Origin of the sequence: Pigmentiphaga sp. CHJ604, from assembly GCF_036972535.1 — a bacterium.
GTDB classification, from domain to species: Bacteria; Pseudomonadota; Gammaproteobacteria; order Burkholderiales; family Burkholderiaceae_B; genus Pigmentiphaga; species Pigmentiphaga daeguensis.
In genome coordinates, this window is record NZ_CP136998.1 from 4559463 (window position 1) to 5016375 (window position 456913).

Sequence of the window (456913 nt, forward strand, 5' to 3'; positions counted from 1 at the left end):
GGATCGACAGCACGATCCTGGACGCGCTCTACGGCTGGGGGTTTGGCGCGGACAGGCCGCATACGAACTTCGATCCGTTGATCGGTTTGAACAACGCCTTTGGCGACATGCTGCTCAACTTCGTCATGGCGATGATGTTCATCGTGCTGCCGACGTTCTGGGTCATGGCACTCGGATGGGCAGGAGTTCGCGCTGGAAACTTCCTGGGCGGTCTCATCACTGGCACGTCCGATGCGAAGTCGGCTGGAGGTAGTGGCTCTCGCCTTGCGATGACGGCCGTATCGAAAGGTGCGGCGAAGTAAGGAGCACGTTCTCGCGTTGATGCGACAGCTACGGCTCGTCGGGATCGCCCATGTCGATCCGCCAGTCATCTTTGTCGTACAGGCCGACGCCCGAGTGTCCGTCTCTAAGTTCCGGCTGCTTCTCGTCGTCCTCATCGGCATTCCGCGCGAGCCATGCGGCGACCACCGCAAAGGCCAGCAGCAGGGCGAGCCAGGATACGGTGTAGAGCAGCACACCAAGCACGGCCAGCTTGACGATCCAGAGCACCGCCGTCGCCGCGCCTGCGGGCATCCCGCGCGTCACCAGCCAGCCGGTGACACGCTGCTCGCGGCGCAGGTATCCACGCCAGACACGGCCAGCCCCCCGGCCCAGCCGGTGGCTCCAGCGCCCGTTGTGCGTGTTGGTGGTCATGCTCATATGCCTCGGCTTCAGTGGTGCCTCACCTCGCGGAGCGGCCGGTCGTGGCCTGCCCTCCAGCATAGACCGCGATCAGGAGGGCGGGTTGCGGCCGGCAGAGCCGGGTTGGCTCGGGTCGCAGGTCGATTAGATTCTGCACGATAAATCAAACCTTATACTACTTTCCATGCACGTTCTTGCAATGGCTCTAGGGGTCGATTTGATTCTGTGTTATTTTTATAACATGGATGGAAATTCTAGGCACCAGGTAATCAAGCGGCTGCAGGCGGGACTCCCCCGCGGGGCGCCGTTCGACCTTGCCACCCTGAGCCAGTTCGGGGTGTCGCCCCAGCTCGCCGCCCACTATGCCGACGGCGGGTGGCTCGTGCGCCTGGCCCACGGCGTCTATGCCTTCCCGAACGATGAATTCGGGGTCTACGGTGCGCTGAAGTTCCTGCAACAGCGCGTGCCCGGCCTGCACGTTGGCGGCAAGAGCGCCCTGGCCCTGCAGGGCGTGCGGCACAACCTGGGCAGCCGGGAGACGCTGGTGCTGTGGGGCGACGGTCGTTTCGCGTTGCCGGCCTGGTTCACCTCGCGCTTTCCGGCCCGCTACGTCCACGCCCGCCTGTTCGACTGGCCGGACACGGCGCTGGCCAGCAAGACCCTGACCACGCCGCCTGGCCTGCCCGAGGATCTGCGGGTGGCTGCCTCCGAGCGAGCCGTTCTGGAGCTGCTGTACGAAGCCGGCGTCAAGCAGAGCCTCGAAGAGGCCCGCAACATCTTTGATGGACTGCGTTCCCCCCGCAAGGACTTGCTCGGGCAACTGCTGTCCTGCTGCGCCAGCGTGAAGGCCGTGCGCCTGTTCCTCACCTGGGCGCGCGAGACCAGCCTCGTGGATGTCGATGCCCTGCTGGAGCAGTACCCGGTTCGCACCGGCAGCAACACGCGCTGGATGAGCCGGCTCGATGACGGCACCTTGCTGAGCCTGAGACCTCATGGATAAGACCTACGCGGACACCGTTCGCCTGCTGCTGGCCGTCGCGCCCGATGTGTTCGCCAACGACATCTTCGCCATGAAGGGCGGCACGGCCATCAACCTCTTCGTGCGGGACATGCCGCGCCTGTCGGTGGACATCGACGTGGTGTACCTCCCGTGGCAGACGCCGCGCGACGAAGCGCTGCAAGCCATCAACCAGGAGCTGGCCGCCATCGCCACGCGCGTTGCGCCACTGGGCGTGCAGACACGCCTGGTTCGCGCCAAGGACCTGGGAGACACCAAGCTGATCGTCGAGAACGACGCCAGCCAGGTGAAGATCGAGGTCAATGTCGTGTTCCGCGGCAGCGTGCTGCCCGTCGAGCGGCGGCCGCTGAGCGCCAAGACCAGCGATCTGTTCGGCGTCGAGTTCGAGCTGCCGGTTCTGGCACCGGACGAGCTGTACGCCAGCAAGCTGGTGGCCGCGCTGGATCGACAGCACCCCCGCGACCTGTTCGACGTGTGGCAGCTCTACGAATCGGGCGACATCAGCGACGGCATGGTCGAGTGCTTCGTGGTCTATTTGGCGGGTCACAACCGGCCACCCCACGAAGTGCTGTTCGGCAACGACAAGGACATCGCCGGCGAGTACGAGCGGGCCTTTGTCGGCATGACCGAAGTGGACTGCTCCCTGGAGACACTGCTCGACGCTCGCGCCACGCTGCGGCGCGAGCTGCCACGGCGACTGAGCACCGCGCACAAGCAGTTTCTGAGCGGGCTGGCGCGCGCAGAACCGGACTGGTCGCTGGTGCAGTGCCAGCACGCCGCGCAACTGCCGGCACTGCGCTGGAAGCTCGCCAATCTCGAAACCTTCCGCAAGCGCCGTCCCGACGACTTCGCAGCGCAATCCGCCGCCCTCGACACCGGCTTGGGCCAGAGCTGACGAACATCCCGCAGCGCCCCACTTGCCGGGATTGCCCCATGCCGCATTCATCGTGGCACCCGCGAAGCAGCGGCCCTATACCCAAAGGCTTCCGACAAAGGCCAAAGGGCTGGGAAGGGGCAAAGGAAGGGTGCCAAGGGGAAAGGCCCTATCCTGAAAAGGCCAAAAGGCGCCCCGAGCAGCCCGTCATCCGGGGTTCGCCATGCTCTCGCTGTTCCAGCGCAAACGGGTGCCACCCACCACCGGCACACCGCCCACCTCCGCCATCGAAACTCCGAAAGGGTTGATGCGGCCGGAGTCGGCCGCATCGCTGCTGGCCACGCCGCGTCGGCAGAAACTGCTGGAGCACATCTGGCAGCGCACATCGCTCTCGCGCCGACAGTTCGCCACGCTCTACCTCGCCCCACTGGAACGCTACGCCGAGCTGGTCCAGCAGTTCCCGGCCTCCGAGAGCCACCACCACGCCTATCCGGGCGGCATGCTGGACCACGGCCTGGAGATCGTCGCCTATGCGCTGAAATTGCGGCAGTCATACCTGCTGCCTGCGGGCGTCACGCCGGAGGCACAGGCGGCCCAGGCCGAGGCCTGGACCGCAGGCACGGCCTACGCGGCCCTGCTGCACGACATCGGCAAGATTGCGGTCGATCTGCACGTCGAGCATGCCGACGGCAGCGTTTGGCATCCCTGGCACGGCCCGCTGCGAAAGCCCTACCGCTTCCGTTACCGAAAGGAGCGTGAGTACCGCCTGCACAGCGCCGCCACCGGGCTGCTCTACGCGCGCCTTCTCGATCGGGACATCTTCGACTGGCTCAGCGGCTATCCCGACCTCTGGGCCGCGCTGCTGTACGTGCTGGCCGGCCAGTACGAGCATGCCGGCACGCTCGGCGAACTGGTCGTGCAGGCCGACCAGGCATCGGTCGCCCAGGAACTCGGCGGCGATCCCAGCAAGGCGCTGGCGGCGCCCAAACATGCGCTGCAACGCAAATTGCTCGACGGCTTGCGCTACCTGCTCAAGGAAGCGTTCAAGTTGAACCAGGCCGGACCGGCGGACGGTTGGCTGACACAAGACGCCTTGTGGCTGGTGAGCAAGACCGTCTCCGACAAGCTGCGCGCCCATCTGCTGTCGCAGGGCATCGACGGCATCCCGGCGAGCAACACGGCGGTGTTCAACGTGCTGCAGGATCACGGCATCGTGCAACCGACGCCGGATGGCAAGGCGATCTGGCGGGCGACCATTACGAGCGAAACCGGCTGGTCGCACGCCTTCACCTTCCTGAAACTCTCGCCGGCGATGATCTGGGATGCCGCCGACCGGCCGGCGCCGTTCGCAGGCCGTGTGCAGGTCGAAGAGGAACAGGCGGAGCCGCCGCCGCTAGCGCCGGCGGTGGCCGATGGGCCGCGCGTGGAAGGTACCGAAGCTGCACCCGCGAGCACGGCGCCGATCGCATCCATAGCCACGGACACCGGCGTGGCCGCGCTGCTCGATCTGCTCGGCGACACCGCTCCGCCCACAACACCGGAGACCCCGAGTTGTCCTGTCGCCGAGCCCGAGCCGGCCCCTTCGACCGTGCCCCACGCCACAGATGAGCCTCGCGCCTTCCCAGGATCGCACGGAGCCCTCCGGGGCGCACTTCATGGCCTGGCTGCGCCAGAGCATCCAGACGCGCAAGCTCATCATCAACGACGCCAAGGCCCTGGTGCATACCGTCGCCGGCACGACCTATCTCGTCAGCCCCGGCGTGTTCCAGCGCTACGCGCAGGAGTACCTTCAAGTCGCCGCGCTGGCCAAGCAGGAGAAGCTGGAGGGGTGGCAGTGGGTACAGAAGCGCTTCGAGAAGCTGGGACAGCACCGCAAGCAGCCGAGCGGGCTGAACATCTGGACCTGCGAAGTCACGGGGCCGCGCAAGTCGCGCCGGCTGCACGGCTACCTGCTCGTCAGCCCGGATACGCTGTTCCAGGAGACGCCGCCAGACAACCCATACCTGCGGCTCCTCAACGAGGCCGCAAAGCGCGAAGATTCAGCCCTTGGGGGCAAGGACGACGATCAGGCGTAGGCATGCGACCGCTGTGCGGGCCGGCTTCAATCTGCGGATGGGGCCGACTCCGCCAGCTTGGCTTCGGTCAGAGTCATCAAGTGGGCGGAACTGCATTTCAGCGCACGGGCAATCTTGAGGATGAGAGGGAGCGTGGGGACATGCTCGCCGCGCTCGATCTTGCCCATGTGCGACCGTTCGATGCCGGCCATGTGGGCCAGCGTTTCCTGAGCTATACCCTGGTTGGTTCTTTCTTCCCGCACGGCAGCCCCAAACGCGATGGCTGGTTCCGCTTCGTAGGTAGTGGTGCCGGTGGGGCGGCCCCTTTGGATCGAACGCTTTGGCATTGCCAAGAGCGTCGAACACGGTCACGATTTAAACCACGTTAAACTTAACTCATTCAACGGCTTCGAGATCAGTTGCCACGAGTTCACCGCCTTGGGGGAGCTGGACGTGGAATCGAGTGACATCACCGCCGAAATTCGCATGGCCGTCCTCGGCGAATGGGTGCCTCCCCAGCTCGCCGACGTGCTCGCCCTGCAGCGTGCCGAAGAGCCGGAGACCCATGCCGTCCTGGCCGGATGGACAGATCCCGTTCGAGGCGCGGAGCTGCCGGGCGACGGCTTCGACTTCGCCTTGTCTGCGGTTGCCCGGCAGTGGCCTGGCTGGGTATGCGAGCCGCTGTGGCATGACACGCTGGCGGTCGCCGTGGCCAAGCGCTCCCACCTGCTGGCCTACCGTGAAGTGCCGTGCGAGGAAGTGCTCAAGCAGCCCTTGATCTGCTCGCAGTCCACGGCCGATGAACCATGGCGCATGACCGTGCAGCGCGTGTTCGAGAACGCGCTGCAGGAGCGGGAGCAAACGGTGGAGACATTCGATGTGGCGATGACGCTGGTTGCCGCCGGGTACGGGATCGCCATTGCGCCTGCCGCGAGACTGGCGAGCTACCTACGCCGAGGCATCGCCGTGCGGCCGCTGGCCGGCGCACCAACGATCGTGATGGCTTACCTGCTGCGCCGCAACGCTTCCTTGTCGGACACCCAGGCAAGATTCGCCCGCCGCGCGCGCTTGGTGTCCTGACAGACGCGCGGGAATCGCGGTTTCGCCACGATCCCGCATTCCTGCTGCTATGCGACCCCGACTCGCGGCGGGGTCCATTCGCTTTCCTTCACGGCTGTGCTCACTGCCATGACGAGCTTGTCGAGATTGCTGGCCGTCACGCCCTCCAGTGCCGAATGCCCCCGCAGCATCGAGCGCGGTTGCAGCAGTGCATGGTAGATCTGCCAAGGGTCCGCACCCCTGGTCAACTTCAGGACGGACTGGATCAGCTCGTGCTTGAGTGGGTCGAGGTGCCAGTCCGGCACGCGCTGGCCGCGGTTGCCTACGTTCAACGCCAGCAAGTTGCCCGCCTTGATCTCGTAGCTGATCCACCTGCGGGATTTGCCCGCCATCTTGGCAAACGCCGCGACGGGAAGGTTGTGCGGCGCCTCGAAGACATCGAACAGCTCCATCCTCTCGCGCTGAATGTCCGAAGGCACCAGCGGCGCGGCCGATCGAGGGGGCGGAACCGCCGGCAGCCGATGTGCGGCGGCAGAAACCAACGGCATGGCGTCGCCCGGCTTCGTCACGAGCAGGATTGGCGAAGCGGCAACCGGCGTAGAGGGGGCGCTTGCGGTTTGCTCACTCGGGAATGCGGGCACGCCTTCCAGATGCACGGTGAGCGGCATGCTGGCCGCCTCGACCTGGTTCTGCTCGAAGAGGTCGAGCCGATCGGCCCAGTCCTGCATCATGCGGCGACGCTGCTCCACGTACTCGGCATGGTTGTAGGTCGCGCTGACCTTGTTGGGATCGACATGCGAGAGCTGTGCATCCACCCAGACCTTCGGGTAGCCGATCTCGTTGAGCGCAGTGGACATCGTGCCGCGAATACCGTGTCCCGTCAGGCGTTCCTGATAGCCCATGCGCTTGAGCGCACCATTGAGCGTGTTCTCGCTGATGCGCTTCTTCAAGTCGCTGTCGTGCCGGAACAGGTGGCGCTGGGCCGGCTTGAACTCATCCAGCAGGTGCCGGACGATCTCCATGGCCTGAATCGACAGCGGCACGATGTAGGGCGGGATGTCCTTTGGCTGTTGCCGCTTCTTGCGCATATCCAACTGGAGTTGCTTCACGACGTCGGGCGGGATGATCCACAGCCCACGGTCCAGATCGAATTGATCCGGCGTCGCCTGTCGCAGCTCTCCGGTTCGCACGCCGGTCAGCAGCAATAGCCGCAGCCCGAGCTGGGTCTGCCGCCTGCCGCGATAGCTGCGTAGCCGCTGCAACAGCTTCGGCAGCTCGGCCATGCGCAGGAACGGGTTGTGATTGACGGGTGGCAGTGGCAGCGCCACCACATCGAGATCGGAGGCGGGGTTCTGTTCCAGGCCCGGCACGATCACCAGCGCGTAGCGGAACAGTTGGTTGAACCACGTCCTGACTTTCTCGGCGACGGAGAGCGCCTTGCGCTTCTCGATCTTGGCGATCACCTCCAAGAGGTCGGGACGCTTGATCTCATAGACCGACCGCTTGCCCAAGGCGGGCAGCACATCCTTGTCGAAGATGCGCGGAAGTATCGAGAGGGTCGTCTGCCGGCCTTCCTTGAGGCTGAGCCCGCGATGCTTGAGCCACTTGCGATACACCGCCTCGAAGGTGTTTTCGTCGGCGAGCCGGACAGCAGTGCGCTTCTGCTTGCGGTGAACGCGAGGATTGGTGCCTTTGGCTAGCAGGGCGCGCGCTTCGTCGCGTAGGCTGCGGGCCTCGCGAAGCGTCACCTCCGGGTAGGTGCCGAGCGACATCCGCTTCTGCTTGCCCGCCCAGTAGTAGCGGAAGTGCCAAGTCCTGCCCCCTGCAGCCGTGACGGCCAGGGAGAGGCCATCCAAGTCAGGGAGGGTGTATGCCTTGCCTGTTGCCTTGGCCTGTCGAACGGCCAGGTCTGAGAGTGCCATGCTCTTGCTCCTGAACATGAGTCAGGAACCAGATGCTGGTCACGTCGACCTCGCCCCTCCATCAACAATCCGGAACCAGCTGCGCCCGCAAAAATGGACTTGTTTGTGGACTTAAAAGTCCCGACTGTAGGCGGATCGCAGTGGACCACGGCAGAACGTCAAAGAGAGGAAAAGTCCTTGTGCGGCAACGACTTGCAGACTCTCTTGGACTTCTGCGGAAGTCCGCAGAATGATGCAGTGGAGCGGGTGAAGGGAATCGAACCCTCGTATGAAGCTTGGGAAGCTGCCGTTCTACCATTGAACTACACCCGCCTTGGATGCCCGGGCTGACCGCCTGGACGGAAGGCACTACCGCCAGACGCGGCAGGACTGCAATTCTAAGCCCGAATTCGAAGGCCGGCAAATAAGGGGCAAGCCCTCATATTGTAGATTGTAGTTATTCTCACTTGCCTGGACGCCCCACCACGCGGCATCCCCTGCCTGCGCCCTCTCCATCCCGATGACCGCCCCGCCCTCCCCCGTCAACACCTCCACCGGCGTCCTGCTCAACGTCGCCTCCTCGGCGCTGTTCGCGCTGATGTCCGCGTACACCACCTTGCTGCGCCCCCTGGACGGTGCGGCCATCTACGGCTGGCGCATGTTGCTGACCGTTCCGGCGCTGACGCTGCTCGTCCTGGCCATGGGGCGCTGGCATGAGATCCGCCAGCTTGCCGCGCGCGTGCGCCGCCAGCGGTTCTTCTGGGCGCAGCGCGTGCTGTCGGCGACCCTGCTCGGCGCGCAGCTCTGGCTGTTCATGTGGGCGCCGGTCAACGGCCACGGGCTCGACGTGTCGCTGGGGTATTTCCTGCTGCCGATCGCGATGGTCGCGCTGGGACGGCTTGTCTTCAAGGAGCGCATCAGCCGGATGCAACTGCTGGCCGGGGGACTAGCGCTCGCGGGCATCGTCTATCAGTTGGCGATCGTCGGTACCGTTTCCTGGCCCGCGCTGCTGGTGTGCCTGGGCTACCCGGGCTATTTCTGGCTGCGCCGCGCCACCCATACCAATACCCTGGGGTCGCTGTGGCTGGACATGACGCTGGGCCTTCCCGTCAGCGTGTTCTTCGTCCTGCAGGGCGGCTATGCGCTGCCGGCGGACGCGCCGCCCGGCCTGCCATGGCTCATCCTGGGCCTGGGCATCATCAGTGCCTCGGCGCTGGGATTGCAGGCGCTGTCGGCGCCCAAGCTGAACGTGACGCTGTTCGGCCTGTTGATCTATGTGGAGCCGGTCCTGCTGGTCGTCGTCGCCGCGGGAGTGCTGGGCGAATCCATTGCTCCCGCGCAGTGGCCGACCTATCTGGCTATCTGGATGGCGGTGCTGGTCCTGGTGGCCGAGGGAGGGATCGCCTTGGCACGTCATCGTCCGTCGTCTCGACTGTCCTGAACAATCGATCAATTCATGTAAATTTTCGGATTCCCAAATGAAATCTCCTGGCATAGAGTGCGGCGGACAAGAAGGCTCCGCACCATTTCGCCGCACGCACAAGATCGACAACGAGCGCGGCGCCACACCAAAGGAGAAGTCATGGGATACCCCCTTCCCGCACGCGCCGCATTGCCTCTCGCGCTTGCCCTGGCCGCCTCGCTCGCGGCCTGCGGTGGCGGCGACGGTGACAGCGGCGGCGGCGGAACGCCGCCCGCCCCGCCGGGGCCCGCTGCCCGCGCCTGCCAGCTGGAAAGCTTCGCCGATGTCAGGATCCCCGCGGCGCGCATCACGGCGGTATCGTCCGTTCCCGCCGGCACCTATCGCCCCTCCGACAGTCGCCAGGACCTGAATGATGTTCCCGCGTTCTGCCGCATCGACGCCGTGGCCACGCCCACGGCCAGTTCGCGGATCAATTTCCAGCTCTGGGTGCCCGAAGGCGCATCCTGGAACGGCAAGCTGGTCGCGACCGGCAATGGCGGCTACAGCCCGGCGCTGAGCTACGGCGACATGGCCTACGCCATGCGGCAAGGCTATGCCGTCCTGGGCGGCGATACCGGCCATCAGACCGAAGACATGCTGTGGGGTGTGAGCAATCCCGAGAAAATCATCGATTGGGGCTCACGGTCGATCAACGCGATCACGGTCGCCGGCAAGCAGTTGCTGACCGAGCTGCGCGGCACGGCGGCCCGTCGGGCCTATTACCTGGGATGCTCCACGGGCGGCCACCAGGGATTCGCCGAGGCGCAGCGCTACCCCGAGGATTTCGACGGCATCATCGCCGGCGCGCCGGGCAATAACCGCACGGCCCTGAACATCGAGTTCATGTGGCGCTTCCGCTCCAACCGTCCGGCCAACGACAACCTCACGCAGTTCCTGACGCCGGCCAAACTGCGGCTCATCACGGATCGCGCCGTCGCGGCGTGCGACACGCTGGATGGCGTGGCGGACGGCGTCATCGACGATCCTCGCGCGTGCACCGCGGACAAGTTCGACGTCGCCAGCCTGCTGTGCACCGCCGGCGATGCCGCGGACTGCCTCACACCCGACCAGCTTGGCGCCGCGCGGAACATCTATCAGGGTCCGCGCAATCCCCGCACGAAGGCCCAGCTCTATCCCGGCTGGCCCGTGGGCAGCGAATCGGGCTGGTCAGGCTACATGGGGTCGACCGAGCCGGTGCGGGCCGATTTCTGGCGTTACTGGGTTTTCGACGATCCGCAGTGGAACTGGTGGACATTCGATTTCGACCGCGACGTTTCGTACGCGTATGCGAAGATCGCGCCACTGGTCGACCAGACCAGCGCCGACCTGTCGGCATTCAAGTCCAGGGGCGGCAAGCTGATGGTCTACCACGGCTGGAGCGACCCGGTGGTCAGTGCCTACGACAGCATCGGCTACTACGATCGCGTACTCGCCGCGCAAGGAACCCAGGCCGCGCTCGATGAGTTCTACCGGCTCTTCCTGGTTCCCGGCATGGGCCACTGCAGCGGCGGCCCCGGCGCCACCACCTTGCGCGCGGATGGAGATGCGGCTCCGGATCCGAGCCGCGACATTCTGGCTCTCATGGACCGGTGGGTGGAACAAGGCAAGCCGCCGGACGACTTCGTCGCCTCGCGCATGGCGGAAGGATCGGTACAAAGAACCCGTCCGCTGTGCGCCTATCCCAAACAGGCGGCCTATCGGGGAACGGGCGACCCGGATGATGCGGCGAGCTACATCTGCCGCTAAGGGCCGCGCGGGGCCGCGGCCCCGGCCTTCGGAGCCCGCTAGGCGGGAACGGGTTCCGCCCGCTCCCGCCGGCGCATGAACAACACGGCCAATCCGAAGCTCAGCGCCAGCGTGGGAAGGGCCGACCCCAGCGCGGTGCTGGCGAGCGGCAGCAGGTGATAGAACGCAATGCCGCCGATCCAGATCAGCACGGCCTTGACCCTTACCGCGGGCGCCTGCCGCAGCAGCCGGTTGGCGTCGGCGCCCAGGCCCAGGGTGCCCAGCATGACGCCGAACAAGGGCACGAAGCAGGAACTTAGCAGGAGCAGGAACGGCTCCAGGCTGTGCATGGGCAGCACCATCCCCAACAGGCAGCAGGCTGAAGCGATCAGCAGCCCCCAGCGGCGGATGCTCCAGCGAGGCGCGATGCCGTGCGCCGACACGGAAGCCGAATAGGTGTCGCCATAGGCGTTGTCGACTTCGTCGATCAGCACCAGGGACAGCGCGATCAGGCCGCCCTGGGCCTGCAGCAGGGCCATGATCAGGTCCTGGCTGGGCAGCGTCAGCGCGACCAGCACGCCCAGCCCGTAGCACCAGATGTTGGCCACGGCATAGCCGGACCAGGCGCCCGTCATCGCCGAACGGCCGCTCTTGCCGTGGCGCGCGTAGTCGGCCACCAGGGGCAGCCAGCTGATGGGCATGGCGATCACGAGATCCAGGGCGGACAGCGCGCTCATGCCGCCCGAACCGCTTCGGTTCCACAAGGCAGCCAGGCCCTGGCCGTGCGCCATGGACAGGAACTGCCAGCTCAGCCACAGCAGCGAAAGCACCACCAGCGGCAGGGCCACCCGCGAGACGATGCGGCGCACCAGGCGCACCATGGAGCCGCCGATGAGCAGCAGGATCACCGCGCCCCAGAGCAGCGTGGCCAGGTAGGGCCAGTAACCGGCGGTCATGGCGCCGCCATGGCGGCCCACGGCGACCGTGGCATCGCGCATCACCACCAGCTCGAACGCACCCCAGCCCAGCAGTTGCACGATATTCAGAAGGATGGGCAGGCGCGCGAAGCTGCGCCCGTACACAGCCACCATCAGCCCGGCGCTGGACAGGCCGCTGCGGCAGCCGATCTGCGCAACCCAGCCAAGCAGTCCCGCGCCCAGCACGGAGCCCAGCACGATGGCCAGCAAGGCTTGCGAAGGGCTCAGGGCCGGCAGCAGGTACGAGCCCATCTGCATGACCAGCAGCCCCACGCCCAGGCTGAACCAGAGGGAGGCATGGTCATGCCATTGGAAGACACGCAGTTCGCCGGGCACGGCGGCAAGCGCTTCGTTGCCGTTGCCGGCGGAGGAGGGTGACGCGTCAGTCATGAATGTTCGCTCGAATCCAGGCCACTCCGGCCATGATAGCGAACAAGCCGCTTTCCCCCCTACCTGCGGCTGCGCACAGTGCTCGGGGCAGGCAACTTCTCCTTCCGGCAGGCGCTATAGCCGCGCCACCGGCATCGACGGCGGCGCGGCTGGCGCCGGCCGCCGCGCCCAAGACGCCGGGGCGTGCGGCTGGCCGTCTCCCGCCACCACCTTCCCCGGATTCATGATCCCCAGCGGATCCAGCGCGGCCTTGATCGTGCGCATCAGCGCGATTTCGGTGGCGGAGCGGGAATAATGCAGGAACGGCCGCTTGTGCAGCCCGACCCCGTGCTCGGCAGCGATGGAACCGCCTCTTGCCTGCACGCAACCGTAGACCGTTTCCTCGATCTCATGCACCGGCAGCGGCCGGTCGTCCACCTGCACGATGAAGTGGACGTTGCCGTCGCCGGCATGGCCGAAGGCGATGGTGCGCAGAGATGGCCAGCGCGCGCGCAGCCGCTCGCGGCAGGTCTGGACGAAGTCGCCGATCTGCCCGGTGGGCACGCTGATGTCGAACCCCACGCGCGGCCCGAGCGCGGGCAGGAAGTCGCTGCCGGATTCACGCAGCTCCCAGAAGGCCTGAGTGTCGCGCAGCGACCGGGCCAGCGCGGCATCCTCGACCAGTCCTTCCTCGACGGCCGCCTCGATCAGGGCGGTGAACTGGTCGGCGTCCTTGTCCGGCTCGACGCCCGAGGACTCGATCAGCAGGTACAGCCCATGGCCCGGGGACAAGGGCACGGCCCCGCGCCCCTGGCGCGCGGCATGCGCCAGCGCCAGTTCGTAGAACTCCGGCCACATGACCTCGAACGCCGACAGCGCCGGACCAAGCCGCTCGCGGGCCAGGCGCAGCAGGCGGCTGGCCGCGGCGTAATCGGCCAGCGCGCACAGCGCGGTGTTCTGGCTGGCGGGCCGGGGCGCCAGGCGCAGCACCAGGCGGGTAATGACGCCCAGGGCGCCCTCGCTGCCGATGAACAGCTGCTTCAGGTCGAAGCCGGCATTGTTCTTCTGCATCTTGTTGAGCGAGGACACGACGCTACCGTCGGGCAGCACCGCCTCCAGCCCCAGGACCAGGTCGCGCATCATGCCGTAGCGCAGCACGCGGTTGCCGCCCGCGTTGGTGGCGGCGTTGCCGCCTATGCTGCACGAACCCCGCGCGCCGATGTCCAGCGGGAACAGCCAGCCGGCCGCATCGGCCGCTTCCTGCACGCGCTGCAATGGGATGCCGGCCAGCACGGTCAGCGTGCCGGCCTGCGCATCGGTTTCCTCGATGCCCTGCATGCGCTGCAACGACAACAGCACGCAGCCGCGCACCGGCGTGGCGCCGCCGGACAGCCCGGTCAGGCCGCCCTGCGGCACGACGGGCACGCGCAGGCGGGAGCAGCAGGCCAGCAGGCGCGAGACCTCGTCGGTCGTACGCGGCAGGGCCAGCGCCAGCGGCTCGTCGCCGGCTCCCGCCGCCACGACCCAGTCGCGCAGATGGCGTTCGGGAATGTCGGCCGCGGCGCGGACGACTTCGTCGCCCAGCGCCGCCCGCAGTTCGTCCAGGGCCCGCATCAGTGGCGATGTCCGGACATCAGATGGCGACCTTGTTGGCGGACTCGTGCCAGGGGATCATCATCTTGCGCAGCGAACCGACGGCGAAATACAGCGAGAAGCCGATGGCCGCCAGCAGCAGCACCACCGCGAACAGCGTATCGACCTCCAGTTCCTGCAGCTTGATGGTGGCCAGGTAGCCCAGACCGCGCGTGCCGGCCACGAACTCGCCCACCACCGCGCCGATGATGGCCAGCACGATGGCCATTTCCATCCCGGTCAGGATATAGGGCAGCGAACTGGGAATGACCAGCAGGCGAAAGCGCCGCGATTGCCTGGCGCGGCCCACGGTGAACACCTCGGACAGCCCGCGGTCCACCGATTTCGCGCCCAGGTAGCTGTTGGCGAACACGGGGAAGAAGGCCAGCACCGCCGAGACGATGATCTTGGACTCCAGCCCGAAGCCGAACCACAGGATGAACAGCGGGATCAGCGCGACCTTGGGCGTGACCTGCAAGGCGATCACGAAGGGCTTGAACACGGTGTCGAGAATGGCGACGCGGCCCAGGAGCTGTCCGACGATGGTGCCGAACACGATGGCGAACAGGAAGCCCCCCAGGCACTCGGTCAGCGTGATGCCCAGGTGGTAATAGGTGTCGGTGGAACCGAGCAGGCGGAACAGGGCCACCACCACCAGCTCGGGCGCCGGCAGCACCAGCGGCGAGACGTCGAAGAAATGCACGTATCCCTTCCAGATCAGGAAGAAGGCCACGACGGCGGATACTTGTAGCGCGAGTCGTTTCATGTCGGGTCAGAGCTCCAGCTTTTTCCGGATGTCGCTGCACAGCTTGCCGAACTCGGGCGAGCCCAGGGCTTCGGTGCGGGGACGCGGCAGGTCGATCTTGAATTCGGCCACCACGCGGCCGGGACGGGCCGACATCACGATCACCCGGTCGGCCAGGTGCACCGCTTCGCTGATCGAATGGGTGATCAGCAGCGCGGCGAATCCCTGCTCGGTCCAGATGCGTTCGGTATCGGCGGTGATCTGCTCGCGCGTGAGCGCATCCAGCGCACCGAACGGCTCGTCCAGCAACAGCAGTTCGGGATCGGTGAACAGCGCGCGCGCCACCGAGGCACGCTGCTTCATGCCGCCCGACAGCTCGGAAGGACGGCGCTTCTCGAAACCGGTCAGGCCGACCAGCTTGCACAGCGCCAGCGCGCGATCGACGTCGGCGGCCGAGGCCCGGCCCTGCATGAGCCGCGGCAGCATGATGTTCTGCTCGATGCTGAGCCAGGGCAGCAGGCGATGGTCCTGGAACGCCACGCCCATGCGCGGCGCCTGGCCGTCCCGGCCCCAGTCGATCCGGCCCTCGGTGGGCTCTTCCAGGCCGCACAGGATGCGCAGCAGGGTCGACTTGCCGCAGCCCGAAGGCCCGACGATGGCGACGAACTCGCCCGCGCCGATGGATTGGCGGATGCCCTCCAGGGCCTGGACGGTACCCGACTTGGTGTCGAAGCGCTTGGACACGCCGTCCACGCGGACCACCGGTCCGCGGCCGGCGTTCAGCGCGTGCACGTTACCGGCCGGCGGTACCGCGCGCACGATGTTGTCAGCCATTGGCGGCCTCCCAGATGTCGTTGGTGTACAGCGGCTTGGTGGTCGGCTGCTTGAGCAGGCCGGCCTGGCGCAGCAGCGACTCGCCCTCGGTCCACTGCGCCTCGTTGCAGCGCAGGACCTGCTTGGGGTTCGCGGTCGCCCACAGCTCGCGGTTGGCGCGCATGTCGGCCAGCGCGATCGGCGTGTTGTCCGATCCGGGAATGTCGTACTTGCCGCGCATCAGGGCGACGGCCTTCTGCAGCGCCGCGTCGTCCATCGCGATCAGTTCCTGGGCCGAGCGATAGGCGGCGCGCAGGAAGGCGACGTAGGCGTCCTTGTTGGCGGCCAGTTCGGCTTCCTCGGCCACGTAGACTTGCCCCGGCACGCCGTCGTCCATCTGCATGGTCGAGACCGGGAAGTTCTGAGCGGTCAGCCGGATGGCGGAACTGGCGTTGCCCAGGAAGCCCTGCACGCGCTTGGACTGGATCATGCCGAAGGACGCGGCCGAATCGGCAACGCGCTCGCGGCGCACCGACTTGGGATCGATCTTGGCACGCATCAGCATCAGGTCGAGCGTGGCCTCCATCGAGCCGCCCGCCGATTGCACGCCGATGACCTTGCCCGCCAGGTCCTGGGGCGTGCGGATCGGGGCGTCCTTGGACGAGATCACCGCGAACGGCGAACGCTGCGCGATGGTGGCGATGGCAATGACCGGGGCATTGCTGTTGACGCGCGCCATCATGTAGTTGGCGCCGCCGGTGCGGCCGGTCTGCACCTGCTTGGCCGCGGTCAGCTGGACGACCTGGGCGGCGCCGCGTCCGGCCTCGACCTTCAGGTCCAGGCCTTCCTTGGCGAAGTAGCCGGCCACCGACGCATACAGCACCGGCGAGAAGGCCAGCGAGAACGAGGACGGCGTCAGGAAGGTCAGCTTGCCCTTGCCCTGGGCGTGCACCACGGACACCAGGCCCGGCAGCGGCAACAGCGTGGCGGCAGCGGCAGCCGCGCTGCCGAGGAATTCACGACGTTTCATGAAAGGACTCCAGTTGTGGCCACCGGCGATCGCGGCGGCCTGGCCTGGCGCGGGAGGCATCCCGCCGGCGGATGAGTGGGAGAAAACCGGAAGGTCCGGTTTGTACCATAGATAAAACGATGATTTATATATGGCATGAATACATAGTAGGTCACACTTGGAAACCGGTCTATGGGGTAAACCCGAATTCAATCAGTCGCATGAATGGTTGCCAGCGGCCCGCAATCCGTTACCGACCTGACGCGGAGCTTGCCGCACCACCGGCTCCAGACCGACTAAAATCCCGGCCATGAATATCGTATTGAACGGGGAACCGCGCACCATCGAGGCAGCCTCCTCGGTGGCCGATCTGATCCAGGCGCTGGGCTACGCGGGCAAGCGCGTCGCCATCGAGCGCAACGGCGAGATCGTCCCGCGCAGCGCGCACCAGCACACCCTTATCGCCGATGGCGACCGGCTCGAAATCGTCGTCGCCGTGGGCGGAGGCTAGGATCACGATGAACATGACCACTCCCTCTCCCGCCCTGCCGCTGCCGGCCGATCCGGCCCTGGCCGCCGGGAAACTGCCCAAGGCCGCCCGGCCGGGCACGCACATCCGCAGCTTCGTCCACCGCCGCGGCCACATCACGCTCAGCCAGAAGGAAGCGCTCGAGACACTGACGGATACCTGGTCCCTGCCCTATACGGACCGGCACATCTCGTTCGCCCAGGTCTTCGGCCGCGAGGCGCCCACGGTGCTGGAAATCGGCTTCGGGATGGGCGAAACCACGGAAAAGATCGCCTTGGCCCAGCCCGAGCGCAACTTCCTGGGCGTGGAGGTGTTCAACGCCGGCGTCGGCGCCATGCTCCGCCGCATCGAGGACTCGGCCCTGCGCAACGTGCGCATCATCCAGCACGACGCGGTCGAAGTCATGCGCGACATGATCCCGCCGGCTTCGCTGGCGGGCGTGCATATCTATTTCCCCGATCCCTGGCCCAAGAAGCGGCACCACAAGCGGCGCCTGATCCAGCCCGCCTTCGTCGAGCTGCTGGCCAGCCGTCTCGCGCCCGGCGCCTATCTGCATTGCGCGACCGACTGGCAGCCCTATGCCGAACAGATGCTGGAAGTGCTGAGCGGCGAGCCGCAGCTGTGCAATACCTGCGAAGGCTATGCCGAGCGCCCGGCCTGGCGACCCCAGACCAAGTTCGAAACCCGCGGCCTGCGGCTGGGTCACGGCGTGTGGGACCTGATCTTCGAACGGCCGCCCGTCTCCCGCTATTCTCCCCGGGCCGATGCCTGACCGCCACGCCCGGACCTGACGGGGAACGGCGCCATGATACGGTCCATAGCCCGGGGGCTGGCGGTATTGCGCGCGATGAACGGGCGCATGCACTCCACGCTGGCGGACCTGCACCGGGACACGGGCCTGCCCAAGCCCACCGTCTTCCGCATCCTGGAAACCCTGCGCGACGAAGGCTACGTGCGCGAGGTCGACGCGCGGGGCAGCTACCAGTTGACCGGCAAGGTCCGCGACCTGAGCGACGGCTGCTCGGAGCGCCTGCTCATCGTGGACGCGGCCATTCCCTGCATGATCCGGGCCACGCGCCGGATCAAGTGGCCGCTGGGCCTGTCGACCCTGGACGGCGACCGCATGGCCGTGCGCTACAGCACCATGCCCTACAGTCCCCTGGCCTACCTGCCCACCACCTACGGCCGCCGCCATCCGATGACGCAATCCTCGGTCGGCCTGGCCTACCTGGCCTTCTGTTCGGAGCCGGAACGGCGCTTCCTGCTGCCCCAGGGAGCTCCCGCCGGACTCCTGGCCGTCCTGGACGCCACGCGGACCCGCGGATACGCGGTCCGGCAGGCGACCGTGGAATGGGACAGCGCGACCTGCGCCGTGCCGGTAGCCGAGGACGGCGAACTGCTGGCCGTGCTGAGCATGACCACCTTCGGCTCCACCATGACGCAGAGCTTCCTGGACCGCCACATCCCCATCCTGCAGCAGACCGTCCTGGAGATCCTGGCCGCGCAGGCGCCCCTGCGGCACGTGGATCAGGCCGACGAAGGCCCCAGCGCGCCGCTGCCGGCCAAGGCCTCGATCTCCTCCGCCGAATAACCGGCCTCGGCCAGGATCTCGGCGCCGTGCTCGCCCAGCTTGGGCGCCGGCCTGGATGGCACGTCGTCCCGGCCGCTCATGCGCGTGGGATCGGCCAGGTCCCACATCTTTCCTTCGGTGGGATGCTCGACCTCGCGCAACAGCCCCGAGGCCACGATGTGCGGATCCGTGCGCAGGCTGTCCAGCGTGTTGTAGGGCATGGCGGGGATGTCCGCTTCCTTGAGCAGCGCCAGCCATTCGGCGGTGGTGCGCCGGGCGATCGCCTCGGCCCGGATGCTGAAATACTCCCGGCTATGGGCGGCGCGGGCCTGCTTGGTATTGAAGCGAGGATCGGTCTGCATTTCGGGATGCCCCATGACGCGCATCAGCGCGAAAGCCTGGGCATCGGTGTTGGTCGTCAGGCAGACGTAGCCGTCCGCCGTCTTGACGGGACTGGCCTGCGGGTCGATCAGGCGCAGGTCGCCGGGCGGCGAGAGCGGAGGCTCGAAAGTCGCGCCGTACAGATGCTCGCTCAGCATCAGGGCCGCCATGTTCTCGAACATGGGCACTTCCACGCACTGGCCCGCGCCGGTGCGTTCGCGCTGGAACAGCGCCATCATGACGGCGTTGAGCGCCATCAGGCCCACGGTGCGGTCGGCCACGACATAGGGCACGTAGCGCGGCTGGCCGGTCGCCATCTCGGATAGCGCGGCCACCCCCGCCCCGCCCTGGATGATGGAATCGTAGGCGGGCGTGTCGCGGTACGGGCCGGGGCCGAAGCCCACCATCGCGCAGTACACCAGCCGGGGATTCGCGCGCGCCGCGCTGTCGTAGTCCAGTCCCAGGCGCTCGACCGCTTGCGGCCGCATGTTGATCAGCAGCACGTCGGCGCGCGCGACCAGCCGCATCACGGCCTCGCGGCCCCGCGGCTGCTTCAGGTCCAGCACGATGCTGCGCTTGCCGCGGTTCAGGTGCAGGAACTTGCCCGACATGCCGGGCGTGGGGGAAGGCCCGGCGATCCAGCGGATGACGTCGCCATCGGCGGCCTCGACCTTGATCACGTCGGCCCCGTGGTCGGCCATGATCTTGGCGGCGTAGGGCCCGACCACCGCCGAGGTGAGATCGAGGACGCGAATGCCGGACAGGGCGCGCCGGGCGCCGGAAGCGGAATGATCGGACATGACGGAAGGCCGCGCTGCGCGGCCGGAAACGACGGACCTGCGCAGCATAGCCCCGCCGGACCGCGCCGTGCCGGGCTTTCTTGGGCTATTTCGGCAGACGAAACGGCGGCATCGCCGTTCCGGTCGGTTTCCCTAGTGGGCCGCCCACTGGATGGTGCTCAGGTCCACGCCGTCCTGGTACATCTCCCAGAGCGGGCTGAGTTCGCGCAGCTTGGCGACCTTGCCCTTGATCAGGTCGACGACGAAATCGACTTCCTGCTCGGTGGTGAAGCGGCCCAGCGTGAAACGGATGGAGCTGTGCGCCAGTTCGTCGCTGCGGCCCAGGGCGCGCAGCACGAAGGACGGCTCCAGCGACGCCGAGGTGCAGGCGGATCCCGACGACACGGCGACGTCCTTGATCGCCATGATGAGCGATTCGCCCTCGACGAAGTTGAAGCTCATGTTGAGGTTGTGCGGCACGCGGTGTTCGAGGCTGCCGTTCACGTAGACCTCCTGCATCTCGGACAGGCCGGCCAGCAGCCGGTCGCGCAGCTTGCCCACGCGCGCCGATTCCAGCGGCATTTCCAGCTTGGCCAGGCGGAAGGCCTCGCCCATGCCGACGATCTGGTGCGTGGCCAGCGTGCCCGAGCGCATGCCGCGCTCGTGGCCGCCGCCATGCATCTGCGCCTCGATGCGCACGCGCGGCTTGCGCCGCACGTACAGGGCGCCTATGCCCTTGGGCCCGTAGAGCTTGTGCGCGGTCACCGTCAGCAGATCGACCGGGAAGGACTGGACGTCGATGGGCACCTTGCCCGCGCCCTGGACGGCATCGCAGTGGTACAGCACGCCGCGCTCGCGACAGAGCTTGCCGATGGCCTCCACGTCCTGGATCACGCCGATCTCGTTGTTGACCAGCATGACCGAGACCAGGATGGTATCGGGGCGGATGGCGGCCTCCAGGCGCGCGAGCGGCAGCAGGCCGTCCTCGTCCACGTCCAGGTAGGTGGCCTCGAAACCCTGGCGCTCGAGCTCGCGGAAGGTGTCCAGGACCGCCTTGTGCTCGGTCTTGACGGTAATGATGTGCTTGCCGCGCTCGGCGTAGAAATGCGCCGCCCCCTTGATGGCCAGGTTGTTGCCTTCGGTGGCGCCCGAGGTCCAGACGATCTCGCGGGGGTCGGCGTTCAGCAGCGCCGCGACGTGGCCACGCGCGGTCTCGACCGCTTCCTCGGCCTCCCAGCCGTAGGCATGGCTGCGCGAGGCGGGATTGCCGAACTTCTCGTACAGATAGGGCACCATGGCGTCGACGACGCGCGGATCGACCGGCGTCGTGGCGCTGTAGTCCATGTAGACGGGAAGGCGCATGGGGGCTTGGGGCATGTTTCGCTCCTGGAACGTGCGGTATTGCGGATGGCCGCCATAGTAGCCTGCCCCTCCTTCCCATAAGGTAATACCCCGGCTGCCAGCATTGACACCCGGGCCGGCGCGCTAGCCGATGGACAACTGGGTCTTGCGGACGGCGACGAGCGGCATGAGGACTCCTGGGACGTCAGGGCATCAGGATGATCTTGCCGATGGTTTCGCCGGCATCGAGGATGCGATGGGCATCCCTGACGGCGTCCAGCGGCATGCGGGTGGCCGCAGGCGGCGTGATGCGCCCTTCGGCCATCAGGCCGATCAGGCGTTCGGTGGCTGCGCGCCGCGTGCCGCGATCGTGGTCGAAGCTATGGATGGAAAAGCAGCGCAAGGCCAGGCTGCGGCCCACCAGCTTGCGCAGCTCCCCGAAGATCTCCGGTTGCGGTGGCCCGCCCACGATGTTGTAGGACACGGCCATGCCGAAGGGGGCCAGCGCGTGCAGGCAGTCCACCAGGACGCCGGCGCCGATGTGGTCCAGGGCCAGCTCCACGCCCGCGCCATCAGTCAGCGCCATGACGCGCTCCGGGATGGATTCCCGCAGGCGATCGATTACGTGCGTGGCCCCCATGGCGGTGGCAAAGGCCGCCTTCTCGGCGGAACTGACCACGCCGATGACCTCGCTGCCTTGCTGCCGGGCCAACTGGATCACGGCCGAGGCCACACCGCCGGCGGCGCCCGTCAGCAGGACGCGCCGCGCCTGCACGCCCGGATTGCAGCGATTGAGCAGTGCATCGGCCATCAGGAAGTTGGGCAGGCTGAGCGCGGCCTCGAAAGAGATGGCCGCCGGCAGTTCGAACGGCGCATCGGCCGGCACGCAGATCGCCTCGGCATAGCAGCCACCGCGCCGGACTAGTTCCCGCGCGCTGACCAGCACGCGCCGGCCGGCCAACTCCGGCGCGACGCCTTCGCCTACCGCGTCGATCACGCCGGCCATCTCGCCTCCCGGCGTCGCCGGCAGTGGCGGCATCCATTTATAGGTGCCGTTGCGCATCAGCACGTCCGGCCGGCCCACGCCTATGGCGCGCGCCGCGACGCGGACCTGGCCCGGCCCGGGCACCGGCGCCGGCACATTGGCAATGACGAGTGCGTCGGGCCCGCCGGGCTGGTGGATCTGCACGAGTTTCACGGTTCCATGCCTTGAAGTCTGAGAGTGGGCGCAGTTTAGAGCCGGGATATGTTCTTGTCCCTCGCCACGGCCGGATAGCTCGCGACGGGTACGCCCAGGCTCCTGGATGCGCATGATGTCTGCTCCTGGTTCTTGCTGGGATGGATCGGGTGCCGGCTGCGCGGACGGCCGCACGCTAAACAAGCCCAAACACCGCTCCATGCGTTGCGCAAACGCCTCATAGAATCACGGCGCGATTGCGCATGAACCGCAGTGGGTGCATGCTCCGCGTGCTACTCGACCACTGCACGATATGGGGGATATATGAGCAAAAGGCTTTGCGCTGAATTCCTGGGTACGTTCTGGCTGGTATTGGGTGGCTGCGGCAGCGCGGTCCTGGCCGCGGCGTTTCCGGAGTTGGGCATAGGATTCGCCGGCGTCGCGCTGGCCTTCGGCCTGACGGTGGTGACCATGGCCTACGCGGTCGGACACATCTCCGGCGGGCACTTCAACCCGGCGGTCACCGTGGGCCTGGTGGCCGGCGGCCGCTTCCCCGCCAAGGACGCCATCCCCTACATCATCGCCCAGGTCGTGGGCGCCATCGCCGCCGGCGGGGTCCTGTACCTGATCGCCAGCGGCAAGGCGGGCTTCGATGCCAGCGCCGGCTTCGCTTCCAACGACTACGGCGAACATTCCCCGGCGGCTACACGCTGGCCGCGGCCATCGTCTGCGAACTGGTGCTGACGGCCTTCTTCCTGATCGTGATCCACGGGGCGACCGACAAGCGCGCGCCGGCCGGCATGGCGCCGCTGGCCATCGGCCTGACGCTCACGCTCATCCACCTGATCAGCATCCCGGTCACCAACACCTCGGTCAATCCCGCCCGCAGCACCGGCGTGGCCGTGTTCCAGGGCAGTTGGGCGCTGGAACAGTTGTGGGTGTTCTGGCTCGTGCCGCTGATCGGCGGCGCGATAGGCGGCCTGATCTATCGCCACCTGCTGGAAAAAGAAACCAACTGACACGGGGCGTTCTCGAAGCCCGGCGATAATGGCGGGCGGGGACCTTCCCCGCCCTTCGCCTGACTCCGGACACCGATGAATCCACGCCTGACCGCCTTCGGCGGATGGAAGCCGCTATTCTGGGCGGCCGCGCTGGGGATACTCCTGCTATCCCTCCTGCCTTCCGCCACTCCCCTGCCCACCACGGGGTGGGACAAGACCAATCACCTGCTGGGCTTCGGCGTACTGGCCGCGCTGGCGCGCTTCGCCTATCCCGGCCCCGCCTGGCCGCGCCTGCTGGGCCTCCTGGCCTATGGCGCGCTGATCGAGATCCTGCAATCCCTGACGCCCGACCGGTCGGCGGAATGGGCGGACCTGTTCGCGGACAGCCTGGGCATCGCGATCGGCTGGTGCGCGGCCTGGGTGGCCACGATCGGATTGCAGCGACGGGCCTGAGCCGTACCAGCGGACGTGCATCGTCCGGCGTCGCGCGGCACGAGCGAAACCGGAGAACATTGAAACGCTGCGGGGGAATTGGTGGGCGGTACTGGTTTCGAACCAGTGGACCCTGCCGTGTGAAGGCAGAAATAGTGAATCTACTAGACCTTACTTGGACATCATTTAAGGGGGCAGCAAGCCGGTGACCTGCTCCCCGAGATTAGTACGGTAATGATGTAGAGTCTGCCTCCGTGGAGGTAGCATGAAGAAGCGTTTCACAGAAGAACAAATCATTGGCATCCTGAAGGAAGCCGAGGCGGGCACAAAGGTAGCAGACCTATGCCGCAAGCACGGCATCAGTGATGCGACGTACTACAACTGGAAGGCGAAGTTCGGCGGCATGACCGTGTCGGATGCGCAGCGGCTCAAGGCCCTGGAAGCGGAGAATGCGCGGCTCAAGCGATTGCTAGCCGAGAGCATGCTGGACAATGCGGCGCTCAAGGATGTCCTCGGCCGAAAGTGGTGAGCCCGCAGGCGAAGCGAGCAGCAGTGATGCACGTCATGCAAGTGCATGGCTTAGGCGTCACCCGCGCCTGTGGGCTATTCGGCATCTCCCGGTCCTTGTACCGCTATGAATCGCGCCGCCCGGATGACCAGGCCCTACGGGACCGGCTATGTGAGCTGGCAGCCGCCAAGCGGCGCTATGGCTATCGGCGGCTGCATGTGCTCGTCAAGCGCGAAGGGTGGGCCGTCAATCACAAACGGCTGTTCCGCGTCTATCAGCAGGCAGGTTTGGCAGTCAGAAGGCGCAAGAGGAAGAGAATTGCTGGCGTCGAGCGACAGGTCAAGGCACCTGCCACGGCGCCCAATCAGAGCTGGTCGATGGACTTCGTATCTGATGGTTTGGCTGACGGACGGAGGTTCCGCACCTTGAACATCGTCGATGATTTTACAAAGGAGTGCCTGGTCATTGAGGTTGATACGTCCCTGCCAGGTCGCCGCGTCGTGGCAGTGTTGGAACGACTTGCAGATGCCCGAGGGTTGCCGTTGTCGATTACGATTGATAACGGTCCTGAATTTGCAGGGAAAACGCTGGACGAATGGGCCTACAGGACAGGGCTGAAGCTGCACTTCATCGAACCAGGCAAGCCGCAGCAAAATGCCTATATCGAGAGCTTCAACGGCAAATTCCGTGACGAATGCCTGAACGAGCACTGGTTCGTCTCGATGCGTCACGCAAGGGAAACGATTGCGGATTGGTGCCAGGAATACAATAACGACCGGCCGCACAGTTCGCTCGGGTATCTGACGCCCAAGCAGTTTGCAGACAGTTTTTTAACCGCAGACTCTAATTTGGTTTCGTACTAAATTGGGGAGCAGGTCACGATGAGTAGATCGCTATCGGCCACATTCGAAGAAGTGCTCGCGAGTGACTCAAGCCATCATCCGGCAACGGCTCAGTAAGTATAGGAAGAACCCGGCAGAATGTAAGCAGCTATCTGCGTACACCTGCGGGAGTGGCAGGAAGGGATGACTGACCGCGCCTGGGCGGCCCTCCAAACCGGCGAGTCAGTTGCCCCACCGGGCAAACGGATTCATACCCTGACCGGGTACAGCTTTCCGTACCACTGGAAATCAAGCCGTAAGAAGATGCCTGATTTCATTGAGAATCTTTGGTGGGCGGTACTGGGTTCGAACCAGTGACCCCTGCCGTGTGAAGGCAGTGCTCTACCACTGAGCTAACCGCCCGAAGAGAACCTTCGGTTTGACTGCCGCATCCGCGACAGCCCATAACTATAGCATATCTTTTTTATGCAGTGGGAAGCGGTTCCCACTTCCTCCACAGGGTCTGCCCCTTGGATTCCTTGTCCAGGCCCGCCAGATAGGCCTGGTGGGCGGCCAGGTCGGCTTCGTCCACCGGCACCACCTGCAGGACCGAGGTATCGAAGGCGCCGAAGCTGGTCGTGGCCTGCCCGCCGGTATCGCCCAGGTCGATCACCAGGCTGTCCTGGCCGCGCGTCATGGCCAGCCAGACCTCGGCCAGCAGTTCCGAGTCCAGCAAGGCGCCGTGCAGCACCCGGTGGGCGTTGGAAATGCCGTAGCGGTCGCACAGCGAATCGAGCGAGTTGCGCTTGCCGGGATGCAGTTCGCGCGCATGCATCAGGGAGTCGACGACGCCCAGGCATTTGTCGCGGAAGCTGCCGCGCTGCAGCCGCGCCAGTTCGGCGTTCAGGAAGCGGATGTCGAATTCGGCGTTATGGATGATGACGTGGCCGTCCTGGATGAAGTCCAGGAATTCGTCGACCTTGTCCTCGAACCGGGGTTTGTCGGACAGGAACTCGGTGGTCAGCCCGTGCACTTCCAGGGCGCCCGGGTCGCTGTCGCGGTCGGGATTCAGGTAGGTGTGGAAGTGGCGCTGCGTGACCCGGCGGTTGACGATCTCCACGCAGCCGATTTCGATGACGCGGTGCCCTTGGAGCGGATCGAGGCCGGTGGTTTCAGTATCCAGGACGACATAACGCATGCGGGGGCACCAGAGAGAAAATTGCGGAGGCCCCCAAGTTTAGGATATTTGGCCGAGCGAGTCGTCGGTAACCGCTTGCGGCCGGCGGGGCCCCACCCCCTCAGGGGCTGACGTAGCCGGTTTCGGCTGCGCCGAAACTTCCCGCGCCAGGCAGGCAAAACGGGGCGGGCGTGAACTCGCGCGGGGACAGTCCCCCGGACTGTCCCTACTGCCGCGCTCACACATGCACGCCCTTGCTTCCCCGTTTTGCCTGCCTGGCGCGGCGGCTCCGAACAGCCCCTGAGGGGGTGGGGCCCCGCCGGCCGCAAGCGGTTACCGACGACTCTTGCTTCCCTAACCCACCGATTCCGGGGCCGGCGCAACCGGGGCGGCGTGGGGATCGGGTTCCAGCGGGTGTTCGCCCACCGGCAGCGGGCGCTTGCGCTTGCCGGCCACCAGCGCGTACACGCAGGGCACGACGAACAGGGTCAGGAGCGTGCCCAGGCTCATGCCGCCCACGATCACCCAGCCGATCTGCACGCGGGACTCGGCGCCCGCGCCCGTGGCCACCGCCAGCGGGACGGCGCCCAGCACCATCGCGCCGGTCGTCATCAGGATGGGGCGCAGCCGCAGCACGCTGGCCTCGGACACCGCCTCGATCAGCTCCTTGCCCTGGTCGCGCAGCTGGTTGGCGAATTCGACGATCAGGATCCCGTGCTTGGTGATCAGGCCCACCAGCGTGATCAGGCCGATCTGGCTGTAGATGGACAGGGTTCCGCCCGAGAACCACAGTGCCAGCAGCGCGCCCGTCATCGACAGCGGCACCGACAGCATGATGATGAACGGATTGCGCCAGCTCTCGAACTGCGCCGCCAGCACCAGGTAGATGAACGCCACCGCCATCGCGAACACGAGGTAGATGCTGCCCGACGAATCGCGGAACTCGCGCGACTGGCCGTTCAGGTCGGTCTGCGCGGTGGCGGGCAGCACGCGCGCGGCGATGCCGTTCATCACGTCCAGCGCCTCGCCCAGCGCGTAGCCGGGCGCGAGCGACGCCGAGATCGTGACGGCGCGCATGCGGTTGAAGTGGTTCAGGGTCTGTGGCGACACGCCCTCGCGGACCGACAGCAGGTTGGCAAGCTGCACCATCTCGCCACTACGGGGCCGCACGTAGATGTCGGAGATGTCGGCCGGATTGGAGCGGTCGCGCGGGATCACCTGCACCAGCACGTCGTATTGTTCGCCGTTGTCCTTGAAGCGCGTCACCTGCCGGCCGCCCAGCATGGATTCGAGCGTGCGGCCGACGCGGTCCACGTCGACGCCGATGTCGGCCAGCTTGTCGCGATTGACCTGCACCCGCAGCTCGGGCGTGTTCAGGCGCAGGTCGGTCTGCACGTTCTGCACGCCGGGGTACTTCGACAGCTCGGCCAGGAAAGCGTCGGTCATCGTGGCCAGTTCGGGATAGGACACCTGGCTCATGATGACGAATTCGATGGGCGAGGAACGCGGCGACTGGCCCAGCGACGGGGGATTGGTGGGGAAGGCCTGCACGCCGGGCAGCGCGGCGAACTTCGGCTGGAGCGAGCGGGCGACCTCCTGCTGGCTGCGGGTGCGCTCCTCCCAGGGCTTGAGCCGCAGCACGGCGTTGCCCTCGGTCACCACCGGGAAGCCGGCCACCGCCTGGTAGGCGGCCATCTCCGGGATGTCCTTGTAGATTTCTTCCATGCGCTCGAGGTAGCTGGTGGTGTAGCCGACCGTGGCGCCCTGCGGCGCGACGATCCGGCCATAGATGACCCCGCGATCCTCGACCGGAGACAGCTCGCTCTTGATGATCTTGAACAGGGGCACGCTGCAGGCGCCCACGGCCAGGCCCAGCGCGATCACCCACCCGCGATGGGACAGCGCGAAGGACAGCGCGCGGCGATAGCCGCGCGTGAGCGCGTTCAAGCCGCTCTCGATGAAGTTGTACAGCCAGCCGTGCGACTCCTGGTGGCGCAGCATGAGCGAGCACATCATGGGCGTGAGCGTCAGCGCGACGAAGCCGGACACCAGCACGGCGCCCGCCAGGGCCAGCGCGAACTCGATGAACAGGCGGCCCGTGCGCCCGGTGGCGAAGGCCAGCGGCGCGTACACGGTGACCAGCGTCAGCGTCATGGCGATGACGGCGAAGCCGATTTCGCGCGAGCCCAGCAGCGCGGCCTGCATGCGCGACTTGCCTTCCTCGATGTGGCGGAAGATGTTCTCGAGCACGACGATGGCGTCGTCCACCACCAGGCCGATGGCCAGCACCATGGCCAGCAGCGTGAGCGTGTTGATGGAGAAGCCGAACGCATACATGAGCGTGCAGGCGCCGATCAGGGACACGGGAATGGTGACGATGGGGATCAGGCTGGCGCGCAGGTTGCGCAGGAACAGGAAGATCACCAGCACCACCAGCACGATGGCCTCGCCGATGGTGTGGAACACCGACTCGATGGACTTCTCGATGAAGACCGAGGTGTCGTACGCCATGTTCAGCTTCATGCCGCTGGGCAGCGTGGCGTTCATTTCCTCGATCTCGGCCCGCACCGCCTTGGACAGGTCCAGCGGGTTGGCCGTGGACTGCTTGACCACGCCGATGTTCAGCGCCGGCTTGCCGTTGAAGCGCGAGGTGACGCGCTCGTCCACCGGCCCCAGGCCGACCGAGGCGACGTCGCCGACCCGCACGCTGTAGCCGCCGACGTTGGCGATGATGACGTTCTCGAACTGTTCCCTGGTGCGCAGGTTGGTGGCGGCGACGATGGAGAACTCGCGCGCCATGGACTCGATCCGTCCCGAGGGGATCTCGACGTTCTGCTTGCGCAGCGCGTCCTCGACGTCCTGGACGGTCAGGCGGTAGGCGGCCAGTTTCCCGCGATCGACGTTGATGCGCATGGCCGGCAGGCGCTCGCCGAACACCCGCACCTCGGCCGCGCCCGGCAGCACGGACAGCCGGGGCTTGATGAAGCGGTTGATGTAGTCCGAGGTTTCCATCGCCGACAGCGACCCGGATTCCACGGCCAGGTACATGACCGGCTGGGAGTCGGCCTCGACCTTGGCGATGATGGGCTCGTCGATCTCGTCGGGCAGGCGGCCGCGCACGCGCGCGACCTTGTCCCGCACGTCGGCCGCCGCCGCGTCGGGAGATATCGACAGGCGGAAGCGGACGTTGATGTTGCTGCGCTCGGACCGGCTGGTGGAGGTCATGACCTCCACGCCCTCGATGCCCGACAGGGAATCCTCCAGCGGCTTGGTGATCTGGGACTCGATCACCTCGGCCGACGCGCCCTTGTAGACGGTGCTGACGGACACGACCGGCTCGTCGATCTGCGGATATTCGCGCACGGTCAGGCGGGAATACGAGATCAGGCCCACCAGCAGGACCAGCAGCGACAGCACCGTCGCGAACACGGGCCGCTTGATGCAGACTTCGGACAGGACCATGTGCCGGGCCTCAGAGCGCGGACGCCGTGGCGCCGGCGAGCTTCACCGGCACGCCGTCGCGCAGCTTCTGCGCGCCGGCCACCACGATCACGTCGTCCTCGGCCAGGCCGGAGACGATCTCGACCATGGCTTCGCGCCGCTGGCCGACCTCGACCTGCACCCGCTCGGCACGCCCGTTCTGCACGCGGTAGACGAACTGGTCGTCGCCCACCGGAACCAGCGCCGCCTCGGGTACCGCCAGCGCCTGGGCAGGCGTATCCAGCAGCAGCTTCACGCGCGCGAACATGCCGGGACGCAACTGGCCGCCGGGGTTCTTGACCTGGGCGCGCATGACGATGGAACGGCCGCCCGTGTCGATGAGCGGGCTGATGGCGTAGACGGTGCCGCCGAAGGACTTGTCCGGCATGGCGTCGAGCGATATCTGCAGGGTCTGGCCGGTACGGATCTGCGACAGGTAGATTTCCGGGATGCGGAAATCCACCTTGAGCGGATCGATGGCCTCGAGCGCCACCAGGTCCTGGCCGGCGCCGATGTAGTCGCCCACCGAGACGTTGCGCAGCCCGATCACGCCGCCGAACGGGGCGCGGATGTCGTTCTTGTCGAGCCGGACCTGGGCCAGCACCATGGCGGCCTGCTGCACCTTCATGGCGTTGTCGGCCTCGTCCTTGGCCTGCTTGCTGATGAAGCCCTTCTGCTGCAGCTCGATGGAGCGGTCGTAGTTGCTCTTGGCCAGCGTGAAGTTGGCGCGGGCCTGCTCGAACTCGGCGCGCGGCACGGAGTCGTCCAGGCGGATCAGCACCTGGCCCTTCTCGACCCGCTGGCCCTCGGTGAAGCGGATCTCGCTGATGCGGCCCGCCACTTCGGGACGCAAGGTCACGGACTCGTTGGACCGCAGGCTGCCGACGGCGGTGATGCCGCGCTCGAACGGCTTGCGCGAGACCTTCTGGGCTTCGACCAGGATGGCTTGCGGCCCCTTGGCCTTGGCTTCGTCGGGCGCCGCCGCGCCCGCGGGGGCGCCGGCATGGAACAGGCGCGGGGAGAAATAGCCGACTCCCGCCCCGACGGCGAGGGCAACCACCACGGCGGGAACTAAGGAACTCTTCTGCATACTGGCGAGCGGCAAACGCAACAAGGTGTATCGCTCACTGTAGCATCGGACCATGACGATTGCGCGGGATCCTGCGCATTTCCAGCCCCGCGAAAACCCTCGCTTTCCTTCGCTACTCGACCTTGCCTATCCGGCGGACGGCCTCGGCCAGCACCTGGGCGTCGGCCTGCCAGTAGGCGGCGAATTCCGGCGCGTCCATGTACATGACCGGGCTGCCCGCGCCCTGGATGGTCTTCAATACCTTGGGATCGGCAGCCGCGGCCTTGGCGGCGGCGCGCAGGCGATCGACCACCGGCGCCGGCGTGCCGGCCGGGGCGAACACGCCGGACCACTGGGCGAACTGTACCGGGTGCCCCAGTTCCGTCAGGCTGGGCACGTCGGGCAGGGACTCCAGGCGCCCGGTGCCCCAATGCGCCAGCGCCCGGACCTTGCCGCCCTTGATGTGCTGGAGCACCGAGGCCGGCCCCGTCGACAGGGCCTGGACCTGGCCGGCAAGCAGCGCCACGATGGCCGGCCCGGCGCCGGTATAGGGCACGTGCAGCAGGCGCAGGTTCGACTCGTTGCGCAGCATTTCCATCGGCACGTGCATGGTGCCGTAATTGCCCGAGGAGCCGTAGGCCACGTCGCGGTCGCCCTTCTTCTGCGCCGCGATGAACTCCTGCGCCGTCTTCCACGGACTGTCGGACCGCACCACCAGCACGGTCGGGTCGGCGGTGAAGCGCGCGATGGGGGTGAACTGGGACAACTGGTACATCGGCTCCCTGCCGAGCAGCTTGTCGGCCTCGGGCAGGATGGAGATGGACGACAGCGCCATCATGATGGTGTAGCCATCGGCCGCCGATTTGGCGACATGCCCCATGCCGACGCCGCCGCCGGCCCCTCCCCGGTTCTCGACCACCACGGCCTGGCCCAGGAAGCGGCTCATGGACTCGGCCACCGGCCGGGCAACGGTATCGGCCACGCCCCCCGGCGGGAAAGGCACGATCATGGTGATGGGCCGGGTCGGCCAGGATTCCTGCGCGGCGGCCGGCGCGCCGCCCAGGACGGCGCAGCAGGCCGCCCAGACCAGCAAGGTGCGTTTCATGTCGTCTCCTCGTTTCCCTTCGGGTTGCGCCCGCCCCCGTGTATCCGGGGATGCCGGGCGGCGCGCGGCCTGCGCCCCGCGCCTTCAATCGACGGCGTTCTCCAGCACGCCTATGCCTTGCACTTCGATGCGGATCACGTCGCCGCGCTTGACGAAGCGGGGCGGATTGAAGCCTATGCCCACGCCCGCCGGCGTCCCGGTGGCGATCACGTCCCCGGGTTCCAGCGTGATGCCGGCCGAGATGGTCGCGATCAACGTCGGGATGTCGAAGATCAACTGCCGGGTATTGGCATTCTGGCGCAGCTCGCCGTTGACCCAGCAGCGGATGTCGAGATTGGCGGCATCCAGTTCGTCGGCGGTGACCAGCGCCGGCCCCATTGGGCAGAAACCGTCCAGCGACTTGCCCAGGAACCACTGGCGATGCAGCTTCTGCAGGTCGCGCGCCGTGAAGTCGTTGACGATGGTGTAGCCGAATACATGCTCGAGCGCGCGCTCGCGCGGGATGTTCCGGCCCGGCTTGCCGATGACCACGGCCAGTTCGGCCTCGTAGTCGAGCTGGGAAGTGACGCCCTCGTGCGAGGGAATGGCCGCGCCCGGCCCGATCACGGTGTTGTACGCCTTGGTGAACACCACGGGGGCTTCGGGCGCGTGCTCGCCCTCTTTCGCGCTGGAGTCGAAGCCCGATTTGCTGAATTCCGCGGCGTGTTCGAAATAATTCTTGCCCACGCAGAAGATGTTGCGCCGGGGGCGATCGATGGGCGCCAGCAATCGCGCGCCGGCCAACGGCCGGCCGGTGCCGCGCGGGGCGAGGCTGGAACGGAACTTCCCGAAATCCTGCACCAGTTGGATCATGTCGCCGGAGAACCCGGGGACCAGGTCGGCCAACGGCCAATAGTGCCGCATGTCGGCATCGACGAGAACGATGGCGGGTTTGCCGTCGGCAATCAGGTGAGCGAATTTCATGGTGCTTGCACAGGTCCAATTGGTAAATTCATATACCAATATAAAACCAAAATGGATCTCCATCAAGCATATGGCGCTTCGATATTTGACCAATTGGTACCATTGGATTAAGGTAGCGGCAGAACGAGGGACAGCCACCATGGACGAATCCGCAGCGCACAGCCCCATTTCGCGCGCCCCTGGAGCCAAGGAGCTCATGCATCACCTGCTGGGGGAAATATCGAGCGGCCGACTGCACGTCGGCGTCAAGCTGCCGCCAGAGCGGGAACTGAGCCAGCGCTTCGCGATTTCGCGCGGATCGGTACGCCGGGTGCTGGCCGACCTGCGCACCCGCGGCCTGATCGTCCAGTCGGTGGGCAGCGGCACCTTCGTCGCCGAGGGCGCGCAGGCGCTGGCCGGCGGCCCGGCGCCCGCGCCCGAGGTCAGCACCAGTCCGGCGGAACTCATGGAAGCACGGCTGCTGATCGAACCCCTGATGCCGGCCCTGATCGCGCGCAACGCCAATGCCGCCGACTTCGCCCGCATGCAGCAATGCGTGGAGGAATCCGAGCTCGCCGCCAGCATCGAGGCTTTCGAGCACTGGGACGGCGAACTCCACAAGTCATTCGCCGAAGCCACCCACAACTCGTTCTTCCTCCAGATCCTGGAGCTGACCAACCGCGTCCGCGAGCAAGGCGAGTGGGGCCGCCTCAAGCGCCGCTCGCTCACGCCGGAGCGGCGGGCGCAGTACCAGCGGCAGCACCGCGCCATCGTCGAAGCATTGAAGGACCGCGACGCCGCCCAGGCGCGGGATCTCCTGCTGGGCCACCTGCAGCAGATCCGGCAGAACCTGTTCGACGCCTGACGCCCGCGGGCGGCTTATCGCGAAGGCTCGCGCCCGGTCCGCAGCGGATGGACCTCCCGGGCCGTGGCCACCGCGGCCCGGCGCGGCGCCTTCTGCTTTTTCCAGGCGGGGCCGATCAGCCGCATGCCCACCGTGCGCTTGACCGCGGACACCACGTACAGCCCGCCGCATACCGGCCACCAGCGCTCGCCGGCGCTTTCCATGAAGGCGTAGCGGCGCAGCCATTTCTCGGTGCGGCAGGCCGGCGCATAGATGCCGAAGCGGCCGCCCTCGACCTCGAACGACAGCAGCTTGAGCCAGTCCTTGAGCCGCGCGGGGGACAGGGGCTGGATGCCCGGCGGCAGGAAGGACCGGCGCCGGCCCAGCAGGCGGCCGGCGCCCCACAGGCTCCAGGGATTGAAGCCGGTGATCACCAGCCGCCCTTCGGGAATCAGCACCCGTTCGGCCTCGCGCAGGACCTGGTGGGGATCGTCCGAGCATTCCAGGGTGTGGGGCAGGACCAGCAGGTCCAGGCTCTGCGAATCGAACGGCAGCGCCTCCAGGTCGGCCACCACGAACACGTTCCAGCGCGCCCGCTGCGGCTCGGACGGCATCGCGCCGGCGACATAGCCCTTGAAGGGCATGCGGTTGGCGCGCAGCGCGTCCAGTTCGGCCAGGCCGGCCTGCATGGCGTGGAAGCCGAATACGTCGGAGACCGCCTCGTCCAGCCGCACCTGCTCCCAGGCGAGCGCGTGGCGGCCGGGATCGGTCGCCAGCCACGCGGCAAGCTCTACAATCGGAGAATCCTGGACGTCAGACGGCAGCATCGGAATGAAAGACTCGAAAGGAAGCAAGCGATCGGCCGGCCCGCAAGATACCGGTCCGACGGCCGGCATAACCGGCATTCCCGCCTTCAATGACAACTACCTGTGGTTGATCCGGCAGGGCACGCTGGCGGCCGTGGTGGACCCCGGCGACGCCGCGCCGGTCCTGGCCTCGCTGCAGCAGCAGCGTCTCCAGCTTCGTGCCATTCTACTGACTCACCACCACAAGGACCATGTCGGCGGCGTTCTGGAACTGGTCGAACGCACCGGCGCCACGGTGTTCGGCCCCGCGGGCGAGAAACTGCCCCATTGCGACCGCCGCCTCGCCCAGGGCGACCGGGTCACCCTGCCCGAGCTGGACCTGGACCTGGAAGTGCTGGACGTGCCGGGGCATACCGCCGGCCACATCGCATACGCCGGCCGCGCGGCGGGCGTCGAACCGCTGGTGTTCTGCGGCGACACGCTGTTCGCCTCGGGCTGCGGCCGCCTGTTCGAGGGCACGCCGCAGCAGATGAAGGCCTCGCTGGACAAGCTGGCCGCCCTGCCGGCCAAGACGCGCGTGTATTGCGCGCACGAATACACCTTGTCCAACCTGGCCTGGGCCGCCGCGGTCGAACCCGACAACGCCGCGCTCCAGGTGTGGCACCAGCAGGCGCGCCACCTGCGCGAACAATCCCAGCCCACCGTGCCGACCACGCTGGACCTGGAGCGCCAGGTCAACCCGTTCCTGCGCACCGCCGTTCCCGAGGTGGCGGCCGCCGCGTCGGCCCACGCCGGCAGGCCACTGGCCGACGCCGTCGAGGTGTTTGCCGCGCTGCGCGAATGGAAGAACGATTTCCGGTAGAGCACGCCGCATCTTGCCTCGATTTCCGTTCAATGCCCGCCAAAAGCTTCGAATTTGTAAAAGCGGGTTGACGGAAACCATTCTCGATTCGTACTATGCCGCGCTAAATGCACCGTGAGCCGCGCCGGTCCCCCGAGCCGGGGCCCCGCCCCTTCCCGGGATCCCCCGCGGCTCCAAATTGAAACTGCCTCGCTGGGCCCCGTCCTCCGGGACGAGGCCCAGCGAGGCATGTGGTCAAGGACACGAAACATGCTATTGCGCCCCCGCGGCGTCTGGAATCTGCGGGCGGGCGTCCGCGATGGTCGTCCAGCCTCCCTGTACAAAATCCTGATCGCCGGGTGCGTGATGGTCCTGGCGGGCTGCGCTTCGATGGAACGCCCCGCGGCAACCGGCCAGGACATGCAAGGGGTGGCGTCCGCCGCCTCCACCGGCACCGACAACCCCGCCGGCTTCTCTTCCTCCCCGCGAATCGCCCAGTCCCCCCGTACCGCCGGCCGACGCATCGACGCCCCGCTGAGCCTGCAAACGCCCGATGATGGCCTGGAGCCGCGCATGGTCGACCTGACCGTGCAGCCGGCGGATATCTGGACCCGCATCCGGCGCGGCTACGCGGTGCCCAACATCGACACGCCGCTGGTCAAGGAGTGGGAGAACTTCTACGCCTCGCGCCCGGACTATATCCAGCGCACGGCCGAACGCGCCGGCAAGTATCTGTACTACATCGTCGAGGAAATCGACCAGCGCGGCATGCCGACCGAACTGGCGCTCCTGCCCTTCGTGGAAAGCTCGTACGACCCGTGGGCGCTGTCGCGCTCGCAGGCGTCGGGCCTGTGGCAGTTCATTCCCGCCACCGGCCGCGGCTTCAACCTGAAGCAGGACTGGTGGCGCGACGAACGGCGCGACCCCATCGCCTCGACCCGCGCCGCGCTGGACTACCTGCAATACCTGTTCGACTTCCACGGCGACTGGCACCTGGCGCTGGCCTCCTACAACTGGGGCGAAGGCTCGGTCAAGCGCGCCATCGACAAGAACACGGCCCGCAGCCTGCCGACCGACTACCTGTCGCTCGACATGCCGGACGAGACGCGCAACTACATCCCCAAGCTGCAAGCGATCAAGAACATCATCTCCAACCCGGCCGCCTACAACATCGCGCTGCCGTCGATCGACAACCAGCCCTATTTCGTCACCATCACCAAGAGCCGCAACATCGACGTGAAGCTGGCCGCCCAGCTGGCCGAGATGCCGCTCGAGGAATTCAAGGCGCTCAACCCGTCGTTCAACCGCGGCGTGATCCTGGGCAGCCACGAACCCACATTGTTGCTGCCGGCCGACCGCATCAGCATTTTCGAGGCCAACCTGCGCGCCTACAGCGGCTCGCTGTCGTCGTGGCACACGCATGAGCTGGCCCATGGCGAGACCCTGACCACCGTCGCCCGCAAGTACGGCACCTCGGTGGCGACGCTGCGCAAGGCGAACGGCCTGGGCACCCGCTCGCGCATCGGCTCCGGCGACATCCTCATGGTGCCCACCAGCCGCCAGGCCGAACCCACCCTGGTCGCCAGCGCCGGCATCACCCCCGTGCGCGCCACCGTCCAGAGCAACGGCCGCGCGAAAAAGACCGTCCAGGTCCGCACGTACAAGGTGCGCAAGGGCGACACCCTGAGCTCCATCGCCCGCCAGTACGATGTCTCGGTCGATCACCTGCGCGCCCTGAACCGCATCAAAGGCTCCGCCATCCCTGTCGGCCGCACGCTGAAGATCCAGTAAACTCGCACCTCCCACGCCCCCATCAGCCCCAGGCAGTTGCCCGGGCACCGTGGATCCGGCTCCGCCGGTCCACCAGTGCCGCCCCCTGGGGGGCGCGCGCAGCGCGTAGGGGGGTACATTCTTTTTACAGGGACCCTCGACATGGGCTTTCTCGCCGGTAAACGCATCCTGGTCACCGGGGTGCTGTCCAATCGCTCCATCGCCTATGGCATCGCCAAGGCCTGCCGCCGCGAAGGCGCGGAGCTTGCCTTCACCTATGTGGGCGACCGCTTCAAGGATCGCATCACCGAATTCGCCGCCGAATTCGACAGCCAGCTCGTGTTCCCGTGCGACGTGGCCGACGACGCGCAGATCGAGGCCGTGTTCGCCGACCTGGGCAAGACCTGGACCAAGCTCGACGGCCTGGTGCACGCGATCGGCTTCGCGCCGCGCGAAGCCATCGCCGGCGACTTCCTGGACGGCCTGTCGCGCGAAGGCTTCCGCATCGCGCACGACATCTCTGCCTACAGCTTCCCCGCCATGGCCAAGGCCGCCCTGCCCCTGCTGCAGGGGCCGGAAGGCAACGGCACGGGCGCGGTGCTGACGCTCAGCTACCTGGGCGCCGAGCGAGTGGTCGACAACTACAACACCATGGGCGTGGCCAAGGCCGCGCTGGAAGCCGCCACCCGCTACCTGGCGACCTCGCTGGGCCCCAAGGGCATCCGCGCCAACGCCATCTCGGCCGGCCCCATCAAGACACTGGCCGCCGCCGGCATCAAGGATTTCTCGAAGATCCTGAACTTCGTCGAAACCTTCGCGCCGCTGCGCCGCAACGTCACCATCGACGACGTCGGCAATGTCGCCGCCTTCCTGCTGTCTGACCTGGCTGCCGGCGTAACCGGCGAAGTCACCCACGTGGACGCCGGCTTCTCCACGGTCGTCCCCGGTATAGGATAACCCCCCCTACGCGCTGAGGGGAAGCCCACCCCCTACGCCCTTCGGGCGCCCCCTCAAGGGGGCGGCGCTGGCGGACCGGCAAAGCCGGATCCGCGGCGCCCAGGATCAAAGCAAGAACGTGGTGCTCCGCACCGAGAACGACGATACAGACCACGACACGGTGGATCCGGCTCCGCCGGTCCACCGCCGTCGGCCCCCTGGGGGGCGCGCGTTAGCGCGTAGGGGGGGGCACATACCCCCCCCTGTCTATGCCGTGGCGTTGCAGCTTGTCGTAGAAAGTCTTGCGCGGGATGCCCAGGGTTTGCAGGGTGGCCTTGATGTCGCCCTGGTGGCGCGCCAGCGCTTCCCGGATCAGGTCGGCCTCGTAGCGCTCCACGCGCTGCGGCAGGGTCGCTTCGGTCTCGGGCGCCTCGGGCGCCGTCTCCTCCACCCCCAGCACCACGCGTTCGGCGTAGTGCATCAATTCCCTGACATTGCCGGGCCAGGCGTGGGACCGCAGGTGCTGGCGCACCGCCGGCGTGATCGCGGGCGGGTCGAGCTTGAAGCGGGCCGCCGCGCGGGAAACGAAGTACGAAAACAGCAGCGGGATATCGTCGCGGCGTTCGCGCAGGGGCGGGATGCGGACGGTCACCACGTTCAGCCGGTGGAACAGGTCTGCGCGGAACTGGCCGCGCTGCGCCGGGTCGCTCAGGTCGGTCTTGGTGGCCGCCACGACGCGCAGGTCCACCGGACGGACCTCGTTGGTGCCCAGGGGCGAGACCTCGCGCGTCTCCAGCACCCGCAGCAGCTTGATCTGCGCCGCCAGCGGCATGCTTTCGATCTCGTCCAGGAACAGCGTCCCGCCGCTGGAATGTTCGATGCGCCCGACGCGGCGGCGCTGTGCGCCGGTGAACGCGCCGGCCTCGTGGCCGAACAGCTCGCTCTCGATGACCGTATCCGGCAAAGCGCCGCAATTGAGTCCGACGAACGGCTGTCCATGCCGCGCCCCCCAGGCATGCAGGGCCTGGGCCACGACCTCCTTGCCCGCCCCGGTTTCGCCCAGCACCAGGACGTCGACGTCGGCGCTGGCCAGATGGCCCAGCGTCTTGCGCAGGCGCTGCATGACCGGCGTCTCGCCGATCAGCGGCAGGCTTTCGCCGGCGTCGCGGGCCAGCCGCTTCAGCCGCCGGTTGTCCAGCACCAGGCGCCGCTTGTCCAGGGCGTTGCGGGCAGCGGTGGCCAACCGCTCTGCCGGATACGGCTTGGCAAGGAAGTCATAGGCGCCCTCGTGCATGGCGGCCACCGCCATCTCGACATCGCCGTGGCCCGTGATCAGGATGACGGGCAGGTCCGGATCCCGTTCGCGCAGCCGCCGGAACAGTTCCAGCCCGTCGACCACCGGCATGCGCACGTCGGTGACGACCACGCCTTCGAAATCGGCCGGGACCCGCTCCAGCGCCTCGGCGGCCGAGGCGGCGGTCTCGACGCGGAAGCCGGCCAGTTCCAGGGTCTGCTGATTGGACTCCCGCATGGCGGGATCGTCGTCGACGAACAGCACGCGGTCGACGGCGGTGTCGGTGCCCGCGGTCGCGCGGGCGATGGGGAAGGAAGCGTTCACGAAACAGCCTCGGGAAGACGGATGGTGAAGCACGCCCCGCGCCCCGGCCCGGTCTGCACGGACAACGTGCCGCCGAAGTCGGCGACGATGTCGCGGCTGATGACCAGCCCCAGGCCGAGGCCGCGCGGCTTGGTGGTGACGAAGGGCGTGTAGAGGGCCGCCATGACGCTGTCGGGCAGGCCGGGGCCGTTGTCGCCGACCTCGATGGCGACCTGGTCCGCGTCGCGCACGGCGCGTATCCATATCCGGGGGCCGGGCGTCTGCTCGAGCGCCTCGATGGCGTTCTGCAGCAGGTTGACCAGCACCTGCTCCAGGCGCACGCGCTCGGCGCGCACCGCCAGGCCGTCGCCGATGCCGGCGCGTTCCAGCGCGATGCCGTGCCGGCGCATCTGCGCACCGACCAGCGTCAGCGCGCCGTCGACCACGGCGGCCACCGGCACGGGACCGGAGGAAGCGCCGGAGGATTTGCGCGAGAAGGTTCGCAACTCGTCGGTGATGACGCCTATGCGCTGGGTCAGCGCGGCGATCGACGCCATGTTGCCGCGCGCCCGTTCGACGTTGCCGCGGTCCAGGTAGGCCGCCGAGTTGTCGGCATAGCTGCGGATGGCCGCGACCGGCTGGTTGATCTCATGCGCCACGCCGGCGGTGATCTGGCCCAGGAAGGCCAGCTTGTTGGCTTGCACCAGTTCTTCCTGCAATTTGTGCAGCTCGGCTTCGGCACGGCGCCGGTCTTCCATCTCGGCCCGCAGTTGATCGTTGGCGGCGCGCAGCTCGCCCGTGCGCGCCGCCACGCGCGACTCCAGTTCCTGGCGCGCGGCCGCCTGGGCAAGCACGAGATCGTGGGCACGGTGCCGGCGATGCAGCCAGATCCCCGCCACGAACAGGGCGCACAGCACTAGCAGCGCGGCGGCCACGCGGGCCGATGCGGCCGCCCGCGCCATGGCCTCGCGGGTCGCGCCCAACAGGTGGAACTGCCACGGCGTGCCCGGAACGGGCTCCTGGACGTGCACGAACTCCTGGACGGCCTGTCCGGGCAGGCTCGCCACCACCTGCCCCGGGCGGTCCGAGGCCGCCTGCACCGGCAGGGATGCAAGCGGCGCATCGCCGAACTGCAGGCTGGTCCGCAGCGCGTCCCGCTGCGCCGCCGACAGCGTGCCGTAGACCTGGAAGCGCCAGTCGTCCCTGGACGACAGCAGCACGACGCCGTGCTCGTCGGTCACGAACACCGGATCCGGGAAGCGCCGCCAACCGGCCTCGACGCCGTCGAACTCCACTTTCACAACCACCACCCCCAGTGTCCGGCCGTCCTGCTCCAGTTGCCGGCTCAGGTACAGGCCAGGGTGATTGCTGACATTGCCGAGCGCGAAATATTCCGCCTGGCCGGCATGCGCCGCCCCCTGGAAATAGGGCCTGAAGGCATAGTCCGAGCCCACGAAACTGGTGGGCTGGTTCCAGTTGCTGGCCGCCATGCTCACGCCGCGAGGATCGAGCAGGTAGATGACGGCGGCGCCGGTATCCCGGCTCAGCGCCTCGAACTTGAGATTCAGGGCGCCATAGCGCGCCGGGTCGCCGGTGGCGAGCGCTGCCCGGACCTCGGAATCCTGCGCCAGCACGAATGGCAGCGAACGCTGCTTGTCGAGTTCGGCAGTCAGCAGCGCGACCTTCAGCGCCGCCGCGTTGCGGGCCGCCGCCGCGACCTCCGCGTAGGCCTGCTCGCGACCTATGCCTCCGGCCGCCCACAGCGCGGCCGCCAGCAGCGCGGCGCCGATCAGGACGAAACAGGCCCATGCGCGGCCATGACCGGGAACCCGGAAGGAAGGCGACGCGGAGGGCGCGTCCGGGCGCGGCGCGAAAGACGAGGACATGGCGACGGACGGGAAGGCAATGTGCGGATTTTCACACACCAAAACCATGAATGGGCGAAAAACCGCACAACCATCCCGGCAATAGGTGTTCAGCGGGAAAAAATATTCTATTGAATCAATGAGTTACGGATGCAAGACCGGCACCATGGGCCAGGCATGCCGATTGCATAACGAGCGTCAACGAAGCTCCAACGAGCTCGGCATCCGTTGAAAACGAGGCTGCGCGCGCCACGACACCCGGCGGGCAGGCAGCCACTGGAAGGGGACATCCCGATGATCGACATACCCGGCACGGAGCAGGCGCCCGTGCGCAAGAAGAAGTTCTACCAGATCCTGTACGTGCAGGTGCTGTTCGCCATCACGGTGGGCATCCTGCTCGGCCACTTCTACCCACAGATCGGGGAATCGATGAAACCCCTGGGCGATGCCTTCATCAAGCTGGTGAAGATGATCATCGCGCCGGTCATCTTCCTGACGGTCACGACCGGCATCGCCGGCATGCGGGACCTGCAGAAAGTGGGCCGCGTCGTGGGCAAGGCCATGATCTATTTCCTGACCTTTTCCACGCTGGCCCTCATCATCGGCATGGTCGTGGCCAACGTCATCCACCCTGGCACCGGCCTGCACATCGATCCCGCCACGCTGGACTCGAAGGCGGTGGCCTCGTACTCGGCCAAGGCCCATGACCAGACCCTGGTCGGGTTCCTGATGAACATCATCCCGGACACGGTGGTCAGTGCCTTCGCCAGCGGCGACATCCTGCAGGTGCTGTTCTTCTCCGTGCTGTTCGGCATCTCGCTGGGCGCCGTGGGCGACAAGGGCGCGCCGGTCCTGAATTTCCTGCAATCCATCTCGTCCGCCTTCTTCAGGCTGGTCGCCATCCTGATGAAGGCCGCCCCCATAGGCGCCTTCGGGGCCATGGCGTTCACCATCGGCAAGTACGGCATAGGCTCCATCGCCAACCTGGCGCTGCTGGTCGGAACCTTCTACCTGACCTCGCTGCTGTTCGTGCTTGTGGTGCTAGGCGCGGTGGCCCGGTACAACGGCTTCTCCATCCTGAAGCTGATCCGCTACATCCGCGAGGAACTGCTGCTCGTGCTGGGTACCAGCTCGTCCGAGGCGGCCCTGCCCACGCTGATGGAGAAGATGGAACGCGCCGGCTGCTCCAAGCCCGTGGTCGGCCTGGTCATCCCCACCGGCTATTCCTTCAACCTGGACGGCACCAACATCTACATGACCCTGGCGGCGCTGTTCATCGCCCAGGCGACGGACATCCACCTGTCGCTGGTGGACCAGGTCCTGCTGCTGCTCGTGGCGATGCTCAGTTCCAAGGGCGCGGCGGGCATCACCGGCGCGGGCTTCATCACCCTGGCGGCGACGCTGTCGGTCGTGCCTGCGGTCCCGGTGGCCGGCATGGCGCTGATCCTGGGCATCGACCGCTTCATGTCCGAGTGCCGCGCGCTGACCAACCTGGTGGGCAACGCGGTGGCCAGCATCGTCGTGGCCCGCTGGGAAGGCGAGTTGGACAAGGAGCGCCTGGACCGGGCCCTGAGCGCCTCAGGCGCCCGCCAGATCGAAACCGACCTGGAAGGCGGCGACGCCCTGGTGGCCACGCACCGCTGATCGTATCGCCCCGCGGCCAGCCCGGCCGCGCCACGCAAAAGGCATGCGCGAGCATGCCTTTTTCTTTGTCCGTGACCGCCACCCGAATAATTAACGAATGAAACAATAAATACTCACCACCCCTGAATAATTCTAGGGTTTACACCTGATTCTGATTCATTTTTATTTAACTATATTAAATAAATGGCGATGAATTCCGCCATCCGCCGCGCCCCGAAGAAGCCCATCGACATTCCGCGCGGCCGCCCACGAGGAGGAGACAAGCATGAAGAAACGCTATCTGGCCGGCGGTATGCTCGCCGCCCTGGGAACGCTGCACGGCTGTGGCGGTTCCGACGATCCGGGGCCATCCGTTCAGGAACCCTCCGATCCGCCCCGCCTGGCCTGCGCCGAGATCACGGCGGCCGCGCTGGGGATCCCCCGCCTGGAACTGGACGCCCCCGAAACCGTCGCCGCGGCCGCCGCCGACAATCCCGCGCAGTCCGTTCCCGCCCACTGCCGCCTGAAAGGCCGGCTGAACCTGCGCAACAGCGACGTCGACGGCAAGACCTACGCCATCGGTTTCGAACTGCGCATGCCGGACACCTGGAACGGCCGCTTCTTCTTCCAGGGCGGAGGCGGCACGGATGGTGCCGTCAATCCGGCCCTGGGCGCGCTGACGGGGGCAGGCGCTTCCACCAACGCGCTGTCCATGGGATTCGCCGTCGCCAGCACCGACGGCGGCCATACCAGCGAAAGCGAACCCATCGTCGGCGGCTCGCTGTTCGGCCTCGACCCGCAGGCCCGCGTGGACTACGGCTATAACGCGGTCGGCACCGTCACCCCGACCGCGAAGGCCATCCTCAAGCGCTTCTACGGACGCGGCGCCGAGCACTCCTATTTCGTCGGCTGCTCGAACGGCGGCAGGCAGGCCATGGTGGCCGCCTCGCGCTTCGCCGACCAGTTCGACGGCATCGTCGCCGGCAACCCGGGCTTCAACCTGCCCCAGGCCGCCGTGCAGCACGCCTGGGACAACCAGGCCTTCGCCGCGGCCGCGCCGCGCACCGGCGAAGGCCGCCCCATCATCAGCCAGGCATTCTCGTTCCAGGACATGCAATTGGTGGCGGACCGGACGGTAGCCGCCTGCGACGCGCTGGACGGCGCGGCCGACGGCATGATCGACGATCCGGTGGCCTGCAAGGCCGTCTTCAAGCCCGAGACCCTGACCTGCGCCGGCGCCAAGACCGACGCCTGCCTCAGCGCGCCGCAGGTGGATGCGTTGAAGAAGGTATTCGGCGGCCCGAAGAACAGCAAGGGCGAGGCCTTGTACGCCGACTGGCCGTACGACGCCGGCGTGGCCACGATGGGCTGGCGTTTCTGGAAACTGGGCACGTCGACCACCGAAGTTCCCAATTCACTGATCGCGACCCTGGGCGGCGGCTCCCTGCCCTATGTGTTCACCACCCCGCCCACCCAGGTGCGCGGCACCGGCACGCAGGTCATCGACTACCTGTTGGGCTTCGACTTCGATACCGACGCGCCGAAGATCTTCGCGACCACCCCGGTCTACACCGAATCGCCGATGAGCTTCATGACGCCGCCCGATCCGACAAACCTGGGCACCCTGAAAGCCCGGGGCGGCAAGATGATCGTCTACCACGGCAACAGCGATCCGGTGTTCTCGGTGAACGACACCATCGCCTGGTACCAGGGCCTGCGCCGCGCGCACGCCGACGCCGCGGACTTCGCCCGCCTGTTCACGATACCGGGCATGAACCACTGCAGCGGCGGCCCGGCCACCGACAAATTCGACATGGTGGCGGCCATCGTGGACTGGGTCGAAAAGGGTGTCGCCCCGGCCTCGATCCCGGCCTCCGCCCGCGCCGGCTCCGACGCCCCCTGGCCCGGCCGCACCCGCCCCCTGTGCCCCTACCCCCAGCAGGCCCGCTACACCGGCAGCGGTTCGCTGGAAGACGCCAAGAACTTCCGCTGCGTCACGCCGGCCTCTTGAGCCATACCCGCCCCCCCCCCCAGGGAGCGCGGCAAAAAAAAGCCCCCACGCAAGTGGAGGCTTTCAGACCATGGGCACAGTGGATCCGGCTCCGCCGGTCCACCAGTGCCGCCCCCTGGGGGGCGCGCGTCAGCGCGTAGGGGGGAGGGTTTTACCCCATCAAGCCCGCTTAACTTTCTCGAGCATCTTGAAAATACCCTTCGGCGCCCCAACAAAAAGACGTTTGAAGGGCTTGCCCAGGCAACGGCGCTCAAGGGTGTTGCGGCGCGTGCGTTTCTTTTCCGCCATGTCGATCTCCAGTCATTGAATCCGGCTAACCCGCTATTCTAGCGGATTTTCTTGCATTTCCGTCAAGCCGTTCAATGCTGGACCGCGCCGCCGGCGACACCGCCGACGACTTCCGTCGTTTTCTGCTCGGCCTTGCCCAGAACCCGCCCCAGGGCCTTTTCGGTCTGGTGGGAAACGACCCGCCAGGTATGGCCGACTTCGGGAATGGTATGGACGGCGATGGTGCCGACCGTCAGGGCAAGCGCGATGGCGACCAGCACCGCCACGCGCAGGCTGCGCGGCGGAGGCGGGACGTCGCCGAGCGTGGGCGGCGGGATGTACATCCCGGCCTCGGCTCCCAACAGGTCCAGAGGTGAGGATTTGCGCTTGCTCATAAGCAATATCGTAACCCGGCCGCCCTTTTGCCGCCGTACCTTCCTGTTACCCAATCTTGTCAAACGTTGCGATTTTCGCAGCATCCGCTAAACGGCTACGATTGAAGAATCGCCGGCCTTCTTCCGGCACGTGAAACGAACGATGTCCTCCGCCCCCAACTCCCCCGATGCCCCCCAGGAAACCGCCGCCGAACCCGAGATCCGGGTGGTCGGCGCGCGCCAGAACAACCTGAAGAACCTGAGCCTGACCATCCCCACCAACGAACTCGTGGTGGTGACCGGTGTTTCCGGCTCGGGCAAGAGTTCGCTGGTCTTCGACACGCTGTACGCCGAAGGCCAGCGCCGCTACGTCGAGACCTTCTCGCCGTACGCGCGCCAGTTCCTGGATCGCATGGACAAGCCGCAGGTCGACCGCATCGAGGGCATCCCGCCGGCCATCGCGATCGACCAGACCAATCCGGTGCGCACGTCGCGCAGCACGGTCGGCACCATGACCGAGCTGAACGACCACCTGAAGCTGCTGTACGCGCGGGCCGGCCGGCTGTTCTGCCGCCAGTGCGCACGGCCGGTGCAAAAGGACACGCCCGATTCCATCCACGCGTCGCTGGCCCGCCGCTCGGCCGAAGCCGGCGACCCGCGTCTGGTCGTGACCTTCCCGGTCCAGGTGCCGGCCAACTACAGCGAGGACGAGATCCGCGGCTTCCTGGAACGCCAGGGCTACACGCGGGTGCACGCCAAGCGCAAGGTCGGCACCGGCAAGAACGCGGTGCAACTGCTGGACGTGGTCCAGGACCGGTTCCGTTTCGGCAATGCCGAGCGGGCGCGGGTGATGGAGGCGCTGGACGCCGGCCTGCGGCTGGGAGCCGGCCGGGTGGACGTGCGCGTGGTGGACGAGGAAGGCCAGGAAACCGCGCTGTGGAAGTTCAGCGACGAAATCCATTGCGCCGACTGCGACATCGCCTATTCCACCCCGACCCCCAGCTCGTTCTCGTTCAATTCGCCGCTGGGTGCCTGCGAGGCCTGCCGCGGCTTCGGCCGGGTGATAGGCGTGGACTACGGCCTGATCATCCCCGACGAGAGCAAGACCCTGCGCGGGGGCGCCATCCGCCCCTGGCAGACCGCCAGCTACAAGGAATGCCAGGACGACCTGGTGAAATACGCCGCCCGCGCAGGCATCCCCCTGGACGTACCCTGGCGCAAGCTGACCGAGGCCCAGCGGGAGTGGGTGCTGCAGGGCACGCCCGACTGGAAGGGCGGCAACGACGCCTGGAAACACCAGTGGTACGGCGTGAAGCGCTTCTTCGACTGGCTGGAGACCAAGGCCTACAAGATGCACATCCGCGTGCTGCTGTCGAAGTATCGCGCGTACACGCCGTGCACGGCCTGCAACGGCGCCCGCCTCAAGCCCGACTCGCTGCTGTGGCGGGTGGGCACCAAGGCCGAGGCCGACCAGGTGCTGCCCGAGTCCGACGGGCGCTATACCCGCTTCCGGCCGGTGAACGTGTCCTGGAGCAACGCCACCCTGGCGGCCCTGCCGGGACTGTCCATCCATGACCTGATGCTGCTGCCCATCGAGCGGGTGCGCGCCTTCTGCGACGCCCTGCACTTCGAGGGCGTGATGGATGCGGCCACCGAACTGCTGCTGCAGGAAGTGCGCGCGCGGCTGAAGTTCCTGTGCGACGTGGGCCTGGGCTACCTGACGCTGGACCGCCAGAGCCGCACCCTGTCGGGCGGCGAAGTGCAGCGGATCAACCTGACCACCGCGCTGGGAACGTCCCTGGTCAACACCCTGTTCGTGCTGGACGAGCCGTCCATCGGCCTGCATCCGCGCGACATGAACCGCATCGTCGAGGTCATGCACCGGCTGCGCGACGCGGGCAACTCGCTGGTGGTGGTGGAACACGATCCGCAGGTCATGCTGGCGGCCGACCGCGTCATCGACATCGGCCCGGGGCCGGGCGAGCGCGGCGGCAACATCGTCTTCAACGGTTCGCCGGCGCAATTGCGCAAGGCGCAGACGCTGACCGGCGACTACCTGTCGGGCCGCCGCCACGTGGCGGCCCCGCGTCCCATGCCGGTCAACGCCAACACGCCCCGGCTGATCGTCGAGGGCGCGCGCGAACACAACCTGAAGAACGTGACGGTGGAGTTCCCGCTGGGGCGCCTGGTGTGCGTGACGGGCGTGTCGGGATCGGGCAAGTCGACGCTGATCCAGGACGTGCTCTACCCCGCCCTGCTCAAGCTCAAGGGCAAGCCCACCGAGGCCGCCGGCGCGCACGACCGCATCCTGGGCGACGACTGGATCACCGAGGTGGTCATGGTCGACCAGTCCCCCATCGGCAAGACGGCCCGCTCCAACCCGGCCAGCTACGTGGGCGCGTTCGACGGCGTGCGCAAGCTGTTCGCGCAGGCGCGGCTGTCCAAGGAGCGCGACTACACGGCCGGCATGTTCAGCTTCAACGCCGGCGACGGCCGCTGCCCGACCTGCGGCGGCACCGGCTTCGAGCACGTCGAGATGCAGTTCCTGTCCGACGTGTACCTGCGCTGCCCCGACTGCGACGGCACCCGTTTCCGGCCCGAGATCCGCGAGGTCACCATCGAGCGCAAGGGCCGGGCGGCCTCGATCTCCGACGTGCTGGAAATGACCGTGACCGAGGCCCTGGACTTCTTCGAGGGCGAGCGCGACATCCAGTACGGCCTGGCGCCGCTGGCCGACGTGGGCCTGGAATACGTGCGCCTGGGCCAGCCGGTGCCGACCCTGTCGGGCGGCGAGGCCCAGCGCCTGAAGCTGGCCGGCCACCTGGCCGAGGCGGCGCGCTCGGGCATTTCCACCATCGGCGCCAAGCTGTCGAAGAAAGGCAGCCTGTTCCTGTTCGACGAGCCCACGACCGGCCTGCACTTCGACGACATCTCGCGCCTGATGGGCGCCTTCCGCAAGCTGCTGGCGGCCGGCCACACGCTGGTCGTGATCGAACACAACCTGGACGTGATCCGGGCCTCGGACTGGCTGATCGACCTGGGTCCGGAAGGCGGCGACGCCGGCGGGGAAATCCTGGCCACCGGCACGCCGCAGGCCATCATGGACCACCCGGCCTCCCACACCGGCCGCGCGCTGCGGGAATACGAAGCCGAGATCGGCAGCCTGGCCGACGCCCAGGCCGCGGCCGCCGCGCCGGCAACCGCCGTGGCCGAGCGCTTCGAACCCTATGTGGTGGCGCGCAACGACGAGCCCGCGGGCGTGCCGCTGCAGAACCTGCTGTCCCGCCGCCGCCACGCCGCGCGCGCGATCGAGATCAAGAATGCCCGCGAGCACAACCTGAAAAACGTCGACGTCGAGATCCCGCGCAACACCTTCACGGTCATCACCGGCGTGTCGGGCTCGGGCAAGTCGACGCTGGCCTTCGACATCCTGTTCAACGAGGGGCAGCGCCGCTACCTGGAATCGCTGAACGCGTACGCGCGCTCCATCGTCCAGCCGGCGGGCAAGCCGGACGTGGACGCCATCTTCGGCATCCCGCCCACCGTGGCGATCGAGCAGCGCACCAGCCGCGGCGGCCGCAAGTCGACCGTGGCCACGATGACCGAGACCCATCACTTCATGCGCCTGCTGTACATGAAGCTGGGCACCCAGTACTGCCCCAATTGCGACATCCCGGTCGAGCCCCAGACCTTCGACCTGATCGTCAGCCGCATCATGCGCGAGCTCAAGGGCCAGCACATAGGCGTGCTGGCGCCGCTGGTCAGCGCGCGCAAGGGCTATTACACCGACCTGGCCAAGTGGGCGTCGAACAAGGGCTACACCCACCTGCGCGTGGACGGCGCCTTCATCCCGACCGCGAAGTGGCCCCGGCTGGACCGCTTCAAGGAACACGACATCGACCTGCCGGTGGCCGACCTGGTGGTCGATCCGGCCAACGAGGCCGCGCTGCGGGCCGCCGTGCACGAGGCGCTGGAACACGGCCATGGCGTGATGAGCGTGGCCTGGCCACTGCAGAAGCTGCGCGTGGAGATGGCCAGCGGCGTCGAGGCGCCGGCGCCCGATCTGGAACAACGCGTGTTCTCGGTCAAGCGCGCCTGCCCCTCGTGCGGCCTGAGCTTCCCCGAGCCCGATCCGCGCATGTTCTCGTACAACTCCAAGCACGGCTGGTGCCCGTCCTGCTTCGGCACCGGCGTCAAGCTGCAGGGCTTCGACGCCGAGCAGACCGGCGAGGAAACCGCCTGGAACGCCTGGTACGAAGGCGAGGCCCAGCCCTGCGGCGATTGCCACGGGCAGCGCCTGAACCGCAACGCGCTGGCGGTGCGCTGGCGCGATCGCTCCATCGCGCAATTGTCGTCGCTGGCCGTGCGCGATGCCGGCGCCTTCTTCCGCGACCTGGAAACCTCGGGCCGCGAGGCCGACATCGCGCGGGACATCCTGGCCGAGCTGCGCAGCCGGCTGGAGTTCCTGGAAGAAGTCGGCCTGGGCTACCTGGCGCTGGACCGCGCCGCGCCCACGCTGTCCGGCGGCGAGGCCCAGCGCATCCGCCTGGCCGCGCAGCTGGGCTCCAACCTGCAGGGCGTGTGCTACGTGCTGGACGAACCGACCATCGGCCTGCACCCGCGCGACAACCGCATCCTGCTGAACGCGCTGTCGCGGCTGGAAGGCAAGGGCAACACGCTGGTGGTGGTCGAGCACGACGAGGACACCATCCGGCGCGCCGCCCACGTGATCGACATCGGCCCGGGCGCCGGGGTGCGGGGCGGCACCGTGGTCGCCCAGGGCCGGGTGCAGGACATCATCGCCAATCCCGCATCGCTAACGGGCAAGTACCTGGCCCATCCCCTGCAGCATCCGCTCCAGCCCCGGCGCCCGGTGGGCGACGACACGCCGCGCATCGCGGTGCGCAAGGCGCGCCTGCACAACCTGCGCGACGTCGACGCCAGCTTCCCCGTCGGCCGGCTGACCGTCGTGACCGGCGTGTCGGGCTCGGGCAAGTCGACGCTGGCGCGCGACGTGCTGCTGGACAACCTGCAACGCCGCGTGGGCAAGGACGCCGCCGGGCAGAGCGGCTGGACCGGCTGCGCCGGCATCGATGGCTGGAAAGGCATCGACCGCGTGCTGGAGGTCGACCAGACCCCCATCGGCAAGACGCCGCGCTCCTGCCCCGCCACCTACGTGGGCTTCTGGGACACCATCCGCAAGCAGTTCGCCGACACGATGGAGGCGCGCATGCGCGGCTGGACCGCCGGGCGCTTCAGCTTCAACACCGGCGAGGGACGTTGCCCGGTCTGCGAAGGCCAGGGCATGCGCACCATCGAGATGAACTTCCTGCCGGACGTGAAAGTGCCCTGCGACGCCTGCAACGGCGCGCGCTTCAACCGCGAGACCCTGGCCGTGCACCTGCGCGGCAAGAGCGTGGGCGAGGTGCTGGCGATGGAAATCGACGATGCCGTCGAATACTTCGCCGCCCATCCGTCCATCCTGAACCCGCTGCAACTGCTGCAGAGCGTGGGGCTGGGCTACCTGACGCTGGGCCAGCCCTCGCCCACGCTGTCGGGCGGCGAGGCGCAGCGCATCAAGCTGGTGACCGAGCTGGCCAAGGCCAGGCTGGACGAAGGCACGATGCGCACCGGCCGCGCCTACAAGGCGCCGCACACGCTGTACGTGCTGGACGAACCCACCGTGGGCCTGTCCATGGCGGACGTGGAAAAGCTGATACGCGTGCTGCACCGGCTGGTGGACGCCGGCAACACGGTGGTGGTGATCGAGCACAATCTCGACGTCATCGCCGAGGCCGACTGGCTGCTGGACATGGGTCCCGAGGGCGGCAACGAGGGCGGCCAGGTGGTCGTACAGGGCACACCCGAACACGTCATGGCGCAGCGCGCGCGCTCGCATACCGGCCGGGTGCTGGCCGAGTTCATGGTGCCGCAGGAAGCGGCCGCCAAGGCGTCCTGAGCATGCGGCCGCAGTTGATCGAAACCATCCGGGTCGAGGACGACGGCCGCATGCCGCTGCTGCCCTGGCACCTGGAGCGGCTCGGCGCCTCGTGCTCCGAACTGGCCTACCACTGGTCGGTGGACGCGGTGCAGCGGGCCATCGCCCGGGCCGCCGCCGGGCTGCCCGAAGGCGTCGGGCATCGCATGCGCGTGCTGGTCGCGGACAACGGCAGCGTCGAGGTCGAGACCTCGGCGCTGCCGCCGCTGCCGCCCCGCCCCCGCGTGGCGCTTGCCCCCGAACGCCTGGACTCGGGCACGGCGCTCCTGCGCCACAAGACCACGTGGCGGCCCTGGTACGAAAGCGCGGCGGCCTGGCTGGCCGGCCACCCCGACCACTTCGACCTGCTGTACCTGAATGAACGCGACGAGCTGTGCGAAGGCAGCCGCACCAACGTCCATCTGCTGCTGGACGGCCGCTGGGTCACGCCGCCGGTATCCTGCGGCCTCTTGCCCGGCGTGCAGCGCGCCGCGCTGCTGGACGAGGAAAAGGTGGAAGAAGCCGTGGTGACGCGCGCCGACCTGGGCCGGGCGCAGGGGCTGCGGCTGTCCAACGCCCTGCGCGGCTGGTTCGACGTGATCCTGGATTAGCGCGCCGCCGGAAACACCACCCGCAGCACCTCATGCGCCGCCGCCAGCCCCATGGCGGCGGTCACGGTGACCGCCGAGCCGTAGCCCGCGCAGGACAGGCCCTGCGGCGCCCCGGCCGGCGCGTCCACGTCCTGGGACCAGGCCGCCGGAAGCCGCGCGGGCTGGTCCACCCACAGGGAACGCACCTTCATCTTCGGCACCCGGCGCGCCGGTTTGCCCGCGGCGGTCGATGCCTTGGGATAGCCGTGCTGGCGCCGGAGCTGGTTGCGGATCTTGGCCAGCAGCGCGTCGTTGACCGCTTCCGACAGGTCGCCCGCGCGCAGCGCCAGGGGATCCGTCTTGCCGCCCGCCCCGCCGCACACCACCAGCGGCGCGCCGCTGCGCCGGACATGCAGGATCATGGCGATCTTGGCCGACACCTGGTCAGTGCAATCCAGCACCACGCTGGCCTCGTCCGCCAGCAGCCGCGCGACATTGCCGGGATCGAGGAAATCGTCGACCAGGTTCAGCACGCACTGCGGGGAGATGTCGCGGATGCGGTCGGCCATGGCCTCGACCTTGGACTGCCCCAGCGTGCGGCCCAGGGCATGGACCTGGCGGTTGATGTTGGATTCGGCGATGTGGTCCAGGTCGATCAGCGTCAGCGTGCCGATACCGCTGCGGGCCAGCGCCTCGGCCGCCCACGATCCCACCCCGCCCAGCCCCACCACGGTGGCGCGCGCGGCGCGCAGCGCGTCCAGGGCGCCCGCCCCGTACAGGCGGTCCAGCCCGCCGAAGCGGCGCTCGCTGTCGATGTCGCAGCTCATGACGGAAACTCCGGAAGGGGAAGGCGAGAAGGCATGGGAACGGCGCGCGCGGCCGGAACGAAGACGGCTCCGATGTTAGCAGCCCGCCGGACCGCCCTCTTCGCGGGCCCCGGGGGTTAGAATGGACCCACCACAAGAAACCGCCGCGAGACCACGGCGACATTTTTCCCGCCCCCTCCCATCTTGCCTGCACCCACGCCGCGCCAGGACGCCCCCGCCCCCGAGCCGCACGCCGCGCCGCTCGACGACCGCGGTGTCGCCGTCTTCTGCACGCTGGCGATCCTGAGCCACATGGCGCTGACCGGCGGCCGGGTGACAGTCTCGCTGGGCGCGCTGGCGCAGGGCGCCTCCAGTTTCACCGTGGGCGTGCTGATGGCGCTGTTCGCGCTGGTCCCCATGCTGTTGTCGGTCCACACCGGCCGCTGGGTCGACCACATCGGCGCGCGGCGCCCGCTGCGCATGGGCGTGGGCCTGCTGATCGCGGGCAGTCTGCTGCCCTTCCTCCTGCCCCGCACGCAGGTGCTGTTCCTGTCCAGCTGCCTGACCGGCATAGGCTGCATGGTGTGCCAGATCGCGGTGCAGAACGTCATGGGCATCCATGCCACGCCCGACCGGCGCATCCTGAATTTCTCGCGCCTGTCCCTGTCGCTGTCGATTTCCGGCTTCGGCGGCCCGCTGGTGGCCGGCCTGTCCATCGACCACCTGGGCGTGCGCTGGGCCTTCGGCGTGCTGCTGCTGTGCCAGCTGGGCGCGCTGGGATTGCTGCTGCGGCAGCAGCACCGGCTGCCGCGCGCCGCCGGCAACACCCGGCCGGCCTCGCGCGAACAGGTCAGCGACCTGCTGGCCAGTCCCACGCTGCGCCGCGTGTTGATCGCCACGGCCCTGTTGTCGGGCGCCTGGGACCTGAACTCCTTCATGGTGCCGATCTTCGGCGCCTCGATCGGCCTGTCGGCCACGACCATAGGCGTCATCCTGTCCGCCTTCGCCGTGGCCACCTTCGTCATCCGCATGCTGCTGCCGTGGATACAGCGGCGCATGGCGCCCTGGACCCTGCTGCGCACCGCCATGTTCACCGCCAGCGCGGTCTACGTGCTGTACCCGTTCTTCCGCGACGTTCCCATCCTGATCATGCTGGCCTTCCTGCTGGGCCTGGCGCTGGGCAGCGGCCAGCCCAGCCTGCTGGCGCTGCTGCACACGCATGCGCCGCCCGGCCGCGCCGCCGAGGCGCTGGGGCTGCGCATGGCGACCATCAACGGCGGCCAGTTCGTGCTGCCGCTGGCCTTCGGCAGCCTGAGCGCGCTGGCCGGCCTGGGACTGCCCTTCTGGACCGTCGCCGCCTGCCTGCTGGCGGGCGGCATCTTCAACCGCTCGCCCAAGCGCCCCGTGGCCACGCGGCGCGGCCCGGCCAACTGAGGCGCCAGGCCCGCGCCTAGGCCTGCTGGGACCGTTGCACCATGCGCAGGGCACGCTGCCGCAGTTCGCGCGCCGCCGGCTCGATCCTGGGATCGACCATGCGGCCGCCGGTCTTCACCACGCGGCCGTCGACGATGACCGTATCGATATCGGCGGGCGTCGCCTGCAGCACCAGGGTGCCGACCGGATCCAGCATGGGGGCGGTCGCGACGCTGTCGCTGCGGATCAGCAGCAGGTCGGCCCGCTTGCCCGGGGTGATGGAGCCCGTCACGTCGCCCAGCCCCAGCGCCTTTGCGCCATCGGCCGTCGCCAGGCCCAGCATGTCGCGCGCCGACACCGCCTTGGCGGCCGGCGCCTTGCCCGTCTCGGCGAAGGACTGCGCGTTCAGGCGCGCGATCTCGGCGGCCAGGGCGGTGCGCATCTGCGTCATCATGCCGCCGCCGAAGGCCGACGGGATGTCCGTTCCCAGGCTGACGGGCATGCGGCCACGCGCGGCCTTCCAGATTGCCGGATGCCCGTGGCCGCAGTGCAGTTCTGCCTCGGGGGTGCTGACCAGGCAGGCGCCCTGGTCCGCCGCCAGCCTGAACTCGCCGGCATCCAGGTCGTTGGCGTGCACCAGTTGCAGCCTGCCGTCCAGGAGGCCTTGCTGCGCCAGCGTGGCGATCAGCCCCTTCTTGCGCTGCGCGTAGATGGGCGCCGCGCAATGGAAGGACGTCAGTACCTGCAGGTCGCGCAGCATGCGCATGTCGGCGAAGGCGGGCTCCAGCGGCATGAAGTCGGGCCCGGGCAGGCAGGCTCCCAGCATCACGCGCCCCTGGTCGGACGACAGCCGCCCCACGCGCAGCGAACGGGCGTGCTCCAGCATGCGGCGCAGCGGCGCGTCCGAGCCCTGCGGCGTACGGGCGGCGATGGTGTAGGCGAAGATGGCCCGCACGCCGGAATCCAGCAGGCCGTCCACCGCCGCTTCCGCATGCTCGGGCGTCATGGCCTCGCGGTTCCAGTCCATCAACGTGGTGGTGCCCAGCGACATCTGCTCCAGCGCGCCCACGTACTCCGCCAGCCGCACGTCGTCCGGGCTCATGCGGTTGGAATACTTGAGCACCAGCGTGCTGTAGTAGTCCGCGAAGGTATGTTCCGTGGATACGCCGCGCTGCATGGTCTGGGCAAGGTGGATATGGCCGTTCACGAATCCGGGCGACACGATCATGCCGGTGCCGTCGATGACCGCGGCGCCCGACGGCGCGGACAGGTTGCGGCCGACCTCGGCGATGCGGCCATCCACGACCAGGACGTCGGCCATCGGCATGTCGCCCAGGCGGGCGTCCATGGAAACCACATACCCGCCGCGCACCAGGAAATCGCGCCGGGCGGGGCGATCCGCCGCAGGGGCGGCTGCCGCCCAGGCCGGCCAGACGGTGGCCGCGCCGGCGGCGGCCTTCATGAAGCTCCTGCGTTCCATCTCCTCTCCTTTTTTTGTCTATAAGAATGATTTGCAATCGATAGCATTTATAATGCTATCGATTGCAAATGGACATCCTATCGTTTCCACCAGCCCGCCGCCGGGCCGGCGCGGGCGGCCCTAAAATGAAGGCGTCTGCCGCCTTTTCGAACACCGCGTGTCCCCCGAGACGTTTCCCCCCGAATACCACCCGTTGCTGCTTACCGAAGCCCAGCGCCAGGCTTCCATGGACGCGGCCCTGAGCGCCTGGCGCCCGGGCGACGACGTCTGGCTGTACGCCTATGGCTCGCTCATCTGGAACGCCGGCTTCCCCCTGCAGGAACGGCGCCAGGCGGTCGTGCGCGGCTACCACCGTTCGCTGTGCCTGTGGTCGCGCATCAACCGGGGAACGGTGTCCGCGCCGGGCCTGGTATTCGGCCTGAACCGGGGCGGCAGTTGCCGGGGCTTCGTGCTGCGCATCGCCGCCGCCGACGTCCGGCCCGTCTTCGCGGTCTTGTGGGAACGCGAGATGATGATGGGTTCCTACCTGCCCCGCTGGCTGCGTTGCGAGACCGCCCAGGGGCCCGTCGACGCGCTGGCCTTCGTGATCGACCGGCGCGGCACGGGCTATGCCGGCGGCCTGCAGGAAACGGAGCTGCTGGCTGCCATCCGCCGGGGCCACGGGCGCTACGGCGCCTGCGTGGACTACGTGCTGGACACCGCGCGGGCGCTGCGCACCCACGGGATACGCGATCGCGCGCTGGAACGCCTGGCGCGCCGCCTGGCCGCCACGGGCGAGGACGGCGGCGGCGACCCGGTATAGTGAGGGCTGTAGTCTTTTCTTTCCGCCGACCATGTCCATCGCCGACATCCGCCAGAACTACCAGCAGGGCGCCTTGCTGGAAGCCGACGCTCCCGCCTCGCCGTTCGAATTGTTCGGAGCCTGGTTCGGCCGCGCCGTCACCGACCAGTTGCCCGACCCCAATGCCATGACGCTGGCCACCGTGGACGAACGCGGCCGCCCGGCCGCGCGCACCGTGCTGCTCAAGGGCTACGACGAACGCGGCTTCGTGTTCTATACCAACTACCAGTCGCGCAAGGGCCGGGACCTGGCCCACCTGCCCTATGCCAGCCTGCTGTTCTTCTGGCCCGTCCACGAACGGCAGATCCGTATCGAGGGCCGGGTGGAACGGACCTCGGACCAGGAGTCGGACACCTATTTCCACAGCCGGCCGCTGGCCTCGCGCATCGGCGCCTGGGCCTCGGACCAGAGCACCGAAATCCCCGACCGCGACGTGCTGCGCGCGCGGGAGACGCAATTGCGGGCCGAGCTGGGCGAGCATCCTCCGCGCCCCGCCCATTGGGGCGGATACCGCGTGGTGCCGGACTCCATCGAGTTCTGGCAGGGCCGGCCGTCGCGCCTGCACGACCGGCTGGTCTATCGTCCCCTGGCCGCAGGGGGCTGGCGCATCGTGCGCCTGGCGCCTTGATCGCCGCATGACCCCGCAGGACCAGTCTCCCGGTCCGGACGAGGCGGCGGACGACGAGAACGGCGCACAGCGCTCGTTCTTCGACGACGCGCCCGCCAGGCCGCCCGCCAAGGCCAGGGGCCGGGCCAGGACGATTCCCGCCGCCGAGCATCCCGACGCGCTGCGCCAGCTCGGCGCCGCGATGCCCGCACAGTTGCACCTGGGAACCTCGTCCTGGGCCTTCGCCGGCTGGAATGGCATCGTCTACGGCGCCAAGGCCAGCGAATCGCTGCTGTCGCGCGAAGGCCTGCCGGCCTACTCGTCCCATCCGCTGCTCAATAGCGTCAGCCTGGACCGCACCTTCTACGCGCCGCTGACCGCCGAACAGTACGCCCACTACGCGAACCAGGTGCCCACGGGTTTTCGCTTCGTCGTCAAGGCGCCCAACCTGGTGACCGACGTCGTCCTGCGCGACGATCGCGGCGCGCCGGCCGGCCCCAATCCCAGCTTCCTGGACCCGGTGCTGGCCACCGACCATTTCGTGACGCCCTGCCTGGAGGGCCTGGGCACGAAGGCGGGTCCGCTGGTGTTCCAGTTCTCGCCGCTGCCCCCCGAGATCCTGGGCGATCCCGCCGGCTGGGTCGCCCGCCTGTCGGCGTTCCTGGCCGCGCTGCCTGCGCTGCCCGCCTCGCAGGGCCACGAACGCCCGTTCTACGCGGTGGAGTTCCGCGACCCGCAGGCGGTCACGCCGCGCATGATGAAGATGCTGGCGGAGCGCGGCGTGCGCTACTGCGTCGCCATCCATGCGCGGATGCCGTCGGCGGCGCGCCAGATGCAGGCCGTGGCGGCGACCGGCCCCGGCCCGCTGGTGGTGCGCTGGAGCCTGCTGGCGGGCCAGCGCTACGAAGCGGCCAAGGCGCGCTTCTCGCCCTTCGACAAGATCCAGGTCCAGGATCCCGAAACGCGGCGGGTCCTGGCCGAAGCCGCGCTGGCCGCCCACGCCGCGGGCCAGCCGGCCTGGATCGTGGCCAACAACAAGGCCGAGGGCAGCGCGCCCCTGACGCTCGAGCTGCTGGCAAGGGAAATCGCGACACGCTCCGCGCCGCCCGGATAGAATGAGGGATTACAGCAACATCAGCCACGCAACCCGCGACCTGGGTGCGTCAGCCCTCCCCCCTGGATGCCCGCAGCTCTTCCGGACTTCGACTCCACCGCCTTCCGCTCCGCCCTGGGCCGCTTCGCCACCGGTGTGACGGTCGTCACCGCCATGGGCCCCGACGGCCATCCTGTCGGCCTGACGGTCAGTTCATTCAATTCGGTGTCGCTATCGCCGCCGCTGGTGCTGTGGAGCCTGTCGCTCACCTCCGGATCCCTGCAGGCGCTCGAAGCGGCCAGCCATTACGCGGTGAACGTGCTGGCGGCCGACCAGATCGACGTCGCCCGGCGCTTCGCCACGCGCGGCCATGCCGCCGACCGCTACGCGCACGTCACCTGGCGGCCCGGCAGGCATGGCGCCCCGCTGATAGACGGTTGCACGGCGTGGTTCGAATGCTATAACCGCAGCAGGTACCGCGAAGGCGATCACTGCATCTTCGTCGGCGAAGTCGAGCATTGCGGTCACACCGATGCCATGCCGCTGGTGTTCCATGCCGGAGGCTTCGACCTGACGCCGCAGCGCACGCGCAAGACTCCTTGACCCCATGACCGCCAGGCTTTCCATGCATCGTCGCACCGTCCTCGCCCTGCTCTGCGCCCTGTCCCTGACCGCCTGCAACGGCTATTTCGGCTCGTCCGACGATGACAGCGGCGGCGGCGGTGGAGGCGGCGGGGGCAACAGCGACGCCCAGGGCATCTGGACCGGCAACCTCACCAGCGACACCTTGTCGCTGAGCATGCTGGTCACGCCCAGCAACGAACTGTGGGCCATGTCCTGGAGCGAGGGCTTCAGCCAGGTGCGGCGCATGACCCGCGGCACCGGGTCCCTGAACGGCAAGGCCTTCACCGGCACGGGCAAGACCTTCGGCACCGGCGACACCACGGTCGAGACGGCCAACCTGACCGGGACGGTCACCAGCGCGTCCAGCTTCGACGGCAACCTGGGCCAGAACGTGACCTTCACGTCCAGCTTCAACAGCCAGTACAACGATGCCTTCGACCTGGCCAACTACGCCGGAACGTGGACGGGCCGCGACAGCACCAGTTCCGCCGTCACGATCACCGTGCAGTCCAATGGCGATTTCTCGGCCCGCTCGTCCATCAGCGGCCGGCCGGACACCTGCAACATCAACGGCGCGCTGGCCAGGGCTTCCTCGGGCAAGAACTACGCGACCACGACCTTCTCGTTCGGCAGCGCCACGAACTGCCTGAGCCAGCACGCGGGCGCCAGCATGCAGGGCGTGGCGATACGGTTGACGGAAAAGGACAAGCAGCCGCTGCTGCTGATCATGGCGACCAACAGCGGCCAGTCGGCGGGCTGGTTCGCCTACGCGCGCAAGCAGTAGATCAGGCCTCGCCCGACCCCACGGCCGCCCGTCCCAGGCGGTCGCGCACCGCCGTCCAGGCGGGCGCCGCGGGCGGCTGCTCGAACAGCAGGACATCCACTCCCTTGCCGTCCAGTTCGCGCAGGGTCGCGTACAGCGCCTGCGCATAGCGTTCGGGATCGGCGGGCGCCTCTAGCCAGCAGGCCGCGCCGCCCGGATCCTGGCGGGACCAGACCCCCGCCGAGCGGCCACGCGCCGCCTCGGCGGCGATCTCGTCCGCGAGCCGGCCGGCGTCGACCAGCCTGAGCGGCGTGCGCGGCGCATAGTGCGCCGACAGCGATCCCGATACGCGCGGCACCGGGCGTTGCGCGTCCATCTGGGCGCGGGTCAGCACGGGGCTGCCCAGCACCTCGGACAGGGCCAGGGCCGAGACATGGCCCGGACGCAGCAGGATGGGGATCTGGGTGGAGACGTCGACGATGGTCGACTCGATGCCGACTTCGCAGGGCCCGCCGTCCAGCACCAGCGGCACCGCGTCGCCGAACTCGTCGGCCACGTGAGCCGCCGTGGTCGGGCTGACCCGGCCGAAGCGGTTGGCCGACGGCGCGGCCAGGCCGCCGCCGAACGCGGCCAGGAGGGCCTGCGCGGCCGAATGCGAGGGACAGCGCAGCCCGACCGTGTCCTGCCCGCCCGTGACGGCATCCAGCACCCCGGCGGCGCGCGGCAGGATCAGCGTCAGCGGCCCGGGCCAGAATGCGTCCATCAGCCGGCGGGCGGCCTCCGGAATGCTGGCGGCCCAGCGCGACAGGTCGGCGCCGGCCGCGACGTGCACGATGACGGGATGGTCGTTGGGCCGGCCCTTGGCGGCGAAGATGCGCGCCACCGCCTCGGCGTCCGAGGCATCGGCGGCCAGGCCGTAGACCGTCTCGGTGGGCATGCCCACCAGTTGTCCGGCCTGGAGCAGCGCCACCGCTTGCGCGATGGCTTCCGGCGTGGGCGGCAGGATGCGCGCGCTCATGCGGCTACGGATAGGCGATGCCCAGCGCCGCCGCCACCTGCGCGGCACTGCGCTCGGCCTGCGCGCGGTCCGCGCCCAGGCAGGTCACGTGGCCCATCTTGCGGCCGCGCCGTGCCTCGGTCTTGCCGTACAGGTGCAGCTTGGCGGTGGGTGCCTGCAGGGCCCGGCCCCAGGCCGGTTCGGCGGCCTGTTCGCCCGCCTGGAACCAGATGTCGCCCAGGATGTTGAGCATGACCGACGCGGCCAGCGCATCGGACGACCCCAGCGGCTGGCCCGCCAGCACCCGTACCTGCTGCTCGAACTGGCTGGTGACGCAGGCATCGATGCTGTAGTGGCCGCTGTTGTGGGGCCGTGGCGCGATCTCGTTGACGATCAGGCGATCGCCCGGCAGCACGAAGAACTCCACGCACAGCACGCCGCAATACTCCAGCCCGGCCGCGACCTGCAGCGCCGCGGCGCGGGCGCGGCGCACGATGTCCTCGGAAGCGCGCGGCGACGGCACGGTCGAGATCGCCAGGATGCCGTCGCGATGCACGTTCTCGGAGACCGGATAGGTCACCACTTCGCCGTCGAAGCCGCGCGCGACCACGACGGAGATTTCGAACTCCAGCGGCAGCCTGGCCTCGAGCACGCAGGGCACGTTGCCGAACGAGGCGAACGCGGCGCGCGCCTGCTCGGCCGACTCGACCCGGGCCTGGCCCTTGCCGTCGTAGCCCAGGCGCGTGGCCTTCAGGATGCCCGGATACAGCGAGGCGGGCGCCGCGGCGATGTCGGCCTCGGCGCGGATCTCGGCATAGGGCGCCACGGGCACGCCTATCGAGGCGATGTAGCCCTTCTCGGCGATGCGGTCCTGGGCGATGGCCACCGCGCCGGCAGCCGGACTGACCTGGCAGCGCAGGGCCAACTTCTCGAGGCTGGCGGCCGGGACGTTCTCGAATTCGGTGGTAACGGCGGCGCAGCGCTCGGCCAGTTGCGCCAGGCCGGCCTCGTCGTCGTAGCCGGCACGGATGTGCAGGTCGGCCACCGCGCCGGCGGGACAATCGGCGATCGGATCCAGCACCGCCACGCGGTACCCCATGCTTTGCGCGGCATGGCAGAACATCCGGCCCAGTTGGCCGCCGCCCAGCAGCCCCAGCCAGCCGCCCGGCTGCACCACGCGCGCCTTCGCCTTGCCTTCGCTCATGCCTGTCCCCCCGGAGGCAGCGCCATCGCGCGCGCGGCCTCGGTCTGGCGGGCACGGAAGGCCTCGAGCTTCTTGCGCAGCGCCGGATCGGTACAGGCCAGGTTGGCCACCGCATGCAGCGCCGCGTTGGCGGCCCCGGCTTCGCCGATGGCGAAGGTGGCCACCGGCACGCCCTTGGGCATCTGCACGATGGAAAGCAGGGAGTCCTCGCCGCGCAGGTACTTGGACGGCACCGGCACGCCGAACACCGGCACCGGCGTCAGCGCCGCCAGCATGCCCGGCAGGTGGGCCGCGCCGCCGGCGCCCGCGATGATGGCGCGCAGGCCCCGGCGGGTGGCCTCGGCGCCGTACTCGACCATGTCGAGCGGCATGCGGTGGGCCGACACCACGCGGGCTTCATGCGCCACGCCGAACTCGTCGAGCACGGCGACGGCATGCTTCATGATCTCCCAGTCGCTGGAAGACCCCATGACGATGCCGATCTGCACCGCCTCGGGGGAAGAAGAGGAAGAAGGGGAACTGGACATGTGGGACCTTGCGGGCACCCGGCGTGCCGGGGCAGCGGGCGAGCGTCGAAAAGCGCGATTTTAACCCGCCACGGCATCGCCGCAGCGGGATGCCCGCCCCCTTGGGCGATCCCGCAACAGGACCTAGCCGATCAACGCATTGACCAGCGCGCCGCCGCCCACCAGCCAGACGAACAGCAGCCCGGCCAGCAGCAGCGGGCGCAAGCCGGCGCGGCGGATGGCGCCGACGTGGGTGGTCAGCCCCAGCGCGGCCATGGCGATGGCCAGCAGCAGGGTATCGAAGTCGATCGCGGCCGACATCAGCCAGTCGGGAATCGACACCAGCGAATTGAATACCACCATGGCGATGAAGCCCACGGCGAACCAGGGAATGCACAGGCCGCTGCCCTCGCCCTTGCCGTCGGCCTTGCCGCGCGCGCACTCCCAGGCCAGCCAGGCGGACAGCCCCAGCAGGAACGGAGCCAGCATCATGACGCGCACCATCTTGGCGATCACGGCGGTGTCGGCCGCTTCGGTTCCCACCGCGCGGGCCGCGGCGATGACCTGGGCCACCTCGTGCACCGTGGAGCCGACGTAGACGCCGAAGCCGTGCGTGCCGCCCGGGATCAGGCCCCACTGCTGGTTCAGTTCGTACAGGAAAGGATAGAGGAACATCGACACCGTGCCGAACACCACCACGGTCGCGACCGCCACCGCGACCTGGTCGGCCTTGGCGCGCAGGACCGGCGCGGTCGCCATGACCGCGGCCGCGCCGCAGATGGAGCCGCCGGCGCCGATCAGCCAGGCCGACGTCCGGTCGAGCTTGAACACCCGCGTGCCCACCAGCCATGCCAGGCCGAAGGTCGACAGCAGCATGACCGCGTCGATGGCCACGCCCGCGGCGCCGACGCCGCCTATGTCCTGCCACGTCAGGCGCAGGCCATACAGGATGACGCCCGCACGCAACAGGGTCTGCTTGGCCACCCCCACCCCGGCCGCGCTGGGCGCGGCGATGCGCGGATAGACGGTGTTGCCCACCAGCATGCCCAGCACGATGGCCAGCGTCAGCGCGCTGAACCCTCGGCTGGCGAAGAATTCCCAGCCCGCCAGCCCCATCGCGGCCACCCCGATGGCCGTGGCCAGGAGGAGGCCGGGGCCCGCCTGCCGGAAGAATCCGGCCTTGCCCTGAGACGGGCGGCCGGCGGCGGCGATGGAGGTAGCAGACGAATTCGACATAAGCTAATAACTTCTGGAATGAACGCCCTCCACTCTAAGCACGCTCTTCGATCCGTCAAAACGGTTTATTTTTGTATATTCAAGCTGGAAAACCGGTAATTCGAGTTATATGGAAGCCCTGCGCCTGACCCTGCGCCAATTGCAGATATTCGCCGCCGTCGCCAACACCGGCAGCACCAGCGCCGCCGCCGCGGCCGTGGCGCTGTCCCAGTCCGCCACCAGCGCGGCGCTGAACGACCTGGAGCGGGCCCTGGACATGGCGTTGTTCGACCGGGTGGGCAAGCGCCTGGTGCTCAACGACAACGGCCGGGAACTGCTGCCCCAGGCGCGCGAGCTGCTGGACCGCGCCACCGCGATCGAACGCTGGGCCCGCGACGGCCAGGGCCACGTGGGCGTGCTGCGCATCGGCGCCAGCACCACCATCGGCAACTACGTGCTGCCCACCCTGCTGGCGGGCTTCCAACGCGACCTGGCGGACAGCGGCCAGCCGCAATGGACGGCTCATGTCGCCATCGCCAACACGCTGGCCATCGCCACCCAGGTGGTGAATTTCGAGCTGGACCTGGCCCTGGTCGAGGGGCCGTGCGAACAGCCCGAACTGACCGTCGAGCCCTGGCTGACCGACGAACTCGTGATCGTGGCCGGCGCGCGCGACCCCATCGTGCCGCCGGCGGGCGGCCGGGTCTCGACCGCCCAGCTGCGCGCCGCCACGTGGCTGCTGCGCGAGGAAGGCTCCGGTACCCGCGAGACCATACGCGAGGCGCTGACCCCGCACCTGCACCACATGAAGTCGGGCATCGAGTTCGGCAACTCGGAAGCGATCAAGCGCGCCGCCGCGGGCGGGCTGGGCATTACCTGCCTGTCGCGCTGGGTGGTCAGCGACATGCTGGCGACCGGGGAACTGGTCGAGCTGCCCACGGGGCTGCCGCGCCTCGACCGCTCGTTCTACCTGATCTCCCACGCGCGCAAGCTGGCCACGCCCGGCGTGCGGCGCCTGACGGCCTACCTGCGGGCCTTCGCGCAGGATACGGCGGCGTAGGCGCGTCGCCCCGGACAGCGCGGCCCCCCGAAGCGAAAAATCAAGCACAATCTCTTTTTGCTTACCGCTTCATAGCCATAGGATTCCCGGTATGGATGTCACGCTAGCCAATTTCGAAAGCGAGGTCTTGCAGGCCTCGCGCGACAAACCGGTCCTGGTCGATTTCTGGGCCCCGTGGTGCGGCCCCTGCCGGTCCCTGACCCCGACCCTGGAAAAGCTGGAGCGCGACTATGGCGGCGCCTTCAAGCTGGTCAAGGTCAACGTCGACGAGAACCAGCAGTTGGCCGCCCACTTCCAGGCGCGCAGCATTCCGCTGGTCGTCGCCATCCTGGGCGGCCGGCCGGTGGACCAGTTCACCGGCGCACTGCCCGAAGGCCAGATCCGCGCCTTCATCGACCGCCTGCTGCCGCTGCCGCACGAACAGGAACACCAGCAGGCCATGGCGGCCATGCAGGCCGGGGACGTCCCCACCGCCGAGAAGCACCTGCGCGCGGCGCTGGTCCTGGACGCGGCCTACGATCCGGCGCGCATGGACTATGTCGAGCTCTTGCTGACCACGGGCCGCCCCGAGGACGCCAAGGCCCAGTTCGCGCTGCTGACGCCGCAGGCCAAGGCCGACCCCCACTACGCCAACCTGGAGACCGCGCTGAACGCGGTCGAGCAGGCGCAGGATTCGCCCGAGGAAACCGAGCTGCTGGCCCGTATCCAGCAGAACCCCGGCGACCTGCAGGCGCGCCTGGACCTGGCCAACAAGCGCATCGCGCGCCGCGCCTGGGCCGGCGCGATGGACGAACTGCTGGAAATCGTCCGGCGCGACCGCAGCTTCCAGGACGAGATCGGCCGCAAGACCATGATCGCCGTCTTCGACATGGCCTCGGCCCAACCCGAGCTGGTCTCGCAGTACCGCCGGAAATTGTCGACGGTATTATTCTGACCCCCAGGGGAAGCCCACCCCCTACCCGCTGACGCGGGCCCCCTCAAGGGGGCGGCGCTGGCGGACCGGCAAAGCCGGATCCGCGGCGCCCAGGGTCTAGTGCCTGTTTCTTGGTACGCCACACCGTTGCTACCGCGGGCAGCCAGCGATAGCAACCGTGCTTCAGTCCAAGATACTTTCTCTAGACCCAGGAAACCGCGGATCCGGCTTTGCCGGTCCGCCGGTTTCGCCCCCTGGGGGGCGCGCGTCAGCGCGTAGGGGGGGTCCTCTTCTTCTATTCGAGTTTTATGCCGGTTTCGGCCACGACCTTGCCCCAGCGCTGCGTTTCGTCGGCGACCAGCTTGGCCAGTTCGGCGGGTGACGAGGGGGCCGGGTCGGCGTAGACGCCGGACAGTTTCTCCGTCACGGCGGGCTCGCGCAGCGCGGTCGCCACCATTTTCGACAATGCATCCACGGCGGACTGGGGCGTGCCCTTGGGGGCGAACAGCGCGAACCAGCCGCCCGACTCCAGGCCCGACACGCCGGATTCGGCGAAGGTGGGAATGTCCGGCGCGAAGCGCGAACGCTGGGTGCCCGTCACGGCGATGGCCTTGATGCGGCCGTCCTTGAGCAGCGGCATGGCCGGCGGCAGGCCGGCCACCACCAGGTCCAGTTCGCCGCGCGCCAGCGCCGGCAGGGCCTCGGCGAAGCTGCGGCTGTACGGGATGTGCAGCAGCTTGAGCCCATAGTTGCTTTGCAGGTAGGCGGCGGCCAGGTGCAGGTTGGTGCCGACGCCGGGCGTGCCATAGCGCAGTTCCTTCTGCCTGGCCAGGGCCAGGAACTCTTGCGGGTTCGAGGCCGGCAGCTTGGGGCTGGCCAGCAGCACGTTCTGGATGCGGGCCAGCAGCGCGACGGGCGCGAAGTCCTTCTCGGGCTTGATGCGCCAGTCGGGATAGAGATGGGTCAGGATGCCGTGCGTGTCCTTGCCGCCCAGCAGCAGCGTATAGCCGTCGGCCTTGGCGTCGGCCACGGCCTCGGTGCCTATCTTGCCGCCGGCGCCCAGTTTGTTCTCGACCACGAAGGATTGGCCGGTCTGGCGCGACAACTGTTCGCTCACGACGCGCGCGATCAGGTCCGGCGCCGTGCCCGGCCCATAGGGCACGACCACGCGCACGGGCCGGTCGGGATAGGAAGGTTTCTGGGCCGCCGCGGACGCGCAGACGAACAGGGCGGCGAGCGCGCAACGCGCGATGGATCGGTGCATGGAAGTCTCCTCGTATACGCACGCCCGTGTCTTTCGAATGGAGGGTCCGGCATGCGCAGACTCGATGCTAAACCTCTAAAACTCAAAAATCTATACTTTTGATTTTTTGAGGTCTAGAATGGGCGCCGATGATCGAACCGCAGGAGCATCATGGCCCGCTTACCCATCACCATCGCCACCTGGGACTATGACCGGGTCCGTCCGCTGCTGGACGGCCGCGTCACCGTCGAAGGCTGCGAGGTCAACTACCTTCCCATGCCGGTGGAAGAGTGTTTCCATCGCGCCTATTTCCACGGAGAATTCGACGTCGCCGAGATCGGCTTCAGTCCGTTCCTGATCGCGCTGTCGCGCGGCATCGCGCCCTACGTCGCCCTGCCCGTCTTCCTGTCGCGCACCTTCCGCCACTCCGCCATCTACATCCGCAATGACCGCGCCATCGCCAGCGCGGCCGACCTGCGCGGCAAGCGCATCGGCCTGCCCGAGTACCAGATGTCCGCCGTGCTGTGGGTGCGGGGTTTCCTGAAGGACGAGTACGGCATCGAGGCCGCCGACATCGAATGGGTCCAGGGTGGCCTGGAACAGTACGGCCGCAAGGACAAGTTCCCGCTCAATCTTCCGCCGGGCTTCCCGCTGTCGAGCGCGCCCCAGGGCCGCTCGCTGTCCAGCCTCCTGGCCAACGGCGAACTCGATGCCGTCATCTCCGCCCGAGCGCCTTCCTGCCTGCTCGACGGCCACCCCCGGGTGCAGCGCCTGTACCCCGACTATCGCGCGGTCGAGCAGGCGTACTACGCCCGCACCGGCCTGTTCCCCATCATGCACGCGCTGGGCGTGCGCCAGGACCTCGCCCAGGCGCATCCGTGGCTGCCCTCCAGCCTGTACAAGGCGTTCGCCCAGGCCAAGGAAATCGCCGAGCGCGACCTGCGCGAAGTCACCGCGCTGAAGATCGGGCTGCCGTGGGTGACCGCCGAGCTGGAAGCGACCGAGGCGGTCATGGGCCGGGACTTCTGGCCCTATGGCGTGGAAGCCAACCGCAAGACGCTGGAAGCGATGACGCGCTATTCGTACGAACAGGGGCTGGCCGTCCGCCAACTGGGCGTGGACGAACTGTTCGCGGCCAGCACGCTCGACCCCGTCCACATCTAGGAGCCGTCCATGCCCGCGCAACTGATCTGCTGTTCGCACAGTCCGCTCATGCTGGCGGATATCGAGGCGTCCGACCCCGAGGGCCAGCGCGCCTTCTTCGACCAGATGGAAACGGTCTCGCGCGAGGTCCATGCCTTCGCGCCGGACCTGGTGGTGAGCTTCGGCCCCGACCATTTCAACGGCTTCTTCTACGACCTGATGCCGGCGTTCTGCCTGGGCCTGGCGGCACACGGCACGCGCGACTGGGGACTGCCCGGCGGCCCGCTGCGCGTGCCCACCGAGCTGGCGCTGGAGTGCGCCCGGGCGCTGCATCGGCAGGACCTGGATACCGCCATTTCCTACGACATGTGCGTGGACCACGGCAACGCCATCTCGCTGACGCAACTGACGGGCGCGCTGGCGCGCTACGACGTGCTGCCCATCTTCCTGAATTGCGCCGCCGATCCGCGGCCGTCCATGCGCCGATCGCGCCTGTTCGGCGAGGCCGTGGGCCGCTTCCTGGCCACGCGCGGCCTGCGCGTGACCATCATCGGCTCGGGCGGCCTGTCGCACGATCCTCCCACGCCGCGCCTGCGCCAGGTGCCGCACGACATCGCGCAACGGCTGGTCAAGCGGCATACCCCCACGGCCGAGGAACTGGCCGCGCGCGAGGCCCGCGTGATCCAGGCCGGCCGCGACCTGGTCGCCGGCAAGGGGCCGTGCATGCCGCCCGACCGCGACTGGGACGAGGCCTTCATGGCCAAGCTGTGCGCGTACGACGTCGATGCCCTGGATGCCATCGACGATGCCGAGATCGACCGCAAGGCCGGCTTCGGCGGGCACGAGATCCGGGCCTGGGTCGCGGCCGCGGCCGCCGCGCGCGCGATCGAGACCCATCCCATGCAGGTGCGCTACTACCGGATCATTCCCGAGTGGCTGACGGGCATGGGCATCGTCACCGCCGGCTGACCCACCGACCACGAACCGACCAGGACACACCATGGCCCCCATTGCCCATCGCACCGGCACCGCCCGCAGCGGCGACGTCGAGATCTTCTATCGCCGCTTCGGCGCCCCCGGTGCCACGCCCGTCCTCATCGCGCACGGCCTGTCCTACTTCTCGTACGACTGGACCGGCATCGCCGAGGCCCTGGCCACCGATCGCGAAGTGGTCGCCGTCGACCTGCGCGGCTTCGGCGACTCCACCCGCAGCCTCGAGCGGCACTACGACCTGCGCGACTTCGCCGGCGACCTCATCGCCGTGCTCGACCATCTGCAGTGGCCGCGCGCGGTGCTGGCCGGCCACTCCATGGGCGGGCGGATCTGCCTGTGCACCGCGCACTGGTATCCCGACCGCGTGGCGGCGCTGGCCTGCCTGGACTTCGCGCCCGACGTGGCCGCCGCGGGCCGCCGCAATGTCGCCCTGCGCATCGGCAACCAGCCAGACGTCTTCGTATCCGTGGACGAGGCACTGGCCTACCACGGCCTGCCCGCCGGCCTGCCCGCGGACGCTCCCGCCAGGAAACGCTACGAAGCTTTCCTGCGGCCCGTTCCCGGCGGCTACGAGCTCAAGCGCGACCTGCACTTCCGCGACAGTTTCCGCCAGACCCTGCAGGGCAAGCCCGCCGCGCCGGGACCGGACCTGTGGGCCATGGTCAGGGAACTGCGGATACCGGCACTGTTCGTGCGCGGCAGCCGGTCCGACATGTTCGAGGCGCCCACGCTGGACAAGCTGCGGCTGGCCAACCCGCGTTGCCGCGCGGAAGAAATAGACGGCAGCCACGACCTGGCCGGCGACAACCCCGGGGACCTGGCGCGCGTGCTGCGCGCCTTCCTGCCCGCCGGCTGAACCGGCCGCCGGCCCGATACGACACGACGACACCGAACCAGGAGGAAGACCATGTCCATCGAAAAACTGCTGCCCCGGCACCGCGACCTGTATTACGGCGGCGCCTGGCATCGCCCGGAAGGCGGCTATGCCGACTCCTTCAGCCCGTCCACCGGCGAGAACCTGGGCCCCTGCGCGGTGGCCAGCCGCGCCGACGTCGACGCCGCCGTGCGCGCCGCCCACGAGGCCTATCGCTCGTGGCGTCGCACCTCGCCCGGCGAACGCGCCACGGTGCTGCGCCGCATCGCCCAGGTCATGCGCGAGCATCGCGAGGAACTGGCCATGATCGACGCCATCGACTGCGGCAATCCCGTGTCCGCGCTGATGAACGACGTCGACATCGCCACCCAGCTCATCGACTATTTCGCGGGACTGGTCTATGAGCTGCGCGGCTCCACGATCCCCATGGGCGAAGGCGTCATCGACATGACGGTGCGCGAGCCCTACGGCGTCTGCGCCCGCATCGTCGCCTACAACCACCCCATGATGTTCACGGCCAGCCGGCTGGCGGCGGCAGTCGCGGCCGGCAATACCGTCATCATGAAACCGCCGGTGCAGGCGCCGCTGTCGGCCTACCGGCTGATGGAACTGATAGACGGCATCGCGCCGCCCGGGGTCATCAACGTGCTGTCGGGCGGGACCGAGTGCGGCCAGGCGCTGGTGGACCACCCGCTGGTGCCCAAGGTCACGCTGATCGGCAGCATCGCCACCGGCAAGGCCATCGCGCGCGGCGCGGCCGAGCACCTCAAGCACGTCAGCCTGGAACTGGGCGGCAAGAACGCGCTAGTGGTCTATCCCGACGCGGACCTGGAACGGGCGATCAAGGGCGCCGTGGCCGGCATGTGCTTCACCTGGTGCGGCCAGGCGTGCAGCTCGACCACGCGCCTGTTCGTGCACGAGTCGGTGTACGAACAGGTGGTCCAGGGCGTGCTGGAAGGCGTGCGCGCCTACCGCCCCGGCCTGCCCACCGACAAGGCCACGACCATGGGCGCCATCGTCTCGCGCGAGCAGTACGACAAGATCATGCACTACATCGAGCTGGGCAGGCAGGAAGGCGCCCGGCTGGCCGCGGGCGGCAGGCATCCCGACGGCGCCGAGCTGGCCAACGGGCACTTCATCGAACCCACCGTGTTCACCGACGTGACCATGGACATGCGCATCGCGCGCGAAGAGATCTTCGGCCCGGTGCTGTCCATTCTCAAGTGGTCGGACGAGGACGAGATGTTCGAACAGGTCAACTCGCTGGAGTACGGACTGGCCGCCGGCGTCTACACCACGCGCCTGGACACGGCCCACCGCGCCGCCGGCCGCTTCGAGGCGGGCTACGTCTGGGTCAACAACGCCGCCAAGCATTTCTTCCCCGCACCCTTCGGCGGCTACAAGCAGTCGGGCAACAACCGCGAGGAATCCTTCGAGGAACTGGTGTCCTACACGCAATTGAAGAACGTCTACATCACGCTTTGAACCAGGAAGAGACAAGCATGCAATTCGATCAGTTGAAGAACGTCAAAGTCGAGATCGCCAACGGCATAGGCTGGGTCACGCTGAACCGCCCCGACAAGCGCAACGCGATGAGCCCGGACCTGCACTTCGAGATGGTGGACGTGCTCAAGGAGCTGGCCGAGGAGCCGTCGGTGCGCGTGCTGGTGCTGACCGGCGCGGGCGACAGCTGGTGCGCCGGCCAGGACATAGGCCTGTTCTTCCGCGCGCTGGACGACAAGCCCAAGCAGCGCCACCTGGCCCGTCTGGCCAACCACGAATGGCGCTGGACCCTGCTCAGCAGCTTTCCCAAGCCCACCATCGCCATGGTGAACGGGCACTGCTACGGCGGCGCCTTCGTGCAGTTGTTCGCCTGCGATTTCGCCATCGCGGCGGACGAAGCGCAGTTCGGCCTGTCCGAGGTGAACTGGGGCATCCTGCCCGGCGGCCTGGTCGGCAAGGTCATCGTCGACGGCCTGGCCTACCGCGACGCGGTCTACTATGCGATGACGGGCGATCCCTTCAATGGCAAGGTGGCCGCGCAGATGCGGCTGGTGACCGAGTCCGTGCCGCTCGAGCGGCTGCGCGCGCGCACCGAGGAACTGGCCGCCACGCTGGCGCGCAAGAATCCGCAGACGCTGCGCACCATCAAGGAAAGCCTGCGCCTGGTGCGCGGCATGAGCGTGGACCAGGCCGCCGACTACTTGCTGGCCAAGGAACGCGAGATGCGCTTCATGGATACCGAGGGCGGGCGCGAACAGGCGATGACCCAGTTCCTGGACGAGAAGACCTATCGCCCCGGCTACGGCGAATACCGGCGGGACGCGCAATGAGCGCCGCATCCGCGCCCGCCTCCGGCGACGTGCTGCAAGGCATCCGGGTGCTGGAGCTGGGCAACTTCATCACCGGCCCCTACGCCGGCCTGATGCTGGCCGACCTGGGCGCCGACGTGATCAAGGTCGAGCGGCCGGAAGGCGACCCCTTCCGCGCCTTCCGCGACGGCCAGTACAGTCCGAACTTCGTCGCCTTCAACCGCAACAAGCGCAGCGTCAGGCTGGACCTGGGCAGCGCGGCCGGGCGCGACGCCCTGCTGCGGCTGGTGGACACGGCGGACGTGCTGATCGAGAACTTCCGCCCCGGCGTCATGGACCGGATGGGACTGGGATGGGAAACGCTGCGCGCCCGGCGGCCGCAGCTGGTCTATTGCGCCATCGGCGGCTTCCTGCCCGGCAGCCGGCACGAGGGCCAGCCGGCCTTCGACACCATCGGGCAGGCCCTGAGCGGCATGCTGGACACCTTCCTGGATCCGTCCGATCCGCAGGTGCGCGGCCCCACCATCTCGGACCAGCTGGCGGGCATGTACGCGTGCCAGGGCATCCTGGGCGCGCTGTTCGCCCGCCAGGCCAGCGGGCGGGGCCGGCTGGTGGAGGTCAACATGATCGAAGCCTCCATGTCCTTCATGCCCGACTTCTTCGCCAGCTATACCCGCGACGGCACGCGCATGCAGTCGACCACGCGCGCGTCCTATTCGCACAGCCTGGCATTCGAGTGCGCCGATGGCGCGCGTATCGGCCTGCAGCTCTCGTCGCCGCCGAAATTCTGGGAAGGCCTGGTGCGGGCGGTGGACATGCCCGAACTGCGGGACGATCCGCGCTTCGCCACCCGCGGCGCGCGCATCGCCAACTTCGAGGCGCTGTCGGGCCTGCTGCGCGAGCGCTTCCGCACGCGGCCGCGGGAGCACTGGCTGGCCGCGCTGCGCGCCGCCGACGTCCCGCACGCGCCGGTCCTGACCGTGCCGGACATCCTGGACGACCCCGAGTTCGCGGCCGCCGGCAGTTTCCACCAGTTGCATCATCCGGAGATGGGCCCGGTGCGTGCGCTGAGCCGGCCCATCCGCTACGACGGCCAGCGTCCGCCCAGCCGCCATCCTCCTCCCACGCTGGGCGAACAGACCGCCGCGATCCTGGCCGAGGCCGGCCTGTCGGAACAGGAAATCGCCGCCGCCCGGGGACCGACCGCCTAGAGCCGTCCGTTTGCAAAAGAAAAGGAGACACCCCATGCCAGACCATCGCGACACTTCCATCACCCGCCGCGGCTTCATCTCCGCCGGCGCCGGCCTGGCCCTGGCCGCGGCCGGCGCCGCGCGCGGCCAGGGCGACACCTACCCGAGCCGCGCCATCCGCGTCATCGTGCCCTTCCCCGCCGGCGCCGGGGCCGACTCCAACGCCCGGCTGGTGGCCCAGCAATTGGCGGAAAGACTGGGCCAGCCGGTGGTGGTCGACAACCGGCCCGGCGCCAACGGCCTGATCGGCACCGAGGCCGTGGCCAAGGCCGCGCCCGACGGCTATACCCTGCTGTTCGTCGACCGCGGCGCGCTGGGCATCAACCCCAGCCTGTACAAGAAGCTGCCCTACGATCCGTTGAAGGATTTTTCCTACGTAGGCATCGCGGTCTGGGGCCCCTATGTGCTGGTGGCCGGCTCCAAGCAACCCGCCAAGACCATCCAGGAGTTCGTCGCCGCCGCCCGCAAGCAGCCCGGCCGCCTGACCTATGCCAGCTTCGGCAACGGCAGCATGACCCAGCTGGGCACCGAGTCGCTGTGCTCGCTGCTGGGCATACAGCTGACCCACGTGCCCTACAAGGGCGGCGCCCCGGCGCTGACCGCGGCCATGGCCGGCGAGGTGGACATGGCCCTGGTCACGATCGGACCCGCCCTGGGCGCGATCCGCGAAGGCCGCGTGCGGCCGCTGCTGGTGGGCGGCGGCCGCCGCTTCCCGCTGCTGCCGGACGTGCCCGCCGTGAGCGAGATCGGCGGCGACGAGAACACCATCCCCAACACCTATTTCGGCTTCGCCCTGCCGGCCGGCACGCCCGCCGCGATCCGCGACCGCCTCTCGGGCACCATCCGCCAGGTGCTGGCCGATACGGCCATCCGGGCAAAACTGGCCGACAGCGGCTTCCAGCCTGCCCAGGGCACCCCGGAGGAGATGCGGTCCACGGTGGAACGCGACATCGCGGCCTTCGGCCGGCTCGCGCGCGAACTGAACATCCGGCCCGAATGATGGACGGTCCGCAGGATAATGGCGGGGATGGAATAATCGCGGTCTGCGCCCCGGCGCCGACCGCAGCTCCCGAACCAGGCTTCCGACCCATGTCCTCATTCACCGACACCACGCTCGACCGGATGGCGCGCTATCTGCAACTGGCATCGCTGTTCCGCAACAAGATCATTACCGGCGACTGGCCGGTGGGCGGCCGCATCCCGAACGTGGCGGACCTGGCCGTGGACTTCGAAGTGGCGCGCGGCACCATACGCGAGGCGCTGGGCGTGCTGGAGGACGAAGGGCTGATCGAGCGCTTCCGCGCGAAGGGCAGCTTCGTTCGCCGGACGCCCAAGGAGCGCAGCGCGCACCGGCTGGCCATCGACTGGGCCTCGCTGATCTCGGCCCACGAGGGTGCGGACATCGAGGTCCTGGAACAGCGCGAGCTGGACGAACTGCCCGCCTTCGCGGCGGGCGAAGGCGAACCGGCCGAGCATTACACGATGATGCGCCGGCTGCACGCGCGCGACGGCCACCCCTACCTGGCGGCCCGCTTCATTCTGGACAGCGAGTTGTTCAGGCAAGGACCGCCTGAGCGCTTCCGGCACGAGGCCACCCTGCCCATCCTGCACGAGATCGCCGGCAAGCGCATCGCGCGGGCCAACCAGGTCATGACCCTGGGCAGCGCCGACCGCGAGATGGCCGCGCTGCTGGAACTGCCGCTGAACGCGCCGGTGGCGCACGTCGTGCGGCGCGCCATCGACACGTCGGGCAAGCTGATCTACGTGGGGGAAGGGATATACCGGGGGGATGCGGTCAGGCTGGAGATCGCGCTGATCTGATTCAGAGCAGCTTGTCGAGCACCGCCATGACGCCCACGGCCACGACCAGCATGGAACCGAGCTTGATGGTCATGCGCTGTTCCAGCAGGCGCAATTCCGAGCGAAATTCCGATCTCAGCTGACCCTCGGTGCTGATCAACCGGTTTTCCAGCGCGTGGATATCTCCTTTGAGGCTGGTTTCCACCCGCTCGAGATCGGTACGCGCTGCCAGAGAGACCCGTTCGAGATCGGCTCGCGTAGCGAGAGTGACCTTTTCAAGATCGGCCCGCGTAGCCAGCGTAACCTTTTCAAGATCGGCTCGCGTAGCCAAGGCATCCATGCCGGTTGTCAGCACCTGCGCCAGGGCCTCGGCCTGCGCATCGGCCACAGGCGCAGCCACGCCTGCCTGCTGCAGGCGTTTGGAATATTGCAAGGTGTCGAAGGCAAGAGCGGCGGTCATGGAAATATTCTATGCCATACGGTCGCGCTGAAAAACAACGGGCAGGATGTTTCCATCCTGCCCGCCGTCATCCTGCCTGGCACAAGCGCGCGATCAAACCCCGACCAGCCGGACCCGCGCCTCGCGGTACTTGTCCGACGTGCGCTCCAGCACGTTCTGCGGCAGCCTCGGCGCGGGAGCGGTCTTGTCCCAGGGCTGGGTTTCCAGCCAGTCGCGCACGAACTGCTTGTCGAACGACGGCGGGCTGCTGCCCGGCACGTAGGAATCGGCCGGCCAGAAGCGCGACGAATCGGGCGTCAGCACCTCGTCCATCAAATGCAGCACGCCGTTCTCGTCCAGGCCGTATTCGAACTTGGTATCGGCGATGATGATGCCGCGCTGGGCGGCATATTCGGACGCCAACTGGTAGATGCGCAGCGAGACTTCGCGGATCTGCTCGGCCAGTTGCGGGCCGACTTCCCTGACCACGTGCTCGAAGCTGACGTTCTCGTCGTGCGAGCCCAGTTCCGCCTTGGCCGCCGGCGTGAAGATGGGCGCGGGCAGCTTCTGCGCCTGCACCAGGCCTTCCGGCAGCTTGATGCCGCACACGCCGCCGGTGTCCTGGTAGTCCTTCCAGCCCGAGCCGATCAGGTAGCCGCGCACCACCGCTTCCACCAGCACCGGCTTGAGCCGCTTGACCACCACCGCCCGGCCCGCGACCTGGTCGCGTTCGTCGGCGGCGACGACGCTCTCGGGCTCGACGCCGGTTAGGTGGTTGGGGATGATGTTGCCGAGCCGGCCCAGCCAGAAGTTGGTGAGCGAGTTCAGCACCTCGCCCTTGCCCGGGATCGGATCGTCCAGGATGACGTCGAAGGCGGACAGGCGGTCGGTGGTGACGATCAGGAGCTTGTCGTCGCCGACGGCATACATGTCGCGCACTTTGCCTCGCGCCAGCAGCGGCAGGGAACGGATGGTGGACTGGTAGAGCGGTGCGGACATGATGCGGCCTGCTTCGACGGTTGAGGGCTTACTTGACGATCTGGGCCAGCTTGCCGGAGGCGTAGTCGGCGGCGATCTGCGACAGCGGAATCGCCTTGATCTTGCTGGCGTTGCCGGCGGTACCGAACTGGGTGTAGCGCTCGACGCAGATCTTCTTGGCGGCGGCGCGCGCGGGCTTGAGGTACTCGCGCGGGTCGAACTTCGAGGGGTTTTCGGCCAGGAAGCGGCGGATCGCGCCGGTCATCGCCAGGCGGATGTCGGTGTCGATGTTGATCTTGCGCACGCCGTGCTTGATGGCTTCCTGGATTTCCTCGACCGGCACGCCGTAGGTTTCCTTCATGTCGCCGCCGAATTCGCGGATCTCGGCCAGCAGGTCCTGCGGCACGCTGGAGCTGCCGTGCATCACCAGGTGGGTGGTCGGCAGGCGGCGGTGGATTTCCTTGATGCGTTCGATGGCGAGGATATCGCCGCTGGGCTTGCGCGAGAACTTGTAGGCGCCATGGCTGGTGCCGATGGCGATGGCCAGCGCGTCGATCTGGGTGCGCTTGGCGAAGTCGGCGGCCTGCTCGGGGTCGGTCAGCAGTTGTTCGCGGGTCATCGTGCCTTCGGCGCCATGACCGTCTTCCTTGTCGCCCTTCATGGTTTCGAGCGAGCCCAGGCAGCCCAGTTCGCCTTCGACCGAGATGCCCTGCACGTGGGCCATCTTCACGACCTGGGTGGTGACGTCGACGTTGTAGTCGTAATCGGCGATGGTCTTGCCGTCGGCCATCAGCGAGCCGTCCATCATCACGCTGGAGAAGCCCATCGCGATGGCGCCCTTGCAGACGTCGGGCGACTGGCCGTGGTCCTGGTGCATGACGACGGGAATGTGGGGATAGGACTCGACCGCCGCGGCGATCAGGGCCTTCAGGAAGCCTTCGCCGGCATACTTGCGGGCGCCGGCCGAGGCCTGCATGATGACCGGGCTGTTGGTCTCGTCGGCGGCTTCCATGATGGCCTGGACCTGCTCCAGGTTGTTGACGTTGAACGCCGGGATGCCGTAGCCGTTTTCTGCCGCATGGTCGAGCAGTTGACGCATGGAAACGAGTGCCATTGTGAACTCCTGATTGAAAGTTGTAATGCCGCGCTCAACCGTGTTGGCCGACGCGCACGATTTTTAGAGTATTGGTTCCGCCCGGCGAACCCATCGGTTCGCCCACGGTGAAGACGACCAGGTCTCCCGGCCCCGCCACGCCCTTTTCCACCAGCAGTTTCTCGGCCGCCAGCAGCGATGCGTCGCGATCGCCGGATTCTTCCAGCTGCAACGTCCGCACGTTGCGGTACAGCGCTACTTTACGCTGCGTCGCCACGCGCGGGGTCAATGCGTAAATGGGTGTTGCACTATCGTGCCGGCTCATCCACAAGGTGGTCGCACCCGAATGCGTCAACGCGCAGATCGCCTTGCAGCGCATGTGATGCGCGGTGAACAGCGCGGCGTAGGCGATGGACTGGTCCACGCGATGGAAGGTCTGGTCCAGGAAATCCTTGTCCAGCTCGAAATGCTGGGACTTCTCGGCTTCCAGGCAGATGGAGGCCATGGCTTCGATGGTCTCGACCGGGTAGCGCCCGACCGCGGTCTCGGCGGACAGCATCACCGCATCGGTACCGTCGAGCACCGCGTTGGCCACGTCCGACACTTCGGCGCGCGTGGGCATGGCGTTGACGATCATGGATTCCATCATCTGCGTGGCCGTGATGACGGTACGGTTGCGCGAACGCGCCATCCGGATCATGCGTTTCTGCAGCGCGGGCACGGCGGCCGCGCCGACCTCCACCGCCAGGTCGCCGCGCGCCACCATGATGCCGTCCGAGGCGTCGATGATTTCCTCGAGCACGGCGATGGCCTCGGCCCGCTCGATCTTGGCGATGAGCTGGGGCCGCGCGCCGGTGGGGGCGCCGGCGATGGCCACCAGCTGGCGTGCCATCTCCATGTCGGTGCGGTTCTTGGGGAAGCTGATGGCGATGTAGTCCACGCCCATCTGCACCGCGGACCGGAGGTCTTCCATGTCCTTGCCGGTCAGCGCAGGCGCGGTCAGGCCCCCGCCCTGGCGGTTGATGCCCTTGTTGTTCGAGAGCTCGCCCCCGACCAGCACCTCGGTGTGGATCTCGGTGCCTGCGACGCGGATCACCAGCAGGCGGATCAGGCCGTCGTTCAGGAGCAGGATGTCGCCCGACCGCACGTCGCGCGGCAGGTCGGGATAGTCCAGGCCCACCTTGCCCTGGTCGCCCAGTTCGCAGGCGGCATCGAGGATGAAGGGCTGGCCCGGCTCGAGCTGGACCTTGCCGTCGGCGAATTTGCCGACGCGTATCTTGGGCCCCTGCAGGTCGGCCATGATCGCGACCTCGCGATCACAGGTCAGCGCGGCGGCGCGCACCAGGCCGGCGCGCGCCGCGTGGTCTTCCGCGGTGCCATGCGAGAAATTGAGCCGTACTACATCGACGCCGGCACGGATCATCCGCGCCAGCGTGTCGGCCGAGCTGGAAGCCGGCCCGAGTGTAGCCACGATCTTCGTGGCACGAGCGGAAGGTGCGTCCACAGGGTCAGGCGCCTTGAGCGGCGCGCTCCTCCAAGATGGCGACCGCGGGCAGCGACTTGCCTTCCAGGAACTCGAGGAAGGCACCGCCACCGGTCGAGATGTAGCCAACCTGGTCCGCGATGCCGTACTTGGCGATCGCGGCCAGCGTGTCGCCCCCGCCGGCGATCGAGAACGCCGGCGAGGCCGCGATGGCGCGGGCCAGCGTTTCGGTGCCATGCGAGAAGGCGTCGAACTCGAACACCCCCACCGGGCCGTTCCAGACGATGGTGCCGGCGACCTTGAGCAGCTGCGCCAGGCGTTCGGACGTGACGGGACCGATGTCCAGGATCAGGTCGTCGGCCGCGACGGCATCGGCGGACTTGGTCTGGGCCGGCGCATCGGCGGCGAAGGTCTTGGCGCACACCACGTCGGTCGGGATGGGCACGGCGGCGCCGCGCTTCTCCATGATCTCGATGATGGCCCTGGCCTCGTTCACCAGATCCGGCTCGGCCAGCGACTTGCCGATGGGCAGGCCCTTGGCCAGCATGAAGGTGTTGGCGATGCCGCCCCCCACGATGAGCTGGTCGACCTTGTCGGCCAGGCTCTTGAGGATGGTCAGCTTGGTCGAGACCTTGGAACCGGCCACGATGGCCACCAGCGGCCGCTTGGGCGCGCTCAGCGCGCGGCCCAGGGCGTCCAGCTCGGCCGCCAGCAGCGGGCCGGCGCAGGCCACGGGGGCGTAGCGCGCGATGCCGTGCGTGGTGGCTTCCGCGCGGTGCGCGGTGCCGAAGGCGTCGTTGGCGTAGACGTCGCACAGCGCGGCCATCTTGCGCGCCAGCGCCTCGTCGTCTTTTTTCTCGCCCTTGTTGACGCGGCAGTTCTCGAGCAGCACGACTTCACCGGGCGCGACGGACACGCCGTCGACCCAGTCGGCCACGAGCCGCACGGGCTTGCCCAGCAGCTCGGACAGGCGCTTGGCCACCACCGCCAGCGAATCGGCGGGGGTCAGGGTGCCTTCGGTGGGACGGCCCAGGTGCGACGTCACCATGACCGCCGCGCCGGCGTCCAGCGCCAGGCGGATGCCCGGCACCGACGCGCGGATGCGCGTGTCCTCGGTGATGTTGCCCTGGTCGTCCTGGGGCACGTTCAGATCGGCGCGGATGAACACCCGCTTGCCGTCCAGTTTTCCCTTGGCCGCCAGATCGGCCAGCGTGATGACCTTGCTCATGGACTTACTTCGCCGACATCAGCGCCACGGTGGTGTCCAGCATGCGGTTGCTGAAGCCCCACTCGTTGTCGTACCACGACGAGACCTTCACCAGGTTGCCGTTGACCTTGGTCAGCGTGGCGTCGAAGGTGCTGGAGGCCGGGTCGTGGTTGAAGTCGGACGACACCAGCGGCTCGGTCGAGTAGTTCAGGATGCCCTTGAGCGAGCCTTCCGAGGCTTCCTTCAGGATGGCGTTGACTTCCTCGACGGTGGTGTCGCGCTTGGCGATGAAAGTCAGATCGACCACCGACACGTTGATGGTCGGGACGCGGATGGCGTAGCCGTCCAGCTTGCCGTTGAGCTCGGGCATCACCAGGCCGACCGCGGCGGCGGCGCCGGTCTTGGTCGGGATCATGTTCTGGGTGGCCGAGCGGGCGCGGCGCAGGTCCTCGTGGTAGACGTCGGTCAGCACCTGGTCGTTGGTGTAGGCGTGGACGGTGGTCATCAGGCCCGAGACGATGCCCAGCTTGTCGTGCAGCGGCTTGACCAGCGGGGCCAGGCAGTTGGTGGTGCACGAGGCGTTCGAGATGACGGTGTGCTCGGCCTTCAGCACGTCCTGGTTCACGCCGTAGACGATGGTGGCGTCGACGTCCTTGCCGCCGGGGGCGGAGATGACGACCTTCTTGGCGCCGCCCTTCAGGTGGGCGCCGGCCTTTTCCTTGCTGGTGAAGAAGCCGGTGCATTCCAGCACCACGTCCACGCCCAGTTCGCCCCAGGGCAGCTCGGCCGGGTTGCGGTTGGCCAGCACGCGGATCTTGTCGCCGTTGACGACCATGTACTCGCCCTCGACCGTGACGGTGCCGGGGAACTTGCCGTGGGCAGTGTCGTAACGGGTCAGGTGCGCGTTGGTCTTGGGATCGCCCAGGTCGTTGATGGCGACGATTTCGATGTCGTGCTTCTTGCCACCTTCATAGTGGGCACGCAGGACGTTGCGGCCGATGCGGCCATAGCCATTGATCGCGACACGGATAGTCATGGTGTTTCCTTTGCTTTGATGAGAAGAATCTATGACGCTGGTGGACGGCGGCCCCGCTCAGCCCACCAGTTTCCGGACGGCTTCGACGACCCGTTCGGTGGTAAATCCGAAATGCTTGAACAATACGCCGGCCGGCGCGGATTCGCCGTAGGTGTCGATCCCCACGACCTCGCCGTCCAGTCCCACATACTTGCGCCAGTAGTCGGTGACTCCGGCCTCGACCGCCACGCGCGGCAGGCTGCGCGGCAGCACGTGCTGGCGCCAGGCCTCGTCCTGCCTGTCGAAGACCTGCGTGCACGGCATGGACACCACGCGCACGAAGATCTCGTCCTTGGCCAGCGCCTCTTGCGCGGCCAGCGCCAGCGCGACTTCCGAGCCGGTGGCGATGATCACGGCGCGCGGGTTGAGCGCGTCGCGCAGCACGTAGCCGCCGCGCGAGATGTTGGCGATGGTGGCCTGGTCGCGCTCGACGAAAGGCAGGTTCTGGCGGGACAGCAGCAGCGCCGTCGGACCACCCGCATGCACGTCCATGCCGATGCTGGCCGGCCGCTCGACCGCCGCGCCCCAGGCCACCGCGGTCTCGGTGGTGTCGCAGGGACGCCAGACCGCCAGGTTGGGAATCAGGCGCAGGCTGGCCGCATGCTCGATGGACTGGTGGGTGGGGCCGTCCTCGCCCAGGCCGATGGAGTCGTGCGTGAACACGTGCACCACGCGCTGTTTCATCAGCGCCGCCATGCGCAGGGCATTGCGGGAATAGTCGGAGAAGGTCAGGAAGGTGCCGCCGAACGGCAGGTAGCCGCCGTGCAGCGCGATGCCGTTCATGATGGCGGCCATGCCGAACTCGCGCACGCCGTAGTTGATGTGGCGGCCGAACTCGATGCCGTCCTTGCCGGCGCGCACCGGCGCCACGCCCTTCCAGTCGGTGTAGTTGGAACCGGTCAGGTCGGCCGAGCCGCCCAGCAGCTCGGGCAGCATGCCGGCCAGCGCCGTGATGGCGAACTGCGATGCCTTGCGGGTGGCGACGGTTTCCTGCTTCTGGTTGGTCTCGGCCAGGAACCGGGCGAATTGCTCGGCGAACTCGGCCGGCAGGTCGCCGCGCATGCGGCGCTCGAACTCGGCGGCCTGCCCGGGGAACTGGGCGGCGTATTTGGCGAACAGCTCGTTCCAGGCACCTTCGGCCTGCGCGCCCTTGGCCTTGCCGTCCCAGAACGCATAGACCTCGGCCGGGATCTCGAAGGGCGCGTAGGGCCAGCCGATGGCTTCGCGGGTGGCGGCGATTTCCTTGTCGCCCAGCGGCGCGCCGTGGACCTTGTCGGTACCGGCCATGGTGGGCGCGCCCTTGCCGATGACGGTGCGGCACTCGATCAGCGTCGGGCCGCCGTGCTTGCCGGCCTGGGCCTTGGCCTGGGCGATGGCGGCCTCGACGGCCTTGGCATCGTGGCCGTCGACGTTGCGGATCACGTTCCAGCCATAGGCCTCGAAACGCTTGGCGGTATCGTCGGCGAACCAGTACTTGATCTCGCCATCGATGGAGATGCCGTTCGAGTCGTACAGCACGACCAGCTTGGACAGCTTGAGCGTGCCGGCCAGCGAGGCGACTTCGTGCGAGATGCCTTCCATCAGGCAGCCGTCACCGACGAAGGCATAGGTGAAGTGGTCGACGATGGGCAGGCCCGGACGGTTGAACTCGGCCGCCAGCAGCGCTTCGGCCAGCGCCATGCCCACGGCGTTGGAGATGCCCTGCCCCAGCGGACCGGTGGTGGTCTCGACTCCCGGGGTGATGCCGACCTCGGGGTGGCCCGGGGTCTTCGAATGCATCTGGCGGAAATTGCGCAGTTCCTCGATGGGCAGGTCGTAGCCCGTGAGGTGCAGCAGCGAATAGATCAGCATCGAGCCGTGGCCGTTGGACAGCACGAAGCGATCGCGGTCCGCCCAGGCGGGATTGGCCGGATTGTGGCGCAGGTGTCCATGCCAGAGCGCGAGGGCGATTTCCGCCATGCCCATCGGCGCCCCGGGGTGGCCGGAGTTGGCCTTCTGGACGGCATCCATGGACAGCGCACGGATGGCATCCGCCATATTGAGTTGAGAGGCGGCTTGATTGCTCATGAAGACACTCGTTCCGGCGGGAAAACCCGCTGCTACAAAGCTTTCGAGTTTAACATTCGTACAAGTCCCCCGCCCTTTCGGGGGCCAGGATGCTTGTCAAAAGTTACATCGCTCTTCCATCCATGCCCTTGCCCCGCTTCCACGTCGATCTTCCCCTGCAAGCCGGCGCCCGGCTCGCCCTGCCCGTGCCCATCGCCCACCATGCCCTGCGCGTGCTACGCCTGCGCGACGGCGACGAGATCGTCCTGTTCGACGGCCGGGGCGGCCAGTACCCCGCCCGGCTGGAAGTGGACGGCCGGACGGCGATGGCCCAATTGGGCCAGCACGATCCGCGCGAGGCCGAGCTGCCGGGCCGCATCGTGCTGGCGCAGGCCATCCCGTCGGGCGACAAGATGGACTGGGTGGTGGAAAAGGCGGTGGAAGTCGGCGCGCATGCCATCCAGCCCCTGGCGGCCGCCCGCAGCATCCTCAAGCTGTCCGGCGAACGCCTGGAGAAGCGGGTGCAGCACTGGCAGCGGGTGGCGATTGCCGCCTGCGAGCAGTGCGGCCGCAACCGCGTCCCCACCGTGGCCGCGCCGCTGACGCCCGAGCAATGGCTCTCGCGCCCCGCGCCCGACGGCACCCGGCGGGTGTTCTGCGACCCCGACGCAGAAGTCCGGCTCACCGAATGGCTGGGCGGCCTGCCCTCCCCCCCGGCCGACCTGGAACTGCTGGTCGGCCCGGAAGGCGGCTGGTCGCCCGAGGAATACGCGCTGGCCACCCGCCACGGCGTGCGCGCCGTCCGCTTCGGCGACCGCATCCTGCGCACCGAGACAGCCGGCACCGCGCTGATCTCGGCCCTGTCCGCCAAGCTGGACTGGATCTGACGGGGGCGAGCCCCGTCAGATCACGCCGCAAGCCATGCGGGCACCGCCGCCGCCCAGCGGCATGGGGTGGTCCGCATGGTTGTCGCCGCCCTGGTGCACCATCAACGCGTGGCCCTGCACCTCCGACAGCTTCTTCAGCTTGGGTGCCAGCACCGGATAGTCCGCCTTGCCGTTGGCATCCACGTACAGCGCCGGCAGGTCGCCCAGGTGGCCGCCATCGTCCCAGGGTTCGCCGTGCTTGCCGGTTTTCTTCGGATCGTAGTGGCCGCCCGCCGCCAGCGCGGCCACCGGCTTGCCGTCCTGCTGGCCGGGGTCGCAACTGGGATTCTGGTGGACGTGGAAGCCGTGCAGGCCCGGCGCGAGACCGGTCAGCGCCGGCGTGAACACCAGGCCGTAGGGCGTTTCCTTGACCGTGACCTTGCCGATGTCCTGCCCCTTGCCCTGGGCGTCCACGGTGGTCATCGGAATGGAAAGGTCGGCCAGGGCCGGCGCGCAGAGCGTGGACGTTCCCAGGAACAGCATTGCCGCAATGTGGCGTTTCATGGATCCTCCTTACCTCGTCATGGACAAACGAATGGCGCCACCCCGCATGGGCAAGTCCGGCGGACAGCCGCGCCGCCCAGCCTAGGCCGGCGCAACCGCCCCGTCGGCCTTGTCCAGGACGAAGGTGAAGGCCTTGCCGTTCTCGCGCGCGAACTCGACCACGTCCTCGCCTACCTGGGCGATGGCCGCCGCGTGCTCGGACAGGCCGGGATCGTCCTGGTGCAGCTGGCGCAGCGCCAGCACCATGCCGGCCGGCTGATCGAGCACCGTGTCGCACAGGCAGTCGTACAAGGCATCGAGATTGCCGCCGAAATGCTCGGGGAAATCGACCGCGTTGGCGATTGCCCGCAGCACGGCGGACTTGCTCTTGGCCCGCGAACAATCGACCTCGTAGACGGCCAGCTTCAAGTGCCGCGCGGCCTGGAGCAAGGCCTTCACGTCGAGGTCCGGACCGGCCAGCGCACCGCCGGACTTGAGGCATTCGTTCAGGTTTCTCGCATTCGAGGACATGGATCACTCCTGGATGCGCCGAAACGACGCGTAGTGATCGGCGGTATACCAGTACTCTCCGCTGGTGGCGGGATCGCCCGTGTCGCCCTTGCCGGCGACGATGCGCCGCGCGCCGCGGTTGCGCGCACCGGGCGTGGGGACGGTGTACTCGGTATAGTACCCACGCGCCCGCACGGGCAAAAGGCGTTCGCGGTTATAAAACGTCACGCCGTCGCGGGCGTGGCGGAACGGCCCGCCCTGCCGGATCTGCGCCAGCACCTGGCGCGCCTCCGGCGGCAGGTCGCGCGCGTCGATCGTGCCGGGCACGGGGCCTCGGGCCCATGCGCCAGCCCCCAGCGCCAGCCACAACAGCACGATCGTGAATCCGCGCAGGAAACGGCCTAGTGTCCAAGACATCGCTATTCCTCGTCGGTACGGAAGAATGCCAGCACCTCGTCGCTGCGGATGAGCGTATCGCCAAACCCCAGGGCGATCAACTCACGCGTGTAGCCGGGCTCGAACAGCAGGTAGGACGCCAGGGAAGCGCCCGTCAGGGTATCGGGGCCGGACGAGACGCCCATGCCGCGCAGCAGCGTGCGCATCGCCGCAGGCAGGCTGTCCAGGTGGCGGCCGGCGATCTCGTCCAGGCGCTGGCTGGGAGATATCGATAGCACGCGTATGGGACGCAGCGCGCCGCTCCAGCGCTCCCCGGCCGGCAGCCGCAACAGGGTCTGGTTGATGCGCTGGATGCGTTCGATGTCGGCGTCCAGGCTGTCCAGGAAGATGTTGGACAAAGCGTGGCCGCCGATCTGCGCCAGCGTCGGGTAGGTGGCCGCCCCCGCCCTGCGCCGGGGATCCGCCTCGGAATGGCCGCCGCTGATGATCAGCACGCGGCCGGCGCCCAGGTGGATCGCGGGGCTGATGGGAGCAAGCTGCCGCATGGAACCATCGCCGCACCACTCGGGCTCTCCATGCACCAGCAGCCGGCGGGCAGGAAACACGAACGGGATCGCGCTGGACGCCAGCAGATGCTCGACGCCGATTTCGGCCCGCACCGCCACGCGCAGGGAACGGCGCCACGGCTCGATCTCGTAGGCAGACTGGTAGAAGGTGATGTGCTGGCCCGAGGTATAGCCGGTAGCGGCGATGGCCAGCGCCTGGACCACGCCGTCGGCCAGGTTGGCGTCCAGCCGCCCGAAGTCCAGCACGCCGCGCAGCAGTTCGCCCAGCGGCTGGTTGTCCAACAGCGCGGGCTGCTGGCTGCGGCCCACGCGGGCCATCATCAGCGCGAACGAAAGCATGGACAGCCAGCTTCCCCCGCCGCGCACGGTGCGCAGCGCATCGGTCCGGTAGACCTGGTCGGCGTGGAAATTCTCCCAGACGTCCAGCATGTGCTCGATCGTCTGCTGCAGGTGATGGGCGCCGCAGGCCAGCACGGCGGCGTTGATGGCACCGGCCGACGTGCCGCACAGGACATGGAAGGGATTGGCGTGCAGGCCGCCGGGACGCTCGCCCAGGATGCGGACGATGGCCTTGAGCACACCTACCTGGTAGGCCGCCCGGGCGCCGCCGCCGGCAAGCACGAGGCCGGTGCATGCGGGCCGCAGCACCGGCACGGTGGGAGCCGCACGCGCGGCCCCCGCTGCGGGATCAACGTCCGCCGCTGCCATCCAGGCGCGAGGCGTTGGCATCCATGACCGTCAGCGCGGTCATGTTGATGATGCGGCGCACCGTCGAACTGGCGGTCAGGATGTTGACCGGGGCCTTGCAGCCGAGCAGGATGGGACCGATGGCCACGTTGTTGCCGGCCGCCGTCTTCAGCAGGTTGTAGGCAATGTTGGCCGACTCGATGGTGGGGCACACCAGCAGGTTGGCTTCGCCCTTGAGCGCGCTGTCCGGCATGATGCGGTTGCGGATCGCCTCGTCGATGGCGCAGTCGCCGTGCATCTCGCCGTCCACTTCCAGCCACGGCGCGCGCTCCTGGATCAGCGCCAGCGCCTGGCGCATCTTGACCGCCGACGGCGAATCGCTGGAGCCGAAGTTCGAGTGCGACAGCAGCGCGGCCTTGGGCTCGACGCCCAGGCGCTTCATTTCCTCGGCCGCCATGATGGTGATCTCGGCCAGCTGGTCGGCATCGGGATTCTCGTTCACGTGCGTATCGACCAGCACCACCGTGCGCTGCGGCAGCACGAGGAAGTTCATCGCGGCGTAGACCTTGGCGCTGGGGTTGCGGCCGATGACCTCGTCGACGAACTGCAGGTGATTGCCGTAGGGACCGACCGTGCCGCAGATCATGCCGTCGGCGTCGCCCTGGTGGACCATCATCGCGCCGATCAGCGTCAGGCGCCGGCGCATCTCGATCTTCGCGTATTCCTTGGTGATGCCCTTGCGCTTGGTCATTTCCCAGTAGGTCTGGGAATAGTTGCGGTGGCGCTCGTCGAACTCGGTGTTGGTGACCTCGACGTCCTGGCCCAGGCGCATCCGCAGGCCCAGCTTCTCGATGCGCTTGGCCAGCACCGCCGGACGGCCGACCAGTATGGGACGGGCCAGGCCGTCGTCCACCACCGCCTGCACCGCGCGCAGCACGCGCTCGTCCTCGCCCTCGGTGTAGACGATGCGGGCCTTGCCGCCCTCGCGCACCGTGCGGCGCGCCGCGCCGTACAGCGGACGCATGAAGGCGCCGGAGTGATAGACGAACTGCTGCAGTTGCTCGACGTAGGCATCCATGTCGGCGATCGGCCGCGTGGCGACGCCGGAGTCCATGGCGGCGCGCGCCACGGCGGGCGCAATGCGCACGATCAGGCGCGGATCGAAAGGCTTGGGAATCAGGTATTCCGGGCCGAACGCGAGATCGGACACGTCATAGGCCGCGGCGACGATCTCGCTCTGTTCCTGGCGCGCCAGTTCGGCGATCGCATGCACGGTGGCGATTTCCATCTCGCGCGTAATGGTGGTCGCGCCCACGTCCAGGGCGCCCCGGAAGATGTAGGGGAAACACAGCACGTTGTTGACCTGGTTCGGATAGTCCGAACGGCCGGTGGCGATGACGGCGTCGTCGCGCACCGACTTCACGACCTCGGGCAGGATCTCCGGCGTGGGGTTGGCCAGCGCCAGGATCAGCGGCCGCTTGGCCATGGCCGCCACCATCTCGGGCTTGAGCACGCCGCCGGCGGACAGGCCCAGGAACACGTCGGCGCCCTCGATCACCTCGCCCAGCGTGCGCTTGTCGGTATCCTGCGAGAAACGCTCCTTGTCGGGGTCCATCAGCGTGGTGCGTCCCTTCCAGACCACGCCCTCGATGTCGGTCACCCAGACATTGGCCAGCGGCAGGCCGAGGTCCACCAGCAGGTTCAGGCAGGCCAGCGCCGCGGCGCCCGCGCCCGACGCAACCAGCTTGACCTCGTCGATCTTCTTGCCGACCACGGCCAGGCCGTTCAGCACGGCGGCCGCCACGGTGATGGCCGTGCCGTGCTGGTCGTCGTGGAACACGGGGATGTTCATGCGCTGACGGGCCTTGCGTTCGACCGCGAAGCACTCCGGCGCCTTGATGTCTTCCAGGTTGATGCCGCCGAACGTCGGCTCGAGCGCCGCGATGATGTCGACCAGCTTGTCGGGGTCGGTCTCGTTGACCTCGATGTCGAACACGTCGATGCCGGCGAATTTCTTGAACAGGACCGCCTTGCCTTCCATGACCGGCTTGGACGCCAGCGCCCCGATCGCTCCCAGGCCCAGCACCGCCGTGCCGTTGGAGATCACCCCCACCAGGTTGCCGCGCGCGGTGTAGCGGAACGCGGCCGCGGGGTCGTCGACGATGGCTTCGCACGCCGCCGCTACCCCCGGAGAATAGGCCAGCGCCAGGTCGCGCTGGTTGACGAGTTGCTTGGTCGGGGCAATGGAAATCTTGCCCGGACGGCCGTACTCGTGATATTCGAGAGCGGCCTTGCGCAGGTTGGGGTCGAGGGGTTGAGCCATGAAAAATAACGCCCGCAGGGCGGTCACACGAAGTTATGCGAGGTGCGGATTATCCGCTCCCGGCACGGGTTAGACAACCGACGACGGGAAAACACCGCCCGCGTCGAACGTGGCCTTGACCATGGCATCGAGCCGGTCGGCCGGGGTTTCCCGGCCCGAAGCGCGGTCTTCGCGCTCCTGGACGGACAGCACCGGGGGCGCTTCCCCGGCATCGCGCAGACGCAGCCGGAACCGCCCCGCCCAGGCCAGGGTGCCTTCGCTGCCCAGCAGGAAGTGCGCGGGGTTGGGCACCGGCTCGCCGCCCGTGGCGGCACGCGGCACGAGGGCATCGATTCGGTAGCCGGCCGGCCAGACCGGCAGCTCCAGCATCGCCGCCACGGCGGAGTCGGAAGCCAGCTGGAACAGGTCGGACACGAGACGGCTGGCCGACGTGGAGCGAAGCGGCTGGGTCGATTCGGCCCCGAAAGGGCCCAATTGTTCGAATGCTCCATCGGCCAGCAATACCTGGGCGGCCTCCAGGCCGGAATCCCGGCAGCGGCCCGGCAGCCAGCCGCGGGTACGCAGCAGCCAGGCCCCGACCGGTTCGAGATCGGCGCCCGCGTGCCAGCGCCATGGCGTTCCCGCCAGCCGCTCGCGCAGCGCGCCCATGGGACAGCCGGCCTGCACCACGATGGTACCCGAGCGCTCGTCGAAGGCTTCGATCGCCGCCAGTTGCGAAGTATCCAGCCGCAGCCAGCCGCGCTCCGCGGGCAAGGCGGCCTCCCGCGCGCCGGGCTGCACCAGCAGCACGCCGAATTCGCGGCACAGCGCGGCGGCGTGATAGACGTCCTCTTCCCGGGCCACCACCAGGCGCGCCCGCCCGGGGGCACCGGCCTGCGGCGTCTCGTCGCTGACCTGGCCGCGGGCCATGCGCGCCAGGCGCTGGCAGAAGGCCGGCCAGGGCGAATCGGAAAGCATGCGGGGCAGGAAGAACGCGCGGCGGCCGGGTTTCATGGCAAGGGCTCCGTGCCAGGAAGAAGGCCGTGCCGGCCTTCGGGCCCGGGAGGCGGAAAGGTCCGGCCAGGGAGGTGACGTAACGGGACGAGCGGTGCCATGCCGGTCATTGTAACGGCGCGGGCGGCCGGGCGGCCATCCGCGCCGGCCGCGGCGCGGCGTATCATGAGTGGTTTGGAGCTTCCATCGCGCCGCGCCCGCGGCGGCGTCCTTTCGATCGTTTCCCGTCCGACCACCATGCTTCGCCTCTCTCCCCGCATCGCCCGCATCGCCCCCTTCTACGCCATGGAGGTCGTCAAGCAGGCGGCGGCCTTGCAGGCCGAGGGCCGCGACATCGTGCAGATGAGCATAGGCGAGCCCGACTTCACCGCCATCCCGGCCGTGGTCGAGGCGCTGGAACGCACGGCGCGCGAAGGCCGGACCCAATATACCGAGGCGGTCGGCATCGCTCCCCTGCGCGAGGCGATCGCCGGCTTCTACCGGACGCGCTTCGGCGTGGCCGTGGATCCGGCCCGGATCATCGTGACCGCAGGCGCCTCGGGCGCGCTGCTGTTGGCCTGCACCGCCCTGGTCGACGCCGGCGCCCAGGTGCTGATGCCCGACCCGACCTATCCGGCCAACCGCCACATCGTGACCGCGGCCGGCGGCGAGCCCGTGCTGATCCCCGCCGGCCCCGCCGACCGCTTCCAGCTTTCCGCCGAGCACATCAGGCGCCACTGGACGCCCCGCACCGCGGGCGTGATCGTGGCCTCGCCCGGCAACCCCACCGGCACGTCCATCGCGCCGGACGCGCTGGCCGGACTGGTCCGCGAGGTGCGCGGCCGCCAGGGCTTCACCATCGTCGACGAGATCTACCTGGGCCTGAGCTACGACGGCGACCGCCGGTCGGCCCTGGCGCTGGGCGACGACCTCATCATCGTCAACAGCTTCTCGAAGTATTTCCACATGACCGGATGGCGGCTGGGCTGGCTGGTGGTGCCGCCGCAACTGGTCTCGGTATTCGAGAAACTCGCGCAGAACCTGGTCATCTGCCCGTCCACGCTGGCCCAGCACGCGGCGATCGCGTGCTTCCACCCCGAATCGCTCGAGATCTTCGAGGCGCGCCGGGAAGCCTTCCGGCAGCGGCGCGACTACCTCCTGCCCGAATTCGAACGGCTGGGGCTGACGGTGCCAGTCCAGCCGGACGGCGCCTTCTATATATATAGCGACATACGCGCCCATGCGGCCGACAGCGCGGCCTTCGCCACCCGCCTGCTGCACGAGGCCGGGGTATGCGCGGTACCGGGACGCGATTTCGGCACCGCCGAGACCGCGTCCTACCTGCGCTTCTCCTATGCCACCGACATGGCGCGGCTGCAGGAAGGCGTGGCGCGCATGGCGCGGCTGCTGGGGTAGCGCGCCCGTCTGCGCGGCATGTCACATTCCCTTCTCCTGCCTTGTCATGTCTGTCCCAATGACAATGTCCCAAGGAGACGACCATGGCCTTTCCCGCAGTCGCAACCATCGCCCCCGAGGCCGCGTGCCTCACCCTGATCAATGTCTACGAAGTCGAGCCCGGCAAACAGGACAAACTGGCGCGGACCCTGGCCGAAGCCACCGAGCGCACCGTCCGGCACCAGCCGGGCTTCCTGTCGGTCTGTATACACCGTAGTCTGGACGGCCGGCGAGTGGCGAACTATGCCCAATGGGCTTCGAAGGAGCATTTTGATCGCTTCATGAAGCAGCCCGAGACCCAGGCACAGCTCCAGCGATTCGCCAGCTTGGCGAAGACAGTGGCGCCGGGACTCTATGTGGTCGACACTGTCCACGCGGCGCCCCGATCGGCGGCGGGAGCGCCGGAGAAATGAGCACGATCCCGGATAACGTCCTGTGGCCGCAGTTGCGCCCCCGTCTGGTCCGGCTGGCTTACCGGATGCTCGGTTCAGTGGCGGACGCGGAGGACGTGGTCCAGGACGCCTATCTGCGCTGGCAGGCCGCCGATCGCGACGCGGTCCGCCAGCCGGCGGCCCTGCTGCATACGATCGTCACGCGCCTGTGCCTGAACGAGCTGAAATCCGCTCGCCGCAGGCGCGAGACCTACGTCGGCCCATGGTTGCCGGAACCTGTCGTGGACACGCACGAGACCTATGCCGACGACCTCACCCTGCCCCTGATGCTGGCGCTCGAGCGCCTGTCGCCCCTGGAGCGGGCCGCCTTTCTGCTGCACGATGTCTTCGGCATGGATTTCCGGGAAGTGTCCGACGCCATCGGACGCGAAGCCGCGGCATGCAGGAAACTGGCCAGCCGTGCGCGCGACCATGTACATGCCGCGCGGCCGCGCTTTCCGGCCACGCGGGAACAGGGCATGAAGCTCGCGGCGGCGTTCTTCGCCGCATCTCGCGACGGCGACATGGAGAGTTTGCGCTCGCTCTTGGCGGACGACGTGGCCGCCTATGCCGACGGCGGGGGCAAAGTGCCCGCCACGCCGCATCCCGTGCTCGGCTTGGCCGCCGTCCTGGAAAGGCATGCACGGATGGCACGTGAGTTCGTCCACGCGCCCTCGGTGCTGATCAGGCACGCCATGCTGGATGGCCTGCCCGGTTTCATCACGATCGAGGGAGGAGGAGTCCTGCAGGCGACGGCTTTGCAGATCGAGAGAGGCAAGGTGGCGGCGATCTACGTCACGCGCAATCCGGACAAGTTGCGGCACCTGAATGCCGCGCCCGGCCGGTAAGGCCGGCGGGACGCCGCCCGGAACCGGCCTACATGACCGCGGGAGAACCCGGCTCGGCGTTCTTGACCGACACCGCTTCCGAGGACGGATCGGTGGGGATGGGCATGGGCTTGGCGGACGCCGAGCGTGCCGGCGTGGCGCCCGGCAGGTCGGCGTTGACGCCCGCGGCCGAGGCCAGGCGGCGGCGTTCGGCCAGGACCCTGTCGCCGTACGGGCTGGTGCCGTCGGGGCCCACGCCCACATACATGCGCAGGCCGGCCGTCAGCGAACCGCCACGCTCGATGTATTCCTTCAGGATCGAGGCGCCGACACGGATGTTGGCCACCGGGTTCCAGGCAGCCTGGCTGCCGCCGAACGGTTCGAACCGTTCGGTGTGGACCCGGGTCAGGACCTGCATCAGGCCCTGCGCGCCGACATGGCTTTCGGCGAAGGGATTGAAGCTGGACTCGATGGCGATGATCGCCAGGAGCAACAACGGATCCAGGCCCATTTCCTGTCCCACGCCATAGGCGGTGGAAATCAGCATGCGGGTGGCCTCATTCGAGACCCGGTACTTGCGCGCGATATAGCGGCCCAGGGACTCGGCCTGCACGGCCGACACCTTGGTCGCATGCGGCTTCGGCGCCGGCTTGACGGCATTGCTGGTCACCGAGCCCAGGAAAGAGGTCGCCTGGGCGTGCGGCTGTACGTTGTCGGCCACGGCCGCAACGGCGGCCGCCGCGGCGACGGCGGAGGCGACATCGACCTGGGCCGGCTCGGCCACGGGCGCATCGACACCGTTGAACGCGGTGAATTGCGAAGCCTGGTCACGCAGACCAGGAACGGACCATACTACGGCGGCCATGGCGAGCACGGCCAGGCCTACATAACTATTGATGGAGCGGCACCAATCCGTGACTCCCGGTCGAGGCCGGGAGTCGGGCTGCTCCGTCGACGAGCTCGACTGCGCGTCGGGCATACTTACCTCCTTGCAACGGCGGGCCACAAAAACACAGCATCCGGAAGCGATCGAGATACGACTCCGGACATCGAGGCCACAACCTGCTTGGCTGCACATCGCGCCGCTGTCAGGACGACTGGCGGCACACCTGCATGGTCGCTACCGCAGAGATAGCTCGGGACCATGCCTGTTTCGGGCAGAGGGCGCGTTCGCGCCGCTAAGAGAACTCCAGTATGGTGGGCGCCCGATGGCCCGTTAAGCAGCCCGGTGGTCTTGTCCGGCCCCACTAGGGGCGGCGATCAGGACGACGGCACCGGGCACACGCTGAAAGTTGGCGGATTGTAGAAATGCGATTTGATGTGGTCAACCGTAAAAATTCACCATTTCGGTGCATCCGGCGGACAATCGTGATCATTGGGATTTTCTATCGGTTCCCATCCGACCGTATATGGAAAGATAGATAAAAGTGAGCATACACTATCGCCGTGACCGAATCAGATTCAGAAACATATGTAAAATTTGTCTCGACCGCCCTGTTTCACGCCGCCGTGACCCCGATCACGGGATCCGCGCCCCGAACGCCTCGATCGGCACGGCGGGTTAAAGTGACCCCTCTCCCCCAGCCTTCCCCATCAAGGTGCTCCGCCCGTGAAATACCGCGACCTCCGAGACTTCCTGCGCCAACTCGAAACGCGGGGCGAGCTCAAGCGCATCCCGGCCGCCGTGTCGACCCACCTCGAGATCACCGAGATCTGCGACCGCGTGTTGCGCGCCGGCGGACCGGCCCTGCTGTTCGAGAACGCCCGGCAGCCCGGCCGCGGCAAGGCCGACATGCCGGTACTGGCCAACCTGTTCGGCACCGCCCGCCGGGTCGCGCTGGGCATGGGCGCCGAGGACGTGGGCGCCCTGCGCGACGTGGGCGAACTGCTGGCCTCGCTGCGCGAGCCCGAGCCGCCGCGCGGCCTGCGCGACGCGCTAGGCAAGGTCGCGATGCTGAAATCCGCCCTGTGGGACATGGCGCCGCGCGAAGTCCGGGGCGCCCCCTGCCAGGAAATCGTGCTCGAAGGGGACGACGTCGACCTCGGACGCCTGCCCATCCAGCATTGCTGGCCCGGCGACGTCGCCCCGCTGCTGTCCTGGGGGCTGGTCGTCACCCGCGGGCCGAACCGCAAGCGCCAGAACCTGGGCATCTATCGCCAGCAGCCCATCGGACGCAACAAGCTCATCATGCGGTGGCTGTCGCACCGGGGAGGCGCGCTGGACTTCCGCGAGCACATGCTGGCCCACCCCGGACAGCCGTTCCCGGTCGCCGTCGCCCTGGGCGCCGACCCCGCCACCATCCTGGGCGCGGTGACGCCGTTGCCCGATGCCTTGTCCGAATACCAGTTCGCCGGCCTGCTGCGCGGCGGCCGCACCGAGGTGGTCCGCTGCGTGGGCAGCGCGCTGTCCGTTCCTGCCTCGGCCGAAATCGTGCTGGAAGGCCATCTGCTTCCCTCCTCCGACCCGCGGGCGATCGCCCCCGTCCCGGCGCCCGGCGTCGCGGCTCCGCCCGACAACGGCTACGAGATGGCGCTGGAGGGCCCCTACGGCGACCACACCGGCTATTACAACGAACAGGACTGGTTCCCGGTGTTCACCGTCGATCGCATCACCATGCGGCGCGATGCCATCTACCACTCCACCTATACGGGCAAGCCGCCCGACGAGCCCGCCGTGCTGGGCGTCGCCCTGAACGAGGTCTTCACCCCCCTGCTGCGCCGGCAACTGCCGGAAATCGTCGATTTCTACCTGCCGCCCGAGGGATGCAGCTACCGGCTGGCCATCGTCTCGATGCGCAAGCAATACCCCGGCCACGCCAAGCGCGTGATGTTCGGCATCTGGAGCGTGCTGCGCCAGTTCATGTATACCAAGTTCATCGTGGTGGTGGACGAGGACATCGACGTGCGCAACTGGCAGGAGGTGGTCTGGGCGATCACGACGCGGATGGATCCGGTGCGCGATACCCTGCTGGCCGACCGCACGCCCATCGATTACCTGGACTTCGCCTCGCCGGTCTCGGGCCTGGGCGGCAAGATGGGCCTGGACGCCACCAACAAGTGGCCGGGCGAGACCGACCGCGAATGGGGGCGCCCCATCGTGATGGATGCGGATGTGAAGAAACGGGTGGACGGCCTGTGGCAGGAACTGGGGCTGCCGGGGTGAACCCGGCGGCCCCTTCCGGCCCTAGCGCGGATCGGGCCGGCTGCGGTCTTCCTTGATGGCCCGCCAGAGCTTGTAGGCCTGGTAGGCGGCCAGCGCACCGCCGCCCAGCTTCAGCAGCCGGAAGACGCCGCCAAGCCGCACGCGGGCCAGCACCATCGAGGCGGCCGACGACACGATCGGGTAGCGCCGCAGAAAGCGCCAGGCCTGCATGGCGGCGGCCATGCCGCCGCTGCCGCCCAGGCTGGGCAGGACCGACTTGAGCACCTGCCCCGGCGTCACGGCTTCCTTGATCTGGTGCAGATGAGCCGCCAGCTCCATGCGTTCGATGGACGAACGAGCCAGCAGCAGTTCCCTGCGGGCTTCGATGTCGCCCGCCTCGCGTGCCTTGCGCCGGCTGCTCATCGCGGCCCCCGGCGGCTGTTGGAATCGGACTCGGCGACCGCGGCGAGCATGTCGCGGTCACGCTGGAGCTCGGCCAGGGTGTCCTCGAACACCAGGGGCGCATGGACGGCCTGCCGGCGCACCATGATCAGCATGATGAGGCCGACCAGCAGATAGGCCGCCCCGACCAGCGCGATGGCCAGGTGCCGGTATTCGGTATCCCAGAACACCACGACGATCAGGAACGAGAACATCATCAAGCCGAGAGTCAGGCACAGCAAGGCCGCCAGGGCGACCAGCACCATGCCCAGCAGGCGCGATTTTTCCTCGGCCAGCTCGATGGCGACGAGCTCGAGCCGGGTGCGCAGGATGCCGATGGACGTGGCAGCCAGCGCCCGGAGCGAACTCAGCAGATGCGGCGACGCGGACACGCTGCGCGGATCAGCGGCGGCTGTTGACCAGCAGGCCGGCCAGGAAGCCGACCGCCGCGGCCACGCCGATGGCGCGCCAGGGATTGTCGTGCACGAAATCGTCGGTGGCGCGGGCGGCCGCCTTGCTGCGCTCCAGCATGGAGTCCTGGACGTCCAGGAGCTTCTCGCGCGCCCGCTTGAGGGAAGTCAGGGCACGCTCGCGAAGTTCGACCGCGCGGTCGCCGGTGCTGGAAGCCGCCTGCTTGAGCAGGTCTTCCGCGTCATTGAGCACGACCTTGACGTCCGAGATGAGTTTTTCTTTGCCTGCGGTGCTGGTAGTCATCGTGTTGCGCTCCCTGCGTTGTTTTTACGATTGGACGCTCCGATGATAGCAGCCGCCCCCGCATACCGGAACCCTTGCATCCGAAGGGCAGCATCGGGTAACACCTGCAACCGGGCGCTTGCATCCTGCATCACTGGTTGACCAGCCAGGCGATGAGCCTGTCGTTGAAGCCGTTGGCCTGCTGCGCGCGTTCGTCGTTGACGACGCTGACCACCAGATAGCGGCGCCCGCTCGCCGACAGCACATAGCCCGCCAGCGCCCGCACGTCGCGCAGTGACCCGCTCTTCAAGTGGGCCAGCCCGGCGGCGTCGGAATCGCGCATGCGGCGCCTGACGGTTCCATCCGTGCCGGAGATGGCCAGCGACGAAACGAACTCCGGCATGACGGGCGACCGCCACGCGGCGGCCAGCAGGCGCGCCAGGCTGTCCGCCGAGATCCGGCCGTCGCGGGACAGTCCCGAGCCGTTGTCCAGCACCAGCTCGGGCAGCCTCAGGCCGCGCGCCGCAAGGATCCCGTCGACCGCGCGATCGCCGCTGGCCACGGTGGCCGGGCCCGGCTCGTAGGCGGCGCCCAGCGTCAGCAGCAACAGGCGCGCCATGACGTTGTTGCTCTGCTTGTTGATATGGCGCACCACCTCGGCCAGCGGAGGCGAATCATGCGTGGCGAACAGCACGGCGTCGCCCGGCACGTTGCCCTCGCGTATCCGGCCCGCCAGGCTGCCGCCCATTTCCTGCCACAACACGCGAAAGACGGCCTCGGCATGCCGCGGCTGGGACAACGCCAGCCGGTACAGGCTGAACTCGCCGCAGCCCCCCGACACGGTTCCGGCCACCCGCAGCGACACGCCCGAGGAGGTCAGGAACGGCTCGGTCTGCACCACCGGCGAACCGGGGCACGGGTTGTCCGACCATTTCAGTCCGCCCTCGACCTTGACCCCGGGCAGGGGGGGATCCACGGTCACCCGCCAGTGCCGGCTGCGCAGGTCCGGCGTGAACAGCAGGCGCACCGCGCCGAACCCCACCATCCAGGCGTCGGGGCTGGCGTTGTAGGGCCGCGAGGGATCGCCGTCGAAGGCACCGGGGTCGATGGCCACCGGCCCGAATACCGAGCGGTCCACGACCAGCTCCGGTATCTTGCGCACGCCGCGCACGCGCAGCTCGCGCAGCAACTGCCAGAGGTCTTCCAGCTTGAAGAAGGGATCGCCGCTGGCGCGCAGGTACAGGGGACCGGACAAGGCGCCGTCGGACGAGATGGTGGTGCCCGGCTCCACCAGCAACTGGGTGCGCCAGACGTAGGCGGGACCCAGGCTGTCCAGGGCGGCGAAGGTAGTCACCAGCTTCATGACCGAAGCGGGGTTGCGCGGCTGTCCCGCGTTGACCGAGACCATGCGCGGACCGTCCACCGGTTCGACCACCACCGACAGCGCGCTCTCGGGCAACCCGGTGGCGGCCCAGGCCTCCGACAGTTCCGTGGGCAGGGCCTGCGCCCGCGCCGTGGCCACTGCCAGGCAGGCGAGCAGCGCCGCCGCGGCCCGGATCCACCCGCCGGGCGCTCCCCCGGCACATCCCCTTCCGCGCCGGCTCTCGGCCACGCCGGCTTGCACGCCATTCTGCAACAACGCCCGCTCCCTGATTCCCGTACCGTGATTCGAACAGGCTAGAGCATAGCGGTTCCCGGCTGGGCCGCCGGCAAGCGGCTCACTGATGGAGCGAGGCCTCGTAGCGCACCAGCAACTGGCGCATGTCGCCCACCGTGCCCTTGAGCGCCTCGGTGGCCTGGGCCAGGGAGGCCACCGAGGCGGAAGTGCGCTCGACTTCGCCCGAGATGCCTTCCATGCTGTCGGCCACTTCCTGCGACGCCGCCGACTGCTGCTGCAGCATGCCGGAGATGTCGCGCGCCCGCTCCACCACCAGCGACGACGAGCGGCGCACGCGTTCGAAGAAACCGGCGCTCTCGCGGATCTGCTCGCCGCTGTACTGCACCGATGTCACGGCCTCCTGCATGGAGGTCGAGGTTTCGGTGGCGAAACGGGTGATGGCCTGCAGCGCGTGGCCGATGTCGCCCGTGCTGCCGGCGGTGCGGTCGGACAGGGTGCGCACTTCCTCGGCCACGACGCCGAAGCCCCGGCCGTTCTCGCCCGCGCGGGCGGCTTCGATGGCCGCGTTCAGCGACAGCAGGCGGGTCTGGTTGGCGATCTCGCTGATGGCCTGCGTCACGCCGGAGATGGTCGAGACCAGGTCGTGCAGCGAGCCTATCTGTTCGTTGGTGCGGCCCACGGCCTCGGCCACCGAATCCGTGCCGCGCACCGAGTCGCCGATCTTGGCCTCGGCCGTGTCGACTTCGCTCAAGGCCGATTCCGACAGGGACAAGGCCGTGCCGGTGTGCTGCGAGGCCTCGCGGATGGCCACGCTCATCTGCTCGACCGCGGCGGCGATGCGGGTCAGGCGGTCGCGCTGCTCGTCGATGACCTGGCGGATCGCGGCGATCTCGCCGTTGACGCGGTCGGCGTTGCCGTCCACGGCCTGCGCGACCTGCAGCACGTCGCACAGCGTGGAGCGCAGGTGGATGCGGGTCGATTCGATGCGCATGGGCAGGCCGCCCAGGTCGAACTGGTGGCGGCCCTCCACGGCGACCGACAGCATGCCCTCACCCATCGCGGCCAGCGTGCGGTCGACGCGGCGCAGCGGCGCCCAGACCCGGTACCGCCATGCCGCCGCGGCTGCGCCCACGACCGCGGCCTGGCCCAGCATCCAGCCCCAGTGCGGCAGCAGCCAGGCTCCCAGCGCCATGCCCAGCGACAGCACCGCCACGCCCGCGCCCCAGGGGGTGGGGGCATGCCACCAGCGCGGACGCGGGGTGGCGGGAAACTTCGCCTTGCCCGCCGACACGTCGGCATGCAGGGCCTGGGCGGCAGCCACCTCGGCGCGGTCGGGCGCGTTGCGCACCGACATGTAGCCGACGTGCCTGCCGTTCTCGTACAGCGGCGTGACATAGGCCTCGACCCAGTAGAAGCCGCCGTCTTTGCAGCGGTTCTTGACCAGCGCCCGCCACGGCTGGCCGCGCTTGATCGTCTGCCAGAGATCGGCGAAGGCCTCGGGCGGCATGTCGGGATGCCGGACGATGTTGTGGGGCTGGCCGATGAGCTCTTCGCGCGAGAAGCCGCTGACTTCGATGAACGCGGGGTTCGCATAGGTGATGCGCCCCTTCAGGTCGGTGGTGGTCACCACGGGGCGGCTTTTCTCGACGAAGCGCTCGAGCGACGTGACGGGCAGATTCTTGCGCATGACTCTTGGTGTGGACAACGACTCATGACGGTTGACGGCAGCAAGGCGGCCGGACTTTAGGACAATTTGCCCGCGGGCCCCTCGTCGGTCCCACTACAATCGCGGGTGCATCCCCTCGATAGCCTAGGAGCAGCCCATGAAGACCAAAGCCGCGATCGCCTGGAAGGCAGGCGCGCCCCTGACCATCGAAGAAGTGGACCTGGAAGGTCCGCGCGCCGGCGAGGTGCTGATCGAAGTCAAGGCCACCGGCATCTGCCACACCGATTACTACACCCTGTCGGGCGCCGACCCCGAGGGCCTGTTCCCGGCCATCCTCGGCCACGAGGGCGCGGGCATCGTGGTCGATGCCGGGCCCGGCGTCTCGACCCTGAAGAAGGGCGACCACGTCATTCCGCTCTACACGCCCGAGTGCCGCCAGTGCAAGTTCTGCCTGTCGCGCAAGACCAACCTGTGCCAGGCCATCCGCACCACCCAGGGCAAGGGCCTGATGCCCGACGGCACCAGCCGCTTCTCGCTGGGCGGCAAGCCCATCCACCACTACATGGGCACCTCGACCTTCTCGAACTACATCGTGGTGCCCGAGATCGCCGTGGCCAAGATCCGCGAGGACGCTCCCTTCGACAAGGCCTGCTACATCGGCTGCGGCGTGACCACCGGCGTGGGCGCCGTGGTCTTCAGCGCCAAGGTCGAGGCCGGCGCCAACGTCGTGGTCTTCGGGCTGGGCGGCATCGGCCTGAACGTCATCCAGGGCGCCAGGATGGTGGGCGCCGACAAGATCATCGGCATCGACCTGAATCCCCAGCGCGAGGCCCTGGGCCGCCAGTTCGGCATGACCCACTTCGTCAACCCCAACGACGTCGCCAACGTCGTCGACCACATCGTCCAGCTCACCGACGGCGGGGCCGACTACAGCTTCGAGTGCATCGGCAACACCACCACCATGCGCCAGGCGCTCGAGTGCTGCCACAAGGGCTGGGGCCAGTCCTTCATCATCGGCGTGGCCGCCGCCGGCGCCGAGATCGCCACCCGGCCCTTCCAGCTGGTCACCGGCCGGGAATGGAAAGGCTCGGCCTTCGGCGGCGCCCGCGGACGCACCGACGTGCCCACCATCGTCGACTGGTACATGGACGGCAAGATCAAGATCGACGAGCTCATCACCCACACCCTGCCCCTCGAACGCATCAACGAGGGATTCGACCTCATGAAGAGCGGACAGTCGATACGCTCGGTCGTGCTGTACTAGAGCCGCGATGCCGGGGGCGCCGCCAGCCACGGCGTCCCCAGGCTGCCCACGTCATCGCATCCAAGCAGCGCCAGGACACGGTCGATGTCCTGGCGGACCAGGTCCAGCGCGGCCGCCACGCCCGCTTCTCCGGCCGCGGCCAGTCCGTACATGGGCAGGCGTCCCATCAGCACGCCACGCGCGCCCGAGGCCAGCGCCTTGACCACGTCGCCCCCACGGCGGATGCCGCCGTCCAGCAGCACGGGCCGATCGCCCGCGGCTTGCGCCACCGCGGGCAGCGCCTCCAGGCTGGCCGGCGCGCCATCGAGCTGGCGTCCGCCGTGGTTGGACACGATCATGCCGTCGACTCCCTCGGCGCAGGCACGGCGCGCGTCATCGGCGTGCAGAATGCCCTTGAGCCACAACGCGTGCGGCCAACGCCTGCGCAGCCGGCGCAAGGCCTCCCAGTCGAAGCCCGCGTCCATGCGCCGCTGCAGCAGCGCTGCCTGCGCCTGGGCGTTTCCCGCCGCGGCCGAGGCCAGGTTGGCCAGTTGCGGCACGCCATACCGCGCGACCTGCATCAGCCAACGGGGATGCGTCGCCACGTCCCATAACGTACGCGCCCGCCACCGCATGGGCAGGGAAAAACCATGACGCAGGTCGCGTTCGCGCCGGCCGCTGACCGGCACGTCGGTGGTCAGCACCAGATGCCGGTACCCCGCGGCCAGCGCCCGCTCGACCAGGCTGTCGGCCAGACCGCGTTCGATCACGTACAACTGGAACCACGGGTTGCCGCCCGCCCGCGCGACCGCTTCCAGGGTGCTGCAGGATGCCGTCGACAGCACGTACGGCACGCCGGCGCGCGCGGCGGCCCGGGCGGCCGCGACGTCGCCATCGGGCCAGAACAGCCCGGCCAGGCCGATGGGGGCAATGCCGACCGGCGACGACCACGTCTGGTCCAGGATCCGCACGGACTGGCTCCGCTCGCCGACGTCCCGCAAGGCCCTGGGCAACAGGAACACGGACTCGAAGGCCCGGCGGTTCGCACGCAGGGTCAGTTCCTCTTCGGCGCCACCATCCAGGTAGTCGAACACCATGCGCGGCAACCGGCGCCGGGCCAGGTGCCGCAGATCGCCGGCGTTCAAGGCGCGGGCCAGCGCCCGCACGGCCGTGCTCATTCGCCCGGCTTGAATTCGATGCGCCGGCCGACGTCGGACCAGTGGCGCAATTCGCTGGCGACGAAGGCGGGAAAATCCCTGGCGCCAGGGCCGTCCACGGTAGCACCGTAGTCTTTCCACAAGGCCTGGATCCTGTCCGTAGCCAAGGCCTGCGAAATCAGTCCACGCATGCGCTCGACCACCTCGGGGGCTACTTTGGCGGGGCCGAAGATGCCGTACCAGGTCGTCACGGAAAGATCCGGCACGCCGGCCTCGGCCAGCGTGGGAACCGACGGCAGCGCGGGAGAACGCTGGGCCGACGTGACCGCCAGCGCGCGCAGGGCGCCGCCGTGGATCTGGGTCAATGCGGTGGGCATGGTCTCGAACATCAGGTCGATCTGGCCGCCCAGCAGGTCGGTCAGCGCCGGCGCGCTGCCCCGGTAGTGCACGGCCTGCATCTTGGCGCCGGTCAGCAGCTTGAAGTGCTCGGTGGACAGGTGATGCAGCCCGCCCTTGCCCCCGGTGCCGTAGTTCAATCCCTGTTCGGAATTCCGACCGGCGCGGATCAGATCGGCCAGCGTCTTGAACGGCGACTCGTTGCGCACCAGCACCACGTTGGGCACGGTGGCGATCAACCCGATGGGCGCGAGATCGGTGGCCGTGTCGTAGGGCATCTTGGGATACGCGATGGGCAGGATCACGTGGTGGATGGCGCCGAAAAGGAAGGTGTGTCCGTCGGGCACGGCCTTGGCCACATTGTTCGCGCCTATCATGCCGGCCGCGCCGCCGACGTTCTCGACGATGAAGCGGCCGCCGGAGATTTCCGACATGGCCTGAGCCAGCGGCCGCGCCAGCGTGTCCAGCGAGCCGCCGGCGCTGGCCGGCACCACGAGACGTACCGGCTTGGCGCCGGGCCAGGCACCCGCGGCGCCGGACAGCGCGGGCATGAGCAGAACCGCCAGGGCCAGCAGGCGGCGAAAGGCAATGCGCATGAGTGTCTCCTCTTGTTCTGGATCGGATGGTGCCGCGCTGGCGCTACCCCTTGCCCTTGCCCGCCGAACCGGGCAGCTTGGCGATCTCGGCGATGGCTTCGTGGTCGGGCTCGAACCCCAGGCCAGGCCCGTGGGGCAGCTCCAGCCATCCGTCGCGCGGCTCGGGAATGTCGCGATAGAGCTTCTTCATCATGTCGACGGCCACGAGGTGCCACTCGACCCGCCCGCCGTGCGCCAGGCCGGCGTGCAGGTGCATGTTGTGCAGCGGGAACGCGCCGCCGTTGGCCACCGGCACGTTGTACGCCTCGGCCATGCCCGCGATCTTGGCCGCCTGGGTATAGCCGCCGCTGATGACGACGTTGGGCTGGGCGTAGTCCACCGCCCCGGCCGCGAGCATGTCGCGGAAGCGGTAGGCCAGCCCCTCGTTCTGGCCGGCCGCCACCGCGATGCCGGTGCGGCGGCGCAGGTCGGCCATCAACCGCACGTCGTTCTGGGTCACGGGTTCTTCGAAGAAGGCGATGCCGCAGTCGCGCACGGACAGCGCGAGCTTCTCGGCATGGAAGCCATCCAGGCTGCAGTTGGCGTCGATGTAGATCGAGGGCCCGGCCCCCACGGCCTCCCGTACGGCCGCAACGCGGCGCGCGTCCTCGCGGATGACCTCGTCCAGCGGCCGGGGTTCGTCGCGCCGCTGCAGCGCGCCGTGTCCCACCACCATCTTCAGGTGCGAGAAGCCATCGGCCACACAGGCGCGCGCCGCCTCCGCCAGCGCGTCACGGTCCAGGAAGTTGAAACCGAAGGTCGTGTAGACCGGCACGCGCGATCGGGCGCCTCCCAGCAGCTTCCAGACCGGCAGTCCCAGCGCCTTGCCCTTGATGTCCCACAAGGCCACGTCCAGCGCCGCCACGGCGTGCATGCCATAGCCGGTCTGCCCGCGCGGACACAGCAGCCAGTACAACTTGTTCCAGGCCGCCTCGTGGTTCATCGGATCCAGGCCCACGAGCGCCGGCCCGGCCACCGCGTTGATGATGTGGGCCGCCACCTCCTCTTCCGTGATCGCGGTCAGGCCATGGCCGACGAGCCCATCGTCGGTCTCCACCTCGACATGGCAGGCCGACAGCGAGGTCGAACGGCGCACGCCTCCGGCCGCATAGTCCAGGGGCACGTTCAGAGGCGTGGCATGTACGCGAGCGATCTTCACCGGCATATCCTTGTGTCATGGCATGGTTGCGGCCGCGCACACGCGGCGCGACCCCAGGCATGCTGACAAAGGGCGGCGGCTCCCGCCATTGCTATTTTTTTCACGCAGGTTTCGCGTTTCGCGCATGCCTCCCGCGGACTCAGGCTGGCAACGGCTCCCGCTGCGCCGACTCGGCCAGGAACTCCGCCACCGACAGCGCCGCCGAGGAGATGTCCGGCGCGTGCCGATGGCACAGCACGAACTGACGCCGGGCCCAGGGCTCGGCGATCTCGACCTGGCGAAAAGCCTTGCTGACCGCCAACCACCGGGCCACGCCCTGCGGCACCAGTCCCACGCCAAGCTCGGCCTGGATCATGGCCAGCATAGTGTCGAAGCTGCGGGCTCGCACTCGCACATTGAGCTTGCCGTCGCGGCTGGCCGCCAGCCGCACCAGCAGCATGGACAGCGCCGAGTCCTCGTTCAGCCCCACGAGGTCGCAGAGGAGGATGTCGTCGAAGCCTACCTGCCGGCGGCGCGCGAGCGGATGGCCGCGATGCGTGACCAGCACCAGCCGGTCCTCGCGATAGGGGCGAGTGCGCATGGTCGCCGGGGGCGCGCTGACGCCGGCCTCGTAGATGCCGACCTCGGCCGTTCCCTGCACCAGGGCCTTGATCACGCCGTAGCTGGTGCCCTCCTGCGTCTCGATGTCGATGTCCGGGAACGCCTCCTGATGGGCCCGGATATCCGCCGGCAGGAACTGCAACGCCGCCGACGTACAGGCCGCCACGCGCGCCAGGCCCTTGTGGCCTTGCGCATGGGCCACCGCGTCGTTGTGCATGCGCTCGACCGACTGCATCAGCGCGCGGGCGTGGGCAAGCAGGCCCCTGCCCGCGTCGGTGGGCACCATGCCGTGGGGCCGCCGTTGGAACAAGGCCACGCCGAACTGCGCCTCCAATTCCGCGATGCGGCGCGAGGCGGCGGTCACGGCCAGGCACTGCCGCCCGGCGGCGCGCGAGATGCTGCCGTGCTCGACCGTGGCGATGAAAAGGCGGATGGACGTCAGATCGAAGCGGATGCGGTCCAGGGCGAGGCGCCGGAGCGCGCCGGGCTCGTCCTTTGCGATGTACCGCGCGGCGGACCCGGGTGGGGTGTGCGGAGCTTTGCTCATGGCTGGCTTGTCGATGGGCGGCGATTCCTGTTAGCCTCGCGTGCCGGGACGCGAGCCGCCGGCTCCTGCGAGCCGGGCCCTCAAGCGTACCCGAAAGACTCACCGCCCCCGCCGCCGGCCATCGCGCCGGGCGGCCGCAAGGACCCCACATGCCCGAACTGATCAGCCTGCACCAGTGCTTCGGCGGCCAGCAGCGCTTCTACCGCCACGACTCGTCCACCATCGGCCTGCCGATGCGCTTCTCGGTCTTCATGCCCACGCATGCCGAAGCGGGGCCCGTGCCGGTGCTGTTCTACCTGGCCGGCCTGACCTGCACCGAGGAAACCTTCATGATCAAGGCCGGCGCGCAGCGGTTCGCGCAGCAGCACGGCATCATGCTGGTGACGCCGGACACCAGCCCGCGCGGAGCAGGCCTGCCGGGCGAGACCGACAGCTGGGATTTCGGCGCCGGCGCCGGTTTCTACCTGGACGCGACCCAGGCGCCCTGGAATCGCCATTACCGGATGTACAGCTACATCGTGGACGAGTTGTTCGGGCTGGTGACGTCCGAACTGCCGGGCGATCCGGCGCGCGCCGGCATCTTCGGCCACTCCATGGGCGGCCACGGCGCGCTGGTGCTGGCCCTGCGCAATCCCGGCAAGTTCCGCTCGGTATCGGCATTCGCTCCCATCGCTCATCCGGTCGACTGCCCGTGGGGCCACAAGGCCTTCGGCAACTATCTCGGCCCCGACCGCGAGACCTGGAAGCAATACGACGCCACCGAATTGATGCGTGCCGCGCGGCAACCTTTCCCGGGGGGCATCCTGGTCGACCAGGGGCTGGCGGACCAGTTCCTGGAATCGCAGTTGCGGCCCGAGGCTTTCGAAGCCGCCTGCCAGGAGGCAGGCCAGCCGCTGGAGCTGCGCCGCCACGCGGGGTACGACCACGGCTATTACTTCATCTCGACATTCATGGAGGACCACATGGCCTTCCATGCCAGGGCCCTGGGCGCCTGAGCGCCCGGCCGTCCGGCATGGACGGCCGCCCCGTCCTCAGGACGCGGCCAGGGTGGCCCCTTCCCCGAAGCACAGCAGGAAACGGGTACCCCGGTGCAGTTCGTCGGTGCTGGACGTCACGGTCAGCCGCCATCCCTGGATGTCGCACACCCGCTTGGCAATCGCCAGGCCGAGGCCACGCTGGACGCCGGCCGCGTCCGCGACGGGCATCTGGCTGTCGCGCAGGCGGCCACTGTAGTAGCGCTCGAAGACGAATGGCAGGTCGCTGGCGGGAATGCCGGGGCCGTTGTCCGCGAGGGCCAGGCATTCGCCGGTCCAGCTCGCGGTCAGCGTGGCGGGCGCCGCGTGGTCGATGGCATTGCGCACGAGATTGCGCAGCACGATCAGGAGCCCGTAGCGATCCAGCCTGGGCACGGCGGTCTCGGGAACGTCGTTGGCCAGGACCAGTCCCGCGCGGTGGGCGCGTTCGGCCAGGCCGCTCCAGGCGTCGTCCAGGCAGGCCCTGAGCGAGACCTCGGTGCGCGGTCCGGCCTGGGCGCTGCTGATGGCGCGTGCCGTCTCCAGCGTCGACGCGATCTCGTCCACGGCATTCACGATGCGCGTCAGGCGCAGGCCCGCCTGCGCCGACGGCTCGGCTTCCAGCGCGATCAATTCGGCGTCGGTCCGGATGCTGGTCAGCGGCGTGCGGATCTCGTGGCTGAGGTTGGCCGAGAACTCGCGCTCCTGGGCAATGGACTGGTCCACCTTGTCCTGCATGCGATTGAAGGCTTCGATCAGGCGGCCCGCCTCGTCGCTGCGCACGACTTTCATGCCGGGGCTGCCTGGCGCCCACGACTCGATGCGGTCGGTCACCTCGACCATCGAGCCGACCACCCGGCCGGCCAGCGCCCGGGCGGTCCAGTATCCCAGCAGCGTGCAGGCCAGCCAGAGCCCCAGCAGGATGGCGCCGAACTCGTAGACGCGGTGCTCGTTGTCGGTCGCGTCGTAGCGCAGGTACACCCGCCCTTTCGTCGAATCCGCCACCGCCACGTGCCAGACCTGGCCCTCGGTGTTGAGCTGGTACTGGCCCGGGCCCAGCCGGGCCAGCACGCGCGGCACGTCGCCGTTCGTTCCTACCCAGGCGTGCAGGCTGGGGCCGAGCAGGATGTCGCTCCCGGTCCACACCATTTCGCCGGCCTCGAGGCGATGCACGAGACGCTCGGCCTCGGTCATCACGATCTGGTCGACGATGCGGTCTTCCTGCTGGTCCAGCACCAGATAGGCAACGACGGCCTGCACGCCCACGAACAGGGCGATGGCGAGCGTCAGCGCCCAGATGACCCGCTGCTTGAGCGTGGCGGGGCCGGCCATCAATCGTGCCCCGGCCCGCCGGACAGGCGGTACCCCACGCCGTGCACCGTCTCCAGTCCGTCGAAGCCCGCTTCCGACAAGGCCTTGCGCAGCAGGTGGATCTGGCTGCGCAAGGCGTCCTTTTCCGGCACGTCGCTGCCCCACAGGGCGCTTTCCAGGTCGGCGCGCGACACCACCCGGCCGGGGTCGCGAATCAGCACCTCGACGATGCGGCTCGCCTTGGGCGTCAGCCGCACCGGCCGCTCCGCCACGCGCACTTCGCGGGTACGGGCGTCGTAGGACAGCGCGCCGAAGCGGCGCACCGGATTGGCGACCTGGCCCGAGGCGCGGTTGAGCAAGGCCCGCACGCGCGCCTCGACCTCGGCCAGCGCATAGGGCTTGGTGACGTAGTCGTCGGCGCCATGGGAGAACGCGTCGAGCTTCTGCTGCAGCTCGTCGCGCGCCGTCAGCAGCAGCACGGGAGTGGCCTGGTGCAGTTCGGCGCGCAAGCGGTGCAGCACCGTCACCCCGTCCAGTCCCGGCAGGCCGATGTCGAGCAGGACGGCATCGAAGGCATCGGCCCCGAGCCGGTACAGCGCCGATGGACCGTCGTAGGCGACGTCGACGACGTAGCCCTTGGCCTCGAAATAGGCGCACAGGTTGGCCGAGATCGTCATGTCGTCTTCGACGATGAGCACGCGGGGATGGGGCGTCGTCATGGAAACCGGGGAAGCGCGGGTTTCCAAGTGTAAGCCGCTTTGCCCCGGCCGATGGTAAGGTCGCGGCAAAGCCGCCATCGCAAGGAAGCTTCATCCATGACATCGCTCATCCGCGCATCGCGCCTGCTCTGGCTGGCCTGCGCCGCGTTCGCCACGGCGGCGCAGGCCGCCGCGCCCGATCCGGGCATCGGCGCCAATCCCGAGGCGCAGACCGCCTACCTGCCCAAGCAGGCCGTCATGGGCCGGCGGTTCATGGCGGTCACCGCCCACCCGCTCGCCACCCAGGCCGCCTACCGCGTGCTCGAGCGAGGCGGCAGCGCGGTCGATGCGGCCATCGCCGCGCAGATGATGCTGGGCCTGGTCGAGCCGCAGTCCTCGGGACTGGGAGGCGGCGCCTTCCTGGTCCACTACGACGCCCGCCTGGGCCGGGTCACGGTCTTCGACGGCCGCGAGACGGCACCAGCCGGGGCCACCGCCGACCGCTTCATGCTAGGCGCCCGGCCCATGCGCTTCGCCTTTGCTGTCGACAGCGGCAAGTCGGTCGGCGTCCCCGGCCTGCTGCGCGCGCTGGAACTGGCGCATCGCCGGCATGGCAAGCTGCCCTGGCGGTCGCTGTTCGATGACGCGATCGACCGCGCGCGGCGAGGATTCCCGGTTTCGCAGCGCCTGGCCGCGCTGCTGCGGGATAACGACCGGCTGGCGGCCCAGTCCGCCGCGCGCGCCTATTTCTTCCATGCGGACGGCTCGGCCCCGCGCGAAGGGGAGCAATTGCGCAATCCCGCGCTTGCCCGCACGATGGCGCGCATCGCCCGCGAAGGCGCCGACGCCTTCTACCGCGGACCGCTGGCCCGCGCCATGGTCGAGGCGGTGCGCGCCCACGAACGGCCAGGGGACCTGTCCACCTCGGACCTGGCCCGCTACGAGGCGCGCGAGCGCGAGGCGCTGTGCCGGCCCTACCGCCTCTACGTGATCTGCGGCGCGCCGCCGCCCGGATCAGGCGGACTGGCCGTGCTGCAGATGCTGGCCGTACTGGAGGCCACGCCCATCGCGCGGGCCCAACCCGAGTCGCTGGCCACGGTGCATTATTTTTCCGAAGCGGGGCGGCTGGCCTATGCCGATCGCGACCGCTACGTGGCCGATCCCGATTTCGTGGACGTGCCGGTAGCCGCCCTGCTGGACCCAGCGTACCTGGCCCGGCGCGCGGCGCTGATCTCGGCCGACCGCTCGATGGGCCGGGCCGAGCCGGGCGAACCCGTGCACGGCGCGCTCGCCCGCCATGGCGCCGACGACACGCCCGCGCTGCCCTCGACCACCCACCTGTCCATCGTGGACGCCCAGGGCAACGCCGTCGCCATGACGTCCACGATCGAGCAGGCCTTCGGCAGCAAGATCCTGGTGGGCGGCTTCCTGCTCAACAACGAATTGACGGACTTCGCGCTGTCGCCGCGCGACGACCGCGGCGTGCCGGTGGCGAACCGGGTCGAGCCCGGCAAGCGCCCGCGCAGCACCATGGCGCCCACCATCGTTCTGCGCGCCGGCGGCGAAACCCCGCGGCTGCGGCTGGTGGTGGGCTCGCCCGGCGGCAGCGCCATCGCCAACTACGTGGCCCAGGCGCTGCTGGCCAACCTGACCTGGGGCCTGGACATCCAGAGCGCCATCGACCTGCCCCACTACGGCAGCCGCAACCACGCCACGGAACTGGAAAGAGACTCCAGGCTGGAAAGCCTGGCTCCCGCCCTGCGCGCCATGGGGCACCCGGTGTCGGTCTCGTCCATGCCCAGCGGGCTGCACGGCATCGAGGTCCTGAGCAACGGACTGCTCAGGGCCGGCGCCGATCCGCGGCGCGAAGGCACCGCATCGGGACGCTAGGCGCTCGCCCCAAACCCGGGCACGCGGGGAACCAATTTGGTGAAAATGGCGTCCATTCTGGTCCGGTTGGCGCCGCATGGCTACATCCAGTAGTACATGTATGCCGCCGGAGCCCCCTAGGGGCGGCCATAGCCTCTAGAATCTCCGTTTCAGCATTCCAGGCCACGCCGGACGTCCAAGATCCGTGACTGACTCATCCCTTTCTTCCCCAAGGGTGCGCTCGTTTGCCGCCCGCATGCTTCTCTCGGCCCTGGCATTGTCGGCCGGCCTCCTGGCCGCCGCTCCCGCCAGCGCTTTCGACTTCTTCGATGTCGCCCGCCGCGCCAAGGAACTCGCCGGCGAAAAATACAAGGCGCCCACGAGCCAGCTTCCCAAGGAACTGCGCGACCTCAAGTACGCCGAATACCAGCAGATCCAGCCCAAGCGCGACAAGTATCTGTGGGCCGACGGCCGCACCGCGTTCCAGATCGCCTTCCATCACCAGGGCATGGCCTTCGACCTGCCGGTCAAGATCAACGAGATCGATGCCGAAGGCGTCCGCGAGATCAAATACGATCCCGCCGACTTCGATTTCGGCCCCCGCCAGGTCGATGCCAAGCTGCTGCGCGGCCTGGGTTTCGCCGGCTTCCGCGTCCTCTATCCGCTGAACGATCCCGCCAAGCGCGACGATGAACTCGCGTCCTTCCTGGGTGCCAGCTACTTCCGCGTGGTCGGCAAGGGCCAGGTCTATGGCGTATCGGCCCGCGGCCTGGCCATCGACACCGCCGTGCCCTCGGGCGAGGAGTTCCCCCGCTTCCGGGAGTTCTGGATCGCGCGGCCCGCCAACAGCGACAAGCACATCGTGATCTATGCGCTGCTGGACTCGCCCCGCGCCACCGGCGCCTACCGGTTCACCATCACCCCGGGCGAGGACAGCCTGGTCGAAGTCCGTTCGCGCGTCTACCTGCGTGCCCCGGTCGCCAAGCTGGGCATCGCCAGCATGGCCAGCATGTATCTATATGGCGCGGCGCAGCCTTCCGGCACCGCCAACTACCGGCCGGAACTGCACGACTCCGACGGCCTGGCCTTTCACGCCGGCAATGGCGAATGGCTCTGGCGTCCGCTGAACAATCCCCGCCGCCTGGCCAACAGTTCGTTCATGGTCGAGAATCCGCGCGGCTTCGGCTTGCAGCAGCGGGCGCGGGATTTCCGCCAGTACGAGGACCTGGACGACCGCTACGACCTGCGACCCACGCTCTGGGTCGAGCCCACGGGCAACTGGGGCAAGGGCCGGGTGGAACTGGTCGAGATCCCGACCGCGGACGAAACCAACGACAACATCGTCGCGTTCTGGGTGCCCGAGCACCAGCCCAAGCCCGGCACGGCGCTGGAAATGAACTACACCCTGCGCTGGACGCGCAACGAGGCGGGGCTGCAGGACCCCAAGCTGGCCCGCGTGCTGCAGACCCGGCGCTCGGTGGGCGAGACGCGCGGCACCGACCTGATCCGCCGACCCGACGGCAGCACCGCATTCCTGATCGACTTCTCGGCCCCGGCTCCGGCCAAGCCCAAGGATCCTCCGCTGCCTGTTTCCCTGAACTTCTCCACCGGCGGCAATGCCGACGTGCTCGAGAACAGCCTGCGCCGCAATCCGGTCACCGGCGGCTGGCGCGTCACGCTGAGGATCAAGGTCAAGGATCCGACCAAGCCGGTGGAGATGCGGGCGGGCCTGGTCAACGGGCAGAACGCCGTTTCCGAGACCTGGAGCTACCAGTTGCCAGGCTATGAAACGGGTGAGTGATTCCATGTCCGCAGCGATCGACGAAGACGCCCTGCGCGCGGGCGAGGCCGACGCCCAGGAGCGCACCCTGCTCGAGGCCTACGGTCCCGAACTGGACGAATACGGTGTCGTCCGCCGCGACGAAGCCGGACGCGTGTGCATACAGACCGCGCCACCCATCAAGCGCTCGTCCATGGTGCCCGAACCCTGGGTCACCAATCCCTTTGTGCGCGGCTGGCGCCGCGTGCAGGGCCGGATGCACAAGACGCGCGCCGAGCGGCTCGCCCGCCCGCCCGAGCCGCGCTGGAAGATCGCCGGCAGGCTGCGCCGGCTGACCCTGCTGGTGGCCGTGGTGGCGCAGACCGCCGTTGCCACCTGGTACATGAAGGCGGTCCTGCCCTACCAGGGCGGACAGATCCTGGAAGTCGCGATCCTGCTGCTGTTCGCGCTGCTGTTCTGCTGGGTCTCGGCCGGTTTCTGGACCGCGCTGATGGGTTTCCTCCAGTTGCTGATGGGGCGCGACCGCTACAGCATCTCGGCCACCGTGGCCGAAGGCGTGCCCATATCCGCCGGCACCCGTACCGCCCTGGTCATGCCCATCTGCAACGAAGACGTGGGCCGGGTATTCGCGGGGCTGCGCGCGACCTACGAATCGGTCGCGCGGGCCGGCGTCCTGGACAAGTTCGACTTCTTCATCCTGAGCGACAGCTACAAGCCGGACAACTGCGTGCAGGAACAGCGCGCCTGGGTCGAGCTGTGCAAGACGGTCGAGGGTTTCGGCCGTATCCATTACCGGCGGCGCCGGCGGCGCGTCAAGCGCAAGAGCGGCAACATCGACGATTTCTGCCGGCGCTGGGGCGGCGAGTACGACTACATGGTGGTACTGGACGCCGACAGCGTGATGAGCGGCGAATGCCTCAAGCGCCTGGTCGTGCTGATGGACGCCAATCCCGAGGCCGGCATCATCCAGAGCGCCCCGCGCGCCTCGGGCATGGACAGCCTGTACGCGCGCGTGCAGCAGTTCGCCACCCGGGTCTACGGTCCGCTCTTCACGGCCGGCCTGCATTTCTGGCAGCTGGGCGAGTCCCACTACTGGGGCCACAACGCCATCATCCGCCTGGAGCCCTTCATCCAGCACTGTGCGCTGGCGCCGCTGCCCGGCAAGGGCAGCTTCGCCGGCGCCATCCTGTCGCACGACTTCGTCGAGGCCGCGCTGATGCGGCGCGCCGGCTGGGGCGTCTGGATCGCCTACGACCTGCCTGGCAGCTACGAGGAACTGCCGCCCAACCTGCTGGATGAACTGCAGCGCGACCAGCGCTGGTGCCAGGGCAACCTGATGAACTTCCGGCTGTTCCTGATCAAGGGCCTGCACCCCGTACACCGCGCCGTATTCCTGACCGGCGTCATGTCCTACCTGTCGGCGCCGCTGTGGTTCCTGTTCCTGGCGCTGTCCACCGCGCTGCTGGCGGTCCACACGCTGACCGAGCCGCAGTATTTCGTCACGCCGCACCAGTTGTTCCCGATCTGGCCGCAGTGGCATCCGGAGGAGGCCATCGCGCTGTTCTCGACCACGGCGGTGCTGCTCTTCCTGCCCAAGATACTGAGCGTGCTGCTGGTCTGGGTGAAAGGCGCGCAGGGCTACGCGGGTTCGGGCAAGCTTTTGTGGTCCATGCTGCTGGAGGTCTTGTTCTCCATGCTGCTGGCGCCGATCCGCATGCTGTTCCATACCCGCTTCGTGGTGGCGGCGTTCCTGGGCTGGAAGGTGCAATGGAAATCGCCGGCCCGCGCCAACAACGAGACGCCCTGGCGCGAAGCCTTCCGGCGCCACGGCCTGCAGACGCTGCTGGGCGTGTGCTGGGGCCTGCTGGTCGCCTGGCTGAATCCGAACTTCCTGTGGTGGATGATCCCCATCCTGGCTTCGCTGCTGCTGGCCATCCCGCTGTCGGTGATGTCCAGCCGCGTCAGCCTGGGGCAAGGCGCCTTCGAAGACGGGTTGTTCTGCATACCCGAGGAAACGTCTCCGCCGCGCGAGCTCCATGACACCGCGCGCTACAACGAGGAAAACCAGGCCCGTCCCGCGCCCGGATTCATGGATGCGCTGACGGACCCCGCCGCCAACGCGCTGGCGCGCGCCTTCGCCACCGGCCGCCACCTGCCCGGCCACCCGCTGATCGAGGCGGCGCGCGCGCGGCTGGTCGACGAGGTACTGGAAAAGCATCCCGAACACCTGCCGGATCCCACGCGCATGCGATTGCTGGACGACCCCGAAGTCCTGGCCCGCGTGCACCGGGCGCTGGCCCGGCCGGCGGCCCAGGTCCGCGCGGCCTGACCCCCTTTCCCAGGACGCTGCCATGCAAGACGGAAAACGAAAGACGACGACGCGGCGACTGCTGGGCGCCTGCCTGGCGGCCCTCGTGGCCCTTGGCGGAGCCAGCGCCGCGATGGCACAGACCGCGGCCGACATGGACGCGCGGCTCGATACGCTATTCGGCGAACATGCGCCCTATCGCGGGTTCTTCGACAAGCTGAAACAGGCCGTCGCAACCGCGGACAAGGCGGCGGTCGCCGCGATGGTCGACTACCCTTTCCGGACCCGCGTGGAAGGCAAGGCCGTGACGATACGCGATGCGGGCCACTTCATCACGGACTACGACAGCATCGTCACGCCCAAGGTCAAGGATGCCGTCTCGCGGCAGGCCTACCCTGAGCTCTTCGCCAACTGGCAGGGGATCTCCATCGGTTCGGGCGAAATCTGGTTCGGCGGCGTCGGCAAGCGCAACGACGTGAAGATCACGGCCATCAATCACTGAGGCACAAGGGCCGGCCCGATCCCGCGCCTACTCGCCGCCGGCTTCGCTCGACCCCGGCAGGCCTTTCCGCCCACGGGCTTCGCGCCTGAGTTCCTTCGGCGTCACGGCCCGCAGCCTGCGCATGACCGCCGTCATGTGGCTGTGGCTGGAAAACCCGGCGGACCGGGCGACCTCCGCCAGCGGCAGCGACGTCGTGGTGACCAGGCGCTCGGCCCGCTCCAGCCGGACGCGCAGGAGATATTGGTGCGGCGGCTGGCCGGTCATCTGCCGGAAAGCCCGCAGGAAATGGCTGGGAGACAGGCCCGCCACCCGGGCCAGCACCTCGACGGACATGTCTTCCGCCACGTGAGCCTGGATATGGTCATGTACCCTGCGCCAGGCGGCTGGGGCCATGCCCCCCGCCGGCCTGGCCCGGCCGCGCCCGGCCAGCGATGAATGATGCCTCAGCAGGGAAGTCGCGAACAGCGTGGACAGGGCATCCAGGCAGAGCGGATTGGATGTTTCGCCGCGCTCCAGTTCCGCCTTGAGCATCTTCGCCAGCGGCATCATCCTCGCGTCCACGGTGCCCAGGGGCGGCGGATGCAGCTCGAAATCGGTCCGGCCGAACTCGAGGCCCGCCAGCCGCGCAAGATGTCTGGGCTCCAGGGCGACCAGCAGGTTTTCCTTGTCGACCAGCCACCGCGCGGAAAAGTCCGAGCCGGTCGGAATGATTTCCAGCGCTCCCGAAGGAGCAAGGCCGGCGACCCGGCGATCACTGTTGAGCGAGACCTGGCGCCCCGGCTGCGGGGTGAACAGGACCAGCGCCATGTGCGACAGCGGGCGCAGGAAGATCTCGTTCGGGCCGACGCGGGTACGGGTAGCAGCGACTCCACCCGACTCGTACTTCGGCCCCCAATGGTCCGGAATGTCGCCAAGCAAGACCGCCATCTCCCACCCCTTGTCGCCGCCCCGCCGATCGCCCTGTCAAAAACTCATCATTCTCGTACATTCCGACTATTTTCCATCCCATTTTAACGAAGCATCAGGTAAGTGGTTGCTACCATTTCTGCCGATGGAGAAACGCGGTTCTCCAGGACATGCCGATATTCGTGGCGGCAACTAGAGAGAAAGAAAATGACGATGCGATTTCACACGGCTCGCAAGGCCGCCTGCTTGCTTGCCCTTGTCGCCCTGGGGGGATGCGCCGCCCTGGACAGGATGGAGCGCGAGAACTTCCAGCGCGCGTGCGACAACCTGGGCATCGCGCGCGGCACGCCGGCCTACGACCAGTGCATGCTGCAGCAGCAGGCGATGGAGAACGCGAACACCCAGAAAATGCTCGACCGACAGACGGAACGAGAGGCACTGAAGCACCGCCACTGACACCGACGGATCCGGGACCGGCCATGAGTGCGGCCTTGCGCTACGCTTATCGACGCAATGTCCTGACGCTCAAGGCCGCGGGCGAGGATATCGTCTTCCCCGGGCGCATCGTCCAGGTCGTCGCGTTCGAGCGGTCGCTGGCGGTGCTGGTCGAGCCCGACCGGCGGCACGGCGGCGAGAACGTGTATGGCATCGGACTCGACGGAACGATTCTGTGGCAGATCCCGCGGCTATCGTATCCGTCGCAGGCCGGCCCTTATGTCGGCATGGCACCGCGCGGCGATGACCTCGCGGCCTGGAACGCGCAGGGGACGACCCTGATCCTGCGGCCGGTCACCGGCAGGCTGCGGGACGTACAGGCATCCGCTCCGGCCGCTGCCGAGCGGCCGCGGCTGCCCGGCGCCGCGTTCGCGCGCGAGCGCGGCGCCGGCAGGCTTTCCTGAACGCAGACGCGCCAGGCCGGACACGGCGTGATCAAACAGGCAGGTCGATGTCCAGCATCAGGTAGGACAGGGACTTGCCGTGCGCGTCGCGCGCCAGCGAGATCGTCACGCCACCGCCCAGAGCCCCTTCGATGACGAAGTTCAGCGCGCGCAGGCGCGGCAGCTCGTAGCGCGTGACCGGCCCGCTGGCCAGGTGCGCATAGGCGCGCATGACGCGCTCCTCGGTCAGTTCCCGGCGCAGGATGTCCCAGGCTGCCTGGTCGTAGGCGATGACCGAGACGTTCGAGGTGTTTCCCTTGTCGCCGGCGCGCGAATGAGCCAGTTCGTGGACCTTGGTGCTCACGGGACGCTACTCCTGTTCTGTTCGTTCACGGCCGCTCCTCGATGACGACCTCGGGATGGACCAGATGGCGCGGCAGCAGCAGCGAACGCACACCGATGACCTCGCGCAGCGCCTCCAGCGTGCCGCCGCCGCCCGCCGGACCGTTGACGTTGAGCGTGCGCATCTCGAACCCCACCGCCTGCGCGGCCTTCCTGTCCGGGCTGCGCGCCGCCACGCGCAGCCGCACCTCGTAGGGCTCGGGCCGCCCCGCGCCCATGCCGTGCAGGCTGCTCATGCCGATGTAGTCCACCCGGATCTCCGGATACGAGAACCCCCGCAGCTTCAAGCGCTCGCGCACGATCTGCTCGGACAGACGGGCCCGGGCCACCGCGTTGGGGCCGGCATAGCCGACTTCGCCTTCGCCTATCCAGCCATCGTGGTAGCCCACCACGACCTTGTAGGTATCGGTGCGCGGGGCCGCGCGCGTGCCGCGAAAGCCCACGCGGTCGGGACCCAGTTGCTCGAACTCGGCCTCGGTGATGTCCAGCACGCAGTCCGGCGTGATGTAGCGCGCCGGATCGTGGATCTCGTACAGCGCCTGCTCGGTGCATGTCGCCACGTCCAGGCGGCCGCCCGAGCCGGCGACCTTGCCGAGCCGGACCGAGCCGTCGGCATCGACGTCGGCATAAGGAAAGCCGATGCGCGCCATGTCCGGCACGTCCTTCTTCCCCGGGTCGGCAAAACAGCCTCCGGTCAATTGCGCCGCGCACTCCAGCAAGTGGCCGGTGAAGGTGCCGGCCGCCAGGCGGGGATAGTCGTCGTAGGACCACCCCAGTCCATGCAGCATGCAGCCCACGAACATCGACGGATCGGCCACGCGCCCCGTCACCACGATCTGCGCGTCCCGGGCCAATGCCTCGCGGACGATGTCCGCGCCCAGGTAGGCGTTGGCCGCGGCCATGCGTGGCAGCAGCGACTCCACCGGCTCGCCGGTGTCGAGCAGCCGGAGCTCGGGATGCGCGCGCACGATCTCGGTCACGTCGTCGCCCACCACGGCTGCCACCACCGGCGGCGGCAGCCCCAGCGACAGCGCGTCGCGCCGGATGACGCGCGCCGCCCCCAGCGGATTGGCCGCGCCCATGTTGGTGACGATGCGGATGCCCGCCTGCATGCAAGCGGGCAGGACCATGCGCAGGCGGTCCCGCATGTAGGGCGTGTAGCCGGTCTCGGGATCCTTGATCCGCGACAGCGTCTCGCGCGCGATGGTCCGTTCGGCCAGGCACTCGAAGACGAGGTAGTCCAGCTCGCCGCGCTCGGCCAGCTCCAGCGCCGGCTCGAACCGGTCGTCGGAAAATCCCGCACCGGCGCCGATGCGCACGCGCGTCTTGGTCATGGGGTCACTCCGGCTGTATGTTGGCCGCGCGGATGATGCGGGCCCATTTGTCCGACTCCGCCGCCTGGAAGGCGGCCAGCTCGGCCGGCGAGCTGGTGGAGACCTCGGTACCCGTCTTGGCCATCAACTGCGCCATCTCGGGAGAACGCACGGCGTCGATCAACAGCTTGTTGAGCGTGGCCGTGACTTCCCGGGACGCGCCGCGCGGCAGATAGGCGGCGGTCCAGTACGACATCTCGTAGCCCTTGAGGCCGGCCTCGTCCAGCGTCGGCACCTCGGGCAGCATGGACAGGCGAACCGGGCTGGTCGCGGCCAGGGCGCGCAGCTTGCCGCCCTGCACCAGCGTGATCGCCGAGGTCGTGTCGACGAACACCACGTCGATCTGCCCGCCCATGAGATCGTTCAGCGCCTGCGGATTGCTCTTGTAGGGCACGTGGGTCAGTTCGACGTTGGCCATCTGCTTGAACAATTCGCCCGCTACCTGGCTGGACGAACTGCCGCTGCCGAAGTTGAGCTTGCCTGGCTGCTTGCGCGCGAGCGCGATGAAGTCGGCCACGTTGCGCGCCGGGAAGTCGGCGCGCACCACCATGATCTGGTAGCCCTTGCGCAGCAGCGCGACCGGGGTGTAGTCCTTGACCGGGTCGTAGGGCAGGTGCTTGAACAGATGCTGGTTGGCCGCGTGCGTGGTATTGGTCGTCAGCAGCATGGTGTAGCCATCGGGCTGCGCCGTGGCGACCGCCTGGGCCGCGATGAAGCCATTGGCGCCGGGCTTGTTCTCCACCACGACGGTGACGTTGGCCGCCGCGGTCATGGCCTGGCCCAGCACCCTGGCCACCTGGTCGGTGCCGCTGCCGGCCGCGAACGGCACCACCATGCGTATCGGCTGCGAAGGATAGGACTGGGCCGAAGCAGGACCGGCCACCAGCAGGCATGCAAGCACGGCAAAGGGAATCAGGCGGGTGTTCATGGCGTCTCCGGGGTTTTTCGGGCCAGTGTAGGGAGGCGGCCATGATATGAGAAGTGCATTTATCATATTGATTTAATGCATTTTCATCATTTATCAGGCCGCATGCGATCGACCCTGACCGTGCATGAACTGGAAGCCTTCCTGGCCGTGGCCGAGCTGCGCAATTTCCGCCTGGCCGCCGAACGCGTCCATGTCTCCCAGCCGGCGCTGAGCCGGTCCGTCCAGTCCGCCGAACACAAGCTCGACGCCCGCCTGTTCGACCGCAACACGCGACGCGTGGAGCTGACCCGCGAGGGCGAGGAACTGCTGCCCATCGCCCGCCGTATCGTGGGCGAATTCCATGACTCGCTCAGTGACCTGTCCGAATTCGTGGCCGGGCGCCGGGGCCGCATCGCCATCGCCTGCCTGCCTTCCGCCGCCGCCGCGCTGCTGCCCCGGGCCATGTCGGTGTTCCAGGCGACGCATCCGCGCGTCACGATCGCGCTCGAACCCGTATCGGCGGAATTCGTGCGGACGCGGGTCCTGGACGGCAGCGCGGACTTCGCCATTTCGGTGGCGCCGCCGCGGCAGGACGGCCTGGCGTTCGAGCCGCTGATCAGCGACGAATTCGTCTGCGTGTGCAGCCGCGGCGATCCCCTGGCTTCACGCCGGCGGGTGTCGTGGTCGGTGCTGGCGGAAAGGCCGCTGGTCGCCAGCGGGCCGGCCAGCAGCATCCGCCAGATCGCCGACCGGGTCATGGCGCAATGCGGCCTGGCCGTCCAGGCGCGCTATGAATGCGCCAACATTTCGGTCGTGGGGGCGATGGTGGCGGCCGGGCTGGGAATCGCCGCCATTCCGCGGCTGGCGCTCCGGCTGATCGACATGTCGGCGCTGGCCGCCATCCCGCTGGCCAGCCCCGGCGTCTCGCGCGAGATGGGCATCCTGACGCGGAGCGGCCGGTCGCTGCCGGCCGCCGCGGGCAGCTTTCTGGAAGTACTGCGCCGGCAGGTCTGAATCCGGATCAGGCTGCGGCGGCCGGCGCGGCGGGGCTGGCCCGGGCCCGGCTACCCGCCTCCCAGAAACCCAGCCCCACCGCCAGCAGCAAGGCGTGGGTCCAGGCCAGGCCCGCCGCGCTGCCGAACACCATCGGCGCAACCAGCCCCGAGACCAGCGCGAACAGCGCCATCTGGATGAAGCCCTGCATCGAGGCCGCGAGCCCCCGCATCTCGGGGAAGATGCTGAGCGCGATCACCGTCATGCTGGGCGAGGCCAGCGACAGGCCGAAGGTATAGAACAGGAAGGGCAGCACGGCATACGGCACGGCAGCCGTGAACAGGCTCGTATAGATCACGGACAGCACGACGCCGAACCCCATGACCAGGAATCCCAGCCGGACCATGCGCTCGGCCGGGATGCGGTGCGCGTAGCGGCTCGCCATGGCCGAGCCCAGCATCAGGCCGCCGACCATGGGCACGAACAGCCAGCCGAACGCGGTCTCGGGCAGGTGCAGGATGTCCATGATGTAGGCCGCGGCCGAGCCCACGTACAAGGGCAGTCCACAGAACGCCAGGCCTATCCCCACGGACATCAGCACGAACCGGGGGCTGGTCACCGAGCGCCGGTAGTTGGCGGCGATGCTGCGCAGGTCGAACGGCGTGCGCCCGGCCGGCGGCAAGGTCTCGTGCAGCACCTGCCGGCTGACCACCCACAGGCCGGCGCCGAACAGGGCCAGCGCCCAGAACACCGAACGCCAGCCGAGCGTGGCCTGCAGCCAGCCGCCCAGGACCGGCGCCAGCGCGGGCGCCACGCCGAACACCATGGTGATCATGGCCATCATCCGCTGCGCCTCGCCGCCCTGGAACCTGTCCTGCACCATGGCGCGCGCGATGACCATGCCGGCGCCGGCGCACAGGCCCTGCAGCACCCGCACCGCGACCAGCATGCCTATGCTGGTGGACAGCGCGGCCAGGATCGAGGTCAGCGTGAACAGCACCAGCGACACCAGCATCACCGGGCGCCGGCCGAACGAATCCGACAAGGTGCCGTAGAACAGGGTCATGACGCTCATGCCGGCGATGTACAGGCTGAGGGTCTGCTGCACGGCCAGCGGCGACGCCTCGAAGGTGACGCCGATCGCGTGGAACGACGGCAAATAGGCATCGATGCCCAGCGGTCCGACCATGGTCAGCAGCGCCAGCACGATGGTCAAGGCATGTTTGGGCATGGGGGACCTATCGGAATGGCCGCCTATTCTACCTGTTTCACGCGGACCGGATACGGGTTAACCCTTAACTTCTGCGCATCACGGCAACTTTACGTCACACACCGTTACGCATCTAAGGGTTATGTTCTTACTACAGAACAACGACGCAGCCCGCCCCGCGCCGCTGCGCAAGGCCCCCCTCGCCGGGCGGCGCCCGTGTCATGCCCTCGCTTTGCGCTCGCGGAAGGCCCACTTTCGGAGAAATCCATGACCGATCCTTCCACCTATCCCCTCCATCGCCGGGGCCGCGTTCCGCTACTGATCTTCGGCATCGTGCTCGTCCTGATCGGCCTCGTGCTCGGCGTCGGCGGCGTGCGCCTCGTCTCGCTCGGCGGCTCCTGGTACTACCTGATCGCGGGCCTGGGGCTGGTCCTCTCCGGCCTGGGCTACGCGCGGGGTTCGCGCGCCGGGGCCTGGCTGTTCGCGCTGGTTTTCATCGGTACGCTGATCTGGTCCTTCTGGGAAGTCGGGCTCGACTTCTGGCAACTGGTGCCGCGGTTGATCGGCGTGATCGTGCTGGCGCTCGTGGCCGCGCTGCTGCACCCGCTGCTGCGCCCCGTGGGCGAGCCGGGCGGCAACAAGGGGGCCTACTCGCTGGCCATGCTGTGCGTGCTGGCGCTGGCCGGCTTCGGCTTCCTGATGTTCCAGCCCCACTTCCCCGTGAGCGCCACGGGCGACGCCCCCACGGCGGTGCCGGCCGCCGCCTCGGGCGGCGACTGGGACCACTACGGACGGGATGCGGCGGGCACCCGCTACGCCCCCTTCTCCCAGATCGACAAGAGCAATGTCGGGAACCTGCAGGTCGCCTGGACCTTCCGCACCGGCGAACCGGCGATCAACGGCGCCGAGGACCAGAACACGCCGCTCCAGGTGGGCGATACGGTGTACCTGTGCACGCCGCACAACCAGGTTTTCGCGCTGAACGCCGAGACCGGCGAGCAACGCTGGAAGTTCGATCCCAAGGCCAGTTCGCCGGTCTGGCAGCGTTGCCGCGGGGTGAGCTACTACGACGCCAGCGCCTCGATGACGGATGCCGCCGCCGACGCCAGTTGCCGCCAGCGCATCGTCCTCAGCACCATCGACGCCCGCCTGATCCAGCTCGACGCCAGGACCGGCAGGCCATGCGCGGCTTTCGGCAACCAGGGCACGGTGGACCTCAAGGCCGGCATGGGAGAGGTCAAGCCCGGCTACTACTTCCAGACCTCCGCGCCCACGGTCGCGCGCGACCTGATCATCATCGGCGGCTGGGTGTACGACAACCGCGCGGTGGACGAACCCTCGGGCGCGGTGCGCGCCTTCAGCGCGAAAAGTGGCGAGCTCGTCTGGGCCTGGGACCTGGGCAACCCCGCCATCACCAAGCTGCCGCCCGACGGCGGCTCGTACACGCGTGGCACGCCCAATGTCTGGTCCACGCCCGCCTACGACGACAAGCTCGGCCTGCTGTACCTGCCCACCGGCAATTCGCCGCCGGACTTCTGGGGCGCCCACCGCAGCAAGGCGGCCGAGGAATACGCCTCGTCCGTCGTCGCGCTGGACGTCGAGACCGGCCGCGAACGCTGGAAATTCCAGACCACCCACCACGACCTCTGGGACTATGACGTGGGCACGCCGCCGACGCTGTATGACCTGCCCGACGGCAAGGGCGGCACGGTCCCGGCGCTGATCCAGGCCACCAAGCGCGGCCAGATCTTCCTGCTGGACCGCCGCGACGGCACGCCGCTGGCCGACGTCAAGGAAGTGCCCGTGCCGCAGGGGGCGCAGGAAGGCGACTGGACCTCGCCCACGCAGCCCTACTCGGTCGGCATGCCCGGCATCGGGACCAAGCCCTTCACCGAAGCCAGCATGTGGGGCGCCACCTTCTTCGACCAGCTGTGGTGCCGCATCGAGTTCCGCAAGATGCGCTACGAAGGCGACTTCACCCCGCTGCGCGCCGACCGCCGCACGCTGATCTACCCGGGCTACTACGGCGGCATGAACTGGGGGGGCGTCTCGGTGGTGCCCGCGCTCGACTACCTGGTGATCAACGACATCCGCATGCCGCAGTGGGCCCGCCTGATCCCGCGCGACGAAACGCCGGACCCGACCAAGGCCGCCTCGGTCCACGAAGGCTATGCGCCGCAGGAGGGCACGCCGTACGGCATCTCGAAGAACGGCTTCATGTCGCCGCTGGGCGTGCCCTGCCACGCGCCGCCCTACGGCACCATGACCGCCATCGACCTGAAGACCCGCAAGACCGTCTGGCAGGCGCCGATGAGCACGCTGCAGGACACCGGCCCCCTGGGCATCAAGACCGGCCTGCAGATTCCCATCGGCATGCCCACGCTGGGCGGGCCGCTGACCACGGCATCGGGCCTGGTGTTCTACGCCGGCACGCAGGACTACTACCTGCGCGCCATCGACGTCCTGACCGGCAAGGAGTTGTGGAAGGGCCGGCTGCCGGTGGGCGCGCAGGCCACGCCCATGACCTACATGTCGCCCGAGAGCGGCCGGCAGTTCGTCGTGATCTCGGCCGGCGGCGCGCGGCAATCGCCGGACCGTGGGGATTACGTGATCGCTTACGCGCTGCCGAAGCAGCCGTAGCTGAGCTAGACTGCCGACGCAGGCCCGGCCCGCGCCGGGCCGGGGTTCCGCCACCGGCAGGACGCCGCGTGGCGGTCTTCGTCGATGCAGGCTCATGACTCCCTTTCACGGCAAACTCAAGATCCGGCACCTGGAAATCGTGCTGGCCATCGCCGATTCCGGCAATCTCTCCAAGGCGGCCCAGCAGTTGCACAGCACCCAGTCGGCGCTGTCGCGCGCGCTGGCCGAGATCGAGGAACTGCTGGGTGGCCGCCTGTACGAGCGCACCGGCAAGGGCATGGCCTGCACGCCGCTGGGCGAGGCCATGTGCCGCCACGGCCGCGTGTTGCTGGGCGACCTGCGCAAGGCCGAGATGGACCTGGCCGCCATCGGCCGGGGCGAACAGGGCAGCCTGGTGGGGGGCTGCTTCTCGCTGTTCTCGGGCTGGCCGCTGACCGACACGGCGCGCCGGTTCCGCGAACGGCACCCCGACATCGCGCTGACCATCACGACGGGCAACCACGACGACCTGCTGGCCGACCTCGACAGCGGCGCGCTGGACGTGTTCCTGAGCCGGGCGCGTCCGACCATGAATCCGGACATCTACCGCGCCGACCCCATCATCACCGATCCGGTGGCGCTGACCTGCGCGCCGCACCATCCGCTGGCCACCGGCCACGCCACGCTGGCCGATTGCGTGGCCTACCCGTGGATCACCGCCCTGCCCGGCAGCCGGATCCAGCGCGAGCTGGAAAGCAACCTGTCGCAGGCGGGACTGGCGCTACCGGCGACCATAGGCGCACTGTCGCTGGAGTTCGGCCGCGACTTCATCCGCGATGCCCGCCATCTCTGGATGCTGCCGGGCTGCGTCGCCGCCGCCATGCAGGCCCGCGGCGAAGTGCACGTGCTGCCGGTGGAGCTGGGCCTGTTGCCCGCTCCCATGGCGGCGATCTGGCGACGGGACCGGCCCGGCAGCCGCCACATGCGTGCCTTCGCCGACGCGCTGGCCGAGGTCGTGGAGCAAGCCGGCCTGCCCTACGGCCCCTGAGGCCGGGACGCCTTGCGCTTTTCGCATGGATTCGTCCGAATCCCGCATAGCCACGCGGTGGCCTTCGTCACTAAGATGCCCGGATCAGAACACGGGAGTCCGCCCCCCATGGCATCCACCCTAGACGTCCAGCTTCCCCAGGGTACGGTACGCGGCCTGCGCGGCCCGGCCGTGAACCGCTACGGCGCCATTCCCTACGCGCGCCCACCGGTGGGCGCCTTGCGCTTTCGCGCGCCCGAGCCCGCCGACTGGAACGGCCTGCTCGACGCCACGGGCGTGGGCACGATCGCGCCGCAACGGCCGGCCCGGCTGCGCGACGTCATGGGCGACCTGGACGGCGAACAGTCCGAGGACTGCCTGCACCTGACGATCTGGACGCCCGCGGCAGACGGCGCCCCGCGGCCGGTGGTGGTCTGGATACACGGCGGCGCCTGGCAGAGCGGCGCCGGCGCCCTGCCCTGGTATGACGGCTCGCGCCTGGCCGAGGAAGGCGACGTGGTCGTGGTCGCCATCAACTACCGGCTGGGCGCCCCGGGCTGGCTGTGCCTGCCCGGGCTGCCGGCCAACCTGGGATTGCTGGACCAGGAAGCCGCCCTGGAGTGGGTGGTCCGCCATATCGGCGCGTTCGGCGGCGACGCCGGACGCATCACGGTGATGGGGCAGTCGGCCGGCGCGAGCTGCATCGCCGCGCTGTGCGGGCGCCAGCCGCGCTTCCACCGTGCCATCCTCCAGAGCGGCGCACTGGGCCGGGGCTTCCGCAGCCTGGAAGACGCTTACGCGCTCGGCCAATTGTTCATGGAAGCGGCCGGCGCGGCCGACCTGGAGGCGCTGCGCGCGCTGCCCATCGAACGACTGCTGGACGCCCAGCAAGCGCCTTCGGTCCTGTCCGCGCTCTCCGCCGGAAACTACGCCGGCCCCCTGTTCACCGTGGTCGCGGACGGCACGGTCGTGCCGCGCGATGCGCAGGCACGCATGGCCGACTGGGCCGGCGCCCGCGACGTGCTGGTCGGCACCACGCGCGACGAGATGGCGGCCTTCCCCGGCTACGGCACCGATGCCGATAGCCGCGCGGTAGGCGAAGCGGCATTTGGCGCCGGCTCGCGCCAGTGGGCCGACGACGCGCGGCGCGCGGGCCGCCAGGCCTGGTCGTACCGGGTCGACTTCGGCCCTACCGAGCGCTTCGGCGCCTGCCATTGCATCGAACTGCCGCTGCTGTTCGGCACGCTGGAGGCCTTCGGCCCGGCCCCCATGCTGGCCGGCGCCGATCCCGGCCACGTACGCGACCTGTCCGCGCGGATGCGCGCCGCGTGGCTGCGCTTCATACGCGGCGGCTCTCCCGGCTGGGACCCTGCCCCGGCGATGCAGATCTTCGATTGACCTCCTTCACTGCGAGACCATCACCATGACCGCTTTCCTCAGGCAGGCGCTGTGCGTCCTGTCGCTGCTGGCCGCCGGCCCCGCCCTGGCCGCCTGGCCCGACAAGCCCGTCCGCATCGTCGTGCCCAACACGCCGGGCGGCCCGGTCGACGTCACCATGCGGCTGCTGGCCACCGAGCTGTCCAGGAAATGGGGCCAGCCCGTCATCATCGAGAACAAGGCCGGCGCATCCGGCATGATCACCGGCGCGGCGGTCGCCTCGTCGCCGCCCGACGGCTACGTGCTGGGCACCATGCTCGCGGCGACCATGACCATCGTGCCCTTCGCGGTGGACAGGATGCCCTACGATCCGCGGAAGGACCTGGCCCCCGTCACGACCGTAGCGCGCACGCCCTTCATCTTCCTGGTCCCGAAGGACAGCCCCTTCAAGACCTGGAAGGATTTCGTCGACGCAGCGCGCCAGCGCGAGCTGAAACTGGGTTCCTACTCCATCGGCACGGGCTTCCACGTGGGCTGGGAACGCATCGCGCGCCAGGCCGGCATCAAGGTGCTCTACGCTCCCTCATCCTCGGCGGCCAAGACCCAGGGCGACCTGCTGGGCGGCATCCTCGACATCTCGTTCGATGCGCCTTCCAGCGCCAAGGGCCTGATCGACAGCGGCCGGCTGCGCCCCCTGGCCATCACCAGCGCGCAGCGCTTCAGCGGACTGCCCGACGTCCCCACGCTGGACGAGTCGGGCCTGAAGGGTTTCTCGACCGAACCCTGGTTCAGCCTGATGGCACGCGCCGGCACGCCCGACGACGTCATCGCGAAGATCCAGCGCGACGTCGCGGCCGTGCTGGCCACGCCGGCCATGCACAGGCAAATGGAAATGCTGGGCCAGGTGCCGGTGGCCGACACGCCGGCAGAATTGGCCGAGACCGTGCGCAAGGACCGCGCCGCCATGGAGCCGCTGGTCAAGGAACTGGGCATACGGCTGCAGTGACGGCCGGCTGGCCCGCGGCACCGGAAGCCCGTACCATCACGGCTTTACGATGGCCGTCCGCATGACCTCGCCGCAACTCAACCGCATCCGCCTGCAACACATCCGCTGCCTGCTCGCCACCGCGCAGCACGGCAACATGCGCGCCGCGGCCGAGTTCCTGTCCATCACCCAGCCCGCCGTCAGCAAGATCATCAAGGAGCTGGAAGAGATCGTCGGCAAGCCGCTGGTGGTCCGCCAGCGCCACGGCGTCGCCCTGACGCCCGCGGGCATGGCCTTCGTGCAGCATGCGCGCCAAGGCGTGATGGCGCTGGAGATGGCGCTGGGCGAAGCCCGCGACCCCGAGGGAGACGCCGTCAAGCTGGGCGTGCTGCCCTCGCTGGCGGTCGACCTGCCGCACGAGATCCTGCGCAGTTGGCGCGCGCGCGGGCGCCACGGCCCCGTGCGCCTGGAGACCGGCATGAATCCGGAGTTGCTGGCGCGGCTGCGTCAGGGCGAGCTGGACGTGGTCGTGGGCCGGCTGGCCGAGCCCGACCACATGCTGGAACTGCGCTTCGAGCCGCTGTGGAGCGAGCCGCTGGTCGTGGCCATGCGGCCGGAACACCCGCTGGCGCGCACCGAGTGGCAGGCCTGGCAGGCGCCGGCGCACCCGGTGATCCTGCCCTTGCCCGGCACCAGCATCTACCAGGCGGCCGACAGCTTCCTGGGCCAGTTGCGCTCCGGCGCCAGCCATGACCGCCTGGAAACCCTGGCCATCCCCTTGGCCCGCAATTTGGCCTTGAACAGCGATGCCCTGTGGTTCGCCTCGCTCAGCACCGTCAAGGCCGACCTCGAACAGGGCGTGCTGGTGGCGCGCCGCGTGCCCGGGGCCGCCACCGAGGCGGTCGGACTCTTCACCCAGGCGCAGCCGGGCACCAGCCGACCGCTGGCCGGGGACATGGCCGACACGGTGCGCGGCGTGGCCGTGCGCTGGCGGGCCGCGTGCGAAGACCTGGGCTGGGATCCCGCCTAAAGGCCGGCTGGGTTCCAAGATATTCCCTACCGTTATATCACGGCGGCATATTCTTCACTTGCCCCTGGACCGGGGCGTGACTACAGTTGCCCCTGCGAACATTCCCACAAACGGTACAGAGACATGAGCAATCCCCTTCTGCCTCCCTCGACGACCGGCGTCTTCGTGCAGCGCGACAGCGACGCGCACCCGCCCGCCTACACCCCCGGCTACAAGACCAGCGTGCTGCGCTCGCCGCGCAAGGCGCTGATCTCCAACGTCGGCACGCTGTCCGAGATCACCTCGCCCGTCTTCCGCCCCGAGGAACTCGGCCCCAAAGACAACGACCTGATCACCAACTTCGCCAAGGACGGCCTGCCCATCGGCGAACGCGTCATCGTCCACGGTTTCCTGCGCGACCAGTTCGGCCGCCCCGTCAAGAATGCCCTGATCGAAGTGTGGCAGGCCAACGCCAGCGGCCGCTACCGCCACAAGAACGACACCTACATCGGCAGCCTGGACCCCAACTTCGGCGGCTGTGGACGCATGCTGACCGACGAGAACGGCTACTACATGTTCCGCACCATCAAGCCCGGGCCCTACCCCTGGCGCAACCGCATCAACGACTGGCGCCCCTCGCACATCCACTTCTCCATCCTGGCCGACGGCTGGGCCCAGCGCCTGATCACGCAGCAGTACTTCGAAGGCGATCCGCTCATCCCGCACTGCCCCATCCTCAAGACCATCAGCAACGAAGAGCAGGTCCGCGGCCTGATCGCCATGCAGGACATCGGCAACTTCATCGCGCTGGACAGCCGCTGCTACCGCTTCGACATCACGGTGCGCGGCCGCACCGCCACCTGGTTTGAAAATTGATCGAGGGCAGGACCATGAGCACCCAAATCACCTTCCTTCCTGAAACCGCCTCGCAAACGGGCGGCCCGTACGTGCACATCGGCCTCGCTCCCAAGCAGGCCGGCTTCGACATCTTCGAAAACAACTTCGACAACAACCTGGTCAAGCCCGAGACCAAGGGCGAGCGCATCCGCCTCGAAGGCCAGGTGTACGACGGCAGCGGCACCGTGCTGCGCGACGTGCTGGTCGAGATCTGGCAGGCCAACGCCGCCGGCAAGTACGCCCATCCCGCCGACACGCAGGACAAGCCCATCGATCCCGCCTTCCGCGGCTGGGGCCGCACCGGCGCCGACTTCGACACCGGCTTCTACAGCTTCGAGACCATCAAGCCCGGAGCCGTCCCCGGCGCCAGGGCCGGCACGATGCAGGCCCCGCACATCTGCCTGATCCTGTTCGCCCGCGGCATCAACCTCGGCCTGCATACCCGCGTCTACTTCGAGGACGAGAAGGCAGCCAACGCCAAGGACCCCATCATCAACGGCATCGAATGGGAAGTCCGCCGCGACACGCTGATCGCCAAGCGCGAGGAGCGCGACGGCAAGGTGGTGTATCGCTTCGACATCCGTATCCAGGACACGCCGGACGGCGGCAAGGAAACGGTGTTTTTCGACGTCTGATCCAGCCGTCGCGAGTGGCCCGCCGGCAGGCGGACCCCTGAATGCCCTCGATTCGGACGCTCTGGCGTCAAGAACGAGGGCATTTTTTGTAGCCACGAGGCTACGAAAATATGGCTTTCACAAAATTTTGTAGCCCCTTGGCTACAAAATAGAATCGATGTTTGTGCCTCTGAGGCTACAGGAATGCTAGGATAGGCCAATATTGAGGCCCAGGGGCTACAAAATGACAACACTAGGAGATGTCGCAAGCATGTTGCGGTCGGCCCGCAAAGATAGCGGTCTGTCCCAGGAGGAAATGGCGCAGCGGGCCGGCGTGGCCCGCTCCACGCTGGCTCGCATGGAAACCGTCGCCCGCGGCGACATGAGCGTTTCTGCGCTAGTCCGATTGCTGGAAGCGGCCGGCTATGACCTGAAAGTGGTCAAGGCAGGCCATATCCGCACCTTGGACGATATCCTTGCGGAACAGCGCCAGCGAGGCGACTCATGAGGCTGGACGTCCACGTGCTCGGCCAACGCGTGGCCAAGCTCTTTCGCGAAGGCGACGAATACGTCTTGCAGTATGAACCCGGAACGCCGGACGACGCCTTCGTCAGCCTGGCCATGCCCGTGCGCAACGAACCCTGGCGCTGGCCGCGCGACCTGCATCCCTTCTTTCGCCAGAACTTGCCCGAGGGCCATCTGTTGAGCGTGATCCGGGAGGTCTTCGGACCACTCATGGATGGCACCGACCTGTCATTGCTGGCCATAGTCGGTGCCTCCGGAATCGGGCGCGTAGCGGTAACGGCCGAAGGTGCTGCGCCCGGTGCGGAACTCACGCCTCTGAACATCGAGGAATTACTCACCGCGGACAATACGGCTCAACACTTCGACGCCCTGGTCCGCCAGTATGCACGCAGCGCCATATCAGGCGTCGTGCCCAAGTTCCTCGCCCCGGCTTTCTCCACGAGCGGCGATGCGCCATCCCTGGGCAAGACAACGCTGCGCACGCCACGACACATCATCAAGGGCTCCGACGACGGCACTCCGTTCCTCGGATTCAACGAATTCCACAGCCTTTGGGTCCTGCGCCGCCTGAACGTCGTACCGGTCGTGCATACGCGGATGTCCGACGATGGCCGGGTCTTGATCGTCGACCGATTCGACCTGGACCAGACGGGCCGGCCCGTTCGTGGCGTCGAAGATGCCTGCAGCCTGCTCGGCCTGCCTCCCCACGAGAAATACGCGCCATCCACCGAACGCGTGCTCCACGCCACGCGCGCTTATATCCCGCCTGCCAACTCGAGATTCCAACTTCTTCACCTGGGCTGGCATCTGCTGGTGAACTATGTCGTCCGCAACGCCGACTGCCACGCCAAGAACATCGCCCTGTACTACACCTCGCGCGACGACGTGGCCTACACGCCCGTCTATGACGTGGTGACCACCCAGGCCTACCCCCAGTTCAGCAACAACGCGCCCGGCCTGTCCATCGACGGACGCAAGACCTGGACTCCAGGCAAAACGCTGGAGCGGTTCTTCGCGGCCCGGCTCGGCATACCTCCCAGCCAATACAAGGCCATGGTGGAACAACTATGCGAATCGGCCGTCGAGGTGGGCCGGGAAGTCATCGAGGCAGCCCGCAACGAACCGCGCTGGAGGTGGATCGCCAAGCAGATGGTGCACGCATGGAACGACGGCATGTGCGCGCTCCGGAGCCCGAGGATGGATGGGAAATATCGTGGCCTGGATGCCGCCATCGAGGAGGCCGGCTACGAAGCGGCCGACACGCCTCGATCCGCTGGCGAAGTCATCGGCCGCTCTGAATTGCTGGCTCGCCGCCGCACATAGGGAAGCTGCGTCAGCCTGTCTGTGCCAGCCAGTCATGCACCAGGTCCGCGATGTCCAGACTGTTGCGGTCCATCATCAGCATGTGCGAGTTGCCCGGCATACCCAGTTCGGGCAGGGACATCAGGCGCACGTCGCCGTGGGTGGCGGCGAAGTCATGGATGCCGGCGCGCATGCGCGGCCAGCGCGGGTCGGTATCCATGTTGTCACCCATCACGACCAGCGTGGGAACGCGGTAAGGGCGATGCGGCTCCAGCGCGGGAATGCTGGCCGGTTCCAGCGCCACCACGGCCCGCACCAGGTCCGGGCGGGCGTGGGCCGCGCGCAGGCCGAACACGCCCGCTTGCGAATGGCAGACCACGATGGCCGGGCCGGTCTTCTCCAGCAAGGCCAGGTAGCCGGCCAGCACGGCCGCGTCGGTGCTGGTCCAGCGGGGCACCATCTGGCTGACCAGTCCGTCGAAGGCCTCCACCGGGAAGCGGGTGTTCGCATAAGCTTGTGAAGCGCGCCGTCCGGCTTCGCCGGGCTGGCCGATGCGGAAACGCTCGTAGATGTCCTCGGCGGTCTGGATGACGGGCGCCTCGGGCCAGACCTCGGGCACGCGCGCAAAGCCCGAGCGTCCGCGTTCGACGGCATCGCACAGGTAGCAGTCCCAGCCCCGCCGCAGGAAATAGTGCAGCCATCCCGGCCGGCCGTCCGGGGTGGTCTCCCAGGCCGCTCCCGTCATGCCTCCGCCGTGCCAGAACAGGATGGGCGCACGATCGGGCGCGGGGTCCGCCAGGAAGTATTGCGCGTACATCTGCTCGACGCGATAGTGGCCGTTGGGATCCACCCGCACGGGTTGCCCGCCTTCGGCCATCAGCAGTTCGCGCGTCGGCAGGCCCCGCAGCTCGATCTCGCGCCCGCCGACGTGGAAAGCGCCCATGTCCCGCAGCCGCAAGGGGCCGGCGCGCCCGGGCCGGACGTCGCCGGCGGCATGGTGCATGCTCATTCCGCGCGAATCTTGTTGGCCTGGATGATGGTTTTCCACTTCTCGTTCTCGCCTGCGATAAACCGGGCCAGGGCCTGCCGCGAGCCTGGCGCGACGTCCACGCCCAGTTGCTGCATGCGCGTCTGCACCTCGGGCGCCTTCAGCGCCGCCACGAAGGCCTGGTTCAGGCGGTCCAGCACCGCGTCGGGCGTGCGCGCCGGCGCCATGATGCCGAACCACGGGGTGATCAGGAAATCCGGGACGCCCGCCTCGGCGAAGGTCGGCACGTCGGGGATGGAAGGCGAACGCTTCTCGCTGGCCACCGCCAGCGCGCGTAGCTTGCCCGAGCGGATGCTGGGCAGCGACGCGGGCAGGTTGTCGAAGTACATGTCGACCTGCCCGCCAAGCAGGTCGGCCGCGACCTGGCCCGCCCCCTTGTACGGAATGTGCGTCAGCTCGATGCCGGCCTTGGTGTTGAGCAGTTCCGTCGCCAGGTGCGCCGAAGTACCGATGCCGGACGAGGCCGAGTTGAGCTTGCCCGGGTGCGCCTTGGCATAGGCGATCAGCTCGGCCACCGACTTGGCCGGCACCTTGGGATTGACGACCAGCACGCTGGGCACGGTGCCGATCATGGCGACCGGCGCGAAGTCCTTCACCACGTCATAAGGCGCCGGCGTATAGAGCGAGGGCGCGACCGCGCAGCCGAACGCGCACATCAGCAGCGTATAGCCGTTGGGTTCGGCGCGCGCCACGGCCTGGCCGCCAATGTTGCCGCTGGCGCCGACCCGGTTCTCGACGATCAGGGGCTGCCCCAGCGTCTTCGACAAGGTCTCGCCCAGCACCCGCGCCAGGATGTCCGGCGTCCCGCCGGGAGGATAGGGCACGACCACGGTAATGGGCTTGGCGGGAAAGTCGGCGGCCGCGACGGCGCCGCATGCTGCCATGGCGGCGATGCCGGCGGCCAGCGCCGCGGTCCAGCGGCGCGCGCGCGAATTCGGGGTACGGTTCATGGTGTCTCCAGGATGGGCCTTTTGGCGGCCGGATGCCGCGCACTATAGCCAGCGGCCCCGCTCGCCGGCCAATGCCGGGATCGCAAGACATCCATACCAGAATTGCTATAGTGTTTCCCGATCATGCCCACCAGACATACCCCTGCCGACCGCGCGAAACTGCCCAACCTGCGCCGGATGGACATGAACGCGCTCTTGACCTTCGACGCGCTCATGAAGACCCGCAGCGCCACCGCGGCCGCCGCGCTGCTGCACAAGACCCAGCCGGCGATCAGCCGCGAGCTGGCGCGGCTGCGGCGCACGCTGGACGATCCGCTGCTGGTGGTGACGAAAGGCCGCTTCACGCCCACCGAGCGCGCGCTGGAACTACATGCCGTCGTGCGCGACGCGCTGGACCGCATCGAGCACGCGCTGAGCCCGCCCGAGGACTTCGATCCCGCCGGGGCCACCGGTACCGTCAACATCGGGACGGGGGCGCACATCGAACTGCTGCTGGGCGCGCCGCTGCTGCAGCGCCTGCGCGCGGCGGCGCCCCGACTGATCGTCCGCTTCCAGTCCGTGCACGGCGACTTCATACCCGACGACCTGGACGCGGAACGCATGGACATCGCCATCGGCCTCTTCAGCGAGGTTCCCCGGCGCTTCCATTCCATGCGTTTGTTCGCCGATCGCCGGGTCTGCCTGCTGTCGGCCACGCATCCCATGGCGCGGCGCAAGCGCCTGTCGCTGGACGAGCTGGACCGGCTGCAGTGGTTCGCCTTCGCGCAGATGTATGGCCGGCCCACCAACTTCGACCGGCTGCTCAAGCCGCGCCACCGCGACCTGGCGTTCTCGGCGTACCTGTCGGGCTTCGGCATCACGCCCTACGTGCTGCTAGAGACCGACTACGCGACCACCCTGCCGGCCTGCGTAGCCGAGGTGCACCAGCGGCACTTCCCGCTGGCCTCGATCGAACTGCCCGCGCCGCTGCGCGATATCGAGTTCTTCATGGTGTGGTCCAAGCGGCAGCACACCTCGCCCCTGCACACCTGGGTGCGGGGCGAGATCCTGCGGGTGCTGGAGGAAAGAACGGGCCGCGCTATTCCAGGAAATTCCCCGCCGCGAAAACGATAGGCGGTGCGTCCTGGTCGAAGCTCACGCCGATCGGGTCGCCGCCGGCCGCCACGATGTCCAGTTGCTGCTTGAACATGCGCCGCAGCAGGACCAGGCCGCGATCGGAGGTCGCCAGGTTCTCTTCCGAATGCCAGGCGATCGGCCCCTGGCTGACCTGGGCCTCGTAGTCCCCCGGCATGCGCTGGTGTTCCTCTTCGGTCAGTTCCTCCCACAGCTTGCCGTTCATGCGCGACCGCGAACGCGCGATGTCGCCCGCGCGGCGCACCCGGCCCGCCGTGTAGATCCGGAAGCTGGTGTCGTCGATGGGCAGGACCCAACCCAGCGACTCCACGGTGCCGTAGTGCGCCAGCCGGGGGCTGGGGATCACCCGCAAGGTGGGCAGCGCGGCCTCGCCCACGCGGCGCAGCGTCTTGCCGTCGTCCAGCCGCCGTACCGCCGTGGCGCTGACGCCCGCGTCCGTGTAGTCGAACGTGACCTCGGGCATCACACCCATCTGCGGCACGAATTGCGTGCCGCTGAAGCTCGAGTGCAGGATCGCGACGTGGAAGGGATCGACCACGTTCTCGAAGTGCTGCAGCCAGTTGCAGGGAATGATCTGCGGACCGCCTCCGCCTATGCTCTGGTCGTTGGCCTCGATAAACTCGCCCTGGGCCAGGTTCTCCAGCGCGGCGTAGCGCGGCAGGACCGGTTTCCTGGCAGGCGGCCCCATGTAGGCGAAGATCAGGCCGTAGCGTTCTTCGACGGGATACCAGGGCTGGCGGATGCGGTCGCGCGACAGGCCGCCCTGCGGCTCGCAGGGCTGGTCGGTGCAATGGCCCTGCACGTCGAACAGCCACCCGTGGTAGCAGCAGCGTATGCCGCCGTCCTCGACGCGGCCGTAGTACAGCGAGGTGCCGCGATGGGCGCAGTGCGGATACAGCAGCCCGGGCCGCCCCTGGCGGTCGCGGAACAGGATCAGGTCCTCGCCCAGCGCGCGCACCTTGCGCGGCACCTCGCTCGCGTCGGCCGACACGCCGATGGGATGCCAGTAGCGGCGCAGCAGTTCGCCCATGGGCGTGCCCCGGCCGACCTGCGTCAGCGTGGCGTTGTAGGTGGCGGGCTTGCGCTCGTAGGCGGTGCCGGCATCCGGCAATGTCGTGGTCGTCATGTTCCCTCGTCCTCGTGTCCTGGTTTCAGTTCTTCAGCGTCACCCCGGCGGCATCCACCAGTTGCTTGAAACGGGCGTAGTCGGCGCGGGCATTGGCGATGAATTCATCTGGCCGGTTGGCCACCGGCCGGAATCCGAGATCGACGATGCGGGCGCGCACATCGTCCGTACGGGTGGCCGCCTGCAGGCTGGCCACGAGCTTGTCGCGCACCGCGGGCGGAATACCGGCGGGCGCGTAGGCGCCTATCCAGCCTTCGAGCTCGAAGCCTTTGAGCCCTTGCTCCAGAAACGTGGGAACGGCGGCGAGTATGGGCGCGCGCTGCCGCCCCGGCACGCCCAGGACCTTCATCTTCCCCGCCTGCGACATGTTGCGGGCGGTGCCCGGATTGGCCCAGGCCAGGTCCAGCCGGCCCGCTTCCATGTCCTGGTGGGCGATGGACTCGGTCTTGTAGGGCACGTGTATCAGCCCCGGGATGGCTTCGTGCCTGAGCAGCTCGCCGAACAGATGGGCGATCGTGCCGGTGCCCCAGGTGCCGTAGGTCAGGCTCGGGTGCTTCCTGGCATAGTCCTTCAGCTCGGCCAGGTTCGAGTACGGCGCCGAGGCGGCGGCCACCAGCACCGGGCCGGAGCCGATGGCGAGCTGCGACAGCGGCTGGAAATCCCTGGCCGCATCGTAGGGCAGCTTGTCGTGAAGGATGGGATTGTTGATGTGCGTCGTCTGCAAGGTGATGAGCAACGTATAGCCGTCGGGCGGCGCCTTGGCGACGGCGTCCGCGGCCAGGATGCCGCTGGCCCCCGGCTTGGGGTCCACCACCACCGGCTGGCCCCAGGCCAACCGAAGTTGTTCGGCATAGGCCCGGGCCAGCAGGTCGATCGGGCTGCCGCCCGGACCGTAAGGAATGATGCGCACCGGGCGCGAGGGAAAGCCGCCGGCGCCCGACGGCTGGGCATGCGCGGCGCCGGCCGCGAGCCAGGCCAGCGACGCGGCGGCAAGCGCTCGCAGGGCAATGCGGACGTGGGCTTGCCACGCACGGCGGATACAGGACATGGTGGTCTCCTCCGGGCCTGGAGCGCGATGGATCCGCCACGGCCCTTTATATGCAAACGCAACGATATTAAAATTAACGACATATCATTGCATTGTCAACGACATGCAAAGTCGCCCCGCCGCGCGCGGCCGCCCCTATCATTGGCGTTTCGCCTTCCCGCCCCAGCCATGCCCGCCGCAAAGAAGAAGCTCGCATCCTTCAAGACCCTGCCGGCCTTCCAGCTCGAGATGCTGGCCGCGCTCGTGGCCAGCCGCAACGAACTGCGGCACCAGCGCCGCTTCGGGCTGCGCAGCGTCGAGTGTCATGTCCTGGGCATCGTCGGCGCGCAGGCGCCCATCTCGTTGCGCCGGCTGTGCGCCGAACTCGGACTGGACAAGAGCCATGGCAGCCGCCTGGTCGCCAAGCTGGAAGAACGCGGGCTGCTGGAACGCTGCGACGACCCTGCCGACAAGCGTTCGTTCTATCTCCTCCTGACACCGCAGGGCGTGGACATGCACGCGCGCATCCATGCCGATGCGGTCGAGCGCAACGCCGAATGGCTGGAGGGGCTGTCCGCCGCCCGACGTGGCGTGTTCCTCGAATGCGTCGCGCAATTGACTGCCCATTCCCAGGCCATGCTGGCACGGGAAGAAGCCGCGTCGGGGCAGCCGGCATCCCCGCGCCAGGAGGCCGGGGACGGCATCGAGACCCGCGGGCTCCTGCTGGTCGAACGAGCCAGGCTGCAGCAGTTGCACGAGCAATTGGCGGCGCTGCTGGCTCGCGGATAGGCCCGGCGCCATCTCGCGCATTTCGCCGGTAAATGCCGGGTATTTACGCTATTCGTTAGATTCCGCCCGGACCCCGGTGATACCGTCTCCTGGCCGGTGCCCGCCCGCGCGGGCCTGGAAGAACGGCCGCGAGCCGCCCAGAACGATGGAGACGATGATGCCCCTGAAAGTCCTTCCGGCCGCCGCGCTGCTGGCCGCCGCCTGTACCCTGCCCGCCTTCGCCCAGGCCCCCGTCAAGATCGGGTTCCTGGGCGAGTTCTCCGGCCCGCAGGCCGGCCTCGGCCAGGACATGTACGACGGCTTCATGCTGGGCATCCGGCAGGCCGGCGGCAAGCTGGGCGGCGTCCCCGTGGAGGTGCTGCGGGAGGACACGCAACTCAAGCCCGACGTGGCGGTGCAGGTGGCGCGCAAGCTGATCGAGAAGGACAAGGTGCCCATCATCGCCGGCATCACCTTCTCGAACATCATGATGTCGGTGCAGCCGCTGGCCACGCGGCGGGAGGTCTTCGTCATCGGCACCAATGCCGGACCTTCGCCGATCGCCGGCGACAAGTGCTCGCCCTACCAGTTCATCGTGTCGCGCCAGGGCGACCAGCAGGCCGAAGTGCTGGGCAAGTACGCGACGCAGCGCGGCTACAAGCGCGTGGTCATGATGGCGCCCAACTACCAGGCGGGCAAGGACGTGCTGGCCGGCTTCCGCCGCTACTTCAAGAACGAGGTCGTGGAAGAGATCCACACGCCGCTCGACCAGTTCGATTTCTCGGCCGAACTGTCGCGCGTCGCGGCCCACAAGCCCGATGCGGTCTTCGCGTTCTACCCCGGCAGCCCCGGCGTGAACTTCCTCCGCCAGTACCGCCAGCTAGGGCTGGCTGACCGCATCCCGCTGATGTCCGTCGCGGTGGTCGACGGCGTATCGCTGCCCGCGCTGCGCGAAGCGGCGCTGGGCGTGCTGCTGGGCAGCACCTGGGGCCCCGACCTGCCAGCCGAGGCAAACCGCCGCTTCGTGTCCGCGTTCGAGGCAGCCTATGGCCGCACGCCATCGGAATACGCCGCCACCAGCTACGATGCGGCCCGGCTGCTGGATGCGGCGATCGGCGCGGTCAAGGGCAACGTCGCGGACAAGCCCGCCTTCATGGCGGCGCTCAAGGCGGCCCGCTTCGACTCGGTGCGCGGCAACTTCAAGTTCGGCAACAACCATTTCCCCATCCAGGACCTGCACGTGTTCCAGGTCGTGCGCGACAGCGAGCACCAGGTCGCCCTCAAGACGGTGGAAACCCCGATGAAGGGAGTCCAGGACGCCTACCACGATGGATGTACCATGCGCTGACGGCGGACATGCCCTGAAGGCAGCTGCCGGGCCATGAACCTGAACACCCTGGACCTGAACCTGCTGCTTGTCTTCGACGCGGTGCTGCGCACCGGCAGCACCACCCTGGCCGGCGAGGAGCTGGGCCTGACGCAGTCGGCGGTCAGCAACGGACTGCGCCGGCTGCGCGCCGCCTTCGACGACCCCTTGTTCATCAAGACCGCGCAGGGCATGAGCCCGACGCCGATGGCCGAACGCCTGGCGCCGTCCCTGCGCGAGGGCCTGGACAGGATCCGGCAAGCCATCGACGACCGCGAGGATTTCGTGCCGGCCGCGTCGCAGCGCCAGTACGTCCTGTATGCCAGCGACACCGGCCAGCGCGTCTTCCTGCCCCGGCTGCTGGGTCGGCTGCGGCGCGAGGCCCCGGGCATACAACTGGTCACCTTGCAGGCCTCGCCCCGCGATGCGCCGCGGCTGATGGCCGCGGGCGAGATCGATCTCGCGCTGGGCTTCTTCCTGCATTTCCAGGCGGGTTTCTACCGCCAGAAACTGTTCAGCGACCACTACGTCTGCATGGCGGCAGCCGACCATCCCGCCATACGCGGTCCGATGACGCTGGCGCAGTACATGCACGCGCCACACGTGGTGTACCGCCCCGCCGTGGGCAGCCACGCGTTCTTCGAGGACGTCATCGACAAGCTGTTCTCCGAGCACAACCTGCGCCGCCAGGTGGTGCTGCAGGTCACTCATGGCCTGGGCCTGCCGGAAATCATCGCCGGCACCGACATGCTGGTGGCCGTTCCCGCCAGCCTGGCGCAGGCCTGCGCGGGCAGTCCCGGCGTGCGCTTCCTGCCGCTGCCGTTCGATGCGCCGCTGGTGGACATCACCCAGCAGTGGCACGAACGCTTCCACCGCGACCTGGGCCACGCCTGGCTGCGGCGGACCATTGCCGAGCTGTTCCAGGACGGCGGCGCCGCGCCCGCGTGAGCGCGGGCATTTGCGGCGGGAATCCGGGGTATTTCCACTATTCGTTGGCCGCGGCGGCGGCGCGCCGGTAGCGTGATGGCTTTCCAACGTCCACGGAAATACCGCCATGTCCGCGCCGTCCACCTCTCCCCTCATCCGCAACGCCTGGTATGCCGCCGCCACCTCGGCCGAGGTCGGCCGCACGCTGCTGGGGCGTCATCTGCTGGGAACGCCCGTCGTGCTGTACCGGACCGAGGCCGGTGAGCCCGTCGCCCTGCTCGATGCCTGCGCGCACCGGCAATTTCCCCTGTCGCGCAGCGCCCTGGTGGGCAACGACATCCGCTGCGGCTATCACGGCTTCACGTTCGACAGCAGCGGCGCATGCGTCCACATCCCCTCGTCCCCGCGCATTCCGCGCGATGCGCGCGTCCAGCGCTTCCCGCTGATCGAACGCCACGACATGCTGTGGATATGGCCGGGCGATCCCGCGCTTGCCGATTCCGCGCTGGTACCCGCCTGTCCTTGGCTGGACGGTTCGGCCAAGGTCTCGTACTACGCCCACCTGCGCGCACACTATCAGTTGCTGATCGAGAACCTGCTGGACTTCTCGCACGTGCCCTACGTCCATCACGACCAGCAGGGACACCCGGAACTGGCCCGCGTCATTCCCCGCGCGCGCGAGCACGGCGACACGGTGGTCAGCACGCGCATCATGCGCGAATCCAGCACGCCACCGCTGTGGTCGGACGTGATGGGGCTTCCCCTGGGTGCGCCCATGGACCATGACCAGCGCTTCGAATTCCACGCGCCTTCCGCCGTCTGCATCCGCCAGGCCGTCTGGGCTTCGCAGGCCCCGGAGCAACGCTACCCCTTTTCGACTACCCATTTCATGACCCCCGACGGCTGCGGCGCCACGCACTACTGGTCGTGGGTGTCCCTGGAATGGGAAGGGGTGGATCCGGCCACGCTCGAACGCATGGACCGCGGCGCGCGGGAAGTGGCGGACCAGGACGTGGTGGCGCTGGAAGCCCAGCAGGCCCTGCACGACCGCCTGCGCGACGGCGCGGTGGCCCATGGGGTGGTCAGCGTTCCCTTCGATGCCGGCTCGCTGCTGACCCGCCAGGTGCTGGCACGCATGGCGGAGCGGGAACGCGAGGCGGCGCGCGAACCCCGCACGGCCGCCTCCTGACCGGACGCGGCGCCTACCGGGACGGCGCGGCGCCCATGACCTCGCCCGAGATCTGCACCCGCCGGACCTCGGACAGGTACATGATGATCAGCGACACCCAGACCACGCCGTAGAGCAGCATGAAGCAGCTCGACCGCACCTCCAGGAGATCGGCCAGGAAACCGAACATGAGCGGCAGCAGGAAGCCGCCCAGGCCGCCGGCCAGCCCGACGACGCCCGACACCAGCCCCATGTTCTCGGGGAAATCGTCCGCCACGTACTTGAAGGTGGATGCCATGCCGAACGCGAACACCATGCCCAGCACGAACAGCAGCGCGGTGAACAGCCACATCGGCAGGTAGATGTGCAGGTTCGCGGTGCCGTCCATGGTCTTGATCACCAGCGTGGTGTCCGGATAGGACAGCAGGAACAGGCAGACCCAGGCCACCCACAGGCACCACCAGGTCGTGTTGTGGGCGCCGAAGCGGTCGGCCAGCACGCCGCCCACCGCGCGCAGCACCGAGCCGGGCAGCGAGAACCCGGCCGCCAGCCCCGCCGCCATGGCCAGCGACAGCCCGTACTCGGCCTTGAAGTACTGCGGGATCCACAGCGACAACGCCGTGAAGCCGCCGAAGGTGATCGAGTAGTACTGGCAGTACTTCCAGACCTTGGGGTTCCTGAGCACGGCCATCGACTCGCGCAAGCCCGCGCCCTTCTTTCCCGCGTCCGGATCGGGCGCGGCGGCCAGCCAGAAGATCGCGGCGGTCGCCAGCAGGGCGACGGCATAGATCCGCGGCACCGTACGCCAGCCGTAGAGCTCCAGCAGCACCGGCGTCAGGAACAGGTTCACCGCGGCCCCGACCGTGCCGGCGCCGAAGAAACCCATCGCGAAGCCGCGCCGCTCGGGCGGGAAGAAGCGCGCGACATAGGGCGTGCCCACCGCGAACGAAGCGCCCACCAGTCCCAGGAACAGCCCGATGGCCAGGAACTGCCAGAGCTGCTGCGCATAGCTGACGAGATAGACCGGAACCGCGCAAACCAGCAGCAGCACGGTCATGACGATGCGCCCGCCGAACCGGTCGGTCCATATTCCCAACGGCAGGCGGAACACCGCGCCGGTCAGCACGGGCGTGGAGGTGAGCAGGCCGAAACGGAAGGCATCCAGGCCCAGTTCCTCGCGTATCTGTATGCCCAGCACGCCGAACATCATCCACACCACGAAACACACCATGAAGGCCAGGGTGCTGGCATACAGCACCGAGTACGCCTTGAATGGAGTCGTCATGAACATTCTCCCGATCGACGGCCCGCCCCGTCCGGCGCCTGCGTTCGCACCATGCGCTATTGCAGCAGCGGCGAATCCGCCCCCTGCATGTCCAACCCCTTGATGTCTGCCTGGCCCACGAGCCATTGCAGGTACTGGTGGGTGGCGCGGCGCTGGCTGGCGGCCTGCAGCCACTCGGCGATGCGCGCGTGGGCGTCCTCGAAGGCCAGCGTGCGGCCCGGGTCCCGGGCGCCGGTACGGACGATGTGGAAACCGTACCGGGTCTCGACCAGCCGCTCGCGCAGCGTATGCGCCGGCATGGCGAACACCTCGGCCTCGAACTCCGGCACCGTTTCGCCGCGCCGTATCGTGCCCAGCCCGCCGCCGGCCGCAGCCGAGGGACAGTTGGAATATTGCCGCGCCATGTCGGCGAAGGCCGCCGGGCCCGCCTGCGCCAGGGCCTGCAGGATCTCGCTGGCCCGATGGCGCAGCACGGGCGCGCGGATGCGGGGCGTCAGCTGGAACAGGATGTGTTCGACCTCGACCCACGCGTCGACGACGAAGCGCTCGCCGTGCATGTCGTAGTAACGGCGGCAGGCGGCCTCGTCGGCGCTGGGCGTGCGCACCTCCGCCGCCAGCACCGCCCGTACCGCCTCGTCGCCTTGCGTGCCGACGCCCAGCGCGCGGGCCCGCTGGACCAACAGTTCCCGCAGCACCAGTTCCTGCGCAGCGCTTTCCATGGGATCGGCGGCCTCCTGGTGACGCCGGGCCTCCGACGCCAGGCGCGCCTCGTCGATGACGACGCCGTTGACCGATATCATGCCGTCCCCCTCATCCGCGCGGCCGCACCAGCTGCCAGGCGCGCCCCAGGTAGGCGATCGAGCCGAATCCGCTCCACACGTGCACCAGCCGCGTGAACGGGAAGATCGCGAACAACGTCATGCCCAGCACCATGTGCACGTGGTAGATGACGGGCGTGCCCGCCATGGCCTCAGCGGCGCCGCCGCGGAAGGTCACGATGCGCTGCGCCCACTCGCCCAGGGCGATCATGACCGCGCCGTCCTTGTGCTGCATCGAGGTCAGGATGGACAGGAGCCCCAGCGCCAGGACGATCAGTATCCAGACCAGGGTCAGCCAGTCGGAGAAACGCGAGGTCGCCGCGATGCGCGGCTCGGACCAGCGCCGCCAGATCAACAGCAGCAGCCCCGCCAGGCAGACCAGCCCCAGGATGGCCCCCACGACGATTGCCATCGTCTGCTTGAGCCCGGTGGAAATGCCCATCGCATGGTAGACGGCGGGCGGCGTCAGAAGGCCGACCAGATGCGTGAAGAACAGCGAGATGATGCCGATGTGGAAAAGATTGCTGCCCCAGCGCAGGGTGCCGCGCTTGAGCAACTGGCTGGAGTCGCTCTTCCACGTGTACTGCGCGCGCTCGAACCGGGCCAGGCTGCCCAGCAGGAAGATCGCCAGCGCGATGTACGGATAGATCGCGAAGAAGAAGTGGTACAGGTAGTCACCCATGGTTTCCTCCCTTGCCCGGTCCGGTCGCCGCGCGCCGCGGGTCGGTTGCGTGGAAGCGCACCGGCTGCGGCTGGCCGTGCGCGCGCAGGACCGGTTCGGCCATGCCGGCGCCGGGCCCGAACGTGACCATGCCTTCCTCCATGTCCCCCTCGGGCGGCTCGGGCAGGGCCTGGGGCTGGACGTCGGTCAGGCGCCGCAGCACGTCGAAGGCCCGGGCGTACGGGCTGCCCGCCGCGTCGAGCTTGTCGCCGATGCGGGCCAGCACGTGGATCGCATCGCCCAGCAGGACCGCCGCCCGCGGCGCCGGCAACTGGCCCAGGAACTCCAGGAACATCGGCACGTAGTCCGGCAGTTCCCCGGGCCGGGGCTCCAGGCCATGCCGCAGGTATTCCTCGCGCAGGTTCACCATGGCCTGTCCACGGTCGCGCGATTCGCCGTGGACATGCTCGAACAGGTGCAGCGAGTGGGCCGGGCGCCGGTCGAAGGTCGCCACGTACTCCTCCTGCAGCGCGATCAGGTCGGGCTTGCCCTCCATCATCGCGAACAGCGGCGCCAGCGTGGCGGCGTCGGCCGGCGCCAGCGCCGACCGCAGCTCGGGCAGCGCCGCCACCATCTCGGCGTCGGGATAGGCCAGCAGGGCGGAAAGCACGGTATAGGTCATCGGCTGCGCTGCACTTCCATGAACGTCACCGGCTGCTCCGCGCGGTCGCGCGGCGGCGCGCCGAACAGCGAGGTCTGCGAAACGCCGTTCGAACAGCCGTCGCCGAAGGTGAAGCCGCAGGAGCCCTTCAGGTCGAAGGCGTTCTCGGCGTACTCGCGATGGGCGGTGGGGATGACGAAGCGATCCTCGTAGTTGGCGATGGCGAGATAGCGGTACATGTCCTCGACCTGGGCCAGGGTCAGGCCGACCTGGTCCAGGATGTCGCGCCGCTCCTGCAGGTCCACCGTACGGGCCCGCATGAAGGCGCGCATCGCCAGCAGGCGCTCCAGCGCCAGGGCCACAGGCGCCTCGTCGCCGGCCGTCAGCATGTTGGCCAGATAGCGCAGCGGGATGCGCAGCGACTTCACGTCGGGCAGCTCGCCGAAGGAGCCGATCTGTCCGCTGTGGGCGGCGGACTGGATGGGCGACAGCGGCGGCACGTACCAGACCATGGGCAGCGTGCGGTACTCCGGGTGCAGCGGAAACGCGATCTTCCATTCCACCGCCATCTTGTAGGTCGGGGACACGCGCGCCGCGTCCAGCCACGACTGCGGGACCCCGTCGGCCAGCGCCTGGGCGGCGACGGCCGGGTCGTGCGGATCCAGGAATACATCCAACTGCGCCTGGTACAGGTCCTTCTCGTGCTCGACCGCCGCCGCCTGCTCGATGCGGTCGGCGTCGTACAGCAGCACCCCCAGGTAGCGGATCCGCCCCACGCAGGTTTCCGAACAGACGGTAGGCTGGCCCGCCTCGATGCGCGGATAGCAGAAGATGCACTTCTCCGCCTTGCCGCTGTGCCAGTTGTAGTAGATCTTCTTGTAGGGGCAGCCCGACACGCACATGCGCCAGCCACGGCACTTGTCCTGATCGACCAGCACCACGCCGTCCTCCTCGCGCTTGTAGATCGAGCCCGACGGGCAGCTCGCCACGCAGCTGGGATTCAGGCAGTGCTCGCACAGGCGCGGCAGGTACATCATGAAGGTATTCTCGAACTGTCCGTAGATCTCTTTCTGGACGTCCTCGAAGTTGTAGTCCTGGGATCGCTTGGAGAACTCCCCGCCCAGGATCTCTTCCCAGTTGGGCCCCCACTCGATCTTCTCCATGCGCTGCCCGGTGATGAGCGAGCGCGGCCGGGCGGTAGGGGCGGCCTGCTGTTCCGGCGCCGACTGTAGATGGTCGTAGTCGAAGGTGAACGGTTCGTAGTAGTCGTCGATCTCGGGCAGGTTGGGATTGGCGAAGATGTTCGCCAGCAGCTTGAGCTTGCCGCCCTGGCGCGGCTCTATCCTGCCGTCCGGGCGGCGCCGCCAGCCGCTGTTCCAGCGCTTCTGGTTCTCCCAGTCCTTGGGAAAGCCGACGCCGGGCTTGGTCTCGACATTGTTGAACCAGGCGTATTCCACCCCCTGGCGCGAGGTCCAGACGTTCTTGCAGGTAACCGAACAGGTATGGCAGCCGATGCACTTGTCCAGGTTCAGCACCATCGCGATCTGCGCGCGGATCTTCATCATCGTCTCCCGATTTCTAGCGGGTTGCCTGGGACACGGCCGGCGTGTCGAGCCAATCGACCTTGGCCATCCTGCGGACGATCACGAACTCGTCGCGGTTCGAACCCACCGTGCCGTAGTAGTTCAGGCCGTACGAAAGATGGGCGTACCCGCCTATCATGTGCGTGGGCTTGAGCACGATCCGCGTCACCGAGTTGTGGATGCCGCCGCGGGTGCCGGTGATTTCCGACCCCGGCGTGTTCACGATCTTCTCCTGGGCGTGGTACATCATCGTCATCCCCTGCGGCACGCGCTGGCTGACCACCGCGCGCGCCACCAGCGCGCCGTTGACGTTGTACGCCTCGATCCAGTCGTTGTCGGCGATGCCGGCCTTCGCCGCGTCGATCTCGGACATCCAGAGGATGGGGCCGCCCCGCGACAGCGTCAGCATGAGCAGGTTGTCGGTATAGGTCGAATGGATGCCCCATTTCTGGTGCGGAGTCAGGAAGTTCAGCACCAGTTGCGGATTGCCGTTGTCACGCGGGGCCTCCAGCATGGGCCGGATGGAGCCGGTATCCACGGGCGGCCGGTAGGTGCACATGGCTTCGCCGAAGGCGCGCATCCACGCATGGTCCTGGTAGAGCTGCTGCCGGCCCGTCAGGGTGCGCCAGGGTATGAGTTCGTGCACGTTGGTGTAGCCGGCGTTGTAGCTCACGTGCTCGGACTCCACGCCCGACCACGTCGGCGACGAGATGATCTTGCGCGGCTGCGCCTGGATGTCGCGATAGCGGATCTTCTCGTGCTCGCGCGGGGCCGCCAGGTGGGTGTGGTCGCGCCCCGTGACGGCCGACAGCGCCTCCCAGGCCTTGACGGCCACGTGGCCATTGGTCTCCGGGGCCAGGGTCAGGATGGCCTCGGCCGCGTCGATGTCCGTGTCCAGGCGCGGCAGGCCGTGGCTGGGGCCGCTTTCGTCCACCGCGTAGTTCAGCTGCGCGAGCAGGTCGCACTCGCTGTCCGCGCTCCACGAGATGCCCTTGCCGCCCACGCCGAGCTTGCGCGTCAGCGGGCCGAGCGAGGTGAACTGGCGGTACAGCTCGGGATAGTTGCGCTCGACCACGGTCATCGACGGCATGGTCTTGCCCGGCACGGGCTCGGTCTCGCCACGCTTCCAGTCGCGCACGCCATAGGGGTCGCCCAGCTCTCCCGGCGTGTCATGCTGCAGCGGCGTCAGCACCAGGTCCTGCGCGGCCGGCAGCTCGTCCCGCGCGATGCGCGAGAAGGCCGCGGCGATGCCCTTGTAGATCTCCCAGTCGCTGCGCGACTCCCAGACCGGATCCACCGCCGCCGACAGCGGGTGGATGAAGGGATGCATGTCCGAGGTGTTCAGATCGTTCTTCTCGTACCAGGTGGCGGTGGGCAGCACCACGTCGGAATACATGCAGGTGGTGGACATGCGGAAGTCCAGCGTGACCAGCAGGTCGAGCTTGCCCTGAGGCGCCTCGTCGCGCCAGGCGACTTCGTCGGGCTTCTGCTGGCCGGTCTCGCCCAGGTCCTTGCCCTGTACCCCGTGTCGCGCGCCCAGCAGGTGCTTGAGGAAATACTCGTGGCCCTTGCCCGAGGACCCCAGCAGGTTGGAGCGCCAGACGAACATGTTGCGCGGGAAGTTGTCGGGATGATCGGGGTCCTCGCAGGACATCTTCAAGCGCCCCTCGCGCAGCGCCTGCACCACGTAGGCCGCCGGCTCCTGCCCGGCCGCGCGCGCGGCCCGGACGACCTCGAGCGGATTGGTCTGCAACTGCGGCGCGGACGGCAGCCAGCCCATGCGTTCGGCGCGCACGTTGAAGTCGATCATGGTGCCCTGGAACTGCGCCGCGTCGGCCAGCGGCGACAGGAGATCCTGCACCTTCAGCTTCTCGTAGCGCCACTGGTCGGTGTGCGCGTAGAAGAACGAGGTGCCGTTCATGTGCCGCGGCGGGCGGGCCCAATCCAGCCCGAAGGCAACGGTGGTCCAGCCCGTCTGCGGCCGCAGCTTCTCCTGCCCGACGTAGTGGCACCAGCCCCCGCCCGACTTGCCCACGCAGCCGCACATCACCACCAGGTTGATGATGCCGCGATAAGCCATGTCCATGTGGTACCAGTGGTTCAGGCCCGCGCCCAGGATCACCATGGACCGACCCTGCGTCTTGTCGGCGTTGTCGGCGAACTGGCGCGCGACCGTGACGACGTCGTCGCGCCGCACGCCGGTGATGCGCTCTTGCCAGGCCGGCGTGCCGGGCACGTCGTCATCGTAGGACGCCGCCACGTTGCCGCCGCCCAGGCCGCAGTCCAGCCCGTAGTTGGCAATCAGCAGGTCGTATACCGTCACCACCAGCGCCTCGCCCTCGCGGGTGGCCACCCGCCGCGCCGCCATGTTGCGCACCAGGACCTCGTCGTGGTCGGTGCCCTGGAAATAGTCGTGCTGGGCTCCGCCGAAATAGGGAAAGGCCACCGGCACCACGTCGTCGTGGTTGCCGACCAGCGACAATCGAAGGCTGACATCGCCGCCCGAGGCGTCGCGGGACTCCAGGTTCCACTTGCCCTGGTCGCCCCCTTCCTTCTGGCCCCAGCGGAAGCCCACCGAGCCCAGCGGCGCGACCAGCCGCCCCGAGTGCTCGTCGATGGCGACCGTCTTCCAGTCCGGATGATTGGTTTGGTCCAGCGCGCCGGGCAGGTCCGCCGCCCGCAGGAAGCGCCCGGCCACGTAGCGATCGCCGTGGCGCTCCAGGCAGACCAGGAAAGGCATGTCGGAATACCGGCGGCAGTACTCGCGGAAATACTCGCTCTTGCCGCCCAGGTGGTATTCCTTGAGGATGACGTGCCCCATCGCCAACGCCAGCGCGGCGTCGGTTCCCTGCTTGGGATGCAGCCAGATGTCGCCGAACTTCGAGCCTTCCGCGTAGTCCGGGAAGATCGACACGATCTTGGCGCCGCGGTAGCGTGCCTCGACCATGAAGTGAGCATCGGGCGTGCGCGTCTGCGGCACGTTCGAGCCCCACATCATGATGAAGCTGGCGTTGAACCAGTCCGCGGATTCGGCCACGTCGGTCTGCTCGCCCCAGGTCTGCGGACTGGATGGCGGCAGGTCGCAATACCAGTCGTAGAAGCTCAGAATGGTGCCGCCCAGCAGCGAGAGATAACGGCTGCCGGCCGCGAAGGACACCATGGACATCGCGGGGATGGGCGAGAACCCGACCACCCGGTCGGGGCCGTAGCGCTTGACGGTATACGCGTTGGCGGCGGCCACCAGTTCGTTGGCCTCGTCCCAGGTCGTGCGCACGAACCCGCCCATGCCGCGCATGGACTTGTACTCCGCCGCCAGCGCGGGCGTGGTGCAGATGTGTTCCCAGGCCTGCATCGGCGCCATGGTCTTGCGCGCCTCGCGCCACATGCGGGCCAGGCGGCCGCGCAGCATGGGGTACTTCAGGCGGTTGGCGCTGTACAGATACCAGGAGTACGACGCGCCGCGCGAACAGCCGCGCGGTTCATGATTGGGCATGTCCGGCCGCGTGCGCGGATAGTCGGTCTGCTGCGTTTCCCAGGTAACGATGCCGCCCTTGACGTAGATCTTCCACGAACAGGAGCCGGTGCAGTTCACTCCGTGGGTCGAGCGCACGATCTTGTCGTGCTGCCAGCGGTCCCGGTAGGCGTTCTCCCAGGACCGGTCCTCCTGGACGACGGCGCCGTGGCCGCCGGAGAACGATTGCTTGACCCGGCTGAAATACTTGAGGCGATCGATCAGGTAACTCACCGCGGTACCTCCAGACGTCGTCGACGGCCATGGGCCGGCTGGGCGGAACGGCAAGGCGGAAAGAGCAGGGGTGCGATGAAGGCCGCCCGACCGGTCGTGCGGGCCTACGTTAACAAGTGTTTCGATCGATAGTCAACGACATGCGGATGTCAGCCGGCCGGGCCGCTCAAGCCATCCGGCACTCCTGCGCGAAGGAGTCGCGGCTGCGTTCGAAGATGACGCCCTTGCTGGAAAGCGCCGCCTTCCCGTCCGCCCCCTTGACCACGTCCACCCGGTAGAACGGCGAGATCGGGAACTGGTTGGTGTTGAACGCGAAGTACCCGCGCACCGACTGGAAGTCCGCCGCCTTCAACGCCGCTCGGAACGCCGCCTTGTCCTCGACATTGCCACCGGTGCGGCGCAGCGCCGAGGCGATCAGGCGCGCGGCATCGTAGGACTGGGCCGCATACAGAGAAGGCTCGCGGCCGTACTTCTTGCGGAAGGCGCCGGCGAACTCGCGGTTCGCGGCATTGTCCAGATCCGGCGCGTAGGGCGAACTCGTGACCGCGCCCAGCGCCAGGTCGCCCAGGGCCGGCAGCGTGGAGCCATCGATGGTCGAGACCGAGATCATCGGGATCTTCGTCATCAGGCCGGCCTGCTGGTACTGCTTGGTGAAGTTCACGCCCATGCCGCCCGGGTAGAACGTATAGACCGCATCCGGCTTGGCCGCGGCCAGGTTGGAGATCTCCACCGAATAGTCCGGCTGGTTCACCCGGCTGAAGGCCTCGCCCAGGATCTCGCCCTTGTAGGTGCGCCTGAACCCTTCCATGGCGTCCTTGCCCGCCTGGTAGTTGGGCGCCAGCAGATAGACCCGCTTGAAGCCCATGCGGTTGACCAGTTCGCCGGCCGCTTCGTGCAACTGGTCGTTGTTCCACGACGTGGAGAAGAAAAAGGGCGAACAGCCCTTCCCCGTGATCGGCGTCGGGCCGGCGTTGGAGCCGACCAGGAAGACCTTCCCTGACGTGATGGGCCGATGCACGGCCATCATGACGTTCGAGAACACGATGCCGGTCACGATGGGGACCTGGTCCCGCACCAGCAGCTGGCGCGCGATCTGCACGCCCTTCTCCGGCTTCATCTCGTCGTCCTCGCGCAGGACCTTGATCTCGACGCCGCCCAGCCGGCCGTTCTCCTGGTCCACGGCCAGCATGAAGCCGTCGTACTGGTCGGCGCCCAGCGCCGCGCCCGGGCCCGAGAAGGTCGACAGGAAACCGATCTTCACCGGCGCCGCGGCGGCTGCGCCGCAGGCGAACAGCGCGGCCAGAACGAGGGATCGCGATACGTGCATGGTCATGCTCCTGCTCCTGGGGGGTGGCCGGCTTCGGCCTGGGTTTCCGCCGCGATCATCCGCTTGACCGCGCGCCGCATGTGGATACGGGCCGCGTCCGAGACGATGTCGATCAGGCCCTGTTCGCCGCGGTCGGTCAACATGGCCTGCTGGGCCTCGACGATGGCCTTGTCTTCGCGGAACGCCGTGTCGATCTCGTGGAACAGCGCATTGGTCGCGGTGGGGTCGTCCTGGCGATAACCGTTGGCCGCCGACCAGAAATAGAAGCAGGTAGTCTCGGTTTCCGGCGTCAGCCCGTGGAAGATGCGCAGCGAAAAACCCGGCTGGTTGCGGTTTTCCACCGCGCCCTTGCCGCTGTCTATGCCGCCGGTCCACTGCAGCACCGTGCCAGGGGCGATGTACTGGAACTCCATCCACCGATCGATGCGATCGGCCAGGGACACCGCCTTGGTGTAGGTAGGAGGCGGTGCGGAGTCCATCAGCCAGCGGATGAAGTGCAGGCCGTCGTCAGTGGGTGTGACGGTCATCCTGGCCTCGACGTGCGCCTTCGGATTGCCGCCGATGGTGTTCTTGTGGACGAAGGCCAGGTGGGTCAGGTCCATCAGGTTGTCCACCAGCAGCATGGAGCTGGCCTTGACGTGATAGACCTGGCACTTGTGCGGCCAGGCGGCGTGATCGTTGTGGAAGGGGTAGGAGACGATGCGGGCGGGATCGGCCTGCTCCGGCTCGCCCAGCCATATCCACACGAGCTCGTCCTGCTCGACCACCGGGAACGACTGCACCCTGGCCTTGGGCGGGATCGAGGCCTGGCCGGGAATGCGGACACAGGCGCCCGCCGCGTCGAACACCATGCCGTGATAGCCGCACTCCAGGCCCTCCGGCACGACTTGGCCGAACCGCAGGGGCGTGCCACGGTGGCAGCACCGGTCGAGCAAGGCAGCCACCTTGCCCGTGCCCGGATCCCGGAACAGCACGACGGGAACACCGCACAGGGTGCGGGGGAAGGGCGCGGCCTCCACCTCGCTCGCCCAGGCGGCAACGTACCAGGCATTCTTGACGAACATTTCGCCTCCTTTGGCGGACGATGAGGAAACTTTTTTACGGAATCATGTTCTTTATTTTCCAATCAGCGTATACGTAAAATTTGAATAAGACAATTTTTTGCTTATTTATTACGCATAAACCCCTATTTTTGTATACGTAACGTATCCGAAGAATGAGGAACGAAGGTTCTGGACCATAATTGCCGCTTCCCTGCCTCCCGCTCTCACATGGACATCGATCCCAACCTGTCGCAAACAGAAAGAGCCGTCTACGGACTGCGCGGCCTGATCGTTCAAGGCAAGCTCAAACCCGGCGACCGGGTGCTGGAACAGGCGCTGGTCGACGCCTTCGGCGTGTCGCGCACGCCGGCCCGCGCCGCCATGCAGCGCATCAGCGAGGAAGGACTGATTTCCCTCCAGCCCTCGGGCGGCTATGTGGTGTCCAGCTTCACGGAAGACGATGTGTTCGACGCGATCTCGATCCGCGGCACGCTGGAGGGCATGGCGGCGCGCATGGCTGCCGAGAAAGGCGCGCCGGCGCGCGTCCTCAAGGCCATGCACGAATGCCTGGAAGAACTGGATGCGGTGGTGGGATCGTCCGATGTCGCCGGGCGCCAGAACGACTACGTCGTCCTGAACGACCGGCTGCATGAACTGATCTGCGGCGCCGCGCAAAGCCCCATGGTGGCCCGGGCGCTCGAGCGGCTGGTGGCCATTCCCTTCTCGGTCAACAACTCGTTCACCGACGTTCCCGCGTCGGCGAAGGCCGGCGTGCGGGACATCCTGCGCGGCGCGCAGGAGCAGCACCGCAACATCGTCGACGCTATCGAGAATCGGGAAGGCACGCGCGCACAGGCGCTGATGATCGAGCATTCGCGCTCGACGTGGAAATACCTCGACCTGATGCTGCACCTGCCGGAGCCGGGCACGCTCCCCGGCGGGCTGGAAGCGGCGCTGCGCGCCCGCCGGACCTGAAGGCGGGCGCGGCCGCGGCTGTCTACAGGGCGCGGTCGCCCAGGCCTACCTTGGCGTAGATTTCGTTGACGTGCCGCTTCACGTCCTCCGGCGTGTCGTCGGTGGCGGGCTTGTGCGCCCAGCCGGCCTTCTCGCGCGCGTAGCGACCGATGACTTCGTCCTGGTCGGAGGTCGCGCCGCTGATGCCGTAGGCGCCCACCATCTCGTCGCCCTTGAACACGGGCGCGCAGCCGCCGGAGACGACGATCTGGCCGCCGGTGAATACCGAGGCATTGATCAGCATCTGCGGATTGCGCTCCTTGAACCATTGCTGGATGAGCAGTCCATCCTGGAAGCGCGGGCTCATGGAACGGAAGGCCGCCACGGTATAGGCCTTGGCGCGCGCCGTGTCGGGGGTGATGAAGCCCGCGTCGTCCATGCGCTCCAGCGCGATCAGGTGCCCTTCGGCGCTGACGACCGCGATCGACACCGGCACGCCCATCTCCAGCGCCTTTTCCTGCGCCGCGCGCATGAACTCCCGGCATTCGGCCAGTTGGATTCTTGCCATGCTTGTCTTGCTCCTGTGGTGATGATGAGGCCCGCGTGGGGCTATTCCAGCTTGACGCCCGCCGCCTGCATGACCTCGGCCCACTTGTCGACCTCGGCCCGGATGTAGCGGGCGGTTTCCTCGGGACCGGCCTTGACCGGTTCGATGCCTTGCGCGCGGAACTGCGCCCGCAGGTCGGGCGTATCCAGCGCGGCCTGGATGGCCGCGGACAAGCGCCGCCCGACCGCCTCGGGAATGCCTGCCGGCGCCGCCAGGCCGAACCAGACCGAGGTGTCGAAGTCTTTCAACCCCAGCTCCGACAAGGTCTTCAGGTCGGGGAGCGCGGCGATGCGATCCTTGCTGGCCGCCGCCAGCGCCACCAGCTTGCCGGACTGGATGTGCGGCAGCGCGGTGGACGCGGGCGCGAACATGATGGCGACCTGCCCGCCCAGGAGATCGGCCATGGCGGGCGAACTGCCCCGATAGGGCACGTGCAGCAACTGCACGCCCGCCTTGCTGGCGAACAGTTCTCCTGCCAGGTGCGGCGAGGTGCCGTTGCCCGACGAGGCGAAGGTGATGCCGCCGGGCCTGGCCTTGGCGGCGCGGATCAGGTCGTCCACCGATTTCAGGTTGCGGGACGGGTGCGCGACCAGCACGTTGGGCACGTTGCCCACCAGCCCCACCGGTGCGAAGCTCTTGACCACGTCCACCAGGTCGGGATTGCGCGAGCTCGAGTTGATGGCGTTGGCGATGGTGACGACGAACAGCGTATAGCCATCGGCGGACGCATTGGCGGCAGCGCGCGCGGCGATGTCGCTGCTCGCGCCTGGCCGGTTCTCGACCACGACGCTCTGGCCCAGCTCCGCGGCCAGCTTGCCGGCGACCAGGCGCGTACCCACGTCGGTGGAACTGCCCGGTGGAAAGCCGACCAGGATCCGGATGGGCTGGGAAGGGTATTTGTCCTGCGCGCCGGCCGCCGCCGGCACGCACGCGGATGCGGCCACGCAGAACGCGGCCAGCCATGTGCGGTGATTCATCGTGTCTCCCTGGACCGGGGCCGGTCCGCCCGGCCACTCTCATGATGGATGGCCGTATTACACGATCGGCTCACTTATAATTCAAACGAATATTTCTTATCCAGAAATGAGTTGATCTCATGAATTTGACGGTGCGGCAGTTGCAGGCCTTCGTGCTGGTCTCGCGTCTCGGCAGCTTCACCAAGGCGGCCCACGCCATGCACGTCACGCAGTCGGCACTCAGCCTGCTGGTACGCGAACTCGAAACGGGACTGGGAACGCGGCTGGTCGACCGCACCACGCGCAGCGTCAGCGTCACGGCCGTGGGCCGCGAATTCCTGGCCAGCGCCGAGCGCATCCTGGATGACATCGGCCATGCCATCGCCAACGTCGACCAGTGGGTGGCTCATCAGCGCGGGCGCGTGGTCGTGGCTGCGCCGCTCGTGCTGTCCGGCACCCTGCTGCCACCGCTGGTCGCGGACTTCCGGGCGGCCCATCCCGGCATCGAGCTCGTCCTGAAGGACTCGCTGCCGGACGAGGTGCTGCCGCAGGTCCGCAGCGGCGCGGCCGACCTGGGCATAGGAACGTTCCGGCGCACCGAGGCCGAGTTGCGGCACACGCAATTGTTCGAGGAATCACTGGTCGCGATATTTCCGGTGGACCATCCGTTCGCCCGTGCGCGGCGCCTGCCATGGCGCCGGCTGGAACAGGAGCGCCTGCTGACGCTGCCGCGCGGCAGCGTGTTCCGCGAGCTGGCCGAGCGGGGCTGCAATGCAGCGGGCATGGCGCTCGATCCGGCGGGGGAAGCGACCTACGTCGGCACGCTGATCGGATTGGTCTCTGCAGGACAAGGGGTGGGCATCGTGCCCGGCTACGCGACCGCGCTGGCCGACCGGCGGGTCATCGCCTGGAAACCGTTGCAGGACCCGGTCGTGCGGCGCGAGGTGTCGATCGTGCACCGCGCCACCGTGGCGGTCTCGCCCGCGGCGCAGGCCTTCATGGACTTCGTCCTGGGACACGCCGGCATCCGGCGGCTGCGGCGCGCGTCCGCCAGGGATTGATAAGGACGCCGTTCAGCCCGTCTCGCCGTCGTCGAAGCGTGCGAGCAGCCGGGTCAGCAAGGGCTTGATCGCGCGCAATTCCTCCAGGTGCGCCGCCGACAGTTCCTCCAGCAGTTGCTCGGCATGCGCGGTCAGCACGAGCCGGACCTTGCGTCCGTCCTCGGGGTCCGCCATGCGCGCGACCAGGTCCATGCGCACCAGCCGCCCGGCCAGCTCCGCGGCCGAATGCGGCTTGATCAGCAGGCGCTCGGCGATCTCCCCCACGTACAGTCCGTCGCGCCCCGGCGCGCCCTTTATCGCCAGCAGCGCCTGGTGCTGCTGCGGCGCGAGGCCGATGGCATGCGCCGCGTCCTCGCTGAATGCGATGAACCGGCGCAAGGCATAGCGGAACTCGGCCAGCAGCGCATAGTCGGCCGTCGACAGGCTGGGCCGCGCGGCGCGCGACGAGGAAGCGGTCTTCTTCACCCGGGGCATTCTAATATATGTCGTGGTACGATATATATGGCGACCCCGAGCCCGGGGCGCCGCTTCCCTGTCTCTTCATCATGTCTCATTCCGTACCCTCTACCCGGCTTGGCGATTTCACGACCGACCGCCGAGTCCTGCTGCTCATGGCCCTGGCCGCCGCCATCGGCCTGTGCAGCGTCGGCGCCGCATGGCTGCTGCTGCGGCTGATCACGCTGTGCACCAACCTCGCCTACTACGGCCGCCTGTCGCTCGAAGACCTGCCCATCGCCGGCACGCCGCTGGGCTGGACCACGGTGTTCGTGCCGGTGCTCGGCTGCCTCATCATCGGCTTCATGGCGCGCTACGGTTCCGAGAAGATCCGCGGCCACGGCATTCCCGAAGCCATGGAAGCCATCCTGATCGGCCGCAGCCGCATCCAGCCCAAGGTGGCGGTGCTCAAGCCGCTGTCGTCGGCGATATCGATCGGCACCGGCGGCCCGTTCGGCGCCGAAGGACCGATCATCATGACCGGCGGCGCCATCGGCTCGCTGCTGGCGCAGATGGTCCACATGAGTTCGGCCGAGCGCAAGACGCTGCTGGTGGCCGGTGCCGCGGCGGGCATGACGGCCATTTTCGGCACGCCCGTGGCCGCGCTGCTGCTGGCGGTGGAACTGCTGCTGTTCGAATGGAAGCCTCGCAGCTTCCTGCCGGTGGCGGTGGCCGCCGTGGTCGCCGCCGCCGTCCGCCCGCTCGTGATGGGCGGCGCGCCGCTGTTCCCCTATGCCGGCTCGGTCGATGTCTCGGCCGCGCACGTGGTGGCCTTCGCCGCGCTCGGCATCGTCGCCGGACTGGGGTCGGGCGTGCTGACGACGCTGGTCTACGCCGCCGAAGACGGCTTCGCCAAGCTTCCCTTCCACTGGATGTGGTGGCCCGCCATCGGCGGTCTCGTCATCGGGCTGGGCGGCCTGATCGAACCGGCCGCCCTGGGCGTGGGCTACGACAACATCCGCCACCTGCTGGCCGGCGACCTGGCGCTGCACGCGGTACTGCTCCTGCTGGCGGTCAAGGTCGTCATCTGGGCCGTGGCGCTGGGCTCGGGCACGTCAGGGGGCGTGCTGGCCCCGCTGCTGATCTTCGGCGGCGCGCTGGGCGCCCTGGCGACGCCGATCATGCCCGATGCCTCGCCCGGCTTCTGGGCCCTGCTGGGCATGGCGGCGATGATGGGCGGTACCATGCGCGCGCCGCTCACCGCCACGCTGTTCGCCGTGGAGCTGACCGGCAACTTCGGCGTGATGGTGCCCGTGCTTACCGCCTGCGCGTTCGCCTACGGCGTGACGGTGCTGCTGCTCAAGCGTTCGATCCTGACCGAGAAGATCGCCCGGCGCGGCCATCACGTCACCCGCGAATATCATGTGGACCCGTTCGATCTCGTGCGGGTGGCCGACCTGATGACACGGCAGGTGGAAACGCTGCCGGCCTCGATGACGGTCGGCGAAGCGGTGGAACACTTCACCACGCTGGAGCGCCGCCACACCAGCTACCCCGTGGTCGATACGCAGGGCGTGGTCGTGGGCGAGGTCACCCGCGCCGACAGCCTGGCCTGGACGGTCGAGCAGGAGAACCGCGACCAGCCCATGGGCGAACTGCTGGCCGACCGGGAACTTCTGGTCGCCTATCCGGACGAACTCGCCAGCCAGTTGGCCGACCGCATGGCGCTCGCCGGCGTGGGACGGGTGCCCATCGTCGACCGCGCCAACGGGAAGCTGGTGGGGCTCGTGGGCCGCAAGGACCTGTTGCGGCTGCGAGCGCTGCGCCTGGCTGAAGAGCGCGATCGCATGGCCTATTTCCGATGGAGCGCGGACACCGGTCGCCAGTCCACTCACGACATCCGATAAGACATGCCCATCTCGAAGATGGTGGCGGCGCTGGCCTGCGCCCTCTGCATCGCCGCCGCCCACGCCCAGCCCTCGCCCGCCGCCGTCCCCGTTCCTGCGCTGCCCGCCCGCGCCTGGCTGCTCCTGGATGCGACCAGCGGCCAGGTACTGGGCGCGCACGATCCGGACAAGCGCATCGAGCCGGCCTCGCTCACCAAGATGATGACGGCCTACGTCGTGTTCCAGGCCCTGCGCGACCATGCCGTCGGCCGCGACACGCGGGTCACGGTCTCGACGCGGGCCTGGAAGGTGGCGCCGGGAAGCTCCCGCATGTTCCTGGAACCCGGCAAGCAGGCCACGATAGACGAGTTGCTGTACGGGCTGCTGGTGCAATCGGGCAACGACGCCGCGATCGCGCTGGCCGAGGGCGTCGCCGGCTCGGTCGAGGCCTTCGTCGAACGCATGAACCAGGAGGCGGGGGAACTGGGCCTGGCCTCGACCCACTTCTCCAATCCGCACGGCCTGCCCGATCCGCAGACGTATTCGACCGCGCGCGACCTGTCCGTGCTGGCGGCCCGGATCGTGCGCGACTTTCCCGACCTGGCCGGCACCTACGATGCCACCCGGCAGTACACCTACAACGGCATCACGCAGCCCAATCGCAACCGCCTGCTGTGGCTGGACGCCAGCGTGGACGGCATGAAGACGGGCCATACGGAGTCGGCGGGATACAGTCTCGTGGCGACCGCGCGGCGCGCCAGCGGCAGTATCCAGCGGCGGCTGATCTCGGTCGTGGTCGGCACCGCCTCGGACCGCGACCGTACCCGGCAGAGCCGCGAACTGCTGGAGTGGGGTTTCCGCAATTTCGAAACGGTGCGGCTTTACGCGGGCGGCGACGCGGTCGGTTCGCCGCGGGTCTGGAAAGGCGCGCGCTCGGCCGTGCCCATGGGGTTCCAGCGCGACACCTACATTACCGTGCGCCCGGGAGCACGGATAGAGCGCATCCTGCATCCGGCCTCGCCCCTGATCGCACCGCTGGCGGCGGGACAACGCGTGGGCGAACTCGAGGTGCGCGTCGACGGCGAACCGGCCCGTCGCCTGCCGCTGGTCGCCCTCCAGCCAGTGGCGGCGGCATCGTGGTTCGGACGCGCCTGGGACGGGCTGCGCCTGTGGCTGCACGGGCTGGGCGCCTGAGGCCCGCACGGATTTTGCAGCGGATGCCCCGCATGGTAGGCTGGGCAAAAACAAGGCAGCGGGCCTCGCGGTCCCGCTCCATGGCAGATGACATCCGTTCCAGCGCAGTCCCCTCCGTCCGATACGCCGGCCGGCCAAGCCCGGCGCGGCGGAACGATCTCGATACGCATCGGCCTGCTTGCCCTGGTCGTCGTCTGTACGCTCCCCGCCACGCTGGTGGCGGGCCTCGCGGTGTACGAGACCTACGCGCTGCGCAAGACCCGCATCTACGAAACCACCGTCCTGGCCGCCCGCAGCCTGGCCGCCGACCTGGACCAGGAAGTGGAAGGAATCGGCTCCGGCCTGCGCGTGCTGGCAAGCTCCACCGACCTGGTGCGCGCGGACCTGGCCTCGTTCCACCAGCGGGCCATCGACGCGCTCAAGTACCAGGACATCGACCGCTACGTCCTGACGGACACCCGCGGCAACGAGGTGCTGGATACCTCGGAGCCCTATCCCGGCGTCCTCCCGCCGCCCGTCAGGCTACCCGACCTGCCCCAGGTCTCCAGCGGCGGCAGCCATCCGCTCGTTGCAAGGCTGGGGCCGCCTCGGGAGGGCCGGGGCCTCACCATCATCGTCGGCGTACCCGTCCTGATCGACGGCGAAGCGCGCTATCTGCTTTTCGCCGACCTGGGTTCTGACCGCCTAAGCGCCCTGATGACCCGCCACGCCCTGGGCGAAGGCTGGGTGGCCGCCCTGCTCGACCGCGACGCGACCATCCTGGGACGGACCCGCGACGAAGCGCGTTTCGTCGGGCAGCGGGCGGTGTCCTCGCTGGCCGACGCCGTGCGCCGTGAACGCGAAGGTACGCTGCAAAGCCTGACCAAGGAGGGGATTCCCGTCCTGACGGCGTTCAGCCGCCTGGCCACGACCCAATGGACCGTCGCCGTGGGGGCGCCCGCCGCGGCCTTCACCACCGACCTATACCGGGCCATGGCCTGGGTGGCGGGCGGCGGCCTGCTGGCCATCCTGTTCGGACTGGGCCTGGCCTATCAGCTGGCACGCCGGATCGAACAGGCGGTGGGCAACCTCGTGGAACCCGCCCTGGCGCTGGGCGCCGGCCACCGTGTCAGCGTGGCGCCACCACACTTCAAGGAAACGGCGGCCGTGGCCGATGCCATCGAGCACGCCGCCGGTACGCTCGAGCACGCCCGCCAGCTTGCCTATTACGACCCGCTCACCCAGTTGAGCAACCGGGTCCTGTTCGCGGAACTGGCCCGGCGCGCGATCGCCGCCGCGCAACGGTCCCGGGCGTCGCTGGCCCTGGTCGCCGTGGACCTCGATCATTTCAAGACCGTCAACGACGTCCATGGCCACGGCACGGGGGATACCGTGCTGCAGATCGCCGCGCGCCGCATGGCCGACGCCGTGCGCCATTCGGACGTGGTGGCGCGCTACGGCGGCGACGAGTTCATGGTGCTGCTGGACGGCGCGGGCCCGGCCGCCGCCGAGACCGTGGCCAACAGCCTGGTGGCGGTGCTGTCCGAACCCTATCCGGGCGTCTCGCCCCAGGTAGGCGCCTCGGCGGGCATCGCGGTCTTCCCGCACTCCGGCACCTCGCTGGAAGAACTGATCAGCCGCGCCGACGCGGCGCTGTATGCCGCCAAGTCGCGCGGCAGGAACCAGGCGGTGCTCGATCCTGAAGCCCAGGACCGCGCCCCGGAACGCTCGCTGTTCTGATCCTTCTTACATCCGGTTGCCGGCGCGGCCGCCGCCGCCTGCTACCGTTGGCGGGAAGCGCCATGCCTCGCGCGGGCGCCGGCAACCGGAGCAGCCATCATGAAGACCGCCGCCTTCGCATGCCTCGCAGCCGTGCTCATCGCCGGCTGCGGCACGCCGTCCAGGGAACACGACACGCCAGCCGCCAGCCCCGTCGTCGACGGGCACAACGCCCGCAACGCGCTGGACTGGGACGGCGTCTACGAGGGCACGCTGCCCTGCGCCGACTGCCCCGGCATCCGGACCCGGCTCACGCTGCGCCAGGATGGCCGCTACGAGCTGGAGACCCAGTATCTCGACCGTCAGCCGCGCGTCGACCGCGTCGAGGGCAGCTTCACATGGCAGCCCGACGGCACCCGCATCACCCTGGACCAGGCCGCGGGCGGCAGGCAGTACTTCGTGGCCGAGGGACGGCTCATCCAGCTCTACATGGACGGCACGCGTCCCCAGGGGCCGCTGGCCGGCAACCATGAATTGCAGAAGGTGGAAAATACCGGCCGCTAAGCGGCCGTGTCATCGTTTGTCCTTATACTTTCGCCTGGGCAGAGCCGCTTCGAAGGCCACAAGAACAACCACCGGGAACCGCCATGTCTTTTGCCAGCTTGCTTGGACGCATCGCGCTCTGGGCCGCGCTCTACGTGGCCTGCGCCTATCTGTCGTTCGCCCTGGACGATCCCGTCACCCAGGTGTCCTTCGTCTGGTTCCCCGCCGGCGTCGCTGTCGCCGCCTTCTTCGCCATGCCGCGCGCGGCCTGGGCGGCCCTGACCGCCGCGCTGTTCGCCGCCGACCTGGCGCTGTCCGCACTGACCGGCCATCCCCTCATCCCCTCGGCCTGGCTCGCCGGCCTGTCGCTCGCCTCCACGCTCGGCATCGCCTGGCTGTCGCAGCGCTATGCGCAGGGGCGGGACGACTTGCACGCGGTGCTCGGATGGGTGGCCGTCACCTTCGTGGTCAGCGCCGTCGCCGCGGTTTGCGGCAGCGCGGGACTGGCGCTGATCAAGCACGAAGTCCTGTGGGAAGCCGTCTCCGACCTGGCGTGGATATGGTGGGCCGCCACCGTGACCGGCGTGCTGTTCGGCGTCTCGGTGCTGATGGGATTCATGGGCTTTCGCACGATCGAGGCGCCGCCGGGTCCCATCGGCCGTACCGTGGGCATTGCCGCGTGGCTGCTGCTGGCGGCCATGACCTGGTACGTGTTCGGCGTGCACCGCCCGTCCATGTCCGAGGCGCCGCTGCTGCTGGGACTGGCCTGCATTCCGCTGGCGCTGGCCACCGTGGCCACGCTCAGCGGCGGCAACCGCATGGGTTCGCTGGCCGTGCTGACCATGGCGGCCATCGTCATCTATCACTCCAACGCCGGGCGCGGCCCTTTCTTCCTGCGCGGCTTCCTGCCGGGCGAGCCCCTGCTGCTTGCCCAGTGCTATCTCGTGTCGGTCGCCATGCTGCAGGTCTTCGTGCGGGTGCTGACCCGTGGCATCCGGCGCCCGCGCACGGCCGGCGCGGACGGCACCGGCGGCCGCGAGACCCTGTACCGGCTGGATCTCGCCTCCGGCACCATCGTCTGGGACGCGCCGCCCGACGCCCGCCCCGGCCCCGGGACCCTGGATGAAGTGCTGCGGCAGGTCCATCCGGACGACCGCCAGGGCTTGCGGGACCGCCTGCGCGCCGCCGACGGGACGCCGGGGCTGGAGCGCCCCTTCCCCTTCCGCCTGGCGACCGCGCCCGATCAGTGGACGACGGTCGTCGACCTGAACCGGGGGGCCATGATGGGGCCCGACGGCGCTTTCATCATCGGCAGCTGGCGGCTGCCCACCCCGCACCACGGCGCATAAGGGAAACCATGATCCAGCTTGCCCTGCTTCTGTTCGGCGCCGGCTTCGTCCGCAGGAACATCCACCTGCTGCTACTGATCGGCTTCGCCTGGGCCGCCCTGGGCGTGGTCATCACCCTGGACGGCGTGGACGGCGCGCGCTACTTCCCGCTGACGCTCTTCGGCGCGCTGCTGCTGGTGGAAAGCCTGGTCACGCTGACGGTCGCCGGCAGCGGCATGGGCGCCCAGAAGGCCGTGCTGGCCTTCAAGGGCGGCATCTTCCTGCTGGTCGCGCTGCTGATCCTGGCCGGCGGCTCCATCAGCAACCTGCTGCTGGCCATCATCCTGGGCCTGGCCTACTTCGTGCTGGGCGTGTTCCAGATCGCCTCGGCCTGGGTGCTGCGCTACGACCGCTGGCGCCTGTCCGTGCTGGGCGGCTGCGCCCAGGTCCTGTTCGGCCTGTTCCTGTTCCAGCCCTATCCCACCCACTACGCCGGCACGGTCTCCTACTTCATCGGCGTCACCATGCTGGTCGCCGGCATCAACACCATGCGGGTGGCCGCCCGCGCCCGCAAGCTGAGCGAGCAGTCATCCATGTTCGACCTGCTGGCGCCGGCCGACCTGCGCGGGGCCGGCGCCAGCCCGCCGCCTGCCCGGCAGCCGGCGCCGGCGGGCCCCTTGACCGTCCACGTCTGGACCCCCGAAGGCTCGGCCAAGGACAAGACCGTGTCGCGGCCGGTATTCAACCGCTACATCGCCGCCGTCGACGTGCAGGGCGTGATATCGACCGGACATGCCGCCATGGAAGTGCCGCCGTCGACCTACATCAGCCTGTATCCCGCGGTCGACATCGACCGCTCGCCCTCCGAGTTCTTCAACGTATTGAAGGCGGTCAAGGAAAACGACGTGCCGGGCAAGTTCCAGCCCGACTACGCGACCGAGTCCAAGGCCTGGTGTCCGTCGAACTGGCAGGTCAGGTTCGAGCGGTACGACTACGGGAAACTCCAGGCCTTCTGGCAGCGCTACCGCGACCAGGAAATCTATAACCTCACGCGGCGCAACTGCTCCAGTTCGGTCTCGTACGCGCTGGAGTCCGCCCTGGACGGCGTGCTGGACGACCGCAGCCGCAGCGTGCGGCAGGTGCTGCGCACCCTGCTGATGCCCGAATTGTGGATTGCCGCGCAGGTGCGCCAGCGCGCCCAGGTCATGGCCTGGACCCCCGGCCTGACGCTGGACTACAGCCGCGCGCTGCGCGCGGTCGTCCATCCCGTCCAGCAATCCTGGTTCTCGCGCTTCCTGGCGGCCGCCACGCGCATGACCTCGCGCAGCGGCGCCTGAGCCGTGCCTGGGGGGCGGCCCATCGGACCGCGCTGTCTATATGACAAGAAGGACCGGGCTAGGGCTGTCCCGTATACCCTGCCCCTTGAAAGCCCCCTGTCCCATCCCTATAATTAGCACTCGATTGCATAGAGTGCTAACAACGCTGCCTGGGCAGCGTCCCGGCCTCCGGCAACAGGCTCAAGCGCCGCGTTTCGACGCGGCACCGGCCGAATAACGGCTTTCCAGCCTCTTTTTCTGACAAATAGACGTCAACTTCGAACATCAGGAGTTTGTATGGCCCTCCGTCCCCTGCACGATCGCGTGATCGTCAAGCGCCTGGACAACGAGCGTAAAACCGCGTCCGGCATCGTCATTCCCGACAGCGCTGCCGAAAAGCCCGACCAGGGTGAAGTGCTGGCCGTCGGCCCGGGCAAGAAGACCGAGGACGGCAAGGTGCTGCCGGTCGACGTCAAGGTCGGCGACAAGGTCCTGTTCGGCAAGTACGCCGGCCAGGCCGTGAAGGTCGACGGCGACGAACTGCTCGTCATCCGCGAAGAAGAAATCCTGGCGGTGATCCAGTAAGCCCTCGCGGCCCGCTGTCCGATCCCCCGGCATTCAACACCATCATCCAAGGAATTTCGTAAATGGCTGCCAAACAAGTCCAGTTCGGTGATGACGCCCGCGCCCGCGTCGTCCGTGGCGTGAACGTCCTCGCCAACGCCGTCAAGGTCACCCTCGGTCCCAAGGGCCGCAACGTGGTCCTGGAGCGCTCCTTCGGCGCCCCCACCGTCACCAAGGACGGCGTGTCCGTCGCCAAGGAAATCGAACTGAAGGACAAGTTCGAGAATCTGGGCGCCCAGCTCGTCAAGGAAGTGGCTTCCAAGACCAGCGACAACGCCGGTGACGGCACCACCACCGCCACCGTGCTGGCCCAGGCCATCGTGCACGAAGGCCAGAAGTACGTGACCGCCGGCCTGAACCCGATGGACCTGAAGCGCGGCATCGACAAGGCCGTCGCCGCCGCCATCGAAGAGCTGAAGAAGATCAGCAAGCCCTGCTCGTCGAGCAAGGAAATCGCCCAGGTCGGCTCGATCTCGGCCAACAGCGATTCGTCGATCGGCCAGATCATCGCCGACGCGATGGAAAAAGTGGGCAAGGAAGGCGTCATCACCGTCGAAGACGGCAAGTCGCTGGAAAACGAACTGGACGTCGTCGAAGGCATGCAGTTCGACCGCGGCTACCTGTCGCCCTACTTCATCAACAACCCCGACAAGCAAGTCGCGGCCCTGGACGATCCCTTCGTCCTGATCCACGACAAGAAGATCAGCAACATCCGCGAACTGCTGCCCGTGCTGGAGCAAGTCGCCAAGGCCAGCCGCCCGCTGCTGATCATCGCTGAAGACGTCGACGGCGAAGCCCTGGCCACCCTGGTGGTCAACAACATCCGTGGCATCCTGAAGACCACCGCCGTCAAGGCTCCGGGCTTCGGCGACCGCCGCAAGGCCATGCTGGAAGACATCGCCATCCTGACCGGCGGCACCGTGATCTCGGAAGAGACCGGCCTGTCGCTGGAAAAGGCCACCCTGCAAGAGCTGGGCCAGGCCAAGCGCATCGAAGTGGCCAAGGAAAACACCACGATCATCGACGGCGCCGGCGACAGCAAGGCCATCGAGGCCCGCGTCAAGCAGATCCGCACCCAGATCGAAGAAGCGACCTCGGACTACGACCGTGAGAAGCTGCAAGAGCGCGTGGCCAAGCTGGCCGGCGGTGTTGCCGTGATCAAGGTCGGCGCTGCCACCGAAGTCGAAATGAAGGAAAAGAAGGCTCGCGTCGAAGACGCCCTGCACGCCACGCGTGCCGCGGTGGAAGAAGGCGTGGTGCCCGGCGGCGGCGTGGCCCTGCTGCGCGCCAAGCAAGCCATCAAGGACACCAAGGGTGCCAACGCCGACCAGGACGCCGGCATCAAGATCGTCCTGCGCGCCATTGAAGAGCCGCTGCGCACCATCGTCGCCAACGCCGGCGACGAGCCCAGCGTCATCGTCAACAACGTGCTGAACGGCAAGGGCAACTACGGCTACAACGCCGCCACCGGCGAATACGGCGACATGGTCGAAGCCGGCGTGCTGGACCCCACCAAGGTCACCCGCACCGCCCTGCAGAACGCCGCCTCGGTGGCCTCGCTGCTGCTGACCACGGAAGCCACGGTGGTCGAGCTGGTCGAGGACAAGCCGGCTGCCCCCGCCCCCGGCGGCATGGGTGGCATGGGCGGTATGGGCGGCATGGACTTCTAAAGAGTCCTTTCCCGCTCGTCCCGGGCGTGCCCGGGACCTGGCTACGAAACCCGCGAGCGCCCGCGCTCGCGGGTTTTTTCTTGGGCGCCGGCGGCGGCGTCCGGGATGCTTTCCGGGTTTCCGTCCGGCAATTGAGCGAGCCGGATACGGGGGTTTCCTTCCGGAAGGTAAACACATCTCAACGATACGTCCCTTTTACGCCAAGTTTTTTTTGCGTCTCGCGCATAACCACCGATCGGATCTATTTCGCGCCCTGGCCGCGGCCGGCGAAAAAAATGCGCGTCCCGATACGCCAACCCCTTGGCAACTTTCGCCGGACCGCAAGGCATGCCGGTATGGAAATGAGCCCGCCGTTCGCCGCCCGAAGGTTTGCGCAGCACACATAAAACGAGCTAAGTGCTTGTTTTTCAAAAATAAACAGTCGCAATGAAATATTGCGCCACGGGCTCGCGGTGGGCTAAATTTTGACCGCCTCCCTGAAGGATTTTCATCTCGGGCGACGGCAATTCAGACGCAAGGTCATGCTTCAAGAATACGTGCCGGAAACACGTAGCTCCGCCTTGCCAGAATGGGCGCAGACCCCATGAAGAGATTCTCCCAGGCCCACTAGGCTCTTGTCCGGCTCCCTCTCCAGAGGGCTTCCATTACCCGTCCGCATTCCTGCGCATTCCGCCGCTCACGCGTCCGGAAGCGTCGTGCATGGGCATGTGCGGACGAATCGATCACCCGCGACAAGGACCACCCATGGATGCCACTTCATCCGTCATCAGCTATCTTTCCGGCCGCCAGTGCGCGGCGCAGTGGAAGATATTCCTGTTATCGACCGCGCAGGAACTGGCCGATAAATTCTCGGCCGCCGAATTGCGCACGTTCATGCGCAGGGTGGGAGGGCGCTTCGCCCGCGAACTGCCGCTGCCCGCCTGCGCCACGCTGGACGACATCCAGCTCGCGATGAGCCAGGCCTGGACCCGCCTGGACTGGGGCTGGGTCGAGATCACCGACCAGGCCGACCATCTGCATCTCCAGCACTATTGCGCGCCGCTCGAGGCCGCGCTGGGCCGCGAGGCGCTGGATTGGACGCCATCGTTCCTGGAAGGCGTCTACCAGCAGTGGTTCGAACAACTGGGCGCGAGCGACCGGCTGCAAGTGACCCAGGTTTCCGATTTCGACAGCATCGGCGGCATAGGCTTGCGCCTGGGATCGCCCATTGCGGCCTGAGGTGGCCATGGACACATCCAAGCATCCCGAGGCGGGGGACACTTCCCAGCCCGTCACGGCATCGGCGCCATCCGCCGCGAGCCGCTGGCCCTCCCTGGCCCAGCGCCGCCCGGCGTCGGCGCCAGGCAGCGCCAGGGAAGACACCGGAGAAGCCCCCGTCTCTACCGTCTACGTGCCGCCGACCCGCTTCCATCCTCCCGAGGAGACGTCGTTGCCGCTAGATCCGACGGCGCAAGACCCGGCGGCGGACGCCATCGCTGACGCGCCGGCACCCCCGGAACCGGTGGCGCCGCCGCCAGACCCGGCGCCGGCCGCCGACGAGCCGGCCGCCGTGATCTTCGAACGGCTGCTGCGCCATGCCGATGCAGACCGGCCTCGCCCCAAGGACATGCCGGCGCTGTTCCAGCGCCTGCTCAGGAACTGATCGATCCATGAACCCGCACGCAAGAACGAGGCCGGCGTGAGCGCGCTGCCGCCAGCCGTCCCCACCGCCGACCATGCCCCGGCGGACGCCAAGGCCGATCGTCTGGCGGCCCTGCCGTTGTGGAACAACCGCATCGTCCGCTTCGCGCTGGCGGCCGTGGCCTGCTGCAGCCTCGCGGTCGTCATCACCGCGCCCCTGGAGGCCTTGCCGCAACTGGTGCTGGCGCTGGTCGCGCTGGTGGCCGCGCTGGCGCTGCGCAACGTCGCCGGGCGCATGCCGACGGTGCTGATGGTGCTGCTGTCGGCGACGATGTCGCTGCGCTACATGTACTGGCGGCTGACCTCGACGCTGGACTTCCAGAGCTGGCTCGACATCGCCTTCGGCTACGGCCTGATGCTGGCCGAGCTCTATGCGCTGTCGGTGCTGCTGCTGGGCTACCTGCAGACCATCTGGCCGCTGCGCCGGCTGCCCGCCGCGATGCCCGCGGATCCGGCGACGTGGCCGTCGGTGGACATCCTCATCCCGACCTACAACGAGCCGCTGGACGTGGTGAAGCAATCGGTGCTGACGGCGGTGTCGCTGGACTGGCCCACGGACCGGCTGCGCATCTTCGTGCTGGATGACGGCCGGCGCAAGGAATTCCAGGACTTCTGCACCGCGCTGGGCGTGGGCTACATCGCGCGCAACAACAACGAAGCGGCCAAGGCCGGCAACCTGAACGCGGCGCTCGAACTGACCAGCGGCGAATACGTCGCGGTGTTCGATTGCGACCACATCCCCACCCGCTCGTTCCTGCAGATCAGCATAGGCTGGTTCCTGAAGGATCCCAAGCTGGCGATGCTGCAGACGCCCCACTATTTCTTCTCCGCCGATCCGTTCGAGAAGAACCTGCACACCTTCCGCGCGGTGCCCAACGAGGGCGAGCTGTTCTACGGCCTGGTCCAGGACGGCAACGATCTCTGGAACGCGGCATTCTTCTGCGGCTCGTGCGCCGTCCTGCGCCGCAGCCATCTGGAGGAAGTGGGCGGCATCGCCACCGAGACGGTGACCGAAGACGCCCACACGGCGCTGAAGCTGAACCGGGCCGGCTACAACACGGCCTACCTGGCCGTTCCCCAGGCGGCGGGACTGGCCACCGAGAACCTGTCGCGCCACATCGGCCAGCGCGTGCGCTGGGCGCGCGGCATGGCGCAGATCTTTCGCGTCGACAATCCGCTGTTCGGCAAAGGGCTGAGCCTGAGCCAGCGCATGTGCTACCTGAACGCCATGCTGCACTTCTTCTACGGCCTGCCGCGCCTGGTGTTCCTGACCGCGCCGCTGGCCTTCCTGTTCTTCGGCGCCCACGTGTTCCAGGCATCGGCGCTGATGATCACGCTGTACGCCTTCCCCCACCTCATCCATGCCAACCTGACCAGTTCGCGGATGCAGGGGCGCTTTCGCCATTCGTTCTGGAACGAGGTCTACGAATCGGTGCTGGCCTGGTACATCATGCGGCCCGCCATGCTGGCCCTCATCAACCCCAAGCTCGGGGGCTTCAACGTCACCGCCAAGGGCGGCGCCATGGGCAACGCGTGGTTCGACTGGGACATGGCCAAGCCGTACCTGGTGCTGCTGGCCCTGAACATCGCCGGGCTGCTCGCCGGGCTGGTTTCGCTGATCTTCGTCGACTACGACGCGGGCGGCCTGTTCACCCTGGCGATCAACCTGCTCTGGACGCTCTACAACATCGTCATCACCAGCGCCAGCATCGCCGTCGCGCGCGAGGAACGGCAGTTCCGCGCGCAGCCGCGCGTCGCCGCGCAGATCCCGGCCATGCTGCGCCTGGAAAACGGCAAGACCATCGCGTGCAGCACCACCGACTACTCCGCCACCGGACTGGGCATACAGCTTCCTCCGGAGCTGGGGCGCCTGGAAACCGGGCAGGCGGTGCACGTGGCGCTGTTCCGCGGGACCGAGCAGCGCACCTTCCCCGCCCACATCATGTTCGCGGGCGACCGCCACGTGGGCTTGCGCTTCACCTCGCTGACGATGCGCCAGCAGGTGGAGATGGCCGAAATGACGTTCGCCCGCGCCGACACCTGGGCCGACAACTGGGGCCAGGGCACGCCCGACGCGCCCCTGGCCTCGCTGCGGGAAGTGACGCGCATCGGCCTGCTCGGCATGAAACAACTCGCGATACACGGAAGCCAGGTCGTGCGCGCCCGGCTGCAAGCCCGTCCGACCCACACCAGGATGAAGAACCGATGACCTCCACGAACCTTCCGAGCAAACGCGCGCACCAGCCCGCCGCCAGGCCGCTCTCGCTGGTGCTGGCCGCCGCGATGCTGCTGACTTCGCTGCCGCTGCGCGCGCAGCCGGCCGCGGCCGGCGGCGAGGCGGACGCCAAGCCCGAGCAGCTGGTGTCGGGCGGGCGCAGCTACGGCGTCCCGCTCAAGCGGCTCGGCGCCAGCACCCCCATGACGATACGCGGCGTGGAAGGCAGCTTCCGGCTGCCGTTCGACATCCGTGCCGACGAGGTCGTGTCGTCGGCCCAGCTGCGCCTGCGCTACACCTATTCGCCGGCGCTGCTGGAGGACCTCTCCCACATCAACGTCCTGGTCAACGGCGAGGTCGCCGCGTCGATCCCGGTCCCGAAGGACACGGCCGGCAAGCCGAAGGAAACGGTGGTCGCGCTGCCGCCGCAACTGATCACGCAATTCAACAACCTGAACGTGCAGCTCATCGGCCATTACACGATGGAGTGCGAAGACCCGCTCCATTCGAGCCTGTGGGCCAACATCAGCAACCAGAGCACGCTGGAACTGACGGTCACGCCGCTGGTGCTGGCCAACGACCTGTCCATCCTGCCCCTGCCCTTCTTCGACCGCCGCGACAGCCGGCCGCTGTCGCTGCCCTTCGTGTTCGCCGCCGCGCCGGACAACACCGTGCTGGAAGCGGCCGGCATCCTGTCGTCCTGGTTCGGCGCGCTGGCCAGCTATCGCGGCGCGCGCTTCCCGACCGCCGTCGATCAACTGCCCGCCAAGGGCAACGCCATCGTGATGGCCACCGGCGAACTGCGCTCGGGCGGCCTCGACCTGCCCGCGCCCAGCGGGCCGACGGTCACCATCGTTCCCAACCCCAACGACATGTACGGCAAGCTGCTGGTGCTGGGCGGCCGCGATGCCAAGGAACTCAAGCGGGCCGCCCAGGCGGTGGTGACCGGCAGCAGCGCGCTGACCGGCCATCGCGCGGTCATCACGCAGTTGGCGGAACTGGAGCCGCGCAAGCCCTACGACGCCCCCAACTGGCTGCGCAGCGACCGCCCCGTGAAGTTCGGCGAACTGGTCCCGCCCGCCACCCTCAACGTCTCCGGTTTCGCGCCGCCCACCATTCCCGTGAACCTGCGCCTGCCGCCCGACCTGTTCGGCTGGCGCGAGAGCGGCATTCCGCTCGACCTGAAATACCGCTACACGCCCCAGCAGATGTCGACCAGCTCGACCATGACCCTGGGCGTCAACGATCACCTGGTGAAATCGTTCCCGCTGCCCTCGATCGAACGCCTGAACGGCGGCGAGGGACTGCTGGCCAAGCTGCAGACGGACAGCAGCATCCCGGTGCGCGTGCAGATGGCGCTGCCGCTGCAACTGATGCCGCCGCGCGCCACGCTGCAATTCCGCTACCAGTACGACTACATCAAGGAAGGGCAGTGCCGCGACGTGATCATCGACAACGTCCGCGGCGCCATCGAGCCGGATTCGACCATCGACATTTCCGGCTTCAGGCACTACATCGCGATGCCCAACCTCGCCGTCTTCCACAGCAGCGGCTTCCCGTTCACGCGGATGGCTGACCTGTCGCAGACGGCGGTCATTCTTCCCGACAATGCCGGCACCGCCGAGTACAGCGCCTACCTGGGCGTCCTGGGACGCCTGTCGGAGTCGACCGGCTACCCGGCGCTGAACGTCACCGTCGCGCGCGCGGATCAGGCCCCGCAACTGGCCGACAAGGACCTGCTGCTGATCGCCTCGGGCGACAACCAGCCCCTGCTCAGACAATGGAGCGCGCAGTTGCCCGTTTCGCTGACCGAGGGCAGCCGCCGCTTCAATCTGTCGGACTGGGCCTATCAGACCTGGCGCTGGATCGTGCCCAACCCGCACGAGGACACCGGCCGCGCGCGCAGTTCGCTGTCCTTCACCACCGACGGCGCCAGCGTGGTGTTCGCCGGCTTCGAGTCGCCCCTGCGCAGCGGACGCAGCGTCGTCGCGATCTCCGCCACCCGCCCCGAGAGCCTGGCCGAGGCCGTGGATGCGCTGATCGGCGAAGACCGGACCGACTTCATCGAAGGCAGCGTGTCCGTGGTGCGCGGCAAGCAGGTCGATTCGCTGATGTCGGATCCGACCTACCACGTGGGTTCGCTCGGCTGGTTCACGAGCATCCAGTGGTACGCCGCCCGCCAGCCCTGGATCCTGCTGCTGCTGGCGATCCTCGGCATCGCGGTCCTGGGCGTGTTGACCTACATCGCGCTGCGCGCGCGGGCGGCCCGCCGCCTGAGCGCCTGAGCGGCCCCGGGCGCGAGATGAGGTCCTCCCCCGCCGCCGCCCGGCCGCGATCGCGGCTGGCCGCCACGGCGCTGCTGTTCGCGCTGGCCGCCCCGATGGCGGCCGGCGCCGACGGCGGGACGGCCTGCGCACCGGCGTGGCCGCTGTGGCAGGCGTTCGGCACGCACTTCATCCAGCCCGACGGCCGGGTGCTGGACGCCAGCACCGCACGCCGGCATTCCTCGTCGGAAGGCCAGTCCTACGGCATGTTCTTCGCGCTGGTGGCCAACGACCCCGCCGCCTTCGACCGCATGTGGCGCTGGGCCGTCGACAATCTTGCCGGCGGCGACATCGGCAGCCGGCTTCCCGCCTGGTACTGGGGCCGGCGGGACGACGGCACCTGGGGCGTGCTGGACGACAACTCCGCCTCGGACGCCGACCTGTGGTTCGCGTACGCCCTGCTCGAAGCGGGCGAGCGCTGGCGCCGCGACGACTACCTGCGCGACGCCGGCGCGCTGCTGGCCCGCATCGAGGCCGAGGAAACCGCCGATCTGCCGGGCCTCGGCCCCATGCTGCTTCCCGGGCGCCGCAGCTTCGCGCGGCCGGACTCGCTGTGGCAGCTCAATCCCAGCTATCTGCCGCTGCCGCTGCTGCGCCGGCTGGCGCTGGCGTCGCCGTCGGGCCCATGGCCCCGCATCGCCGACAACAGCGCGGCCATGCTGGCCGCCGTGAGCCCCAAGGGATACGTGGCCGACTGGGTCGCCTATCGGGGCGCATCGCCGTCCAGCGGCCTGTTCGTGGTCGATCCGATCAAGGGCGACCTGGGCAGCTACGACGCCATCCGGACCTATCTGTGGGCCGGCATGGCCCACGACGGCGATCCCCTGGCCGGGCCCATGCTGCAGGCGCTGCCCGGCATGGGCGCCGCGACCGCGAGCACCGGCGCGCCGCCCGAGCGCGTGCGCGCCACGACCGGCAAGACCGAGAACACCGGCCCGTTCGGCTTCTCGTCGGCGCTGGTGCCGTATTTCACCGCCAGGAAACAACCCTGGCTGGCCGACATGCAGCGGCGCCGCGCCCAGGCCATGCTGGACGAAAGCCTGCGCGCGCCCGGCCGCCAGCCGCCGTACTACGACATCGTGCTCAGCCTGTTCGGATTGGGCTGGGCCGAAGAACGCTATCGATTCCTGAGCACTGGACAAGTGCAATTATCCTGGGAGAAAACATGTCCGCCCTCCACCGCTCGCTAGCGCCCGGGCGCCGGACCGCCCCAAGCCCGGGCCGCGCTTCCAAGGGGGGCCGCCGGCTGGCGGCTGGAGGCGGCTTCCTGACGGCCGGCCTGCTGGCCGCGCTCGCCGTTGCCCCGAGCCTGAGCGCGCAGGCCCAGCCCGCCGCCGCATCATCGCCGACGCCGGCGGCCACGGCGAAGTCGCTGCTCGAACAGGGCCGCTACTGGCAGACCCACGCCAACGACGCACGCGCCGCGGAAGCCTGGGGACGCCTGCTTATGATCGACCCCAAGCATGCGGAGGCGCTCTACAACCTCGGCCTGCTCGAACTGAAAGCCAATCGGCCGGCCCGCGCCCAGGAATACCTGACGCAGCTGCGGGCGCTGGGAACGGCCGAAATCGACGCGGCGCGCCTGGAACAGTCGATAGACCTGCACGGCGGCGACAAGCCGAAGATGCTGGAGCAAGCCAGGCTGCTGGCCAGTTCGGGCGAACTCGACAAGGCCGTGGCCCAGTACCGCGCCGTGTTCGGCGGCAAGGTGCCGCAGGGCAAGGTGGCGCTGGAGTTCTACAGCTACCTGGGCTACACCGACGGCGGCTGGACCGAAGCGCACCAGGGCATGGAGCGGCTGCAGCGCGAAAGCCCCGACGACATCCAGGTCTCGCTGGCGCTGGCCAAGCTGCTGACGCGCAATGAAAGCACCCGCGCCGAGGGCATCCGCCGCCTGGCCAAGCTGTCGACCCGCAAGGACATCGGCGGCGACGCCGAGGAAAGCTGGCGGGTCGCGCTGACCTGGTACGGCGATCCCCGTCCCGCCGAGGCTCCCCTGTTCCAGGCGTATCTGAAGGCGCACCCGGACGACACCGAGATCCGCCAGCAGTTCAGCCGCATGCGCAAGCCCGGCAAGAGCGGCACCCAGGCCGCGGCGCTGTCGCCGCGGGACGTGCAGTTGAACCGCGCCTTCCAGGACCTGGAGAACGGCGATCTCGCCGCCGCCGAGACAAACCTGACCGCCCTGCTCGAAGCCAATCCCAACCACACCGATGCGCTCGGCGGCATGGGCGTGCTGCGTCTCAAGCAGGACCGGCCGGACGAAGCCGTCGATTTCCTGACTCGCGCCACCCGGCAGCCGCGCGCCCGCGCCGGCTGGCAGCAGGTCCTGGGCGTCGCCCGCTACTGGTCGCTGACCGGCAGCGCCGAGCGCGCCCGCGCCGATGGCGACCTGGAGACGGCGCAGCGGCAGCTGGAGCAGGCCGTCAAACTGTCGCAGAACGACCGGACGGCCGAGGCCGCGCTGGGACAGGTGCTGGCCGAACGCGGCCAGTACGCGCAGGCCGAGAAGATCCTGCGCGGCATCCTGGCGCGCGACAAGGGCAATCTTGCCGCGACGCAGGGCCTGGTGCACGTGCTGGCGCAGACCGACCGCCTGGACGAAGCGCTGCAGATGGTCTCGCAACTGAGTCCCGCCGACCAGGAGAAGATAGGCAGCGTCGGCCGGCTGCGCGCCATCCAGGCCCGCAACGACGCCCGCAAGGCCAGCGACCGGGGCGACCTGGCCGCCGCCCGGCGGCTGCTGGAGGACGGCCTGCGCGCCAGCCCGGACGACGCCTGGCTGCGCCTGGACCTGGCGCGCATCTACCTCAAGGGCGGCAACATCGCCGAGGCGCGCGGCGTGGTCGACGGCCTGCTGCTGACCCATCCCGACGATCCGGGCGCGCTGCAGGCGAGCGCGCTCCTGTCGTCCCAGGTGCAGGATTGGGAAGCGGCGCTCAAGACATTGGACAAGATTCCGGCGCGCAACCGCGGCAAGGAAGTCCTCGATCTGCAGAAGCATGCCTGGACGCAGTATCAGGTATCGCAAGCGGTGAAGTTCGCGCGGGCCGGCAAGCCGGACCAGGCCAAGGCCATTCTTGCCGGCCTCGAACCGGAAGTGGCGCAGCAGCCCGGCCTGCTCGGCGCCATCGCCGCCGGCTACAGCGATGCCGGCGACAACATGCACGCGCTGAGCATGCTGCGGCAGGCCGTGGCGCGCACGCCGACGCCGGACAACGACCTGCTGCTGCAGTACGCGGTGGTGCTGCTCAAGACCGACCAGGACGCGGAGGCCGCGGGCATCCTGCGCCAACTGCAGACCCAGGCGCTGGACGACCGGCAGACCGCCGGCTTCGAGGATCTGCGCAAGCTCTATACCGTGCGCCAGGCCGATGCGCTGCGCCAACGCGGCCGCATCGCCGACGCCTACGACGTGCTGGCCCCGATGTTGGCGAAGTATCCCAGCGACCCGCTGGTCGTGGGCGCGCTCGCCCGCATGTACTCGGCGGCCGGCGACGGCGCCAAGGCCCTGTCCCTGCACCAGCAGTTGCTGGCCAAGGATCCGGACAACGCGGAACTGCTCACCGCCGCGGCGCAGACGGCGGTCCAGGCCCGGAACACGAGCTATGCCGAGACCGCGCTGGCCAAGGCCGCCAGCCTGCAGCCGAACAACCCCACGGTGCTGGCGGCGGTCGGCCGCGTCTACAACAGCATGGGCAAGAGCGGCAAGGCGGCGGAATACCTGAAGGCGGCCCTGGCCGCGCAGGAAGCCGCCAAGGCGGCGCCGGTGGCGCAAGCGGATGCCGCGCCGGCGCCTTCCGCGCCCGACGGCAATCCCTTCGCCGCCCTGCCGGGCCAGACCCGCAGCAATCCGCTGGCGCTGGGCGAACCGGCTGGCGCGCCGGCCGAGCCGGCCCTCGTTTCCTACGGCGGCCCGGTCTTCGGCGACCAGGTCACGGCCCCCGCGGCCTATGCCGCGGCGGCGCGCGACGAACAGGGGCGGCCGGCCGCGCGCGCGCCGGCGCCGCCGGCGGCCACGGAAACCGCGCTGGCGCCCCCACTGCCGCCCGCGCGCTCCTCATCCAGCGCGGAACCCGCGCCGGTCGTCTCGTCGGTGCGCGCGGACCTGCAGCCCGCGGCGGTGCAGTCGCCCTTCGTGGCCACGGTATCGGCGCCGCCCCCCGGCACGATTCTTCCCCCCTCCCCCAGGTCCATTCCCGACCCGGTGATAGGGGTCGATCCCGTCCCTGCGCTGCCGCCCTCGCCTTTCCGCCGGCCCGACGGCACGCCGGGGAAGCTGGCCGCGGCAGACGCCGCGCCCGCGGCTCCGCGGACGCTGGCCGAAGAACTGGACGCCATCCAGCAGGCGCGCAGCGCGACCATCACCGTCGGTTCGACCGTGCGCCAGCACAACGGCGCCTCGGGCATGGGCCGCATGCTGGACGTGGAAACGCCGGTCACGGTGGACTTTCCCGTCGGCGACGGCCGCGCCTATGTCCAGGCCACCCCGGTCACGCTGCGCGCGGGCTCGGTCGGCGAGGACTTCGCCTCGAGCAGTCAGTTCGGCGGCGGTCCCGCCGCCGCCAATGCCCAGCAACTGGGTCTCGTCGGCGCCCCCGGATCGCAGAACGCGAGCGGCGTGGGCGTCGCCGTGGGCTACCAGTTGTCGGGTCTGAAGCTCGACCTGGGCGTCACGCCGTTCGGCTTCCGCTACCAGAACATCGTCGGCGGCGCGCGCTTCGACGGCGACGTCTACAACGAGGACGGCCCGCGGCTGTCCTATGGCGCCGAGTTCTCGCGCCGCGCGGTCACGGACACGGTCCTGTCGTACGCCGGCGTGCGCGACAGCCGTACCGGCGAAAGCTGGGGCGGCGTGACGGCCACGGGCGGACGTCTGCGCGGCGGGCTGAACTACGACGGCTACGGCTTCTACGGCAGCCTCGGCTGGCACAGCCTGAACGGCCACAACGTGCAGTCGAACAGCAGGCTGTCGGGCGGCGCGGGTTTCTACATGCAGCTCATCCGCGAGCCCAACCGCGACCTGACCGCGGGGGTGGACCTGACCCTGTTCGGCTACGACAAGAACCTGGGCTACTACACGGTGGGCAACGGCGGCTACTTCAGCCCCCAGCGCTTCGTCGCCCTCAGCCTGCCGGTGGCCTGGGCGCAGCGCCAGGGCCGCTTCAGCTACCAGATCAAAGGCTCCATCGGCGTGCAGCACATCAAGCAGGATGCCGCGAATTACTTCTCGGATCCGACCCGCCAGGCCCAGGCGCAAGCCATCGCCGCCGCCTACGGCACGCAGGCCAGCTACGCAGGCCAGAGCAAGACCGGAGTCGGCTACGGCCTCGCGCTGGCGGCCGAATACCAGCTCGCGCCCAAGTGGTTCCTGGGCGGCAATCTCAGCATCGACAACGCGCGCGACTATCGGCAATACAAGGGCGGCATCTACGTGCGCTACGCGCTCGAATCACAGACGGGCCCGGTGCCCATGCCGGTGCCTCCTTTCACTTCCCCCTACGCAAGCGAATGACCCGAATCCTTTTTACCGCTGCAACGCATGACCGGAGTACGCCATGGTTTCACTGATCGCGGGTCTGACGATCCTGATCGTCGGCGACAGCCACCTGGCGACTCCCAGCTATCTGATCGGATCGCTGCATGATGCCCTGCTCAAGCAGGGCGCCAAGAGCGTCCACACCCTGGGCGTATGCGGCTCGACGCCGGCGGAATGGCTTGCCGTCACGCCCGGCGCCTGCGGCGGCGCCGAACGCGTCGGCAGCGGCAAGGCGGTCGTGGCGGGCGCCGCCGCCAAGACCCAGCCCATCGCGCAATTGATCGCCAAGGACAAGCCCGATCTGGTGGTCCTGATCTTCGGCGACACGATGGCCGGCTACACCAAGCCCGACTTCCCCAAGGCATGGGCCTGGCAACAGACGACCTCGCTGGTCAATGCCGTCGCCGCCACCCACACCAAGTGCGCCTGGGTGGGGCCGACCTGGGGCAGCGAAGGCGGCAAGTACGGCAAGACCTTTCCGCGGGTACAGGTCACGTCGAGGTTCCTGGAGGCCAACGTCTCGCCCTGCCGGTACATCGACTCGCTGAAGTTCTCCAAGCCCAGGCAATGGGCGACGGTGGACGGCCAGCATCTCACCCCGCCCGGCTACCAGCAATGGGGCGAAGCCATCGCCCAGGCCCTGGCCAAACAATGATCCCTTCATGTCGACAGCCGACCCTAACTAGCATCTGGATGAAATCAACATGTCTCTTTCCGCTCTTGCCGGCCTCAGCCTGCTGATCCTGGGAGAAAGCCACCTGGCGGCCACCGGCAGCCTGATCGAGGCCCTGCACGACGATCTGGTCAAGCAGGGCGCACAGGTCCATTCGATCGGCGCATGCGGCGCCGGCGCGCAGGACTGGCTGGCCAAGAAGAAGGTCGATTGCGGCGGCGACCGCGTCGGCAAAGGCAAGGCCGTCATACGGGGAGCCGATGCGACGACCTTTCCCATCGGGGAACTGATCGCCGCCGACAAGCCGGACGTGGTCGTGGTCATCATCGGCGACACCATGGCCGCCTACGACAAGAGCGCCTTTCCCAAGACCTGGGCCTGGCAGAGCGTCACGGCCCTGACGCGCGCCATCTCCGCGACCCGCACGCGCTGCGTGTGGGTCGGCCCGCCCTGGGGCAAGGCGGGCGGCCGATACAACAAGAACGACGAGCGGGTGCGGCTCATGTCCACGTTCCTCGCCACCAACGTCGCTCCCTGCGATTACGTCGATTCGCTGAAGTTCTCCAAACCCGGCGAATGGAAAACCACCGACGGCCAGCACTTCACCGTGGCCGGCTACAAGGCCTGGGGCGCCGCCATCACGCAGGCGCTGGCCAATACCCCGGCCGTCAAGGAGGCTCACGCAAAATGAAACGCGCACTGATCGCCGCGCTGGCCACGTCGCTGCCGACGCTGGCTCCGCACGCGGCCGGGATACCGCTCTATCCGACCGGCCCGGCCGAGGACTCGGCCTTCGTCCGCTTCGTCAACGCCACGGACGCCGCGCTGGAGATCCAGGCCGCCGGCTCCCAGGCGAAGCTGTCGCTGCCGACCGACAAACCGTCGTCGGGATTCATGCCGGTTGCCGCCAACAAGCCCGTGAAAGGCACCCTGACCGGCGCGGACCGGCGCTCGGACGTGGCGGTGACCGTCAAACCGGGCGAGTTCGCCACCGTGATCGCGCTGGCAAAGAACGCCAGCCTCGTCATCAAGGAATCACCCGACGATTTCAACGCGATGCGCGCCTCGCTGGCGTTCTACAACGCCGATCCGGCGTGCCGCCAGGCGGGACTGCGCGCGGCGGGGCGCAACGTCGGCATCTTCGACGGCGTCGGCCACGGCCAGGCCAAGCGCCGCCTGATCAACCCCGTCGCCGTGACGGTGGAGCTCACCTGCGGCGGCAAGCCGCAGGGCTCGCCGCGCGAGCTGGGCGCGCTCGAGGCCGGCCAACGCTACACGGTGCTGGCCGTACCCGGTCCCCAGGGCACCCGCACGCTGTTCGCCAACGACGCCTTGATCCGCTGACCCGTTCCACGAGACCCCCGACAGGCCTCCCCCATGGTTTTTGCGTCGCTGGAATTTCTCACGCTGTTCCTGCCGGCCTTCCTGCTCGTCTACGCGGCCACGCCGGCGCCGTATCGCAATGCCGTGCTGATGCTCTCGAGCTGGATCTTCTACGGCTGGTGGAGTCCGCTGCTGCTGTCGCTGTTCATCGCCCTGATCCTGGTGGGCTGGATAGGCGGCATGGCCATAGACGGCACCCGCACCGAGCGCCAGCGCATGCTGATGCTGACGGCCTTCATCGCCATCAACCTGTCCGTGCTGTGCTGGTACAAGTACGCCAACATCCTGGTCGAGACCTTCAACCAGGTGCTGGCATGGCGCGGCGCGCTGCCCGTGGCCTGGGAGAAGATCGCGCTGCCCATCGGCCTGTCCTTCATCGTGCTGCAATCGATCTCCTACCTGATCGACGTGCAGCGCCGCGTCGTGCCGGCCGACCGCAGCTTCGTGAACTTCGGCGCCTACCAGGCCATGTTCGTGCACCTGATCGCCGGCCCCATCATCCGCTATGACTGGGTGGCGCGCGAACTGCGCGAGCGCACCGTCGACTGGCCCCAGTTCACGCAGGGCGCACGCCGCTTCATGATCGGCTTCGGCATGAAGGTGCTGATCGCCGACACGCTGTCGCCCCTGGTGCAGACCGCCTTCTCGCTGTCCGCCCCCACTTTCCTGGACGCGTGGCTGGGCTGCTTCGCCTACAGCCTGCAACTGTTCTTCGACTTCGCCGGCTACAGCGCCATGGCCATCGGCCTGGGCTTGATGCTGGGCTTTCACTTCCCCGAGAACTTCAACCATCCCTACCTGGCCACCAGCATCCAGGACTTCTGGCGCCGCTGGCATTTGTCGCTGTCGAGCTGGCTGCGCGATTATCTCTACATCCCGCTGGGCGGCAACCGCAAGGGCGAGGTGCGCACCTACGTCAACCTGCTGCTGACCATGGCCATCGCCGGCCTCTGGCACGGCGGGGACAACTGGAACTACCTGCTGTGGGGCATCGCCCACGGCGTGGCCCTGGCCGGCACGCGGCTGTGGGGCCATGCGTCGCTGCCCGAGCCGCCCGCCGCGCTGTCGCGCGTGCTGACCCTGCTGTTCGTCATGCTGGCCTGGACGCTGTTCCGCGCGCACTCCTTCGGCTCCGCCCTGGACATGTACGCCGGCCAGTTCGGCCTGAACGGCTACGCGCTGGGCGATGCCTTGCGCGTCCAGCTTCGTCCCGCCCACCTGATGGCCATGGTCCTGGGCGTGCTGTGCATCGTCTACCCGGCGGTGGACGCCTGGCTGGCGCGCGGCGGACGGCCGGCGCTGCTGCGCGCCTGGGACGGCGCCTGGCCGGTGGCCGGCTTCCTGCTGGGCTTCTCGCTGATCGCCAGCCGCGGCGCGGTCCCCTTCCTGTACTTCCAGTTCTGATGGACAAGACCTCTTCCCGCCCCGGCCCCCGCTACGCGCTCGCGGGCTGCGTCATGGCCATCGTTCTGGCGGCGGGCCTGCTGTCCAACGGCTACGGACTGCTGGTCGAACAGCTGCCGCTGACCCGCCACGCGCCCGACTGGCCCGGCTTCCTGGACGGACGGGTCACCGCCGAGATCGCCGACACGCTGGCCAAAACGCCGCTGCCCGCCGGCTCGGCCAGCCTGGAACGCGGCGCGAGCTGGCTGGCCGTGGGCGACCTGGGCCCGCGCGTGCGCCAGGGTTGCCCGGACTGGCTGTTCCTGGCCGACGAGCTGGAGCCGCATGCGGGCGGCGACGATGCCCTGCGGACGCGCGCCCGGGAAGTCGCGGACCTGCGGACCCGGCTGGCCGCCCGCGGCATCGAACTGCTCGTGGCCACGGTGCCCGACAAGAGCCGCATCGCGGCAGGCGAACGCTGCGGCGTCTATCGCCCGGCCGCGCTGGCAGGGCGCCTGCGCGAGTGGAACGGCATCCTGCAAGCCAGCGGCGTGCGGACGGTGGACCTGGAGCCCGTCCTGCGCGGCCTGCCCGTGCCGGGGTTCCTGCGCACCGACACCCACTGGAACGAAGCCGGTGCCGAAGCGGCGGCCGGCGCCATCGCCGCGGCCGCCCGCGCGTTGCCCTCGGCGGCCGAGGCACTGAAGCCGCATCAGGCCTTCGCCATCACGCGGGGCCAGCCGCAGCCGCTGGCGGGCGACCTGATCAGGCTGGCCGGCATAGACTGGCTGCCGGCCCCGCTGCTGGCAGCCCTGGACCAGGAACCGCGCACGACCTTCGCGCCGGTGGCGGACACCGCCGCGCCGGCCACCGAGGACGACCTGTTCGGCGACGCGGACCTGCCGCGGGTGGCCCTGATCGGCACGTCCTACTCGCGCAACTCGAACTTCGTCCCGTTCCTGGAAGCCGCGCTACAGACCCGCGTGGTCAATGTCGCCCGCGACGGCGGCGAATTCGCCGGCGCCGCGCAGGCCTATTTCAAGAGCGAGGAATTCCGCGACACGCCGCCCCGCCTGATCGTCTGGGAAATCCCGGAGCGTTCGCTGCAGCGCCCCCTGGACGGCGAGACCGACATCTGGGAGGCCGCCGCGGCGCGCTGACGCCGCGAGCGGCGGGCGCGGCTACTCCACCTTCGCGCCCGAGGCCTTGACCACGGTCGCCCAGGTCTCCACCTCGTCCTTGATGAAGGCGCCGAACTGCTCCGGCGTGGTCTTGGCCGTGACGGCGCCCAGGTCCTTGAAACGCTGCTGCACGTCCGGCTTGGCCAGCGCCTTCTGCACGGAGGCGTTGATCCTGGCGATGACGTCCGGCGGCGTGCCCTTGGGCGCGATCAGTCCGAACCAGGACGACACGTCGAACTTGTCGTAGCCCGATTCCATCATGGTCGGCAGCTCGGGCGCGGTGGCCGAGCGTTCGGCGGTGGTGACCGCCAGCGCGCGCAGCTTGCCGGCCTGCACGTGCGGCCAGGCCGAGGGCATGTTGTCGAACATCAGTTGCACCTGGTTGCCGATCAGGTCGGTCAGGGCGGGGGCGCTGCCCTTGTACGGGATGTGGGGGATGTCCACGCCGGCCCGCAGCTTGAACAGCTCGCCCGCCATGTGGATGGAGGTACCGCTGCCCGACGAGGCATACGAGAGCTTGTCCGGATGCGCCTTGACGTAGGCCACCAGTTCCTTGACGTTCTTGACCGGCAGCGACGGATTGACGACCAGGATGTTGGGCACCTTGATGACCAGCGCGATGGGCGAGAAATCCTTGACGATGTCGAAGCTCAGGTTCTTGTACAGGGTCTGGTTGATGGTGCTGGTGACGGCCACCATGTACAGCGTGTAGCCGTCGGGCTTGGCGCGGGCGACCAGCTCGGCGCCGATGTTGCTGCCGGCCCCGGGCTTGTTCTCGACCACGAAACTCTGGCCCAGGTCGTCGCCCAGCTCCTTGGCGATGATGCGTGCGGCCACGTCGGTGGTGCCGCCGGCCGAGAAGCCGACCACCACGCGTACCGGCTTATCCGGGTACGAGGCCGCGGCGGCGGGACCGGCAAGCGCCAGGGACGCCAGCGCGGCCAGGCAGGCCGCACGGGCCGATGACGGGAAATGCCTCATGGGTGCGTCTCCTTCTTGGTATTGGTAGGGAATTTTCCAGCGGGTTCTATGTCAACATCGGCGTCCGGCTCCGACCATTGTTGCAAACCCGAAGCATGCGCCGCGGACGCGTTTCGCTGTATCCTGCGGCCGACCCTTCCCTACCCCGCTCCGATGACCGATCAACAGCATTCTCCCTACAAGAGCACCGGCGGCCTCCAGCGGGTCTTCCGCGCCTGGCGCTATTCGCTGCAGGGCCTGGGCGCCGCGCTCAAATACGAAGCCGCGTTCCGCCAGGAAGTCGCGCTGGTGGTCATCCTGGTGCCTGCGGCGGTCTGGCTGGGCCGCGACACCACCGAAGTCCTGCTGCTGCTGTTCAGCATGCTGCTGGTGCTGGTGGTGGAATTGCTCAATTCCGCGGTGGAAGCGCTGGCCGACGCCCTGTCGGTGGAAACCCACCCGCTGCTGGGCCGCGCCAAGGACCTGGGCAGCGCCGCGGTGATGCTGTCCCTGCTGTTCTCGGCGGGGCTCTGGATACACGTGCTGGCGGGCCGGCTGCTGGCCTGACCCGCTCCCACGGCGGGCGGCGGGCCGTTTCGCGCCGCTGGCCGGATGATCCTACAATGTCGGATCGACTCCGTTCCCCTCGCACCATGTCTTTCACCCGCAAACTGACGCAGGCCTGGGCCGCGTCCGACTCCCTGCTGACCGTCGGCCTGGACCCGGATCCCGCCCGCTTTCCCGCCGAACTGCGCGGACGGGCCGACCGCATCTTCGATTTCTGCCGCGCCATCGCCGACATCACCGCGCCCTACGCGTGCGCGTTCAAGCCCCAGATCGCCTATTTCGCCGCCCGCCGCGCCGAGGACCAGCTCGAGGCGCTGTGCCGGCACATCAAGGAACACCACCCGGACATCCCGCTGGTGCTGGACGCCAAGCGCGGCGACATCGGCTCCACGGCCGAGCAGTATGCCGCCGAGGCCTTCGAGCGCTACGGCGCCGACGCCGTCACGGTCAGCCCCTACATGGGCTCGGATTCGATCGAACCCTATTTCGCCTGGCCGGATCGCGGCGTGATCGTGCTGTGCCGCACCTCCAACCCCGGCGGTTCGGACCTGCAATTCCTGGAAGCCGGCGGCGAGCCGCTCTACCTGCGCGTGGCCGACCTGGTGGCGAAGAAATGGAACCGCCACGGCCAGCTCGGCCTGGTGGTGGGCGCCACCTTCCCCGCCGAGCTGGCGGCGGTGCGCGCCCGCATCGGCGCCGACATGCCGCTGCTGGTGCCCGGCGTGGGCGCCCAGGGTGGCGACGTGCAGGCCACGGTGCAAGCGGGATGCAATGCCGCGGGCACCGGCATGATGATCAATTCGTCGCGCGCCATCCTGTACGCCAGCGGCGGCGACGACTGGCGCGAGGCCGCGGCGCGCGTGGCGCGCGAGACCCGCGACGCCATCAACGGCTTTCGCCCCGGCCGCAGCTAGGTCCCCGTTGCGGGACGAAAGCCCCTGTCACTTCTCGATCTTGATGTCGGCGGTGCGGACCACCTTGGCCCAGCGGTCCGCCTCGGCCTGGATCAGCTTGCCGAAGGCTTCGGGCGTGGGGCTGGCCACGACCTCCGCCCCCTCGTCCGAGATCGACTTGCGCACGTCGGCGTCATTGAGCAGCGCGACGATTTCCTTGTGCAGCCGTGCCACGATGGGCGCCGGCGTGCCGCCGCGCGCCACGATGCCGAACCAGGTGCCGGTCTCGAATTCCATCCCGGCTTCGCGGAAAGTGGGCACCTCCGGCAGGCTGGGGGAACGCTTGTCCGAAGCCACGGCCAGCGCCCGCAGCTTGCCGTTGCGGATGTGGTTCATCACCGGCACCAGGCTGGGGAACAGCAGCCGGGTCTCGCCCGACAAGGTCGCCAGCACGGCCGGGCCGCCACCCTTGTAGGGCACGTGGTAGAGCTTGGTGCCGCTGCTCTGCTGGAACAGTTCGGCCACCAGATGCGGCGCCGTGCCCACGCCATAGGAAGCGTAGTTGACCTGCCCCGGCCGCTCGCGGGCATAGCGGATCAGTTCCTGCAGCGAGGCCACCGGCAGGCCGGGATTCACCACCAGCACGGCGGGCGCGTTGGCCAGTTGCGAGACAGGCGCGAAGTCCTTCTTCAGGTCATACGAAATCGTGTTGTACAGGCTGCCGTTCGAGCTGATCGCGGTCGTGGCCATGAGCAGCGTGTAGCCGTCCGGGGCCGAGCGGGCCACGGCCTCGGCGCCGATGATGCCGCTGGCGCCCGGGCGGTTGTCCACGATGACGGGCTGGCCCAGCCGCTCGCCCAGTTTCTTGCCCACGACACGCGCGATCATGTCGGTGCCGCCGCCGGGCGCGAAAGGCACGATCAGGCGGATGGGCTGGGTAGGATAATCCGGGGCCGCCCAGGCGCCGGCGCTGAAGAGCGCGGCGGCGGCGCAGGCGAGCGCCGGCCGCCCACGCTTGAGGGAATGTCTTTGCACGTTGGTGTCTCCTGGTGGCCCCCCGGCCGTGGCCGGGGCGGCGGGGTCGCCGGCGCGATACCGCCGGCGCGCGGCTCAACTGGCCGACGGCAGGTCGCGGATGGCAACGCCGCGATCGATCGCATCGCAGCGCGCGTCCTCGGCGGCGGCGCGCTTGCGCGAAAGCTCCAGCACTTCGCGGGCGCGATCGCGGGGAATGAAGCAGACGCCGGTGTCGTCGGCCACCACGAGGTCGCCGGGATTGACGCGTATGCCCTCGATCTGGACCGGGCCGTTGATCTCGATCGTCTCGATGCGCCACTTGCCCGTGATGGGCGAGACTTCGGTGGCCCACACCGGGAAACCGACGCGGCGCGAATGCGCCACGTCGCGCACCCCGCCCGACACGATGGCGCCGATCTCGCCCTGGCGCTTGGCCACCTGGGCCGAGATGCCGCCCATGTTCGACAGCCCGGGCACGCCCTCGATCACCAGTACGTCGCCTTGCTCCGCGATGTTGTGGGCCTCGATCTCGGCCATGCCGTTGCGGTGGGCGCGCGCGTTGTCGACCGGATGGCCGGTCATGACCGTGTTGCGCAGGGTCATGGCCGGGCCGACGATGGTGGCGCCGGGAATGGTGGGCCGAAGCAGCGAGCCGGGCAGCGTTCCGGCGATGCCCAGGTGGTCCATGACGTCCGACACGATGCCGGTGGCGTCGCCCAGCGCCTTGAAGCCCTCGATCAGGTCCTTGGGCGGGCGCTCGATGTCGAGGCTCCTTACCCGTTCCGGGGCGATCTTGCCCAGCAGCGTCTTGGTCATGCGTGGTCTCCGTGAGGAATGAGGCGCGCCGCCGCCTGCGGCCTATCCGCGGCGGCGGTCTTCATGTGTGAAAAATTCTCATCGCTTTCCCAATATGCATCAATCGATTTATAGTCAATATGATTGACTTTTACTCATAGAGATGGCCACTCGCCTGCCCCCGCTCAATCCGCTGCGCACCTTCGAGGTGGCGGCGCGCCACCTGAGCTTCACGCGTGCCGCGCGCGAACTGCACGTGACGCCCGGCGCCGTCAGCCGGCAGGTCATGGTCCTGGAGGAATTCCTGGGAGCCCGGCTGTTCGAGCGGGTCAACCGCGAAGTGCGGCTGACGGCGGTGGGCCGGCGCTACCTGGACGACCTGAACGATGTGTTCGACAATATCGGCGAGGCTACCCAGCGCGCCATGCAGGGCGTGCGCGACAAGCCGCTGCACATCTGGTGTCCGATGACCTTCGCGATGCGCTGGCTGGTGCCGCGGCTGCCCGCATTCCACGCCGCCAATCCTGGCCGCGACGCCATCTTCACCACTTCGCTCAAGCCGGTGGACTTCACCGAGCACGACGCCGACGTCGCCATCCGCATGGGCCGCGGCGACTGGCCCGGCGTGATCTCGCGCTTCCTGGTCGGCATCGAACTGCTGCCGGTGTGCAGCCCCCGGCTGCTGGATGGGCGCGCCCCGCTCGCCCATCCGCGCGACCTCGCCCGGCACACGCTGCTGCAATCGGTGGCCCGGCCCGAGTACTGGCCGACCTGGCTGGAGGCCGCCGGCGCGGGGGACATCGACCCGGATCGCGGGATGACTTTCGAAAGCGTCAGCCTGGCCTACCAGGCGGCGCTGGAGGGACTGGGCGTGGCCATGGGGCAGCATGCGCTCGTGGCCGAGGACCTGGCGGCGGGCAGGCTGGTCGCGCCCTTCGGCCTGCGCGTCCCCATCGATAACGCCTTCTACCTGATCTATCCCGAGCGGCTGCAGTACGACACGCATCTGTGCACGTTCCGCGACTGGATCCTGGCCGAGGCCCGCGCGGACGAAGCCCGGCGCGCACCGCCCCGGGCTTGAGGCAAGCGTGCCGGCTCAGGCGGTCCGCACGGACGGGAACCGTATCCGGACGCCCAGGCCGCGCCCGCGCAGGCCGGTCCCGACCTGGATGGATGCCGCGTGCGACTCGGCGATCTGCGCGACCAGCGACAGGCCGATGCCGCTGCCGCGTTCGGTGGTGCCCGCCACGCGGTAGAAGCGGTCGAAGATGCGCCGGTACTCGGACTCGGGCACGCCGGGGCCATCGTCGGCCACGGTCAGCAGCACGCCGCCGGCTTCGCGCCGGCAGGCCACGGCGATGTGCGCGTCGCGGCCGCCGTAACGCACCGCATTGTCGACCAGGTTGCGCACCAGGATGCCCAGCGGATCGACCCGGCCGCGCACCAGGCAGTCCTCGGTGTCCAGGCTGATGCGCTGGCCCCGCTCGGCGGCGCCCGTCTCGAAGTCCCGCGCGATCACGGACACCACGGTGTGCAGTTCCACGTCGTCTTCGCCGAAACCGTTGGCATCCAGCCGGGCCATGTCCAGCAACTGCTCGGACAGCCGCGCGCTGCGCTGCGTGGTCGCCAGCAGCTTGCCCAGTTCGGCACGCAGCTGCACGGGATCCTGGCACCGCAGGGCGTTCTCGGTCTGCACCGTCAGGACCGCGAGCGGCGTGCGCAGCTCGTGCGCGGCGTCGACCAGGAAACGCCGTTCGTTCTGCATGGTCTCGTCCAGCCGTCCGAGCAGGCCGTTGAACGACTCCACCAGCGGACGCAGTTCCACCGGCAGTTCCCTGGCCGGCAACGGCTGCAGGTCGGTGGGGCGCCGCTGCAGGATGCGGCGCGACAACCGCGTGACGGGAAGGACCGACCACTGGACCAGGCAGCCGACGACGCTGGCCAGCATGCAGGCCAGTATGCCGACGAACATCAACCCGCGGGTCAGGCGCTCGTGCAGCTCCTTGCGCAGCAGCGACTGCGGCTTGCCCACCTGCACCTGTATCCGCTTGCTGGCGTCCGAGACGGCATACACGCGCCAGGGTTCGCCCCCCACCAGGGTGGTGGCGTAGCCGTCACGCATGTCCGGCACGATGGGCCGGCCGGGCGCGGCCGGGGAATGCAGCACGCTGCCGCCGGTCGCCAGGTTCCAGACCTGGAAGGTCATCTTGAGCTGGGAAGTGTCCAGCCGCTGCTCGCCCGGCAGCGAAAAACCGCGCTCGGCGACGTTGTTCTCGAGCCCGACCGGCAGCGACAACAGGGTCAGGTTCGCCACCTCGCGCAGCGCGGCGTCCCATTCCCCGCTCGATTCGCGCGTGACCTCGGCCCGGTACCACAGGAACGACCCCGCCCAGGTCAGCAGCATGGTCGCGACGATGCCCGTCAACAGGCGCGCGCGCAGCGATCTCATCGCGCCTCCCGCAACCGGTAGCCGTAGCCGTGCACGGTCTCGATCAGGTCCTCGCCCAGCTTGCGGCGCAATTGATGGACGTAGACCGCCACGGTATTGCTTTCGATCACGCCGTCGCTGCCGTAGACCGCCTCCTCCAGCGCCGTGCGGGACAAGGCCTTGCCCGCCTTTTCCATCAGCGCCAGCAGCGTCCGGTATTCGTGCGCGCTGAGCGCGACCGGCTGTCCCCGGCAGGCGACCGAGCGCGAGGCCGGATCGAGCTCGACGTCGCCGCTGCGCAGCACCGGGGCCACGCGTCCCAGGCTGCGGCGCAGCACGGCGCGCAGCCTGGCCCGCAGTTCGTCGACCTGGAAGGGCTTGACCAGGTAATCGTCGGCCCCCGCGTCCAGGCCGCCTATGCGGTCGCTCAGGCGGTCGCGCGCGGTCATGATGATGACCGGTGTCGTGTCGTAGCGCGCACGCATGGCGGCCAGCACGCCCAGCCCGGAGCCGCCGGGCAGTCCAAGGTCGAGCAGGACCGCCGCGTAGTCGTGGTCGATCAGCGTCAGCCGCGCCGCGGCGGCATCGCGAGCCCATTCGACCGCGGTGTCGTGCTGGCCCAGCGCGGTGACGAGCGCATCGGCAAGCATGGCGTCGTCTTCTACGAGCAGGATGCGCAAGATCGGTTTCCCGTTGGTTCGGATAAGTGGCGCGCGCAGCCGTGTCGGCCGGCGCAGGCCAGTATCGTCGCCCGATTTTAAAAAGTTCTTAAACCGCCCCGCCCAGAATTCGCGGTGGCGGCTGGTTCGCGCTCATGCCCGGGCCGGGCTGGCCGCCGCCTTCATGTCCACATTCGGAACCGCCCGCGGCGGCGGGTTCCAGGAGCCAGCCATATGATCCAGGATCCGCGCAGCCTCTGCCTCTGCTTCCTGCTGGGCGCCATGCAGCCCGCCGTCGGGCAGGACCTCGTGGGCGGCGGCATTGCCGTCATCCCGGCCTATCCCGGCGCCGACAGCTATCGCGTACTGCCGGCGCCCATCCTCAATTTCCAGCGCGGCCCCTTCTTCATCTCGAACAGCCAGGGGCTGCCCGGGCTGGGCCTGAAGACCGAGGTCGCCCCCGGCCTGAGCGTGGGAGTACGCGCCGGCTTCGGCCTGGGCCGCAAGGAAAGCCGGTCCGACAGGCTGTCCGGCCTGGGCGACATCGATGCCCATGCCCAGTACGGCGTGTTCGCCGACTGGGCGCCCGGCAGATGGCGGGCGTCGCTGTCCTACACCCAGGCGGCCAAGAGCGGCTATGGCGGCACCCTGGCCGCGCGCGGTTCCTACGCCATCTGGCAGGGCGGCAAGCACGATGTGCAGGTCGGCGCCGGCCTGGAATGGGGTAACCGCGATCACATGCAGACCTGGTTCGGCGTGACGCCCGAGCAATCCTCGCACAGCGGCGCGGGACTTGCGGCCTACCGGCCGTCCTCGGGCCTGCGCTCGGGCTCGGCCTTCGCGCTCTGGACCTACCGGCTGGACCAGCGCTGGCGCGTCGTCACGCTGCTGGGCGTGCAGACCTTGATGGGCGACGCGGCCGACAGCCCCATCGTCGAGCGCAAAACCGCCGCCTTCGGCAGCGTGGGCCTGGCCTACTCGTTCTGAAGCGGCCCCGCCGCGAGCGCCCGCGCTTCCAGCACGCCGCGCAGCGCGATCTTCACCGCCTGCATGCGCACGGCGGTGCGGTCTCCCGCCAGCAGATGCGTGGCCGTGCGTACCCGCATGCCTTCGGGCGTGGTCCATGCCCAGCCGAAGCACACCATGCCCACGGGCTTGCCCGGCGTCGCGCCGCCGGGGCCGGCGATGCCGGTCGTCGACACCGCCATTTGCGTCCGCGCCGCCTTCAGCGCCCCGGCCGCCATCTCGCCCGCGGTCTGTTCGCTGACCGCGCCATGCGCGGCCAGCGTGTCTTCCCGCACCCCCAGCTCGGCCACCTTGGCCGCGTTGGTATAGGTGACGAACCCCCGGTCGAACCAGGCACTGGAACCGGCCACGGCCGTGACCAGCCCCGCCACCAGCCCGCCGGTGCAGGATTCGGCGGCCGCCAGCATCCAGCCGGCCGGCTGCAGGGCGCCCCCCAAGGCGGCGGACAGATCTAGCGATTCCTGGTCGAACATGTCGATCTCCCCGGTCAGGCCTGAGCGACGATACGCCAGTACAGCGCGCAGACCAAGAGCGCGTAGAACGCGGCGATCATGTCGTCCCACATCACGCCCAGGCCGTTCTTGAGCCGGCGGTCGAAATGGCCGATGGGGGGCGGCTTGAGGATGTCGAACAGGCGGAACAGCAGGAAGCCGAAGGCCTGCGACACCACGGAATCCGGGATCAGCCACAGCACGGTCCAGAAGGCCACCATCTCGTCCCATACCATGCCGCCATGATCGGGCACGCCCAGGTCGCGTCCCGTGCGGTCGCAGGCCCAGATGCCCACGACGAATGCCGCCGCCAGGAAGATCGCCTGGTGCAACGGCGCCCCCAGCACCATGGTCAAGGGCTGCCACAGCGCCCAGGCCAGCAGCGTCCCCCAGGTTCCCGGCGCCGGGCGGATCAGTCCGCTGCCCAGGCCGAAGGCAATGGTGCGCGACAGGCGCGCGCGCATCCAGCCGAAGCTGGGACTCGCCGGCACCGGGCCGGCGGAGGAAATGTCGGTCATGATGTCTCAGGCAAGGAGCCCGCCGCCGGATCGACCGGCATCGGGAAGTGATCGAAGCCCGCTCGGGGCAGGTCCGGCACCGGCATGCCGCCGGCGTCCACCACCCGCAGGCCGGGGCCGGCGTCCACCGCGCCGATGCGCGTGGCCGCCACGCCCGCGCGCGCGGCCGCCTCGGCCACCCCGGCGCGGGCCTCCGCAGGCGCGGTGAAGCACAATTCGTAGGCATCGCCGCCGCCCAGCGCGCAGCGCCGCCGCCAGGGCGCCGGCAGGGCCGCCACGGCCGGCGACACCGGCACGTCATCGGCGCACAACCGTGCGCCGCATCCGCTGGCGGCCAGGACATGGCCGAGATCCTGCAGCAGGCCGTCCGAGATGTCGATCGCCGCGCTGGCCAGGCCGCGCAGCGCCAGCCCCAGCGCCACCCGCGGCTCGGGCCATTCGAGCGCGCCGCGGGTCGCCGCCAGCACCGCCGCCCGGTCCGCCACCGGTACGTCCCGCTCGCCCAGCAGCAGGCGCAGCGCGAGATCGGCGTCGCCCAGCGTACCCGACACCCAGATGTCGTCGCCAGGGCGGGCGCCCGAGCGGCGCAGCGCCGCCTGGGCGGGCACGCTGCCGAAGATCGTGATGGACAGGGTCGTGCCCGCGTCGCTGCGCGTGGTGTCGCCCCCGACCAGGGGACAGCCGTAGGCGTCGGCCAGCGCGAACAGGCCGGCGGCGAAGGCCGAGAGCCAGGCATCGTCCACGCGCGGCAGCGCCAGCCCCAGCACGAAGGCCGTCGGTTTCGCGCCCATGGCGGCAAGATCGGACAGGTTCACGGCCAGCGACTTGTGGCCCAGCGCGCGTGGATCGACGTCGGGAAAGAAGTGGCGCCCTTCCACCAGCAGGTCGGTGCTGACCGCCGTGGCGTCGGCCGAGGGCGCGAGCAGCGCGCAGTCGTCGCCCACCCCCAGCATGCCCGCCGGCGCCGTCCGGGTGAAATGCCGGCGGATGAGTTCGAACTCACCGCTCATGCCAGCTCCCCCGGCCCGGGCCAGGCACCGTCAACCCCGACGGCCGGCCTGGACCTCGGCGGCGCGGACTTCGGCCGCGAGCTTGTCCAGCACGCCGTTGACGAACTTGAAGCCGTCGGTGCCACCGAAGGACTTGGCGAGTTCGACGGCCTCGTTGATGACGACCTTGTACGGAATCTCGACGTGGTTCTGCAGCTCGTAGGTGCCGATCAGCAGGATGCCGTGCTCGACCGGCGACAGCTCCTCGACCTGGCGGTCGAGGAAGGGCGCGAAGCGTTCGCGCAACGCGGCCGCGTCGCGGGCGGCGCCGTACAGCAGCGCCTTGTAATGGCCCAGGTCGGCTTCGGCGAAACCCTCGCCGTCCTGCATGTGGGCGTCGATCTCGCCCATCTCGCCGGCGTCGCCCCCCTTGAGCAGCCACTCGTACACCCCTTGCAGGGCGAACTCGCGCGCGCGGCGGCGCGCGCTGCGCGCGTTCTGGCGGCTGGCCTCAGTCATCCTGTTCTTCCTCGTCGTCGAAATCTTCGTCGTCCTCGTCCTCGTCGTCCTCCTCGGGCTCGAGGGTGGCCAGCAGGTTCGCCATCTCGACGGCGGTCTGCGCGCAGTCGCGGCCCTTGGTCGCGGCGCGCTCCACCGCCTGCTCCTCGGTTTCCGTGGTGAGCACGCCGTTGGCGACGGGGATGCCGGTCTCGAGCGCGACGCGGCTGATGGCCGCCGCGCTCTCATTGCTGACCACTTCGAAGTGGTAGGTCTCGCCGCGGATCACCGCGCCCAGGGCGATCAGTCCGTCGAACTCACCGGTGTGGGCGAGCTGGGCCAGCGTCACGCCCAGTTCCAGGGCGCCGGGCACCGACACGACCATGATGTCGCGCTCGTCCACGCCCAGCTTGCCGAGTTCTTCCAGGCAGGCCTGCAGCTGCAGTTCGCCGATGTTTTCATTGAAGCGGGAGCGCACGATGCAGATATGCAGCCCTTCGCCATTCAGATCGGGAGTCATGGTATAGGGGTTCATGATGGGGCGCCGTCCTTGGTGGGGGGTTGGTCATGGCCGGCCTCGTAGCCGGTCACGGTAAGGGAGAAGCCGGTCATGCTGGGCATGCGGACCGGCCGTGCCAGCAGCTTCATGCTGCCGACGTTCAGGTCTTTCAGGATCTGCGCGCCCACGCCATAGGTGCGCAAGTCCATGCGCACCGGCGCGTCGCCGCAGGCCGCGCCAGTGCGGTCCTGGTCGATCAATTGCTGGAACTCGGCCGCCAGGTCGCTGGCCGTGCCGTCGCAGTTGAGCAGGATGACCACACCGGATTCGGCCTGGGAAATGGCTTCCAGGGCGCTGGGCACGCTCCAGCTGTGCGTGCTGCGGGCCACTTCCAGCACGTCGAGCAGCGACGTGGGCTCGTGCACGCGCACCAGGGTCTCGCGCTCGGGATGGATCTCGCCATGGACCAGCGCGAGGTGGGGCGCGCCGCTGGGCGTATCGCGGTACATCACCGCGCGAAAGACGCCGTGCGCCGTGCGGATCGGCCGCTCGGCCACGCGCTGCACCAGCGACTCGTGTTCGCTGCGGTACTGGATCAGGTCGGCGATGGTGCCGATCTTGACGCCGTGCTGGCGCGAGAACTCGATCAGGTCGGGCAGCCTGGCCATGGAGCCGTCGTCCTTGAGCACTTCGCAGATGACCGAGGCGGGCGTGAGCCCCGCCATGGCGGTCAGGTCGCAACCGGCTTCGGTGTGGCCGGCCCGCGCCAGCACGCCGCCGCGGGCCGCCTTCAGCGGAAAGATGTGGCCGGGCTGCACCAGGTCGGACGGCTTGGCGTCGCGCGCCACGGCGGCCTGCACCGTGCGGGCCCGGTCGGCCGCCGAGATGCCGGTGGTCACGCCCTGGGCGGCTTCGATGGAAACGGTGAAATTGGTACCGTGCTTGGTGCCGTTGGCCGACACCATGAGCGGCAGGTTCAACTGGCGGCAGCGCTCTTCGGTCAGCGTCAGGCAGATCAGGCCCCGTCCGTAGCGGGCCATGAAATTGATGGCCTCGGGCGTGACGAACTCGGCTGCCATGACGAGGTCGCCTTCGTTCTCGCGGTCCTCCTCGTCGACCAGGATGACCATGCGGCCGGCGCGCAGCTCGGCCACGATTTCCGGCACCGACGAGATCGCCGAGGAGCCGCCGGGGGTGGGAACGGGAGAAATGAATGCAGACATGAAGATCGTCCGGCGCGGGGTTGCGGGGTTGTACCGGCGGCGGCGCGGGCGGTCGGCCGATACGGGGAAACCGGGTATTTTACCCGGATGCCGGGACAGCAAGGGGGCGGCGCGCAGCGCAGCCTACGGCGCCGGGATCGGGTCGTCCACCCCGTCCAGCCGGGGCCTCAGCGCCGGATCCAGCGACTCGCGCCCGTCGAACACGAAGCACTCGCCGTCGTAGCCCTCCCCGCCGGTTTCCTCGAAATACTTCAGGATGCCGCCCTCGAGCTGGTAGACGTGCTCGACGCCGGCTCGCGCCATGTAGATGGCCGCCTTCTCGCAGCGGATGCCGCCGGTGCAGAAACTCACCACGGTCTTGCCCGCCAGGTCGTTCCGGTGCGCCTGCACGGCCGCCGGGAATTGCGTGAAGCGGGAAATGCGCCAGTCGATCGCGCCCCGGAAGGTGCCGTGATCGACCTCGAAGGCATTGCGGGTGTCCAGCATGACGACCTCCCGCCCTTCGTCGTCCCGGCCCTGGCGCAGCCACCGTGCCACCGTGCGGGCATCGACAGCCGGCGCCCGGCCGGCTTCGGGACGGATGGCCGGATGGTCCATGCGGATGATCTCGCGCTTGATCTTCACCAGCAGCTTGCGGAACGGCACCCGGGCGGACAGGCTTTCCTTGACCTCGATGCCCGCCAGCCGGCCGCCGAAGTCCGGGCCATGCCGCAGCCACTCCAGCCAGGCGTCGATGCCCTGGCGGGTGCCGGCCAGGAACAGGTTGATGCCCTCGTGCGCCAGCAGCACCGTGCCCTTCAGTCCGCACGCCAGGGCCCGGTCGCGCGCCGCGGCCTGCAGCGCGGGCAGGTCGTCCAGGGTCAGGAAACGGTAGGCGGCGATGTTGACGACGGCGGGCACGGCGGGGATCCGGAAAACGACGAGGCGCGATAGTTTACGCGCCGGCGCCCAGCGCCTCGAATTCGAGCTTGTGGAAGCCGTAGCGCTCGGCCGTCATGTGGGCCAGGATGGCCACGGCGATCTCGGGCGGCGTGCGCGCCCCGATGCGCAGGCCCACCGGGCCGTGCAGCCGGGCCACCTCGTCCGGGGTCAGGTCGAACTCGACCAGCCGCTCGCGGCGCTTGGCCTGGTTGGCCCGCGAACCGATGGCGCCAACGTAGAAGGCCTGGGACTTGAGCGCCTCCAGCAGCGCCAGGTCGTCCAGCTTGGGATCGTGGGTCAACGCGACGATGGCCGTATGGCGATCGGGGCGCATCTCGGTCACGGTATCGTCGGGCATGGTGGTCACCAGCCTCGCGCCCGGCACCTCCCAGCCCTGCGTATATTCCTCGCGCGGATCGCAGACGATGACCTCGTAGTCCAGCGCCAGCGCCATCTGCGCCAGGTACTGCGACATCTGCCCCGCGCCTATGATCAGCAGGCGCCAGCTCGGCCCGTGGGTGGCAACCAGCTCCGAGTCGGTCAGCGACAGCGTGTCGGCACGGTCGCGGGCGGCCTCCAGCACGGCGCGGCCGGTGGCCAGGTCCAGCCGGCGCAGCACCCGATGCCCCTGGGTCAGCTCCGCCAGCAGCTCTTCCACGCCACTATGGTCGGCGACCGGCTCCAGGACCAGTTCCAGCGTGCCGCCACAGGGCAGGCCGAAACGCGTGGCCTCCTCGGCCGAGACACCGTAGCGCACCACGCTGGGCACGCCGGTGGGCCAGGCGCCGGTGCGCGCCTTGTCCGACAGGTCGTCCTCGATGCAACCGCCCGACACCGAACCGGCGATCGAACCGTCGCCGCGCACGGCCACCATCGCGCCGATGGGCCGGGGCGCCGAGCCCCAGGTGCGCGTCACCGTGCCCAGCACGACCTCGTGCCCTTCCCGCCGCCACTGGGCCAGGCGCCGCAGGACGTCCAGATCGACGTTGTCCATCGTCGTACCCACTCCACGTCATTCTCAGGACGCCATGATAGTCCACGACGCGGCCGGGACCGCTATGCGCAGGCCTGCGGCGCCGGGGCCGGAAAGCGGCCGGCGCGGCTGACGCCGCCGATGGCGGGCCGCTGCAGCCGCTCACCCAGCCACTGCGCCGTCCTCAGCACGGCGTCCAGGTCGATGCCGGTGGCCACGCCCATGCGCTCGAGCATGTAGACGACGTCCTCGGTGGCGATGTTGCCGGTGGCCGCCGGGGCGAAGGGGCAGCCGCCGAAACCGCCCGTGCTGGCGTCCAGGGCATCCACGCCCGCTTCCAGCGCCGCCAGCACGTTGGCGATGCCGGTATTGCGCGTATTGTGGAAATGGCAGCGCAGGCGCGCGTGCGGCGCCAGCGCGCGCGTGCCCGCCAACAGCTCGCGTACCTGGCTCGGCACCCCGCAGCCTATGGTGTCGGCCAGCGCGATCTCGTCCGGCCGGGCCGGCAGCAGCGACTCCACCAGGGCCAGCACCCGTTGCGCGGGCACCTCGCCCTCGAAGGGGCAGCCGAAGGCGGCGCCGACGGTGACGGAGGTACGCATGCCGGCCGCCCGCGCGCCCGCCAGGATGGCCGAGGCGGCCGCGACCACCTCGGCCACGCCCGCGCCCTGGTTCTTGCGCGAGAAGGTCTCGCTGGCGACCACCACCACGTTGGCCTCGTCGCAGCCGGCCGCCCGCGCCCGCGCCAGGCCCGGCTCGTTGAGCACCAGGCCGATCAGCGACAGGCCCGGACGGCGCTCGACGCCCGCCATGACGGCCTCGGCATCGGCCATCTGCGGCACCCGCTTCGGATTGACGAAACTCGTCGCCTCGATCCGCCTGCCGCCGGCATCGGCGATGCGGCGGATCAGCTCGATCTTGTCAGCCGCGGGCAACAGCACGCGCTCGTTCTGGATGCCGTCGCGCGGTGCGACGTCGATGATCTCCACGTGGCCGTCCATGCCGGGTCCCCCGTATCTGTGGTCAGGGGCAGTATAACTTTGTCCGGACAAATCGACATCGCGGCGCCGCAGAATGCCCCTGCGCCCCCGCCAAGCCGCTACACTGGGACATGCACGGCGCGATACGGGCACCGGACGGTGCGGCCGCGTGGGCGCCTCTTCCAGGAGCGAACGTCATGACGGCAGATTACACGGCATCCCTGCGCGACCGCGTCGTGCTGGTCACCGGCGGCACGCGCGGACTGGGGCGCGAAATGGCGCTGGCGCTGGTGGCGGCGGGCGCCCGGGTGGCGATCACCGGCGCCCATGCCTCGGACGCCATGCACGAGACCATGGCGCAGGCCCAGGCCACGGCCGGCATCGGGCGCATGTTCGCCATCGTCGCCGACGTCACGCGCTTCGAGCACTGCTCGCGCGCGGTGGCCGAGATCCGCGACCATTTCGGCGCGCTGCACGTGCTGGTGAACAATGCCGGCATAGGCATGGGCGTCATCAGCGACACCTTCACCACCGAGCCCGCGCGCTTCTGGCAGACCGACCCGCAGGCCTGGCGGGCGATCATCGACACCAACATCAACGGCGCCTTCAACATGGCGCGCGCCGCCGCACCGCTGATGGTGGCCCAGGGTTTCGGCAAGATCATCAACATCTCGACCAGCGACCAGACCATGGTGCGCCGGGGCTATTCGCCCTACGGGCCGAGCAAGGCCGCGCTGGAGGCCGCCTCGCGCATCTGGGCGCAGGACCTGACGGGCACGGGCGTGGACGTGAACGTCTATCTGCCCGGCGGCGCGGCCGACACCGATTTCCTTCCCGGCGGTCCCAACAGGAAAGGCGCCGACGGCAACCTGCTGCCCGCCTCCATCATGCGGCGCGGCATCCTGTGGCTGTGCTCGGACGCCTCCAATGGCCGCACCGGCGAACGCTACATCGCGCGGCTGTGGAATGAATCGCTGCCGGCCGAACTGGCCGCCGAAGGCGCCCGCGCGCCGCACGTGGACAAGCCGGCCATCATGTAGGCGCCCCGGGCAAGGCCGGACCGAGCACATGAACCCCTAAGGCCGGTTCCCGCTAACCCCGGCGCTCGATCTCCATCCGGTAACTGAAGCTGGCCGCAGGGTGCCAGTTGAACGAACAGATGACGCTGCCCACCGCCGAGAAATAGTGGCGGATCAGGCACAGCGCGATCGCGTCGGCCCGCTCGTCCAGCAGCGGCCGCAGGTGGGCCGGCATGGGCTCGGCGCGGATCTCCTGCGTGGCCCGCACGATGGGCTCGCCCGCGCGCGCCTCGATGTGGGCATAGAAGGGTCCCACGCAGCCGGGCAGCTCGGGCCCTATCCAAGCCAGCCGCTCGGGCAGGAAGGAACTGGTGCAGCAGATAGGCGTGCCACCCCGCTCGGTCCAGCGCACGCTGTCCACCTGCAGCCAGCGGTCGCCCTCGCGCGCGCCCAGCATGGCGGCGGTGGCCGCGTCCAGCGTCACCAGGGTCGAGGCGCGGATCTCCACGTGCGTGTCCAGCGCATACTGGAACAGGTCGGACAGCGAGGCGATCGACTGCTGGTAGGCCCGTCGCGACCGTGACGCAAGCACCACCGTCCCGGCTCCGGGGCGGCGTTCGACCATGCCGTGCTCGACCAGGCGGGCCAGCGCGGCGCGTATCGTGTAGCGGCTGGCCTCGAACTCGCGGCACAGTTCGCCTTCGGTGGGGACGTGGCCGCCCACCGGATAGATGCCGTGCTCGATGCGAGCCAGCAAGGCATCCAGGATCTGCCGGTAGCGGGGGCTGTCGCCGGGCTGTGTTTTCGGGTGTCGTCCTGCCGGCATGCCGCGGGAAATACGCAAGGTTCGGGGTAAGGAAAAGTACCCGGGAAGATAGCATGCGGGGCGGGCGGTTCATGCGGAAAATCGCCAGGCCGTGCTAGTCTATGGGGTTGCTTTTCGCTTCCGGAGTCCGGAACGTCCCGGACTCCGACCTCAGGAGACTGGCATGTATCAGGACCTCGCCCTTTACATCGACGGCGAATTCATCCAAGGCGGCGATCGCCGCGAGCAGGATGTCATCAATCCTGCCACCCAGGAAGTGCTCGGCAAGCTGCCGCACGCCTCGCGCGCGGATCTGGACCGGGCCCTGGCGGCGGCCCAGCGGGCCTTCGAAAGCTGGAAGAAGACCTCGCCCCTCGAGCGTTCGCGCATCCTGCGCAAGGTGGCCGAACTGGCGCGCGAGCGTGCCCAGGACATCGGGCGCAACCTGACGCTGGACCAGGGCAAGCCGCTGGCCGAGGCCGTGGCCGAGATCATGACCTGCTCCGAGCATGCCGAGTGGCATGCCGAGGAATGCCGCCGCATCTACGGCCGGGTGATTCCTCCCCGCAACCCGGCGGTGCGCCAGTTCGTCGTACGCGAGCCGGTGGGCGTCTGCGCCGCGTTCACGCCCTGGAACTTCCCGTTCAACCAGGCCATCCGCAAGGTCTCCGCGGCCGTCGCCGCCGGCTGCACCATCATCCTGAAGGGTCCGGAAGACACGCCCAGCGCGGTCGTGGCCATGGCCCAGCTGTTCCACGACGCCGGGCTGCCCCCCGGCGTGCTGAACATCGTCTGGGGCGTGCCCAGCGAAATCTCCACCTACCTGATCGAGTCGCCCATCGTGCGCAAGATCTCGTTCACCGGATCGGTGCCGGTGGGCAAGCAGCTGTCGGCGCTGGCCGGCGCCCACATGAAGCGCACCACGATGGAACTGGGCGGCCATTCCCCGGTGCTGGTCTTCGACGACGCCGACGTCGAGCCGGCGGCCGAGATGCTGGCGCGCATGAAGATCCGCAACGCCGGCCAGGTCTGCATATCGCCGACCCGCTTCTACGTCCAGGAAAAGGCCTACGACAAGTTCGTGGCGCGCTTCGCCGACACCATCGCCTCCATCAAGGTCGGCGACGGCCTGGGCAAGGGCGTGGAAATGGGCCCCCTGGCCCACGAGCGCCGGCTGATGGCCATGGAAACCTTCCTGGACGACGCCAGCCAGCGCGGCGGCCGTGTCGTGACGGGCGGCTCGCGCATGGGCGAAAAAGGCTATTTCTTCTCGCCCGCGGTCGTGACCGACATCCCCGACGACTCCAAGCTGATGACCGAGGAACCCTTCGGCCCCATCGCCCCGGTCACGCGCTTCAAGACCATCGAGGAAGTGCTCAAGCGCGCCAACAGCCTGCCCTTCGGCCTGGCCTCGTATGTGTTCACGAACTCGCTCAAGACCGCGACCGCCGTGTCCAACGGCCTGGAAGCCGGGATGGTCAACATCAACCACTTCGGCGTCGCCCTGGCCGAGACGCCCTTCGGCGGCGTGAAGGACTCGGGCCTGGGCAGCGAAGGCGGCGTCGAGACCTTCGACGGCTACCTGGTGACCAAGTTCATCACGCAGATCTGACGTCCCCGCGGAGCGTCCCCGGCTCCCGGGGACGCATCCACCAGGCCAGCGCGGCAAAGCCCGCCAGCGCCCAGGCCGCCAGCCACGACAGCGATCCCGCCACGTCGGCCAGCGGCACCCCCATCTGGTTCAGCCTGAGCGAGGCATCGATGCCGGCGGTGCTGGGAAAGATCCAGCGTGCCGCCTGCAACACGGGCGGCAGGCTTTCCACCGGCCACGCGAATCCGGACAGGAAGGCGATGGGCAACGACGTGAACAGCCATACCTGCAAGGCCTGCTCGCGGTCCTTGAGCCAGGTGCCCAGCAGCGCCCCCGCCACGCTGATCGCCGGGGCATAGCAAAGCAGCAGGACCAGCGCCCCCAGCGGGTTGCCGCCACGCGGGTAGTCCTGCAACCAGAAGATCCAGCCGAAATAGACCAGCCCCGCGAACAGGCCGGCGGTGGAGAAGGCCAGCACGCGCCCCAGCCAGACCCTGGCCGGCGCCCGCAGGCGGCCGGCCTCGGCCCAGGTGCCGGCCAGCATCGCGACGCCCATCAGCAGCGTCTGCTGCATGATGATCAACGCCACCGCCGGCACGACGTAGCTGCCATAGCCGCCGGTGGGGTTGTAGAGGGCCACGGCGCTGACGCCGACCGGGCTGCGGCCTGCCATGGCCTGGTTCCGCCCCTGCCCGTGCGCGGTACGCTGCGCGATCTCGATGCCGGCCGACACCGTGCCGACGACGGCCGTGAAGCCGGTCATCATCGCCTTGTTGTAGAGCGCGTAGCTGCCGTTGGTGCTGACCACGACCGGCGCCGGCCGGCCGCGCAGCACATTGCGCCTGAGGTCTCGCGTCAGCAGCGCATAGCCTTCGATCTCGCCCCGCCACATCGCCTGCCGTGCCGTCTCTTCGTCGCCGGTCACCATCGCCACGCGCAGGTCCGGGCTGGCATCGGCGTAGCGCACGATCTGGCGCGACAGGCTGGAGTGGTCCAGGTCCACGATGGCCACCGGCACGCGTTGCAGGACCTCGGTGGCATAGGGCCAGGGATAGAAGAATCCGTAGAAGACCGGGGCCAGCACGATCAGCAGCAGCGCGCCCTTGTCGCGCAGCAGCTCAGCCAGGGTGTCTCGCCAGGCCGCGGCCCAGCCGCGCGCGTCCATCAGCGGCCTCCCCAGCGCGCGGGCTCGGCCGCCACGCGGCACAGCAGCCACGCGCCCGCCAGCGCCAGCAGCGCCGCGCCCAGCGGCATCAGCACGAAGGCCGGCAACGAATGGCGCAGGGGCGCAGCCATCTGCAATTGCTCCACCTGCAGGCGGATGTAGTGCGTATAGGGCAGCGCCAACGCCCAGGCGCGCGCGCCGGCCGGCATGGCGGCCAGCGGGAAGCCCATGCCGCTGAAGGCGAAGGCCGGCGCCGTCACGATGCCGGCCAGCGACAAGGCCGTGCGCAGGGATCGCGTCGCCAGCGCGGCGGCGGCGCCCATCGCGATCGACAAGGCAATGAAAGACATCAGGGCCACGGCTACCCACGGCAGGCTGCCGGGCGGATGCCACCCCCGGCCCCAGGTCAGCCACAGCAGGGCCGCCAGGCCCACGGCGGACAGCCCCGCCCATGGCCACGCGAGCTTGCCGGCCAATGCCGCCAGGGCCGGCCCCGCCGCGACGCGCACGCCGCCATCGGGACGGGCCTGCGCGCCCGTGGCCGCCGCCAGCCAGGCGCCCACCGTGCGGTCGCGGATCTCCCGGCCCACGGTCCAGGCGCCGGCCGTCATCCCCAGGATGTGCAGCAGCGCCGGGACCAGCGCGGCCGCCAGGAATTGTTCGTAGTTGAGACTGGGGTTGAACAAGGCCAGCGAACTGGCCCGAACCGGCTCGGCGCTGACCGCCACCGACTGCGCCGGTTCGCCGCGGCGGTTGCGCGTCGCCATCTCGACGCCGGCCGACAGTGTCATGGCCACGGTCTGCACATCGCGCAGGACCAGGCCCGACACCGTGTAGAACTGCGCGTTGTGGTAGAGCGTGACGTGGCCGCTGGCCCCGCGCTTGATGTCGCGGGAGAAGTCGCGCTCGACCGCCACCACCGCGTAGACGTCGCCCCGCTCCATGCCGGCCCGCGCCTCGGCCAGGCTGGCGTCGCGCCGCGCGACGCGCAAGCCCGGCGCCGCCTCCAGCATGCGCGCGAACTGGCGCGACAGGGCCGAATGATCGCCGTCCACGACGGCGATGGGCAGGCGCGTGGGAATGCCGGCCGAGAACATCCACCACAGCAGCAGCACGGCCAGCAGCGGTACCCAGCTGATCATGGCCAGTTCGCGCGGATGCCGGCGCAGCCACGCGGCCTCCCGGCTCGCCGCGCGCCGGAAGGCGCCCGGCCGCGCTTCGCGGGGCGCGGCCCCGCCGGCCGTATGCGGGGGAGGTCCCGCCGCTGCGCTCATGGCGTCACCGTACCAGCACGCTCATGCCCGGGCGCGCGCCTTCTATCGGCGCCTGCGGACGAGCCCGGACCTCGAAGGTGCGGACGTCGAACCCCTGGCTGGCGCGGGTGGTGCGCCAGGTGGCGAAGTCGGGCAGCACGGAGACGTAATAGACCTTGAAATCCGCGCGGCGGTTGTCCAGCGCCGGCAGTTCGGCCTGGAAGCTCGAGCCGACGGCGAAACGCGAGAGCCGATCCTCGCGCACGTTGATGACGACCCACTGGTCGGCCAGATCGACCACGGTGGCCACCGCCACGCCCTGCGGCGACAGCTCGCCGACCTTGGCATAGACCTTGGCGATCTCGCCGGCCACGGGGCTTTTCAGATTGACCTCGGCCTCGGCCGCCTCGACCTCGGCCAGCGCGCCGGCCACCTGCCGGGCCTGGCCCGCCGCCGCCTCCTTGTCCTCGGGCCGCGCGCCGTCCAGCGCAAGCTGGTACTGCGCCCGCGCCGCCAGCGCCGCATCGCGCGAAGCGTGGTAGTTGGCGCGCGCCTCGTCACGCTTCTGCTCGGCCACCAGCCCTTCGCGGGCAAGGTTGTCCACGCGGCGGAACGAGACCTCGGCCAGGTCGGCCGCCGCCTGCGCACGCTGCCAGTTCAGCTGCGCCATCGTGATCTCCTGCGGGCGGGCACCGCGATCGGCCTTGGCCTGCACCGCGCGCGCCGCCGCCAGCGCGCCCTGGGCCTGGGCCATCTTGGCGGCCACCTCGGGGCTGTCCAGGCGCACCAGCAACGCGCCACGCTCCACCTTGTCGCCTTCTTTCACCGCCACCTCGGCCACCCGCGCCGAGATCTTGGCGGCGACGTCGGTCTCCTGGGCTTCCATGTAGCCCTGGAACTGCTCGGGCGCGGGCCGCGACGCGCGCCAGAAGCCATAGGCGACGACGGCCAGCACCAGCATGCCGGCAATGGCAATGGCGAGAGTGGATTTTCTTGCGCTCATGGCAGCTCGGTCTCGTTGTCGTCAGGGGCCGCGGACAGGATCGGCGGCCACGGCCGCCAGCGGCAGGCGCACGTCCGCCCGTTCGATGTAACGCGTCAATTCGCCGCCCAGCCCGCTGGCCTCCAGCAGTTCGGCCAGGGACTGGATGTAGTCGTAGGCGGCCTGCGCCCTTTCGGTCTGCACCTTGGCGCGGTTGGTCTCGGCATCGATCAGGTCCGTGGCGGTGCTGACGCCTTCGCGCAGGCCGCTGGTGCGCAGGCGCACCACCTCGTCGGCCAGTTCGACGCTGGCGCCGGTCGCCAGGAACTGGCGGCGCGCCTGATCCACCGCGCGCCACTTGCTTTCCACCAGCAGGCTGATGTCCTGCCGCGCCTGGGCCTCGGTCAGCCGGGCCTGGAGAATGGTCTTGTCGCTGGCGGCGTCCAGCGCCGGCCGGTCCAGCGAATCCCACAGCGTCCAGCGCACGCCCACGCCCACCAGCCAGCTGCCGTTCTCGCTGCGGATCTGGTGCCCGCCGAAGGCGAACACCTGCGGGCGCCGCGTGGCGGTTTCCACCGCATGCAGCTGGCGCGCCTGTTCTTCCTTGGCCGCGACCTTGCCCAGCGCGGGATGTCCGCGCATGGCGGCCTCCAGGAAGTACGACAGCGGTTCGATGGACTGGGTCAGGATGAACAGCGGCGTCGAAGGCCGCACGGCCTCGTCCATGCGCAGCGTGCGGCCCAGGGCCACCTGCGCCAGTTCGAGCGTGTCCTGCGCCTTGCGCTCTTCCCGCCGCGCATCTTCCAGCGCGACCCGTGCCTGCAGCCGGTCGACGCGGGCAATCGTGCCTTCGGCCATCATACGCTCGGCCGCGCGGTCGTGTTCGCCGATGGCGCGCAGGGCCTCGCGGCGCAGGTCCCATGCGCGCGCGGCGAGCTGCGCGGCGAAATAGCGCTTGGCCAGCGTGGTCTGCACTTCGTAGCCGGCCTGGGTCGCGTCCGCGCGCGCTTCGTCGGCCTGGGCGTTGACCAGGCCGCGCGCCGCGTCGGTGGCCCCGCCCAGATAGAGCGGCCAGATGCCGATCAGGGATTTGTTGGTCAGGGAGCCGCGCCGCTCCAGTTCCACGCTGGAAGGCAGGGGCAGTGGAATACCGATGTTGTTCAGCCCCGACAGGCTGAGATTGGCGTTGGCTTCGTAGCGGATGTGGGAGGCGGACACGCTGAGCGAGGGCCCGCCCAGATGGCGCACACCTTCGAGCTGGAGTTCCTTGCTTTCGACCGCCGCCCGCGCCGCGCCCAGCTTGTCGGATCGCGCCAGTACCTGCTGCTGCGCCGCCTGATAGCTCAGGGCGGGCAGCGCCTGGGCCGCCGCGCCCGCATGCAGGACAAAGGCCAGCCAGGCCGCAAACCCACCCGCCTTCCGCCGCCATTGCCCATCACCACTTGGGCGATACCTCCGGCCCCCGGACGTCGACGCATGCACGGATCCCGTCCCCCTGACAAGTTCGGCGGAGCCGGGCACCCCCTCGCCGGCCACGCTTCATGGGGACATGATAAAGAAAACGGGCCGGTAGTGCGCATCTTGCGCATCACATCGCCGACAGGCCCCCATCGACCAGCACGTGGGTCCCGGTCATGAACGAGGCTTCGTCCGAGGCCAGCCACAGCACGGGCCAGGCGATTTCCTCGGGTGCCGCCCAGCGGCCCAGCAGGGAGGTATCGCTGCGCTCGCCCTTCAACTGCTCGATCGCCTGGCCGCGCGCCCGGGCCCGGTCCACGTGGAACTCGGTCAGGGTCGATCCCGGACATACGGCGTTGACGCGCACGCCGTGCGACGCTTCCTCGAACGCCAGCGTGCGGGTCATCGCCAGCAGGCCGGCCTTGGTCGCATCGTAGATGCCCATGCCCGCCCTGCCCGTCACCGCGTAGCACGACGACACGATCACCAGGCTGCCCCTGCCCGACTCGCGCAGGGCGGGCAGCGCGGCACGGCAGTAATTGGCCGTACCGACCAGGTTCACGTCCACCATGGCGCGCCACTCCTCGGGCCGGGCTTCGGACAGGCGCGAGTAGTTGCGCATGGCCGCGTTGCAGACCAGGACGTCCAGCCCGCCCCAGGTCCGCCGGGCCAGCTCGGCCGCGTTCAATGCCGCATCCTCGTCGGCCACGTCGGCGGCCAGGCACTCGACCCGGGCCTCCGGATGCTGCTCGCGCAGCGCCGCGGCGCTGCGCGCCAGCGCGTCGGCATCGCGGTCCACCAGCAGCACCGCCGCGCCTTCCAGACAGAAGACCCGGGCGATGGCGGCGCCTATGCCCGCGCCGCCGCCGGTGATCAGGGCCCTGCGTTCTGCGAGTCTGGCCATGGCTTACCCCGCCTTCGCGCCGGTGGCCTTGATGACCTTGCCCCAGCGTTCGACTTCGGTCCGTATCCACGCGCCGAACTGTTCCGGCGTGTTGGCCACGACCTCGAACTCCATGTCGCGCAGCTTCTGCTGCACGTCGGGCATGTGCAGGATCTTCACGATCTCCTTGTTGTAGCGGTCGATGATGGGACGCGGCGTGCCGGCCGGCGCCAGGAAGCCGATCCACGACGTGGCAACGAAGTGGGGATAGCCCGACTCGATCATGGTCGGAATGTCGGGCGTGCTGGGAAAGCGCTTCTCGCCCGTCGAGGCCAGCAGCCTGAGCCGCCCTTCCTTCACATACTGCTGGACGTTGCCGGGCACCATGAAGGCTGCCTGCACGTTGCCCGCCACCAGGTCGACCAGGGCCGGCGAGGCGCCGCGATAGGGCACGTGCGTGGCGCTCAGCCCCGAGGCCTCGTTCAGCATCTCCATGGTCAGGTGCGAGGCGCTGCCCGTGGCCACCGACCCGTACGACAGCTTGCCCGGATGGGCCTTGGACCAGGCCACCAGATCCGCCACGCTCTTGACCGGCAACCCCGGATTGACCACCAGGTACTGCGGCGAGCTGACCGCGAGCGTGATCGGCGCCAGGTCGGTGACCGGATCGTAGGGCATGTTGTCGAACAGCGTCTTGTTGATGGCGATGGGCCCGTTGTAGCCCACCAGCAGCGTGTAGCCGTCCGGCGGCGACTTGGCCACCAGGTCCGCGCCGATGTTGCCGCCTGCGCCCGGCTTGTTCTCGACGATGACCGGCTGCCCCAGTATGCCTTCGAGCTTAGACGCCACCAGCCGTCCCAGCACGTCGTTGGTGCTGCCCACGATGGGAACGATGATGCGCACGGGCTTGGTGGGTGCCCATTCGCCGGCGGCCGCGGCCGCCGGCACGACGGAACAGACGGCGAGCGCACAGGCCGCCTTGCGTAGCAATGCATGCATGAAAGTCTCCTTACCCTCTCGTTATCGAAGCGGCCGGCTACACGCTGTAGACCGGCTCGTTCAAGCCGTCCGCCAGGTGTTTCCTGGCCCACTCCATCGGATCCGCGCCACGGTCCAGCAAGACGCCCGCAGCGCGCACGCGCTGCGCGGCGCCGTCCAGCGCCGGCGGCTCCGAACCGTTGGCCAGCCCCACGGCGGCTTCGTGCAGCATGCGGCGCGCCATGACGATGGCGCGATCCGTGGGCAGCAGCCGTTCGGCCTCATGGTTCTGGATGGGGCCCATGCTTTCCTGCAGCGACGCATCCTGCATGGCGAAGCCGAACACGCCGCTGTAGGCGCGCTTCTCCTTCTGCGCCACGCGGTCGATCAGGTAGTCGTTGTCCTTGTTCGCCAGGGGGCGGAAGGTAACGGGATCGCAGGGCGCATGGATGCCCCGGCCCGCGTCCAGGTCCGCGCGCTCCTGTTCGGACAGCGGCTTGTCGGGATGGAAGTTGATGCTCCAGGCCCAGCAGTTGTGATCGTCGATGGGAACCCAGACGTGCCCGCCCAGGGCGTGGTCGCCGAACGGCGGGATCAGCGTGAACCACGGGAACAGCCACTGGGTGATGCGCCAGTAGTACGAATCGGGTTCGCCATTGCGGCGGCCGTACAGGGACAGGCCGAACTCGTTCTTCTCGATGTCGAACACCACGTTGCCGTCGGCCTTGATGTAGTCATTGGCCTTGGTGCCCTGGTGCAGCGGATCCACGTCGACTTCGTAGCGGTGCACGTACGACACGTGGCTGGTATCGATGCCGCCTTCCATGGCTTGCAGGTAGTTGGACTCCTGCAGCCGCTTGGACACGTAGATATGGCTTTCCGGCAGGCAGCACCACTCCACCTCGGGCAGGCTGGGCTGGGTTTCCGGCGGCCCCATGTAGGCCCAGACGATGGAGCCGCGCTCGATGCACGGATAGGCCTTGATGCCCATGCGGCTGCAGCTTTGCGGCGCCGACGGCACGTCCACGCACTCTCCCAGGCGGTTGAACTTCAGGCCGTGGTAGGCGCAGCGGATGCCGTCCTCTTCATTGCGGCCGAAGTACAGCGACACGCCGCGGTGCGAACAGAACTCGTCGATCAGCCCCGCCTGCCCGCTGCTGTCGCGGAACGCCAGCAGCTTCTCGCCCATGATCTGCACGCGCACCGGGGGACAGTCGGGCTCGGCGATCTCGCTCGATTTCAGGATGGGGACCCAGTAGCGCCGCAGCAGATTGCCCATGGGCGTGCCCGGGCCGGTGCGCACCAGGATTTCCGAGGTTTCCTTGTTCATGACTCCACTGCCTCCTGCAGGAAATGTCCGTTCTGTGATAATTGAGTCCATTCTACGGACATAAAACGGAATGTCAACGGGCAGGCGCCCACGGAACCGGGCGTCGGCTCGGCTACGATGTCGGGCTGGATGAACAGAGACGAACGAGGAAAGGCGTGGCGGAAACCGAGAAACCGGGCGAAAGCGTGCGGGCCGTGGACCGGGCCCTGGAAATCCTGCTGGCCTTCACGGCCACGGACTACGAGCTGACGGTGGGGCAATTACTCAAGCGCGTGGACCTGAGCCGGCCCACGCTGTACCGCCTGCTGTACACGCTGGAGCAGTGCGGCTTCGTGGTATCGGAGGGCGATCCGCAGAAATTCCGCCTGGGGCCCTCGGTGGGCCAGCTGGCCCACGTCTGGACTTCCAGCCTGGACCTGAGCGCGCTGGCGGCGCCGCCCATGCAGCGGCTGCGCGAGCAGACCGGCGAGACGGTGGCCCTGTTCGTGCTGCAAGGCGGAGACCGGCTCTGCATCGCCGAGCTGCCCAGTCCCCAGCCCCTGAGCTTCAAGCGCGGCATCGGCTATCGCGAGCGCATATCGGTGGGCGCCAGCGGCCGGGCCATCCTGGCCAACATCGGCCAGGGCGACGAGGACCGCCGCCGCTACGCGGCCGAGCGCGGCCTGGACATCGAGCGGCCGGCCGAAGACCTGGACATGGTGCGGCGCCGGGGCTATGCCGTCAGCAGGGATGAACTGATACAGGGCGCGGTGGCGATCGCCGCGCCCTTCTTCGATCGCAGCGGCCAGGTGGCGGGCTCGCTGGGCGTATTCGGCCCCGGCGCGCGGCTGCCCGCCGATCGCATCCAGGAATTCGGAGAAATGGTGATGCGGGAAGCCGCCGAGCTCTCGCGCACGCTGGGCAGCCGGACGGCGCCCTGACCGCGGCGGATCAGGCCCGCCGCGCGGGCGTGGCGGCCGCGCGAGCCGCCGCCAGCCGCCGCGGGTCCTGCGCCCGCAGCCGGACGTCCGGGCCCAGCCCGCGCACGTCCACGAACTGGAAACGGCGTGCCTGGCCCAGATCCTCGATCAGGGGCAAGCGCGCCATGCCGGCGCCCTCGCCCAACACCATGGGCGCCATGTAGACCAGCAATTCGTCCACGCAGCCCTCCTGCAGCAAGGCGCCGGTCAGCACCGCGCCGGCCTCGGCATGGACTTCGTTGATGTCGTGCTGCCCCAGCCAGCGCATGACGCCGGGCAGGTCGACGCGGCCATCCGCGCCCGGCAGGCAAATGACCCGCGCATTGCGCGCCGCCAGTTCGGCGACCCGCCCGGCATCCTCGCGCGCCGTGAAGACCCAGGTTTCCGTGCCGTCGAGCAGGCGCGCAGCGGCCGGCATGCGCAGATGCGTATCCAGCACGATCTTGCGCGGCGGGCGCGTGGTCGCCACATGGCGCACGTCCAGGCGGGGATCGTCGGCCAGCACGGTGCCGATGCCGGTCAGCACGGCGCAACTGCGCGCGCGCCAGTGATGGCCGTCGGCGCGGGCGGCCTCGCCGGTGATCCATTGCGACCGCCCGTTGGGCAGCGCGCTGCGCCCGTCCAGCGACGCCGCCATCTTCGCCCAGAGCCAGGGGGTGCCGCGGCTCATGCGGGCGACGAAGCCGACGTTCAGCGCCAGCGCCTCGTCCAGGCACACGCCCGCGGTGACTTCGATGCCCGCGGCGCGCAGCCGAGCCAGGCCTTCGCCGTTGACGCGCGGATTGGGATCGCCCATCGCCACGACGACCCGCGCCGGCGCGGCGGCGACCAGCGCATCGACGCATGGCGGCGTGCGGCCATGGTGGCTGCAGGGTTCCAGCGTGACGTAGACGGTGGCGCCTGCCACCGACAAGCCGCGCGCCTGCGCGTCGCGCAGCGCCCGCACCTCGGCATGCGGCCCGCCCACGGGCTGGGTCGCGCCTTCGCCCAGGACCTGGCCGTCGCGCACGATGACGCAGCCCACGCGCGGATTCGGCGAAGTCGTATACATGACGCCGTCGGCCAGCGACAGCGCGCGCCGCATCCAGGCGGCATCCTCGGGACGTTCGGGAATGTCGGCGCTCATCGGCGATCAGGACTTCGCGCCGGGAGGCCGGGGCCCCTGGACCTCGCGCACGACGTCGGTGAATTCATCCACGTCCTCGAAGCTCTTGTAGACCGAGGCAAAGCGGATGTAGGCGATCTTGTCGAGCTTCTTGAGCTCCTGCATGACTAGCTCGCCCACGCGCTCGGAGGGCACCTCTCGCAGGCCGCTGGTCATCAGGGCTTCCTCGATGCGCGTGACGGCGGCTTCCACCGCGTCGGCGCTGACGGCCCGCTTGCGCAGCGCCAGCATCAGGCTGCCGCGCAGCTTGCCCTGGTCGTACTCCGACCGGCTGCCATTGCGCTTGACCACCGCCGGCAGCGACAACTCCACCCGCTCGTAGGTGGTGAAGCGCCGATCGCAATGCGTGCAGCGGCGGCGCCGTCGAATGGCGCTGCCCTCTTCCAGCACCCGGGTGTCCATCACCTGGGTGTCTTCATGGCGACAGAAAGGACACTTCATCTGCGGTCCTCGGCCAAAATGGCGTCCATGCGTGCGACTCCCTCTTTAAGACCAGCCCCCCAGGGCGCAGCGGATCCGGCTTTGCCGGTCCGCCAGCGCCGCCCCCTTGAGGGGGCGCCCGAAGGGCGTAGGGGGTGGTCTTTCCCACCGGTCCGCCAGCGCCGCCCCCTTGAGGGGGCGCCCGAAGGGCGTAGGGGGTGGGCCCTACTACCCACCATAGACCGGGAACTTCGCGGTCAGGGCGTTGACGCGCTCGCGCACGGCCGCGATGTTGGCCTCGTCGCGCGGGTTGTCCAGCACGTCGGCGATGAGGTTGGCGGTCAGGCGGGCCTCGTCTTCCTTGAAGCCGCGCGTGGTCATGGCCGGCGAACCGACACGCACGCCGCTGGTGACGAAGGGCTTTTCCGGATCGTTCGGGATCGCGTTCTTGTTGACCGTGATGTGAGCCTGGCCCAGCGCCAGTTCGGCGTCCTTGCCCGTGATGCCCTTGGCGCGCAGGTCCACCAGCATGACGTGGCTCTCGGTGCGTCCGGACACGATGCGCAGGCCGCGTTCGACCAGCGTCTCCGCCATCACCTTGGCGTTGGCCACGACCTGGGCGGCATACTGCTTGAACGAGGGATCCAGCGCTTCCTTGAAGGCCACGGCCTTGGCGGCGATGACGTGCTCCAGCGGACCGCCCTGGATGCCCGGGAAGATGGCGGAGTTGACGGCCTTCTCGAACTCGGCCTTGCACATGATCAGTCCGCCGCGCGGGCCGCGCAGCGACTTGTGCGTGGTCGAGGTGACGAAATCGGCGTGCGGGACCGGGTTGGGATAGGCGCCGCCGGCGACCAGGCCGGCGTAGTGAGCGATGTCCACCATGAACAGCGCGCCGTTGGCCTTGGCGATCTCGGCGAAACGGGCGAAGTCGATGCGCAGCGCATAGGCCGAGGCACCGGCCACGATCAGCTTGGGCTTGTGCTCGGCGGCCAGGCGCGCGACCTGGTCGTAATCGATTTCTTCCTGGGCGTTCAGGCCGTAGGACAGGAAGTTGTAGAGCTTGCCCGAGGCATTGACCGGCGAGCCGTGCGTCAGGTGGCCGCCCTCGGCCAGGCTCATGCCCAGCACCGTGTCGCCGGGCTTGAGCACGGCCATGTACACGCCCTGGTTGGCCTGCGAGCCCGAGTTGGGCTGCACGTTCACGGCGTCGGCGCCGAAGATCTGCTTGGCGCGGTCGATGGCCAGCTGCTCGACGATGTCCACGAACTCGCAGCCGCCGTAATAGCGCTTGCCGGGATAGCCTTCGGCGTACTTGTTGGTGAGCTGCGTGCCCTGCGCCTGCATGACGGCCGGGCTGGCGTAGTTTTCCGAGGCGATCAGCTCGATGTGCTGTTCCTGGCGCTGGTTTTCCAGCTCGATGGCGGACCAGAGCTCGGGATCGGCCTGGGCGATGGTGCGGTTGCGGTCGAACATGACGGTTTCCTTCCTGTGCAGAACGGGGGGCCAACCGACGGATTCAACGCGACGGCCAGCCGATATGACGGAAACCGCGCCACATCGCCCTGCTGCGCCTGCGCGGCAGGGCAGCCGAAACGAAAGACGGCGTGACGCGATCTACGAATCTGCCTAACGGCTGCCCAGGCGAACGGCGGGCGGCGCGGCCACGCCCCGGACGGGACGAACCTAACCGCCGAAACCCTGCGCTTCCTTGTGGTAAACCCACCTAGGCCCCGAAGCCTAGAGTCGCCAGTCACGCAGGGTGAAGGCAAGAATTAGTTTACCCCAGTCTCGAGCGCCCTGGCGCACGTCTGCGCGGCGGCGCAACATGGGCTATCGTGGCACCCTGACCGCGACCGACAACCGACTTCCAGGACTCTCCCGATGAAGCACCGCATCCTGCAGATCGCCTCCATCACGCCCGCCGTCGACGCCCGCCTGGCGCGCGACTACGACATCGCCCCACTGTGGAAGCAGGCCGACCCCGCCGCCTTCCTGGCCAAGCACGGCGCCGGGTTCGAAGGCATCGCGATCCACGTGCGCGACGCCTGTGGCGCCGACATCCTGAACGCCCTTCCCAATGCCCGCGTCATCGCCAACTTCGGCGTGGGCTACGACAAGATCGACGTCGAGACCGCCAAGCGCCAGGGCATGCAGATCAGCAACACGCCCGAAGTGCTGGACGGCTGCGTCGCCGACCTGGCCATGGGCCTGGCGATCGACGTGGCGCGCGGCATTTCCGTCACGACCCGCTTCGTGCGGGCCGGCGGCTGGAAAACCGGCCAGCGCCCGCTGATGACACGCGTGCACGGCAAGAACATGGGCCTGCTGGGCTTCGGCGGCATCGGCCAGGCCATCGGCCGGCGCGCCGCCGGCTTCGACATGGACGTGCGCTACCACACGCGCCGGCCGGTCGCGGGCACCCCGTACCGGCACGAGCCCTCGCTGGTGGAACTGGCCCGGTGGGCCGATTTCCTGGTGGTGGCCTGCCCCGGCGGCGCCGCCACCCGCCACCTGGTGAACGCCGAAGTCATGGAGGCGCTGGGCCCGCAGGGCATCCTGGTCAACATCGCGCGCGGCAGCGTGGTCGACGAAGCCGCGCTGGTCCGGGCCTTGCAGGAAGGCCGGCTGGGCGGCGCGGGCCTGGACGTGTTCGAAAACGAGCCCGACGTGCCCCAGGCCCTGCTGGAGATGGACAACGTAGTGGCCGTCTCGCACATCGCCGGCTTCACCCGCGAATCGCGGGCGGACATGGAAGCCCGCGTGTGCGACAACCTGGATGCGTATTTCCGGACGGGGCAGGTGCTGAATCCGGTCTGAACAGCCTCCCGATCCCGCCCGCAACCGCCGCTAGACCGACGCCCCCGAGAACTTCACCACCTCGGACCACTTACGGCTTTCTTCCTGGACCTTGCGGGCGTACTCGGCCGCGCCGCCCAGCAGTGGCTCGGCGCCTTCGATGCCCAGCTTGGACTGGAATTCGGGCGTGGACGCCGCCTTCAGGATCTCGGCGCCAAGCTGCGCCACGTCCGCCTGCGGCACGCCCTTGGGAGCCAGGATGCCGTAGGTCAGCGTGCTTTCGAAACCCGCCAGCGCGGAAACGCCGGATTCGGCCACGGTCGGCACGTCCGGCAGCAGCGCCAGCCGCTTCGCGCTGGTGACGGCCAGGGCCCGCAGCTTGCCGGCCTTGACCAGCGCCATGGCGGCCGGGATCACGCTGAAACTGAAATCCACCTGGCCGCCGGCCACATCCGCCAGCGCCGGCGCCGTGCCCTTGTACGGCGCATGGACGGCGCGCGCGCCCAGCGCGTGCAGGAACATTTCCGCCGTCAGGTGGCCGCCCGTGCCGGCGCCGCTGGACGCATAGGACAGGTCGGCATTCTTGGCCTTCAGCGCATCGGTCAGTTGCGCGACGCTCTTGACGGGCGAGGCCGCCGGCACGACCAGCAGCAGCGCCGACGACGCGAACATCGCGACCGGCTGCAGGTCGGTGGAGGCGTTGAACGACAGGTTCTTGTACAGCGCGGGATTGATGGCGATCGTGCCCGTATGCCCGAGCAGGAAGGTATTGCTGTCGGCCGCGGCGCGCACCACCAGTTCCGTGCCGAGGTTGCCGCCGGCGCCCGGAAAACGGTGCGGGAGGTGGAAGTGGCCATGTCGGGAAGGTGCGTGGAAATCAAGGCGCAAGCATAGCCGATCGACTTCGGGCGCTCAGACGGCGGAAACCCCTACGGCGAGGGCAGCCATATCAAAACGGCATAACAGCTGTCCATGGAACGCGGTATCGGCCAGCGCCGCGCCCGACCACAATGCTCTTCCAGGCAGGACGACACTGCCGGATCATCAGGAGACGCCATGGACCGCCATCATCGCCCGCCCCCGCGCGGGCTCCTTTCCCCGTTGCTGCTAGCGCTCGCCACCCTCCTGGCCCCGCTGGCGGCGTGGCCGCAGGCCTTCCCGCAGAAGCCGGTCAAGATCGTCGTCGGCTTCGGCCCGGGCGGGCTGGGCGATACCGTGGTGCGTACCCTGGCGCAGAAAATGGCCGAATCCATGGGTCAGAGCGTAGTGGTCGAAAACGCCCCCGGCGCCGGCGGCATCACGGCCGCGTCCATGGTGGCCCGTGCCGCCCCGGACGGTTACACCCTGCTGCTGGTCAGCGGGCAGAACGCGTTCAGCCCTTATCTGTTCAAGTCGCTGCCCTACGATCCGGTCGAGAGCTTCTCGATGATCTCCACCATCGGTACCTTCCACTTCCTGCTGGTGGCCGACAAGGACAGTCCGCTCAAGACCGTCGACGACGTCGTCGGCGCCGCCCGCCGGGATCCGGCGCACTTCAACATTGGCACGATCAGCGTCGGCAGCGCCCAGCATCTTTCCGCGCGCCTGTTCGCGACGATGGCGGGACTGGACGTGCCCATCGTCCCGTTCAAGTCCACCGGCGACGTCATCGCCGCGCTGCGCGGCCGCAATGTGCAGGTGGCGATGGAAACCGTCACGGGCGTGCTGGGCCAGATCCGCGGCGGGTCGCTGCGAGCCATCGCGACCACGGCGCCCGCGCGGATAGGGTTCCTGCCCGACGTGCCCACCATCGCCGAAAGCGGCAACCCGGCCCTGGCCAGGTATGAATCCGATTCGTGGAACGGCATCGTCGCCCCCGCCGGCACGCCGCCCGCGATCGTGCAGAAGCTCAACCAGGAGATCGGCAAGGCCCTGCAGGCGCCGGACGTGCGCCAGCGCTTCATCGCGCTGGGCATAGAGCCGCGCGCCAGCACGCCGGAGGCGCTCAAGGAGGTCTTCCGCAAGGACGCCGCCAAGTGGCGGGTCGTCATCGAAGAAGCAGGCATCGAGAAGCAATGAAACCCGACCAGGCAAACGGAAACGTCATGACCCACCGCAGCACGGCGCCTTCGGCGCCGCAGGAAACGACCGCCGCCATCACCGAGGCGGAAAGACGAACGAGGATAGACCTGGCCGCGTGCTACCGGCTGATCGACCTGTTCGGCATGAGCGACATGATCCTCAATCACATCTCGGCGCGGGTCCCGGGCGACGACGAGCACTTCCTGATCAATCCGTTCGGCATGATGTACGAGGAGATCACCGCGTCCTGCCTGATCAAGGTCGACCTGGCCGGCAAGGTGATCCACAACCCCAATGCGCAGTACACGATCAACCTGCCCGGCTACGTGATCCACAGCGCGATCCATGGCGCGCGCCCGGACGTGGCCTGCGTCCTGCATACCCACACGCCGGCGGGCATGGCGGTCTCGGCCCTGGAATGCGGCCTGTTGCCGCTGAACCAGACCGCGATGCGCTTCGCCGGCGGCGTGGGCTACCACGACTTCGAAGGCGTGGCGGTGGACGTGGACGAGCGCCGGCGGCTGGCCGCCAACCTGGCCGACCGCGACGTCATGATCCTGCGCAATCACGGACTGCTGGCCGTGGGCAGGACCGTGGCCGAGGCCTTCGTCAACATGCAGCGGCTCGAACGGGCATGCCAGACACAGTTGCTGACGCTGTCGGCCGGCAGCCCGCTGCACATGCCGGCGCCGGCCGTGACCGAGCGCGCCTATCAGCAGTTGCGCCACGCGCCCACGCCCAATCCGGACGGCACCCATCCCCCCCACGGCGAACGCGAGTGGCCGGCCCTGCTGCGGATGCTGGACCGACGCGATACGAGCTACCGCGATTGACCCCGGGAGAGCCCACGATGAAACACCGCATCCTGCAGATCGGCCCCATCACCGCCCCCGCCGACGAGCGGCTGGCGCGCGACTACGACGTCACCCCGCTGTGGAAGCAGTCCGATCGCGCCGCCTTCCTGGCCGAGCACGGCCCCGCGTTCGAAGGCATCGCGATCCACGTGCGCGACGCCTGCGGCGCCGACATCCTGAACGCCGTGCCCAATGTCCGCGTCATCGCCAACTTCGGCGTGGGCTACGACAAGATCGACGTCGAAACCGCCAGGCGCCTGGGCATGCAGGTCAGCAATACCCCGCGCGTCCTGGACGGCTGCGTCGCCGACCTGGCCATGGGCCTGGCGATCGACGTGGCGCGCGGCATTTCCGTCACGACCCGCTTCGTGCGGGCCGGCGGCTGGAAGACCGGCCAGCGCCCGCTGATGACCCGCGTGCATGGCAAGAACATGGGCCTGCTGGGCTTCGGCGGCATCGGCCAGGCCGTCGCGCGCCGCGCGGCCGGCTTCGACATGGTGGTGCGCTATCACACGCGCCGGCCGGTCGCGGGCAGCCCGCACGAGCACGAGCCCTCGCTGGTGGAACTGGCCCGGTGGGCCGATTTCCTGGTGGTGGCCTGCCCCGGCGGCCCTGCCACCCGCCACCTGGTCGACGCGGAAGTGCTGGATGCGCTGGGCCCGCGAGGTATCCTGGTCAACATCGCGCGCGGCAGCGTGGTCGACGAAGCCGCGCTGGTCCGGGCCTTGCAGGAAGGCCGGCTGGGCGGCGCGGGCCTGGACGTGTTCGAGAAAGAGCCCGACGTGCCCCAGCCCCTGCTGGACATGGACCAGGTCGTGGCGCTCTCGCACATCGCCGGCTTCACGCGCGAGTCGCGCGCCGACATGGAACGGCTGGTGTGCGACAACCTGGACGCCTACTTCCGCGGCGGACAGGTCCTGACCCCGGTCTGAACGCCCCACGGAGCCATCGACCATGCCCCGCTTCGCCGCCAATCTCTCGATGCTCTATCCCGACCGCCCCTTCCTGGAGCGGTTCGGCTGCGCGATGCGGGACGGGTTCACGGCGGTCGAGTTCTTCTTTCCCTACGGCCATGCCAAAGCGGAGCTGGCGGCCCGGCTGCGCGATCACGGGCTGCGCCTGGTGTTCTTCAACGCCACGCCCAGGTCGCACCCGGATGAACGCGGAATCGCCTGCCTGCCCGACCGGCGCCGCGAATTCCGCGACAGCTTCCTACATGCGCTCGACTACGCGTCGGCGCTCGATTGCGACAACCTCCACGTCATGCCCGGCCGGATCCCTGCGCAGGCGGATCTCCCGGCCTTGCACGCCACCTACGTCGAGAACCTGGCCTGGGCCGCGGACCTGGCCGCGCGCGACCGGCGCACGGTACTGATCGAGCCGATCAACCCTGGCGACGTGCCGGGCTTTTTCCTGACCCGCCAGGATCAGGCCCATGGGATCGTCCGCGAAGTGGGCTCGCCCCACCTGAAGATCCAGATGGATCTCTATCACTGCCAGATCGTGGAAGGCGGCCTGGCCGCCCGGCTGCGCCGCTACCTGCCCACCGGGCACGTCGGCCACGTGCAGATCGCGGGCGTGCCGGACCGGCACGAGCCGGATACCGGCGAGATCAACTATCCCTATCTGTTCGGGCTGCTGGACGAACTGGGTTATGACGGCTGGGTCGGCTGCGAATACCACCCCCGGCTGGGCGCGCAGCCGGGCGGCACGTCGGCGGGGCTGGCGTGGCTGCGCCGGGCTCGCGCCGCTACATGCGCAGGCCCAGCACCAGCTCGCGCATGATGTCCTGCATGGCCTGCTGGGTGCGCGTGGCGGGGCGCTGCGCGCTGACCGCCAGCGCCAGCTTGCTGCGCAGGCGCGGCTTGACGATGGGTACCGCGCGGAACACCTCCTCGCGGCCCGACGTGCGAACGGCATTGACCGACAGCACCGCGCCTCCCACGCCCTCGGCCACGAGGTCGAGCATGGCGGCCACACCGTCTATTTCCATGGCGATGCGCGGATGCAGCCCGATGTTGGCCAGTTCCGCCTCGACCAGCATGCGTATGGTGTTGGGCCGGGTCGGGATCACCAAGGGCTCGTCGGCCAGCTCGCGCACGCTGATCGACTTGCGCGCCCGCCCCTGGCGGCGGGTGACCAGGTAGAAGTCCTCCTCCAGCAGCACGACGCTGTCGATGTCCGGTGACGGTGCCGGGTTGTACAACAGCGCGATGTCCAGCCGGCCGCTCAGCAGCGACTCCTGCAGCCCGGTGGAAAGGCTCTCGGATATGGACAGCGCCGCCTCGGGCAGCCGCGCGCGCACGGCGCGGGTCAAGGGCACGGTCAGCATCTTGGCGAAGCGGGGCGGCAGGCCGATCGCCACCCGGCCGGCCAGGGCCCCGCGCAACCGTCCCAGCTCCTCTCGGGTGCGCGCCACCTGGTGCAGGATGCCCCGTCCGTGCTCCAGCAGCATCTGTCCCGCCTCGGTGGGCACCACTCCGCGCCCGGTGCGCCTGAGCAGGCTTTGCCCCAGTTCGATCTCGAGCTGGCGCACCTGCCGGCTGAGCGCGGGCTGGGCGATGCCGAGCGCGATGGACGCCCGCGTGAAACCGCCCAGCTCGGCCACGCTGACGAAATATTCGAGTTGCTTGAGGTCCACGGCGAGTTGGCTGGCCCCGCAGCCTAGGCCGCGTCGGCCGGCTCTTCCCAGGCGTCCTGCCCGGCGCCTTCCAGGTGGGCCACGTCGCCCCAGCTCTCCACCCGCCAGCGGGCGCCGTCGATCAGCAGGCGGTTGATGCTGACGTTGTGCAGCGTGTGCCGGCGCTCGGCGCGCAGCGACAATCCCTCGGCATGCCTGTAGGCGGTGTCCAGCACGCCGCTGTGGGTGAACACCAGTACGCGCTCGCCTTTGTGGGCGGCGGCGATGCGGTCCAGCGTGGCCACCACGCGATGATGGAACTGGCGCAGCGATTCGCCGCCGTCCAGTTCGTAGTCGGGATGCCGTTCGCGCACGGCCACCGCGGCCTGCGGGTGGCGCTCGGCCAGTTCGTCGAAGCTGAGCCCTTCGAAGACGCCGTATTTGCGTTCGCGCAGGCCGGCATCGAGCCGCACTTCCAGTCCCAGCTTGCCCGCGGTGGGACGGGCGGTATCGTGGGCCCGCGCCAGGTCGCTGCTATAGATGGCATGCACGCGGTCGCGCCCGGGCCGGAACCGGGCGGCGACCTGCTCGGCCTGGGCGCGGCCGAGCGCATTCAGGCCGATGTCGAGCGTCCCCTGCACCCGGCGCAACCGGTTCCATTCGGTCTCGCCGTGCCGGATCAGCCAGAGCTCAGTCATTGGGCGCGATCCGGCGCGGCGCCAGGGCCGGATTCAGCGTGTAGGTGCCCGTGATGGCCGCCTGCCCCAGCACGTGCTTGTCGATCGCGCGGCGCACGTCGGTCCCGCCGAACTTGCCGTCGACGTCGACCCTGGGCACGTCCAGCGCATACACGGTGAACACGTAGTGGTGGATGATGGAGTCGTTCCACGGCGGGCACGGGCCGTCGTAGCCGTAGTAATCGCCGCTCATGTCGTGGTCGGCGGCGAACCACCCGGTGTAGTCGTTGACGCCCTGGCGGGTGTCGCCGGGAGCCATCGGGCCGGCCTTGCCGCGCGGCGTCACGCCGTTGCAGAACTCGCCTTCCTCGATTTCGGTCTTGCCCGCGGGCACGTCCACCAGTACCCAGTGGAAAAAGTCCACGCGCGGCAGATCGGCCGGCACCTGCTTGCCGGCCTGGTTGACGTCGTCGCCCTTGCTGGGCACGTCGTAGTCGTGGCAGATGATCGCGAACGATTGCGTGCCGGCGGGCACGTCGTCCCAGGCCAGATGGGGATTGACGTTGTCGGACAGCGTCACCTGCGTCTTGGGATCGATCTTGCCGAAGGCATAACGCGCCGGGATGGGTTCGCCATCCATGAAGGAATTGCTCCAGAGCTTCATCGCGATACTCCTAAAAATCGTCTACCTGGCATGGTGTGCCAAAGGCGGCGCGGGGCGGGATGGTTCGCGCCGGCCCGGAAAGCGACTCCGGTCCCTCATCGTACCGTGACGCGCGCGAACTTTCGTTTACCAACTTGTACGACGTAGGTGCCGGCGTCCAGCTTCAGGCCCTTGTCCTCGACCTTGGCCGCATCGATGCGCACGCCTCCTTGTTCGATGTTGCGCTGCGCCTCGGAGGCCGAGGCACAGAGCCCCGCCTCGCGCAGCACCTGGAGGATGCCCAGCGGCGCGCCCGCGATCGAGACCTCGGGCATCTGGTCGGGAATGGCCTTCTGCTTGAAGCGAGCCTCGAAGTCCGCCAGGGCCTGTTCGGCGGCGGCGGCCGAATGAAAACGTGTAACGATTTCCTGGGCCAGCATCACCTTGATGTCGCGCGGATTGCGGCCGGCCTCGGCCTCGCGCTTCAAGCCGGCGATCTCTTCCAGCGACCGGAACGACAGCAGCTCGTAGTAGCGCCACATCAGCGTGTCGGAGATCGACATGAGCTTGCCGAACATCGACTCGGGCGCCTCGGAAATGCCGATGTAGTTGTTCTTGGACTTGGACATCTTCTCGACGCCGTCCGTCCCTTCCAGGAGCGGCATCGTCAGGATGCACTGGGGCTCCTGGCCGTATTCCTTCTGCAGCTCGCGCCCCACCAGCAGGTTGAATTTCTGGTCGGTGCCGCCCAGTTCCAGGTCCGCCTTCAGCGCCACCGAGTCGTAGCCCTGCATCAGGGGATACAGGAACTCGTGGACCGAGATGGGCACGCCGCCCTTGAAGCGCTTGGTGAAATCCTCGCGCTCCAGCATGCGGGCCACGGTGTAGCGCGAGGCGAGCTGGATCATGCCGCGCGCGCCCAGCGGGTCGCACCATTCCGAGTTGTAGCGGACTTCGGTGCGGGCCGGGTCCAGCACCAGGCTGGCCTGGGCGTAGTAGGTCTTGGCGTTGGCCTCGATCTGCTCGCGCGTCAGCGGCGGGCGGGTGGCGTTGCGGCCGCTGGGGTCGCCGATCATCGAGGTGAAGTCGCCGATCAGGAAGATGACCGTGTGGCCCAGTTCCTGCAACTGGCGCATCTTGTTCAGGACGACCGTATGGCCCAGGTGGATGTCGGGCGCGGTGGGATCCAGGCCGAGCTTGATGCGCAGCGGCACGCCGGTGGCCCGGCTGCGGGCCAGCTTGCGCGCGAATTCGGCCTCGACCAGCAGTTCGTCGCAGCCGCGCCGCACGATCGCCAGGTCCCGCTCGACCTCCGGTGTAACCGGATATGTCGCCGCCGCCCCGGGCGTGCCAGAGGGGAGGGATACGGACGAGTCGGGTTTCGTTTCGGTCATGGCGCGGACAGCTCTGGAAAGTGTGTCAAGTGTAAACAATCGTATTGGCAGGCCAGGGGGAGTTTCTATATACTCGGCCCGTTTCGGCGACATCCCGTTGTTACAAATATGAAGGCGCGGGTTCGGTTCATGAATCGAGCCCAGCGACGCTATTTGTGCTTCGCAACAAAGTTGCGGCAATACAACGGGGCCCGAGACACGCCGCGCTCCGGACCCGCACTCCGAAGCAATTCTAGCCCAACCGACCCCAGGGGCCAGGCCGCATGAATCGTAAGTTTTCCGGCATCGCCGGCGCGATGCTCAAGCGCATCGCCGCAGCGGTGCAACAAACCCTCTCCCGCATCACCTCCCATCCCGCCACCCTGACCATCACCTCGTCGCCGCTGAAACGCCGCATCGTCATCGGCACCGGCGCCGCCGGCCTGTTCGTGACCGCCGCCGCCATCGGCGTCGCGCCGCTGGCGCCGGACGCCTCGACCCTGCCCACGACCCGCATCGTCGAGTCGCTGGCCCTGCCGGACCTGTCCGAACAGGTCGCCGAGCAGGAGGCCAAGGCGCCGGACTTCATCCGCGAAGAACGGGTCCAGCGCGGCGACTCGGTCGCCACGCTGCTGAACCGCCTGGGCGTGGACGATCCCGAGCTCGAGCGCTTCATCCGCACCTCGCCGGACGCCCGCAGCTTCTACCAGCTCTACCCCGGCCGCGTGGTCCAGGCTTCCACCGACGCGCTAGGCGAAGTCCGCTGGCTGCGCTACATCCATACCCCGGGCGCGGAGTCCGGCGACAAGGTCGTCTCGCGCATGCTGCAGATCGAACGCTCCGCGCAAGGCCTGTCGGCCCGCGACGTGCAGCTGGACACCGAGCGCGAGACCCGCATCGCCCACGGCGAGATCTACAGCTCGCTGTTCGGCGCCACCGATGCCGCCGACATCCCCGACAGCGTCGCCACCCAGATCGCCGAGATCCTGTCGGGCGACATCGACTTCCACCGCGACCTGCGCCGCGGCGACCATTTCAACGTGGTCTACGAAACCTATACGCACCAGGGCAACTACGTGCGGGCCGGCAAGGTCATCGCGCTGGAATTCGTCAACAAGGGCACGCCCTACCAGGCCGTCTGGTTCGACCAGCAGCCCGGCGTCAGCGGCGGCTACTACACCTTCGACGGCAAGAGCCTGCGCAAGGCCTTCCTGCGCGCGCCCATGGAGTTCACCCGGGTCACTTCCGGTTTCTCGCGCCGCTTCCACCCCATCCTGAAAACCTGGCGCGAGCACAAGGGCGTGGACTACGGCGCGCCCACCGGCACGCCCATCCGCAGCACCGCCGACGGCACTATCGACTTCATCGGCAAGCAGAACGGCTACGGCAACGTGGTCGTGGTCCGCCACCACGGCCAGTATTCCACGCTGTATGCCCACATGAGCGCGTTCGCGCCGGGCCTGTCCAAGGGCTCCCGCGTCAGCCAGGGCCAGTTCATCGGCCGCGTCGGCTCGACCGGCTGGGCCACCGGCCCGCACCTGCACTACGAGTTCCGCATCGCCGGCAAGCCGGTCGATCCGCTCACCGTCGCCCTGCCGCAGGCCCCCGAGCTCAGCGCCCGCGGCCTGGCGCTGTTCAAGCAGCAGACCGATCCCCTGCGCCACCAGATGTCGCTGCTCGCCCAGCTGAAGGACTACAGCATGCCGGCGGGCGACATGTCGCTGGCCGCCCAATAAGGCCGTCCGCCATGGCCGAACCGTACATCGGCCTGATGTCCGGAACGAGCCTGGACGGCGTGGATGGCGTGGCCGCCGTGTTCGACGGCGGCCGGCCCCGCATCCTCGCGCATGCCGACGTCGCCATGCCGCCGGCCTTGCGGGCGGAGTTGCTGGCTCTGAACACGCCGGGCCCGGACGAGATCCACAGGATGTCGCAAGCCGGCATGGCCCTGGCGGACCTCTATGCGCAGGTCGTCTCCGAACTGCTGGCCCGGACCGGCCTGGACGCCGCGCGGGTTCGCGCGATCGGCGCCCACGGGCAGACCGTCCGCCACCGTCCCGATGCCGGCTACACCGTGCAATTGAACGCCCCCGCCCGCCTGGCCGAACTGTCCGGCATCGCGGTCGTGGCCGACCTGCGCAGTCGCGACCTGGCCGCGGGCGGGCATGGCGCCCCGCTGGCGCCGGCCTTCCACGCGGCGATATTCGGCACCGACCGGCCGCGCGCCGTGGTCAACCTGGGCGGCATCGCCAACGTCACGCTGTTGTCGCCCGCCGGCGTGGTGGGCTACGACACCGGCCCGGCCAACCTGCTGCTGGACGCCTGGTGCGCCCGGCATACGGGCCGGGACTACGACGAAGACGGCCGCTACGCCGCCTCCGGCACCATGCGGCCAGACCTGCTGGCGGAACTCATTGCCTCCGAACCGTGGCTGGCGGCCCCGCCGCCCAAATCCACCGGACGCGACCTGTTCAACACGTCATGGCTGGACCAGCGCCTGCAGGCCTGGCAGGCCCGCCACGGCGTATTGGCCGCGGCCGACGTGCAGGCCACGCTGCAAGCCCTGACGGTCGAAACCGTCTCGCGCGAGATACGCCGCCAGCTTCCCGCCTGCGAGCAGGTGTGGGTCTGCGGTGGCGGCGCACGCAACGGCGGCCTGATGCGGGCCCTGGCCGACGCGTTGCCCTGCCCCGTCGCACCCAGCGACGACGCGGGCGTGCCTGCCCAGCAGATGGAGGCCCTGGCCTTCGCCTGGCTGGCCCATCGCCATGTCGCCGGCCTGTCCGGCAACCTGCCCGCCGTGACCGGCGCGGCCGGTCCCCGCGTGCTGGGCGCCTATTATCCTGCGTAGGGCGACGACACCGGACGGCCTGGTGCGCGCTGAAACCGCGCAGGGTCAGCCCCGCTTGCTTTCCAGCAGTTCCCAGCGCTCGAGCTTGGCCATCAGTTCGTCCTCGATCGCCGCCAGGCGCTGCTGGATGGCGGTCGCGCCGGCCGGATCGTCGCGATAGATCAATCCGTCGGCCAGTTTCCCGTTCAGTTCCTGCTGCTCGGCCTCCAGCGCGGCGATGGCGTCGGGCAGGCCCTCCAGTTCCTTCGCTTCCCAGGAACTCAGGCGCGAACGGCCGGGCTTGGCGGGAGCGGCTCTCTCCGGCGCGGGAGCGGCTGGTTCGTCGCGGGCGGCCTCGCGCGCGGGCTTGGCCGCGGCCGACCTGGCTTCCTCGGCCCTGGCGCGCTGCGTCGCCCAATCGTCGTAGCCGCCCACGTAGTCGCGCCAGCGCGCATCCCCTTCGTAGGCGATGGTCTGCGTCACGACGTTGTCCAGGAACATGCGATCGTGGCTGACCAGGAAGACCGTACCCAAGTAGTCCTGCAGCAGTTCCTCCAGCAGTTCCAGCGTCTCGATGTCGAGATCGTTGGTGGGTTCGTCCAGCACCAGCACGTTGGCCGGCCGCGCGAACAATCGCGCCAGCAGCAGCCTCGCGCGCTCGCCGCCGGACAGGCTCTTGACCGGCGAGCGGGCACGCTCGGGCGCGAACAGGAAGTCGCCCAGGTAGCTCATCACGTGCTTGCGCTGGCCGTTGATCTCTATCCACTCGCTGCCCGGGCTGATGACGTCGGCCAGGGCCATGTCCTCGTCCAGCTGGCTGCGCATCTGGTCGAAGTAGGCCACCGACAGATTGGTGCCCTGCCTGACCGAACCCGTGTCGGGGGCCAGTTCGCCCAGGATGAGCTTGAGCAGCGTGGTCTTGCCCGCGCCGTTCGGTCCGATCAGGCCGATACGGTCGCCGCGCATGACCGTGGTCGAGAACGAGCGGATGACGGCCTTGTCGCCGAACGACTTCGACACATCGGTCAGTTCGGCCACCAGCTTGCCCGAACGCTGTCCCTCGGCCACGTCGATGCTGACCTTGCCCATGCGCTCGCGGCGCTCGGCCCGCTGCAGGCGCAGCTGCTCCAGCCGCTTGACCCGGCCGACGCTGCGCGTGCGGCGCGCCTCGACGCCCTTGCGTATCCACACTTCCTCCTGGGCCAGGAGCTTGTCGAAACGCGCCTGCTCCAGCCGTTCGGCCTCCAGCATCTCGGCCTTGCGCATCTGGTAGGTGGAGAAGGATCCCGGAAAGCTGGAGAGCTCGCCGCGGTCGAGTTCGACGATGCGAGTGGCGACGGCGTCCAGGAAGCGGCGGTCGTGGGTGATGAAGACAATGCTGCCGGGAAAGGCCTTCAACAATTCCTCGAGCCAGGCAATGGCCTGGAAATCCAGGTGGTTGGTGGGCTCGTCCAGCAGCAACAGATCAGGATCGCCCAGCAGCGCCCGGGCCAGCGCCACGCGCTTGCGCGTACCGCCCGACAATCCGGCCACCGGCGCATCGGCGGGCAGGTTCAGCCGGGCCAGCGTGGCCTCGACCCGCGCCTGCACCGTCCAGCCGTCGTGCGCCTCCAGCTCCGCCTGCAGGGATTGCAGCCGGGCCAGGAGCGCGTCGTGGTCCGCTCCGCCGGCCGTTTCCGCCAGTTCGTGGGTTAGGCGCTGGTAGGCACGCAAGAGGTCGCGCCCCTTGGCCAGGCCCTCGCTGACGGCGTCGAACACCGTGCCCGATTCGTCGAATACCGGCTCCTGTTCCACCGTGGCGACCTTCAGGCCGTCCTGGCGCGAGATGAGGCCGTCGTCGGGCAGGGAGCGGCCATCCAGCAGCTTGAGCAGCGAGGACTTGCCGGTGCCGTTGCGGCCGATCAGCCCCACCCGCTCGCCCGCCTCCACCGAGAAGCTGGCACGGTGCAAAAGAGGGACGTGGCCGTAGGCCAGTTCGATGTCGGTCAGAGCGATGAGAGCCATGAAGCACGCCGGGCGGACCGGTCAGGAGCGAAAACGAAAAAAGCGCCCTGGCTTGCGCGAGGGCGCCCTGGAAGAAAGGACGGAAAGGCGCGGCCCCTGTGGGCCCCCGCCTTATACCGAGAACGACGACCCGCAGCCGCAGGTGGACGTGGCGTTCGGGTTCTTGATGACGAATTGCGCGCCTTCCAGGCCTTCCTTGTAGTCGATCTCGGCACCGACCAGGTACTGGAAGCTCATGGAATCGATCAGCAGTTGCACGCCGTTCTTGTCCAGTTGCGTATCGTCTTCGTTGACGTCTTCGTCGAAGGTGAAGCCGTACTGGAAGCCGGAACAGCCGCCGCCCTGCACGAAGACGCGCAGCTTGAGCGCCGGATTGCCTTCTTCATCGATCAGCTCCTTGACCTTGGCGGCCGCCGCATCGGTGAAGACGAGACCCATCGGCGGGGCCTCGAGGCTGGCTTGTTCGACTGCTGCGTTCATGACTGCTCCTTGCCTGCGCGTAGGCGCGGCCCGTGCCGCACATGCGCTGTAAATCATCTGGTTAATGGGTAATTCAACCGCTATTGGCGCTTGATTTCAACCCTGGCGCCGCCAGGGACACTACAGCCGGCGGCCACACCCGTTAGATGCGGGCGCACCGCCAAGGTTCAAGCCCGCGGCCTCAGGCCGGCAGGTTGACGGTGCTTTGCGAGCGCACCACGCCTCCCTCGACCACGCGCACCGTGACGCTGCGCACCACGAAGCCGGCCGGGACCGCGAGCGATCCCTCGGCGCGCTGATACTGCCGGAACCGCACGGCCAGCGGGTCGGCGGCCGGCCGGGCCGCGACCGGGGCGCCGTCCCCTGCAAGCGCGTCGGTCGGGACCGAGAACGGATGCAGGTCTATCGTGGTGGCGGCGCCCGCGCGCACGCCGGACGCCGAGAATTGCAAGCGCCCGCTGAACTCGCCCGAGGGGCGCCCGCCGCGCATCAGGAGCACCCGATAGCGCAGCAGTTCGCCCTGCCGCTCCAGTTCCGCGGAACGGATATTGACCTGGGCCTGGCGCGGATCCATGGGAATGAGCTGGTCGAAAAAGGCCAGGTCATTGCGCATGTCGCCCATTTCCTTCTGCGCGGCCCGCAAATCGGCCGCGAGCTGGTCCTTGGCGGCACGCTCGATCTCCAGGCGGCTTTCCGCGGCGGCCAGGCTGCCCTGCAAGCGCTCGTTGTCGGCGATCAGCCGCTGGTGCTCGGCGCGCAATTGCGCCAGTTCGGATGCCGAGACCTGCGGCCCGCCGAAGATTCGGCGTGCCGACTCGTACAGCCCCGTTCCCAGGGCAGCGCCCAGCGCCAGCAGCAATACCAGGACCACGATCCGCCACGGCGAGGCAGGGGGCAGTCCCGTCCCGTCGGCCCGCGCAGCCGGCCCCGCGCCGCGCCGCAGCCTGCGCGGCACGAGCGCCGGAAACAGCGGCCGCCGCTTCATCAGGGCAGCACCGCCACTTGGCCGAGCCCGGCGTCCTCGGGCAATCCGAACATCAGGTTCATGTTCTGCACGGCCTGGCCGGATGCGCCCTTGACCAGGTTGTCCTGCACCACCAGGACGACCAGCTGGTCGCCGTTGCCGGGCCGGTGCACGGCGATCCGGATCATGTTGGAGGCACGCACCGAGCGGGTCTCGGGCGTGCTGCCCGCGGGCATCACGTCGACGAACGGCTCATCGGCATAGCGCTGCTCGAACAGCTTCTGGAAATCGACGTCGCGCGCCTTCGGGTCGATGCGGGCGTAGATGGTCGAATGCATGCCGCGCACCATGGGCGTCAGGTGCGGCACGAAGGTCAGCCCTACCGGCCCGCCGTGCAGGGTCTGCAGGTGCTCGACGATCTCGGGATGGTGGCGATGGCCCGACACACCGTAGGCCTTGAAGTTGTCGCTGGCTTCCGAGAACAGGATGTGCAGCTCGGCCTTGCGCCCGGCACCGGTCACGCCCGATTTGCAATCGGCGATGAGCGTGGACGCGTCCACCAGCGGCGACGCCTTGGCCCGGCCCTCGAGCAGCGGCGCCAGGCCCAGCAGCACGGTGGTCGGGTAGCACCCGGGATTGCCCACGACCCGTGCGCCGCGGATCTTCTCGCGGTTCAGTTCGACCAGGCCGTAGACCGACTCGCGCAGCACGTCCGGGCAGGCGTGCGGCATCTTGTACCACTTCTCGAACGAGGCCAGGTCCTGCAGGCGGAAATCGGCGGCCAGGTCGATGATCTTGACGCCGGCGGCCAGGAGTTCCTGCGCCTGCGCCATGGCCACGCCATGGGGCGTCGCGAAGAACACCACGTCGCATTCGGTCAGCCTGGCCTTGTCGGGCGAGGAAAACGCCAGGTCCACCTTGCCGCGCAGGTTGGAGTACATGTCGGCCACCGGCATGCCGTCTTCCTTGCGCGAGGTGATCGCGGTCAGCTCCGCGTTCGGGTGCTGCGACAGCAGGCGCAGCAGTTCCACGCCGGTGTAGCCCGTGCCGCCGACGATACCTACCTTGATCTTGGCCATTGCAATCTCCTGGAGTCCCTTGCGCTTCCCGGCCCGGGAAAGCGGGACGGTGCCCTGCGACATGTGATGAATAAGAATACCCCACGCTCGGCAGCATCGATGTGACGCCCCTTCGGGCGAGCGCCGCTCAAAGCGAAAAAAAGGCCGCATCGCTGCGGCCTTTCTTGTCTCGCCCGCCGGCCGGAGCCGGAACGGGACGAGGGGGATCGAAGCCGATCAGCGCTTGCTGAACTGCTTGCGACGTCGCGCCTTGTGCAGACCGACCTTCTTGCGCTCGACCTCGCGGGCATCGCGAGTCACGAAGCCGGCTTGCGACAGCGCGGACTTGAGCGTCGCGTCGTAGTCGATCAGCGCGCGGGTGATGCCGTGGCGCACCGCGCCGGCCTGCCCGTTCACGCCACCACCGTGGACGTTGACGTGGAAGTCGAAGGTTTCCAGGTGGCCGGTCAGTTCCAGCGGCTGGCGAACGATCATGCGGCCGGTCTCGCGAGCGAAGTACTCGTCGACGGGCTTGCCGTTGACGGTGATCTTGCCCGAGCCTTTCTTCAGGAACACGCGCGCCACCGAGGTCTTGCGGCGGCCGGTTCCATAATTCCAGTTACCGATCATGCGCGGCTCCTCAGATGTCCAGCAGCTTGGGCTGCTGGGCGGTGTGCGGATGTTCGGATCCTGCGTACACCTTCAGCTTCTTGATCATGGCGTAGCCCAGGGGACCCTTGGGCAGCATGCCCTTGACGGCCTTCTGGATCGCACGACCAGGAAAACGCTGCTGCATCTTCAGGAACGTGGTTTCGGTGATACCGCCGGGATAGCCCGAGTGGCGGTAGTAGCGCTTGTCCTGCGCCTTGTTGCCGGTGACGACGATATCGGCGGCGTTGATGATGACGATGTAGTCGCCGGTATCGACGTGAGGCGTGAATTCAGGCTTGTGTTTACCGCGCAAACGGCGTGCGACTTCGCTGGCCACACGACCTAGGACTTTGCCCTTGGCGTCAATCACGTACCAGTCACGCGTCACTTCATGCGGTTTCGCAACGAAGGTTTTCATGATGATCTCTGTGACATATCTGGTGCCCGTAAAGCCCCCTACGGGCTTCCTGACGGCAGTCACCCCGATCCCGCCTCGGCATTGTGAACTGCAGGTACGGAAAAAGGGTAAGCAGAAGATGGTAACCCGGAATATCCCGCAAAGTCAAAGGCCATGCGCCGACCCACCCGCGGCCGCCATCCGGCCCCCGGTCCAGCTGTAACGATATCCGACGCCACCGCCCGCTTCCCCTGTGATGCCACGGCCGCGCTTCATGCTTTGATAAACATCCATACATAAGAAAAGATCCCGGCGCCACTTAAGGGCAGACACTAGGCCGTTCACAGTGCCTTATGGAGAACCGTCCGATGAAAACGATCAAGACGATGCTGGCCGCCGGAGCCGTGGCCGCGGGACTGGCCGCCTGCGCGGCGCCCCAGCGCGACACGTCCACCCAGCAGGCCTCGACGATATCGCCGCAGTCGGTTACCGACGATCAGCTGCAGCGCTTCGCCAACGCCGCCAGGAAAGTGAACGCGGTGTCGCCCGGAACCGGGGCGGCCGCCGCCACCACCGCGGGCGGCGAGCCCACCAACGCCACTTTCGACGAAGCCAATGGCCGCAAGGCGCAGGCTGTCTGGAGCGAAGGGCTGACCGTGCGGGAGTTCAACGCCATCAACGCAGCCGTCCAGCAGGATCCTGCCCTGATGCAGCGGTACGGCGCGCTGATGCAAGGCGCCGGCTCGACCGGCGGCAGCTATGGCGGCTCCACGGGTGGCGGCACGATGATGCGCTGATCCGAAAACAGGCAAAAAAAAGCCCGAAGCCTTGCGGCTTCGGGCTAATCCACCAAAGGAGGAGGGTGGAGGAGACACCGGTAGATGGGCTTTGCGGGGCTATCCGACGATGCCGAGGGGCCCGGGGCCGTGTCGACATACAAAGCGTCATCCGTTGAACCCATTATAGGGAAGCGGTTTGTGCGATGCAAGAAGTTTTTTTGACCTGTTCACCACCATGCGGTATCAATTTTCAACAGGCAAAATTCTTTTTATATCAACAAGTTAAGTCCTTTTTTAGCGCGGTTCTGCGCGCCCCTCCCCATCCTTTTCAGGCGACTCAGGCTTGCTCAGCCATGGATGCGGATGTGCTGTCGACATATTTTGATGCGAAGCAGCATGGTACGGGCAAAAAAAAGCCCGAAGCCTTGCGGCTTCGGGCTAATCCACCAAAGGAGGAGGGTGGAGGAGACACCGGTAGATGGGCTTTGCGGGGCAATCCGACGATGCCGAGGGGCCCGAGGCCGTGTCGACATACAAAGCGTCATCCGTTGGGTTAATTATAGAGAGATCTTTTGTGCGATGCAAGAACCCCTAAGGGTTGTTGCCTACGTACAAAAACCGATGTGGATGCCGATAAAAAACCCCTTACCAATCAATAAGTTATACACAAACCATCCCACCACTCCGCAACGTTGCGGAGAAAAAATCCGGCCCTGGAACAGCTCCGGCAGGGGGCGCGACCATTTGTCGCAGTTTTCGCCGCATCGCAACATGGCCGGAGCCGGCGACAACCGCGAAACCTGCCTCCCACCCGCTATCATCGTGCTGATCGTCAACTTTCTATCGCAGCACGAGGAATATCATGGAATGCATCGTAAGCTGGGGCGGCCCCCAGGGCATGCTGTTCACCGCCCAGACGGGCAGCGGACACGTCGCCGTCATGGATGGCGCGCCGGACGGCGGGGGCAACAACCTCGCGCCCCGGCCGATGGAACTGGTGCTGGCCGGAACAGGCGGCTGCACGGCCTACGACGTCGTCCTGATTCTGAAGCGCGGCCGCCATGCCGTGCGCGGCTGCACGGTGGCGCTCAAGGCCGAGCGGGCCGACACCGACCCCAAGGTCTTCACCAAGATCCATTTCGCCTTCACGGTAACGGGCAAGAACCTTCCGCCCGCGGCGGTCGAGCGTGCAGTGCAGCTTTCCCACGAAAAGTACTGCTCGGCCTCGGCCATGCTCGAAAAGACCGCGGAACTGACCTGGTCGGTGGAAATCGTCGAAGCCGACTGAAGCGCGTCAGAGGTAATACGCGGTGGAGGTCATGAGCCTGGACCCGCACCGCATCGCTGCCCGCACCGGAGCGGGCAGCTCGACGCCGCCACGCTGCTCCGCCGTCACCCGATGCTGGCGCTCGTCGGCGGCCATCCGTTCGACGATCGCGCGCGAACGCGCATCACTGGCCGGCAGCGTACCCAGGTGTCCGTCCAGATGGCGCTCCACCTGCCGCTCGGTTTCCGCCATGAAGCCCAGGTTCCAGGCCTCGCCCGCCTTGCCCGCCAGCATGCCCAGCCCGAAGGCCCCCGCATACCAGAACGGATTCAACAGGCTGGAATGCGAACGCAGCTCGCGCAGGCGGTCGTCCAGCCAGGCCAGGTGATCGGTCTCTTCGGCCGCCGCGTCCAGGAATACCTGGCGTGTCTCCGGCTTGTCGCAGACCAGCGCCTGGCCCCGGTACAGCGCCTGGGCGCACACCTCCCCCACATGATTGACCCGCATCAGGCCGGCCGCGTGCTTGCGCTCGGTTTCCGTCAACGCCGGGCCCGAAGCGTCCCCGGACGTCCCCTCGGCAGCGGCGGACAGGCGTCCCGCCGGATTCGGCCGCTGCGCCGACACCGACCCCGTCAGCACGCGCACGGCGCGATCCGCCTCGGACAGCACCCGGTCCAGCAGGGAAATACGGCGAAAGGATGCGGTTCCCGACATTGCGACCTCCGGTCCGGACATGGCCGGACAGCGACATGAACAGATTCCAGTATAGGCAATCCCCGATTCGTTGTTCTTGAACAACGTCCGGCGCGACGCAACCCCGTTGTCATTTTCGCCTCATGTTGGATCGTCATCCTCTCGTCCGAGCACTTGAGCAACGCCCTCGTGCCACATCACACAAATCCATCTGGAGTTCTCAATTGAAAAAGACCCTCATCGCCGCCGCGCTGCTGGCTGGCTTCGCCGGCACCGCGCAAGCCCAGAGCGTGACGCTGTACGGTATCGTCGACATGGGATTCATGAACAGCAAGCAGGATGGCCAATCGGCCACCAACGGGCTGGAAAGCGGCATCGCCGGCAGCTCGCGCTTCGGCCTGCGTGGCGTGGAAGACCTGGGCAACGGCCTGAAGGCCAACTTCCAGCTGGAAAGCGGCTTCAAGGCCGACACGGGCATCCAGAGCGCCAGCGGCCAGTTGTTCGACCGCGCCGCCTGGGTCGGTGTGTCGGGCAACTTCGGTGAAATCCGCCTGGGCCGCCAGGACTCCCTGGGCTTCAACTGGTTCCGCGGCGCCATCAACCCCTTCGGCAACGCCTACTCGCAGGCCCAGAGCAAGACCGTCTTCAACGTCAGCGGCATCGATGACCGCTTCAGCAACAGCGCCTTCTACCTGTCGCCCAAGTTCAGCGGCTTCCAGGTCGGCGCCGGCTACAGCTTCAACGCCAACGGCAGCGAAACCGCCGGCAACGACGCCGACAACGCCGCCTACTCGCTGGGCCTGCGCTACCAGAACGGCCCCCTGCTGGCCGTCCTGACGTACGAACAGAAGAACGCGGCCGACCTGGCTCCCGGTGCGGGCGTGGGCGGCTCCGACCTGAAGAACATCCAGCTGGGCGCCACCTACGACTTCGGCGTGGCCAAGCTGCACGCCGGTTACGGCCGCCTGCAGAACTCCGGCTACAAGTCGAACGCCGAGAAGGAGAACTCGTACCTGCTGGGCGTGACCGTGCCGTTCGGCGCGCACTCCGTGTTCGCCACCTACCAGCGCAACGACAACGCCAACATCAACGCCGGCCGCGCCGACAAGGCCATCAATGGCTACGCCATCGGCTACAACTACACGCTGTCCAAGCGCACCATGATCTACGCCCTGTTCAACCAGTACACCGACGTGATCGTCCGCACGGACAACAAGGCCCTGGGCGACAAGCGCGAAATCGCCATCGGCCTGCAGCACAAGTTCTAAGCCCGGCTCAGGCATGGGCCGGGGCATCCGGCCCATGTTTCGAAGTGCTTACTTCAGCAGTGAGTGTTTTCCTGTCTTCGGCTTGCCTGGAGACGGGCTTTTTCGTTGGTTTTTTGCGCAAAAACAACGAAAGCCGTAAGAATAAGTAAAAACCCGGCCTTCATTCGTCTCTCGACTTGGTAGTAACCCGCATTCTTTGCTGCAATATGAACAACTTCCTACCAGGAAGCTCTGGTTTTCCCGCAGCAAACGGATACCCGACGATGGATCCGCGCATTCCATCCGGCGCCTCGCACCCCCCGTCTGCCGCGACAGCCAGATCAATCATGGAGATGTACGAATGAAAAAGACCCTGATCGCTGCCGCCGTTCTGGCCGGCATGGCTGGTACCGCGCAAGCGCAAAGCTCGGTCACCCTGTACGGCATCATGGATATGGGCTACCTGTATACCAAGACCGAAGGCATGAAGGCGCGCAACGCGCTGGACAGCGGCCTGCAGAGCGATTCCCGCTTCGGCCTGCGTGGCTCGGAAGACCTGGGCAACGGCCTGAAGGCCAACTTCCTGCTGGAAGCCGGCATCAACGCCGACGACGGCACCACCACCCAGTCCGGCCTGTTCAACCGCCAATCGTGGGTGGGCCTGTCGTCCAACACGCTGGGTGAAATCCGCCTGGGCCGCCAGTTCATCCTGGGCTCGCAATTCTTCACCAACATCGATCCGTTCGGCACGACCTTCCGTCAGGCCGGCATGGGCTCGACCTTCATCGCCGCCAACCAGGTCCGCAACAGCAACAGCGTGATGTACTTCACGCCGACCTGGAACGGCCTGCAAGGCGCCATCGGCTACAGCTTCAACCGCTCGACCAGCGAAACCCCGGTCGCCGGCACCAACAACCGCGCCATCACCTCGGGCCTGCGCTACGCCAACGGTCCCGTCGAAGTCGCCCTGACCTACGACCAGGTCGAGCCCTCGACCGGCGGCAACGTCGGCCGTTCGACCCAGTTGGGCGGTACCTATGACTTCGGCGTGGTCAAGCTGCATGCCGCCATCGCCGACCAGCGCAACGTCGCGGTCAACGTTGGCGACATCCCGGGCTGGAACGGCCGCTTCGCCAAGAAGACCCTGTCGTACATGGTCGGCGCGTCGGCTCCCGTCGGCCCCGGCTCGCTGTTCGGCTCGTACCAGAAAGCCAAGGACTGGGACATCGAAGGCTTCAGCGTCGGTTACACCTACCCGCTGTCGCGTCGTACCAACGCCTATGCCTTCTTCAGCAACATGGACAACGTCGGTCACTACGGCAGCGCCGTCACGACCGGCGACAAGACCACCCGCCAGTTCGGCGTCGGCCTGCGTCACATGTTCTAAATCGGCGGCGGGAGCGCCGCGCGCGCTCCTTGCAAGCGCCCAGAACCCCCTGGGCGTACGCTGGGAAAACCGGACCGGAAACGGTCCGGTTTTTTTTGCCGCCCCCTACCCGCCTCGCACGGCGCGGGGAATGGAGCGCTTGAGCAGATCGCAAAAATCGTCGGCGCACGGCGGCAGCTTGCGGCCGCGGTCGCGCAGTTCGTAGAACTCCAGTTCGACCAGGGGCGGGCCCAGCGGCTCGAGACGGATGCCGCGGCCCCGGCAGGCGGGGACGGCGGTCGAGGGAAGGATGGCGATGCCGCGCCCGGCCTCGGCCAGGCCGATCTGGGTTTCGATGAAATTGACGACGAAGCGCGGCGGACCTTCGTGGCCCACCAGGGCCAGGTTCTTGTCGATCAACTGCTGCAAGGGGTTGTCGAAGGGCAGGTTGATGAATTGCTCGCCCGCCAGCGCGCTCCAGGAACGTGGCGACCGCGCCAGCTGGAACTTCGGCGCGGCGCTGGCCGCCACCAGCGAGAAGTGGAACAGCGGCTGCCGCAACATGCCCGGCGCCGCCTTGATGAACATGCCCAGCCCGACGTCCAGGTGCCCGGCACGCACCATGCTGGACACCGATGGCAGGTCGGTGTCGACGACGGTCAGGCGCACGCCCGGATGACGCTGCTCGAAGGCCGCCACGACCGGGGGCAGCAGATAGGAACAGGTCAGCGGCGGCGCGCCGATCGACAGCGTGGTATTGGCACGCTGCGCCGATCTCCCCACCTGCTCCACGATCTCCTCGATCCGCTTGACGTTCTGTTCGGCCACGGCGCGAAACTCGGCGCCGAACTGCGTCAGCGTGACCTGCCGCGTGGTGCGGTCGAACAGACGGAAACCCAGTTGCCCTTCCAGTTCCCGGATCATCAGGCTCAGGCCCGACTGGGCGATGTGCAGCTGCTCGGCCGCGCGGGAGAAATTCCGCTGCTGGGCCAGCAGCAGGAAGGCCTTGAGCTGGCGGTGGGAGATGTTCATGTCGGTGCATTGATGCAGATACCTGATCAATTCATACTTTATTCATATTTCACTCGCGTATAAAGCTCGTATTGAATGGCGATCGTTCCTGTCCCACCAGAGAGGTCGATATGCCCACCCGCCGCTGCTTCTCCCGTCGCTCGTTCTGTAGTGCCTGGCTGCTGGCGCTGGCCGCCGGCGCGGTCCAGGCGGACGAGCCCTATCCCACTCGTCCCATCCGCATCATCGTGCCCTTCTCCGCAGGCGGCGGCATCGACGTGCTGGGCCGGACCATAGGCCAGAAACTGTCCGAGGCCTGGCAGTACGCGGCGGTGGTCGAGAACCGCCCCGGCGCCAGCGGCAACATCGGCACCGACCTGGCCGCGCGGGCCGCGCCCGACGGCTACACCTACCTGATGACGGCCAACACCATCATCATGACGCCGAGCTTCATGCAGGGCGTCACCTTCGATCCGGTGAAGGACTTCGCGCCGGTGATGCCCATCGCCATCGGCAGCCTCGCGCTGGTGACCCGTCCCGACCTTCCGGCCAAGTCGGTGTCGCAACTGATCGAACTGGCCCGGAAACAGCCGCACAAGCTCAACTACGGCTCGCCCGGCACCGGCACGCCGCACCACCTGGCCATGGAGCTGGTCAAGCAGCGCGCCGGCATCGACGTGGTCCACGTGCCCTACAAGGGCTCGGGCGGACTGGTCAACGACGTGCTGTCGGGCCAGGTGGACCTGGCCTTCGTTCCCGTCCACCAGGCGCTGCAATTCGCCCGCGCCGGCAAGATGCAGATGCTGGCCGCCGGCGGCACGCGGCGCACCGCCGTGACGCCCGACATCCCGTCGCTGGCCGAGGCCTCGGGCATCGCCGACGTCGACGTCGACATGTGGTACGGCCTCTACCTGCCCGCCGGCACGCCGCAGGCCATCGTCGGCAAGGTCAACGCCGAGGTCGCGCAGATCCTGAAGATGCCGGACGTGGTCAAGAGCCTGTCCATGCAGGGCCTGCAGCCCAGCGGCGGCACGCCGGACGACCTGGCCAGGCTGACGCGGGACGACCTCAGGCGCTGGGCCGGCGTCATCCGCCAGGCCGGCCTGGCGTCCCAATAGCACGCATATCCCAACCACACCAAGAGGAGTCTTCATGGAAGTCATGATCGTGGGCGGCGGCATAGGCGGCCTGACCCTGGCGCTGTCGCTGCACAAGGTGGGCATCGCCGCCCGGGTCTTCGAGGCGGCGCCGGACATCCAGGCGCTGGGCGTGGGCGTGAGCCTGCTGCCGCACTCGACCCGGGTCCTGGGCGAGCTCGGCCTGAACGAGGCCCTGGCGAAGGTGGCCGTCACCACCACGACCACCACCTTCTTCAACCGCTTCGGACAGCACGTCTATTCCGAGTCGACCGGCCGGCAGGCGGGCTACGAGTGGCCGCAGTTCCAGGTCCATCGCGGGGACCTGCAGATGGTCCTGCTCGGGGCCTGCCGCGAGCGCCTGGGCGCGGACCGCATCGTCGCGGGCCATCGCTGCACCGGGTTCACGCAGACGTCCGGCGGCGTCACCGCCTCGTTCATCGATCCCGCCGGCAACTCCCTTGCTCCCCGCGCGGCCGATGCGCTGATCGCCTGCGACGGCCTGCACTCGGTGATCCGCAAGCAGTTGCATCCCGCCGAAGGCGAGCCGGTCTACTCCGGGGTCAACATGTGGCGCGGCGTCACCCGCTGGAAGCCCTATTTCGACGGCGCCACCTATGTCCGCGGCGGCTGGCTGACGCCGGGCAAGATGGTCATCTACCCGATCCGCAACGCGCTCGACGCCGATGGGTGCCAGTTGATCAACTGGGTGGCCGAAGTGACGACGCCCCGCTACGAGCGCCGCGACTGGAACCGGCGGGGACGGCTGGAGGACTTCATCGGCGTATTCGAGGACTGGCGCTTCGACTGGCTGGACGTACCCGCCATGATCCGGGCCGCCGACGTCCTGCTGGAATTTCCCATGGTGGACCAGGACCCGCTGCCCTGGTGGACCCAGGGCCGGGTCACGCTGCTGGGCGACGCGGCGCACCCCATGGTGCCGCGCGGCTCGAACGGCGCGGGGCAGGCCATCCTGGACGCGCGCGCCCTGGCCGCCGCGCTGGCCGCGGAGCCGGACGTGCCGGCCGCGCTGGCGCGATATGAATCGCAGCGCCGCCCCGCGACGACGGACATCGTGCTGGCCAACCGCAAGACGCCCCCGGACGCCATCCTGAAGGAAGTCTACGAGCGCACGGGCGATCGCCCCTTCCGGCACATCGACGACGTCATCAGCCAGGAAGAGCTGGCCGCCATATCCAACGGCTACAAGCGCGTGGCGGGTTACGACCTGGCCTCGCTGTCCCGGTAGGAGCGTGGCGGGCGGCCCGCCCGCCCCCGGGCTGCATCCGTGCCCTTCCGTATCGAGAAATGTTCTCGATATTCACGACTTCCTAATACCTTTTCGATTACGCTATCGAGTCGTCCATGCACTCTAACTGCGCGGACCGGCGGCGATCCCGCCGGCCTCCGCGCCTCCAGCATGCCTCTCGCTCGCGCCCAGTCCTTTGTTTCGTCGTCGCCACGCCCCGTCCTGGGCCTGGCCTTGCTGCTGATTGCCGGCTGCAGCCTGCAACCGCCCGCGCCGTCCGTGCCGCTGGCCACGCCGGCCGGCTGGCAGGCCTCGCTGCCCGCCTCCGCCGAACCCTCCCTGCCGCATGACTCCAACCCGCAGCGCCTGCTGCAATGGTGGCAACAGACCGGCGACCCGGCCCTGCCCGGACTGATCGAGGCGGCCCAGGCGGCCAGCCCGACCGTGGGCACGGCGCGCTCGCGCTTCCTGCAGGCCCGGGCCGCCCGCGTGTCCGCCGGCGCCGCCCTGGGGCCCACGCTCGACGCCACGGCGCAAACCAGCCGCGGCTTTTCGCAGATCGCGGGCGGCATCGCCACGCAGAACCAGGCCGGCCTGCAGGCCTCGTGGGAGATCGACCTGTTCGGCGCCAACGCCGCCACGCGCGACGCCGCGCAGGCCCGCCTGGAGGGCGCGCAGGCCCAATGGCACGACGCGCGCATCTCGGTGGCCGCGGAAGTCGCCAACGAGTTGAACAACTTCCGTAGTTGCCGCCGCGAGCTCGCCATCCAGGAATCGGACGCGGCCTCGCGCGCGGAAAGCGCGCGCCTGACCGACCTCGCCATGCGCGCGGGCTTCCAGTCCACCGCCAACGCCGCGCTGGCGCGCGCCAGCAGCGCCGAAGCCGCCGCCCGCGCCCGCCAGCAGCGGGCCTCGTGCGACATCAGCGTCAAGGCGCTGGTGGCGCTGACCGCGCTGGACGAACCCGGGCTGCGTGCCCGGCTGGCCGCGCCGGCGCAGCCTCCGTCCGACACGCTGTTCGCCATCGACCACCTGCCTGCCGCCGTGCTGGCGCAACGCCCCGACCTGTTCAACGCCGATCGCAACGTGGCGGCGGCCAGCGCCGAGGTCGGCAGCGCCCAGGCCAGGCGCTACCCGCGCCTGACCCTGGCCGGCAGCGTGGGCGCGGCCTCGTTCAAGGCACGCGGCATGAACGTCGACGTCTCGACCTGGTCCATCGGTCCGCTGTCGGTGTCATTGCCGCTGTTCGACGGCGGCCGCCACCGCGCCGACATCGACGCTGCCCAGGCCCGCTACGACGAAGCCGTCACGCAGTATCGCGCCACGGCGCGCCAGGCCGTGCGCGAAGTGGAGCAAGCCCTGGTCAACCTGGAAAGCACGGCCGCGCGCGCCACCGACGCGCGCGCCGCGGTCGAGGGATACCAGGCTTCGTTCGAAGCCACCGAGCAGCGCTATCGCGGCGGCCTGGCCAGCCTGCTGGAACTGGAGGAGTCGCGGCGCATGCTGCTGACGGCGCGCACCACCCAGTCCGCGCTGGAGCGCGAGCGCATGGCGGCCTGGATCGCGCTGTACCGCGCGGCGGGAGGCGGCTGGCGGCAGGACGCGCCGGCGCCTCCGGACACGCCGCCGTCGGCCTCCGCGATGCCTGCCGCCAACCCTTCCTGACGACATCTCACGAACCTCGTCGCCGCAGGGCTCGTTCCCGCCCCGGCCCCACCCCAACCATGATCCCGTCCATGCCGCTACGCCCCCTCATCGCCGCCGCCGTGCTCGGCGCCATCCTGGCCGGTGCCTTCCTCGCCCCCGCCCTGCGCGCGGCCGACACCGGCACCGCCCCGGCCGTCCGGCCAGCCCTGACCGTCACCGTCGCCCAGCCGCAGATGCGGTCCCTGCGCGTCGCCCTCCAGGCCAACGGCAACATCATGGCCTGGCAGGAAGCCAGCCTGGGCGCCGAGATCGGCGGCCTGCGCCTGCAGGACGTCCTGGTCAACGTGGGCGATACCGTCAAGGCCGGCCAGGTACTGGCCACCTTCGCGCAGGAAACCGTGCGCGCGGACATCGCCCAAGCCCGCGCCGCGCTGGCCGAGGCCGAGGCCAGCGCCGCCGAGGCCCGCGCCAACGCCGAGCGCGCCCAGTCCCTGAAAGCCTCCGGCGCCCTGAGCGAATCGCAGATCAACCAGTACGTGACCGGCGGCCAGACCGCCCAGGCGCGCGTGGAGTCCGCCCGCGCCAGCCTTGCCGCGCAGGAATTGCGCCTGAAATTCACGCAGGTCCGCGCGCCCGACAGCGGCGTCATCTCGTCGCGCACCGCCACGGTGGGCGCGGTCGTGGGCGCCGGCACCGAACTCTTCCGCATGATCCGCAAGGGCCGCCTGGAATGGCGCGGCGAGGTCACCTCCGCCGAGGTCGGCCGCGTGCGCGTGGGCGACCCCGTCACCGTCGTCGCGGCCAGCGGCGAACGCCTGCAGGGCAAGGTCCGCACCATCGGCCCCACCGTCGACCCGCAAACGCGCAATACCCTGGTCTACGTCGACCTGCCCGGCGCCGGGGCGCCGAACTCCTCGGCCAAGGCCGGCATGTTCGCGCGCGGCGAATTCGAACTAGGCTCCGCACAGGGCCTGACGGTGCCCCAGCAAGCCGTCGTCATGCGCGAGGCCTTCAACTACGTCTTCGTCGTAGGCGCGGACAACCGGGTGGCCCAGCGCAAGATCCAGGCGGGACGGCGCGACGGCGACCGGGTCGAGGTCCTGGACGGCCTCGCGCCCACCGACCGCGTCGCCGTGCGCGGCGCGGGCTTCCTGACCGACGGCGACCTGGTGCGCGTGGTCGACACGCCCGCTCCCGCGGCCACCCCTGCCACCGCCGTGACGCGCTGAGAGCCGACGCGATGAACGTCTCGACCTGGTCCATACGCAACCCCATTCCGTCGGTCATGCTGTTCGTGCTGCTGACCTTCGCCGGCCTGCTGTCGTTCAGCGCCATGAAGGTGCAGAACTTCCCCGACATCGACCTGCCCATGGTCATGGTCACGGCCTCGCTGCCCGGGGCCTCGCCCAGCCAACTGGAGAACGACGTCGCCCGCAAGCTGGAGAACTCCATTGCCACCTTGCAGGGCCTCAAGCACGTCTACACCAAGATCCAGGATGGCAGCGTCAGCCTGACCGCCGAGTTCGAGCTGGAAAAGCCCCTGCAGGAAGCGGTGGACGATGTACGCTCGGCGGTCTCGCGCGTGCGCGCCGACATGCCTGCCGACCTGCGCGACCCCATCATCAACAAGGTCGACCTGGCAGGCCAGCCCGTGCTGGCCTTCACCGTGCGCGCGAGCAGCATGGACGACGAAGCGCTGTCCTGGCTGGTCGACAACGACGTCGCCCGCAAACTGCTGAACGTGCCCGGCGTGGGAGCGGTCAACCGCGTGGGTGGCGTAACCCGCGAGATACGCATCGCGCTCGACCCGCAGCGCCTGCAGGCCCTGGGGGCGTCCGCCGCCGACATCTCGCGCCAGTTGCGCCAGGTGCAGCGCGAAAGCTCCGGCGGCCGCACCGACATCGGCGACGCCGAACAGCCCGTGCGCACCCTGGCCACCGTGGGCACCGCCGAAGAACTCGCCGGCCTGCGGCTGGTCCTGAGCGACGGCCGGTCCATCCGGCTATCCGACGTCGCCACCGTGACCGACACCATCGCCGAGCGGCGCTCGGCCGCCCTGCTCGACGGCCAGCCCGTCGTCGGCTTCGAGGTGGCCCGCAGCCGCGGCGCGAGCGAACTGGACGTTGCCGCGGGCGTGCAGCGCGCGCTGCACGAACTCAAGGCCCAGCATGCCGACCTGCAGATCACCGAGTCCTTCAACTTCGTCACGCCGGTCCAGGAGGAATACGACGGCTCCATGCGCCTCTTGTACGAAGGCGCGCTGCTGGCCGTGCTGGTCGTCTGGCTGTTCCTGCGCGACTGGCGCGCCACGCTGATCTCCGCCGTCGCGCTGCCGTTGTCCGTCATCCCCGCCTTCGCAGGCATGTACTTCCTGGGATTCTCGATCAACGTCATCACCCTGCTGGCGCTGTCCCTGGTCATCGGCATCCTGGTGGACGACGCCATCGTGGAAGTCGAAAACATCGTGCGCCACCTGCGCATGGGCAAGAGCCCCTACCAGGCCGCCATGGAAGCCGCCGACGAAATCGGACTGGCCGTGGTCGCCACCACCTTCACCCTGATCGCCGTCTTCCTGCCCACCGCCTTCATGAGCGGCGTCGCCGGACGCTTCTTCAAGCAGTTCGGCTGGACGGCCTCGCTGGCCGTGTTCGCCTCGCTCATCGTCGCACGCGTGCTCACGCCCATGATGGCCGCCTACCTGCTCAAGCCCGCCGTGCACGCGGGCAAGGAGCCGCGCTGGCTGCAGACCTACATGCGGTGGGTGGCTGCCTGCCTGCGCCATCGCTGGCTGACCGTGCTCGGGGCCGCCGTGTTCTTCATCCTGTCGATCGGCATGATTCCGCTGCTGCCCGCCGGCTTCATGCCCGCCGACGACAACTCCCAGACCCAGGTCGTGGTCGAGCTGCCGCCCGGTTCCACCCTGGCCCAGACCCTGGACACCGCCGAACTCGTCCGCCTGCGGCTGGCCAAGGTCCCGCACGTGCGCAGCGTCTACACCACCATCGGCGGCGGTACCGCCGGCGGCGACCCGTTCTCCATGTCCGGCGCGGCCGAGGTCCGCAAGGCCACCCTGACCATCCAGCTCGACCCGCGCGAAGACCGCCCCAAGAAACAAGGCATCGAAGAAGACATGCGCGCCGCCCTGCAGGAAATCCCCGGCATGCGCAGCCGCGTCGGCCTGGGCGGCTCCAACAACAAATACGTGCTCGTGCTGACCGGCGACGACCCCGACGCGCTGAACCAGGCGGCCCTGGCCGTCTCCAAGGAACTGCGCACCATACCGGGCCTGGGCAACATCTCGTCCACCGCCAGCCTCATCCGCCCCGAGATCGCCGTGCGCCCCGACTTCGCCCGCGCCGCCGACCTGGGCGTCACCAGCAGCGCCATCGCCGACACCCTGCGCATCGCCACCGTCGGCGACTACGACATCTCCCTGCCCAAGCTCAACCTGTCGCAGCGCCAGGTCCCCATCGTCGTGCGCCTGGACGAGGCCGCGCGCGAAGACCTCTCCCTGCTCGGCCGCCTGTCCGTGCCCGGCACGCGAGGCCCGGTCCTGCTCGACCAGGTCGCCACCCTGGACTTCTCCGCGGGACCGTCCGTCATCGACCGCTACGACCGCTCGCGCAACATCAACTTCGAGATCGAACTGGCCGGCATGGACCTGGGCGAAGTCGCCCAGCGCGTGGCCGACCTGCCCACCATCAAGAACCTGCCGCCCGGCGTGCGCCAGGCCACCGTGGGCGACGCCGAAGTCATGGGCGAACTGTTCCAGAGCTTCGGCCTGGCCATGCTGACCGGCGTGCTGTGCATCTACGTCGTGCTGGTGCTGCTGTTCAAGCACTTCCTGCACCCCGTCACCATCCTGGCCGCCCTGCCGCTATCGCTGGGGGGCGCCTTCGTCGGCCTGCTCATCGCGCACAAGAGCTTCTCCATGCCCTCGCTGATCGGCCTGGTGATGCTGATGGGCATCGCCACCAAGAACTCCATCCTGCTCGTCGAATACGCCATCCTGGCGCGGCGAGGACACCCCGCCACCGACGTGCGGCCGGCCGTGCCCGGCATGAGCCGCTGGGATGCCCTGATCGACGCCTGCCACAAACGCGCTCGGCCCATCATCATGACCACCATGGCGATGGGCGCCGGGATGCTGCCGATCGCGATCGGCTACGGGGCCGCGGATCCGAGCTTCCGGTCGCCGATGGCGATCGCGGTGCTGGGGGGGTTGATCACGTCGACGTTTTTGAGTTTGCTGGTGATACCGGTGGTGTTTTTGTTTGTGGATGATTTTGGGCAGTGGGTGCTGCGGTTGGTTCGGCGAGGGCAGATCGGTGCGGTACGGTGAGGAATAAATAAGGCAGCCGGCGATGCCGCGATTGGCCGCAATGAAACGCAAATCCGTCGCAGCATTTGGGCCAATCTCAACCTTGCAATATCGCCGCTCACAAGTACAGCATCGAGATATTTAACCTCTCGGCACCCGGTACGCGATAAACATCACTAAACCGAGAGTAGCCAGTAGCATCAAAAGCTTGCGTACATGGGTCTAGCTCAACGGCAAGGCTTAGCCAAAAGGTGGCTTCAGCTTTGACTCCTCCCTCAGCCTCTCCATACCAATCCGACGCAATACGAGTCCCGAACCATATATCAACCCTAACCCTACTGCGCAAGCCAACTTAAACCAGAAACCGTTTAACCAAAAAATTGCAACCGGAACCAACAAAAACCCTGACGCGAGGCCAAGCTTCGCAATTTTTTCAGATTTTTTAAACATTATTTGCTTAGCAGTTTTTTGTTTACCTGATCAGTCATCAGTCGATATGTAGGAGTCAACTTAAAGGTCTCGTTTATCACAAAATTCACTGGTGCCGTCGCGGGAAAGTGAGTCTCAATATACTGCGTCAACCCCCAAGAAAAAGCCTCGACAATAGAAGAACCTGGATTCGGTTCAAAATATTGAACACCCGCAGATGTTGTGAGAGATATCACCGCCAATCGAGTAGCAGCTTCGGGGTTTCTAAACATGATAGCAGCACCTGCCCCCGTAGCAGATCCGATCGTTTTCAGAGCATCTACCCCGTCGCGAGTCCCTGTCGTCCTGGGCAGGCCAGCACAGTTATTTTCAAACCCTGCAGGGCACTCTCCCCGCATGACGGCATTATTTCGAGCATTTGCTGCTGCTTCAGCCTGTAGTTTCGTCATAACCTGATTGAACAAATACCCGTAAGCAGCAGTTATGGCACCATTGGCGAATTGTCCGCCACCGATCACCGAAACGGTTCCACCGGTCGCTACCGCGGCGGCGAAGCGTTGATAATCGTTCCAACCTTCAGGAGTATGAATAGTCACCAACTTACCTGCTACGGCCGAGGCCGCGCCGCGCAGGCACCCACCGCCCTGCAACTCTCCACTGGCACATCCCACCGCCGCATGCCCGGCATAGATCAGGTTCCCGTCGAGGCCCCCCGCCCAACCAAATCCTGCTCCAACAATTGCGCCTTTTACCGAAGCTTCGAAGTCCCCGCCCGTTGCCACCATCGTTCCGGAGAAACCTCCTAGAGCGCCGGCCGCCACGCTAGCTCCGCTCCATCCTCCGAAATTTGCCAGGTACCAGTTCCCCGTCATATAGCCCACCCCAATGGACAGGCCCATGCGCCCGACCTTGGACTCAGCGATGCTGCTGACCCCCTTGGCGACACTGCCGATGAGATCCCCGACGGCATCCAAGATATCATCGATAAAGCTAAGGAGCCCATACCCTGACGGATCGACGCCGTTCAGCGGGCTATTAAAGGCATAGGAGTAGCGGTTGTAGGACTGCGGGTTATACGGAGCCTGAATCATCGGATCGGCACTCATGAAGCGCCCGATGCGCGGATCGTAGATCCGCCCGTTCATGTGCACGAGCCCGACCTCTTCGAGGTGCTCATGTCCCGTAAAGCCCCGATCCGTGTTGACGCCTGCCAGCGTATTGCCCGGATCGGTCGTGCCGTTGGGGAATTGCCGCTTGCCCCACGCATCGTAGGCCAGCCGCTCGACCACCGCGCCGGTCTCATCCGAGACCGCGTTGGTCGAACCCAGATGATCCTTGTGCAGATAGCGCAGCGTCGTCACGTTGGTGCTGCGCGTCGTGTAGATCGCCACCGTGCCGCTCGAGGCGGTGATGTAGTGCTTGTGTTCGGTCACCCCGCCGGTCTTGACCTCCTTCTCGTAGAAGAGGCCGCCGACGTTGTCCGGGTGCACGTAGTACACCGTACCCGAGGGGGCGATCTGCTTGACCCGCTGATGCGTGTCGTCGTACACGAAGGACAGCGTGGTGCCGTTGCCGGTGATCGTGGCCGGCATGTTGAAGCCGGTATAGGCCACCGTGCGGCCCGCCCCCGTCAGCATGCTGCCGTTGGCGTCATAGGTGTAGGTGGCCGCCAGCGTGCCGGTGATGCTGGCCACTGCGTGAGGCCGTACACTGGTCGCGCCGCTGGCGTTGTACGCGTAGGTACCCACGCCGGACTTGGTCTTGATGTTGCCGATCTCGTCATAGGTCACCGTGGTGGTGACCACGCCCGTCACGCCCCCGCCCTGGGTGGCGACGGTGATCAGCCGGTTCAGGTTGTCATACCCGAAGGTCTCGGCCAACCCCTGGTTCGTGTCCTGGCGCGACTGCAGGCTGCCGAGCTTGTCGTAGGTGTAGCTCAGGTTCTGCACCGTCGTGGCCGTGCCGACACCGGCGGTGACCTGGCGCAGCCAGTTCGTGTTGGTATCGTAGACATAGGTCGAGACCACGTTGTTGCCGTAGGTCTCCTTGGTCAACTGGCCACGGTCGTTGACGTCCGCCGCCGCGATGCTCCAGTACAGCGCGTTGGTGGCGTTATTGCGCACCGCTGTCATCAGTCCCAGCGTCGAGTATGTGTACTTGAGCGCGAAACCGGTCGGGTAGGTGCGCGTGGCGATGCGGCCATTGGCATCGTAGGTTACGCTGGCGGTGTAGGTGGTATCCAGCGTCGTGGTCGAACTCGTCGGCCGGCCCAGTGTGTCGTAGGCATAGCTGCGCTGCGTGCCGTTGTCGGTCTGCGCCTGGCACAGCTTGCCCACGCCCTTGGTGCAACTGTCGTAGGTCCAGGTGCTGTTCAGGCCCACCTCGCTGCGGCTGATCATCCGCCCCAGCTTGTCGTAGGCCTGAGTCGTGATCTGCCCCTTCGCATCGGTCTGCTTGATCAGTTCGCCCAGCGCGTTGTACTGGTACGTCCAGGTCCCCATATCGGGGTCCTTGAGCTGGGTCTTGCGGCCCCGCACGTCGTAGGTCAGCGTGGTGGTGTTGCCCAGCGGGTCGACCGTCTTGATCAGGTTGTCATAGGGATCGTAGGTGTAGCTGATCGTCTTGCTGTAGGCATCCGTGACACTGACGACCTGGCCTTGGCGGTTCTTGGTGGTGGTCGTCGCCTTGCCTTCGGCATTCGTGGTCTTGACCGTCAAGCCGGTGTACTCGTGGGTCACCACCCGCGTACCCATGGTTCCCGGCGAGTTCTCGCTCAAGGGCCGATCCAGGTCATCGTAGGTGTAGGTCGTCCAATAGTTCGTATTGGTGCCCGAGTACGGATAGCTCTTGCCCGTGACCCGGCCGAGGGTGTCGTACGCAGTGTCCTGCTTGATCGTGCGGCTGGCCGAGTCGACGGTCTCGCTGCGGATGGTCCGTCCCAGTTCGTCGTAGTAGGTCTTGACCCAAGGCCCGTTGGCTACGCCGCTGCTGTTCTGCGGCGTCTCGTGGACCAGGTACTTGGCGTACGCCGGGCAACTGGCCGTGCCACCATTGACCCCCGAGCAATACAGATACGCCCACGCCGTGCGATTGCCGTCGGCCCGGATCTCCAGCTTCTTGCGGCCCAGGTCGTCGTACTGCCAGGTCGTGGTCAAGCCGTTGGGGCCCGTTAGCGTCAACACCGCCCCCGTCTTGGCATCGTAGGTGCGCGTCTCGGTCTGCGACAGGGCATTGGTTGTGCTGGTGGGGAACTGGCCCTGCGCGTCATAGCTGATCGTGGTCGAGCGCGCGGTGAACGCCGCATACGCCAGCGTGCCGGTCGGCGCCGCCGCCTCGGTCACGCCGCCCTCGGTCGTGCCGTTGCAGTTGCGCGTGGTGCTGCCCGTGCGGTTGCCGTAGGTATCGAAGGTGTACTCGGTCACCTGGCACAGCTCGCTCTTGGCGGGCTCGATGATCTCCTTCTTCAGGATCCCATCCGTGCCGTAGACAAAAGCCGATTCGCGGATGACCGTGGCGGCCTGAGCTCCCCAGCTCAAGCATGCCGTTGCTAAATACGAGATCCCCCACCGGATCCACCGATTGCGCTGTGCCATGAATTTCCCCCGCCTGGACCTACTGGTTATGCTGATGACTGCTGGTTCTTGTTGAGATGTCGTGCACGACTCGCTAGGGCGAGACGCTGGTGACCTTGGAGCGCTGCAAGCGCCCCAGGATCCAATTGGTCAGGTCCGGGGCAAGATAGGTGTTGTCTGTAGTCTTGCTGTAGCCATCGGGGGTCGTGACCTTGACCTGGGTCGGGTCCCCGTACGCGTTGTATTGCTGAGTTGTCGTCGTGTCCGACATCAGCACGCCGGCCAGATCCTTGCGGCGCTCGATCTTGCTGGCCAGGTACGGGAAGTACCGGTTGCCCGGTGCCACCGGACATGTCGTAACGGTAGCGTTCCCCTCGGGCACCTTGCAGCCATACGTCGAGGTCCGGTACTGCATGTCCATGACCGGTGCACGCCCCACGCGAAAAAGCGTCTCCAGGCCCGTGTACGGCCAGGTCTGCGAATACTCGGTGTAGGTTTCGAAGCCCGTGGCCGCATCTACAGCCTTTACCGTGCGGAAACCCAGCGCGCCACGCCCCGTGACATCGGCCTTCAGGCCGCTGTAGGTGTAGTTCGTGTGCCTCAGTCCGCCACGCCCGTCCGACACCGAAAGCTTGGAAACTACGTACATTGGGGGTTGAAGGGCAACCTCCGGGTACGTCGCGGTTTCCTTGGTGTAGACGCTCGAATCCGTCAAGGGTTTATAGCTGAAACTGACCTTCCCCCCCAACCCGTTCGAGACTTGAGTCATCAGATAGGGATTATCAGAAACGGAGTACCACTGCTCCATTTTCCCGTTCCACGAGCTCCCATCGCGATAGAATTTTATTATCGATGGTCGAGATGAGCCGGAGACATCGGCAACATACTCTCTGTGCTTTTCACTCCAGCCCCCCATATATTCATTTGAAACGGGAGCAAAACCGGTTCCCGTAGCCAGCCAAGTTTCGGCGCGGGCAACATTCGTACTGGCGTCATGCCAAACACGCACCATATCCTGCTTCCCATCTCGATTAACATCCAGGATATGTTCACGATGAAGATCCGACCAGACATTCATCTGATCGTTGGATGCAACAGCAAACCCCAGCCCTGAGTTTATCCAAACTTCAGCTCGCGCGTACGGGGATTCCGCTTTCCAAATTTTCACCAAGTCGATAAGTCCGTCCCCATTGACATCCATGGGATGAATTCTATCCTGAGCACTCCATCCACCAAAATTCCCGGAGAACAGTAATTGAAAAGGACTCCCTGTTCCCCAAGGATCTACTCTAATCGCCCAGACGCTAACCGTGGACGCATATTCTCCTTCTTTTTTTTGTATACGGACAATATCTGCCCTTCCATCCCCATTCGCATCAAACACAAACTCCCGATCTTCCTCTCGCCAATTCCCTACGTCGAATGTCCCGCCCCACGAAAAATAGGTGTCGTTGGATAACCAGATTTCTGCTCTTGCAATATTGTTATATTCGTGGAACTTTATGAAATCCTGCTTTCCGTCGTCGTTGGTGTCAAGTATGTAATATCGGTGGTTGTCAACCCAGCCCCAGACATCGGCGTTGGAAACCAGTATGAAGGAGTCGCCCTGCGAAAGCCATAGTTCAGCTCGAGCCGAGGTTCCGTCATTCCAGAAGCGGACGACATCGGACCGGCCATCGCCGTTGGCGTCCAGGGACATTTCCTTGTTTTTTGGATTCCACCCACCGAAATCGTTATTCGAGACTCGCACCAATGTGCTTCCGTCCGAGAGCCACAGTTCAGCTTTCGAGGCCGGGGGGGAGGTATTGCTTTGCCAGATTCGTAGTACATCGCTCCTGCCATCCCCGTTCGCGTCCAGTACTAGTTCCCGATGCTCGTCATTCCACCCTCCGAAATCTTGCGATCTATTTCCGGTGAGCATCTCTGCGGATTGAGCGGGATATTCAAATGACATGACAGGTAAACACTGCGCCGCTTTGCAAACTTTTACCGTCCGAAGACGGGATCGCGAGACGAGAGCGTCGACATTCGCATATCCAAGCTGATACTCCCGAATCAACTCGGATCCCGAATAGGTTCTTATCGCCTTGAGTCTTTTCGAACTATAAAAGCGTTCGCCCGATTGATAAATCGTTTCAGCATCAGGGCGCAGATCGTATTCGAATCTTATAGAAGCGATAGGGCTTGTTTGCGAGGTCGGCGTGTGCTCGATCGCGTCGATCGACAATTCCTTGTTTGTCGAATCTTTTGTATAATTGAAGGTTGTCGAATTGCCCTTTCGATCCACGATTCGGTTCAGCGACCATGCACCAACGACCCCTTTTGATGTAATTTCGATACGAGAGTTTGCCTCTTTACCAAATTCCAGTGTTTCGCCCGATTTTGTTTGAATACTGAACCATTCCGGACCATTCGTTGCTCCGCCGTGGGCTACAACGCGATCGAATTTTTCCAGTTCGTGACGATATGAGCTATTGTTAGCACCATGACTTCCCGAGACCAGCAACAGCCGTTGGCCGTCTAGACAAAATTGGTCTCGACTCGAGAAGTCCACCGTAGTGCTATAGGTCGATCCATCTTGATGGGGCGTCACCGGACAACGCGAGATGGCCGAAAGTGCTGATAGTCGCCATCCCACCCCTAGGGGTCCATTACCAGTCTGATGGTTATAAACCAGTGCCAGATACGGTGAAACGTGACGCATCTGCGGAGGGACTTCCAAGGGAATTGAGTAACTCGCGGCACCATCCGGAGCGACATGAGCCCTTCCCTCAATTGCCATTTGCCCCCAAGCCAATTTTCCCGCCAAGCAAACTCCAACCACAGCTGCCGCCGTAGCAATTTTCATGGAGCATCTCCAATCTGTATGTGAACACGTTTTCATTTATTGGCTTTTCCATTAACTCCAATGCGATATCCCTGCTCGTTGCGGCTTAAAGAGGCGATCGTCCAACCGTATTCCTCCCCGCTAGCGTCCTTCAGCCGACGGATCACCTCCTGAAATCTTGCCGTGGTGGTGGCTTGAAGCTCCAAACGAGTAGTCGCCTTCGATTGGTTATGCTCAAAGGCCTTCATCAGCACACCGTCTCCTTGAGAGGCCTCGAGTTCCCTCAGCACTTGCGCCCAGGGGTAGCGGATCTCAGCCGCGATCCCCTGTGCCAAGGCATTCGCTTCGATCATGGACTTGTCTGGCAAGGGTCGCCGCAAGGCAGAACGGCGCGCGTCCCCTTGTTCACGCAACTTCTGCTGTAGCCCTCTCAATTCGTCTTGCATCGTGAACAAGGTGTCGGCCCCAGCCCAGACAGACATAGCCCCCAACGCTAAAACGAGCCAAGACAGACGTTGATTCAGTGGTTCGGACAGAAAGTTCATCGACAGGCTCATGTCACGCTCCCCAGAACAAGGCAATCCAGAAAATTTCCTTGGAGCCGGTCAACTGCCAAGCTGCCTTTTGCCTTTTGCGTGTGCATGATCGCCACTTGTGTCGGCGCCGCGCTTTGTAGCGCGACCCGCTGGACGAAACTACGAGCGTCTTCTTGTCCCACGATCAGTGTCGAGATTCGCGGCGCCCCCGAGCGAACATCCATGAGCGTTATAACGTCGTCTTCCAAAACTCCAAGCGCCCCATTTTCCTTCAGAACGACGTTCTGGCGAGTGAAGACCTGTCCAAACCAAGGGCTAACAGCGCGGAGCTTTACCTTGGATGACAGGTTATCCCGCAAGGTGTCGATAAGGGAGATCGGAGCTGCCGCGGCAACAACGCCGAATCTTTGCGGCGCAACGATGACCCGCCATTTGGTGGCGTCCAGTCCGAGGCGATCTGCAAATAGTTTGCGAGCAATCGCAACCAAGGGATCGTCCGTATACACCCCTGGCGGCAAGGGGAACGTCATCCATCGGCAGTGCGCCCCTCCAAGCCAGATGGTGAGCCGGGCAGACCGCCCGATCAAAAACTCTGCCAGGTTGTCCAATCTACCAGCGTCGCATTCCGTAAGCGCTACCCATTTTTTGGACCACGGCCAATTCGCAGCCTTGCGCAGCAATGCCGTTTTGCCTCCCAGATAAAGCGAGTACTCAGTCGACCGCAGATACGACACGCTCCACCTCCTCCCACGTTGTCACTCCCTGAGCGACCAGGCGAACGGCCCGGTTCCGAAGCGGTTCCACGCCCAACGTTTGAATATGCTCTCTAAGCAAACGCACTGGGTCGCGGCGGATAACCATTTCCCTGAATACGTCGTCCACGGGCAATACCTCAGCCACGGCTCTCCGCCCTTTGAAACCAGTTTGTCTGCAATGGATACACCCCACCGGCCGCCGCAAAGCCAACGGTTCAGCCGATCCAAGGAATGCGGCGATCTTAGCGCCTACCAATGGAGACGGCTCCGACTGGGCGCAATGGAGACACAGTGTTCGGACGAGGCGCTGTGCCATGACTCCGACTAGGGCAGACATGAAGTTGTAGGGGTCCACGCCCATATGAAGAAATCGCCCCACCACGTCGTAGACATTGTTGGCATGAACGGATGTCAAGACCAAGTGTCCAGTCAACGCCGCTTGAACTGCGATTTCTGCCGTTTCGGAGTCGCGGATTTCTCCCACTAGGATGCGGTCCGGATCGTGCCGCAGGATTGATCTCAACCCCTTCGCGAAGGTCAATCCCTTTTTCTCATTGACGGGAATCTGTAGTGCTCCAGCCAGTTCATATTCCACCGGGTCTTCGATGGTGATAATTTTTTCTTCACCGGTATGAATCTCGGTCAGTACCGAATACAAGGTGGTGGTCTTCCCGCTACCTGTCGGCCCTGTGACCAGCAACATGCCATGCGGCTGCCGGGCGAGCCGGCGAATCGTAGCCTTGGTGTCGTCGGGCAGGCCCAAGCTGGACAGCGATAGCGTGCCAGCTTCGTCGCGCAGCTGCGCCTTATCCAGCAGGCGGATGACCGCATCTTCTCCGTAGATGCTTGGCATGATGGAAACTCGCAGGTCGATGTCCCGCCCGTTCATAGCTACGCGGAACCGTCCATCCTGCGGGATCCGCGTTTCACCAACGTCGAGTTGGGCAAGCACCTTGATGCGATTCAACACTTCTTCGACGGGGCGGTCACTGGCATAGCGCGAAGCTTCCACCAACACTCCGTCCAGGCGAAGTTTTACCTGCAGGCCATCGCGCCGGTTTTCGAAATGGATGTCGCTTGCGCCCGATTTCCAGGCGTCCAGAACCACCGCATCGACAAATCTGACAACAGGGCTTGAGGCGGCCTCAATGCTTTCTCGCGAGATTGCCCGAGTCGAAGACGACACCGCTGTGGGCTTCCCCTCTGCCATGAAATCATCAGCCGTGCCCTGCTGGCTTTCAAGATACGCATGGATCGTAGGCCGATCGGTCCATGCCAGTCGCGGCATGGTTCCGAGTCGATTGACCAGCCACTGCGTGAGATCGATGTCCCAGGGGTCATCCAAAGCAATGCCAAGTGCTCCATCGGGTAAGGCGAACGGTACGATCTCCCTTTTTCGGCACTCAGCCAGCGGCAAGGTGTTCATCCGCGCACTTTCCACGCTGAGCAAGTTCTCGGCCGGCAGTAGAGAAAACCGGGCTAGCAGCCATTGACGTAGCTCTGAAAAAGGAAGATTTGCCTCCTCGGCCAATGCTGCGCCCAGTCCCTGGGGGCCGCGCCTGAGACGGGCACCATCCAGCCAAGTGGGAAACAGGTTGTCCCTGTCCGAGATCACGGTCATTGCAGAATCCCCGCCAAATCAAAGATTGGCATGTAGATAAGAACCACGATCGAGCCAATCAGGCTTGCCACCGCCATAAGAAGTATCGGTTCGACCAACCTGGAGGCACGTTCAAGTGCGGTCTCGAGCTCGCGGCTGTACGTAGCCGCCAGGGCATCGAAGCCGACGGCCAGGTCTCCCGTGCGTTCACTCGCCAGCAAAATGCGCTTGGCAAACGCGTCCGCCAACCCCGCCGTTGCCCAAGCGTTACTCACGGGACGGCCTTCGTTCACCGCGAGGCTGGCTTGTTCGACGCCACTCCTGATCCTGTCGGAAAAGGCAAGCGATTGGGCAAGGCGCAAAGCGCCTGGTAGGTCATATCCTCCCTTGAGCAACATGCCAAGCGACGCACTGATACGGGCAAGCTGAAACTTCTCGGCGAAGCGCCGCAGCGGGCCGATCTTTACGAGCGACTGTCCGACCCTGGCGCGAGATCGCGGGTCCCAGAGTAGACGAGCGATGGCAAATCCGGTGGCGGCGCAGCCTACGGCTATCTCCAGGCCATACCGGTCTATCGTCGCGCCCACAGTCAGAAGCACTCGGGTTGCCGTGGAAACTTGTGCAGCGGTGCCATCATAGACACCGGCAAATCGCGGAACGACATAGGCAAGCAGGAAAACCGCCACCAGAAAGCCGAAGCCCACGACCAGCATCGGATACACCGCGGCATTGAGAACCTTGCGACGCAGATCACTCAACGCCCCGGCATACTTCGCGTACTCTTCGAGCGCGTCGGCGATCCTACCCGTTCGTTCATTGGCCCGCACTGCGGCAATCAGCACTGCGGGCACTTCGTAGCTTGCCGATGCGAGCGCATCGGAAAGCGGCAGACCCTCCATCAACTTGCCAAGCAACTCGCGATAGACCGCCGCCGCCGTACCCTCTCCGCGCAAAGACAACGTTTCCAGCGCTTCCGCAAGACTGAGTCCAGCCCGAAGCAAGCCGGCCAGCTCAATGGATAGAAGCCGGATATCGGGTTTCTTGCGACGTTGCCAACTGAGCCGCGCGGCGGATCTAGCCTGAAGAACAACGAGCCCTTGATCCGCCATGGCAGCCCTGGCCGTGTCGAGATCCGCCGCCTCGAGCTCGCGATAGCCGGCGGTGCCTTGAGCCGGGTCATATACCCGCATGCGAAATAGCATGGCGGGGCTAGTTGCTTAGATCCGCATTGTCGCCTTCTCCACCGGCAGTGCCGTCCTTGCCCAGCGAGATGACGTCATAGTCCCGGCCATCGGTGCCAGGGTGGCGATATTGATAAGCGCGCCCCCAAGGGTCGGTGGGAGCGTCCTTCCGGAGATAGGGTCCATTCCAGCGCTCCATACCCTCCGGCTTGCGGAACAGCACACCCAGCCCTTGTTCGGTTGAAGGAAAGTCCCCTGTGTCCAATCGGTACTGATCGAGGGCTTTTACGAAAGCATCGATCTGCGCTTTTGCGACCCCAGCCTCCGATCGCCCCAGTTGCGAGAAATACCGGGGTCCGACATAGGCCGCCAGCAAACCCAGGATGGCGACCACGACCAGTAGTTCCAGCAGCGTGAAACCGCGCGTCTGTCGAGTGACGTGTGTTGAGCATCTTGTCATCGTTTTGCCTCGCTAGGTATGAATACGAATTTCCAGTCTGAATAGTGCTCCCCCCCGGTGGTCGAGCGTTCGAGCTCGATTGGGCGGCGTCGGAGAGGAGCAGCATCGGAGCGCGAATAGATGCCGGCCATGCCACCACCGATTTCCTCCATGCCCCAGTCGTATGTTCGGGTAACGGGGTCGAACGGAATTCGTCTCAGATGTCTTTTCATGGTGACAAAACGGCGGTCTTCCAGCAGGTCATCCCAGGTTCGAGGTAGAGTCGGAAGCGTCCCCGGTGAGGAATAGTAGTAAGACGCGATGGCTCGTTCGACCTCGAGACCAGTCCTGATCAGTTCGGCCTCCGCGTCACGGCGGGTAAGCTGTGAACTCAGGGGGCCGATCTTGGCCAACCCGACTCCAAAAATCGCCAAGGCGAACAGCAGCGCGAGATAGCTGAACCCCTCCTGTCTACCAGCTCGCATACGCGCTCCCGTCTCGGGCTTGCCCGGTTGCTCCGCTGCGAACATCGAAGACTTTGCCCATTTCAGGGTCTTTGGGGGGAATGGCCACCCAGGTATCAGACCGATCCGTGACGGGATCCATGGGACGACGTAGCAAATAGTGTTGCTGGATCAGCGAGTCCAGCGAATCGGGATATCTTCCCGTATCCGCGTAGAAGTGGTCGATGGCCCGGCGCATTTCCTGAAGATTTGCCCGTAGAACGGCTTCCTTTGCATGATCGGTATGCTGGAAATAGCGCGGGACCACGATGGATGCCAGGAGCGCAAGAACCGCCATGACGACCATCAACTCGATCAGTGTGAAGCCTAAAGGGCGCATGGGAGCATGTCGAATTCTGGCTCCCACGTCACCACTCCCTGTACGGAATGCCGTTTAGACCAACCCCAGGGGAAAGGGAATAGACGTCGTAGACGTCCTCGCCTGGTTCCGGATCCGTATGCGGAGATGCGTAGCTACGAAGCCCCCATGTTTCCTCGGCGCCTAGCTTGGGGTCCCCAAAAGGGTCGCGCGGGAGACGACGCAGAAAATACAGCACTCCCCCATCGGTTGATGCGGCGTTTGGCGTTCCTTCCACCAGGGCCATGAGTGTGGGGGGATAACCCGACGCGCCCCCCGTCTGGGCCAGTTTCGCCTTATCTCCTCCGGCAAGCTTATAGGCATCAATGGCTTGACGTATTTCCACCAGCGCCTGCTTGAGTTCCCGCTCTTTTACGCGTTTCACGGTCAATTCCGCCAAGGGCATGGCCAGCAGCGCCAGGGTCGACAACACAACTAACACGACGACCAGTTCGATAACGGTAAACCCCGTTTGGCTCCGGTTGATCAAGGTGCGCCTCCATCAGGAGCCAGCAGTTCGGTACGCACTGACAAAGGTTGGTAGACAATGACCACACCGCGCATCTCCACGGATTCAATACGATAGGTGCCGTCCAGGATATCGCCCGCCGATACGGCGATCAGGTCGTTATCTCGCATCAGATACGTGACGGCAACGCCATCGAATCCCGTTACTCTTCCGAAGTAGCGGAAGGGCATCGGAGGGGCGGTGGGAGGAGGAGGCGGGGGCGTCGAGGTTTCAGCGACCGGTGCGACAGGGGCGGGTAGGGAAAATGGGTCGGTGGCCGCATCCTCCAGAGGCGGTCGGTCCATCTCCAGGGAAACGCTTTTTGCAGACCGCCGAGCGGATGTCCCGCTGGCGGACGTCGTGGCCCGGTCCGCGACACTGACCAGTTCCTGTGGACTATCGCTAGCTTTAATGAAGTAGCCAGCCAACGTGGCGACAGCGAGGAAGGTCAATACGACGCGCGTGTTCAACATCTTCAATCCCTCGTCATTGATCGTTCGGCTCGGCTCCAGTGCGTGAAGTGCAAGCGCGCGTCTACGACTCCTTCTTGGGGAAGCGTCTGGTTGAGCGATAGTGCGTTCAATGCCAACGTGGGATGCTGTTCGAGAACCTTGGACAAGCCAGCCTTGATGGCTGGGTAACGTCCTTGCAGTGTTCCTACTATCTGCGTCTTGGTGAGGTCCTGTCGGATTTTCTGGGACACCGCGGTGAAACTGGCCTCATTGACTTGGACACCGGCAGTCGCGAATGCATCGACGAGATCTGCCGGCAACGCTTCGAGATCGGATGGCCCTTCCAACCTAGGGCGAATCTGCGCAAGCAGTGCCACAGGAGCGGATTCCGGCACCGCAATCTCGGGAAGTGCGGAAAGGTCCTTGGCGGCGAGATCAAGAGCAAGACGGGCCCTGGGGATGTCGACGGCAGCCAGCCATCCCGCGGCAACCAGCAGCAAGCAGCCAGCAATGCCTGGCACGCCCAGGCGTTGTCCCACCCGTCGCGCGAGAAAGGCGTGCCAACGCAGCCGTTCTTGCCAACGTCCACTGCGAAGCCAAATCGCAACGCTCGTCATTCGGCTACCCATGCGTCTACTTCGCCTGCACACCGATTACCAAGGGCGATGGCAGCGGTACAGCTTCAGGGGTAGCGTCGATGACCATCGGCGTCGCGCTGACTATGCTGATCTGTCCTTTTCCTCGATTGCCCAGAGCCCTGAATCTAAGTGTGGCCAACGTTCCTTCCGCCACTACGCCTTCTGCCTTGTTGCGCAAGATGCCGATCATGACGCGTCCCGTATCTTCCTGCAGCGATTTGGACAGGCTCAGAGCAACCTCGCCGGTCTTCAACAACTCGCCTTCTTCCACATCTTCGAAAACGAATCTCGACCGATCGAATCCCACCGTAAACGGCATGCCGCGCAGGGCTTGCTTGGTGGCTACATTCACCGAGACAGTGAATGATTCCCCCGGAATAACAGTGGAAGGCCCTTTCAACACCAGGGAAACAGGCGCGTTCGACACCGCATCATCACGAGCCCCCTGCGGCCCGCCTGATGGCGATGAGACGCCGCCCCTCTCTGCCGGCTCATTCGCCGAACGGGGGAGGTTTTCCACATCAGCCAGAAGCAATGCTCGGCTGCGGGCGTTCGTTTCGGTTCCAGACCAGAACTCGGCGAAGTTGATTTCTGGCCGTCTCGCGCTTCTCACGATACGAGGCATGATGGACAGGACGATTTCGGTGTTGCTGCCGTCGTCCTTCTGGGATGAAAATAGGCGCCCCATGACGGGAACGTCTCCCAACCCTGGCAGCCTCGTGGATTGCGTCCTTTCTTCGCGTTTGATCAAGCCGGCCAGTAGTTGCGTTTCACCATCGCGCAGCTTCAACACTGTCGAAGCGTTCCGTGTTCCGATTTCGTAGGTCACGGATCCGCCGGGCGTGGGGACCTGGCGAGTCAAGGAGCTAACTTCCAGGTCCACCTTGATCCCGACGTGCTCGTCTGGCTGTATGGTTGGAACGACCTCGAGTTTCAAGCCAACATCAATGAATTGGACGTTTTCGGATACAAAACCGGTCGATGTCGCGGTGGTCGTGATGATGGGCAGTTTGTCCCCGATGAGTATGCGAGCCTTTTCCTTGTTCTTTGTCCGGATGCGGGGATTGGCCAGGGTATTCACATCGCCAACTTCACGACGTAGGTTGAGCGTCAATGAAGGGGTCGAGACGCCGATCCTGCTGCTGTTCAAGTTGCCCAGATCGTTGAGCGTAAGCTGGGTGCCACCAGACGACCTCAGTGGGGTCAACGTCAGGCTGTTCGGGAATTTCACGCCTAGCTCATTCAGTTTAGTCGAGCTGACCTCCAACACCTCCACCTCGAGGACAACCTCCGCATCCGGCACATCCTGCAGCGAAACGAGGCGCTCGGCTAATCGCACGATATCTGCGTTCTCCCGGATGACAACCATGTTGGTCCGCTCGTCTACATACGGGTCCCTGACCTTCAGCATGAGCTTCAGCATGTCGGCAATCTGCCGGGCGCTCGCGTTTGCCGGATAGAACGCCCGAACGATCAGATCCTGATAGTTGCGCTGCTTTTCCTGTGTATTGGGATACATAAGAATCGTCGTGGCATCCAGGACTTTCTTGGAGAGATTGGTAGTGCTGGCAATCAGGTCTAGCGCATCCTCCAGGCTTGTTTCATGCAGAAAGACCGTCGTTCGAAGGTCGGCAGGGATGTCCTTGTCCAGCACGAAATTGACACCCGTCGTGCGCGATATGGCTTCGAACACCGGGCGTACGCCCGCATCCCGAAACTCCAGAGAAACCGGTTTTCCAGCTGCCAGGCGTTGAGCATTACGTGCTTCACGCGTGCGGCGCTCGACCGCCAGCTTCCGCTGAAGCTCCAGCAACCCGTAATGGGACGGCGCTTCCCGGAGCGCCTCTTCCACAAGAGCTTGTGCGGGATCGAACGCGCCCGAGTCCACCAATCCATTGGCTTTGGTCAAAGCGACATTCGCGCGTGCCTCTTTTCTGACTTGCTCCTGCACCTCTTTGGCGCGCGAGTTAGTCGGATCGATACGCAGCAATCGCGATACCTGCTCATCCGCCGCCTCAGGCCTTCCCGAGGACAGGTCCGTTTGGGCGGCGGCTAGCAAGCGCGAAACAATGATTTCTTTTGCGTTGGTTCTGACGACGCGCAGTGTCGAGTCGGATGGGTGTTCCGCCAAGCCTTGATCCAGCCCGGCCAGAGCGTCTTCGTAGTGTCCTTGCCGAAGCAGGGTTTGCGTCTGCTCCTGCAAGCGCTGCGTGGCGCATCCTGCCAAGAGGCTTAGGCAGACACACCAGGCGAGCCGGCCAGAAAGAGGAAAAAAGGGGCTTTTATGGTTATGACTAGCTGGCAACAAGCCCCATGCTGGCCAGAAGCGGGCGGAGGCTAACAGGGGCCTGAGACGCATGCGGAACGCCATAAGTAAGCAACGTAAGCACTTATATCATACCCCGCATAGAATTAGCGCCTGTTTCCAATGGATGAGCTGGCATCTGACAGTAGAGACAGAATAAAAATTGAAATAAAGGTATCTTTTTGCGTCGTGATAAGAGATAGTTATATAGTCAATTGTCACGAAGGTCATAGCCGATCAATCGTGTAAATATTACCGGCGTCTTGCATTTGGATGGAAAAATAACAAGAGAAAGTATATGGCGCTTGGGGACGCTGTACTTGTTTCAACTCGTCGCCAGCTTCACTACTGTGCGGACTCAAGTATCGATACGGCGGAGCCTGGCGTCAGCCCTTCCAGGGCAGCACCGCATTCCCATCAAGATCTCGCCCGGTTTTCCCGGCATGCTGAGGGTTGAATGAGATCTCCCTGCCGCTGCCCGCGAACGATTGCACAGGATGGCGTCCGAGGCAGCGTCAATTTTGATGCAGCTGGTCAATTCTGCTTGAATGGGCCCATGCCGCCGCAGCTCGAACGCCACTTGTAGAACGCCGCCGAGTCAATGCCCAACTCTTGGCACGGCTCCGGCATTGCCAACCAGGCTTCTAGCGTTTGATCGCCTCAACGAGAAAATTCTACTGTTGTCTTCACCGATTTTGCGGGGGAATTACCTCCGGCCCCTCCGATTTCAGAACCGCTTTCGATGAAAACGAACGATGGATGATTGACGCCAGCGCCGCAAAGGTAAAAGGCAGCGACAGAGCAAGAGCGTAATTTCCCACGATCAAGTGCTTAGCCATCTCATAGAAGCCATCGCCCAAAGATACGAGGTACTGAGTAAAACCAAAAACGGCAAGAAAAACGCCTACGATCAAAACCGATCTTTCTTTTTCATTGACGAATCCATTTCTTCTGATCAGTAAAATCCCAGAAAAACACAACACCAACAGCACAAAAAAATTCAATCCGTGCTTGAAAATTTTTGGCCAGAAATTAAAAACGGGAAGATCAGAGAAATTCGGGCTATTCTTTATTTTTTTCCCAAGATGCACCAAATCCAGGACACGGCCCTCGTTAAAGGATTCGAACAGCATCTTCACCCCGACACTCGGGTGGCTTCCAATCAACGCAGCGACATCTACGTAGCTGACTCTCAAGGTTTTCATGCATTCTTTTCCTCCCGGATCGAATGCAGAAACTCCTATGCACTCACGCGCGACGGGGTTCCCTCGAACGGACCGAATGGATGCAGCATCATCTTCCGACAAGGTCTTGAGTGCCCCGAAATAAAGCGCATGGTACGAATTGATTTCTCCGTATCGTCCAAAATATACCGGCGACAGCGCAACGATCTGAAAAAAAACGGCGACCAGGGTAAGCTTGACGACTTCCTTTCTTGACGACAGGAACGAAAGCAGAAAAAGCAGTGAAAGCGCCGGCAAATAAAAATACGCAGTCTTGGCTGCACCCACCAAAGTAGCGCACGACAGCAGCCAAAAACCGGTTCTGGCGCTCTTGTTTTCGTGAAACCTGAGAAGCAAGAAACCGAAGACGGGCAGAAAAATTATTGCGATCTGCTCTTCATAAAAGGAGTTCAGAAAAGCGGTCCATGCGGAATCGACAAAAACGACGCCAAAGAGAGCGACAAAAATCCAGGCCGGCAAACTCGAAAACCGCCGCCGGAAATGATATGCGGCGGAGATGAACACTACGCACAGGATCAATCTTGACAAGACGGACCCCAGGATCACGGAATAATCCGCATTCTGGCCGCCGACCAACTTCGACAGACCAGCCTGGAGTAACAAGTAGGGCTTATAGGTGGAAATCGAAGATAATTTTCTTATCTCCGGCCAATTCGATAAAAAAACCCAATTATCAACCCAGCCACTGAAAAAACGCTCTCCCCACTCCCCGGTCCCACCCGCTGGCCACATCGACGAAAAACCAGCTGGCTTTTCAAAGATGAATCCAACGCTCCTTGAAAAATCGCCGTTATCCGCATAACCGGTCAGGAGATGCAGGAAACTCAGCGCAACGAAACATCCAAGGACCCCATAATAAGAGAACGGTTCTATTTTTTTATAAACATTCTGCATGGCTTGCATCCATCACCCACCGAACTCGAACTTCAAATATCCAGCCTGTTGAAAATTGCACGAGGCAAATGCTGAATCACGCCCATGATGAGCCACCACTTCCTTGGGGTATAGACGACCGGCCTCCCGCTCCCTACGCCCGCGACAATCTGCCTGGCCACGCTTTCTACAGAGGCCAGCTTCGCCCCTTGGTCTTTGAGGTGCGCGGTCATAGGAGTATCGGTCGGCCCGGGCTTGATAAGGACGATCTTCACCCCGGAGCCGGCGAAGCGATGCTGCAAACCTTGAGCGTAGCGTGCAACCAACCCTTTGGCTGCCCCATAGACATAGTTGGATTTTCGCCCCCGATCACCCGCGACGGAGCCGATCAAGGCGATGGTGCCGTGCCTGGCTTTTTCCATCTCGCTTGCAAAAGCTTCGGCGTAGAGAACCGGCGATACTCCGTTGATCTCCAGCGCATCACGACATGCAAGAAGGTTGTCCTGGCAACCGGACTGCTCAGGCAGGACTCCGTGGGCGATGAGCACGATATCGACACGGCCTGCTCCAACGATGCTGCCCACTGTGGCGTTGATGGCGTCAGGGTCCAGAAATCCCGCTTGAACGGTCCGAATGTCGGATTGCGGACTGCGCACCTTGAGATCTGCCGCAACCCGGGCAATGCGCGACGCATCGCGGCCAACCAGAACCAGGTCGATCGGCTGCATCTCCAGCCACAACCTGGCACAGTGCTCGGCGATAGCCGATGTAGCACCGATGATGACGATTTTTTTCCTGTTGTTCATTCAACTTCCCATCAAACGACGTGCGAAGCCGGAACTGATACCCGGATCCCGGTATTTCACGAACTCGGTCAAGCGCGGGTACCCTGCCTCGAAGAGCGCTCTGGGCATGCGCGCATCCTTAGCCGGATAAAGACGGCCCTTCGCCTCGCGCACGATGGCATCCAGACGCTCGAAAAGCCTGTGCGTGCGGCCCCCACGATTCGGAAAATCCAGCGCCAGCGTCACGCCGGGCCGTGGAAAGCTCAGCATCCCCACTGCCTGGCGATCGCCGAAGGTCTTCAGGACGGCGAGGAACGAACCGTCCCCGGCACGGGAGACTTCTTTCAGCATGGCTTGAACCGCGTCTTGGCCAACTTCGCGCGGTACTACGCTCTGGTACTGGAAGAACCCCTTCGGCCCGTACATCCGATTCCACTCGAGCAGATTGTCCAGCGGATAGAAAAATGGCTCGTAGTGTGTCATGGCCCGCCCCGCCCTCCACTTCTTGAGATGGTAGTAAGCCATGTTGAAGGGACGCAGCGACAGTTGATTAACCAGGGAGAAGGGGGGGGCCAGGGGCATGGTCAATTTACGCCGTTCCGGTACGGGGCGATGGCTCGCATCGGCGGGGTTGCCCCGCATGAATAAACCGCGCCCTCCCCCACCCGCAATGCAATCGACCCAGGAAACCGTATGTTCCCACCCCATCTCTGAATCGTCCGCAAGCCGAAAAAACTCATCCAGATTAGCGTAAGGAATGGTCTCGGCATCCAGCCACGGGCCAGGTACACGTCGCAGCTGGATCTCCGCGTGGGTGATCACGCCAGTTAGCCCCAACCCGCCCACCGTAGCGGCAAACCACAGGCTGTTCTGATCGGGGCCGCACTGGATGACGTCGCCATTGGTACGTACCAGGGTAAGGCTCCGGACGTGATCGCCGAAGGATCCCAACACATGATGGTTCTTGCCATGCACGTCATTGGCAATGGCTCCCCCTACCGTGACCAGTTGAGTCCCCGGCGTCACCGGCAGCATCCAACCGCGCGGAATCGCCAGCCGCTGGATATCTCGTAACAGGACACCCGCTTCGCACACCAGGCGCCCGGTGTCGTCGTCGAAGGCGATGAAATGGTCGAGCCCCGTCGTGACCCAAAGGATGCCTTCCGGATTCAGACATACGTCACCGTAGCTGCGCCCCATGCCATGGGCGATGCCCGGGCGGGGGGCGTTGCAGATGAGACTCCCGACCCCGGACGGGTCGCTCAGACCGACGATATGATGAGGATCTGCACTCAAACGTCCCCAGGAGACAACCGGTTTCATACGGCGTCCGCGCGGAAAACGTAACGCTTATCGAGGTGGTACTTGGTCAGATAGCCAATGGCCAGGCCAATGGCACCGCCGAGATAGCGCATTTCCTTGGTCTCGAAAACATAGTGAAAACCAAATTCGACCGTCCAGAAAACCACGGTCGTGACCAATCCCATGACGGTATAAAGAGCAAAGGTCCGGGTGTCATGGGCAACACTGCGTGCGCGAAAGCTGAAGATATAACGCTTGTCGAGGAAATATTTGACTACGAGCCCGACGCCGGTCCCGACGATAACCGAGGCCAAAATGTCATAAGCGCCGCGGTAGGCCTGGGTGACAAGATCCTGGGCGCCAATGTTTGCTGCGGTTGCGATTAGTGCGAAAATGGCATACTTAATCGCCAGCTTAGTCGAGCCAAACATTTAATGATATCACCAGGGTCCACAAGCCATGCATAGTACCGTAAAGACCCGCTCGGCCCTAGCGCAGATGCTAGGGTTAATCAAGCTGATGCGGCCCAAGCAGTGGGTTAAAAATGGTTTCGTTCTAGCGCCGTTGATGTTCTCCGAGGCATTCCTGGATGCCAGAGCGATCAGCCATGCACTGCTGGCAGCGTTGTTGTTCTGCGTTGCCGCGTCGGCGACCTACATCGTCAACGACCTGCACGACATCAAGCAGGACCGCCGTCACCCGAAAAAATCCATGACCCGTCCGTTGGCGGCCGGGATCGTCTCGGAGTCCGCCGCGCTGATCTTGCTCATGCTGTTTTACGCCACGCTGGCCTGGAGCTGGTTCGTCGTCCCGAAGGTGGTGATTGTCATTGTTGCCTATCTGGTCTTGAACCTGGCCTACACCTTCGTACTCAAGCACCAGCCCGTCGTCGACATCTTCACCATCGCTATCGGCTTTGTCTTGCGTGTCTACGCCGGCGCCGTAGCGCTGGACATACCCGTATCTTCCTGGATGTTCATCACGACCCTGTGCCTCGCACTGTACCTGGCCGCCGTCAAGCGGCGCCAGGAACTCAGCCAAAGCGGTACCGAGGGCCGGAAGGTACTAGAGAAATACTCCGTCTCGCTGGTGGATCGCTACGCTGAGATGTCGGCAACCGGGGCTCTACTGTTCTATAGCATGTTCGTGATGTCTGCCAAGCCTGAGTTGGTCATCACGATCCCCTTGGTGCTGTTCGGCCTATTCCGCTACTGGTTCGTGGTCGAGGCACTTGATGGCGGAGAATCGCCTACGGATGCACTGCTGGCCGACTGGCAACTGCTGCTTACCGTAGCGTTGTGGGTCGCGGCCTGCGGCTGGGCGCTGTGGCCTACGCAGGGATGACGATGGATCTCTCCTACGCACTGACCCCGTTTCTAGCCTGGCTAGTTGCCGGAATCTCGAAATTCATCATCAACAGCATCAAGGCAAGGCAACTCGCCTTCGGCCTCGTCGGCTACGGTGGCCTGCCCAGCAACCATAGCGCCATCGTCAGCAGCATGGCCGCGCTGATCGCCCTCAAGGAGGGGGTCGGACACCCCGCTTTCGGCGTAGCAATCACGCTGGCCTTTATCGTCACGCTCGACGCCAACAGCCTGCGCCGGCAAGTGGGCAAGCATGCGACGGCAATCAACAAACTGACCGTGGGGTGTTCCGATCATCAACCGCTTCGTGAACGCATGGGGCATACTCGGCTGGAAATTGCCGCTGGTATCGGCGTTGGCATTGCCGTGGCCTTCGCAGCAAACGCGATTTTGACTTGATGGAGTTATTTCCGACCATCAAAGACAGGCGCACGACAGCTCGCATGTCGTCGCCATCGGTTACAGGCAGACATGACGCCAAAGAGTAAAAATCCCAAGAAACACCTCGACCGACGAAAACCCGCCCGCAACCTTGACGAAATGCGGTCAAGCGCCTGAAAGCCCTTGTTTTCCGGCGCAGCCGGCCAACATGATTTTCACATCAAATTTTCAATGGCTTTCCCTTTGAAGAATTCGAAACCGTTGCACGATGGATTGATTTTCCTCTCCATCTTGTTGCCCACCTTGTATTTCGATACCGCATTGGGTTTTTCATCGATCGCCGCCTACGGCTGGGCCCTGTCCGCATGCGGGCTCGTCGCACTGCATGTGTCCTCTGGACAGCGGTTCGAGATCGACCGGCGCCTGATATTATTGGCGGCCATCATCGCCGCCTATTTCGTCGCCCGATATATTCTCGTTCCTCCCGTTTCCAGCCGATCTCTGAAAAATACGCTGATGATCGGCTTCGGCTGCGTGCTGACTCCCACGCTCGTTCATGTCTACAACCAGTACTCCGACGCAACCACGAGAGCCATCAAGTTGTGCCTTGCGCTCCACCTGACGGTCATGGTCGCGCAGCTCATCGCATGGTACGGCTGGGGTTATGATCTGGACATAGGCAATGCCTTGGGAGGAGAGGGACACCGATCGCTCCAGGGAGATTTGTACCGGCCGACCGGGGTTTTTGACGAACCAGCCCTTTACGCCATGGTCATGGCCGGGCTCTGCATTGCACTTTATGTCCGCCAGAGAAAAATGACCACGCTCTGGTGGGCGGGCATGATATCCCTTGTGCTTACATCGTCGCTGCTCGCTCTGGTCGTTTTTTTCCTGATTCTCTTATTCATCAACATTCGTGTCGGCCTGATCGCGATAGTCGTTTACTTCGGCGGACAATATTTTCTTTCACAAATAATCCCGAGCGACGCCTACAGTCCGCTGGGACATGCCGTGGCCCGTTCGGCCGAGGTTGGAAACAACAATGATCCGAGCACGCAGGTAAAATTCCAGGTAATCGAAGAATTTTTGAAAACCCCGTCGCTGTGGGCGACCGGCTATGGACTGGAAGGCTATATCAGCGGCGACCCGATGTACTACCAGGCGCTGAACGACCTGACCTTTCCCATCACCACTCTTACCACCTACGGCCTGGGTGTCGGCATCGTCATCCTGCTTGTTTTTTCTGCCTACTTGTTCACGAGTTACCGGCCATCAACATTATTACTGATAGGGGTATTCCTGCTGAAGGGCGCGTACTTCCATCTTCCCTTCCTGTGGCTGTTCTTCGCCATCAGTCCCGATGCAATCGCCGCCGGCTCTGCATGGAACCGTTGGCTTGCATGGCGTCGGTCGAAACGACACGACACGGACTGCAGAGCAGTTCGCCAGGCATGATCCGCGCACGCATCTTCTGAAAACTGTGGCCCCCAAGGGCTCCAGGGCAAGGAGCACGGGTATGCGGGCTCGCGCGAGCATCATGAAGGCATCTATCCGAAGAAAGCTCTGAATCTGCTTGAATGCCGCGACTATCGATATAGGCCCGCCCTCCATGCGTTTCGACCGCTGCGCAAATCTGCTGCGAAATCCCAGCATACATAGTCTGGCATGGCTATCCATGGAGAAGGCCGTGCAACTGGCCTTTTCCTTCATATCCATAGGAATCATTGCCCGGGCATTGGGTCCCCAGCATTACGGCGAATTTCAGTACGTACTTGCCGTGCTGTTCATTTTTTCCGCAGTTACGCTGGGCTGCGGAGCGGAAGTCATCGCTCCGGATCTGGTGAAACTGTCCTACGTAAAATCCCGGCAAGGCATCCTGGGTTCTGCACTATTGATCCGGTTGGCCCTTGGCGGCGTTGCCATGCTTCTCATGGCAACGAGCGGATTGTTTTGGTTCAGCGGCACGGTCGGACAAGGGGTGGCCATCATGGCGCTGAGTCTGCTCATCGCGGAACCCTTTAATATCCTGCGGATCATCAGAGAATCCGCGTCCAATACCAGAGTGATCGCGCGCATCCGCTTCCAGACAAGTGTCCTGAAGCTGGTAGCTATCGCCGGGGTCGCCGCGCTGGGCGGCGGTGTCCTCTCGATGCTGGCAATCTACCTGGCTGAAACCATCGTCATCGCCGCTGCCTACGTCTACCTCATCGCGGATGACGGGCGGCCCTGGGACTGGCGTCCAACACGGCGACACACGGCGAGATTGCTTCGGGCAAGCGTCCCCGTATGGTTAGGGCTTGCCTTGATGATAGGCATGCAGCGCATGGACCGGCTGGTTCTAGGCATTTCACTGCCGCCAGCGATTTTTGGCGAATACGCCGCGGCCATGAGTCTGATGGATAGTGTCATGTTTTTCGGGCCTGTCGTCATGACAGCCCTGGCCCCAAGACTCTTGTATCGACATGAAAGCCTGTCAATAGTGACCAGAAACGCCGGACGGCTCTTGATAATATTGACGTGCCTGGGACTCGCAGCCGTCATTGGTTTTTATCTCTTCTCCGGTTTACTCACCACCGCGATTTTTGGGGAAAGATTCGTGCAAGTGCAGGAAATCTTGCGCGCAGCCTCGTGGATCACGGTCGTCGGTTTCTTCGATACCGGGGTCACGGCCTTGTTGGTACGCCTGAGGTACTTCAGGTTGATTGCCGCAAAGTGGCTGGGCGGATTCCTGGTGTGCTTCCTGGTGCTGTGGCTGGGTGATCGGGGCGAATGGCTGACTGGCATTGCCGGGCTGATCGCTGGATATACGACCGCCGCATCAATCGGCATGGGCACCGTATTTTTCAAGCTTCGTAAAACGCGTATGGGAGTGCGTGCACTTTGAGAATCGTCTCAGTCTACGATGAGTTCAGGATAAAAGGCGGAGTCGAGCGCGTCATGTGCTTGACGAGCAGCCACTGGGCGGAACAAGGCCACGAAGTGACGCTACTGATCAGGCAGGAACCCGTCATTCCTCCGTACGATCTCGATGCGAGGGTGGCGGTTCACTGCCTGGGCGGGAAAGAAAGGAGCAGCCGCTGGCAACGCCTGCTCGAGTACTGGAAGGCTCTACGCCGCCTGAAACAGAGTGCGGCGCTGGCCTCGGCCGATGTCGTGGTCGCGAATGGCCCCTGGTCGGCCCTGCTCCTGCTCATGCTCGGCCGAAGGTTCAAACTGGTGATATGCGACCACAACAACCCGCGCGGGTTTGGACGGCACACTCGCTGGTTATGCCGGTTGCTGTACCCCAGGGCCGACGCCCTGATCGCACTGACCTCCACGCAACGACGCTACTATGAAGCGCACGGATACAACCGGCTTGTCGTGCGAATACCGAATCCGGTCAACCTTGTGCCGACCGGCAAACGAACAAGACAGCCAATTGTTATAGCGGTAGGACGTTGCAGCTATCAAAAGGGATTCGACCTCTTGTTGATGGCATGGCATCTCATAAGGAGCGATATTGCCGACTGGCGCCTGCTGATCATCGGCGAAGGAGAGCTGCGCACACAGCTGGAGCATCAGGCCAAAGAGCTGGATCTAGGAAGCTCAGTCGAGTTTCTTCCCTTTTCGAACGATCTGGTTTCGTTCTACGAGACCGCGTCACTGCTGGCGGTGAGTTCTCGATTCGAGGGATTCCACTTGGTTATGCTGGAGGCTCAAACCTGCGGACTGCCCATCGTCTCGTTCGATTGCGACTTCGGTCCGCGGGACATCATCACGGATCAGGTCGACGGCCTGCTGTGCGCCCCGGAAGATGTTGGTGCGCTGGCCAGGGGAATAAAAACGCTGATCGACGCCCCCACAGTCAGGCAAGCCATGAGCCTCGCAGCGCTGAAGACAGCCCAGGCTTACAGGATGGAGAAAGTAGGCGTGCTGTGGGATGCGCTATTCAAGCAATTGGAAACAGGCAGGTGACACGCCAGACACGTGACACAGCAGCTCCGTCTTCAGGACGGCAACTGCTGTAGCAGGCAGCTCACGATCCGTTCGGCGGCGCGGCCATCTCCGTAGGGATTGTGCCTTTCCGCCATGGCGCGATATTTTTCCGTGGAATCCAGCAGGGCCCAGGCCTCGTCCAGAATCCTGTCCGAATCGGTCCCCACGAGCTTGACCGTTCCCGCCTCCACGGCTTCGGGCCGCTCGGTCGTATCCCGCATGACCAGGACTGGCTTGCCCAACGACGGCGCCTCTTCCTGGACGCCTCCCGAATCGGTCAGGATGAGGTACGAGCGCTGCATCAGCCACACGAAGGACATGTAGTCGCACGGCTCGATCAGGTGCACGTTCCTGATTTTCCCCAGCACCCGCTGAACCGGCTCTCGCACCTGCGGGTTCAAATGGACGGGATAGACGATGTCGAGATCTTCCCGCTGCGCCAGTTGTTTCAACGCCGCGCAGATCTGTTCGAAACCGGCTCCGAAATTCTCGCGCCGATGTCCGGTCACCAGGATCATGCGGGCATCCTGGCGAATGAAGGAGAAACGCGCACGCATCTCCAGTTCCAGCGTTTCGCTCTTCAAACGCGCAGCCGTTTCGAGCAAGGCGTCCACGACAGTATTACCGACGACGTGAATGTTGCTTGCGGCGACCCCTTCGCCCTGCAGGTTCCGCTGCGCCGTCGTCGTCGGAGCGAAATGGAAGCGGGTCAACACCGAAGTCAGTTGGCGGTTGGCCTCTTCCGGCCACGGCGACAGCAGATTGTGCGTGCGCAAGCCGGCTTCGACGTGGCCCACGGGAATCTTGTGATAGAAGGCCGCCAACGCGCCAGCGAAGGTCGTGCTGGTGTCTCCATGGACGAGCACGAGGTTCGGCCTGGATGCCGACAAGACCTCATCCATCCGTGTCAGAATGCGGGAAGTGATGTCCGACAGGGACTGGTTCTTCTTCATGACGCTCAGGTCGTAGGCGGGCTTCATCCGGAACCAGTCAAGAACCTGATCCAGCATTTCCCGGTGCTGTCCCGTAACGCACACTTCCGCCTGCACGCCCTTGGCGGCCATCAGCGCCTTGTATACCGGCGCCATCTTGATGGCTTCGGGGCGAGTGCCAAATACGAGTAGGACTTTCATCATTTCACCCGATCATTCCTGCGCGCCGCAATCCGGCCGCGCACGTACTCGGCATAAAACCCGGCATAGTTCTCCTCGTAATAGTTCTCGTACTCCGTATCCCATTTCATCCGGGCATTTCGGCCACGCCTTTCGATCTCTGCCGGGCCGACATCAGCCAGCCACTGCAGAATAGGGGCTTCACCTTCGTCCAATGCCCAGCCCGTTTCATATTGACCGACCTTGTCCCCGGGTGGCGTCCCCTTCGTCGTCAGCAACGGTCGCCCCAGCAGCAGATGCTCGTAATACTTGTTGGGAGCGGCAAAGCGGTGATTGGGCACGGTCAGGTAATAGAAACCCGCCACGACGTCCATCGACGACATCAAGGAGAGGCCCGCCGCCACGTCCATCGCGCCATGAAACGTCACGTTCTCATGCTGTCGGGCCGCCTCTCGCGCCAACGGCGCCACCGGACCATAACCGGCCAGATGCAACTCCACCTTGCCCGCCGAGCGTGTGCAGGCGGCGATCAGATCTTCCAGTCCCCTGTTGCGTTCCTCCAGGACACCGAAATAGCCGATACGTATCGGCACCTGCGGCTGAACCGCCTGGTAGGACAAGTCGTGCCCGGACACTGGCACGTTTTCAAGCACCCGGATGCGGGAAGACGGGCGCAAGCCATGCTGTTCGTAGCGTGATGCATCGGCCAGCAGGACGAGATCGGCCTTGCTCGCCACCCAGGATTCCAGCGTGTCGATCACGGCCGCGACCGGGCCCGCCATGCCGCGGGTCTCCGTATATTTGTCGTAGAGGTCGAACACGAAAGGCACCCGGCGCAAGCGACTGAACACGTAGGCGGGAAGACAGGAGTCGAAATCCACACCGTGGACGAGATCGATATCGCGCCGGTTGTGCCACAGCCACCGCAATACGAAACCATTCCACAGCACGAGATTCAGCACGTTCCGCCAGCCGCCTCCCAGCGGAGCCGGGCGCCGGTAAAAGGCGTCGTTGGCTTCGTCCACATTCGGGATGCTCTCGCCCCGCAGCCAGCCCAGGGCGACAGTCCGCATGCCGGCTTCCGCCAAGGCCTGCCGGTATTTCCGCATCCTTCCATCGAGCTGGGGAACATGTGAGCGGATGAAAACTATCATGCTGAATTCGACGACGGCCGCTCAGCCGAACGGCCGGAAAAGAAATGCTTTCCCACGCCTCTGCAGGCGTAGTGAACGAACAGATACGCGGAGCGAATGGCCGAAAACTTCAGCACCTCGCGATAGACGCGCCACTGCCATTGTGCCGCACGCAGCTTGGAACCCGATAGCGATGCGCTGGATTTGGTGTAGGTGGCAAGCACCTGACGAACGCACAACGCCGGCCCGTATTTTTTCGTCAAAGCCAGCCAGGTCAGGTAGTCTTCATTGACTTCCTCGGGCATCAGAAAAGTGCCTGTCCGTGTGCGATCGACCACGACCGTGGAACAGCCCAGCACATTGCCTTTCAGCAGGTCGCCATAGCCGGCGGTTCCGTCGATCCGGACCAGGCCGCAGTCTGCGCCATGCTGGTCCACGACACGGTAACTCGTCGCGGCCAGGGCAAGGCCGGAATCGGACAGGGCTGCCAGCTGCACCCGAAGTTTTTCAGGGTCCCACCTGTCGTCCGCGTCGATAAAGGCTACGAACTCCCCCCTGCAACGGCGCAACGCGGTATTGCGGGCGGGAGCGACGCCTTTTCCCGAGTCCGTGCTCAGCACACGGACCCTGGCATCCTTCTTCCCGAATGCCTCGGCAAGGCGACGAGTCGCGTCGATGGAATGGTCGTCCACGACATAGAGCTCGAGTTCGCCGTACTCCTGGGCAAGCACCGACTCGATGGCCGCAGCAAGGGTCGCAGCCGAGTTGTACGCAGGCATGACGACCGAGACAAGGCCGGAAATGAAAGGCTCATTCACATCAGACATGTTTCAGGCGATGCCTCCGGCAAGATGAACATGGCCATCCGCTTCCACCTCGCCCATTCAGCCCCTGCCATAGGCATCCTCGAACCTGACGATATCGTCCTCGCCCAGGTACTCCCCGCTTTGCACTTCGATCATGACAAGATCGATGATCCCCGGGTTCTCCAGCCGGTGCTTGTGGCCAGAAGGGATATACGTGGACTCGTTGCTACGCACGAGGAAAGTCTGATCTCCATTCGTCACGCTCGCCATGCCGCTTACGACGACCCAATGCTCGCTGCGGTGATGGTGCATCTGCAGGGAAAGGGTCTGCCCGGGATGAACGACGATGCGTTTGATCTTGTACCGCTGCGCCTCTTCCAAGACCGTATAGGTGCCCCAAGGACGGTGGACCGTTCGATGAATCTGGTAGGCATCGTCCCCACGTTGCTTGAGCCGCGCCACGACCTGCTTGATGTCCTGCAAGTTGTCCCGATGTGCGACCAGCAAGGCATCGGGCGTATCGACGATGACCAGATCCTTCAAACCTACGGTACCGACGACCCTGGCATCGCTATGGACATAGCAATTCACGGTATCGACCGCGATGACGTCGCCATCGATCCGGTTGCCGTCGCCGTCCTGGGGAAACAGCTCGCCGAACGCCGCCCAGGACCCGATGTCGCTCCAGCCTATGTCGCAAGGCACGACCGACGCCCTTTCGGTTTTTTCCATGAGAGCGTGATCGACGGAAATGTCAGGCGCGAGGGCAAAGGCCGCCTCGTCGAGCATGACCTGCCATTCGTGGCGCCCTTCCAGCACGCGCGCCGATGCGGCGCTTTGCTCGGCGAACTGCCAGACATCGGCTGCGTGCAACTTCAGCTCGGCCTCGGCCACGTCGGCGCGCACGCAGAACATGCCCGAATTCCAAAGATATCGGCCACTGGCAAGAAACTCCTGCGCCCGTTCCTGGGTAGGCTTTTCAACGAACCGCAGCACGTCGGATCCCGATGCCTCGATGTAGCCATAGCCTGTCTCCGGCGCGTCCGGGCGGATTCCGAACGTCACGATCCTGCCGGACTCTGCCAGTCGAACCGCCTGCTCCACGGCCTGCGTGAACGCGGGAATATCCTCGATCAGGTGGTCGGCGGTCAGAAACAGCAATACCTCCTGCGGCCCGAATCGCCGAGACACAGTCGCCGCGGCGGCGGCGAAGGCCGGCGCCGTGTTGCGTCCCACAGGCTCCAGAATCATGCCGCATTCGATTTCGGACAGGCCAAGCGCCCGATATTCATCCATCGTCTTGAACGACAGCAACCGGTTCGTGACCGTAATGACCCGGGAGACGCCGTCGAGCCCGATGGCCCGCCGATACGCCTTCTGGAGAAAACTTTCGCCATCCGCCAAACGAATGAAAGGCTTGGGATGCAGTTCCCGAGACACCGGCCACAGGCGCGTACCCTTGCCTCCGGAGAGGATGATTGGAACAAGTCCCATCTGGCAGTAGTCCTAGAAGACGAAGAAAAAAAGCCCGACACGGGGCCGGCCGACGGCGAAGCCGCAGTTTAACCCGACCACCTCGCTCATCCACGGGAATACCCGCGCTTTTCGTTACAATGCCCACGCGCCGGTCCGGTATGGTTGGCGCCATGTCATCCAGCCTTCGAGGTCACGCCTTGCAGCTAGCTTCCAGCCCGACCCTGCTCGTCACCGGCGGCGCCGGCTACATCGGGCCCCATACCCTGATCGAGCTCATCCAAGCCGGCTATCGTCCGATCGTCCTCGATGATTTTTCGAACGGTTCGGTGCATGCGCTCAGGCGTGTCGAAGCGTTGACCGGCCATGCCCTCGAGGTCATCGAAGGAGACATCAGGAATGCCGCCACGCTGGATGCAGTATTTCGCCAGGCCGCGGCACGCGGAGCCCCCGTCCAGGGGGTGGTGCACTTCGCCGGCCTGAAAGCGGTGGGCGAATCCGTCGCTGCACCCCTGGACTACTACCAGACCAACGTCGCCGGGACGCTGACCCTGCTGCAGGCGATGGACCGGGCACGGGTCCGCACCATCGTATTCAGTTCATCCGCAACCGTTTACGGTATTCCGCGCGAACAGCCGTACACCGAAAGGCATCCGATCGCGCCGGTGAATCCGTATGGCCAGACGAAAGCCATGGTGGAGCAAGTCCTGCGTGACTGGTGCGCGGCGTTCCCCGAACGACGTGCCATTTGTCTGCGGTATTTCAACCCCATCGGAGCCCATCCCAGCGGGATGCTGGGAGAGGCGCCGCAGGGCATACCCAACAACCTTTTTCCGTTCATCACCCAGGTCGCGGTTGGCAAACGTTCCCATCTGAACATCTTCGGCAACGACTACCCCACGGTGGATGGAACCGGGGTGCGCGACTATATCCATGTCGTGGACCTGGCCATCGGCCACGTCAAGGCACTTGAACACGCCCAGGAAACGATGGGGGGCTTTACCGCAATCAACCTGGGCACAGGACGGGGCACCAGCGTCCTGGAGTTGGTGCGCACTTTCAGCACGGTCAGCGGCAGAAAGATCCCCTACGAGTTCCAACCCCGCCGCCCCGGCGACATCGCCGAATGCTGGGCCGACCCCTCCGCCGCCCAGGCTCTCCTGGGCTGGCAAGCCACCCGCACCCTGGAAGACATGTGTGCCGACGGCTGGCGCTGGCAATCGCAGAATCCGGACGGCTACGCGTCCTGACCCGGCCTACCCCGCCAGCAACGCCCCCGCCCCCGGCACCACGGCCTCCAGCCCCAGCCTCTCCAGCATCCCCCTGACCGTACACACCGCCGTCGAGACCACCGGCACCTCCAGCCGGTCCTGCACCACCTGTATCGCCGGCAGCGACGGCATCTGCACGCACGCCGACAGCACCACGGCGTCGACGCCGCGGATATTCAGCGTCTTCACGTCCTCGACCAGTTGCATGGGGTCGCGCCGGCCGACCTCCAGGTTGTCGGGGATCTCGAAGCACTTGGCGTCGACCACCTCGATACCTTCGTTCTCGATGTACTTCACGACGAGGTCGGTCAGCGGGCGCATGTAGGGGGCCATGAGCGAGATGCGCTTGGCGCCCAGGCGGTGCAATCCCTCGACCAGCGCGCCGGCCGAGGTCATGACGGGCGCGTCGCAGTGGTTGGCGCGCGCGACCTCGGTCAGCTCGCGTTCGGTCTGGCGGTGGTAGCCCAGGCCCATGGCCATGATGGCGACCAGGCAGGCGGTGCTCATGACATCCACGCGGGCGTCGGCCAGTTCGGCGGCGCAGCGCAGGCCTTCGCGGTTCATGGCTTCGAGTTCTTCCTTGGTGACCTTGTGCATGCGCATGCGGCTGGAATGGAAGGTGAAGCGTTCGGGCCGGATGGCCTCGCGGGCGCGGAGCATGGCCGGGATTTCCGTCTCCATGGTGGTGTTGGAGCTGGGGACGATCTGGCCGATGCGGTAGAGGCGGGATGTCATGGCGTTTCCTGCGCGGTTTAGTCGAGGGTGATATTAGCGAGCTTGACGACGGATTCGAAGCGCTGGGTATCGGCCTTGACGGCCTGGGCCAGGTCGGCGGCCGAGGCAGGCCAGGCTTCGAAGCCGAAGGTGTCGAACTGTTTGCGCACGTCGGGCTCGGCCACGGCCTTGGCGACGCCGCTGTTGATGGCGTCGATGGCGGCCTTGGGGGTGCCCTTGGGCGCGAACAGGGCGACCCAGGTCTTGAGTTCGAAGTTGGCCGGGCCGCCGGCCTCCGAGACGGTGGGCACGCCGGAATACAGGGCCAGGCGCCTGGGCGCGGCCAGGGCCAGCAGCTTGACCTTCTTGGCCTGGTAGAGCTGGGCCACGGTGGCGGCGGTGCCGAAGGCCCAGTCGACTTCGCCGGTGGCGACGGCGGTGTAGAGCTGCGGCAGTTCCTTGAAGGGCACGTGGGTCATGTGGGTGCCGGTCTGGGTCTGGAACATGGAGGCGCCGATGTGCGCGACGCTGCCCAGGCCCCAGGTGCCGTAGGTCTGGTTGCCTCCCTTGGCCTTGGCGTCGGCGATGAGGTCGGCGACGTTGTTCCAGGGGGACTTGGCCGAGACGACGATGAAGAAGTTGGTGGTGTAGACGGGCGAGGCGGGCTCGAAGTCGGCAACGGGGTCGAAGGGCAGTTTCTTGTACAGGTGCGGGTGCAGGGTCATGTGGGTGTTGTCGACCACGACCAGGGACAGGCCGTCGGGCGCGGCGCGCTTGACGTCGCCGATGGCGAGCCAGCCGTTGGCGCCAGGCTTGTTCTCGACGATGATGGGCTGGCCCCAGGTCTTGGACAGTTTTTCGCCGACCAGTCGGGTGACGGCGTCGGGACCGCTGCCGACCGAGTACGGCAAGACGATCCGCACGGGCTTGGAGGGATAGGCGGGGGCCTGGGCACCGGCATGGCCGGCGCCCAGGGCCAGGACTAGGGCGGCGGCGCCGCGCAAGATGGTTTTCATGGTGTCTCCTCGTGTGTGTTTCGTTGGTGTGGGGGAATCAGGCAGTCGCGGGCGTCCGCTGGTGGCAGGACAGCGCCTCGCACGCGGCCGCGAAATGGGGGTCGCGCTGTTTCAGGTCTTCATGGCTGACCTGGCCGGTGCGCCGCATGTAGTCGTAGGCGAACGAGACCGGGTCGAGATGCATCTTGTCGGCGACGTTTTCGTACCAGTCCAGGCTGCGCGCGGCGGCGTTCTGGAAGCTGGACGAAGCGGGGCGGCGCTGGGTTTCGAAGGCGGCGAAGGCTTGCTGCAGGTCGCCGGGGTGGCGCACCAGCCCCTGGTGCAGGGCGATGGCGTCCTGCATGGCCATGCGCGTGCCGGAGCCCAGCGAGAAGTGCACGGTGCGCAGCGCATCGCCCAGCAGGACGATGTTGCCGCAGGTCCAGCGTTCGTTGCGGACGATGTTGGCCTCGAACCAGAGCGAGCGATTGGTCAGGAGTTCGTTGCCGCCCAGTTCGGGACGGAACACGTCGGCGCAGTAGCGGCGGCTCTCGTCCTCGCTGGCTTCGTGCAGGCCGGCGCGCCGCCAGGTGTCGGGATCGACCTCGACCAGGAAGGTGCTCAGTTCGGGGCTGTACTGGTAGCTGTGGGCGATGAACACGCCGTGCGGGGTCTCGCGGAAGATGAGCGAGACCGGGTGGAAGCGCTGGCGGGTGCCGTACCAGGCGAATTTGTTGCGCCGCTTCTCGAAGCTGGGCTGGAAGTGGTCGGCGAACTGCTTGCGCACGGCGCTGTTGCCGCCGTCGGCCGCCACCACCAGGTCCACCTCGCGCGCCAGCGCGGATACGTCGTCGATCCGGCGGTCGTGTTCGATCTCGATCCCCTCGCGCCGGCAGGCGTCTTCCAGCACGCGCAGCATGTCGATGCGGGCGGTGCGCGAGAAGTGGTTGCCGTGGACCTGGACGTGGGTGCCGCGGTGGACGATCTCCATGTAGTCGCAGCGTTCGTGGTGGGCCACGAAGGCCTTGAAGAACTCGGGATCGGCCTCCTGCAGGAAGGACAGGCCGACGTCCGAGAACACGACGCCCCAGCCGTAGGTGGCGCCGGCGGGGTTCTGTTCGTAGACGTGGATCTGGTGGGACGGGTCGTGCTTCTTGGCCAGCAGCGAGAAGTACAGGCCGGCGGGGCCGGCTCCGATGACGGCGATTTTCATGATGCGGGGCTCCCTGCCGTCGCGGCGGCGCCGCAGGCGGCCTGATAAGAGGACAAGGCGTCGCGCAGCACGCCGGGCACGGGGATGGCCCGGCGTTCGCCGCGGGCGACGCAGATGGGGGTCAGCTTGGCGATGAAGGCGGTCTGCCCGGCCGCCGTGGTGGCGGTGATGTCGAGCGCGTAGGTGTGCAGGCGGATGTCCTCCACGGTCACGCGCATGTCGAATTCGTCGTCCGGCCACAGCGAACCGCGGAAGTCGAACGACAGCGCGCGGCTGGGCGTGCCGAAGCCGAGCTCGTCCTTGACGCGCTGGGGCGTGGAATCGAACAGCATGCCGTAGAACAGTTCGACGGCGGAGATGACGTATTCGCCGAAGGTCACGGTGTAGACCACGCCGGCAGGGTCGCAGTCGCCCCATTTGACGCGGCGGCGCACGACGAAGGGCGTGCGCGAGAGCACGTGTTCGGTGCTGGTCATGCCGGTCTCCCCTGCCCGCGATCCTGGTCCTGGGCCCCGGTCTCGCCCGCCAGCTTCTCGGCGATCATGCGCTTGAGCGCGGGCTTGTCCAGCTTGCCCACCTTGGTCACCGGGAAGGCGTCGATCACTTCGACCCGCTCGGGACACTTGTACTTGGCCAGGCCCTGGGCGACCAGGAAGTCCGCCAGTTCCTTGACCTGCGGCGCGGTCTGCCCGGGGCGCGGCACGATGTAGATGCAGCCCTTCTCGCCATAGACGGGATCGGGCATGGCCACCAGCCGCGCCTCGGCCACCGCCGGATGCGCGCCCACCAGCCCTTCGACTTCCTCGCAGCCTATCTTCTCGCCGCCGCGGTTGATGTTGTCGCGCAGCCGGCCTTCGAAGGCGTAGCAGGTGACGCCGTCGACCACGTGGGCGGTCATCATGTCGCCGGTCCGATAGAAGCCGTCCGACGTATAGGCCTGGGCGTTCGCCTCGGGCGCGTTGAAGAAGCCCGGCAGCGTGGAGGGACCGCGGAAGCACAGTTCACCCATCTGTCCGGGCGCCACCGGCTTTTCCGAATCGGGCTCCAGCAGGCGCAGTTCGTCCTGCGGGCAGCCGGAGCAGCCCTGGGTCTGGAAACGCCTGGCGGCCGGCGCGTCGGGCGGGGACCCCAGCAGCAGCCCCTCGGTGATGCCGAACAGGTTGGAACAAGGCACGCCCAGGTGCGCCTCCAGGCGATCGGCGCGGCTCATGGTGATGAACAGGCGCAAGGCCGACAGATCGTGCCTGGCCAGGTCCGGATAGGTCATGAGCTGCGGGGCGATGGGGCCGATGGAGACGGCGCGGGTGACCCGGTGTTCCTCGATCAGCTCCAGCATGCGGACGAGGTCCAGCCTGGGCATCAGCACGGCGGACACGCCCATGGCGAATACCGGGATCAGCACGTACACCTGGGCCGCGTTGTGCAGCAACGGCAGCGCCCACATGAAGCGGTCGTCTTCGCGCAGCTTGTACATGCCCGCGCAGGCCAGCGCATGGCCGAGGTATTCGGCATGAAAGCGCGGAATGATCTTGGGCATCCCCGTCGTGCCGCCCGAGAGCTGGAAACTCAGCACGTCGCCCAGTCCCGGCGGCGCCTCGGCCAGGCGCCGGCGCGCGGCCTCGAGCGGCATGCCGGCGATCAGGTCGCGCAGGGACAGCCCGCCCTCGCCCGCCGGCCCGCGCGCGACGACCAGGTGGCGCAGCGTATCGCTGCCTTCGGCCATCTTGCGGGCGAAGGCAGCAAGGTCGAAGCTGGGGTGGAAATCGGCCTGCACGAAATAGCCGCGCGCCGCCGATTGCCGGATCAGCTGGCCGATCTCCAGTTCGCGATGCTGGGGCAGCGAGCAGACGGGCACGATGCCGGCCTTGTAGCAGGCCGCCAGCGCCAGTACGGTTTCCAGCGTGGTGCCCATCTGGAAGATGGCGCGGTCGCCGGGTGCGAGGCCCGCTTCCAGCAGCGCAGCGCCCAGCCGTTCCGATTGCTCGTCCAGTTCCTGGAAGCTCAGGCTGCCCTCGTCGGAGATGAACGCCGTCTTGCCGGGCAGGCGCCGCGCCGTGGCGCGCAGGGCGTCGCCCACCGAGGACCGCATCCACGCGCCGCTGTCCAGGTAGGATGCGGCGCGTTCGGCCGGATGGTAGATGACCCCTTCTATCGGGTGCCGTATGTCTTGCATGGTGGTCTCCTCCGCCCTGACTTCAGGCGGCCTCTGGAACGATGCGGACCCGGTCCCGGTCCAGCGTTTCGATGCGGCCCTGCACGCCGCCAGTGAACAGGCCATACCAGATAGCGGGCTTGAGTCCCAGCGTCTTGCGGCGGAACTCGATGGGGCCGTCGCTTTCGATGCGGTCGTAGTCGCCCAGGGCCTGTACGCGGCAATCGCCGCGGCCGCGCGCATCCTCGACGATGGCGGCGAACTCGCGCACGCGGGGCACGAAGATGCGCACCGCCGGCGTGGCCTGCGCCTGGCCGGGCTGCACGTGCTCGGCCACCAGCCGGGCCTTGCGCGACCAGATTTCGGCGATGTCCGACACGCGCCGCTGTCCGGTCCGGGCCTCGTCCTCGGCTTCCAGCGCGGCCCGCAGCGTCAGGTGGCCGTCCAGGGCATCCACCTGGGTCAGCGGACGCAGCTTGCGCGTGAACTCGATGAAGTAGCCGTTCGGATCGCGCACGTAGATCGATTCGATCACTTCATGGGTGGTCTCGACCGACACCTGCAGGCCGGCATCCTCCAGCTTCTTCTTCCACGCGCGCAGCTCGTCCTGCCCCTGGACCAGCCAGGCGGTGTGGGTGGCGTCGAACACGTGGTCGTCGGGCACGGGCGCCATGACCGGACGGTCGCGCATGGCCTCGGGCGGCTCCGAGCCCAGGTAATAAAAAAAGGCGATGGTGCTGCCGTTGCCGCTGTCGAAGAAGAAATGCAGGAAGTCCGGATGCGTGGCCGGCCCCCAGCCGCGCGCCGAGATCACGTGGATCAGGGGCAGGCCCAGGATGTCCCGGTAGAACGCGACGGTCTCGCGCAGCTTCCAGGTGGGACGCGCGGTGTGATCGACGCCGCGCAGCGCCAGCCCGTGGGCGGATGGCGCCCCGGGAGCGGCTGCGGTCGTCTTGCCTGCCAGCGTGGCGCCGGCGTTCGGGCTGCTGCTCATGTCGTTTCCCCTTGCCTATGGATGATGGTCAGTGCGCGAAACGCTCGCGCAGCCAGGCCGCCAGCTGGCGGCCGGCCTCGTAGCGGCCCGGCTCCTCGCCCTCGGTCAGCGCGCGGCCGTGGTGGTCGCCGCGCACCCGCAGATGGCGCTTGTCGGCCGTGGCCAGGGCGTCGTGGATGGCGCGCACGTCGCCCGGGAAGCAGGCCTGGTCGCCCGTGTATTCGATGACCAGGGTGGGCTGGACGATGGCGCCCGCGGCAGCGGCCAGGCTGGCGTTGGACGACAGGCCGGACCAGGTCGACAGCCAGCTCTCGGGCGTGCAGAAGCGCGCGAAGCCGACGGCGCCGTAGTTCGAGGCGTAGGGATCGCGGCCCCACAGCGAACCGGGATGCCGATCCGACGGATCCAGGCCGAGGTCCAGGCAGCGCAGGTCGGCATCGGTGCGCCAGACCGTCATCACGGGGGTATGGGCAGCCGCCCGGCGCTCGGCCTGGGAGGCATCCTCGCGGCCCTTGAGCGCCTTGCGCGCCGCCAGCCGCTGGGCGATGAACTGCCGCGCCAGCGCATCCAGCCGTTCCACGCGGGCGCGCTGGGCCTGCCGGTAGCGCGCGACGAACTCCGGCGCATAGCGCGCCTGTCCGCCGGGGCGATAGCCGTTGCCGGGATTCAGCGGATCCAGGGCGGGGTCGACCGACAGCGCGTCCCCTTCGTCCAGCACCGAGGGATCGATGCAATTCATCAGCAGCGCGCCCTGCCCGGGATGCGGTCCCACCAGCACCAGCCCCTGGACCCCGGGCATCTCCAGCCCGGCCAGGCCGGACGGCCTGCCGCCCGGGGTGCGGGCGATGCGCTCGGCGGGCGGAAGCGAGGACTGCTGGACGTAGAAGGAATACAGGCCCGCGCCGCCCGAATTGCCCAGCAGCACGATGTGCTCGAACCCCTGGCCCCGCAGGAAGGCCAGCCCGGCGGCCACGTCGTGCAGCGCGGTCTCGTGCTCCAGGCGCAGGTCGTTGCCGACCGAGCGCGCGCCCTGCGACCAGGCCGCGTAGCCGGCGCCGACGATGTCGGGGATGAGGTAGTGGCAGGCCATGAATTCGCGCGGGTGCATCACGCACACGACGGTCCGGGGACGGGGGCCCGCCGGCAGGTAGAGCGAGCCCGTGGTGGCGGCGGCGTCATCGGTGCGCAGGACGACGTTGCGGGTGGAGGCGCCGGCCGGAAGATCGCGGGGGTTCCAGTCGGTGTTCAAGAAGCCTGCGGTGACGTGCTGGGGGGCGTTGGCGCCGGTGCTCACGATGGGTCTCCTGATGACGCGGACGGCTGATGCAACCGTCTTTTGTCACATTCGACTATTTTTTGACTTAATTGTCAATACACGTTGAAATTCAGACAGAAGTGTCAAAAAAACTCGCCGACGCGCCCATTTTCCCTGGGAAGACGGGGTTTCGACATGCCATAATCGGCTCCTGGGCCGGCACCCGTTCCTGCCCCATATCCTGGAAAGTCCCTATCCGTGAACGAGCTTCCCACCAAGGCAACGATGAAAGGGGAAGTCCTGCGCGGCGCCATCCTGGACGCCGCGGCCAAGCTCTTCATCGAACGCGGCACGGGCGGCACCAGCATGCAGGACATCGCCGAATCGCTGGGCCTGAGCCGTACCGCCGTCTACTACTATTTCAAGAACAAGGACGCGATCCTGCGGGCGCTGACCGAGGAAATCCTGACCTCGGCCCGGGAACTGGCCAACGCCGCCGTCTCCCGCCAGGACCGCGATCCGGCCGAGGCGCTGCGGGAACTGGTCACCGACTACGCCAATCTCATCCTGTCGCGCCCGGCCGAGTTCCGCGTGGCCGACCGCAACGAGTCGGACCTCACGCAGCGCCAGCGCGCCTCGATGCATACGGCGCGCCGCAGCGTGCTGGCGGACTTCAGCGGCATCATCGAGCGCGGCATCCAGCTCGGCCATTTCCGCATGGCCGATCCGCATGTCGCGGCCTTCGGGCTGATCGGCATGTGCAACTGGACCGCATGGTGGTTCAAGCCCAGCGGGCGCCTGGGCCAGCAGGAAGTGGCCGAGGCCATCGCCGACATGGCCATCCATGCCCTGCGCCGCGACGAATCGCGCCGGGCGCGGGTGCCCGACGTCAAGGAGTCCCTGCGGCTGCTGCGCGAGGACCTGGCTTACCTGGAGAAGCTGGTGGTGCCCGAGGATGACGCCTCGGCCGGCCAGCGCAAATAACTGTCCGCCAGTTCGCGGAACACCCCGGCGCCCGCGTCGACGCCAGTCTCCTCGGCCAGCAGCCTTCCGACCTCGCCCGCCAGCTCCCGTGCCAGGCGGGCGTCCAGGAACAGCAGGCGCGAGCGGCGCGCCAGCACGTCCTCGACCGTGCGCGCGTATTCGTGGCGCGCGGCAAAGCGCACCATGGCCTCGGTCAATCCGCCGCCCAGTTCGCGGTCCGCGCCCGGCAGGGCAAGCAGCGCGTCCCGCTCGCTGCCATACCCCCACAGGCCCGGGGCATCGCCGATGCTGTGCCTGGCCGGCTCGGCTCCCACCAGGGCATGGTCCGCCGTCACGCAGGGACCGGCGGATGCGAGCAACCCGGCATCCAGGCAGGCGTCCAGCGTGTCCCGGGCCATGGCGCGGTACGTGGTCCACTTGCCGCCGGCCACGGTGACCAGCCCGTCGTCCTCGATCCGGACCACGTGCTCGCGGCTGACATCCTTGGTGCTGGCGTGCCCCGCCGGGCGGACCAGCGGACGCAGGCCCGCCCAGGCGCTGGAGACATCCCCGGCGCCCGGCGCGCGCGCCAGGTAGCGGCCGGCCTCGCCCAGCAGGAAGTCCACTTCTTCGGCCAGCGGGCGCGGCTCCAGCTCCAGGCCGGGCCGGGGGGTGTCGGTGGTGCCGATCACGGTCCTGCCCATCCAGGGCAGCGCGAACAGCACCCGGCCGTCGCGCGTGCGCGGCACCAGCAGCGCCCGGTCCCCGGGCAGGAAGTCGCGCGACACGACCACGTGCGCACCCTGGCTGAACACGATGGTGTCCTCGACCGCCTCCGCGCGGGCGTCCAGGCGCCGCACCGCGTCGACCCAGATGCCCGCGGCGTTCACCACGCAGGCGGCGCGCAGGACGTACGAGCGGCCGGTTTCGCGGTCCTCGCACCGCACGCCGGCCACCCTGCCCTGTTCACGGACCAGGCCGACGGCGGCGCAATGGTTGACCAGCAGCGCTCCCTCGCGCGCCGCGGTGCGCGCCAGTGCGATGGCCAGCCGGGCATCGTCGAACTGGCCGTCCCAATATTCGATGCCGCCGCGCAGCCCCTGCGTCCGCAGCCCGGGCTGGCGGGCCGTGATGGCCCGCGCGTCCAGCCAGCGCGTGCGCCCCAGGCCGGCCTTGCCGGCCAGCACGTCGTACAGGACCAGGCCCGTTCCGTAGTACGGTTTTTCCCAGAACCGGTAGGCGGGCACGACGAAGGGCAGCGGCTGCGCCAGGTGCGGCGCGTTGCGCAACAGGATCTGCCGTTCTCGCAAAGCCTCGCGCACCAGCGGAAAATTGCGTTGCTCCAGGTAGCGCACGCCGCCGTGCACGAGCTTGGTCGCGCGCGAGGAGGTGCCCTTGGCGAAGTCATGGGCCTCGACCAGCACCACGCGCAGGCCTCGCGTGGCCGCATCCAGCGCCACGCCCAGGCCGGTGGCGCCGCCGCCTATCACCGCCACGTCGTAATCCCGGGGCTCGGCCAGCCGGGCCAGCAACCCGGCCCGGTCGGTACGCAGCGGCGCCTGCGTGGACACGGTCAAGTCCGGGCCCACGCGCGGGAGCGCGCGACCGCCTCGCGCCAGCGCTCGACCTTGGCACGGCGGGCGGTCTCGGACATCGACGGCTCGAAGCGCCGGTCCAGCGCCCATTGCGAGGCGATCTCGGCCCCGTCGGCCCAGAACCCCGTGGCCAGGCCCGCCAGGTGGGCCGCGCCCAGCGCCGTCGTCTCGGTAACCTGGGGCCGCACCACCGGTACGCCCAGGAAATCGGCCTGCATCTGCATCAGCAGGTCGTTGCCGCAGGCGCCGCCGTCCACCCTCAATTCCCGGATGGCCAGGCTGGAATCGCCCATCATCGCGGTCAGCGCATCGGTGGCCTGCAACGCGATCGACTCCAGCGCCGCGCGGGCGATGTGGGCGCGGGTCGTGCCGCGCGTCAGGCCGATCAGCGTGCCGCGCGCATAGGCGTCCCAGTCGGGCGCACCCAGTCCGGTGAAGGCCGGTACCAGGTAGACGTCGCCCGCGTCGGCCACGCTGGCGGCCAGCGGCTCGACCTCGGGGGCGCTGGCGATCATCTTCAAGCCGTCGCGCAGCCACTGGATGGTGGCGCCCGCCATGAACACCGACGCCTCCAGGCAATAGGCGGTGCGCGTGGCCGGATCGGCGGCGGCCGGCCCCTGCCAGCCGACCGTGGCCACCAGCTTGTTCTGGCTGGGCATGGGCACGTTGCCGGTGTTCATCAGCATGAAGCAGCCGGTGCCATAGGTGTTCTTGACCATGCCGGGCTCGAAGCAGGCCTGCCCGAACGTGGCCGCCTGCTGGTCGCCCGCCACGCCCGCGATCGGCACCGCCGCGCCGAACAGATCGGGCTCGGTCTCGCCCAGTACCGCGCACGACGGCACCACGGCGGGCAGCACGCTGGCCGGGATGTCGAACAGGTCCAGCAATTCCTCGTCCCAGGCCATGCGATGGATGTCGAACAGCAGCGTGCGCGAGGCATTGCTGGCGTCGGTGGCGTGCACGCGGCCGTTGGTCAGCTTCCAGATCAGCCAGGCGTCGACGGTGCCGAAAGCCAGTTCGCCGTTGCGCGCACGCTGCCTGGCGCCCGGCACGTGGTCCAGCAGCCATTGCAGCTTGGAGGCGGAAAAATAGGCGTCCAGCACCAGCCCGGTCTTGCGCTGGATCAGCGCCTCATGCCCTTCCCGGCGCAATTGGTCGCAGCGATCGGCCGTGCGCCGATCCTGCCAGACGATGGCATGCGCCACCGGTTTGCCGGTGATGCGGTCCCACAGCACCGTGGTCTCGCGCTGATTCGTGATGCCGATCGCGATGGCGGGCGCACGCGAATAACCGTTGCCCACGAGCGAGGTGGGAGCCCGCGCCAGGCAGGCACGAGCCACGGCCAGTTGCGATTGCCAGATGTCCTCGGGGTCGTGCTCGACCCAGCCCGGACGGGGGAATAACTGGGGGAATTCCTTCTGGGCGACGGCGACGATCTGCCCGGCGTGGTCGATCAGCAGGGCGCGCGAACTGGTCGTGCCCTGGTCCAGCGAAAGGATGTAGCGCATACGGAGGAGACCTAGTGAAACCTGCGTTGCGTGGAGGCGTCGGCCAAGACGCAGGCAGATGGTAGCGCGAGCGACGCCCGCGCGCATCTGGCCCGACCGTACCCCTCCCGCCCCGGCCCGCCCGGCGCCGCTACGCCGCCGGCGCGGAATCGCCCGCCCGTGCCGTGGCGGGCGGACGCAGCAGCATCGCGCACAGGACCGCGGCCACCGCGCCGCATGCGGCGCCCAGGGCGAAGGCCAGCTGGTAGCCGCCATTCAGCGCGGCCGCCTCGGCGGCGCCCCGCTCCAGCAGGAAACTCGTGCGCGCCGCCGCCAGGCTGGCCAGCACGGCCAGGCCCAGCGCGCCTCCCATCATGAACGAGGTATTCACCACCCCCGAGGCCAGTCCGGCATCGCGGGGGTCCACGTCGTTCATGGCCGCCAGCAGCATGGGGTTGAACGCGATGCCCGCGCCCAGGCCAAGCAGCGACATGGCGGGCAGCACATCGATCAGGAAATCGCCCTGGATCGGCGCGCGCGCGAACAGCGCCAGCCCCACCGACGCCAGCGCCAGCCCGCAGGCCAGCGGCGCGCGGATGCCGAAGCGCATCACCAGCCGCGCCGACAGGCCGAGCGAGAACACCGCCATGATGATGTTGGCCGGCAGGAAAGCAAGGCCCACCTGCATGGGGCTGTAGCCCAGCACCACTTGCAGGTACAGCGCGGAAATGAAGAAGGCGGCGAACATGGCGGCGGCCCACAGCACGCCCGCCGCGTTGGCCGTGGCCACGTTGCGCAGCCGGAACAGCGCCAGGGGCATCAGCGGCGCGCGCACCCGGGACTCGATGGCCAGGAAAGCCGCCAGCAGGACGGCGGCGGCGCCCAGCAAGCCCAATGTATGGAAAGAGGTCCAGCCGCGTTCGTTGCCATTGACCACCGCATACACGGCCAGCATCAGCGAGGCGGTGATGGCCGCCGCGCCGGCCATGTCCAGCCGCTCGCCGGGCTGGCCGCCCTTCGCCGGCAGCAGCGCCATGCACAGGCCGTAGACGGCGGCGCCTATGGGCAGGTTGACCAGGAAGATCCAATGCCAGCTGAGCACGCTGGTCAGGAAGCCTCCCAGCAGCACGCCTATGCTGCCGCCCCCCGCGCACACGAAGCCGTAGACGCCCATGGCCTTGGCGCGGTCCTCCTGCTCGGGGAACAGCATCATGATCAGGGACAGCGACACCGCGGAAACCACCGCCCCGCCCAGGCCTTGCACCGCGCGCGCCGCCACCAGCACGGCCTGGGACTGGGCCAGCCCGCAGGCCAGCGACGCCAGGGTGAACAGCGCGATGCCGGCGACGAACAGCCGCCGGTGCCCGTACAGGTCGCCCAGCCGCCCGCCCAGCAGCAGGAAGCCGCCGAAAGTCAGCATGTAGGCGTTCACCACCCAGACCAGCGCGGTCTCGGAGAACTTCAGGTCATCGCGGATGGAAGGCAGCGCCACGTTGACGATCGTCGTGTCGAGCACGATCATCAGCACGCCCAGGCACAGCACCATCAGGGCCAGCCAGCGTTTGCGGCGGTCTAGGTCGGCAGTCACGGATGAGCTCCTCATGCCGGCACGCGGCATGGTGGATGGGTGGGGACGACAAATGTGTACAGCGTACACAAAATAACAGAGGCACGGGGACGACGTCCATCGGAACGTCGCCCCCGTGCCTGGGTTGTTGCCGTCGATATACGGAGAATCGCGGTCAGCGGATGACCATGTTGTCCCGATGCATGAGCTCGGGCTCTTCCATGCTGCCCAGCAGCGCCTCGATCCGGCTCGAGGGCTGGCGCATGATGCGGCGGGTCGCACCGGAGGAGTAGTTGATCAGCCCGCGCGCCAGTTCCTTGCCGGAGGCGTCCACGCAGGCCACGACGTCGCCGCGCTCGAACTCGCCCTCGACCGCGGTCACGCCTATGGGCAGCAGGCTCTTGTGGTCGCGGGTCAGCGCCAGGGCCGCTCCCTCGTCCACGGTGACGCGTCCGCGCAGTTGCAGGTGGTCGGCGATCCATTGCTTGCGCGCCGACAACAGCGGCAGCGAGGCGCGCAGTTCGGTCCCTATGCAGGTTCCGCCGGCCAGCCGCACCAGCACGTCCGGTTCTCGGCCCGACGCGATCACGGTATGCGCGCCGCTGCCGGCCGCCCGCTTGGCGGCCAGGATCTTGGTCAGCATCCCGCCCTTGCCCAGGCTGCTGCCGGCGCCGCCGGCCATGGACTCCAGTTCGGGATCGCCCGCGCGCGCATGCGACACGAACTTCGCGTCGGGATGCTTGCGCGGATCGGCCGAATACAACCCGGCCTGGTCGGTCAGGATGATCAGGGCGTCCGCCTCGATCAGGTTGGTCACGAGCGCGCCCAGGGTGTCGTTGTCGCCGAACTTGATCTCGTCGGTGACCACCGTGTCGTTCTCGTTGATGATGGGCACCACGCCCAGGCGCAGCAGCGTGAACAGCGTCGACCGCGCGTTCAGGTAGCGCGTGCGGTCCGACAGGTCCTCATGGGTCAGCAGGATCTGCGCGGTATGCAGCGCATGTTCGGCGAATACGCTTTCGTAGGCCTGCGCCAGGCCCATCTGGCCGACCGCCGCGGCCGCCTGCAGTTCGGGTACCAGCGTGGGCCGCTTGTCCCAGCCCAGGCGCAGCATGCCTTCCGCGATGGCGCCGCTGGAGACCAGGACGACTTCCTTGCCCAGCGCGCGCAGGTGCGCGATCTGCCCGGCCCAGCGCAGCAGCGCCCGCCGGTCCAGGCCGCGTCCCTCGTCGGTGACCAGCGAGGAGCCTACTTTGATCACGAGCCGCCGGGCGGCGGCGATCACGGAAGTGCTATTCATCGTGGAACTCAATCGCCGTCGCCACCACCATCGCCGCCTTCGCCGCCGGCATCGCCGCCGTCGTCGGGGGCATCTTCGGGCGTCTGCGGCCCCGCGTCACCGCCATCGGCCGGCGCACGGCGCGGCGGGCGGCGGCGGACGGGCTCCGGCTTGGCCGCGGACGCCTGGGTTTCGACGAAGCGCGGGTCCTCGTCGAAGGCCTGCTCGGCCTCGCGCTGCTCGTCCAGCCAGTTCTGGACGGCCCAGGCCAGTTCCTGGGTACCGTCGCCGGCCAGCGCGGAAATGCAGAATACCGGGCCGTCCCAGCCGAACTCCAGGCAGAACGCCTCTTTCAGGCCCTGCGGGTCGTCCACCATGTCGACCTTGTTGAGCACCAGCCAGCGCGGCTTCTCGTACAGGGTCGGGTCGTAGCGGCGCAATTCCTCGACGATGGCACGCGCCTCGTGCACGGGGTCCACCGTGGGATCCATGGGCGCCACGTCCACCAGGTGCAGCAGCAGGCGCGTGCGCGACAGGTGGCGCAGGAACTGGTGCCCCAGCCCGGCGCCCTCGGACGCGCCCTCGATCAGCCCGGGAATGTCGGCGATCACGAAGCTGCGTTCGGCATCGGTGCGCACCACGCCCAGGTTCGGATGCAAGGTGGTGAACGGGTAGTCGGCCACCTTGGGCCGGGCGTTCGACAGCTTGCGGATCAGCGTGGACTTGCCGGCGTTGGGCATGCCCAGCAAGCCGACGTCGGCCAGCACCTTCAGCTCCAGCCGCAGCTTGCGCTGTTCGCCCGGGCGGCCGTGGGTGAACTGCCGCGGCGCGCGGTTGGTGCTGGACTTGAAGTGCAGGTTGCCCAGGCCGCCGTTGCCGCCGGCGGCCAGCACGACCTTCTGGCCATGGGTAGCCAGGTCGAACAGCAGCTCGTTGGTCTCGGCGTCGTAGACCATGGTGCCCACCGGCATGCGCAGCGTGATGTCGCTGCCGCCGGCGCCATAGCGGTCGGAACCGCTGCCCTGCTCGCCGTTCTGGGCGCGGTGCAGACGGGCGTAGCGGTAGTCGATCAGCGTATTGATGTTGCGGTCGGCCACGGCGTAGACACTGCCGCCCCGCCCGCCATCACCGCCATCGGGTCCGCCGAAGGGAATGAATTTCTCGCGGCGAAAGCTCGCCACGCCATTGCCGCCCTTGCCGGCAACTACCTCGATGGTGGCTTCGTCGACGAATTTCATGCCCCCCCCTACGCGCTTCGCGCGCCCCCCAGGGGGCGATGCGGGTGGACCGGCAAAGCCGGATCCACCGCATCCCGGGAGGCGCGGCGGCGGGGTTTCAAAGATTCAAAAGAAATGACCGTGCAAGTGCCAATACTAGCGCGATCATAAAAAAAAGCCCCCACGCGTAACATCGCGCGGCGGCGCTATTTTTCCGGGGAGCCAAGGCTCCCCGTGACCACATACCCTACCCCACGAAGCCAAGCCCAGATCCAGGGCACAGCGGATCCGGCTCCGCCGGTCCGCCAGTGCCGCCCCTCGGGGCCCGGCGCCGGGCCGCCCCAAGGCGGGCCCCGGCCCCCTCGGGGGGCTGCCGCGCAGCGGCTGGGGGCTCACCATGCTGGGCGCGCGTCAGCGCGTAGGGGGGCCTATCCCTTACACAGGATCGATCGAGACGGTATGCTTGCGCAGGGCGCCCTTGACCGCGAACTGCACGCGGCCGTCGACCAGCGCGAACAGGGTGTGGTCCTTGCCCACGCCGACGTTGACGCCGGGGTGGAAACGGGTGCCGCGCTGGCGAACGATGATCGAGCCAGCCGGGATCAATTCACCGCCGTAGGCCTTGACGCCCAGGCGTTTCGCTTCTGAGTCGCGGCCGTTCCGTGTGGAACCGCCGCCCTTTTTCTGTGCCATGTTTGCACTCCTGCTTGTTCGTTACCGATTCTTGCCTACATTCCGGTGCCCGGCCGCGCCGGGCTCCCATCAGGCGGAAATGGTGCCGATCTGGATTTCGGTGTAGTTTTGACGGTGGCCTTGGCGCTTCTGGTAGTGCTTGCGCCGACGCATCTTGAAGATGCGGACCTTGTCGTGGCGACCGTGTGCAAGAACCTTGGCCGTGACCACGGCACCGGACAGAAGAGGCGCGCCGATCTTGAGTTGATCGCCTTCGCCCACTGCCAGGACCTGGTCCAGCGTGATCTCTTGCCCGATGTCTGCCGGTATCTGTTCTATCTTCAGTTTTTCGCCAGCGGCAACGCGATACTGCTTGCCACCGGTTTTTATGACCGCGTACATGGGATGACCTCTTGGATTGTTCAAAGCTCGAACCCCCAATGGGGGTCGAACCATAGACTATAACCGGAGTTGTACCGCGGCGTCAATCCCGGCATCGCCCCGCGCACAGCCCCGGTATAATTTCGTTGCCACGGCGCTTTCGGGCGCCGCCGCCCGCTCGCGGGCCTCTCTGTACGCCATGCCGCCGGTTGTTGCATCTCGGCTTTTGTTGCACACCTGGCCGGCAACGGCCAGTCTACCCACGGATTCCCCTTGAGCCTGCCGACCCTGTTCGCCCCCATTGCCGACGACATGCAGCGCGTCGATGCCGTCATCCGGGCACGACTCGACTCCGACGTCCCGCTCATCCGCACCATCGCCGACTACATCATAGGCGCGGGCGGCAAGCGGATGCGGCCTGCCCTGCTGCTGATGGTCGCCCGGGCGCTGGGATACGAGGGGCAGCAGCATCATTTGCTGGCCGCGGTGGTGGAATTCATCCATACGGCCACGCTGCTGCACGACGACGTGGTCGACGAATCGGCGCTGCGGCGGGGCCGCGCCACGGCCAACGCGGTCTTCGGCAACGCCGCCAGCGTGCTGGTGGGCGACTTCCTGCATTCCCGCTCGTTCCAGATGATGGTCGAGACCGGCTCGGTCCGCGTCATGCAGATCCTGGCCGATGCCACCAACGTCATTGCCGAGGGCGAGGTGCTGCAACTGCTGAACGTGCACGACCCCCTGGTGACCGAGGAGCGCTATCTGCAGGTGGTGCGCTACAAGACCGCCCGGCTGTTCGAGGCCTCGGCCCAGCTGGCCGCGGTGCTGGCCGGCGCCACGCCCGACCAGGAAGCCGCGGCGGCGGAATACGGCCGGCGCGCCGGCACGGCATTCCAGCTGATCGACGACGTGCTCGACTACAGCGGCGAGGCCGAGGCGCTGGGCAAGAACCTGGGCGACGACCTGCGCGAAGGCAAGCCCACGCTGCCGCTGATCCGCCTGCTGGACGTGGGCACGCCGGCGCAGCAGACACTGGTGCGCACCGCGATCGAAAACGGCGAAGGCGATTTCGCCGCCGTCGCCGCCGCGATCCGGGAATCGGACGCCCTGGACTACACCCGCGCCCGGGCCCGGATCGAGGCGGACGCGGCGATCACGGCGATTTCCGGCTACCCCGTTTCCGCTTTCCGGGATTCTCTGCTAGAATTCTGCGCTTTCGCGATCAACCGAGATCGCTGAAAAAAGCAAGACGGCCTGCCGGGCAAGTTGTACAGCCCGTAGCCGGCAGGCCGGACCGACAAGTCGGGGCGTAGCTCAGCCTGGTAGAGTACTGCGTTCGGGACGCAGGAGTCGGAGGTTCGAATCCTCTCGCCCCGACCATTGATCTGGTCGACAAGCCTGTAGCCAGGCACGCAAGCGCACAGCTCAGGCTGTGCGTTTTTGTTTGTGCACGCAGGATGCCCGCGCCATGAAAACCTCTCCAGCCCTCGTGGCCCAGCACGCCTTCACCATCGAGACGCCCGGCCGCCGCCTGATCGAAATCACCGGGCACGTCCGGCGCCACGCGCGGGAAAGCGGCATGAATGCCGGCGTGGCGCACGTCTTCGCCCACCACACCAGTTGTTCGCTGCTGGTGACCGAAAACGCCGATCCCGACGTGCTGGCCGACCTGGAACGCTATTTTTCACGCCTGGTCCCGGACGGCGATCCGCTGTATGCGCACGATGCCGAAGGCCCGGACGACATGCCGGCCCACGTCAGGGCGGCGTTGACCGCGGCAAGCGTGACGCTGCCGCTGGCCGGCGGCGACCTGGCGCTGGGAACCTGGCAGGGCGTCTACCTGTGGGAACACCGCCGGCGCCCGCACCGCAGGCGCATCACCGTGACGCTGGTCGGCTGCTGACGGCGGCCCAGGCGGGATCATCCGCCCGCCCGCATGCCGGTCACTGCGTGTTGCGGCCCGCCATGGCGTCGGCGTAGCGGTCCCAGTGGCGCACGCGATAGGCCAGGTCCGACGCCTTGGCGCCGGCCGGGCCGCCGCCCGAGCAGAGCACGCCGTTGCGCAGCAGGTGCTGGATCGTATTGGGAAGCAAGGGGCGCCACTCGTCGTGCACCGGGCGCTGCCAGCCGGCACCGGGCCGGTACAGGGCCACGGTGCGCCACTCGCGCGTCCCGCAACGGACCGACTCGTACGAGATGTTCTCGGCCCCCATGTCGCTGACCGCGCGCAGCGTATAGCGCACGATCAGCCCCGGGGCGATCTGGATGGAGCGCGGATCCACGCCGAAGCGGAAACGTTCGTTGCGCGACAGGTTTTCCACGGGCAGCACGTCGGCCTCGGTGGGCACGGGCGGCAATTCCGACTTCAGGGCTTCCCATCCGGCATCGGGCAAGGTGCGCTGGGCATCGATGTCGTCCAGCAGGTAGTTGCCCTCGCCTCGCGGCTGGCTGCCGCAGGCGGCAAGAAGCAGGGCCAGGCATCCGGCGCCGGCCCAGGCGGCGGCGCGCAGGGCCCGGCGGGCAGGACGCGCCCCGGCGAACTGACTAGGCATAAGTGTTTTCCATATACAGGTTGCACCCGACACGATACCCGAACCCCGCGCAGGAGGTCGCGGGGGTTCAGACCTCGGGGGCTTCCTTGGACAGGGACGCCTGCGGTTCGCCCTGGCCGCGCCGGTGCGAACCGATGTGCTGGCGCAGGTACCGGGTCTCGTGGTTCCGGCGGAAGAGCACGACCGCAAGCTCGTTCAAGGCCAGCGTATAGACGTCGCGCTTGAACTCGATGACCGATTCCAGCGGAACCCAGTAGGAACTCCAGCGCCACGCGTCGAACTCCGGATGCGACGACGCCCGCAGGCAGACGTCGCAATCGCGCCCCTGCATCCGAAGCAGGAACCAGATCTGCTTCTGACCTTTGTAGTGCCCGCGCCATTCACGCCTGACGAAGTGTTCGGGCACGTTATAGCGCAACCAGTCGCGTGTTCTACCCAATATGCGGACATGCTCGGGCCGCAGGCCCACTTCTTCGTGGAGCTCGCGGAACATCGCCTGGACAGGGCTTTCACCGTGCTTGATGCCGCCCTGCGGGAACTGCCAGGAATGTTCGTTGACGCGCTTGCCCCAGAAGACCTCGTTCTTCTGGTTGACGAGGATGATGCCGACGTTGGGACGGTAACCTTCACGATCCAGCATGAGCCACCCCAGCGATTCTCATACAATTGAGTCAATTATAGGCCCAGGGGGCCGAACTCGTATCCACCCACGTGAGCACCGCAATGCGCGCATCGCAGTTCCATATCGGCACCCTCAAGGAAGCACCGTCCGACGCCGAGATCGTCAGCCACCAGCTCATGACCCGCGCGGGCATGATCCGCAAGCTGGCCGGCGGCATCTACAACTATATGCCCATCGGCCTGCGGGTCATCCGCAAGGTCGAGGCCATCATCCGCGAGGAAATGAACCGCGCCGGCGCGCTCGAGCTGCTGATGCCGGTGGTGCAGCCCGCCGAGCTGTGGATGGAATCGGGCCGCTGGGAACAGTACGGCCCCGAGCTGCTGCGCATGAAGGACCGCCACGGCCGCGACTTCGTGCTGCAGCCGACCTCGGAAGAGGTCATCACGGACATCGCCCGCAACGAGATCCACAGCTGGCGCCAGCTTCCCAAGAATTTCTACCACATCCAGACCAAGTTCCGCGACGAGCGCCGGCCGCGCTTCGGCGTCATGCGGGGCCGCGAGTTCACGATGAAGGACGCCTATTCCTTCGATCGCGACGAAGCCGGCGCCCAGAAGAGCTACGACGCCATGTACGACGCATACATGCGCATCTTCACCCGCATGGGGCTGACCTTCCGCGCCGTGGCGGCCGACACCGGCTCCATCGGCGGCACGCGCAGCCATGAATTCCAGGTCATCGCCGACACCGGCGAGGACCTCATCGTCTACAACCCGGCCACCCAGTACGCCGCCAACATCGAGCTGGCCGAGGCCCCCTGCCTGGTCGCCCAGCGCGCGGCGCCCGGCCGGGCCCTGGAGAAAACCCCGACCCCCGGCGCCACCAAGTGCGAAGCCGTGGCCCAGATGCTGGGCCTGCCGCTGGCCAGCCACGTGAAATCCCTCGCGCTGGCGGTCGAACCGGAAGAGCCCGGCAAGCCGGTCCAGATCTGGCTGCTGCTGGTGCGCGCCGACCATGAACTGAACGAGATCAAGGCCGGCAAGATCCCCGGCCTGGACCGTGGCTACCGCTTCGCCACCGATGCCGAGATCGTCGAGCACTTCGGCTGCGTGCCGGGCTTCATCGGGCCCGTGGGCACCGCCAAGCCGGTCAAGGTGGTGGCCGATCGCACCGTTGCCAACCTGCACGACTTCATCACCGGCGCCAACCAGGCCGACCACCACTACGTGGGGGTGAACTGGGGACGCGACCTGCCCGAGCCCGACCTGGTGGCCGACCTGCGCAACGTCGTCGACGGAGATCCGTCGCCGGACGGCAGCGGCCCGCTGGCGATCCAGCGCGGAATCGAGGTCGGCCATGTGTTCTTCCTGGGCACCAAGTATTCCGAGGCGCTCAAGGCCACCTACCTGGACGAGACCGGCAAGCCCGCGCTGCTGCAGATGGGCTGCTACGGCATAGGCGTCACGCGCCTGCTGGGCGCCGCCATCGAACAGCATCACGACGGGCGCGGCATCATCTGGCCGCGCGCGCTGGCGCCATTCGAGGTGGTCGTCTGCCCGGTGGGCTGGGGCAAGAGCGAAGCGGTGCGCGAAGCCGCGACCAAGCTCTACGAAGGCCTGAAGGAAGCCGGCGTCGACGCGATCCTGGACGACCGCGACGAACGCCCGGGCGTGATGTTCGCCGACTGGGAGCTCATCGGCGTGCCGGTGCGCGTCACCATCGGCGACCGCGGCCTGAAGGAAGGGCAGATCGAACTGCAGGGCCGCCGCGACGAAGCGGCCGCCAAGATCCCCGTGGGCGAAGCGCTGGCCGCCACGCTGGCCCGGCTGGCGCAGGCCAACTGACCGCCGCTATTCCAGCCGGATGTTGCGCGTCCGGATGACCTCGGCCCACTTGTCGCGCTCGTGCTCGATGAAGGCCGAGAACTGGGCGCGCGACATGGGCGGAGACACCAGTCCCGATTCCTGCATGTAGCGCTGCACCGCAGGCGCCCGCAGGGCCTGCGCCACGTCGCGATGGATCTTGTCCTGGATCGCCTCCGGCGTCGCGGACGGCACGAAGAAGCCGAACCAGCTTCCGGATACCACGCCCGGCACGCCCGCCTGCACCACGGTGGGCAGGTCCGGCGCGTCGGCCAGGCGCTCGTCGGCGGCCACCGCCAGCGCCCGCAGCTTGCCCTGCCTGGCCAGGGCAAGGGACGCGGGGAAGTGGAACATGGCATCGACATGGCCGGCCAGCAGGTCGGTCAAGGCTGGCCCCGCCCCCTTGTAAGGCACGTGCAGGATGGAAATGCCCGCGCGGGACGCCAGCAGCTCGGCCGTCAGGTGCGGGCTCGAACCGTTCCCGGTCGAGGCGAACTTCACCTCGCCGGGCCGGGCCTTCGCATAGGCCACCAGTTCGGCCACCGACCGGACGGGCAGCCCGGGCCGCACGTACAGCACGTTGGGCGCGGTGCCGCCCATCGCCACGGGCGCCAGGGCGTTCGCCTCGTAGGGCAGCGATTTCATCAGGATCTGGTTGGTGACCAGGCCCGTGCTGGTAAACAGCAGGGTATGGCCATCAGGCTGGGCACGGGCCACCTGCGCGGTGCCTATGGTCGTGCCGCCGCCGCCCCGGTTTTCCACGACCACGCTCTGCTTCCATGACTGGCCCAGCTCGGCCGCCAGTTGCCTGACCAGTCCGTCGGTCAGGCCGCCCGGCGGATAGGGCACGATCACCTGGACCGTGCGCCCCGGAAATCCCGCCGCGAGCGGCTCGGCGGCCCCGGCGCTTCCTCCCGCCCAAGCGGCCGCCGCCATGCAGAACACTCCTCCGACCCTGCGCCCCACCCTTTCCAGAACGATCATCGAACGTCTCCTTGGCCATGTGGTCATCGGCGCCGCTGGCCGGCGCCCGTATATGATTGATTAAATCAACCATATAGTTGATGGTATCCACAAAAAAGGACGTCCACAATCCCGGTACGGGCGGCGATTACTCCGGCCTGCCGGATTGAACAGCGGCCCCCTGCTCCACCGCCCACTGGACCACCTGCGCGGCCAGCGCGTCGGTGGCCAGGCCGAAGGCCGACACCACGGCCGGCACCTCGACCCCGCCCGCCGGCTGCGCGACCTCGAAGCTGCGCGAGGCCACCACGCGCCGCGTCGAGGTCGAGATCAACCGCGCGTCCAGGCTGACGACCGCATGGGGCACCGCGCCGCGGTATTCGCTCTGGAAGGCCCGCAGGTCGCTGTCCAGCTCCAGGTCCGCGCGCACGTTGCTGTCGGTGGTCGACACCGACGCGACGCGGCCGTCCAGCCTGAAGGCCTGCGCCAGGCGGGTGCGCACCAGGGTCGGCGGCGCGTCGGTCCAGCGCGCTCCGCCATAGGTGCTGATCTGGTCGCCCTGGACGATGACGGCGATGCGCGCGCTGTCCAGCACGGCGTTGGCATGGGGGCTGCGTATGCGCAGCGACCAGGCCTGGGCCCTGCCTCCCGGCGCAGGCGCCGCCTGCGTGGCCGGCAGCCGGTAGATGTCGACCGTCTTCTGTTCCGGCAGCAGCGTGCACGCCGAAGCCAGCACCGCCAGCGACATGCCCGCCCAACGGATGATTGCGCCCGCGCGTCTCATGGGGTGAACTCCTTGGGTTGTTCGCGGCCCAGCAGGTAGTCGGCCGGATTGTCCTCGAGGCGGCGGGTGATGGCCCGCAGCGACGCCATCGTCGCCTGCATCTCGCGCAGCGCGCCGCCCAGCTCGCTCAGGCTCTGGGCGCCGCTGCCCAGCGCGCCGCGATTCTCCTGCACCAGCCGGTCGATGCTGTCGCTGGCGCGCGCCAGCGAGGCCATGGCCTGCTGGGCGCTCTGCATGGTGTCCTTCCCCTGCGAGCCGACCAGTTCGTCGGTGTGCGTCATCAGCGAGTTGGCCTTGGCCAGGGCCTCGGACGTCTGCCGGCCGATCTCGCCCAGTTGCCCGCTCAGCTTCGCGAAGCCCTCGCGCTGCGCGGCCAGCTCGGCGGTGCTTTCCTCGAGATGTTCCAGGATGCGGCTGATCTGCCGGGCATTCTGGGGCGACATGATCTGGCGCGCGCTGGCGACCATCTCGTTGATGTTCAGCATCAGGTCCTCGCCGCCCGCCAGCAGCTGGGTGATGGGCGACGGCAGGGCCACGATGACCGGCACCTCGTCGCCCTTGGGCAGGAGGCGCGGGCTCTCGGGCGTGCCGCTGCCGAGCTGGATCACCGAGGTACCGGTGACGCCGGTCAGGCGCAGGCGCGCCACCGTGTCCTCCTTGACCGGCACGTCGCTGGCGATCCGTATCCGCGCCACCACCTTGCGCGGGTCCACGGGATCGAGCCGCAGCCGCGCCACGTCGCCCACCTTGATGCCGCTGTACATGACGGCGCTGCCCTCGGACAGTCCGTTGACCGCTTCGTTGAACACGATGTCGAACTGCGCCACGCTGGCGTCCGAATGGCTCTTGGCCAGCCACAGCGCGAACAGCAGGGCCCCCGTCACCGCGATGACGAGGAACAGGCCGATCACGACATGATGCGCCCGGGTTTCCATCTACTCCTCCTTGCGCGGCCGTTCGGCCGCCCGCGACGCCGCGCGTCCGCGCGGCCCCTGGAAATACTCCTGTATCCACGGATCGTCGACCCGCTCCACCACTTCCAGCCGGTCCACCACCAGCACCTTGCGCTGCGACAGCACCGCCACCCGGTCGCAAATGGCGTAGAGCGTATCCAGATCATGCGTGACCAGGAACACGGTCAACCCCAGCGCATCCCGCAAGGTGCGGATCAGGTCGTCGAAGGCGGCCGCGCCGATCGGATCCAGTCCCGCCGTGGGCTCGTCCAGGAACAGCAGGTCGGGATCCAGCGCCAGGGCGCGCGCCAGCGCCGCCCGCTTGACCATGCCGCCCGACAGCGAGGCCGGGGACTTGGCGCCGGCCTCGACCGGCAGGCCCGCCAGCGCCAGCTTGAGCCGCGCCAGCCGCTCGGCCTCGGGCCGCGCCAGGCCCGCGTGCTCGATCAGCGGCAGCGCGGCGTTCTCGGTCACGGACAGCGAGGAGAACAGCGCGCCGCGCTGGAACAGCACCCCCATCCGGCGCTCCTGGCGCGAACGCAGCTCGGGGGACAGCTCGTCCAGCGCCTGGCCGAACACCTGCACGCTGCCGGCGGTCGGCCGCCGCAGCCCCACGATGGAACGCAGCAGCACCGACTTGCCCGAGCCCGACCCGCCCACCACGCCCAGGATCTCGCCCCGGCGGATGTCCAGGTCCAGCCCTTCGTGCACGGTCTGGGCGCCGAAGCGGTTGACCAGCCCGCGCACGCGCACGATGGGTTCGTCGGCCGTCACCATCCCATCTCCATGAAGAACAGCGCCGCCAGCGCGTCGATCAGGATCACCATGAAGATCGCCTGCACGACGCTGGAGGTGGTGTGCTCGCCCACGGACTGGGCGCTGCCGCTGACCTTGAAGCCCTCCAGGCAGCCGATCACGGCGATGATGAAGGCCAGGATCGGCGCCTTGACGATGCCCACGTAGAAATGCCGCACGTCCAGGCTCTCGCGCAGGGTGGACAGGAACAGCGACGGCGGGATGTCCAGGCTCCAGGCGCAGACCACCATGCCGCCGGCGATGCCGGTCAGCATGGACATGAAGGTCAGCACGGGCAGCGACACCAGCATGGCCAGCACGCGCGGCAGCACCAGCATGTTGATGGGGTCGAGCCCGAGGGCCCGGATGGCGTCGATTTCCTCGTTGGCCTTCATCGAGCCGATCTGCGCGGTGAAGGCGCTGGCGGTCCGGCCCGCCATCAGGATGGCGGTCAGCAGCACGGCGAACTCGCGCAGGAAGGCGAAGCCGACCAGGTTGATCGTATAGAGCGTGGCGCCGAAGTCCCGCAGCACCGTGGCGCCCAGGAAGGCCACGACGGCGCCGACCAGGAAAGTCAGCAAGGCGATGATGGGAACGGCGTTCAGTCCGATCTGCTCGATCTGGGCGACGGTGGCCGTGAGTCGCCACGTGCGCGGACGCACCAGCGAACGGCCCAGGCTTTCGAGCGTCAGGCCGATGAACCCGCACAGGCCCACGGCGTGCTTCCAGAACTGCTCGGCGGCTTCGCCCACGTGGCACAGCAGCTCGGCCACCGGCGACGGCGGCTCGGGTGGCTTGCATTGCTGGACCGCGCCCTGGGCGCGGATGATGGTGTCGAGCAAGGCGCGGCGCGATGCCTCCACCGGGGGGCCGGAGGCCAGCAACCCGGGCAGGCGCTCCGCGCCCAGCAGGTCGACCAGCAGCGCGGCGCCCGCGGTGTCCAGGACGCCCAGCCGGCTGAGGTCCAGCACGCGCACCTGGGGGATCGCATCGAAACGGGCGGTCTCGCGGCGCAGGGCCTCGAAGCCCGCCAGCGACCAGTCGCCCTCGACCGACAGGCGGCCGTCGCCGGCTGCGGCATCCCACACTAGACGGCCTGGCTGCGGCGCTGCGCTCATCGTTCCTGGAGACGGGACCACGGAACCGCGATTGTCGGGGCTTTACTTGAGTCCAGGCAAGCCTTTCATGCCGCGCAGCGCCTTCATGCCGCCCATGGCGCGCATCATCTTGGCCATGCCGCCTTTCTTCATCTGCTTCATCATGGCCTGCATCTGCTCGAACTGCGACAGCATGCGGTTGACCTCCTGCACCTGCACGCCGGCGCCGGTGGCGATGCGGCGCTTGCGCGAGGCCTTGATCAGCTCGGGCTTGGCACGCTCGAGCTCGGTCATGGAGTTCAGGATGCCTTCCATGCGCCGGATCTGCTTGCCGGCCTGCTTGCTGTCGATTTGCGAGGCCGCCTGCGAGAATTGCGCCGGCAGCTTCTCCAGCAGCGAGCCCATGTCGCCCAGGTTCTTCATCTGCGCGATCTGGGCGCGGAAATCGTTCAGGTCGAACTTGTCGCCCGACTTGAGCTTGGCGGCCAGCTTCTGCGCCTCGTCCACGTCGATCGCGCGCTGGGCTTCCTCGACCAGCGACAGGATGTCGCCCATGCCCAGCACCCGCTGCGCCATGCGCTCGGGATGGAAGGGCTCGAGGCCGGACAGCTTCTCGGACACGCCGACGAACTTCAGCGGCTTGCCGGTGACGTGGCGCACCGACAGCGCGGCGCCGCCGCGCGCATCGCCATCCAGCTTGGTCAGGACCACGCCGGTCAGCGGCAGGGCGTCGTTGAAGGCCTTGGCCACGTTGACCGCGTCCTGGCCCAGCATGGCGTCGACCACGAACAGGGTCTCGATCGGCTCGAGCAGGGCATGCAGCGCGCGGATCTCGTTCATCAGCGCCTCGTCGATGCCCAGGCGGCCGGCCGTATCGACGATCAGCACGTCGTAATGGTGCTTGCGGGCATGGTCGAGCGCGTTGCGGGCGATGGCCTCGGGCGCCTGGTCGGCCGACGAGGGCAGGAAGTCGACGCCGGCCTGTGCGGCCACGGTCTTCAACTGCTCGATGGCGGCGGGACGGTAGACGTCGGCGCTGACCACCAGCACCTTCTTCTTGCCCGTCTTGCGGCCGTTCTGGACATGGCCGCCTTCGGCCAGCCAGCGGGCCAGCTTGCCGGTGGTGGTGGTCTTGCCCGAGCCCTGCAGGCCCGCCATCAGGATCACGGCGGGGGGCTGCTGGGCCAGCGACAGCTCGCTCGCGTGGGGTCCGAGGTCGCCGCCCATGAGGGCGGTGAGTTCCTTGTGGACCACGCCCACCAGCGCCTGGCCGGGCGTCAGGCTGCCCATGACGTCCTCGCCCAGCGCCTTTTCCTTGACCCGCGCGACGAACTCGCGCACGACCGGCAGGGACACGTCGGCTTCCAGCAGCGCCAGACGGACTTCGCGCAGCATTTCCTGCGTATTCGCCTCGGTCAGGCGCGCTTCCCCCTTCAGGGTCTTGACGACGCGCGACAGGCGGGCGGTAAGGTTATCGAGCATGAATGGGATTCGCTTACACTTCCATGGATATGGGAATTGTATTGCACGCACTGGCTGCGGCCGGTTACGCCTTGTTGACGGTATTCGCGTGGCGAGCCGTCTCGTCGCACCCCGAACCCCGGACCGGCTCCGCCGAGCGCCTGGGGCTGGCGCTGGTGCTGATCCTGCACGGCCTGGCGGTCCAGCAGGCCATGCTGGGGGACGGCAACCTGAAACTGGGCTTCGCCCTGGGCATCTCGGCCGCGCTGTGGCTGGGCCTGGTCGTCTTCTGGGCCGAAAGCCTGTGGGTGGCCATCGACGGCCTGCGGCTCTGGCTGATGCCACTGGGCGTGATCGGCACCGTGCTGCCCGTGGTCTTTCCCGAGGGCCGCGTCATCGCCCATGCCGACAGCGGCTGGCTGCGCGTGCACCTGGCGATCGCGCTGGCCGCCTACAGCATGATCACCATCGCCGCCCTGCACGCGCTGCTGATGGCCTCGGCCGACCGGCGCCTGCACGACATCTCGGCCAGCAACCCGCCCCAGCCCCGGCACTCGGCCCGGGTCTACGCCCGCCTGTTCGACGCCGTGCCGCCCCTGCTGGTGCTCGAACGCCTGCTGTTCCGGCTGATCTGGGTCGGCTTCGTGCTGCTGACCCTGGCCGTCATCAGCGGCATCGTCATCTCCGAGTCGCTGTCGGGCACCGCGCTGCCCCTGGACCACAAGACCGTCTTCACGCTGCTCTCATGGCTGACCTTCGGCCTGCTGCTGCTGGGACGCCAGGTCTGGGGCTGGCGCGGCCGCATCGCGCTGCGCTGGACGCTGGTCGGCTTCGCCTTCCTGCTGCTGGCCTACACCGGCACCCGGTTCGTGCTCGAGTTCATCCTGCACCGCTAGAAACCAGGACCCCCAACCACCATGGGCAAGCTACTTTTCTGGGTGTTCGTCATCGTGGTCGCCCTGCTGGTGGCCCGCATCGCCGCCCGCAGCGCGGTCAAGGGCCACCGCCGCGAATCGCGTCGGGCCGACGCCAGCCGCTTCCCGGCCGACGGCATGGTGCGCTGCGCCCATTGCGGCATCCACCTGCCGCCGTCCGAAGCCGTGCGGCGCAAGGGCTATAACTATTGCAGCCTGGCCCACTCGCTGAAGGGTCCCGGCAAATGAACGTCGCCGCGCGGCTGGACGGCCAGGGCTGGATCGACCACCCCGCCGTGCGCCGGGTCCCTTCCCCCAACACCGACGAGCGGCCCCCCGGCACGGAAATCTCGCTGCTGGTCCTGCACAACATCAGCCTGCCGCCCGGCGAATTCGGCGGCCCCTACGTCGAGGCCCTGTTCACCAACACCCTCGATTGCGATGCCCACCCCTGGTTCGACTGCCTGCGCGGCCTGAAGGTCTCGGCCCACTTCCTGATCGACCGCAACGGCGCCATCGTCCAGTTCGCCAGCACCGACCGCCGGGCCTGGCACGCCGGCGTCTCCTGCCACGACGGCCGCGAACGCTGCAACGACTTCTCCATCGGCATCGAACTCGAAGGCTGCGACACCGTGCCCTTCACCGACGCCCAGTACCGCGCCCTGGCCTGGCTCACCCCGGCCCTGCGCGCCCGCTACCCCCTGCAGGCCGTCCGCGGCCACGAGCACATCGCCCCCGGCCGCAAGACCGACCCCGGCCCCGCCTTCGACTGGGCCCGCTACGGCCGGGAAACGGGCTGGACCGCCCTTCCCCTCCTGTAGAATCTCGCCCTCGCCAACCCCGGCCCGCCCACGCCCAGCCCGCGCCCGCTCTGTTTCACGCGCTGCAAACGCCGCATTTCACGCGTGCCTCGTGCACCTTTCGTCGTGAAACACGCATGGTTGCTGGCTGTCTAATAAATAGAGCCCGATTTGCCTATGCGAGCGCCGGATTCTCTCCGCCAGCAACATTTTGACACTTGCCGTACAATCTGCACCCCCCTAGAATTAGTGCCTTGCCGGTCACACACCACTAGATGTAGTGCCCGCGCTGCAAGGGAGGGGGAAAACATGGCTTATCCAGACCAGCCCGGATGTGCGGCGGCCACTGCCGCGCACCTCGTCGTTAGGCCCCAAGCCGCGCTCCGGCGCGGCCTGACGCCCTTGTAATCAAGAATATTCGCTGCAAATCCCAGAACACCGAGTACCGGCGCGGCCCCCCGCGCCTTCATGCATCCAGGAGGCCTTATGCAACTCTCGACTCCCTCGGCCCAATCGACCGCTGCGCCGCTAGCTTCCAAGCCCGCACAGACCGAAGCCGACCAGACCGCGTATTCCGACCACAAGGTCATCCGGCGCAACGGCGCCGTGGTCGGATTCGAACCCGGCAAGATTTCCATCGCGCTGACCAAGGCCTTCCTGGCCGTCAACGGTGGCCAGGGCGCTGCTTCCGCGCGTGTGCGCGAGCTCGTCGAAGGCCTGACCAAACAGGTCGTCCACGCGCTGGTCCGCCGCCAGCCCAGCGGCGGCACGGTCCATATCGAAGACATCCAGGACCAGGTCGAACTGGCGCTGATGCGCTCCGGCGAGCATGACGTCGCGCGCGCCTACGTGCTGTACCGTGAAAAGCGCGCCCAGCAGCGTGCGCTGATGCACACCTCGCCCGACCAGGCGGTCGTGCACGTCACCGAGAACGGCCTGCGCATCCCGCTCGACCCCCAGCACCTGCAGGCCATCATCCAGGCCGCGTGCTCGGGCCTGGAGGAATTCGTCTCGGCCGAGGGCATCTTCAAGGAAACCGTCAAGAACCTGTACGACGGCGTCTCCACCGACGAGATCTTCAAGTCCGCCATCCTGGCCGCGCGCTCGCAGCTGGAAAAGGATCCGGCCTACAGCACGGTCACGGCACGTCTCTTGCTGCACACCATCCGCAAGGAAGTGCTGGGCGAGGAGGTCGAACAAGCCGCCATGGCCACGCGTTACGCCGAATATTTCCCGCAGTTCATCGCTCGCGGCATCGAGGGCGGCCTGCTTGACCCCAAGCTGGCCACCTTCGACCTGGCGCGCCTGGGCGCGGCGCTGAAGGATACGCGCGACCTGCAGTTCACCTACCTGGGCCTGCAGACCCTGTACGACCGCTACTTCCTGCACATCAAGGGCACCCGCATCGAGCTGCCGCAGGCCTTCTTCATGCGCGTCGCGATGGGCCTGGCCCTGGAAGAAACCGACCGCGAAGCCCGCGCCATCGAGTTCTACAACATCCTGTCGTCGTTCGACTTCATGAGCTCGACGCCGACCCTGTTCAACGCCGGCACCCTGCACTCGCAGCTGTCGTCGTGCTACCTGACCACGGTGGCCGACAGCCTGGAAAGCATCTACGACGCCATCAAGGAAAACGCGCTGCTGGCCAAGTACGCCGGCGGCCTGGGCAACGACTGGACCCCCGTGCGCGCGCTGCGCAGCCACATCAAGGGCACCAACGGCGAAAGCCAGGGCGTGGTCCCCTTCCTGAAGGTGGTCAACGACACCGCGGTGGCGGTCAACCAGGGCGGCAAGCGCAAGGGCGCCGTGTGCACGTACCTCGAGACGTGGCACCTGGACATCGAGGAATTCCTCGAACTGCGCAAGAACACCGGCGACGAGCGCCGCCGCACCCACGACATGAACACGGCCAACTGGATCCCCGACCTGTTCATGAAGCGCGTCATGGACAATGCCGAATGGACCCTGTTCTCGCCGTCCGACTGCCCCGACCTGCACGACAAGGTCGGCAAGGAATTCGAGAAGGCCTACCTGGGCTATGAAGCCAAGGTCGCCAGCGGCGAACTGAAGCTCTTCAAGAAGATCCCGGCCATGTCGCTGTGGCGCAAGATGCTCTCGATGCTGTTCGAGACCGGCCACCCGTGGATCACGTTCAAGGATCCCTGCAACATCCGCTCGCCCCAGCAGCACGTCGGCGTCGTCCACAGCTCCAACCTGTGCACCGAGATCACGCTGAACACCAACGAGTCCGAGATCGCGGTCTGCAACCTGGGTTCGGTCAACCTCGTCGCGCACTTGAAGACCAACGCCGACGGCACGGTCGAGCTCGACCACGACAAGCTGCGCAGCACGATCCACGTCGCCATGCGCATGCTCGACAACGTGATCGACATCAACTATTACGCCGTCGACAAGGCCCGCAACTCCAACCTGCGCCATCGTCCCGTCGGCATGGGCATCATGGGCTTCCAGGATGCGCTGCACATCATGCGCGTGCCCTACGCGTCGGATGCCGCCATCGAATTCGCCGACCGCTCGATGGAAGCGGTGTGCTACTACGCCTACCTCGCGTCGACCGAACTGGCCGAGGAACGCGGCCGCTACTCGTCGTTCGAAGGCTCGCTGTGGGACCGCGGCATTCTTCCGCAGGACTCCATCAAGCTGCTGCGCGAAGAGCGCGGAGGCTACGTCGACATCGACGAAAGCGCGTCGATGGACTGGAATGCGTTGCGCGAGCGCATCAAACTGCATGGCATGCGCAATTCGAACTGCATCGCTATTGCCCCGACGGCGACGATTTCCAATATCATTGGCGTATCTGCGTGCATTGAACCGACTTATCAGAACTTGTACGTCAAATCGAATCTCTCCGGCGAATTCACGATCGTCAACGATTACTTGGTGCGTGATCTCAAGAAGCTCGGGCTGTGGGACGAGGTGATGATCGCAGACCTGAAGTACTTCGATGGCAGTCTCGCCAAGATCGACCGGGTGCCTCCCGAGCTGCGCAAGCTGTATGCGACGGCCTTCGAGGTAGAGCCCCGTTGGCTCGTGGAATGCGCGGCGCGCCGCCAGAAGTGGATCGACCAGTCGCAATCGCTCAATATCTATATGGCGGGCGCATCGGGCAAGAAGCTGGACGAGACGTACAAGCTGGCCTGGCAGCGCGGCCTGAAGACCACCTACTACCTGCGCACCCTGGGTGCGACCAGCGCTGAAAAATCGACCGGACGCGGCGGCGAATTGAACGCCGTGCCCACGGCCTCGTCCAATGCGGGAATGTCCGCGGCGGGCACCAACCTTCCGGAACCGGAAATCGTCGGGGCGGTATGCACCATGAAGCCGGGTGACCCTGGCTTCGAAGAGTGCGAAGCCTGCCAATAACCCCCGCTGAATACCGGAGTCGATCTATGTTGTCTTGGGACGAAGAAGTATCCACCCCCTCCGCCACGCCGGCCCTGCAGCCGGCGGGCACCGCCGCGCCGCGCGAACACGCCGGCGCGTTCGACGAGGTCGCGCTGGCCGCGGGCGCTGCGGCGCCCGGCACCGCCTCCTCGCGTCGCGTCAACATCGCGGACAAGCGCATCATCAACGGCCAGACGGACGTCAACCAGCTGGTCCCGTTCAAGTACAAGTGGGCTTGGGAAAAATACCTGGCCACCTGCGCCAACCACTGGATGCCGCAGGAAATCAACATGTCGCGCGACATCGCGCTGTGGAAGAACCCCGAGGGCCTGACCGAGGACGAGCGCCGCATCATCAAGCGCAACCTGGGGTTCTTCGTCACGGCCGACTCGCTCGCCGCGAACAACATCGTGCTGGGCACGTATCGCCACATCACCGCCCCGGAGTGCCGGCAGTTCCTGCTGCGCCAGGCCTTCGAGGAAGCGATCCACACCCACGCCTACCAGTACATCGTCGAAAGCCTGGACCTGGACGAGTCGGAAATCTTCAATGCCTACAATGAAGTTCCGTCCATCCGCGCCAAGGACGAGTTCCTGATCCCCTTCATCGACGCCATCGCCGACCCGAACTTCAAGACGGGCACGCCGGAGGCCGACCAGACCCTGCTGAAGTCGCTGATCGTCTTCGCATGCCTGATGGAAGGCCTGTTCTTCTACGTCGGCTTCACCCAGATCCTGGCGCTGGGCCGGCAGAACAAGATGACCGGCGCGGCCGAGCAGTACATGTACATCCTGCGGGACGAGTCCATGCACTGCAACTTCGGCATCGACCTCATCAACACGATCAAGCTCGAGAACCCGCATCTGTGGACGCCGGAATTCCGCGAGGAAATCCGCGGACTCTTCCGCAAGGCGGTCGAACTCGAATACGCTTACGCCGAAGACACCATGCCGCGCGGCGTGCTGGGCCTGAATGCGCCGATGTTCAAATCGTATCTGCGCTTCATCGCCAACCGCCGCTGCCAGCAGATCGGCATCGAACCGCTGTTCCCGCAGGAAGAGAACCCCTTCCCGTGGATGGCGGAAATGATCGACTTGAAGAAAGAACGCAATTTCTTTGAAACGCGTGTGATCGAGTACCAGACCGGCGGGGCGCTGAGCTGGGACTAGACCACACGTAGACAGGATCAGGCGCCCTCGGGCGCCCGGCAGGGCCCGGATGAGTTCAGACGCGGCGCATGGGGCAGGTCCCCTCGCCCAGCGCACCATCCGGCCCCTGCGCATGTTGCTTTGTCGAAGACGAAGCATTGGCGGCCGGGCAAACGGGGGTGTCATCCGGCAGGCGGGAAACCGCCTGCCAAGTCATTCGACATGGGTCGCACCAGTTGCGGGGTATGTCGAATGGCTGTGTGCAGCATTCATTAGCGCAAACTGATTCCGCTGTTGAGGTTTCGTTCACCAGCAGGGCTTGCGCCGATGAATAGCCCGTGAGGATGGTCCGAGCGGGTTCGTGTTCTGGGTCCCTGAACGTCTCGTAAAGGAGCAGACCATGGCGACAGCCAAGAAGGCCGCGAAGAAAGCGGTAGCCAAGAAAGCCCCGGCTAAGAAAGCCCCGGCCAAGAAGGCGGCAGTGAAGAAGGTTGCGGCCAAGAAGGCCCCGGCCAAGAAAGCCGCAGTGAAGAAGGTCGCGGCCAAGAAGGCCCCGGCCAAGAAAGCTGCAGTGAAGAAGGTCGCGGCCAAGAAGGCTCCGGCCAAGAAAGCCGCAGTGAAGAAGGTTGCGGCCAAGAAGGCTCCGGCCAAGAAAGCCGCAGTGAAGAAGGTCGCAGCCAAGAAGGCCCCGGCCAAGAAGGCTGCCGCCGCCAAGAAGCCCGCGGCGAAAAAGGCCCCGGCCAAGAAGGCCGCTGCTGCCAAGAAGCCTGCTGCGAAGAAGGCGCCGGCCAAGAAGGCTGCTCCCAAGAAGCCTGCAGCCAAAAAGCCTGCCCCTGCGCCGTCCACCGCGGCTGCGCCGGGCGCGAAAACGGCGCTCAACCCTGCCGCTGCTTGGCCCTTCCCTACGGGCAGCCGCCCGTAAGCCCTAATCGGAGCGCCTTGCGCTCTGATTCAAACCCCGCCAAGGTGCGAGCTTTGGCGGGGTTTTTTGTGGCCCCCCTACGCGCTTCGCGCGCCCCCCAGGGGGCGATGCGGGTGGACCGGCGGAGCCGGATCCACCGCATCCTGGGTCTGCGTAGGATATCTCGGTGCGAAGCACCGCTTGCTTGCCTTGATCCAGGGCACCGCGGATCCGGCTTTGCCGGTCCGCCAGTGCCGCCCCCTGGGGGGCGCGCGTCAGCGCGTAGGGGGGGTTATAATCTTTTGCTTACAACCTGCTGAACAGCAGTACGGTGCCCGGAGTCCTCATGGTTGGCGATATCGCCCGGTTTTTGCTCAACGTCGTTTTCACCCTTTACGGGGCCGTGCTGTTGCTGCGCTTGTGGCTGCAGTTCGTGCGGATGCCGCCGTACAACCCCATTTCGCGGACCGTGTTCCAGGTCACGGACTGGATCGTGATTCCGCTGCGGCGGGTGCTGGGGGGGCGGGGTGGCGTGGATTGGGCCTGCCTGGTGGCGGCCTGGCTGACGGCGCTGGTCTATCTGGCGGCCATCATCCTGGTTGCGGGGGGCAATCCGCTTTCCATGCTGCCCGAGGGGCTGTGGATCGCGCTGATGCTGATGCTCAAGTGGTCCATCAATCTGGTGATGTGGGTCACGCTGCTGATGGTGATCCTGTCGTGGGTCAACCCCGGCGCGCCGGCCATGCCGGTCCTTCACGCGTTGACGGCCCCGCTGCTGGATCCGATCCGGCGCGTGCTGCCTTCGCTGGGTAGCCTGGATCTGTCGCCGCTGGTCCTGTTCCTGCTGACGCAGATCGCGCTGATGGTGCTGTCCCGCATCGGCCTGCCCATCTTCGGGCTGTAAGGCCACGCGGGCCCAGGGCCCGCCCCGGTATCGATGCGGCGCCGCCGGGTAAGCGGCGCCGGCCTCGTTGCCTTACAGGTGCGTGACGCGGGTGGCGCCCGTGCCGCTCAACACGCGCACACGGTCCCCGACATAGAACATCTCGTCGGCTTCCTGCACGATGGAGCGCAACTCCCCGTTCTGGAAGCGGACGGTGATTTCCAGGCCTTCGCGCTTGGACATCCCGCCTTCCACGGCCTGCCCGGCGATGCCGCCGGCGATCGCGCCCAGCACCGAGGTGATGATCTGGCCACGGCCCCCACCTATGCTGCTGCCCGCCACGCCGCCGACGATCGCGCCGCCGGCCGTGCCCACGCCGGTCTGGCCGCGGTCGATCGTGACGCGTCGCACCGACTCCACCGTCCCCATGCGCACCACCTGCTCGCGCTGAGCCTGGTTGCGGTCATAGACCGACGCCGAGTTGCTGCCCGTCGCGCATCCGGCCAAAAGCGCCAGCGCCGACAGCGCGGCCGCCACCGCCAGGGCGCGCCCGGCAGCCAGGGAAAGAGACGAATTGCTTGGGTTCATAGAGCCATCCTGATGGAAAAGCGGAGAAACGCCGCAGCGCCCTCTTCTTGGTATGAAACAAAGATCTTGGACTGGATTTATACCCTGTCGGTTCGCCCACCGGCCCTTGGGCGCCCGCCCCCGACCGGCCCAGGTTGTTTCAAACCATGACCACGGCGAATCGCATCAGCCTTGCGGCAGCGAAAGCCCGTAGCTGCGTTCCAGGCGCGACGAAATCTCCTCGCGGCTGATCTGGTGGTTCTGCGGGCCCCGGCAGGCGATCTTGATGGCGCCCATCAGGCTGGCCAGCTTGCAGCAGTCTTCCCAGCGCCATCCCACGGTCAGGCCGTACAGCAGCCCGGCGCGATAGGCATCCCCGCAACCGGTGGGGTCCACCACGGCCTCGGCCTTGACGGGATCGATGTGGATCTCCTGGCCGCCGGTCAGCAGCGTCGAGCCTTTCTCGCCCCGGGTCACGATGGCCGCCTGCAGGCCCGCGGCGATGTCCGCCATGCTGCGGCCCGTGCGCTGCTCGACCACATGGGCCTCGTAATCGTTGACGGTCAGCACCTGCGCCAGCGCCAGCATTTCCTCCAGGTCCTCGCCGTTGAACAGCGGCATGGCCTGCCCCAGGTCGAAGATGAAGGGGATGCCTTGCGCGTGCAGCCGCCGCGCATGGGCGAACATGCCGTCCTTCGCGTCGGGCGCGACGATGCCCCAGACGCCGGGCGCGCCGGTCAGGTCGTTGGTGGCCGCCGCCGACATGGCCCCGGGGTGGAATGCGGTGATCTGGTTGTCCGCCAGGTCGGTCGTGATGAAGCACTGCGCCGTGAAGGTGCCGGGTACGACCTTGACCCAGTCGACGTTGGTGCCTTGCTCGCGCATGCGGCGCAGGTAGTCGCCCGCGTCCTCGCCCACCGTGGCCACGGGCACGGGCGTGCCGCCCAGCAGCCGCATGTTGTAAGCGATGTTGCCGGCGCAGCCGCCGTACTCCTTGCGCATGGACGGCACGAGAAAGGACACGCTGAGCGCGTGCACCTGCTCCGGCAGGATGTGCTCCTGGAACTTGCCTTCGAACACCATGATCGTATCGAACGCAACGGAGCCGCAGATGATGACGGGAGCGGTTTCGGGATGGGCCATGGCGGTCACGGATAGAAGATGGCGACGCGGTAGCCGGTGGCATGGGCGTCGATGGTTTCGATGGGAATCCGCAGGACCCGCTCCTGGAGCGGTCCCAGCGGCTGGGCGAAATCCCGGGGCGACAGATAGACCGAGGGCAGCAGCACGCGGCGGGCGGCCACCGCGTCGGACAGGTCCATCAGCGACAGTTCGATGGCGGGCCAGGACTGCGGAAAGGTGGCGCGGTTGCGCAACACCATCCGCAGCGCCAGCTGGCGCGTCGGCAGCACGATGCCGGCGGACTCGCCCGGCACCGGCTCGGCCTCGTCGGCGATGGGGGGCGCAAATCCCGGCGACTCGGGCGACCAGGGCTCGACGGACGAGGACTCGATGACCAGCAGTTCGGGCGCGCGGGGATAGCCGACCGTGCACTGCCACCGCTGGCACAGCCGCTCCATGGCGGGACGGAGCATGGGCACGCGGGTCGCGATCTCGGCACGGAAGATCCAGGCCGCCTGGGCCAGCAGGACCAGTAGCGCGATCAGCGCGGCCAGGCCCCACAGCCACTGGGCACGCCGCCGGCGTTGCCGGGCCTCTTCGTCCAGGAAATCGGGCGCCTCGTCGCCGCGGGACTCCCGTTCGCGTGGGCGGGATTCGCCCACGATGGGAGCGTGTGCGTCTTCGGCGGAGTCAAGGGCAGGCGTCGTCGGGACGGCGACGGCGGCTCCGGCCTCCGCATCCGGCGGCTGGACCGGCGCACCGTCGGATGCCGTGGCCGGCGCGGCGCGGCGGGATCGCAGCACCGAAGGCAGGGCGCCATCGGCCGCCTCGTCCGTCAAGGCCGGCTTCGGCGAAGCGCCCGCGGCCGGAAAGGACTCGGCGCCCGGCGTTGCCTCGCGGTCCGGCACGCCGGCTTCGCCGGCGGCAACGGCCAGCGGCGAAGAGAACGAGGATGTGGGTTCGGGCGTAGGCGCCTGGCTGCCATCGTCTTGCATGGAAGCGACCAGGCCTTCTCCGCGCCGGCGCAGCACGTGCGGCTCGACCGGCGACTCGGGCGGGGAAGCCGGCGCCTCGGGCGAAGAGATTGGCGCCTCGGGCGGAAAGGCCGGTCCGGCGGCCACCGGGCGCGGCGCGCCGCCGGCCGGGTCCAGCTCGATCAGGCTCTGGCTGCTATCGAAGACTTCGTTGCAGACCCCGCACCGCACCCAGCCGCCACGCAGCTTGATCTGGTCCGGGGCCACCCGGAACGCCGTGGCGCACTGGGGGCAGCGAGTGGCGAGCGTCATGCCGGGCGTCCGTCAGGCGGGACGCTGCCCGTGCAGGCAGACCCAACCGTCCAGCGCGCGCCAGACCTTCATCTCGATCCATGGCGCATACGCCCGCGCGACTTCGTCGGCCTGCCGCTCGAGCACGCCCGACAGGATCAGGTCGCCGCCCGGCAACACGCGATCGCACAACATGGGCGCCAGCACCTTGAGCGGATTGGACAGGATGTTGGCCACCACGACGTCGGCGCGCCAGCCCTGGCGCACATCGGGCAGCCCGGTCAGCACCTCGACCCCGTTGGCCTGCGCATTGGCCTGGGCGGACTGGACCGCCTGCGGGTCGATGTCGATGCCCACGGTTTCGCCGGCGCCGAGCTTGCGCGCGGCGATCGCCAGGATGCCCGAACCGCAGCCGTAGTCCAGCACGCTGCGGCCAGCCCGCAGATTGGCGGCCAGCCAGGCCAGGCACAGATGCGTGGTGGGATGGCTGCCGGTGCCGAAGGCCAGGCCCGGATCGAGGCGGATGGAGATGGTGCCCGGGCGGTCCGGCACCTCGTGCCAGGTCGGCACGATCCAGATGCGGGCATCGACCTCGATGGGTTCGAACTGCGACTGGGTCAGGCGGACCCAGTCGGCATCCGGCACCTCGCGCAATTGCCAGGCAGGGGTGTCGTCGATGCCGCAGGCCGCGCAGGCAAGCGCCAGCAACTGGGCCGGATCCTCGCCGTCGGGCAGCAGCGCCACGACGCGATTGCGCGACCAGGCCTGGGTTTCCGGCTCGAGGCCGGGCTCACCGAACAAGGGCCGTTCGGCCTCGGTGCCGAAATCGGCATCCTCGACCGACACCGACAACACGCCCGCTTCCAGCAGCGCGTCGGACAGCGGCTCGGCCAATTGCTCGGGGCAGTCGAACACCAGTTCGCGCATACGGACTCGCTACCTTCAGTCCGGACGCTGGGACAGGCGATGCTCCAGATAATGGATGTTGGTTCCGCCTTCGATGAAGCGGGCATCCTGGAGCAGTTCGCGATGCAGCGCGATGTTGGTCGAAATGCCGTCGACCGCCATTTCCGACAGGGCGATGCGCATGCGCGCCAGCGCCTGGTCGCGCGTATCGCCATAGGCAATGACCTTGGCGATCATGGAGTCGTAGTTGGGCGGCACGAAATAGCCGTTGTAGACGTGCGAATCGACGCGGATGCCGGGGCCTCCGGGCACGTGCCAATTGGTGATGCGGCCCGGGCTGGGAGTGAAGCGGAACGGATCCTCGGCATTGATCCGGCATTCGATGGCATGGCCGCGGAACACGATGTCGCGCTGGCGCAGCCGCAGCTTCTCGCCGGCGGCGATGCGGATCTGCTCCTGCACCAGGTCCACGCCCGTGATCGCCTCGGTGACCGGGTGCTCGACCTGGATGCGGGTGTTCATTTCGATGAAATAGAACTCGCCGTTCTCGTACAGGAACTCGAACGTGCCCGCGCCGCGATAGCCGATCTTGCGGCAGGCGTCGGCGCAGCGGTCGCCGATGCGGTCGATCAGCCGGCGCGGAATGTGAGGCGCCGGCGCTTCCTCGATGATCTTCTGGTGGCGGCGCTGCATCGAGCAGTCCCGCTCGCCCAGCCAGATCGCGCCGCGCTGGCCGTCCGCCAGGACCTGGATCTCGACGTGGCGGGGGTTCTCGAGGAACTTCTCCATGTACACGTCGGGATTGTTGAACGCCGCCGCGGCCTCGGACCGCGTCATGGTCACGGCGTTGAGCAGCGCGGCCTCGGTATGGACCACGCGCATGCCGCGTCCGCCACCGCCGCCGGCGGCCTTGATGATGACCGGATAGCCGACCTTGCGGGCGATCTGGATGATTTCCTTCGGATCCTCGGGCAGCGCGCCGTCGGAACCGGGCACGACGGGGACGCCGGCCGCGATCATGGCCTGCTTGGCGCTGACCTTGTCGCCCATCATGCGGATGGACTCGGGCTTGGGGCCGATGAACACGAAACCGCTCTTCTCGACCCGCTCGGCGAAATCGGCATTCTCGGACAGGAAGCCATAGCCGGGATGGATGGCTTCGGCGTCGGTGACCTCGGCCGCCGAGATGATGGCCGGCATGTTCAGGTAGCTCTCGCGCGACGGCGCGGGCCCGATGCAGACCGACTCGTCGGCCAGCTTGACGTACTTCGCCTCGCGGTCGGCCTCGGAGTGCACGACCACGCTCTTGATCCCCAGCTCGCGGCAGGCGCGCTGGATGCGCAGGGCGATTTCCCCGCGATTCGCGATCAGGATCTTTTCAAACATGAACGAATGTCCTGAAAAAGTCGGACGGCTGGTCGGGGCGGCTTCCTCCGGCGGCGTCGCGGCGGACGATGCCTTGCCGGGACTGGCGCGCCGGTCCCGGCGCCCGACTGATAACACGGTGTGAAGCGCATCAACGGGCAGGGTGTCGATGCGCATGGTGTCGACCGGTCAGCCGATCACGAACAGGGGTTGGCCGTATTCGACCGGCTGGCCGTTCTCGACCAGGATTTCCTTGATGGTACCGGCCTTGTCGGCCTCGATCTCGTTGAGCAGCTTCATGGCCTCGATGATGCACAGCGGGTCGCCTTCCTTGACCGCCTGGCCGACGTCGACGAATGCCGCGGCGCCGGGATTGGGCGCGCGATAGAAGGTGCCGACCATGGGCGACTTGACGACGTGGCCCTGGGCCACGACGGGCGCCGGGGCGGGCGCGGCTTCGGCTGCCGGGGCCGGCGCGGGGGCGGCCTGCGGCATGACCTGGTAGGCCTGGACCGCGGGCGCGGCGGCGAGCTGGCCGCCTTGCGCGAACTTGACGATGCGCACCTTGCCTTCGCCTTCGGTGATCTCCAGCTCGGCGATGCCGGATTCGGCAACCAGATCGATCAAGGTTTTCAGTTTTCTAAGATCCATGGGGCTTCCCCAGTAATTTTCTTCAATGCGACAGCGCGTAGCGCACGGCCGCTTCATAGCCATCGGCGCCCAGCCCGGCGATCACGCCAACGGCCAGGTCGGAGAAATACGAACGGTGCCTGAAGGCTTCCCGCTTGTGCACGTTCGACAAATGGACTTCGATGAACGGCACCGCCACCGCCGCGAGCGCATCCCTGACCGCCACGCTGGTGTGCGTGTAGGCCGCCGGATTGATCACGATGAAATCGACGCCTTCGCCCGCGGCCGCCTGGATGCGGTCGACCAGCGCACCTTCATGGTTGCTCTGGAACGAGGCGAGCGACGCGCCGTGCTGCTGCGCCAGGGCCTGCAGCCGTGCATCGATGTCGGCCAGTGTCGTCGCACCATAGATACCGGGCTCGCGCGTGCCGAGCAGATTCAGATTCGGGCCGTGCAGAACCAGGATGCGATGGGCCATATGCCTGCGATGCGATACGGAAGGGCGCGATTTTTACGCAAAACACGCCATATTGTCTATCAATTGTAACGAATTCGACGATTCTGCCATGTCGGGACCATCCCACCCCCCGGGGATGTCCCGGGTGTAGGGACGCCTTCAGGCGGGCCTGAGCACGCCCCGCAACGTATCGGGCTTGATCCGGCCGGAATACTGATGGATTACCGCCCCTTTTTCGTCGATCACTACCGTGTACGGCAGTCCGCCGCTGGCATTGCCCAGCTCGCGGGCCAGTTCCGTACCGACGTTGCCGGCGATCAGCAAAGGATAACCTACGGGCACTTTTTCAACGAATTTCCGCATGTTGGCGGCCGAATCGATGCCGATCCCGACAAACTGCGCGGTATTGGCGAATTCCTGGTGCAGCATGTCCAGTTCCGGCATCTCGTCCACGCAGGGCGGGCACCAGGTCGCCCAGAAATTCACCACCAGGCGCCGTCCCCGCCATTGCTGGAACGGATAGGAACGGCCGTCGAGCCCTTCCAGGGTCTGCGCGTACAGGATGTTCACCGCCCGGTCGGACGCCGCGGTCGGCGCCAGGCGCCACCAGGCCACGCCGCCGCCCACCAGGGCCGCCGCCAGGCCGGTGCCGCCGTACACCAGCAGCCGGCGGCGGGAAGATCCGCTCGCCGTACTCCCCTGCTGTCGCGCGCCGTCCTCCCCGCGGGAGGCCGCGCCCCCTTTGGGCGCGCTCATGCCGTTTGCCCCTGCATCCGCCCCTCGACGTCGTCCAGCAGCCGCGCCACGGCCCGCGCGTCGCCGCGCTCGGCGCGGCCGTCGGGGCCGGGCTTCAAGGCGCCGCGCAGCGCCAGGCCATCATAGATGCTCAACATGACGCCTTCCTTCTGCCAGAGGAAGTACAGGGCCTCGACCTTGCCGCGGCCGCGGAAATCCGGGCGTTCGCCCACTTCGTACTTGATGCCATGGTTCAGGAGAAATATCTCGACTTCCTTGGATGAGTCGGCGAAGCACTGCAGGGCGATGTCGGAATGCTCGCCGGCGGTGCCGTTCCAGACAGGACCGACCAGATAGGGCTGGAATCGTTCCAGCAGGTCCATGACCGACAGCGCCACCCGCCGCAGCCTGGCCAGGCGCGCGGGCTGGGTATCCCCCATGAACAGGGCCTGATATTCGCGGACCTCGTTCTCTATTTCGTCATTGTCCGGCAGCACGTCGCCGCGGGGCAGGCTGCCGGCCCCCACCAGTTGCTTGACCGCCTTGCGCTTGGCGGTGCTGTAGTCCAGCCCGTCCTCGGCGATCATCCGGGCCGCGGCGGCGGCGATTTCCTGGCGCAAAGAAGAAAACGACATGATTGCTCCGAGGAGGTGACCCCGACATCATACTTCGTCCCCGGCCCGGCCCCGCGACGGCCCGGACCGGCCCGGGCGTCTACAATCCATACCCCGACCGGAAGCAGGCAACCATGCATCTACACATACTCGGCATCTGCGGCACCTTCATGGGCGGCCTGGCGCTGATCGCGCGGGCGGCCGGGCACCGCGTCACCGGCTGCGACGCCGGCGTCTACCCGCCCATGAGCACCCAGCTCATGGAACAAGGCACAGAACTGATCGAGGGTTTCGATGCCGGCCAGACGGCGCTCGCGCCGGACCTGTTCGTGGTCGGCAACGTGGTAAGCCGCGGCAACCCGCTGATGGAAGCCATCCTGAACGAAGGCCTGCCCTACACGTCCGGCCCGCAGTGGCTGGGCGAACATGTCCTGCCCGGCCACCACGTGCTGGCCGTGGCCGGCACGCACGGCAAGACGACGACCACCTCGATGCTGGCCTGGATCCTGGAGTCGGCCGGGCTGCAGCCGTCCTTCCTGGTGGGCGGCGTGCCGCAGGACTTCGGCGTGTCGGCGCGCCTCTCGCCTGGCCGGGGCACAGGGCGGCCGGTGTTCGCGATCGAGGCCGACGAGTACGACACGGCCTTCTTCGACAAGCGCTCGAAGTTCGTCCACTACCGGCCCCGCACCGCCATCCTGAACAACCTGGAATACGATCACGCCGACATCTTCCCCGATCTGGCCGCGATCGAAACCCAATTCCATCACCTGGTCCGGACCATTCCCGGCCAGGGGCGGATCGTCGCGCCCACCCGCACGCCCGCCATCGACCGCGTGCTGGCGCGCGGATGCTGGTCGGAAACCGTCACGTTCGGCGCCGAAGGCGACTGGCAGGCGGGACCGGAGGACGCATCGGGCGCCTTCGAAGTCATCCACCGCGGCACGTCCGCAGGCCGCGTGGCCTGGACGCTGAGCGGCGAGCACAACCGGATGAATGCCCTGGCGGCGATCGCGGCGGCCGAGCACGTGGGCGTGGTCCCGGCGGACGCCGTGGCGGCCCTGAGCCGCTTCGCCGGGGTCAAGCGCCGCATGGAGCTGCGCGGCACCGTGGACGGCGTGCGGGTCTACGACGACTTCGCCCACCACCCCACCGCCATCGCCACCACCCTGGCGGGCCTGCGCGCCCGGGTCCCGGGCGAGCGCATCCTGGCCGTCCTGGAACCCCGCTCGAACACCATGAAGCTGGGCGCCATGAAGGCGCAGCTTCCCGGCTCGCTGCAGGACGCCGACCTGGTGTTCTGCTTCGGCGCGCAGGACGGCAAGCACGCGCTGGGCTGGGACCCGGCCGAGGCCCTGGCCCCGCTGGGCGCCCGGGCCAGCGGCTGGTCGGACCTGTCCGCCATGGTCGCGGCCATCGCGGCCGCGGCGCGGCCCGGCGACCACGTGGTGGTGATGAGCAACGGCGGCTTCGGCGGCGTGCACGACAAACTGCTGCGGGCGCTGCGCGAGCGTGCCCCCGGTACCGGCTCGGCATGATGCTGCTCTACCTGCACGGGTTCCGTTCCTCTCCTGCCTCGGCCAAGGCGCGGCAGTTGGCGCAGGCCATGGCCGAGCGCGGCCGCCGGCGCGAATGGGCCTGCCCGCAGTTGCCGGCCAGCCCGCGCGAGGCCATGGAGCTGGCCGAGCCGCTGGCGCGCGACATGCAGCGGCATGCGCGCGCGAACGGCGGCGAACTGACCCTGGTGGGCTCCTCGCTGGGCGGCTACTACGCGACCTGGCTGGCCGAACGGCTGGGCTGCCGCGCCGCCCTGCTCAATCCCGTCGTCCACGGCGCGCGCGACCTCGCCACGCAGGTGGGCGAACACCTGTCCTACCACGACGGCCAGCCCTTCAGCTTCACCGCCGGCCACGTGGACGAGTTGCGCGCCTACGCCGTCGCGCGCATCACCCGCCCCTGCCGCTACTATCTATTGGCGGCCACCGGCGACGAAGTGCTGGACTGGCGCGAGATGCGCGACCACTACGCGGGCGCGTGGCAGCACATCATCGAAGGCGGCGACCACGGCATCTCCGATTTCGAGCATTACCTGCCCGGCGTCCTGGCTTTCGCCGACGCCGCGGCAGACGACGAATCCATCCCAGGGTAAACACACGATGCATGTCCTCTACGAGGATGACGGCGGGTTCAAGGCCGCCACTGTCCTGAGCGAAACCGACACCAGCCTGCAGGTCGAGGCGGCCAGCGGCAAGCGCAGCAAGATCAAGAAATCCGCGGTCATCGTGCGTTTCGAGCAGCCGTCGCCCGAGGCCCTGCTGAAGGAGGCCGACGCGGCCTCGCAGGACCTGGACCTGGAATTCCTGTGGGAATGCGCGCCCAAGGACGACTTCGACATCCCGGTGCTGGCCGAGGAATACTACGGCCACGCGCCCACCCCGGTGGAGCAGACCGCCATGCTGCTGCGCGTGCACGGCGCGCCGGTCTATTTCCATCGCCGCGGCAAGGGGAAGTACCGTCCCGCCCCGCCCGACATCCTGGCGGCCGCGCTGGCGGCCCTGGAAAAAAAGAAGCGCCAGGCCGAACAGCAGCAAGCCTGGGTGGACGAGATCAAGGCCGGCACCCTGCCCGAGCCGCTGGCCCGGCAGGCCGAGACCCTGCTGTTCAAGCCCGACAAAAACACCCTGGAATGGAAGGCGCTGGACGCCGCCTGCACCCAGTTGCAGATGCGCCCCGAACGGCTGCTGATGAACCTGGGCGCCTTCCCCAGCGCGATCGCCATCCACAAGCGCCGCTTCTACGCGCAGCATTTTCCGCGCGGCACGGGCTTCGCCCCGGCCGAGGTGCCCGCCATCGCCCGCGACCTGCCGCTGGCCGACGTCGAAGCCTATTCGGTGGACGACATCACGACCACCGAGATCGACGATGCGCTATCGGTGCAGGCGCTGGACGACGGCACGCTCCGGGTCGGCATCCACATCGCCGTCCCGGCCCTGGCCGTCACGCGCGACAGTGACCTGGACGCGCTGGCGCGCGCGCGCATGTCGACGGTCTACATGCCGGGCGCCAAGATCCCGATGCAGCCCGACGAGGTGATCGCCGCGTTCTCGCTGGACGCCGGCCGGCCCGTGCCCGCCCTGTCGCTGTACGTCGTGGCCCATCCCGACACCGGCGAGATCCTGTCTCACGAATCGCGCATCGAGCGCATCGTCGTGCGCGAAAACCTGCGCCACAACACGCTGGACGACCTGATCGGCGAGGAACAGCTGGACGACCCCGCCGCCGAGCTGCCCTACGGCCACGTCTTCCGCCCGCTGTGGCGGCTGGCCAAGGCCCTGTCCCGGCGCCGCGACGAAGTCCGCGGCAAGCCCGAGTCGAACAACCGGGTCGATTTCAGCTTCTACGTGGACGGCGACCCCGACCACCCCGAATCGGCGCACGTGCGCATCGAGCAGCGCAAGCGCAACGCGCCGCTGGACCGGCTGGTGGCCGAATACATGATCCTGGCCAACAACCTCTGGGGCGGACTGCTGTCGTCGTGCGGCGTGCCGGGCATCTACCGCTCGCAGCAGATGGGCCGGGTACGGATGGGAACGGCCGCGGCGCCCCACGATTCCATAGGCGTGCCGCAATACGCCTGGTGCACCTCGCCGCTGCGGCGCTATGTGGACCTGGTCAACCAGGGCCAGTTGATCGCCGCCATCGAGCACGGCGTGTCGGCGCGCCTGGTCGCCCCCTTCAAGCCCCGCGAAGCCGACCTGTACGCCGTCATCAGCGCCTTCGAGGCCAAGTACGGCGCCTATGCCGACTTCCAGCAGGCCATGGAACGCTTCTGGTGCCTGCGCTGGATCAAGCAGCAGGGCCTGCGCCGCATCGAGGCCGTGGTCCTGCGCGAAGAGCTGGTCAGGCTCAAGGACGCGCCCTTCTATACACGCGTGGGTACCCTGCCGGAGCTGGAGCGCGGCCGCCACGTGCTGCTGGAAATCATGGGCGACGACGAACTCGACCTGAGCCTGGACTGCCGCTTCCTGGACGTGGTGGATGCGCAGGGGGGCGCCGAGGACATCGAGGACGAGCCGACGGCCGAAACCGCGGTGGAGATCGCCGAGACGGATGCGGCGGACGGCCCCGATCCCACGGACCAGCGCCTGGACGACGCCGGCGCCCCCGCCCCGGGCGACGGACCGAAGCCGGAAGAAGGGGCCTGAGCCGGCTTGCGACGGTCGCCTGCCGGCCCCGCAGGCTCAGGCGTCCTCGTCCTGGCGCGAGCGGATCAGCCGCAATACGTGGTTGCTGAGGCGCGCATGGTGGCTGCGCATGGCGTTGTACGCCCCTTCGGGGTCGCCGCCCAGGATGGCCTTGACGATGGGCTCGTGCTCGTCGTGCGACACCGACAGCCGGTCGTTCACGTGGGCCTGGGCCTGGCGGAACGGCGCCAGCCGCTCGCGCAGGTCGGCCACCATCGAGGCCAGCACCTCGTTGTGGGCGCCGGCCAGGATATGGGCGTGGAACTGGCGGTTGTTGTTCAGATAGCCGGCGACGTCCTCGTTCCGGGCGAACTCGGCGCTCTGCTCGTAGATGAACTCGAGCTCTTTCTTTTCCATCGCCGTCATGCATTCGGCGGCGCGCCGCGCGCACAGCGCTTCCAGCTCGCAGTCGGCCTCCAGCAGCTTGGCCAGTTCCTTGACCCCGATGGAAGCGACCACCACGCCCCGGCGCGGCATCACCTCCACCAGCCCCCGGCTGCCCAGTTCGCGCAAGGCCTCGCGGATGGGCGTACGGGACACGTTGAATTTCTCGGCCAGCGACCGCTCCTCGAGCTTGGTGCCCGGCGGATAGGTGCCGTCGATGATTTGTTCAGCCAGCTGCTTGGAGATCTTGGAGGAAATCGTGGACATGACTACCCGATAGGTCTGTAACGCATGCGGTCACGGCCGGGGCCGGCATGCCACCACCTTCATCTCGACGATCATGTCGGGACGCGGAAGCTCGCTGACCGCCACCGTGGTGCGGGTGGGGCCGCCTGCATCGAAATACTCGCCGTAGACGGCATTGTATTTCGGGAAATCCTTCATATCGGTCAGAAATACCAGGATGTCGATGCAGTCGGCCAGGGTCGCGCCGGCCTCGGCCAGCGTCGCCCGCACGTTCTCGATCACCACCCGGGTCTGGACCTCGATGTCGCGGGTCACGCTGCCGTCGGCATGGCGGGTGGTACCGGCGATGGAGCCGTCGGGCAGCCGGGCGCTGATGCCGGACAGGTAGATGCTGTCACCCATGGTCTTGTAGTGGGGATACTTGCCCAGCGGCTGGGCACGGGTGGCCAGCGTGGCGGAGTCACTCATGGAAACCTCTAAATGGGAAGCTCAGGCAATGCTGCGGAAGAAGTCCAGGATCTCGCGGCCCAGCGTTTCCTCGCCGCTGTCGAAATGGGCGACGATGGACGTATGGTTGTGCCGCATCATCTGCACGAAACGCGGGACGTAGCCGCGCGCGCGGGCCACGCGCTGGCAGAACTCCAGCCCGTACAGGTCCAGGTAGGGATTCTCGTATTGCGCGATGGCGATCATCACCGGCAGGTCCGACTCGGCGGCGTACGCCATGGGCGAGTCGGCCTCGTGGCTGGCCGGATCGGTGCCGAAGTAGGCCTCGACCGCCCTGGCGTTGGGATTGCCCGGCAGCGTGTCGGCCCGCAGCCGCGCGCTGACCAGCACCGCGCCCAGCACGCCGGGATCGGGCCGATAGCCCCGGCGCGGATCGAAGCAATAGGTGGCCACGTGCGTGCCGCCCGCCGAGTGTCCGATCAGGAACATGCGGCGCGGATTGCCGCCATGGGCGGACACGTGCCCGGCCAGCCAGCGCACGGCGGCGGCCACGTCGTCGGCGCCGCCGGGGAACGGCGCCTCGCCCGCCAGGCGGTATTCCATGTTGACCGCCACCATGCCCTGGCGCGCGAACCAGTACGACACATTGTCGTAGATATGGCCATTGGCGCTCTTGGACCCGCGAATGAAGGCGCCGCCGTGCACGAAGACCACGACGTCGGCATCGCGCGCGCCGTCGGGCGTGAAGATGTCCAGCACCTGGCGCGCGCTGTCCCCGTAGGGCAGATTGCGCGCGACGGTCATCCCGTCCTTGGGCGCCGCCGCCACCAGCGGCGAGTACAGCTTGACGACCAGGTCGCGGAAGCGATTGATGTCGGTGCCCCAGATGGGGCCGGCGCGCTCGAGTTCGGCGGCCTGCTCGGGCGGCAGGCTGCCCAGCGTGCGGGTGGGATCGATCATGGTGTCCTCAGGTGATGGCATTGGCGGTTTCCAGGCTCTCCAGCAGCGAGGCGCGGCGCATGTACTGCCGCGCGCCGGCCGGATCGTCCGCGATGCGCGCCAGCTCTTCGAATTTCTTCTGGCGGCTGGCCTCGTCTTTTTCTTCCAGCATTTTCTTGTTGGCGATGGTCTGCGCCTGCACGAAGGCCACCGCGGCATGGCGCCGCTGGCGGCTGTACTGGTCCAGCAGGGCGTCGTCCCCGCCTCTCAGCACCGCGCCCAGCTTGCCGGCCAGGTTGATGGCGTCGTGGATGCCGCCGTTCATGCCCATGCCGCCGATGGGATTGTTGACGTGCGCCGCATCGCCGGCCAGCAGAAGGCGGCCGCGCCGGAAGGTCTGCGCCACGCGCTGGTTCACGCCGTACACGTTGCAGTAGGCCACTTCGTAGCGCCCGGCCTTGGGGAAGAACTTCTGCAGCCTGGCCTCGACGCCCCGTTCGCTCAGCGCCTCTTCCTCGGACTCGTCCACGCGGGTCGGGAAAATGGCGCGCCACAGCCCTTCCCCGGCCTCGCCCCGGACCTTGAACAGGTTGCACCACTCGTCCGGGTCCGAAAAATAGTTGCGATAGGCGTAGTCGGGATGGGCTTTCTGGAAATCGAAGCTGGTCGCGATCTTGATGAAACGTTCCTGGTAGGTGAAGCCTTCGAACGGGATGCCGGCGGCCTTGCGCACGGTGCTGCGCCCGCCGTCCGCGCCGATCAGGTAGGCGCCGCGATAGCGCCGGATGCCGTCGGGCCCCCGGACCGAGATCTCGACCTGATCGGCATGCTGCTCGATCTGTTCGACCGCATGCCCGTAGCGTACGTCGAAATCCGACTCGTCGGCATATTGCTGCGCGATGTCCCCCGTCAGCTTGTACTGTTCGTATTGCAGCACGAAGGGGAAGCGGAAGACGTCCGCCATCCCGCGCAGGTCGAACTCCGCGATCAGTTTCCCGCTGACCCGGTCGCGGTACTGGTAGGTCTCGGAAACCAGGCCGCGCGGCACGATGGTCCGGGTCACGTCCAGCTCGTCCAGCATCTCCAGCGTGGTCGGGTGGATGGACGCGGCGCGCTGGTCCTTGACCGGGCCGGGCTCCTGCTCGAACACTGTCACCGGTATGCCCTGCCGGTTCAGCGCCAGCGCGCACACCATGCCGACGGGGCCGGCCCCGACGATGAGAACGCGCTGCTTGTCTGCTTGCATCATGATCCTCCTCCTGGATTATTCGGGTTTGATGCCGGCCATCTCGATCATCGGTTTCCACACTTCGATGTCGCGGCGGATGCGCCGGGCGAACTGCTCCTTGGCCTCGGGCAGCGGGGTGATGCCGGCGTCCTCGAGCTTCTTGCGGAAGACGGGATCGGCAAGCGCCGCCAGGACCGCGCCGGAGATCCGGTCCACGGCTTGCGCCGGCATGCCCGCCGGCCCCAGCAGCCCGTTCCAGGTCTCGACCTCGGGAATGCCGGGCACCGATTCGGCCAGGGCCGGGACATCCGGCAGCTGCTTGACGCGGTTCTTGCTGGACACGCCCAGCAACCGGACGCGCGCGTCGCGGGCATAGGGCACGACCTCGGACAGGTTGCCGGAATACATGTCGATCTGTCCGGCCACCACGTCGCCCAGCGCCAGCGACGCCCCCTTGTACGGCACTTCCACCACGTCGATGCCCGTGTACTTGGCGAAGACCAGCGCCGAGAGATGCGTCAGCCCGCCCACGCCGGCGTTCCCCATGTTGAGCTTGCCGGGATGCTTCTTGGCATAGGCGATCAACTCCTGCACGTCCCGCGCCGGCACGCGCGCATTGACCGTGATCACGAACGGATTGCCGCCCACGTTGGCGATGGGCACGAAGTCCTTCACCGGGTCGTAGCGGATCTTGTTGGTGAACGGCGCCGTGGAAATCTGCGTAAGCGTGCCCATGAATAGCGTGTAGCCGTCGGCCGGCGATCGCGCCACGTACTCCGCCGCGATCAGGCCCGCCGCACCGGCCTTGTTGTCGACCACCACCGGCACGTGCAAGGCCTTGGCAAGCTGCTCGCCGATCAGCCGCGCCATCAGGTCGGTGTTGCCGCCCGGTGCGTAGGGCACCACGATGGTGATGGGCCGCACCGGCCAGGAATCCGCGGCCGCGCCGGCCGTCCATGCCACCCCCGATGCCGCCATGGCCAGGGCCACGGCCCCCGCCTTCATGCAAGACCTGCGTTGCTTGTTCATTCCGAGCTCCAGATTTGGTGGGGTAGCCCACGACGCGCTCACCCGAGGCGCCGGGCCACACGGAGACATCCGATGCAACTTACATGCCAAATCGATTACAGGTATCCAAAAAAACTACAACAAAAATCCTTTATTAATTTTGGTATACCTGTAATATAGAATGGAACACCAAAAGATGGGAAGCCCCATCAGCCCTTGAACGACCAGGAGCACTCATGGAAAAACTCAGGCACATCGCTCTCTCGGTGGAAGATCCCGAAGCCGCGGCCCAATTCTTCGAGAAGGCCTTCGGCATGACCCGGGCCGGCAAGGCCATGCGGGGCATCTACATGACGGACGGCGTCATGAACGTGGCGCTGCTGAACTTCGCCAACGAGACCGTGCCCGGCTATGCGGGCCTGAAGGATGTGCGCGGCGTGATCCACTTCGGCATGTGGGTCGACGACCTGGAAGCCGCCGAGAAGCGCATCACCGAAGCCGGCGGCACCTACCTGACCGGCCGCAAGGAAACCGACCCCAACGTGTTTTATGAGGTCAAATACCGGATGCCGGACGGCACGGTCTTCGACATCACGGAAAATGGCTGGAAGGGCGCCGTGAAGGAGGTCAAGCCGGCCGCCTGAAACGGTCCGGCCCGTGCGCCGTGTCCCGCGCGGCGCATCCCCATTCCAGGAAACAACCACCCATGACCCGCCACGTCCTGTCCATCATTCCCCTGCCGCCCGCGCTGCGCGACGGTATCGCGCGGCACTACCGCCTGCACGAGAGCGCGCCGGACTTCGGCGCCACCGCCGTCGCCGACGTCGAAGCGGTGGTCACCAACGGCTCGACCGGCCTGACCGCCGCCCAGATGGACAGGCTGCCGCGCCTGCGGGTGATCTGCTCCATGGGCGCGGGTACCGAAAACATCGACATCGCCGACGCCCATGCCCGGGGCATCGTGGTCACCAACGCCCCCGGCGCCAATGCCGCCACGGTGGCCGACCATGCGATAGGCCTGGCCCTCGCGCTGGCGCGGGGCCTGCGGACCTTGAGCAACCGGCTGGCCCGCGGCGAAGCCTGGACGTCCCTGCGCGCCCCCCGCGCCAGCCTGAACAAGTCCCGGGTGGGCATCATCGGCCTGGGCCAGATCGGCCGCATGGTCGCCGAACGCGCCGCCGCCTGCGGCGCCGACATCGGCTACCACAACCCTTCCCCCAAGCCGGGCGCGCCCGGCACCTACTACGCCGACCCGCTCGAACTCGCCCGCAACAGCGACTTCCTGTTCGCCTGCTGCCCCGGCGGGCCGCGCACGCGCCACCTGCTGAACCGCGAAATGTTCCAGGCCCTGGGGCCGGGCGGCGTCGTCATCAACGTCGCGCGCGGATCGGTGCTCAAGACCGACGACCTGCTGGAGGCGCTGCGCGCCGGGCAACTGGCCGGGGCCGGCCTGGACGTGCTCGAGGAAGAACCCGAGCCGCCCGCCGCGCTGCTGGCCGAACTGGCGGGCATGGACAACGTCGTGCTGACGCCCCACATCTCGGGCCGATCGCCCGCCGCCATCCTGGTGCAGCTCGACATGATGCTCGAAAGCCTGGAAGACGGCCTGTCCGGCCGCCCGCCGCGCTATGCCGTGCGGCCATCCGCCCCCGCCTGACGCTTTACAATCGCGGGGTGTCGCATCCCCCCGCTCCCCCCCTTCCCCCTGACGGCAAGCCCGCGGCCTCCGGCCCCCGGCCTTCTTCCACGCAGGATCCGCCGGCGCGCCGGCTCCGGCGCGCCGGCGCGCGCGTCCTCGGTCAACTGGCCGAGGACTGGACCACCCGGCCCGACCGGCGCTACCTGATGAGTGCGCTGGCGATCTCGCTGTTCGCCCACCTCATCCTGTTCGCCCTGCACTTCACCGCGCCCGGGCCCACGCGCCCCGAACGCGACGACGGGCTGGAAGTGGTGCTGCTCAACGCCGGCACCGGCCACGCCCCGGCCCAGGCCCAATTGCGGGCGCAGGTCGCCAGCGATGGCGGCGGCGATGCCGCCGCCGGGCATGCCAAGGCGCCGGTGCCGCACTCGGCCGCCAGCCGCGACGGCAAGCTGCTGGCCGAACTGCAGCAGCGCCAGGCCGCGCTGGAAGCCGAGCAGCGCCGCCTGGCCGCCTCGCTGTCGCGCGACCACGGCCAGGCGCCCACGCCTCCCGGTCCGCTGGGCGCGCCCGCCCCCGAACGCAACCCCACCCAGGTACGGGCCGAACAGCTCGCCCGCCAATTCGCCGAGATCTCCCAGCGCGTCGACGACTACAACAAGCGCCCGCGCCGGCACTTCTTCGCCCCGTCCACCTCGGAATACCGCTTCGCGGTGTATGTCGAGCAGTGGCGGCAGCGGGTCGAGACGCTGGGCAACCAGAACTACCCGGCGGCGGCCCGCGGCAAGGTATACGGCTCCCTGCGCATGACGGTATATATACGCAGCGACGGCACCGTCGAACGCATGGACATCGACAAGCCGTCGGAACATAAAATACTCAACGATGCGGCCAGGCGCATCGTCGCGCTGGCCACGCCGTTCGCCCCGTTCCCGCCCCAGATCGCGCGCGACACCGACGTGCTGGCCATCACGCGCACCTGGTACTTCACCAACGACAAGCTACTCGCGAAACCCGGCTGATGTCCTCCGCTCCCACCCGCTACGCCGTCATCGGCAATCCCGTCGCCCATAGCAAATCGCCCTGGATACACGCGCGGTTCGCCGAGCAGACCGGCCAGGACCTCACCTACGAGGCCATCTGCGCGCCCGTCGACGACTTCCCCGCCCAGGTGGCCGGCTTTTTCGCCGCGGGCGGCGGCGGGTTGAACGTCACCGTCCCCTTCAAGCTGCAGGCCTTCGAGCTGGCCCGCGCCCAGCTGAGCCCCCGCGCCATGGCGGCCGGGGCGGTCAACACCCTGTGGATGGCCGACGGACGGCTGCACGGCTGCAACACCGACGGCGTCGGCCTGATCGCCGACCTGCGGCGGCTGGGCGCCCGCCTGGCCGGCGCGCGGGTGCTGCTGGCCGGGGCCGGCGGCGCCGCGCGCGGCATCCTGCTGCCGCTGATCGAGGCCGGCTGTGCCCGCATCGACATCGCCAACCGCACCGCGGCCCGCGCCGAGGAACTGGCGGCCTCGTTCCCCGCCGGCCAGGCCACGCTGCGGGGAAGCGGCTATGCCGACCTGCCGGCCGGCGGCGGCTGGGACCTCGTGATCAACGCCACCGCCAGCAGCCTGGACGATGAAGCCCCCCCTCTGCCGGCTGGCGCCTACGCCGCGGGCGCGATGGCCTACGACCTGATGTACGCCGCCCGCCCCACCGCCTTCCTGCGCCAGGCCATGGCCGACGGCGCCTCGGCCACCGCCGACGGCCTGGGCATGCTGGTCGGCCAGGCGGCCGAGAGCTTCCACATCTGGCGCGGCGTGCGGCCCGATCCGGCGCCGGTGCTGGCCGCCCTGCGCAAGCTGCTTTCCGCCTGACATGCCTCCCCGCCGCCCCGCGCGCCCCGTCCGCCGCCGCTCGCTTGCCGCCCGCGTCGCGGGCATGGCCATGCGCCTGGTACTGGCCGCGGTGGCGCTGGTGCTGCTGTACCAGGTCTGGCTGTTCGGCTGGGTGCTCTGGTATGCCTACATGCCGCCGGGCTCGACCTCGATCATGCGCAGCGAACTCGCGCGGCTGCAGGAGCGCGATCCCCACCGGCGCCTGAACTACCAGTGGGTGGACTACGGCCGCATCAGCAACAACCTCAAGCGCGCCGCCGTGGCCGCCGAAGACGCCAATTTCCTGGAACATGGCGGCATAGACTGGAACGCCGTCGAAAAGGCCTACGACCACAACCGCCAACTGGCCGAAGCGACCGAACGCGCGATGGCTCGCGGCCGCAAGCCGCCTTCGCGGCCCATGCGCGGCGGCTCCACCATCACCCAGCAGGTCGCCAAGAACCTGTTCCTGTCCAACTCCCGCAACTACCTGCGCAAGGGCCAGGAAGTGGTCATCACCTACATGATCGAGCTGGTCATGACCAAGCAGCGCATCCTGGAGCTGTACCTGAACATCGCCGAATGGGGCGAAGGCGTCTTCGGCGCCGAGGCCGCGGCCCGCCACTATTTCAATACCTCGGCCGCCAACCTGTCGTCCTACCAGGCCGCGCGGCTGGCCTCCATGCTGCCCCGGCCCCGGTTCTACGACAAGAACCGGGGCTCGGCCTACCTCGCCTCGCGCACTGACCGCCTGCTGCGCTGGATGCCAGGCGCGGCCATTCCGTGACTCAATTGCAACCAAACTCGCCAACCGGCGGGGCAATGCGGCCGAATGTCATGTGGCGCGCGTACAATTGCGGCGTCGTCAACTTCGCAGTGCATGCGTGCTGCTTTTCCGGTATGGCCTCACAGCCACGACCTAGACCCTTACTACCAGCCGGCCTTTTGTTCCCCGGCCTCCGTTCGAGCCCCATCTGAGTCCGCCCGCGTCAGGCGCCAGACCCAAGGCCCGTGCGGGGCCGTCTTGTGTTTTCCCGCGCGATGGTCGAACAAGCAACCCAACTCAAATCGCTCGAGCGCAACCGGCTCGAGCCCGAAGATGCCCAGGAAGCCCTGGAGCATGTCCAGGAACTGCTGCGACGCCAGCACCTGGTCGAAGAACTGGTCCACCGGCAGGAAGCCGGCGATACCCGCGCCCCGCTGGTCGAGGCCCTGGTCCATCGCCAGCATGACGCCGAACTCGGCGCGCTGCTCGAGGACCTGCATCCGGCCGATATCGCCTTCATCCTCGAATCCTTGCCCAAGGAAGACCGGCAGGCAGTCTGGCAACTGGTCCGTCCCGAGCGCGCCGGCGAGATCCTGCTGGAGGTCGCCGACTGGGTCCGCGAGTCGCTCATCTCGACCATGGACCAGGAGGAACTGGTCGCCGCGACCGAGAACCTCGAGGCCGACGAGCTGGCCGACCTGGCCCCCGACCTGCCGCCCGAGGTGGTGGCCGAGGTCCAGAAGGGCCTGACCGACGAGGAGCGCGCCCGCCTGACCGAGGTCATGAGCTACCCCGAGGATTCGGTCGGGGCCATCATGGACTTCGAGATGGTCCGCGTGCGCAACGACGTCACGCTGGAAGTGGTGCTGCGCTACCTGCGGCGCCTGCAGGAACTGCCCGACCACACCGACCAGATCTTCGTGGTCGACCGGCACGACAAGCTGATGGGCAGCCTGGCCATCAACCGCCTCATCGTCAGCGACCCCGATACGCAGGTGGCCGACGTGATGGAAACCGAGATCCTGACCCTGGCGCCGCTGGACGAGGCCGACGAGGCCGCCGCCGCGTTCGAGCGCTACGACCTGGTGTCGGCGCCGGTGGTGGACGCCGTGGGCCGCCTGATCGGGCGCGTGACCGTGAACGAGGTGGTGGACGTGATCCGCGAGGCCTCGGACGAGCAGGCGCTGTCCAAGGCCGGCCTGCAGGAAGAAGACATCTTCGCCCCCATCCCGCAGGCCATCCGCAACCGCGCGCCCTGGCTGCTGGTCAACCTGTGCACCGCCTCGACCGCCGCCTTCGTCGCCTCGCGCTTCGAGGACACCGTGGGCCACATCGTCATCCTGGCCTTCCTCATGTCCATCGTCGCCGGCATAGGCGGCAACTCCGGCAACCAGACCATGACCCTGATCATCCGGGCTCTGGCCGTGGGCCGCATCAACTCGGCCAACGTCGGCAAGCTGGTGCGCCGCGAGCTGGAAATCGCGCTGGTGGTGGGCCTGGGCGGCGGCGCGGTCGCCGCCCTGTTCGCCTGGGCGATCTCCGGCCGCTACTCGCTCGGCCTCGTCATGATGGCCGCCATGGTCCTGAACCTGCTGGTCGGCGCCTGCATAGGCATGCTGGTCCCCCTGACCCGCAGCCGCTTCGGCAAGGACCCGGCCATCGGCTCCTCGGTCCTGCTGACCTTCGCGACCGACACCATGGGGTTCTTCATCTTCCTGGGCCTGGCGACGCTGTTCCTCCTATAGCCGGTCACCGGTTCCAGTTATAGATGTCCAGGGAGTTTTCACCTGCCGCCAGGCGCTCGATGATGCGGGCCTCATCCTCCTCGCGCTGGCGGGCCTTGGCCAGGACCTCGTCGATGCGGGCGCGGGGAATGGCGACCACGCCGTCGGTATCGCCCACGATCAGGTCGCCCGGCTGCACGGTGACGTCGCCGAACAGCGTCGGCGCGTTGATCCAGCCGCGCGCATCGAAGTCCTTGCCCGTGCCCCGTATGCACAGGCCGCGCGCGAAGACGGGAAAGCCGAAGCGCTCCAGGATGGCGCCGTCGCGCACGCAGCCGTCGATGACCAGCCCCGCCAGGCCGCGGGCGCGAGCCGCCTGCGACATGACCTCGCCCCAATAGCCCGCCTCGTAGTGGCCGCCGACGTGCACCACCAGCACGTCGCCCGGCTGCGCGGCGACGATGGCGCGATGCAGCCACAGGTTGTCGGCCGGCGGCGACTGTACCGTCACGGCGGCACCGCAGATGCGGAACGAGGGATGCACCGGCTTGATCGCCGACGGCAGCGCGCCGATCTTGCCGGCCGCCTCGTGCAGCGTCGAACTGGGCAGCGCCGCGGCCTCCTCCAGCTGGGCCGGGCTGGGCCGCTCGATATCCACCGTGACGGTGGGCAGCGACATGAACGGGAAACGGCTCTGGCTCATTTCTTCCTCGTTTGCAGGGTGTGATAGCCGAACTCGCGCCGCGCCTCGTCCAGGCGCATGCCGCCCCGCACCGCCTCGCGGATGCGGTCTTCGACCATCGCGATCTCCTCGGCCGCCGCCAGCACGGCTTCCTCGTGCGCCTGCGGCACCGCGACCAGCCCGTCGGCGTCGCCGCGCAGCAGGTCGCCCGGCGCGACACGGGCGTTGCCGATATTGACCGGCACATTGGTGGCCTCGACCTGCACGCGGTCCTTGCCGGTGCGCATCCAGTGGTCGCGGCTGAAGACCGGGTAGCCCAGGTCCATGCACAGCGACACGTCGCGGCAGATGCCGTCGATCACGGTGCCGCCCAGCTTCCGGCGGTGGGCGATCTCGGTCATGATGTCGCCCCACACGGTGCAATCCACCCGTCCGCCATTGTCCAGCACGACGACGTGGCCGTCGGGCACGTCGTCGATGAAATCGCCCACCGTGCCCGGCGGCGTGGAAGCGGGGCCATACAGGATGGTGAAGGCGCGTCCCGCCAGGCGGAAACCGGCGGTGCGGGGCTTGATGCCGTGGCACTGGCCCTGGATGCCCAGCCGGTCCAGCGCATCGCTCAGCGTGGCGGTATCCAGCCTGGCGATGCGTTCTACGTTCTTGTCCATGTCGTCTCCGGTCGTTCGTCGTTGCGCCGCCCCGTTTCAGCGGGCCAGCATGTTCTCGTAGTTGGCGCCCATCACGTCGGTGATGCGCTGGCCGGCCATCAGCGCGCGCGCCATGGCGGCCTCGCGCGCGGCGATCTCCTCGGCCACGCGCAGCACGGCCTCGGCCTGCTCGGCGGGTATGAACACCGCGCCGCTGCTGTCGGCGACCGCGTAGTCGCCGGCCTGGACGGTCACGTCGCCGATCCGCACGGGTACGTTGGTACCCGCCTCGGCCACGCGGCCGCGCGCGGTGAACGCGGTGGTGGCGCGCGCATAGATGGGGAAGTCGTACTCGTGCGCCTCGTCCGCATCGCGTACCGGACCGTCGGCGATCACGCCCGCCAGGCCGCGCAGCTTCGCGCCCAGCGACAGGATGCCGCCCCACGATCCCGCGTCCACGCCCGTGCGCTGTTCGACGACGACGATATCCCCGGGCTCGGCCGCTTCGATGGCGGTGGTGCCCAGGTGCCGGGGCGGCCCGTCGTGGCGGGGCGCCTGCGACGCCTCGACCAGCTTGAGCGTCACCACCCGCCCGGCAATGCGGCGGCTCGCGGCGCGCCTGGGCAGGCCCGTCACCGTCCCTTTCAAGCCCAGCTTGTCCAGCGCATCCGAAAAGGCGCAGCTGTCGATGCGCTGCATGCGCCGCACGATGTCCTTGCTATCCATGTCTTGCATTCCCTCGGTTCTTGCGCCGCGTCATTGCCACGACGCGAAGGCCATGCCGCTGCCCGTCCCGGCCTCGGTCCGGTAGCACGGCACGTAGTCGATCACTTCCATCCTGCGGCCCAGGTCGTTCATGGCCGCCACCAGCGGATACCAGCTCTTGATCTCGCAGGTATTGCCCTCGAAATGCGACTCGGGCACGGCGGCCAGCGCCGCCTCGTCGCCCCGGCGCATGGCGTCCAGGATCCGGCGGTCCAGTTCTTCGTCCACGACGAAATGGGTGAAGCCGCCCGAGGCCACGATGGCCACCCGCAGATCGGACGGCAGCGCCGCGATGCCCTTGGCCAGCGCATGCCCCATCTGCAGGCAGCGCCGCGTGAGCGGCCGGTTGGGCGGCACGCCCACGTTGGTGAAGACGGGCACCGACGGCGGCGGCGCATCTTCCATGATGCGGCGGTAGATGAAGCCGAAGGCGTGGGGAATGCCGTGCTGGCGATCCGCGCCGCCGGGCAGCCGGTACGACACCGCCACATCGAAGGACTCGGCCACCAAGGCCTGCACCAGGCTCTCAGCGGTCCGCCTGTCGCCCGGATAGATCGCGCCCCCTGGCGGGCAGTGGCCTTCCTCGGCCACCGCGACGCCGGGCGGCAGGCGCCGGACCTGCTCTTCGGACAAGGGGGTGTTGGGAATCTCGTCGCCGGCATAGACGGTAAAGCCGGCGGTCAGGTCCTCGCGGAAGACCTCGCGCTGGTCGTTGCCCAGGATGATGGCCACGTCCGGCCGCGCGGCGCGGAACCGCCGCGCCATCTCGTCCAGCGCCCGCTGGCAGGCGTCGTGGCGCAGTTGCCGCTGCGGCAGGCTGGCCTCGTCGTGGAAGCCCGGCTGCCGTTCCGCCAGCAGCGTGGCGTAGTCCATCTGCCTGCCGCGATACCAATGCCGCTTGTTCTCGCGATCGGCGCCCGCGCGCAGGTCCCACATGTCCGGCGGCGTCGCCAGCAAGGGGCCGTGCGAGCACGCCAGCGCGCATACTACCTCAGCCATTTCCGTCTCCTTGGATCACGGCGTGCGTTCGATTCGTTGTCATGGTCAGTCCTCGGCCATGGCCAGGGCGAGCGCATCGGCGATCACCTCCCGGTCCAGGCCCTTGGTGATGAACACCAGGCGGGAATCGCGATCCTGGTCAGGCCACCGCGCGAGCGTGACGGGATCGTGGAACAGATGCTGTACCGCGTGCACGGCGACCGGCGCGCTTTCGCCCCTGAGGTTCAACAGGCCCTTCATCCGCAACAGGGCATCGCCATGGAAATAGGCCAGCCCGCCCAGCCAGGCGCTGACGCGTTCCCAGTCCAGGGGCTGCTGGAAACGGAAGGCGTGCGTGCGTATGCCGGCGTCGTGCCGGCCCGCCCTGCCCGCATGCTCGCAATCCGGGCCGCAGACGTGACGCATGACACCGGCCAGGTAACCGTCCGGCTCCGGTTCATCGCCGGTATCGGCCGCGCGGTGCCGAGGCAGCGCGCCCACTTCGAACAGGCGCGCCGGGTCCACCTCGCCACGGTCGGCACGCACCACGTCGGCTCCGGGATTCAGGCGCGCCAACCGCCCCAGCAGGGCCTCGGTCCGCGCCTCGTCCACCAGGTCGGTCTTGGTCAGTACCAGGCGGTCCGCCACCGCCGCCTGCTTCACGGATTCGGGCTGGCGGTCGAGCTGGGCCTCCGCGTTGACGGCATCGATGGTCGAGATGACGCTGTCCAGCGCATACAGCTGGCGGACATCGGCGTGCCTGAGCAGCGAATGAATGATGGGCGCGGGATCGGCCAGCCCGGTGGTCTCGATCACGACCCGGCGAAAGGCCGGGATCTCGCCCCGCTCGCGCTTGTCGTGCAGCTCGCGCAGCGTGGCGGCCAGGTCGTCGCGTATCGTGCAGCAGACACAGCCGCTGGCCAGCAGCACGGCCTCGCCGCTGACCGCCTCGACCAGATGATGGTCCAGGCCGATCTCGCCGAACTCGTTGATGATGACCGCGGTGTCGGCCATGCCCGGATGGCGGATCAGGCGGCCCAGCAGCGTGGTCTTGCCGCTGCCCAGGAAGCCCGTCAGCAGCGATACGGGGGTGCGCAGCGCGGGCGCATTGGCGGTCGTGCTCATGTCCGTCCCTTCGGGCACGGGGCGCGCCGGCGGCGCCCCGTCCTGGTTCCTACTGCCGCAGCTTGAAGACCTTGCGGGCGTTGTCCTCGAAGATCTTCTTCTTGTCGGCCGCGCTCAGCCAGTCGAAGCCCTCGATCAGCGGCTTGACGTCGTCCATCGAGCGGCCCGTGGCCGGATCGACCGACGACCCCACGCCGGGGCACTCCGTGCCGAACAGGCAGCGGTCCACGCCCACCGTCTTGATCAGCAGGCGCAGCGCTTCCTCGGTATACAGCACCGTGTCGAAGTAGAGCTTTTCCAGGCGATCGGTGAAGCGGTCGCCCTCGGGCCGCCGCAGCGAGGGCGCCTGGAAGCGGCCCAGCTGGTAGGGGATGGCGCCGCCGCCGTGGCTGACCACCACCTTCAGGTCGGGGAAATCCTTGTAGACGTTGGAGTTCAGCAGGCCGAATACCGCCACCGTCTCTTCGTTGATGAAGTGCAGCGAATAGGGCACGCGCTCGGAACGCGATCCCGTGCCGTGGATGTGCGCCGGCACGTCCAGTTCGCACAGCTTCTCGTACAGCGGATACCAGTAGCGGTCGCCCAGCGGCGGCGCTTCTTCCGAACCGTTCTCGAACGGATCGGGGTTCAACAGACAGCCGCCGAAACCCAGTTCTCGGATGCAGCGCTCCAGTTCGGGCAGCACCCGCTCGATCGGCTCGCCCGCCACCTGGGGCAGGCCCGCCACGCCGGCGAAGGTCTCCGGAAAAAGCTGGGTCTGCCGGTAGATGATGTTGTTGCACTCCTCGGTGAACCAGTCGATGATCCGCGCCGGACGCTCGGACTGCATCAGCTGGAAAGGACGGGGCGACACCAGCTGCAGGTCCGTGCCGTGTTTCTTCAGGTAGTCCAGGTGCCCCATCGGCCAGGTCTCGGCCTTGTTGGCGGCGGCCCGGATCTCGTCGTCCGTGACTTTCACCTTGCCGCGGCCGTGGCTGCCGCGGCTGGCGAGCAGGCTCGCCTTGTAGGCCCACAGTTCCGTGGGCGCGCTTACGTGGGCATGGCAATCGATGATCATGGGTGGGTCTCCTCCAACCTCGCTATAACACTCATACAGTATTATACATATCCGCCGCATTTGGACCAGTCCCGGCCCTTGCGGCGCGGAGGGACTCAGTGGCCTCCGTCATCCTCCAGTCCCATGGCCTGGCGATACGCCCGCGCCACCGGTTCGGGCTGTCCGGCCTGGAAGACATAGTCGTGCAGGTGCCGGCCGAACACCGGATGGGCCTTCAGTTCCGCCAGCGGCAGTCCGCCGGTCAGGATCTCGCGAAAGGCAAGGGGCAGTTCCACCCGGTGATTCCTGTCCGGATCGCGCATCACTCCCTTGGGGTCCGCGCCTGCCGCCACAGCGTCCAGTTCCTCGAAGAACTTCTTGCGGATCATGGTGATGCCCCGGTCGCTGGCGCTCAGGTTCTCCAGGCTGCGGTCCGCGATCCGCCCCTGCCCCACCCATGCCACGAAGTCCTGGTTCATCACGTGCGACGAGATCCAGTCGCCGCGCTCGTCGCGGATGGGGCCGTGCCAGGTGGGAATGGAGGGCTGCACATACGGTTCGCTTTCCCGGGGAACGCGGGTGTAGGACCAGCACACGCTCAGCGTGTTCTCGTCGTCGATGGGCACGCGCCACTCGAAGTGGTCCCCCAGGAACACCGCGTTGGGCCACAGGCAGACGCGCCCGACCGCCCACAGCGGGTCCTCTTTCCTGCCGTTGCCCCGGACCCGCCGGTACAGGAAGCCATGCTCGAACTCGTCGAAGCCGACCTCCTTGTGCACGGGCGAATAGGGTTGCAGCACCCCCTGCTGGCGCAGGCTCCAGTTGTTGTGCATCCACTCGAAGTGCACCGGATCGATGGAGTTCTCCTGGCACTGGAACCAGTTGCAGGGGATTTCCGACAGCACGATCTGGCGAAAGCCGTTGGGCCACGAAAAGGCCTCCCAGTCGGGCAGGAGCGGCGCCGGGGCCGGTCCCATGTAGGCCCACAGCAGACCGGCCTTTTCCTGGACGGGATAGGCCGTGATCCGGATGCGGTCCTTCATGCGCGCCTCGGGATGGGCAACGTCCTCGTAGGGTTGCTCCAGGCATGCGCCGTCCGCGCCGAAGCGCCAGCCGTGATAGTTGCAGCGCAGGCCCTCGGACTCCGGGAAACCGTAGGCCAGGTCCGCCCGGCGGTGCGGGCAATGGCGATCGACCAGCCCCCATCTGCCTTCCAGGTCGCGATAAAGCACCAGGTCTTCGCCGAACAAGCGCACGGCCTTGGTTGCGCGGCTGTCGAACTCCGTGACGCCCGCGACCGGCATCCAGTAGCGCCGCAGCAGTTCCCCCATCGGCGTGCCCCGCCCCACGCGGGTCAGCAACTCGTTCTTTTCTTGGTTCAGCATGATCAGCCAGTGTCTAAGGATAGAAAGGAAGAGCGCGAGGCTCCATGCCTATATATATTATATATCATACTTAAACCAAGCAAGGCACGGCACCCTATAATGCGATCCACCGCCGTCACGCTTTGCCCTCAAAGGATCAGGATTGGTCAGCAAGCCTCTTTCTTCGCCCCCCTCGTGGGCAGCCGTCCCCAACGCCACGCTGTCGGGCGGCATCGTGGCGCAGATACGGGCGGCGGTCCTGAACCGGGAAATCGTCGCCGGACAGTTCCTGGGCAGCGAAGCCGCGCTGTCCGAGCAGTTCGGCGTCAGCCGCATGGCGGCGCGCGACGCCCTGCGCACGCTGGAAGGGCTGGGCATCGTCGAGATCCGCATGGGCGCCCGCGGCGGCGTCTGGGTCGCCCAAGGCAACCCGGACCGGCTGGCCGACGCGCTGGCCATCCACCTCAAGCTCATCGGCATCACCTCGGGCGAAGTGTTCGACGCGCAGATGGCGATCGAGGAAATGGCCGCCCGGCTGGCGGCGGAACGGCGCGACGAGGCCGACCTGGAACATCTGCGCGGCGTGTTGGCCGAGCTGTCCTCGCTGAAAGGCGAGCTCGACCGCTTCGCCGATGCATCCATGCGCTTTCACGAAGCCATCGTGCGCGCGTCCCACAGCCGCATCCTGCTTGCGCAGTTCCACGCGCTGAGTTTCGTGCTCGAACCGGTGCTGCGCCCCAACCTCACTTCGGCATCGGCGGTCCGCATCGTGCGCCACCACAAACTGCTGCTCGAGGCCATCGAGTCCGCCGACGGCGTGGAAGCGGCCAGGCTGATGCGGGAACGGTTGGCCTACCAGCGCGCCAGGACGCTGTCCCAGGAAGCGGACACCGCCTCGCGCGCGGACTGACGCCCCTCCCCCTCGAGTCCTGCTCCGCCCGCTGTCCTGACCCGGGACGGCGGGCGGAGCCGCGTGCGCTCATGCTTTTCTCTTGTCTAATTTCATATATATTATATATTATAGATAGAGTCCGGCACGTAGAAAGCCGGCCCACCCCAGCATGGAGACAGCCATGGTTCACGCGTTCCCGTTCTCAGCCGGACTGCCGCTTGCGGTCGGGCTGCTCGTCTGTTGCACCGGCGTCCAGGCGCAGCCCGACCCGGCCGCCTCGTCGCCCTACCCCCGCCGCGCGGTCAAGATCGTCGTTCCCTACAGTCCGGGCACCAGCGCGGACGCCATCGCCCGGCGCGCGGCCGAACAACTGTCGCAACGACTGGGCCAGAACACCTATGTCGAGAACCGGTCGGGCGCCAGCGGCATCATCGGCACGGCCTACGCCGCCGGTGCCGCGCCGGACGGCCATACGCTCATGGTCGGCCCCACCACGCTGGTCATCACGCCCGCCTTTCGCCCCACGCCCTACGATCCGGTCAAGAGCTTCGTGCCCGTGGGCCAGATCGCCGAAAGCGCCCAGGTCGTCATCACCGGCGCGAACACACCAGCCGGCAACTTCAAGGAACTGGTGGCCCTGCTCAAGGCCCGCCCCGACGATGCGTCCTATGCCTCGCCGGGCATCGCCTCCACCGCCCACCTGTACACGACCGTGCTGCAGAACATGGTGGGGGTGAAGATGCGCCACATACCCGCCGGCGGCCTGAACAGCGCGATCATGGACGTGGTCCAGGGCAGCGTGACCATGATGATCGCCCCGATCGAGGCGGCGCGGCCGCTGGTGGCCTCGGGCAAGCTCAAGGCCATCGCCCAGACGGGCGCGGCGCGCTCGCCCCTGATGGCCGACGTGCCCACGCTGGAGGAACTGGGCTATCCCGGCTATCGGCTGGCGGTCTGGGTCGGGCTGTACGCGCCGGCGGGAACCCCGGAGCCTGTCGTGGCGCGGCTCAACCGCGAGCTGAAAGCCATCTTCGACGCGCCGGCCATGCGCACCGCGCTGGCCGATACGGGCTTCAACGTGGTGCTGGGCTCGCCCGAGGACCTGGGCCGGCTCACCCGCGCCGAATTCGACCGCTGGAAACAGGTCATCAAGACCGAAGGCATCAGCCCGGAATAACCCGCGGCACGGTGGGACACCCGTCAGGCCGCGCGGGCCGCGGACACCCGGGCCGGCTCGCCCTGTCCGGGCGCGCCGCGATGGATGAACGCGGGCGACATGTCGGCGAAACGGCGGCAGCCGATCTGCGCCAGCGTGGTCCGGACTTCGTCGGCCAGCACCGGCAGCGTTCCCACCGCCTCCCGGACCGCGCGCGAGGCATCGCCAGCTCACGCCGCCGCGCCACTGAGCCTTCATGAAGGCGGCCACCCGGTGGATGTCGCCCCCTTCCACGTAGCGCGCATAGAGTCCCACTTGACCAACTCGCGCATCATGCCGCCCTGGTCGAGCATCTCCTGCGCCCAATGGATCTCGCCATTGCGCGAACCGCGCTTGCCGTCCTGGAAGGCCTTCGCTTTGTCTTGACACGAACACCCAAACACGCATACTGTATGTTAAATAGCAGACTTAATTCACCAACAATGAACGACTTGCAGGCAGACCCGCATGGTTGTCGCCGGATGCCGAGGGAGACGACACATGCTTAGCGAAGCGAAGAACCGTCAATTGACTCGGGTGGGGCCCGGCACCCCCATGGGGGAACTGCTACGGCGCTATTGGCACCCGATCGCGGCGGTCAGCGAATTCGACAAGATGGAGACCAAGCCCGTCCGGCTGCTGGGCGAAGATCTCGTGCTGTACAAGGACCTGGGCGGCAACTTCGGCCTGATCGACCGGCGCTGCGCCCACCGGCGGGCGGACCTGTCCTATGGCTTCGTCGAGCAATCGGGCCTTCGCTGCAACTACCACGGCTGGCTGTTCGACCGCGACGGCCGCTGTACCGAGCAACCCTACGAGGACATCGCGGCGCCCCATGCCCGCATGAAGGAACGCCTGCGCATCACCGCCTATCCGGTGGAACAGAAGGCCGGCATGCTGTGGGCCTATCTCGGCCCGCCGCCCGCGCCGCTGGTTCCCAACTGGGAACCCTTCACCTGGAAGAACGGCTTCGCCCAGATCGTCATCTCCGAGATTCCCTGCAACTGGCTGCAGTGCCAGGAGAACTCCATCGACCCCGTGCACTTCGAATGGATGCACTCGAACTGGAGCATTCGCCTCAAGGGCGAGACCGGCCCTTACGCGCCCACGCACATCAAGGTGGATTTCGAGGAATTCGACTACGGCATCATCTACAAGCGGCTGCGCGAAGACACCAGCGAGCGCCATCCCCTGTGGACCGTCGGCCGCGTCTGCCTGTGGCCACAGGCGTTCTGCCTGGGCGACCACATCGAATGGCGGATCCCCATCGACGACGAGAACACGCTCAGCATCGCCTGGGCCTTCTCGCGCGTTCCCAAGGAACAGGAGCCCTATGAACAAGGGCCCATCCCGGCCTGGCACGGCCCCGTGGTGGATCCCGACACCGGCCGCTGGATCTCCAGCCACGTCATGAACCAGGATTTCGTGGCCTGGGTCGGGCAAGGCACCATCGCCGATCGCACCAAGGAAAACCTGGCCTCCAGCGACCGCGGCATCGCCATGCTGCGCAAGCGCTTCGGCGAGGACATGGACGCCGTGGCGGATGGACGCGATCCCAGCGGGCTGATCCGCGACCCGGCCGTGAACGAATGCGTCGAGCTGCCCATAGCCGGACGCCATCTGTTCACCGAGGGCCTGACCCGTGAACAACTGCTGGCGCATCCCATACTGGGCAAGCACCTGGCCGACTATCCGTTCCAGGCCGGACAGCCGGACGAGGTCAAGGCCGCCTACCGCGCAGCGATGGGCCTGCGCGACGAGGACGTGCAGGCGCACTAGCTCCGCGCGTAAGCCAGGACAACCCGGCATGGCCGGGTTTTTCTTCGTTGACACCCCCTCTTTTACTTATACAGTATGCGTAATTAGACCGGATCATCGCCGTAACGGCAAGCGCCCGCGCGTGCGCCGCCTGTACGACGCGGGCTCACGCCTTGGCTTCCGGGGTACGGAAGCGCTGGGCAACGGCTAGAGCGCGCACTTCGTCATCGAAGGCGGCTTCAACATGGACAATGGCGGCAACATCGATCCCAACGGCAGGCCAAACACGTCGACCGGGTCGGATTGGGTCTCCAGCGGCTTCGGCGTGCAGAGCGGTGGCATAGGGCGCGGCATGGCGGTGGGCGTGGTCCGCGTGAACGACACCGTCAGGTACATCTCGCCGCGGCTGTTCGGCCTGTTCGAGGTCATCGTCGGAGCGTCCACCACCAAGCCATTTGCTCGTTTTCTGGTAAGAGGCAGGGGCCCGAGGTCATGAGAGCGGATATAATTGCTCATACAGTCTGCGACTTATGAACGGTGGAACAGAAAAAATGGCACGTACCAGAGCCGATCTACCAGTATGGCGCGCCGGACGCACCGAATCCACGGCCATGCGCGTTGAAAAACAGATCAAGGAAGCCGTGCTGGACGGCAAGCTGCAACCCGGCGATTTCCTGGGTTCCGAGAACGATCTGGCCGAGCAGTTCCAGGTCAGCCGCCTGCCCATCCGCGAAGCCATGGGGCGGCTGCAAGCGCTCGGCGTGGTGGACGTGCGCACGGGCGCCGGCGGCGGCACCCGCATCGCCAACGGCAACGATGCGCCGGTGGTCGAAGCCCTGGCCATCCAGCTCAAGCTGATCGGCGTCGGTTCGGACGAGGTCTTCGACGCTCAACTCATCATCGAGGCCAGCGCCGCCGAACTCGCGGCCAAGCTGGCGAACGCCGACGACATCGCCAAGATGGAAGCGTGCCTGGCGCGGGTCGAGGAGTTGGTGTCCTCGCCGGAGGACTTCACGCCGGAGAAACTGACCACCGCCTCGCTGGCCTTCCACCAGTCCATCGTCGACGCCTCGCACAACCAGTTCCTGTCGTCGATCATGAAGGCGATCTCGTACGTGCTGTACCGCTCGGTCAATCCATACACGACACCAGCGGTGGGCAAGCGGCTGGTGCAGCGGCACCGCAAGATGCTGGCGGCCATCGTGGCGCGCGACTGCGAACTGGCCAGGCAACTGCTGACCGACCACGTGGCCAAGGTCCGCGCCAAGCACGGCGCCGCGGACAAGAACGCGCCCGGCAACTGACCGCGTCCCGGGTGGCCCGCGCGGGCCACCGGCCTCGGCCCTAGTCCACCTGGATGTTGCGCGCCTTGATCAGCCGCGCCCAGCGCGCCTGTTCGTCGCGCATCAGCGTGGTCATCTGCGCAGGCTGGTTCAAGGCGGGAACCGAACCGATCTCCTTCAGGTTCTCGATCATGGCCGGATCGGCCAACACCCGCGCGATGCCCGCGTGGATGGCCTGCACCTTGTCGGCGGCCATGCCGGCGGGCGCCAGCACGCCGAACCAGCTCACGCCGTCCACCCCCGGATAGCCCTGCTCGGCAATGGTGGGGATCTCGGGCGCCGATGGACTGCGCTCCGTGCCCACCAGCCCCAGGGCCTTCACCTTCCCCCCCTTGAGCAGCGGAAGCGCCGCCGGCAGGTCGACGAACACGCCGGCGATCTGGCCCCCCATGACGTCGGTCAGCGCGGGAGCCACGCCCTTGTAGGGCACGTGGACGAAGTTGCCACGCGTGGCGTCCTTCATCAGCTCCATGTACAGGTGCGTGATGTTGCCCGTTCCGGCCGAACCGATGGGAACGGGATTCGCGGACTGGCGGGCGTAGGCGACGAATTCCTTCATGTCGCTGGCCGGAAGCTGCTTGCCCACCAGCAATGCGGTGCCATTGGCCACCACCCGGCCGATCGGGCTGAGGTCCTTCAGCGGATCGTAGTTCAGGTCCTTGTACAGGACGGGGCTGATGGTCAGCATGCCCGAGGTCGCGAACAGCAGCGTGCCGCCGTCGGGCACGGCCTTGGCCACCGCCTGCACGCCGATCGCGCCATTGGCGCCGGGACGGTTGTCGACGATCACGGTCGCTTCCAATTGCGGGCCCAGGCGCTCGGAGAGCTTGCGCGCGATCAGGTCGGCCGGACCGCCGGGCGAGAACGGCACGACCATGCGGATCTGGCGCGGCAGGGGCTGGGCGGCGGCGTTGCCGGCCAATGTCGCGGCCAGCAGGAACAACGCGGACCGCAGGACGGGGCGACGGGCAAGCATGGGGAATTCCATGGACGTTCCTTGAAGAAAAATGTGCGGACGGACGCGCTCAGGACGCGCGGCGGACGACGCCCACGCCCGGGCCTTCCGGGACATGGAGATGGCCGTCCACCACCTTCAGGCCCTCGAACGGATCGTTCAGCAGCTTCTGGAACTCGGCCAGTTCGCAGGCATAGGTGATGTTGGGCAGCGCCACGGCCAGGTGCAGGGCATGGGCAGCCAGCAGCTGGCTGCCGACGTTGGCGCCCATCCGGCACCCCAGGTGCGCCACCTCGCAGATGCGCGCGGCCGTCTGCACGGCCCGCAGCCCGCCCATCTTGGGCACCTTGAGGCTGACCGCGTTGATCGAGCGGCTCGCGGCCAGGCGGTAGGTCGACGAGGCGTCGTAGGCGCTCTCGTCGGCCTCGATGGCGATGCTGGAGGCGCGCGTGACTTCCTGCAGGCCGTCCAGGTCGTCGGCCCGCACCGGCTGCTCGATGATGTCCACGTCGAACTCGACGGCCCGCTGCGCGAACACGACGGCATCCTTGGCGCGATAGGACTGGTTGGGGTCGGCCACCAGCCGCACGGCGTCGCCCACCTGGCGCCGCACGGCGCGCAACCGCTCGATGTCCTCGCGCACGGAGCCGCCCACCTTGAGCTTCAGGTGGCGGTAGCCCTGGTCCACCAGGCGCTGTGCGCGCTCGGCCATCTCGGGCGGCGTCTTCAGGCCCAGCATGCGGCAGATCGCGATACGGTCGGTGGTCTTGCCGCCCAGCAGCTCGTACAGCGGCACGCCCAAGAGGCGCGCCTTCAGGTCGTGCAGCGCGCAATCGATGGCGGCCTTGGCGGGGTTGTTGCCCACCAGCGCCGCCTGTACGCGCACCAGATTGGCCTCGATCGCCATCGCGTCCTGGCCGACCAGCGCCGGACAGATGCGCTGCAAGGCGCCCTCCACCCCCAGCGCGGTCGCGGCCAGGTGCGGAAAGGCCGCGGCATAGCCCCAGCCTCGCGTGCCGTCCTCGGCCGTCAGCGTCAGGACGACGGCATCGTTGGTCGGATAGGCCTGGCCCGCGAACTTCCAGTTGGGATCTTCGTCGGGCAGGCTCAGGTGTTCGAGGGAAAATGCGGTGATCTTCAACGGCTTCTCCGGCATGGCAGGGATGCGGCCACTCTATCAGCGGCCCGAGCGTGCGATCATTCGCATTCAGGCGGCCGGGCAAACCAAATGGTTATGGGCCGGCCGTCCTCTTCTTCCCGCCATCGGGGTTTACATGGAAGCCGAGCGATCGATCGAGCGCGTGCTGACCACCCAGGTCAAGCTGCGCCACCTGCTGATGTTCAAGACCGTGGCCGAATGCGGCGCCCTGTCGCGCGCGGCGGAAACGCTGCACATGTCGCAGCCCGCGGTATCCAAGACCATCCACGAACTGGAGACGCTGCTGGGCGAGCGGCTGCTGGACCGCACCGCCAAGGGTGTCGTGCCCACCGTGTTCGGCAGCCACGTGCTGCGCTATGCCCATTCGCTGCACGCCGAGCTCAAGCGCGCGGCCGATGAACTGACCGCCCTGCGCCAGGGCTCGGCCGGCAAGCTGGCGATAGGCAGCTACATGGTGGCGCTGCCCACGCTGCTGCCGCGCGCGCTGTCGCTGTTCTTCGCCGGCGGCGACGCCACGCGCGTGTCGGTGGTGGACGGCAGCAAGGAAAGGCTGCTGAGCGGACTGCAGGCCGGCGAGATCGACATCGTCGTGGGCCGCATGTCCGAGCAGGACGGCCATGGGCAGATCCGGCAGATCCCCCTGTACTTCGAACCCATCGTGCTGGTGGCGGGACGCCAGAACCCGCTGGCGGGCAAGGCCGCGCCCACGCCAGCCGACCTGGCTGCGCAGGAATGGGTCATGCCGCACGCGAGCAGCGTGGCGCGCACGCCCATCCACCTGTTCTTCGCCCGCGAGGGGCTGGACCTGCCCGCCCGCATCGTCGAGACCCTGTCGTTCCCGCTGATACGCGCCCTGCTGCTGCAGCGGGACATCGTGGCCGCGCTGCCGTGGCAGATCGTCCGGGCCGACATCGAGCAGGGTGTCCTGGCCAAGCTGCCGGTGGACATCGGCTATCCCGCCCTGCCCGTGGGCATCATCACCCACGCCCACAACAATCTGTCGGCCGCCGCGCTGCGCATGGTGGACAGCCTCAAGCAGGCCGCCGGCGAGCTCTACCACCGCCCGCCCGCGGCCTGATGCCGGTCAGTTGCCCTCGGCGGTGGCGGGCGCGGCCGCCGGGTTCCATTGTCCGCGCCGCATGCGCGAGATCTTCACGCTCTTGAACAGGCCGGCCTTGCGGAACGGCTCGTCGCGCGAGAACGCCTCCGCCTCGGCCAGGCTGCCCACGTTCAGGATCAATACGCTGCCGGTGCGCCCCACGCCGTCCTCGGCCAGCATGGCGCCGCCCAGCACCAGCCTGGATTCGAACCTGGCCAGGTACTCCAGATGCGCGGGCTTGACCCGCTTGCGGATCTCCGCCGCGCCGTCGTCCCGGTCTTCCTGGTAGATGATGTACAGCATGCGCGCTCCTTGTCGAAACGGCCATGATACGGAGCCGCCGGCCGCTGCCGCATTCCAGTTTCGCCCGCGGTTCCAACCGCATGGTTATGGCCGCGGCGCGAAAAATCAGCCCGCCCCATGGGCCGGGACGGGACAATGGCGGCCTTCGCCATCACCGGGAGCCACCCATGCCAAGTTCCATCGACGCCCGCCTGTCGGCCCTGGGCATCATCCTGCCGCCCGCGCCCGCGGCCCGCGCCGCGCGCATCCGCATGGCGCGCAAGCTGGGCAACCTGCTGTTCGTCTCGGGCCAGTTGCCCAGCGTGAACGGCGAACTGCGCCACGTCGGCCGCGTGGGCGACACCCTGGACCTGGCCCAGGCCCAGCAGGCCGCGCGCGCCAGCGCGCTGAACGTATTGGCCCAGGCCCGCGCCGCCCTGCCCAACGGCCTGGACGACATCGTGTCGGTAGTGAACCTGCGCGGCTTCGTTGCCGCCACGCCCGACTTCGTCCGCATCGCCGAGGTGGTCAACGGCGCCTCGGACCTGATGGTGGAGGTATTCGGGGAAGCCGGCGCCCATACGCGCACGGCCGTGGGCGTGAGCAGCATGCCGCACGGCGTGGTGGTCGAGATCGAGGCGATGTTCGAGGTGGTGTAACCCCCCCTACGCGCTTACGCGCGCCCCCCAGGGGGCGAAACCGGCGGACTGGCGGAGCCAGATCCGCGGTTTCCTGGGTCTAGGGAAAACTATCTTGGATAGAAGCACGGTTGCTACCGCTGGCAGCCAGTGATAGCCGCGTAGCGGCTGGGGGCTCACCATTCTGGGCCCGCGCAAGCGGATAGGGGGTGGGCTTCCCTAGAAGCTGGCTACGCCAGCTTCCCATGGCATTGCTTGTACTTCTTGCCGCTGCCGCAGGGGCAGGGATCGTTGCGGCCCACCTTGGGCAGTACGTTGCGCACGGGTTCCTGTCCGGATCCCGCGGCGGCGTTGGCGGCGGCCAGGGCTTCGTCGTAGTCGGAATGGTGGTACTGCACGTTCTGCACGTGCGGCTGGGCGGCCTCCTGCTCGACCTGTTCCACCTGCTCGGCCGACTGCACGCGCACGGTCATCAGCACCTTGACGACGTCGTTGCGGATGCGGTCCAGCATGTTGGAGAACAGCTCGAAGGCTTCGCGCTTGTATTCCTGCTTGGGGTTCTTCTGGGCGTAGCCGCGCAGATGGATGCCCTGGCGCAGGTGGTCCAGCATGGCCAGGTGTTCGCGCCAGTGCGTGTCGATGGACTGCAGCAGGATGGAGCGCTCGAACTGGCCCCACATCTCGGTGCCCACCAGGGTCACCTTGGCGTCGTAGGCATCGGCCGCGGCCTTCAGCACGCGCTCGAGCAGGTCGTCGTCGGTCAGGTTGGGCTCGGCTTCCAGCATGCCGGCCAGCGGCAGCTCGACCTGCCACTCGAGTTCGAGCGTCTTCTGCAGGCCCGGCACGTCCCATTGTTCCTCGACGGAGTCTTCCGGCACGTAGCCGCGGAACACCTCGGTGAAGGTGGCCTCGCGCAGGCCGGCGACCACGTCGGCGATGGATTCGGCCTCCAGGACCTCATTGCGCTGGGTGTAGATGACCTTGCGCTGGTCGTTGGCGACGTCGTCGTACTCCAGCAGCTGCTTGCGGATGTCGAAGTTGCGGGCCTCGACCTTGCGCTGGGCCGACTCGATGGAGCGGGTGACCATGCCGGCCTCGATGGGCTCGCCCTCGGGCAGCTTGAGGCGCTCCATGATGGCGCGCACGCGGTCGCCCGCGAAGATGCGCATCAGCGAGTCTTCCAGCGACAGGTAGAAACGCGACGAACCCGGATCGCCCTGGCGGCCGGCGCGGCCGCGCAGCTGATTGTCGATACGGCGCGACTCGTGGCGCTCGGTGCCGATGATGCGCAGGCCGCCGGCGGCCTTGACCTGCTCGTTCAGCGGCTTCCATTCATCGCGCACGCGGGCGATGCGGATTTCCTTCTCGGCCTCGGACAGCGAGTCGTCGGCGCGGATCAGGTCGACCTGCTTGTCGACGCTGCCGCCGAGCACGATGTCGGTGCCGCGGCCCGCCATGTTGGTGGCGATGGTGATATGGCCGGGCTTGCCGGCCTCGGCCACGATCTCGGCTTCGCGCGCGTGCTGCTTGGCGTTGAGCACCTCGTGCTTGAGGCCCGCCTTCACCAGCATGGCCGACAGCAGCTCGGAGTTCTCGATGCTGGTGGTACCCACCAGCACCGGCTGGCCGCGCTTCTGGCAGTCCCGGATGTCTTCCAGGATGGCGTTGTACTTTTCCTGGTCGGTCTTGAAAACCTGGTCGTTCTGGTCGACGCGGATCATGGGCCGGTTGGTCGGCATGATCACGGTCTCCAGGCGATAGATTTCCTGGAACTCGTAGGCTTCGGTGTCGGCCGTGCCGGTCATGCCGGCCAGCTTCTCGTACATCCGGAAGTAGTTCTGGAAGGTGATCGAGGCCAGCGTCTGGTTCTCGTTCTGGATCTTCACGCCTTCCTTGGCCTCGACCGCCTGGTGCAGGCCGTCGGACCAGCGGCGGCCCACCATCAGGCGGCCGGTGAACTCGTCGACGATGACCACTTCGTTGTTCTGCACGACGTAGTGCTGGTCGCGGAAGAACAGGTTGTGCGCCCGCAGCGCCGCCATCAGGTGGTGCATCAGGCTGATGTGGCGCGGCTCGTACAGCGACTCGCCCTCGGGCAGCAGGCCCTGGCGCTCCAGGATCTGCTCGGCCTTCTCGTGGCCGGCCTCGGACAGGTAGACCTGGTGGCTTTTCTCGTCCACCCAGAAGTCGCCCTCGGGCTCGGGCTCGTTGGACTTGGGCTCGGACGCCATCCGGGTCAGCAGCGGCGGCACCGCGTTCATCCGGATGTACATCTCGGTATGGTCTTCGGCCTGGCCCGAGATGATCAGCGGCGTACGCGCCTCGTCGATCAGGATGGAGTCGACCTCGTCGACCACCGCGTAGAACAGCGCGCGCTGGCGGCGGTCCTCCACGCGGTATTCCATGTTGTCGCGCAGGTAGTCGAAGCCGAATTCGTTGTTGGTGCCGTAGGTGATGTCGGCCTGGTAGGCCTCTTTCTTTTCCTCGTTGGGCTGCTGGGACACGACCACGCCCACCGTCAGGCCCAGGAAGCGGTACAGCCGGCCCATCCAGCCGGCGTCGCGCTGGGCCAGGTAGTCGTTGACGGTGACCACGTGCACGCCCTTGCCGGCCAGCGCGTTCAGGTAGACCGGCAGCGTGGCCACCAGCGTCTTGCCTTCGCCCGTGCGCATTTCGGCGATCCGGCCGGTATGCAGCACGATCCCGCCCAGCAGCTGGACGTCGAAGTGGCGCATGCCCAGCACCCGCTTGCCGCCTTCGCGCACGACGGCGAAGGCCTCGGGCAGCAGGTCGTCCAGCGATTCGCCGTTCTGGTAGCGTTGCTTGAACTCTTGCGTGCGGGCCGCGAGTTGCTCGTCGCTGAGTGCGGCGGTCTGGGACTCCAGCGCGTTGATGCGAGCGACCAACTTGCCGTACTGCTTCAGCAGCCGGTCATTGCGGCTGCCGAAAATTTTCTTGAGCAGAGAGGAAACCATGCGCGATATTTGCAAGCAACCGGGGCCGGGCCGTGGCCTGGCATCCCAGCCGGGATAGGGGATAAGCCAGCCAGTTTAGCACCGTGGGAGGACCTTGAATCGCGCGCTCCGTCCGCATGGACATCCCCGCCCGGCCGCCGCCCCCGGCGGCTGGCCCGGCCCGGGAGCGGCGCCCGCCCCCGCCGGGACCGGTCCGGGTCAATCCCGGGTGAGTCTGGCCTCCTTGACGATGCGGGCCATCAACTGCCTGTCCTGGGCGAACAGTTTCGCAAATTCATCGACGCTCATGGCGTCCGGCGCCACGCCCTGGGTGGCCAGGCGCTCCTTGATGACCGGCATCTCCAGCACCTTCGCCACCGCGGCGTTGATGCGCTGGACCACCGGCGCGGGCGTGGCGGCGGGCGCCAGCAGGCCGAACCAGGACTCGAACACGTAGGAAGGCAGGCCCGCCTGGGCGATGGGCGGCACGTTGGGCAGCAGCGGCGAGGCCTGGCGCGACGTCACCCCGATGATGCGCAGCCGTGGGTCCTGCAGGTAGGCGCCGACGCCGGCATTGGGCACGATCACGGCGTGCGCCCGCCCACCGGCCACGTCGTTGGCCGCTTCCTGGGTGGATTTGTAGGGGATGTGCAGCATGTCCAGCCCGGCCGTGCTCAGGAAATAGGCCATGGCCAGGTGGGTGGAGCTGCCGATGCCGGCCGAGCCGTAGTTCAGCTCGCCCGGGCGCTTTTTGGCATAAGCGATGAATTCGGCCACGTTCCTGGCCGGCAGCGCGCTGCTGATCATCAGCACGTAGCTCTGGGTGCCGATGTTGGCCACCGGCGTGAAATCCTTGACCGGGTCATAGTGGGGCTTGGCGCCCAGTTCCGCCGTGACGAAATGGCTGGACGCGGCCATGAGCAGCGTACGCCCGTCCGGGTCGGCGCGCCCGACGTTGGACGTGCCGATGGCCCCGCCCGCGCCGGGCCGGCTTTCGATGATGATGGTCTGGCCCAGCTGCTGGCCCAGTTCCTGGTAGAAGGTGCGTGCCAGCAGTTCCCGGGCCCCGCCGGCCGCGAACGGCACGACGATGCGCGAGACCTGGCCGCCCACCTGGGCCTGCGCGGGAAGCGTGGGAACGGCGGCCGCCACGCAGGCGGCCAGGATTGCGAACCATTTCATGTTGTCTCCTGGGAATGAGGGCGGCGGTCCCCGCCGCCGCGATAGTCTTTACGGGCCGGCCCCATGGCCGGCGCCGGTCACAGCACACGGGTCACGTCGTCGAACAGCTCGTCGACGGCATAGCGGCGCGGTATCAGCTTCTGGTCGTAGGCGTAATGGATGATCAGCTCCAGCGCATGGCGGCTGGGTTCCACACCGAACGGCGTCAGATCCGGCGCGCCGGCGTCCCGCCGGGCCGCGGCCTTGCTTTCCTGCAGCAGGCGGTAGACTTCGCGGACCACATCCGGACGCGTCTCGCACAATTTCCGGTCCACGGCCACCATATGGTTGATGGGCACCATGGCGTGCCGGGCGCCCCACGCAGCGGCGGCCGCATGGGGGTCGGGCAGCACCGGCGCCAGGCGAGGATCGTCGGGCAGGTCGGTGCCGATGATGGCGGCATCCAGTTCCCCCGCCAGCAGCATCTCCACCATGTTCCGGCCTTCGGCCCGCGTCACTCCCGGCGGATCCGGAAACTCGGCCAGGTGCCCGTCCTCGAACGTCACCCAACGTATTCCATTCAGATCCACCCCGTAGTCGTCGGCCAGGATGCCCCGCACCCAGGCGACCGTGGTCTGGGCGTAGGCCCGGATCCCGATGCGCTTGCCGGCCAGCTCCGCCACCCGCAGGCGGCCGCGCTCGACGTTGTGGACCAGGCAGTGGTGCTGGTAGCGGCCCGCCCCCACCACGGCCGGCATCAGCACCAGGGGCTTGCCGTAGGCCTTGGCCTGCAGGAAGGTCACCAGCGCCAGCTCCGCCACGTCGAAGGCGCCTTCGCGCACCACGCGCTTGAACGCCCGGTTGGCGGTCTTGACCGGGTCGAACTCGAAACCGACCAGCGGCGAAGCGATCTCGCCCCGCTTCAGGGCCAGCGTGTTGGGATAATCGCCCAGCAGGGTGCGCAGCGTCGTCGGACCCATCACGCGCCCCTTGCCGATGCGGCGTCCAGCTCGGGATACAGTGCCCGGGCCGTGCGATGGAAAATCCATTCCCGCTCTTCGCCCGACAGCGAGGCGGTGGCCTCCAGGGCTTCGCCCAGCAGGCTGGCCAGGCTGCCCGCCGACGCCGGGAAGTTCGATCCCCAGGCGATGCGGCGAACGCCGAACACGTCGATCGCGCGCCGCAGGAAGCTGGCCTGCGTGGCCGCCCCCTCGCGGGACTCCCGGACGTTGTGGGTGGTGAACTTGAGGAACAGGTTGGGATGCTCCGCCAGCGCGAACAGGCTGGCCGCCGCCGCATAGGGAGGACCGTCGTCCAGCCGGGGCCGGGCGAAGTGGTCCAGCAGCACCCGCACGCGCGGGAAGCGCCGCAGGATGTTTTCCAGTTGAGGCAAGCCATCGGCCCGCAGTTGCACGCACACGGGGATGTCCAGTGCCTGCGCCCGCTCCCAGGCGGGAAAGCCCAGCGGGTCGTCCAGCCGCGCCGCGTGGTCGGCGGCGGTGTGCCCGGCGATGAACACCCGCATGCCCTGCAACCCGCGGCCGTGCCAGTATGCGATGCGATCGGCGGCGTCAGGCTCGGACAAGCCGATCGAATAGACGCCGATGAAACGGTCCGGCCGAGCGGCGACCGAGTCCGCGACGTAGCTGCTGTCATGGCCATAGCAGGTGGAGGCCTGCACGAGCGCGACCTGCGCGATGCCTGCCTCGTCCATTGCGGCCAGCATGTCTTCGCGCGTGACCGGCCGCTCGCGCGACCAGTCCGATTGCCGGCCGGACAGCGGCGCTAGCGGATAGGCCCGCTGGTCCGCGGCGATGACGTGGGTATGTAGATCGATGATCGATGTCGGCTTGGGATGGGACACGGGGACTCCTGATCGAAGGCGCCCATCATGCCCGCATCAACATAAGCAAACCACTTAAAAATCTGGCGTTTATCATAAGCATCTACTTATGACACATCCGGAGAGATCCGCCATGGCGAGACTCGACTGGTACATCCGCGCCAACCTCAAGCCGCGCCACCTGCAATTGCTGGTGGCCCTGGACGAGCTGCGCAACCTGGGCAAGGTCGCGGCCAGCCTCAACATCACCCAGCCGGCGGTGTCGCTGGCGCTGTCCGAACTGGAGAAAGGCCTGGGCTTCAAGCTGTTCGACCGGACGGCCAGGGGCGTCCAGCCCAATGCCTACGGCGAATGCCTGATCCGCCAGGCCCGCGTGATGCTGAACACCCTGGCCCAGACTCGCGACGAACTGCGTGCGCTGCTGTCGGGCGCGTCCGGGCGGACGGCGCTGGGCGCGATGCCCGCCATGACCTCGGCCCTGGTCCCCCAGGCGCTGGCCGCCCTCAAGCGGGTCTCGCCCACGACCACGGTGCACGTGCAGGAAGGGTCGATGGATACGCTGCTGCCGCAATTGCGGCGAGGCCACCTGGACGTCCTGGTGGGCCGGCTGTCCAGTTGGCCGTCGGCCGACTTCGAGGAAGCGCCCCTGTTCGAGGGATCGAGCATGGTCGTGGTGGGCCGCCAGCACCCCTTGGCCGGGGTCTCGTCGCTGCACTGGCGCGACCTCGCCCCGTTCCCCTGGATCCTGCCGCCGGTGGCGTCCCTGCCCAGGGAACCCCTGGAGGCCGTCTTCCAGGAACACGACATTGCCATGCCCAGCGACTACATCGAAACCCTGTCGGTTCCGGTCATCGCCAACTATCTCCAGTCCACCCGGGCCGTCGGCCTCCTGTCCCGCGTCGCGGCCCGCTACTACAGCGACCTGGGCATGCTGGCCATTCTGCCCCTGGAACTCCCCGGCCTGCTGCGCCCCATCGGCCTGACCTGGAGCAAGCAGCGCGCGCTGTCCCCCGCCAGCGAACGCCTGATGCGCTGCCTGCGGGAGGTCTCTGTTGATTATGGTCCCCCCCCTACGCCCTTCGGGCGCCCCCCAGGGGGCGATGCGGGTGGACCGGCAAAGCCGGATCCACCGCATCCTGGGTCTGCGTAGGAGAGACCTCTCCCCCTCTAGTCCAGAGGTCCGGGGGCTGGGAGGGTGACGACCTTGGAGAACGGTTCGACCGGCTGTTTGCCGGGGCCGTGGGTCAGGAAGTTGTTGGGGTTGACCGCCACGCCGCCCAGCCGCACCTCGAAGTGCAGGTGCGAACCGGTGGAGCGGCCGGTGCTGCCGACGGCGGCGATGCGCTGGCCTCGCTTGACCAGGTCGCCCGGCTTGACCAGCAGCCGCGAGGCGTGGGCGTAGCGGGTGACGAGATCGTTGCCGTGGTCGATGTCTATCATGTAGCCGTAGCCGGCGTGGAATTCGGCCACCTGCACGACGCCGCCGGCCGCGGCCACGATGGGCGTGCCCGACGGCGCGGAGAAATCCACCCCTTCGTGCAGGGAACGCGTACCGGTGAAGGGATCGACGCGCCAGCCGAACGAGGAACCGTTGTACCCCTGCGTGACGGGCATGACGGTGGGCGTCATGGCCTTGCGCACGGACAGGGTTGTCAGCTGCGCGTCCAGGACGCTGAGGTAGTCGGAGCGCTCGGCCAATTGGGCTTCGAGATGATCGAGCTCGGAGCTGACGTCCTGGGGCGACATGGGCTGCGGCGATACCAGCAGCCCGCCGCGGCCCGGCACGCCCTTGGCGGAAAACGCCGGAGCCACGCCCGCCAGGCCGGCGACGCGCTCGCCCAGCGCGTCGAGCTGCATCAGCTTGGCCTGCATTTCACCCACGCGCTTGGCCAGCAGATTGATGTTCTCGCGCAGCACCGCCTGCTGGCGGGCTTCCTCGCGCGTACGCTCGGACAGGCCGGAGCCGCTCCATGGCCATGCGATGCCGGAAGCGGCGTAATTCAACAGTACGGCGCCAAGAATCAGGGCGGCACCGATTGCGGCGATCATCCCCGCGGCGAAACGGGGGGTTATGGTCAGCGTCCTCGCCTCGGACAGGCGCGGATGCACTATGATGATCTGCACGGAACGTGCCTCCTGGCGTGAGAGACGCGCCTTGCTCGGCGCCCCGTATCCTCTTGAATGTTCCCGAGACTCCAGGGAGTTCGTGATCGAAACTTTTCGTACCCGGCCCGCCGCGACCCTCCGGAAGCGGCGCAAGCCGCAGACCCATGCCGACCCCGCGCAGTACACCGCCACGCTGGCGTGCCTGGGCCGTGACGGCAAGGGCGCCAGCCTGCTGGGCACCGCCCGCCGTCTGCTGGACCTGGAACGCCAGGTCTGCGACGCCCTGCCCGCGCCCCTGGGCCCGTCCTGCCGCGTGCTGCGCTTCGAGGATGGCCAATTGACACTGGGCGTACCGGCCGCGGCCCATTCGGCCAAACTGCGCCAGTTGGCACCCCGGCTGGTGGCGGCCTTGGAAAAGCAAGGGTGGCAGGTTAACGGAATCGCCGTCCGCGTTCAAGCAACGCTTACCCGCCTGGAAGAGACCGAATTGTCCCGCCCCGCCCCCCGCGCCCCCGCGCGCCAGGCTACCGAGCTGGGCACCCAGGCCCTGGCCGAACTGAAAAAGAGGTTACCCCCCCCTACGCGCTGACGCGCGCCCCCTGGGGGGCGCCCGTAAGGGCGTAGGGGGGGTCACACGGTCACCCAGTCTTCGCGGAAGGCTTGGGGGGCGACCGACTTCGATTCGAAGGTGGCCAATTCCCAGGCCGAGCGGCGCTCCAGCAGGGCGCGCACGAGCTGGTTGTTCATGCCGTGGCCCGACTTGTGGGCCACGTAGCGGGCGATCAGGGGCTTGCCCACCAGGTAGAGGTCGCCGATGGCGTCCAGGATCTTGTGCTTGACGAACTCGTCGTCGTAGCGGAGTCCGTCGCTGTTCAGGACGCGGAATTCGTCCATCACGATGGCATTGTCCAGGCTGCCGCCGCGCGCCAGGCCCGCGGCGCGGAGGTTTTCCACGTCCTGCATGAACCCGAAGGTGCGGGCGCGCGCGATTTCCTTGATGTAGGAATGCTTGGCGAAGTCGATCTCGGCGAAATTCGACGTGGCATCGATGGCCGGATGGTGGAAATCGATGGAGAAGGCCAGCGAGAAGCCGTCGTAGGGTTCGAGCCTCGCCCACTTGGCGGCGGCGCCTTCGCCTTCTCGCACCTCGACGGGTTCCAGCACCCGGATGAATTCCTTGGCCGCGTTCTGTTCCTCGATGCCGGCCGATTGCAGCAGGAACACGAAGGTGCCCGCGCTGCCGTCCATGATGGGCACTTCCTCGGCCGTCAGGTCCACATGGAGGTTGTCGATGCCCAGGCCCGCGCAGGCGGACATCAGGTGTTCGACGGTGGAGACCCGCACGTCGCCCTTCTGCAGCACGGACGCCATGCGCGTGTCGCCGACGGACATCGCGGAAGCGGGCAGGTCGACCGGTTCAGCCAGGTCGATACGATGGAAGACGATGCCGGTATTGGGCGCCGCCGGACGCAGCGTGATCTCGACGCGCCGCCCGGAATGCAGACCGACTCCGGTGGTTCGAGTGACGCTTTTTATTGTGCGCTGGCAAAGCATGGCGGCTAGGAATCCGGGTTAATACTATATTGTAACGTTTCCGTGTTAGAGCGGGTGGCCCGCCACAGGTTCCGGGACGGCCGCGCACGCCCTGCCGCGGCCATCCCGGAAACGGAATTACAGCTGCTTGAGCAGGGTTTCCGCGTCGCTGACTTCGTACTTGCCGGGAGCTTCGACGTTCAGCACCTTGACGGCGCCGTCGTCCAGCAGCATGGAATAACGCTGCGAACGTACGCCCATGCCGCGCTCGGTCAGGTCGAATTCCAGGCCCAGCGCCTTGGTCCACTTGGCCGAGCCGTCGGCCAGCATGCGGATCTTGCCCTGGCTGCCCTGGTCCTTGGCCCAGGCACCCATCACGAACGCGTCGTTGGTGGCCACGCACCAGATCTCGTCCACGCCCTTGGCCTTCAGGGCATCATGGTTCTGCAGGTAGCTGGGCACGTGCTTGGCCGAGCAGGTGGGCGTGAAGGCGCCCGGCACGGCGAACACGGCAATCTTCTTGCCCTTGACCAGATCCGCGACCTGGAACGCGTTGGGGCCGAGCGAGCAGCCCTCGGTCTCCACGGCGATGAATTCGGTCAGGGTACCGTCGGGGACGCGATCACCTACTTTGATGGTCATGGAAGACTCCTAAAAAAATGTCCCCCCCTACGCGCTGACGCGCGCCCCCCAGGGGGCGAAACCGGCGGACTGGCAAAGCCAGATCCGCGGTTTCCTGGGTCTAGTGGGGACTGGTTGGGTTGTACCACCGGTGCTAGCGCAGGCAGCCTGCGAAGCAACAGCGCCAGGACCTCACGATACAGGAACTAGACCCAGGATGCGGTGGATCCGGCTTTGCCGGTCCACTCGCATCGCCCCCTGGGGGGCGCGCGTCAGCGCGTACGGGGGGCTCACCCACCCAGCAAGCGGATTGAGCCTTGGCTCAATCCGCTTGCTTGCGCAGGAAGGCGGGGATGTCCAGGTGCTCCATGCCCGAGCTTTCCAGCGCCTGCACGCGCATCGACGCATCCCGCGGGTTGCGGAAGACCGTGGGCGTGTCGTAGTCGTGGTAGTTGGTGCCACCCGCCTGCGCGTTGTAGGCCGGCACGTTGTCCGTGCCGGTACGCAGCTGCTGCATGGTGTTCTGCACCAGCTGCGGCTTGGCCTTGTTGCGGCCCAGGCCGGTCGCCACGACGGTCACGCGCAGGTCTTCGCCCATCGCATCGTCGTACGACACGCCGAAGATCACGGTGGCATCTTCCGCGGCATAGCTGCGGATGGTGTCCATGATCTCGCGGGTCTCGCGCATCTTCAGCGAACGGCTGGCGGTGATGTTGACCAGCACGCCGCGGGCGCCGTTCAGGTCGATGCCTTCCAGCAGCGGGCACGCGATGGCCTGCTCGGACGCCACGCGGGCGCGGTCCACGCCGCTCGCGATGCCGGTGCCCATCATGGCCTTGCCCTGCTCGCTCATGATGGTCTTGACGTCTTCGAAGTCGACGTTGACGTTGCCGTCCACGTTGATGATCTCGGCGATGCCGGCGCAGGCATTGTGCAGGATGTCGTCGGCCGACTTGAAGCAGTCTTCCTGCGTGGCGTCCTCGCCCAGCAGTTCGTACAGGTTCTCGTTCAGCACGACGATCAGCGAATGCACGTGCTGCGTCAGGGCCTCGATGCCTTCCTCGGCCATGCGCATGCGCTTGCTGCCCTCGAAGTTGAAGGGCTTGGTCACCACGGCCACGGTCAGGATGCCGAGCTCCTTGGCGACTTCGGCCACCACGGGGCCGGCACCGGTACCGGTGCCGCCGCCCATGCCGGCGGTGATGAACACCATGTTGGCGCCCTGCAGCGCGTCACGGATCTCTTCGCGGGCGGTCTCGGCGGCGGCGCGGCCCTGCTCGGGCTTGGCGCCGGCGCCCAGGCCGCTGCGGCCCAGGCGGATCTGCACCGGCGCATTGGTATGCGACAGCGCCTGCACGTCGGTGTTGGCGCAGATGAAGTCCACGCCCTGCACGCCGCGACGGATCATGTGGGCAACGGCGTTGCCGCCGGCGCCGCCCACGCCCACCACCTTGATGACCGTTCCACGGGTATCGGTGTCTAGCATTTCGAATTTCATAATGACCTCCGGGGGTTCTGGCGGATAAGTGGCGGCTGGGAAATGTGAAATGTGAAATGTGATCGGGCCGGAATCGACCATCTGACTGACCCCGCCTTGGGATCGCGCTTCACGTTTCACCTTCCCCGGTCACGCACCTCCTCGACTCATGTAAAAAACTGATTTGAACGAACTACTGGATACTCTGGACCTGCAACTGCACAGACTCAAAGAACGGGCACTGCTTCATCGGACTGCGAAGGACTGCACGATTCGGGCAACGTATGCGACGGGGGATCGCTTCAAAAATTCCCCAGGAACCACTCTTTCATACGAGAGAAAACCTGTGTGACATTTCCGGTCTGCTGCGCCACCTTGCGGCCGCGCACGCGCTGCAAGCGGGCCTCGGCCAGCAGCCCCATCACCGTCGAGAAGCGCGGGCTGCGGACCACGTCCGCCAGGCTGCCGGTGTACTCGGGCACGCCCAGCCGCACGGGCTTCAGGAAGATATCCTCCGCCAGTTCGACCACGCCGGGCATCTGCGAGGTGCCGCCGGTCAGCACGATGCCGGACGACAGCAGCTCGTCGTAGCCCGACTCGCGGATCACCTGCTGCACGAAGGTGAACAGCTCCTCGACGCGCGGCTCGATCACGGCGCCCAGCGCCTGGCGCGACAGCTGGCGCGGCCCGCGGTCGCCCAGCCCGGGCACTTCGATGCGCTCGTCGGGGCTGGCCAGCACCTGCTTGGCCACGCCGTAGCGCAGCTTGATCTCCTCGGCATCGGGCGTGGGCGTGCGCAGCGCCGCGGCGACGTCGCCGGTGATCTGGTCGCCGGCGATGGGAATGACCGCGGTGTGCCGGATCGCGCCGCCGGTGAAGATGGCGATGTCGGTGGTGCCGCCGCCGATGTCCACCAGGGCCACGCCCAGTTCCTTTTCGTCGGGCGTCAGGCAGGCCAGGCTCGAGGCCAGCGGCTGCAGGATCAGGTCCTGCACCTCCAGGCCGCAGCGGCGCACGCACTTGACGATGTTCTGGGCGGCACTGACCGCGCCAGTCACGATGTGCACCCGGACTTCCAGGCGGATCCCGCTCATGCCGATGGGCTCGCGGATGTCCTCCTGGCCGTCGACGATGAACTCCTGCGTCAGCACGTGCAGCACCTGCTGGTCGGTCGGGATGTTGATGGCCTTGGCGGTCTCGATGACGCGCGCGACGTCCGTGGCGGTGACTTCCTTGTCCTTGATCGCCACCATGCCGCTGGAATTGAAGCTGCGGATGTGGCTGCCGGCGATACCCGTGAAGACGTCCCGGATCTTGCAGTCGGCCATGAGCTCGGCCTCCTCCAGCGCGCGCTGGATGGAGTTGACCGTGGTTTCGATGTTGACGACCACGCCCTTGCGCATGCCGCGCGACTCATGCTGCCCGAGACCGAGCACTTCGAAGCGCCCTTCAGGCAGCATCTCGGCCACGACCGCCACCACCTTGCTGGTGCCGATGTCGAGGGCAACGATCAGATCCTTGGTTTCACGAGTCATGGTCTTTTCTGGTTAGGTTGCATGGTTGATGCAGGTTTCCTTGGATTCGGTTTGGCACTGGCCGGCGGCCGGGCGGTGGTGACCGCGAAGCCGTTCGGATAGCGCAGGTCCGCATGTTCCAGCTTGCCGATGCGCGATTCGATCACCGGAATCGCCTGCACGAAGCGCTGGACACGCGACTCCAGCGACGCGGTGTCCGTGCCGGGCGCGGTGGTCGGCTCGCGTCCCAGGTCGATGATCGCGCCATTGGACAACTCCACCTGCCAGGCATAGCGGGGCGTCAGCACCACCCGCAGCGGGTCGAGCTTGACCGGCGCGAACCAGCGCGTCAGCTCGGCGTAGCGCTGCGCCACCAGCTTTTCGGAGCCCTCCGGGCCGGCGAAGATCGGCAATTGCCGGTCGTCCTCGGCCTCGCCCAGGTTGGCGGTGAACGATTCGCCGTAGGTGTTGAGCAAGCGGTTCTCGTTCCACAGTCCCAGCGGCTGGTGCTCCTGTATGGTCACCACCAGCGAATTGGGCCATTGCCTGCGCAGCGACGCCTGCCGCACCCAGGGCACCGTCTCGAACACCTGGCGCATCTGCTCCAGGTCGGCGGTGAAAAAGTTGCCCGTCAGCCGGCCGGAGATGGCCGGATGCACGCTGGCTGGCGTCACATGCTGGAGCGTGCCGTCCTCGGCCTCGATCCAGATCGTCTGCAACGCGAACACCGGTCGCTGCGCCAGCCACAGCAGCGCGCACGCCGCCAGCACCAGCGCCGCGGCGAGGTACAGGGTATTGGCGATGAGATTCAGGGTACGGGAGTCGTTCCACACAGAGTGTCCGATTCAATCTCTTACGAAGACCGGCCTGAAACCTTGCAGCGGGCATCCTTCAGGATCTCCACGCACAGGGATTCGTAGTTCATGCCTTCGGCGGCGGCCGCCATGGGCACCAGGGAATGGCCGGTCATGCCGGGCGAGGTATTGACCTCCAGCAGATAGGGTTGGTTGTCGGCATCCAGCATCACGTCCACCCGGCCCCAGCCTTCGCAGCCCAGGACGCGATACGCGGCCTCGCTGATTTCCTGGACACGCTGGGTGACCGCGGGCGGCAGCTGCGCGGGGCACAGGTAGCGGGTGTCGTCGGTGAAATACTTGTGCTCGTAGTCGTAGTTCCCCTCGGGCGCCACGATCTCGACCACCGGCAAGGCCCGCGCCGAGGCGCCGGTACCCAGGATGGCCACGGTCAGCTCGCGGCCCTGGATGAAGGCCTCGGCCAGGACCTGCTCGTCGTACTCGGCCGCCAGGTCGTAGGCCGCGCGCATGCCGGCCAGGTCCGTGACCTTGGTCACGCCTATGGTGGAGCCTTCGTGCGGCGGCTTGACGATCAGCGGCAGGCCCAGGCGGGCGGCCACCGCGGCCAGGTCGGACCGGCGGTCCAGTGTCTCGAAGCGCGGCGTGGGCAGCCCTTCGTGGACCCAGATGCGCTTGGTCATGGTCTTGTCCATGGCCAGCGCGGAAGCCAGCGGCCCGCTGCCGGTATAGGGCACCCGCAACAGTTCCAGCGCGCCCTGGATCGTGCCGTCCTCGCCATAGCGTCCATGCAGGGCGATGAAGACGCGGTCGAAGCGCTCCTCGGCCAGCTCGGCCAGCGAGCGCACGCCGGTGTCGAACAGGTGCGCCTCGATGCCCGCGCTGCGCAGGGCCTTGTGCACGCCGGTGCCGGACATGATGGACACGTCGCGCTCGGCGGACTTCCCTCCGTACAGCACTCCGACCTTGCCGAATTGCGCGCTCATTGCGGTATCCCTTCCTGATCCGATGCCGGAGCGAACAGCGCTCCCATTCTTGCCGGCATGCTTCCGATGGAGCCGGCGCCCATCGCGATGACGATGTCGCCGTCGCGCGCGAAATCCGCGATGGTCTGCGGCATGTCGGCGATGTCCTCGACGAACACCGGCTCGACCTTGCCGGCCACGCGCACGGCGCGGGCCAGCGAGCGGCCATCCGCCGCCACGATGGGCGGTTCGCCCGCGGCGTAGACCTCGGCCAGCAGCAGGGCATCGGCCGTACCCAGCACTTTGACGAAATCCTCGAAGCAATCCCGTGTGCGTGTGTAACGATGGGGCTGGAACGCCAGCACGATGCGCTGGTGCGGGTAGGCGCCGCGCGCCGCCGCCAGCGTGGCGGCCATTTCCACCGGGTGGTGGCCGTAGTCGTCGATCAGCGTGAAGCTGCCGCCGCCGTGTTCGGCCTTCACCGGGAATACGCCCGCCTGCGTGAAGCGGCGATTGACGCCCTTGAACGCCGCCAGGGCCTCGCGGATGGCGTCGTCCGGCACGCCCAGCTCGGTCGCCACCGCGATGGTCGCCAGCGCGTTGCGCACGTTGTGCTCGCCGGGCAGGTTCAAGGTGATGTCCAGCGGCGGCAGTTCGACCTGCCGGTCGCGCCGCCTGACGGTGAAGCACATGCGCGGACCGTCGGTGCGGACGTCGGTCGCGCGCACCTGCGCATCGGCGGCGAAGCCGTAGGTCGTGACCGGCCGCGAGACGAAAGGCAGGATTTCGCGCACGTTGGCGTCGTCGATGCACAGCACCGCGGTGCCGTAGAACGGCATCCGCTGCGTGAATTCCACGAACGCGCTCTTGAGCCGCGCGAAATCGTGGCCGTAGGTATCCATGTGGTCGGCGTCGATGTTGGTGATCACCGACATGACCGGCAGCAGGTTCAGGAACGAGGCATCCGATTCGTCGGCCTCGACCACGATGAACTCGCCCTGCCCCAGCTTGGCGTTGGCTCCCGCCGAATTCAGGCGCCCGCCGATGACGAAGGTCGGATCCAGCCCGCCCGCCGCCAGGACGCTGGCGATCAGGCTGGTGGTGGTGGTCTTGCCGTGCGTGCCCGCCACCGCGATGCCGCGCTTCAGGCGCATCAGCTCGGCCAGCATGACCGCTCGCGGCACGACCGGGATGCGCTTGTTGCGCGCGGCGATCACTTCCGGGTTGTTGCCCGCGACCGCGGTGGAGGTGACGATGGCGTCCACCCCCTCGACGTTGCCGGCGCTGTGGCCCTGCGTGATGTGCGCGCCCAGCTCCGCCAGCCGGCGAGTGGTCGCGTTGTCGGCCAGGTCGGATCCGCTGATGCGGTAGCCGAGGTTCAACAGCACCTCGGCGATCCCGCTCATGCCGGAGCCGCCTATGCCAACGAAATGGATGTGTCGGATTCGATGTCTCATGATGTGTCAGCGTCGCGCCGCCGCCTCGCAGATGTCGGCGATCCGCTCGGTGGCGAGCGGATGCGCCAGCGCTCGCGCGCGGGTCGCGGTTTCGGCCAGTTCGGCCCGTGTGCGTTGGCGCAGCCAGTCGGCCAGCCACTCGGCCGTCAGGGCCGATTGCGGCTGCAGCCATCCGGCCTGCGCATCGCTCAGATATCTGGCATTGGTGGTCTGGTGGTCGTCCACCGCGTGCGGGAACGGCACGAACAGGGCCGCCACGCCCGCTGCGCAAACCTCGGCCACCGTCATCGCGCCGGAGCGGCAGATGACCAGGTCGGCCTCGGCATAGGCGGATGCCATGTCGGCGATGAACGCGCGGCAGTCGGCGTCCACTCCCGCCCGGGCATACGCCGTGCGCAATTCCTCGATGTGCTTTTCGCCCGCCTGGTGCACCACCTGCGGACGCGCGTCCGCCGGCAGCATCGCCAGGGCGGCGGGCACGGTGCCGTTGAGCGCCTGCGCCCCCAGGCTGCCGCCCACGACCAGCAGGCGCAGCGGACCGGCGTGGCCGGCGAAGCGCTCGGCCGGCGGAGCCACGGCGGCCACCTCGGGCCGCACGGGATTGCCGGTCAGCTCGCCGGGCAAGGCTCCGGGAAAAGCGGTCAGCACCTTGCTGGCCCAGCGCGCCAGCACCCGGTTGGTCATGCCGGCCACCGAATTCTGTTCGTGCACGACCAGCGGCGTGCCCCGCAGCCTCGCCATCAATCCACCCGGCAGCGCCACGTAGCCGCCCATGCCGAGCACCACATCGGGACGGTAGCGGCGCAACGCCGACAGGGCCTGCGCCGCGGCGCGGGCCAGCGTGAACGGCAGCTTGAGCAGCGTGGCCAGGCCCTTGCCCCGCACGCCGGAAAAACGCACGGGCGCCATCGGGATGCCCTGGGGCGGCACGAGCCGGCCTTCCATGGCGTCCGGATTGCCCATCCACACCACGTTCCAGCCGCGCGCGCGCAGCGCGCCGGCCACCGCCAGTCCCGGCATGATGTGGCCGCCGGTGCCGCCGGCCATGACCATCAGCGTGCGCGGCGCGTTCATAGCCGCCCTCCGCGCATCAGGATGCGGTTCTCGTAGTCCACCCGCATCAGCACGGCCAGCGCCGCCATGTTGGCGATGATGCCCGAGCCGCCGAAACTCATGAAGGGCAGCGTCAGCCCCTTGGTTGGCAAGAGGCCCAGGTTCACGCCCATGTTGATCAGCGCCTGCACGCCTATCCACAGGACCACGCCTTTGGCGACGAGACCGCTGAACACGCGGTCCATGGCGATGGCCTGGCGGCCGATCTCGAAGCCCCGGCGCACGATCACGAAGAACAGCGTGATCACGACCAGCACCCCGACGAACCCGAGTTCTTCGCCGATCACGGCCAGCAGGAAGTCGGTGTGCGCCTCCGGCAGGTAGTGCAGTTTTTCCACGCTGGCGCCCAGGCCCACGCCGAACCATTCGCCGCGGCCGAAGGCGATCAGCGAATGCGACAACTGGTAGGCCTTGCCCAGCGCGTTGGCCTCGGTCCAGGGATCCAGGTAGGCGAACAGCCGCTCGCGCCGCCAGGGCGCGGCCCAGATCAGCAGCAGGAAGGTCGACACCAGCACGGCGGTTAGGCCGCCGAACAGCTTGCCGTTGATGCCGCCCAGGAACAGGATGCCCATCGAGATCGCGACGATGACCACGAAGGCGCCCAGGTCGGGTTCGAGCAGCAGCAAGAGACCCGTGGCCGCCATCGCGCAGGCCATGGGCAGGAAGCCGCGCACGAAGTTCTGCATGTAGGCCTGCTTGCGCACGGTGTAGTCGGCGGCGTAGATCAGCACGGCCAGCTTCATCAGCTCGGAGGGCTGGAAGTTGACGAAGCCCAGCGGCAGCCAGCGGTGCGAGCCGTTCACTTCCTTGCCGATGCCGGGAATCAGCACCGCCACGAGCAGGAACAGGGCCACGCCGAACACCGGCATCGAGAATTTCTGCCATACGTCCATGCGGATCGTGAACGTGGCGGCGGCCACCACCACGCCCAGCGTCAGGTACAGCGCGTGGCGGACCAGGAAATAGTAGTTGCCGTAATTGGCGAACTTGGGCGAGTCGGACAGCGTGACCGACGCGGAATACACCATGACCAGCCCGAGCAGCAGCAGCGCCAGGGCCGAGGTGACCAGCGCGGCGTCGTAGTTCAGCATCCGCGTGCGGCTGGGCCGCACGGCGTTGACGCTACCGGTGAGTTCGGCGAACAGGCTCATCGGGCTACACCTCCCCCCGGTCGGCAGCTAACGTCTGCACGGCATCGACGAACCGGTCGGCGCGGTGCTTGTAGTCGCGGAACATGTCGAAGCTGGCGCAGGCCGGCGACAGCAGCACGGCATCGCCCGGTTGCGCGAGGTCCAGGGCAGTGCGCACGGCGGCGTCCAGGTCCTGGCCGGTGGCCAGCGGCACGCCGGTGTCCTTCAGCGCCTCGGCGATCAGCGGCCCGTCGCGGCCGATCAGGACCACGGCGCGCGCATGCAAGGCCACGGCGCGGGCCAGCGGCGAGAAATCCTGGCCCTTGCCGACGCCGCCGGCGATCAGCACGCTGCGCTGGCCCAGTCCCTCCAGCGCGGCGACGGTCGCGCCCACGTTGGTGCCCTTGCTGTCGTCGATGAAATCGACGCCGGCGATGCCGCGCACGAACTCGACGCGATGCGGCTCGCCCCGGTATTCGCGCACCGCGCGCAGCAGCGGCGCCCACGGCAGCCCCAGGCTGCGCGCCAGCAGCAGCGCCGCCTGGACGTTCAGGGCGTTGTGCAGGCCCCGGATCAGCAACGCGTCGACCGGCATCAGCCGGTTCACCCGTCCATCGGGACGGGTCACGACCTCGCCCTTCTTGCGCTTGGGCGGCGGCGCGTCGAAATCCTCGGCCGCCGCCTCGGCCAGCCAGGCCACGCCATGGCTGTGGTCCAGCCCCAGGTCGCCCGTGGCCACCGGTGCCTCGCGTCCGAAACCGCGCACGTGCTCCGCGTCCAGCCGCTCGACCATGGCCGCCACCCGGGCATCGTCGCGATTGACCACGGCTACCGACGAGGCCGCGAGCAGCCGGGCCTTGGCGGCGCCATAGGCGCGCATGTCGCCGTGCCAGTCCAGGTGGTCCTGGGTCAGGTTCAGCACCGCGCCCGCGTCGGGCCGCAGGCTGTGCGTGGTTTCCAGCTGGAAGCTCGACAGTTCCAGCACCCAGACGTCTGGCAGGCGGTCCTCGTCCAGCGCGGCCATCAGCGCGGTCAGCGCGGCCGGGCTGATGTTGCCGGCCACCGCCACGGTACGGCCGGCGGCCTCGACCAGATGGCCCGTCAGTGCGCAGACGGTCGTCTTGCCGTTGGTGCCGGTCACCGCCAGCACGCGCGGCGCGTACGACCTGGAGACGGCCAGCTCGGCCAGGGCCAGCGCGAACAGCTCGATCTCGCCGATGACCGGGATCCCGCGTTCGCGGGCGGCGCCGACCAGGTCGCCCGCGGGCGCCGCGTGCGGCGGCAGGCCCGGGCTGATGACGACGCGCTCGACGCCTTCGAGCAGGGCGGGATCGAAGACGCTCACGCCGCCGTTGTCCCGCATGGCGCCCGCGCCCAGCCGGAACTCGGCGTGCGGCGCGGCTTCCCGCAGGGCCTGCAAACCCGCCGGCTCGGCGCGCGAGTCGGCCACGCGCAGGCCCCCGCCCGCCCGCGCGCACCAGCGCACGGCGGCCGCGCCCGATTCGCCCAGGCCCAGGACCAGGGTGAACGGCGCTTGCGCGGCGGTTTCAACGGGGGTTTGCATGTTCAGCGATTCGTCCGACACGGTTCAACGCAACTTCAACGTCGCCAGTCCGATCAGCACCAGCATCATGGTGATGATCCAGAACCGGACGACGACCTGGGTTTCCTTCCAGCCGCTGACCTCGAAGTGATGGTGCAGCGGCGCCATCTTGAATATCCGCCGGCCCTGGCCGTAGCGTTTCTTGGTGTACTTGAACCAGCTCACCTGCAGGATGACCGACAGCGTCTCGACCACGAACACCCCGCCCATGATGAAGAGCACGATCTCCTGCCGCACGATCACGGCCATGGTGCCCAGCGCGCCGCCCAGCGCCAGCGCGCCGACGTCACCCATGAAGACCTGGGCCGGATAGGCGTTGAACCACAGGAAGGCCAGCCCCGCGCCCCCCAGCGCGGCGCAGATCACCATCAGTTCGGATGCGCCCGGGATGTACGGAAACAGCAGGTAGCGGGAATAGTCGACGCGGCCCACGACGTAGGCGAACACGCCCAGCGCGGTGCCCACCAGCACCGTGGGCATGATGGCCAGGCCGTCCAGTCCGTCGGTCAGGTTGACCGCGTTGCTGCTGCCCACGATCACCGCCCAGGTCAGCGCGATGAAGCCGATCACGCCCAGCGGATAGCTCACGCTCTTGAAGAACGGCACGATCAGGTCGGCGCGCGGCGGCAGGTGGTAGCCGAATCCGCCCGAGATCCAGTCGACGAACAGCGACCAGGTGCCGCCGGCATCCGGCGCCGAAATGGCGAAGGCCAGGTACACCGACGCGACCAGACCGATCAGCGTCTGCCAGAAGAACTTCTCGCGCGCCGGCATGCCTTCCGGATCCCGGCGCACGACCTTGCGGTAGTCGTCCGACCAGCCGATCCAGCCGAAGCCGAAGGTGACCAGCAGCACGACCCAGACGAAGCGGTTGCTCCAGTCGGCCCACAGCAGCGTCGAGACGCCGATGGAGATCAGGATCAGCGCGCCGCCCATGGTGGGCGTGCCGCTCTTGATCAGGTGGGTTTCGGGGCCGTAGGTGCGGACGGCCTGGCCGATCTTGAGCGCGGTGAGCTTGCGTATCACCCAGGGGCCCGCCATCAGGCCGATGAGCAGCGACGTCGCGCACGCGAGCACCGCGCGCAACGTGATGTAGCTGAACACCGAGAAAGCCCGGTAATCCTCGGACAACCACTGGGCCAGTTCAAGCAGCATGCTTATTACCAATAGAAGAATGATCCGACGGGGGGCCGGCCTGCAACGCCTGCACCACCCGCTCCATGCGCATGAAACGCGAGCCCTTCACCAACACCGACGCGGGGCCGGCCGCCATCACGGCGGGCGCCACCTGCTCGACCGCGTCGGCATGCATGCCGCCGGCACCGAAGGCCTGCACCGAGTCGCGCGTCGCCTCGCCCAGCGCGAACAGCGCGTCGATGCCGCGCTCCCGGGCATAGGCGCCGACCTCGGCGTGCATGGCCGGCCCCTGGTCGCCCACCTCGCCCATGTCGCCCAGCACCAGCACCCGCGGCTGAGGCAGCGTGGCCAGCACGTCGATCGCGGCGCGCACCGAGTCGGGGTTGGCGTTGTAGGTGTCGTCGATCAGCAGCGCCCCGCCGTGCAGGCGGTGCCGCTGCATGCGGCCCTTGACCGGCGCGAACTCGGCCAGGCCGCGGGCGATGACGTCCAGTTCCATGCCCGCCGCCAGCGCGCACGCGGCGGCGGCCAGCGCGTTGCGCACGTTGTGCAGGCCGGCCGCGGCCAGCGCGACCTCGGCCTGGCCGCCGGGCGTGCGCAGCTGGAAGCGGGTCTCGAAGGCATCCAGCCGCAGGTTCGCGGCAGAGACCTCGACCTCGCCCGACAGGCCGAAGCGCAGGCAGCGGCGCGTGCCGGCCAGCTCGGCCCACACGGGGGTATAGGGATCGTCGCCGGGAAACACGGCGATACCGTCGGCAGCCAGGGCCGAGATGACGGCGCCGTTCTCGCGCGCCACCGCCTCGACCGTGTGCATGAATTCCTGGTGCTCGCGCTGGGCGTTGTTGACCAGCGCCACGGTGGGAGCGGCGATGCGCGACAGTTCGGCGATCTCGCCGGGATGGTTCATGCCCAGCTCGATGACGGCGCAGCGATGCGCGCCGCGCAGCCGCATCAGCGTGAGCGGCACGCCGATCTCGTTGTTCAGGTTGCCCTGCGTCGCCAGCCGGCCGTCGGCGCCATGGCGCGCGGCGAAGATGGCGGCGATCATTTCCTTGGTGGTGGTCTTGCCGTTGCTGCCGGTCACGCCCACCACCGGAATCGCGAATCGCCCGCGCCAGGCGGCCGCCAGGTCGCCCAGGGCGCGGCGGGTATCGGCCACCACGACCTGCGGCATCCCGGCACCATCGACCGGACGCTGTACCACGGCCGCCACCGCGCCCGCCTCGTGCGCCGCGCGCACATAGGCATGGCCATCGAAACGCTCGCCGCTCAAGGCGAAGAACAATTCGCCGGCGGCCACGTTGCGCGAGTCGCTGCCGACATGGGAGAAAGCCACGCGGTCGGCGCCGGCCTCGCCATGCACGACCCCGCGCATGGCCTGCGCCGCGTCGGCCACCGTCATCAGCCCGCCGGCGGTGGGAGCGGCGCGATAGGCCGCCAGGACGGCCTCGGCCTGCTCGACGTCCGAGAACGGATGGCGAACGCCGTCGATCTCCTGATAGGCCTCGTGGCCCTTGCCCGCCAGCAGGACGACGTCGTCGGGCCCGGCCTGGAAGACGGCTTCCCGGATGGCAAGGGCGCGGTCGGGCTGGACCCGCACGGCGCTGCCCGCGGGCACGCCGGCCAGGATTTGCTCGATGATGGCCTGGGGCCGCTCGCTGCGGGGATTGTCGCTGGTCACCACCACCAGATCGGCATGGGCGCACGCCACCTGGGCCATCTGCGGCCGCTTGCCGGGATCGCGGTCGCCGCCGCAACCGAATACACATATCCGCCGGCCGCCGCGCGTCCGGGCCACCGGCACGAGAGCGTCGAGCGCACGCGTCAGGGCGTCCGGCGTGTGCGCGTAGTCCACCACGACCAGCGGCCCGCCCTCGCCCGGGGCGCGGCCCGGCGCCGACACCGCCTGCAGCCGGCCGGCCGCCGCCTGGGCGGACGCCAGCGCGGACGACACGCGCTGCACGCTCCATCCGAGCTCGAGCAGCACGCCCGCCATCGCCAGCAGGTTCGAGACGTTGTGCTCGCCCAGCAGCGGCGTGGCGATCTGCACCGCGTGGGCTTGCCAGTTCAAGGTGAAGACCATTCCGCTGCCGGTGGCATGCAGGTCGGAGGCGCGCAGCACCCGGGGCGCCGCATCACCGGCTTGCGCCGGTTCCAGCGTATAGGCGGTCAGCGCCACGGACCGGCCGCTGGCCTGGAGCGAGGCTAACAGCCGCCGGCCGGCCTCGTCGTCCTGGTTCACGACCGCCGCGGCCACGCCCGGCCACGAGAACAGCCTCGCCTTTTCGGCCTCGTAGGCGGCCATGTCCGGGTGGTAGTCCAGATGGTCGCGGGTCAGGTTGGTGAAGGCGGCGATGTCCACGTGCAGCCCGTCCAGCCGTCCTTCGGCGATGCCGATGGACGACGCCTCGATCGCGACCGCCGCGACGCCATCGCGCCGCATGTCGGCCAGGGCGCGGTGCAGGGCCACGGCGTCGGGCGTGGTCAGGCCGGTGGCCAGCGCGCGCGAGCCGCCGTCCGGTCCGGGGATCTGGATGCCCAGCGTGCCGATCACGCCGCAGGGCATGCCGCCGACGGTCAGCGCGCGCGCGATCCACTGCGTGCACGAGGTCTTGCCGTTGGTCCCGGTGACGGCGATCACCTTCATGTCGCGCGAAGGATCGCCGTACCAGCCGGACGCGACGACACCCAGCGCGGCCTTCAGGCCCGCCGCCGGCAGCGCCGGAATACCGCGTTCGGCCAGGTCCCGCTTGAGCGCGGCCGTGCGGTCGGCCGCGGTGTCCTCGAACACCACCGCGCTCGCGCCACGCTCGAGCGCCTGGCCGATGAAGTCGCGGCCGTCGCTGCGGGCGCCCGCGTAGGCCAGGAAGATGTCGCCCACCTGCACTGCCCTGGAGTCCAGGCGCAAATGCGAACCTGGAGAGGCATGCTTGCGCAGCCACTCCAGGATGGAGGCGGGAGACGTCGCCATCGTCACAGGCTGTCCTCCAGCGGATGCTCGGGAATGACGAGCGACTTGAACGGCGCATCGGGTTCGACGCCCAGCATGCGCAGCGTCCCGCCGGTGATCTTGGAGAACACCGGACCGGCCACCGCGCCGCCATAGATGCTGCCCGCCGTGGGTTCGTCGATCATGACCGCCACGACGATGCGCGGATTCGACACCGGCGCGAAACCCGAGAACGAGGCGACATACTTGGTGGCGTAGGCCCCGTTGATGATCTTGCGCGCGGTGCCGGTCTTGCCGGCCACGCGATAGCCCATGACCTGCGCCTGCGAGGCCGTGCCGCCCGGCCCCACCACCGCCTCGAGCATCTGGCGCATCGTGCGCGCGGTCTTCGAGGAATAGATGCGGGTGCCAGCGGGCGGGCGCTCGGTCTTCAGGAAGGTAAGGGGCACGGTGTCGCCGTCGCGCGCGAAGGCGGTGTAGGCATGGGCCATCTGCACCAGCGACACCGACAGGCCGTAGCCATAGGACATGGTGGCCTTCTCGATCGGCTTCCACTTGTCATAGGGGCGCAGGCGGCCCGCCACCGCGCCGGGGAAATCCAGCTTGGGCGCCTGGCCCAGGCCGAGTTCCGTGTATTTCTCCCACATCTCCTTGTTCTCGAGGCGCTGGGAGATCAGGGTGGTGCCGATGTTGCTGGACTTCTGGACCACGCCGGCCACGTCCAGCTTGCCATAGCCGTGGGTGTCCGAAATGGTGCGCCCGTAGAAGTTCATGCGGCCGCCGCCGGTGTCGACCACGGTGGTGGGCTGCACCCGGCCCAGGTCCAGCGCCAGCGCGATCGAGAACGGCTTGATGGTCGAGCCCGGCTCGAAGGTGTCGGTCAGCGCGCGGTTGCGCAGGCGCGCCCCGGTCAGGGTCTCGCGGTGATTGGGGTTGTAGGTGGGCATGTTCGCCAGGGCGAGGATCTCCCCGGTGCGGGTATCCACCACGATGGCGGCGCCACCCTTGGCCTTGTGGCGCTCGACGGCTTCTTGCAACTGCGAAAACACTAGGTACTGCACCCGGGTATCGATGGACAGGGTCAGGTCGTGACCATTGGCGGGCGCACGCACCGCCTGCACGTCCTCGACCACCCTGCCCAGGCGGTCCTTGATGACCCGGCGGCTGCCCGCACGGCCAGCCAACTGGGAATTGTAGGCCAGCTCGATGCCTTCCTGGCCGCGGTCCTCGACGTTGGTGAAACCCAGCACATGGCCGAGCACCTCGCCCTCGGGGTAGTAGCGCAGCGTCTCGCGCTGCTGGTGGATGCCGTCCAGGCCCAGCGCCGCCACCTTCTCGGCCACGTCCACCGGCACCTGCCGCTTCAGGTAGACGAAGGTCTTGTCTTCGTTGGCCAGCTTGCGCTGCAGGTCGCGCAGCGGGATTTCCAGCAGCTTGGCCAGTTCGGCCAGCGCGCCGGGGGGCGCCTTCACGTCCTCGGGGATGGCCCAGACGGCGCGGGCAGGCACGCTGGACGCCACCACGACCCCGTTGCGGTCGGTGATCTTGCCGCGGGAGGCCGGCAGCACCAGCGTGCGGGCATAGCGGGACTCGCCCTGCTTCTGCAGGAACTCGTTCGACAGCCCCTGCAGGTACAGCGCGCGGACGACCAGCGCGGTGAAACCGGCGAACAGCAGGAACAGCACGAAGCGCGACCGCCACGCGGGCAGCTTCAGGTTCAGGACAGGATTCTCGGACGAGAAACGGACGCGTTTCATCGCGCACCTCCCGCTTTCGGCTTGGTCGGCAGGGGCACGCCCGGCGGACCATAGGGCAGCAGGGCCGGGCCGCTCTGCGCGTCGCGCGACTGCGCGAGGTAGATGGTGCGCGCGGGCGTGACCGGTTCCATCTTGAGCGTGGTGCGGGCCACGCTATCGATCAGCGCATGCTTGGCGTGGTCGGTCTGCTCGAGCTGCAGCCGGCGCCAGTCCACGTCCAGGTCGCGCGCCACGGCCTGGGCGCGCTCCAGTTCGACGAACAGGCTGCGCGCCTTGTACTGGCTGCTGACCAGGGACAGCGCGCACCCTATCAGGGCCACCGTCAGGACGAAGAGCAGGCGCCCCATGCCGGCCTCCTATGCGCTGGCGAAAGAATGGGCGCGCGGGGTGCGCGTCCGGGCCGGCGGGCGCCGCTTGGCTGCGGCCGCCTCGGGCGTCTTGACGAAAGCCCTGCCGCCCTCGGCCGGCAGGGCCGTATGGGTACGCTCGGCCACCCGCAGCACCGCCGAGCGGGCGCGGGGATTGGCGGCGACCTCGGTCTCGGTGGGCAGGATGCGGCCGATCGAGGCCAGCACGGGCTGCGGCCGCTCGCTCTCGCGCAGCGGCAGGCGCGCGGTTTCCGCGCCGGGCCGGGCCGCGGCGGCGATGAACTGCTTGACGATGCGGTCTTCCAGCGAATGGAAGCTGATCACCGCCAGCCGGCCGCCGGGCTCCAACAGGTCGAGCGCCGCGGCTAGCGCACGCGGGAGCTCTTCAAGCTCCTGATTGAGGTGAATCCGTAGAGCCTGAAAGGTGCGGGTCGCTGGATGCTGGCCCTTCTCCCTCGTGCGGACTGCACCAGCCACGATGTCGGCAAGCTCGCCTGTGGTCGTGACAGGCCGTTTCTCGCGGCCAGCTGCAATCGCCTTTGCAATCTGGAAAGCAAACCGTTCTTCACCATAGCGTGCTATGACCTCCCGCATGTCATCGATGCTCGCATGGGCGAGCCATTGCGCGGCGGTTTCGCCGCGTGTCGTATCCATCCGCATGTCGAGCGGGCCGTCGCGCATGAAGGAAAATCCACGCTCGGCATCGTCGATCTGCGGAGACGAAATACCCAGGTCCATCATCAGGCCGCGAATGCGGGCGATCCCCAGCCGGGACATTTCCTCGGCCAGTCCGCCGAAACCCTCGTGGACCACCGTCACCCGGCGGTCCTGCCCGGCCAGCGCGCGCGCCACCGCGATGGCCTGCGGATCCTTGTCGAACACCACCAGCCTGGCCTCGGGCCCCAGCCGCGCAAGCAGCTCGCGCGTGTGGCCGCCCCGCCCGAAAGTGGCGTCGACCCATACCCCGGCGCCAACGCCGTCGGCGGGTACGGCCAACGCGTCTATCGTCGGCTCGAGCAGGACGGGCCGATGCAGGAATGGGGTCGTCACGGCGTCAGAAAGAAAACTGGTTCAGGACTTCGGGCATGCCCTGCGCCAGCATCTCCTGCTCGCGCTGGGCCAGAACGGCAGCGTCCCACAGCTCGAAGTGAGCGCCCAGGCCGAGCAGCATCACCTCGCGCGTCAGGGCGGCGGCGGTGCGCAGCTCGGGAGCGATCAGGATGCGGCCCGCGCTGTCGAGCTCGACATCCTGGGCATTGCCCAGCAGCAGCCGTTGCAGCGCGCGCGCCTGCATCGGGAACGCCGCGATCTGCTCGCGCTTCACCTCCCAGGTGGGACGGGGGTAGATCAGAAGGCAACCGTCGGGGTGCCGGGTCAGGGTCAGCCGGCCTTCGGCCTGCATCATCAGCGCGTCACGATGCCGGGTAGGGATGGATACCCTTCCCTTCGCATCGAGCGTCAGCGCGCTGCTGCCCTGAAACACGGCTTCTCACCCCACTTTTTTGCACAAAATTCTACTATTTCCCACTCTAAATGAGCGATTACGCGGGGTCAAGCCGCTCGGACACGGTTTCTTCATTAGTAACAAGGACTTAGGTGCACTTTCTCGAACCTTCACATTGCGAAATGTTCCATGAAATCAGTGCATTGGCATTTGAAGTGAAGGTGTCGTCTGAAGAAAAACCGGGGAGTGACATAAAAGGGGCGACAAGGTAACAAAACAATGCCCCTTGCCCAGGCGCCACGCGGGTCCCGCGGCCCTCGGCCTACGCGCCCGGGGGCGCTACTAGCGTATTCCTACGACTAGGCCCGGCAGGCGCGGCTGGAAATAATGGCCTCCATAACGACATGCGTCTTCCCACTGGGACGGACGCCACCAAGGAGACGCCATGGACACCCCCTGCATCGTCGGATGGGGCCACACCCCCTTCGGCCGCCTGGACCACTTCGACCTGGAGGGGCTGATGGTCGAATCCACGCGCCTGGCGCTGGCCGACGCCGGCCTGCGGGCGCGGGACGTGGACGCGGTGTTCGTCTCCCACTTCAACGCCGGCATGGTGCCCGACGGCTTTCCTTCCTCCCTGCCCTTCGGCGCCGACGACGATTTCCGCTTCACGCCCACCGTGCGCCTGGAGAACGCCTGCGCTTCCGGATCGGCCGCCATCCATGCCGCACTGGACGCCATCGGCTCGGGCCGGGTCCGCGTCGCCCTGGTGGTGGGGGCCGAGAAGATGACGGCCGCAGACGGGCCGGCCGTGACCGCGGCGCTGGCCCGCGCAAGCCACCATCGCGAGGAAGGCTCGCGCGGCCTGACCTTTCCCGGCATCTTCGCCCTGATCGCCCGGGAGTATTTCGCCCGCCACGGCGACCACGGCGCGACCCTGGCGCGGATCGCGGCCAAGAACCACGCCAACGGCGCCCGCAACCCGCTCGCCCACCTGCGCCGCGACCTGGGCTTCGATTTCTGCAACACCGTGTCCGAGCGCAATCCCATCATCGCCGCGCCGCTGCGCAAGACCGATTGCTCCACCGTCGCCGACGGCGCCGCCGCGCTGGTGCTGGCCGCCGCGCCGCTGGCGCGCGACTTCCGCCGCGCCGTGCGCTTTCGCTCCACGGTCCAGGTCAACGACTTCCTGCCCATGTCCCGGCGCGACCCGGTCGCCTTCGAAGGACCGGGGCGGGCCTGGCGCCGCGCGCTGGACGAAGCTGGCATCGGCATCCGCGACCTCGACCTGGCCGAGGTCCACGACTGCTTCACCATTGCCGAGCTGCTCAGCTACGAAGCCATGGGGCTGGCCGAGGCCGGCCAGGGCGCGCGCTGCGTCGACGACGGCACGGTGGCGCCGGGCGGCGCGCTGCCCGTCAATCCGTCGGGCGGCCTCAAGGCCAAGGGCCATCCGGTCGGCGCCACGGGCGTGTCCATGCACGTCATGGCGGCCATGCAGCTGTGCGGCGAGGCCGGGGACATCCAGGTGCCCGGCGCCGAACTGGCCGGTGTCTTCAACATGGGCGGTTCCGTGGTCGCCAACTACGTCAGCGTGCTGGAACGCGCAGCTTAGGACCCGCCCGATGAATGTCGTCCAACTACTGGTCCGCGCGGCGCGGACCCACGGCGATCGCCCGGCCGTCTACCACGGCGCCTCGCGGCTGCTCGACTACCGCGGGCTGGCCTCGCGCGCGGCGGCCATCGCCGCCGGCCTGCGCGGCCACGGCCTCAAGCCCGGCGACCGGGTGGCGCTGTTCATGCCCAATTGCCCGCAATACCTGGAAGCCATGTACGGTGCCTGGTGGGCCGGGCTGGCGGTCGTGCCCATCAATGCGAAGCTGCATCCGCGCGAGGCGCTGTTCATCCTGGAGCATGCCGAGGCCGGCGCGCTCTTCACCGCCCCGGAACTGGCCACGGGCCTGCTGCCCCTGCTGGGCGAGGCGCCGGCGATCCGTCGCGTGTTCGAGACCGGCACGGCCGGCTACCGGAACCTCTTGGACGCCGCCCCGGTGCCGCCCGCCCCGCGCCGGCCCGAGGACCTCGCCTGGCTGTTCTATACCTCGGGCACCACCGGGCGCCCGAAGGGCGTCATGCAGACGAACCGCATGCTGCTCGCCATGACGGCCTGCTACTTCTCGGACGTCGATCCGGTGGATGCGGACGACGCCGCCGTGTATGCCGCGCCCATGTCCCATGGCGCGGGGCTGTACAGCCTGCCGCACATGGCCGCCGCGGCACGCCACGTGGTGCCGGAGTCCGGCGGCTTCGATCCCGCGGAGCTGGCCGCCCTGGCGGCTGGCGTGGACCGGCTGTCGATGTTCGCGGCGCCCACCATGGTCAAGCGGCTGGTGGCCCACCTCGAGGCCACGGATGCCGATCCGTCCGGCTTCAAGACCATCGTCTACGGCGGCGGCCCCATGTACGTGGAGGACATCCGGCGCGGGCTCGCCGTGATGGGCGACCGCTTCGTCCAGATCTACGGCCAGGGCGAGTCGCCCATGACGATCACGGCGCTGTCCCGCCGGCAACTGGCCGACCGGGGCCATCCGCGCTGGCTCGAGCGCCTGGCCTCGGTGGGCTACGCCCAGTCCCAGGTAGAGATACGCGTGGCCGACGAACGCGGCGAACCGCTGCCCGACGGCGAGATCGGCGAGGTCCAGGTGCGCGGCGACGTGGTCATGGCCGGCTACTGGCGCGACCCCGAGGCCACCGCCCGGGCGCTGCGCGGCGGGTGGCTGTGGACCGGCGACGTCGGCGTGCTGGACGCGGAAGGCTTCCTGACGCTGAAGGACCGCTCCAAGGACGTCATCATCTCGGGGGGCTCCAACATCTACCCGCGCGAAATCGAGGAAGTGCTGCTGGCCCATCCCGGCGTGGCCGAGGTCGCGGTGGTCGGCGCGCCCGACCCGGAATGGGGCGAGGAGGTCGTGGCCTTCGTCGTGCCCCGGGGCGGCCCGCCGCCGGACCCGGCCGCGCTCGACGGCCTGTGCCTGGACCGGATCGCGCGATTCAAGCGCCCCAAGCGCTACCGCTTCGTCGATGCACTGCCCAAGAACCATTACGGCAAGGTTCTGAAAACCGAGCTCAAGGCCGCGCTTGCCGGCGGCCGCAACGAGCCAGCCCCTCCCAAGGAGACGACATGAAGACCCCTGTTGCACGCTTGTTCGGCCGCGCCGCGCTGGCCCTCGCTGTGGCCGCCTCCTGGCCCGCCCACGGATCGGAGAAGAACTTCCCCACGCGGCCCGTGAAGGTCATCATCCCGTTCGCGGCCGGCACCTCGCCCGACGTGGTCATGCGCATCGTCGGCCAGAAGCTGGGGGACATCTGGGGCCAGTCCGTGATCGTCGAGAATCGTCCGGGCGCCGGCGGCGCCATCGGCGCGACCGCGGTCGCCCAGGCCCAGCCCGACGGCTACACCCTGCTCTATACGGTCAACTCGGTGCTGTGCGCCAACCCCCACCTGTACGGCAAACTGGGCTACGACGCCTTCAAGAGCTTCGCGCCGGTGTCGCTCATGGTCAACCTGGGCTACGTGCTGCTGGCCCGGAGCGACCTGGGCATCAACAACGTCGCAGAGATGGTCGCCTATGCGAAAAAGCATCCCGGCAAGCTCACCTACGGGTCCGCCGGCAACGGCTCGGGCAACCACATCGTGATGGAGCTGCTGACCAGCATGACCGGCACCCGCATGCTGCACGTCCCCATGAACACGAACAAGGTGCTGGCGCTGCTGAGCGGGCAGATCGACCTGGCCATGGAGCCCTACACCAACGGCGTGGCCGCCGCGCGGGACGGCAAGGTCCGGCCGCTGGCGGTGACGCTGGCCAAGCGCAGCGAAAACATCCCCGACGTGCCCACCGTGGGCGAGACCGTGCCCGGCTACGTGGCCGATGCCTGGCACGGCCTGTTCGCCACCGCGGGCACGCCGCCCGAGGTCGTGGACAAGATCAGCGCCGACGTCGCCCGCGTGCTGGCCATGCCCGACGTGCGCGAGCGCCTGGCCACCGCCAGCCTGGAGCCGGTAGGATCGACCCCTGCCGAACTGCGCGACATCGTGCGGCGCGACTACGACAAATGGGGCGCCGTCATCCGCAACGCCAACATCCGGCTCGACTGAGCCACCACCTGTGAATATACATAGAGCGCGGGACAACCAGAAGGAGACGACATGACGACCTCGACCGCCAAATGGCGCTTCACCAAGGGCTTGCACGACCTGGGCAACGGCCTGCACGCCTACCTCGTTCCCGACGGAAGCTGGGGCTGGTCCAACGCCGGGCTGATTTCCGACAGTGGCGAATCGCTGCTGGTCGATACCCTGTTCGACCTGCCCATGACGTCCGAGATGCTGGCCAGCATGCGCGACGCCGTGCCCGCCGCGAAGCGGATCGGCGCCCTGGTCAACACCCACGGCAACGGCGACCACACCTTCGGCAACCAATTGCTGGAGGGATCGCGCATCATCGCTTCCAACGGCTGCGTGGAGGACATGAAGCACCGCCCACCCGAACAATACGCAGGATGGCAGAAGGACTGGCCGAACATGGGCATGGCCGGCAAGTTCTGGCAAGAGGTGATCGGTTCGCGGTTCGACTTCAGCGGCATCCGCCTGACGCTGCCCACCGAGACCTTCGACCACCGCATGGACCTCAAGGTCGGCGACAAGGAAGTCCAGCTCATCGAAGTCGGCCCGGCCCATACGCGAGGCGACGTACTGGTCTACGTACCGCAGGACCGCACCGTCTTCACCGGAGACATCATGTTCGTCGGCGCGCATCCGGCCATCTGGACCGGCCCGGTCTCGAACTGGATCGCCGCCTGCGACCGGATGCTGGAGTGGAACGTCGAGACCATCGTGCCCGGCCATGGCCCGATCACGGACAAGGATGGCGTGCGGGAATTCCGCGACTATCTGGTCTACCTGCTGGCCGAGTCCCGCCGCTGCCTCGAAGCGGGCATGTCCTTCGAGCAGGCGGTGGACGCCATATCGATGGACCGCTGGGCGAAGTGGGGCGAGGACGAACGGCTGTGCGTCAATGTCTACGCCTGCTACCGCGAAATCTCGGGCGGCGCGCTCCCGGCCCCCAACGTCATGGACATGCTGGCGCTGATGGGCAAACGCCATTTCGCCCGCAAGCAGCACGCCTGCGGACACGACCACTGCGACGGGAACCACTGATGAAACTGACCACCTTCCTCGCCCCCGGCGGCGCGGCGCACATCGGCGCGCTGCTGCCCGGGGAAACCGCGATCTCGGACTTCACGGCGGCCGACGCCGCGCCCTATTTCCGCAGCATGCTGGACCTGATCGATGCCGGGCCGGCGGCGCTGGACCACGCGCGACGGCTGGTGGAGCGCCCCGCGGCCACCCATGAGGTGTCGGCCGTCGCCCGCCTGGCGCCCCTGCCCCAGCCGCGCCGCCTGCGCGACTGCCTGTGCTTCGAGACGCATTTCCGGCAATCGCGCGCCAACCGCCATCTGTTCGGCATCGGCACGCAGCGGCTGGACCCGGCCTCGGTCGAACTGCCGCGCGTCTGGTACGAACGCCCCATCTATTACAAGGGCAATCCCTTCAGCGTCGTGGGCGACGGCGCCGACGTGCACTGGCCGGCGTACTCGCAGGTCATCGACTACGAGCTGGAGATAGGCATGGTCACCTCGCGCGGGGGCAAGAACATCCCCGTGGCCGAGGCCGCCTCCCATATCTTCGGCTACACCATCTTCAACGATTTCTCGGCGCGCGACGCCCAGTACACCGAGATGCAGGGCGGCCTGGGCCCGGCCAAGGGCAAGGACTTCGATACCGGCAACGCCATGGGCCCCTGGCTGGTCACCGCCGACGAGATCGCCGATCCCCAGACGCTGACCATGGTCACCCGGGTCAACGGCGAGGAATGGTCGCGCGGCAACTCGCGCGACATGCACCATACCTTCCTGGACATCCTGGCCTACGTGTCGTCCGACGAGACCCTGTACGCGGGCGAGGTCCTGGGATCGGGAACGGTGGGGGGCGGCTGCGGCAACGAGCTGGGCCGCTTCCTGAAGGACGGCGACGTGCTGGAACTGGAGGTCAGCGGGCTGGGCACGCTGCGCAACCGCATCGTGGCGCCGCACGTCCCGTCGCCGCCGCCGTTTCCCATCCGCATCCCGGTCTAGGGGCCGGGGCTACGGCAGGCCAAGCAGGCGGGAAATGAGCTCGCCCACGGTCCGGGCCTCGAGCTTGCGCATCAGGCGCAGGCGATAGGTCTCGACTGTGCGCGGGCTCAGCGCGAGATCCTTGGCGATCTGCTTGCTGGTCCGCCCGGCCAGGATCTGGGCCGAGATCTCCCGCTCGCGCGGCGTCAGCGCCAGGCGGACCGGACGCACCGGCCGCAGGTCCTCGAACACCCAGATGGCGCAGGCATAGGGCTGGGCCGGGTCCACCGGCTGCCCGGATACCGCGCACCAGAACAGCTCGCCGTTGCGATGGACCATGATGCGCTCGTCGCGGTGGATGCCCTCGGCCAGCATGCTGCGCACGCCACGCGCGCCGATGTCCTCGTACTCGGCGTGCGACGGATACAGCATCTCGGTGGTCTGCCCCACCAGTTGCTGGCGGCTGTAGCCGAACATCCCGGCGAACGCCCGGTTGCAGCGCTCGATGACGCGGTCGCGCGTCACCAGGAGGCCGACCGGGGCCAGTTCGAAGGCTAGATCCAAAGGGGTGGGCAGGGCTGCGGTCATGGGGCTCGCGGCGATGGGCTTGCCCCGGATGGATGGCCAGGCGCAAAGAATCAAGGCAAAGCAGATCGATAGGCCGGATTCTGTACACGGGCATCGCCCGCGGGCAGTCATTCCTCTGGGCCGGCCGTTGCCGGACGGCTCTAGCCACCTACCCGCATGCTCGGACGGACCGCCCTGTGCGGCCGAAGCCGCGCGCATGCCTATTTGGTGTTGCTCCGGATGGAGGTTGCCGCGTTTCACCCTGCCGCGACTCGCACGGTTGCCCATGCGAACGGTACGGAGTGGCCGTACCGGTGCGGACATCGTCCGCCCTCGCCGCAGACTCGTCTCTGTGGCCCTGTTCCTCGGCTTCGCGCCCGGGCTTGCGCCCCGGCGATCGCCGGACGGCCGTTAGCCGCCATCCTGTCCTGTGGAGTCCGGACCTTCCTCGATGCCCGAAGGCACCGCGACTGCCTGATCTGCTCTGCGCGTGTATTTTACCGCTGACGGGTGCGGCCGGGGCGGAAAACCTCGGGATCGTCGTAGAACCCCGGCGTCGTGTTGTCGGGCCACCAGCCGGGCAGGCCCAGCACCGGCAGCGGGCAGAGGTCGCGCGCGGTGAAGAAGGGCCAGTTGTCCAGCCAGTCGGCCACCAGCCGGTCGACGGTGGTCCGCCGCTGCTGGGGCGAAGCGCGGAAATACGAGTCGTCGACCGGCACGATCAGCGTGTGGGCGGTGATGGCCTTGTAGGGCCGCACCAGCTTTTCCAGCAATCCGTGGCCGATCGCCCAGGGTTCGGTCTGCATCAGCGTGGCGGTGCGGCGTTCGACGAACAGCTTACGCCAGTCGAAACGGCGCAGGGCCTGGGCCAGCTCGTCGCTGGAGCAGGCCAGCACCAGCCCGTTCTCGTCGAAGATGGTCACGGCGTCGCGCAAGGAGCCCCGCCCCTCGGCCGCCGGCGCTTTCTTCAGCGCGCGTGCCTGCATCGCGTTCAGCCGTGCCTTGGTCTGCGGGAAGGCGAACCACACCAGCCCGTTGAAGAGATCGTGCAGGTTGTCGCGGGTCGGCACACGGCCGGTCTGGTGGATGTGCGCCTCGTAGGCCCGGCCTTCCGGCAAGTCGGCCTGTGGCACGAAGACCAGCGGCTTGCCCGAGGCCACCCGCATGCGTCCGCGCGCGCCGTGGCCACCCTCGCCCGCCGTCAGCAGCCGGTTCAGGCTGTCGCACAGGGGCTCCTCGCCCGCGGACGCCAGCAGTTCGCCCTTGTGGGCGACGCCGGCGAACCAGGGCTGGCCCCAGTCGATGTGGGTCAGATCGAGACCCGCCACGGCAAGGTCTCCCCGCTGGCCAGCGGCACGATGGTCTGTTGGCCGAACGACAGTTCGTCGGGAATCCGGAAGGGCTCGCGCACCAGCGTGAGCTTGCCGGTATTGCGCGGCAGGCCATAGAAATCGGGGCCGTGGAAACTGGCGAAACCTTCCAGCGCGTCCAGCTTGCCGGCGTCGTCGAAGGCCTTGGCGTACAGCTCCATGGCGTGCAGCCCCGTGAAGCATCCCGCGCAGCCGCAGGCGTGTTCCTTCAGGCCGCGCGCATGCGGCGCGCTGTCGGTGCCCAGGAAGAAGCGCGGGTTGCCGCTGGTGGCGACTTCCACCAGGGCCTGGCGATGCGTCTCGCGCTTGAGCACCGGCAGGCAATACCAGTGCGGACGCATGCCGCCCTGGAACAAGGCATTGCGGTTGTACAGCAGGTGCTGGGGCGTGAGGGTGGCCGCGATCGGCCCCTCGGCATCGCGCACGTACTGCGCGGCATCGGCGGTGGTGATGTGCTCGAACACCACCTTCAGGGCCGGGAAGGCGCGGCGCAGGGGAATCATGACCCGGTCGATGAAGACCTGCTCGCGGTCGAACACGTCGATGGCGGGATCGGTGGCCTCGCCATGGGTCAGCAGCGGCATGCCAACCTCCTCCATGGTCTCGAGCACCTTGGCGCAACGGCCCAGCAGGTCCGTCACGCCGGCATCCGAGTTGGTCGTCGCCCCGGCCGGATACAGCTTGACGGCGTGGATTGCGCCCGACTCGCGGGCGCGCCGGATTTCCTCGGGCGCCGTATTGTCGGTCAGGTACAGCGTCATCAGCGGCGTGAACGCTTCCGGCCCGATGCCGCTCTTGCCGAGCGCGGCCAGGATGCGGTCCCGATACGCCAGCGCCTGGGCCGTCGTGGTGACCGGCGGCTTCAGGTTGGGCATGATGATGGCCCGGGCGAACTGGCGTGCGGAGTGGGCGGCGACGGCTTCGAGCGCCTCGCCGTCGCGCAGGTGCAGGTGCCAATCGTCGGGGCGGGTGATGGTAAGCGTGGAAATGGTCATGGATGCGGCCAAGGGGCGTCTCGAAGGATCGGCCGGCGCGGGCAGGTACGCCGCACCCGCGCCGGCCCGGTAGCCCTCATTTTACGGCCCGAATCCGGCCCGGCGCCAACTTCCGCGCCCGCGCCCGCCGCCGCTCATCCTTTCCGGTTCAGGTCGCCCAGGTTTTCCTTGCTGTTCGAGATGATGCCCTCGAGCCGCTCGTGCATCTTGCTCCCGGCCCGCGCGGCCAGGTCCGCGACTTCCTGGACGTCCAGCGTCGCGTGCCGCCCTCCCTGCAGCAACACGCGTCCGCCGACCATTACCGTATCGACGTTGGCGGGCATGCCCGAATAGACCAGCGAGTAATACGGGTCGATCACCGGCGCCATGTTGATGTCGCGCTTGCGGACCAGGATGATGTCGGCCTGCTTGCCGGCCGACAGCGATCCGATGATGTCGTCCATGCCGAGCACCTTGGCGCCGCCCAGCGTCGCGATCTCGACGATGCGGCGCGGTTCGAGCTTGCGGTCGACGTCGGCGCGCTGCTTGTGGGCCCAAAGCAGCGCCCGCATGACCGTGAAGAAATCCCCCGTCGCCAGCGCGCTGGACGCGTCGACCGACAGGCTCAGGCTGGCCCCCAGCGCCTCCAGCTCCGCGAACTGGATGTAGCCGTTGCGCACCGTCGAGTACGGGATCTCGATAGCCGGCGACATGCTGAACTGCACCTGCTTTTTCACCATCAGTTCACGCTCGGCGGCGGTAAACCCCTGGGTGTGGATCATCAGGATGTCCGGCCCCAGCAGGTTGCTTCGATCCATCAGCCCCACGAGCCCGTGCGCCGTGTCGCCATAGTGCAGCGAGATCGGCAGCCCCAGTTCCCTCGACGCCCGCACCTCGCCGACGAAGGTCTCGTCGCTGCCGCCGGCCTTCAGTACGGCCGGCGTCGGCAGCTGCAGGTTGACGCCCAGCCTCAGCCGCGGATCCGCCCGGCCCCACTTCGCCAGCGTCGCCTTGACGCCGGCCAGGTCCAGGCGCTCGCCCCGGCCGGGCGTGCCGTACGAGAAGCGGGTGCGCGCCCCAACGTCCAGCGCCGCGCGGATCTCGGCATCGGCATGCGCGACCGAGCGCGTGTTGTGCGAAAAATTGTTCAGGCAGGTCACGCCCGAGAGCAGTTCCTGCATCAGCCCGAACCGGACCGAATGGAAGGCATCGTCCGGCGTGCACAGCGGCGCGGCTCGATTCGTCGTGGGGAAATAGCCGCGCAGGGGATCGTCGCCCCGCACCGAGCCCCGCAGGAAGGCATTCCAGAGATGGGAATGGGCATCGACGAAGCCGGGCATGACGATCATCCCGCGCGCGTCGATGACCTGCACGCCGGGCGCGGACAGCTTGCGGCCCACCGCGACGATGGTGCCGTCGCGTACGTGGACGTCGCCTTCGGGCAGGTCGCCCACGTTCCGGTCCATCGACAGCACATGGCCGCCGGAAATCAGGAACTCCCGGCCCGGCGTCCGCGCGCCTTCAGGCTGGGCCTGGGCCCGTGCGTGGCTCGACAGGGCGGCACCGGTCCCGGCCACCGCCGCCGCCATCGCACCGCGCAGGAAATCCCGCCGGTCCAGGCCGCCGCCTGCGGCGTGCGCCGCCGCGCGCTGTTCGTTCGCCATGCCATCCCCCTTTTTTTACTTTAGGTCTACAAATTTTATTCCTAAAGCAATTGGTGGCAAGGCTGGTGCAAACCCGCCCCCTTTGGGGCAGGCTCAATCCACGACCGGCATGCTGCGTTCGACCAGCGAAGCCATGATGCCCGCGCCCAGGGGGATCACCGCGTCGTTGAAATCGTAGTTGCTGCTGTGCAGGAAGCAGCCCTGTTCCGCGCCGCCCTGTCCCAGCCGGAAATAGGCGCCCGGCCGCCCTTGCAGCATGAACGAGAAATCCTCGGCGCCCATCGACGGCGTCAGGTCGCGGATGACGTTTTCCTTGCCCAGCATCGCGGTCGCCACGTCGGCCACGAAATTGGCCTCCCGCGGCGTGTTGATGGTGGCCGGATAGATGCGGTCGTACTTGAGCGTGGCCGTCGCCCCGAAGGCGGCGGCGATCGACGACGACAGGTCCCGCAGCCGCGTCTCGACCATCTCCTGCACCGTGCGGCGGAAGGTCCTCACCGTGCCCACCAGGCGGGCCTCGCGCGGAATCACGCTCATCGCGCCGGGGTTGCCGGCCTGCACCGAACAGATGGACACCACCGCGGAATCCAGCGGATTGACGTTGCGCGAGACGATGGACTGCGTCGCGGTGATGATCTGCCCCGCCACCACCACCGGATCGATCGTCTGGTAGGGGTGCGCGCCATGGCCGCCCTTGCCCTCGATGACGATCTCGAAGCGGTCGGAAGCGGCCATCATCGGCCCGGGATTGATGCCGACCTTGCCGGCCGGCAGGCCCGGCCAGTTGTGGAGGGCGTAGATTTCGTTACAAGGATAGGTGTCGAACAACCCGTCGTCCATCATCGCGCGGGCCCCGCCCAGCCCTTCCTCGGCCGGCTGGAAAATCAGCACCGCGGTGCCGTCGAAGTTGCGCGTCCTGGACAGATAGCGCGCCGCCCCCAGCAGGATGGTGGTGTGGCCATCGTGACCGCAGCCATGCATCAGGCCTGGCTTGCTGGAACGGTGCGCGAAGGCGTTGTCCTCGGCCATCGGCAGCGCGTCCATGTCGGCCCGCAGGCCGATCATGCGGCCGCTGTCGCAGCGCCGGCCGTGGATGATCCCGACCAGCCCGGTCTTGCCTATGTTCCGGTGCACCTCCACGCCCAGCAGCTCCAGCGCCTTGGCAACGATGCCCGAGGTGCGCACCTCTTCGAATCCTAGCTCGGGATGCGCGTGCAGGTCGCGCCGCAGCAGCGTCAGATCATCGTGAAACTTGCGTATGGCTTCCAGCGGCGAACGCAACGCCACCCCAGCATCCATTCCTGCTCTCCGGTCCTGCGGCCGCTCGGCGGCCCGAATGTCAATCGATAACCGGTCCGTCCGGGAGTTCCCCCAGCGCGGTACGACTTGGTGTCAAAAGCTGAATGTCGCCATACCAGCTCTCGGCGTAGCTCCGGGTATTGTCCGTATCGGTCATGACCCCGACGCCGATCAGCGTGCCGGGCTCCTCTCCGAACAACTCGATGTAGTCCTGCACATAGTTGCGCTCGTAGTCCAGCCAGCGTCCCGTTCGCTCCGGGCCGGACTCGACCACCTTCAGGCGGATGCGGGACGTATGGGCATTGGCCAGGCTGGCGCCCACCGGCTTGGCGGAGTCCCAGGTGTAGATCAGGGTGGCGTAGGGCATCTCGCGCCCCAGCAGCATGCGCGCGGTATCGGCCAGCATCTGGTCCCGCAGGGGCAGCTTGCGCCAGTCGCCGTCGAAGGCCAGCACCAGGCGGGCTGGAGCGTCCTCGGTCTCGGGGCGGGAACTGTCGGCCCGGTCGATCATCGCATCGGTGCGCCAGGACCAGCGCACATACGGAGCCTGCGCGGCGGGCAGGTTCACCGGCACCCACATCCCGCTCGCGGCGGACTCCGCCACGGCATGCAACACCGGACGCTCGTGCCCGCCCACGCTGGCGCGCGCGAGCTGGTAGCGGGTCCTGGTCTTGTCGGACCGGATGATCCAGGGCCGCCATCCCGCCGGGGCTTCGCCCACGGCCGAAGGCGATTGGGACAGCATCAATGCCGCGGCGCCGTCGATCGGTTCCGCCGGGTCCACCCGCTCGGAAGTGGGGCCGGCACAGCCCGCGAGCAGCGCCGCGAAGGCCAGCGACAAGGCGGACGACCGGATACGAAACGGAACAAATGCAAACATCGGCGGGCGCATCCCGACTGGGTGTAGACGGCAATGTGACCATTCTACCGGCCATAGCGGCCCCCCAAGCGTTGCATCCCCGTCTAAAACCCCGGGGAAACGCCGTTTCTGTTGGAATTTTGTTGTGGCTTTGCCCAGCAAGGCGATATGCTGCGCTCGCGGGGTTATTCCGCAGTTCTGGAGTCTGCCTCTCGCGCACTGCGGTGTGGCCCTGCCAACGATCTGACGATTGAACCCCTTTTTAGGAGTACAGCATGGCCACAGCCAAGAAGGCGCCCGCGAAGAAAGCCGCGCCCGCCAAGAAAGCCGCTCCGGCTAAGAAAGCCCCGGCAGCCAAGAAGGCCGCTCCGGCCAAGAAGGCCGCGACCAAGGCTCCCCGCAAGGTCAACGCCGCCTTCCTCAAGCCCATGACCCCCAGCGCCACGCTGGCCGCCATCATCGGCCCGGCCCCGCTGCCGCGCACCGAAGTCACGCGCAAGATCTGGGAATACATCAAGAAGCACAAGCTGCAGGATCCCAAGGCCAAGCGCAACATCAACGGCGATGCCAAGCTCAAGGAGCTGTTCGGCAAGCCCAGCGTCGACATGTTCGAGCTGACCAAGATCGTCAACGCGCACCTGAAATAAGCAGGCCGCCCCGGCTCGCGGGGCTCCCGCCGGCGCCCGGCCAACGCGGTCCGGGCGCCCTGCAGGTCTTGCCCGGCCTACGAGCCTGCGGCGCCCGCGCCGCGCAGGACCAGTATCTTCCCCTGCCTGGCATCGGTCAGCAGGTACAGTTCTCCCGACGGTCCCATCACGACATCGCGGATCCGGCTGCCCAGATCGGTCAGCAGGCGTTCCTCGCGCACGACTTTTTCGCCGTCCAGTTGCAGCCGTATCAGCGCCTGGCCGCTCAACGCCCCGGTGAACAGGCTGCCGGTCCACGAGGGAATGGCCTGGCTCGTATAGAATGCCAGCCCGCTCGGGGACACCGACGGCACCCAGCTGTACAAGGGCGGCTCGAAGCCCGGCGGTGAAGCCTCCTGCCCGATCCTTCCGCCGCCATATTCTTCGCCATACGTGTACAAAGGCCAGCCGTAGTTCTTGCCAGCCCGCACGACATTCAGCTCATCGCCCCCCTGGGGGCCGTGCTCGACCACCCATAGTTCACCGGTGCGCGGATTCAACGCCGCCCCCTGGGGATTGCGATGGCCCTGGGACCAGATCTCGGGCAGGGCGCCCTTGTCGCCGACGAAGGGGTTGTCGCGCGGCACGCTGCCATCATCGTTGATACGGACGACCTTGCCGTGATGCGTGTTCAAGCCCTGCGCGTCCGGCCGGGTCTGGCGGCTGGAGCGTTCACCCAGCGTGATGAACAGCTTGCCGTCGCGCGCAAAGACCAGGCGTGATCCGAAATGCAATGTGCTGGCGAACTTCGGAGCCTGGCGGAAGACCACCTGGGAATCGGCGAAACGCCACTGGCCGCCGTCCTGCACCAGCTTGCCGCGAGCCACCGCGGTGCTGTTGCCTCCATCGCCCGCCTCCGCATAGCTCAGGTACACCAGGCCGTTGCGTGCGAAATCCGGATGTAGCACGACGTCCAGCAAGCCGCCCTGGCCCCGGGCATCCACCCGGGGCACGCCCGCCACCGGCGCCGAGAGCTGCCCCTGCCCGGAAACCACGCGCAAGCGCCCGGGCCGCTCGGTCACCAACGCGCCACCTTGGGGCAGCAGCGCCAAGCCCCATGGATGCTCCAGGCCCTCGGCCCAGGTGGACAACGTCACACCGGCGGGCAGGGCCGCACGGGCCATCGGTACATCCTTTCCCGGTCGCACAGGCTGCGCCACCGACGCGAAGGCCACTGTCATGCCCAGAGCCAGGGTCCATCCCGCCATCCATCGCACTGATCTCATGTCGTTCTCCTTGTCCGCGATCCTTGCTTGACCGGGAAAAAGGCGCGGCCGTTCCCCTGCGGCGCCACAGGATACGGAATTACAGGAAACAAGAGGTAGGGAAAGGCTTCCCGCAGAATGCGCGGCCGTGAAAAGACAAAACCCCCGGCCGGCTTCCCGGTCGGGGGTTTTGAGGGAGGGTAGCCTGACGATGACCTACTTTCACAGACGTCCGTCCACTATCATCGGCGCAAAGGCGTTTCACTGTCCTGTTCGGGATGGGAAGGAGTGGGACCACCTTGCTATGGTCGTCAGGCTTTAACTTGTTGGCGGGGTGTTGATCGCGCGCAGGGTTGCTGCGTCGCAGGCTCGAACAACCTGCCCAATTGGAAGAAGCACAACAGTGTTGGTAGCGAGGCTACCTGGTGTGTGACTGCGGCACACGCTACAACCGCCAGGGTTATAGGATCAAGCCGCACGGGCAATTAGTATCGGTTAGCTCAACGCATTACTGCGCTTCCACACCCGACCTATCAACGTCCTGGTCTCGAACGGCCCTTCAGGGGGGTCAAGCCCCCGGGAGATCTTATCTTCAGACGAGTTTCCCGCTTAGATGCCTTCAGCGGTTATCTCTTCCGTACATAGCTACCCGGCAATGCCATTGGCATGACAACCGGTACACCAGCGGTACGTCCATTCCGGTCCTCTCGTACTAGGAACAGGCTCCGTCAAATCTCCAGCGCCCACGGCAGATAGGGACCAAACTGTCTCACGACGTTTTAAACCCAGCTCACGTACCTCTTTAAATGGCGAACAGCCATACCCTTGGGACCGGCTACAGCCCCAGGATGAGATGAGCCGACATCGAGGTGCCAAACACCGCCGTCGATATGAACTCTTGGGCGGTATCAGCCTGTTATCCCCAGAGTACCTTTTATCCGTTGAGCGATGGCCCTTCCATACAGAACCACCGGATCACTATGTCCTGCTTTCGCACCTGTTCGACTTGTCAGTCTCACAGTTAAGCACGCTTATGCCATTGCACTATCAGCACGATTTCCGACCGTACCTAGCGTACCTTCGAACTCCTCCGTTACCCTTTAGGAGGAGACCGCCCCAGTCAAACTGCCCACCATGCACTGTCCCCGACCCGGATAACGGGCCAAGGTTAGAACCGCAAACAAATCAGGGTGGTATTTCAAGGACGGCTCCACCGAATCTAGCGACTCGGTTTCAACGCCTCCCACCTATCCTACACAGACCGGTTCACAGTCCAATGCAAAGCTACAGTAAAGGTTCATGGGGTCTTTCCGTCTAGCCGCGGGTAGATTGCATCATCACAAACATTTCAACTTCGCTGAGTCTCAGGAGGAGACAGTGTGGCCATCGTTACGCCATTCGTGCAGGTCGGAACTTACCCGACAAGGAATTTCGCTACCTTAGGACCGTTATAGTTACGGCCGCCGTTTACCGGGGCTTCGATCAAGAGCTTGCACCCCATCACTTAACCTTCCGGCACCGGGCAGGCGTCACACCCTATACGTCCACTTTCGTGTTTGCAGAGTGCTGTGTTTTTATTAAACAGTCGCAGCCACCGATTCTCTGCGACCCTTTCACGCTCAGCGCGCAGGCGCCTCACGCTACCAGGGCATACCTTCTCCCGAAGTTACGGTATCAATTTGCCGAGTTCCTTCTCCTGAGTTCTCTCAAGCGCCTTAGAATATTCATCCCGTCCACCTGTGTCGGTTTGCGGTACGGTCTCGTTTAACTGAAGCTTAGAGGCTTTTCCTGGGACCACTTCCAATCACTTCGCGAACAAGTTCGCTCGTGCCACACCCTTGAATTACGCACCCGGATTTGCCTAAGTGCCTTCTTCGATGCAGCAACGGGGACTTCCAACACCCCGATGACATTCCGCGATCCGTCCCCCCATCGCATTAAACGACGGTGCTGGAATATTAACCAGCTTCCCATCAGCTACGCATCTCTGCCTCGCCTTAGGGGCCGACTCACCCTACGCCGATGAACGTTGCGTAGGAAACCTTGGACTTACGGCGAGAGGGCCTTTCACCCTCTTTATCGCTACTCATGTCAGCATTCGCACTTCTGATACCTCCAGCAGCCTTTACAAGCCACCTTCGCAGGCTTACAGAACGCTCCCCTACCACGCACAGTAAACTGTGCATCCGCAGCTTCGGTATATCGCTTAGCCCCGTTACATCTTCCGCGCAGGACGACTCGATCAGTGAGCTATTACGCTTTCTTTAAAGGATGGCTGCTTCTAAGCCAACTTCCTGACTGTCTATGCCTTCCCACTTCGTTTCCCACTTAGCGATATTTGGGGACCTTAGCTGGCGGTCTGGGTTGTTTCCCTCTTGAGTCCGGACGTTAGCACCCGGTGCTCTGTCTCCCGAGCTGTACTTCCAGGTATTCGGAGTTTGCAATGGTTTGGTAAGTCGCCATGACCCCCTAGCCATAACAGTGCTCTACCCCCTGGAGTAATACTCGAGGCACTACCTAAATAGTTTTCGGGGAGAACCAGCTATTTCCAGACTTGTTTAGCCTTTCACCCCTATCCACAGCTCATCCCCTAGTTTTTCAACACTAGTGGGTTCGGTCCTCCAGCACGTGTTACCGTGCCTTCAACCTGGCCATGGATAGATCGTCTGGTTTCGGGTCTACACCCAGCGACTGAACGCCCTGTTCGGACTCGCTTTCGCTACGCCTCCCCTATTCGGTTAAGCTTGCCACTGAATGTAAGTCGCTGACCCATTATACAAAAGGTACGCCGTCACCCCACAAGGAGGCTCCGACTGTTTGTATGCATGCGGTTTCAGGATCTATTTCACTCCCCTTCCGGGGTTCTTTTCGCCTTTCCCTCACGGTACTGGTTCACTATCGGTCGATCACGAGTATTTAGCCTTGGAGGATGGTCCCCCCATCTTCAGACAGGATTACACGTGTCCCGCCCTACTTATCGTACGCCTAGTCCCACTTCAGAGATTTCGAATACAGGGCTATCACCTGCTATGGCCGGACTTTCCAGACCGTTCTTCTATCACCGAAGCTAACTCGTACAGGCTCTTCCGATTTCGCTCGCCACTACTTTCGGAATCTCGGTTGATTTCTTTTCCTCGAGTTACTGAGATGTTTCAGTTCACCCGGTTCGCCTCGTTAACCTATGGATTCAGTTAACGATACCGCCGAAGCGGTGGGTTTCCCCATTCGGAAATCTGCGGATCAAAGCTTGTTTGCCAGCTCCCCGCAGCTTATCGCAGGCTACTACGTCCTTCATCGCCTGTGATCGCCAAGGCATCCACCACATGCACTTAGTCGCTTGATCCTATAACCGTAGCGGCTATAGGCTGGTTTACTCTAGCGTTTGTGCCGTTCCAGAACATGAGCATTCTGGAACTGATATATGCAATCACAACCCGTTGTCCGACAATACTCCACTGGCTCTTCACCAGCGTGTCGAACAACATTACTGTTGTTGCTTCTTCCAAATTGTTAAAGAACAGCCAAATCGTACTACACCGAGCCAAAGCCCAGCTTTAAGCACAGCACGCTGCGCTTAAACCTGAATTCTGGTGATCCGAGGAATTCCCACCGAAAATGGTGGAGGTTGACGGGATCGAACCGACGACCCCCTGCTTGCAAAGCAGGTGCTCTCCCAGCTGAGCTAAACCCCCACAGAAACTCGCGCTTCTGCATACTGGTGGGTCTGGTTGGATTCGAACCAACGACCCCCGCCTTATCAAGACGGTGCTCTAACCGACTGAGCTACAGACCCATATTCTTCGGATCTGCATCCCAGGCCAAGGAACGTCAAGCATCTTGCGCTTGCCCCTTTTCCTCACCGATCCAGCTTAACGAACAACCGATAAGAGTGGACACTTGATCAAGCGCTTTACGCGCTGAAAGGAGGTGATCCAGCCGCACCTTCCGATACGGCTACCTTGTTACGACTTCACCCCAGTCATGAACCCTACCGTGGTAAGCGCCCTCCTTGCGGTTAGGCTACCTACTTCTGGTAGAACCCACTCCCATGGTGTGACGGGCGGTGTGTACAAGACCCGGGAACGTATTCACCGCGACATGCTGATCCGCGATTACTAGCGATTCCGACTTCATGCAGTCGAGTTGCAGACTGCAATCCGGACTACGATCGGGTTTCTGGGATTGGCTCCCCCTCGCGGGTTGGCTGCCCTCTGTCCCGACCATTGTATGACGTGTGAAGCCCTACCCATAAGGGCCATGAGGACCTGACGTCATCCCCACCTTCCTCCGGTTTGTCACCGGCAGTCTCATTAGAGTGCCCTTTCGTAGCAACTAATGACAAGGGTTGCGCTCGTTGCGGGACTTAACCCAACATCTCACGACACGAGCTGACGACGGCCATGCAGCACCTGTGTTCCGGTTCTCTTTCGAGCACTCCCAAATCTCTTCGGGATTCCAGACATGTCAAGGGTAGGTAAGGTTTTTCGCGTTGCATCGAATTAATCCACATCATCCACCGCTTGTGCGGGTCCCCGTCAATTCCTTTGAGTTTTAATCTTGCGACCGTACTCCCCAGGCGGTCAACTTCACGCGTTAGCTGCGCTACCAAGCTCCGAAGAACCCAACAGCTAGTTGACATCGTTTAGGGCGTGGACTACCAGGGTATCTAATCCTGTTTGCTCCCCACGCTTTCGTGCATGAGCGTCAGTGTTATCCCAGGGGGCTGCCTTCGCCATCGGTGTTCCTCCACATATCTACGCATTTCACTGCTACACGTGGAATTCCACCCCCCTCTGACACACTCTAGTTCGGGAGTTAAAAATGCAGTTCCAAGGTTGAGCCCTGGGATTTCACATCTTTCTTTCCGAACCGCCTGCGCACGCTTTACGCCCAGTAATTCCGATTAACGCTTGCACCCTACGTATTACCGCGGCTGCTGGCACGTAGTTAGCCGGTGCTTATTCTGCAGGTACCGTCAGTTACGCCAGATATTAGCCGGCGCCGTTTCTTTCCTGCCAAAAGTGCTTTACAACCCGAAGGCCTTCTTCGCACACGCGGCATGGCTGGATCAGGGTTGCCCCCATTGTCCAAAATTCCCCACTGCTGCCTCCCGTAGGAGTCTGGGCCGTGTCTCAGTCCCAGTGTGGCTGGTCGTCCTCTCAAACCAGCTACGGATCGTCGCCTTGGTAGGCCTTTACCCCACCAACTAGCTAATCCGACATCGGCCGCTCCAATAGTGAGAGGTCTTGCGATCCCCCCCTTTCCCCCGTAGGGCGTATGCGGTATTAGCTACGCTTTCGCGTAGTTATCCCCCGCTACTGGGCACGTTCCGATGCATTACTCACCCGTTCGCCACTCGCCGCCAGACCGAAGTCCGCGCTGCCGTTCGACTTGCATGTGTAAGGCATGCCGCTAGCGTTCAATCTGAGCCAGGATCAAACTCTTCAGTTCAATCTCTAGATTTGTTCGTACTATGGGTCGAAACCCATGGCACGATCGCTTGCGTACTCAAAGAAATTGCAGATAAATGATTTACCTACAAACTTCTTCATATGAGCACTTGATTTCTTTTGCGTCGATCGACTGGTCCGGTTACCCGACCCAACCGTCTCGCGCCCAACCAAGCGCCCACACTTATCGGCTGTTTATTTGTTAAAGAGCGGTACTGCCTACTGCTTCACTTCCTTGCCGTTCGCTGCGCCGTCTTGCTAGCGCTGCGTCATCAGCAGAGAAACGAGATTATGAAGAAGTTTTTTACGTCTGTCAAATCGTCGTTAGCGCTGCCAATTTCGATTCGCCAGACCCCTGCTGCACTACCACCCTGCCGCAAGGCTCCTTCTTTCGGTCGGCTGATTCGCTGCGCCCGCTTAACGCGTAACCGCCGCTGAAACTGCCTTCCTCACTCTTCGCACTTCCCGCTGCGCTGTTCGCGTTGCGTTGTTTGCGTCGAGAAAGAGACTATAGCACGCATTGAAATCGGCACGCAAATCGATCCAGGCTTTCTTGTCAGTTTCGTGACCGGAATCGGGCCTTTTCAGGCCCTGATACAGCGCGCAAAGCGCGCTGTATCGCCACTTGGCGTAGACGAAAAATTTTTTTGCCGTCTTTCTTCGCCTCAGCCACCAGGCCTGCTACTTGTGCTGGAACGACGGCGGACGCTTGGCAATGAAGGCTTCCATACCTTCCTTCTGGTCTTGCGTACCGAACAGCGAGTGGAACAGGCGGCGCTCGAATTGCATGCCTTCTGCCAGGGGCGTCTCGAAGGCACGGTTCACCGCTTCCTTGGCCATCATGACCGAGGGCAGCGACATGGACGCAATGACGGTGGCCATCTCGATGGCCTCGTCCAGCAGCTTGTCGGCCGGCACCACGCGCGACACCAGGCCCGCGCGCTCGGCCTCGGCCGCGTCCATCAGGCGGCCGGTCAATACCAGGTCCATGGCCTTGGCCTTGCCCACCGCGCGCGGCAGGCGCTGGGTGCCGCCGGCGCCGGGAATGATGCCCAGCTTGATCTCGGGCTGCCCGAAGCGCGCCGTCTCGGCCGCCACCAGGATGTCGCACATCATGGCCAGTTCGCAGCCGCCGCCCAGCGCATAGCCGGCCACCGCCGCGATCACGGGCTTGCGGATGCGGCGCAGGGTCTCCCAATTGCGGGTGATGAAATCCGAAGCGTAGGCCTCCATATAGGAGAGGTCCTTCATCGCGCCGATGTCCGCGCCCGCGGCAAAGGCTTTTTCGCTGCCGGTGATGACCATGGCGCCGATGCCGGGATCGGCGTCGAAGGCCAGCAGCGCCGCCCCCAGTTCGTCCATCAGCGCATCGTTCAGCGCATTGAGCGCCTTGGGGCGATTCAGGGTCAGCAGGCCGACCCGGCCACGATTCTCGACCAAAACCAGAGCTTCGCTCACGACCACACTCCTTCCTATATATGTACCGGGCGCACCGGTGTCGCCTCAAGCATACCCCGCACCCGCTGCGGCCGGCGGCTTGAGTTTCACCCCGCCATGGCGCACCATCTTCGGTTCCATATTTCAAGGAAAGGACATGGCTGCAGGAGCAAGCGGCGGCCGCAGCATCATCGGACTGCTGCTGGCCGCGGGCCGGGGATCCCGCTTTTCGGCGGACGGCAGCGCGAACAAGCTGCTGGCCCGTGTCGACGGCCGGCCGGTCTGCGCCGCGGCGGCCCAGGCCCTGCGCGGGGCGCTGCCCCGGGTGGCGGCGGCCGTTTCGCCGGCGGCGCCCTTGGTGGGCGATGCGCTGCGGCAGGCCGGATGCGAGGTCATCGTGTGCGACCACTCGGCCGAAGGCATGGGCGGCACGCTGGCGCAGGCCGTCTCATGGCTGTCGTCGCGCGAACACGCTGCCGGCAACGAGGCGCCCGCCTGGTGCATCATGCCCGCCGACATGCCGTGGGTGCACGCCGATACCGTGGCGGCGCTGCGCGACGCCTGGCTGGCCCTGCCCCCGTCCCGGCGCGAACGCGCGGTGCTCGCGCCCACCTATCGCCAGATGCGCGGCCACCCGGTCCTGTTTGGACCGGACTGGGCCGCGGCGCTGTCGCAATTACAAGGCGACGAAGGCGCTCGTGCCCTGATCTCCGGCCAGGTCACCCCCCTGGCCGTGGACGACCCGGGCTGCGTGCGCGACGTCGACACCCCGGAGGACCTGGCGCCGGGCCCCACCCTCCTCGGATGAGGCGCCCTTCTGCGCGCTGCCGCCCCGCGGAGGGCGGTCGCACACGCCCGTTCGCCGAGTCCGGTGGCGCGTAGCGCCATGGATGACTAACATGAAGGAACCTATGCAACGGATCGCCGTTTCCCATCGCCCTGCGCCTCGCCGGCGCGCGCCCCCGCCGCACACGCCCATGACCGAAGCCCTCTCCTATCGCCTGGAACTCATCGACCCGGCCGGACACCGCTGCCGGGTCACGATGTCCATCCCCGATCCGGATCCGACCGGACAGCGCGTCAGCCTGCCCGCCTGGATTCCCGGCAGCTACATGATCCGCGACTTCGCGCGGCAGATCGAGAGCATCGAGGCGCGGGCCTGGGGCCGCAAGATCGAATTGACCAAGCTGGACAAGCAGACCTGGCAGGCCGCGCCGTGCCGCGGGCCACTGCAGATCGTCTGCGAGATCTACGCCTGGGACCTGTCGGTGCGCGCCGCCCACCTGGACGAGAGCCACGGCTTCTTCAACGGCACCAGCGTGTTCCTGCGCGCGGCCGGCCACGACAATGTGCCCTGCCTGCTGGAGCTGGTGCCGCCGCGCGGCCTGGACTGGAAGGTCTACACCAGCCTGCCCGAGGCCCAGGGGCATCCCCAGCGCGCGCCGCGCCACGGCTTCGGCATGTACCGCGCACCGGACTACGACGCGCTGGTCGATCATCCCATCGAAATGGGCACGCCGCAGGTCGCCAGCTTCGAAGCCTTCGGGGCGCGGCACGAACTCGTCTTCACCGGCGACATCCCCAATCTTGACCTGGACCGGCTGGTGGCGGACATCCGCAAGATCTGCGAGAAGCAGATCGCCTTCTTCGAACCACGGACGCGGCGGGCGCCGTTCCTGGACAGCTCGGACCGCTACGTGTTCATGACCATGGTCACCGGAGACGGCTATGGCGGGCTGGAACATCGTTCCTCCACCGCGCTGATGACCTCGCGCTCGGACCTGCCCGTGCAGGGGCGGCCCGAGCAGACCGACGGCTACCGCAACTTCCTGGGCCTGGTCAGCCACGAATACTTCCACACCTGGAACGTCAAGCGCATCAAGCCCGCGGCCTTCGCGCCCTACGACCTGGAGCGCGAGAACCATACCCGGCTGCTGTGGCTGTTCGAGGGCTTCACGTCCTATTACGACGATCTGTTCGTGCTGCGCGCCGGCGTGATCACCGAACAGGACTACCTGCGCACGCTGGCCAGGACGGTGTCCTCGGTTCATGCCGCGCCGGGCCGGTTCAAGCAATCGGTGGCGGAAAGCTCGTTCGACGCCTGGACGCGCTACTACCGCCAGGACGAGAACTCGCCCAACGCCATCGTCAGCTATTACACCAAGGGCTCGCTGGTCGCGCTGGGCCTGGACCTGCTGTTGCGCCACGAAACCGGGGGAAAGCACGGCCTGGACGACGTGATGCGGCTGTTGTGGACGCGCTATGGCCGCGATTTCTACCGGGGCGGCGCGCGCGGCGTCGAGGAAGACGCCATGCCGGACCTGATCCGGGAAGCGACCGGCGTGGACGCGCGGGACTTCCTGCGCCGCCACGCCTACGGCCGCGAGGACGTGCCCCTGGCGGAACTGCTCGCGCAGCACGGCTACGCCCTGACCTGGAAGGCCTCGTCGCCGCTTCCTTCCCTGGGCGCGAAGACCGCGCGCCAGGGCGAAGACCTGCGCCTGGCCACCGTATACGCGCTCGGCCCGGCCCACCGGGCGGGGCTGTCGGCGCAGGACGTGCTGGTGGCCATCGACGGCCTGCGCGTGCAGAACGGCAACCTGGACAAGCTCCTGGCGCGCTACCGGCCCGGCGACCTGGTCGAGATCCATGCGTTCCGGCGCGACGAACTGCGCCGGTTCACGGTCAAGCTCGCCCCCGCGCCCGAAACGGAGTGCGTGATCGCGGCGGCCTGACCGGGCCGCCGGCCTTCACCAGGCGACGGGCTCCCGTCCCTGCTCCGCCAGCCAGCGGTTGGCGGTCTCGAAATGCCCGCAACCCAGGAACGGCACCGGCGGACGCCGGGCCGACAGGGGCGAGGGATGATTGGCCATCAGCACCAGGTGCCTGCCGCCGGGCGGCAGCAGCGCCTGCTTGGCCTGCGCATGCGCGCCCCACAGCATGAAGACCTTGGGCGAGGGTTCGCGCGCGATCGCGGCGATGACCGCATCGGTGAACGCTTCCCAGCCCTGTTTCGCGTGCGAGGCGGGCGCGCCGTCCTCCACCGTCAGCGACGTATTGAGCAGCAGCACGCCCTGCCGGGCCCATCGCTGCAGGTCGTTGCCGAAGGCGGCGGGATTGCCGCCGAAGCTGGCGGCGACCTCGTTGAAGATGTTGCGCAGGCTGGGCGGGCGCTTGAAGCCGTCCGGCACCGAGAACGCCAGGCCCTGGGCCTGGCCGGGGCCATGATAGGGATCCTGCCCCAGGATCACGACACGGGTGGACGCGGGCGTGGCCAGGTCCAGCGCGCGGAACGGCAAGGCCGGATAGATCACGGCGCCCGCTTCCCGGCGCAAGTCGACGAAGCGCCGCAGCGCGTCGAAGGACGGGCTGGCCAATGCGTCGGCCAGCAACTCACGCCAGCCGGCAGGCAGGCGATCCACGTGGGCCTGCAGCGGTTCGGCCAGGCGATTGTCCGGCTCCGCCGCGAAGAGATCGGCGGACGCGCCGCCATCGAAACCCTTGACGGCGTTCATGCGAACAGCCGCGCCAGCTCGACGCCGGGGTCGGGGGCCCGCATGAACGCCTCTCCGACCAGGAAGGCATTGACGCCGTATTCCCGCATCTGCCGGACGTCGGACGGGCCCAGGATGCCGCTTTCCGTGACCACCCGCTTGCCGGCCGGGATCCGCGGCAACAGGTCGATCGTGGCATGCAGCGAGACCTCGAAGGTCCGCAGGTTGCGATTGTTGATGCCGAGCAGGCTCGTGCGCAGTTCCAGGGCGGTGTCGAGCTCCGCCGCGTCATGGACTTCCACCAGCACGTCCATGCCGAGTTCCAGCGCCAGCGCTTCCAGGTCCCGCAATTGCGAGGGCTCCAGCGCTGCCACGATCAGCAGGATGCAATCGGCGCCCATCGCCCTGGCCTCGACCACCTGATAGGAATCGACGATGAAATCCTTGCGCAGCACCGGCAGCGCGCATGCGGCGCGGGCGCGCCGCAGGTAGTCCTGCGACCCCTGGAAGAACTGCACGTCGGTCAGCACCGACAGGCAGGCCGCGCCATGCGCGGCATACGAAGCCGCGATCTCGTCGGGCTGGAAGTTCTCGCGCAGCTGGCCCTTGGACGGCGATGCCTTCTTGATCTCGGCGATGACGCCGGACTGGCCCGCGGCCACCTTGCCCTCGATCGCCTGCGCGAAGCCCCGCACGTCCTGCCGGGCCTCGGCTTCGCGCCGCAGGTCGGATTCGCTGCGAAGCAGGCGCGCGGTGGCGACCTCTTCGGCCTTTACTTCCAGTATGCGTTGGAGAATGTCACTCATGACCCGCCCATCAAGATTCCTGTGCGAAGACGGCCTACTGCGCCGCCTTCCTGGTGAAGGAGACGAACTCGTCCAGCCGTGCGCGCGCGGCGCCGCTGGCGATCAGCTCGAAGGCCTTGCGTATGCCTTCGGCCACCGATGACACGGTGTTGCCGGCATACATGGCCAGCCCGCCGTTCAGCGCGACGATGTCGCGCGCGGGGCCCGGTACGTTGGACAGGGCTTCCAGCACGAGTTCACGGGATTCGTCGCGGTTGGCGACTTTCAGGCTGCGATTCGACACCATCTGGAGACCGAAGTCCTCGGGATGGATCTCGTATTCGTGGACCTCGCCATCGCGCAGTTCCCCCACCATCGTGGCCGCGCCCAGCGAGGCCTCGTCCATGCCGTCCTTGCCGTAGACCACCAGCACGTGCTTGGACCCCAGGCGCTGCAACACCCGCACCTGGATGCCGACCAGGTCGGGATGGAACACGCCCATCAGCTGGTTGGCGGCGCCGGCCGGATTGGTCAGCGGCCCCAGCAGGTTGAAGATGGTGCGCACCGCCAGTTCCTTGCGGATGGGCGCGATGTTCTTCATGGCCGAGTGGTGGATGGGCGCGAACATGAAGCCGATGCCGGTGGCCTCGATGCACTCGGCCACGGCGGCGGACGGCAGCATGACGTTGGCGCCCAGCGCCTCCAGCACGTCGGCGCTGCCCGAGGACGACGAGACTCCGCGATTGCCGTGCTTGGCGATCTTGGCGCCGCCGGCCGCCGCCACGAACATGGCCGCGGTCGAGATGTTGAAGGTATGCGCGCCATCGCCGCCCGTGCCCGCCAGATCGACCAGGCCATCGGTATCGGGCACTTTCACGCCGTCGGCGAACTCGCGCATGACCTGCGCGGCGGCGGTGATCTCGCCTATGGTCTCCTTCTTCACGCGCAGGCCCATGATGAGCGCGGCCGCGGTCGCCGGCGACATCTCGCCGCGCATCAGCATGCGCATCAGCGACAGCATCTCGTCATGGAAGATCTCGCGGTGTTCGATGCAACGCACCAGCGCTTCGGTAGGGGTAATGGGCACCATGGACTCCTTGGGAAATCGTTGCCGCTGGTTCATGCGTTCAACTGCAGGAAATTGCGCAGCAAGGCATGGCCGTGCTCGCTCAGGACGGATTCGGGATGGAATTGCACCCCGTAGACAGGGAGGCTGCGATGGCGCACGCCCATGATCTCCCCATCGTCGGTCTGCGCCGTCACCTCCAGGCAATCGGGCAGGCTGTCGCGTTCGATGGCGAGCGAGTGGTACCGGATGACCGTGTAGGGGGACGGCAAGTCCCGGAACACGTCGCTGCCCGTATGGGTCAGGGCCGACGTCTTGCCGTGCATGATCTGCCGCGCGCGGACGATTTTGCCACCAAACGCGGCGCCGATGGACTGGTGGCCCAGGCACACGCCCAGGATGGGCACCTTGCCGGCATAGGCCTGGATCAGCGGCACCGAGATGCCGGCCTCGGCGGGCGAGCACGGTCCGGGCGAGATGCAGATGCGCTCGGGCGCCAGGGCCGCGATCTCGTCCAGCGTGATCTGGTCGTTGCGGTACACCCGCACGTCCGCGCCGAGTTCGCCGAAGTACTGGACCAGGTTGTAGGTAAAGGAATCGTAGTTGTCGAGCATCAGCAGCATGCCGCTCTCCCCGTGGAATCGAACAGGCCGGTGGCCGGGAACACGTCGGCGATCGCGCCGCACGAGAGCGGGCGCCACCACGCGAGCGACGAGCCACGAAGCGCGTGTGCGGGGGGTCGGCTGGCAAGGGGAGGTACTGCTGGATGCACGGACAATCTCCTGGATCGGGAGCCGCCGTGCCGGAGGAGCTGTGTGAAATCGCGACCTGCCACCGGTTACGGCGGCAGGGTGCAGTTTTCGAACCGCAACGACATGCCGCTTCCTAGCGGAAGCGCCACCACTGAGCTGCTTGGTTCGAAACGATGCGGTTCATGTCTTGAGGTGAGTCGGGAGCCGCGGCCATGTGCGCGTTTCTGCTCCGGCGAGGATTCTAGCGCGTCCGCGTTTCGCTTGTCGAACGGAAGAAATGGGGACGGAGCATGACACCGGCATGCCTCGGGCCTGCCCACGCCAAAAGAGGCCTCGCACAACCCTAGCGATAGAACGCCGTCGGCGGCACGCCGAACTGCCGCTTGAACGCGGCCGCGAATGCGCTCTGGCTCTCGTAGCCGTGATCGAACGCGACCCGCAGCACCGGCAGGCCCTGGGCCAGCGCCTCGAGCGCCAGCAGCAGCCGGGCCTGCTGGCGCCATCGGCCGAAGCTCACGCCGGTGCTGCGCAGGAAGTGGCGATGGAAAGTCTTGGGACTCATCGCCAGCCGGGCTGCCCACAGCTGCGCCGTGACGGTGGCGGCGGGATCCTCGGTCAGGGCCCGGCACACGCGCGCGATGCGCGCATCCTCGGGCCAGGGCAGGTGGAACGGCAGCACCGGCAAGGCACGCAGTTCGTCCAGCAGGAAGCGCATCAACCGGCCATCGCGGCTATCGGCCGGGTAGTCCGGCGGCACCAGGGTGGCGGCCAGGATCAGCTCGCGCAGCAGCGGCGGAACGTCGATCACGCAATCGCTTCCGGGCACGCCCTCGATCGCGTCCACGTTGACGAACAGGCTGCGCATGCGTACCGCCCCACGCGCGCGGATGGTGTGCTCGACCCCCGCTTGCAGCCAGACCGCGCGGGTGGGCGGCACGACCCAGCGGCCGGCGGCGGTTTCCACCGCCAGCACACCTTCGATGGCATAGACCAGTTGCGATCGCGGGTGGCTGTGGGGAGGAATGACGTGGCCGGCCGGGTAGTCCACCGCCACGCCGGTCACGGGCGTGGCGGTGGAGTCGTAGGCGGAACCGGCGGCATGGGAAATCATGGCCCATACTACCTTGGACTGACCATTTCGCGACAAGAAAAGGCCAAAACGCGCAATACGGCCATGATCCGCCGCTTCTATCCTTGACGGCATCGATTATCCGGTTGACCCCATGCACCTCGTCTTCCACGCGCTTTCGCCACTACGGCCCCTGCCCTCCGGCCGGGGTCTGCCTGCGCGCACGACGACCACGGACACCCGCTGATCTCCCCAGACCCCGGCCGGACGCAGCTTTTACCTGAAAGCAGGGAGATCGCGTCCACATTCCGAGGCCTGTCATGATCGACCATCCCGAAACCAAGTATCGCCCCTTCCCTCCCGTCCACCTGCCCGGCCGCCAATGGCCTACGCGCACCATCGCGCGGGCGCCCGTCTGGCTGTCGACCGATCTGCGCGACGGCAACCAGGCCCTGTTCGAACCGATGAACCGCGACCGCAAGCTGCGGTTGTTCGACGAGCTCGTGCGGCTGGGATTCAAGGAAATCGAGGTCGGCTTTCCCGCCGCCTCGCGCACCGACTTCGACATCGTCCGGCACCTGGTCGACCAGCGTCGCATTCCCGACGACGTCACGCCCATGGTCATCACGCAGTTGCGCGAGGACCTGATCCGCGAAACCGTCCGCAGCATCCGGGGAGCCCGGCGGGCCATCGTCCATTTCTACAACGCCATCGCGTCTGCCTGGCGCCGGGTGGTGTTCGGCATGTCCGTGCCCGAGATCCGGCGGATGGTCGAGCACCACGTGCGGCTCCTGCGCACGCTGACCGACGACTGCCCGGAAACCGAATGGGTCCTGCAGTATTCGCCGGAGACCTTCTGCATGGCCGAGCTGGAGGTGTCGCTGCAGATGTGCAACACGGCCATACGCGCCTGGGACGCGGGCCCCGGGCGGCCCGTCATCATCAACTTGCCGACCACCGTGGAGGTAGCCACCCCCAACGTGTTCGCCGACCAGATCGAATGGATGAACGGCCGTATCGAGCGGCGCGAGCACGTGGTCCTGTCCGTGCACCCCCACAACGACCGGGGCACCGGCGTGGCTTGCGCCGAGCAGGCCCTGCTGGCGGGCGCCGAGCGCGTGGAAGGCTGCCTGTTCGGCAACGGCGAGCGCAGCGGCAATCTCGACCTGGTCACGCTGGCACTGAACCTGTACACGCAGGGCATCCACCCCGGGCTGGATTTCTCGGACATCGCCGCCGTGGCACGGGTGGCCGAGGAATGCACCGCCCTGCCCATCCATCCCCGCCATCCGTATGTCGGCGACCTGGTCTTCACCGCTTTCTCGGGGTCGCACCAGGACGCCATCGCCAAGGGCTTCGCGGCGCGCAGCGAAGGCGATTTCTGGGAAGTTCCCTACCTGCCCATCGATCCGCACGACCTGGGTCGCACCTACGACAGCATCGTCCGCGTCAACAGTCAGTCGGGCAAGGGCGGCATCGCTTTCCTGCTCCAGCGCGACCGTGGCGTGGTCATGCCGCGCCGCATGCAGGTGGAGTTCGGCGCCATCGTGCAAAAGCATGCGGACGCCAGCGAAACGGAGCTCGGCAGCGACGAACTGTGGGCGCTGTTCAGCCGCACCTATCTGGCGCCGACCGCCGAGGGCGGCTCGCTGGTCTATCGCGGCCACCGGCTGTTCGACGCCGAGGCAGGCCAGGGCATCGAACTGGAAGTGGCGGACGGGACGGGGCGCGTGCGCCGCCTGTGCGGCACCGGCAACGGGCCCATCGCGGCGACGGTGGACGCGCTCGGCGTGCCGCTGCGCATCGATGGCTACGAAGAGCGCAGCCTGGGAGCCGGCGCCGACGCCCAGGCCTTCGCCGTCGTCGAGGCCGCCCTGCCCGGCGTTCCGGGGACCCGCTACGGCGCGGGCCGCCACGCCAACATCGTCGTGGCGTCGATACTCGCGGTGCTGAGCGCGGCGGCGCGTTTCGCAAGCTCGACCGAAGCGGCTGCCGTGTAATCCTCTCCAGGGCCGGCGGCAAATATTGCATGGGCCGGCCCGCGGCGCGGCCCGGCGCCGGGTCCGCACCCCGGCTCTTTCCGGGGGCCGCCGCGCGGGTCGGGGCCGGTGCGGCGCCGCGGCATGCCGCTTGCTTGCCGTCCGCTACGAGCGAACCCGCGGAACGTCCCGACGTGGCGCGGCGGTGCCGCTCATCCAGTCCGAAGGAGATGGCATGAGCGACGCCAAGCCGGGCAGGCCCCGGTCCGATTTCACGCCGCAGCCGGGCGTGCGGGGCTGCGACACGGCTCGCCGGCAGATGCTGGCGGTGTCGCTGGCGGCCCTGCTGGGCGGTCCCTGGCTGCTGCGCCTGGCCTCGGGCGCCGCCCCCGCCTCGGGTAGCGCGGCATCCCGCCCCGCCGCCTTGTCCCCCGAACAGGAGTCCTTCCTGCGCTTCTCGCAAGCCATGACCGGACACGGCGACCTGAATCCCGTAACGGCCGGACGCATCTACGACGCCATGCGCCAGGCCTCCGCGGACTTCCCGGGACAGGCCGCGAAGCTGGCCGGCCTGGCTGGCGATGCGGCCGAACCCGAATCGCTGCTGCAGCGCGCCACCGAGGCCGGCCTGCGCGAGACCGCGCTGGCCGTGGTCGCGGCCTGGTACACGGGCTCGGTGGGCGCGGACAGCAGGGCCACCGTCGTGGCCTATCGCGACGCCCTGATGTACCGCCCCGTCCAGGACGCCCAGACCGTGCCGACCTACTGCAATTACGGTCCCGCCTGGTGGGTGGCCGACCCGCCTCCGATAGGCGTCTCGCCCCCGGTGGAGCGTCCCGGCCCCGAAGCGCCCACGACCGGCTTTCCCGTTCCGACCACGCGGCCCCCGGCGCCGCCTCGTTCCACGCCCCAGGGCGCCCCGTCCGGGGAAGGCCGATGAAGACGCCCTCCTTCGACGCCCAGGGAAATGCCTCCGCCGATATCGTCGTGGTGGGCTCGGGCGTGGTCGGCGCCATGATCGCCGACCAGCTTGCCGGCCAGGGCCATGCCGTGCTGGTCCTGGAGGCCGGCCCGCGGATCGATCGCGGCCAGGCGGTCGAGAACTGGCGCAACATGCCCTTCTTCAATCGCGTGGGGTCCGACTTCCAGGGACTGTTTCCCCAATCCCCGCTGGCCCCCGCGCCGCTGTACTTCCCCAAGAACGACTACGTGCTGACCACCGGCCCCAGCGGCGGCGGCTTCCAGCAGGGCTACCTGCGCGTGGTGGGGGGCACGACCTGGCACTGGGCCGCATCGTGCTGGCGCCATCTGCCCGTGGACCTGCGCATGCGGAGCGCCTATGGGGTCGGACGCGACTGGCCGATCTCGTATGACGAGCTGGAGCCCTTCTATTGCGAAGCCGAGGACCGCATGGGCGTGGCCGGTCCCAACGATCCCGCGCTGCAATCACCGTCCGAGCGCAGCCGGCCCTATCCGATGGACATGATCCCCTGGGGTTATGGCGACCGGCGCTTCGCGGAAGTGGTCAACGCCCACGGCTACCGTTCCGTGCCCATTCCCCAGGCGCGCAACACGCAGCCCTGGCATGGCCGTCCCGCCTGCTGCGGCAACAACAACTGCCAGCCCATCTGCCCCATCTCGGCCATGTACAACGGCATCCACCACGTGACCAGCGCCGAGGGCAAGGGCGCCAAGGTGCTGGAGCAGGCGGTGGCCTATCGGCTGGACACCGACGAGAACAACCGCATCACGGCGGTGCACTGGTATGACGCGCAACGGCAGTCGCACCAGGCCATGGGCAGGATGTTCGTGCTGGCCTGCAACGGGATCGAGACTCCTCGCCTGCTGCTGCTCGCCGCCAATGAACGCAACCCACGCGGCATCGCGAACTCGTCCGACCAGGTCGGACGCAACATGATGGATCACTCGGGCTTCCACTGCACCTTCCTCGCGCGTGAACCGATCTGGACCGGGCGCGGGCCGGCGCAGAGCAGTTGCCTAGTCGGTCCGCGCGACGGGGCCTTCCGCTCGGAATACTCGGCCAACAAGATCATCCTGAACAACATCACGCGTGTCGGCCCCGCCACCACGCAGGCCCTCAAGCTCGGCCTGGTCGGCAAGGCGCTGGACGACGAGATCCGCCGCCGCACCGCCTATGGCGTGGACCTGTCGATCAGCCTGGAGCCGCTGCCGGATCCCAGCAACAGGCTTACGCTGAGCATCACCCGGCGCGATCCGCTGGGCCTGGCCTGTCCCGACATCCACTACGACGTGGGCGACTACGTGCGCAAGGGCGCCGAAGCTTCGCGCCGCCAGCTCGAACACATAGGCAGCCTGTTCGACGCGGTGGAGTTCCACATCACGCCGGACCTGAACGCCAACAACCACATCATGGGCGGCACCATCATGGGCGCGAACCCCAGGGACTCGGTGGTGGATGGCGACTGCCGGGCCCACGACCATCCGAACCTGTGGCTGCCGGGCGGCGGCGCCATGCCGTCGGCCAGCGTGGTCAACAGCACCCTGACCATGGTGGCCCTGGGCCTGAAGGCGGCGGCCTCCATCGAACGGGAACTGGGGCGAGGCTAGGATGCGCACGCATACGACATGGCCGTTGCGTTCCGCCCGCCGCGCCACGGCCATCGCGGCGCTGGTCCTCGGCATGCCGGCGGCGGTGGCCGCGCAGCCGGCACCGGCGCCCGGCGCGCCGGCGGATGCTGCCCTGATCGAACGCGGCCGCTATCTGGCCGTCGCCGCCGACTGCACGGCCTGCCACACGGCCAAGGGCGGCAAGCCGTATGCGGGCGGCTACAGCGTGGAGTCCCCGCTGGGCACCATTTATGCGACCAACATCACGCCATCGAAGACGGCCGGCATAGGCAACTACACCGAGGCGCAGTTCGCCCGCGCGCTGCGCCAGGGAATACGGGCGGACGGCGCCCATCTCTACCCGGCCATGCCCTACACCGCCTATACCGCGATCAGCGACGAAGACGTGCACGCGCTTTATGTCTATTTCATGCAAGGGGTCGAACCGGTGGACACGGAGGTCGCCCGGACCCGGCTGCCTTTCCCCTTCAACCTGCGCCTGTCCATGGCCGCCTGGAACCTGCTGTTCCTGAAGGACGAGCGCTTCCAGCCAGACGCCGGCGCCAGCGAGGAGGTCAACCGCGGGGCCTATCTCGCCAACGCGCTGGCCCATTGCAGCACCTGCCATACGCCGCGCAACGCGCTGATGGCCGAACGCGAAAGCCGCTTCCTGGCCGGGAGCGGACTGGGAGCCTGGTACGCACCCAACATCACGCCCCATGCTTCAGGCATAGGCGGCTGGAGCGACGAGGACCTGGTCCGGTACCTGCGTACCGGCCACGCCGCAGGCAAGGGCCAGGCCGCCGGCCCCATGGCCGAGGCGGTCGAGAACAGTTTCCAGCACCTGCGGCCGGAAGATCTCCAGGCCATGGTGGCCTACCTGCGTACGGTCCGGCCCGTCGCCGACGAAGGCGCGCCGGCACGGCCGGCCTACGCCCAGGGGCGCGCCTTCAGCAGCGAGGCCGAGCTGCGCGGCACGCATGGCCCCAACGAGCGCGACAGCCTGAAGACCGGCGCGGCGCTCTACAGCGCCCACTGCGCCAGTTGCCACCAGGCCGACGGCTCCGGCAGCGCCAACCAGCGCTATCCTTCGCTGTTCCACAACACGGCCACCGGCGGGCCGAACCCCGCCAATCTCGTCGCCGTCATGCTCTATGGCGTCGAGCGCGACGCCGGAGGCGAACATGCCCTGATGCCGCGCTTCGACGGCCAGTCCTACGTCAGCGCGCTGTCCGACGAGCAGATCGCCGCCATCTCGAACTACGTGCTGGCCCAGTACGGCAACGGCGCGTCCCGCGTGTCCGGCCGCGACGTGGCGATCGCCCGCCAGGGCGGTCCCCGTCCCCTGCTCGCCAAGGTCCAGCCCTTCATCGTCTGGACGCTGATAGGCGTGGCGATCCTGGTCGTGGTACTGGCCGCCCTTCTGCTGACGAGGCGCCGCCGACGCCGCTCCACCATACCCTGATGCCATGGACGCCCTGCTGCTCGCCCGTATCCAGTTCGGGTTCACGATCTCCTTCCACATCATCTTTCCCGCCCTGACCATCGGGCTGGCGAGCTACCTGGTCGTGCTGGAAGCACTATGGCTGCGTACCCGGCGCCAGGCCTACATCGACCTGTACCACTTCTGGCTGAAGGTGTTCGCGGTCGCCTTCGCGATGGGCGTGGTGTCGGGCATCGTGATGGCCTACCAGTTCGGCACCAACTGGAGCAACTTCTCGCGCTTCGCGGGCAGCATCACCGGCCCCCTGCTGACCTACGAAGTCCTGACCGCCTTCTTCCTCGAGGCGGGCTTCCTGGGCGTCATGCTGTTCGGCCTGAAGCGGGTGGGACCCGGCCTGCACTTCGTCTCGACCCTGGCGGTGGCGATCGGCACGCTGATCTCGGCCACCTGGATCCTGGCCTCGAACAGCTGGATGCACACCCCGCAGGGACACGAGATCATCGACGGACGGGTCGTGCCGGTGGACTGGCTGGCCGTCATCTTCAACCCGTCCTTTCCCTACCGGCTGGCCCACATGGTGACCGCGGCCTACCTCGCGACGGCCCTGATGGTTGGCGGTACCGCCGCATGGCACCTGCTGCGCGGGCACGGCAGCCCGCCGGTGCGCACCATGCTGTCGATGGCCATGTGGATGCTGCTGGCCGCGGCGCCCATCCAGGCCATCCTGGGCGACCAGCACGGACTGAACACGCTGCGGTACCAACCCGCCAAGCTGGCTGCCATCGAGGGGCATTGGGAACGCCCGCCGGCGGGCGAAGGGGTGCCGCTGACGTTGTTCGGCTGGCCGGACATGAAGGCGGAGACCACGCGCTACAAGGTCGACGTGCCCCGCCTGGGCAGCCTGATCCTGACCCACAGCTGGGATGGCGAAATCCCGGCCCTGAAGGAATTCCCGCCCGAGGACCGCCCGAACTCGACCATCGTGTTCTGGACCTTCCGCATCATGGTCGGCCTGGGCCTGTTGATGATCGCGCTGGCGCTGTGCGGGCTGTGGCTGCGGCGCTCGTCCCGGCTGTACGCGTCGCGGCCCTTCCTGCGCTTCGCGCTGGCGATGTCGCCGGCGGGCCTGGCCGCCATCCTTGCCGGCTGGTACACCACCGAGATCGGTCGCCAGCCCTGGACGGTGTACGGCCTGCTGCGCACGGCAGACGCGGCCACGCCGCAGCACACGACCGGGCAGGTGGCCTTCACCCTGCTGCTGTTCGTGGTCGTGTACTTCGCGGTGTTCGGCGCGGGCACCGCCTACGGACTGAGGTTGCTGGCCAAGGGGCCTGCTCCCGCCGAACACCGGCGCGACGCCGGCGGCGGGCCGGGCGAACGGCGCCAACCCATGCGGCCGCTGTCGGCCGCGCAGGAAGACGGCGACGGCGAGGCGCCGGAGGAGTCGCACCATGGGCATTGACCTGCCGCTGATCTGGGCCGTGATCATCCTGTTCGGCATCATGATGTACGTCATCATGGATGGCTTCGATCTGGGCATCGGCCTCCTGTTCCCGTTTTTCCCGGACAAGGACGAGCGCGACGTGATGATGAACACCGTGGCGCCGGTCTGGGACGGCAACGAAACCTGGCTGGTGCTGGGCGGCGCCGGCCTGCTGGCCGCTTTTCCCCTGGCCTATTCGGTCATCCTGAGCGCGCTGGCGCTGCCGCTCATCCTGATGCTGGTGGGCCTGATCTTCCGCGGCGTGGCCTTCGAGTTCCGCTTCAAGGCCCGCGACCATGAGCGGCGGCTGTGGGACCGCGCATTCGCGGGCGGTTCGCTGCTGGCCACGTTCTGCCAGGGCGTCACGCTGGGCGCCTTCCTGAACGGCCTGCCCGTGCGCGACGGCAACTACGCGGGCGGCGCCTTCGACTGGATCTCGCCGTTTCCATTGTTCACCGGGCTGGGACTGCTGTGCGCCTATGCGCTGCTCGGGGCAACCTGGCTGGTCCTGAAGACCGAAGGCGAACTGCAGGCCCGCATGCGGCGCATCGGCGCGCGGCTGGCCTGGATCACGCTGGCGGTGATCGGCGTCATCAGCATCTGGACGCCACTCACGCATCCGCCCATCGCCGAGCGCTGGTTCAGCTTCCCCAACATCGTCTGGTTCGCGCCGGTGCCGGTGCTGGTGCTGCTGGTGACCTGGGGGCTGTTGCGCGCCCTGCGCCGGGACGGCCACGCCTCGCCTTTCCTGCTGACCCTGGCCCTGGTCTTCCTGGGATACAGCGGACTGGGCATCAGTCTGTGGCCCTACGTCATTCCCCCCGGCATCTCGATCTGGGACGCGGCCGCGCCGCCGCAAAGCATGGGCTTCACGCTGGTGGGCGCGCTGCTGGTGATCCCGTTCGTGCTGATGTACACCGCCCTGGGATACTGGGTCTTCCGCGGCAAGGTGCGCCATGGCGAGGGCTACCACTGATGGTCGGCGCGCACCGCGCCTGGCCGCGCCGCCTCGCCTGGCTGCTCGCGCTGTGGGCGGGCGGCGTGGCCGCGCTGGGCATCGTCGCGGCCGTGCTGAAACTGATCATGCGCGGCGTCGGCCTGGCATGACACCGGCGCCTCAAACCGTGCGCCGGGTATTCATCAACATGTCGTAAAGCAGTTGGGCGACCGGACTGAGCTGCCTGCCGCGCCGGTGGATCAGGCCGATGTCCCGGCTGATGGCCGGCTCGCGCAAGGGCTTGCTGACCAGGGCCGCATGCCGGCCCTTGGGCATGGCCAGTTGCGGCACGACGCCTATGCCCACTCCCGCTTCCACCAGGCTGACCAGCGCGGGCACGTGCTGGACCTCGCAGAACCATCGCGGCTGGTGCTCGCTATGGGCAAGGGCCTGGTCCATCAGGAAGCGGTTGCCGCTGCCCTGGGCCAGCCGGATGAAATGGTGATCGGCCAGTTGCGCCCAGGTCAGCGTGCGCCGCGCGGCCAGGGGATGGTCGCGCCGCAGCGCGACCACGAAGGGTTCGTTCAGCAAGGGCTGGTACGCGATCTCGGCATCCTGCGTGCCGATGTAGGTCAGCCCGAAGTCGGCGTCGCCGCGCGCCACCGCGGTCAGGACCTCGGACGATGACTCGTCGATGATGCGGATGCGGATGCGCGGATATTTCTGGTGGTACTGGCGGATGACCTCGGGCAGGAAGTAGGCCACCGCCGACGGCACGCAGGCGATGGTCACCTCGCCCGACAGTTTCTCGGCCACATCCTGGATCCCTATCAGCGCATGCTCGAGCTCGTTGAGGACGTTCCTGGCGCGCGGCACGAAACCGCGCCCTATGGTCGTCAGCTGGACCTTGCGCGTGGTCCGTTCGAACAGCTTGACGCCCAGGGCATCCTCCAGCTTGTCCACCCGCCGGGACAGCGCGGACTGCGACACGTACAGGGACTCGGAAGCGGCCCGGAAGCTTCCCAGGTCCGCCACGGCAAGAAAGGCGCGCAGATCGGCCAGGTCGAATTTCATGCGTTTTCGTCAAGAATCCATCCAATTTTTGCACTTTACTCCTGTTTGGTCGTCGCCCAAGATGCGTCCACAGCCTTGCTTCCAGGGCGAAGCCAGATACGGAGACAGACTTGCCACGCTCGATTTCCCGCCTTCTCGTCTTGCGGCTGCTTGCCGGCAGCGCGCTGCTGGCCGCCGCCTCGCCCGGTCCGGCGCAGGCCGACACCTGGACGCCCGCCAAGCCCGTACGCCTGCTGGTGCCCTACGGTCCCGGCGGCAGTTCGGACGTGATCGCCCGCGCCATCGCCACGGAAATGGCGAAAGGCCTGGGCAAGGCGGTGGTGGTGGAAAACAAGGGCGGCGGCCAGGGCACGATCGCCACCAACGAAGTGGCCCGCGCCCGGCCCGACGGCTACACCATCGTGCTTGGCCACGTGGGCACGCTGGCGGTCAACCCGGCCATGATGAAAGACCTGCCCTACCAGGTCGACAAGGACTTCGCCCCCATTACCCTGCTGGCGCGCTTGCCCATGGTGTTCGCGGTGTCCGAACGGGTGGAGGCGGCGGACCTTCCCGCCTTCATCCGCCTGGCCCGCGCCCAGCCCGGCAAGTTCAACTACGGCTCGGCCGGCAACGGCAGCGCGGGACACCTTGCCTTCGAGATGCTCAAGTCCACGACGAAGACGGCCATCACGCACATTCCCTACAAGGGCACCGGCGCCCAGGTCGCCGACCTGATCGCCGGCCACATCGACGCCGCGGCCGCCGGCACGCCGGGCCTCTTGCCGCCGTTCCAGGCCGGCCGGATTCGCATCCTTGCCGTAGGCGCCTCGAAGCGCCTGGCGGTGCTGCCCGACGTTCCCACCGTGGCCGAACTCGGCTACCCGGACTTCGAGAGCTCCCAGTGGTTCGGCCTGCTGGCGCCGGCCGGCACGCCCCGGCCCGTTGTCCACCGCCTGCACGAGGAAGCGCTGAAGGCGCTGCATTCGCCTTCGGTCCAGCAGCGCCTGCAGCACGACTCCAGCGAATCGCTGGGCCAGGGGCCCGCCGAATTCGCGGCCTTCATCCGCAGCGAACAGGCGCGCTGGGGTGCGGTGGTTCGCGCCGCCGGCATCTCGGCAGATTGATTTCCCACTCTTCCCCTACGCAGGAACGCTTCATGTCATCCAACGTCGTCCCGCCTACGAAATATTCCGAAGCAGAGCTGACCCGCCTGGGCATCCTGGCGTTCCGCGCGCTGGGCCTGCCCGAGCAGGACGCCCGGGACGTCACCCGCGTGCTGGTGCTGGCCGACATGTTCGGCTTGTCGACCCACGGCCTGAGCCGCCTCGAATCGTATGGCGAGCGGCTGAAGGTCGGCGGTATCGCCGCGCGCGCCCAGGTGACGGTGCACACGGTGGCCCCCGCGCTACGGCTGGTGGACGGCGGCAACGGTGTCGGCCCGCTGGTCGGCATGCATGCCCTGCGCGCGGCCATGGAAGCCGCGACGGAATGCGGCGTGGGTGTCGCGTTCGCACGCGGCAGCAACCATTTCGGTCCGGTCTCGCCCTATTCGCTGATCGCCGCCCAGGATGGGTTCGCCAGCATCATCGGCAGCAATGCCACCACCACCATCGCCCCCTGGGGCGGAAGCGACGCCCGGCTGGGCAACAGCCCGATCGGATTCGGAGTGCCCAACCCGGGCGGCGATCCCTTCCTGCTCGACATGGCGATGAGCGTCGTGGCGCGCGCCAAGATCCGCCGCGCCCTCAAGCAGGGCCAGTCCATTCCCGACACCTGGGCCACCGACCAGGCCGGCCGTCCCACCACCGACCCGGCCGCCGCCCTGGACGGTTTCCTGCTCCCCATAGGCGGGCACAAGGGCTATGGCCTGGCCTTGATGGTGGACCTGTTCGCCGGCCTGCTTTCCAACGCCGCCTACCTGACCCACGTGAAGTCCTGGGTCGAGGCGCCGGACCAACCGCAGAACCTGGGGCACTTCTTCATCCTGATCGACACGCGGCGGCTCGGCTCCACCGCCTGGCTGGCCGATCGGATGAACGACTTCGCCGCCATCCTGCATGGCAGCACGCCGGTCGACCCCGGCCAGCCCGTCATCGTCCCCGGGGAAATCGAGCTGGGCCGGCTGGCGCGCAGCCGCGCGGAGGGCATCGAGCTCGATGCCGACACCGCCGCCCTGCTGGCCGCCTACGCCGGGCCCCGCTAGCGCCACGGCCAGACCAAGGAGAAAGACATGAAGACACTGGCAACGCTGGCGATGCTGGCCCTGGCACTGCCCGGGCACGCGCACGCCGCGGACAAGTACCCATCCAGGCCCGTGCGGGTCATCGTGCCCTACGTCGCCGGCGGCGCCGCCGACATCACCACGCGGGTGGTCGCCCAGAAACTCTCGGACCGCCTGGGCGCGAGCTTCGTCGTCGAGAACAAGCCGGGCGCCAACGGCATGATAGGCACGGACTTCGTCGCCAAGGCGAAGCCGGACGGCTACACCCTGCTGGCCGATGCCAGCGGGCCGCTGGTCGTCAACCCGTCCTTGTACGACAAGGTGCCGTACGACCCGGTGAAGGACCTCGTGCCCGTCAGCCAGTTGACCAGCTATCAATACGCGCTGGTCGTGCCCGCGGCCTCGCCCCTGCGCAGCCTGGACGACCTGGTCCGGACGGCGCGCGCGCAGCCGGGCAAGCTCAGCTATGGTTCCGCCGGCATCGGCGCCGGCGGCCACCTGGCCGGAGAGCTCCTGGCGCTGATGAGCAAGGCCGAACTCACCCACGTCCCCTACAAGGGCAACGCCCAGGCGCTAGCCGATATCCTGGGCGGACAGTTGTCCTTTACCTTCGACACCATCGTGACCGCCGTGCCGCATATCCACGGCGGCAAGCTGCGCGCGTTCGCGGTGTCCGGCCCGACCCGCTCGCCCGCGCTGCCCGATGTTCCCACCATGGAAGAACTCGGCTACAAGGGCTTCCACATCACGCAGTTCCAGGGCATTCTTGCTCCTGCCGGCACCGATGCGGCCATCGTCAGGACACTGAACGATGCGGTGGCCGCCGCCATGCGTGAGCCCGATGTGGTCAAGCGGCTGGCCGACGAGGGCGGCTACGAGATCGTCGCCGGCTCCCCGACGGATTTCGGCCAGTTGATCGCCACCGAACTCGGCATGTACCGGCGTCTGATCCGGGACGCGAACATCAGGATGCAATGAACATGACAACGGTCGATGTCCTGGTCCAGGGCTACCCTGGACGCGCCACCCATCACGGCGGGCTGGGCTGGAGCACGGTGACGCTGGTTCGCGCCGGTGACCGCAACGTCCTCGTCGACGTCGGCGCCTTCGGCGCCCGCAAGCCCATCCTGAAGGCGCTTACCGGCCGCGGCGTGCAGCCGGCCGACATCACCGACGTGGTGCTGACCCATGCCCACTACGACCATGCGGTCAACTTCACGCTGTTTCCGCAGGCCACCGTCTGGATCGGCGACGAGGAACTGAGCTGGGCCGCCGCCCAGCCGCCCGGTTTCAACCCCATCCCCGAACTCTACGTACGCGAACTATGCGCCTCGCCGCGCGTGCGGCGGGTGCGCGACGGCGAAACCTTCCTGCCCGGGCTGCAGGCCATCGCGGCCCCGGGCCATACGCCCGGCCATCTCCTGTTCTATCTGACCGATGCGCAGGAACCGGTGCTGTTCACCGGCGACGCGGCCAAGAACCGCGCCGAACTGCTCAGCATGAGCGTGGCGGACACCGACGACGCGCAGGCCAGCGCCCGCAGCCTGGAAACGATCTGGCAGCTCTGGAAGCGGCGGCCCGGCACATTGCTGGTTCCGGGCCACGACCTCAGCATGCGCCTGGACGCCGACGGCCGCCCCGTCTACGTGGGCGAACGCGCCGCCGAAATCGGCGCCTGGTTCAGCGAGACGCTGCAGCAGACGAAGATCGATCTGTGCTGCCCGCCCCGCCTCGATTTCTCTCAACTCGCGAACGCTTGACCATGCCCATCACTCCCGACGTACGCACCGCCTTCGCCCCCACCGGCGTGCTGCGCGCCTCCATCAACATCGGCAATCCCATCCTCGCCTCCCTGGACGCGGGCAGCGACACCCCGCGCGGCGTATCGGTCGACCTGGCGCGGGAACTGGCGCGCCGGCTGGACCTGCCCATCGAACTGAAGGTGTTCAAGAGCGCCGGCGAATCCGTGCGCGCGGTCACCGACGAAGAGGCCGACGTCGGCTTCTTCGCCATCGATCCCGAGCGTGGGCAAGGCATAGGCTTTACCGCTCCCTACGTGATCATCGAGGGATGCTACCTGGTGCCTCATGACTCGCCGCTGCGCAGCAACGACGAAGTCGACGCCGAGGGCACCACCGTCGTGGTCGGCCGCGGCAGCGCCTACGACCTGTTCCTGACCCGCGCGCTCCAGCACGCCACGCTGCTGCGCGCGCCCACGTCGCCATCGGTGGTCGAGGTCTTCGTGAAGGAAGGCGCCGACGTCGCCGCCGGCGTACGCCAGCAACTGGAGGCCGACATGGCGGCCCGCGGCGGGCTGCGCCTCCTGCCCGGGCGCTTCATGGAAATACGTCAGGCCATGGGCCTACCCAAGGGCCGCGGCGACGAGGCCATCCGGGTGCTGCGGACCTATGTGGAAGAGGCCAAGGCGTCCGGCTTCGTGGCCGAGGCCCTGGAGCGCCACCGGATCGAGGGCGTATCGGTGGCGCCGGCGGATTGAGAGGCAGGCGCCCTTCAGACCGGATCGTCCAATCCCAGCTGCACCTGCTCCGCCGCCCGTAGCACCGCCCGCGCCTTGGCCTCCGTTTCCGCCCATTCCTTCTCGGGCTCGGAGTCGGCCACCACGCCAGCGGCCGCCTGCGCGTACAGCATGCCGTTCTTGATCACGCCGGTGCGGATGGCGATGGCCAGGTCCATCTCGCCGCCGTAGCTCAGGTAGCCCGCCGCCCCGCCGTACACGCAGCGCCGCACCGGCTCCAGTTCGTCGATCAGTTCCAGCGCCCGCACCTTGGGCGCGCCGGACAGCGTGCCTGCCGGAAAGGTCGCGCGCAGCACGTCCATGGAACTCATGTCCCGGCGCAGCAGCCCGGTGACGTTGGACACCAGGTGCATGACATGCGAATAGCGTTCGATCGCCAATTGGTCGGTCACCTGCACCGAGCCGATCTCGGCGATGCGGCCGACGTCGTTACGGGCCAGGTCGATCAGCATGACATGCTCGGCAATCTCCTTGGGATCGGCGCGCAGTTCCTCGGCCAGCGCCAGGTCTTCCTCGGGCGTGCCGCCACGCGGACGGGTGCCGGCCAGGGGCCGGATCGTGACGCGGCTGCGGGTCTCGCCCTGTTCCTGCACCGCCTCCTGCCGCACCAGGATCTCGGGCGAGGAACCCACGACGTGGAAGTCGCCGAAATTCCAGAAGTACATGTAGGGCGAGGGATTGAGCGAGCGCAGCGCCCGGTACAGCGACAGCGGCGAATCGCGGAAGGGCTTGGCAATGACCTGGCCCACCTGGACCTGCATCAGGTCGCCGGCGGCGATGTATTCCTTGGCCTTGCGCACGGCCGCCAGGTAGTCCGGCTTCTGGAAGTCGCGGCGGGTCTCGGTGACCATGCTGGCCTGGCTGTACGGGATCTCGGCCGGGCGGCGCAGCTGGGCACGCAGGTCCAGCAGGCGGGTGCGGGCGCGGGCATAGGCTTCGCGCTGGCCGGGGTCGGCGTAGACCATCAGGTAAAGCCGCCCGCTCAGGTTGTCGATGATGGCCAGTTCGTCGATCAACAGCAGCAGCAGGTCGGGCACCGGATCGCCCATGCCGGCGGGGTCGGGCTTGGTGCAGGGGCCCAGCCGGGGTTCGATGTGGCGGACCATGTCATGGCCGAAGTAGCCGGCCAGGCCGCCCACGAAACGGGGCATCCCGGGACGCAGCGCCACCTTGAAGCGTTTCTGGTATTCGGCGATGAAAGCGAGCGGATCGCCCTCGTGGCGCTCGACCACCTGGTCGTCGGTCACCACCTCGACGTTGCGGCCGCGCGCCCGGATGAAGGTGCGCGCGGGCAGGCCGATGAAGGAGTAGCGCCCGAAACGCTCGCCGCCCACCACGGACTCCAGCAGGCAGCTCATGGCGCCGCGCCGGGGCCCGCTCTGGGCCAGTTTCAGATAGAGCCCGAGCGGGGTATCCAGGTCGGCATAGGTTTCGGACACCAGCGGGATGCGGTTGTATCCCTGGGAAGCCAGGGCCTGGAATTCGACTTCGGTCATGCTTGCCTCGTATCGCGTGGAATGTTGGAGTTCCGCCGGCCCCTGTCCGGAACGCACGAGCAGACATGCCCCGACGGTCCGGCAGGACTCGGGCGGGGAGATTCGTATCGGGATTTGCTAGGGGCCGGTCAGCGCGCTGGCTTACGGCCGGAGAGAATCACCACCACCCGGCAGACGAACGCCACCAGCGCCACCAGGCGCAGGTTTGAGCGGACGACCGAGTCATGGCAACCATATGTGCGGGAAAAGACCCTGGGAAGAAACTAGAACGACGCCGGCGGAACCACCGTGGTGCGGGACAGGACCTGCGACTGGGAAATCCATTGTGCCGCGTCGACGAGCGTGGAAACTATACCATCGGACTCGATGGCATGCACATCCCGCCCCTCGTTGTAACCGTAGGGGACGAGCAGCACGCGGCAACCGGCCGCCTTGGCCGCCGACGCATCGTTCATGGAGTCGCCCACCACCACGGCCTCGGCCGGCGTGACGCCCAGCAGTTCACACGCATGCAGCACGGGGTCGGGATCCGGTTTCTTGCGGGCCACGCTGTCGCCGCTGACCACGGCGTCGAAATAGGCGCGCAGCCCGATCCGCTCCAGGAGCGGGCCGGTGAACTCGGCCGGCTTGTTGGTCACGACCGCGATGCGCAGGCCCTGTGCCTTCATGGCCTGCAGGCCCTCGAGCACGCCGTCGAAGATGCGGGCGGTCTCGCCGTTGACCTCCTGGTAGGCATGGCGGAAGACATCCAGTGCCTCCGGAAAACGCTCCTGCCCGGCGCGGCCGTCCAGGCTGCCCGACAGCGCGCGGTGCACCAGGTTCTCCATGCCCTTGCCGACGAAGGTGGCGATCACGTCCTCGCGCAGGGGCACCAGTCCGAATTCGACCCGCATGACGTTCGCCGCGCGCGCCAGGTCGGGCACGGAATCCACCAGGGTCCCGTCGAGATCGATCAGTACGGCGCGAAAACTCATGCTGGCTCCTTGCTTGCCGGGTCCGGCTCAGGCGTAGGACGCATCGCCCTTGGCGATCTGCGCACGCATTTCCTTGATGACCGCCGCGTAGTCGGGCTTGCCGAAGATGGCCGACCCGGCGACGAAGGTATCGGCGCCCGCCGCGCGGATGGCGGCGATGTTGTCGGCCTTGACCCCGCCGTCGACCTCCAGCGCGATGACGCGGCCGGTTTCCGCCTGCCAGCGATCCAGCCGCGTGCGCGCCTGGCGCAGCTTGTCCAGCGTGGAAGGCAGGAAGCTCTGGCCCCCGAAGCCGGGGTTGACCGACATCAGCAGCACGATGTCCAGCTTGTCCATCACGTAATCCATCCAGTCCAGGGGCGTGGCGGGGTTGAACACCAGCCCGGCCTGGCAGCCGTGGTCGCGGATCAGCGCCAGGGTACGGTCGACGTGGCGCGAGGCCTCGGGGTGGAAGGTGATGACGTCGGCGCCGGCCTTGGCGAACATCGGGATCAGCGCATCCACCGGCTCCACCATCAGGTGCACGTCGATGGGCACCTGCACGTGGGGGCGGATGGCCTCACAGACCATGGGGCCGATGGTCAGGTTGGGCACGTAATGGTTGTCCATCACGTCGAAATGTATCCAATCCGCACCGGCGGCCACGACATTGCGCACCTCTTCCCCCAAGCGGGCGAAATCGGCGGATAGAATGCTGGGGGCGATACGCGTGGAAGCGGGCCCGGAAATGGTGAAGGCTGGCATAAGATATTCCGTTTGCAGGAGCAGGCCCGCCCGGCATCCCGGCGGACGCCATGCCCGCGGATGCCGGCCCGGCCGGATGCCTCCCATTGTAGAAGCTTGTCAGACCCCTATGGCGCACGCATGAAATCTCATGAACTGACGGTTACCGTACAGCCCCGCTACCTGGCCGATCAATCCGACCCCGGCAAGCTGCAATACGTCTTTGCGTACACCATCCGCATCACCAACACCGGATCCGAACCCGCCCAGCTGATCAGCCGCCACTGGATCATCACCGACGGCAACCAGCAGGAGCAGGAAGTCCGGGGCCTGGGGGTCGTGGGCCAGCAACCCCTGCTGCAGCCCGGCGAAAGCTTCGAATACACCAGCGGCTGCCCGCTTTCGACGCCGGTGGGCACCATGCGCGGCACCTACCACTGCGTCGGCGAGAACGGCATGCCCTTCGAGGTCGACATCCCCGAATTCGTCCTGGCCATGCCCCGGACGTTGCACTGATGAGCGCCCCTACTCCTCGCCGGCATCTGTCCCAGAACGCAACGGTGGGGACACAGGATGCGGCGGATCCGGCTTTGCCGGTCCGCTCGCATCGCCCCCTGGGGGGCGCGCGGAGCGCGTAGGGGGGGGATTGACCCTGCCTCGCATGGTCCACACCACGATGAATATGAGTATGGAAAGCGCCAGGAACGCTTCCAGCAGGAGCAACCACATAATGTCCCTTCGCGAGTTCATTGCCAGGAACTGGCATTGCCGCCAATTTAACCGCTTCCCCCTGTCCGCGCTCGCCCTGGCCGCGGCCGTGGCCGGATGCGCGCAGCCGACCGGCACGGGCCAGGCCCCGCAGGACACAGGCACGGCGCCGTCCCAGCCCGCCGTGACCGCCCCGCCGGCCACGGTAGCGCCTCCGCCGGTGCCCGACAGCGCGCGGCCGCTGCCCCCGCCCGTTCCCCGGCCGGCCAGCAAGCCCGCCCTGCAAAGCAGCAAGCACTTCGTGCGCGGGACCTGGCAGCAGTTGCCGGGCTGGCGTACCGATACGGTCGAGGCGATCTGGCGTCCGTTCCTGGCCAATTGCCGGTCCATCATCCTGCGCACGGGCCGGCCGGTCTCCAACACCGCGCCTCCCATGGCCGACCCCTATGCGTGGCAGCAGGTCTGCGCGGCCGCGCGCGAGCTGCCGGCCACGCCCTCGGCGGACCAGGTGCGTGCCTTCATGGAACAGTGGCTGCAGCCGTGGTCGGTACGCGGCCCGGGCGGCGAAGTCGCCTCCGGCCTGGCCACGAGCTACTACGAGCCGCTGGTGCATGCCTCGCGCGAACGCGGCGGCGCCTACCAGTGGCCGCTCTACGCGGTCCCGGCCGACCTGCTGACCATAGACCTGGGCGGCCTGTACCCGGAACTCGTGGGCAAGCGCGTGCGGGGCAAGCTCGACGGCAAGCGCGTCGTTCCCTACGACACGCGCGGGGAAATCGAGCGGCCCGAGCGCCAGCCGCCGGCCATCGTCTGGGTCAACGATCCGGTCGATGCCTTCTTCCTGCAGGTGCAGGGCACTGGCCGCGCGGTGCTCGACAACGGCCCCGGCCAGGGCAGCACCATCCGCGTGGCCTATGCCGACCACAACGGCCATCCCTACGTGTCGATCGGCAAGTGGCTGATCGACAAAGGGGAACTGACGCCGGCGCAGGCATCGATGCAGGGCATACGAGCCTGGGCCCAGCGCAATCCGGCGCGCGTCAAGGAAATGCTCAACGCCAACCCGGCCGTGGTGTTCTTCCGCGAGGAAGCCGTGGCCGACCCGTCCGAGGGACCGCGCGGCGCCATGGGGCTGCCCCTGACGCCGCATCGCTCGCTGGCCGTGGACCCGTCCATCGTGCCGCTGGGCAGCCCAGTGTTCCTGTCGACCACCCAGCCGGCCTCGCGCCAGCCCATGAACGTCGTGGCCCTGGCCCAGGACACCGGCACGGCCATCAAGGGCCCGGCCCGGGTGGACCTGTTCTGGGGGTTCGGCGACGAGGCCGGGGAAATGGCCGGCCGCATGAAGCAGCCGACCCGGTTGTGGGTGCTGTGGCCGAAGAACGAAGGGGTGCCGGCGCCGGCGCGCTAGGCCCTGCGCCGCCGGGCGCGCGCCGGCTGCACGTCGGCGCGCAGGCCGCGCGCCTCTTGCTCGAACGCTTCGTACAGCCGCTGGGCCGGGACGGTCAGCGGCGCGTCGGCCCGTGCCACCAGGTGGATCGTGGTCGCGGGCAAGTCGTCCGCGATCGGCAGGGCCACGAGATTCATCGCCGGCCCATGCCGCTGGAAGAATCCCTCGGGCACCACGCCCAGGATGTCCAGGTCCGGCAGAATCGCCAACAGCGTCGAGAACGACTCGCACTCCAGGCGCACGTCGGGCGCCGGCAGCCCGCGCGACTCGAAATCCATCCGCCGGGGGTCGCCCGGCCCGCCCGCCGGTCCCGTCAGCACCCAGGCGGCCTGGGCCAGGTCGGCCAGCCGGGTACGGTCCGCCAGCGGATGCCCGCAGCGGGCGGCGATCAGGTTCCGGCTCGTGAAGATGGGCTGGATGGCCAGGTCGCGCCGTGCGCCTTCGACCGGCAGCGGCCCGATCGCCAGATCCAGTTCCCCGGCCCGCAGTTGCGCGAACATGCGCGGATACAGCGTATCGACCAGCCGTATGCGCACCTGCGGCCAGCGCGCCCGGAAGCGCGCCAGGGCGCCGGGCCCGAGCAGGATGGCGCCGCCCGGCGACAGGCCCACGGTGACGCTGGCCTGGGCATGTTCGGTGTGCCAGGCGATCTCCTCGCGCGCCCGCCCCAGTTCGCGCATCACGGTGGCCGCCCGGGCCGCCAGCATCTCGCCCGCCGGCGCCAGCCTTACCCCCTTGGCGGTGCGCAGCACCAGCGTGGTCCCGAATTCGTCTTCCAGCTGGCGCAGCGATTTGGTCAGGGCCGGCTGCGAGACGTGCAACATCTCGGCCGAGGCGCGCAGGCTGCCGGTCTGGGCCAGCACGAGCAGGAGCTGCAATTGTTGAAGGCGCATCGTCCGGAGGGTGATAACCCCAAGTAATCGATATCAAAAAAAGCGAAGAGCATGTCCGCGCGGCGCGGCCTAGGATTGCCCGTAACGAGCACGGCCAAACCTTACTCCCGGAGGCGCAATTGTCCAAGCGCGTGAAGAACATTCTCTTCATCATGTGCGACCAGCTCAGGGCCGACTACCTGTCGTGCTATGGGCACCCACGCCTGATGACCCCCTACCTGGACCGCCTCGCCGCGCGCGGCGTGCTGTTCGAGCGGGCCTACGTGCAGTCGCCGGTCTGCGGCCCGTCGCGCATGAGCTACTACACCGGACGCTATGTCCAGGCCCACGGCGCCAGCTGGAACTTCGTGCCGCTCAAGGCCGGCGAGATGACCATAGGCGATCACCTGCGGCCGCTGGGCGTGCGCTCGGTGCTGGTCGGGAAGACGCACATGCGGGCCGACCTTGCCGGCATGTCCCGCCTGGGCATAGACCCCGATTCGACGGTAGGCGTGCGGATCGGCGAATGCGGCTTCGACCCCTACGAACGCGATGACGGCATCCACCCCTACTCGGGCCACGACCCCGACCCCGCCTACAACGACTACCTGCGGCGCAACGGCTGCGACGGCGACAACCCCTGGGAGGCCTGGGCCAACACCGGCACCGACAGCGACGGACAGGCGCGCTCGGGCTGGTTCCTGAAGTACTCGCGGCTGCCCGCGCGCGTGCCCGAGCAGCACTCCGAAACCCCCTACATGACCCGGCGGGCCATGGACTTCATGCGGGAGGCCGGCGACCAGCCCTGGTGCCTGCACCTGTCGTACATCAAGCCGCACTGGCCCTACATCGTGCCCGAGCCCTACGCTTCGATGTACGGTCCGGAGGATGTGGCGCCGGTGGTGCGCAGCGAGGCCGAGCGCCAGGATCCGCATCCGGTATATGCCGCCATGATGAGGCACCGGGTGTCGCGGACCTTCTCGCAGGACGGCGTGCGCGAGGCGGTGATTCCCGCCTACATGGGATTGATCAAGCAGATCGACGACCAGATGGGGGTGCTGTTCTCGTTCATGGAAGCAGCCGGCCTGATGGATACGACCATGATCGTGTTCACCTCCGACCACGGCGACTACCTGGGCGACCACTGGATGGGGGAAAAGGATCTCTTCCACGAGCCCGTCATCCGGGTTCCGCTCATCGTCTACGATCCCGACGCGCGCGCCGACGCCACCCGCGGCTCGCGCTGCACCGACCTGATCGAGGCGGTGGATATCGCGCCCACTTTCCTCGATGTCTGCGGCGGCGCGCCGGTGCCGCACGTCATGGACGGCCGCTCGCTGCGCCCGCTGCTGTTCGGCCGGCGCCCGGCCGACTGGCGGCGGGAAGTGGTGTGCGAGTACGACTACGCATTCCAGGACGCCCGCATCGAACTGGGCACCGCTCCGCGCGACGCCTGGATGCGCATGATCTTCGACGGGCGCTGGAAATACGTGCTGTTCGAGGGCTACCGGCCCATGCTGTTCGATCTCGCGTCCGACCCCGACGAGTTCGTGGACCTGGGCGCCTCCCAGGCGCCCGAGCACGAGCAGGCGCGGCGGCGCCTGCACGAGGCCCTGTTCCGCTGGGCGCTGCGGCCCCGCCAGCGCGTGACCGTGCCGGACGCCGCGATCGAATCGGTGGAAGTCCAGCCGCGCATCTCCGAGGGCGGCATCCTGATCGGCTACTGGGACGAGGACGACCTGGCCCGCGCCCGGCAATCCTTCAAGCCCCGGTTCTCGTCCACCAACCCGCTCGTCAAATCGACCCTCGATCGCCTGACGGGCAAGCAAGGAGTCCCGCAATGAGGAACGAAACGCCCGACATCACCCGCGCCCATACCGGCATCGACGGCGTGTCGTGGAACATCCTTGGCCAGGTGTACGTGCCCAAGCAGATGTCCGAGGACAGCTTCTCGTGGCACGCCACCTTCCCGATCGAGACCTTCGTGCCGCCGCACGTGCATCCCCACCAGGACGAGTACATCTTCGTGCTGTCGGGCCGCATCGATCTCATCCTGGACGGCCGGCAGCAGAGCGCCGGCGCGGGCGACCTGGTGCGCATGCCGCGCGGCATCCCGCATGCCTTCTACAACAACTCCGGCGCTCCCGCGACGGCGCTGTTCTGGGCCGCCCCGTCGGGCAGGCTGGTCGAGCTCTACCAGCGCATCCACAATATGTCGAACCCCGCCGAGGTCGTGCAGACGGCGCGCGAGTACGGCGTCGTCTTCCTGCCCCCGGTCTCGGCCGCCGCCTGAGACCGCCCGGTTGCCTCTTCCACGGAGTGTCCAGCCATGCCCCCGTTACGTAGCGTATTCGCGGCCCTGCTGACGACCGCCCTGGCCTCGGGCCCGGCCTGTGCCCAGGACTACCCGTCCCGGCCGATGCGCATCATCGTCCCCCTGCCGCCGGGCAGCCCGCCCGACGTGCTGGCGCGCCTGGTGGGCGAACGCCTGCAGGCGGCCTGGCACCAGCCCGTGGTGGTCGAGAACCGGCCCGGGGCCACCGGCATGATAGGGCTGGCCGCCGTGGCGCAGGCCCAGCCCGACGGCTACACCATGGGCATGATGTTCCTGACCCACACGGTGCTACCCGCGCTGTTCGGCAAGGTGCCCTACGACACCGCCAACGCCTTCGCGCCCATCTCCAACCTGGTCTGGATCTACAACGTGCTGGCCGTGCCCCAGGGATCGGACATCGCCACGCTGGACCAGTTGATCGCGCGGGCCAAGGGCGCGCGGGGCGCCGTGACGTACGCATCGGGCGGCAACGGCTCCCCGGCGCACCTGATCGGCGAAGGCTTCGCGCAGTTCGTCGGTGCCGAGATGCTGCACGTGCCCTACAAGGGGCCGGCCGAAGCGGTGCAGGGCCTGCTGTCGGGCGACGTCTCGGCCATGTTCGCCACCTCGTCGGTGGCCGTGCCGCTGGTCAAGGCCGGCAAGCTGCGCGCGCTGGCGGTGACCAGCCCCACTCGCCTGGCCACGCTGCCCGATGTCCCCACGCTGGAGGAAAGCGGCGTGCGCGGTTTCAGGATGAAGGAATGGGAAGGCCTGGTGGCTCCCGCCGGCACGCCGGCCGCGGTGATCGCCAAATGGCATGACGAGCTGGCCCGGATCATGGCGCAGCCCGAGGTGCTCAGGCAGGTCCGTGAACTGGGCATGACGCCCGCCGACCCTCACACCTCGGCCGAGTTCGGGACGCTGATCCGGTCCGAGCTGGACACCTGGACCCGGTTCATCGCCAAGGCGGGCCTGCGGCCCAATTGAGCACGTCCGGGCTTCAGCTGGGCTTGCCCAGGGAATCGAGCTTCTGGCGCAGCCGGTCGGCGGGAATCGCGCCTCCCACCCGGGTGTCGTCGCCGAAGATGATGGTGGGGGTGCCGGTAACTTGCAGTTTCTTGCCCAGGGCCAGCAATTCCTTGAGCGGCGCGTCGCAGGTGCCGGCCTTGGGCGCCTTGCCGTTCAGCATCCATTCGTCCCAGGCCTTGCCCTTGTCCGGCGCGCACCACACCGCCTGCGACTTGACGGTGGAGTCGGGCGACAGGATGGGATAAAGGAAGGTGTAGATGGTGACGTTGTCGATGCCTTCCATCGAACGGCGCAGCTGCTTGCAATAGCCGCAGTTGGGGTCCTCGAACAACGCGATGCGCCGCGAGCCGTTGCCGCGCACCTGCTTGATGGCCAGGTTCAGCGGCAGCTCGTCGAACTTCACGGCCAGCAGTTGTTCCTTGCGCTCGCGCGTCACGTTCTTGCGGGTCGAGGCGTCGATCAGGTTGCCGTCCAGCACGAAGCTGACCTTCTCGTCGGTGTAGACCAGCTCGCCGCCGATGCGCACCTCGTACAAGCCGTAGGGGGTGCGCGACACGCCCTCGACGCCTACCTCGCCGAAACGCTGCACGAAGCGCTGCTTGACCGCCTCCTCGGTCGTGGGAGCGCCCTTGGCGCCCGCTTGCGCCCACGCCATGGACACGGGCGCGGCCATGGCCGCGGTCAGCAACAGGGAAGTCAGCATGCGTTTCATCGAATCTCCTAGACAACAGTCGGACCGCGCCCGTCAGGCGCGAGTTCCTGTACCCGAAGCGCCATTCACCAGCATACGCTTGAGCAGGGGCATGCGGTTCACCAGATCCAGCCCGGCGTTGCGCAGCCATGCGACCGGCGCAGCCTGGGCGCCGAACAGATGGAACAGCCCGTCGGTGACGGTACGCATGGCCAGCAGCGGCTCCGCGCGCGCCCGTTCGTAGCGGCGCAGCAGGCGCGGATCGTCGACGGCGCGGAACGGCTCGCGGCCTCCCAGCACCTGCGCCAGCGCCTTCACGTCCCCCAGTCCCAGGTTCAGCCCCTGGCCGGCCAGCGGATGCACGACATGCGCGGCATCGCCCAGCAGGACCACGCCCCGGTGGGCAAGCTGGGGACAATGCTGCAGGACCAGCGGAAAGCCGAACAGCGGACTGCGCACGCGCAGCGCGCCCAGCCGGCCTCCGGTGGCCGCGGCCAGGCGGGCCTCCAGCGCCTGTGCGCGGTCCGGCTCGGGCATCGCCAGCAAGGCGGCGGCCTGCGCGCCCGGCATCGACCACACCATCGAGACCTGCGGCCCATCCCGGGTATCGGGCATGGGCAGCAGGGCCAGGATGCCGTCGGGCGTGAACCATTGGCAGGCGCATTCCTGGTGGGGCAGCTCCGCGCCCAGGTGCACGACCACGCCTGTCGCCCCGTAGGCCGATCGCTGCGCGGCGAGCCCGGCGGCCTCGCGCAGCTTCGAGTCGGCGCCGTCGGCCGCCACCGCCAGCCGCGCCCGTAGCGCCTGGCCGCCGGAGGTCCGCAGCGTCACCCCTTCGCCATCGCGCCCGGCCTCGAGCCCGACGAAATCTTCCGTAGTCCAGCGTATGCCAGACCATTGCACGGCCTGCCGCAATACCCGCTCCAGTTCGCGCGACTCGGCGATCCAGGCCAGGTGGTCGCAACCGGCCTGCCACGCCGACAGGTCCAGCCGCCCCGGTTGGTCGCCCAAGGCCGGCCGATCGCCCAGGATTTCCATGCGCCGCACGCCGGTGATGCGCTCGGCGGGCAGGGCATCCCAGATCCCGAGGTCCGCCAGCAGGTCGCGGCTGGCCGGCGACAGCGCGTAGACGCGCGGATCGAAGCGGTCCGCCTCGGGCGCCGGCAGCGGCGCGCGCGGCCCGAGCAGGCCCACGCGCAGCCCCTGGCGGGCCAGCGCGAGCGCGGCGGCCAGCCCGGCGATGCCGGTGCCGACGACGAGGATGTCCGCTTGGGAAGAATGGGCTTGGGTCATGACGGGAACGACGCTACAGGCGCCAGTGTACAGCGCCGGGCTCAGCCCTTCGCCGCCTGGTCCTGCAACTGCCGGTAGTAGTGGACCAGCACTTCCTGGCCCGTGCGCACGCGCCGGTTGCTGGGGCAGGGAAAACGCAGCACCACGTCCAGCCGCTTGGGGTCCACGGGCTCGATCACGGCCAGGGGCTCGCTGGCGGGCAGCGCGATCAGGTAGGCGCCCTCGATATGGCGGAAGTGCACGTCGGCCTGTTCCAGCCAGGGTTCGCACACCTCCCTGCCCGCCCGCAGCAGCCTCTCCTGGGCCGCGGGAATGTCGTCCCCCGGCTCCAGCGGCACCCGCACCGACTCCAGCACGAAGGTGCCCATGGCCGAGATCGTGCGCACGGGGTTGAGCAGCAGCATCATGTTGGGGAAGCGGCAGACCCGGCCCGTGACCAGGCCCGACGACGTCTGCTCCAGCAGCGCGGTGGTGAACAGGTCGATGGTCAGCACCTCGCCCTTCATGCCGCTGATCTCGATCACGTCGCCCACCGAGTAGGTCCGCTGGGTCGCGCGCATCAGCGAGCCCAGGGCGCTCATCACGTATTCCTTGCTGGCGATGGCCACCGCCGCCGCCAGCGCCGCCACCGACAGCGCGAAATGGCGCAACTGGCCGCCCCAGATGAACAGCATCAGCAGCATCGTCACGATGACGATGGAGTTGCGCACGGTCAGGTAGCTGGTGCGGCGCTCTTCAGTCGAGCCCGAGCCCTTGCCCCGGTAATAGCGCGTGGTGGCGCGCGTGGCGAACATGGCGGCAAGCAGCACCACCAGCGACACCACCAGCTGGGCGGGAGTATCGGAGGCGGTGAACCACGCCACCAGCCGGTCCCAGAGCGAAACGATGACATCCATGAAGCGAAAAGGCATGCGCCGGAATGAGCGATCACGCCATTCTACGTTGGCACCGGCCACATGCGCGGTGTAAGGTGATGGCTGGGCGCATCGTCGCCCAGGCGGCGCGCCCAGCTTGCGGCACGCCCCACCCGGAACGCGGCCGCGCCGCGCTTCCGTATCCGACCGCGTCTCGCGACGCATTCCCCTCGAGCCCCGCCGCTGCCGGCCGCGGACTCGTCCAACCCCACTCCGAATGGCAACCCGTCATTGAGGATGTCCCGCCGCATGCCCGCCATGCGGCCAGGTGCAATAAGGAGAACGCATCGATGTTTAAGACCCGACATATCGCCCCCCTCGCCCTCGCCCTCGCAGCCGCGCCAGCCTGGGCGCAGGCTCCGCTGAAGACCGACGGCAAGTGGCGCGGCTCCATCAACGCCGGCGCCAGCCTGGCTTCCGGCAACACCGACTCCACGTCGTTCAACCTGGGCGCCAACGCGGGGCGGGCCACGGACCGGGACCGCCTGAACTTCACACTGACCGCGCTCTACGGCACCAAGAAGGAAAACGGCAGCAGCAGCGAAACCGCCAACCTGCTGCGCATGGGCGGCAAGTACGACCGCGACATCACCGACCGGACCTTCGGCTTCGGCTCGCTGGACATCGAGCACGACAAGCTGCAGGAACTGGACATGCGCGGCGTGGCCGCGGCCGGTGTCGGGCGGCACATCATCAAGACCGAGAAGACCGTCTTCGACCTCTTCACGGGCCTGGCGTATAACCACGAGCGCTTCACCACCGAAACCCGCAACTCGACCGAACTGCTGCTGGGGGAAGAATCCACCCACATGATCTCGGACACGACCTCGCTCAACCAGCGCCTGGCGCTCTACCCCAACATCAGCGACGGCGGCGAGTACCGCATCCAGTTCGACGCCGGCATCACCACGTCCATCACCAAGAAGATCGAGCTCAAGGTCACGCTGTCGAACCGGTACATGAGCAATCCGCAGCCGGGGGTGAAGAAATCGGACACCCTGCTCCTGACGAATATCGGCTATCGCTTCGAATAGCCGCCCGGCGTAAAAAAAGCCCGCAGGCGTATGGCCTGCGGGCTACGCGCCGTCCGGGTGGGATGGCGCGGTGCGGGAGGGAATCAGAGGCCGCGCTCGTCCAGGGGGGATGGACTGACGTAGGCCCTGATGGTGTGGTTCAGCACGCCGGCGGGCGCCAGGTCGTTCAGGTCGAACGCGCCGCGGATGCCGTTGAACTTCACGGCGAAACTCTTGCCGTCGACGTCGAAGCGCACGGTTTCGCCGTACTGCACGTTGACGTAGCGCGTGCCGTCGTTCAACGCGATGGCGCGTTCGGCGCTTTCGACGGTGACCGGCGAACCCAGCAGGTCCGGCGGGGTGGACGCGGCGTGAGCCGAGACGCCCGCCAGGCCGATCAACGCCGCAGCGACGAAGGAAGAAACTTGGGCTTTCATGACGGGAACTCCAGGATCTGGTCAGGCGCGCGGCCTGGCCGGGGATGCGGCCCCGGCCGGCACGCGGCGTGGCTTACAGGTTGTTGGGGTATTCGCCCGGGCCGCCCGCGCGGCGGGCCAGTTCGGCGCGCTTGAGCTCTTCGACCACCTGGGCGCGGCTGACCGGCGCGGCCTTCTGGGCCGTTTCGTAGGGGAAACCTTCCTGGCCGTAGACGATGCCGCCATGGGCCTTGGCCTCGGCCAGCTCGGCCAGCACTTGCGCGCGGGTCAGCTCATGCGTGGTCGAGATTCCGGGAGGGGGGAAATCGTTGCCGTAGTTGTTGCCCTGGTCGGCATGGGCGGCGGCACCGATAAGAGAAGCGGCAATCAGGGCGGTATATGCAAAGGTCTTCATGATGAACTCCGTTTTTCTCGTTGATCTTTCAGCCTGAATCAAGGGTATGTGCTAATTGCTTGATTGACCGTGTAGGAATAATGCGCCTTTTGAAGGCATAATTGAAATCAATAAGTCGAATTGTTGGCATAAGGATTGGATTATGGTTGGCCGCGTGGACCTGAACCTGCTCCTGACCCTGGAGACCCTGCTCAACGAGTTGAACGTCACGAAGGCGGCGGTCAAGCTCAACAGCAGCCAGCCGGCCGTATCCGCGCAGTTGGTGCGGCTGCGGCGCATGTTCGACGATCCGCTGCTGATCCCCGGCGCCCGCGGAATGACGCCCACGCCGCGCGCGCTGGAGCTTGCCCCCCGGCTGTCCGAACTGCTGGACGGATTCCGGGCGCTCGTCCAGCCTGACCATTTCGATCCCAGGACCGCGCAGGGCAGCATCCTGATCGGCACCAACGATGCGACCCAGTGCCGGCTGGCCAAGTGGTTCGGCAATCTGGCCGATATGGCGCCGGGCGTGCAGATAGGCTTCGTCACCGCGAATCGCTCGACGGTGCCGGACGTCGAGCAGCACATGGCCTCGGGCCAGGTGGACCTCGTCATTTCGCGCCGTTCGGCCTTTCCCGACCGGCTGCACGTGCGCCCGCTGCACGACGAGACCTTCGTCTGCGTCATGCGCTGGGATCACCCCTACCGGAAGAAGCAACTGACGCTCAAGGACTTCGTCGCCATGCGGCACGTCATCGTGCTGCCCCTGGGCGGGGAGTTCGACGACGTCACCGACGAGATCCTGAAGGAAATGGGACTGTCGCGGCAGACCGTCGTGTCCGTGCCGAGCTTTCTCGTGGCCGAGCGCGTGCTGCGCAACACGGACTTCGTCTCGGTATTTCCGACCTCGCTGGCGCGCGGCATGATGTCCACGCTCAAGAACTATCCGCTGCCCTATACGCTGCCCAAGTTCGAGTTCGCGATGGCCTGGCACGTCCGCACGCACCTGAGTCCTCTGCACCGCTGGGTGCGGGATCAGATCGCGGAAGAACTGATGGTGGGGCGCGAGGAAGACGGCGATCCGATGAGCCAGATCGCCTGGTAGGCCCCGGCGCCCCGGGGCGCGGAACCCGCCGCTACGCCCGGTAGCGGGCCAGCAGCGCCCGCAGTTGCGCCGCGTCGTCCTTGCCGCCCGACAGGAAGGCCAGCACATAGCGGTCGGGCCGGACCAGCATGGCCTGCGCGCCGGCCTCGGCCATCACCCGCGCCAGGACGCCTTCGCAGTCCCGCACGACCAGGCGCTCCGGCGTCTCGGGCCAGGGGAAGTCGTCCTCGGCGGGCACCAGTTCGACCCGGCGCACGCCCATCGACGCCATCCAGCTTTCGACCTCCGGATCCAGCGGCTGGCCCGCCCGGCACAGGCAGGCAAAGCCGGGGCCGAGCGCCTCGTCCAGCAGGCGCCGCCGTCCCCCGGGCCATTCCACGCGAGGCTGCGGCATCAGTTGCCCCGCCTTGATGGCCGTGTCCGGCGCCTGGCAGGGCACGAAGAAACCGTCCCTGAAACGCGGCTTGGGCTTGAACTTCAGTTGCAGGACATAGTCCCGCGCCGGCGGATACAGGCTGCACAGCTTGAGCGCCCATTGGGCAGCCATGGCTTCCAGCCGCGACTTCGGTTGCATGTAGCGGCCGATGCGTATCGCCATCTCGATCAGCGCCCAGGCGTGGGGCTTGCGTTCCTGCTCATAGGTATCGAGCAACGCCGGACCGCACAGCCCGCGCACCACGGCGTGCAGCTTCCACGCCAGGTTCGTGGCGTCGCGCACGCCGCTGTTCATGCCCTGGCCCGCGAACGGCGGCGTCAGGTGGGCGGCGTCGCCCGCCAGCAGCACCCGGCCCTCGCGCCAGCGTTCGGCCAGGCGGGCATGGAAGGTGTAGACCACCTTGCGGGCGATGGGCAGGTCCTCGTCCAGCGGCTCGCGCTCACGGATCCAGCCGCGCAGCCGGGCTTCGTCCAGCACGTACTCGGCGGTCTCCCCCTCCTTCAGCATGAACTCGTAGCGCACCGTGCCCTGCGGGCCGGGCAGGCGTATGGCCGGCCGGACCGGATCGCAGTAGGTCCGCGTATGGCGGAAAGGCGTCTTGCGATCGAGCAGATCCACGATCAGCCACTTCTCGGCGAAGGTGTTGCCCGACAGCGGAATCCCCAGTTGTTCGCGCACGCCGCTGCGGCCGCCGTCGCACGCGACCAGCCAGTCGCAGCTCAGCGTGACCGGCGTGCCGGCGTGGTCGATCTCCAGCACCACCTTGTCGCCCATTTGCTCGAAGCGCCGCAGCTCGTGCCGGAACCTCGTCTCGACATGCGCAAACCGCCGCAGCCCGTCGCGCAACTGCGCCGCCAGCACGGCCTGCCGGAAGGCATTGCGCTTGGGATAGCCGTATTCGGTCGATTGCGGCTCGATGCGCGCGAACTCGCGACCCGACCACGAGAAGTAATGGACTCCGTAGCCCTGGACGATGGACGGCAGGATCTCGTCGATCAGACCCGCCGCCTGGGCCGTGCGCAGGCTCTCGTCGTCGATCGACACGGCGCGGGGTTCATCCACCGTCGATGCATTGCGTTCCAGCAGCAGCGTGCGGACGCCGTAGCCTCCGAGCAGGTTCGCGAGGGTCAAGCCGGTCGGGCCGGCACCGAGGACGATGACCGGATAATGGGAGGTTGCGTGCATGATTGCTATCTTTTGCTGCGAGCCCGCAGACGTTCGTTTTCGAGAGTCGATTCGATGGAGGATGCGACCGAGAAGACCTTGGACAGCACGGTCTTGCTGCGCGCGGCGGGCAGCCTGGCCAGCGGGATGACGACACTGAGGCTGCCCAGCACCCGCTGCCCGTCCAGCAGCGCCACCGCCAGGCCCGCCATGCCCGCGTCGACCTCGCTGTGCGTCACGCAGGCCTTGGCCTCGCGCAGCGGTTCGAGCTCGGCCAGGAAGCCCTGCAGGCCGGACGGAAAGCCGGCCGCGACGATGGTGGCGCGGTCCCGATTCCACAACCGCTCCAGTTCGGCGCGGGGCAGGTGCGCCAGGATCACCTTGGAGGTCGCGCCCCGGTACAAGGGCATCGCCCGGCCGCGCTCATAGCTGACCGGCGTGACCGGATCCGAGGGCATCTCCTGGTGGATGCACAGGACTTTGTCGCCATGCACGCGGCACAGCAGCACGGTGCCGCCCGTCTCCGCGGCCAGCTTGCGCAGCAAGGTGCCGGATGCCTGCAGCAGCGGGTCGGCCAGCCGGATCTGCCGATCCAGCTCGACGATCAGCGGTCCCAGCGCATAGCCCCGGTCGGCCACCCGTTCGAGCAGGCCGGCTTCCTCCAGCGCCTTCAGGTCCCGGTAGATGCTGGCTCGCGACACGCCCAGCTCGTCCATGAGCTGGGCCGGCTTGCGCACCGGGCGGCTGAGGTCGAAGGACTCGAGTATGCGCAGCAGGCGTTCGGACACGATGGACTCAATCGCGCATGATGGCCTTGCCCCAGAGGTTGAGGGTGCGCTCTTCGTGCACCCACACCCCCGCGGGACGATCCGGCGGGCAGACCTCGATCTCGGCCGAGATCTCGGCCAGGTTGCCGTCCGGGTCGCGCACCATGAAGAACACGTCGTTGCCCGGGCCATGGCGGCCGATGCCCCAGACGATGGTCTCGCGGATGGAGGCCATGTGGTCGCCCCAGGCCTTCATGTCGTCCCACGACATGGTCTCGAAGGACTGGTGGTCGAAGCAGCGCACGGGGGCGCGGAACAGCGCCAGCGCGTGGTGCAGGCTTTCCGTGCGCAGGAAGCAGGCGCGCAGCACGCCCTCGTCGTCCTGGACGCGATCCGACAGCGTGAAGCCGAGCACGCCCTCATAGAAGGCCAGCATCGGCGCGGGATCCAGGGTACGCAGCGCGAAGTGCTGCAGATGAGCGCCGGGCAGCGTGTCGCGGGACGGCACGCCCGCCGGCGTGCCGGGGCGCAGCGCGAAAACGATCAGGTTGCCGTCGGGATCGCGCACCGCCAGTGCCTCATCGCACGCCACCGGCAGCGGCGGCACCTCGATCGTCGCCCGCGCGCCCACCCGTTCCTTGAAGGCCCGCCAGCGCCCGGCGTCCTCGAAACCGAACAACGCGTACTCGAGCCGGTTGGCCGGTCCCTTCGACAGCACGAGCGTGCGCCCCGGCGCGACGCACACCCAGCGGCCGGCATCGGCATGCGGCGCCATGCCATGCGTGCGGGAGTAGAAGTCCGCCAGACGCTGCGGGTCCGGCGAGGTCAAATGCAGATGATGCAGCGATGCGCCCAATTCCATGGTTTCGTTCCACCGATAGTATTCATTTCCTGTCGGGCGAACTATCCCGCGCCCCGGCGCCCGGCGTCAACGGAATTTCTCACATACTGAGACGAGAACCGAAATCAGGCCGGCCGGCCTGCGGAAAACGGGCTTGCTCAGTTGGGCGTGATGCCGCGGGCCTCGATGACGCGCGCCCAGCGCGCCAGGTCCGTTCGCACCAGCGAATCCAGTTCGGCCGGCGTGCTGACCGCGCTGACCATGCCCTGGGCCGACAGGCTCTGCTGCATGTCCCGATCGGCCAGGGCTTCCTGCATCTGGCGATGCAGCTTGTCGATGATGGCCGCCGGCGTGCCCGCGGGCGCGAACAGCCCGTACCAGAGATCCACGTCGAAAGGCTTGCCCACCGACTCCGCCACCGTGGCCACGTCCGGCAGGGCCGGCTGCCGCGCGGGACTCGATACCGCCAGCGCGTGCATCGTGCCGGCCTCGATCTGGACCAGCGCGGACTGGATGGGCACGAACCCGACCTCCACCTGGCCGCCCGCGATCGCCGTCACCGCCTCGCCCGCCCCCTTGTGGGGGATGTGCATGATGTTCATGCCCGTGGCTTCCTTCAGCAATTCCATGGCCAGGTGCTGCGGCGTGCCGACCCCGGACGACGCATAGTTGTACTGCCCAGGCGCCTGCGCGGCCGCCGCCACGAATTCGGCCAGATTGCGCGCGGGCACCTTGCTGCCGGCCACCAGTACCATCGCCCCCTTGAACAAGAGGCCGACGGGCGCGAAATCCCTGACCGGATCATAGGGCAGGTTCTTGTACAGGCCAGGATTCATGGCCAGCGTATTGGCGACGACCAGCAGGGTGTAGCCGTCCGGGGCCGAGCGCGCGACGAACTCGCTGCCGATGTTGCCGCCCGCGCCGACCTTGTTCTGCACGATGAAGGGCACCTTCATGCGCACGCGCAGCTTCTCGGCCAGCGCGCGCGTGGCGGTGTCTATGCCCGTGCCGGCGCTGTAGGGCATGATCAGGGTGATGGGCCTTGCCGGATAGTCCGGGACCTGCGCCGACGCGGGCGCCGCGAGCGCGATGCCCATGCCGAGGACTGCTGCCACAAGCTTTTTCATATTCCACCTCTGCTAGACGCCATGCGGCTCCCCTCGGGCAGCCGGGTGAACTACGGGAAACTCGGGGGCGGCGGCCCGTCCGGACCGCCGCCACGGCACTGCATCGCTACGGGCACCTGCCTCAGACGGGGAATACCAGCGAGGCCGGCGCCGGCGTGGGCTCCTCGGCGGGCGCGCGGCGATTGCCGGTCTGCTGCGCCGTGAATGCCGCGGCTATGCGCCGCCTGATGCGCAGCATGTCCCGGTCGGGACCGAACAGGATTTCGTTCTTGCGCGAATCCACCAGATCGCCCGCCACGCGGGCCAGCTCCCGGTCTTCCGCCGCCGTCTTCAACTGCCTCGGCTTGACCACGGTCTCGAAATGCAGGGCGAGGCGCGCGCGCGCTTCCACCGTGTCGGCGCGCCACGCCGCGTAGCGGAACAGCCTCGTGCGGTGATAGTCGATGGGAACCTGGAACAGCCGCGACACATAGGCCGCGGTGCCGGCCGTCGGGCGCAGCACGTTGGAGACCAGGCCGGGCAGGTTGAAACGCTCGCCCTTGATCTTGTCCAGGCCATGGCCATGGTCGAGCATATTGCCCTCCAGGTCCACGGAAATGCCGCGCAGGCCGTGGCCGTCCGTCTCGACGATCCTGACCCGCCGGTCCTCCAGCGGCGTCAGCTTCGGGCCGCCGCCCTCTTCCGGCCCCAGGTAGCGGGCCACGGCTTCGTGATACTGCGATTCCATGTGCAAGGTGACGGCATGATAGGCATCGCTGCCATCGATCACCAGCAGCCAGTTCGCGTCCCACTCTTCGGTGGGCAGCCGGAAGTGCACGAAGCGGTCGGGATGCAGCAGTTCTTCCGGCACGCAGTCCTCGATCGGCGGCGCGGGAAAGCGGCCGGTATCCCCGATGTAGGCCCACACATAGCCGCCCAGTTCGGCGCAGGGGTAGGAACGGACACGGGCCTTGGACAATTGCCCGGCATCGGCGGCGCTTTCCCAGGGAATCAGCGTGCATGCCCCCCCGCCGTCGAACCGCAGGCCGTGATAGGCGCACTGCAATTGCCCATCCAGCACTCTGCCGCTGGACAGCCTCACATACCGGTGCGGGCACCGATCGAACAGGACCCCCGGCGCACCCTGCTTGTCGCGAAACAGCACCAGATCCTCGTTCAGGCATCGGATCCCTATCGGCTTGCCGGACGGCAGCTCCTCGCTTTGCACCATGGGATACCAATAATTCCTCAACCCCAGTTCCAACCCCTGCGGCACGCCGCGCACGAGTTCCGGACCATCCTGCCTATCGCTCATGTTCTCCTCCTGCCAGGCTGACGCCAGCACAATCAATTAGATAGCTAACGTTTTATCAACGGAAAAAAGCCGCCCGTTCATGCCAGCATGGCCTGCTCGCATTCCCACGCCCAGGCCAGCAATTGGGCGTCGCTGCCGGGCGCGCCGGTCAGCTGGATGCCGATGCCCGGATGCCATGGCACCGGCACCGAGATCGACGGCGCCCCCGCCGCGTTGGCGAAGGCCGCATAGACCGCGCCCGCGCGCGCAGACGCCGGCTGGCCGTCGATGCGGGCGGGATAGGGTTGGTCGTGCGGCCAGGCCAGACAGGGGGATGCCGGCGACAGGATCACATCCGCCTCCGACCAGAGCGCCTCGAGCTGCCGCCGCCAGTCCAGCAGCCGCGCGACCGTGCGATACATATCGGCGGCGGTGGATGCGGACGAGCGCCGGGCAAGATCCCCCAGGGACGCCGGCAGCGCCGCGTCGTTCAACCCGAGTTCGTCGACGGCGGCTCGTACGCCGTGCGGGATGAGTTCCGTCCAGAAGGCATCGACCTGGGCCACAGAATAGGGCATGGGCCGCCAGTCGACCCGATGGCCGGCACGCGCCAGGCGCTCCGCGCATTCGTTCAGCGCGGCGCAGACCACGGGCTCCTGCCCCTGTTCGGGCGGGGAAATGGCGAGTATCCGCGCCCGCCGCGCATGCGCCCATTCGCGCAGCCACGCATCGGGCCGGCCGGGGCGTTCCTGCCAGGGGAAACAGGACCGGTCGACGGCGAGCACCGCGGCCAGCAGCGCGCAATCTTCCACCGATCGCGCGATGGGGCCGACGACCTGGAAATCGAGCGACGTGCGGGGAAAACCGCTGGAAGGCCAGGTGCAGCCGGGGGACGGCTTGAAACCCACCGTACCGGTATAGGCGGCCGGACGCCGTATCGATCCCCCGGCGTCGGTGGCCAGCGCCAGCGCCCCGATGCCGGACGCCACCGCGGCCGCCGCGCCGCCGCTGGAACCGCCCGGCGTCAGTTCGGGCGCCAGGGGATTGCGCGTCGCACCGTACACGTCATTGCCGGTGATGGCGGCCAGGGCCATCGGCGGGACATTGGTCTTGCCCAGCACCACCCCGCCCGCCTCGCGCACACAGGCCACGGCCTTTTCGTCGCGTGCGGGGACGAAAGACGCCAGCGCGCTCACGCCCCAGGTCGCCGGCAGCCCCCGCACCCACAGATTGTCCTTGACGGTGAGGGGAATCCCGTCGAGCCCCCCCGCAGGCCGGCCGGCCGCGAATCGACGGTCCGACGCCCTGGCTTCGGCCAGCAGCACGGCGGTCTCGGGGCTGGCGACGACGGCGTTGACCGCCGCGTTGCTCGTCCGGGCCCGTTCCAGCACGGACTCGAGCAGTTCCACCGGGGAAAGCCGGCGGGCCCGCAACAAGGCGGCGCTTTCGCTGGCACCGAGCCGCCACGGACTGCCGCCTGGATGTATCGCGCTCACGGGCACCTCCCCGATCCGATGTTGATTGACACTATACACCAAACAATTTAGATTGCTATCTAATTAATTTGCGAGGTGACGTCATGAGTCTTTTCGCGGTCCAGCGCTTGATCTTCGACTTGAAGCACGACAAGGGGCGAGCCGCGCTGCTGAAATCGGACCCCCAGGCGGCGCTCCGGGATGCCGATCTGACCGACGCGGAACGCAGCGCCCTGGCGCACGGCGACCTGGCCTCGCTCTATCTGATGGGGGTGCACCCCTTGCTGCTCGCGCCCTACTCGCGCATGGTCGGCATCTCCCGTGCCGACTACCAGCATGCGCTGGCCCCGCTCAAGGGCGCCCGTACCTTCTGCAGCGACTACCGGCTGGACAGCCGCGGCGAGGCCTGAATGGGCACGCTCGAATTCGCGGCGGCCATGAGCCACGCACCAGGCATCGCCGCCTTCACCCAGGCGGCGCCTGCCGCGCAGCGGCAGGCATTCTTCGATGCGGCGGCGGCCCTGCGGTCGGCCGTCTCGGCCGCGCACCTGGATGCCATGGTGGTCATCGCCCCCGACCACTTCTCCAACTTTTTCATCGGCAACATGCCCGCATGCTGCGTTTCCCTCAACGCCCGGTACAGCGGGCCGGTGGAAGACTGGCTGGGCGTGGAGAAGATGGACGTGCCCGGCGCGCCCGAACTGGCGCAGGCCATCATGCGGCATGCCTACAGCCGCGGCATCGAACCGGCCGGCGCCGCGCAGACCGAACTGGAACACAGCGTCGTCGTTCCGCTCGGCCTGCTCGCCCCCGCTTTCGACATCCCCGTGGTCTGGGTCATGATGAACTGCCAGGTGCCGCCGCTGATGTCGCTGCCGCGCTGCCACGAGCTGGGCCAGGCCATCCGTTCGGCCATCGATGCCAGCGGCATGCGCGTGGGCGTGCTCGGCTCGGGCGGCCTTTCCCACGCCCCCGGCGCGGCGGAGGCCGATCGGCTGGACGAAACCTTCGACCGGGAATTCCTTTCCCTGCTGGACCGGGGCGCCACGGCCGAGATTCTCGCCATGCCGCCCGCGCGGCTGGATGCCGCGGGTTTCGGCGCCTGGGAAGTCCGGCTGTGGGTGGCGGCCATGGGCGCGGCCCACGACCGCCGGCCCCGCACCCTCGCCTACGAACCCATCGAGGCATGGGATACGGGCTGTGCGGTCGCCATATTCGACGGCGCCGGGCGATGAAGACGCTACCGCAAGTGCGTCTGGCGCTGGGACTCCGATCGACGGCGCAGAGCCTGGGCGTGATCGGCCGCGATGCCGGAATCTTCCGCGCACAAGGACTGGACCTGCGCATCGCCCGGGAAGAAACCGCCGGCCCCGAGGGTGTACGCGGCCTGATCGCGGGGGAATACGAACTGGCCGAATTCGGCGCCGTCCCGCTGGTACAGGCGGTGTACGAAGGGCACGATCCCGTCATCCTGCTGGCCGCGGAACAGACCAATGCGCTGTACCTGCTGGGGGCCGCCCACATCGATACCCCCCGGGCGCTGGCCGGAGGACGAATCGGCGTGCTCAGCATGCCCGGCCAGACGGGCGTCAGCGCCGCCGCGATGCTGGACAAGTGGGACCTGTCCCGCGCAGACGTGGAACTGCTGGAGCTGGGCACCTACCCCGCGATCTATCAGGCCTTGCAGGACGGCCGCATCGCCGCCGGCGTGCTGACCGCCGACTACGGAATCGCCGGTACGATCGCCTTTGGCCTGCGCAAGTTGGCCGACCTGGGCGAGGAGCTGCGATTCCAGGGCCCCATCCTGGCCACCACCCGGCGCTACGCCAGCGCCCACCCGGAGCGCGTGCAGCGCGCGGTCGCCGCCTACGTGCGGACGATAGCGCTGTTCGTCGAGCAGCCGCACCGCGTCCTGGACAGCATGCAGCGCCACCTGGGCTTTCTGGACCACGAGCAGGCGCTGGCGGTCCACGCCTTCTACGCCCGGCGTTTCCAGCACCGGCCCTATCCGTCGGAAGCCGGCATGAAGCGGGTCATCGACCTGTATGCCCCCTCCTATCCCCGCCCCGCCCTCCGGCTGGAAGACATCTGGGATCGCTCGTTTCTGGACCGCAGCCTGGCCATGACCGGACCGCGGCCGACAACTTCATCGCAAGGATGACACCATGGACCTGGGAATCGCGGGGCGCACGGCACTGATCACGGCCTCGAGCAAGGGCATAGGCAAGGCCTGCGCGATGGAACTGGCCAGCCAGGGGGTGCACGTCGTCATGTGCGCGCGCGGGCGCCCGCAACTGGAACAGGCCGCCGACGAGGTACGCGCCGTGGCGCGCGGCGACGTCACGGCCATTTCCGCGGACCTGACCTCGGCCCCGGACATCGAGGCGCTGGTCGGTGCCGCCGAACGGCGGCACGGCGGCATCGACATCCTCGTCTCCATCGGCGGCTCGCCCAAGCGCGGCGGCTTCGATGCCATTTCCGAGCAGGACCTGCGCGACGCCTTCGAGATGTCGGTCATCGCCGCCTTCAGGCTGCTGCATCGCACGCTGCCCGGCATGCAGGCCCGGCGCTGGGGCCGGGTGGTCACGGTACAGTCCCGGGCGGTGCGTGAGCCCATACCCGACCTGGTCACCTCGGTGACCACCCGGCCGGGCGTCAACGGCCTGTTCAAATACCTGTCCAAGGAAGTGGCCGGCGACGGCGTGCTGCTGAACACGATCGTGCCCGGGCGCATCATGACCGACCGTTTCAAGAGAGGCCAGGAACTGGCCGCCGACAGCCAGGCCTATACGGCCGGCAAGCTGGCCGGCATACCCGTCGGCCGCTTCGGGCAGCCCGAGGACATCGCCGCCGCCGTGGCCTTCCTGTGCTCGGAGCGGGCCTCGTACATCAATGGAACGGCATTGCAGGTGGACGGCGGCGTCATCAACGCCATCTGACCGCGCCCGCCCGCATGGCGGGCGTCATTCGGCGGGCGTGATGTTGGTTTCTATCCGGCCCAGCACGCGGCGGAAAGTCGCCAGGTCCGCTTCGGTGATGTCCGCCAGGGCGATCTCGTTGATGTGCTCGACGCGGGGCAGCAGCACTTCCTCCAGGCCCCTGCCCTTGTCGGTCAGGAACACCAGGACCCTGCGCTTGTCCACGGAATCGGGTTGCAGCTTGACCATCTTCTGCGCCTCCAGCTTGCGCAGCGCCGCCCATGCCGTGGGCTGGGTCAAGCCCACCATTTCAGCGATCTCGCGCTGGCTCACTCCGTCCTTTTCCCACAGGGCGCGCAGGAAGAACCACATGCCATACGAAATCCCGGCGCTGTTGATCTGCTGTTCCATGATCGGACGCAAGCGGCGAAAGGTCCTGCCGAGCAGGAAGCCTATGCTGCGATCGATGGGATAGTCTTGAGTGCGCATAATCCGTGAGACATCATTGGGTCCGGGCAATGATAGCTCACCACCCCGCCGCGCCCCATCCGAGGGCACGAATGGAGCCCGATTGCGCACTCGCGGTCAGTTCGATCCGGCGGCGGCCTTCCGGATATACGAACAGGCCAGGCACGAACGGACGTTCCCTCATCGTGCGCGGGGCCGCGGCGAACGCGACGCGCTTCCACAGCATCACTAGGCATTACCCTCGACCAAGGCCGCATAGGCCTCTTCGATCTGCCTGGCGGTCGCGCGCAACTGCGACGCATAGCGCGACGTCGCTTCGCCGCCCTTCATCCCGCTCAGGACGAACGCCATGTTGATCGCCGCGACCACCCTGCCGCCGTGGCATATCGGGGTGGCGATGCCCCCGAATTTCGTTTCGATCTCCCACTCTCCGTAGTTCAGGCAATAGCCGCGCGCGCGCCCTTCTTCGAGCACCTTCTCGACCAGGCTGGCGTTGGCGGCGAGTGCCGCCTGCGATCCTCCGCGCGCGCGCAGCGAATACAGCAATGTCTCGCGTTCCTCGTCCGGGCAGAATGCCAGATACACCCTTCCCGCCGCCGTGGAAAGCAGCGGCAGGTGGCGTCCCGGCATGCCCGGGTGCAAGGCATAAGGGCTGTAGGGACGCGTCGACACCCGCACGACCATTTCCACGTCTTCCAGGGTCAGGATGGAACACGGCCAGGCAACCGCCTTGCCGAGCGCGCGCAGCGCGGGAACGGCCAGGTCGACGATACGCAGGTTGTCCCGGAAACCCGCGCTCAATGCCTGCACCTTGTACGACAGGCGATACAGGTTGTCCCCTGGTTCGCCATGGACGTAGCCCTGGGCGACCAGGGTTTCCAGCAGGCGCTTGACCGTGGTGCGATGAATCCCGGTGGCGTGGCTCAGCCAGGTGATGCTCGCACACCCGCCAGGGGACCGATTGAGCTCGAGCAGCAGGCCAAGGCCGCGTTCGAGGGATTGGCATAGACGGTAGCTCTGCTTCATATGCTGTCTCTGTAGACGACATTGTGCCTATGCGGGTCGGCGGGACGGAACACATGGCGCGGGCAGGTGCACATTGTGCACCTTCTTTCCAGGAGACGTTGTAGGCCGCGAAAGCCGGTCCTAGCATGCCCGGATTCACATCACGGCAGCGCCCGGTCGACAGGAGGAGACGAGCCTATGAACGCCTCGGAACGCATCATGGATTCCATCAGGGGGGAAAGCTACATCGACGAGACCCCTGGCGAATTTCGCGTCGCGACGAATGCCTATCGCGACGCGGAAGTCTTTCAGGCGGAAATCGCCCGCATCTTCAGCAGCAGCTGGATCTACCTTTGCCACGAAAGCGAGATCCCCGACGCCGGGGACTACAAGTCCACGCTGCTTGGCTTGCAGCCGGTCATCGTTTCGCGCGACCGCGAAGGCGGCGTGGCCGCGGTGCTCAACGCCTGTACCCACCGCGGCGCCACGCTGTGCCGCGCCGAGGGCGGGTCGGCCAAGGTGCTGGTGTGCCCCTACCATGGCTGGTCGTTCCGCCCCAGCGGCGAGCTGGTGGGGATACCCGCCGCGGAGCGCTATCACGCCGACTTCGATCGATCGAACAAGGATCTGGTCAAGGTGCCGCGGATCGCCGCCTACAACGGGTTTGTCTTCGGCTCGCTGGACCCGCATGGGGAAGACCTGGCGAGCTTTCTCGGAGAAGGCCGCGAGCTTATCGATAGATGGGTCCGGCGCAGCGCCGGCGGCAAGATCCGGCTCGCCACCCCGCATCGCTACGCCTACCCGGGGAACTGGAAGTTCCAGTCGGAAAACATGTACGACGGCTATCACCCCGGATTCGTCCATCGCTCGGCGTTCAACACCATGCAGAAGTTCGCCGGATCGTTCGACAACCGCTACTTCGGCACGGTTCGTCCGGACGGACGCACGCGGGGCTTTCCCGGCGGCCACGGCACCCTCGAAGCCGGCGTGCCGCTGGAATCCGCCGGGGTGTCCGCCGAGGCCCGGCGCAAGTACGAGGCGTCCCTGGTCGCACTCTACGGCGAGGCGGAAGCCCGCGCGGTCCTGAACAACTGCCAGTTCCTGATCTTTCCCAACCTGGCCATTTTCGACTTCAACGTGCGCGTCATCCAGCCCATCTCGGCCGACCGTACCGAGGTGTACTCGTACCCCGTCCTGCTCGACGGCGTCGACGACTCGATCAACGCCAACCACATGCTCGACGCCCAGACCCGGGTCGGGTCGGCGGGCATGTTGTCGGCCGACGATATCGACATCTTCGCCGGCAACCAGAATGCGTTGAAAGCCACGGGCCTGCGCTGGGTCACGCTCAGCCGCGGGCTGGGCCTCGAGCGCATGGCGGCGTCCGGGGTCAGGGAAGGCGCATACAGCGACGAGACGCCGCAACGGGCTTTCTGGCGCAAATGGGCACGGTGCATGACGGATATGTCGAACGGCGAGGCGGCGGGAAAATGAAGCAGGAAATCGAAGATCTCATTTATGACGAAGCGCGTCTGCTCGACGAAGGACGCTTCGATCAATGGCTGTCCCTGTACAGCGCGCACGCCCACTACTGGGTGCCCATCGACGAGGCCAGCGACCCGCTCAAGGATTCGTCGATCATCTTCGACAACCACGAACGCCTGGCCATGCGCGTTCATCAATTGATGCACGAATCGCGCGTGGCCCAATCCCCGCCGTCCCACATGCTGCGCCAGCTGTCGAGCCCCCGCGTGAAGATCGCGGATGGCCACGCGCCGCAGGCGGCGGCCGAATGGAGCCAGATCCTGATGGAAAGCCGCGGCGGCGACTGGCGCCAGAGCGGGGTGGGCGAATTGCGCCTCTACCCCGCGCGTTGCTCGGCAAGCTTCTGCCGGGAGGACGGAAGCTGGCGGTTCTCTTCCAAGAAGATCGTGCTGTTGAATCGGCATCTGCCGCTGGAAGGGTTGTCTTTCATCATTTGAACAAAAGCGGGCCCAAGAGCCGACGCAACCAAGGAGACAAGCATGACATTCCGCCACTTCATTGCAGGCTGGCTTGCCCCGCTGGCACTGGCCTGTGGGCCCGCGCTCGCCGCCGACTACCCGGTCAAGCCCGTCAAGCTGGTGGTGCCGCTGGCGCCAGGCGGTTCGGCCGACGGCGTCGCGCGACTGCTCGCCGGCGAACTGGGACGACTTTGGGGGCAACCCGTCGTCGTGGAGAACCGCGCCGGCGCCGCCGGGGTGATCGGCGTTTCGGCGGTCGCGCGTTCACCGGCCGACGGCTATACGATCCTGCTCACGCCGATCTCCATCACGACCGGGCACATATACAACAAGGATCCGGGCTACGACGCGGACAAGAGCTTCGCCCACATCACGCAGCTCATCTCGACGCATTACCTGGTGTCGGTCAATTCGTCCTTGCCGGTCAACTCGCTGGCCGAGCTGGTGAGCTACGCCAAGGCCCATCCCCACCAGATATTCCACGGGGCCGGCGCGGGCGGCATGTTCCTGGCATTCGAGGAGTTCCGCGAACTCGCCGGCATCGACGTCGAGCAGGTCAATTATCGCGGCGAAGCCCCGGCCATGAGCGCACTGGCAGCGGGCGACGTACAAGTGGTGTTCTCCTCGATGCTGGCGGCCAAGCCCTTCATCGACTCGGGCAGGGCGAAGCCGCTCGCCTTCATGTCGCCGCAGCGCGAGCCGTACGCGCCCGGCATTCCTTCCGCGCCAGAAAGTGGCGTCAGCGGCCTGGAGATCGCCTTCTGGTTCGGCCTGTCGGCGCCGGCCGGCACGCCCGCCCCGATCGTCGACAAGATCGCGCGAGACGTGCACAAGATACTGAAGCGGCCCGATGTGATCGGAAAGCTCAATGATTATGGCTTCGTGCCCCACCCCTCGACACCCGCCGAATTCCGCCAGCGCGTCGCCACGGAAACGGCACGCTGGACCGCGGTGGCCCAGCGTGCCGGCATCGAAGCCCAATGAGCCGACATTCGCGGCAAGGACCCGATCATGCTTTCCATCGCAAAAACACAGCCCGGACCGAACGGGCTGGCCGTCCGCCAGGTGGCCGAACCCGTCGCCGGCGCGGGAGAAATCCTGCTGCGCGTCCAAGCCGCGGGGATCTGCGGCACCGACATGCACATCTATCACGACCACGGCCCGTTCGCCGCCCGCATGGCCTTGCCCCGCATCCTGGGCCATGAAGTATGCGGGATCGTCGAAGCGCTGGGGCCGGCGGTAAGCGGCATCGAGCCCGGCGATCTCGTCACGCTCGAAAGCCACATTCCCTGCTGGCGCTGCATGGCATGCAGGACCGGACGCGCGCACGTCTGCGCCCACACGCGCCATCCCGGCATAGACCTCGACGGCGCTTTCGCCGAATACATGGTGGCGCCGGCCGCCATTGCGTGGGTCAACCCGGCCGGTGTCCCGGTGGACGAGGCGGCCTTGCTCGAACCGCTGGGCATCGCCGTGCATGCCACGCTCGAGGGCAGCGCAGTGGCGGGCCAAAGCGTGGTGGTCAATGGATGCGGACCGATCGGCCTGATGAACATCGCGGTGGCCAGGCACTTCGGCGCGCGCATGGTGATCGGCGTCGACCCGAATCCGCTGCGGCGGACGCTGGCCCTGCAGATGGGCGCGGACGCGGCCATCGACCCCCGCACGGGCGACTTGCCCAGGCAGGTTCGCGACATGGTGGGCCCGGACGGGGCCGACGTGGTCGTGGAATACAGCGCCACCGCGGACGGCGCCCACAACACGTTCGCCATGCTGGCGCCGCTCGGCCAGGTGCGCTGGGTCGGCACCCCCTCGCAACCGGTGAGTTTCGACTTCGGGCTGTGGAGAAAGGCCCGCCCCACCATTTTCAACATATCCGGCCGGCGTATCTGGCAGACCTGGGAAAAGGCCGCCCCGCTGGTCTACGAACGCAGGATCGATCTACGCCCCCTGATCAGCCACGTGCTGCCGCTGGCTGAAGGGATACGCGGGTTCGAACTGATCCATCAGGGACAAGCCAACAAGATCTTGATGCGCACCCATTGAATTCACAAGGAACGAACATGTCGACCACTCCCGAACTCCCCTACCAAAGCATCTGGTCCGACCTGCGCGGCGTATCTTTCAGCCAAGGCTGGCTGGACGCCCAAGGGATGAATACGCGCTACCTGCACGCCGGAAGCAGCGACAAGCCGCCTCTCATCCTGCTGCACGGCGCCGGCGGCCACGCCGAGGCCTATGTGCGCAACCTGGGCGCGCACGCATCCGACTTCGACGTCTGGGCGATAGACATGCTCGGGCACGGCTGGACCCATAAACCCGATCACGACCTGGAAATTTCGCACTACGTCGACCACGTGCTGGCGGTCATGGACACCCTCGGCATCGAACGCGCCTCGCTCAGCGGCGAATCGCTGGGCGGCTGGGTCGCCTCCCGGCTGGCGGCCGACCACCCGCATCGGGTCGACCGGCTGGTCCTGAATACCGCCGGCGGGTCGCAAGCCGACCCGGTCGTCATGGATCGCATCCGGTCGCTTTCCATGCGGGCCGCCACGGACCCTTCCTGGGCCTTCATCAAGGCCCGCCTGGAATGGCTGATGGCCGACAAGACCAAGGCCTACGACGACATGGTGGCCGCGCGGCAGGCGATATACCAGCAGCCCGGCATGGTCCGCGCCATGGAGCACTGCATGATTCTGCAGGACATGGAGGTCCGCCGGCGCAACCTCATGTACCCCGGGGACTATGCCCGGATCGCGGCGCCGACGCTGGTCTTGTGGACCTCGGACGACCCCACCGCCGACGTCGCGGAAGGACGCCGCATCGCTTCCATGATTCCGGGCGCGCTGTTCGTCGTCATGGATGGCTGCGGACACTGGCCGCAATTCGAGGACCCGGCGGCCTTCCACCGCATCCACCTGGACTTCCTGCTGGGTAAGAGCGTTCCCGAAGCCCGGCCCGCCAGCCGCGGCGAATAGGCCAGGCCGCCATGGACGTCCTGCTGCAATGCCTGTCGCATACGCCCCTGATGCAGTACATCTCTCCCGGGGACGCCGTGCGCGATCGTAATACGCAAGCCCTGGCCCAGTTGAAAACACAGCTGCAGGACTTCGACCCGGAGCTGATTTTCCTGTTCGGCCCCGACCACTACAACGGGTTCTTCTATGACCTGATGCCCGCCTTCTGCGTGGGCGTGGCGGGCGAGACCGTGGGCGACTTCGACACGGAAAAGGGCAGGTTGAATATCCCGGCCGATATCGCCCGCGCCTGCGCCGGCTCGCTGCTCGAACAGGGTATCGATGTGGCGATATCGCATCGCATGCAGGTCGATCACGGATTCGCGCAACCGCTGCAATTGCTGGCGGGCGCCGTCGGCCGCCATGCCGTCGTTCCCATCTTCCTGAATTGCGTGGCGGAACCCATGACCACCTGCTGGCGCGCACGGCTGCTGGGCGAGGCGGTCGGCCGCTACGCGGCGACCTTGCAACGGCGCTGCGCCTTCATCGGCTCGGGCGGGCTGTCTCACAACCCGCCGGTGCCGCAGCTGGACGACGCCCCCGCGGACGTTGCCGAGCGGCTCATCGCCGGACGCAATCCGTCCGCCGAAGCGCGCCAGGCCCGGCAGCAACGAACCATCGCCGCCGCGCGGGAATTCGCGCGGG

General features: G+C 67.5%; 409 protein-coding genes, 5 tRNA genes, 3 rRNA genes, 1 other RNA gene, 3 pseudogenes and 1 riboswitch (2 of these 422 only partly in view). Of the genes and pseudogenes, 182 read left to right on the forward strand and 239 right to left on the reverse strand.

Going from position 1 to position 456913, the window contains the following annotated elements; translation table 11 throughout:
• Positions 1-302: the end of a conjugal transfer protein TraG N-terminal domain-containing protein gene (locus R4823_RS21960; protein ID WP_087837875.1), read on the forward strand. The gene continues 1231 nt to the left of window position 1, outside the view; 302 of the gene's 1533 nt are visible here — the last part of the coding sequence; its start codon lies beyond the left edge, outside the window; the stop codon is at positions 300-302.
• Between the two features lie 28 nt (positions 303-330).
• Here R4823_RS21960 and R4823_RS21965 read toward each other — a convergent pair whose 3' ends face one another.
• On the reverse strand, positions 331-699 hold the full coding sequence (locus tag R4823_RS21965) for a DUF3742 family protein (RefSeq protein WP_165963168.1): 369 nt from the start codon (positions 697-699) through the stop codon (positions 331-333).
• A 223-nt stretch (positions 700-922) separates the two neighbouring features.
• Between R4823_RS21965 and R4823_RS21970 the strand changes: the two genes are divergently transcribed.
• From R4823_RS21970 to mobH, 3 genes and pseudogenes are all read left to right on the forward strand, one after another.
• Positions 923-1681 (forward strand): type IV toxin-antitoxin system AbiEi family antitoxin domain-containing protein, encoded by a 759-nt coding sequence (locus tag R4823_RS21970; RefSeq protein ID WP_164926676.1) that lies wholly within the window; start codon positions 923-925, stop codon positions 1679-1681.
• Positions 1674-2594, forward strand: coding sequence for a nucleotidyl transferase AbiEii/AbiGii toxin family protein (locus tag R4823_RS21975; RefSeq protein WP_087837878.1), 921 nt, complete (start codon positions 1674-1676; stop codon positions 2592-2594). The genes R4823_RS21970 and R4823_RS21975 overlap by 8 nt, the downstream gene beginning before the upstream one ends.
• Positions 2595-2796: 202 nt before the next feature.
• Positions 2797-4648, forward strand: a pseudogene (gene mobH, locus R4823_RS21980) (MobH family relaxase).
• Positions 4649-4674: 26 nt separating this feature from the next.
• Here mobH and R4823_RS21985 read toward each other — a convergent pair.
• Positions 4675-4974 (reverse strand): helix-turn-helix transcriptional regulator, encoded by a 300-nt coding sequence (locus R4823_RS21985; protein WP_003282197.1) that lies wholly within the window; start codon positions 4972-4974, stop codon positions 4675-4677.
• 106 nt (positions 4975-5080) lie between these two features.
• Here R4823_RS21985 and R4823_RS21990 point away from each other — a divergent pair, with 106 nt between their 5' ends.
• Positions 5081-5707 carry a substrate-binding domain-containing protein gene (locus R4823_RS21990; RefSeq protein ID WP_031754972.1) on the forward strand — a complete coding sequence of 209 codons (627 nt, stop codon included), beginning with the start codon at positions 5081-5083 and terminating at the stop codon, positions 5705-5707.
• A 47-nt stretch (positions 5708-5754) separates the two neighbouring features.
• Here R4823_RS21990 and R4823_RS21995 read toward each other — a convergent pair whose 3' ends face one another.
• Together R4823_RS21995 and R4823_RS22000 are read right to left on the reverse strand one after the other, a co-directional pair.
• Positions 5755-7608, reverse strand: a complete 1854-nt coding sequence (locus R4823_RS21995; RefSeq protein ID WP_087837879.1) for an integrase arm-type DNA-binding domain-containing protein — start codon at positions 7606-7608, stop codon at positions 5755-5757.
• 238 nt (positions 7609-7846) lie between these two features.
• A tRNA-Gly gene (locus R4823_RS22000) sits at positions 7847-7920 on the reverse strand.
• Between the two features lie 187 nt (positions 7921-8107).
• Here R4823_RS22000 and rarD point away from each other — a divergent pair.
• Both rarD and R4823_RS22010 read left to right on the forward strand, forming a co-directional pair.
• Positions 8108-9028: an EamA family transporter RarD gene (gene rarD / locus R4823_RS22005; RefSeq protein ID WP_132979856.1), complete on the forward strand. Its 921-nt coding sequence runs from the start codon at positions 8108-8110 to the stop codon at positions 9026-9028.
• A 141-nt stretch (positions 9029-9169) separates the two neighbouring features.
• Positions 9170-10795, forward strand: coding sequence for a tannase/feruloyl esterase family alpha/beta hydrolase (locus tag R4823_RS22010; RefSeq protein ID WP_132979855.1), 1626 nt, complete (start codon positions 9170-9172; stop codon positions 10793-10795).
• A 38-nt stretch (positions 10796-10833) separates the two neighbouring features.
• On the opposite strand, the gene R4823_RS22015 is transcribed toward R4823_RS22010, so the two are convergent.
• The 5 genes from R4823_RS22015 to R4823_RS22035 form a co-directional block, all read right to left on the reverse strand.
• Complete coding sequence (locus tag R4823_RS22015) at positions 10834-12141, reverse strand: cytosine permease (RefSeq protein ID WP_132979854.1); 1308 nt, start codon at positions 12139-12141, stop codon at positions 10834-10836.
• Positions 12142-12255: 114 nt separating this feature from the next.
• Positions 12256-13734 (reverse strand): FAD-binding oxidoreductase, encoded by a 1479-nt coding sequence (locus tag R4823_RS22020; protein ID WP_132979853.1) that lies wholly within the window; start codon positions 13732-13734, stop codon positions 12256-12258.
• Positions 13735-13753: 19 nt separating this feature from the next.
• The gene (locus tag R4823_RS22025; RefSeq protein WP_087837884.1) at positions 13754-14518 is read right to left on the reverse strand and encodes an ABC transporter permease; all 765 of its coding nucleotides are present in this window, start codon (positions 14516-14518) and stop codon (positions 13754-13756) included.
• Between the two features lie 6 nt (positions 14519-14524).
• Positions 14525-15331 (reverse strand): ABC transporter ATP-binding protein, encoded by an 807-nt coding sequence (locus R4823_RS22030; RefSeq protein WP_087837885.1) that lies wholly within the window; start codon positions 15329-15331, stop codon positions 14525-14527.
• Positions 15324-16340, reverse strand: coding sequence for an ABC transporter substrate-binding protein (locus tag R4823_RS22035; protein WP_165963167.1), 1017 nt, complete (start codon positions 16338-16340; stop codon positions 15324-15326). The genes R4823_RS22030 and R4823_RS22035 overlap by 8 nt, the downstream gene beginning before the upstream one ends.
• 289 nt (positions 16341-16629) lie before the next feature.
• On the opposite strand from R4823_RS22035, the gene thiS reads away from it, so the two are divergent.
• The 3 genes from thiS to R4823_RS22050 are packed head-to-tail and all read left to right on the forward strand — an operon-like array spanning position 16630 to position 18439.
• On the forward strand, positions 16630-16830 hold the full coding sequence (thiS, locus tag R4823_RS22040; RefSeq protein ID WP_132979851.1) for a sulfur carrier protein ThiS: 201 nt from the start codon (positions 16630-16632) through the stop codon (positions 16828-16830).
• Between the two features lie 7 nt (positions 16831-16837).
• Positions 16838-17620: a tRNA (guanosine(46)-N7)-methyltransferase TrmB gene (gene trmB, locus R4823_RS22045; RefSeq protein WP_279818587.1), complete on the forward strand. Its 783-nt coding sequence runs from the start codon at positions 16838-16840 to the stop codon at positions 17618-17620.
• Between the two features lie 33 nt (positions 17621-17653).
• On the forward strand, positions 17654-18439 hold the full coding sequence (locus R4823_RS22050) for a helix-turn-helix domain-containing protein (protein WP_132979849.1): 786 nt from the start codon (positions 17654-17656) through the stop codon (positions 18437-18439).
• Here R4823_RS22050 and R4823_RS22055 read toward each other — a convergent pair.
• From R4823_RS22055 to R4823_RS22065, 3 genes are all read right to left on the reverse strand, one after another.
• Positions 18376-19599: a CoA transferase gene (locus R4823_RS22055; protein WP_087837979.1), complete on the reverse strand. Its 1224-nt coding sequence runs from the start codon at positions 19597-19599 to the stop codon at positions 18376-18378. The two genes, R4823_RS22050 and R4823_RS22055, sit on opposite strands and share 64 nt — an antisense overlap.
• 132 nt (positions 19600-19731) lie before the next feature.
• Positions 19732-20955, reverse strand: coding sequence for an IscS subfamily cysteine desulfurase (locus R4823_RS22060; RefSeq protein ID WP_279818588.1), 1224 nt, complete (start codon positions 20953-20955; stop codon positions 19732-19734).
• Between the two features lie 169 nt (positions 20956-21124).
• Complete coding sequence (locus tag R4823_RS22065; RefSeq protein ID WP_243724527.1) at positions 21125-22117, reverse strand: zinc-dependent alcohol dehydrogenase family protein; 993 nt, start codon at positions 22115-22117, stop codon at positions 21125-21127.
• A gap of 303 nt (positions 22118-22420) precedes the next feature.
• On the opposite strand from R4823_RS22065, the pseudogene aqpZ reads away from it, so the two are divergent.
• The 3 genes and pseudogenes from aqpZ (at position 22421) to R4823_RS22080 (ending at position 24900) form a co-directional block, all read left to right on the forward strand.
• Positions 22421-23115: pseudogene (gene aqpZ, locus R4823_RS22070) on the forward strand (aquaporin Z).
• Between the two features lie 75 nt (positions 23116-23190).
• On the forward strand, positions 23191-23550 hold the full coding sequence (locus R4823_RS22075; protein ID WP_132979846.1) for a VanZ family protein: 360 nt from the start codon (positions 23191-23193) through the stop codon (positions 23548-23550).
• 244 nt (positions 23551-23794) lie between these two features.
• A protein-coding gene (locus tag R4823_RS22080; protein WP_105797010.1) for an IS3 family transposase occupies positions 23795-24900 on the forward strand; the annotation gives its coding sequence in 2 pieces (ribosomal slippage) (positions 23795-24041 and positions 24041-24900; 1107 coding nt in all).
• Positions 24901-25206: 306 nt separating this feature from the next.
• Here the strand turns inward: R4823_RS22080 and R4823_RS22085 are convergent.
• From R4823_RS22085 to R4823_RS22110, 6 genes are all read right to left on the reverse strand, one after another.
• Positions 25207-25281 (reverse strand) — tRNA-Val (locus R4823_RS22085).
• A 61-nt stretch (positions 25282-25342) separates the two neighbouring features.
• Positions 25343-26056 (reverse strand): DNA polymerase III subunit epsilon, encoded by a 714-nt coding sequence (gene dnaQ / locus R4823_RS22090; RefSeq protein ID WP_087837909.1) that lies wholly within the window; start codon positions 26054-26056, stop codon positions 25343-25345.
• A gap of 333 nt (positions 26057-26389) precedes the next feature.
• A complete protein-coding gene (locus R4823_RS22095) occupies positions 26390-29497 on the reverse strand; it encodes an efflux RND transporter permease subunit (RefSeq protein ID WP_279819856.1) in 3108 nt (1035 codons plus the stop codon).
• Between the two features lie 10 nt (positions 29498-29507).
• Positions 29508-30605, reverse strand: a complete 1098-nt coding sequence (locus R4823_RS22100; RefSeq protein ID WP_132979832.1) for an efflux RND transporter periplasmic adaptor subunit — start codon at positions 30603-30605, stop codon at positions 29508-29510.
• Positions 30606-30717: 112 nt separating this feature from the next.
• Complete coding sequence (locus tag R4823_RS22105; RefSeq protein WP_132979831.1) at positions 30718-31689, reverse strand: tripartite tricarboxylate transporter substrate binding protein; 972 nt, start codon at positions 31687-31689, stop codon at positions 30718-30720.
• Positions 31690-31773: 84 nt separating this feature from the next.
• Positions 31774-32652, reverse strand: coding sequence for a fumarylacetoacetate hydrolase family protein (locus tag R4823_RS22110; protein ID WP_087837913.1), 879 nt, complete (start codon positions 32650-32652; stop codon positions 31774-31776).
• Positions 32653-32791: 139 nt separating this feature from the next.
• Here R4823_RS22110 and R4823_RS22115 point away from each other — a divergent pair, with 139 nt between their 5' ends.
• A complete protein-coding gene (locus R4823_RS22115) occupies positions 32792-33496 on the forward strand; it encodes an FCD domain-containing protein (protein WP_279819868.1) in 705 nt (234 codons plus the stop codon).
• Positions 33497-33510: 14 nt separating this feature from the next.
• Here the strand turns inward: R4823_RS22115 and R4823_RS22120 are convergent, their stop codons facing one another.
• Positions 33511-34302, reverse strand: a complete 792-nt coding sequence (locus tag R4823_RS22120) for a methyltransferase domain-containing protein (RefSeq protein WP_338616107.1) — start codon at positions 34300-34302, stop codon at positions 33511-33513.
• Between the two features lie 4 nt (positions 34303-34306).
• Between R4823_RS22120 and gloB the strand changes: the two genes are divergently transcribed.
• The 3 genes from gloB to fabI all read left to right on the forward strand — a co-directional run bounded on the left by gloB (position 34307) and on the right by fabI (position 37849).
• Positions 34307-35143 (forward strand): hydroxyacylglutathione hydrolase, encoded by an 837-nt coding sequence (gene gloB, locus R4823_RS22125; RefSeq protein ID WP_087837916.1) that lies wholly within the window; start codon positions 34307-34309, stop codon positions 35141-35143.
• 249 nt (positions 35144-35392) lie between these two features.
• Positions 35393-36913: a LysM peptidoglycan-binding domain-containing protein gene (locus R4823_RS22130; RefSeq protein ID WP_243724525.1), complete on the forward strand. Its 1521-nt coding sequence runs from the start codon at positions 35393-35395 to the stop codon at positions 36911-36913.
• 141 nt (positions 36914-37054) lie between these two features.
• On the forward strand, positions 37055-37849 hold the full coding sequence (gene fabI, locus R4823_RS22135; RefSeq protein ID WP_087837917.1) for an enoyl-ACP reductase FabI: 795 nt from the start codon (positions 37055-37057) through the stop codon (positions 37847-37849).
• Positions 37850-38060: 211 nt separating this feature from the next.
• Here the strand turns inward: fabI and R4823_RS22140 are convergent, their stop codons facing one another.
• Both R4823_RS22140 and R4823_RS22145 read right to left on the reverse strand, forming a co-directional pair.
• Positions 38061-39359: a sigma-54 dependent transcriptional regulator gene (locus R4823_RS22140; protein WP_087837984.1), complete on the reverse strand. Its 1299-nt coding sequence runs from the start codon at positions 39357-39359 to the stop codon at positions 38061-38063.
• An 83-nt stretch (positions 39360-39442) separates the two neighbouring features.
• Positions 39443-41311, reverse strand: coding sequence for an ATP-binding protein (locus tag R4823_RS22145; protein ID WP_087837918.1), 1869 nt, complete (start codon positions 41309-41311; stop codon positions 39443-39445).
• A 273-nt stretch (positions 41312-41584) separates the two neighbouring features.
• Here R4823_RS22145 and R4823_RS22150 point away from each other — a divergent pair, with 273 nt between their 5' ends.
• Together R4823_RS22150 and R4823_RS22155 are read left to right on the forward strand one after the other, a co-directional pair.
• Positions 41585-42934 (forward strand): dicarboxylate/amino acid:cation symporter, encoded by a 1350-nt coding sequence (locus R4823_RS22150; RefSeq protein ID WP_087837919.1) that lies wholly within the window; start codon positions 41585-41587, stop codon positions 42932-42934.
• A 265-nt stretch (positions 42935-43199) separates the two neighbouring features.
• Entirely contained in the window at positions 43200-44924 is a 1725-nt protein-coding gene (locus R4823_RS22155) for a tannase/feruloyl esterase family alpha/beta hydrolase (protein WP_338616108.1), read from the forward strand.
• A 159-nt stretch (positions 44925-45083) separates the two neighbouring features.
• Here the strand turns inward: R4823_RS22155 and R4823_RS22160 are convergent, their stop codons facing one another.
• On the reverse strand, positions 45084-45212 hold the full coding sequence (locus tag R4823_RS22160; RefSeq protein ID WP_254914568.1) for a hypothetical protein: 129 nt from the start codon (positions 45210-45212) through the stop codon (positions 45084-45086).
• Positions 45213-45283: 71 nt separating this feature from the next.
• Positions 45284-45586, reverse strand: a complete 303-nt coding sequence (locus R4823_RS22165) for a hypothetical protein (protein ID WP_087837921.1) — start codon at positions 45584-45586, stop codon at positions 45284-45286.
• A gap of 142 nt (positions 45587-45728) precedes the next feature.
• On the opposite strand from R4823_RS22165, the gene uvrA reads away from it, so the two are divergent.
• Both uvrA and R4823_RS22175 read left to right on the forward strand, forming a co-directional pair.
• Positions 45729-51524, forward strand: coding sequence for an excinuclease ABC subunit UvrA (gene uvrA / locus R4823_RS22170; RefSeq protein ID WP_338616109.1), 5796 nt, complete (start codon positions 45729-45731; stop codon positions 51522-51524).
• Between the two features lie 2 nt (positions 51525-51526).
• Positions 51527-52153 carry an aminotransferase class IV gene (locus R4823_RS22175; RefSeq protein WP_087837923.1) on the forward strand — a complete coding sequence of 209 codons (627 nt, stop codon included), beginning with the start codon at positions 51527-51529 and terminating at the stop codon, positions 52151-52153.
• Here R4823_RS22175 and R4823_RS22180 read toward each other — a convergent pair.
• Positions 52150-52959 carry a tRNA threonylcarbamoyladenosine dehydratase gene (locus R4823_RS22180; protein ID WP_087837924.1) on the reverse strand — a complete coding sequence of 270 codons (810 nt, stop codon included), beginning with the start codon at positions 52957-52959 and terminating at the stop codon, positions 52150-52152. The genes R4823_RS22175 and R4823_RS22180 overlap by 4 nt on opposite strands.
• Positions 52960-53142: 183 nt before the next feature.
• Between R4823_RS22180 and R4823_RS22185 the strand changes: the two genes are divergently transcribed.
• Complete coding sequence (locus R4823_RS22185; RefSeq protein ID WP_243724524.1) at positions 53143-54372, forward strand: MFS transporter; 1230 nt, start codon at positions 53143-53145, stop codon at positions 54370-54372.
• 16 nt (positions 54373-54388) lie between these two features.
• Here R4823_RS22185 and R4823_RS22190 read toward each other — a convergent pair whose 3' ends face one another.
• Positions 54389-55831, reverse strand: a complete 1443-nt coding sequence (locus tag R4823_RS22190; protein WP_087837925.1) for an amidohydrolase family protein — start codon at positions 55829-55831, stop codon at positions 54389-54391.
• Positions 55832-55988: 157 nt separating this feature from the next.
• Here R4823_RS22190 and R4823_RS22195 point away from each other — a divergent pair, with 157 nt between their 5' ends.
• From R4823_RS22195 to R4823_RS22215, 5 genes and pseudogenes are all read left to right on the forward strand, one after another.
• The gene (locus R4823_RS22195) at positions 55989-56633 is read left to right on the forward strand and encodes a gamma-glutamylcyclotransferase (protein WP_243724523.1); all 645 of its coding nucleotides are present in this window, start codon (positions 55989-55991) and stop codon (positions 56631-56633) included.
• Positions 56634-56664: 31 nt separating this feature from the next.
• Entirely contained in the window at positions 56665-57300 is a 636-nt protein-coding gene (pdxH, locus tag R4823_RS22200; RefSeq protein ID WP_087837926.1) for a pyridoxamine 5'-phosphate oxidase, read from the forward strand.
• 181 nt (positions 57301-57481) lie between these two features.
• Positions 57482-58393 (forward strand): annotated as a pseudogene (locus tag R4823_RS22205) (DUF72 domain-containing protein); the annotation flags it as partial.
• Positions 58394-58459: 66 nt separating this feature from the next.
• Entirely contained in the window at positions 58460-58975 is a 516-nt protein-coding gene (locus R4823_RS22210; RefSeq protein WP_087837928.1) for a flavin reductase family protein, read from the forward strand.
• Positions 58976-58997: 22 nt separating this feature from the next.
• Positions 58998-59780, forward strand: a complete 783-nt coding sequence (locus tag R4823_RS22215) for a hypothetical protein (RefSeq protein ID WP_087837929.1) — start codon at positions 58998-59000, stop codon at positions 59778-59780.
• Position 59781: 1 nt separating this feature from the next.
• Here R4823_RS22215 and R4823_RS22220 read toward each other — a convergent pair whose 3' ends face one another.
• The 4 genes from R4823_RS22220 to R4823_RS22235 form a co-directional block, all read right to left on the reverse strand.
• Complete coding sequence (locus tag R4823_RS22220) at positions 59782-60777, reverse strand: L-threonylcarbamoyladenylate synthase (protein WP_087837930.1); 996 nt, start codon at positions 60775-60777, stop codon at positions 59782-59784.
• Between the two features lie 4 nt (positions 60778-60781).
• The gene (locus R4823_RS22225) at positions 60782-61960 is read right to left on the reverse strand and encodes a 5-(carboxyamino)imidazole ribonucleotide synthase (protein WP_087837931.1); all 1179 of its coding nucleotides are present in this window, start codon (positions 61958-61960) and stop codon (positions 60782-60784) included.
• Positions 61957-62487, reverse strand: a complete 531-nt coding sequence (gene purE / locus R4823_RS22230; protein WP_165963163.1) for a 5-(carboxyamino)imidazole ribonucleotide mutase — start codon at positions 62485-62487, stop codon at positions 61957-61959. The genes R4823_RS22225 and purE overlap by 4 nt, the downstream gene beginning before the upstream one ends.
• A 123-nt stretch (positions 62488-62610) precedes the next feature.
• Positions 62611-63702: a YeiH family protein gene (locus tag R4823_RS22235; protein WP_087837932.1), complete on the reverse strand. Its 1092-nt coding sequence runs from the start codon at positions 63700-63702 to the stop codon at positions 62611-62613.
• Positions 63703-63811: 109 nt separating this feature from the next.
• On the opposite strand from R4823_RS22235, the gene R4823_RS22240 reads away from it, so the two are divergent.
• Both R4823_RS22240 and trxA read left to right on the forward strand, forming a co-directional pair.
• The gene (locus R4823_RS22240) at positions 63812-64741 is read left to right on the forward strand and encodes a LysR family transcriptional regulator (RefSeq protein WP_207958644.1); all 930 of its coding nucleotides are present in this window, start codon (positions 63812-63814) and stop codon (positions 64739-64741) included.
• Positions 64742-64832: 91 nt separating this feature from the next.
• The gene (gene trxA / locus R4823_RS22245) at positions 64833-65675 is read left to right on the forward strand and encodes a thioredoxin (protein WP_087837933.1); all 843 of its coding nucleotides are present in this window, start codon (positions 64833-64835) and stop codon (positions 65673-65675) included.
• A gap of 274 nt (positions 65676-65949) precedes the next feature.
• Here the strand turns inward: trxA and R4823_RS22250 are convergent, their stop codons facing one another.
• Positions 65950-66918, reverse strand: a complete 969-nt coding sequence (locus R4823_RS22250; protein ID WP_087837934.1) for a tripartite tricarboxylate transporter substrate binding protein — start codon at positions 66916-66918, stop codon at positions 65950-65952.
• 150 nt (positions 66919-67068) lie between these two features.
• Here R4823_RS22250 and R4823_RS22255 point away from each other — a divergent pair, with 150 nt between their 5' ends.
• The 8 genes from R4823_RS22255 (at position 67069) to R4823_RS22290 (ending at position 75290) form a co-directional block, all read left to right on the forward strand.
• A complete protein-coding gene (locus R4823_RS22255) occupies positions 67069-68061 on the forward strand; it encodes a 4,5-dihydroxyphthalate decarboxylase (RefSeq protein ID WP_087837935.1) in 993 nt (330 codons plus the stop codon).
• A gap of 9 nt (positions 68062-68070) precedes the next feature.
• Positions 68071-69009: a 3-carboxyethylcatechol 2,3-dioxygenase gene (locus R4823_RS22260; RefSeq protein ID WP_087837936.1), complete on the forward strand. Its 939-nt coding sequence runs from the start codon at positions 68071-68073 to the stop codon at positions 69007-69009.
• Positions 69010-69040: 31 nt separating this feature from the next.
• Positions 69041-69889, forward strand: a complete 849-nt coding sequence (locus tag R4823_RS22265; RefSeq protein WP_087837937.1) for an alpha/beta hydrolase — start codon at positions 69041-69043, stop codon at positions 69887-69889.
• A 51-nt stretch (positions 69890-69940) separates the two neighbouring features.
• The gene (locus R4823_RS22270) at positions 69941-71392 is read left to right on the forward strand and encodes an aldehyde dehydrogenase family protein (RefSeq protein ID WP_087837938.1); all 1452 of its coding nucleotides are present in this window, start codon (positions 69941-69943) and stop codon (positions 71390-71392) included.
• Positions 71393-71409: 17 nt separating this feature from the next.
• Complete coding sequence (locus R4823_RS22275; protein WP_087837939.1) at positions 71410-72240, forward strand: p-hydroxycinnamoyl CoA hydratase/lyase; 831 nt, start codon at positions 71410-71412, stop codon at positions 72238-72240.
• Positions 72237-73430 carry a CoA transferase gene (locus tag R4823_RS22280; RefSeq protein WP_087837940.1) on the forward strand — a complete coding sequence of 398 codons (1194 nt, stop codon included), beginning with the start codon at positions 72237-72239 and terminating at the stop codon, positions 73428-73430. Before R4823_RS22275 ends, R4823_RS22280 begins: the two co-directional genes overlap by 4 nt.
• Positions 73431-73464: 34 nt before the next feature.
• Entirely contained in the window at positions 73465-74469 is a 1005-nt protein-coding gene (locus R4823_RS22285; RefSeq protein WP_087837941.1) for a tripartite tricarboxylate transporter substrate binding protein, read from the forward strand.
• Between the two features lie 89 nt (positions 74470-74558).
• Positions 74559-75290, forward strand: a complete 732-nt coding sequence (locus R4823_RS22290; RefSeq protein ID WP_165963162.1) for a GntR family transcriptional regulator — start codon at positions 74559-74561, stop codon at positions 75288-75290.
• A 1-nt stretch (position 75291) separates the two neighbouring features.
• Here R4823_RS22290 and R4823_RS22295 read toward each other — a convergent pair whose 3' ends face one another.
• The 7 genes from R4823_RS22295 to tkt all read right to left on the reverse strand — a co-directional run bounded on the left by R4823_RS22295 (position 75292) and on the right by tkt (position 83611).
• Positions 75292-75729 carry a coiled-coil domain-containing protein gene (locus R4823_RS22295; protein ID WP_087837943.1) on the reverse strand — a complete coding sequence of 146 codons (438 nt, stop codon included), beginning with the start codon at positions 75727-75729 and terminating at the stop codon, positions 75292-75294.
• 93 nt (positions 75730-75822) lie between these two features.
• Positions 75823-76707, reverse strand: a complete 885-nt coding sequence (locus R4823_RS22300) for a phosphoribosylaminoimidazolesuccinocarboxamide synthase (RefSeq protein WP_087837944.1) — start codon at positions 76705-76707, stop codon at positions 75823-75825.
• A 28-nt stretch (positions 76708-76735) separates the two neighbouring features.
• On the reverse strand, positions 76736-77800 hold the full coding sequence (gene fba, locus R4823_RS22305; RefSeq protein WP_087837945.1) for a class II fructose-bisphosphate aldolase: 1065 nt from the start codon (positions 77798-77800) through the stop codon (positions 76736-76738).
• Between the two features lie 34 nt (positions 77801-77834).
• The gene (gene pyk / locus R4823_RS22310; RefSeq protein ID WP_254914569.1) at positions 77835-79373 is read right to left on the reverse strand and encodes a pyruvate kinase; all 1539 of its coding nucleotides are present in this window, start codon (positions 79371-79373) and stop codon (positions 77835-77837) included.
• Positions 79288-80490, reverse strand: a complete 1203-nt coding sequence (locus R4823_RS22315; RefSeq protein ID WP_087837947.1) for a phosphoglycerate kinase — start codon at positions 80488-80490, stop codon at positions 79288-79290. The genes pyk and R4823_RS22315 overlap by 86 nt, the downstream gene beginning before the upstream one ends.
• Positions 80491-80494: 4 nt before the next feature.
• Entirely contained in the window at positions 80495-81505 is a 1011-nt protein-coding gene (gene gap / locus R4823_RS22320; RefSeq protein ID WP_087837948.1) for a type I glyceraldehyde-3-phosphate dehydrogenase, read from the reverse strand.
• Between the two features lie 57 nt (positions 81506-81562).
• Positions 81563-83611 (reverse strand): transketolase, encoded by a 2049-nt coding sequence (gene tkt / locus R4823_RS22325; protein ID WP_087837949.1) that lies wholly within the window; start codon positions 83609-83611, stop codon positions 81563-81565.
• A gap of 122 nt (positions 83612-83733) precedes the next feature.
• Between tkt and R4823_RS22330 the strand changes: the two genes are divergently transcribed.
• On the forward strand, positions 83734-84477 hold the full coding sequence (locus tag R4823_RS22330) for a 16S rRNA (uracil(1498)-N(3))-methyltransferase (RefSeq protein WP_087837950.1): 744 nt from the start codon (positions 83734-83736) through the stop codon (positions 84475-84477).
• Between the two features lie 15 nt (positions 84478-84492).
• On the opposite strand, the gene sodC is transcribed toward R4823_RS22330, so the two are convergent.
• The 6 genes from sodC to R4823_RS22360 all read right to left on the reverse strand — a co-directional run bounded on the left by sodC (position 84493) and on the right by R4823_RS22360 (position 90474).
• Positions 84493-85020, reverse strand: a complete 528-nt coding sequence (gene sodC, locus R4823_RS22335; protein ID WP_087837951.1) for a superoxide dismutase family protein — start codon at positions 85018-85020, stop codon at positions 84493-84495.
• Between the two features lie 81 nt (positions 85021-85101).
• A complete protein-coding gene (locus R4823_RS22340; RefSeq protein ID WP_087837952.1) occupies positions 85102-85530 on the reverse strand; it encodes a barstar family protein in 429 nt (142 codons plus the stop codon).
• A gap of 3 nt (positions 85531-85533) precedes the next feature.
• On the reverse strand, positions 85534-85926 hold the full coding sequence (locus R4823_RS22345) for a ribonuclease domain-containing protein (protein ID WP_087837953.1): 393 nt from the start codon (positions 85924-85926) through the stop codon (positions 85534-85536).
• A gap of 2 nt (positions 85927-85928) precedes the next feature.
• Positions 85929-87200 carry a patatin-like phospholipase family protein gene (locus tag R4823_RS22350; RefSeq protein WP_243724522.1) on the reverse strand — a complete coding sequence of 424 codons (1272 nt, stop codon included), beginning with the start codon at positions 87198-87200 and terminating at the stop codon, positions 85929-85931.
• Positions 87160-89481, reverse strand: a complete 2322-nt coding sequence (locus tag R4823_RS22355; protein ID WP_087837989.1) for an NADP-dependent malic enzyme — start codon at positions 89479-89481, stop codon at positions 87160-87162. Before R4823_RS22355 ends, R4823_RS22350 begins: the two co-directional genes overlap by 41 nt.
• A 69-nt stretch (positions 89482-89550) precedes the next feature.
• A complete protein-coding gene (locus R4823_RS22360) occupies positions 89551-90474 on the reverse strand; it encodes an FAD-binding protein (protein ID WP_087837955.1) in 924 nt (307 codons plus the stop codon).
• A 237-nt stretch (positions 90475-90711) separates the two neighbouring features.
• On the opposite strand from R4823_RS22360, the gene R4823_RS22365 reads away from it, so the two are divergent.
• The 3 genes from R4823_RS22365 to R4823_RS22375 all read left to right on the forward strand — a co-directional run bounded on the left by R4823_RS22365 (position 90712) and on the right by R4823_RS22375 (position 93187).
• A complete protein-coding gene (locus R4823_RS22365; protein WP_087837990.1) occupies positions 90712-91869 on the forward strand; it encodes a pyridoxal phosphate-dependent aminotransferase in 1158 nt (385 codons plus the stop codon).
• Positions 91870-91952: 83 nt separating this feature from the next.
• A complete protein-coding gene (locus R4823_RS22370; RefSeq protein WP_338616118.1) occupies positions 91953-92321 on the forward strand; it encodes an antibiotic biosynthesis monooxygenase family protein in 369 nt (122 codons plus the stop codon).
• Entirely contained in the window at positions 92318-93187 is an 870-nt protein-coding gene (locus tag R4823_RS22375) for a sigma-70 family RNA polymerase sigma factor (RefSeq protein ID WP_338616119.1), read from the forward strand. The genes R4823_RS22370 and R4823_RS22375 overlap by 4 nt, the downstream gene beginning before the upstream one ends.
• 28 nt (positions 93188-93215) lie before the next feature.
• Here R4823_RS22375 and R4823_RS22380 read toward each other — a convergent pair whose 3' ends face one another.
• Positions 93216-94031, reverse strand: coding sequence for a transglycosylase SLT domain-containing protein (locus tag R4823_RS22380; RefSeq protein ID WP_338616121.1), 816 nt, complete (start codon positions 94029-94031; stop codon positions 93216-93218).
• Positions 94032-94775: 744 nt separating this feature from the next.
• On the opposite strand from R4823_RS22380, the gene ubiD reads away from it, so the two are divergent.
• A complete protein-coding gene (gene ubiD, locus R4823_RS22385; protein ID WP_338616123.1) occupies positions 94776-96329 on the forward strand; it encodes a 4-hydroxy-3-polyprenylbenzoate decarboxylase in 1554 nt (517 codons plus the stop codon).
• Between the two features lie 21 nt (positions 96330-96350).
• Here ubiD and R4823_RS22390 read toward each other — a convergent pair whose 3' ends face one another.
• The 5 genes from R4823_RS22390 to R4823_RS22410 form a co-directional block, all read right to left on the reverse strand.
• Positions 96351-96731: a hypothetical protein gene (locus tag R4823_RS22390; protein WP_087837962.1), complete on the reverse strand. Its 381-nt coding sequence runs from the start codon at positions 96729-96731 to the stop codon at positions 96351-96353.
• Complete coding sequence (locus R4823_RS22395) at positions 96728-97141, reverse strand: phage holin family protein (protein ID WP_338616124.1); 414 nt, start codon at positions 97139-97141, stop codon at positions 96728-96730. The genes R4823_RS22390 and R4823_RS22395 overlap by 4 nt, the downstream gene beginning before the upstream one ends.
• A 10-nt stretch (positions 97142-97151) precedes the next feature.
• Positions 97152-97463: a DUF883 family protein gene (locus R4823_RS22400; protein WP_087837964.1), complete on the reverse strand. Its 312-nt coding sequence runs from the start codon at positions 97461-97463 to the stop codon at positions 97152-97154.
• A 130-nt stretch (positions 97464-97593) separates the two neighbouring features.
• The gene (gene dacB, locus R4823_RS22405) at positions 97594-99000 is read right to left on the reverse strand and encodes a D-alanyl-D-alanine carboxypeptidase/D-alanyl-D-alanine-endopeptidase (RefSeq protein WP_132979929.1); all 1407 of its coding nucleotides are present in this window, start codon (positions 98998-99000) and stop codon (positions 97594-97596) included.
• Positions 99001-99160: 160 nt separating this feature from the next.
• Positions 99161-100747 (reverse strand): methyl-accepting chemotaxis protein, encoded by a 1587-nt coding sequence (locus R4823_RS22410; protein ID WP_087837965.1) that lies wholly within the window; start codon positions 100745-100747, stop codon positions 99161-99163.
• Between the two features lie 136 nt (positions 100748-100883).
• Here R4823_RS22410 and R4823_RS22415 point away from each other — a divergent pair, with 136 nt between their 5' ends.
• The gene (locus tag R4823_RS22415; protein ID WP_338616126.1) at positions 100884-101990 is read left to right on the forward strand and encodes an S-(hydroxymethyl)glutathione dehydrogenase/class III alcohol dehydrogenase; all 1107 of its coding nucleotides are present in this window, start codon (positions 100884-100886) and stop codon (positions 101988-101990) included.
• Here the strand turns inward: R4823_RS22415 and R4823_RS22420 are convergent.
• The 4 genes from R4823_RS22420 to R4823_RS22435 form a co-directional block, all read right to left on the reverse strand.
• Complete coding sequence (locus R4823_RS22420; RefSeq protein WP_087839753.1) at positions 101987-103147, reverse strand: alpha-hydroxy acid oxidase; 1161 nt, start codon at positions 103145-103147, stop codon at positions 101987-101989. The genes R4823_RS22415 and R4823_RS22420 overlap by 4 nt on opposite strands.
• Positions 103144-104118: a tripartite tricarboxylate transporter substrate binding protein gene (locus R4823_RS22425; RefSeq protein ID WP_087839754.1), complete on the reverse strand. Its 975-nt coding sequence runs from the start codon at positions 104116-104118 to the stop codon at positions 103144-103146. Before R4823_RS22425 ends, R4823_RS22420 begins: the two co-directional genes overlap by 4 nt.
• Positions 104119-104161: 43 nt before the next feature.
• Complete coding sequence (locus R4823_RS22430; RefSeq protein ID WP_087839822.1) at positions 104162-105316, reverse strand: mandelate racemase/muconate lactonizing enzyme family protein; 1155 nt, start codon at positions 105314-105316, stop codon at positions 104162-104164.
• Between the two features lie 139 nt (positions 105317-105455).
• A complete protein-coding gene (locus R4823_RS22435; RefSeq protein WP_087839755.1) occupies positions 105456-106463 on the reverse strand; it encodes a LysR family transcriptional regulator in 1008 nt (335 codons plus the stop codon).
• Between the two features lie 149 nt (positions 106464-106612).
• On the opposite strand from R4823_RS22435, the gene fghA reads away from it, so the two are divergent.
• Positions 106613-107458: an S-formylglutathione hydrolase gene (fghA, locus tag R4823_RS22440; RefSeq protein ID WP_338616129.1), complete on the forward strand. Its 846-nt coding sequence runs from the start codon at positions 106613-106615 to the stop codon at positions 107456-107458.
• 36 nt (positions 107459-107494) lie between these two features.
• Here the strand turns inward: fghA and R4823_RS22445 are convergent, their stop codons facing one another.
• Both R4823_RS22445 and R4823_RS22450 read right to left on the reverse strand, forming a co-directional pair.
• Entirely contained in the window at positions 107495-108808 is a 1314-nt protein-coding gene (locus tag R4823_RS22445; protein WP_087839757.1) for a HAMP domain-containing sensor histidine kinase, read from the reverse strand.
• Positions 108808-109506, reverse strand: a complete 699-nt coding sequence (locus R4823_RS22450) for a response regulator transcription factor (RefSeq protein WP_338616131.1) — start codon at positions 109504-109506, stop codon at positions 108808-108810. Before R4823_RS22450 ends, R4823_RS22445 begins: the two co-directional genes overlap by 1 nt.
• Positions 109507-109602: 96 nt before the next feature.
• Between R4823_RS22450 and ggt the strand changes: the two genes are divergently transcribed.
• The 4 genes from ggt (at position 109603) to R4823_RS22470 (ending at position 115944) form a co-directional block, all read left to right on the forward strand.
• Positions 109603-111375 carry a gamma-glutamyltransferase gene (ggt, locus tag R4823_RS22455; RefSeq protein ID WP_338616132.1) on the forward strand — a complete coding sequence of 591 codons (1773 nt, stop codon included), beginning with the start codon at positions 109603-109605 and terminating at the stop codon, positions 111373-111375.
• Between the two features lie 235 nt (positions 111376-111610).
• Entirely contained in the window at positions 111611-113155 is a 1545-nt protein-coding gene (locus tag R4823_RS22460) for a glucan biosynthesis protein G (protein ID WP_338616133.1), read from the forward strand.
• A gap of 4 nt (positions 113156-113159) precedes the next feature.
• Entirely contained in the window at positions 113160-115463 is a 2304-nt protein-coding gene (gene mdoH, locus R4823_RS22465) for a glucans biosynthesis glucosyltransferase MdoH (protein ID WP_338616134.1), read from the forward strand.
• A gap of 22 nt (positions 115464-115485) precedes the next feature.
• Complete coding sequence (locus tag R4823_RS22470; protein ID WP_338616135.1) at positions 115486-115944, forward strand: hypothetical protein; 459 nt, start codon at positions 115486-115488, stop codon at positions 115942-115944.
• 27 nt (positions 115945-115971) lie between these two features.
• Here the strand turns inward: R4823_RS22470 and R4823_RS22475 are convergent, their stop codons facing one another.
• Positions 115972-116871 carry an AraC family transcriptional regulator gene (locus R4823_RS22475; RefSeq protein ID WP_338616136.1) on the reverse strand — a complete coding sequence of 300 codons (900 nt, stop codon included), beginning with the start codon at positions 116869-116871 and terminating at the stop codon, positions 115972-115974.
• 192 nt (positions 116872-117063) lie between these two features.
• On the opposite strand from R4823_RS22475, the gene R4823_RS22480 reads away from it, so the two are divergent.
• Positions 117064-117306, forward strand: a complete 243-nt coding sequence (locus R4823_RS22480; RefSeq protein WP_338616137.1) for a hypothetical protein — start codon at positions 117064-117066, stop codon at positions 117304-117306.
• Between the two features lie 23 nt (positions 117307-117329).
• Complete coding sequence (locus tag R4823_RS22485) at positions 117330-117749, forward strand: hypothetical protein (protein ID WP_338616138.1); 420 nt, start codon at positions 117330-117332, stop codon at positions 117747-117749.
• A gap of 31 nt (positions 117750-117780) precedes the next feature.
• Here the strand turns inward: R4823_RS22485 and R4823_RS22490 are convergent, their stop codons facing one another.
• The 3 genes from R4823_RS22490 to R4823_RS22500 are packed head-to-tail and all read right to left on the reverse strand — an operon-like array spanning position 117781 to position 120431.
• Positions 117781-118092, reverse strand: a complete 312-nt coding sequence (locus R4823_RS22490) for a hypothetical protein (RefSeq protein ID WP_087839766.1) — start codon at positions 118090-118092, stop codon at positions 117781-117783.
• A gap of 25 nt (positions 118093-118117) precedes the next feature.
• Positions 118118-119464: an acyclic terpene utilization AtuA family protein gene (locus R4823_RS22495; RefSeq protein WP_338616139.1), complete on the reverse strand. Its 1347-nt coding sequence runs from the start codon at positions 119462-119464 to the stop codon at positions 118118-118120.
• A 4-nt stretch (positions 119465-119468) separates the two neighbouring features.
• Complete coding sequence (locus tag R4823_RS22500; RefSeq protein WP_087839768.1) at positions 119469-120431, reverse strand: tripartite tricarboxylate transporter substrate binding protein; 963 nt, start codon at positions 120429-120431, stop codon at positions 119469-119471.
• Positions 120432-120533: 102 nt separating this feature from the next.
• Here R4823_RS22500 and R4823_RS22505 point away from each other — a divergent pair, with 102 nt between their 5' ends.
• Complete coding sequence (locus R4823_RS22505) at positions 120534-121424, forward strand: LysR family transcriptional regulator (RefSeq protein ID WP_087839769.1); 891 nt, start codon at positions 120534-120536, stop codon at positions 121422-121424.
• 7 nt (positions 121425-121431) lie between these two features.
• Here the strand turns inward: R4823_RS22505 and R4823_RS22510 are convergent, their stop codons facing one another.
• Positions 121432-122634, reverse strand: a complete 1203-nt coding sequence (locus R4823_RS22510) for a multidrug effflux MFS transporter (RefSeq protein WP_087839770.1) — start codon at positions 122632-122634, stop codon at positions 121432-121434.
• 246 nt (positions 122635-122880) lie between these two features.
• On the opposite strand from R4823_RS22510, the gene R4823_RS22515 reads away from it, so the two are divergent.
• The 9 genes from R4823_RS22515 (at position 122881) to R4823_RS22555 (ending at position 132989) form a co-directional block, all read left to right on the forward strand.
• The gene (locus R4823_RS22515) at positions 122881-125253 is read left to right on the forward strand and encodes a membrane-bound PQQ-dependent dehydrogenase, glucose/quinate/shikimate family (protein ID WP_087839771.1); all 2373 of its coding nucleotides are present in this window, start codon (positions 122881-122883) and stop codon (positions 125251-125253) included.
• 94 nt (positions 125254-125347) lie between these two features.
• The gene (locus R4823_RS22520; protein WP_087839772.1) at positions 125348-126280 is read left to right on the forward strand and encodes a LysR family transcriptional regulator; all 933 of its coding nucleotides are present in this window, start codon (positions 125348-125350) and stop codon (positions 126278-126280) included.
• A gap of 108 nt (positions 126281-126388) precedes the next feature.
• Positions 126389-127657: a carboxylesterase family protein gene (locus R4823_RS22525; RefSeq protein WP_087839773.1), complete on the forward strand. Its 1269-nt coding sequence runs from the start codon at positions 126389-126391 to the stop codon at positions 127655-127657.
• A gap of 25 nt (positions 127658-127682) precedes the next feature.
• Positions 127683-128642 carry a tripartite tricarboxylate transporter substrate binding protein gene (locus tag R4823_RS22530; RefSeq protein WP_087839774.1) on the forward strand — a complete coding sequence of 320 codons (960 nt, stop codon included), beginning with the start codon at positions 127683-127685 and terminating at the stop codon, positions 128640-128642.
• 61 nt (positions 128643-128703) lie between these two features.
• Entirely contained in the window at positions 128704-129651 is a 948-nt protein-coding gene (locus tag R4823_RS22535) for a LysR substrate-binding domain-containing protein (protein ID WP_165963352.1), read from the forward strand.
• 123 nt (positions 129652-129774) lie between these two features.
• Entirely contained in the window at positions 129775-130506 is a 732-nt protein-coding gene (gene pcaH, locus R4823_RS22540; RefSeq protein ID WP_087839776.1) for a protocatechuate 3,4-dioxygenase subunit beta, read from the forward strand.
• A gap of 14 nt (positions 130507-130520) precedes the next feature.
• The gene (gene pcaG / locus R4823_RS22545) at positions 130521-131162 is read left to right on the forward strand and encodes a protocatechuate 3,4-dioxygenase subunit alpha (RefSeq protein ID WP_087839823.1); all 642 of its coding nucleotides are present in this window, start codon (positions 130521-130523) and stop codon (positions 131160-131162) included.
• 223 nt (positions 131163-131385) lie between these two features.
• Entirely contained in the window at positions 131386-131649 is a 264-nt protein-coding gene (locus tag R4823_RS22550; RefSeq protein WP_087839777.1) for a helix-turn-helix transcriptional regulator, read from the forward strand.
• Positions 131646-132989 (forward strand): type II toxin-antitoxin system HipA family toxin, encoded by a 1344-nt coding sequence (locus R4823_RS22555; protein ID WP_087839778.1) that lies wholly within the window; start codon positions 131646-131648, stop codon positions 132987-132989. The genes R4823_RS22550 and R4823_RS22555 overlap by 4 nt, the downstream gene beginning before the upstream one ends.
• 10 nt (positions 132990-132999) lie before the next feature.
• On the opposite strand, the gene R4823_RS22560 is transcribed toward R4823_RS22555, so the two are convergent.
• Both R4823_RS22560 and R4823_RS22565 read right to left on the reverse strand, forming a co-directional pair.
• A complete protein-coding gene (locus R4823_RS22560; RefSeq protein ID WP_087839824.1) occupies positions 133000-133971 on the reverse strand; it encodes a hypothetical protein in 972 nt (323 codons plus the stop codon).
• 2 nt (positions 133972-133973) lie between these two features.
• Positions 133974-134966, reverse strand: coding sequence for a tripartite tricarboxylate transporter substrate binding protein (locus tag R4823_RS22565; RefSeq protein WP_338616141.1), 993 nt, complete (start codon positions 134964-134966; stop codon positions 133974-133976).
• A 123-nt stretch (positions 134967-135089) separates the two neighbouring features.
• On the opposite strand from R4823_RS22565, the gene R4823_RS22570 reads away from it, so the two are divergent.
• The gene (locus tag R4823_RS22570) at positions 135090-136079 is read left to right on the forward strand and encodes a LysR family transcriptional regulator (protein WP_087839780.1); all 990 of its coding nucleotides are present in this window, start codon (positions 135090-135092) and stop codon (positions 136077-136079) included.
• Here the strand turns inward: R4823_RS22570 and R4823_RS22575 are convergent.
• Both R4823_RS22575 and R4823_RS22580 read right to left on the reverse strand, forming a co-directional pair.
• Entirely contained in the window at positions 136045-137226 is a 1182-nt protein-coding gene (locus R4823_RS22575) for an aromatic ring-hydroxylating dioxygenase subunit alpha (protein WP_132980638.1), read from the reverse strand. The two genes, R4823_RS22570 and R4823_RS22575, sit on opposite strands and share 35 nt — an antisense overlap.
• A gap of 25 nt (positions 137227-137251) precedes the next feature.
• Positions 137252-138274, reverse strand: a complete 1023-nt coding sequence (locus R4823_RS22580; protein WP_132980639.1) for a tripartite tricarboxylate transporter substrate binding protein — start codon at positions 138272-138274, stop codon at positions 137252-137254.
• 168 nt (positions 138275-138442) lie between these two features.
• Between R4823_RS22580 and R4823_RS22585 the strand changes: the two genes are divergently transcribed.
• From R4823_RS22585 to R4823_RS22600, 4 genes are all read left to right on the forward strand, one after another.
• Positions 138443-139042, forward strand: coding sequence for a MarR family transcriptional regulator (locus R4823_RS22585; protein ID WP_165963354.1), 600 nt, complete (start codon positions 138443-138445; stop codon positions 139040-139042).
• Positions 139043-139199: 157 nt separating this feature from the next.
• The gene (locus R4823_RS22590; RefSeq protein ID WP_087839783.1) at positions 139200-140369 is read left to right on the forward strand and encodes an ABC transporter substrate-binding protein; all 1170 of its coding nucleotides are present in this window, start codon (positions 139200-139202) and stop codon (positions 140367-140369) included.
• 33 nt (positions 140370-140402) lie between these two features.
• Positions 140403-141335 carry a LysR family transcriptional regulator gene (locus R4823_RS22595; protein ID WP_087839784.1) on the forward strand — a complete coding sequence of 311 codons (933 nt, stop codon included), beginning with the start codon at positions 140403-140405 and terminating at the stop codon, positions 141333-141335.
• Between the two features lie 106 nt (positions 141336-141441).
• Complete coding sequence (locus tag R4823_RS22600) at positions 141442-142503, forward strand: aromatic ring-hydroxylating dioxygenase subunit alpha (RefSeq protein WP_087839785.1); 1062 nt, start codon at positions 141442-141444, stop codon at positions 142501-142503.
• Positions 142504-142516: 13 nt separating this feature from the next.
• Here the strand turns inward: R4823_RS22600 and R4823_RS22605 are convergent, their stop codons facing one another.
• From R4823_RS22605 to R4823_RS22640, 8 genes are all read right to left on the reverse strand, one after another.
• Entirely contained in the window at positions 142517-143767 is a 1251-nt protein-coding gene (locus R4823_RS22605) for a nitrate/nitrite transporter (protein ID WP_087839826.1), read from the reverse strand.
• Positions 143768-143823: 56 nt separating this feature from the next.
• Positions 143824-144567, reverse strand: coding sequence for a peptidylprolyl isomerase (locus R4823_RS22610; protein ID WP_087839786.1), 744 nt, complete (start codon positions 144565-144567; stop codon positions 143824-143826).
• A 10-nt stretch (positions 144568-144577) separates the two neighbouring features.
• Positions 144578-145267 carry a respiratory nitrate reductase subunit gamma gene (gene narI, locus R4823_RS22615; RefSeq protein ID WP_087839787.1) on the reverse strand — a complete coding sequence of 230 codons (690 nt, stop codon included), beginning with the start codon at positions 145265-145267 and terminating at the stop codon, positions 144578-144580.
• Positions 145260-145928: a nitrate reductase molybdenum cofactor assembly chaperone gene (gene narJ / locus R4823_RS22620; protein WP_087839788.1), complete on the reverse strand. Its 669-nt coding sequence runs from the start codon at positions 145926-145928 to the stop codon at positions 145260-145262. The genes narI and narJ overlap by 8 nt, the downstream gene beginning before the upstream one ends.
• Positions 145925-147469, reverse strand: coding sequence for a nitrate reductase subunit beta (narH, locus tag R4823_RS22625; protein WP_087839827.1), 1545 nt, complete (start codon positions 147467-147469; stop codon positions 145925-145927). The genes narJ and narH overlap by 4 nt, the downstream gene beginning before the upstream one ends.
• Before the next feature lie 16 nt (positions 147470-147485).
• Positions 147486-151235, reverse strand: coding sequence for a nitrate reductase subunit alpha (locus R4823_RS22630; RefSeq protein ID WP_087839789.1), 3750 nt, complete (start codon positions 151233-151235; stop codon positions 147486-147488).
• 166 nt (positions 151236-151401) lie between these two features.
• Positions 151402-152568 carry an ABC transporter substrate-binding protein gene (locus R4823_RS22635; protein WP_087839790.1) on the reverse strand — a complete coding sequence of 389 codons (1167 nt, stop codon included), beginning with the start codon at positions 152566-152568 and terminating at the stop codon, positions 151402-151404.
• Positions 152565-153626: an aromatic ring-hydroxylating dioxygenase subunit alpha gene (locus tag R4823_RS22640; RefSeq protein WP_087839791.1), complete on the reverse strand. Its 1062-nt coding sequence runs from the start codon at positions 153624-153626 to the stop codon at positions 152565-152567. Before R4823_RS22640 ends, R4823_RS22635 begins: the two co-directional genes overlap by 4 nt.
• Positions 153627-153833: 207 nt before the next feature.
• On the opposite strand from R4823_RS22640, the gene R4823_RS22645 reads away from it, so the two are divergent.
• Positions 153834-154580, forward strand: a complete 747-nt coding sequence (locus R4823_RS22645) for a GntR family transcriptional regulator (RefSeq protein ID WP_087839792.1) — start codon at positions 153834-153836, stop codon at positions 154578-154580.
• A gap of 22 nt (positions 154581-154602) precedes the next feature.
• On the opposite strand, the gene R4823_RS22650 is transcribed toward R4823_RS22645, so the two are convergent.
• Positions 154603-155127 carry a heme-binding protein gene (locus tag R4823_RS22650; protein WP_087839793.1) on the reverse strand — a complete coding sequence of 175 codons (525 nt, stop codon included), beginning with the start codon at positions 155125-155127 and terminating at the stop codon, positions 154603-154605.
• A 41-nt stretch (positions 155128-155168) separates the two neighbouring features.
• On the reverse strand, positions 155169-156143 hold the full coding sequence (locus R4823_RS22655) for a tripartite tricarboxylate transporter substrate binding protein (RefSeq protein ID WP_132980641.1): 975 nt from the start codon (positions 156141-156143) through the stop codon (positions 155169-155171).
• A 119-nt stretch (positions 156144-156262) separates the two neighbouring features.
• Between R4823_RS22655 and R4823_RS22660 the strand changes: the two genes are divergently transcribed.
• A complete protein-coding gene (locus R4823_RS22660) occupies positions 156263-157183 on the forward strand; it encodes a LysR family transcriptional regulator (RefSeq protein WP_132980642.1) in 921 nt (306 codons plus the stop codon).
• Between the two features lie 12 nt (positions 157184-157195).
• Here the strand turns inward: R4823_RS22660 and R4823_RS22665 are convergent, their stop codons facing one another.
• Positions 157196-157657: a MarR family transcriptional regulator gene (locus R4823_RS22665; protein ID WP_132980643.1), complete on the reverse strand. Its 462-nt coding sequence runs from the start codon at positions 157655-157657 to the stop codon at positions 157196-157198.
• Positions 157658-157728: 71 nt separating this feature from the next.
• Between R4823_RS22665 and R4823_RS22670 the strand changes: the two genes are divergently transcribed.
• From R4823_RS22670 to R4823_RS22760, 19 genes are all read left to right on the forward strand, one after another.
• Positions 157729-159525 carry a chloride channel protein gene (locus R4823_RS22670; RefSeq protein WP_132980644.1) on the forward strand — a complete coding sequence of 599 codons (1797 nt, stop codon included), beginning with the start codon at positions 157729-157731 and terminating at the stop codon, positions 159523-159525.
• 3 nt (positions 159526-159528) lie between these two features.
• Entirely contained in the window at positions 159529-160698 is a 1170-nt protein-coding gene (locus R4823_RS22675; protein ID WP_207958697.1) for a D-alanyl-D-alanine carboxypeptidase family protein, read from the forward strand.
• An 87-nt stretch (positions 160699-160785) separates the two neighbouring features.
• Positions 160786-162417, forward strand: a complete 1632-nt coding sequence (locus tag R4823_RS22680) for a sensor domain-containing diguanylate cyclase (protein ID WP_338616145.1) — start codon at positions 160786-160788, stop codon at positions 162415-162417.
• A gap of 99 nt (positions 162418-162516) precedes the next feature.
• On the forward strand, positions 162517-162960 hold the full coding sequence (locus R4823_RS22685; protein ID WP_087839797.1) for a copper resistance protein NlpE: 444 nt from the start codon (positions 162517-162519) through the stop codon (positions 162958-162960).
• A gap of 83 nt (positions 162961-163043) precedes the next feature.
• A complete protein-coding gene (locus R4823_RS22690; protein WP_087839798.1) occupies positions 163044-164288 on the forward strand; it encodes an MASE1 domain-containing protein in 1245 nt (414 codons plus the stop codon).
• An 8-nt stretch (positions 164289-164296) separates the two neighbouring features.
• Positions 164297-165604 carry an MFS transporter gene (locus R4823_RS22695; protein WP_087839799.1) on the forward strand — a complete coding sequence of 436 codons (1308 nt, stop codon included), beginning with the start codon at positions 164297-164299 and terminating at the stop codon, positions 165602-165604.
• 276 nt (positions 165605-165880) lie between these two features.
• Positions 165881-166168, forward strand: coding sequence for a co-chaperone GroES (gene groES / locus R4823_RS22700; protein WP_087781765.1), 288 nt, complete (start codon positions 165881-165883; stop codon positions 166166-166168).
• Positions 166169-166230: 62 nt separating this feature from the next.
• Positions 166231-167877: a chaperonin GroEL gene (gene groL / locus R4823_RS22705; protein WP_087839800.1), complete on the forward strand. Its 1647-nt coding sequence runs from the start codon at positions 166231-166233 to the stop codon at positions 167875-167877.
• Positions 167878-168621: 744 nt separating this feature from the next.
• Positions 168622-169095 carry a cellulose biosynthesis protein BcsD gene (gene bcsD / locus R4823_RS22710; RefSeq protein WP_087839801.1) on the forward strand — a complete coding sequence of 158 codons (474 nt, stop codon included), beginning with the start codon at positions 168622-168624 and terminating at the stop codon, positions 169093-169095.
• A gap of 7 nt (positions 169096-169102) precedes the next feature.
• Complete coding sequence (locus R4823_RS22715) at positions 169103-169519, forward strand: hypothetical protein (RefSeq protein WP_132980647.1); 417 nt, start codon at positions 169103-169105, stop codon at positions 169517-169519.
• A gap of 36 nt (positions 169520-169555) precedes the next feature.
• Entirely contained in the window at positions 169556-171766 is a 2211-nt protein-coding gene (gene bcsA / locus R4823_RS22720; protein WP_087839803.1) for a UDP-forming cellulose synthase catalytic subunit, read from the forward strand.
• Positions 171763-174057, forward strand: coding sequence for a cellulose biosynthesis cyclic di-GMP-binding regulatory protein BcsB (gene bcsB, locus R4823_RS22725; protein ID WP_087839804.1), 2295 nt, complete (start codon positions 171763-171765; stop codon positions 174055-174057). The genes bcsA and bcsB overlap by 4 nt, the downstream gene beginning before the upstream one ends.
• A 17-nt stretch (positions 174058-174074) precedes the next feature.
• Positions 174075-175286 carry a cellulose synthase complex periplasmic endoglucanase BcsZ gene (gene bcsZ / locus R4823_RS22730; protein ID WP_087839805.1) on the forward strand — a complete coding sequence of 404 codons (1212 nt, stop codon included), beginning with the start codon at positions 174075-174077 and terminating at the stop codon, positions 175284-175286.
• A complete protein-coding gene (locus R4823_RS22735) occupies positions 175262-179611 on the forward strand; it encodes a cellulose biosynthesis protein BcsC (RefSeq protein ID WP_087839806.1) in 4350 nt (1449 codons plus the stop codon). The genes bcsZ and R4823_RS22735 overlap by 25 nt, the downstream gene beginning before the upstream one ends.
• Positions 179612-179654: 43 nt before the next feature.
• Entirely contained in the window at positions 179655-180290 is a 636-nt protein-coding gene (locus R4823_RS22740; RefSeq protein ID WP_087839807.1) for an SGNH/GDSL hydrolase family protein, read from the forward strand.
• Positions 180291-180339: 49 nt separating this feature from the next.
• Positions 180340-180999 (forward strand): SGNH/GDSL hydrolase family protein, encoded by a 660-nt coding sequence (locus R4823_RS22745; protein WP_087839808.1) that lies wholly within the window; start codon positions 180340-180342, stop codon positions 180997-180999.
• A complete protein-coding gene (locus R4823_RS22750; protein ID WP_087839809.1) occupies positions 180996-181652 on the forward strand; it encodes an alginate O-acetyltransferase AlgF in 657 nt (218 codons plus the stop codon). The genes R4823_RS22745 and R4823_RS22750 overlap by 4 nt, the downstream gene beginning before the upstream one ends.
• Positions 181653-181685: 33 nt before the next feature.
• Complete coding sequence (locus R4823_RS22755) at positions 181686-183095, forward strand: MBOAT family protein (RefSeq protein ID WP_087839810.1); 1410 nt, start codon at positions 181686-181688, stop codon at positions 183093-183095.
• Positions 183095-184234, forward strand: coding sequence for a cell division protein FtsQ (locus tag R4823_RS22760; RefSeq protein WP_087839811.1), 1140 nt, complete (start codon positions 183095-183097; stop codon positions 184232-184234). The genes R4823_RS22755 and R4823_RS22760 overlap by 1 nt, the downstream gene beginning before the upstream one ends.
• Positions 184235-184255: 21 nt before the next feature.
• Here R4823_RS22760 and R4823_RS22765 read toward each other — a convergent pair whose 3' ends face one another.
• Complete coding sequence (locus R4823_RS22765; RefSeq protein WP_087839812.1) at positions 184256-185236, reverse strand: tripartite tricarboxylate transporter substrate binding protein; 981 nt, start codon at positions 185234-185236, stop codon at positions 184256-184258.
• Positions 185237-185389: 153 nt separating this feature from the next.
• Between R4823_RS22765 and R4823_RS22770 the strand changes: the two genes are divergently transcribed.
• The gene (locus tag R4823_RS22770; RefSeq protein ID WP_087839813.1) at positions 185390-185782 is read left to right on the forward strand and encodes a diacylglycerol kinase; all 393 of its coding nucleotides are present in this window, start codon (positions 185390-185392) and stop codon (positions 185780-185782) included.
• Between the two features lie 86 nt (positions 185783-185868).
• Positions 185869-186696: an orotidine-5'-phosphate decarboxylase gene (gene pyrF / locus R4823_RS22775; protein WP_087839814.1), complete on the forward strand. Its 828-nt coding sequence runs from the start codon at positions 185869-185871 to the stop codon at positions 186694-186696.
• Positions 186697-186723: 27 nt separating this feature from the next.
• Here the strand turns inward: pyrF and R4823_RS22780 are convergent, their stop codons facing one another.
• Positions 186724-187710, reverse strand: a complete 987-nt coding sequence (locus tag R4823_RS22780; protein ID WP_087839815.1) for a tripartite tricarboxylate transporter substrate binding protein — start codon at positions 187708-187710, stop codon at positions 186724-186726.
• Between the two features lie 75 nt (positions 187711-187785).
• Positions 187786-188508 (reverse strand): dimethylmenaquinone methyltransferase, encoded by a 723-nt coding sequence (locus tag R4823_RS22785; protein WP_087839816.1) that lies wholly within the window; start codon positions 188506-188508, stop codon positions 187786-187788.
• Positions 188509-188650: 142 nt separating this feature from the next.
• Here R4823_RS22785 and gcvA point away from each other — a divergent pair, with 142 nt between their 5' ends.
• A complete protein-coding gene (gcvA, locus tag R4823_RS22790) occupies positions 188651-189568 on the forward strand; it encodes a transcriptional regulator GcvA (RefSeq protein WP_087839817.1) in 918 nt (305 codons plus the stop codon).
• A 15-nt stretch (positions 189569-189583) separates the two neighbouring features.
• Here gcvA and R4823_RS22795 read toward each other — a convergent pair whose 3' ends face one another.
• Entirely contained in the window at positions 189584-190936 is a 1353-nt protein-coding gene (locus tag R4823_RS22795; RefSeq protein ID WP_087839818.1) for an ATP-binding protein, read from the reverse strand.
• Positions 190933-191595 (reverse strand): response regulator transcription factor, encoded by a 663-nt coding sequence (locus tag R4823_RS22800; protein ID WP_087839819.1) that lies wholly within the window; start codon positions 191593-191595, stop codon positions 190933-190935. The genes R4823_RS22795 and R4823_RS22800 overlap by 4 nt, the downstream gene beginning before the upstream one ends.
• Before the next feature lie 213 nt (positions 191596-191808).
• Between R4823_RS22800 and R4823_RS22805 the strand changes: the two genes are divergently transcribed.
• Complete coding sequence (locus tag R4823_RS22805) at positions 191809-192561, forward strand: MipA/OmpV family protein (protein WP_243724686.1); 753 nt, start codon at positions 191809-191811, stop codon at positions 192559-192561.
• Here R4823_RS22805 and R4823_RS22810 read toward each other — a convergent pair.
• The 9 genes from R4823_RS22810 to R4823_RS22850 form a co-directional block, all read right to left on the reverse strand.
• The gene (locus R4823_RS22810; RefSeq protein WP_087839820.1) at positions 192549-193073 is read right to left on the reverse strand and encodes a nicotinamide-nucleotide amidohydrolase family protein; all 525 of its coding nucleotides are present in this window, start codon (positions 193071-193073) and stop codon (positions 192549-192551) included. The two genes, R4823_RS22805 and R4823_RS22810, sit on opposite strands and share 13 nt — an antisense overlap.
• Positions 193074-193087: 14 nt before the next feature.
• A complete protein-coding gene (locus R4823_RS22815) occupies positions 193088-193555 on the reverse strand; it encodes a phosphatidylglycerophosphatase A (protein WP_243724689.1) in 468 nt (155 codons plus the stop codon).
• A 50-nt stretch (positions 193556-193605) separates the two neighbouring features.
• Positions 193606-194619: a thiamine-phosphate kinase gene (gene thiL / locus R4823_RS22820; RefSeq protein ID WP_338616155.1), complete on the reverse strand. Its 1014-nt coding sequence runs from the start codon at positions 194617-194619 to the stop codon at positions 193606-193608.
• 30 nt (positions 194620-194649) lie between these two features.
• Positions 194650-195117 carry a transcription antitermination factor NusB gene (gene nusB, locus R4823_RS22825; RefSeq protein WP_087841604.1) on the reverse strand — a complete coding sequence of 156 codons (468 nt, stop codon included), beginning with the start codon at positions 195115-195117 and terminating at the stop codon, positions 194650-194652.
• Positions 195110-195631 (reverse strand): 6,7-dimethyl-8-ribityllumazine synthase, encoded by a 522-nt coding sequence (ribH, locus tag R4823_RS22830; RefSeq protein WP_087841605.1) that lies wholly within the window; start codon positions 195629-195631, stop codon positions 195110-195112. The genes nusB and ribH overlap by 8 nt, the downstream gene beginning before the upstream one ends.
• On the reverse strand, positions 195628-196818 hold the full coding sequence (ribBA, locus tag R4823_RS22835) for a bifunctional 3,4-dihydroxy-2-butanone-4-phosphate synthase/GTP cyclohydrolase II (protein WP_087841606.1): 1191 nt from the start codon (positions 196816-196818) through the stop codon (positions 195628-195630). The genes ribH and ribBA overlap by 4 nt, the downstream gene beginning before the upstream one ends.
• Positions 196819-196941: 123 nt before the next feature.
• Positions 196942-197718 (reverse strand): sulfurtransferase, encoded by a 777-nt coding sequence (locus tag R4823_RS22840; RefSeq protein WP_338616156.1) that lies wholly within the window; start codon positions 197716-197718, stop codon positions 196942-196944.
• A gap of 34 nt (positions 197719-197752) precedes the next feature.
• On the reverse strand, positions 197753-198733 hold the full coding sequence (locus R4823_RS22845; protein ID WP_338616157.1) for an XdhC family protein: 981 nt from the start codon (positions 198731-198733) through the stop codon (positions 197753-197755).
• Positions 198734-198795: 62 nt separating this feature from the next.
• A complete protein-coding gene (locus R4823_RS22850; RefSeq protein WP_087841609.1) occupies positions 198796-199713 on the reverse strand; it encodes a hydroxymethylglutaryl-CoA lyase in 918 nt (305 codons plus the stop codon).
• Positions 199714-199889: 176 nt separating this feature from the next.
• Between R4823_RS22850 and R4823_RS22855 the strand changes: the two genes are divergently transcribed.
• Positions 199890-200732: an SDR family oxidoreductase gene (locus tag R4823_RS22855; RefSeq protein WP_279815451.1), complete on the forward strand. Its 843-nt coding sequence runs from the start codon at positions 199890-199892 to the stop codon at positions 200730-200732.
• Between the two features lie 52 nt (positions 200733-200784).
• Here the strand turns inward: R4823_RS22855 and R4823_RS22860 are convergent, their stop codons facing one another.
• Entirely contained in the window at positions 200785-201537 is a 753-nt protein-coding gene (locus R4823_RS22860; RefSeq protein WP_087841611.1) for a GntR family transcriptional regulator, read from the reverse strand.
• 163 nt (positions 201538-201700) lie between these two features.
• On the opposite strand from R4823_RS22860, the gene R4823_RS22865 reads away from it, so the two are divergent.
• Positions 201701-203128, forward strand: coding sequence for an NAD-dependent succinate-semialdehyde dehydrogenase (locus R4823_RS22865; RefSeq protein ID WP_338616159.1), 1428 nt, complete (start codon positions 201701-201703; stop codon positions 203126-203128).
• On the opposite strand, the gene R4823_RS22870 is transcribed toward R4823_RS22865, so the two are convergent.
• From R4823_RS22870 to R4823_RS22900, 7 genes are all read right to left on the reverse strand, one after another.
• The gene (locus R4823_RS22870; RefSeq protein WP_338616160.1) at positions 203115-204272 is read right to left on the reverse strand and encodes an ABC transporter permease; all 1158 of its coding nucleotides are present in this window, start codon (positions 204270-204272) and stop codon (positions 203115-203117) included. The two genes, R4823_RS22865 and R4823_RS22870, sit on opposite strands and share 14 nt — an antisense overlap.
• Positions 204272-205546: an ABC transporter permease gene (locus R4823_RS22875; protein WP_338616161.1), complete on the reverse strand. Its 1275-nt coding sequence runs from the start codon at positions 205544-205546 to the stop codon at positions 204272-204274. The genes R4823_RS22870 and R4823_RS22875 overlap by 1 nt, the downstream gene beginning before the upstream one ends.
• Before the next feature lie 4 nt (positions 205547-205550).
• Complete coding sequence (locus R4823_RS22880) at positions 205551-206528, reverse strand: efflux RND transporter periplasmic adaptor subunit (protein WP_087841614.1); 978 nt, start codon at positions 206526-206528, stop codon at positions 205551-205553.
• A gap of 21 nt (positions 206529-206549) precedes the next feature.
• Positions 206550-207989 (reverse strand): TolC family protein, encoded by a 1440-nt coding sequence (locus R4823_RS22885; RefSeq protein ID WP_243724687.1) that lies wholly within the window; start codon positions 207987-207989, stop codon positions 206550-206552.
• Positions 207990-208095: 106 nt separating this feature from the next.
• Positions 208096-208869 carry an SDR family oxidoreductase gene (locus R4823_RS22890; protein WP_087841615.1) on the reverse strand — a complete coding sequence of 258 codons (774 nt, stop codon included), beginning with the start codon at positions 208867-208869 and terminating at the stop codon, positions 208096-208098.
• 3 nt (positions 208870-208872) lie between these two features.
• Positions 208873-209847: a tripartite tricarboxylate transporter substrate binding protein gene (locus tag R4823_RS22895; RefSeq protein WP_087841616.1), complete on the reverse strand. Its 975-nt coding sequence runs from the start codon at positions 209845-209847 to the stop codon at positions 208873-208875.
• A 37-nt stretch (positions 209848-209884) separates the two neighbouring features.
• Positions 209885-211156, reverse strand: a complete 1272-nt coding sequence (locus R4823_RS22900; protein WP_087841617.1) for a Rieske 2Fe-2S domain-containing protein — start codon at positions 211154-211156, stop codon at positions 209885-209887.
• A gap of 155 nt (positions 211157-211311) precedes the next feature.
• On the opposite strand from R4823_RS22900, the gene R4823_RS22905 reads away from it, so the two are divergent.
• Complete coding sequence (locus R4823_RS22905; RefSeq protein ID WP_243724688.1) at positions 211312-212076, forward strand: IclR family transcriptional regulator; 765 nt, start codon at positions 211312-211314, stop codon at positions 212074-212076.
• A gap of 10 nt (positions 212077-212086) precedes the next feature.
• Here R4823_RS22905 and ribD read toward each other — a convergent pair whose 3' ends face one another.
• The 3 genes from ribD to glyA form a co-directional block, all read right to left on the reverse strand.
• Positions 212087-213199 (reverse strand): bifunctional diaminohydroxyphosphoribosylaminopyrimidine deaminase/5-amino-6-(5-phosphoribosylamino)uracil reductase RibD, encoded by a 1113-nt coding sequence (gene ribD / locus R4823_RS22910; RefSeq protein ID WP_087841754.1) that lies wholly within the window; start codon positions 213197-213199, stop codon positions 212087-212089.
• 48 nt (positions 213200-213247) lie between these two features.
• On the reverse strand, positions 213248-213721 hold the full coding sequence (gene nrdR / locus R4823_RS22915; protein WP_087841618.1) for a transcriptional regulator NrdR: 474 nt from the start codon (positions 213719-213721) through the stop codon (positions 213248-213250).
• Between the two features lie 207 nt (positions 213722-213928).
• Entirely contained in the window at positions 213929-215176 is a 1248-nt protein-coding gene (gene glyA, locus R4823_RS22920) for a serine hydroxymethyltransferase (RefSeq protein WP_087841619.1), read from the reverse strand.
• Positions 215177-215331: 155 nt separating this feature from the next.
• Positions 215332-215467: riboswitch (ZMP/ZTP riboswitch) on the reverse strand.
• A 117-nt stretch (positions 215468-215584) separates the two neighbouring features.
• On the opposite strand from glyA, the gene R4823_RS22925 reads away from it, so the two are divergent.
• Entirely contained in the window at positions 215585-216520 is a 936-nt protein-coding gene (locus tag R4823_RS22925; protein WP_338616163.1) for a 2-hydroxyacid dehydrogenase, read from the forward strand.
• A gap of 30 nt (positions 216521-216550) precedes the next feature.
• Here R4823_RS22925 and R4823_RS22930 read toward each other — a convergent pair whose 3' ends face one another.
• Complete coding sequence (locus R4823_RS22930; RefSeq protein WP_338616164.1) at positions 216551-217387, reverse strand: tripartite tricarboxylate transporter substrate-binding protein; 837 nt, start codon at positions 217385-217387, stop codon at positions 216551-216553.
• A 168-nt stretch (positions 217388-217555) separates the two neighbouring features.
• Between R4823_RS22930 and R4823_RS22935 the strand changes: the two genes are divergently transcribed.
• From R4823_RS22935 to otnI, 4 genes are read left to right on the forward strand one after another with little or no spacing between them, the layout of a single operon-like run.
• Positions 217556-218557 (forward strand): tripartite tricarboxylate transporter substrate binding protein, encoded by a 1002-nt coding sequence (locus tag R4823_RS22935; RefSeq protein ID WP_165963390.1) that lies wholly within the window; start codon positions 217556-217558, stop codon positions 218555-218557.
• A gap of 26 nt (positions 218558-218583) precedes the next feature.
• On the forward strand, positions 218584-219393 hold the full coding sequence (locus R4823_RS22940) for a class II aldolase/adducin family protein (protein WP_087841622.1): 810 nt from the start codon (positions 218584-218586) through the stop codon (positions 219391-219393).
• 17 nt (positions 219394-219410) lie between these two features.
• Entirely contained in the window at positions 219411-220346 is a 936-nt protein-coding gene (locus R4823_RS22945) for a 2-hydroxyacid dehydrogenase (protein WP_087841623.1), read from the forward strand.
• A gap of 22 nt (positions 220347-220368) precedes the next feature.
• Complete coding sequence (otnI, locus tag R4823_RS22950; RefSeq protein ID WP_087841624.1) at positions 220369-221199, forward strand: 2-oxo-tetronate isomerase; 831 nt, start codon at positions 220369-220371, stop codon at positions 221197-221199.
• Here the strand turns inward: otnI and R4823_RS22955 are convergent.
• The 4 genes from R4823_RS22955 to tyrS form a co-directional block, all read right to left on the reverse strand.
• The gene (locus R4823_RS22955) at positions 221165-222055 is read right to left on the reverse strand and encodes a LysR substrate-binding domain-containing protein (protein ID WP_087841625.1); all 891 of its coding nucleotides are present in this window, start codon (positions 222053-222055) and stop codon (positions 221165-221167) included. The genes otnI and R4823_RS22955 overlap by 35 nt on opposite strands.
• Before the next feature lie 23 nt (positions 222056-222078).
• Positions 222079-222732, reverse strand: coding sequence for a histidine phosphatase family protein (locus R4823_RS22960; protein WP_087841626.1), 654 nt, complete (start codon positions 222730-222732; stop codon positions 222079-222081).
• A complete protein-coding gene (locus tag R4823_RS22965) occupies positions 222725-223375 on the reverse strand; it encodes a YbhB/YbcL family Raf kinase inhibitor-like protein (RefSeq protein ID WP_087841627.1) in 651 nt (216 codons plus the stop codon). The genes R4823_RS22960 and R4823_RS22965 overlap by 8 nt, the downstream gene beginning before the upstream one ends.
• A gap of 95 nt (positions 223376-223470) precedes the next feature.
• Positions 223471-224748, reverse strand: coding sequence for a tyrosine--tRNA ligase (tyrS, locus tag R4823_RS22970; protein ID WP_087841628.1), 1278 nt, complete (start codon positions 224746-224748; stop codon positions 223471-223473).
• A gap of 263 nt (positions 224749-225011) precedes the next feature.
• Between tyrS and R4823_RS22975 the strand changes: the two genes are divergently transcribed.
• Together R4823_RS22975 and R4823_RS22980 are read left to right on the forward strand one after the other, a co-directional pair.
• A complete protein-coding gene (locus tag R4823_RS22975) occupies positions 225012-226463 on the forward strand; it encodes a M23 family metallopeptidase (RefSeq protein WP_243724672.1) in 1452 nt (483 codons plus the stop codon).
• Positions 226464-226474: 11 nt separating this feature from the next.
• Positions 226475-227578, forward strand: a complete 1104-nt coding sequence (locus tag R4823_RS22980; protein WP_132980568.1) for an anhydro-N-acetylmuramic acid kinase — start codon at positions 226475-226477, stop codon at positions 227576-227578.
• Positions 227579-227623: 45 nt separating this feature from the next.
• Here the strand turns inward: R4823_RS22980 and R4823_RS22985 are convergent, their stop codons facing one another.
• From R4823_RS22985 to rplM, 6 genes are all read right to left on the reverse strand, one after another.
• Positions 227624-229561, reverse strand: coding sequence for an ATP-binding cassette domain-containing protein (locus R4823_RS22985; protein WP_338616166.1), 1938 nt, complete (start codon positions 229559-229561; stop codon positions 227624-227626).
• Positions 229562-229672: 111 nt separating this feature from the next.
• A complete protein-coding gene (erpA, locus tag R4823_RS22990) occupies positions 229673-230041 on the reverse strand; it encodes an iron-sulfur cluster insertion protein ErpA (protein WP_087841632.1) in 369 nt (122 codons plus the stop codon).
• A gap of 181 nt (positions 230042-230222) precedes the next feature.
• Positions 230223-231026 carry a DUF6776 family protein gene (locus R4823_RS22995; protein ID WP_087841633.1) on the reverse strand — a complete coding sequence of 268 codons (804 nt, stop codon included), beginning with the start codon at positions 231024-231026 and terminating at the stop codon, positions 230223-230225.
• Entirely contained in the window at positions 231026-232084 is a 1059-nt protein-coding gene (argC, locus tag R4823_RS23000; protein ID WP_165963337.1) for an N-acetyl-gamma-glutamyl-phosphate reductase, read from the reverse strand. The genes R4823_RS22995 and argC overlap by 1 nt, the downstream gene beginning before the upstream one ends.
• Before the next feature lie 216 nt (positions 232085-232300).
• Positions 232301-232693, reverse strand: a complete 393-nt coding sequence (gene rpsI, locus R4823_RS23005) for a 30S ribosomal protein S9 (RefSeq protein ID WP_087841635.1) — start codon at positions 232691-232693, stop codon at positions 232301-232303.
• A 10-nt stretch (positions 232694-232703) separates the two neighbouring features.
• Entirely contained in the window at positions 232704-233132 is a 429-nt protein-coding gene (gene rplM / locus R4823_RS23010) for a 50S ribosomal protein L13 (RefSeq protein ID WP_087841636.1), read from the reverse strand.
• A gap of 347 nt (positions 233133-233479) precedes the next feature.
• Between rplM and R4823_RS23015 the strand changes: the two genes are divergently transcribed.
• Entirely contained in the window at positions 233480-233908 is a 429-nt protein-coding gene (locus tag R4823_RS23015; RefSeq protein ID WP_165963336.1) for a DUF4168 domain-containing protein, read from the forward strand.
• A gap of 844 nt (positions 233909-234752) precedes the next feature.
• Positions 234753-235178, forward strand: a complete 426-nt coding sequence (locus tag R4823_RS23020; RefSeq protein ID WP_087841638.1) for an OsmC family protein — start codon at positions 234753-234755, stop codon at positions 235176-235178.
• 6 nt (positions 235179-235184) lie between these two features.
• On the opposite strand, the gene coq7 is transcribed toward R4823_RS23020, so the two are convergent.
• Positions 235185-235871 (reverse strand): 2-polyprenyl-3-methyl-6-methoxy-1,4-benzoquinone monooxygenase, encoded by a 687-nt coding sequence (gene coq7, locus R4823_RS23025; protein WP_087841639.1) that lies wholly within the window; start codon positions 235869-235871, stop codon positions 235185-235187.
• Positions 235872-236074: 203 nt separating this feature from the next.
• Here coq7 and R4823_RS23030 point away from each other — a divergent pair, with 203 nt between their 5' ends.
• Both R4823_RS23030 and R4823_RS23035 read left to right on the forward strand, forming a co-directional pair.
• On the forward strand, positions 236075-237118 hold the full coding sequence (locus tag R4823_RS23030; RefSeq protein ID WP_165963334.1) for a porin: 1044 nt from the start codon (positions 236075-236077) through the stop codon (positions 237116-237118).
• Between the two features lie 340 nt (positions 237119-237458).
• A complete protein-coding gene (locus R4823_RS23035; protein ID WP_087841641.1) occupies positions 237459-238484 on the forward strand; it encodes a porin in 1026 nt (341 codons plus the stop codon).
• A gap of 105 nt (positions 238485-238589) precedes the next feature.
• Here the strand turns inward: R4823_RS23035 and R4823_RS23040 are convergent, their stop codons facing one another.
• The gene (locus R4823_RS23040) at positions 238590-239495 is read right to left on the reverse strand and encodes a LysR family transcriptional regulator (RefSeq protein ID WP_087841642.1); all 906 of its coding nucleotides are present in this window, start codon (positions 239493-239495) and stop codon (positions 238590-238592) included.
• 110 nt (positions 239496-239605) lie between these two features.
• On the opposite strand from R4823_RS23040, the gene R4823_RS23045 reads away from it, so the two are divergent.
• The 5 genes from R4823_RS23045 to R4823_RS23065 all read left to right on the forward strand — a co-directional run bounded on the left by R4823_RS23045 (position 239606) and on the right by R4823_RS23065 (position 247848).
• Positions 239606-240592: a tripartite tricarboxylate transporter substrate binding protein gene (locus R4823_RS23045; protein ID WP_338616170.1), complete on the forward strand. Its 987-nt coding sequence runs from the start codon at positions 239606-239608 to the stop codon at positions 240590-240592.
• A gap of 34 nt (positions 240593-240626) precedes the next feature.
• A complete protein-coding gene (locus tag R4823_RS23050) occupies positions 240627-241859 on the forward strand; it encodes a flavin-dependent oxidoreductase (protein WP_338616171.1) in 1233 nt (410 codons plus the stop codon).
• A gap of 171 nt (positions 241860-242030) precedes the next feature.
• On the forward strand, positions 242031-243524 hold the full coding sequence (locus R4823_RS23055; RefSeq protein ID WP_338616173.1) for an efflux transporter outer membrane subunit: 1494 nt from the start codon (positions 242031-242033) through the stop codon (positions 243522-243524).
• 71 nt (positions 243525-243595) lie between these two features.
• Positions 243596-244735, forward strand: coding sequence for an efflux RND transporter periplasmic adaptor subunit (locus tag R4823_RS23060; RefSeq protein WP_338616175.1), 1140 nt, complete (start codon positions 243596-243598; stop codon positions 244733-244735).
• Between the two features lie 11 nt (positions 244736-244746).
• The gene (locus tag R4823_RS23065) at positions 244747-247848 is read left to right on the forward strand and encodes an efflux RND transporter permease subunit (protein WP_338616177.1); all 3102 of its coding nucleotides are present in this window, start codon (positions 244747-244749) and stop codon (positions 247846-247848) included.
• 428 nt (positions 247849-248276) lie between these two features.
• Here R4823_RS23065 and R4823_RS23070 read toward each other — a convergent pair whose 3' ends face one another.
• From R4823_RS23070 to R4823_RS23150, 17 genes are all read right to left on the reverse strand, one after another.
• Positions 248277-251849 (reverse strand): RHS repeat-associated core domain-containing protein, encoded by a 3573-nt coding sequence (locus R4823_RS23070; RefSeq protein ID WP_338616179.1) that lies wholly within the window; start codon positions 251847-251849, stop codon positions 248277-248279.
• Positions 251850-251922: 73 nt separating this feature from the next.
• Entirely contained in the window at positions 251923-254676 is a 2754-nt protein-coding gene (locus R4823_RS23075) for a SpvB/TcaC N-terminal domain-containing protein (protein ID WP_338616181.1), read from the reverse strand.
• Positions 254677-254708: 32 nt separating this feature from the next.
• A complete protein-coding gene (locus R4823_RS23080; protein ID WP_338616182.1) occupies positions 254709-255212 on the reverse strand; it encodes a hypothetical protein in 504 nt (167 codons plus the stop codon).
• Entirely contained in the window at positions 255209-255925 is a 717-nt protein-coding gene (locus R4823_RS23085; RefSeq protein WP_338616183.1) for a hypothetical protein, read from the reverse strand. The genes R4823_RS23080 and R4823_RS23085 overlap by 4 nt, the downstream gene beginning before the upstream one ends.
• On the reverse strand, positions 255903-257567 hold the full coding sequence (locus R4823_RS23090) for a GspE/PulE family protein (RefSeq protein ID WP_338616185.1): 1665 nt from the start codon (positions 257565-257567) through the stop codon (positions 255903-255905). Before R4823_RS23090 ends, R4823_RS23085 begins: the two co-directional genes overlap by 23 nt.
• Positions 257564-258748: a type II secretion system F family protein gene (locus tag R4823_RS23095; protein WP_338616187.1), complete on the reverse strand. Its 1185-nt coding sequence runs from the start codon at positions 258746-258748 to the stop codon at positions 257564-257566. Before R4823_RS23095 ends, R4823_RS23090 begins: the two co-directional genes overlap by 4 nt.
• A 7-nt stretch (positions 258749-258755) precedes the next feature.
• Positions 258756-259187: a type II secretion system major pseudopilin GspG gene (gene gspG, locus R4823_RS23100; protein ID WP_338616189.1), complete on the reverse strand. Its 432-nt coding sequence runs from the start codon at positions 259185-259187 to the stop codon at positions 258756-258758.
• Entirely contained in the window at positions 259184-259651 is a 468-nt protein-coding gene (locus R4823_RS23105; protein WP_338616191.1) for a type II secretion system protein, read from the reverse strand. The genes gspG and R4823_RS23105 overlap by 4 nt, the downstream gene beginning before the upstream one ends.
• Entirely contained in the window at positions 259638-260009 is a 372-nt protein-coding gene (locus R4823_RS23110; RefSeq protein ID WP_338616193.1) for a prepilin-type N-terminal cleavage/methylation domain-containing protein, read from the reverse strand. The genes R4823_RS23105 and R4823_RS23110 overlap by 14 nt, the downstream gene beginning before the upstream one ends.
• Before the next feature lie 28 nt (positions 260010-260037).
• Positions 260038-260517 carry a prepilin-type N-terminal cleavage/methylation domain-containing protein gene (locus R4823_RS23115; RefSeq protein WP_338616194.1) on the reverse strand — a complete coding sequence of 160 codons (480 nt, stop codon included), beginning with the start codon at positions 260515-260517 and terminating at the stop codon, positions 260038-260040.
• Entirely contained in the window at positions 260514-261008 is a 495-nt protein-coding gene (locus R4823_RS23120) for a hypothetical protein (protein ID WP_338616195.1), read from the reverse strand. Before R4823_RS23120 ends, R4823_RS23115 begins: the two co-directional genes overlap by 4 nt.
• Before the next feature lie 2 nt (positions 261009-261010).
• A complete protein-coding gene (locus R4823_RS23125) occupies positions 261011-261604 on the reverse strand; it encodes a hypothetical protein (RefSeq protein ID WP_338616196.1) in 594 nt (197 codons plus the stop codon).
• 16 nt (positions 261605-261620) lie between these two features.
• Complete coding sequence (locus tag R4823_RS23130) at positions 261621-263828, reverse strand: secretin N-terminal domain-containing protein (RefSeq protein ID WP_338616197.1); 2208 nt, start codon at positions 263826-263828, stop codon at positions 261621-261623.
• A gap of 788 nt (positions 263829-264616) precedes the next feature.
• The gene (locus R4823_RS23135) at positions 264617-266077 is read right to left on the reverse strand and encodes a hypothetical protein (protein WP_338616199.1); all 1461 of its coding nucleotides are present in this window, start codon (positions 266075-266077) and stop codon (positions 264617-264619) included.
• Positions 266078-266100: 23 nt separating this feature from the next.
• Positions 266101-266853 (reverse strand): SDR family NAD(P)-dependent oxidoreductase, encoded by a 753-nt coding sequence (locus tag R4823_RS23140; RefSeq protein WP_338616200.1) that lies wholly within the window; start codon positions 266851-266853, stop codon positions 266101-266103.
• Complete coding sequence (locus R4823_RS23145) at positions 266854-268155, reverse strand: FAD-binding oxidoreductase (protein WP_338616202.1); 1302 nt, start codon at positions 268153-268155, stop codon at positions 266854-266856. It lies immediately after the preceding gene.
• Entirely contained in the window at positions 268152-268565 is a 414-nt protein-coding gene (locus R4823_RS23150) for a GtrA family protein (RefSeq protein WP_338616204.1), read from the reverse strand. Before R4823_RS23150 ends, R4823_RS23145 begins: the two co-directional genes overlap by 4 nt.
• Before the next feature lie 28 nt (positions 268566-268593).
• On the opposite strand from R4823_RS23150, the gene R4823_RS23155 reads away from it, so the two are divergent.
• From R4823_RS23155 to R4823_RS23175, 5 genes are all read left to right on the forward strand, one after another.
• On the forward strand, positions 268594-269478 hold the full coding sequence (locus tag R4823_RS23155; protein ID WP_338616205.1) for a decaprenyl-phosphate phosphoribosyltransferase: 885 nt from the start codon (positions 268594-268596) through the stop codon (positions 269476-269478).
• Between the two features lie 2 nt (positions 269479-269480).
• Complete coding sequence (locus R4823_RS23160) at positions 269481-269897, forward strand: divergent PAP2 family protein (RefSeq protein WP_338616206.1); 417 nt, start codon at positions 269481-269483, stop codon at positions 269895-269897.
• 213 nt (positions 269898-270110) lie between these two features.
• Complete coding sequence (locus tag R4823_RS23165) at positions 270111-271334, forward strand: hypothetical protein (RefSeq protein WP_338616208.1); 1224 nt, start codon at positions 270111-270113, stop codon at positions 271332-271334.
• A 232-nt stretch (positions 271335-271566) separates the two neighbouring features.
• Complete coding sequence (locus tag R4823_RS23170; protein WP_338616209.1) at positions 271567-272763, forward strand: oligosaccharide flippase family protein; 1197 nt, start codon at positions 271567-271569, stop codon at positions 272761-272763.
• Positions 272760-273836 carry a glycosyltransferase family 4 protein gene (locus R4823_RS23175; protein WP_338616210.1) on the forward strand — a complete coding sequence of 359 codons (1077 nt, stop codon included), beginning with the start codon at positions 272760-272762 and terminating at the stop codon, positions 273834-273836. Before R4823_RS23170 ends, R4823_RS23175 begins: the two co-directional genes overlap by 4 nt.
• Positions 273837-273868: 32 nt before the next feature.
• On the opposite strand, the gene wecB is transcribed toward R4823_RS23175, so the two are convergent.
• From wecB to R4823_RS23195, 4 genes are read right to left on the reverse strand one after another with little or no spacing between them, the layout of a single operon-like run.
• Positions 273869-274993 (reverse strand): UDP-N-acetylglucosamine 2-epimerase (non-hydrolyzing), encoded by a 1125-nt coding sequence (wecB, locus tag R4823_RS23180; protein WP_338616211.1) that lies wholly within the window; start codon positions 274991-274993, stop codon positions 273869-273871.
• Positions 274990-276123: a glycosyltransferase gene (locus R4823_RS23185; protein ID WP_338616212.1), complete on the reverse strand. Its 1134-nt coding sequence runs from the start codon at positions 276121-276123 to the stop codon at positions 274990-274992. The genes wecB and R4823_RS23185 overlap by 4 nt, the downstream gene beginning before the upstream one ends.
• The gene (locus tag R4823_RS23190) at positions 276120-276929 is read right to left on the reverse strand and encodes a glycosyltransferase family 2 protein (protein WP_338616214.1); all 810 of its coding nucleotides are present in this window, start codon (positions 276927-276929) and stop codon (positions 276120-276122) included. Before R4823_RS23190 ends, R4823_RS23185 begins: the two co-directional genes overlap by 4 nt.
• A 57-nt stretch (positions 276930-276986) precedes the next feature.
• Positions 276987-278402 (reverse strand): mannose-1-phosphate guanylyltransferase/mannose-6-phosphate isomerase, encoded by a 1416-nt coding sequence (locus R4823_RS23195; RefSeq protein ID WP_338616216.1) that lies wholly within the window; start codon positions 278400-278402, stop codon positions 276987-276989.
• 179 nt (positions 278403-278581) lie between these two features.
• Here R4823_RS23195 and galE point away from each other — a divergent pair, with 179 nt between their 5' ends.
• On the forward strand, positions 278582-279631 hold the full coding sequence (galE, locus tag R4823_RS23200; protein WP_338616218.1) for a UDP-glucose 4-epimerase GalE: 1050 nt from the start codon (positions 278582-278584) through the stop codon (positions 279629-279631).
• 6 nt (positions 279632-279637) lie between these two features.
• Here galE and R4823_RS23205 read toward each other — a convergent pair whose 3' ends face one another.
• Genes R4823_RS23205 through R4823_RS23235 form a run of 7 tightly spaced genes read right to left on the reverse strand, consistent with a single transcriptional unit; the run spans position 279638 to position 287014 of the window.
• A complete protein-coding gene (locus R4823_RS23205; RefSeq protein ID WP_338616220.1) occupies positions 279638-280387 on the reverse strand; it encodes an Asp/Glu racemase in 750 nt (249 codons plus the stop codon).
• 17 nt (positions 280388-280404) lie between these two features.
• Positions 280405-281382: a tripartite tricarboxylate transporter substrate binding protein gene (locus tag R4823_RS23210; protein WP_087841655.1), complete on the reverse strand. Its 978-nt coding sequence runs from the start codon at positions 281380-281382 to the stop codon at positions 280405-280407.
• 37 nt (positions 281383-281419) lie between these two features.
• A complete protein-coding gene (locus R4823_RS23215) occupies positions 281420-282574 on the reverse strand; it encodes an FAD-dependent monooxygenase (protein WP_087841656.1) in 1155 nt (384 codons plus the stop codon).
• Positions 282571-283050 carry a thioesterase family protein gene (locus R4823_RS23220; protein ID WP_338616222.1) on the reverse strand — a complete coding sequence of 160 codons (480 nt, stop codon included), beginning with the start codon at positions 283048-283050 and terminating at the stop codon, positions 282571-282573. The genes R4823_RS23215 and R4823_RS23220 overlap by 4 nt, the downstream gene beginning before the upstream one ends.
• Positions 283047-284747: an AMP-binding protein gene (locus R4823_RS23225; RefSeq protein WP_338616224.1), complete on the reverse strand. Its 1701-nt coding sequence runs from the start codon at positions 284745-284747 to the stop codon at positions 283047-283049. Before R4823_RS23225 ends, R4823_RS23220 begins: the two co-directional genes overlap by 4 nt.
• A 22-nt stretch (positions 284748-284769) precedes the next feature.
• Entirely contained in the window at positions 284770-285720 is a 951-nt protein-coding gene (locus R4823_RS23230) for a VOC family protein (protein ID WP_338616225.1), read from the reverse strand.
• A gap of 28 nt (positions 285721-285748) precedes the next feature.
• Positions 285749-287014, reverse strand: a complete 1266-nt coding sequence (locus R4823_RS23235; RefSeq protein WP_087841660.1) for an alpha/beta hydrolase — start codon at positions 287012-287014, stop codon at positions 285749-285751.
• Between the two features lie 219 nt (positions 287015-287233).
• Here R4823_RS23235 and R4823_RS23240 point away from each other — a divergent pair, with 219 nt between their 5' ends.
• Complete coding sequence (locus tag R4823_RS23240; RefSeq protein ID WP_087841661.1) at positions 287234-287959, forward strand: TetR/AcrR family transcriptional regulator; 726 nt, start codon at positions 287234-287236, stop codon at positions 287957-287959.
• Here the strand turns inward: R4823_RS23240 and R4823_RS23245 are convergent.
• The 7 genes from R4823_RS23245 to rplU all read right to left on the reverse strand — a co-directional run bounded on the left by R4823_RS23245 (position 287902) and on the right by rplU (position 296157).
• Positions 287902-289509: a glycerol-3-phosphate dehydrogenase/oxidase gene (locus R4823_RS23245; protein WP_243724668.1), complete on the reverse strand. Its 1608-nt coding sequence runs from the start codon at positions 289507-289509 to the stop codon at positions 287902-287904. The two genes, R4823_RS23240 and R4823_RS23245, sit on opposite strands and share 58 nt — an antisense overlap.
• 2 nt (positions 289510-289511) lie before the next feature.
• The gene (glpK, locus tag R4823_RS23250) at positions 289512-291041 is read right to left on the reverse strand and encodes a glycerol kinase GlpK (protein ID WP_087841663.1); all 1530 of its coding nucleotides are present in this window, start codon (positions 291039-291041) and stop codon (positions 289512-289514) included.
• 130 nt (positions 291042-291171) lie between these two features.
• Positions 291172-292608, reverse strand: coding sequence for an MFS transporter (locus R4823_RS23255; protein ID WP_087841664.1), 1437 nt, complete (start codon positions 292606-292608; stop codon positions 291172-291174).
• A gap of 154 nt (positions 292609-292762) precedes the next feature.
• Positions 292763-293887 carry a glutamate 5-kinase gene (gene proB, locus R4823_RS23260; RefSeq protein WP_165963331.1) on the reverse strand — a complete coding sequence of 375 codons (1125 nt, stop codon included), beginning with the start codon at positions 293885-293887 and terminating at the stop codon, positions 292763-292765.
• Positions 293888-293895: 8 nt separating this feature from the next.
• A complete protein-coding gene (obgE, locus tag R4823_RS23265) occupies positions 293896-295104 on the reverse strand; it encodes a GTPase ObgE (RefSeq protein WP_338616229.1) in 1209 nt (402 codons plus the stop codon).
• Positions 295105-295518: 414 nt separating this feature from the next.
• Positions 295519-295776 carry a 50S ribosomal protein L27 gene (gene rpmA, locus R4823_RS23270; RefSeq protein ID WP_087841667.1) on the reverse strand — a complete coding sequence of 86 codons (258 nt, stop codon included), beginning with the start codon at positions 295774-295776 and terminating at the stop codon, positions 295519-295521.
• 69 nt (positions 295777-295845) lie between these two features.
• Positions 295846-296157 carry a 50S ribosomal protein L21 gene (gene rplU / locus R4823_RS23275; RefSeq protein ID WP_087841668.1) on the reverse strand — a complete coding sequence of 104 codons (312 nt, stop codon included), beginning with the start codon at positions 296155-296157 and terminating at the stop codon, positions 295846-295848.
• Positions 296158-296409: 252 nt separating this feature from the next.
• On the opposite strand from rplU, the gene ispB reads away from it, so the two are divergent.
• The 3 genes from ispB (at position 296410) to R4823_RS23290 (ending at position 298039) form a co-directional block, all read left to right on the forward strand.
• Entirely contained in the window at positions 296410-297375 is a 966-nt protein-coding gene (gene ispB, locus R4823_RS23280; protein ID WP_087841669.1) for an octaprenyl diphosphate synthase, read from the forward strand.
• 64 nt (positions 297376-297439) lie between these two features.
• A tRNA-Pro gene (locus tag R4823_RS23285) sits at positions 297440-297516 on the forward strand.
• Positions 297517-297604: 88 nt separating this feature from the next.
• Positions 297605-298039: a secondary thiamine-phosphate synthase enzyme YjbQ gene (locus R4823_RS23290; protein WP_087841670.1), complete on the forward strand. Its 435-nt coding sequence runs from the start codon at positions 297605-297607 to the stop codon at positions 298037-298039.
• A 40-nt stretch (positions 298040-298079) separates the two neighbouring features.
• On the opposite strand, the gene R4823_RS23295 is transcribed toward R4823_RS23290, so the two are convergent.
• Both R4823_RS23295 and R4823_RS23300 read right to left on the reverse strand, forming a co-directional pair.
• Positions 298080-298688 carry a CNP1-like family protein gene (locus tag R4823_RS23295; protein ID WP_132980555.1) on the reverse strand — a complete coding sequence of 203 codons (609 nt, stop codon included), beginning with the start codon at positions 298686-298688 and terminating at the stop codon, positions 298080-298082.
• A 67-nt stretch (positions 298689-298755) separates the two neighbouring features.
• On the reverse strand, positions 298756-299328 hold the full coding sequence (locus R4823_RS23300; RefSeq protein ID WP_087841672.1) for an RNA pyrophosphohydrolase: 573 nt from the start codon (positions 299326-299328) through the stop codon (positions 298756-298758).
• Between the two features lie 83 nt (positions 299329-299411).
• Here R4823_RS23300 and R4823_RS23305 point away from each other — a divergent pair, with 83 nt between their 5' ends.
• Positions 299412-301154 (forward strand): proline--tRNA ligase, encoded by a 1743-nt coding sequence (locus R4823_RS23305; RefSeq protein WP_132980554.1) that lies wholly within the window; start codon positions 299412-299414, stop codon positions 301152-301154.
• A 6-nt stretch (positions 301155-301160) separates the two neighbouring features.
• Here R4823_RS23305 and R4823_RS23310 read toward each other — a convergent pair whose 3' ends face one another.
• The 6 genes from R4823_RS23310 to ffh form a co-directional block, all read right to left on the reverse strand.
• Positions 301161-302156 (reverse strand): tripartite tricarboxylate transporter substrate binding protein, encoded by a 996-nt coding sequence (locus R4823_RS23310; protein ID WP_165963330.1) that lies wholly within the window; start codon positions 302154-302156, stop codon positions 301161-301163.
• A 127-nt stretch (positions 302157-302283) separates the two neighbouring features.
• The gene (locus tag R4823_RS23315; RefSeq protein ID WP_132980552.1) at positions 302284-302919 is read right to left on the reverse strand and encodes an ABC-type transport auxiliary lipoprotein family protein; all 636 of its coding nucleotides are present in this window, start codon (positions 302917-302919) and stop codon (positions 302284-302286) included.
• The gene (locus R4823_RS23320; protein ID WP_087841676.1) at positions 302916-303854 is read right to left on the reverse strand and encodes an MlaD family protein; all 939 of its coding nucleotides are present in this window, start codon (positions 303852-303854) and stop codon (positions 302916-302918) included. Before R4823_RS23320 ends, R4823_RS23315 begins: the two co-directional genes overlap by 4 nt.
• Positions 303855-304649, reverse strand: a complete 795-nt coding sequence (locus tag R4823_RS23325) for an ATP-binding cassette domain-containing protein (protein WP_207958688.1) — start codon at positions 304647-304649, stop codon at positions 303855-303857. It abuts the gene before it with no gap.
• On the reverse strand, positions 304643-305785 hold the full coding sequence (locus R4823_RS23330; RefSeq protein ID WP_132980551.1) for an ABC transporter permease: 1143 nt from the start codon (positions 305783-305785) through the stop codon (positions 304643-304645). Before R4823_RS23330 ends, R4823_RS23325 begins: the two co-directional genes overlap by 7 nt.
• A gap of 42 nt (positions 305786-305827) precedes the next feature.
• Positions 305828-307246, reverse strand: coding sequence for a signal recognition particle protein (gene ffh / locus R4823_RS23335; RefSeq protein WP_087841678.1), 1419 nt, complete (start codon positions 307244-307246; stop codon positions 305828-305830).
• 23 nt (positions 307247-307269) lie between these two features.
• Here ffh and ccsA point away from each other — a divergent pair, with 23 nt between their 5' ends.
• The 7 genes from ccsA to R4823_RS23370 all read left to right on the forward strand — a co-directional run bounded on the left by ccsA (position 307270) and on the right by R4823_RS23370 (position 315297).
• Positions 307270-308121: a cytochrome c biogenesis protein CcsA gene (gene ccsA / locus R4823_RS23340; protein WP_087841760.1), complete on the forward strand. Its 852-nt coding sequence runs from the start codon at positions 307270-307272 to the stop codon at positions 308119-308121.
• Positions 308122-308142: 21 nt separating this feature from the next.
• A complete protein-coding gene (locus R4823_RS23345) occupies positions 308143-308388 on the forward strand; it encodes a PP0621 family protein (RefSeq protein ID WP_087841679.1) in 246 nt (81 codons plus the stop codon).
• Positions 308385-308960 (forward strand): 1,6-anhydro-N-acetylmuramyl-L-alanine amidase AmpD, encoded by a 576-nt coding sequence (gene ampD / locus R4823_RS23350; RefSeq protein WP_087841680.1) that lies wholly within the window; start codon positions 308385-308387, stop codon positions 308958-308960. The genes R4823_RS23345 and ampD overlap by 4 nt, the downstream gene beginning before the upstream one ends.
• A 465-nt stretch (positions 308961-309425) precedes the next feature.
• A complete protein-coding gene (locus R4823_RS23355) occupies positions 309426-312323 on the forward strand; it encodes a ribonucleoside-diphosphate reductase subunit alpha (protein WP_087841681.1) in 2898 nt (965 codons plus the stop codon).
• A 26-nt stretch (positions 312324-312349) separates the two neighbouring features.
• Complete coding sequence (locus tag R4823_RS23360) at positions 312350-313513, forward strand: ribonucleotide-diphosphate reductase subunit beta (RefSeq protein WP_087841682.1); 1164 nt, start codon at positions 312350-312352, stop codon at positions 313511-313513.
• A 379-nt stretch (positions 313514-313892) separates the two neighbouring features.
• Complete coding sequence (locus R4823_RS23365; RefSeq protein WP_087841683.1) at positions 313893-314414, forward strand: histone H1-like DNA-binding protein; 522 nt, start codon at positions 313893-313895, stop codon at positions 314412-314414.
• Between the two features lie 325 nt (positions 314415-314739).
• Positions 314740-315297 carry a YggT family protein gene (locus R4823_RS23370; protein WP_087841684.1) on the forward strand — a complete coding sequence of 186 codons (558 nt, stop codon included), beginning with the start codon at positions 314740-314742 and terminating at the stop codon, positions 315295-315297.
• Between the two features lie 72 nt (positions 315298-315369).
• Here R4823_RS23370 and R4823_RS23375 read toward each other — a convergent pair whose 3' ends face one another.
• The 9 genes from R4823_RS23375 to R4823_RS23415 all read right to left on the reverse strand — a co-directional run bounded on the left by R4823_RS23375 (position 315370) and on the right by R4823_RS23415 (position 322958).
• Positions 315370-315864 carry a glycine zipper 2TM domain-containing protein gene (locus tag R4823_RS23375; RefSeq protein WP_338616237.1) on the reverse strand — a complete coding sequence of 165 codons (495 nt, stop codon included), beginning with the start codon at positions 315862-315864 and terminating at the stop codon, positions 315370-315372.
• A 165-nt stretch (positions 315865-316029) separates the two neighbouring features.
• A complete protein-coding gene (locus R4823_RS23380; RefSeq protein ID WP_087841761.1) occupies positions 316030-316986 on the reverse strand; it encodes a carbohydrate kinase family protein in 957 nt (318 codons plus the stop codon).
• 5 nt (positions 316987-316991) lie between these two features.
• Positions 316992-318251: a DUF3426 domain-containing protein gene (locus R4823_RS23385; protein ID WP_338616239.1), complete on the reverse strand. Its 1260-nt coding sequence runs from the start codon at positions 318249-318251 to the stop codon at positions 316992-316994.
• 12 nt (positions 318252-318263) lie between these two features.
• Positions 318264-319157, reverse strand: a complete 894-nt coding sequence (gene prmA, locus R4823_RS23390; protein ID WP_087841687.1) for a 50S ribosomal protein L11 methyltransferase — start codon at positions 319155-319157, stop codon at positions 318264-318266.
• Between the two features lie 15 nt (positions 319158-319172).
• Complete coding sequence (gene accC, locus R4823_RS23395; protein WP_087841688.1) at positions 319173-320522, reverse strand: acetyl-CoA carboxylase biotin carboxylase subunit; 1350 nt, start codon at positions 320520-320522, stop codon at positions 319173-319175.
• Positions 320523-320690: 168 nt separating this feature from the next.
• Positions 320691-321152: an acetyl-CoA carboxylase biotin carboxyl carrier protein gene (gene accB, locus R4823_RS23400; RefSeq protein ID WP_087841689.1), complete on the reverse strand. Its 462-nt coding sequence runs from the start codon at positions 321150-321152 to the stop codon at positions 320691-320693.
• A gap of 22 nt (positions 321153-321174) precedes the next feature.
• Positions 321175-321609 (reverse strand): type II 3-dehydroquinate dehydratase, encoded by a 435-nt coding sequence (aroQ, locus tag R4823_RS23405; RefSeq protein ID WP_087841690.1) that lies wholly within the window; start codon positions 321607-321609, stop codon positions 321175-321177.
• A gap of 138 nt (positions 321610-321747) precedes the next feature.
• Positions 321748-322344: a TlpA disulfide reductase family protein gene (locus R4823_RS23410; RefSeq protein WP_087841691.1), complete on the reverse strand. Its 597-nt coding sequence runs from the start codon at positions 322342-322344 to the stop codon at positions 321748-321750.
• On the reverse strand, positions 322341-322958 hold the full coding sequence (locus R4823_RS23415) for a hypothetical protein (RefSeq protein WP_087841692.1): 618 nt from the start codon (positions 322956-322958) through the stop codon (positions 322341-322343). Before R4823_RS23415 ends, R4823_RS23410 begins: the two co-directional genes overlap by 4 nt.
• A 113-nt stretch (positions 322959-323071) precedes the next feature.
• Between R4823_RS23415 and mpl the strand changes: the two genes are divergently transcribed.
• From mpl to R4823_RS23430, 3 genes are read left to right on the forward strand one after another with little or no spacing between them, the layout of a single operon-like run.
• Positions 323072-324472: a UDP-N-acetylmuramate:L-alanyl-gamma-D-glutamyl-meso-diaminopimelate ligase gene (gene mpl, locus R4823_RS23420; protein WP_338616243.1), complete on the forward strand. Its 1401-nt coding sequence runs from the start codon at positions 323072-323074 to the stop codon at positions 324470-324472.
• Positions 324469-325083, forward strand: a complete 615-nt coding sequence (locus R4823_RS23425; protein ID WP_087841694.1) for a YqiA/YcfP family alpha/beta fold hydrolase — start codon at positions 324469-324471, stop codon at positions 325081-325083. Before mpl ends, R4823_RS23425 begins: the two co-directional genes overlap by 4 nt.
• A gap of 7 nt (positions 325084-325090) precedes the next feature.
• Positions 325091-327139: a ribonuclease catalytic domain-containing protein gene (locus tag R4823_RS23430; protein ID WP_087841695.1), complete on the forward strand. Its 2049-nt coding sequence runs from the start codon at positions 325091-325093 to the stop codon at positions 327137-327139.
• 36 nt (positions 327140-327175) lie between these two features.
• Here R4823_RS23430 and R4823_RS23435 read toward each other — a convergent pair whose 3' ends face one another.
• The 5 genes from R4823_RS23435 to R4823_RS23455 are packed head-to-tail and all read right to left on the reverse strand — an operon-like array spanning position 327176 to position 331451.
• Positions 327176-327829: a GntR family transcriptional regulator gene (locus R4823_RS23435; RefSeq protein WP_087841696.1), complete on the reverse strand. Its 654-nt coding sequence runs from the start codon at positions 327827-327829 to the stop codon at positions 327176-327178.
• 30 nt (positions 327830-327859) lie between these two features.
• Entirely contained in the window at positions 327860-328276 is a 417-nt protein-coding gene (locus R4823_RS23440) for a RidA family protein (RefSeq protein ID WP_087841697.1), read from the reverse strand.
• Positions 328277-328297: 21 nt separating this feature from the next.
• Positions 328298-329236 carry an alpha/beta hydrolase gene (locus R4823_RS23445; RefSeq protein ID WP_338616244.1) on the reverse strand — a complete coding sequence of 313 codons (939 nt, stop codon included), beginning with the start codon at positions 329234-329236 and terminating at the stop codon, positions 328298-328300.
• Positions 329223-330443, reverse strand: a complete 1221-nt coding sequence (locus R4823_RS23450) for an FAD-dependent oxidoreductase (protein ID WP_207958687.1) — start codon at positions 330441-330443, stop codon at positions 329223-329225. The genes R4823_RS23445 and R4823_RS23450 overlap by 14 nt, the downstream gene beginning before the upstream one ends.
• 15 nt (positions 330444-330458) lie before the next feature.
• Entirely contained in the window at positions 330459-331451 is a 993-nt protein-coding gene (locus R4823_RS23455) for a tripartite tricarboxylate transporter substrate binding protein (protein ID WP_087841699.1), read from the reverse strand.
• Positions 331452-331666: 215 nt separating this feature from the next.
• Between R4823_RS23455 and R4823_RS23460 the strand changes: the two genes are divergently transcribed.
• From R4823_RS23460 to mgtE, 6 genes are all read left to right on the forward strand, one after another.
• On the forward strand, positions 331667-332074 hold the full coding sequence (locus R4823_RS23460) for a VOC family protein (protein ID WP_087841700.1): 408 nt from the start codon (positions 331667-331669) through the stop codon (positions 332072-332074).
• A 62-nt stretch (positions 332075-332136) separates the two neighbouring features.
• Positions 332137-333087: a 2-hydroxyacid dehydrogenase gene (locus tag R4823_RS23465; protein ID WP_338616246.1), complete on the forward strand. Its 951-nt coding sequence runs from the start codon at positions 332137-332139 to the stop codon at positions 333085-333087.
• A 17-nt stretch (positions 333088-333104) separates the two neighbouring features.
• Positions 333105-334091: a TonB family protein gene (locus R4823_RS23470; protein WP_279815570.1), complete on the forward strand. Its 987-nt coding sequence runs from the start codon at positions 333105-333107 to the stop codon at positions 334089-334091.
• A complete protein-coding gene (gene aroE / locus R4823_RS23475) occupies positions 334091-334930 on the forward strand; it encodes a shikimate dehydrogenase (RefSeq protein WP_338616248.1) in 840 nt (279 codons plus the stop codon). Before R4823_RS23470 ends, aroE begins: the two co-directional genes overlap by 1 nt.
• A gap of 64 nt (positions 334931-334994) precedes the next feature.
• The gene (gene mtgA, locus R4823_RS23480) at positions 334995-335717 is read left to right on the forward strand and encodes a monofunctional biosynthetic peptidoglycan transglycosylase (protein WP_207958691.1); all 723 of its coding nucleotides are present in this window, start codon (positions 334995-334997) and stop codon (positions 335715-335717) included.
• 254 nt (positions 335718-335971) lie between these two features.
• A complete protein-coding gene (gene mgtE, locus R4823_RS23485) occupies positions 335972-337441 on the forward strand; it encodes a magnesium transporter (protein ID WP_087841705.1) in 1470 nt (489 codons plus the stop codon).
• Between the two features lie 4 nt (positions 337442-337445).
• Here the strand turns inward: mgtE and R4823_RS23490 are convergent, their stop codons facing one another.
• The 7 genes from R4823_RS23490 to R4823_RS23520 form a co-directional block, all read right to left on the reverse strand.
• On the reverse strand, positions 337446-338123 hold the full coding sequence (locus R4823_RS23490; RefSeq protein WP_338616251.1) for a 4-carboxy-4-hydroxy-2-oxoadipate aldolase/oxaloacetate decarboxylase: 678 nt from the start codon (positions 338121-338123) through the stop codon (positions 337446-337448).
• Positions 338120-338770: an RraA family protein gene (locus R4823_RS23495; protein WP_087841707.1), complete on the reverse strand. Its 651-nt coding sequence runs from the start codon at positions 338768-338770 to the stop codon at positions 338120-338122. Before R4823_RS23495 ends, R4823_RS23490 begins: the two co-directional genes overlap by 4 nt.
• Positions 338771-338806: 36 nt before the next feature.
• On the reverse strand, positions 338807-339475 hold the full coding sequence (locus R4823_RS23500; RefSeq protein WP_087841763.1) for an RraA family protein: 669 nt from the start codon (positions 339473-339475) through the stop codon (positions 338807-338809).
• A gap of 30 nt (positions 339476-339505) precedes the next feature.
• Positions 339506-340513 (reverse strand): protocatechuate 3,4-dioxygenase, encoded by a 1008-nt coding sequence (locus tag R4823_RS23505; protein ID WP_087841708.1) that lies wholly within the window; start codon positions 340511-340513, stop codon positions 339506-339508.
• 45 nt (positions 340514-340558) lie between these two features.
• Positions 340559-341617 carry a GTP-binding protein gene (locus R4823_RS23510; RefSeq protein WP_087841764.1) on the reverse strand — a complete coding sequence of 353 codons (1059 nt, stop codon included), beginning with the start codon at positions 341615-341617 and terminating at the stop codon, positions 340559-340561.
• 49 nt (positions 341618-341666) lie between these two features.
• Positions 341667-342674 carry an amidohydrolase family protein gene (locus R4823_RS23515; RefSeq protein ID WP_087841709.1) on the reverse strand — a complete coding sequence of 336 codons (1008 nt, stop codon included), beginning with the start codon at positions 342672-342674 and terminating at the stop codon, positions 341667-341669.
• A 95-nt stretch (positions 342675-342769) separates the two neighbouring features.
• Positions 342770-344038, reverse strand: a complete 1269-nt coding sequence (locus R4823_RS23520) for an aromatic ring-hydroxylating dioxygenase subunit alpha (protein ID WP_087841710.1) — start codon at positions 344036-344038, stop codon at positions 342770-342772.
• A 142-nt stretch (positions 344039-344180) separates the two neighbouring features.
• Here R4823_RS23520 and R4823_RS23525 point away from each other — a divergent pair, with 142 nt between their 5' ends.
• Both R4823_RS23525 and R4823_RS23530 read left to right on the forward strand, forming a co-directional pair.
• A complete protein-coding gene (locus tag R4823_RS23525; protein WP_087841711.1) occupies positions 344181-344927 on the forward strand; it encodes an FCD domain-containing protein in 747 nt (248 codons plus the stop codon).
• 163 nt (positions 344928-345090) lie between these two features.
• Positions 345091-346086 carry a tripartite tricarboxylate transporter substrate-binding protein gene (locus tag R4823_RS23530; protein ID WP_165963329.1) on the forward strand — a complete coding sequence of 332 codons (996 nt, stop codon included), beginning with the start codon at positions 345091-345093 and terminating at the stop codon, positions 346084-346086.
• A 23-nt stretch (positions 346087-346109) separates the two neighbouring features.
• On the opposite strand, the gene R4823_RS23535 is transcribed toward R4823_RS23530, so the two are convergent.
• Complete coding sequence (locus R4823_RS23535; protein ID WP_165963328.1) at positions 346110-346262, reverse strand: hypothetical protein; 153 nt, start codon at positions 346260-346262, stop codon at positions 346110-346112.
• A gap of 343 nt (positions 346263-346605) precedes the next feature.
• On the opposite strand from R4823_RS23535, the gene R4823_RS23540 reads away from it, so the two are divergent.
• The 3 genes from R4823_RS23540 (at position 346606) to R4823_RS23550 (ending at position 349166) form a co-directional block, all read left to right on the forward strand.
• A complete protein-coding gene (locus R4823_RS23540) occupies positions 346606-347883 on the forward strand; it encodes an aromatic ring-hydroxylating dioxygenase subunit alpha (RefSeq protein WP_087841713.1) in 1278 nt (425 codons plus the stop codon).
• 223 nt (positions 347884-348106) lie between these two features.
• On the forward strand, positions 348107-348358 hold the full coding sequence (locus R4823_RS23545; protein ID WP_132980550.1) for a hypothetical protein: 252 nt from the start codon (positions 348107-348109) through the stop codon (positions 348356-348358).
• Positions 348359-348413: 55 nt separating this feature from the next.
• On the forward strand, positions 348414-349166 hold the full coding sequence (locus R4823_RS23550) for a FadR/GntR family transcriptional regulator (protein WP_338616254.1): 753 nt from the start codon (positions 348414-348416) through the stop codon (positions 349164-349166).
• Between the two features lie 40 nt (positions 349167-349206).
• Here the strand turns inward: R4823_RS23550 and R4823_RS23555 are convergent, their stop codons facing one another.
• On the reverse strand, positions 349207-350181 hold the full coding sequence (locus tag R4823_RS23555; RefSeq protein ID WP_165963326.1) for a tripartite tricarboxylate transporter substrate binding protein: 975 nt from the start codon (positions 350179-350181) through the stop codon (positions 349207-349209).
• A gap of 49 nt (positions 350182-350230) precedes the next feature.
• Complete coding sequence (locus R4823_RS23560) at positions 350231-351301, reverse strand: enolase C-terminal domain-like protein (protein ID WP_165963325.1); 1071 nt, start codon at positions 351299-351301, stop codon at positions 350231-350233.
• Between the two features lie 133 nt (positions 351302-351434).
• On the opposite strand from R4823_RS23560, the gene R4823_RS23565 reads away from it, so the two are divergent.
• Complete coding sequence (locus tag R4823_RS23565) at positions 351435-352397, forward strand: LysR substrate-binding domain-containing protein (RefSeq protein WP_165963324.1); 963 nt, start codon at positions 351435-351437, stop codon at positions 352395-352397.
• A 6-nt stretch (positions 352398-352403) separates the two neighbouring features.
• Here R4823_RS23565 and R4823_RS23570 read toward each other — a convergent pair whose 3' ends face one another.
• The gene (locus tag R4823_RS23570; RefSeq protein WP_087841719.1) at positions 352404-352721 is read right to left on the reverse strand and encodes a YciI family protein; all 318 of its coding nucleotides are present in this window, start codon (positions 352719-352721) and stop codon (positions 352404-352406) included.
• 167 nt (positions 352722-352888) lie between these two features.
• Between R4823_RS23570 and R4823_RS23575 the strand changes: the two genes are divergently transcribed.
• Entirely contained in the window at positions 352889-353359 is a 471-nt protein-coding gene (locus tag R4823_RS23575; protein WP_087841720.1) for a RidA family protein, read from the forward strand.
• A 209-nt stretch (positions 353360-353568) separates the two neighbouring features.
• Here the strand turns inward: R4823_RS23575 and secA are convergent, their stop codons facing one another.
• The 4 genes from secA to R4823_RS23595 form a co-directional block, all read right to left on the reverse strand.
• Positions 353569-356313 (reverse strand): preprotein translocase subunit SecA, encoded by a 2745-nt coding sequence (gene secA, locus R4823_RS23580; RefSeq protein WP_132980546.1) that lies wholly within the window; start codon positions 356311-356313, stop codon positions 353569-353571.
• Between the two features lie 198 nt (positions 356314-356511).
• The gene (locus R4823_RS23585) at positions 356512-357474 is read right to left on the reverse strand and encodes a tripartite tricarboxylate transporter substrate binding protein (protein WP_132980545.1); all 963 of its coding nucleotides are present in this window, start codon (positions 357472-357474) and stop codon (positions 356512-356514) included.
• A 77-nt stretch (positions 357475-357551) separates the two neighbouring features.
• Positions 357552-358433 (reverse strand): phosphate ABC transporter substrate-binding protein, encoded by an 882-nt coding sequence (locus R4823_RS23590; protein WP_132980544.1) that lies wholly within the window; start codon positions 358431-358433, stop codon positions 357552-357554.
• The gene (locus R4823_RS23595) at positions 358433-359317 is read right to left on the reverse strand and encodes an amidohydrolase family protein (protein WP_087841724.1); all 885 of its coding nucleotides are present in this window, start codon (positions 359315-359317) and stop codon (positions 358433-358435) included. Before R4823_RS23595 ends, R4823_RS23590 begins: the two co-directional genes overlap by 1 nt.
• Positions 359318-359429: 112 nt before the next feature.
• On the opposite strand from R4823_RS23595, the gene R4823_RS23600 reads away from it, so the two are divergent.
• Positions 359430-360446: a LysR substrate-binding domain-containing protein gene (locus R4823_RS23600; RefSeq protein WP_165963323.1), complete on the forward strand. Its 1017-nt coding sequence runs from the start codon at positions 359430-359432 to the stop codon at positions 360444-360446.
• 17 nt (positions 360447-360463) lie between these two features.
• Here the strand turns inward: R4823_RS23600 and R4823_RS23605 are convergent, their stop codons facing one another.
• The gene (locus tag R4823_RS23605; RefSeq protein WP_087841726.1) at positions 360464-361420 is read right to left on the reverse strand and encodes a M23 family metallopeptidase; all 957 of its coding nucleotides are present in this window, start codon (positions 361418-361420) and stop codon (positions 360464-360466) included.
• Between the two features lie 82 nt (positions 361421-361502).
• Here R4823_RS23605 and R4823_RS23610 point away from each other — a divergent pair, with 82 nt between their 5' ends.
• On the forward strand, positions 361503-361991 hold the full coding sequence (locus tag R4823_RS23610) for a DciA family protein (protein ID WP_338616257.1): 489 nt from the start codon (positions 361503-361505) through the stop codon (positions 361989-361991).
• 41 nt (positions 361992-362032) lie between these two features.
• On the opposite strand, the gene lpxC is transcribed toward R4823_RS23610, so the two are convergent.
• The 16 genes from lpxC to mraZ form a co-directional block, all read right to left on the reverse strand.
• Positions 362033-362956: a UDP-3-O-acyl-N-acetylglucosamine deacetylase gene (gene lpxC, locus R4823_RS23615; RefSeq protein WP_087841727.1), complete on the reverse strand. Its 924-nt coding sequence runs from the start codon at positions 362954-362956 to the stop codon at positions 362033-362035.
• A 117-nt stretch (positions 362957-363073) separates the two neighbouring features.
• On the reverse strand, positions 363074-363577 hold the full coding sequence (locus R4823_RS23620; protein WP_087841728.1) for a peroxiredoxin: 504 nt from the start codon (positions 363575-363577) through the stop codon (positions 363074-363076).
• A gap of 301 nt (positions 363578-363878) precedes the next feature.
• Positions 363879-365057 carry a cell division protein FtsZ gene (gene ftsZ, locus R4823_RS23625; protein WP_132980572.1) on the reverse strand — a complete coding sequence of 393 codons (1179 nt, stop codon included), beginning with the start codon at positions 365055-365057 and terminating at the stop codon, positions 363879-363881.
• Positions 365058-365335: 278 nt separating this feature from the next.
• Complete coding sequence (gene ftsA / locus R4823_RS23630) at positions 365336-366568, reverse strand: cell division protein FtsA (protein ID WP_087841729.1); 1233 nt, start codon at positions 366566-366568, stop codon at positions 365336-365338.
• A complete protein-coding gene (locus R4823_RS23635) occupies positions 366565-367380 on the reverse strand; it encodes a cell division protein FtsQ/DivIB (protein WP_087841730.1) in 816 nt (271 codons plus the stop codon). The genes ftsA and R4823_RS23635 overlap by 4 nt, the downstream gene beginning before the upstream one ends.
• 20 nt (positions 367381-367400) lie before the next feature.
• Complete coding sequence (locus tag R4823_RS23640) at positions 367401-368345, reverse strand: D-alanine--D-alanine ligase (RefSeq protein WP_087841731.1); 945 nt, start codon at positions 368343-368345, stop codon at positions 367401-367403.
• Positions 368342-369781, reverse strand: coding sequence for a UDP-N-acetylmuramate--L-alanine ligase (murC, locus tag R4823_RS23645; RefSeq protein WP_087841732.1), 1440 nt, complete (start codon positions 369779-369781; stop codon positions 368342-368344). Before murC ends, R4823_RS23640 begins: the two co-directional genes overlap by 4 nt.
• A gap of 6 nt (positions 369782-369787) precedes the next feature.
• Positions 369788-370855: an undecaprenyldiphospho-muramoylpentapeptide beta-N-acetylglucosaminyltransferase gene (murG, locus tag R4823_RS23650; protein WP_279815617.1), complete on the reverse strand. Its 1068-nt coding sequence runs from the start codon at positions 370853-370855 to the stop codon at positions 369788-369790.
• Complete coding sequence (ftsW, locus tag R4823_RS23655) at positions 370852-372045, reverse strand: putative lipid II flippase FtsW (RefSeq protein WP_087841734.1); 1194 nt, start codon at positions 372043-372045, stop codon at positions 370852-370854. The genes murG and ftsW overlap by 4 nt, the downstream gene beginning before the upstream one ends.
• A gap of 4 nt (positions 372046-372049) precedes the next feature.
• Entirely contained in the window at positions 372050-373588 is a 1539-nt protein-coding gene (murD, locus tag R4823_RS23660) for a UDP-N-acetylmuramoyl-L-alanine--D-glutamate ligase (protein WP_338616263.1), read from the reverse strand.
• Positions 373589-373612: 24 nt separating this feature from the next.
• On the reverse strand, positions 373613-374782 hold the full coding sequence (mraY, locus tag R4823_RS23665) for a phospho-N-acetylmuramoyl-pentapeptide-transferase (RefSeq protein ID WP_087841735.1): 1170 nt from the start codon (positions 374780-374782) through the stop codon (positions 373613-373615).
• Positions 374772-377735, reverse strand: coding sequence for a bifunctional UDP-N-acetylmuramoyl-L-alanyl-D-glutamate--2,6-diaminopimelate ligase MurE/UDP-N-acetylmuramoyl-tripeptide--D-alanyl-D-alanine ligase MurF (gene murF, locus R4823_RS23670; RefSeq protein ID WP_338616265.1), 2964 nt, complete (start codon positions 377733-377735; stop codon positions 374772-374774). Before murF ends, mraY begins: the two co-directional genes overlap by 11 nt.
• 2 nt (positions 377736-377737) lie before the next feature.
• The gene (locus tag R4823_RS23675) at positions 377738-379471 is read right to left on the reverse strand and encodes a penicillin-binding protein 2 (RefSeq protein ID WP_087841737.1); all 1734 of its coding nucleotides are present in this window, start codon (positions 379469-379471) and stop codon (positions 377738-377740) included.
• Complete coding sequence (gene ftsL / locus R4823_RS23680) at positions 379468-379818, reverse strand: cell division protein FtsL (protein ID WP_087841738.1); 351 nt, start codon at positions 379816-379818, stop codon at positions 379468-379470. Before ftsL ends, R4823_RS23675 begins: the two co-directional genes overlap by 4 nt.
• Before the next feature lie 9 nt (positions 379819-379827).
• Positions 379828-380889, reverse strand: coding sequence for a 16S rRNA (cytosine(1402)-N(4))-methyltransferase RsmH (rsmH, locus tag R4823_RS23685; RefSeq protein ID WP_279815623.1), 1062 nt, complete (start codon positions 380887-380889; stop codon positions 379828-379830).
• Positions 380890-380893: 4 nt separating this feature from the next.
• A complete protein-coding gene (mraZ, locus tag R4823_RS23690) occupies positions 380894-381322 on the reverse strand; it encodes a division/cell wall cluster transcriptional repressor MraZ (RefSeq protein WP_087841740.1) in 429 nt (142 codons plus the stop codon).
• Between the two features lie 406 nt (positions 381323-381728).
• Here mraZ and R4823_RS23695 point away from each other — a divergent pair, with 406 nt between their 5' ends.
• The 5 genes from R4823_RS23695 to R4823_RS23715 are packed head-to-tail and all read left to right on the forward strand — an operon-like array spanning position 381729 to position 387481.
• Positions 381729-382898 carry an acetyl-CoA acetyltransferase gene (locus R4823_RS23695; RefSeq protein ID WP_338616268.1) on the forward strand — a complete coding sequence of 390 codons (1170 nt, stop codon included), beginning with the start codon at positions 381729-381731 and terminating at the stop codon, positions 382896-382898.
• Between the two features lie 10 nt (positions 382899-382908).
• A complete protein-coding gene (locus R4823_RS23700; RefSeq protein ID WP_338616269.1) occupies positions 382909-384468 on the forward strand; it encodes an AMP-binding protein in 1560 nt (519 codons plus the stop codon).
• Positions 384465-385442: a tripartite tricarboxylate transporter substrate binding protein gene (locus R4823_RS23705; protein WP_338616270.1), complete on the forward strand. Its 978-nt coding sequence runs from the start codon at positions 384465-384467 to the stop codon at positions 385440-385442. The genes R4823_RS23700 and R4823_RS23705 overlap by 4 nt, the downstream gene beginning before the upstream one ends.
• A 51-nt stretch (positions 385443-385493) precedes the next feature.
• Positions 385494-386504 carry an MBL fold metallo-hydrolase gene (locus tag R4823_RS23710; RefSeq protein ID WP_338616272.1) on the forward strand — a complete coding sequence of 337 codons (1011 nt, stop codon included), beginning with the start codon at positions 385494-385496 and terminating at the stop codon, positions 386502-386504.
• Complete coding sequence (locus R4823_RS23715; protein ID WP_338616273.1) at positions 386504-387481, forward strand: fumarylacetoacetate hydrolase family protein; 978 nt, start codon at positions 386504-386506, stop codon at positions 387479-387481. The genes R4823_RS23710 and R4823_RS23715 overlap by 1 nt, the downstream gene beginning before the upstream one ends.
• 9 nt (positions 387482-387490) lie before the next feature.
• On the opposite strand, the gene R4823_RS23720 is transcribed toward R4823_RS23715, so the two are convergent.
• The 7 genes from R4823_RS23720 to R4823_RS23750 all read right to left on the reverse strand — a co-directional run bounded on the left by R4823_RS23720 (position 387491) and on the right by R4823_RS23750 (position 394214).
• Complete coding sequence (locus R4823_RS23720) at positions 387491-388048, reverse strand: LuxR C-terminal-related transcriptional regulator (RefSeq protein ID WP_132980536.1); 558 nt, start codon at positions 388046-388048, stop codon at positions 387491-387493.
• Positions 388049-388101: 53 nt separating this feature from the next.
• Positions 388102-388513, reverse strand: an RNA gene (rnpB, locus tag R4823_RS23725) — RNase P RNA component class A.
• Positions 388514-388524: 11 nt separating this feature from the next.
• On the reverse strand, positions 388525-389355 hold the full coding sequence (locus R4823_RS23730; protein ID WP_132980535.1) for a DUF3025 domain-containing protein: 831 nt from the start codon (positions 389353-389355) through the stop codon (positions 388525-388527).
• Entirely contained in the window at positions 389337-390392 is a 1056-nt protein-coding gene (pyrC, locus tag R4823_RS23735; protein ID WP_132980571.1) for a dihydroorotase, read from the reverse strand. The genes R4823_RS23730 and pyrC overlap by 19 nt, the downstream gene beginning before the upstream one ends.
• Before the next feature lie 134 nt (positions 390393-390526).
• Positions 390527-392035 (reverse strand): amidohydrolase family protein, encoded by a 1509-nt coding sequence (locus tag R4823_RS23740; RefSeq protein WP_338616275.1) that lies wholly within the window; start codon positions 392033-392035, stop codon positions 390527-390529.
• 93 nt (positions 392036-392128) lie between these two features.
• Positions 392129-393322 carry a M20 aminoacylase family protein gene (locus tag R4823_RS23745; protein ID WP_087841770.1) on the reverse strand — a complete coding sequence of 398 codons (1194 nt, stop codon included), beginning with the start codon at positions 393320-393322 and terminating at the stop codon, positions 392129-392131.
• Positions 393323-393374: 52 nt separating this feature from the next.
• Complete coding sequence (locus R4823_RS23750) at positions 393375-394214, reverse strand: DUF3047 domain-containing protein (RefSeq protein WP_165963321.1); 840 nt, start codon at positions 394212-394214, stop codon at positions 393375-393377.
• Between the two features lie 254 nt (positions 394215-394468).
• Between R4823_RS23750 and R4823_RS23755 the strand changes: the two genes are divergently transcribed.
• On the forward strand, positions 394469-394840 hold the full coding sequence (locus tag R4823_RS23755) for an SWIB/MDM2 domain-containing protein (protein ID WP_087841749.1): 372 nt from the start codon (positions 394469-394471) through the stop codon (positions 394838-394840).
• Positions 394841-394917: 77 nt separating this feature from the next.
• On the opposite strand, the gene R4823_RS23760 is transcribed toward R4823_RS23755, so the two are convergent.
• From R4823_RS23760 to R4823_RS23790, 7 genes are all read right to left on the reverse strand, one after another.
• Complete coding sequence (locus R4823_RS23760) at positions 394918-396003, reverse strand: PQQ-dependent sugar dehydrogenase (RefSeq protein WP_254914717.1); 1086 nt, start codon at positions 396001-396003, stop codon at positions 394918-394920.
• A gap of 284 nt (positions 396004-396287) precedes the next feature.
• Positions 396288-396400: ribosomal RNA gene (rrf, locus tag R4823_RS23765) — 5S ribosomal RNA — on the reverse strand.
• Between the two features lie 148 nt (positions 396401-396548).
• Positions 396549-399427: ribosomal RNA gene (locus R4823_RS23770) — 23S ribosomal RNA — on the reverse strand.
• A gap of 273 nt (positions 399428-399700) precedes the next feature.
• Positions 399701-399776, reverse strand: a tRNA-Ala gene (locus R4823_RS23775).
• Positions 399777-399800: 24 nt separating this feature from the next.
• Positions 399801-399877: transfer RNA gene (locus R4823_RS23780), tRNA-Ile, on the reverse strand.
• A gap of 127 nt (positions 399878-400004) precedes the next feature.
• A 16S ribosomal RNA gene (locus R4823_RS23785) occupies positions 400005-401535 on the reverse strand.
• The 16S, 23S and 5S rRNA genes sit together here with 2 tRNA genes alongside, the layout of an rRNA operon.
• A 680-nt stretch (positions 401536-402215) precedes the next feature.
• Positions 402216-402992 (reverse strand): enoyl-CoA hydratase, encoded by a 777-nt coding sequence (locus R4823_RS23790; protein WP_338616277.1) that lies wholly within the window; start codon positions 402990-402992, stop codon positions 402216-402218.
• A 136-nt stretch (positions 402993-403128) separates the two neighbouring features.
• On the opposite strand from R4823_RS23790, the gene R4823_RS23795 reads away from it, so the two are divergent.
• Together R4823_RS23795 and R4823_RS23800 are read left to right on the forward strand one after the other, a co-directional pair.
• Complete coding sequence (locus R4823_RS23795; RefSeq protein ID WP_338616279.1) at positions 403129-403779, forward strand: nucleotidyltransferase family protein; 651 nt, start codon at positions 403129-403131, stop codon at positions 403777-403779.
• 169 nt (positions 403780-403948) lie between these two features.
• The gene (locus tag R4823_RS23800; protein ID WP_338616280.1) at positions 403949-405706 is read left to right on the forward strand and encodes a PDZ domain-containing protein; all 1758 of its coding nucleotides are present in this window, start codon (positions 403949-403951) and stop codon (positions 405704-405706) included.
• Positions 405707-405721: 15 nt separating this feature from the next.
• Here R4823_RS23800 and R4823_RS23805 read toward each other — a convergent pair whose 3' ends face one another.
• From R4823_RS23805 to R4823_RS23825, 5 genes are all read right to left on the reverse strand, one after another.
• Positions 405722-406486, reverse strand: coding sequence for a uracil-DNA glycosylase (locus R4823_RS23805; RefSeq protein ID WP_338616281.1), 765 nt, complete (start codon positions 406484-406486; stop codon positions 405722-405724).
• Positions 406483-407271, reverse strand: a complete 789-nt coding sequence (gene trpC / locus R4823_RS23810; RefSeq protein ID WP_338616283.1) for an indole-3-glycerol phosphate synthase TrpC — start codon at positions 407269-407271, stop codon at positions 406483-406485. The genes R4823_RS23805 and trpC overlap by 4 nt, the downstream gene beginning before the upstream one ends.
• A 34-nt stretch (positions 407272-407305) precedes the next feature.
• Positions 407306-408337: an anthranilate phosphoribosyltransferase gene (gene trpD, locus R4823_RS23815; protein WP_338619226.1), complete on the reverse strand. Its 1032-nt coding sequence runs from the start codon at positions 408335-408337 to the stop codon at positions 407306-407308.
• Positions 408338-408369: 32 nt separating this feature from the next.
• The gene (locus R4823_RS23820) at positions 408370-408939 is read right to left on the reverse strand and encodes an aminodeoxychorismate/anthranilate synthase component II (RefSeq protein ID WP_338616284.1); all 570 of its coding nucleotides are present in this window, start codon (positions 408937-408939) and stop codon (positions 408370-408372) included.
• A 472-nt stretch (positions 408940-409411) separates the two neighbouring features.
• On the reverse strand, positions 409412-410179 hold the full coding sequence (locus R4823_RS23825) for a helix-turn-helix transcriptional regulator (protein WP_338616285.1): 768 nt from the start codon (positions 410177-410179) through the stop codon (positions 409412-409414).
• Positions 410180-410457: 278 nt separating this feature from the next.
• Between R4823_RS23825 and R4823_RS23830 the strand changes: the two genes are divergently transcribed.
• The 7 genes from R4823_RS23830 (at position 410458) to R4823_RS23860 (ending at position 418739) form a co-directional block, all read left to right on the forward strand.
• Positions 410458-412137 (forward strand): 2-isopropylmalate synthase, encoded by a 1680-nt coding sequence (locus R4823_RS23830; protein WP_338616287.1) that lies wholly within the window; start codon positions 410458-410460, stop codon positions 412135-412137.
• A gap of 214 nt (positions 412138-412351) precedes the next feature.
• Entirely contained in the window at positions 412352-413056 is a 705-nt protein-coding gene (locus R4823_RS23835; RefSeq protein WP_338616288.1) for a sugar dehydrogenase complex small subunit, read from the forward strand.
• Positions 413053-414705 carry a GMC family oxidoreductase gene (locus R4823_RS23840; protein WP_338616290.1) on the forward strand — a complete coding sequence of 551 codons (1653 nt, stop codon included), beginning with the start codon at positions 413053-413055 and terminating at the stop codon, positions 414703-414705. Before R4823_RS23835 ends, R4823_RS23840 begins: the two co-directional genes overlap by 4 nt.
• A gap of 25 nt (positions 414706-414730) precedes the next feature.
• The gene (locus tag R4823_RS23845; RefSeq protein WP_338616292.1) at positions 414731-416170 is read left to right on the forward strand and encodes a cytochrome c; all 1440 of its coding nucleotides are present in this window, start codon (positions 414731-414733) and stop codon (positions 416168-416170) included.
• Positions 416171-416174: 4 nt separating this feature from the next.
• Positions 416175-417611, forward strand: a complete 1437-nt coding sequence (locus R4823_RS23850; protein ID WP_338616293.1) for a cytochrome ubiquinol oxidase subunit I — start codon at positions 416175-416177, stop codon at positions 417609-417611.
• On the forward strand, positions 417601-418608 hold the full coding sequence (gene cydB / locus R4823_RS23855) for a cytochrome d ubiquinol oxidase subunit II (RefSeq protein WP_338616295.1): 1008 nt from the start codon (positions 417601-417603) through the stop codon (positions 418606-418608). The genes R4823_RS23850 and cydB overlap by 11 nt, the downstream gene beginning before the upstream one ends.
• Positions 418608-418739, forward strand: coding sequence for a DUF2474 domain-containing protein (locus R4823_RS23860; protein ID WP_338616296.1), 132 nt, complete (start codon positions 418608-418610; stop codon positions 418737-418739). Before cydB ends, R4823_RS23860 begins: the two co-directional genes overlap by 1 nt.
• Positions 418740-418749: 10 nt before the next feature.
• On the opposite strand, the gene R4823_RS23865 is transcribed toward R4823_RS23860, so the two are convergent.
• The gene (locus R4823_RS23865; RefSeq protein ID WP_338616297.1) at positions 418750-419643 is read right to left on the reverse strand and encodes a LysR family transcriptional regulator; all 894 of its coding nucleotides are present in this window, start codon (positions 419641-419643) and stop codon (positions 418750-418752) included.
• Positions 419644-419789: 146 nt separating this feature from the next.
• On the opposite strand from R4823_RS23865, the gene R4823_RS23870 reads away from it, so the two are divergent.
• From R4823_RS23870 to R4823_RS23890, 5 genes are read left to right on the forward strand one after another with little or no spacing between them, the layout of a single operon-like run.
• The gene (locus R4823_RS23870; protein ID WP_338619227.1) at positions 419790-420749 is read left to right on the forward strand and encodes a tripartite tricarboxylate transporter substrate binding protein; all 960 of its coding nucleotides are present in this window, start codon (positions 419790-419792) and stop codon (positions 420747-420749) included.
• Positions 420750-420781: 32 nt separating this feature from the next.
• Positions 420782-421828 carry an Ldh family oxidoreductase gene (locus R4823_RS23875; protein ID WP_338616299.1) on the forward strand — a complete coding sequence of 349 codons (1047 nt, stop codon included), beginning with the start codon at positions 420782-420784 and terminating at the stop codon, positions 421826-421828.
• A 27-nt stretch (positions 421829-421855) separates the two neighbouring features.
• Positions 421856-422824, forward strand: coding sequence for a tripartite tricarboxylate transporter substrate binding protein (locus R4823_RS23880; RefSeq protein WP_338616300.1), 969 nt, complete (start codon positions 421856-421858; stop codon positions 422822-422824).
• A 2-nt stretch (positions 422825-422826) separates the two neighbouring features.
• The gene (locus R4823_RS23885; protein ID WP_338616302.1) at positions 422827-423606 is read left to right on the forward strand and encodes an MBL fold metallo-hydrolase; all 780 of its coding nucleotides are present in this window, start codon (positions 422827-422829) and stop codon (positions 423604-423606) included.
• Between the two features lie 2 nt (positions 423607-423608).
• Complete coding sequence (locus R4823_RS23890) at positions 423609-424343, forward strand: ABC transporter substrate-binding protein (RefSeq protein WP_338616303.1); 735 nt, start codon at positions 423609-423611, stop codon at positions 424341-424343.
• Between the two features lie 14 nt (positions 424344-424357).
• Here R4823_RS23890 and R4823_RS23895 read toward each other — a convergent pair whose 3' ends face one another.
• The 3 genes from R4823_RS23895 to rpe all read right to left on the reverse strand — a co-directional run bounded on the left by R4823_RS23895 (position 424358) and on the right by rpe (position 427596).
• Positions 424358-425878 (reverse strand): anthranilate synthase component I family protein, encoded by a 1521-nt coding sequence (locus R4823_RS23895; RefSeq protein ID WP_338616304.1) that lies wholly within the window; start codon positions 425876-425878, stop codon positions 424358-424360.
• A gap of 263 nt (positions 425879-426141) precedes the next feature.
• Positions 426142-426852 (reverse strand): phosphoglycolate phosphatase, encoded by a 711-nt coding sequence (locus R4823_RS23900; RefSeq protein WP_087840685.1) that lies wholly within the window; start codon positions 426850-426852, stop codon positions 426142-426144.
• A gap of 27 nt (positions 426853-426879) precedes the next feature.
• Complete coding sequence (rpe, locus tag R4823_RS23905; RefSeq protein WP_087840686.1) at positions 426880-427596, reverse strand: ribulose-phosphate 3-epimerase; 717 nt, start codon at positions 427594-427596, stop codon at positions 426880-426882.
• Positions 427597-427716: 120 nt separating this feature from the next.
• On the opposite strand from rpe, the gene apaG reads away from it, so the two are divergent.
• Both apaG and R4823_RS23915 read left to right on the forward strand, forming a co-directional pair.
• A complete protein-coding gene (gene apaG / locus R4823_RS23910; protein WP_087840687.1) occupies positions 427717-428091 on the forward strand; it encodes a Co2+/Mg2+ efflux protein ApaG in 375 nt (124 codons plus the stop codon).
• A gap of 214 nt (positions 428092-428305) precedes the next feature.
• Positions 428306-429694 (forward strand): MltA domain-containing protein, encoded by a 1389-nt coding sequence (locus tag R4823_RS23915; RefSeq protein WP_338616306.1) that lies wholly within the window; start codon positions 428306-428308, stop codon positions 429692-429694.
• Here the strand turns inward: R4823_RS23915 and R4823_RS23920 are convergent.
• Entirely contained in the window at positions 429691-430611 is a 921-nt protein-coding gene (locus R4823_RS23920) for a LysR substrate-binding domain-containing protein (protein WP_165963319.1), read from the reverse strand. The two genes, R4823_RS23915 and R4823_RS23920, sit on opposite strands and share 4 nt — an antisense overlap.
• 134 nt (positions 430612-430745) lie before the next feature.
• On the opposite strand from R4823_RS23920, the gene R4823_RS23925 reads away from it, so the two are divergent.
• From R4823_RS23925 to R4823_RS23935, 3 genes are read left to right on the forward strand one after another with little or no spacing between them, the layout of a single operon-like run.
• On the forward strand, positions 430746-432449 hold the full coding sequence (locus R4823_RS23925; protein WP_338616307.1) for an alkaline phosphatase family protein: 1704 nt from the start codon (positions 430746-430748) through the stop codon (positions 432447-432449).
• A complete protein-coding gene (locus R4823_RS23930; RefSeq protein WP_087840690.1) occupies positions 432446-432898 on the forward strand; it encodes a cupin domain-containing protein in 453 nt (150 codons plus the stop codon). The genes R4823_RS23925 and R4823_RS23930 overlap by 4 nt, the downstream gene beginning before the upstream one ends.
• Positions 432899-432934: 36 nt before the next feature.
• Positions 432935-433906: a tripartite tricarboxylate transporter substrate binding protein gene (locus tag R4823_RS23935; protein ID WP_087840691.1), complete on the forward strand. Its 972-nt coding sequence runs from the start codon at positions 432935-432937 to the stop codon at positions 433904-433906.
• A gap of 13 nt (positions 433907-433919) precedes the next feature.
• On the opposite strand, the gene R4823_RS23940 is transcribed toward R4823_RS23935, so the two are convergent.
• The 3 genes from R4823_RS23940 to R4823_RS23950 form a co-directional block, all read right to left on the reverse strand.
• Positions 433920-434603: a DsbC family protein gene (locus tag R4823_RS23940; protein ID WP_243724663.1), complete on the reverse strand. Its 684-nt coding sequence runs from the start codon at positions 434601-434603 to the stop codon at positions 433920-433922.
• Positions 434604-434693: 90 nt separating this feature from the next.
• The gene (locus R4823_RS23945; protein WP_087840693.1) at positions 434694-435932 is read right to left on the reverse strand and encodes an FAD-dependent monooxygenase; all 1239 of its coding nucleotides are present in this window, start codon (positions 435930-435932) and stop codon (positions 434694-434696) included.
• A 41-nt stretch (positions 435933-435973) separates the two neighbouring features.
• Complete coding sequence (locus R4823_RS23950; RefSeq protein ID WP_165963318.1) at positions 435974-436828, reverse strand: mechanosensitive ion channel family protein; 855 nt, start codon at positions 436826-436828, stop codon at positions 435974-435976.
• Positions 436829-437136: 308 nt separating this feature from the next.
• On the opposite strand from R4823_RS23950, the gene R4823_RS23955 reads away from it, so the two are divergent.
• Entirely contained in the window at positions 437137-437880 is a 744-nt protein-coding gene (locus tag R4823_RS23955) for a DUF481 domain-containing protein (RefSeq protein WP_338616309.1), read from the forward strand.
• An 83-nt stretch (positions 437881-437963) separates the two neighbouring features.
• On the opposite strand, the gene R4823_RS23960 is transcribed toward R4823_RS23955, so the two are convergent.
• Both R4823_RS23960 and R4823_RS23965 read right to left on the reverse strand, forming a co-directional pair.
• Entirely contained in the window at positions 437964-438296 is a 333-nt protein-coding gene (locus R4823_RS23960; RefSeq protein ID WP_087840695.1) for a CzcE family metal-binding protein, read from the reverse strand.
• Positions 438297-438369: 73 nt separating this feature from the next.
• Positions 438370-438690 (reverse strand): DUF4148 domain-containing protein, encoded by a 321-nt coding sequence (locus tag R4823_RS23965; RefSeq protein ID WP_087840696.1) that lies wholly within the window; start codon positions 438688-438690, stop codon positions 438370-438372.
• A 142-nt stretch (positions 438691-438832) separates the two neighbouring features.
• Here R4823_RS23965 and R4823_RS23970 point away from each other — a divergent pair, with 142 nt between their 5' ends.
• Positions 438833-439774 (forward strand): LysR family transcriptional regulator, encoded by a 942-nt coding sequence (locus tag R4823_RS23970; protein ID WP_087840697.1) that lies wholly within the window; start codon positions 438833-438835, stop codon positions 439772-439774.
• A 31-nt stretch (positions 439775-439805) separates the two neighbouring features.
• On the opposite strand, the gene R4823_RS23975 is transcribed toward R4823_RS23970, so the two are convergent.
• From R4823_RS23975 to R4823_RS24000, 6 genes are all read right to left on the reverse strand, one after another.
• Positions 439806-441395 carry a bifunctional 3-(3-hydroxy-phenyl)propionate/3-hydroxycinnamic acid hydroxylase gene (locus R4823_RS23975; protein ID WP_338616312.1) on the reverse strand — a complete coding sequence of 530 codons (1590 nt, stop codon included), beginning with the start codon at positions 441393-441395 and terminating at the stop codon, positions 439806-439808.
• A gap of 5 nt (positions 441396-441400) precedes the next feature.
• Entirely contained in the window at positions 441401-442162 is a 762-nt protein-coding gene (locus R4823_RS23980; protein WP_243724657.1) for an IclR family transcriptional regulator C-terminal domain-containing protein, read from the reverse strand.
• A 7-nt stretch (positions 442163-442169) separates the two neighbouring features.
• The gene (locus tag R4823_RS23985) at positions 442170-443003 is read right to left on the reverse strand and encodes a VOC family protein (protein WP_338616313.1); all 834 of its coding nucleotides are present in this window, start codon (positions 443001-443003) and stop codon (positions 442170-442172) included.
• A 137-nt stretch (positions 443004-443140) separates the two neighbouring features.
• On the reverse strand, positions 443141-444109 hold the full coding sequence (locus R4823_RS23990) for a tripartite tricarboxylate transporter substrate binding protein (RefSeq protein ID WP_338616314.1): 969 nt from the start codon (positions 444107-444109) through the stop codon (positions 443141-443143).
• A gap of 121 nt (positions 444110-444230) precedes the next feature.
• Positions 444231-445403, reverse strand: a complete 1173-nt coding sequence (locus R4823_RS23995) for a Rieske 2Fe-2S domain-containing protein (RefSeq protein ID WP_338616315.1) — start codon at positions 445401-445403, stop codon at positions 444231-444233.
• Positions 445404-445480: 77 nt separating this feature from the next.
• Positions 445481-446878, reverse strand: coding sequence for an amidase (locus tag R4823_RS24000; protein WP_338616316.1), 1398 nt, complete (start codon positions 446876-446878; stop codon positions 445481-445483).
• Between the two features lie 83 nt (positions 446879-446961).
• Between R4823_RS24000 and R4823_RS24005 the strand changes: the two genes are divergently transcribed.
• The 4 genes from R4823_RS24005 to R4823_RS24020 are packed head-to-tail and all read left to right on the forward strand — an operon-like array spanning position 446962 to position 449796.
• Positions 446962-447267, forward strand: a complete 306-nt coding sequence (locus tag R4823_RS24005; RefSeq protein WP_338616317.1) for a hypothetical protein — start codon at positions 446962-446964, stop codon at positions 447265-447267.
• Positions 447268-448092: a hypothetical protein gene (locus R4823_RS24010; RefSeq protein WP_338616318.1), complete on the forward strand. Its 825-nt coding sequence runs from the start codon at positions 447268-447270 to the stop codon at positions 448090-448092.
• A complete protein-coding gene (locus R4823_RS24015; protein ID WP_338616319.1) occupies positions 448089-449018 on the forward strand; it encodes an ABC transporter substrate-binding protein in 930 nt (309 codons plus the stop codon). The genes R4823_RS24010 and R4823_RS24015 overlap by 4 nt, the downstream gene beginning before the upstream one ends.
• 4 nt (positions 449019-449022) lie before the next feature.
• The gene (locus tag R4823_RS24020) at positions 449023-449796 is read left to right on the forward strand and encodes an SDR family oxidoreductase (protein ID WP_338616320.1); all 774 of its coding nucleotides are present in this window, start codon (positions 449023-449025) and stop codon (positions 449794-449796) included.
• 24 nt (positions 449797-449820) lie between these two features.
• Here the strand turns inward: R4823_RS24020 and R4823_RS24025 are convergent, their stop codons facing one another.
• The gene (locus R4823_RS24025; protein WP_338616322.1) at positions 449821-450264 is read right to left on the reverse strand and encodes a winged helix-turn-helix transcriptional regulator; all 444 of its coding nucleotides are present in this window, start codon (positions 450262-450264) and stop codon (positions 449821-449823) included.
• Between the two features lie 207 nt (positions 450265-450471).
• Positions 450472-451269 carry an IclR family transcriptional regulator C-terminal domain-containing protein gene (locus R4823_RS24030; protein ID WP_338616324.1) on the reverse strand — a complete coding sequence of 266 codons (798 nt, stop codon included), beginning with the start codon at positions 451267-451269 and terminating at the stop codon, positions 450472-450474.
• 177 nt (positions 451270-451446) lie between these two features.
• Here R4823_RS24030 and R4823_RS24035 point away from each other — a divergent pair, with 177 nt between their 5' ends.
• The 6 genes in view from R4823_RS24035 to R4823_RS24060 are tightly spaced (at most 42 nt apart) and all read left to right on the forward strand, a layout consistent with a single transcriptional unit that may run on beyond the window.
• Complete coding sequence (locus R4823_RS24035) at positions 451447-452742, forward strand: Rieske 2Fe-2S domain-containing protein (RefSeq protein ID WP_338616326.1); 1296 nt, start codon at positions 451447-451449, stop codon at positions 452740-452742.
• Positions 452739-453230, forward strand: a complete 492-nt coding sequence (locus R4823_RS24040) for an aromatic-ring-hydroxylating dioxygenase subunit beta (RefSeq protein WP_338616328.1) — start codon at positions 452739-452741, stop codon at positions 453228-453230. Before R4823_RS24035 ends, R4823_RS24040 begins: the two co-directional genes overlap by 4 nt.
• Positions 453231-453272: 42 nt before the next feature.
• Positions 453273-454235, forward strand: coding sequence for a tripartite tricarboxylate transporter substrate binding protein (locus tag R4823_RS24045; RefSeq protein ID WP_338616330.1), 963 nt, complete (start codon positions 453273-453275; stop codon positions 454233-454235).
• Between the two features lie 27 nt (positions 454236-454262).
• Positions 454263-455297, forward strand: coding sequence for an alcohol dehydrogenase catalytic domain-containing protein (locus R4823_RS24050; protein WP_338616331.1), 1035 nt, complete (start codon positions 454263-454265; stop codon positions 455295-455297).
• A gap of 17 nt (positions 455298-455314) precedes the next feature.
• Positions 455315-456229: an alpha/beta hydrolase gene (locus tag R4823_RS24055; RefSeq protein ID WP_338616332.1), complete on the forward strand. Its 915-nt coding sequence runs from the start codon at positions 455315-455317 to the stop codon at positions 456227-456229.
• A gap of 11 nt (positions 456230-456240) precedes the next feature.
• Positions 456241-456913, forward strand: partial view of a 3-carboxyethylcatechol 2,3-dioxygenase gene (locus tag R4823_RS24060; protein ID WP_338616333.1) — the 5' portion only. Its footprint extends 278 nt past the window's final position; the window shows 673 of its 951 coding nt (coding positions 1-673); it begins with the start codon at positions 456241-456243; its stop codon lies off the right edge, out of view.

Excerpts from the sequence above, each read along its gene's own strand:
- R4823_RS21965 (WP_165963168.1), bottom strand. The coding sequence starts at position 699 with ATGAGCATGACCACCAACACGCACAACGGGCGCTGGAGCCACCGGCTG.
- R4823_RS21970 (WP_164926676.1), top strand. The coding sequence starts at position 923 with ATGGATGGAAATTCTAGGCACCAGGTAATCAAGCGGCTGCAGGCGGGA.
- R4823_RS21975 (WP_087837878.1), top strand. The coding sequence starts at position 1,674 with ATGGATAAGACCTACGCGGACACCGTTCGCCTGCTGCTGGCCGTCGCG.
- R4823_RS21985 (WP_003282197.1), bottom strand. The coding sequence starts at position 4,974 with ATGCCAAAGCGTTCGATCCAAAGGGGCCGCCCCACCGGCACCACTACC.
- R4823_RS21995 (WP_087837879.1), bottom strand. The coding sequence starts at position 7,608 with ATGGCACTCTCAGACCTGGCCGTTCGACAGGCCAAGGCAACAGGCAAG.
- rarD (WP_132979856.1), top strand. The coding sequence starts at position 8,108 with ATGACCGCCCCGCCCTCCCCCGTCAACACCTCCACCGGCGTCCTGCTC.
- R4823_RS22010 (WP_132979855.1), top strand. The coding sequence starts at position 9,170 with ATGGGATACCCCCTTCCCGCACGCGCCGCATTGCCTCTCGCGCTTGCC.
- R4823_RS22015 (WP_132979854.1), bottom strand. The coding sequence starts at position 12,141 with ATGACTGACGCGTCACCCTCCTCCGCCGGCAACGGCAACGAAGCGCTT.
- R4823_RS22020 (WP_132979853.1), bottom strand. The coding sequence starts at position 13,734 with ATGCGGGCCCTGGACGAACTGCGGGCGGCGCTGGGCGACGAAGTCGTC.
- R4823_RS22025 (WP_087837884.1), bottom strand. The coding sequence starts at position 14,518 with ATGAAACGACTCGCGCTACAAGTATCCGCCGTCGTGGCCTTCTTCCTG.
- R4823_RS22030 (WP_087837885.1), bottom strand. The coding sequence starts at position 15,331 with ATGGCTGACAACATCGTGCGCGCGGTACCGCCGGCCGGTAACGTGCAC.
- R4823_RS22035 (WP_165963167.1), bottom strand. The coding sequence starts at position 16,340 with ATGAAACGTCGTGAATTCCTCGGCAGCGCGGCTGCCGCTGCCGCCACG.
- thiS (WP_132979851.1), top strand. The coding sequence starts at position 16,630 with ATGAATATCGTATTGAACGGGGAACCGCGCACCATCGAGGCAGCCTCC.
- trmB (WP_279818587.1), top strand. The coding sequence starts at position 16,838 with ATGAACATGACCACTCCCTCTCCCGCCCTGCCGCTGCCGGCCGATCCG.
- R4823_RS22050 (WP_132979849.1), top strand. The coding sequence starts at position 17,654 with ATGATACGGTCCATAGCCCGGGGGCTGGCGGTATTGCGCGCGATGAAC.
- R4823_RS22055 (WP_087837979.1), bottom strand. The coding sequence starts at position 19,599 with ATGTCCGATCATTCCGCTTCCGGCGCCCGGCGCGCCCTGTCCGGCATT.
- R4823_RS22060 (WP_279818588.1), bottom strand. The coding sequence starts at position 20,955 with ATGCCCCAAGCCCCCATGCGCCTTCCCGTCTACATGGACTACAGCGCC.
- R4823_RS22075 (WP_132979846.1), top strand. The coding sequence starts at position 23,191 with ATGAATCCACGCCTGACCGCCTTCGGCGGATGGAAGCCGCTATTCTGG.
- dnaQ (WP_087837909.1), bottom strand. The coding sequence starts at position 26,056 with ATGCGTTATGTCGTCCTGGATACTGAAACCACCGGCCTCGATCCGCTC.
- R4823_RS22095 (WP_279819856.1), bottom strand. The coding sequence starts at position 29,497 with ATGGTCCTGTCCGAAGTCTGCATCAAGCGGCCCGTGTTCGCGACGGTG.
- R4823_RS22100 (WP_132979832.1), bottom strand. The coding sequence starts at position 30,605 with ATGCAGAAGAGTTCCTTAGTTCCCGCCGTGGTGGTTGCCCTCGCCGTC.
- R4823_RS22105 (WP_132979831.1), bottom strand. The coding sequence starts at position 31,689 with ATGAAACGCACCTTGCTGGTCTGGGCGGCCTGCTGCGCCGTCCTGGGC.
- R4823_RS22110 (WP_087837913.1), bottom strand. The coding sequence starts at position 32,652 with ATGAAATTCGCTCACCTGATTGCCGACGGCAAACCCGCCATCGTTCTC.
- R4823_RS22115 (WP_279819868.1), top strand. The coding sequence starts at position 32,792 with ATGGACGAATCCGCAGCGCACAGCCCCATTTCGCGCGCCCCTGGAGCC.
- R4823_RS22120 (WP_338616107.1), bottom strand. The coding sequence starts at position 34,302 with ATGCTGCCGTCTGACGTCCAGGATTCTCCGATTGTAGAGCTTGCCGCG.
- gloB (WP_087837916.1), top strand. The coding sequence starts at position 34,307 with ATGAAAGACTCGAAAGGAAGCAAGCGATCGGCCGGCCCGCAAGATACC.
- R4823_RS22130 (WP_243724525.1), top strand. The coding sequence starts at position 35,393 with ATGCTATTGCGCCCCCGCGGCGTCTGGAATCTGCGGGCGGGCGTCCGC.
- fabI (WP_087837917.1), top strand. The coding sequence starts at position 37,055 with ATGGGCTTTCTCGCCGGTAAACGCATCCTGGTCACCGGGGTGCTGTCC.
- R4823_RS22140 (WP_087837984.1), bottom strand. The coding sequence starts at position 39,359 with ATGCGGGAGTCCAATCAGCAGACCCTGGAACTGGCCGGCTTCCGCGTC.
- R4823_RS22145 (WP_087837918.1), bottom strand. The coding sequence starts at position 41,311 with ATGTCCTCGTCTTTCGCGCCGCGCCCGGACGCGCCCTCCGCGTCGCCT.
- R4823_RS22150 (WP_087837919.1), top strand. The coding sequence starts at position 41,585 with ATGATCGACATACCCGGCACGGAGCAGGCGCCCGTGCGCAAGAAGAAG.
- R4823_RS22155 (WP_338616108.1), top strand. The coding sequence starts at position 43,200 with ATGAAGAAACGCTATCTGGCCGGCGGTATGCTCGCCGCCCTGGGAACG.
- R4823_RS22160 (WP_254914568.1), bottom strand. The coding sequence starts at position 45,212 with ATGGCGGAAAAGAAACGCACGCGCCGCAACACCCTTGAGCGCCGTTGC.
- R4823_RS22165 (WP_087837921.1), bottom strand. The coding sequence starts at position 45,586 with ATGAGCAAGCGCAAATCCTCACCTCTGGACCTGTTGGGAGCCGAGGCC.
- uvrA (WP_338616109.1), top strand. The coding sequence starts at position 45,729 with ATGTCCTCCGCCCCCAACTCCCCCGATGCCCCCCAGGAAACCGCCGCC.
- R4823_RS22175 (WP_087837923.1), top strand. The coding sequence starts at position 51,527 with ATGCGGCCGCAGTTGATCGAAACCATCCGGGTCGAGGACGACGGCCGC.
- R4823_RS22180 (WP_087837924.1), bottom strand. The coding sequence starts at position 52,959 with ATGAGCTGCGACATCGACAGCGAGCGCCGCTTCGGCGGGCTGGACCGC.
- R4823_RS22190 (WP_087837925.1), bottom strand. The coding sequence starts at position 55,831 with ATGGAACGCAGGAGCTTCATGAAGGCCGCCGCCGGCGCGGCCACCGTC.
- pdxH (WP_087837926.1), top strand. The coding sequence starts at position 56,665 with ATGTCCATCGCCGACATCCGCCAGAACTACCAGCAGGGCGCCTTGCTG.
- R4823_RS22210 (WP_087837928.1), top strand. The coding sequence starts at position 58,460 with ATGCCCGCAGCTCTTCCGGACTTCGACTCCACCGCCTTCCGCTCCGCC.
- R4823_RS22215 (WP_087837929.1), top strand. The coding sequence starts at position 58,998 with ATGCATCGTCGCACCGTCCTCGCCCTGCTCTGCGCCCTGTCCCTGACC.
- R4823_RS22220 (WP_087837930.1), bottom strand. The coding sequence starts at position 60,777 with ATGAGCGCGCGCATCCTGCCGCCCACGCCGGAAGCCATCGCGCAAGCG.
- R4823_RS22225 (WP_087837931.1), bottom strand. The coding sequence starts at position 61,960 with ATGAGCGAAGGCAAGGCGAAGGCGCGCGTGGTGCAGCCGGGCGGCTGG.
- purE (WP_165963163.1), bottom strand. The coding sequence starts at position 62,487 with ATGTCCAGTTCCCCTTCTTCCTCTTCTTCCCCCGAGGCGGTGCAGATC.
- R4823_RS22235 (WP_087837932.1), bottom strand. The coding sequence starts at position 63,702 with ATGTCGAATTCGTCTGCTACCTCCATCGCCGCCGCCGGCCGCCCGTCT.
- R4823_RS22240 (WP_207958644.1), top strand. The coding sequence starts at position 63,812 with ATGGAAGCCCTGCGCCTGACCCTGCGCCAATTGCAGATATTCGCCGCC.
- trxA (WP_087837933.1), top strand. The coding sequence starts at position 64,833 with ATGGATGTCACGCTAGCCAATTTCGAAAGCGAGGTCTTGCAGGCCTCG.
- R4823_RS22250 (WP_087837934.1), bottom strand. The coding sequence starts at position 66,918 with ATGCACCGATCCATCGCGCGTTGCGCGCTCGCCGCCCTGTTCGTCTGC.
- R4823_RS22255 (WP_087837935.1), top strand. The coding sequence starts at position 67,069 with ATGGCCCGCTTACCCATCACCATCGCCACCTGGGACTATGACCGGGTC.
- R4823_RS22260 (WP_087837936.1), top strand. The coding sequence starts at position 68,071 with ATGCCCGCGCAACTGATCTGCTGTTCGCACAGTCCGCTCATGCTGGCG.
- R4823_RS22265 (WP_087837937.1), top strand. The coding sequence starts at position 69,041 with ATGGCCCCCATTGCCCATCGCACCGGCACCGCCCGCAGCGGCGACGTC.
- R4823_RS22270 (WP_087837938.1), top strand. The coding sequence starts at position 69,941 with ATGTCCATCGAAAAACTGCTGCCCCGGCACCGCGACCTGTATTACGGC.
- R4823_RS22275 (WP_087837939.1), top strand. The coding sequence starts at position 71,410 with ATGCAATTCGATCAGTTGAAGAACGTCAAAGTCGAGATCGCCAACGGC.
- R4823_RS22280 (WP_087837940.1), top strand. The coding sequence starts at position 72,237 with ATGAGCGCCGCATCCGCGCCCGCCTCCGGCGACGTGCTGCAAGGCATC.
- R4823_RS22285 (WP_087837941.1), top strand. The coding sequence starts at position 73,465 with ATGCCAGACCATCGCGACACTTCCATCACCCGCCGCGGCTTCATCTCC.
- R4823_RS22290 (WP_165963162.1), top strand. The coding sequence starts at position 74,559 with ATGTCCTCATTCACCGACACCACGCTCGACCGGATGGCGCGCTATCTG.
- R4823_RS22295 (WP_087837943.1), bottom strand. The coding sequence starts at position 75,729 with ATGACCGCCGCTCTTGCCTTCGACACCTTGCAATATTCCAAACGCCTG.
- R4823_RS22300 (WP_087837944.1), bottom strand. The coding sequence starts at position 76,707 with ATGTCCGCACCGCTCTACCAGTCCACCATCCGTTCCCTGCCGCTGCTG.
- fba (WP_087837945.1), bottom strand. The coding sequence starts at position 77,800 with ATGGCACTCGTTTCCATGCGTCAACTGCTCGACCATGCGGCAGAAAAC.
- R4823_RS22315 (WP_087837947.1), bottom strand. The coding sequence starts at position 80,490 with ATGAGCAAGGTCATCACGCTGGCCGATCTGGCGGCCAAGGGAAAACTG.
- gap (WP_087837948.1), bottom strand. The coding sequence starts at position 81,505 with ATGACTATCCGTGTCGCGATCAATGGCTATGGCCGCATCGGCCGCAAC.
- tkt (WP_087837949.1), bottom strand. The coding sequence starts at position 83,611 with ATGAGCAATCAAGCCGCCTCTCAACTCAATATGGCGGATGCCATCCGT.
- R4823_RS22330 (WP_087837950.1), top strand. The coding sequence starts at position 83,734 with ATGCCCTTGCCCCGCTTCCACGTCGATCTTCCCCTGCAAGCCGGCGCC.
- sodC (WP_087837951.1), bottom strand. The coding sequence starts at position 85,020 with ATGAAACGCCACATTGCGGCAATGCTGTTCCTGGGAACGTCCACGCTC.
- R4823_RS22340 (WP_087837952.1), bottom strand. The coding sequence starts at position 85,530 with ATGTCCTCGAATGCGAGAAACCTGAACGAATGCCTCAAGTCCGGCGGT.
- R4823_RS22345 (WP_087837953.1), bottom strand. The coding sequence starts at position 85,926 with ATGTCTTGGACACTAGGCCGTTTCCTGCGCGGATTCACGATCGTGCTG.
- R4823_RS22350 (WP_243724522.1), bottom strand. The coding sequence starts at position 87,200 with ATGCCAACGCCTCGCGCCTGGATGGCAGCGGCGGACGTTGATCCCGCA.
- R4823_RS22355 (WP_087837989.1), bottom strand. The coding sequence starts at position 89,481 with ATGGCTCAACCCCTCGACCCCAACCTGCGCAAGGCCGCTCTCGAATAT.
- R4823_RS22360 (WP_087837955.1), bottom strand. The coding sequence starts at position 90,474 with ATGAAACCCGGCCGCCGCGCGTTCTTCCTGCCCCGCATGCTTTCCGAT.
- R4823_RS22365 (WP_087837990.1), top strand. The coding sequence starts at position 90,712 with ATGCTTCGCCTCTCTCCCCGCATCGCCCGCATCGCCCCCTTCTACGCC.
- R4823_RS22370 (WP_338616118.1), top strand. The coding sequence starts at position 91,953 with ATGGCCTTTCCCGCAGTCGCAACCATCGCCCCCGAGGCCGCGTGCCTC.
- R4823_RS22375 (WP_338616119.1), top strand. The coding sequence starts at position 92,318 with ATGAGCACGATCCCGGATAACGTCCTGTGGCCGCAGTTGCGCCCCCGT.
- R4823_RS22380 (WP_338616121.1), bottom strand. The coding sequence starts at position 94,031 with ATGGCCGCCGTAGTATGGTCCGTTCCTGGTCTGCGTGACCAGGCTTCG.
- R4823_RS22390 (WP_087837962.1), bottom strand. The coding sequence starts at position 96,731 with ATGAGCAGCCGGCGCAAGGCACGCGAGGCGGGCGACATCGAAGCCCGC.
- R4823_RS22400 (WP_087837964.1), bottom strand. The coding sequence starts at position 97,463 with ATGACTACCAGCACCGCAGGCAAAGAAAAACTCATCTCGGACGTCAAG.
- R4823_RS22410 (WP_087837965.1), bottom strand. The coding sequence starts at position 100,747 with ATGCGCAAGAATCTGCCCGTCACGTCGCTCGAGCGCTTCGTCGAGAAA.
- R4823_RS22415 (WP_338616126.1), top strand. The coding sequence starts at position 100,884 with ATGAAGACCAAAGCCGCGATCGCCTGGAAGGCAGGCGCGCCCCTGACC.
- R4823_RS22420 (WP_087839753.1), bottom strand. The coding sequence starts at position 103,147 with ATGAGCACGGCCGTGCGGGCGCTGGCCCGCGCCTTGAACGCCGGCGAT.
- R4823_RS22425 (WP_087839754.1), bottom strand. The coding sequence starts at position 104,118 with ATGCGCATTGCCTTTCGCCGCCTGCTGGCCCTGGCGGTTCTGCTCATG.
- R4823_RS22435 (WP_087839755.1), bottom strand. The coding sequence starts at position 106,463 with ATGAGCAAAGCTCCGCACACCCCACCCGGGTCCGCCGCGCGGTACATC.
- fghA (WP_338616129.1), top strand. The coding sequence starts at position 106,613 with ATGCCCGAACTGATCAGCCTGCACCAGTGCTTCGGCGGCCAGCAGCGC.
- R4823_RS22445 (WP_087839757.1), bottom strand. The coding sequence starts at position 108,808 with ATGGCCGGCCCCGCCACGCTCAAGCAGCGGGTCATCTGGGCGCTGACG.
- R4823_RS22450 (WP_338616131.1), bottom strand. The coding sequence starts at position 109,506 with ATGACGACGCCCCATCCCCGCGTGCTCATCGTCGAAGACGACATGACG.
- ggt (WP_338616132.1), top strand. The coding sequence starts at position 109,603 with ATGACATCGCTCATCCGCGCATCGCGCCTGCTCTGGCTGGCCTGCGCC.
- R4823_RS22460 (WP_338616133.1), top strand. The coding sequence starts at position 111,611 with ATGCTTCTCTCGGCCCTGGCATTGTCGGCCGGCCTCCTGGCCGCCGCT.
- mdoH (WP_338616134.1), top strand. The coding sequence starts at position 113,160 with ATGTCCGCAGCGATCGACGAAGACGCCCTGCGCGCGGGCGAGGCCGAC.
- R4823_RS22470 (WP_338616135.1), top strand. The coding sequence starts at position 115,486 with ATGCAAGACGGAAAACGAAAGACGACGACGCGGCGACTGCTGGGCGCC.
- R4823_RS22475 (WP_338616136.1), bottom strand. The coding sequence starts at position 116,871 with ATGGCGGTCTTGCTTGGCGACATTCCGGACCATTGGGGGCCGAAGTAC.
- R4823_RS22480 (WP_338616137.1), top strand. The coding sequence starts at position 117,064 with ATGCGATTTCACACGGCTCGCAAGGCCGCCTGCTTGCTTGCCCTTGTC.
- R4823_RS22485 (WP_338616138.1), top strand. The coding sequence starts at position 117,330 with ATGAGTGCGGCCTTGCGCTACGCTTATCGACGCAATGTCCTGACGCTC.
- R4823_RS22495 (WP_338616139.1), bottom strand. The coding sequence starts at position 119,464 with ATGACCAAGACGCGCGTGCGCATCGGCGCCGGTGCGGGATTTTCCGAC.
- R4823_RS22500 (WP_087839768.1), bottom strand. The coding sequence starts at position 120,431 with ATGAACACCCGCCTGATTCCCTTTGCCGTGCTTGCATGCCTGCTGGTG.
- R4823_RS22505 (WP_087839769.1), top strand. The coding sequence starts at position 120,534 with ATGCGATCGACCCTGACCGTGCATGAACTGGAAGCCTTCCTGGCCGTG.
- R4823_RS22510 (WP_087839770.1), bottom strand. The coding sequence starts at position 122,634 with ATGCCCAAACATGCCTTGACCATCGTGCTGGCGCTGCTGACCATGGTC.
- R4823_RS22515 (WP_087839771.1), top strand. The coding sequence starts at position 122,881 with ATGACCGATCCTTCCACCTATCCCCTCCATCGCCGGGGCCGCGTTCCG.
- R4823_RS22520 (WP_087839772.1), top strand. The coding sequence starts at position 125,348 with ATGACTCCCTTTCACGGCAAACTCAAGATCCGGCACCTGGAAATCGTG.
- R4823_RS22525 (WP_087839773.1), top strand. The coding sequence starts at position 126,389 with ATGGCATCCACCCTAGACGTCCAGCTTCCCCAGGGTACGGTACGCGGC.
- R4823_RS22530 (WP_087839774.1), top strand. The coding sequence starts at position 127,683 with ATGACCGCTTTCCTCAGGCAGGCGCTGTGCGTCCTGTCGCTGCTGGCC.
- R4823_RS22535 (WP_165963352.1), top strand. The coding sequence starts at position 128,704 with ATGACCTCGCCGCAACTCAACCGCATCCGCCTGCAACACATCCGCTGC.
- pcaH (WP_087839776.1), top strand. The coding sequence starts at position 129,775 with ATGAGCAATCCCCTTCTGCCTCCCTCGACGACCGGCGTCTTCGTGCAG.
- pcaG (WP_087839823.1), top strand. The coding sequence starts at position 130,521 with ATGAGCACCCAAATCACCTTCCTTCCTGAAACCGCCTCGCAAACGGGC.
- R4823_RS22550 (WP_087839777.1), top strand. The coding sequence starts at position 131,386 with ATGACAACACTAGGAGATGTCGCAAGCATGTTGCGGTCGGCCCGCAAA.
- R4823_RS22555 (WP_087839778.1), top strand. The coding sequence starts at position 131,646 with ATGAGGCTGGACGTCCACGTGCTCGGCCAACGCGTGGCCAAGCTCTTT.
- R4823_RS22560 (WP_087839824.1), bottom strand. The coding sequence starts at position 133,971 with ATGCACCATGCCGCCGGCGACGTCCGGCCCGGGCGCGCCGGCCCCTTG.
- R4823_RS22565 (WP_338616141.1), bottom strand. The coding sequence starts at position 134,966 with ATGAACCGTACCCCGAATTCGCGCGCGCGCCGCTGGACCGCGGCGCTG.
- R4823_RS22570 (WP_087839780.1), top strand. The coding sequence starts at position 135,090 with ATGCCCACCAGACATACCCCTGCCGACCGCGCGAAACTGCCCAACCTG.
- R4823_RS22575 (WP_132980638.1), bottom strand. The coding sequence starts at position 137,226 with ATGACGACCACGACATTGCCGGATGCCGGCACCGCCTACGAGCGCAAG.
- R4823_RS22580 (WP_132980639.1), bottom strand. The coding sequence starts at position 138,274 with ATGTCCTGTATCCGCCGTGCGTGGCAAGCCCACGTCCGCATTGCCCTG.
- R4823_RS22585 (WP_165963354.1), top strand. The coding sequence starts at position 138,443 with ATGCCCGCCGCAAAGAAGAAGCTCGCATCCTTCAAGACCCTGCCGGCC.
- R4823_RS22590 (WP_087839783.1), top strand. The coding sequence starts at position 139,200 with ATGCCCCTGAAAGTCCTTCCGGCCGCCGCGCTGCTGGCCGCCGCCTGT.
- R4823_RS22595 (WP_087839784.1), top strand. The coding sequence starts at position 140,403 with ATGAACCTGAACACCCTGGACCTGAACCTGCTGCTTGTCTTCGACGCG.
- R4823_RS22600 (WP_087839785.1), top strand. The coding sequence starts at position 141,442 with ATGTCCGCGCCGTCCACCTCTCCCCTCATCCGCAACGCCTGGTATGCC.
- R4823_RS22605 (WP_087839826.1), bottom strand. The coding sequence starts at position 143,767 with ATGACGACTCCATTCAAGGCGTACTCGGTGCTGTATGCCAGCACCCTG.
- R4823_RS22610 (WP_087839786.1), bottom strand. The coding sequence starts at position 144,567 with ATGATATCGGTCAACGGCGTCGTCATCGACGAGGCGCGCCTGGCGTCG.
- narI (WP_087839787.1), bottom strand. The coding sequence starts at position 145,267 with ATGGGTGACTACCTGTACCACTTCTTCTTCGCGATCTATCCGTACATC.
- narJ (WP_087839788.1), bottom strand. The coding sequence starts at position 145,928 with ATGACCTATACCGTGCTTTCCGCCCTGCTGGCCTATCCCGACGCCGAG.
- narH (WP_087839827.1), bottom strand. The coding sequence starts at position 147,469 with ATGAAGATCCGCGCGCAGATCGCGATGGTGCTGAACCTGGACAAGTGC.
- R4823_RS22635 (WP_087839790.1), bottom strand. The coding sequence starts at position 152,568 with ATGACCATGCACGTATCGCGATCCCTCGTTCTGGCCGCGCTGTTCGCC.
- R4823_RS22640 (WP_087839791.1), bottom strand. The coding sequence starts at position 153,626 with ATGTTCGTCAAGAATGCCTGGTACGTTGCCGCCTGGGCGAGCGAGGTG.
- R4823_RS22645 (WP_087839792.1), top strand. The coding sequence starts at position 153,834 with ATGGACATCGATCCCAACCTGTCGCAAACAGAAAGAGCCGTCTACGGA.
- R4823_RS22650 (WP_087839793.1), bottom strand. The coding sequence starts at position 155,127 with ATGGCAAGAATCCAACTGGCCGAATGCCGGGAGTTCATGCGCGCGGCG.
- R4823_RS22655 (WP_132980641.1), bottom strand. The coding sequence starts at position 156,143 with ATGAATCACCGCACATGGCTGGCCGCGTTCTGCGTGGCCGCATCCGCG.
- R4823_RS22660 (WP_132980642.1), top strand. The coding sequence starts at position 156,263 with ATGAATTTGACGGTGCGGCAGTTGCAGGCCTTCGTGCTGGTCTCGCGT.
- R4823_RS22665 (WP_132980643.1), bottom strand. The coding sequence starts at position 157,657 with ATGCCCCGGGTGAAGAAGACCGCTTCCTCGTCGCGCGCCGCGCGGCCC.
- R4823_RS22670 (WP_132980644.1), top strand. The coding sequence starts at position 157,729 with ATGTCTCATTCCGTACCCTCTACCCGGCTTGGCGATTTCACGACCGAC.
- R4823_RS22675 (WP_207958697.1), top strand. The coding sequence starts at position 159,529 with ATGCCCATCTCGAAGATGGTGGCGGCGCTGGCCTGCGCCCTCTGCATC.
- R4823_RS22680 (WP_338616145.1), top strand. The coding sequence starts at position 160,786 with ATGACATCCGTTCCAGCGCAGTCCCCTCCGTCCGATACGCCGGCCGGC.
- R4823_RS22685 (WP_087839797.1), top strand. The coding sequence starts at position 162,517 with ATGAAGACCGCCGCCTTCGCATGCCTCGCAGCCGTGCTCATCGCCGGC.
- R4823_RS22690 (WP_087839798.1), top strand. The coding sequence starts at position 163,044 with ATGTCTTTTGCCAGCTTGCTTGGACGCATCGCGCTCTGGGCCGCGCTC.
- R4823_RS22695 (WP_087839799.1), top strand. The coding sequence starts at position 164,297 with ATGATCCAGCTTGCCCTGCTTCTGTTCGGCGCCGGCTTCGTCCGCAGG.
- groES (WP_087781765.1), top strand. The coding sequence starts at position 165,881 with ATGGCCCTCCGTCCCCTGCACGATCGCGTGATCGTCAAGCGCCTGGAC.
- groL (WP_087839800.1), top strand. The coding sequence starts at position 166,231 with ATGGCTGCCAAACAAGTCCAGTTCGGTGATGACGCCCGCGCCCGCGTC.
- bcsD (WP_087839801.1), top strand. The coding sequence starts at position 168,622 with ATGGATGCCACTTCATCCGTCATCAGCTATCTTTCCGGCCGCCAGTGC.
- R4823_RS22715 (WP_132980647.1), top strand. The coding sequence starts at position 169,103 with ATGGACACATCCAAGCATCCCGAGGCGGGGGACACTTCCCAGCCCGTC.
- bcsB (WP_087839804.1), top strand. The coding sequence starts at position 171,763 with ATGACCTCCACGAACCTTCCGAGCAAACGCGCGCACCAGCCCGCCGCC.
- bcsZ (WP_087839805.1), top strand. The coding sequence starts at position 174,075 with ATGAGGTCCTCCCCCGCCGCCGCCCGGCCGCGATCGCGGCTGGCCGCC.
- R4823_RS22735 (WP_087839806.1), top strand. The coding sequence starts at position 175,262 with ATGTCCGCCCTCCACCGCTCGCTAGCGCCCGGGCGCCGGACCGCCCCA.
- R4823_RS22740 (WP_087839807.1), top strand. The coding sequence starts at position 179,655 with ATGGTTTCACTGATCGCGGGTCTGACGATCCTGATCGTCGGCGACAGC.
- R4823_RS22745 (WP_087839808.1), top strand. The coding sequence starts at position 180,340 with ATGTCTCTTTCCGCTCTTGCCGGCCTCAGCCTGCTGATCCTGGGAGAA.
- R4823_RS22750 (WP_087839809.1), top strand. The coding sequence starts at position 180,996 with ATGAAACGCGCACTGATCGCCGCGCTGGCCACGTCGCTGCCGACGCTG.
- R4823_RS22755 (WP_087839810.1), top strand. The coding sequence starts at position 181,686 with ATGGTTTTTGCGTCGCTGGAATTTCTCACGCTGTTCCTGCCGGCCTTC.
- R4823_RS22760 (WP_087839811.1), top strand. The coding sequence starts at position 183,095 with ATGGACAAGACCTCTTCCCGCCCCGGCCCCCGCTACGCGCTCGCGGGC.
- R4823_RS22765 (WP_087839812.1), bottom strand. The coding sequence starts at position 185,236 with ATGAGGCATTTCCCGTCATCGGCCCGTGCGGCCTGCCTGGCCGCGCTG.
- R4823_RS22770 (WP_087839813.1), top strand. The coding sequence starts at position 185,390 with ATGACCGATCAACAGCATTCTCCCTACAAGAGCACCGGCGGCCTCCAG.
- pyrF (WP_087839814.1), top strand. The coding sequence starts at position 185,869 with ATGTCTTTCACCCGCAAACTGACGCAGGCCTGGGCCGCGTCCGACTCC.
- R4823_RS22785 (WP_087839816.1), bottom strand. The coding sequence starts at position 188,508 with ATGACCAAGACGCTGCTGGGCAAGATCGCCCCGGAACGGGTAAGGAGC.
- gcvA (WP_087839817.1), top strand. The coding sequence starts at position 188,651 with ATGGCCACTCGCCTGCCCCCGCTCAATCCGCTGCGCACCTTCGAGGTG.
- R4823_RS22795 (WP_087839818.1), bottom strand. The coding sequence starts at position 190,936 with ATGAGATCGCTGCGCGCGCGCCTGTTGACGGGCATCGTCGCGACCATG.
- R4823_RS22805 (WP_243724686.1), top strand. The coding sequence starts at position 191,809 with ATGATCCAGGATCCGCGCAGCCTCTGCCTCTGCTTCCTGCTGGGCGCC.
- R4823_RS22810 (WP_087839820.1), bottom strand. The coding sequence starts at position 193,073 with ATGTTCGACCAGGAATCGCTAGATCTGTCCGCCGCCTTGGGGGGCGCC.
- R4823_RS22815 (WP_243724689.1), bottom strand. The coding sequence starts at position 193,555 with ATGCGCGCGCGCCTGTCGCGCACCATTGCCTTCGGCCTGGGCAGCGGA.
- thiL (WP_338616155.1), bottom strand. The coding sequence starts at position 194,619 with ATGAGCGGTGAGTTCGAACTCATCCGCCGGCATTTCACCCGGACGGCG.
- nusB (WP_087841604.1), bottom strand. The coding sequence starts at position 195,117 with ATGACTGAGGCCAGCCGCCAGAACGCGCGCAGCGCGCGCCGCCGCGCG.
- ribH (WP_087841605.1), bottom strand. The coding sequence starts at position 195,631 with ATGAACCCCTATACCATGACTCCCGATCTGAATGGCGAAGGGCTGCAT.
- ribBA (WP_087841606.1), bottom strand. The coding sequence starts at position 196,818 with ATGTCTGCATTCATTTCTCCCGTTCCCACCCCCGGCGGCTCCTCGGCG.
- R4823_RS22845 (WP_338616157.1), bottom strand. The coding sequence starts at position 198,733 with ATGGACAACGTCGATCTGGACGTCCTGCGGCGCCTGGCCCAGTGGCGG.
- R4823_RS22850 (WP_087841609.1), bottom strand. The coding sequence starts at position 199,713 with ATGGACGGCCACGTGGAGATCATCGACGTCGCACCGCGCGACGGCATC.
- R4823_RS22855 (WP_279815451.1), top strand. The coding sequence starts at position 199,890 with ATGACGGCAGATTACACGGCATCCCTGCGCGACCGCGTCGTGCTGGTC.
- R4823_RS22860 (WP_087841611.1), bottom strand. The coding sequence starts at position 201,537 with ATGCCGGCAGGACGACACCCGAAAACACAGCCCGGCGACAGCCCCCGC.
- R4823_RS22865 (WP_338616159.1), top strand. The coding sequence starts at position 201,701 with ATGTATCAGGACCTCGCCCTTTACATCGACGGCGAATTCATCCAAGGC.
- R4823_RS22870 (WP_338616160.1), bottom strand. The coding sequence starts at position 204,272 with ATGGACGCGCGCGGCTGGGCCGCGGCCTGGCGAGACACCCTGGCTGAG.
- R4823_RS22875 (WP_338616161.1), bottom strand. The coding sequence starts at position 205,546 with ATGAGCGCAGCGGCGGGACCTCCCCCGCATACGGCCGGCGGGGCCGCG.
- R4823_RS22880 (WP_087841614.1), bottom strand. The coding sequence starts at position 206,528 with ATGAGCGCAAGAAAATCCACTCTCGCCATTGCCATTGCCGGCATGCTG.
- R4823_RS22890 (WP_087841615.1), bottom strand. The coding sequence starts at position 208,869 with ATGGCCAGACTCGCAGAACGCAGGGCCCTGATCACCGGCGGCGGCGCG.
- R4823_RS22895 (WP_087841616.1), bottom strand. The coding sequence starts at position 209,847 with ATGCATGCATTGCTACGCAAGGCGGCCTGTGCGCTCGCCGTCTGTTCC.
- R4823_RS22900 (WP_087841617.1), bottom strand. The coding sequence starts at position 211,156 with ATGAACAAGGAAACCTCGGAAATCCTGGTGCGCACCGGCCCGGGCACG.
- ribD (WP_087841754.1), bottom strand. The coding sequence starts at position 213,199 with ATGCGGCGCGCGCTGTCGCTGGCCGACGGCGTCATGTATACGACTTCG.
- nrdR (WP_087841618.1), bottom strand. The coding sequence starts at position 213,721 with ATGAAGTGTCCTTTCTGTCGCCATGAAGACACCCAGGTGATGGACACC.
- glyA (WP_087841619.1), bottom strand. The coding sequence starts at position 215,176 with ATGTTCGACCGCAACCGCACCATCGCCCAGGCCGATCCCGAGCTCTGG.
- R4823_RS22925 (WP_338616163.1), top strand. The coding sequence starts at position 215,585 with ATGAAGCACCGCATCCTGCAGATCGCCTCCATCACGCCCGCCGTCGAC.
- R4823_RS22935 (WP_165963390.1), top strand. The coding sequence starts at position 217,556 with ATGGACCGCCATCATCGCCCGCCCCCGCGCGGGCTCCTTTCCCCGTTG.
- R4823_RS22940 (WP_087841622.1), top strand. The coding sequence starts at position 218,584 with ATGACCCACCGCAGCACGGCGCCTTCGGCGCCGCAGGAAACGACCGCC.
- R4823_RS22945 (WP_087841623.1), top strand. The coding sequence starts at position 219,411 with ATGAAACACCGCATCCTGCAGATCGGCCCCATCACCGCCCCCGCCGAC.
- otnI (WP_087841624.1), top strand. The coding sequence starts at position 220,369 with ATGCCCCGCTTCGCCGCCAATCTCTCGATGCTCTATCCCGACCGCCCC.
- R4823_RS22960 (WP_087841626.1), bottom strand. The coding sequence starts at position 222,732 with ATGACTGAGCTCTGGCTGATCCGGCACGGCGAGACCGAATGGAACCGG.
- R4823_RS22965 (WP_087841627.1), bottom strand. The coding sequence starts at position 223,375 with ATGAAGCTCTGGAGCAATTCCTTCATGGATGGCGAACCCATCCCGGCG.
- tyrS (WP_087841628.1), bottom strand. The coding sequence starts at position 224,748 with ATGACCGAAACGAAACCCGACTCGTCCGTATCCCTCCCCTCTGGCACG.
- R4823_RS22975 (WP_243724672.1), top strand. The coding sequence starts at position 225,012 with ATGAATCGTAAGTTTTCCGGCATCGCCGGCGCGATGCTCAAGCGCATC.
- R4823_RS22980 (WP_132980568.1), top strand. The coding sequence starts at position 226,475 with ATGGCCGAACCGTACATCGGCCTGATGTCCGGAACGAGCCTGGACGGC.
- R4823_RS22985 (WP_338616166.1), bottom strand. The coding sequence starts at position 229,561 with ATGGCTCTCATCGCTCTGACCGACATCGAACTGGCCTACGGCCACGTC.
- erpA (WP_087841632.1), bottom strand. The coding sequence starts at position 230,041 with ATGAACGCAGCAGTCGAACAAGCCAGCCTCGAGGCCCCGCCGATGGGT.
- R4823_RS22995 (WP_087841633.1), bottom strand. The coding sequence starts at position 231,026 with ATGAAGCGGCGGCCGCTGTTTCCGGCGCTCGTGCCGCGCAGGCTGCGG.
- argC (WP_165963337.1), bottom strand. The coding sequence starts at position 232,084 with ATGGCCAAGATCAAGGTAGGTATCGTCGGCGGCACGGGCTACACCGGC.
- rpsI (WP_087841635.1), bottom strand. The coding sequence starts at position 232,693 with ATGATCGGTAACTGGAATTATGGAACCGGCCGCCGCAAGACCTCGGTG.
- rplM (WP_087841636.1), bottom strand. The coding sequence starts at position 233,132 with ATGAAAACCTTCGTTGCGAAACCGCATGAAGTGACGCGTGACTGGTAC.
- R4823_RS23015 (WP_165963336.1), top strand. The coding sequence starts at position 233,480 with ATGAAAACGATCAAGACGATGCTGGCCGCCGGAGCCGTGGCCGCGGGA.
- R4823_RS23020 (WP_087841638.1), top strand. The coding sequence starts at position 234,753 with ATGGAATGCATCGTAAGCTGGGGCGGCCCCCAGGGCATGCTGTTCACC.
- coq7 (WP_087841639.1), bottom strand. The coding sequence starts at position 235,871 with ATGTCGGGAACCGCATCCTTTCGCCGTATTTCCCTGCTGGACCGGGTG.
- R4823_RS23035 (WP_087841641.1), top strand. The coding sequence starts at position 237,459 with ATGAAAAAGACCCTGATCGCTGCCGCCGTTCTGGCCGGCATGGCTGGT.
- R4823_RS23040 (WP_087841642.1), bottom strand. The coding sequence starts at position 239,495 with ATGAACATCTCCCACCGCCAGCTCAAGGCCTTCCTGCTGCTGGCCCAG.
- R4823_RS23045 (WP_338616170.1), top strand. The coding sequence starts at position 239,606 with ATGCCCACCCGCCGCTGCTTCTCCCGTCGCTCGTTCTGTAGTGCCTGG.
- R4823_RS23050 (WP_338616171.1), top strand. The coding sequence starts at position 240,627 with ATGGAAGTCATGATCGTGGGCGGCGGCATAGGCGGCCTGACCCTGGCG.
- R4823_RS23055 (WP_338616173.1), top strand. The coding sequence starts at position 242,031 with ATGCCTCTCGCTCGCGCCCAGTCCTTTGTTTCGTCGTCGCCACGCCCC.
- R4823_RS23060 (WP_338616175.1), top strand. The coding sequence starts at position 243,596 with ATGCCGCTACGCCCCCTCATCGCCGCCGCCGTGCTCGGCGCCATCCTG.
- R4823_RS23065 (WP_338616177.1), top strand. The coding sequence starts at position 244,747 with ATGAACGTCTCGACCTGGTCCATACGCAACCCCATTCCGTCGGTCATG.
- R4823_RS23070 (WP_338616179.1), bottom strand. The coding sequence starts at position 251,849 with ATGGCACAGCGCAATCGGTGGATCCGGTGGGGGATCTCGTATTTAGCA.
- R4823_RS23075 (WP_338616181.1), bottom strand. The coding sequence starts at position 254,676 with ATGAAAATTGCTACGGCGGCAGCTGTGGTTGGAGTTTGCTTGGCGGGA.
- R4823_RS23080 (WP_338616182.1), bottom strand. The coding sequence starts at position 255,212 with ATGAGCCTGTCGATGAACTTTCTGTCCGAACCACTGAATCAACGTCTG.
- R4823_RS23090 (WP_338616185.1), bottom strand. The coding sequence starts at position 257,567 with ATGACCGTGATCTCGGACAGGGACAACCTGTTTCCCACTTGGCTGGAT.
- R4823_RS23095 (WP_338616187.1), bottom strand. The coding sequence starts at position 258,748 with ATGCTATTTCGCATGCGGGTATATGACCCGGCTCAAGGCACCGCCGGC.
- gspG (WP_338616189.1), bottom strand. The coding sequence starts at position 259,187 with ATGACAAGATGCTCAACACACGTCACTCGACAGACGCGCGGTTTCACG.
- R4823_RS23105 (WP_338616191.1), bottom strand. The coding sequence starts at position 259,651 with ATGCGAGCTGGTAGACAGGAGGGGTTCAGCTATCTCGCGCTGCTGTTC.
- R4823_RS23110 (WP_338616193.1), bottom strand. The coding sequence starts at position 260,009 with ATGCGCCCTTTAGGCTTCACACTGATCGAGTTGATGGTCGTCATGGCG.
- R4823_RS23120 (WP_338616195.1), bottom strand. The coding sequence starts at position 261,008 with ATGTTGAACACGCGCGTCGTATTGACCTTCCTCGCTGTCGCCACGTTG.
- R4823_RS23125 (WP_338616196.1), bottom strand. The coding sequence starts at position 261,604 with ATGACGAGCGTTGCGATTTGGCTTCGCAGTGGACGTTGGCAAGAACGG.
- R4823_RS23135 (WP_338616199.1), bottom strand. The coding sequence starts at position 266,077 with ATGCAAGCCATGCAGAATGTTTATAAAAAAATAGAACCGTTCTCTTAT.
- R4823_RS23140 (WP_338616200.1), bottom strand. The coding sequence starts at position 266,853 with ATGAACAACAGGAAAAAAATCGTCATCATCGGTGCTACATCGGCTATC.
- R4823_RS23145 (WP_338616202.1), bottom strand. The coding sequence starts at position 268,155 with ATGAAACCGGTTGTCTCCTGGGGACGTTTGAGTGCAGATCCTCATCAT.
- R4823_RS23150 (WP_338616204.1), bottom strand. The coding sequence starts at position 268,565 with ATGTTTGGCTCGACTAAGCTGGCGATTAAGTATGCCATTTTCGCACTA.
- R4823_RS23155 (WP_338616205.1), top strand. The coding sequence starts at position 268,594 with ATGCATAGTACCGTAAAGACCCGCTCGGCCCTAGCGCAGATGCTAGGG.
- R4823_RS23160 (WP_338616206.1), top strand. The coding sequence starts at position 269,481 with ATGGATCTCTCCTACGCACTGACCCCGTTTCTAGCCTGGCTAGTTGCC.
- R4823_RS23165 (WP_338616208.1), top strand. The coding sequence starts at position 270,111 with ATGGCTTTCCCTTTGAAGAATTCGAAACCGTTGCACGATGGATTGATT.
- wecB (WP_338616211.1), bottom strand. The coding sequence starts at position 274,993 with ATGATGAAAGTCCTACTCGTATTTGGCACTCGCCCCGAAGCCATCAAG.
- R4823_RS23185 (WP_338616212.1), bottom strand. The coding sequence starts at position 276,123 with ATGATAGTTTTCATCCGCTCACATGTTCCCCAGCTCGATGGAAGGATG.
- R4823_RS23190 (WP_338616214.1), bottom strand. The coding sequence starts at position 276,929 with ATGTCTGATGTGAATGAGCCTTTCATTTCCGGCCTTGTCTCGGTCGTC.
- R4823_RS23195 (WP_338616216.1), bottom strand. The coding sequence starts at position 278,402 with ATGGGACTTGTTCCAATCATCCTCTCCGGAGGCAAGGGTACGCGCCTG.
- R4823_RS23205 (WP_338616220.1), bottom strand. The coding sequence starts at position 280,387 with ATGACATCCCGCCTCTACCGCATCGGCCAGATCGTCCCCAGCTCCAAC.
- R4823_RS23210 (WP_087841655.1), bottom strand. The coding sequence starts at position 281,382 with ATGAAAACCATCTTGCGCGGCGCCGCCGCCCTAGTCCTGGCCCTGGGC.
- R4823_RS23215 (WP_087841656.1), bottom strand. The coding sequence starts at position 282,574 with ATGAAAATCGCCGTCATCGGAGCCGGCCCCGCCGGCCTGTACTTCTCG.
- R4823_RS23220 (WP_338616222.1), bottom strand. The coding sequence starts at position 283,050 with ATGACCAGCACCGAACACGTGCTCTCGCGCACGCCCTTCGTCGTGCGC.
- R4823_RS23225 (WP_338616224.1), bottom strand. The coding sequence starts at position 284,747 with ATGCAAGACATACGGCACCCGATAGAAGGGGTCATCTACCATCCGGCC.
- R4823_RS23230 (WP_338616225.1), bottom strand. The coding sequence starts at position 285,720 with ATGAGCAGCAGCCCGAACGCCGGCGCCACGCTGGCAGGCAAGACGACC.
- glpK (WP_087841663.1), bottom strand. The coding sequence starts at position 291,041 with ATGCGCTACATCCTTTCGCTGGACCAGGGCACGACCAGTTCGCGCGCC.
- proB (WP_165963331.1), bottom strand. The coding sequence starts at position 293,887 with ATGAATAGCACTTCCGTGATCGCCGCCGCCCGGCGGCTCGTGATCAAA.
- obgE (WP_338616229.1), bottom strand. The coding sequence starts at position 295,104 with ATGAAATTCGTCGACGAAGCCACCATCGAGGTAGTTGCCGGCAAGGGC.
- rpmA (WP_087841667.1), bottom strand. The coding sequence starts at position 295,776 with ATGGCACAGAAAAAGGGCGGCGGTTCCACACGGAACGGCCGCGACTCA.
- rplU (WP_087841668.1), bottom strand. The coding sequence starts at position 296,157 with ATGTACGCGGTCATAAAAACCGGTGGCAAGCAGTATCGCGTTGCCGCT.
- R4823_RS23290 (WP_087841670.1), top strand. The coding sequence starts at position 297,605 with ATGAAAACCTCTCCAGCCCTCGTGGCCCAGCACGCCTTCACCATCGAG.
- R4823_RS23295 (WP_132980555.1), bottom strand. The coding sequence starts at position 298,688 with ATGCCTAGTCAGTTCGCCGGGGCGCGTCCTGCCCGCCGGGCCCTGCGC.
- R4823_RS23300 (WP_087841672.1), bottom strand. The coding sequence starts at position 299,328 with ATGCTGGATCGTGAAGGTTACCGTCCCAACGTCGGCATCATCCTCGTC.
- R4823_RS23305 (WP_132980554.1), top strand. The coding sequence starts at position 299,412 with ATGCGCGCATCGCAGTTCCATATCGGCACCCTCAAGGAAGCACCGTCC.
- R4823_RS23310 (WP_165963330.1), bottom strand. The coding sequence starts at position 302,156 with ATGATCGTTCTGGAAAGGGTGGGGCGCAGGGTCGGAGGAGTGTTCTGC.
- R4823_RS23315 (WP_132980552.1), bottom strand. The coding sequence starts at position 302,919 with ATGAGACGCGCGGGCGCAATCATCCGTTGGGCGGGCATGTCGCTGGCG.
- R4823_RS23320 (WP_087841676.1), bottom strand. The coding sequence starts at position 303,854 with ATGGAAACCCGGGCGCATCATGTCGTGATCGGCCTGTTCCTCGTCATC.
- R4823_RS23325 (WP_207958688.1), bottom strand. The coding sequence starts at position 304,649 with ATGGTGACGGCCGACGAACCCATCGTGCGCGTGCGCGGGCTGGTCAAC.
- R4823_RS23330 (WP_132980551.1), bottom strand. The coding sequence starts at position 305,785 with ATGAGCGCAGCGCCGCAGCCAGGCCGTCTAGTGTGGGATGCCGCAGCC.
- ffh (WP_087841678.1), bottom strand. The coding sequence starts at position 307,246 with ATGCTCGATAACCTTACCGCCCGCCTGTCGCGCGTCGTCAAGACCCTG.
- ccsA (WP_087841760.1), top strand. The coding sequence starts at position 307,270 with ATGGATATGGGAATTGTATTGCACGCACTGGCTGCGGCCGGTTACGCC.
- R4823_RS23345 (WP_087841679.1), top strand. The coding sequence starts at position 308,143 with ATGGGCAAGCTACTTTTCTGGGTGTTCGTCATCGTGGTCGCCCTGCTG.
- ampD (WP_087841680.1), top strand. The coding sequence starts at position 308,385 with ATGAACGTCGCCGCGCGGCTGGACGGCCAGGGCTGGATCGACCACCCC.
- R4823_RS23355 (WP_087841681.1), top strand. The coding sequence starts at position 309,426 with ATGCAACTCTCGACTCCCTCGGCCCAATCGACCGCTGCGCCGCTAGCT.
- R4823_RS23360 (WP_087841682.1), top strand. The coding sequence starts at position 312,350 with ATGTTGTCTTGGGACGAAGAAGTATCCACCCCCTCCGCCACGCCGGCC.
- R4823_RS23365 (WP_087841683.1), top strand. The coding sequence starts at position 313,893 with ATGGCGACAGCCAAGAAGGCCGCGAAGAAAGCGGTAGCCAAGAAAGCC.
- R4823_RS23370 (WP_087841684.1), top strand. The coding sequence starts at position 314,740 with ATGGTTGGCGATATCGCCCGGTTTTTGCTCAACGTCGTTTTCACCCTT.
- R4823_RS23375 (WP_338616237.1), bottom strand. The coding sequence starts at position 315,864 with ATGAACCCAAGCAATTCGTCTCTTTCCCTGGCTGCCGGGCGCGCCCTG.
- R4823_RS23380 (WP_087841761.1), bottom strand. The coding sequence starts at position 316,986 with ATGGCCCATCCCGAAACCGCTCCCGTCATCATCTGCGGCTCCGTTGCG.
- R4823_RS23385 (WP_338616239.1), bottom strand. The coding sequence starts at position 318,251 with ATGACGCTCGCCACTCGCTGCCCCCAGTGCGCCACGGCGTTCCGGGTG.
- prmA (WP_087841687.1), bottom strand. The coding sequence starts at position 319,157 with ATGCGCGAACTGGTGTTCGACTGCCCCGAGCAATTGGCCGAGCCGCTG.
- accC (WP_087841688.1), bottom strand. The coding sequence starts at position 320,522 with ATGTTTGAAAAGATCCTGATCGCGAATCGCGGGGAAATCGCCCTGCGC.
- accB (WP_087841689.1), bottom strand. The coding sequence starts at position 321,152 with ATGGATCTTAGAAAACTGAAAACCTTGATCGATCTGGTTGCCGAATCC.
- aroQ (WP_087841690.1), bottom strand. The coding sequence starts at position 321,609 with ATGGCCCATCGCATCCTGGTTCTGCACGGCCCGAATCTGAATCTGCTC.
- R4823_RS23410 (WP_087841691.1), bottom strand. The coding sequence starts at position 322,344 with ATGAGCGCGCCCAAAGGGGGCGCGGCCTCCCGCGGGGAGGACGGCGCG.
- R4823_RS23415 (WP_087841692.1), bottom strand. The coding sequence starts at position 322,958 with ATGTCGTTTTCTTCTTTGCGCCAGGAAATCGCCGCCGCCGCGGCCCGG.
- mpl (WP_338616243.1), top strand. The coding sequence starts at position 323,072 with ATGCATCTACACATACTCGGCATCTGCGGCACCTTCATGGGCGGCCTG.
- R4823_RS23425 (WP_087841694.1), top strand. The coding sequence starts at position 324,469 with ATGATGCTGCTCTACCTGCACGGGTTCCGTTCCTCTCCTGCCTCGGCC.
- R4823_RS23430 (WP_087841695.1), top strand. The coding sequence starts at position 325,091 with ATGCATGTCCTCTACGAGGATGACGGCGGGTTCAAGGCCGCCACTGTC.
- R4823_RS23435 (WP_087841696.1), bottom strand. The coding sequence starts at position 327,829 with ATGTCCACGATTTCCTCCAAGATCTCCAAGCAGCTGGCTGAACAAATC.
- R4823_RS23440 (WP_087841697.1), bottom strand. The coding sequence starts at position 328,276 with ATGAGTGACTCCGCCACGCTGGCCACCCGTGCCCAGCCGCTGGGCAAG.
- R4823_RS23445 (WP_338616244.1), bottom strand. The coding sequence starts at position 329,236 with ATGCCATCACCTGAGGACACCATGATCGATCCCACCCGCACGCTGGGC.
- R4823_RS23450 (WP_207958687.1), bottom strand. The coding sequence starts at position 330,443 with ATGATGCAAGCAGACAAGCAGCGCGTTCTCATCGTCGGGGCCGGCCCC.
- R4823_RS23455 (WP_087841699.1), bottom strand. The coding sequence starts at position 331,451 with ATGAACAAGCAACGCAGGTCTTGCATGAAGGCGGGGGCCGTGGCCCTG.
- R4823_RS23460 (WP_087841700.1), top strand. The coding sequence starts at position 331,667 with ATGGAAAAACTCAGGCACATCGCTCTCTCGGTGGAAGATCCCGAAGCC.
- R4823_RS23465 (WP_338616246.1), top strand. The coding sequence starts at position 332,137 with ATGACCCGCCACGTCCTGTCCATCATTCCCCTGCCGCCCGCGCTGCGC.
- aroE (WP_338616248.1), top strand. The coding sequence starts at position 334,091 with ATGTCCTCCGCTCCCACCCGCTACGCCGTCATCGGCAATCCCGTCGCC.
- mtgA (WP_207958691.1), top strand. The coding sequence starts at position 334,995 with ATGGCCATGCGCCTGGTACTGGCCGCGGTGGCGCTGGTGCTGCTGTAC.
- mgtE (WP_087841705.1), top strand. The coding sequence starts at position 335,972 with ATGGTCGAACAAGCAACCCAACTCAAATCGCTCGAGCGCAACCGGCTC.
- R4823_RS23490 (WP_338616251.1), bottom strand. The coding sequence starts at position 338,123 with ATGAGCCAGAGCCGTTTCCCGTTCATGTCGCTGCCCACCGTCACGGTG.
- R4823_RS23495 (WP_087841707.1), bottom strand. The coding sequence starts at position 338,770 with ATGGACAAGAACGTAGAACGCATCGCCAGGCTGGATACCGCCACGCTG.
- R4823_RS23500 (WP_087841763.1), bottom strand. The coding sequence starts at position 339,475 with ATGGATAGCAAGGACATCGTGCGGCGCATGCAGCGCATCGACAGCTGC.
- R4823_RS23505 (WP_087841708.1), bottom strand. The coding sequence starts at position 340,513 with ATGGCTGAGGTAGTATGCGCGCTGGCGTGCTCGCACGGCCCCTTGCTG.
- R4823_RS23510 (WP_087841764.1), bottom strand. The coding sequence starts at position 341,617 with ATGAGCACGACCGCCAATGCGCCCGCGCTGCGCACCCCCGTATCGCTG.
- R4823_RS23515 (WP_087841709.1), bottom strand. The coding sequence starts at position 342,674 with ATGATCATCGATTGCCATGCCCACGTAAGCGCGCCCACGGAACTGTGG.
- R4823_RS23520 (WP_087841710.1), bottom strand. The coding sequence starts at position 344,038 with ATGCTGAACCAAGAAAAGAACGAGTTGCTGACCCGCGTGGGGCGGGGC.
- R4823_RS23530 (WP_165963329.1), top strand. The coding sequence starts at position 345,091 with ATGGTTCACGCGTTCCCGTTCTCAGCCGGACTGCCGCTTGCGGTCGGG.
- R4823_RS23540 (WP_087841713.1), top strand. The coding sequence starts at position 346,606 with ATGCTTAGCGAAGCGAAGAACCGTCAATTGACTCGGGTGGGGCCCGGC.
- R4823_RS23545 (WP_132980550.1), top strand. The coding sequence starts at position 348,107 with ATGGACAATGGCGGCAACATCGATCCCAACGGCAGGCCAAACACGTCG.
- R4823_RS23550 (WP_338616254.1), top strand. The coding sequence starts at position 348,414 with ATGGCACGTACCAGAGCCGATCTACCAGTATGGCGCGCCGGACGCACC.
- R4823_RS23555 (WP_165963326.1), bottom strand. The coding sequence starts at position 350,181 with ATGCTTGCCCGTCGCCCCGTCCTGCGGTCCGCGTTGTTCCTGCTGGCC.
- R4823_RS23565 (WP_165963324.1), top strand. The coding sequence starts at position 351,435 with ATGGAAGCCGAGCGATCGATCGAGCGCGTGCTGACCACCCAGGTCAAG.
- R4823_RS23570 (WP_087841719.1), bottom strand. The coding sequence starts at position 352,721 with ATGCTGTACATCATCTACCAGGAAGACCGGGACGACGGCGCGGCGGAG.
- R4823_RS23575 (WP_087841720.1), top strand. The coding sequence starts at position 352,889 with ATGCCAAGTTCCATCGACGCCCGCCTGTCGGCCCTGGGCATCATCCTG.
- secA (WP_132980546.1), bottom strand. The coding sequence starts at position 356,313 with ATGGTTTCCTCTCTGCTCAAGAAAATTTTCGGCAGCCGCAATGACCGG.
- R4823_RS23585 (WP_132980545.1), bottom strand. The coding sequence starts at position 357,474 with ATGAAATGGTTCGCAATCCTGGCCGCCTGCGTGGCGGCCGCCGTTCCC.
- R4823_RS23590 (WP_132980544.1), bottom strand. The coding sequence starts at position 358,433 with ATGGGTCCGACGACGCTGCGCACCCTGCTGGGCGATTATCCCAACACG.
- R4823_RS23600 (WP_165963323.1), top strand. The coding sequence starts at position 359,430 with ATGGCGAGACTCGACTGGTACATCCGCGCCAACCTCAAGCCGCGCCAC.
- lpxC (WP_087841727.1), bottom strand. The coding sequence starts at position 362,956 with ATGCTTTGCCAGCGCACAATAAAAAGCGTCACTCGAACCACCGGAGTC.
- R4823_RS23620 (WP_087841728.1), bottom strand. The coding sequence starts at position 363,577 with ATGACCATCAAAGTAGGTGATCGCGTCCCCGACGGTACCCTGACCGAA.
- ftsA (WP_087841729.1), bottom strand. The coding sequence starts at position 366,568 with ATGACTCGTGAAACCAAGGATCTGATCGTTGCCCTCGACATCGGCACC.
- R4823_RS23640 (WP_087841731.1), bottom strand. The coding sequence starts at position 368,345 with ATGAGCGCGCAATTCGGCAAGGTCGGAGTGCTGTACGGAGGGAAGTCC.
- murC (WP_087841732.1), bottom strand. The coding sequence starts at position 369,781 with ATGAGACATCGAATCCGACACATCCATTTCGTTGGCATAGGCGGCTCC.
- murG (WP_279815617.1), bottom strand. The coding sequence starts at position 370,855 with ATGAACGCGCCGCGCACGCTGATGGTCATGGCCGGCGGCACCGGCGGC.
- ftsW (WP_087841734.1), bottom strand. The coding sequence starts at position 372,045 with ATGAGCCTGTTCGCCGAACTCACCGGTAGCGTCAACGCCGTGCGGCCC.
- murD (WP_338616263.1), bottom strand. The coding sequence starts at position 373,588 with ATGCAAACCCCCGTTGAAACCGCCGCGCAAGCGCCGTTCACCCTGGTC.
- mraY (WP_087841735.1), bottom strand. The coding sequence starts at position 374,782 with ATGCTGCTTGAACTGGCCCAGTGGTTGTCCGAGGATTACCGGGCTTTC.
- murF (WP_338616265.1), bottom strand. The coding sequence starts at position 377,735 with ATGGCGACGTCTCCCGCCTCCATCCTGGAGTGGCTGCGCAAGCATGCC.
- R4823_RS23675 (WP_087841737.1), bottom strand. The coding sequence starts at position 379,471 with ATGAAACGCGTCCGTTTCTCGTCCGAGAATCCTGTCCTGAACCTGAAG.
- ftsL (WP_087841738.1), bottom strand. The coding sequence starts at position 379,818 with ATGGGGCGCCTGCTCTTCGTCCTGACGGTGGCCCTGATAGGGTGCGCG.
- R4823_RS23695 (WP_338616268.1), top strand. The coding sequence starts at position 381,729 with ATGGACACCCCCTGCATCGTCGGATGGGGCCACACCCCCTTCGGCCGC.
- R4823_RS23700 (WP_338616269.1), top strand. The coding sequence starts at position 382,909 with ATGAATGTCGTCCAACTACTGGTCCGCGCGGCGCGGACCCACGGCGAT.
- R4823_RS23705 (WP_338616270.1), top strand. The coding sequence starts at position 384,465 with ATGAAGACCCCTGTTGCACGCTTGTTCGGCCGCGCCGCGCTGGCCCTC.
- R4823_RS23710 (WP_338616272.1), top strand. The coding sequence starts at position 385,494 with ATGACGACCTCGACCGCCAAATGGCGCTTCACCAAGGGCTTGCACGAC.
- R4823_RS23715 (WP_338616273.1), top strand. The coding sequence starts at position 386,504 with ATGAAACTGACCACCTTCCTCGCCCCCGGCGGCGCGGCGCACATCGGC.
- R4823_RS23720 (WP_132980536.1), bottom strand. The coding sequence starts at position 388,048 with ATGACCGCAGCCCTGCCCACCCCTTTGGATCTAGCCTTCGAACTGGCC.
- pyrC (WP_132980571.1), bottom strand. The coding sequence starts at position 390,392 with ATGACCATTTCCACGCTTACCATCACCCGCCCCGACGATTGGCACCTG.
- R4823_RS23740 (WP_338616275.1), bottom strand. The coding sequence starts at position 392,035 with ATGGCGAACGAACAGCGCGCGGCGGCGCACGCCGCAGGCGGCGGCCTG.
- R4823_RS23750 (WP_165963321.1), bottom strand. The coding sequence starts at position 394,214 with ATGTTTGCATTTGTTCCGTTTCGTATCCGGTCGTCCGCCTTGTCGCTG.
- R4823_RS23755 (WP_087841749.1), top strand. The coding sequence starts at position 394,469 with ATGGCCACAGCCAAGAAGGCGCCCGCGAAGAAAGCCGCGCCCGCCAAG.
- R4823_RS23760 (WP_254914717.1), bottom strand. The coding sequence starts at position 396,003 with ATGGCCCGTGCGGCCCTGCCCGCCGGTGTGACGTTGTCCACCTGGGCC.
- R4823_RS23795 (WP_338616279.1), top strand. The coding sequence starts at position 403,129 with ATGGCTGCAGGAGCAAGCGGCGGCCGCAGCATCATCGGACTGCTGCTG.
- R4823_RS23800 (WP_338616280.1), top strand. The coding sequence starts at position 403,949 with ATGACCGAAGCCCTCTCCTATCGCCTGGAACTCATCGACCCGGCCGGA.
- R4823_RS23805 (WP_338616281.1), bottom strand. The coding sequence starts at position 406,486 with ATGAACGCCGTCAAGGGTTTCGATGGCGGCGCGTCCGCCGATCTCTTC.
- trpC (WP_338616283.1), bottom strand. The coding sequence starts at position 407,271 with ATGAGTGACATTCTCCAACGCATACTGGAAGTAAAGGCCGAAGAGGTC.
- R4823_RS23820 (WP_338616284.1), bottom strand. The coding sequence starts at position 408,939 with ATGCTGCTGATGCTCGACAACTACGATTCCTTTACCTACAACCTGGTC.
- R4823_RS23825 (WP_338616285.1), bottom strand. The coding sequence starts at position 410,179 with ATGATTTCCCATGCCGCCGGTTCCGCCTACGACTCCACCGCCACGCCC.
- R4823_RS23830 (WP_338616287.1), top strand. The coding sequence starts at position 410,458 with ATGATCGACCATCCCGAAACCAAGTATCGCCCCTTCCCTCCCGTCCAC.
- R4823_RS23835 (WP_338616288.1), top strand. The coding sequence starts at position 412,352 with ATGAGCGACGCCAAGCCGGGCAGGCCCCGGTCCGATTTCACGCCGCAG.
- R4823_RS23840 (WP_338616290.1), top strand. The coding sequence starts at position 413,053 with ATGAAGACGCCCTCCTTCGACGCCCAGGGAAATGCCTCCGCCGATATC.
- R4823_RS23850 (WP_338616293.1), top strand. The coding sequence starts at position 416,175 with ATGGACGCCCTGCTGCTCGCCCGTATCCAGTTCGGGTTCACGATCTCC.
- cydB (WP_338616295.1), top strand. The coding sequence starts at position 417,601 with ATGGGCATTGACCTGCCGCTGATCTGGGCCGTGATCATCCTGTTCGGC.
- R4823_RS23860 (WP_338616296.1), top strand. The coding sequence starts at position 418,608 with ATGGTCGGCGCGCACCGCGCCTGGCCGCGCCGCCTCGCCTGGCTGCTC.
- R4823_RS23865 (WP_338616297.1), bottom strand. The coding sequence starts at position 419,643 with ATGAAATTCGACCTGGCCGATCTGCGCGCCTTTCTTGCCGTGGCGGAC.
- R4823_RS23875 (WP_338616299.1), top strand. The coding sequence starts at position 420,782 with ATGTCATCCAACGTCGTCCCGCCTACGAAATATTCCGAAGCAGAGCTG.
- R4823_RS23880 (WP_338616300.1), top strand. The coding sequence starts at position 421,856 with ATGAAGACACTGGCAACGCTGGCGATGCTGGCCCTGGCACTGCCCGGG.
- R4823_RS23885 (WP_338616302.1), top strand. The coding sequence starts at position 422,827 with ATGACAACGGTCGATGTCCTGGTCCAGGGCTACCCTGGACGCGCCACC.
- R4823_RS23890 (WP_338616303.1), top strand. The coding sequence starts at position 423,609 with ATGCCCATCACTCCCGACGTACGCACCGCCTTCGCCCCCACCGGCGTG.
- R4823_RS23895 (WP_338616304.1), bottom strand. The coding sequence starts at position 425,878 with ATGACCGAAGTCGAATTCCAGGCCCTGGCTTCCCAGGGATACAACCGC.
- R4823_RS23900 (WP_087840685.1), bottom strand. The coding sequence starts at position 426,852 with ATGAGTTTTCGCGCCGTACTGATCGATCTCGACGGGACCCTGGTGGAT.
- rpe (WP_087840686.1), bottom strand. The coding sequence starts at position 427,596 with ATGCCAGCCTTCACCATTTCCGGGCCCGCTTCCACGCGTATCGCCCCC.
- apaG (WP_087840687.1), top strand. The coding sequence starts at position 427,717 with ATGAAATCTCATGAACTGACGGTTACCGTACAGCCCCGCTACCTGGCC.
- R4823_RS23915 (WP_338616306.1), top strand. The coding sequence starts at position 428,306 with ATGTCCCTTCGCGAGTTCATTGCCAGGAACTGGCATTGCCGCCAATTT.
- R4823_RS23930 (WP_087840690.1), top strand. The coding sequence starts at position 432,446 with ATGAGGAACGAAACGCCCGACATCACCCGCGCCCATACCGGCATCGAC.
- R4823_RS23935 (WP_087840691.1), top strand. The coding sequence starts at position 432,935 with ATGCCCCCGTTACGTAGCGTATTCGCGGCCCTGCTGACGACCGCCCTG.
- R4823_RS23940 (WP_243724663.1), bottom strand. The coding sequence starts at position 434,603 with ATGGCGTGGGCGCAAGCGGGCGCCAAGGGCGCTCCCACGACCGAGGAG.
- R4823_RS23945 (WP_087840693.1), bottom strand. The coding sequence starts at position 435,932 with ATGACCCAAGCCCATTCTTCCCAAGCGGACATCCTCGTCGTCGGCACC.
- R4823_RS23950 (WP_165963318.1), bottom strand. The coding sequence starts at position 436,828 with ATGGATGTCATCGTTTCGCTCTGGGACCGGCTGGTGGCGTGGTTCACC.
- R4823_RS23955 (WP_338616309.1), top strand. The coding sequence starts at position 437,137 with ATGTTTAAGACCCGACATATCGCCCCCCTCGCCCTCGCCCTCGCAGCC.
- R4823_RS23960 (WP_087840695.1), bottom strand. The coding sequence starts at position 438,296 with ATGAAAGCCCAAGTTTCTTCCTTCGTCGCTGCGGCGTTGATCGGCCTG.
- R4823_RS23965 (WP_087840696.1), bottom strand. The coding sequence starts at position 438,690 with ATGAAGACCTTTGCATATACCGCCCTGATTGCCGCTTCTCTTATCGGT.
- R4823_RS23970 (WP_087840697.1), top strand. The coding sequence starts at position 438,833 with ATGGTTGGCCGCGTGGACCTGAACCTGCTCCTGACCCTGGAGACCCTG.
- R4823_RS23975 (WP_338616312.1), bottom strand. The coding sequence starts at position 441,395 with ATGCACGCAACCTCCCATTATCCGGTCATCGTCCTCGGTGCCGGCCCG.
- R4823_RS23985 (WP_338616313.1), bottom strand. The coding sequence starts at position 443,003 with ATGGAATTGGGCGCATCGCTGCATCATCTGCATTTGACCTCGCCGGAC.
- R4823_RS23990 (WP_338616314.1), bottom strand. The coding sequence starts at position 444,109 with ATGAAAAAGCTTGTGGCAGCAGTCCTCGGCATGGGCATCGCGCTCGCG.
- R4823_RS23995 (WP_338616315.1), bottom strand. The coding sequence starts at position 445,403 with ATGAGCGATAGGCAGGATGGTCCGGAACTCGTGCGCGGCGTGCCGCAG.
- R4823_RS24005 (WP_338616317.1), top strand. The coding sequence starts at position 446,962 with ATGAGTCTTTTCGCGGTCCAGCGCTTGATCTTCGACTTGAAGCACGAC.
- R4823_RS24010 (WP_338616318.1), top strand. The coding sequence starts at position 447,268 with ATGGGCACGCTCGAATTCGCGGCGGCCATGAGCCACGCACCAGGCATC.
- R4823_RS24015 (WP_338616319.1), top strand. The coding sequence starts at position 448,089 with ATGAAGACGCTACCGCAAGTGCGTCTGGCGCTGGGACTCCGATCGACG.
- R4823_RS24020 (WP_338616320.1), top strand. The coding sequence starts at position 449,023 with ATGGACCTGGGAATCGCGGGGCGCACGGCACTGATCACGGCCTCGAGC.
- R4823_RS24025 (WP_338616322.1), bottom strand. The coding sequence starts at position 450,264 with ATGCGCACTCAAGACTATCCCATCGATCGCAGCATAGGCTTCCTGCTC.
- R4823_RS24030 (WP_338616324.1), bottom strand. The coding sequence starts at position 451,269 with ATGAAGCAGAGCTACCGTCTATGCCAATCCCTCGAACGCGGCCTTGGC.
- R4823_RS24035 (WP_338616326.1), top strand. The coding sequence starts at position 451,447 with ATGAACGCCTCGGAACGCATCATGGATTCCATCAGGGGGGAAAGCTAC.
- R4823_RS24040 (WP_338616328.1), top strand. The coding sequence starts at position 452,739 with ATGAAGCAGGAAATCGAAGATCTCATTTATGACGAAGCGCGTCTGCTC.
- R4823_RS24045 (WP_338616330.1), top strand. The coding sequence starts at position 453,273 with ATGACATTCCGCCACTTCATTGCAGGCTGGCTTGCCCCGCTGGCACTG.
- R4823_RS24050 (WP_338616331.1), top strand. The coding sequence starts at position 454,263 with ATGCTTTCCATCGCAAAAACACAGCCCGGACCGAACGGGCTGGCCGTC.
- R4823_RS24055 (WP_338616332.1), top strand. The coding sequence starts at position 455,315 with ATGTCGACCACTCCCGAACTCCCCTACCAAAGCATCTGGTCCGACCTG.